Raw genomic sequence first — 461,373 nt, 5'->3', positions numbered from 1 at the left:
CTTGTTCTGCTGGGTCGAAATGATGCGCAGGGGCAAAGGCTTATCGCGCTGGGGCGTGGACGCCACCTCGCCCTTGGCCACAGCAAAAGGCCCCACCATCATCGCCACCAGATAGGAGGGCAGCGGCGCGGTCTGGGCAAAGCGGTGGATGGTCTGCGCGCCGTCATCGACCGTATCGGTTTCGGGCGCATTGGACACCGCCGTCATGCCCTTGGGCGTGCGCAGCGTGACGGTGAAGGGCTGCTTATACCCCGGCTGGTCAAACGAGGGGAAAGCCGCGCGCGCGTCGATCGATTCAAACTGGGTCCAGCTATACCACGCATCGCCCACTTTCACGCGGAACATGCCCTGCGGCCCGTCCTGAAACGCGGCGTCATAGTCAAAGGCGAAAGTGGCCTGACCGGCGGGCAATTCCTCGTCAAACGTCAGCAGGGCGACGCCGGTGTCGTCCACCTGTTTCCAATGGCCCGCAAATTTGCGCCCGTTGACGTTGGCGCTGACCCGCGTGACATTGAGATCGCGCCCATGCAGATAGACATAATGCGACGCCCCGTGGAGCAGCGCGTCAATCTCGACATGGCCGGAAAAGCGCTCCTTGGCCGGATCGACGGAGAGGTCGAGGCGGTAGAAGGCGGGTGTCACCGCGCCATCCAGCCGCCCGCGCGGCGCGGGAGGCGGGGGCGGCAATGGCTGGGCCGGGGCAGCGGGGGCCGCCACAGGCTCGGCAACAACGGGCGCGGGCGCGGCGGGTGCGGGATGGCGGGCAACCGGGCGCGCCGCAGGATGGGGCGCGGCCCATACCCCATGGGGCAGCATCATGGCGGCGCAAAGCACAGTGCCAAAAAGCCGATGATGACGCATGATCGCTCTCCCCCCGGGCGCTCCCCGCCCCGTTCATGATGGCCCGCCAGTCGACAGGGCCGAACGGGCCAGCCCCTCCAATTCGTCCAATATAATGCGATGTTAGGCCATTTCTATCGCTTTCTTCGGGCAAAGCGCATCACGGACGCCCGTCGAACAAAGGGATTTTGCAACCTTGGCCCGACATCGCTAGAAGCCGCGCATCATGGGAGATTCCATAAGAAACGACCGGCGCCGTGACGCGCCCTTTGTTCTGCTCGACGACGCACGGGCCGGAGAACAAGGCTGTGCGCGGCTCTATACCAATCCCCGCGAGATCATCGTCGCGCGGCGGCCCGAAGAGGTCGCCCCGGCGCTGGCGCGGATCGAGGCGCTGATCGCGCAGGGTTACGCCTGCGCGGGCCATTTCGGCTATGAGGCAGGGTTGGCGCTGGAACCACGCCTCGCCCCTCTGGCCGCGGCGCGCAGCGGGGCCGATGGGCCGCTGGTGTGGATGGGGGCCTTTGAAGGCTGGCAGGATATGTCGGGCGCGCAGGTGGAGCAATGGCTGGCCGGGCATGCCGCGCATGATCCGGCGCCCCGGATCGGCCCCATGGTACCCGCCATCGGGCCGGGGGCCTATACGTCTGCCTTTGGCCATATTGCCGAAGCGATCCGCGCGGGCGACATCTATCAGGCCAATTTCACCTTTCCGCTGGCCGGACCATGGGCGGGCGATCCGCTGGCGCTCTATGCCCAATTGCGCAGCAGCGGCGGGGGCGGCCATGGCGGCATCTTGTTCGACGGCCAATATTGGCTGCTCAGCCTCTCGCCCGAATTGTTCTTTGAGGCACAGGGGCGGGATTTGCGCGCCAAGCCGATGAAGGGCACCCGCCCGCGCGGCGCCACGCCCAAGGCCGATGCGGCCTTGGCGCGCGAACTGGTCGAAAGCATCAAGGATCGTTCGGAAAATCTGATGATCCTTGATCTGATGCGCAATGACATCGCCCGCGTGTCCGATGCGGGCAGCGTGCGAGTGGACGCACCCTTTGCCATCGAATCCTATCCCACCGTGCATCAGATGGTCTCCACCGTAACGGCGCGGCTGGAGGAGGGACGCTCTTTGGTCGATGTGATCCGGGCGCTGTTTCCCTGCGGATCGGTGACGGGCGCGCCAAAAATCCGCGCGATGGAATTGATCCATGCCCATGAACGCGATCCGCGCGGGATCTATTGCGGATCTCTGGGCCATATCGACCCGCCAACGCCCGGTAATTCCACTGGATGCGCCGCATTCAATGTGGCAATCCGCTCTTTGCGTCTGGCGCCCGATGGGAAAGCGGTGCTGGGCGTGGGGTCGGCGGTGGTGGCGGATTCGCATGCCATCGACGAATGGCGGGAATGTCTGGTCAAAGGGGGTTTCGTGCATCAGCCAGCGCCGGACAAGAGGATTGCGGCCTTCGATCTGATCGAGACCATGGCCTTTGATCCCGAACAGGGCGTACCTCTGCTGGAGGCGCATCTGGAGCGGATGAAGGAAAGCGCTGGCGAACTGGGTTTTTCCTTTGACCGCCACGGCGCGCGCAATGCCATCCATGCGCTGTGTTTCGAGGTGGAAAAGCCCTCGCGCCTGCGCCTCGTGCTGGGGCGCAGCGGGGCGGTCAGTGTCGAGGTCGGGCCTTTACCCGCACCTTTGGACGCGGCCGGGCCGGTGCCGGTCATCGCCCTGCCCATCCCGCTCGACACGGGCGACTGGCGGCTGCGGCACAAGACCTCCGACCGCTGGTTCTATGAAGCGGGCCTGCGCGCGGCGCGGGCCGAGGGCGCGAAGGAGGCGATCTTTGTCCGCGACGATGGGCTGATCACCGAGGGCTGTTTCACCAGCGTCTTTGTCGAACGCGACGGAATGCTGTTGACCCCGCCTTTGGCGCTGGGCCTGTTGCCGGGGGTTTTGCGCCGGACGCTGATCGAGGAAGGGCGCGCGCGTGAGGCGGAATTGACGCTGGAGGATCTGGAGGAGGGATTCTTTATCGGCAACGGCCTGCGCGGCTTGATGCGGGCGCAGCTTTGCGCTTGATGGCGCAGCGCCTTTGCGCTTAACGCGCTTTCCATGAACATCTCCCAGGCCCTCTCGCGCATCCAGCCCTCGCGCACCAACGCCATGACCGACCGCGCCATCGCGCTGCGCGAGGAAGGCCGCGACATCATCTCGCTGTCCGTGGGCGAGCCGGATTTCCCGACCCCGCCCCATGTGGTGGCCGCGATGAAGGATGCGCTGGATGCGGGTGACACGCGCTATACGGCGGTGGCCGGCACGGCGGCGCTGCGGCGCGCCTCGGCGCTGCATTATGAGCGCGATCTGGGGCTGAAGGTCGCGCCTTCACAGGTGCTGGTGTCCTCGGGCGGGAAACAGTCGATCTTCCTCGCGCTGATGGCCACGCTCAATCCGGGCGATGACGTGCTGATCCCCGCGCCATGGTGGGTGTCCTATCCCGAAATCGTGCGCTTTTCGGGCGCGAGCGTGGTGCCGGTGGCGACTTATGCGGCCGATGGTTTCCGGCTCTCGGCCGATGCTCTGGCCGCCGCGATTACGCCGAAGACCCGCTGGCTGCTGCTCAACAGCCCCGGTAACCCGACGGGCGCGACATACAGCGCGGCGGATTTGCAGGCGCTGGGCGAGGTGCTGCGCCGCCATCCCCAGGTGCTGGTGCTGAGCGACGATATTTACGCGCCGCTGCGGTATAATGGGGGCGTTCATGCCACGCTGGCGGTGGAATGCCCCGATCTGGCCGAGCGGGTGCTGACCGTTTCGGGCGTGTCGAAGAGCCATGCGATGACCGGGCTGCGCATTGGCGTGGCGGCGGGGCCGGAATGGCTGATCGGCGCGATGGGGCGTTTGCAAAGCCATGTCTCGGGCAATGCCTGCTCGATCTCGCAGGCAGGCGCTGTGGCCGCGTTTGAAGGGCCGCAGGAATTCCTGCTCGACTGGCGCGAGAGGTTCCGGGCGCGGCGCGACCTTTGCGTCGATGCGATCAACGCGATTCCCGGCCTGTCGACGCCGATCCCCGATGGCGCGTTCTATTGCATGATCGATGCCGCGCCCCTGATGCCCCGCTTTGGCGATGATGAAGCGTTGGCCATGCATCTGCTCGAAAACGGCGTGGCAATTGTCGCGGCCAGCGCCTTTGGCGGCGCGCATTGCGGCTTTGCCGGTTTCCGCATCTCCTTCGCCGCCGATGAGGCGAAACTGACGCAGGCCTTCGCCCGGATTGCTTCGGCCCTCAAATGATCTATGGGGTGGGCATGAACATTCCCATCCTGTTTGAAGACGGCGAAGCGCTGATCGTCAACAAGCCCGCCGGCTTGCCCCTCGACCGTCCGCGCAAGGGCGGCGTGGCTCTGGAAGATTTCCTTCCCGATCTGCGCCTTGGCTTTGCGCGCGAGCCGCTGCCGGTCCACCGCCTCGATCAGGACACGTCGGGCTGCCTGCTCTTGGCGCGCAATCCCAAGGCGCATAAGCGATTCTGCGCCGCGTTTGAGGCGCGCGTGGTGTCCAAGCGCTACCTTGGCGTGGTCAATGGTCCGGTGCGCAAGGAATCGGGCACGATTTCGCTCAACCTGCTCAAAACCTCGAGCAAATATGGCGGTTGGCGGATCGTTGCCTCGCACGAAGGCAAGCCCGCCGTCACCCACTGGCGCAAGATCGCCGAAGTGGACGGGATGACGCTGGTCGAATTCCGCCCCGAAACGGGCCGCACCCACCAGATCCGCGTCCATGCGCAAAAGGGCCTCGGCGCGGCGCTGGTGGGCGATCCGATCTATGGCGACGGCACGGGCGCGGCGCGCACGATGCTTCACGCAGTCGAACTGACCGTCCTGCGCGAGGGCAAGCCGCCGATCCATGCCGTGGCGCCTCTCCCTGAGGATTTCATCGAATTGGGATTTGAGGAAGGGATGGATTTGGCGAAGGTTTGGGAACAGCAGGGCGAGGAAGATCAGGGGGAGTGAGGGTTTTGCCTCCGGCGGGCAAAGGGTGTTACACCCTTTGCAATCCCATTAATGTTTTCGTTGCGCCAAGGGTTCAGCGTTAAGCTTTGGACGCAGCGTCAAAATTTGAAAGCCTGCGGCGCCAACCAGCGCCACTTCGCCGCGCCGCAGACTTTAAAAAACCAATCACCCACCTCCGAACCGACGCGCCCCCCATTAATGGGATTGCAAAGGGCCCCCGCCCTTTGCCCGCCGGAGGCATAACGCCTCAAAAGCTCTCATTCCTTCCACTTCCCCCGCCCCGCCTTCACCGAGGAACGGCGCGATTTCCCATCCATGCGCCGGGTTTGCGAGGCTTTGGTGGGCTTGGTGGCCTTGCGGGCCTTGGGGACGAAGGTGGCCTCGACGATCATGGCGATGAGGCGCGCGCGCACATCCTGCCGGTTGACCAATTGCGAGCGCGAGCCTTCAGAGCGCAGCACGATCACGCCCTCGGCGGTCATGCGCGATCCGGCGATGCGCGCGAGGCGGTATTTGACCGCATCGGGCAGCGAGGGCGAGGCCGCGACATCGAATTTGAGGATGACCGCGCTGTCTGTGGTGTTCACATGCTGTCCGCCCGGCCCGGAGGACCGGGTCGTGCTTTCGACGAGTTCGCTTTCATCGAGGCTGATCGAGCGGGTGACGGGAATGCGCGGCATGGAGACGTAATAGGCAACGGCGGGGCCCCCGTCCAGCACCGGGCATCCGCGGGCCGACACGTATAAAATTTCTTTTATACCATGATCATGGGATGCGGTGGGTCAGGGCCAACATTAACACTTGTTCAGCGACCCGATGGGCTGGTGGTTTTGCGATACCACGCCATCGAACTGGCCCGGACAAGGCATCCCCCTTGTCCGGGTCATTTTTTATCAAAAATCAGGGCTTCTTGGCGGGCGTCGGGGTCGGGCTGATGTCGGCGCCTGCGGCGGCGGCGGCGGCGGCCACATCGGCGGCGGCCTGGCCTGCGGCGGCGGCAACGCCCTCGGTGGTGGTGGGGGCGGTGGATGTGGCGGCGGCGGCCGAATCCGCCGCAGGCGCGGCATCAACCGGGGCCAGCGCCGATTCGGCGGGCATTTCCACGTTTTCCGGCGTCACCGCGTCGGCGGCCTTGTCCGAACTGCCGCAGGCGGCCACCGCCAGCGAGGCGACAACAGCAAAGGCAAGAGCGCGTTGGCGTTGCGAAATCATGGAAATCCTCACGTCATGGGGCTAAAAACTGGACCTATTAGGTAGGCCCGCGCGCCCAAAAGGCAAGCGCGAATGGCGGGCAGAGCGCCCTTTGCGCCCCAGCAAACATTCCTATCATGGTAGTGGTTGTAATCATATAAAGATATCTTTATATGCCACACCAGCCATGACACAGAACCTGCTCATCGACCCTCTTTTGCGCGCGCTGGCCGACCCCACGCGCCTGCGCATCATGCGCCTGCTGGCCGCGATGGAGCTGGCCGTGGGAGAGCTGGCGCAGGTCTTGGGGCAGAGCCAGCCGCGCGTGTCGCGCCATGTAAAGATCCTGTGCGATGCGGGCCTTGCCGAAAGGCGCAAGGAGGGCAGCTGGGTGTTCCTCAAGATCGCCCCCTTTGCCGCCGATGGCCCATCGAGTCGCCTGTCTTTGCGCGCCGCCAGCGCCCGCCTGCTGGCCGCCGCCGAGGATGAGGACGCAGATTTCGCCGCCCAATGCGCCGAGGACCGCCGCCGATTGGCCGCGATCCGCGCCGGGCGCGAGGCGGCTTCGGCCCAATATTTCGCCCGCCATGCCGAGGAATGGGATCAAATCCGTTCGCTACTCAGCCCCGATGAGCCGGTGGAGGAAGCGCTGGGCCGCCTGCTGCCTGCCTCGCTCGGCCAATTGCTGGATATCGGCACCGGCACCGGGCGGATGGCGCAATGTTTCGCGCCCCGCGCCGCCCATGTCACCGCGCTGGACAAGAGCCCCGACATGCTGCGCGTCGCGCGCACCCGGCTGCAGGATCTGCCCGCGGGCAAGGTCGATCTGGTGCAGGGCGATTTTGCCGCTCTCCCCTTTTCGGATGCCGCGTTTGACACGCTGCTGATGCATCAGGTGCTGCATTATGCGCAGGCGCCCGAGGCCGTGCTGGCCCAGGCCGCGCGCGTGGCCCGGCCCGGCGCATGTCTGGCCATCGTCGATCTGGCCGCCCATGCCCATGAGGAATTGCGTGAACGCCATGCCCATGCCCGCCTCGGCTTTTCCGACGAGCAGATGGCGCAATGGTTCGCCGCCGCAGGATTTTCCGCCGATGCGCCCCTCGCGCTGAACGGCGGGCAATTGACCGTCAAGATCTGGACCGGGCGCCGCCTGCCCGAAAACGCAGGCACCGCCCCAAGCAATGCAAAGGTTTCCGCATGAACGCCAGCTATGAAGCGCTGAACGAGGCCCGCAAGGCGCTGGACGCGCCGCTGTTTGCCGGGCTGCCGGGCGATATTCGCGTATCGTTCGAATTCTTTCCGCCCAAGAGCGATGCGATGATGGCGCAATTGTGGGAAGTGGTGGAAACGCTGGCCCCGCTCGATCCGGCCTTTGTCTCGGTCACCTATGGCGCGGGCGGCACCACGCGGGATCGCACCCATGGCACGGTGGCGCGCATCATTTCCGAGACCCGCCTGCCCGCCGCCGCGCATCTGACCTGTGTGGACGCCAGCAAGGCCGAGGTGAATGCCGTGGCCGAGGCATACTGGGAGGCGGGGGTTCGCCATATCGTCGCGCTGCGCGGGGATATGGGCCAGCCGGGCGCGCCTTTCGTGCCGCATCCGCAGGGGTATCAGAATGCCGCCGATCTGGTGGCGGGCTTGAAGCGCGTCGCTCCGTTTGAAATTTCGGTCGCGGCCTATCCGGAAAAGCACCCTGATTCGGCCGATGTCGATGCGGACATCGACAATCTGAAGCGCAAGCTGGACGCAGGCGCGACCCGCGCGATCAGCCAGTTCTTCTTCGAGCCGGAAACCTTCTTCCGGTTCCGCGACCGTCTGGCCGCAGCGGGCATCGACGCACCGGTGCTGCCGGGCATCCTGCCGGTGTCGAATTTCGCCCAGACGCGCAAATTTGCTGACGCTTGCGGGGCGGCGATCCCGGCGTGGATGGAGGGTCTGTTTGCCGGGCTCGACACCCATCCGCCCGCGCGCGCGCTGGTGGCGGCCACGATTGCCGCCGAATTCTGCCGCAAGCTCTATGCGGGCGGGGTGCGTGATTTCCACTTCTACACGCTCAACCGCGCCGAACTGTCCTATGCCATCTGCCATCTGCTAGGGGTTCGCCCCAACCCCGTCCGCACGGCCCAAGAAAAGGCTGCCTGATTATGACCCTCATTCCCTCTGCTGCGCGCAAGACCCTGCTTGAGCAGTCCGCGCAGCGCATCCTCATCACCGATGGCGCCTTTGGCACCGAGATCCAGAATTACGGCCTGTCCGAGGCCGATTATGCCGGTTCGCTGGGCCTGAGCCACGATCAGAAGGGCAACAATGACATTCTGGCGCTGACCAAGCCGGAGGTGCCCGAGGCGATCCACCGCGCCTATTTCGCCGCCGGGGCCGATATTGCCGAAACCAACACCTTTTCCGCCAACCGCATTTCGCAGGCCGATTATGGCGCGGAGCATCTGGTGCGCGAAATCAACGTGGAGAGCGCCAAGCTGGCCCGCCGCGTGGCCGATGAATTCACTGCAAAGGACGGGCGCCCTCGCTTCGTCGCGGGCGCCATCGGGCCGACGAACAAGACGCTCTCGCTCAGCCCCGACGTCAACGATCCCGGCTTCCGCGAGATCGACTGGGACCATCTGGTCGATGTCTATGCCGAGCAGGTCGAGGCGCTGGTTGAAGGGGGCGCGGATTTCATCCTGATCGAGACGGTGTTCGATACGCTCAACGCCAAGGCGGGCATCATGGCCGTGCGCCATGTCGAACAGAAGCTGGGTCGGGAAATCCCGATCATGCTGTCCATGACGCTGACCGACCTGTCGGGCCGCAATCTGTCGGGCCATACGGTCGAGGCTTTCTGGTGGGCGGTGCGCCATGCGCGGCCGGTCACCATTGGCCTCAACTGCTCTTTCGGCGCCACGCAATTGCGCCCGCATGTCAAGGCTTTGTCCGAAATCGCCGATACGCTGATCATGGTCTATCCCAATGCGGGCCTGCCCAATGAGCTGGGCGCCTATGACGAATTGCCCGAAACCACGGCGGGGCTGGTCAAGGAATGGGCCGATGCCGGACAGGTCAACATCCTTGGCGGATGCTGCGGTTCGACGCCTGCGCATATTGCCGCCATGGCGCGCGCGGTGGGCGGGCTGCCCTCGCGGCAATTGCCCGGCCTGACGCCGGTGACGCGCCTTGCCGGTCTTGAACCCTTTATCTTTGCCTGATCGCTGGAATTACTGATGACCACTCAAAGTTCGGCCCGTTTCGTCAATGTGGGCGAGCGCACCAATGTCACCGGCTCGGCGGCGTTCAAGAAGCTGATTCTGGCGGGCGATTACGCCAAGGCCATCGAGGTTGCGCGCCAGCAGGTCGATAACGGCGCGCAGATCATCGACGTCAACATGGACGAGGGCCTGCTCGACGCCCACGCGGCGATGACGACCTACTTGAAGCTGATCGCCTCGGAACCCGACATCGCCCGCGTGCCGATCATGATCGACAGTTCCAAATGGGACGTGATCGAGGCCGGGCTGAAATGCGTTTCGGGCAAGCCCATCGTCAATTCGATCAGCATGAAGGAGGGCGAGGAAGCTTTCCTCGCGCAGGCGCGCAAATGCATGGATTATGGCGCCGCCGTCGTGGTCATGGCCTTTGACGAAAAGGGCCAGGCCGACACGCGCGAGCGCAAGGTGGAAATCTGCTGCCGCGCCTACAAGCTGCTGACCGGCATGGGTTTCCCGGCCGAGGACATCATCTTCGACCCCAATGTCTTTGCCGTCGCCACCGGCATCGAAGAGCACGACCGCTATGCGCTCGACTTCATCGAGGCGTGCCGCGACATCAAGGCGGCCTGTCCGCATGTCCATATCAGCGGCGGCCTGTCGAACCTGTCCTTCAGCTTCCGCGGCAATGAGCCGGTGCGCCGGGCGATGCACTCGGTGTTCCTCTATCACGCCATTCCGGCGGGCATGGACATGGCCATCGTCAATGCCGGCCAGATCGACATCTATGACCAGATCGACCCGGCGCTGCGCGAGGCGGTCGAGGATGTGATCCTGATGCGTCCTGTCGAGGGCGAATTGACCGCCACCGAGCGGCTGATCGCTCTGGCCGAAAGTTTCAAGGGGCGCGACAAGGCGGCGGAAAAGGAGGCCGAGGAATGGCGCTCCTATGATGTGGTGAAGCGTCTCGAACATGCGCTGGTCAAGGGCATCGACGCCTATATCGTCGAGGATACCGAAGAGGCCCGTCTGCTGCACGCCCGCCCGATCGAGGTGATCGAGGGGCCGCTGATGGCGGGCATGAACCGCGTGGGCGATCTGTTCGGCTCGGGCCAGATGTTCCTGCCGCAGGTGGTGAAATCGGCGCGCGTGATGAAAAAGGCGGTCGCGCACCTCATCCCCTTCATCGAAGCGGCCAAGGAAGAAGGCGCCAAGGCCAAGGGCCGGATCATCATGGCCACGGTCAAGGGCGACGTCCACGACATCGGCAAGAACATCGTGGGCGTGGTCCTGCAATGCAACGGCTATGAGGTGATCGACCTTGGCGTGATGGTGCCGTGGAGCAGGATCATCGAGACGGCGCAGAAGGAAGAGGTCGACATCATCGGCCTGTCCGGCCTGATCACGCCTTCGCTCGACGAAATGGTGACCGTGGCCGAGGAAATGCAGCGCGCGGGGATGACGATTCCGCTGCTCATCGGCGGGGCGACCACCTCGAAGGTGCATACGGCGCTGCGCATTGACCCGGCCTATGACGGGCCGGTGGTGCATGTGCTGGACGCCAGCCGCGCGGTGGGCGTGGCCAGCCAATTGCTGTCGGATACGCAGGCCGAAGGGTTTATCGCGGCAACGGCCGATGAATATGAAGCGGTGCGCATCGCGCGCGCGGGCAAGGGCGGTTCGAAGCTGCTCTCCATCGCGGATGCTCGCGCCAATGCCTTCGTGATCGACCCCGCGCAAAAGGCCCCGGCCCCGTTGCAACCGGGCCTGCATTGCTATGACGACTGGAGCCTGACGGATCTGGCCGATTATATCGACTGGACGCCTTTCTTCCGCGCATGGGAACTGGCGGGCACCTATCCGGCGATTCTGGAGGACGAGATCGTCGGGGAATCGGCGCGCAGCCTTTATACCGATGCGCAGAAGATGCTGAAGCGGATCATCGAGGAAAAGTGGCTGACCGCGCGCGGCGTCTGCGCGTTCTGGCCTGCGCATCGCGAGGGCGATGATATTCTGCTGGAGAATGGAACCCGCCTGCCCATGCTGCGCCAGCAGTTCATCAAGAGCCGGGGCCGCGCCAATTTCTGCCTGTCCGACTTCATTGACACGACGGACGACTGGCTGGGCGGCTTTGCCGTGGGCATCCATGGGATCGAGCCGCATCTGGAACGCTTCAAGGCGGACCATGATGATTACAGCGACATTTTGCTCAAGGCGCTGGCCGACCGCTTTGCCGAGGCATTTGCCGAACGCATGCATGCCCATGTCCGCCGCGACCTCTGGGCCTATGCGCAGGGCGAGCAATTGACCAATGAGGCGCTGATCCGCGAGCAATATCGCGGCATCCGCCCCGCGCCCGGCTATCCGGCCTGCCCGGACCATACGCTCAAGCCGATCCTGTTCGATCTGCTCAAGGCGGGCGACAATGCCGGGCTGGTGCTGACCGAATCGCAGGCCATGCTGCCCACCGCAGCGGTCAGCGGCTTCTACTTCGCCCATCCCGAAAGCCAGTATTTCGGCGTGGCCACCATCGGCGAGGACCAGTTGGCCGATTATGCCGAGCGGCGCGGCCAGACCATCGAGGAAACCCGCCGCTGGTTGCGGCCCAATCTCGATTAAGGCGTTTTCCTGAGCGTGAGGTGATTTCCACCCGACGAGGCAACGCTTTAAGGCATCCGGCGTATTGACGGGGGAGAGCGCAGGGGCAAACCTTGCCCCATGCCGCTCTCCGCCCTTCTGCTCGCCGCCGCCCTGCCCGCCTCTCTTCCGGCAACGGTGGCCGTCCGCTTTGACCGGCGCCATGCCGTCGCGGTGCTTGAGGAAGGCGCCGCAGACCGCGCAACCGGGCGCCGCGCCACGGCCGCATCGCCGGTGCGCATCGCCTCGATTTCCAAACTGGTGGCCGCGCTGGGGGTGATGCGGCTGGTGGATTACGGGACGCTCGATCTTGACCGCGATGTGTCGGATTATCTGGGCTGGCCCCTGCGCAACCCGGCCTTTCCCGATACGCCGATCACGTTGCGCCTGCTGCTCTCCCACCGCTCCAGCCTGAGTGATGACGCCGGTTATGTCATCCCGCTTGGCGAGAGCCTGCGCCAGCGTGTGGCCGACCCGCGTGCTTGGGATCGCAACCATGCGCCCGGCAGCGATTGGTTCCATTACACCAATCTCAACTTTCCGGTCGTGGCCAGCGTCATGGAAAAGGTTACGGGCGAGCGCTTTGACCAGTTGATGCATCACCTTGTGCTGCGCCCGCTTGGGCTTTCCGCCTGCTATAACTGGTCGCCATGTTCGACGCAGGAAGCCGCCCGCGCGGCGGTGCTTTACCGCGCCAATGGCGAAGTGGCCAAGGATGACCTGCATGGCGCGTTGCCCGCATGCCCGGTCGAGGTGATGCCGGGGCGCGCATGCGATCTGGCCGCCTATCGCCCCGGTGAAAATGGCGCGCTGTTCTCGCCGCAGGGCGGGTTGCGGATCAGCATGATGGATCTGGCGCGGATCGGGCAGATGCTGGCGCGCGGCGGGCGCGGGTTTATCAGCGCCGAGGCTTTTGCCGAAATGACCCGTCCGCTTTGGCGCTTTGACGGCACCAACGGCCTGGGCGAGAACGGCGAGGGCGACGGGTTCTTCTGCGCCTATGGGCTGGCGGTGCAGACGCTGGCGCTGCACATGAAGGCCGGGGGCGGAGAGACACCGGGCGGCACCAGATGCCACGACGACCTGTTTGGCGACACAACCATGCGGATCGGCCATGCGGGCGACGCCTATGGGTTGAAATCGGGCCTCTGGGTTGACCCGGTGCGCGGGCAGGGGCTGGCCTTTTTCACCACCGCCGTGGCCGATGACGCGCCCAAGGGCCGCAGCGCATTTACCGCGCGCGAGGAAGAAGTGGTCGCGCGCGCTTCCGCTTCCCGTTCCGCTCTGCCATAGCGGGCGCGTGAACACCGCAACGCTCAATCCGCTCGATACGCTGCACCGCATCTTCGGCTTCTCCGCCTTTCGCGGGGTGCAGGAGGATGTGGTGGGCCGCATATTGGCGGGGCATTCAACCTTGGCGGTGATGCCCACGGGCGCAGGCAAATCACTGACCTATCAATTGCCTGCGGTGATGATGCCGGGCGTTTGCGTGGTGATTTCGCCGCTGATCGCGCTGATGCACGACCAGTTGCGGTCGGCAAGCGCCAATGGCATCCGCGCGGCCAGCCTGACCAGCGCCGACATGGATCGGGGCGCCACGATGGCCGCGCTGCGAGACGGCTCGCTCGACCTGCTCTATGTCGCGCCCGAACGCGCCAGCCAGCCGCATTTTCGGGAACTGCTCGAACAATCCCATATCGGCCTGTTCGCCATCGACGAGGCGCATTGCGTGTCGCAATGGGGCCATGATTTCCGGCCCGATTACCGGCTGCTGCGCCCGCTGATGGATGCCTTTCCCGATGTGCCTCGACTGGCGCTGACGGCCACGGCGGATGCGCATACGCGCGGCGATATTCTCGAACAATTGGGCATTTCCGAGGACGGACTGATCGTTTCGGGCTTTGACCGGCCCAACATCCAATACCGCATCGCCCCGCGCGACAATCCCCTCTCGCAGATCAAGGTGCTGATGGCGGAGGTTCCCGGCCCCGGCATCGTCTATGCCGGAACGCGCGCGGGCGTGGAAAAACTGGCCGAGCAACTGGGCGCGACCGGGCGGCGGGTTCTACCCTATCACGCGGGCCTGCCGCCCGAGATGCGCGCCGCCAATCAGGCCGCCTTTGTCGCCAGCGAAGACATGGTGATGGTGGCCACCATCGCCTTTGGCATGGGCATCGACAAGCCCGATGTGCGCTTTGTCGCCCATGCCGGTCTGCCCAAAAGCATCGAGGCCTATTATCAGGAAACCGGCCGCGCGGGGCGCGACGGCGATCCTTCGGTGGCGCTGATGCTGTGGGGGGCCGAGGATTTCGTCCGCGCCCGCCAGCGCATCGCAGAGGTCGAGCCTGAGCGCCAGTCGGGCGAACGGACGCGGCTGGACAGCATGGCCGCGCTGGTGGAAACGGCGGGCTGTCGCCGCGCCCTGCTGCGCCGCCATTTCGGCGAGGATGCGCCCCAGCATTGCGGCAATTGCGACAATTGCCTCAACCCGCCCAAGGTGATCGAGGTGACGGAGCTGGCGCGCAAATTGCTCTCGGCCATCTATCGCACCGGACAGAGGTTTGGACTGGGCTATGTCTCCAATGTCCTGACCGGGGCGGCCGACGAACTGATCGCCAAGCGCGGCCATGACACGCTCTCGGTCCATGGCATCGTTTCGGGCGAGGAAGCCGCGCTGCTCCGCCCGCTTGCCCGCGCTTTGCAGGCGCGCGGGTGTCTGGAGGCAACCGAGCATGGCGGATTGCAACTGGCGGGCGAGGCTCGCGCCATCCTGAAGGGCGAGATGGCATTTGCCATGGCCCAGCCCCCGGCGCGCACGCGTTCCAGCAGTCGCCGCGACCGGGGCAGCACCCCCAATCCCAGCGGCGATCCGCTGTTCGAGGCGCTGCGCGCCCTCCGCCGCGATCTGGCGGCCGAGGGCAAGGTGCCGCCCTATGTGATCTTCAACGACGCTACCCTGCGCCAGATGGCCGCCGACCGTCCCGGATCGATGCAGGAAATGGCGCAGATTTCGGGCGTGGGCGCGCGTAAGCTCGATGCCTTTGGCGAGGCTTTCCTGCGCGTCATCCGTGACTATGGATGAGCTGACGGCCGCGCTGCGCGAGCATTTCGGCCATGACGACTTCCGCCCTACCCAGCGCGCCATCATCGAGCGGATCATGGCGGGCGGGCATACGCTGGCCGTCATGCCTACGGGCGGCGGCAAGTCGCTGACCTATCAATTGCCCGCGCTGCTGCTGCCCGGCACGGCGATCATCATCAGCCCGCTGATCGCGCTGATGCAGGACCAGATGCGCGCGGCCAAGGCCCACGGATTGCGCGCCGCCACCTTGACCAGCGCCGACGAGGATCAGACCCGCACCATCGACCTGCTGAAACGCGGCGCGCTCGACCTGCTCTATGTCGCCCCCGAAAGGGCCGCGCGTGAGGATTTCGCCGCGCTGCTGGCCGATATCCCCATCGCCCTGTTCGCCGTGGACGAGGCGCATTGCGTATCGGAATGGGGCCATGATTTCCGCCCCGATTATCGCGCCCTGCTGCCCCTGCTCGACGCCCATCCCTCCCCGCGCCTGTGCCTGACCGCGACGGCCGACGCCCACACCACCGCCGACATCACCGAACATTTCGTGATTCCCCCTGAGGGCCGGATCATCGGCGGCTATGACCGGCCCAACATCCACTACCGCGTCCTGCGTCGGGGCGACACGTTGGCCCAACTCCGCAAGGTGCTGGCGGACAACCCCGGCCCCGGCATCATCTATGCCCGCACCCGCGCCGAAGTGGAAAAGACCGCCGAGGCGCTTTCCGGCACCGGCCGCCGCGTGCTGCCCTATCACGCCGGGATGCGCGCCGAACAACGCCGTGCCCATCAGCAGCGCTTCTTCGACAGCTCCAGCGCGGTGATGGTGGCCACGATCGCCTTCGGCATGGGGGTGGACAAGCCGGATGTGCGCTTCATCGTCCACCTCTCGCCGCCGCTCTCGGTCGAGGCCTATTATCAGGAAACGGGTCGGGCGGGGCGCGATGGGGCGCCTGCGCTGGCGCTACTGCTGTGGAGCGCCAAGGATCTGAAAGGCGGGCTCCACCGCGCCATCGCCGGCGGGAATGAACGCGGGCAGGAAGCGCGATGGCGGGCCATGGAGCGGTTGATCCGCACTCGGGGCTGCCGCCGCGCGGTTTTGCTGCGCCATTTCGGGGGCAATCCGCCGATGACCTGCGGCAACTGCGACCGCTGCACGCGCTGGCCTGTGCGGATGGTGCGCGCCGTTGGGCGGATTTTAACGCGCGCCCGTTAAAGCCGGGGGCCATGAAGCGCCCCCTCCTCCTGCTCGCCGCGCTGGCCGCGCCCGCCCTCGCCCATGCTCAGGCTGCCTATCAGCAGACCAGCCCCTATACGGTGGTCGAGACGGGGCAGAAGTTCAACCGGCTGCAGGACGCGCTTTTCGCGATTGGCGACAAGACCGGCACGATCCGCATCGACGCTGGCCGCTGGCGCGATTGCGCGGCGCAGATCGCGGGCGATGTCAAATTCGTCGCCGCCGTGCCGGGCAAGACGATCTTCGACGGGCGCCTGTGCGAGGACAAGGCGGCGCTGGTGCTGCGCGGGCGCTCCTCGCGGGTGGAAGGGCTGATCTTTGCCAATATGCGCCATCAGGACGGCAATGGCTCGGGCATCCGCCTCGAGCATGGCAATCTCTCGGTCACGCAAAGCTGGTTCAAGGACAGCGACGAGGGCATTCTGGCCAACAATGACCCGCGCGGGACGATTGCCATCGACCATTCGACCTTCACCCATCTGGGGCGCTGCGACCGGGGGCTGTCCTGTGCGCATTCGGTCTATCTGAATTTCTACGACCGCGTGACCATCACCAATTCGCGCTTCGAAATGGGCGATGGCGGCCATTACATCAAGGCGCGCGCCCGCGTGGTCGACATCCGCGACAATGTGATCGACGATACCGGCGGGCGCAATTCGAACTATCTGATCGACCTGCCCGCGGGCAGCACCGGGCGGATTTCGGGCAATTGGATGGTGCAGGGTACGCGCAAGGAGAACCCCGGCACGATCATCGCCCTCTCCGCCGAAAGCCGCGATCACCCCACCGACGGGTTGGTGATCGAGGGCAACACGGTAAAAATGGCGCCGGGCGCGCCGCGCGGCCCTGCCTTTGTGCGCGACTGGTCGGGCGGGCGGATCGTGATCGGGGCGAATCAGATTGATCCGGGCGTGGTGCGTTTCGCGCGCCCTTAAACCACCTGCGCCAGCAGCAGCACGCAGCCCAGCCCCACCACCGAGATCGCGCTTTCCAGCATCGACCATGTGCGGAACGTGTCGCGCGTGCTCGTGCCCAGATAGGCTTTGACCAGCCAGAAGCCCGGATCATTGACGTGGGAGAAGAACACCGATCCCGCACCAATGGCCATCACGATCAGGCTGGGGTCGATCTGATGCCCGCCCACCACGCCCGCCATAATGGCCGAGGCGGTGATCGTGGCCACTGTGGCCGAACCCGTCGCCACGCGGATCGCGGCGGCCACCAGCCATGCCATCACCACCGGTCCGACGAAATTAGCCTGCGCCAACCGGGCGAACAGCGCGGGCAGGCCGATATCGACCAGCACTTGTTTCAGCGCCCCGCCCGCGCCGATGCCCAGCAGAATGCCGCCCGCAGGCAGCATCGCCTCGCGCCAGATCATGTCCTGAAGGGTGCGATCCGCCATACGCGGCCCCAGCAGCAGCGCCAGCCCCGCCCCATTGGCGATCAGCAGCGCCACCACCGGATCGGACACCAGCGCAATGGCGGGCGGCAATTCGCCCCCGCCCATCCGCATCAAGGCCCCCGCCGCGATCAGCCCCACCGGCAGCAGCAGCACGATCAGCGCCCGCCATGCCGGTGTTGCCAGTCCCTCATCCGGCTCGATCAGCGGCAGATTTTCCGTGACCACCCCTCGTGTGGTGATCCGCGCCAGCAATGGCCCGGCGATCAGCGCAGTGGGAATGGCCGCAATCAGACCCAGCAGCATCGTGCGCGCCGGGTCCGCGCCCAATTCGCGCACCGCGATCAATGGCCCCGGATGCGGCGGCATCAGCGCGTGCAGCACCGACAGGCCCGCTAGCGTGGAGAGCATTACCCGCAGGCGCAGGCCGCCCGATTGGGCGCGGTCGGCCATGCCCGCCGCGATGATGGGCAGGAGCAACACCGTGCCCGTTTCGAAAAACAGCGGCATGCCGATCAGCAGCGCCGCCGCCAGCCCGCCCAGCGTGGCATAACGATCCCCGGTGCGGTCGAGCACCGCCTTGGCCAACGCGCGCGCGCCGCCCGAAATCTGCAGCATCGCGCCAAGGCCCAGCCCCAGCGCCACCACCATGCCGGTGCCGCGCAGGATGTCGCCAAAGCCCTTCTCGATGGTCTGGGCCAATTTGTCGGGCGGCAATTGCGCGGCAAGGCCCGTGACCAAAGCCCCGGTCAGCAGGCCCAGAAACGGATGCAGCCCCAGCCGGGCGATCAGCAGGATCGCCAGAGCGATCCCGCCGATGCTGATGCCCAGCAGCCGGATGTCAGCCGCCAGCATGGATCACAGGCCCGCCAACATCAAAGGCCAAAGCCGTGCTTGAACAGCGGCTTTTCGCTGTCATTGGGCACGGCCGGGTCCTGCTTTTCCACCGCCGCCATGCTGGAGGGCAGTTCGAAGGGCAGATGCCCCTTGGCCTTGGCCTTACCCAGCACGATGTCGAGCACGGCCTCATCGCTGGCGCCGAAATTGGCCAGCACCGCATCGGCCTTGTCCACCACATTGATCAGGATCGCGGGGCGGTCGAGGAAGATCGCGAAGACCGTGGGCTTGCCCGCCGCCTTGGCCGCCTTCAGCGCGTCATAGGCGGCATCGCCGTCGCGGAAATCCAGGCGGCCTTCCTTCTGGCGGCTGCCGAAGAAATGGTTGGGGTGGAGCATTTCGGACGGGCTTTCGGCGCGCACCACGGCGAAATCGGCCTGCGCCGGATCGCTCACTACGGTCAGGCCGGCCGCCTGCGCGGCCTTGGGCTCAACGCCGAACAGCCAGACCTTCTTGCCTTTCGCCGCCACCGGCAGCAGGCCCTTGTTGGTCAGCAAAACCTGCGCCTCGCGCTGAGTCTGGGCGGCAAGGGCATGGTTGGCCGGATTGGCGATCATGCGCGCAGCCGCCGCCGGATCGACATAGGGATTGTCGAAAAGCCCCTGCTCGAACTTGGCCAGCAGAATGCGGCGCACCGATTCATCGACGCGCGCGGGCGTGATCAGCCCATCCTTGATCGCCGAAAGCAGCGGGGCAACATCCTGCGTGCCGCCGAACTGGTCGATGCCCGCCTTAATGCCCAAGGCATAGCGCTGCTCGACGGTCAGGTCATTGACGCCCCAGTCGGTGGAGATGTCCTGCGGGCGCTGGGGGGCGTCCTTGGTGGGGTTGCTGCAACGCTCGTTGCAATCGACCGTGATCGCCCAGTCGGACAGGATGATGCCCTTATAGCCCAGCTTGCCGCGCAGCAGATCGGTGAGGAGGACCTTGCTGTAACCGGCGCCATAGGGCTCCAGATCCTTGCCCAGCGGCTTGGGGCCGGAAATGATCGGATAGGTCGGCATGATGCCCGCCGAGCCCGCCGCCAGCGCGCCCTTGAAGGCGGCAATATGCATGTCGAGCTGGGCAGTGGTCAGCTTGGCGATGCGGCCATAGTAATTGTGGCTGTCAAACCCTTCGGGCAATGCGCCATAGCCGACCCAGTGCTTGACCACGGTCATCACGCCATTGCGGGCCAGCCCGCCCGGGGCGCCCTGAAAGCCCTGCACATAGGCCCCGCCCAGCACGCTGGCGAGTTGCGGATCGGCGCCGAACGTGCCGGTGATGCGCGCCCAGCGCGGCTCGCTGGCCAGATCGACCTGCGGGCTCAGCGCCTCCTGAATGCCGACGGCGCGATATTCCATGCGGGCAATTTCGGCAAAGCGCTTCACACGCGCCGCATCGCCCAGCGCGCCAAGGCCCAGCAGTTCGGGCCATTGCGTCACGCCGGTCGCACTCTCGCCCGCGCCCAGCACATGGTGGAAATGGTTGCGCGGATCGGCGCTGATGGTGACGGGAATGCCAAGGCGTGTGCTCTCGGCCAGCGCCTGCACCGCGTTCGATTGCTCCGCCATCGCGGCAGGAGCCAGCGGCAGGCGGGTGATGAAACTGGAAATATGCTTGTCGCGCAGCATGGGCGCGGCCGCTTCAAGGTCATAGCCCTTGTTCGACTGGCCGATCGCGCCGCCAAGGCCCGGCAGCGTGCCATGCAGCATCTGGCCCGCCTTTTCCTCGATGCTCATGCGGGCCAGCAGATCGGCGGCGCGCACGGCAGGCGACAGGCGCCAGTCCTCATAGGGGGTCAGCTTGCCATCGCCGTCGAGGTCGCGGAAACGCAGGCCCTTGATGGTGATGATCGCCTTGCCGCGGCTTTCCACCACGGGCTGTTTGGGGGCGGCGCGCTTGGGCGCGGCGGCATGAACCGCAAGAGGGGCAGCAAGCGCAAGGAGAGATGACATCACAACGGTTTTGCGCAGCATAAGACATTCTCTCCCGGATCGAGCCATCAAAGGGGCGTCAGACATAAAGGTGGCCGAACCGCCCAAAGGGCAGCCCGGCCACAGGTCAGGGTTGGTTTACTATCAGAACTTGAAGCCGGCGCGAACGCCGTACATCAGAGGATCCGAAACCTGGAGCGTACCGTTCACGCCCGCGCCAACGGCGGTGACGAGCAGGTTGTTTTCCAGATTCTTGCCGTAGGCCTGCACGTAATAGACCTTGTTCGGCGAGTTATAGGTCACGTTGACTTCGGTCTGCGTATAGGAGGGCTGAACGAAGCGGCTGTAGATCGAGAGCGCCAGCATGTTGTAGCTCGACGAATACTTCGAACGCACACCGGCAATGATTTCGGCGCCATTGGCCAACGGCACCGTGTGGGTATAGCCCACCGTCAGCGTGGTGGTGGGCGAACGGTCCAGACGGGTGTTGGCCAGGTTCAGCGTCGGATAGGTCGCGGCATTGGGATAGAAAGTGCCGTAACGCGCGTCGAGCAGCGAGAGCTGAACGTCGAGCTTGCCGTTCTTGACGATGTTATAAGCAGCTTCAGCTTCGATACCATCCACCTTGGCCGAAGCGGCGTTGGTGGTCTGGGTGCACTGGGTGCCGCCGGCGCAGAACGGACCGACCTGGGTCAGCTGCAGGTTGTTGTAGTTATAGTGGAAGGCCGAGAAGTTCAGACGCAGCTTGTTGTCGAGCAGACGGGCCTTGGCGCCGATTTCATAGGCGGTCAGCGTTTCGGGCTGATAGTACAGCGTGCTGGCGGGCAGCGTGCAGCCCACAGCGGTGCCGGCTTCGCAACCGTCGTTGAAACCGCCGGCCTTGTAGCCGGTCGAGATCGTGCCGAACAGCATCGTGGCCGCGTTCAGGTTGTAATCGACGCCGACCTTCCAGGTGGCCTTTTCATACGAACGCTTGGCAATGTTCGGGGTGACGATGTCGCCCGGGTTGTTGCAGGCGACGGTATAGGCGCACTGGACAGTGGCGCCGGTACGGGCCTTTTCATCCTTGGTGTAGCGACCGCCGGCCGTGAAGTGCAGCTTTTCGCTGGGCGAATAGGTCACCTGGCCGAAACCGGCCACCGACGAGGACATCACATAGTGCTGCGGGAAGGCGAAGACATAGCCGACATCCGAAGGCGCATAACGCAGGCCGGTGGCCCCGTTGGTGCGGTCATAGATAGCCAGCTGGATGTCGGCGCGTTCCTTGAAGTAGTACACACCGGCCTGAGCGCGGAACGGACCCGTGCCATTGGTCGACAGGCGCAGTTCCTGGCTGTTCTGCCAGTACCAGCCGTCGAACTTGTTGGGAGCCAGACCGCCCACGTTGACCGCGCTGGCCGGGCCGTAATAGCTGTAGTTGCCTTCGTGGCGCTTGAATTCGCGATACGAACCCAGATAGTTCAGCGTCACCGCGCCGAAGTCATACTTGAAGTCCACATCAAGGCCATAGGTGGCGTTGTTGCGGCGCAGGTTGTCGGCCCAACGCGACGCCTGCGGCAGACCATCGGCGGTCGGCGCGTTCAGCGTCAGAAGCTGGGCGTTCGACTTGCCGTTGGCGGTATAGACCGGCATCACCGTGTTGGTGGCGTAGCCCGAATAGAAGTTGCTGGTGGGCAGCGCGTTCGAGCTGATGCCCTTCATCTGGTTATAGTCGCCGCGAACCAGCAGTTCACCGTGGTCAAACTTGAGCAGCGCCTGCAGACGGCCCGAGAACACGTCCTTGAACGGCGAGAGGTTCAGGCCCGACAGGTTGTTGCCCGCCTTGAGGAAGCTGTCGCGGTGGTCATAGTTGACCGCAGCGCGGACCGCCAGATTGTCGGTCACGGGCACGTTGATCGCGCCGCCGGCCTGGGTGTTGTTGTAATTGCCATAGGCAATGTTCACGTCGCCCTTCACCTTGTCGAAGGTGGGGCGGTTGGTGATCAGGTTGACCGCACCGGCCGTGGTGTTGCGGCCATAGAGCGTGCCCTGGGGACCGCGCAGAACTTCGACGCGGCTGATGTCGTAGAAGCTGGTTTCCTGGGCCTGCTGACGGGCGATATAGACGCCGTCCATCATGAAGGCGGCCGAGGGATCGCCCTTTTCGGTGCCGTCCGAGCTGGTCACGCCGCGAATGGTGATCTGCAGACCGTTGTTGCGGTTGATCATCACGCTGGGGACCTGATCGCCCAGGTTGGTCGGGTTGGTGATGCCCGCGGTGCGCAGCGCATCGCCCGAAACGGCGGTCAGCGCGATCGGGGTCTTGGAGGCCAGCGTTTCAAAACGCGTGGCGGTCACGATGATGTCGCCGTCGGGGCTGACTTTGGTTTCCTGCGCCATGGCGGGGCCGGCAATCGCCAGCGCGAGCATGGATGCTCCGAGAATACGAGTGAACTTCATATTGCCTATCCCTCTCCTGTTTAAGCAATTCAAATTGCCGCCTCGGCGCGGCGGATGCAGCGTCGAGACAGGCGGCCATCGGTTGAAAACGTTATCAAATTGGCAACAATTTACTGCGGCCTATCCCCTAGCTCTCGTCCGTCGCGACATGAGTAAGGCTTGGTATCGTTTTCAAAACTGCGGGAAATAAATGCGGCGCAAAGCCGCAAACCCCATTCCATCCTCTCCATTGGTGCCGGGCCAATCGATTGGCTCCGCGCTTCCTGTTCCTCGTCCTCTAACCATTTCGCCAATTCGATGCAAGTCAGTCCTGTACCCCCGAAGAACGGCGGACGATCAACTGATGCGCCAATACAACACTTTGCTCTGCAAGGGGCTTGTCATGCAGCATGGCGTCGATCATCCGCATGGCCGTTTCGCCCAGTTCATTGGTCGGCTGGCGGATGGTTGTCAGCGGCGGCGAAGCATAGGCGCCAAAACGCAGGTCATCAAAGCCGACAATGGCAATATCACCCGGAATAGTCAGGCCTTTTTCATGAATCGCCTGCTGTGCGCCGATCGCCATTTCGTCATTGGCGCAAAACACCGCATCAGGCCGCGATTCCAGTTCGAGCAGGCGCAGCATCGCGACATGGCCCGATTCGATCGTGAAATCGCCATCGACAATCCACCCCGCCTCCGGGGTCAGCCCGGCCTCGACCATCGCCGAATGATAGCCGCGCAGACGGTCGGCGCACAGCGAGTTGACCATCGGCCCGGTGATCGTGGCGATCTTCTTGCGGCCCACCTCGATCAGATGCTGCACCGCCAGCTTGGCCGCGGCCACATTGTCGATCACAACATGCGGACAATTCAATCCGGCATAGCTCTCGCAGGCCAGCACCAGCGGCATGGGCAAAGGCTTGCCCGCCTTGACCGTGGCGCGCACCACCGAGGGCAGCAGCGAGCCAAGCAGAATCAGCCCGTCCGCCACCCGTGAGGTGACCATTTCGGCATAATAATCAAGGCGTTCCTGCTTGCCCTGGGTTTCCCCGATCAAGACGCGATAGCCCAGCTCATGCGCAACATTCTCGATGCTCTGCACAATCTCGGAAAAGAATGGGTTGGCGATTTCGGGCACGATCACGATGATCGCTTCATGGCGCGGCCTGCGCAATTGCTGGGCAATCGCGTTGGGCACATATTTCATTTCCTCAATCGCCTGATTGACCGCGTCGCGCTTGGCCGGACGCACCGCCTCCGGCTCTCGCAACGTTCGCGAAACCGTGGCCACCGAAACGCCTGCACGCTTGGCAATATCGCGAATGGTGACCACGCTTTGCTGTAACCCCTCTATCAGATCGTGCCCGCTTTCAGGAGTTCCGAAGCGTAATTGGCGGCCCGAGCCGACATCGCCATATAGGTCAACGACGGGTTCTGGCAACCGCTCGACGTCATGGCCGCGCCGTCCGTGACGAACAGATTGGGCACGTCATGGGCCTGGTTGTGCTTGTTGAGCACGCTGGTCTTGGGATCATGGCCCATGCGCGCGGTGCCCATTTCGTGAATGCCGAGGCCCGGCGGGTGCAGCTTGCCGGTTTCCTTGATGATGCGTCCGCCCGCAGCGGTCACCATCGCCTTGGCGTCCTCCAGAATGCGGCGGCCCAGCTCCTTGTCATTCTCGCCATGCTCGCAATGGATGTTGAGCAGCGGCAGGCCCCATTCATCCTTCCTGGTCGCGCTCAGCGTCACGCGGTTTTCCGGATTGGGCAGCATTTCGCCAAAGCCCGACAGGCCGACCATCCATGCGCCCGGATGGCGGATGCGCTCCTTCAACTCGGCACCCACGCCCGGCGCGCCCATCGCCACGCCGTGCCACCCCTGACGCATCACCCGGCCTTGATAGCCATAGCCGCGCAGATAGGGTTCGGTCTGACCATCAAGATTGCGATAGCGCGGAATGTAGATGCCGTTGGGGCGGCGGCCGCGGTGGAAGGTTTCAGGACCATCCATCACCGCCATCACGCTGGGGCCATAAACGTGGTCCATCAGATTGCGGCCCACCTGATCCGAACTGTTGGCAAGGCCGCGCGGATTGGCTTCATTGGCCGATTGCAGCAGCACCTGCGCGCTGCCGATGGTCGAGGCGCACAGGAACACCACCTTGGCCTCATAGGTCGTGCCCTTCTTGGTGTTCTGGTCGATCACGCGCACGCCGGTCGCCTTGCCGGTTTTCGGATCGGTGATGATCGAATGCACGATGGCGTCCGTCACCAGCGTCAGATTGCCGGTCCGCGTGGCGGCGGGCAGCGAGGAGGACAGGCTGGAATGATAGGCACCGAACGAGCAGCCGCGTTCGCACAGCGAGCGGTACTGGCACGGATTGCGGCCCAGTTCGATATGGTGCGGCTGGGGCTGGGTCAGATGGGCGCAGCGGCCCATGATGACCTTGCGACCGGCAAAATTCTTCTCCACCGCCGTCTTGAACAGCTTTTCGCCATCGGTCATCGGCATCACGGGCAGGAACTTGCCGTCGGGCAATTGGGCCAGACCATCGTTTTCGCCCGAGACGCCGATGAAGGTTTCCACCTTGTCATACCAGGGCGCCATGTCGGCATAACGGATCGGCCAGTCGACGCCGTGGCCGTCGCGGGCATTGGCGCTGAAATCCATTTCCGAATAGCGATAGGTCTGGCGCCCCCACATGATCGAGCGCCCGCCCAGATGATAGCCGCGAATCCAGCTGAAAGGCTTGTTTTCGGGGGTTTCATAGGGGTGCTGGCTGTCCTTCACCCAATATTGCTGGGTGGCGGTGTTGACCGCATAGCACTGGCGCTGGATCGGATAGTCCTTTTCCAGCACTTCCTCGGGCACGCCGCCGCCGGTGGGCAGATCCCACGGCTGCATCCAGTCATTATAGGACGCGCCATGCTCAATCTTGCGGCCACGCTCCAGCACGAGCGTTTTCAGGCCCAGTTCGCACAATTCCTTGGCGGCCATCCCGCCGCTCATCCCAGAGCCGATAACAATGGCGTCGAACATTTTACTCTCCCAGAATTCTTATCAGCCGACGTTATGGCCAGCCCAGGCGCGCGTATCCTTGGTCAGGGGGATCGAAGGCTCCCACGCGCCGGGCACATGCTCGTAGCGCAATTCGACCGTGGCTCCCGGTTCGCTCATGTAATAGGCGGTGACCAGCAGATCCTTGAGTTTGTAGTAATCGGGATTGGAGAAGTTCTCCAGATCATAGCCGGTCAGGAACGTCTTGCGCGCCGCCGGGGTCAGCAGGGCAAAGGGCTTGCCGGTCTTGGCGCGAGCGGCCGTGTCGATGGCCTTGAGCGCGGCAATATGGGCCGCGCGATGCGCCGGATTGGCCCAGTCGCGCAGCAGCCCATCCACCGTGGCGGGCACCTTGGCCTGAACCGCGCCGGGCGTGTCGGTGCGCGGGATGAATGTGTCGCTGACCGCGGCCAACAGCGCGGTGGTGGGCGCGTCAAGGAGCGATGGTTTCCTGGCCGCTGCGGCCAGCGCGTCAGCCGGCAGCGCGGACAATCCGATAAGAGCCGCAAGACCTTCCAGCATGTGACGGCGATCGAGTTCGATCATCCCCAACTTCTCCTCTTCCCGAAATTTGATTCTTGACCGATGCCGCTGGGTTCTGGCAACGTTTACAAAAATATGGGACAGAGGACGAGGCCTTGTCAACAACCACTTCATCGCAGACCCGAAAAATAAGCCTTTTCATTATGATGGCATTGCAATTGGCCATCTGGGGGGCTTGGGCGCCGAAATTGTTTCCTTACATGGGGATGCTCGGCTTTTCCGCAGGACAACAGGCACTTGTCGGCTCATGCTGGGGCATTGCCTCGGTCGTGGGCATCTTCTTTTCGAATCACTTCGCCGACCGCCACTTTGCCGCCGAACGCTTTCTGGCGGCCAGCCATCTGATCGGCGGCCTGTGCATGCTGGGTGCGGCCTATTCGACCGCCTTCATGCCGTTTTTCGCCTTTTATCTGGCCTATAGCCTCGTTTACGTTCCCACCCTGTCGGTGACCAACACGATCGCCTTTGCCAACCTCAAGGAAGGCAAGGATTTCGGCACCGTCCGCGCAGGCGGCACCGTGGGCTGGGTGATGGCCTCTTGGCCCTTCGTGTTCATCCTGGGCGCGCATTCGGGCCCCGAAGAAGTCCGCTCGATCTTCATCGTCTCGGGCGTGATCTCGCTGGTGCTGGCGGCCTATTCGCTCACCCTGCCCCATACTCCGCCGAAAAAGGGCGGCGATGATGTCGATGCGCTGGCATGGCGCCGGGCGCTGGGCCTGCTCAAGAAGCCCTTCGTGGCGGTGCTGTTCTTTGTCACCTTCATCGATTCGGTCGTGCATAACGGCTATTTCGTGATGGCCGACGCTTTCCTCACCAACCGCGTGGGGATCGCGGGCAATCTTTCGATGGTGGTCCTCTCGCTGGGCCAGATCGCCGAAGTGCTCACCATGCTGGTGCTGGGCACGGTGCTGGGCAAGCTGGGCTGGCGCAAGACGATGATCGTGGGCATTCTGGGCCACGCCGCGCGTTTCCTCGCCTTCTCCTTCCTGTCGGACAGCGTGGCCTCGATCGTCGCGGTGCAATTGCTGCACGGCATCTGCTACGCCTTCTTCTTCGCCACGGTTTACATCTTCGTGGACGAAGCCTTTCCCAAGGACGTGCGTTCGAGCGCGCAGGGCCTGTTCAACCTGCTGATCCTTGGCGTCGGCAATATGGTGGCCAGTTCCTTCTTCCCCAACCTTGTCGCCAAACTGACCGGGGTTGATGGCGTGGTCGATTATCGCACGCTGTTCCTGGTCCCTGCCGGCCTTGCCACGCTGGGCGCGCTGGTTCTGGCCTTTGCTTTTCACCCGCCGACGGCCGCACCGGCCGGGGCTTTGGAGGACGCCTGATGACCATCCATCTCAACCGCCGTGGCCTGTTGGCCGCCATGGGCGCGACCGGCCTTGCCGCCGCCGCCCCGGCCCTTGCCGCGCCCCGAACCACAATGGGCCGCAAACCGTTGTTCAAGCGCATCAACAAGCCGCTGGGCGTCCAGCTCTATGCGCTGGGCGAGGCCGCGCAAAAGGATCTGGCCGGGACGCTCAAGCGCCTTGCCGCGATCGGCTACACCGATTTCGAACTGCCCGGCCTCTATGGCCGTTCGCCCAAAGACCTGCGCGCCGATGCCGATGCGGCGGGCGTGCGCTATGGCTCGATCCACATGGGTATGCCCCAGCGCCTGCCCCCCGGCTCGCTCACGCTGATGAGCAGCCCGCAGGAAATCGCCGATGCGCTGGGCACGCTGGGCATCCGCAAGGCGGTGCTGCCGATGCCGTTGCTGCCCGACGATTTCAAAATGCCCGCCGGGGGCGACATGCGCGCCGCGCTGGTCGCGGCGGTCGATGCGGGCGGTCTGGACATGTGGAAGCGTCTGGGCGGTCTGCTCAACGAACGCGCCCACGCGCTCAAGCCCTATGGCATTGATCTGGGCTATCACAACCACAACATGGAATTCCGTCCGCAGGGCGGCACCACGGGCTATCAGGTGCTGCTGGGCGAACTGGACCCCAAGCTGGTGTTCCTTGAGCTTGACCTCGGCTGGGCGGCGGCAGGCGGGCTGGACCCGGCGGCCGAAATCCGCCGGTTGAAGGGCCGGATCAAGATGGTCCACCTCAAGGACATCAAGGCCTCGACCAAGATCAACTATGCCTTGGGTCAGGACCCGGCCGAAGTCGGTCTGGGCATGCTCAACTGGCACAAGATCCTGCCGGCCTGCGTGGAATCGGGGGTCGAGAATTTCTATGTCGAACAGGAAGCGCCCTTCACGCGCGACCGGTTCGATTCGATGAAGATCAGCTACGATTATCTGGCCAAATTCGTGGCTTAACGGGTTGACGGCGGCCATGGGCGCTTCATGCCTGCCCTTGGCCGCCGGACTTGACAGATTTGACGAGGCAAGGGATAAATCAGAATAACAATTCTGATTATTGATGGGCGTAATGCCTGTCTCCAAGGAGAGTGAAATGCGCCGCTTGCGGATGGGAATGATCGGTGGTGGGCCGGGGGCGTTTATCGGCCCGGTGCATCGGATAGCGGCGGAACTGGACCGCGAGATCGAGCTGGTAGCGGGCGCCTTCAGCTCCAGCGCGGAAAAGTCGCGCGCGGCGGGGGAAGCGTACCGGATCGATCCAAGCCGCGCCTATGCCGACATCGCAACCATGCTGGCCGAAGAAGCCAAGCGCGCCGATCCGATTGATTTTGTGGCGATTACCACGCCCAACCATATGCACCTGCCCGCCGCCAAGGCCGCGCTGGAGGCCGGTTTTGCGGTGATCTGCGACAAGCCCGCGACCACCACGCTCCGCCAAGCCCATGAACTGGCCGCCATCGTGGAAAAGGCGGGCAAGCCCTTCGCGCTGACCTACACCTATTCGGGTTATCCGCTGGTGCGCGAGGCGCGTGCGCGCATTGCCGCAGGCGCTCTGGGCGCGATCCGCAAGGTGGTGGTGGAATATCCGCAGGGCTGGCTGTCCAAGCCCGAGACCGGCAAGCAGGCCGAATGGCGCGGCGATCCGGCGCGTTCCGGCGTTGGCGGCTGCGTGGCCGATATTGGCGTCCATGCCTTCCATCTGGCCGAATTCATCACCGGCCTTCAGGTCTCCGAAATCCTTGCCGATCTGGGCACGGTCGTTCCGGGCCGCCGCGTCGATGACGATTGCCAGATCCTGCTGCGTTTCGCCAATGGTGCGCGCGGCGCCTTGCTGGCCAGCCAGATTTCGGTGGGCGAACGCAATGGCCTCACCATCCGCATCTATGGCGAAAAGGCGGGCCTGCGCTGGCGTCAGGAAGATCCGAATATGCTCTGGATCTATCACGATGACGGCCGCAGCGAGTTGGTGCAGGCGGGCGATCCGGGCCTTGGCGCCGATGCCGTCCGCGCCAGCCGCACCCCCGGCGGCCATCCCGAGGGCTATCTCGAAGCCTTTGCCAATCTCTATCGCGACTTCGCCCGGCAAATCCGCGGCGAGGAAGGCTCGCTGGTCCCCGGCATCGCCGATGGCCTGCGCGGCATGGCGCTGATCGAACAGTCCGTTGCGCTTTCCAAAGCGGGCGCGGGCTGGACCAAGTTCACGGTTTAAAAGGACCGCTTTCATGAAAACCATCAAAGGCCCCGGCATTTTCCTCGCGCAATTCGCGGGCGATGCTGCGCCGTTCAATTCGCTGCCCGCCATTGCCGATTATATGGCAGGGCTGGGCTACAAGGGCATCCAGATCCCCAGTTGGGACGGGCGCCTGTTCGATCTGGCCAAGGCGGCGGAGAGCCAGACCTATTGCGACGACATCAAGGGGATGCTGGCCGACAAGGGGCTGGAGATCACCGAACTTTCGACGCATTTGCAGGGTCAGCTGGTTGCGGTCCACCCGGCCTATGACGCGCAGTTCGACGGCTTTGCCGCCGAACACGTGCGCGGCAATCCCGCCGCGCGCCAGGCTTGGGCGGTCGAGCAGATGCACTTTGCCGCCAAGGCGAGCGCGCGGCTGGGCCTGACCACCCATGCCTCGTTCCCCGGCGCGCTGGCATGGCCCTATGTCTATCCCTGGCCCCAGCGTCCCGCCGGTCTGGTCGAGGATGCGTTTGACGAACTGGCCCGCCGCTGGAAGCCGATCCTTGATGTATTTGACGAAAACGGCGTCGATATCGGCTTTGAACTGCATCCGGGCGAGGATCTGCACGATGGCGTGACCTTCGAGATGTTCCTCGAACGCGTGAACAACCACCCGCGCGCGAACATCCTGTATGATCCGTCGCATTTCGTGCTGCAATGTCTGGATTATGTCCAGTTTATCGACATTTATCACGAACGCATCAAATGCTTCCATGTGAAGGACGCCGAGTTCCGCCCCTCGGGCCGCAGCGGCGTCTACGGCGGCTATCAGAGCTGGGTCAACCGTCCGGGCCGTTTCCGCAGCCTTGGCGATGGTCAGGTCGATTTCAGCCAGATCTTCTCCAAGATGGCGCAGTATGACTATGCCGGCTGGGCCGTGCTGGAATGGGAATGCGCGCTTAAGCACCCCGAAGTGGGCGCGGCCGAAGGCGCTCCCTTCATCGCCAAGCATATCATCCCGGTTACCGAACATGCCTTCGACGATTTTGCCGCTGGCGGCGAGGATCGTGATCTCAACCGGCGCCTGATGGGGCTGTAAATTACTCAAGGCGGCATGCGGGAAAGACTCCCTCACCTTTTATGAAGTATCTTCATAACCGCATGCCGCCATCCCCTGCTAATCCTCATAAGCCGTTTGAGCTAAAAGCCCCGTCATACCCCACCCTTTCGGAGTGACCGGCTTATGAAAATCCGCCAGCTTGGCCAGAACGGCCCGCAAGTTTCCGCCCTTGGCTATGGCTGCATGGGGCTGGATTTCGGCTATGCCAACACGCTCTCGCGCGCGGACGGCGTCGCCATGATCCGCGCCGCGGTCGAGCGCGGCGTGACCTTTTTCGACACCGCCGAGGTCTATGGCCCGTGGACCAATGAGGAAACCGTGGGCGAGGCGCTCGAACCCTTCAAGGGTCAGGTGACCATCGCCACCAAGTTCGGCTTTGACATCGACCCGGCAACCGGCGCCATGCGCGGTGTTTCCAGCCACCCCGACCGCATCCGCGCCGTGGCCGAAGCCTCGCTCAAGCGCCTGCGCGTCGATGCGCTGGACGTGTTTTACCAGCACCGCGTCGATCCCAATGTGCCGATCGAGGATGTGGCCGGAACCGTGCGCGACCTGATCGCCGAGGGCAAGGTCAGGCATTTCGGCATGAGCGAGCCCAGTGCGGCCACCCTGCGCCGCGCCCATGCGGTCCAGCCCGTCGCCATGCTGCAAAACGAATATTCGCTCTGGACGCGTCAGGTTGAAACCAACGGTATCCTCGACGCCTGCGATGAACTGGGCATCGGGCTTGTCCCCTATTCGCCGCTGGGCAAGGGCTTCCTGACCGGCGCGATCACCAGCACCTCCGACGTGTCGCAGGGCGATTTCCGCGCCACCCTGCCGCGTTTTCAGGCTGACGCTCTGGCCGCCAATCTGGCGCTGGTCGAGGGCCTCAAGGCCATCGCCGCCCAGCATGGCGCCACCCCGGCCCAGATCGCGCTGGCATGGCTGCTGGCCCGCCGTCCCTACATCGTCCCCATCCCCGGCACGACCAAGCTGCACCGGCTGGAGGAAAACCTTGGCGCGGCGGATATCGCCCTGTCGGACACCGATCTGGCCCAGATCGGCCTGCTGCTTGCCGGAATCGAGGTCCATGGCGCGCGCTATACTCCGGCGGCCGAAGCGATGACCGGGCTGTGAGCCATAAAGTCAAGATCATCGCGAGATGGTCTTGACCATGGCCTTTGGCGGCGCGGCGGCCTATGCCTCTCCGGGTTTAAACGGCAAGGGGAGGAAAGCCCGACATGGCGGTTGATCGCAACGATCTGGCCGATCTGGCCGCCTTTCTGGTGGTGTCCGAAGAGCGCAGCTTTACCCGCGCGGCGGCCAAGCTGGGCGTGTCGCAATCGGCATTGAGCCACACGATGCGGCGGCTGGAGGCCAAAATGGGGGTGCGCCTGCTGACGCGCACCACGCGCTCGGTTTCCCCCACCGAGGCGGGCGAACGACTGGTGGCGGTGATCGGCCCCGCGCTCGATCAGATCGGCGCCGGGATCGGCGAGATCACCCAGATGCGCGAGCGGCCCGCAGGCAATATCCGCATCACCGCCTCCGAACATGCCGCGCGCAGCCTGCTCTGGCCCGCCCTTACCCGCATCCTGCCGCTTTATCCCGACATCCACGTCGAGGTCAGCATCAACAACGGCTTTGTCGATATTGTCGAGGAACGTTTCGACGCGGGCATCCGATTGGGCGAGGCAATTGCGCGCGACATGATCGCGGTGCGCATCGGGCCTTCGCTGCGCATGGCCTGTGTCGGTTCGCCCGACTATTTCGCCCTCCATCCCGTCCCCCAAACCCCGCAGGAACTGGCCCAGCACAATTGCATCAACCTGCGCATGGCCAGCAGCGGGGGCCTCTATGCCTGGGAATTTGAAAAAGAGGGCCGGGTGATGAATGTCCGCGTCGAGGGACAATTGACCTTTGGCGGATCGAGCATGGTGCTGCAGGCCGCCGAGGCGAGCATGGGGCTGGCCATGACGGTGGATGACATCGTGCATGACAGCGTGGCATCGGGTCGTCTGGTGCGGGTGCTGGAGGACTGGTGCCCGCCGTTTGCCGGATACCACCTCTATTACCCCAGCCGCCGTCAGGCCTCACCGGCGTTTGCCTTGCTGGTCGAGGCCCTTCGGTATCGGGATTGACGGCGCGCCTGTTAAAGAAAATGGCCCGAACGGTCCCGCTTGGTGGCCAGATAGCGCGCATTGTGCGGATTGGCGGGCAAGGCATGGGCCACGCGCTCGATCACATTGACGCCCACCGATTTCAAGGTTTCCACCTTGGCCGGATTGTTGGTCATCAACCGGATTCCATGCACGCCCAGCAGTTCGAGCATCCGCGCCGCCACCGGAAAATCGCGCGCCTCATTGGGCAGGCCGAGGCGCTGGTTCGCATCCACCGTGTCAAAGCCCTGATCCTGAAGCTGATAGGCGCGCAGCTTGTTGACGAGGCCAATGCCCCGCCCTTCCTGACGCAGATAGAGCAGCACACCCCAGCCGCCGTCATTGGCCTCATCCGCCATAGCGGCAAGGGCCGCATCAAGCTGCGGCCCGCAATCGCATTTCAAACTGCCCAGCACATCGCCCGTCAGGCATTCGGAATGGAGCCGCACCAAAGGCACCCGGTCCGCGCTCTGCCGCCCCAGCACGAGGGCGACATGTTCGCGCAGATCATCGAGCGCGCGGAAGGCGACGATCTCGGCGCTCTCGCACACCGAGACGGGCAGGCGCGCGCGCGAGGCGATGCTCAGGTGGCGCGGATCTTTCCAGTCCTCCAGATCCTGCGCGGAAACCTCCTGCGCTTCCTCAACCCCGCAGGGGTCGACGAGGAAGGCGGGCAGGACGCCCGCCAGACGCGCCAGTTCCATCGCGGCCACCGCGCTGTCATAATCGGCAATCGGCTCGGCCAGAAACGGCCCCTTGAGCGGATTGGCCAGATCGAGCGCCGGATCGCCCATCGCGCGGGCAAGCGCGAGATCGAAAGGCTCGGCCCCGCGAATCAGCACCGGGCTTTCCGGCTCTGCCGCATCGCGCTGGTTGGCGAGTTTAAGCGTGGCGGCCCGCGCGGCGGAAATCAGCATCCGGCGCGCGGAATACTCGGCGCCAAAGCCGGTTTCGGCCGGCAGCAGCACCCAAGGCCCCACCCGCACCGCCCAGCCATGGCGCAGCGCATCGAGCGCCCGCGCAACCCGCCGCGTCGCGCTCATTACAGATCGAACTCGGTGATCAGCGGCACGTGGTCCGAGCATTTTTCCCAATTGCGCGCATCTTCCAGCACGCGATGCGCGCGGGCCTGCGCCGCCACGCTGGGCGAGCCCCAGATATGGTCGAGGCGGCGGCCCTTGTCGTTCACGCGCCAGTCCTTGGCGCGATAGGACCACCAGGAATAGTAACGCTCGGGCGCGGCGATCAGCTGGCGACCGATATCGACGAAATCATGCGCGGCCTTGAAACGTGCCAGCGTCTCGACCTCGATCGGTGTATGGCTGACCACCTTGAGCAGCGCCTTATGGCTCCACACATCGCTTTCCAGCGGGGCAATGTTGAAATCGCCAAGGATGATCGTGGGGTCCTTCACCGTCCCGGCCCACTCGGTCATGCGGGCCAGGAAATCGAGCTTCTGGCCGAACTTGGGGTTGATTTCGCGGTCAGGCTCGTCGCCGCCCGCCGGGATATAGACATTCTCGACCACCACGCCGCTGTCGCTCAGCCGGACGCCCACATGGCGCGCCTCGCCATTGGCCTGCCAGTCGTGACGCGAGACTTCGGTAAAGGGAATCCGCGCGACCGTGGCCACGCCGTGATAGCCCTTCTGACCATGCACCGCCTGATAGGTGTAGCCCAGATCGGCAAAGGCCTGCGCGGGGAACAACTCGGCCACTGTCTTGATTTCCTGAAGGCACAGGACATCGGGCCCATGCTCCTTCAGATAGCGTTCGACCAGCGGCATACGCAGCCGCACCGAGTTGATGTTCCATGTAGCGATAGAGATCATGCGCGCAGCCCATAAAGCATCGCGCCCGAAAGTGGCACCGCATTTTTTCTCAACAGGCCGCAAAAAGAAAACCCCCGCTCCCCGGGGGCATGGGGAGCGAGGGTTCGTGTGTGCGTTCGTCACGCTGACATGCGGATCTCGTTAGAGATGTGGGCAACAGGGGGGAAAACCCACCAACTCGTCCGCCTTGTCGAAGACCTGTATAGGCCCGCTTGCCTTGCTGCCTTATGAACAGGATCGGCAGCATTGTCGCAGATTGTCACAGCAATGACATTTAAGCGTATCAGCGCCGGACATTGGGCCTGATGTCGAGATATTTGAACAGATCATCCCCCAGATCCACGCCATATTGGTGGCCCGAAAGGATAATCGTGGTGCGCCGATTCTGCGCGTCCACGGTCTGCCATCCCACCAGCTCCATCCCGCCCGGCACACCGGCCTTATGGGCAAAGCTGAGCGTCATGACGCCATACTCGGGGTGCATGCGGTCGGTCACGCGGATGTTGGTGACATGGGGGTCGAGGCTGGGCAGCAGCGTGCCATATTGCGCCACGTCCTTGGCCGGGTTCAGCAGCGCGCCCATCGGGCTCTTGCCGATCGGCCAGCGCTGGGTCTGCTTGACCTCCGAATCGATAATGGTCAGCGCCTTGCCGTCCGAAATGATCAGCACCGGATAGCCGCGCTGATACTGGAAACGGATTTTGCCGGGCCGCTTCAGGCTCAGCACGCCGGTCACCTGCTGGCCGGTGGCCTCGGAGCGCTGCACGAAGTTGGCGCGCAGCGTGTCGATCCCGCGCAGGGCCGCAACGGCCTGATCGATCTGGGCCGAGCCATTGGCCCCCACTGCATTGGCCATCGCGGGGGCTGGAGCGGCAAGCGAAAGGGCCGCCGGTCCCGCAACCAGCAGCCCCATGGCCAGGCGCAACGTCATGCGACGCGCCACCCGGCGATTCGGTAAGGTCTGAGCGTTTTTCATGCCCGCGCTTATAACAGCGCCGGCTTGAACCGCTCCTGAATCTTACTTGATCTTGGCTTCCTTGAATTCCACGTGCTTGCGGGCAACGGGATCATACTTGCGGAAGCTGAACTTTTCCGTGGTGTTGCGCGGGTTCTTCTTGGTCACATAGAAGAAGCCGGTGTTGGCGCTGGAAACCAGACGGATCTTGACGGTTGCGGGCTTTGCCATGACACTTTCCTAATTGTTCCAGACCCGGTCCTTGCATCGCTGAGACAGCGGCGCGCCAACCAGGGCAAAATTCACATGAGCCAAGCTGCACCTTATGCGCCGCGTGGCAAGAGGGTGGCCCCATGCTTTAGCCGGGGCGCAGAGTCAAGCGCGACTTGCCTATCGGCGCTTGTAATATTTGGTGTGAACCGGCCGCAGCAGCGCCGAGGCGACATGAACCAGCACCACCAGCCCCGCAGCCCCCACGGCGGCAAAGGCGGCATAGGTGCGGTCCAGCCCCTGCAACAGCGCGCCGGAGCCCATCGCACCCACCACAAAGGCTCCGATCATCCCAAAGCCCATATCGGCCAGCCGCGTGATAATCCCCACGCGGCGCAGCAAGGCTCCGGTCAGCAGGCCGACAACAGCACCGATCAGCAAAAGGGCAAGCAGGGTCATGGCGCGAATCCTTTCCGGTTCAAGGATACTACAAACCTGCGCAAACACTTATGGGTCTTTTTGGCGGCCCGATAATCGGCTCGCGGGATTTTCAGGCCGGACCGGCGCATTTATCCCATATGGCCCAGCGCATAGATCGCCACCGCGCCCGCGATGATGCGATAGATGGCAAAGGGCGTGAAGCCACGGCGGCTGATATAGGTGACAAAGCCCTTGATGACGGCCAGCGCCACCACGAAGGACACGACAAAGCCCACCGCGATCTCGCTCATGCCCACGGCCGAGGTGCCCGCCGCCAGTTCATGACGGTGGCTGGCCAATTGCAGCACGGTCGCGCCCAGCATGGTGGGAATGGCAAGGAAGAAGCTGAATTCGGCGGCCGTCGAACGGTTGATGCCCATGCACAGCGCGCCCATGATCGTTGCGCCCGAACGCGACACGCCCGGCACCATGGCCAGACATTGCATCAGCCCCACGCCGAAGCACTTGGACACCGGCAGTTGCCCGATGCCGACATAATCGCCGCCCTTGGCAAAGCGTTCGACGGCGATGATCGCCACGCCGCCCACCACCAGCGCCCATGCCACCACCATCGGGCTTTCGAGCAGGATGTCGATCTTTTTCTTGAAGATCAGCCCCAGCACCACCGCCGGGATAAAGGCCACCAGCAGGTTGATGACGAACTGGATCGCGGTCTTTTCGCCGCGAATCAGCCCCAGACCCACCGCCCAGAACGTGCGCCAATACAGCACCACCACGGCCAGAATCGCGCCCAGCTGGATCACGATGTTGAACACCGACCATTGCGCATCGTCATAGCCGAACAGCTTGGCGGCAAGAATCAGGTGGCCGGTGGAGGAAACAGGCAGAAATTCCGTCAGACCTTCGACGATGCCGAGCAGGATGGCGGTGACTAGCAAGGGCATGAGATGTCCTTAAAATTCGCGGGAGAGGAGGAAATTACGCTTCGCCTGCAAAGGCGCGTTCGTCAAATTGCAAACTTGCAAGGCGGGCATAAAGTCCGCCCGCCTGCGTCAATTCCTCGTGGCGGCCCAGCTCGACGATGCGCCCGCCCTCCATCACGACAATGCGGTCGGCCTGACGCACGGTGGCCAGCCGATGGGCGATGACCAGCGTGGTGCGCCCCTGCATCAGACGGTCGAGCGCATCCTGCACCAGACGCTCGCTTTCGGCATCCAGCGCGCTGGTGGCCTCGTCGAGCAGCAGGATCGGCGCATCGCGCAGGATCGCGCGGGCAATCGCCATGCGCTGACGCTGACCGCCCGAGAGGCGCGCGCCGTTTTCGCCAAGGAATGTGTCCAGCCCCTCGGGCAGATCGCGCAGGAAGCCCTCCGCATTGGCCGCGCGGGCCGCTTCCCAGATCGCCTCGTCGCTGGCGTCCCAATTGCCATAGCGCAGATTGTCGCGCGCGCTGGCGGCAAACAGCACGCCTTCCTGCGGCACCAGCGCCATACGCTGGCGGATCTCGGCCGGATCGGCGCCCGTCAAAGGCACGCCGTCCAGCTTGATCGCCCCGCCCTGCGGATCATAGAAACGTTCGGCCAGTTGGAAGATCGTCGATTTGCCCGCCCCCGAAGGGCCGACAATCGCCACCGTCTCGCCCGGCTCGACCTTGAGGTCGAAATTGGCCAGCGCCGCCACTTCGGGGCGAGTGGGATAGCGGAAGGTCACGTTCTCAAAGCTGATCTGGCCGCGCGCGGGGCTCGGCAGAGCAATCGGCTTGGCGGGCGGCGCAATCGCGGGCCGCTCGTTAAGCAATTCGGACAGACGGCTTGCCGCCCCCGCCGCACGCACCAGATCGCCATACACCTCGGTCAACGAGCCAAAGGCCCCCGCCACCAATGCGCCCGTCAGCACGAATTGGGCAATGATCCCGCCCGAAATCTCGCCGCTGGCCACGCCCGCCGCCCCGCGCCACATCAGCAGCACCAGCGAACCCAGCACCAGAAGCGTCACCACACTGGTCATGGTCGAGCGGATCTTGATCCTGCGCAGCGCGGTGCCAAAGCTGCGCTCGACGGCGGCGGCGAAACGGTCGCTCTCGCGCGCTTCCTGATTGAAGGCTTGCACAATACGCGCCGCGCCCAGCACCTCGGTCACCATCGCGCCGATGTCGGCGATGCGGTCCTGGCTGGATCGCGATTCGCGGCGCAGACGCCGCCCGAACCACACGATCGGCCCCACCACCACCGGAATGGCGATCACCAGCATCCCCGTCAGCTTGGGCGCAAGGAAAAAGAGGATGGCAATGCCGACAATCGCCGTGATCGCATTGCGCAGCGCCACCGACACCGTCGTGCCCACCACCTGTTCGATGAGCGCGGTGTCGGCGGTCATGCGGCTGGAGATTTCCTTGGGGCTGTTTTCCTCAAAGAAGCTGGGCGGTTGGCGCAGCAGGTTGCGCTGAACGGCCAGCCGGACATCGGCCACCACGCGCTCGCCCAGCCAGGAGACGTTGAAGAAGCGCACCGCCGTGCCGATGGCCAGCACCACCACCATCGCCAGCAGGGTTTCGAACCAGCGGTCGATGGTCGCCGGATCGCTCCCGCGCGAAAAGCCTTTGTCCACCACTTGGCGGAACCCCCATGGCACGCTGGCCGTGGTGGCCGAGGTGACGATCAGCGCCGCCCCCGCCATCGCCAGCCGCCCCGGATAGGCCACCGCCGCGCGCCACACCATGCGCAGCGGGCCCAGATCCTTGGACGGTTTGGGGGAAACGGCGGCCTCGCCATTGGCGCTATCTTGCGCGCCGGATGGCATCGGGGCGGGGGCAACGGTTGCTTCGGCTTGGCTCGCAGACATGGGCCAGCGCCCTATAGGATTTTTAGGCGGTTTGGAACCGGGCAAGCAAAGAATGGTTAGCAAGATGAGGGGGTCAGATTGCTCCGACTACTGAATAGTAGGCCCAGGTCGGATTGCAACATTGAAGGAATATGGCGATATGTATGACAACAAGCCGATGGCGTATTCCCCCACCATGACGCCGCGCAAGGGATAAGTTGATGTTATACAACGCTTATGAAATGCAACGCAGCCTTCTTTCGGGCGCCAGCGCCTGGGCCTCGGTGATGGCCGAAACACTGACGAATCCGGCCAATCCGATGGCCGCGCTGGGTCTGGGACAGGTGATGGCCTCGGCTTTGGATGTTTTTTCCCATGCCGCGATGCCGCGGGGCAAACCCAATTTCGACATTGAGACCGTGACCGTCGATGGCGTCTCGCATGGCGTGACGGAGGCCATTGTCCAGCACCGCCCCTTCGGCAATCTGCTGCGCTTCAGCCATGACGGCCTGCCTGCCGATGCGCCCAAACTGCTGATCGTCGCGCCGATGAGCGGGCACTATGCCACGCTGCTGCGCGGGACGGTGGCGCGGATGATGGAACGCGCGGTGGTTTACATCACTGATTGGGCCGATGCGAAGATGGTGCCGATGGAGGCCGGGCGCTTCGATCTGGACGATTATATCGACTATCTGATCGGCTATCTCGAATTTATCGGGCCCAACACGCATATGCTGGCCGTGTGCCAGCCTTCGGTCCCGGCCTATGCGGCAACGGCGATCATGGGCGCGAACAAGCACCCATGCCGCCCGCTGACGCTGACCATGATGGGCGGCCCGGTGGACACGCGCGAGGCGCCCACCAGCGTTAATGACGTGGCCGTCACGCGTCCGCTCAGCTGGTTCGAACATCATGTGATCGCGCAGGTTCCGCTGCATTACCCCGGCGCCGGGCGCAAGGTTTACCCCGGCTTTCTGCAGCTTGCCGGCTTCATCAGCATGAACCTGCATTCGCACATGATGAGCCATTGGCAGATGTTCAAGCATCTGGTCGAAGGCGACGGCGACAGCGCGGATGCCACCAAGGGTTTCTATGAGGAATATCGCAGCGTCTGCGACATGACCTCGGATTTCTATCTTCAGACCATCGAGCATGTGTTCCAAAAGCATTCGCTGCCCAAGGGCGAATTTGTCCATCGCGGCAAGCCGATCGATCTGGGCGCGATCACCGACACCGCGCTGCTGGCGGTCGAGGGCGAGCGCGATGATATTTCGGGCATCGGCCAGACCCGCGCCGCGCTGACGCTGGCGCATAACCTGCCCGAGGCCAACAAGCGCTATCTGTTGGCCGAGAGCGTGGGCCATTACGGCATTTTCAACGGCAGCAAATGGCGCGGAAGGATCGCCCCAGTGGTCGAGGAATGGATGGCCCAGCACGCATCGCGTTGATTCGGCGCTATTCCGTGTAAAAAGGCCCGTGTTACGATTCGGCACAGTAAAAATGCACCATGGTTAACGAGTCTACACCAGTAATTACCCGCATGATAGCCACGTGCTCACCTAAGAACAGGAGAGTAACGTGGCTGTTTCCTTGGCAATGGGCGGCATCGGCATCGCCGCGAAAGAATTAAAACCCAATCCGGGCCTTTTGCTCAAAGCCATTGCCTGTGTGCCTTGGGGTGAGCGCACCTTGCTGCGTTTTTACAAGCGCGTGTACAACCGCTTCTTTCCCCGGAGCCGCGCCACTACCGTGTTTGGCGCCAGTTTCGATTGTGAGGCGGGCGACCTCATTCAGGCCAGCATCCTGCATTTCGGCCTGTGGGAGCCGCATATGACGGCGCTGATGAAACATCTGATCGAGCCGGGGACGGTGATTGTCGATATTGGCGCAAACATCGGCTATTATACGTTGATGTTCAGCCAGTTGGCCGGCCCTGACGGGCGGGTGGTCGCGGTTGAGGCCCTGCCACGACTGGCCGAATATGGGCGAGCCAACAGCGCGCGCAACGGGGCCACCAATGTCGATGTGCGCGGCTGCGCGGTGGCGGCGCAGGCGGGCGAACTGACCATTTATGAAGGACCGCAGAGCAACATCGGCATGACCAGCCTGCTGCCCGGCGCGCATCGCACGAGCGGGGCCAAGGTGAAAGCCCTGCCGCTCGATCAGGTGCTGAGCGCGCAGGAATGCGCTGATTGCTCCTTCATCAAGATCGACATCGAGGGGGCCGAGGTGCCCGTGCTCAATCAGTTCCTTGACCAGATCGACCGCTTCCCCCGCCGCCCGACGCTGGCGGTCGAGGCGACGCCGTCCGAGGATGGCGCATGGCCCGCGCTGTTCGACCGTTTCGTGGTCGCGGGCTATGTGCCGATCCGCATGTTCAACAGCTATGACTGGCTCGACGCGCTGCATTATGAGGACAAGCCGCTGGAGATCGTCCACAGCCTGCCGCGCGAACAAAGCGACCTGTTGATGGTTCACCCTGACAATGCGCGGGCCTTTGCAACGGCCATGGATCTGGTGATGAGCCGCTCAAGCCGTTAAGCGTGCTTCTCCCCGGCGCAGCAGCCAATGCTGCGCCGGTTTTTCCACCAGCCGGTAGAGCGCCGCCGAGGCCGCCAGCACGATCATCAGGAACAGGGCCAGCTTGCCCAGCCCCACCGTCAGATCGGATCCGACGAAGAGCATCTTGAAGACGATAAACAGCAAAAAATGGGACAGATAGGTTGAATAGCTGATCTCGCCCAGCCAGTGCAGCGGACCGGAACGCAGCAGACGCGCAGGCGTGCGGTCCTCCAGCGAAAGCGCAAGGATGAGCGCGGCAAAGGCGCCCGGCACATAGGACGCCTCGGGCAGTTGCAGCACCACACCCCCTTCGAGCAGGGCGATCATCGCCGCCCAGGCCCCGGTGCAGATATCGGGCACATCGCGCCAGCGGGCCCACAGCATCCGCAGCACGTTGCCCATCCAGAATTCCAGCAGACAGCGCATCAGCCCCGTGCGCTGGATTTCATACCCCAGATAATCAGCCGAGCCATGCAGCGCGAAATAAGCCCACAGCGCCGCCAGCAGGGCGCAGCCCAGCGCCACCAGCGCGCCGGTCGACCAATCACGCCACGGCGCGGCCATCACCGTAAAGGGAAACAGCAGATAGGCCGCCCATTCGCAGGAAATCGACCATGCCGGTTCATTCCACATCAGCCCGATGGTCATGCCCCAGTTCTGCATCAGCAACACATGGAGCGGCAATTCGCCCCAGCGATAGAAGCTGGTATCGCGCCCCGTGGCCGCCAGCAGCCCCACCAGCGCGACAAACCCGCCGAGCAGCACCATATGCAAAGGCCAGATCCGCGCGATCCGCCGCAGCCAGAAGCGCGCCATGCCCCGCGCCCCGCGATAGGCCGGATTATCCGCGCCCGAATGCCACAGCACAAAGCCCGAGAGGATAAAGAACAGATCGACCGCCAGATAGCCATGGCTGAGAAAGGCATAGGCCATCGGCCCCACCGTAGCCTTCAGCGTGACGCGCGTGTGGAACAGCACGACATACCACGCCGCCAGCCCGCGCAAGCCCGTCAGCGCATCAAGCTGGGGCGCAAGAGCGCGGGCGCCCGGCAGGGCGGCGGTCTGCTGCGTCCTGTCCATCAACGCCGCCCCCATGGTCGGCCGCTCAGTTGGCAGCGGCCGGGGCGTGTGCCGCCAAAGGCTTTTCTCCCGGCACCTGCATCCGGCGCTGGGCCACGGCCACGGGCGCGGTCTTGCGCCGCACCTGCTGCACCAGCGCGATCTGCAGCGCGATCAGCATATAGACGAAGGGCTGGAACGCGATGCCCACAAAGGCCGCGCCGAGCAGATAGACGAAGTGCCCCTGCTGAAGCGCCAGCGCCAGATCGGCATAGCGCCGGTCCGACGGCGCATCGCTCTTGCGCAACCGGCGGCGCACGCCTTCAAGCTGGATCAGCCCGCTGATCTGCAGCGTCAGCCACAACGCCAGACCCGGCCAGCCCTGTTCGCCCAGCATTTCGAAATAGGCCGAGTGGAAGGCGCGGCCCTGATCCATGATCTTGGTCGAATTGCTGCCGAAACCATCATCCTCGCTCGTGATGATCTCCAGCTTGTTGCCGCGGAAGGCGTCAAAGCCGCCGCCAAAGGGATGTTCGGTCGCATAATTGATCGTCCATTTCCACACCGCAAGACGCGTCGCGGCCGACTGGTCGGACTGATTGTTCTGGATCGTGCCCATGCGGTTGGAGAAACTGTTGGGCAGCAAGGGCTGAACCAGCACCGCCGCCAACGCCAGACCGCCGACATAGAGCCAGCGATATTTCACCGCCCGCATCATCAGCACCGCCAGCAGCCCGGCGCAGAGCAGACCCGTGCGCGCCTCGGTGCCGATAGGGATCAACAGGCCGGCAAAGGCCAGCCCATAGGCGAACAGGCGCGTGCGGCTGTTGGCGGGAAAGATCGTGCCGTCGCGCGCCAGCCAGAGCGCCAGCGGGATGATCGCGATGGCCACGCAGGAAATGGTCGAACCTTCATAGAGGCCGTTATTGTCATTGATGAACAGCTTGAGCGTGCCATAGCCGCCGCCGCCCGCCATGGTTTTCAGCGCGCCGTCCAAGATCAGCGCGGAGGCCGAAAGCACCATCACCAGAGCCGCAGCCTCGATGCGCAATTGCGTGCGCAGCGCCAGCGGCAGGAACATCGCCCAGACCAGCGACTTCCACACCCACGACCATTTATCCGCCGCCTCGACCGGGAAATCGGCCGATTGTGTGGTGAAATAGCAATAGATCAGGAGAAGCAGCATCAGCACCTGACGACCGCTGACCCGCGCGCCCTGTTTGTTGTCGAAAAACAGCCAGCCGACCACCGCGAGAAAGAACACCACCAGCGAGAGCTGGACATTGGTGAGCAGCGCGTAAGAGATCTTTTGCGGCGCAACGATATCGACATAGAGGAAGGCCAGCACCCAGATAAAGGGCTTGCGCAGCCCCATCAGCAGGATCAGGGCGACAAAACCGGTGAGGAAAAGATCAAGCACGGCGCACCCTCCACTTGGCCTTCTTCTCGGGCTCGGCTTCCAGCGGCACTTCTTCTTCGGGCGCGGGGTCGCGATCCAGATCGGCGCGCGTCAACAGGCGCAGCGCGACCAGCACCAGCAGGCCATGGGTCAAGGCGATCGAGAAATAGTCAATCATCGAAGAGATGCCCTCTTTGCCTTTACTTCGCCCTTCGCGCGGCAGCCAAGAATCGGCGGCCTGGAATCAGCAATGCGCCAGCCTTTGATTAAGGCATAGCAAGCAGCAGTTGACGGGACGTTAAGCCTTTATCACCTAGGAATTGCGCCATGACACGCATCCTGCACCTGCTCGACCATTCGCTGCCGCTGCACAGCGGCTATACGTTTCGCACCCGCGCGATTCTCAAGGCGCAGGAGGGGCTTGGACTGGAGGTGCGCGGGGTGACGGGCCTGCGTCATTATGCCGACGGGCCCGATTGCGAGGAAGCCGAAGGACTGACCTTTTACCGCACGCGGGGGCAGGCCAAGGGACCGGCGGGGCTGCGCGAATGGCGCGAAATCGGCGCCTTTTCCCGCGCGGTGGAGCAGGTTTGCCGCGACTGGCGGCCCGATGTGCTGCATGCTCATTCGCCCGCTTTGTGCGGGATGGCGGGGCTGCGGGTGGCAAGGAAGCTGGGTATTCCACTGGTCTATGAAATCCGCGCCTTTTGGGAGGATGCGGCCGTGGGCAATGGCACCGGGCGCGAAGGCGACATCAAATATATGCTGACCCGCACCCTGGAAAATCACGTAGTTAGCGGCGCGGATGCGGTGGTTACGATCTGTCAGGGGCTGAAGGGCGATCTGATCGCGCGGGGCAATGATCCGGCGCGAATCACCATTATGCCCAATGGCGTCGATCTGGCGATGTTTGGCCAGCCGGTGGCCCGCGAATCGGCGCTGGCCGACGAACTGGGGCTGGGCGCCGATGGTTCTTGGGGCCCGGTGATCGGCTTTATCGGCAGCTTTTATGATTATGAGGGCATTGACGATCTGATCGACGCGATGCCGGGCCTGATCGCGGTCCATTCCGATGCGCGCCTGCTGCTGGTGGGCGGCGGGCCGATGGAGGCGGCTTTGCGTGAGCGCGCAGCGGCGTCGAGCGCGGCCCATGCGATCCGCTTCATGGGCCGGGTGCCCCATTCCCAGGTCGAGCGTTACTATGCGCTGTGCGACATCATGGCTTATCCGCGCAAAAAGAGCCGGTTGACCGATCTGGTCACGCCCTTGAAGCCGCTGGAGGCGATGGCGCAGGGCAAGCTGGTGGCGGCGAGCGACGTGGGCGGGCACCGCGAATTGATGAGCGATGGCGTGACCGGAACCCTTTTCACGCCCGACGATCCGGCCGCCTGCGCCAAGGCTTTGGCCGGACTGCTCTCCGATCGCTCAAATTGGCCGCAAAGGCTTGCGGCGGGGCGCTCTCATGTGGAAAATGCGCATGACTGGGCCACCAATGCCAAGCGTTATCTCAATGTTTACCAAATGCTGGCACCGGTTAATGGTGTAAATTCGGAAAGCGAGGCGGCATAACACCCCGATTCGCCCCGGAATACACCGGAAAAGCACATATCGAACACGCAACGGGCAGGACGTAAGGGCGCGACTTTGGCAACGAAGCACACTTCTGCGGGACAGGGCTGGCAAGGCATCACCCATCACCCGTTGTTCGCCACGGTTGTGCCGGTGTGGCTGGCTGCCACTTTCGCACTTTCAACGCTGGCGGTCCGCGGAGAGCTGATCGAGCGGATCGTGCTTTCGGCCCGGCTTGACCTGATCCTGCCGATGGCGACGCCCCCGCTGGGGACGACGGCCCGGCTGTTGTTGGCAGTGGCTTTTGGGCTGGTCGGTGCTTTGCTGGGCTGGGCTGCGGTGCGGGTGCTGGCCCCGCACCAGGCTTTTTCGCAGAGCGCGTGGCAGCAGGCCCGCCGCGAAAAGACCGGCGAATCGGCTCCTCTGCGCCGCCGCAGCGCCGATGCACACCCCGACTTTCCCGCGCGCCAGCCGATTCAGGCCCATGCCGAATTGGGCGCGCATGGTTTCGACAATGACCCTGCCCATGCGCCCGCCCCCGAACCGGCCGCCGCCCCCGGGCCGCAGATGACCGAGGCCGCATTAGGCCCCAGCTATGCCCCTCCCCCGCCGGTGGCCGAAACATGGCAGGTGCTGCACGATGTGCCGCCGCCGCCGCCGCCCGCCGAAGAACCTTCGTGGGACTGGAAGCCCCAGGAAATCGTGGCCATCATGGAGCGGCCGGTCGAAACCAGAGTGAAAACCGCCCCCCCTAAGGCCGAGCCCGTGAAACCCGAGCCGGTGGTTGAAACTCCGGCCATCCAGCCGTTTCGTTTCTTCAAGATCGACCCCAGCCCGGTGGAAGCTGTGGTGGAGACTGAGTCGGCCGCTGAAGCGATCCCTGTGGTCGAAGCCACGTCGGCGGCTCCCTCGCCGCTGGCGACGGCCGAAAAGGCGCCCGAGATTGCAGCCGAGCCCGAGCTGCCTGCCGCACCTGTGGCTGCGGCCAAAAGCTGCGGGGGCTTTCCCTCGCTCAAGCTCGACGGCCCAAGCGCAGCCGACCATATCGCCTCGGCCTCGCTCGATTCGCTCAGCCATGTCGAGCTGCTTGCGCGGCTGTCTCTGGCCCTGCAGCGTCACCAGAACGCCCCGCAGGAAACCAAAACAACCACTTGCGAGCCTGCGCTGGCCCCTGCCCCGGATGGCACCGGCGATGCGCTGCGCGCCGCGCTGGCCTCGCTGCGCGACGTTAAATAGTTTCCCCACACCCTGCCCCGGCGCATGATTACACCGACAAATGGCGCTTAAACGGCAAATCCTTTCGTCAGAAACGCGCCAAATACGCCGTTTGTGTCCTTTCGCGGTTGCAAAAGCTGCGTTCTGACGCCATGGGGCATGATGCGTCATCTCCCCCGCGCCTGCGCGGGTGGGGGATTCGCGCTCCAGATACACGGGTTCAGGTTGCGCCCTGCCAGAGAGACGGCAGAGGGCGCGAGATTGGGATAGATAATCGATGGGATTTCCAGAGCCCCAGGGCCTCTATGATTCGCGTAACGAGCACGATGCGTGCGGCGTAGGTTTTGTTGCCCATATCAAAGGCGAGAAAAGCCATGCCATTATTACGCAGGCACTGGAAATTCTGAAAAACATTGACCACCGCGGCGCGGTGGGCGCCGACCCGTTGCTGGGCGACGGTGCGGGCATCCTGATTCAGATCCCCGATGCGCTGCTGCGCGACTGGGCCAAGGGTGCGGGCCTGACCCTGCCCCAGCCCGGCGATTATGCGGTGGCCATGTGCTTCCTGCCCCGTGACGAGGGCAGCCGCAATTTCGTGGTCGAATATTTCGAAAAGTTCATCGCCAAGGAAGGCCAGACCCTGATCGGCTGGCGCGATGTGCCGGTGAACATCGATGGTCTGGGCAAGGCTGTGCTCGAATCGATGCCGGTCATTCGCCAATGCATCATCGGCCGGGGCGAACATTGCGCCGATCAGGATGCGTTCGAGCGCAAGCTACTGGCCATCCGCAAGCAGACGCAGAACCCGCTGGCCGCTCTGGCCGAAAAGCATGGTCTGCCGGGCCTGACCGAACTGTATATGCCCAGCATCTCGACCCGTACCATCGTGTACAAGGGTCTGCTGCTGGCAACGCAGGTCGGCAGCTTTTACCCCGACCTGTCGAACCCGCTGTGCGTTTCGGCACTGGGTCTGGTTCACCAGCGTTTCTCGACCAACACCTTCCCGAGCTGGAAGCTGGCGCATCCGTTCCGTTTTATCGCGCATAACGGCGAAATCAACACGGTTCGCGGCAATGTGAACTGGATCAACGCGCGCCGCCGCTCGATGCAATCGGAACTGCTTGGTCCCGACCTCGACAAGATGTGGCCGATCATCCCGCATGGTCAGTCCGACACGGCAAGCCTCGACAATGCGCTCGAACTGCTGGTGGCGGGCGGCTATCCGCTGGTCCATGCGATGATGATGCTCATCCCCGAAGCCTGGGCGGGCAACCCGCTGATGGATGCCAAGCGCCGCGCGTTCTATGAATATCACGCCGCGCTGATGGAGCCCTGGGACGGTCCGGCCGCCGTGGCCTTCACCGATGGCCGCCAGATCGGCGCGACGCTGGACCGCAACGGTCTGCGCCCCGCCCGCTTCCTCGTGACCGACGACGATATGGTGGTGATGGCTTCGGAAAGCGGCGTGCTGCCGATTCCGGAAGAGAAGATCGTGCGCAAGTGGCGCCTGCAGCCGGGCCGCATGCTGCTGATCGACTTTGAACAGGGCCGCATCATCGAGGACGAGGAAATCAAGGCCAGCCTCGCCAATGCCGAGCCTTATGAAGAGTGGCTGGAATCGGCCCAGTACAACATCAAGGACCTTGATGTTGTCGAGCCGGAACTAGCCCAGCTGCCGGTCGAAACCACCACGCTGCTCGACCGTCAGCAGGCCTTTGGCTATACGCAGGAGGACGTGTCCAAGTTCCTCGAACCGATGGGCCGCAATGGCGATGATCCGATCGGCTCGATGGGCACCGACACGCCGATTGCCGTGCTGTCGCGCAAATCGCGTCTGCTCTATGATTATTTCAAGCAAAACTTCGCGCAGGTGACCAACCCGCCGATCGACCCGATCCGCGAGGAACTGGTCATGTCGCTGGTTTCGATGATCGGTCCGCGTCCCAACCTGCTGGGCAAGGAAGCGGGCAGCCACAAGCGTCTGGAAATCGACCAGCCCATCCTGACCAACGAAGACGTGGCCAAGATCCGCAGCGTGGAAGCAGCCCTTGACGGCGCGTTCCGCACCGCCACGGTCGATACGACGTGGGACGCCAAGTCGGGCGCCGAAGGTCTGGAGCAGGCGATCAAGGAAATGTGCTGGGCGGCAACCGAAGCGGTGCTGGCCGATCACAACATCCTGATCCTGTCCGACCGTGCGCAGGGCCCGGATCGCATCCCGATGCCCGCCCTGCTGGCCACCGCCGCGATCCACCACCATCTAGTGCGTCAGGGTCTGCGTATGCAGGCGGGCCTTGTCGTGGAAACGGGCGAAGCGCGCGAAGTGCACCACTTCTGCGTTCTGGCCGGTTTCGGCGCCGAAGCGATCAACCCCTATGTGGCCTTTGAAACGCTGGAAGATATCCGCGTGAAAAAGGGGATCCCGCTCGACGCCAAGACGGTGAAGAAGAACTACATCAAGGCGGTGGGCAAGGGCATCCTGAAGGTCATGTCCAAGATGGGCATCAGCACCTATCAGTCCTATTGCGGCGCGCAGATCTTCGACGCCATCGGTCTGTCGAGCAGCTTCATCAACGCCTATTTCACCGGCACGGCCACGACCATCGAGGGTGCGGGTCTGAAGGAGATCGCGGCGGAAACCGTGCGTCGCCACGCGGCGGCCTATGGCGACAACCCGATCTATAAGAACATGCTCGATGTGGGCGGCATCTACGGCTATCGTATCCGCGGCGAAGAGCATGCGTGGACGCCTTCCAACATCGCCAGCCTGCAGCATGCGGTTCGCGGCAATGTTCCTGAAAAGTACAAGGAATTTGCCGAGACGATCAACGATCAGGCCCAGCGCAACCTGACCATCCGTGGTCTGCTGGACTTCCGCAAGGCGGACAAGCCGCTGGATATCAGCGAGGTTGAACCGGCCAGCGAGATCGTCAAGCGTTTCGCCACCGGCGCGATGAGCTATGGCTCGATCAGTTGGGAAGCGCATACGACGCTGGCGATCGCCATGAACCGTATCGGCGGCAAGTCGAACACGGGCGAAGGCGGCGAGGATCCGATCCGCTTCAAGCCGCTGGACAACGGCGACTCGCTGCGTTCCTCGATCAAGCAGGTGGCCTCGGGTCGCTTTGGCGTGACCAGCGAATATCTGGTCAATGCAGATGACATCCAGATCAAGATGGCTCAGGGTGCCAAGCCCGGCGAAGGTGGCCAGTTGCCCGGCGACAAGGTCGACAAGACGATCGGCAAGACCCGTCACTCGACCCCGGGTGTCGGCCTGATCTCGCCGCCGCCGCACCATGACATCTATTCGATCGAAGACCTCGCGCAGCTTATTCACGATCTCAAGAACGTGAACACCGGCGCGCGCATCTCGGTCAAGCTGGTGTCGGAAGTGGGCGTGGGCACCGTGGCCGCGGGCGTTTCCAAGGCGCGCGCCGATCACGTCACGATCTCGGGCTATGAAGGCGGGACCGGCGCTTCGCCGCTGACCTCGCTGACGCATGCCGGTTCGCCGTGGGAAATCGGTCTGGCCGAAACGCAACAGACGCTGATGCTCAACAACCTGCGTTCGCGCATCTGTGTTCAGGCCGACGGCGGCCTGCGCACGGGCCGCGACGTGGCGGTGGCCGCGCTGCTGGGCGCCGACGAGTTCGGTTTTGCAACCGCTCCGCTGATCGCGGCGGGCTGCATCATGATGCGCAAGTGCCACCTCAACACCTGCCCGGTGGGCGTGGCCACGCAGGATCCTGTGCTGCGCGCGCGCTTCACCGGTCAGCCTGAGCATGTCATCAATTACTTCTTCTTCGTAGCCGAAGAGCTGCGCGCCATCATGGCAGAGATGGGCTTCAAGACCCTCGCCGAAATGGTGGGCCGCGTGGACCGTCTGGAGCCCAAGCGGGCGATCCAGCACTGGAAGGCCGAGGGCATCGACCTCTCGCGCCTGCTGCACAAGGTTCCCGACGGCATCTCGCCCAGCCTGAACTGGAGCGAAACGCAAGATCACGGTCTGGCCGGCGCGCTGGACAATGACCTGATCGTCGCGGCCAGCGATGCGTTGATCGAGGGCAAGGCCGTGCGCATCGAGCGCAAGGTCATCAACGTCAACCGCACGGTCGGCGCGATGCTCTCGGGCGAAGTGGCCAAGCGCTATGGTCATGCGGGCCTGCCCGACAACACGATCCATATCGCTCTGACCGGCACGGCGGGTCAGTCCTTCGGCGCCTTCCTCGCGCATGGCGTGACGCTGGAGCTGACGGGCGACGGCAATGACTATGTGGGCAAAGGCCTGTCGGGCGGTCGCGTGATCGTCAAGCAGCCGGACTACGTCAACCGCGAGCCGACCCAGAACATCATCGTGGGCAACACGGTGCTCTATGGCGCGATCAGCGGCGAGGCCTTCTTCTCGGGCGTGGCGGGCGAGCGTTTCGCGGTTCGCAATTCGGGCGCGATCGCCGTTGTCGAAGGCACCGGCGATCACGGCTGCGAATATATGACCGGCGGCGTGGTCGTCGTGCTGGGCAAGACCGGGCGCAACTTTGCGGCCGGTATGTCGGGCGGCGTGGCCTATGTCTATGATGAGGCGGGCAACTTTGCCGATCTGGTTAATCCGGCTCAGGTCGACGTCCTGCCGATCAGCGCGGCGCGCGATGAAGAGGATGGCGCAGGCCGTCCGCAACAGCGCACCGTGTCGGTCTATGACCTGGGCATGGGCGACATGCTGCGCCACGATGCCGAACGTCTGCGTATTTTGCTCGAACGTCACAAGCTCCACAGCGGCAGCAAGCGCGCCGCCGCACTGCTGGAGGACTGGGACAACGCGCTGGCCAAGTTCGTCAAGGTCATGCCGCGTGATTATGCCAAGGCGCTGCGCAGCTTCGAAGCTGAGCGTCTGGCCGCAGAAACTGTGGCCGCAGAATAAGTTCGAGAAGGAAGGAATTACACATGGGCAAGGAAACCGGCTTTCTCGAGCTTGACCGTCAGGACCGCACCTATGCGGACCCGGCGGAGCGCGTGAAGCATTACAAGGAATTCGTGATCCCGCATGCCGAGCCTGCGCTCAAAGCACAGGCCTCGCGCTGCATGAATTGCGGCATTCCCTATTGTCACAATGGCTGTCCGGTGAACAACATCATCCCGGACTGGAACCATCTGGTCTATGAGGGCGATTGGCAGAATGCGCTTGAAGTGCTGCATTCGACCAACAATTTCCCCGAGTTCACCGGCCGCATCTGTCCCGCGCCTTGCGAGGCAGCCTGCACGCTGAACATCGTGGACCAGCCGGTGACGATCAAGTCGATCGAATGCGCGATCGTCGACAAGGGCTGGGAGAACGGTTGGATCACCGCGCAGGTGGCTGCCAAGAAGACCGGCAAGTCAGTGGCCGTGGTGGGTTCGGGCCCGGCGGGTCTGGCCGCTGCGCAGCAGCTGGCGCGCGCGGGCCATTCGGTCACGGTGTTTGAAAAGAACGACCGCGTGGGCGGGCTTATGCGTTACGGCATCCCCGACTTCAAAATGGAAAAGCACCTTATCAACCGCCGCATGGTGCAGATGGAAGCCGAAGGCGTGGCCTTCCGCACCTCGGTCGAGGTGGGCGTGCATGTTTCGGTCGAGTCGCTGAAGGAAAACTTCGACGCCATCGTGCTGGCAGGCGGTGCGGAAGATCCGCGTCCGCTCAACATTCCGGGCTATGAAATGCAGGGCGTGCGCTTTGCCATGGAATTCCTGACCCAGCAGAACAAGCGCGTGGCGGGCGATGATGAAATCCGCGCCGCACCGCGCGGCTCGCTGACCGCCACGGGCAAGCATGTCGTGGTGATCGGCGGCGGCGACACAGGCAGCGACTGCGTCGGTACGTCGAACCGTCAGGGTGCCCTGTCGGTAACGCAGCTGGAAATCATGCCCCAGCCGCCGGTGAAGGAAAACAAGGCTCTGAGCTGGCCGAACTGGCCGCTCAAACTGCGCACCTCGTCGAGCCACGAAGAAGGCGTGTCGCGCGAATTCGCCGTGCTGACCAAGCGCGTCGTAGGCGAAAACGGGGTCGTCACCGGCCTCGAATGCGTCCGCGTCGAATGGGAAGGCGGCAAGATGGTCGAAGTGCCGGGCAGCGAATTCACGCTCAAGGCCGACCTGATCTTCCTCGCCATGGGCTTTGTCGGTCCGCGCAAGCAAGGTCTGCTCGATCAGGCTGGCGTTGAACTGGACGCGCGCGGCAATGTGAAGGCCGACACCAACAATTATCGCACCAGCGATGACAAGATCTTTGCCTGCGGCGACATGCGCCGCGGTCAGAGCCTTGTCGTCTGGGCCATCCGCGAGGGCCGTCAGGCCGCGCGCGCGGTGGACGAGGCGCTGATGGGCGTGACGGAACTGCCCCGCTGATCGGGCACACAAACGGGTAAAAAGAAGCGCCGGCGGGGCAACCTGCCGGCGCTTTTTCTATGGAGCATTGGGCAGGCCATGGCGTAGAATGCCGGCAACACACCGGAGTCGATGCCCATGTTCCTCGACACACGCGATCCTTGGCCTCCGCCCGACCCGTGGAGCCCGCCGCCCCGCCGAGACCGGCCCGAACTGGGCAAACGGCGCGAGGGGGTGATGCTGTCGCTGGTGGGGATCAATCTGCTGCTGCTGTTTATCGCGCCGATTGCCGGGATCACCTTTTTCGACATCGCCCTGGCGCTCTGGCAGAGGTTTTAGGGCGGCCCCAAACCGCCGCCCTGCCTCACTTCATCGCGGCGGCCAGCTTGTTGTGATAGTCGAACTGCACATAAGCGGGGCCGTTATAGGCCTTGGCAAAGGCGCGGCAGGTTTCCGGATTGGTCGAGAGCGCGGCCATTTCGTCCTGCAGCCTGTTGGTCTCGATATAGTGGACCAGCAGGAGATAATGGCCAGCCTCGGACGCAACGGTGGACAGGGCCAGAGCATAGGGCGAGGCATAGTCGAAATCGTCCCAATATTCGCCCAGCACCTGAAACTTGCCCCATGAGCAGGCCATGAAGGCGGCATCGATCTCTCCGGTGACGATCGCGCCCAGCAATTTGTCCCAACTGTTTTCGTTATAACCGCCCGACTGCGGGTTGCTGAAACTGCACACCGAATATTTGCCGCCGGTGTATTTGTGGAATTTATGGCGTTCAAACAGGACCTTGGGGCGGCCGTCTTTGTCGTACCCGCTGCCTGCGGCCTCGACCTTGGCGACGGCGGCCAATTGCTTGACCGACACGCCCAGCCGCGTGGCGAAAGTCTTGATCTGGTCGGCACCGAGCGGGGCCGTGTTCGCGCTGGTAAAAGTGCTTAGCAAGGCTTTACGAGACAAGTCACCCCAGACGCCATCGGGTTTTGCGCCAATAGCTTTCTGCAAATCGATGATGTTCATGGCCATCCCTTTCAAGAGAAGATGGCCACATTGTGAATAATCACTCCTATGTAGGCAATGATTCCATGGCTGCAGTTGGAAACTTCTTTTTAAAGCGACCAGTCGATCGGGGATCGTCCTACAGATTCAAGAAATTCGTTGGCCTTTGAAAAATGGCGGCTGCCGAACCAGCCGTTATAGGCCGAGAGCGGGCTGGGGTGTGGAGCCTTGAGCACCAGATGTCGCCCGTCGTTCAGCCCCGGCACGCGCGCCGCCTTCTTCTGCGCATGGCTGCCCCAGAGCATGAAGACACATGGCAAAGGCCCTTTCGCCACCGCCGCCACGCAGGCATCGGTAATCGCCTCCCATCCGCGATTCTGGTGCGATCCGGCCTGCCCCTGCTCGACGGTCAGCGCATTGTTGAGCAGCAGCACGCCCTGACGCGCCCAGGAGGACAGATCGCCATGGGCGGGCGGGACAAAGCCGACGTCTGTTTTCAGCTCCTTGTAGATATTGACCAGACTGGGGGGCACGCGCACGCCCTGTTGCACGGAAAAGCTCAGGCCATGGGCCTGTCCCGGCCCGTGATAGGGGTCCTGGCCCAAAATCACCACCTTGACCTCCTCGAGAGGCGTCAGCGCCAGCGCGGCCAGCCTTTGCCCGCGCGGAGGGAAGATCACCTTGCCCGCCGCTTCCTCGCTTTTAAGAAAACCGCCCAGCCGCCGCGCCTCGGGCGTGGAGAGTACGCCATCAAGCGCCTCGCGCCAACTTGTGGGAACTGCGTCACTTGCCGTCATAATCTGCCTTCCCGCCGCTTTCAGGGCTTTTCAGGTCGCCCGCTTCGTCCTAAGCATTTTGGCACAATGGCTGTCTATCTCCACGAAGAAGATCTCCCCGAAGGCGTGCTGGCTCCCGGCCCGATTGCGGTGGACACCGAAACCATGGGCCTTATCACGGCCCGCGACCGGCTGTGCGTCGTGCAAATTGCCGACGGGCGGGGCGACGAGCATCTCGTCCGCTTCAAGCCCGGCAGCACTTACGCTGCGCCCAACCTGAAAGCCGTGCTGGCCGATCCGGAGCGGGTGAAGATCTATCACTTTGCCCGTTTCGACATTGCCGCGATCCAGCATTATCTGGGCGTGACGGCGGCGCCGGTGTTCTGCACCAAGATCGCCAGCAAATTGGTGCGCACCTATACCGACCGGCATGGCCTCAAGGATCTGGTGCGCGAATTGCTGGGCAAGGAATTGAGCAAGCAGCAGCAGTCGAGCGACTGGGGCGGGGCCGAACTGTCCGACGCCCAGCGAGAATATGCGGCCAGCGATGTGCGCTATCTGCATGCCGCCCATGCCATTCTGGTCACGCGGCTTGAGCGCGAAGGGCGCACCGCATTGGCGCAGGCATGTTTCGACTTCCTTCCCGCGCGGGCGGAACTCGATCTGGCCGGATGGCCCGATCACGACATCTTCAGCCATATGTCGGCCTGAGGCAGCCTTGACCATCGGTGCCGATCTGCTGCGCAACCGCCGCCGCGCGAAAGCCGCGCCCGGCGGAGCGCAGGATCGCATGATTCGCTTTCTTTTTTCCGCCCTGCCCATCGGCGTGGGCATGACCACCGCCGTCATGGTGGTCAGCCCGATCTTTCCCCATGGCGAGGTCTCCTTTCTGCTCGACCGCAACAAGGTGGCCGTGGCCAAGGAGCGCCTGTCGGTGACCAGCGCGACCTATCGCGGCACTGATGACAAAGGGCGGGCGTTCGAGTTGAACGCCGGGCAGGCCGTGCAGCATTCCTCGCAGGTACCCATCGTGGAAATGCGCGATCTGAACGCCAGTCTGGCGATGGAAAACGGCCCGGCGCAGATCGATGCGCCATCGGCCAGTTACGACATCAAAAAGGAAACCATGCAGGTCGAAGGCCCGGTGCGTCTGTCGAAAACCGACGGTTATCGGATGCTGGCCAACCATGTTTCCATCGATCTCAGGACCAGCCGCGCCGTTTCCACCGGCGGTGTGACCGGTGCGGTGCCGACAGGGACCTTTTCGGCCGAGCGCATGAGCGCCGATTTGGAGGGGCGCACCGTGGCGCTGGAAGGGCGGGCGCATCTGCGGATGGTGCCCAATCGAACACCATTTAAACCCTAACCACTTTTCATTGCCCCTCTCGTGAGCTAAGGGCTTAGCATGCTCCTTTCAAAAGCCTTGCTGCCGTTTGTCTGCTCGACTGTTATCCTTGGCGCGGCCTTCGCGGGCTCCAGCCAGGCGCAGGAAAACAACTCGGGGCTTAACAATCACAACAGCAATGCCCCGGTCGATTATGCAGCCGACCGCATCGAATTGCAGGACAAGGAGAACCGCGTGCTGCTGTCGGGCAATGTCGATATCAAGCAAAACGCCCTGCGGATGAAGGCGGACCGCACCGTGGTGCTTTACAAAAATGACAATGGCATCAAGATCCTGCGCCTGGACGCGATCAACAACGTGCAGGTGACCCGCGGCGACGAAAGCGCTACGGCCAATCTGGGCACGTATGATTTCAGCAAGCGTACGATCACGCTGGTGGGCAATGTGGTGCTGTATCGCAATGGTGACATTTCGCGGGGCGACCGGCTGGTGATTGATCTGGATGCGCATCATTCCGCCTTTGTCGGATCGGCGGGCCCCAATGGCGCGCCGCCGCGTGTGACCGGCACCTTCTCCGTCGCGAAGAAATAACCGCCGGCTTTCAGCGCCGTCGTTTGCTGTTTTGCACGACCGGTGTGGATGGCATCGACAGGGTGTGGTACTTCCGTCCCGATCCGAACGGGCGGCTTGCTCCCAGACGTCAGTCATGCCCGCCGGAGAAAAGCAGCCGGCAAGCGGCGATTTCCTCCGCTTTGCCTGCAACCATGGATTTGCCCAACCACGAGCCGAAGTAATGGTCGGATTTGACCCCGAGAAAATAGCCCTTAAAGGCTCGGCGCAACGGGCCTGCGGTGTCGCCACCCCCCGTATATCGCGTCGGGCTGCCACCTAGGAAAAAGGCACTTCGGCTGCCAGCGCGCGCCCTATCATGTCGACAGCCAAAGCCGGCTTGGTGGCGAAGACGATAGTTTCAGGAACATGCGTGGCTGTAAGCGTTGCCGGATCGCTGGACCAACTGTTGGGCAGATAGAGCGCGCGATCGATAAAGGCATGGCCGCGCGCGGATACATAGGCGGCGAACACTCCGATCTGGCAGCTCGTAATCTTGCCCGCCGAGTCCGTATATTGACGTGCAACACCACACGATGCGTTGCTCTACTTTAACAATCCGGCTTCATCGATAACCATAACGGCGTCGGGTGTAGCGAGGTTTTCGCCAACATAATCCCGCACGATCTCGCGCAGCCCGTCCGCGTCCCAGTGCCCCAGACCTAAATAGCCTGCTGCCGCCAAGGCCCTGGATCACCCGCTGCCTCAGGACGCATTCGGCCCGCCTTACGGCGTTCGTCACCCGGCAAACCATTCAGAAAAAGGTTCGCCGATGCTGCAACTGTAATGCTAATCCAAGCTCCTTCATGACCGAGACAATTTCGATCCATCCCCTTCCGCCTGGTCCGAGATGGCCACTCCGGATCAGACATCTCAGGATGCCCCAGAAGGCGTAGATGTCATAAGATAAGACGACTCCATCGCTTCTCGGCGCTGCTAAACACATAGGCCACCGTATTGAACTCAACACAGCTGGCCGGGGGCTTTACAGTCTTGTCCTCGGAAATAGAATCGCTACCTGATGAAAGATTCACCTACAAAAAAAAATCTATTTGGCTAAAAATTTTTGCATGACTATTCAAATAGATTTTAGGCCTCCTAACCTCAGCCCCGCCATAGGCCAGGCAACGCCAAAGCCGTTATGATGACGCTGGCGGTCAGCGCCGAGTTAGGGCATGGAGCGCCAAGACAAAGGTGCATCGGGCAATGGAGGGAAGGGATCGTGAAACAGGCCAATCCTAATGCCCATCACCATTCCTCCGTCATCATACCCATACAATTCCTTCGCGGGGTTGCCGCAAGTTTTGTCGTCATCGTCCACCTACTTGACAGGCTGGCGAAAAGGGGCGCGTTTCCCCATGATTTGCCGCCTTGGGCCAGTTGCTTTGGCGAAATCGGCGTAGCGACGTTCTTCACCATCAGCGGCTTTATCATGCTTCATACCACCCAAGGAGAATTTGGCAGCTCCGCGGCGGCCAGACGGTTTTTCCGGCGGCGGTTCGTCCGTATTATTCCCCTTTACTATTTGACCACCGCAATAAGCATTTTGTTTGCATTCATCACATTTCAATGGAGCACAAACAAATTCTACACTCCGCCCTCTCCACTAAATATTCTATACTCTATACTTTTCATTCCCTACATCAATTCTAACGGTATAGCCCAGCCCGCTTATACTCTTGGATGGACTCTCGAATATGAGATGTTTTTTTACTTAATATTCTCCATATCCATGTCACTTGAGAAAAAAATCGGCATATTACTCTCCATAATTTTGCTTTGCAGCCTCATCATTCTTGGAATTTTCATTCCCAATCCCAAGGCGAATGTGGGCACTATTGTTGCAATGTCCTATTTCACCAAACCCGTCCTGCTCTATTTCGTGGCTGGAATGCTGATTGCCCTAATGCGAAGCAAATGCCTGATTATCCAGACCAACCGGTCGGTCTGGTTGCCATGTGGTCTCGGACTGTTCATCATGAGTCTCGGAGTGCGCTTTGCCGCACCCACCGTGACGCTTGCCAGCATTGCCGCTGCCGCAGGTGCGGTTGCCGCCGCAACGCTGATCATAGCCAAAGAGAGCGGGTCCAAATCCCTTGCAATCTTCGTCACCGCCTTTGGCGATGCCTCCTACAGCCTTTACCTGACGCATAGCTTTTTGCTCGGCGGAATCGCGCTCTTAGCCGCTCCTTTGGTCATGCAAAGCATGAGTTGGCTGATCATCGCGACGATCGCGACCTGCATCGTGTGCTTTGCATGCGCTTGGATCGTCTGGCGCGTGGTGGAAACGCCGCTAATGCGGCTGTTGTCCAAAGCCCTGTCACATCTGGACTTCCCATCCCCTCCGAAGCGCTAGAGCGAAACCCATTCCGACTGTGGCGGATCGGCCTGTTGAGTAGCGCCGAGAATTGACCCCACAGATCGAGCACGTAATGCAGGAAGACGGTTGGCCAGTAACGGTGAGATCACCGAGCCCTGTCCAGTCCCTCTGGCATCCACGGTCACAACCCCGTCTTCGAGAATACCCGCCTTCAGCCATTTCCGGATCGGGCGGATAATACGCCAGTCTCACATTCGCCGCAACATCGAAAGCCGCAGCGACTTACCAACAATTTGAAAGGTCCGCCTCCCCGAATTTATTCGATGGCGCAAAGAAAGTAGGAACCTCCAATAATCTAGAGCTTATTGTCATTTCATTTAAATAAAAATTTAAAAATAATTATACCATTATACGAATTTCTTGTGTCAGCATTGTGAAATTGTCATCAGGATGATGAATGGTTATGGTAAATAAAAACTATATGATTTCATCAATTTGTAAAACCACTCGTACCTAAATAAGACTTTTTTTGCATTTTTTTGTCAACCTGCATTGCGGATTTTGACTTGCCCGATCCCGATGCTGTGAGTATGCATAGGGGGTTATGCGTATTTGAAAGGCAGTGGCTGGTGCGGAAGGCGAGTGTACTGGACGTAGCATTAGGGTTGACCCTGTTCTTCCAGACTGGGGTTGGGCTCAACGCTAAGGTGCCATTGGCCCCTACGGGCGAACGCTATGCCGAAGGGCAAAAAATCGTTGAGAGCTACAAGCTTGGGTCGGGTGACAAGGTCAAAGTGACCGTGTTCAACGAACCCCAGTTGTCGGGCGAAATTCAGGTCGGCGCCGATGGTTCGCTTGCCTTGCCCCTGATCGGCAACATGTCGGTACTGGACAAGACGCCTGCCGAGGTGGCGGAAGCCTATGAACAGAAACTGGGGCAGGAATATCTGCGCAACCCTCGCGTGTCGGTCGAGGTGACACAATATCGGCCGTTCTTCATTGTCGGCCAAGTCCGCAACCCCGGCCAATATCCCTATCTGGGTGGCCTGACTGTATGGAATGCCATCGCCACGGCGCAAGGCATGACGCCGCGAGGGCGCGAATCCTATGTTTTTATTCGCCGATATGGTGAGAGCACGGAAGAACGCTATCTGCTGACCCCCGACCTGCGTGTCCTGCCGGGCGATACGATTCGGGTTGCTGAGCGCTTCTTCTGATCGTGCAGCGATTGAAGGACCATACCCATTCCATGTGCTTGCGGCTGCCTCAGGGTGTGACCACGGACCCAGCGGCACAGGGTGCCCGCGCCCGTCGCCTGCGGTGGGCAAAGCCGACTATGATGGCTGCCGGTTCGCTGTGCGCCGCCCTCCTTCCGGGGCAGGCGATGGCGCAAAGTTCCAGTGTCATTAACAGTGCGATTGTTACGCCCAGCGCCTTCAACACGCTGGTGCCCCCTGCGATCGCCCCCGATTATTTCCGCGACCATAACATCGGGGTGCTGGAGCAGCCTCACCCCGATTATGAGGCGCCGGGTGCAGCGATCGGTTCGTTTGTCTTACATCCTCAGGCGACCTTCGGAACTTTGGCCGACAATAACGTCTATGCCACAGAAGTCGGCAAGAAAAGCGACGTGGCGGCGGTGTTGCAGATGGGCGCTTCGCTGAATTCCAGCTGGTCGCGCCACGGATTGGGTTTCCGAATCGACACCGATCAGCGTCGCTATGCGACGCAAAGCCGCCGCAATCAGAACGCGTGGGACTTTCAGCCGAGCGGCAGGGTTGACTTGGGGAGCCATGTGGTGATGTCTGTGGACGGACGCGTCGGACGCTATTACGAGTCCCCCTACGGCAACGATCTGAGCCCTGATGCACAGGTTCTTTCGAATTACTTCCGATCCAGTATCCTGAGCAAAGCCATCTATACCGGGGGCCGGCTGCGCGCGACCGGGGCCTATGACCATTCCACCTATGACTTCGCGGTGCTGCGTTTTCCGAATGGGACTGTATCGGATCAGTCCTTTCGCGATCGCGTCATTGATCGCTTCTCGGGTCAGGTGGAATATGCCCTGTCGCCCAGCGTGGCCGTCTATGTCGGCGGGGCAACGGATCGCACCAATTTTAAGACGGCGCCCAACAATGGCGTACTGCAATCCTCAACCGGCACCAATGTGCTGGCCGGGATCAGCTTTGATATTTCCGGGGTGATCCGCGGCCTTGTGGGTGCGGGCTATTCCGGACGTCAATATTCTCAGTTCAAACAGTATAATGCCGATGGCCTGTCCTTTCAGGCCCGCCTCGATTTTTTCCCTCGCGAATCAACGACGGTATCCATCGGTGGGCAGCGGCTGATCGTCGACACCAGTCTGGGCAGTCTGCCGCTGGCCGACACCCGTTTTTCGTTCGAGGTCGATCAATCGCTGCGCGAAAATCTGGTACTGATCGTCAATGCCGCTATCGCCAGACAGAGCTACTTCAGTCTGGCCGGTGCACGTAATTCCCGTCAGATTCAAAGTAACCTGCGCTATCAGGCGTCACGATGGCTGGGTTTTCAAGCAGAGGTCAGTTACCGATATTCTGAACCAACATCTTCGGACCTTGGATCAAAATATCAAGGCCTGCTTTTTGGTCTTTCTGTAACAGCACGACGTTAATTTTACCGATCGTCTATTCAATATTTACAACTCTCACCTAGGGGCAAGGGTTCAAGGTCATGAAAGTCTCCACTGCAACATATGAGGCCCGCTTGGCGGACGTCTTCGCCAAGGTGAGAGACGTGGTCCGGCGGCGTTACAAAGTCTGGGTGGTCATCACCGTGTTGGTCACGCTGGTCGGTGTCGGCATCACGATGACGCTCAAACCTTATTATCAGGGCATGGTTCGCCTCCAGATCGACCCGAAACAAAACCCTTTGACCCGCAACCAGGGCGAGGCTCAGGCCCAGTTGGCGACCGAAGCGATCGAAACCGAAGTCTCGGTGATCAGCTCGCTGGAAATGGCGCGTAAGGTTGCATCGAGATTGAACCTGATCAACGATCCGGAATTCGGCAAGAACTCCGCCAAGCCAGGCCTCACGCCGGAACAAAAGCTGGATGCCGTCGCCGGCGCTCTGGCCTCCGCCACGGATGTCTCGCGTGAAAAGCTGACCTATATTCTGGCGATCAAGGTGGCCTCTCTCGATCCCAAGAAGGCTGCGTTGCTCGCCAATGAATTTGCCGCCGCCTATATGGATACCAAGGTTGGCACCAATATCGGCACCGCCTCCAAACAGGCCGACTTTTTCGAGGCTCAGCTTGACCGGATGGGTAACGAAGCCCGCGCCGCCGATGAAAAGGTGGCCCAGTTTGCCGCTCAGGCCGGGATTGTACGCAGCAATGCACAGAACGGCGAAACCGTGACCGATCAGCAGGTCGGCCCGCTCGCCCTGCAGATGGCAAGCGCGGAATCAGTCGCCGCCGAAGCTCGCTCCAAGCAGATTTCGGCCCAGAACCAGATTGCCAATGGCCAGATCGACGCGGTTTCCGACGTGCGCAATTCGGCCACGGTGCAGGACCTGCGCCATCAGCGGACAGTTCTGCTGCAGACGCTGACCGAGATGCAAAACCGCTATGGCCCGCGCTATCCTGACTATGTCAAGGTGAACCAGCAACTTGCAGCTGTTGACGGGCAGTTGCGCGAAGAAGCTCTGCGCGTGGTGCGCTCGCTCAAGGCCGATGCCGATGCCGCAGAGGCCCGCGCTGGCAGCTTGCGCGCCACCATGCAACGCCTTGAGGACAAGCAGGCCGCCGATGCCCGCGCCTCGGTGACGCTGCAGAGCCTGCAGCGCGATGCGGACAACAAGCATTCGGCTTATGACCGTATGGCACAAACCGCCACCGATGCCCGCCAGTCGGCGCAGAACTCGATTGCGCAAGCGCGCATCATTGATGCGGCGCAGGTGCCCACTGCGCCTTATTCGCCGCGTCGCGGCCTGCTGTTCGGCCTGTCGGTTCTCGCCGGTCTAGCCATTGGCATGATTGTCATCACCATTCAGGAAATGATGGTATCGGGTATGCTCACCGCCCAGCAGGTCGAGGAAGAACTCGACCTGCCGCTGATTGCGGCGGTACCCATGTTGCGCGACAACAACATGCCCGCTGACACGCTGATCGAAAAGCCGACTTCGCAGTTTGCCGAAGCCCTGCGCAATGCGCGTGCTACGATCATGGGCGTCAAGGGCGAATTGGCGCCCAAAGTCATCGCGCTCACGTCTTCCCTGCCCAGCGAAGGCAAGACAACGACGGCACTGGCCTTGGCGCGCACGATGGCGCTAAATGGTCAGCGCACGGTGATTCTCGACGTAGACGTCCGCCGCGCGCAAATGCGCAACATCGTAGACAGCGACACGTCGGCGCCCGGCACGGTGGAACTGCTGAACGGCACTGCGACTCTCGAGCAGGTTCTACGTGACACCAGACTTGAAAATCTCAAGAGCATCTCGGTTAGCGCACCTTACTTCACCTCGGACAACCTGTTCGGCACCCAGACCATCCACGACATCATCGATGCCCTGTCCGCGCAATTCGATGTGATCATCCTCGATCTGCCGCCGCTGATGGGTCTGGCCGATGGCCGCTTCCTTGCGGCGTTGGCCGATGCGGTGGTGCTGGCCATCAAGTGGAACGCCACGCCCGCACCGGCGGTCAAATCGGCGGTAGGCTGGTTGCGCTCGGACGGGGCCAACCTTGTCGGCGCAATGTACACGATGGTGGATGCCACCTCGCAAAGCTATGGCTCGTATTATTACTATACCAACAAATACACGAGCTATTACAGCAATCAGGGATCGTAAGATCACCGCGCCCGGGTTGGCTTTCCGGGCGCAGCTGATGCCGAAATAAAGAACGGCCCCTCCATTGGTTTGGAGGGGCCGTTGTCGTTTGGCCAATACCGGGATGCAAAATCGCCGCGAAGGGCACGCGCTTCAATTACAGCGATTTAGGAATCCTGCTTGCCGCCTTCAGGAAAACCGCTGCGCGTCACATGCATGGGGGGCGCCGGGCGGACATCGGAGGTGGACCAGCGCCAGTAAGTCGCGCCATCGGCATCCTGGCCATCAGACGCGAAACCCAGACCTGCATAATGATCGCGCACAATCATGTTGCGATCGGTGGGGATGAACACACCACGCAGCCAGCCCACGCCCCGCTCGCGTGCCAGACGGCTGATCTCGTTGAGCACCGCATCCTCGACCCGGCGGCCCAACACGCGGCAACTCATCAGCCACAGGTCGATATCCATCACATCAGCTTCGCCGTCGCGCGTCGATGGGCGCAGGATAATCACGCTGATCATGCCGTTATCGCCGAAGCAATCGCTCAACCGCACCTGAAGCGTGATCAGGTCGGGATCCTGCGCCATCGCTTCGACCTCGACCGCGCCATAGCGGCGCGTGGTCAGATTGAACTGGTTGCTCTTGCTGATCAGTTGAACGATGCGCTGACGCCCGATCTCGTCAAAGGGGGCAAAGTTGAGCTGCATATTCAGCGAAGCTAGATAGGCGCCCAGATCACCGCTCTGCTCCAGAAGCTGAGCACGACGGGCATTATCGCGATAAAAGCCGGTGCGCGCGGCATCTTCCTGCGAAAAGGTGATCGCTTCGAAATAGCCCGCCGCCGCCAGAACTCTCTCGTAAAGCGCCGGATCAGCCGGCAGTTCAGGCACAGCCACCTCGGGCAATCGCTGGCGTACGATGGCGCGTTCGGCCGGATTGTCATCGACAAAGACAAAGGAGGAAAGCCCTAGCGACAGCTCATGTGCAATCGCCCGGATGTTGCTGGCCTTATCCACCCAATTAGCCTGAAACACGGCAATATGCTCTTCGCGCAGCAGCATATCGGGGTGCTCGCGGAAGACCTGCCGCGCCACCGCTTCCTCGTTCTTGGAACAGACCGCAAGCACAATGCCGCGTTCGTGCAGCATCAGCGCATAGCGCTGCAAGGCAAGGTGCGCCTCGCCGATCGGATCGCCTTGTCCAAGACGGATGCCGTCCATGCCTTCATCGCCAATTACACCGCCCCACAAGGTATTGTCGAGATCAAGGACAAGGCAGCGCTTCGCCTTGCCCCAAAGCGCGCCCAGCACGCGACACACATGATCTGCGTAAAGCGGTTGGCAAGCCGTGGCGACCGTCATTTTGGCAAAATGCCACTGCGAGGGGGAAAACCAGTTGACAGTGCCGACCGTCGCGGCCAGCGCCGCCACATCAAGCAGGATATCCTCACCGTCGGCCAGATCGAGCGCAAGCGCCTGATTGAAAGCACGCACCCGCGCCAGCAGCGTCGAGGCGCGGCGCGCATCGAAATGGCCAAACATCGTCACCATCGGCTCAGCCAAGGTCTGAACGATGACCCTGGCCTCGCCATGACGCCGCAGATTGTTCCTCAGCCCGCGCACAAAAGCCAGGGATGCCTCAACCGTACCCGCGCTATCCGTGGTCTGGGCCACCGCCAGCGGCAAATCCTGATAGTCCAGCGCCAGCAGCACCGCATCGCAGCCCGCGCGATTGATGGTCGATGCCGGATCAAACGCCTGCTGTACCAATTGGCCATAGGGGGCGGTCACGCAGATCAGATCCAGCCCGTGACGCGCCGCGCTGGCCATCAATTGCGGCGCGATCAGATCGAGCGTGCCGGTGCCCAGCAGACCCAACCGAAAGGGGCTGAGAGGCACGAGGGACCGACCGTCGGCCCGAAAATTGTTGAGAGCCTTGGCAAGTTGGTTCAGCGCATTCACACCCATTCCATACTGGGCCAGCGCCATCGCAGCTTCGCCCGGTCGCTCAGCCGAGGCAAGAGCCCGCACTAGCAGCCGAAAATCGGCCGGGCAGGGCAACAGCCAGTCAAGGCCAAGTTCAGAGCCACCGGTCAATCCAGACATCATCCCAGAACCCCAAAGATCTTAAGCGTGGCGCAAATGGCAAAGCCCATCGAAGCGCTTTTCATCAATTCGCGCGCCGTAACCGGCAAATTGGCGTTGAAAATCACCGTAAAGAGGGAAATCAGCCCCGCCGAACCGATCAGTTCCCACCAGCGGGGAAAGGCCTCGTTAAGCGCCGGCGCGGGCCATTCCAGCACCAGCGGCAAAAGACGGTTCAGGATGCAGCCAAAACCCGATGCGATCCAGTGCGACAGAAACCGTGCCGGCGTCTCGCCCAGTTCTTTATCCGACGGACCCGTCATCATCCTTCTCATCCCTAACCGCAAATTGTATATCGGATATCAGACTATCAACCAGAACTTCGAAGTAGTGATTTTCCAGCGTTTCAGCATCATGGCTGCGTGCAATCTTTCGCCGTGACGACTGGATCTGCAATTCCACCATATCGCGCCATGTGGCCAGATCGCGCGCGGCGATCACCTGTTGTCCCCAGGCGATCAGCATGACCGCCAGACAGATCAAACCAATTACGAAGGCCGCAATGTAGGAGCGTTCGTAATGCATCCTGATTTCGACGCAATAAATGGCCGTGATGACGATACAGGCCAAAATCACAAAGGACAGCAGGTCCACCAGGTGCCTGTACCAATGCAAAAGAGACTTGCCTTTTTCCACTTTGCGCGCGTCAGTCATGTATCCACCATGGAGAGAGCCGCAATTTTCGCAAGGAAGAAAAGGATCGCGATCCGCCTGCTTTCACCCAAGGTCGCATGGCCTGTCACTCTGATGAAGCGCCGGGTATCTTGCGCGCTTTCATCTGTGCCATCAGGTTCTGTCCAGCCGAGGACGAAGAGGATGAGCGCCGGCGCTTGCCCGAGCTGGAACGCGACCGGGATATGGAATAGGTGGCAAAGGACGCCGCAAATACGGCAAACAACCCCACAAAGGAGTCACGCTCGAACAGGCTGCTTTCCGTCACATTATGGCCGATGCAAAACAGCAGCATCGAACAAAGCATCGCGCCCTTGGCAGGGTCAAGGCGATCCATCGAAACCACGCGGATCAAAGGCCACATCAGCACCGCCCAGACAATAAGCAGCGCGCCCGGCCAACCCACCGTGACCAGCAGGTCAAGATAACCGTTATGCCCGACGGTCACCATGGTGGTATAGCCAGTGCCGTAAATATAGATCGGGCTGTCACCGCCAATATTCCAGAAGGAAGAAAAGCCCGCGCCCAGCAGGGCATGAGTCTGAGCATAGAGATACAGCGCCGACCAGATCTGACCACGCCCGGTAAAGGCTGTGGGCTGGAGATAGAGACGGGCCACCGAGTCAGTATACATGCTGCCATAGGCAGCAACTGCGCAGATGATCACCACAAGGACCGGAATGACAAAGCGACGATAGCGCGTAGCAATCCGATTATAGGAATAACCGAGCAGCGAGGCCAGAATCAGCATCCCGATCGAGGTTTTGGACGCACTATAATACAGAAACATGGATGCCGCCGCAATAATGCCAGCACGGACAGGCAGCATGATCGCACGCGCATCAAACAAAAACAGCAGAATGCATAAGGCGCTTGCCGCACCCGCAAAGTTCTTGTGCGTGGTTAGCCCGCGCCAGTTTCCTGCCACTGAAGTCCCGGCCTTAAGGTCATTGCCAAGGTGGATCCCGACTTCGGGCGCATACCAAACCGCCAGGAAATTGATCGCCAGAACGATCACCATCGCAATGCGCAAGGCGTTCAGGTTTCGACGATAGCCGTTGCAATGCACCAGAATGCAGGCAGACCAGACCACACAAGTGGTCAGCAACAGGCGACGGAAAGCAATGCCCGGTTCGATCGCCCAGCCAATGCTTAGCCAGCACCAGACCAACGCCAGGACAATGGGCAAAGGCACAGCGATATATTTATAGCCGCGCTGCCACGGTGCCGCCCAGACCAAAACCGCCCCCAACAGCAGCACATAGGCGAATTGCCGAAACGAACTGCCTTCCGAGGCGCCTTCCGACGTGGCCATCGCGATGAAAGGCCCCAAAGTGGCCAAAATCATCAGCACCGCGCCCAGCACCACCCCGACCAGCGCCCGGTTGTCCGCCGCGGGGCGGGTTCCGACAACCTCCGCAGCGGTCTCTGCCTCGGCTCGTTCGCCAAGCTGGCTCAACAGCACGGTGGGCAAAATCGGCTGATTCATTGTAAGAAACCCTTAGCAGTCGGGAAGTAGCCAGATCGCACACTTTCCCTCCAACAGAAACCCCTAAGCGGATATGCGTAAAAGAAACGCCCTGCCCTATTTCACCGTGAAACAGGATCGTCCTCTGGTCAGGTCGCTCTGCCTGCATGGCGCCGGTTCACCCCAGATCCAGCCGGATCCGGTATAGCCAAGATAGACCCGCCCAAACACATCCGGATCGGCGGCCACCGCCGTCACCTGATCCAGACTGCCCAACGGGAATTCGGCCAATTGCTGCCAGCTCACCGCATTGTCGAGCGAGCGCCAGACACCGTAAACCCCGAAAACACGCCCGGAAATGAAGATAGTGGGATAGGTTTTGCCCGGTGCCGCCTTGCCAAAGGCAATGTCATCCACATGATCGACATGGGCCACGACATTCCACGTTGTCCCGCCGTCGGTGCTGCGGCGTAGGCCCGTATCGCCGGCATTGAGAAAAGCCGATGTGAAGAACAGATGCCCGGCATGCCCTGGCACCGAGCGCAGCTTGGCCGCCATATTGCCGCTCGGTGCGATCTCGCCGCCATACACCCGGCGCCAGTTGGCCCCGCCATCGCGGCTCTGCCACAAGCCCATCAAGGCGAGATTGGGCGCCTCGCCGCTGTGGTAGAGATAAAAAACGCCCGGATCGGCCTTGTCCGAGGTCAGGGTTTTGCGCTGATACCACATTTGCGCGAAAGACCCGGTGTTGTCACCGACCTGCCCTTCCAGCACAACCGGTTTCCAGCTCTTGCCGCGGTCCGTGGTGTAAAAGGGCATCCGATTGAAGGCAGGCTCCCACACGATGTTGTCGATATTGCCCGAAGACACGGCAATCGTGCCGAAGGACATCCGCCATGGATCGCTGTCTTTTTGTCCTGGAGGCGTCGGCAAAGTCGTAAACTTTTTCCAATGACGCCCGCCATCCATGCTGTATCCGGCCATCACGGCATTGCCATCTTCCCAACAGCAGCCCATCCGCGCGTCAGATGCATTGGTGACTACAAAATTGGGATCGGCCGGAGACCAGTCCATCTGCGGAACCGACATCAGGCCGCGCTCATTGGGGGCAAAGGTGGTCGAAAACGCAGTGAGGTCATCCTTGACGTGCATGCCAAAGTCCCACCCGCCAAAAATCGGCGACTGCCCCGGTGGCTGCACGATGTCATTGGCCACCAGTTCCTCGATGCCGCGAGTCTGGCTGGTCCACCCGGCCACGGATGCCCCAGGCGCCAGATCGGCGTAAAACACGCCCGTGCCCGCCGCGACCCACAGGCGGTTGGGCACCACTGGATCGAAACGAATGTCACCTGTCGCAAAGTAGGCGGTATCGGAGAGATGCAGCCATGGCGGATCGCCCTGCCCCGCCGCGCCGGTGTGCGACACATGGGTCCAGTTCCTGCCGCCATCGACAGTCTGATAACCCACGCCACCCTGATCAAAGATAACCACCTGATCGGCGCGCGGGTTGGAGGCCACCACGGCCCAGGGCGCGACCGGCAGGCCCGCTTCTTTCACCAGATCGTGCCAGTGGCCGTTGGCATAGGACCAGACCGACTTGGACATGTCATCGACGCCATAAAAGGTGCCGTGATTGTCAAAGGCCCCCCGCGACAGCGCCATTGGCTGCGCCCCGACCGAAGGCAGCGTGGTAAAGCTGATCCCGCCATTGTCCGAAACATACATGCCATGGCCCGAGGACATGGCAAGGATCCGCCCCGTGGGCTTGCCCCCGGCTCCGGCTTCAAACCAGATGAGCGTTCCGGGCGCCTGAGCCCCAGGCGCCGGATTGCTGTCGACGCTGGGCGGCACCGTGGCCACCCGTTGCCAGGATTGGCCCGCATTGGCACTGCGCCACAGGCCGTCACCCGGCGTGCCCAACAGCACAAGATCAGGATTCTGCGGCGAAACCGCCAGAAAGGGCCCGTCATGGCGGTACGCACTGTTGGCATCCCAGGTCAGCGGGAAAGGGTTGCTCCCACCGGCCAGAACCCAATGCGCGGCCCGGTCATCGGTGCGATAGACCTTGCCCTTGATCGCCATATAGATGCGGTCCGGCCGCGAAGGGGCCACCACCACTTCATAGACGCCCGCCGCCAGCCCGGCTTGCACGCGATCATTCTGAGGCATGGCATCGGCACTGACCAGTTGCACCCAGCGATCAGCCTTGGGCGACCAGATATAGGCGCCATAAACGTCGGTGCGCGCCACAAAGGTCTTGCCGCCCGGATCGAAGGACAGGCCGGTGATAAAGCCGCCGCCGCCCACGGCCACATGGCTCCATTGATAGGTTTCCCCCGCGACCGGACCTCCCGCCTTGGACAGGGCAGGGGGCGGGCTGTGAACCTCATGGGTCTGGGCCATGTAGAGCCACGTTCCGGCGCCCGCCGCCGCCAGCAGCACAGCGACCAGCATGAGCATCATCGGCCACCTCCGCTTTTTAGGCGTGACAAACTGTTCATAGCGGATCTGGCGGCGAGCGGTCGTCTGCATGGAACCTCAGGCGATTGACAAACAGGGAAAGGCGGCGGGCACCGGAAAGGGCATCAGGATCGGGTCTTGGTGATAAGGTGATAAATCGCGCGAGGGTTGGTCACCAAATAGCGCCAGCCAAGTCGCAAAGGCTCACGTGCGGCGCGGTAAAGCCATTCCAACCCCAGCGTCTGCATCCATCCGGGCGCGCGCGAGACCCCGCCGCCATAATGGTCAAACAGGCCACCGCAAGTGCGTATCCACGCCACGCCGGCCAGCAATTCGCGCGCGCGCACCGCAAACCGCTCCTGAAGCGGGGTTCCCAGCCCGACCCAGAGTACATCGGCGCCGGACTTGCGCACCGCCTCGCAAATGGCAGGAATATCGGCATCGCTGAAATAGCCGTGGCGCACGCCCAGGATCCGCAATCCGTGAAACCGGTGGCGCAAATTGTCGGCGGCGCGGGCGGCCACACCGGGTTTTGCCCCGATAAAATAGAACGTAATATCATGCTGGGCCGCAACATGCGAAGCGCCCATCAGGAAATCAGTGGTGGCGGTGCGCTGCTGCAGCGGCTGATCGGTGAAAATCTTGCTGGCAAAGACCAGAGACATGCCGTCGGCATCGATAATATCGGCCTGATCCACGGCGGCGCGCAAATCGCGGTTGACATGGTATTCGGCAATCAGGCTGCCATTGGCCGAGGTAACAAAGCGCGGCAAGGCTAAAGCCCCGGAGCGCGCCAAAGCCGTATCGGCCACCATAATATCGCAAAGTTCCGCGCAAGTGGCCCGCATGACCGGCAAGCCACCAATCATCAATTTCGGCTTGTCCATCATCGCATCCCAGCCATCAACACAGCACGTCGCTCCCTATGGACTGGACAAGCTTAGCCGGGCCACGTCGGCTTACAGGTATAAACCCTTACCAACCTCTCCTTCACTTGCCAAGGTGGCAGCGTTTCAGGTTCTATCCCGTTGCAGACCGGCTGACCGACACCTCAAGAAGGTCCTGTTTACTGTCCTTGTCACAGGTACCAGAGCGATCAGGGCGCAGGTCATGGTCAGAAAGGACTGGTCCACCCCCTTGCCGTCCAGAAACTGGGATTCGGCAAGGCTGTTGAATACGCAGAAAATGATGATCGAAAGCAACAAGGAGCGGCAAGGCGCGGGAAGTGTATCGGACGCCAACAGGCGCCAGACCGGATAAAGCACCAGCACCGCTACCGAAAGGACAAGGCCAGGAAAACCGATTGTGACCAGCAAATCGAAATAGCTATTATGCCCCGCCGGGGCGAGTTCGGCCACCCATCCCTCGGTCAGTTGGAAGATCGGGCTGACCTTACCCGAACGCCAGAAGGAGCTGAAACCCGCCCCGGTCCAGAAATGATCGCGGGCATAAAGCACCAGTGTGGACCAGATCCGCATGCGCCCGGAAAAAGCCTCACGGTCAAAATAGGGCTGAAGTTTTTCAAAAACCAGCACAAGAAACAGCGGAAAGGTAAGCAATGCCAGTATCACCCTGCGGACAAGCGTCTTGTAGGCCCCGGCATAATCGAACATGCTGATCGCGATCCCGGCCAAAATAGCAATGGAAAGGCTGAGCATCGAGGATTTGGATTGCGTAAAATAGAGAAAGATCGCCGCCAGCAGAACGACTAATGCATGATAGGTTTTTGACACATTCCTCTTGTCAAAGAGATACATGAGAATTGTCATGCAACATATCGGCCCGGCCATGTTCTTGTTGTTGGTAATGCCACGCCAGGAGCCGATAGTACCCGGATCCAAACCATACTGGAATTGGTGAATGCCACGGCTAAAAAAAGCCACAGTAAGAAAATTAAGAACCAATAGAACCATCAGAACATTGCGCGTCAGCCACAGGGTGCGCGCATAGCCCAGTTCGACGCAGCAGTGCCAGATCACCCAGAACGAGATCACCATCTGAACCCAGCGGCGAACGGCAATATCCGGGGCCACAGACCACATCACGCTTAACAGGCAATAGGCCAACAGCAGCACATAAGGCCATGACCGACCCAGGAAATCTGCGAAACTCTGCCTGCGCCATGTCGTGAAAAACAGCAGCAGCGCCAGCCCGATCAAGATCAACTGGTTCGAGACCTGTCCATCGGCATTCTGCCCGCTCGTATCGCTGGCCAGCAGCAAATCAAGGCGCAGCAGCATAAAGCCTATATAGGCCACAAACACCAGAGAGGCCCAGCGTCGCCGCATCGTTGCGGCACGCTGCTGTTCGGCATCAGCCAGATTGTTGAGCCAGCTATCAGCGGGCATTAAACCAGTTCCTCTTGTCGGGAATGCAAAGCACAATTGCCCTCCTCACGCTGGACGCCCAACTCCGCCAGCAGAGCTTCATAATGTTCGATCAAATTGCACGAACTGCGCATATGCCCTAGGCGGAGCGACTTTTGCGCCCATGAGCGCCGCTGTGCCTCATCCATTGCCCATTCCTGCAGGATGTGACCCAGCGCTGTGGCATCGCCCAAGGGCACCGCAACACCGCATAATTCGCCCTGCTCATCGGTGATGCCCTCGATCTGTTCGGCAACCTGCGACACGATCAGCGGCACACCCATCCGGGCCGCTTCAAGCAGAGCGAGGCTATGCCCCTCGAACAGGCTCACCTGCACAAAGACATCCGCTCCCGCCAGACGTCGCAAAGTATCCTCCCGCGGGAATTGCCCCAAAAGAGTCACTTTATGTGCCAGATCCAATTGCGCGATCAACGCGCGCAAATCCGCCTCGTCCTCGCCCGCCCCGATGATCTCCAGCACACCGTCGGGCGCAAAAGCCATCGCGCGGATCAACTGCGCATGGTTCTTCTGGCTGGACAAACGCCCCACCGCCATGATGCGCAGCGCTCCATCACTTCTGTCGCGGGGCACCATCGCCATACCGTCGACCAGTTGCTCGATCCGTGCGGGAAGTGAATTGTGGATCGTGCGTTGCTTGGCGCGATAGGCCACCGGCCATGCGGCAAAAGAGCGCCCCACCGCATCCGACACGCTGATGATCGCCGCAACAGCCGGACTGCAACCGGTACGCCTGTCGAGAATGTTCAATACGTTCTGATAGGTGAAGGATGGGGTGTGATGCGACAGGATGACCTTCGTTCCCGTACCGGCCATGGTGCAGCAGATGGAAAACAGCACATTGCAGAAAGGCATCCCGGTGATGACGATACGTGGTCGTGTCTGACGCAACCAGTGCACCACGCGCCACACCAGCGCTATCGCCGACCATGGCGTACGACGGGGCCGGTTCAGGATGAACCCCCAGCCAGCCGCGCCTGCTTCCACCCTTTCCCCTGCCCGAGGATAAAGCGAGACCAGCCCGGTGCGCAGCCCTCTCTCCTCAAGCCCGGCGGCCACATCCTGCCAGATTTCACGCAGGCCACCCGGCTCGGTATGGGTGATGGCAAAAACCACCTGAGGGCGCCCGGGCCGAGTATCCGCGCCGATTGCGAGCGGCCTGATCATGGAACGATTCTTTTTGCCAGGAAAGGCGCCACCCGATCGGCCAGATCCCGCGTGGCCACAATGGCACCCGCACGGTTGAGATGCACATCATCCTGATAAAAGCCCGGATTGTTACGCAGAGAGATCAGCATGATATCCGGCCCGTAGCGCATCAGGAAGGCCGGGTTGCGCGGTTCGTCATAAGGCCCGACCATCGGCAGTCCGACAAAAACCAGCACAACGTGGTGATCGTCCGCCAACCGCCCGATGGCCGCCATGTTGCGATATTCAATCGCGAGCCGCCATGCTTCCGGCAAGAAAGATAAATGCACAAATTGCCTGCTCCGGCCCGTGGCCTTGGTCTGTTCTGCCCTTTTCATCAATTGGGCGACCGGCATGACAGTATCGCCATTGCGCCAATGTCCGTCGGGCAGGCGATAGCCCAGCGTCCGGTCCAGGTCGGAACCGGCATAGCGTGATGGATCAAAGGTCTTGTACACCCCAAACCAGCCGGGTCGTACCTGCTCTGCAACATTGAGGAGATTGCGATAGGGCAGGGCAAATAGGTTTTTGAAATAGTCCCGGTTGATCAGCAATGGCTGGGAAACGACATCGGTCGGCGTCGCCATTTCCTGAAACATTGGATGCGACAAGGGCATAAAGCCATCATCCGACAAGATGATCAGCTTCACTTCGGGATGGTATCGCACAAGATCGCGCACGAGCAAGGCATGATAGTCCCGCCCCGGCCTGACCATTGCCAGACTGACCGCATGAACCGGCCGCCCCAACTTTTGCGAAAGAACCTGCGTCATGATCAACGGGCTGATCCCGGCTTCGACCCGGGAGGAACCGATAATGGCGACATCGATCGGCGCAGGATCGAAATGGATGCGCTCATAGATCCAGCGGGTATGAAACATCTCGCTGTCCCGTGCCTGCTGCGAGGCGAGATAGCCGTTGAACGGCAGGCACAAGGTTGCCGCCAGCACCAGCGCAAAGCCTATCACCAGCCCCAGCGCGTAACGCCCGATGCCCGACAGGGTGTCGCCGGGCTGATACAAGCCTGCTGGTTCCACGCCATCCATCCTTAAAAGCTGAAATAGACAAAACTGTTAGCACCGCGACTGACGAATGTCAGTCCCAGCATCAGGGCAGCGCCCGTCAGCAGCCCCCAGCCCAGACCGGCCCGCCAGCGCCAGCCGAACGGCCCGCGTGACACTTTGTCCCCACCGGCAAAGGGCAGCGACGGATCCAGCCTGTCGAGCCACTGCGCCGTGTTGGGCAAAGCATAGACGATGAACAGCGCAGCGGCCAGTTCCACCGCCACAAGGCCCGCTCCTACCGGCGCCATCACCGGCCAAGGCAGCCACACCGCCGAACCATTGAATCCCACCATCGCGCCCCATATTCGCAGGGCGCTCGCCATATCCGCCGCCCGAAACGGCACCAGTGCCACCAGCACGCAAAGGATAGTCAGTACATGGCCCCGAACATGGTCCAGCCGCGAGGGTGCCGCCGCGCCCTTGTGCTTCCTATTCTTCTTACGCCAGAACAGCCAAGCCTCGGCCACAACCATATAGACGGCATGCAGCAGGCCGAACACGATATAGGTCCAACGCCCGCCATGCCATGCGCCGATCACGAGCATCGAGACCGCCGTCGGCATCAGCACGCCCAGAACCATCACCCCCCAGCGGCCATGGCCGCGCATCACCGCCTTGCGCGTCAGTGGGAGGGCCAGCGACTGGAAGATATAATCATTGACGAAACGCCCAAGGCTCATATGCCAGCGGCGCCACCAGTCCATGATGCTGGTAACGCGCATGGGGGAATAGAAATTGAGCGGCAGACGCACCCCGAACAGCCGAGCCACCCCGGCGGCCATGTCCGAATAGCCGGAAAAATCGAAATACATCTGCATCAGGAAGCCAGCCACCATCACCCAGGCCTGAACCGCCACCGGGCTTTTGCCTGTGGCGACATCGGCAAACATCGGATCGACCCAGAGGATTAGGCTGTCGGCCAGCAAGGTTTTTTTGAACAATCCGACGGAGAACAGCGTGATGCCGGTGATGCCGTTGCGCAGCCAGTCACGTGGTTCCGCCTCGATCTGGGGGGCGAATTCGCGGTAATAGGTGATCGGGCCGGAAACCAAATAGGGAAAAAACAGGATCGAGGCCAGATAGGTGAGCGGACGCAACTGCGGCACCAGCCCGCGCGCCACATCGACCAGCAACGAAATCTGCTGAAACGTGAAAAAAGAGATGCCCAAAGGCAGCGCCAGTTCGCGCCAAAGGCGGGAGGCTGCCCCGCCCGCCGCCATAAATCCCGGCATGACAAGCGCGAGATTGGCACCGAAGAAACCGGTGAATTTGTAGATGACCAGCGCGGCGACATTGGCCGTCACACCAAAGATCAGCCAGCCGCGTTGCGTTGTGCCTTGCGTGGCCGCGATACGGCCCGCCACCGCGTAATTGCCCACCAGCGAAATCAACAGCACCGGCAAGGCCCATGCGCAGGCCAGAGCATAAAACACCAGACCCGCCGCGATGACCACCAAGAGCCGCGCCCCCGGCCCGCGCAACAGCGCCGCCAGCCGATAGAGCGCAAACACGATCGGCAGAAACAACAGCGCAAAGCCATAGGAGTTAAACGCCATGGCCACCGCCCCGGGATGCGTAATGAAGGTTCACGGCAGGCTACCGATCATACTGCCAACAGGTTCACCAGATCCCCCAACTGCTTGAGGTTCTGCCAATCGCCGATGGAGAATTTGCGCCCAAACGCCTGTTCGACCGCCACCATGAAGCGGATGTTGCTCAGGCTGTCCCATTCGGCCACATCGGCCGCGGTCAGATCATCGCGATAGGCGATCTCGTCATCATCAAACGTATCGGCAAACACTTCCATCAGCTTGTCGATAACAGCATATCTATCCATAGTTTTACTCCCAGGACCGGCTTTGCGGTGCACCAACCGGCGTGGCCAGCGCATGCTGCGCCAACCACGCCCGATCACCTTCATCGTCTTGCAGCCAGTGATCAATCATCTCTCCCCATTTCACGGGGATCTGCATTCTGTTCCACGCCTGCTCGGCGCCTTGGGAAATCGCGGCGTAGAGAACCGGATCGCCGAGCAGACGCTCAATTTCATGCGCCAGCCGCCTGCTGTTGCCCGCCGGATAGATGAGCGCGCTACAGTCATGCTCGATATGACCGGCAAACATCGGATGATCGGAGGCGATCACCGGCGTGCGCGAGGCCAGCGCTTCGTAAAGCGTGAGCGGCATGCCCTCGGGAAAGCCATGGCGGCTGGGCACGATCACGGCGGCGCTGCGGTGCATCAATTCCATCACCTGCCAATTAGGCACCAGGCCAAGAAATTCGACCCGGTCGGCCACACCCATCCGCCGCGCCCGCGCCTCAAACCGGGCGCGCTGGCCCAGTCCGGCGATTTTCAGCCGGATGTCCGGGCGATGGCGCAAATGGAGCAAGGCATCAATCACATCGCCCACACCCTTGCGGCGCCCGATCGAACCCACATAGAGCAGTTGATAGGGGGGATCACCCGGCCCGGTTTTGACCGCCCATTGATCAGGTGTGCGGGTCTGAGGAAAATCCCATGGTATGACCTTTTCCGGGCGAACCCCCAACCCAACCAGCGAGCGGGCCGCGTTAACCCCATGGTTGCCGATCAGCGTCACCCCCGGATCATTGAGCGCGCCCGCCAACCGGCCAAAGCGCAGCCAGCGATCCAGCGGATGCATGGCGAAACTGTCGGCCAGCACGCATCCCACCTTGATCCCGCGCCGCAGGCCCCAGCGAAGCAGCGGGGTGATCGGCCCATGTACGATCAAATGGGTGGGATCATAATCGGCCATCATCGCCAGAGCACGCCCGGCCTTGCGCTCGGCATTACAATCGGCGCCCATCAGGGTGACGCCGTGATCCAGCCTTTCGACATATTCGGGAGCGGTGCAGCACAGGAAGCCTGCCTCACCATGGCGGTCGGCCAAATGGTCCAGCTGATCGAGTACATAACTGTGGCCGTAATAGATCTCGCTGCCGTCCTGCGCCCGGCGGCGCCTGGCTTCGCGATAATCCCCGGCGTTATGAACAATCAGCAAACGTTTCATCATAGCATCCCCCAGATCGGCTGGAAGGGCTGGTTAAGGCCGAGGCCATAGCGCAGCGCACATACCCCGCCAAGGGCAATCACGTAGGCACTGATGGCAATGGCATCATCGCGCCAAGGCGCCCGGTCCAGACGCGTGAGGCCAATCGAAATGTAACCATATTGGCAAATTTCCGTAAACCCGATGGCCATCACCGCTCCGGGAAAGCCCAGCCAATGCAGCCCCGCAGGCAGGCAAATTGCCATGGTGCAAAATCGCGCCCCATTGGCAAAACTACTGAACGCCGGGCGCCCAGCGGCCAGCAGTAGCGCCTCGTTAAGATTAGAAAGCACCGCAAACGCGCCGCCCACCAGCAGAACCGCCAGAATCCACCCCGCCGACACATAGCGCGGATCATAGATCAACGAGATCACCCCATCGGACAGGCCCGTCCCCACCCCCAGAGCCAGACAGACCGCACAGGCAAACAGCAACCTTGTCCGCTCCACCGCCCGATCAACGTCGGCGCCATCATCGCGGTGATGCACCATGACGGGAAAAATGATCTGGTAACTCAACCGCCGGGCCAGGTTGGTGGGCAATTCGGCCATGGCGCGGGCAATGCCGTAAATGCCCACCAGCCCCAGCGGCACCGCCTGCCCCAGATAGAGGCGATCCAGATTGGTGGCCGCATACATGACCAGCGAGGTCATCATGATCCATTTTCCGTAATGCAGGATGCGGCGGCGGATCTGCGGATCAAGGCGGAATTGCTGCGCTGGATCGGGCAGGAGATAGCTGAGCGCCGAGCGGATCGCCACGGTGCAGACGAGCGCAAGGGCGGGCGCCCATACTGAACGCAACGTATAGGCTAGAACCACCGACACCAGAAAGCCAAGCATCTCGCTGCCCAGTTCGAACTGATTCCGCCGCCGCACCTCCACCTGCTTGACCAGCGCGAAGATGGCGGTAGAATGTAGTCCTCCCAGAAAGGGCGAACAGGCCACCAGCCAGAAAATGCGCACATCGATATGATAGGTTTGCGCCAGAAACGGAGCGGCAGCGGCAAACAGCAGGCTGAGGAAAAAACCGCGCAGGACCTGCATCGTCCATGCCGTATCGCGAAAGGCCCGGTCCAGCCCATCGGGGTGATGCACGATATTCTGCTCTATGCCCACATCGGTCAGCAGTTCGATGCCCAACCGCACCGCATTGACCACCAGCATCACGCCCATGATGTCGGGCGCCAGCAAATAAGACAGCGCAATGTTCAGCACAAAGCGCATGCCGGACGAAGCGACAAAGCCGCTGATCGTCCACACCATCTTGCTGCTCAACCCCTTCATGGGGCGCCTTTCCGCAGGACGGTCATCTCCAGCACGGCTTCGGGCGGGACCCGCCCCCGGCCAAGTCCCTGAAGCAGGCCGACGCCATGCATGTTCCATGTGGCCAGCGAATAGAGGCCATGCCGCAGCGAACGGCGGCGCAGAGATAGCAACCCGACCGGCGCACCCAGCAGAACCGCCGCCCACCACCACCAGCCGCACAGCAAAACCAGCGCAAGGGTCAGCCACCAGATCACCACGATGGTCGCATGCCGCAAATGGGAAAAGCCGCGCAGCAAGGGCGCCAACCGCCGCTGCGCCATGGCGGCGCGCACCACCTCGCCCGTGCCACCGGCATAGCCGGTACGAATACGGCGCCACACCAGCCTCAGCGCGGGATCCTGATGCCCGCGATGCTGAATCGCAGGCGTTTCGATACGCGCCAGTTTCCATCCCCGCGCAATCAAGCGGATGCCCAGATCAAATTCTTCGAAGGCATGAAGATTGCGGTCGGTGAAATAATCCAGTTCGCGCAGCGCGCTCATCCGGTAAAGACCGCCGCAATCCAGCCGGTCCACGTCGCCGGTGTGGCTCTTTTGCTTGGCCTTGTCATTGCGGGCGCGAGCTTCGAACTCGATGCTCTCGACATTGACCTCAATCACCTTGCCGCCCACCCCCGCATGGCGGGGATGGGCGCGAAGAAAACCTATGCCGGCATCCAGAAATCCAGGCAGAATCGTCATATCTCCATCGAGAAGATAGAAAAACTCCGCTTCGCCCGCTCCCTGATAGGCTAATTGCGCCCCCGCCCCGCAGCAGCGCTGCTCCGGATGGGTCAATTGCACCACGCGCACATCGGGATAATCGCGCGCGATAGCTACCGTGCGATCACTCGAACCGCTGTCGGCCAGCACCACATGACCGCCCCAAGGCCGCACCGCCGCTAGAGCGCTTTCCAGACATGCCGCGATATTGGGCTCCTCGTTCAGCGCCTTGATACCGATGGCCACGGTCATTGACCCTGCTCCTTGCCGGCCAGAACACGATAATGGTCCAGATAAGCGAGCGTCATCGTCCGGGTTGAGAAGCGCTCCAGCAAGGCAGGACGACAGGCCGCTGCCATCTGCCTGTAATGGGCGATATCATCAACCACGGCAGCCAGCATTGCGGCCATAGCCTCGACATCGCCCACATCGGCAGCCAAGGCATAATCGGGCGGCAGCACCTCGTTCAGACCCGGCGCCCGAAACGCCAGCACCGGTACGCCCGCCAGCAAGGCTTCAAGATAAAGCAGGCCCAGACCCTCAAAGCGCGAAGGAGCAAGCATTACATCATAATTGCTCAGCTTTTCGGCCAGTCTTTCAATCGGCGGCACCAGACCAATTTGCCATGCACCATCCTGTTTGGCAAAGGCGTCGGCGAGATCATCGCGAAACACGCCCTCACCCGCGATCACCATCTCGACATCGCGGCGTCCGGCCTGTCGCTGCGCCCTGGCAAGGATAGCGGGCAGCAGATCCGCGCCCTTTTGATGCACCAGTCGCGCCGCAAACAGCACTCGCAGAGGTCGCCTGTCAACCGGGGCTGACGTCGCGATCGAGATCGACACGGCATTATAGATCACCTCGGCGCGGGGGCGGTCCACACCCGCGGCAATCGCCTGATCCGCATCTGCGGCGGCCTGCGACACCGCCACGGCGCGCCCATGGGCCAACCATCGCGTTACCCATGCCCCCAACCGGCCCCAATCGATCCACAACACGGAATTATGTACTGTGCGCAGCAACGGTGTCCGGGCCACGGCACGCGACATCACACATGCGACCGCCAAGGTCAGTTCGGGTATCTCGGTATGCACATGCAGCACATCGGGGCGAAACCGCTCCACCGCGCGGACCAGACGGAAGGCGGCCTGCAGCACCCCGCCCGACTTAAAGCCTCGCCGCGTCCCCCAAAAAACCGGGGCGTCGATGGCCTGCATCCTTTCCGCCCGGTGCGCGGCAATGGCGGAAACCTCCCGTTTCTCGATCACGGCAAAAACCGCGCTTTCAACATCGCTGGCCAATGTCTCCGCCAGTTGCATAGCCACGTCCTCGGCCCCACCCAGTTCGAGATGGGTGATGATATGCATCACACGGAGTTTATCAGCTCTGGCCATGGTCGCCCTGTCTGTCCCGTCGTCATCATCGACCGTCAACGACCGGAAACAGCCCCCGCGCCCGCGCGGAAACAGGACGCCAGGGCCCGCTCATCCGAGAAGACCGTCACGTTTCAATTTCCGTAGCTGTAGGTGTAGGCATTGGAATAACCGGCCATTTTAAGATTATACTTGGTGGCAACAGCACCAATCACGCGGCCACCGGCACGGTGCAGTCGCAGCAGCGACTGCTGGGCCGATTTGACCCTGACCACGCCGGCTTCCATGACGAAAACGGTAACCTTTGCCACTGCAGTCAATTCCAAGGCGTCAGCAATGGCCAGCACCGGCGGCGCATCAAGCACGATGAGGTCATAATGCTCTTCCAGTTCGGCCAGCATCTCCTTAAGGCGCGAGCCGGAAAACAGATTGGCCGGATCGGGCGGAGTAGGTCCGCTTGGCATAAAGCCGAGATTGTCGATCTGGGTGCCCAAAATGGCGTCGCGAGGGGCGGTCTTGCGGGCCAGAACCGATGAGAGCCCTTCGGCGCCATTGCCCAGTTCGAGCAGGAGATGCAGCGAGGGACGGCGAAGGTCCGCGTCGATCAGCAGCACTTTCTTGCCCAGCATCGCAAAATCGCGGGCCAACGCAAAGCTGCTGGTCGACTTGCCTTCGGCCGGGCTGTTGCTGGTCAACAGCAGCGAGGAAGGCAATCCGGCGCTGGAGGACAATTCGATTGCCGTGCGAATCGCATGGTAGGCCTCCGAAATATCCGATCTGGCATCGAGCAGCGCATCATGCGGCTTGATCCCATCCGCCAGCGGGACAGCACCCAGCAGCGGAATGCCCAGTCGGCTTTCCACCTCACGCGGATCATCGATCGTATCGACCAGATGGCCGCGCACCAGAACCGCCACCGCCGCCGTCACCATCGACAGGCCCAGCGCAACGGCCATGTTGACCAGAATGCGCGGCGAGGTGGGTTTGCGCGGGGCTTCGGCCACATCGACCTGCGCGATATTGTTGACCGTCACGCCTGAAGCAGCGCTCACTTCCTTATAGCGCTGCAGCAGACTGTCATAGAGTTGGCGGTTGGTGTCCACCTCTCGCTTGAGAATGTTGTAGCGAACGCCGCGATCCTGTTCCGACAGCGTGGCCAGTTTGAGTCCGTCAACCGCGCCCTGAAGCGCAGCATCCTGGCGCGCGGCTGTACGGTACTGATTATGGATCGAGGCGCGAATCGCCTCGGCCAGCACCTTGGCTTCGCGGTCGATTTCTGCCAGTTCGGTCGCGGCCTGCACCACGCTAGGGTGATCGGCCTTGAGGTGAACGCGCAGTTCCTGAAGGCTGGACGACAGTTCGGCGCGCTTTTGCAGCAGGCGCTGAATGGCGTCATTGGAAAGCACCTCGGGCAGTTCCATGAGCGGCGTCTTGCTCGCTTCCAGCCAGCGCTCCTCGGCCTGAAGCCTTGCGGCCTTGGCCTCTGTCGACCGCGAGTTGAGCTCGACAAGATTGGCAGTGACCAGCGATTGCGGCCCCCGCTGCGGCTCGCCCTGGGGCGCGGCGCGCGAACTGGCGTCAATCAGGCCCGCCGCGCGTGAATAGGTGATGAGCAGACGCTCGGACTGTTCCAACTTGTTCTTGGCCACGCTCAGCTGATTGCTGAGGAAATCAAGGGAATAGCTGGAGGCTGAAAACTTGCGCTGAATATTGCCTTTGATGAATTCGGACACGAAAGTGTTGGCGATCTTTGCGGATAATTGCGCATCACGGCTGCGATAGGTCACGCCGACAATGCGCGAATTGCGTGGCAGATCCACCACCAGATTGCGCTGCAAGGTGTCGATCACATGATCAAGGCGCTCATCGGGGGCAAGATCGCTGGAGGCATGGCCGGTGGCCAGCTCCAGAAACTTGTCATTCGCGGACAGGCCCAGCGTATCGGACACCCGCTTGGCCATTGCGCGGCTGGTCAGAATATCGACCTGCGTCTGGAGGAAACGATCAGCCTCGGTACCGAAAGCCACCGGATCGCTGTCCTCGGTGCCTAGCACCTTGCGCTCCTGCTGGTCGATCTGCACGCTGGAGCGCGCCGTGTAGACTTTGGGCATGATCACCAGAGAAACAGCGCCCAGCAGCAGCCCAACCCCCAGAATGGCCAGAATCAGCCGGTGGTTGAGAATGACCATGAGGCGCAGGGTGTCAAAGTCAAACAGCTCGGACACCATGCTTGTGGAAGGTGGGGCAAAAGCATCCTGCCCCTGCTGTGACGTCGGGTCGCCCATATGCTTCCCCGCTCCAGCCATCGAGGCCTCGTGCCCGTTCATACTGTGCATGCTCCGCAATTTGAATTAGTATCGGGTGAAGATGTTCAACAGAGGCGCTGCCCTGAGAAGGTCGTGCCAGAGTTGCTTGCTCGTCGAATGCCCCACGATAACCACGTCTCTGGGGATAAGCTGAGGGTCCGGATCATCGCCGTGACGAATGCGGTTCAGATCGAAGATCGCGCCAAAGCGCTTGCCGTTCTGCATCCGCACCACCGCAACGCGGCGCAGCGCGCCGTTTTCGGTTTCACCCTTGGCCAATGCGATCGCGTCAAGCAGCGTTGTCATGCCGCGCATCGGATAGATGCCCGGTTCGGTCACCTGCCCCTGTACGGTGATACGCTGCGTCACGGAACTTGCGATGCTGACCGTAACCTGCGGGTTGACATAATAGCGCTCACCCAGCTTTTGAGCCACCACATCAGCGAATTGCACCGTGGTCAACCCAGCGGCATGAACCCGCCCGATTAAGGGCATAGAAATATCGCCCGAGGCATCGACCGGCGCGCCCTTCACCGAAATATCAGATTCCTGAAATACCGTTATGTCCAGCGCGTCGGCGGGCCCGATCCGGTATTCCGGGATGCTGCCATCACCGGCAGGCGCGGGTACGGCATCATAGGCCGCTTTGCCGGAGGCCAGCGACTTTTGGCCCGCGTGAACCGGTCCAGCCAGTAATGCCACAGATAGAACAGCCATTTTGGCACATGTGATGACAGGTCGGTTGCTCAAATCTTTTGGCCCCGTGCTTGGAGAGTTGGTTTCGACGCAAGATTTCTGAAAGAGCCCAAACTTAATTTGTCCTTGCATCACCAGCCGGCACCCTTTCAACGCGTATAGCAATAACCGAATAGGCCAAAGGCCGCCCTTGCGATGAGTTAAGTATAAACTCTAATTTCTGACTTGGACACCCCTCATCAATCGTAAATGCCTCATTAGCTTTGTCGGCGCCGTCGGCGGCCTTGCTCCAGACAGGAGCAAGCCGGGGCGAGAGCCCTTCCCCGCCTTGGGTGACACAGGTAATCTGGAGGGCGGGCATGATATCAGCCGCGCCATCCTGAACCCGCATATCCAGCGCCAGTCGATAGGCTCCCGGCGTCAGCACCAGCGTTTGCGCCAGCACCGGACCGGTGGCGATGCCGTCACTGGAAATGGCCACGCCATTGGCCATGGAGGCACCGATCTGCTGCACCAGATTGACGGTCGCCCCCGGCAGAGGCGGGGCAAACCAGTTCATCGGCGCGGCCTGCGCTGGAAGCGCAGCGAGCGGAAGGCCGAAGGTCGGGTAGCCGATCACCCCCTTTTCACCGGCCAGCAACCAGAGACGCGCCACGTCCGCGTAATGCCCCGCATCCATCGCCGTCCAGCGCATCAGCGCCGTTTCGCGCTCATTGCTACCCGCGCCCGCCCGGGCCAGGTCGTTCAGTAGCGCGTCGATATCTGCAAATTGATCGACCGTATCGGGCGCCAGAATATTGAGAAATCCCTGACGCCAGGGCGGACGGGTGGCTAGCACCTCGGTCAGCGCCGGGCGGCCTTGCTCCTGATGCGCCATATCGCGCATGAGAGCATACAACGGATCGGCAGGCGCCCCCATCCTGAGCAAGGCATCTATGCTGCGCAAGGCAATATCATAGCGGCCCTGCCGGACGCCCTGATCGACCAGCCAGACCTGCACCAGCGCATCGCGCCAACCTAATTGTGCGCCCACCAGCAGCAGCGCATCGGCGCGCTCCTGCTGGTTCTGCATCACATAGGCGCGGGCCAGAGCGCTGAGCGCATCCGGGTTCATGGCCTCGGTGCGCAGGGCCAGAGTGGCCGAAGTTGTGGCCCCCACGCCATCGCGCACGGCCAGTTGATCGGCAGCCCTTGCGCTCCATGCGCGCGCGGACCATGGCATCAGGCGCACCGCCAAAGCGCTGTTGCCCGCCAACAGATTATGATCTCCCACCCCGATCAGAATGACCGGAATACCAAGAATCCCACCGGCCAGTCCGCCAACGGCGCGCGACAGTCCGCGCGCTTCGCGTGCCAGCACCACCGGCGCGGGCATGATCAGAGCCAGAAAAATCCCGCCAAGCATGGCCAAGGCTGGCATACGCACCGGATAGTCCGTCAGGCTGCACGCCATCAGCACCAACCAGCCGATCAAGCCGGCATGAGCCAGCGCCCGGCGTTCCGATCCGACCACATTCAGCCGCAAGGTTCGGCGATAACCAAAGCCGATCACCAGCAGCAGGCCCATCAGCACGGCAACGCCCGGCCAGCCCGTCTCCACCAACCATTCAAGATAATCATTATGGGCATGTTCCACAAACAGGTGGCCCACTTCGCCCAAGGGCTCGATCGAGGCATAGACCTGCCGAAAGCTGCCAAGACCCGCGCCCCACGGCAGGACATCGGACAAAACATGCAAGGTATTGCCCCAGTAATCCAAACGCCCATCGTCCGCAGAAGCTGACAGGCGGTGCAGAGTGAATTGCACCATGGGTGAAACCCACAAAAGAGGAATCGCAACAGCGGCGGCCAGAACCACTGCTGCAAGCTTGAGGCGGCTTTGCAGAATGCCCGCCTGAAAGGCCATGACCAGACCCAAAACGGGCAGCAGGAACAGGCCGGTGCGCGATTCGGTGGCAATCACGCCCAAGCCGAGCAGGATGACCGCCGCCAGCCCTGCCCAACGCCACAGGGTTTGCCGCGTCAAACGCGCCAAAGCCAGAATCAGCGGCATGACCATCAGCAGGAAACAGGCCTGATGGTTGCGGTTGACGAACAGGCCTATGCCGAAATCCCGATGCATGGTCTTGAAGGGAAACAGCCCGTCCACATCACGCTCTCCAGCCTGAAGCAGGCCCAGCCCGGCGGACATCACCGCCATCAACCCGACCAACATCAACAGCTTGCGCCGATCCCGGCCCGTAATCGCCATAAAGGCCAGCCAACCGGCCATCGGCGGCAACAGTGCCAGCAGTGCAGCCCCAGTCACGTCGGGCGTCAGGCTATGCGAGCGCCAGACATCAAGGCCCGCCGCAGCATCCACCTGGGCGGCAATCGCGTGGTAGGACAAATGGTGCCATACGGACGGCGGCAGGGGAATGATCTGCGCCACAACCAGCAAAACCACAGCCGCTACCAGACAAAGCACCGCCGACACGCTGCCACGCCACAGGATGCAAAGCGGCCCCACACAGACCCACAAGATCACGGACAAAGCCACTAGACGAAGCAACGCTTCGAGCAGAGGATAAGCGGTGCCTGCCCCACCCACTCCCAGCGCGATGATCAGAAAGCCTCCGATCAGGCGTTGCCCAATGATCTGATGAGTTCCAACCGAAGCCTCAGTGGATGTCATGCCCGCCGCCCTATCAGTAATTTTACAGATCACAGCCACGAATAGTCGCTTGCCTGCCCAAGAGCAAACGGTGATCATCGTCCGATGAAAGGGCTGCGTAACAAATTGGCGCGATCAAAGCGTAAAGAGCAGGATAATTTCAGCCGGCTATGGGCGGCTGTACGCCATAGCATTGCCGCTACTTTTTTAATCGTTATCGCTCCTGCCCAATCTCATGTCTTGGCCGACAGTCTATCCGCCGCGCCGCGCTATCAGCGCGCGTTGAACGTGGGATACCGGCTTCAGCGCGGCAATGCCGGGTTTTGTCCGGTGCTGGGTCAGCTGACCGGATGGATCACGCATGATATTGGCGCCTATGACAAAGATGTGCGCGCGCTGGTCGAAGCTCGGCAAAAGCTTGGCCTTGGCCTTGGCATTGCATGGGTGGCGCCGGGCGGTGCGGCCGACCGTGCCGGGCTAAAAGCAGGCGATGTTGTCGAAGCGGTCGGCACAACATCCCTTTCCAGCCTTTATGTCGATCTGGTGCGAGACAGGGCCAGCGCGACCAGAACCGACAGGCTGGAAAGCTGGATCCTGACAAAGATGGTTTCAGCGCCACAAATCCTGACCGTCCGGCGTGAGTCGGATCGGCTTAAGGTGGCTATGACGGCGGAACAAGGATGCACTGGCGCCGTGGTGGTCGATAGCAGCAGCAAGGGACTGGCCTGGAGCGATGAGCGCAATGTTGCCCTTACCGCGCGTCTGCTGTCCTTTTTGCACAGCGATGACGAGATCGCCTTTGTGATCGCCCATGAGATGGGCCACATCTGGCTACGCGAAGCACGAGTGCAGCGTGCGGCAGGTTATGGCGGCAGGTTGCTCTCAATCGATTCACGTAGAATCAGCGAGGAATCACGCGCGGATTTGGTGGCTTTGACAGCTATGCGTCAGGCCGGCTATGCACCCGAGGCCGCTATTGGCCTGCTGAGCAGAATTGCGCGGGATGATGCGTCGCATAAAGGCGGGCCGAAAGCGGCTTTGCAAAAGCGCGAGACCGTTATGAAAAGCACCATCACCGAGCAAACGGAAAACGGCGGAAGAACATAAAAAAGCCGCTGGAAATCCAACGGCTTTTTTATGCAATAAGCTGCGCAACCGTAATCAGCTGGGGCTGCTACTGCCCGAGCTTGCGGCCACCGCGATCAGGGCCCCCGTGGCCACAGCGCCGCCGATGGCGAGAGCCGTCATACCGCCAGAAAGGCCAAAAAGATTGCTACGTTTGGCAACACGACGCCCCACCGCCGCGGGCGCATCAGCCGCAGGCGTCGCAACAATGGGCTTCATGTTGATGGCCGCAGGACGCAGATCCTTCGCCTGAGCCGCAGAGGTCGCTGCGATTGCGGCGATCATAGCCACCGTGACACCCAGTTTCTTAAGCATGCGTGCAACTCCCGAAGCGATTCTGAACAAAAAGCAAGTGCTACGTATGTTCCTTTAGTGGTCTTACTACGATCTGTCAACTTTTGCACTGCAGCATAAGTCGCAGACCTGATAAGCAACTGAATTTACAATAAACTTTAACGCAGCTCCTGAGGTGTTCATAAAGCCCCCAACCTATCACCCTGCTAGAGTATCTGTGCACAAGTAACTGCTTATATGAGGGGTGGCCGTGTCAAGGGGTTCAATGCGGCATAACCTGTTCTCCGTATGATTATCTGGATAGCCTGGTCTGGGTCCTTCGCATGATCAGGCGCGGTGTCCGCGCCCGCCCCAACTTATATTCGGTCAGACCTTTTTCCAATTAGCTATGGCCCCGAATTCATCTCCCCGACGCTCGATCATTGGGCCTACATCAACCGGGTGACGCTGAACTTCAGTAGACCCGGCACGCCCGCGGCCAACGCCTTCGTAAAACCCTTCAACGGCCGCCTGCGCGACGAGTGCCTCAACACGCATTGGTTCTTGTCATTGGATAACGCCAGGAGCAAGATCGGGGCGTGGCGAAAGGACTTCAACGAGAGCCGCCCTCATACATTCTTGGGGTTCATGACGCCCGCGGAATTTGCTTCATCGGCCAGGATTAACCCCGGCCGATGAAGCGCCGGATCTTTCGTTCTGGCCGGTGGCAATTCCTTGACAGCGTCACAATCATGCACGCCGCGATCTGGCCAGTTTGAAATTGCTGCTTCAACTGCTCAACGTGGCCTACGCCGCCACAACTATCAACTGCATAGAAAGCGACAACTGTCGCGAACAGAAGCCGCTCTGTGGCGGGCCTTGTCCCAGTTGGGCACAGGTGGCCGGGATCAAGGCCGGTGTCGGCATCCTGCATTAGAAGGTCTATCCCACGCTGGCCAAATCGGACACGCGCCTTACCGCGATTTTGAGCTGACCACCGTGACCATCCAATGCGCCATGGTTATCTGAAACATGACCATAGCTTTGAAATAAGACGGTTGTGCAAAAGCCGGTTATCGATCCCTAATCGCCCGCCACAGCAACCGCCACAGCGGCATGGGACGCGCACTCGCCACGCATTCGCGAATGTGGTCAAGAAATTCCGGCGGTGCGTCGGCCGACAGGCGTGAGGCAGGCCCCATCAGATCCCGGCGGTTCATCAATTCGATCAAATGCTGCTCATCGCGCGCTGCATATATGCCGGGCAAATTTCCGAACTGTTCAACCGTGGAAATCTGATGACCATTGCGATGTTCGTTGCGCAAATGATCGCGCCCAAGAATAATGATGGGCTTGCCCAGTTCCAGCGCGTTAACAATAGAGCCGACCCCGGCGTGAGAAACCATGAGCGTGCAGCGCTCCTGCAATTCACGAAAATGTTCCGGATCAAAAAAATCGCATGCATCCATGGCCTTGGGCACATAACGCGAAGGACCGATCTGGGCGATGACCTCCACCTCTGGATGGGCCGCCGCCCATTGATCGACGCTTTTCACCAGCCGATCAAACGGCAACTGGGTGCCCACCGACAGCAGAATCACAGGACGCGGCCCAGATAATGGATATGGCGCCGCTCATCGGCCAGATGTTCCCATTGGGTTATCATAACATCCGCACAGCCATGCGCCAGCCTCCCGCTCAGCGAAAGTTCCTCACTGTTGGCGATGCTTTCAATCCAGATCGTCGTCGCGCCCAGCATTTTACCCAGAAAAAGAGCAATGGCCCCCGGAGCAGCCCCTGTCGAGATAACAACATCGGGCCGAAAGGCGCGCAGGCATCTGTTAAGCCCCATGACGGATTTGACGAGGGATCCGATCGTGTCGCGCGATCCGTCCGAAATCTGCACAACCGGCTTCTCGCCAAAAGGCGCGCGCAGGCCGGTTGACGTGCTGATAAACAGGCAATCATGATCGGAAACCGCCCGCGCAAAGCGAACCAGTTCAATCCAGTGACCGCCTCCTGATGCAATCAATGCCACTCGCCGTTTTTGCACAGGCAACTCTATAAGAGTCATCAACGGCCTTCCATCCAGTTCCCGACGAACCGGAACTTGCAGCAAAGCGCGCAGGACTGATATTCGTTCTGCTGTTGCATTGCCCTCACCTTCGGCCCGTTAATGCAGCCTAGTCGATAGGCGCTCGGTGTTGCAAATGGATTTGTCGCAGCGCGGTATTCTGTCTATATCGGTTTGGCAATCATCCTTGTTAAGACCGGCCTGCGTACAAGGCCCCTTTCTGGCTAAAGAGACATTTACCTGATGTTTTTCGGCAAAAAAAAGCCGTCGCTTCCTGTCACTGATGCCGGTGACAGGATCTATGCGATCGGCGATATTCATGGCCGCTTTGATCTGCTCGAGCAGATCATGATCCGTATCGGCGAACACAGCGCCGGTCTGAAACCGGGCGCGTCGTTAAACATTATATTCCTGGGCGACCTGATTGACCGCGGCCCCGACAGTTTGAAAGTTCTGGAATATCTGTTTCAGCTTCAGCGCCGGGCCAAAGGCGTCGTCGTGCTGCAAGGCAACCACGAAGAGGTCTTTATCAAGGCGATTGACGGCGATCTTCAGGTTCTGCGCAACTGGCTCAGCTATGGCGGGGCGCAAATGCTGGAAAGCCTTGGCCTGCGCGTGCCTGGGCCGGGTGATGATCTGGAGCAATGCCTTGACGATCTGCGCCGGGCGGTGTCTCCGGCCCTTGTCTCCTGGGTCCGCCGCCTGCCGCTGAGCGCCCAGTCTGGCGACTATTTCTTTTGCCATGCCGGTATCCGCCCGGGCGTTCCGCTCAAGCGTCAGGTGCGTGATGATCTGCTTTGGATCCGCGACGATTTTCTTGAAACCGAAGCGAGTCTTGGCGCGGTGGTGGTCCATGGTCACACGATCCGCCCCGAAGTGGACATGCGCCATAATCGGATCGGGATTGATACGGGCGCCTATCTGCACGGCGTGTTGACAGCGCTTTATCTCGAAGGCGACAAACGCGAAGTGCTTCAGGTCGGCCGGACGCAGACGGCGTAATCCAAAGCCCCGTCATCCCGCAGGACGACAGGGCTTTAACCGATAGAGACGTTCCGAGGCTGTTACCTTGACCAAATCCGCCGAGACAAAATTCTCCCGTTTTCGACCCAGCCGATCCTGTTCAAGGACCAGCAGATAATCAAAATCGCATTCCCAATGGGCAAGATAGGGGTCAGCCAGATCCTGATTCTGATGAGACTGCAACTCATCAAGGGTCGGGATGGAGGAAGAGGGCGATGAGAGATGCTGAAACGCCGGAGCGATGCGCAGCGGCTGTTGCCCGCGGATGGAGAAAAGTGTCGGAATATAGGCATGGGCCAGCGGAACCAGAAGCGCAGGCAAATGGCGCCGCGTATAATGCGGCCCATGCACATAATTGCCCGGCTCGAACCATCGACGCGCCAGCCCTGGATTGCGGCCCACAATAACCTTGCTGTTATCAGCAAGGTTATTGGCAATCACCTGAAGGTCCTCATAATCCCCGGACCGCACATGCCAGACCCACCCGATCCATGCGCAATGGGCAAGAATCGTCAGGGCTAACACAGCTTTCACCACCGGTCTCTCCGCTCCACGCGGGCTTAACGCCAGAAAAAGCGTGAGAAAGGCCATGAAAGGCAAACGCCTGGTCAGCCATGCGCCATCACCGATCATATCGGGGATCAGCAAGGCGCCAAAACCAAGCCCCAATGCCACAAGCAGCAGACCGAAATGGGCCAACACCTGTCGCCTGAGCACCACATAAGCAAGGACAACCACCACGGGAACCTTCAGCAGGATTTCCAGAATTTCGTTATAGGCGAAAAACGGTGATCCGATTGACACCAGATGAGAGATAAAGTCACCATATGTGATCGAGCTTTTGCCGATCGGATTACTTTGGAAATGAAGCAGAAAATACATCAGTAGCGCCGCAGCCGGCAATAGATAGGCAATCGAGAATTGCCGAAGACAGGTAATATTCGCGCGCAAGGTGGGGCGCCATTTCGGACCATAGAGCAGCGCGAAATCCAGACCGGCATACAGGATGATGCCGAAAGGGTGGAAAAGGTAGGTGATCAGAATGGCCACTGCCCGATAGACCATCGGGATGAGGCCGCCTTTGTCCCGCAAAAGCGCGTAATAAGCAAAGAACAGCCAGATCGCGACCGCCATGGATATGTGATAATTGATGAAGCCCGACGCCATAGACTGCCCCCAGACGGCCGTCAGGACAAGGCAATTGAAAATGGAAATGCGGCCATGCAGCTTTCCCGCGATGGCCATAATGCCCATCGCGGGCCCTACAATCATCACCGCCAACATGATGATCAGCAACATTTGCAGCGAACCGACATACAGGAAACGGCTGCTCAACACATCGACCATATAGTTGGAAGAGGTGTTGCTCCAGTCCACGATATAGGCTTGGGCCTGCACGCCCGTCAGTTGGCTTTGCGCCTCAAGCCAGATGCGGGCAAGATGATTGGGCGCATCCATGATCGGCGCAAAGGGCCACAGCAGCACCGGCACCATGGCAGCGCACAAGAGCACAGACGGGTGAGAGATTACCCTTATGAAGGCGGTCGGAAAGGGTCCAGCCACTCCATCGTCCCCATCATACCGCATCCCATTACCCTTTAATGATCTGCCGGCTGGACCTGAGCAGCGCGGCCGTCTTTTTTCGGAACCGATGTTTCAGATCCCGATGCTCGCGCCAAGCACCGTGCCGATGACACCCAGAATGGTCAGCATCCTACTCTTCTTGCGGACTGCAGCCGGTGTCGGAGTCGCAACCACATCCCGACCAGCCGCCTTGCTTTCGATGGCAGTGCTCTTCTGGGTGGCCGCCGTATTGGCCGCCAGATCCTGGTTCATTTCAACCACCGACTCAGGAGCAGGCATGGCACCAGCGGCGGCGACCGGAGTGGCGGCGAGAAGCAGCAGACTGTAGGTAAGCATAGTAAATCTCCTTGACCGCTTCAAGGAATACCCTGCGGCAGAGGAGGAGGCACATATGTAATTGCACCTATTTCATTTTGGTGCCTGAAATTGGGACATGCATGCAAAGAGTGTTACCAAGTAACCGCTCCGTCCAGCCGATCAGGCGTCAAAAAGCGCGGTCATGAACCACCACCCGGATCGTCATCAGCATGATCCAGATGTCACGCCAAAGCGACCATCCATGCAAATATTCCAAATCCGCGTAGAGGCGGTCGGTCAAATCCTCCTCGCGGTCCGTCGCCCCGCGATAGCCGCGGATCTGCGCCAGCCCCGTCAGACCTGGCTTGAGCGCATGACGCTCCCAATACCGCGGGTCGACTTCCCAGAACAGCTTGCCCCCGGCCATCGAGCCGGTTGCGTGCGGACGCGGGCCGACAAGGCTCATGTCGCCGCGCAGAACATTGATAAGCTGGGGCAGTTCGTCGATACTGGTCGAACGGATGATCTTACCGACGCGGGTGATCCGCTTGTCGTCCTTGGCCGCCGACTGAGTGCCGTTTCTGCCGACCTTGTTCACGCTCATGCTGCGGAACTTGAAGATCGGGAAGAAGCGGTTGCCGCGACCCACGCGACGCTGGACAAAGAACACCGGTCCGCCATCCTCCAGCTTGACCGCCAGCGCCACCAGCAACAGGATCGGCGAAAGCAGCAGCAGGGCCGAACCGGCCACAACCGCATCAAGCATTCGCTTCTGCAACCTGTCGCGCAGTCCCATCGGCCCCACCGACACCAGCAAAAGCCCATGCCCGTTGGCAATCCGCGCCCCTTGCGCAGAAAGTTCGAGCACAGTGTCATCGACCACCTCGCCCGCGACATTCGCGCCCTTGAGAATGATCGACCAATTGGCACGCCGTTCGGGCACCGAACTGATGACCACGCGATCCGCATTGCGGATGATCATCCCAATCCGGTCCAGAGCATGGGGATCATCCAGCACCGGGGCCAGAGCGAAACTTTGCGCCGAAACGTGGAAAGCGCCGTGCAGCGTGATATCGGGGCCGCCATCGTCGATAACCAACTCGTTGATCACCGCCGCGCCGCAGCGCCACCGCACAAAGCGGCGCATACCCACCCGATTGACCAGCACGAACAGCGCCGACAACACGACACCAATAGTAAACAGCATGCGCGAGTAATTGTCGGTCGAACGCGCGTAAAAGGTGATGAATGTGACCACCGCCACCGACAGGCCCAACGCCAACAGCGAACGGACGACACTGTGGCTGGTGCTGCGCAGGGACTGGATCGAATAGGAATCGTTATACAGCGCAATCGTCAGATAGACCGGCAGGACCAGTTGCGAGAGCATCAGCGTCCCGCCGGCGAAAGTCTCGGCGCGCAAATAGCCGGCAAGGGCAAATCCGGCGAAAATCGCCAGCACATCGCCCAGAATAAATGCCAGATAGCATTGGAGACGACGCTGCTGCAACGAAGGCATCAGCGGCATGCGCAATGCTTTGGCTCTAGCCTTGGCCCGTTTACGCAACGAACCGGACACACGTGCTACTGGCGCGTTCATGCTTGCTCCACCCTGCTAACTTTGCCGCATCAACGTCGGTTCGTGCCAGGCGGGAGGCCTTAACACTTCCGATCTTGTCACCCTAGTAAAACCACTAACATACCGCTGCATTGCAGCAAACCTAAAATTTCGTTGAACCTTTTTCAGAACTTCTGATGTTTCCCGAAAAGGTTAAACAAAACAGCGGCTAGGAGCGTGATTTGGCATAGCGGGCAATTTCCGCAAGTTCCTGAGCAAGAAGCAATTCTGCCGTATGGTTATTGGCCATCAGACTGCGGTGGAGCGCCATCAGGCGCTGGGCGAGTCGGGCCAGACCGCGCCCACGCCAGACCCGCAACTGGCGGCTAAGGTCTGGAACATCCTTGAAAAAAACCCGTCGCGACGCCTTCTCGCCCTCCATGAAGGCGGAAATATCCGGGTTGGTTCCGAGTCGCCCGGATAATTGTGTCAATTGGGCAACACGTCGTTCAAAAGCGAGCAGCAGGCCAACCGGATTAAGCTCCAGTTCAGCCATCCGGCGCAACTCGCTTTTCAGCCTGCCACTGTCCCCATTCAGGACTGTATTTACCAATGTGGTAAAGCCATCCTCTTCGGTTTTGGCTCCCACCGCCTCAAAGGCCTCCAGCGTGGCCGGGCGCGGCCGCTCGGGCGTGGCATCCAGATAGAGCGCCAATTTGGTAACTTCGGACGCTGCCAGACGGGTATCGAGCCCGACCGCAGCCGCAATACGCTGGGCCAATTCGCGGTCCATCGGCGCCCCGGCCGCATCGGCCATCTGGCGCACCGAAGCCGTTACCGATGCCAGATCCGGCGGATAGAACATCGCCACCAGCGCATCCTCGCGCTTTTCCAGCAACTTGGCGGTACGCGCCTTGTCGCTGGCATTGGCGGCCTGGATGATCACCGGACAGGGCGCGACATCGCCCCCGATCAGATTTTCGACCGCGTCATAGACTTCGTCGCCCGAGCAGCGGACCCAGATATGGCGCGTATCGCCAAACAGCGAAGTCGAACGCGCCTCATCGCCAAGCCGCACAGGATCGCGCTTCAACTCTGCGCCGGTCAGTTCCACCCGCTCGCCCGCATCGGGCAGCAAGGAAGCGATGCGAAAGGCGGCATCCTGAACACTGGCGTCATCCGTGCCGCACAGGAAGAACACGCGCATGGTTTGCGCGGCTCTGGGCGCTAGATTGGCAAAGTCGCGCTGGGTGGCTTTCATTGCCTCGCGCGCAGCTTCACGGCCAGATTGGTTACGATTCGCCCCGCAACCACACGCGTGAGGTTCTCCAACGCGGTCTGCTCGGCCGCCACCGTGGCATATTCGGACGAGACCACATCAAGGCCTGCATCCGACCCGGCCGTGGCATCCAACAGGATCGCGCCGCTGGCCGCATCGATCAACTGATAGCGCGCGCGCAGGATACGCCGCTCTCGCCCCACTGTGTTGTTCGACAGCAGGCCCAGACCGAGCAGTTGATCGTCCAGCCGAACTTCCAGCCGATAGCGCGGCGTGGTTCCCTCGGGCGCGGTGCCGAGTTGATCGACCAGCGCATTATGCATCAGCCATCCGGCCTTGCCCTGAATGGGCGAGACCGAGATCGACCCCAGCCCCTGCGCCACGCCGGCCTGCGCCCCGCCCGCATAAAGCGGCTGCAAAGCGCAGCCCTGCAAGGCGGGCAGCATGGCCAGAAGGCATAGAGGCAGGAATCGACGCATATCAGACCACCAGATTGACGAGGCGATCGGGCACCACGATCACTTTCTTGATCGCAGCCCCTTCGAGCGCACGCTGCACCTTTTCGGACGCCAAAGCCAGCGCTTCCAGTTCTTCCTTGGCCGTGCCCTTGGCCACGGTCAGCGTGTCGCGCAGCTTGCCCTTGACCTGAACCGCGATGGTCACCTCATCATCGACCAACAGCGCCGGATCGACCGCAGGCCATGCGGCATCGGCAATCAGGCCCTCGGAAATCGAAGCCCAAGCCTCTTCGGCCAGATGCGGCATCATCGGCGCGATCAGCAGCAGGACCGACTTGATCGCGGCGCTGCGGCTGGCGCTGGGCGCAGCCTTTTCGACCACGCCCGTCAGTTCATAAATGCGCGCCACCGCCTTGTTGAAGCTCAGAGCCTCGATATCGGCGGCAATGGCATGGACGGTCTGGTGGGCCTTGCGGTCCACCGCCTTGTCCTCGCCGGTGGCCGCGGCGTCATATTGGCCGAACAGGCGCCACAAGCGCTGCACAAACCGCGCGCAGCCCTCGATCCCCGCCTCGCTCCAGGGCAGATCGCGCTCGGGCGGGCTGTCGGACAGCATGAACCAGCGGATCGCATCGGCGCCATAGGTGGCGACGATCTCGTCGGGGTCCACCACGTTCTTCTTGGACTTCGACATCTTGATGACGCGGCCAATCTCAACCGGAGCGCCATCGGCCTTCAAAGTCGCGCCTTCGCCCGTGCGGGTGATATCGCTGGGCGCATACCAGATCGGCTGACCGTTGGCGGGGTCGATGCGGCTGTAGGTTTCATGCGTCACCATGCCCTGCGTGAACAGGCTCGCGAAAGGCTCCTTAACATCGATCTTGCCGATGCGGGCCAGAGCGCGGGTCCAGAAGCGGGCATAGAGCAGGTGGAGGATCGCATGTTCGATCCCGCCGATATATTGCCCCACCGGCAGCCAGCGCGCGATTTCGGCCGGGTCAAACGGCGCATCGTCAGGCTGGCTGGCAAAGCGCAGGAAGTACCACGAGCTGTCCACGAAAGTATCGAGCGTGTCGGTTTCACGCCGCGCCGCGTGGCCGCATTGCGGGCAATCGACATGCTTCCACGTGGGATGGCGGTCCAGCGGATTGCCGGGCACGTCAAAGGTCACATCCTCGGGCAGGGTCACGGGCAGGTGCTTCTTGGGCACCGGCACCACGCCGCAAACCTCGCAATGGATGAAGGGAATCGGCGTGCCCCAATAGCGCTGGCGCGAAACGCCCCAGTCGCGCAGGCGCCACACGGTCTTGCCCTCGCCCCAGCCTTCGGCTTCAGCCTTGGCGATGACGGCGGCCTTGGCGGCCTCGACTTCCATGCCGTTGAGGAAGCCGGAGTTCACCAGAGTGCCCGCGCCGGTATAGGCTTCATTGCCCTCGAAAACGGCTGCGGTGTTCTCGCCATCGGCCACCACGCGGGTGACGGGCAAGCCATATTTGCGGGCAAAATCAATGTCGCGCTGGTCATGCGCGGGGCAGCCGAAGACCGCGCCCGTGCCATAATCCATCAGCACGAAATTGGCGATATAGACCGGCAATTGCCATTCCGCATCCAGCGGATGGGCAACGCGCAGGCCGGTGTCAAACCCCAGCTTTTCCGCCGTTTCCAGCTCGGCCGCCGTCGTCCCGCCCTGCTTGCACAGGGCGATGAAGTCGGCCGCCGCCGCGTTGTCCGCCGCCAGCTTCTGGGCAATCGGGTGATCGGCGGCGATAGCGACAAAGCTGGCACCGAACAAAGTGTCGGGGCGGGTCGAATAGACCTCGACCTCAGCGTCGCCCTTGAAGGTGAATTGCAGGCCCTGCGACTTGCCGATCCAGTTTTCCTGCATCAGCTTGACCTTTTCCGGCCAATGCTCAAGCCCGTCCAAACCTTCGAGCAATTCGTCGGCAAAGTCGGTGATCTTCAAAAACCACTGGTTCAGCTTGCGCTTTTCCACCAGCGCGCCGCTGCGCCAGCCGCGCCCGTCGATCACCTGCTCATTGGCCAGCACGGTGTTATCGACCGGGTCCCAGTTGACCGTCGATTCCTTGCGATAGACCAGCCCGGCGGCGTACAGGTCGAGAAACAGCGACTGTTCCTGACCATAATATTCCGGTTCGCAGGTGGCGATCTCGCGGCTCCAGTCGAGCGCGAAGCCAAGGCGCTTCAACTGCGCCTTCATGTTGGCGATATTGTCGCGGGTCCAGCCGCCGGGGTGAACGCCCTTTTCCATCGCGGCATTTTCGGCGGGCATGCCGAACGCGTCCCAGCCCATCGGATGCAGCACTTCAAAGCCCTGCATCTTCTTGTAGCGGGCCAGCACGTCGCCCATCGTGTAATTGCGCACATGGCCGATATGGATGCGCCCGCTGGGATAGGGGAACATTTCCAGGACATAGGAACGCGGCTTGGCGCTCTTGTCATCGGCCCGGAAGCTCTGCTTCTCGTCCCACACGCGCTGCCATTTGCCATCGGCAACACTGGAATCGAAACGCTCACTCATTTGCTCATGCCCTTTATACCAGAAAGCCCCCCGACTTGCCGATACGGGGGCAAGGCGGGAGGCAAACGGTCAGAATTGATGTTTACTTGATCAGCGTGGCCTGACGCAGATCGCGCGCCTTGGTCAGAATAACGTCCTCGAGCCTCTGAACCGTGGCGGCGGCCACCGGCGCATCGGTCCAGAAACCGTCCTTCGACACCTGACGCGAGGCGCTCACGCGCAGCGCGTCGGTGCGCAGATCCTTGTCGAGGATCGCAATGGTCAGCTTCATCCGCTCGCCCGGATTCGACGGATTCGAATACCAGTCGGTCACAATCACGCCGCTGTTCGCATCGCTTTGCAGCAGGGGCATGAAGGACACCGAATCCAGCGCCGCACGCCACAGATAGGCGTTCACGCCGATCGTGGTCAGATTCGAGGGCGGCAGCATAACCGTGGTGCGGGTAACGCGGTGATGCTTGATATGGATCGGATTATGCACGCGCATATTGCCGATTTTGCACCCGCCCAGCGCCAGAAGGGCCAGAGCCACCGCGCCCCCACGCAGCATCGGACTGATAAACTTACGGGCAGGAGCCTTGCTGGCCATCATCGGTTCTGCACTTTCCGTCTCAAAAACCCAAAATGCTTGGGCCCCAAAAAACTGTTCTTCCACGCTCCGCCGACGCTGTCGCGCGCGCAAGGGTTGGCAAGTCTCTATAACCGCCAAAAAGCGCGCGACAAGGGGCGTTGGGCACGCTTCTTTCATGGCCAGCGATGGCGTGAACCTTGGCTGAACATTACGTTGGCCATAACAGCGCCGTGCAGCCAAGGTTCATCATGGCGCGCTTAGGATTTGAGGTGTATGGATATTGGCGCCGGAAAGACCCGGTTGTGATTCACGAAACGATGAGACAGGCAACGCTCTCTTTGGTCCCGCGCAGTTCGATGCCCGCCCTGGTCATGGCCGGGGCTGTGGGGCTGCTTGCGCTGCCCAGCGCGGTGCTGGCCTTTTCCACGCGGTTTGAAACCATCGCTGAAAGCGCCGATTCCCGCGCCGATCAGGACAGTTTCACGCCCAGTGGCCTCGATCCCAGAGTGGCCCGCGCCATGGCCGCGCGCGAGCAGGCCCAGTTCATGCAGGGCAAGGAAGCGCTGTTTCACTTCACCCCGGCGGGGCTCGCCACGCGGCCCGACCGGTCGGTGACGGTGGCGGTGCGGGTGGATGCCGAAACCGCGCGGGCCATCGTCGTGCGCGGCCCGGCGCAGCGGATCGCCGCCCCCGGCCCCAACACGCGCGTGGCGCCCAACGCCTACAATCTTGGCCTCTCGCGCGGGTATCAGAACTTTTCGACACTCACCTCGACCTATTCGCTGCCCGGCAACGATCACGCCAAGCACGATCTGCCCGACCTTTCCGCCTTCCCCCGCGTGGAGAGCGGCAGCGATTCGCGACTGGCGCCCCATATTCAGCTGGTCGATCGCGAAAGGGCGGGCCGCGCGCCGCGCACGCTCGAAAGCCTTGGCGAACAGAGCGTGGATGTGGGCGGGTCCTATCGCGTGACGCGCAATTTCGACGTGACGGCGGGCGTGCGCTATTCGCAGGACCGCGACCGGCTGAAACCCACCAATGACACCAAGTCGGACAGCCAGGCTGTCTTTGTCGGCACGCAATTCCGCTTCTGATCCGCCCCGCCCTATTTGACAGACAATTGGCGTAAAAATCGGCCCAATCGGCGGCGGATTGTAAGTGAACCATTCAATGCTGCAAATGCGTGATCCGAAGATTTACTTCGCAGATGCAGCATATCCCGCAATTTACCTCCACTCTTGCGCTAAACTGCGCAATTTTTGCGTGTCTCATCCTTCTATCTTACTTGCCTCTGTCGCATTGCGCCGATAGCACTTGGGCATCTGCTGTTTTCTGGCCGATTTCTTCTGGAGGGAATGCATGACGCGAGTGGCAATCGTTACAGGTGGTACGCGGGGCATTGGTGAGGCGATCAGCCTCGCGCTCAAGGATCTGGGGTATACGGTTGCAGCGAATTACGCGGGCAATGATGAAAAGGCCAAGGCCTTCACCGAAGCGACGGGCATTGCCGCCTATAAATGGGATGTGGGCGATCATGAGGCCACTCTGGCCGGGGTGGCGCAAGTCGAGGCCGATCTGGGCCCGGTCGACGTTGTGGTCAACAATGCGGGCATCACGCGCGACGGCGTGCTGCATCGCATGACTTTCGAAAACTGGAACGAGGTGATCCGCGTCAACCTTGGCGGCTGTTTCAACATGGCCAAGGCCACTTTCCCCGGCATGCGCGAGCGCGGATGGGGCCGCATCGTCAACATCGGCTCGATCAACGGTCAGGCGGGCCAGTATGGCCAGGTCAATTATGCCGCCGCCAAATCAGGCATCCACGGCTTCACCAAGGCGCTGGCCCAGGAAGGCGCCAAGTTCGGCGTGACCGTCAACGCCATCGCGCCCGGCTATATCGACACTGAAATGGTGGCCGCCGTCCCCGCGCCGGTGCTGGAAAAGATCGTCGCCAAGATCCCGGTGGGCCGCCTTGGCCATGCCGAGGAAATCGCGCGCGGCGTGGCTTTCCTGTGCAGCGAGGACGCGGGCTTTGTCACCGGCTCGACCATGAGCATCAACGGCGGGCAGCATATGTATTGATCGAATCGCGGTTTTCGTGATGCGAGGAAAGGGCGCGGGTCGAAAGGCTCGCGCTTTTTTGTGCTTTAAGACAAGTGAATCACGAGGGACTGGCCCCTCGTGGCTCCCCGATACTGTCTTTGTTGCGCCAGGGTTTAGACGTTGAGTGTCGGACTCGATGATTTATGAACCTGCGGCGCAAACAGAGATGACTCTACCGCGCCGCAGGCTTTTAAATTCTTGGCCGCCCCCCGCCAGCCAAGCGCCATCCATTAACGGGATTGCAAAGGGCCCCCGCCCTTTGCCCGCCGGAGGCATCTTTCCCTTCCTCTCCCCCGCCACTACACTCCCCCCCATGCCGCTACCTTATCACCCCCCTGTCAAACGCTCGGTCGAAATCGCCGGGCACAAGACCTCGATCAGCCTTGAACCCCTGTTCTGGGATATGCTGCGCGATGCGGCGACGCGTGAGGGCGTGTCGGTCAATGCGCTGGTGGCGCGAATCGATGCGGAAAGGATTGCCTGCGACACCCCTCCCGGACTGGCCGGGGCGGTGCGGATCTGGCTGGTCACTCAACCATTCGTCGCGGTTGATACACGCCCTGCCCTAGGCTAAAATACCTAGATTAACCATAGTCATCGCTGCGGGGCCCTTGGCATATCCGTACATCTGCGGTGACAGGTGAAATGGAGGGGGATTTTTCATGCGCAAGATTCACGCGATTTCGAGCCTCGCCCTGCTGGCCTGCGCACTGTGCAGCCAGCCTGCTCTGGCCGCGACGAAGAAGAAGGCGGTCAAGCACAAGCCGGTTGCAGCCGCCTCTCCCGCCCCGATGGCCGCGGCCAGCCCGGCGCCGGTGATGCAGAAAACCCGCGTCTGCGACACCACCAGTTCGACCACCGGAGCCGTGGCGGGCGCCGCGCTGGGCGCGGTTTTGGGCAACAAGGTGATCGACAAGGGCGTGTTGGGCACGGCGGGCGGCGCGGCCGCGGGCGCCTTTGCCGGACAGGCGATCGAACGCACGCTGACCGCCAAGCAGCGCTGCCACGATGTCGAAACTCCGGTTAAACCTTAAACCATCAGGAACGGTTCGTCGTAAAAACCGTTCATCTTGAGTTGAACTTGGTTGGCGCTTTATGGCGTCAGCCAAGTCAAAACAGGAGACGCCTTATGCCGAATTTCATCAAATTGATCGCCATGTCCTCGGCGCTGGCGGTGGTGGCAGCGCCCGTGATGGCCGAAGCCCGCCCTGCCAAGCGCGTGGTCAAGGTTTGCCGCAAGTCGAGCGGCACGGCGGGCCTGATCGCGGGCGGCGCAGGCGGCGCCTTGGTGGGCCATGCCGCGCTGGGCGGTCCGGTCGGGCTGGTGGCGGGTGCGGTGGGCGGCGCCTTTGCGGGCCGCGCGATCGACCGCACGATCACCGCGAAAAAGCGCTGCCGCTATGTCGAGGCGCGCCGATAACGCAGGGTTGACCCGGCGGTTCGAATAACCGCCGGGTCCCCAACTCAATCGCCGCCGACGCGCTCGATCTCGGCGCCCAGCAGAGCGAATTTCTCTTCCAGCCGCTCATAACCACGGTCAAGGTGGTAGAGGCGGTGGACCGTGGTCTGCCCCTCGGCGGCCAGCCCTGCAATCACCAGACTCATCGAAGCGCGCAGGTCGGTCGCCATCACTTCGGCCCCGGTCAGGCGCGGCACGCCATGGACGATTGCCACGCGGCCCTTGGTCTCGATCCGCGCGCCCATGCGGGTCAATTCCGGCACGTGCATATAGCGGTTTTCAAAGATCGTTTCGGTCAGCACGCTGGTGCCCTCGGCACGGGTCAGCATGGCCATCAACTGGGCCTGCATATCCGTGGCGAAACCGGGATAGGGCGCGGTTGAAACGGTAACGGGGCGGATCGGGCCATTGGCGGCCACGAAAATGCTGTCTTTGCGCGGTTCGATATGCACGCCCGCCTCGCGCAGCGCGGCCAGCGTTGCGTCCATTTCATCGGCGCGCGCGCCCAGCAATTCGACCTCGCCCCCGGTGATCGCGGCGGCGCAGGCATAGGAGCCAGCTTCGATACGGTCCGGCATAACCTGATAGGTTGCACCATGCAGGCGCTTTACACCGTGAATGGTAAGTTCCGAAGTGCCAATGCCCTCGATCTGGGCGCCCATCGCCACCAGTAGGTTGCAAAGATCGACGATTTCGGGTTCGCGCGCCGCATTGTGCAGGCGGCAGGTGCCATTGGCCATGCTGGCCGCCATCAGCGCGTTTTCCGTCGCGCCCACCGACACCACCGGGAAAGCATAGCGCCCGCCGGGCAGCCCGCCATCGGGCGCAATCGCGCGGACATAGCCCGAAGTCAGCTCGATCGTGGCCCCGAATGCCTCCAAAACCTTCAAATGCAGGTCGATCGGGCGATTGCCGATGGCGCAGCCGCCGGGCAGCGAGACGGTCGCCTCGCCCGCGCGGGCCAACAAGGGGCCAAGCACGAGAATCGAGGCGCGCATCTTGCGCACCAGCTCATAAGGCGCGGTCGTGCTGGTCAGGCGCGTGGCCTGAAGGGTCATAACCCGACCAAAATCCTCTGGCCTTGTCCCCGCGATGGACGTAGAAACGCCGAACTGGTTCAATAGATGCTGAAACCCGTCCACGTCGGCCAGACGCGGCAGATTGCGCAAGGTCAGGGGTTCCTCGGTCAGCAGCGCGCAAGGCAGCAGGGTGAGGGCCGAATTCTTGGCTCCCGACACCGGAATGGCTCCGGAAAGTCGCTTGCCACCGCGAATGATGATTTTGTCCATCGCCACCGTTTAGGAGGCATTTGTGCTGTCGGCAATGGGCCGATTGTGAAAGGCTGGGGGCGGACTGCGAAAGGCTGGGTCGAAAAAATTAACCAAGTTGTAGAACTTGTATTTTAGGTAAACCTACAGCTACTTCAGATAAGAAGTCGGGAACGAAAGCGAGAAATGATGATGCATTCGCGTGAAATCAAGCCCGTCCGCAAGGCGGTATTTCCAGTGGCAGGCCTTGGGACGCGCTTTTTGCCCGCGACCAAGGCGATCCCCAAGGAAATGCTGCCTATCGTTGATCGTCCTTTGATCCAATACGCCGTCGATGAAGCGCGCGAAGCGGGCATCGAACAGCTCATCTTTGTGACCGGCCGCGGCAAGACCGCCATCGTCGAACATTTCGACACGGCGTTCGAACTTGAAGCCACGATGGAAGGGCGCGGCAAGTCGCTCGACGTGCTCGAACCCACCCGCATCAAGCCGGGCAATCTGGTCACCGTGCGTCAGCAGGTGCCGATGGGCCTGGGCCATGCGATCTGGTGCGCGCGCGCCGTGATCGGCAATGAACCTTTTGCGATTTTCCTGCCCGACGAGCTGATGATCGGCAAGAAAGGCTGCATGAAGCAGATGGTCGAAGCCTATCACAAGACCGGCGGCAATCTGATCTCGGTGCTCGAAGTCCCGCGTGAGGAAGTGTCGTCCTATGGTGTGATCGCGCCGGGCAAGTCCGAGGGCGATCTGACCGAGGTGACCGGCCTTGTCGAAAAGCCCAAGGTGGAGGCGGCGCCCTCGAACCTGATCATTTCGGGCCGCTATATCCTTCAACCCGAAGTGATGACCGTGCTGGAAACGCAGGGCAAGGGCGCGGGAGGCGAAATCCAGCTGACCGACGCCATGGCGCAGATGATCGGTCACCAGCCGTTCCACGCCGTCACCTTTGAGGGCAAGCGCTATGACTGCGGCTCGAAGGTGGGCTTTGTCGAGGCCACGCTGGCTCTGGCGCTGCAGCGCGAGGACATGGGTGCCGAAGTGCGCGAAATGGCCCGCAGGCTGCTGGGCGAATACACCCCCGCCTGATCGGGCGGCGGGCAGGCAAGGGCGCGAAGGGCAATCCTCTTCGCGCCCTTTGTTTTGCCCGGCCCCATAAGCGCAGATACAAGAAAGGCGCGAAGGAATGCCCCTCGCGCCTTTCTTGATGCCGAAACTTTTTACGCCGCCCTCAGGCCGCTTCCTTATCCACCCATTCAGGATAAAAAGCCGGTTCGCGGGTGGACCAGCCCGGCGCGGTGGCCGCCGCTTCGCTGATCGATTGCAACAGTTTCTTGCGCCGTTCGGGCCGGATCTGGGGCAGCGCCGCCGCGGCGCAGAAAGCCGAAGGCAGCCAAGGGCGGATATCAGCCCCCAGCAGGCGCTCGTACAAAAAGCGATAGGCCGAAAATCCGGTGATCTTTTCCTGCGCCAGATCGAAGGCGGTCAGCCGCACCAGTTTGCCCAGAAAGCTTTCGAGCGCATCGAGGTTGGTTTCGCAGGGTTTTTCGCCGCGCAGGGCCTTCAATTCCTGATAGATCACATATTGGCTGCGGATGCTGGCACTTTCCGCCGCATCGCGCGCCCACAGCTTGAAAGCGTCCTGACGCCCTAGCCCCACATCGAGGCTGCGCTTGATGTAACGCTGTTCGCAAGGCGTGAAACCGGCAAATTCGCGCAGTTCGGCGATTGCGAGCGTGGCCGTTCCCGTATGTGCCATCTTCGTGATCCCTCGGCCCGGACGATTCCCGGCCTCAGGTTCAAATTGCGCTCAAGGTCTTGAAAAGACGTTAACCATCTTAAAGAAAGTCATAGGGGGCGCCCATTAGCGCCCCCGCCCTATTTGTTTAGAGAATGCCGATGTCGCCTTAGATCATGCCAGCCAGCGGGCTGGAGGGATCGGCATATTTGCGCGTGGCCATACGCCCGGCAAGATAAGCGTCGCGCCCGGCCTCGACGGCCAGACGCATCGCGCGGGCCATGCGGATGGGGTCGCGGGCCTCGGCAATGGCGGTGTTCATCAACACGCCGTCCACGCCCAGCTCCATCGCCACGGCCGCATCCGAAGCGGTGCCCACGCCAGCATCGACCAGCACCGGCACTTTGGCGCCCTCGACGATGAGGCGGATCGTCACCTTGTTCTGAATGCCAAGCCCAGAGCCGATCGGCGCGCCCAAAGGCATCACCGCCACGGCGCCCGCTTCTTCCAACTGCTTGGCAGCGATCGGATCATCGACGCAATAGACCATCGGCAGGAAGCCTTCCTGGGCCAGCACCTCGGTCGCCTTCAGGGTTTCGCGCATGTCGGGGTAAAGCGTGCGCGCCTCGCCCAGCACCTCCAGCTTGACCAGATCCCAGCCGCCAGCCTCACGCGCCAGACGCAAAGTGCGGATCGCATCCTCGGCGGTAAAGCAGCCTGCGGTGTTGGGCAGGTAAGTAACCTTTTTGGGGTCGATGAAGTCGGTCAGCATGGGCGCCTTGGGGTCCGACACGTTAACGCGGCGCACCGCCACGGTGACGATTTCCGCGCCCGATGCCTCCAGCGCGGCGGCGTTCTGGGCAAAATCCTTGTACTTGCCGGTGCCGACAATCAGGCGCGACCGGAAAGTGCGACCCGCAACGGTCCAAGTGTCATCTGCACTCACGTCACCACCTCCCACAAAATGCACGATCTCCAGCACATCGCCATCGGCCAGCGCCACATCGGCCAGCGTGCTGCGCGGGACGATGATCGCATTGCGCTCCACCGCCACCTTCGCCGGATTAAGGCCGATATCGGCCACAAGGTCGGCCACGCTGGCGCCATGGGCAATCCGGCGCGGCTCGCCATTCACTGTCAGGGAGATCGTTTCGCTCATGCCTCGCGCTATTGCGCGTCAGGCCGCGTGGCGCAAGTTCCGGATGTGGGCAAAAGCGAGAAGAATGACGCCCGGAATGGTCATCGCCATTTCCGGCAGGCCATGCGGCACGGCCAGCCCCATCGCCATCAGCACCAGTCCGACGCAGCCCATGATCAGCGGTTCGCGCCGCCCATGCCGCGCCAGACCAAAGCCCAGCCCCAGCGCGCCGATCGCAATCGCGGCCGCCAGACCATATTCATGCACCCGCGGATCAAGCAGCAACCCGCCGCCAATCCCCAGCAGGCCCACCAGCACGACGCCCGACACGCAATGGATCAGGCACAGCGCCGAAAGCGCAACGCCAAGGCGATCAAGCCGGGCACGAATCAGGGCAAGGGTGGGGGCGAACATGGGGCTTCCGATATGTGATAATGTATCATGTGGCAAGCGTTTCTGTCTTTTCAAGCCCGGCCATTTTTTTAAATCCTGCCCCGGCAGGCCCTTGCGATAAAATGTCATTCATTGGATCAAGGCCCCCGCCCCCGCCCATCGCGGGCATGGCCCGGAATGCAGGATCAAAGGAATGAAACAAACGTCCAACGCCCGTCCCTTGCTGGTGGCGCGCTGGCTTTGGGCCGTGGCCGCGCTGGTGGCGGGCATTGTCGTGGTGGGAGGCATCACGCGCCTGACCGAATCGGGCGTCTCGATCACCGAATGGAAGCCGGTCAGCGGCGCCCTGCCCCCGTTGACGCAGGCCGCATGGGAGGCCGAATTCGCCAAATATCGTGCCACCCCGCAATATATATTGATCAACGGCCCGGCGGGCATGACGCTGGCCACCTATAAGATGATCTTCTTCTGGGAATGGGTGCACCGGCTGCTGGCACGCGGGATCGGGCTGGTCTTTGCGCTGCCGCTGGTGATCTTCTGGGTCCGGCGCCAGATTCCCTCGGGCTATCACCTGCGGCTGGTGGCGCTGTTGGCGCTGGGCGGGTTGCAGGGGGCGGTCGGCTGGTGGATGGTCAAATCGGGCATTGCCCATGATGTGAAGGTCAGCCACCTGCGTCTTGCCACCCATCTGGGCGTGGCACTGTTTACGCTGGCCGGGCTGGTGTGGACGGCGCTCGACCTGCAGGCGCTGGCGCGCGGGCAGAAGCGCAGCCGGTTGACAGGTCTGGGAGCGCTGGCGGGGCTGGTGCTGGCGGTACAGCTGATCTGGGGGGCGTTCACCGCAGGCCTGCGCGCGGGTCATGTCACCGATGAATGGCCGCTGATGAACGGCCATATCTGGCCCGGCCCGACCCAGACCGGCGAGACTTTCCTGCAGGCCGTCACCGGCGATCCGGCGATTGTCCATTTCCTGCACCGCTGGTGGGCGTGGGTGGTGGTCGGCGTGCTGGTGGTGCTGGCGCGGGCGCTGAAACAGCGCGGGCGGCGTGAGCCCTCGATCGCCATTCACAGCGCTTTTGGCACCCAGATCCTGCTGGGCATCGCCACGGTGATGAGCGGCGTGTCGATCCCCCTGGCGGTGGCGCATCAACTGGTGGGCGCGCTGCTGGTGGTGGCCACGGTCTGGGGTATGCACGCGCTGGGCAGCGAGCGCTGGTCGTGAGCGTACCTGTTCCTGTACTGATCTGGTGTCCCTTTCCCGATGCGCAGAGCGCAAAGGCAGTCTCGCGCGCGCTGGTCGAGGGGGGCCTTGCGGCCTGCGCCAATATCCTGCCTGCGATGGAATCGGTCTATGCATGGCAGGGCGCGGTGCATGAAGGGGCCGAGGTCGGGGTGCTCTTTAAGACCAATGCCGATCTGCGCGAAAGGTGCATCGAGCGCCTGCGGGGCCTGCATCCTTATGAGGAGCCGGCGATTCTGGGCTGGGAATGCACGCTTTCGCTGCCCGCGACCATGGCCTGGCTGGGCGCGCTGAAAGGGTGAAAAACAAGCGGTATTATTTTACCGTACCCTGAAAAGCCCAGAATGCTTGACTCTTGGGGCCATTTGCAACATTAGCGCCGCCACACCCCCCGCCGCGACCGCGTGGCGGGGTCGTCATTTATACGGGAACCAAAGCCATGAAGGCTCTCACCAAGGTCACCCGGTCGGTCAAGCCGGCTGAGGTGGAAAAGAAGTGGCATCTGATCGATGCCGAAGGTCTGGTGCTCGGCCGTCTTGCCGTCATCATCGCCAACACGCTGCGCGGCAAGCACAAGCCCACCTTTACGCCCCACGTTGACACCGGCGATCATGTTGTCGTCATCAACGCCGACAAGGTGCGTCTGACCGGCAACAAGCTGAAGAACAAGGTGTACTACAAGCACACCGGTTATGCCGGCGGCATCAAGGAAGTGACCGCTGCCAAGGTTCTGGAAGGCCGCTTCCCCGAGCGCGTGATCGAGAAGGCTGTGGAACGCATGATTCCGCGCGGTCCTCTGGGCCGTCAGCAGATGCGTGCCCTGCACCTCTACGCTGGTGCCGAGCACCCGCACGCCGGCACCCAGCCTCAGCCGCTGGACGTCGCTGCCCTGAACCGCAAGAACAAGGTTGGTGCGTAATGTCTGAAGAATTCTCCGCTCTGGCCGAAATCGGCACCGCCGCTCCGGTTGCCGCTGCTCCTGCCGCTCCGCTTCGCGCTCGCGAAGTTGACGCTCAGGGCCGTTCGTATGCCACCGGTCGTCGTAAGGACGCCGTGGCCCGCGTGTGGATCAAGCCCGGCACCGGCAAGATCACCGTCAACGGTCGCGATCAGGAAACCTACTTCGCCCGTCCGACCCTGCGTCTCGTGATCAACCAGCCCTTCGGCGTGGCTGACCGTTCGGGCCAGTATGACGTGGTCTGCACCGTCAAGGGTGGCGGTCTCTCGGGTCAGGCCGGCGCTGTGAAGCACGGTATCGCCCAGGCTCTGGCCAAGTTCGAGCCCGCCCTGCGCGGCGCCGTCAAGGCTGCAGGCTTCCTGACCCGCGACCCGCGCGTCGTCGAACGTAAGAAGTACGGCCGCGCCAAGGCTCGCCGCAGCTTCCAGTTCTCGAAGCGTTAATCGTTTCAGGAATGGCGAAAAGGGGCGGTCCGGCAACGGGCCGCCTTTTTTCATGGGCGCTTACGGCCGCTGCGAGAGCAGACGCGCGCGCTCGGCCAAACGCTCGATGAGATCGGCATGGATCGCGGGCGCCGAGACCGCCACGCCGAACACGCGCGGATCCAGCTTGTTGTAATTGAGCTTGCCCCCCTGCGCGTCGCTGATCGCCGCGCCCGCCTCGCGCGCGATCAGGGCGGCGGCGGCAATATCCCACTCATAGCCCCAGCGCAGTGTTGCCACCAGATCGGCCCGGTCGGCGGCCACCATGGCAATGCGCAGGGCGATGGAATTGGGCTGATCCACCATTGCCATATCGGCATCCTCGGCGGAAAGATTGCGTGTGGGAACGCGCGCGCCCGACAATTGCCCCCGCGTCGAGGCGGAAAGCCGCGCGCCATTGCAAAAGGCGCCGTGCCCGGCCTCGGCCTGCCAGAATTCATTGCGCGCGGGGGCGTGCAGCATCGCCAGCAGAGGCCGGTGGTTGCTGACCAGCGCCACCGAAATCGCCCAGCCGGTGCGCCCCCGGATGAAATCGCGCGTCCCGTCGATGGGATCGACCAGCCAGACCAGTTCGCCCTCGCGCTGATTCGGCGCATCGATGGTTTCTTCCGACAGCCAGCCCGCGCTGGGCAGCAGGTCATGCAATTGCGTACGCAGAAAGGCATCGACCGCCAGATCGGCGCTCGACACGGGGCTTCCGTCCGATTTTCCAAAAATTTCCAGCGATTTGTTATCGCCCGGCCATTGTTCCATGGCGATCTGCCCGGCCCGGCGGACAATGGCTTCGAGACGCGCGCGATCAAGCATCGGCGGCCCGTCGATAGGAAAGTTTGCAATTAAGAATGATTAGCACATCTTTCCCTTCCCATCGCCCATCACCTGTGCTTAGCCCGCCGCCGACCAAAGGGCCATCAGGCCTGCAATAGCGAGAAGCACCGATGAACGTCCATGAGTATCAGGGCAAGGAACTGCTGGCCAAGTTCGGCGTTGCCATTCCGGCGGGCTATCCGGCCCTGTCCGTTGAAGAAGCCGTTGCAGGCGCCAAGCAACTGCCCGGGCCGCTCTATGTTGTGAAGTCGCAGATCCACGCCGGTGGCCGCGGCAAGGGCAAGTTCAAGGAACTGCCCGCCGACGCCAAGGGCGGCGTCCGTCTGGCCAAGAGCCTCGAAGAAGTCGAATCGCACGCCAAGGAAATGCTCGGCAACACGCTGGTGACCGTGCAGACCGGCGAAGCGGGCAAGCAGGTCAACCGCCTGTATGTCACCGACGGCGTTGACATCGCCAAGGAATATTACATCTCGCTGCTGGTCGATCGCGCCACCGGCCGCGTCGCCTTCATCGTGTCGACCGAAGGCGGCATGGACATCGAAGCCGTCGCCCATGACACGCCCGAAAAGATCACCACGGTCACCATCGACCCGGCCACCGGCTTCCAGCCGCACCACGGCCGCTCGATCGCCTTCGCGCTCAAGCTGAAGGGCGACACCAACAAGCAGGCGCAGGTTCTGGCCAAGCAGCTGTTCGACGCTTTCGTGTCGCTCGACTGCTCGATGCTCGAAATCAACCCGCTGGTTGAAGACGTGAACGGCAACCTGCTGGTGCTCGACACCAAGATGAGCTTCGATTCGAACGCGCTGTTCCGTCACCCCGACGTGTTCGCGATGCGCGACGAAACCGAAGAAGATCCGGCCGAAATCGAAGCCAGCAAGTATGACCTGGCCTACATCAAGCTCGACGGCAACATCGGCTGCATGGTGAACGGCGCGGGCCTGGCCATGGCGACGATGGACATCATCAAGCTCAACGGCGCCTTCCCGGCCAACTTCCTCGACGTGGGTGGCGGCGCCACCACCGAGAAGGTGACGGCGGCCTTCAAGATCATTCTGTCGGACCCGGCGGTCGAAGGCATTCTGGTCAACATCTTTGGCGGCATCATGAAGTGCGACGTCATTGCCGCGGGCATCATCGCCGCAGCCAAGGACGTCAACCTGTCGGTTCCGCTGGTGGTTCGCCTCGAAGGCACCAACGTCGAACTGGGCAAGGAACTGCTCAACAATTCGGGCCTGCCCATCGTGGCGGCCAACGATCTGGGCGACGCTGCCAAGAAGATCGTCGCGGAAGTCAACAAGGCCAAGTAAGCCTTTTTCGATTTCCGGGAAAATGGCCCCGTGGCGCATCGGCGCTGCGGGGCCTTTTGCATGGGCGGCCTGCGGGCGCCGCTTGCGCAAAAGGATCGTGCGAGCGGCGAGGCTTTCTTAAACTTTTGCATGGCAGTGTGCGTCCATGAGTGCTCGAGTCCGCGCCTTGCTCCTGCAATATTTCGGGCAAAGCCTGTTGCTGTGCCCGATCTATTTCGCCAGCGCGCTGCTCGCCCTGCAGCTGACGCGCTTCAATGGCGGGGTGGCGATTGTCTGGCCGGCGAGCGCGGTGCTGTTCTCGGCATTGGCGGCGATGCCGCATCGGCGCTGGGCCATGGCGCTGCTGCTGTGCTTTCCGGCGGGGGCTCTGGCGATTGCGCTGCGCGGGTTTGGCGGGGCCTATACGCTGCCGCTGACGCTGGCGGGATTGTTCGAGGCATGGCTGGCCGCCAGTCTGCTGCGCCATCTTTCTCCGCGTTTTACCCGGTTTGAATCGATCCGCGATGTGGTCAGTTTCCTGCTGGTCGCCGGGGTGATTGCGCCTGCCGCCTCAGCCTTTATCGGCGCGTGGGCGGCCCATGGCGCCACAGGCATCCCCTTTTTCAACGCATGGCGCGACTGGTTCGGCGCCCATGCGCTCAGCCTCGTCACCTTTGCCCCGCCGATCTTTCTGGTGCTGCGCCGCCGCCGTCTGGATGCGGCCAAATTCCGCCGCGAACGCCTGGGCGAAGCGCTGGTTCTGATGGGCGCGGTATCGCTGGCCACGCTGGCCACGTTTGGGCAAAACCGGATTCCGCTGGTGGTTGTGCCGCTGGTGCCGATGGTGGCGGCCACGTTCCGGCTGGGGCGGATCGGGGCGGTGGCCTCGCTGCTGGTCCTGATCTGCGGCGGGTTGATCGGCACGATGACGGGCCATGGGCCCACGATGCTGCTGCATCTCGATATGCCGACCAAGCTGCTGGTGCTGCAGATCTATTTTGCCTGCGTGGTGCTGATCCTGCTGCCGGTGGCGGCCGAGCTGGAATCGCGCCGCCGCCTGATGCAGAACCTGCGCGATGCCGAAGCCCTGCACCGACTGATCGTCGAGCGGACCGGCGATGTCATCATGCGAGTCAATCTGGATGGCACCTTGCGCTCGGTATCGGAGGAAGGAGCCCGGCTATGGGGCTATCAGGCCGAGGAACTGGTGGGCCGCTCGGCTTATGACCTGGTCCATCCCGAGGACGAGCAGGCCGTGTTCGACGCCCGCTTTCAGGCGCTGTGCGAGCCGGAGGGCACCGTGGCGGTCGAATGCCGGGTCATGCGCAAGGATGGTGGATCAACCTGGGTGGAAAGCCATATGTGCGCCACGCTGGACCGGCGCGGGGTGCCCAACGGCACGGTGTCGATCATCCGCGACAATTCGGCGCGGCGGCGGCTGATCGAAAATCTGGCGCATGAGGCCAATACCGATCCGTTGACCGGGCTTGGCAACCGGCGCGCCTTTGACCGCGCCATGGCCCGCGACAGAGAGGCGGGCGGAAGCGGTTGTCTGGCCCTGTTCGACCTGGATCATTTCAAGCGGATCAATGACGTCTATGGCCATGCCACGGGCGACCGCATCCTGACGATGTTTGCCACCTTGCTGTGCGGGACAGTGCGCGCGGGCGATGTGGTGGCGCGGCTGGGGGGCGAGGAATTCGGCGTGCTGCTGCGCGATGTCTCGCTGGAGCAGGCAGGGCTGATCTGCGAAAGGGTGCGCACCCGTCTGGCCGAGAGCGAGGGGCGCTCGATTCTGGGCGAAGTGGTGCGGGTGACGGTCAGCGTCGGCCTGACCCCGCTGAACGCCGACATGCCGCCCGAGGAGGCTTTTCGGCAGGCCGATGCCGCGCTCTATCGCGCCAAAGGGGCCGGGCGCAACCAGATGGCCATCGCGGCCTAATCGGCCATGCGCAGGTCATAGGCCACCTGCGCCTGCGCCACCGCGCCCATCCGCGTTTCGGCCCAATCGATCAGCCATTGCAGCGCACTCAGCAATTCGCGCCCCAGCGGGGTGATCGCATAGGTCACGCTGACCGGCACAGTGGGTTCGACATGGCGGGTGATCAGCCCGTCGCGCTCCAGCGTGCGCAGGGTTTGCGCCAGCATCTTTTGCGAGATGCCGTCGACCCGGCGTTTGAGAGCGCTGAAGCGCATCTCCCCCTCGCCCAACATGCCGAGCAGCAGGATGCTCCATTTATCGCCCACCCGGTCCAGCAATTGCCGGGTGGGGCAATTGCGCGCGAAAACATCGCCCCGTTTCGAGGTGGTTACGTGCGGGTAAGCTGGTGAAAGAAAAGTGCTCTCTTGCATGATGCGTTTCCATAGCACACCTGGTTTCCATTAGAAACCTGATGGAGCATCAAAAATGAAAGTTGCAGTGTTGGGCGCCAGCGGCCGCGCAGGATCGGAAATCACCAGGGAACTGGCCGCGCGCGGGCATCAGGTGGTGGCCATCGCCCGCAAGCCTGAAGCGATCCCCGCAGCCGACGACGTAAGCGCGGTGCAGGGTGATGCTTCGGACCCGGCGGCTCTGGCCGGATTGATCGCGGGCGTCGATGCGGTGATCAGCGCGCTGCATTTCGATGTCCCGGCGCAGACGCTGCTGTCCGCCCTGCGTCAGGCGGGCGTGGGCCGTCTGCTGGTGACGGGCGGCGCGGCCAGCCTCAAGCTGCCCTCGGGCGAGCGCCTGATCGACGGCCCGGACTTCCCCGAGGCGTGGAAGGGCGCGGCCATGGGCGGAATCACCTTCCTCGACGATCTGCGCGCCGTAACCGACATTGACTGGACCTTCTTCTCGCCCGCCGCCTTCATTTTCGAAGGGCCGCGCCTTGGCACCTATCGCGGCGGCAAGGACGATCTGGTGGTGGACGAGGCGGGCGAAAGCAAGATCAGCTTTGCCGACTATGCCATCGCCATGGTCGACGAGCTGGAGGCCCATAAGCACCCGCACGCACGTTTTACGGCCGCCTACTAATTGGCGCCTATTAATCCAGAATGCGATAGGGGATGAAGCCGCGTTGGTTCGTGGTGATGTCGATGGCCTTGTCATTGGGCGGATAGGCGCGCTGTTGGCAATCGTGGCGCGAACAGATGCGGCAGGAAATGCCGATCCGCGCCACCGCCTCCTCGCATTCCAGATTGAGCGTGTCGGCATAGATGAACTCGCTGGCCAGCGTGACTTCACACCCCAGCACCACCGCATAACGGCGCGGCGGGCGGAAATAGGCGTCCGAGGGTTTGACCAGCCCCTTGGCAAGGAACACAAAGCGCCGCCCCTCGGGCATCTCGGCCACTTGCAGATGGATACGGTCGGGGATCGCCACCGCCTCATGCGCGATCCACAGCGGACAGGCGCCGCCGAAACGGGCGAACTGCAGACCATTGGCCGCGTGGCGCTTGGTGATATTGCCCGCCATATCGATGCGGCAAAAAGCGATCGGCACGCCGCGCTGGTGCGGCCTTTGCAGGTTGGACAGGCGGTGGCAGGTCTGTTCAAAACTGGTGCCAAAAATCTGGCGCAAGCCGTCAATGTCATGGCGCAGCCGCCGCGCCGCATCGCGAAACGGGCGATAGGGCATCAACAGCGCCCCCGCCGCATAATTGGTCAGCCCCACCGAAAGCAGATTGCGCGCGGTTTGCGTTCGCATCCCGCCCTTTTCCACCGTCTCGGCAATTTCCTGCGCCAGCGCGATGGCGCAAAGCTGATAGGCCAGTTGGAAGCGCAGGCTCTCATGGGGCTGGCCCGCATCCAGCGTCAGTTCGCGGCGGGCCTCGTCATAGCGGCGGATCGGCGCGCCGGGCAGATGGCGCAGGGTGATGCCCCGCCGCTCGAACCATGCGGTCAATTGCGCGGTGTCGGGCGTGGGCAAATGGCGCGAGAGGGCGCCTGCCATGGCCTCGGCGCTGGAGTCGATGAGATGGACGTAATTGTCGGCCAGATGGAACCAGTCGCGCACCTCCTCCCACGGCAGGCGGCCACCCGACACGCTGTCGGCCCCCAAGGCTTCATCCATCGCGGCCAGACGCTGCGAATCGCGTTTGTGCAGGCGGTAGAGATGGGCGAATTGCTCGGCAAATTGGGGAAACTGGTCGGCCACGCGCTCGATCTGATCGGCGGGCAAATCGCCCAGCAACGGATCAGCGGAGGCCTCCAGCAATTCGGTGACGATGGGCTCGACCGGGGTTTCGGCCATGTCGGCCCAATCCACCGGGAAGATTTCGCGCACCCTTTCGGCCAGCGCCAAGGTCATCGGCCGCGTATCATTTTCCAATTGCGAGAGATAGGGCGTGCTGATCCCCAGCCTTTGCGCCAGCGCGCCCTGTTTCAGGCCATGGTCCTCGCGCAGGGCTTTAAGGAATCGCCCCGCATAGAGCCGCCTTTTCATGATGTCCTCTCGCTAATTTTTGCAAATTCTTCCTTTGCAAATTTGCAACATTACTGTGGACGGGTCAAGATGAATGGCGCATCGCGGCCTCAAGTGGTTTTGCAAGAGGATACCCGATGAGCGCGAATGTGGCGGAGATGGAGCGGCGGCGGGCAGCGGCCCGGATGGGCGGCGGCCAGAAGCGGATCGATGCCCAACATGCCAAGGGCAAGCTGACCGCGCGTGAACGCCTCAAGGTTCTGCTCGACGAGGGCAGCTTTGAAGAAGTCGACATGTATGTCGAACACAATTGCGTCGATTTCGGCATGCCCGACAACACGATCCCCGGCGACGGCGTGGTTACGGGCAGCGGCACGATCAACGGCCGCCTCGTCTTCGTGTTTTCGCAGGATTTCACCGTGTTTGGCGGGGCGGTTTCCGAACGCCATGCGATGAAGATCTGCAAGATCATGGATATGGCGATGAAGGTGGGTGCGCCTGTCATCGGCCTTAACGATTCGGGCGGCGCGCGCATTCAGGAAGGCGTGGCCTCGCTTGGCGGCTATGCCGAGATTTTCCAGCGCAATGTGCTGGCCTCGGGGGTTGTGCCCCAGCTCAGCCTCATCATGGGCCCTTGCGCGGGCGGCGCGGTTTACTCGCCCGCCATGACCGACTTCATCTTCATGGTGAAGGACAGCTCCTATATGTTCGTCACCGGCCCCGATGTGGTCAAAACCGTGACGAATGAAGTGGTTACGCAGGAAGAGCTGGGCGGCGCGATCACGCACAGCACCAAGACCAGCGTGGCCGATCTGGCGCTGGAAAATGATATCGAGGCGCTGCTGACGGCGCGCGAATTCTTCGACTTCCTGCCGCTGTCGAACAAGGAAGAAGTGCCCGAGCGCCCCAATGCCGACCCGTGGGACCGCATCGAGGACAGTCTCGACACGGTGATCCCGGCCAGCGCGACCCAGCCTTATGATATGAAGGAAGTGATCCGCAAGACGCTGGACGAAGGCGATTTCTTTGAAATCCAGCCGGGCCATGCGGGCAATATCATCTGCGGTTTTGGCCGGATCGAGGGCAAGACGGTGGGCGTGGTCGCCAATCAGCCCTTGGTGCTTGCCGGGGTGCTGGACATCAATTCGTCGAAGAAGGCGGCGCGTTTCGTGCGCTTCTGCGATGCGTTCAACATCCCGATCCTGACCTTTGTGGACGTTCCCGGCTTCCTGCCCGGCACCGCGCAGGAGCACAACGGCATCATCAAGCATGGCGCCAAGCTGCTCTTCGCCTATGCCGAGGCGACCGTGCCCAAGATCACCATCATCACCCGCAAGGCCTATGGCGGGGCCTATGACGTGATGGCGTCGAAGCATCTGCGCGGCGATCTCAATTACGCATGGCCCACCGCCGAAATCGCGGTGATGGGCGCCAAGGGCGCGGTGGAAATCATCTTCCGCGGGTTGCCCGCCGAGGCGCAGGCCGAAAAGGTCAAGGAATATGAGGACCGCTTCGCCAACCCGTTTGTGGCGGCGTCCAAGGGCTTCATCGACGAGGTGATCCACCCCCATTCCACCCGCCGCCGGATCGCTCTGGGCCTGCGCAAATTGCGCAACAAGGCGCTGGAGAACCCCTGGAAGAAGCACGACAATATTCCGCTCTAAGCGGGGAGGATGCCATGAAACTCGGACGCCTCAACCACGTCGGCGTGGCCGTGCCTTCCATGGCCGATGCCATTGCCTATTACCGCGATGTGATGGGCGCCACGCTCATCACAGAGCCGTTCGACATGCCCGAACAGGGCGTGAAGGTGGCCTTCGTCAACACGCCCCAGCAACCGGGCGCGCTGGGCACCGATGGCGGCACGCAGATCGAACTGATCGAACCGCTTGGCGAAACCAGCCCCATCGCAGGCTTCATCGCCAAGAACCCCGCCGGGGGCCAGCACCACCTCTGCTATGAGGTCGAGGATATCGAGGCCGCGCGGGAATGGTTCACCGCCCAAGGCAAGCGCATCCTCGGCCCCACGCGCATCGGCGCGCATGGCACGCCGATCTTCTTCCTGCACCCCAAGGATATGCTGGGGCAGCTGACCGAAATCATGGAGAGGTCGCATGAGCAGCATTGATAACTGGCAGGCGCTGGCCGCCAAAGAGGTCAAGGGCAAGGACCTGAACTGGCAGACGCCCGAGGGGATCACCGTCAAGCCGCTCTATACCGCCGACGATGTGAGCGTGGACCCCGGCCTGCCCGGTTTCGCGCCCTTCACGCGCGGCGTACGCGCCAGCATGTATGCGGGCCGCCCTTGGACGATCCGTCAATATGCGGGCTTTTCCACCGCCGAGGAATCGAACGCTTTCTATCGCCGCAATCTGGCGGCGGGGCAGAAGGGTCTCTCGGTCGCCTTCGACCTTGCCACCCATCGCGGCTATGATTCCGATCACCCCCGCGTGGTGGGCGATGTCGGCAAGGCGGGCGTGGCCATCGACAGCGTCGAGGACATGAAGATCCTGTTCGACGGCATCCCGCTCGATCAGATGAGCGTGTCGATGACGATGAACGGCGCGGTGATCCCGATACTCGCCTTCTTCATCGTCGCGGGCGAGGAACAGGGCGTCGACCGCAAATTGCTCGACGGGACCATCCAGAACGACATCCTCAAGGAGTTCATGGTCCGCAACACCTATATCTATCCGCCCGAACCCAGCATGCGGATCATCAGCGACATTTTCGGCTATACGTCGCGCGAAATGCCCAAGTTCAACAGCATTTCGATCTCCGGCTATCACATGCAGGAGGCCGGGGCGACGCAGGTGCAGGAACTGGCCTTCACCATCGCGGACGGCATCGAATATGTGAAATATGGCGTGGCCAGCGGCCTCGACATCGACAAATTCGCCGGGCGCCTCTCGTTCTTTTTCGCCATCGGCATGAATTTCTTCATGGAGGTCGCCAAGCTGCGCGCCGCGCGCGTGCTGTGGCACCGGGCGATGACCAAGCTGGGCGCGAAGGACGAACGCAGCAAGATGCTGCGCACCCATTGCCAGACCAGCGGCGTGAGCTTGCAGGAGCAGGACCCGTACAACAACGTCATCCGCACCACGATCGAGGCCATGGCCGCGATGCTGGGCGGCACGCAGTCGCTCCACACCAATGCGCTCGATGAAGCTATCGCGCTGCCCACCGATTTCTCCGCCCGTATCGCGCGCAACACGCAGATCGTGATTCAGGAAGAGACCGGCATGTGCAATGTGGTCGATCCGCTGGGCGGGTCTTACTACATTGAATCGCTGACCCAGCAGTTGGTTGAGGCCGCAGAAGCCATCATCGAGCGCGTGGAAGGCGAAGGCGGCATGGCCAAGGCGGTCGCCGCCGGTTGGCCCAAAGCGATGATCGAGGAAGCCGCCGCCGCGCGCCAAGCCCGCGTGGACCGGGGCGAGGATGTCATCGTCGGCGTCAATAAATACCGTCTGGCCACCGAGGACCGGATCGAGACGCTCGACATCGACAACCATGTCGTGCGCGAGGCCCAGATCGCCCGGATCAAGGCGGTCAAGGCCGCCCGCGACGAAGCCGCCTGTCAGGCCGCCCTGCGGGCCATCACCGAGGGCGCACGCGGCAATGGCAACCTGCTGGCGCTGGCCGTCGAGGCCGCCCGCCACCGCGCCACGCTGGGCGAAATCAGCAGTGCGATGGAGGAGGTCTTTGGCCGCCACGGCACCGTGCCCACCCCGGTCAAGGGCGTCTATGGCGCGGCCTATGCGGGCGATGACCGCTATCAGCAGATCCTCGATGGCGTCGAGGCCGTTTCCCGCCGTCTGGAGCGCAAGCCCCGGATGCTGGTGGCCAAGATGGGGCAGGACGGGCATGACCGCGGGGCCAATGTCATCGCCTCGGCCTTTACCGACATGGGCTTTGATGTGACCTCCGGCCCGCTGTTCCAGACGCCCGAGGAAGCCTGCGCGCTGGCGCTGGAAAAGGGCGTCGATGCGGTGGGCGCTTCGTCGCTGGCTGCGGGCCATAAGACGCTGATCCCCCAGCTCATCAACCTGCTGCGCGAAGCGGGCCGCCCCGACATCAAGGTCGTCGCGGGCGGCGTCATCCCGCCGCAGGACTATGAATTCCTGCGCGAGGCCGGGGTGCAGGGCATCTATGGTCCGGGGTCCAACGTGCTCGATTGCGCGGCCGACATGCTGCGCCTGCTGGGCCACAATATGCCGCCGCTGGGCAGCGAACTGGAAAAGGCGGAGTAAGACGCATGTTCAAGAAAATCCTCATCGCCAATCGCGGCGAAATCGCCTGTCGCGTCATCAAGACCGCGCGCCGGATGGGCATTGCCACGGTGGCGGTTTATTCCGACGCCGATGCCCGCGCGCCTTTCGTACAGATGGCCGATGAAGCCGTGCATATCGGCCCCTCGCCCGCCGCGCAGTCCTATCTGATTGCCGACAAGATCATCGAGGCCTGCAAGGCGACCGGTGCCGAGGCGGTGCATCCCGGCTATGGCTTCCTGTCGGAACGCACCTCTTTCGCCGAGGCTTTGGCGAAGGAAAACATCGCCTTCATTGGCCCGCCCGTAGGCGCGATTGCCGCGATGGGCGACAAGATCGAATCCAAGAAACTGGCCAAGGCAGCGGGCGTCAATGTCGTTCCCGGCTTTGTCGGCGAGATCGAGGATACCGATCATGCTGTGCGGATTTCGGAGGAAATCGGCTATCCGGTGATGATGAAGGCCAGCGCGGGCGGCGGCGGCAAGGGCATGCGCCTTGCCTATAACGAACAGGACGTTCGCGAGGGCTTCCCGGCGGTCAAGCGCGAGGGGCTCAACTCCTTTGGCGATGATCGCGTGTTCATCGAGAAATTCATCCTCAACCCGCGCCATATCGAGATCCAGATCCTGGGCGATAAGCACGGCAATATCCTTTACCTCAATGAGCGCGAATGCTCGATCCAGCGCCGCCATCAGAAGGTGGTCGAGGAAGCCCCCTCGCCGTTCGTCAGCCCCGCCATGCGCAAGGCGATGGGCGAGCAATGCGTCGCGCTGGCCCGCGCGGTGGGCTATTACAGCGCCGGTACGGTCGAACTGATCGTTTCGGGCGCGGACAAGAGCGGCGAGAGCTTCTACTTCCTCGAAATGAACACCCGCCTTCAGGTCGAACACCCCGTCACCGAGGCGATCACCGGCATCGATCTGGTCGAACAGATGATCCGCGTGGCCTATGGCGAGAAATTGGCCATGACGCAGGAGGATGTGAAGATCGACGGCTGGGCGATTGAAAACCGCGTCTATGCCGAAGACCCCTATCGCGGATTTTTGCCCAGCACGGGCCGCCTGACACGCTATCGCCCGCCGGTGGACGGCTGGACCGACGATGGCGCGGAAAATGGCCGTCGGGGCATTGACGGCGTGCGCGTGGACGACGGCGTCTATGAAGGCGGCGAAGTCAGCATGTTCTACGATCCGATGATCGCCAAGCTGGTGACATGGGGCGAGACGCGCAACGAGGCCGCCGACAAGCAGATCGCCGCGCTCGACCAGTTCGAGATCGAGGGGCTGGGGCACAACATCGACTTCGTTTCGGCCATCATGCAGCACCCCCGCTTCCGCAGCGGCGAGCTGACCACCGGCTTCATCGCCGAGGAATATCCCGAGGGCTTCCACGGCGCGGCGACCGATGCGCAGACTTTGGCCCATATCGCGGCGGTTTCGGGCTTTGTCGCCACCGCGCGGGCCGACCGCGCGCGTCAGGTCGACGGGCAATTGGCCGCCAATCTGGCCCCGCCTTCGGAATGGTCGGTCAAACTGGCGGGCGAGACCTTCGCCGTCAGCGTCGATGCCGACAGCGTGCGCGTCAATGGCGCGCAGGTTGATCTGGCGATGGAATATACGCCCGGCGACCACCTGATCGTGGCCGAAATCGGCGAGGAAGTGCTGGGGCTCAAGATCGAGATCACCCGCACCGGATTGAAAGTGACCACGCGCGGCGCGATCCACAAGGTCGATATCCTGCCCGCCCATGTCGCGGCTCTGGCCGATCACATGATCGAAAAGATCCCGCCGGATCTCTCGAAATTCCTGATCTGTCCGATGCCGGGGCTGCTGGTGTCGCTCAACGTCAAGGAAGGCGACAAGGTCGAAGCGGGTCAGCCGCTGGCCGTGGTCGAGGCGATGAAGATGGAAAACATCCTGCGCGCCGAAAAATCGGCCACCATCGGCAAGATCAATGCCAAGCCCGGCGAGAGCCTGCCGGTCGACTACATCATTCTGGAACTGGAATAGAGTTAAGGCGAGGCGGCGGGGGGCCTTCGTGCTCCTCGCCGTTTATTTACCCGATAATTCGGCGTCCAGCTCGATCAGCCGCCGACAGGCCGCCAGCGCGCCCGGCGCATCATCGGCCGCCAGATTGGCCGCATAGGCCGCGCATTCGCGCTGTCCCTCACGGGTTTTCTGAAATCCGGCCACCATGGCCAGCGGACGCAACAGTTCAAGCCGCGCCGCCCAATCCTCATCATCGCGACTGAGCAGATCGAGCGTTTTAGTGTAAAGACACTGAACAGCTTCACCACGATTGCATGCACCCATACAATCGCAATTGATGGCCTGAGCAGTAGCCTGCACATCCTTTAAGTCAAAATTAATCATAGGGCCTGTAATCCCGCTTATCTGCGCATCACAGATTGCAAGCATCAACGCATGACGTGCAAAATCGTTCCTATATTAGCTTCTCTATAGAGTGAAGCAGCAATCCGACGATTCCACCGACCAGCGTGCCATTGATGCGGATAAATTGCAGATCGCGCCCCACCGCGCCCTCGATCCGTTCCGAAACGGTACGCGCATCCCACCGGCGCACCGTGTCCGACACCAGTTTCACAATGCCCGCCCCATGCCGCACGGCCAGCCCCGCCAGCGAACGGCGCGCGAATCGGTTAACCTGATGGCGCAGGCGGGCGTCGGTCTGCAGCCCTGCACCAAATCCGGCAAGGCCCGCGCCCATCCGCCCCTGCAACAACCCGCCCGGATGGCTCAGCGCGTCGAGCGCCGCGCCGCGCGCGCGTTCCCACAAGCCGTCGATCCACGCCCCCATGGCGCGATTGGCCAAAATCTCGCCCTTCATCCGCGCCACCTTGGCCTGCATCGCCGGATCATGGCGCAGATCATGGGCCAGACCCGCCAGCAGATCCTCCAGCTTGGTCCGCAGCGGATGGTGCGGATCGACAATGCATTCGGCCAGCAGCTTATACAGCCCATCCAGGATCGTATTGGCCAATGTCTCGTCCAGCCCGGTCCAGCGCAGCAGCGTATGCGCGCGGTCATGGATCATCCGGCGCAGGATATCCTCATTGGCCTCCAGCGTGATCCCCGTCCAGCGCAGCATGGCCTCGATCACGCCGCGATGGCGGCCGTCGGCCATCGCCCCTTCCAGCAATTGCCCCAGCAAGGGCGCCAGATCGAGCCGCTCCAATTGCCCGCGCACGGTGGATTTGAGCATATCGCCCAATTGTTCGCCCGGCAGCGATTGCAGCATGTCGCCCAGCAGCCCCGCCGCCCCCTGACGCAGGCGCGGTTCGCCCGCTCCCGCCCCTTCGCCCGGATCGGTCAGAAAGCCGCCCAGCGCCCCGGCCACATCCAGCCCCGACAAACGCCGCGCCACCACCTGGGGCGTCAGGAAATTGGCGCGAAGGAACCCCGCCATGCTCTCGGCAATCTGGTCCTTCTTGGCCGGGATGATCGCGGTATGCGGGATGGGCAAACCCATGGGATGGCGAAACAGCGCTGTCACCGCGAACCAATCGGCCAGCGCGCCCACCATCGCGGCTTCGGCAAAGGACTTGACCCATTCCCAGCCCGGATGCGCCGGCATGAAATGGCGCGAGAGCAGGTAAAGCCCCGCCATGCCCACCAGCAGCCCATGCGCCAGCCAGCGCACGCGGGCGGCCTGCCGGTTGCGCGGCTCGCTCTCCACGCCCAGCCAGCGCCCCAGCGACCACCACAGACTGCGTTCCTGTCTCACTCGGCCGGGGTTACTCCAGCATGAGCATCGCGTCCATGCTCAGGTTCATAAGTCAGCAATCCGCGGCGCAGTTTCGGGCCGATCCGTTTCTCAAACCCGTCGGCCAGACTGAAGGCGGCAGGCACAATCAGCAGCGTCAGCACCGTGGAAAGCGTCAGCCCGCCGATCACCACCACGCCCATGGGCGCGCGAAACGCCGCATCGCCCGAAAGCGACATGGCCGCCGGGATCATCCCCGCCGTCATCGCCACCGTCGTCATCACGATGGGCTGGGCGCGCTTGTGGCCCGCCTCGATGATGGCGTCGAACTTGGGCGTGCCGCGCTGCATTTCCTCGATGGCAAAGTCGATCAGCAGGATCGAGTTTTTCGCCACAATTCCGAACAGCATCAGGATGCCGATATAGACCGGCATCGAGATCGGCATGTCGAGCAGCGCCAGCAAGAGCAGCCCGCCCAAAGGCGCCAGAAACAGCGAGGCCATATTCACCAGCGGCGAGACGACCCGGTGATAGAGCAGCACCAGCACCGCAAACACCAGCCCGATCCCCGCCGGCACCGCCAGCGCCAGATTGACGATCATTTCCTGCTGCCACTTGGCCTCGCCATAGGCGGTGTTCGACACACCTGCGGGCAGGTTCTTCATGATCGGCAGCGCCTTGACCTTGTTTTCCGCATCGCCCTTGACCACGCCCGGCGCCAGATCCGCACCGATGAAGATGCGGCGCTCCTGATTGTAGCGCTGGATGGTCGAGGGGCCGGAACCGAAGGTGATGTCGGCCACGCGGCTCAAGGGCACCGAGCCGCCCGAAGCGGTGGGCACCGGCAGATTGGCGATGTTCGACAGGTCGCGCCGCGCTTCCTCGGGCAGGCGCACGCGAATCGGCACCTGACGGTCGGAGAGCGAGAATTTGGCCGCGTTCTGGTCGATCTCGCCGATCGTGGCGATGCGGATCGCCTGGCTGAGCGAGGAGGTCGAGATGCCAAGGCTGGCGGCCAGATCCATATGCGGCACAATCACCACTTCGGGGCGGCGCATGTCGCCCGAAATGCGCGGGGCCACCAGTTCGTGCATCCCCTTCATCTGCTCAACCAATTGCGCCGCCGTCTGGTCCAGCAGCGCCGGGTCCGAGCTGGACAGCATGATTTCCAGCCCGCGTCCGGTCGAGGAACCGCCATTGTTGCTGGCCTGGAAGGTGATGCGCGCATCGGCAATGCCCTGCACGGTGGGGGTGACTTCACGCTCGAACTGCTTGGTGTGGATCTTGCGATCCTTTTTCAGCATGATCATCACGCGGGCGTTGCCCTCATTCACCCGTTCGAGCACCTGATCGGCCTCGGGCCGCCGGCGCACGATATTGGCCACCTCATCGGCCACCGCCTCGGTCTGGGCCAGCGTGGTGCCGGGCACCATTTCGATGCGGAGTTGGGTGAAATCGCTGTTCTCATCGGGGAACATTGCCGTGGGCATGGAAATGAACAGCACAATGGTCAGCGCGAAACAGCCCAAGGCGACGCCGATCATCCAGATGCGATGATCGCGCATCCGCGCGCGCAGATGGTCACGCCACGACAGATCCCCCTTTTCCGCCAGCAGCCGCGCCCGCAGCGCCCGCGCGCCCGAAACGTCCAGCGACCAGTGCAGCACGCGCAGATAGTAATCCATCATCCGCCCGCCGCCATGTTCGGCATGGCCGTGGCTTTTCAGGAAATAGGCCGCCACCATCGGCGTGATCATGCGGGCCACGGCTAGCGACATCAGCACCGAGACCACCACCGTAAGACCGAAATTCTTGAAAAATGCTCCCGATACGCCCGGCATCAGCCCGACCGGCAAAAACACTGCCGCAATCGAGCAGGTGGTCGCCACCACCGCCAGACCGATTTCGTCGGCGGCATCAATCGCGGCCTGATAGGCGGTCTTGCCCATGCGCATATGCCGGACGATGTTCTCGATTTCCACGATCGCATCGTCCACCAGCACGCCCGCGACCAAGCCTAGCGCCAGCAGGCTCATCGTGTTGAGCGTGAAGCCGAACCACACCTTCATGAACCAGAAGGTGGGGATGGCCGAAAGCGGGATGGCGATGGCCGACACCACCGTGGCGCGCCAGTCGCGCAGGAAGAAGAACACCACGATCACCGCCAGAACGGCGCCCTCGACCATGGATTCCATCGAGGATTCATATTGCTTCTTGGTATAGGAAACCTGATTGAACAATTCGGTGAAATGGACGCCGGGCCGCTCCTTGGCGATCTTGTCCAGCTCGACCATCGACTTGTCATAGACCGACACGTCCGAGGCCCCGCGTGCGCGTGCGATGGAGAAGGTGACGACCTGCTTGCCGTTCACCTTGCCCAGCGAGGTGATTTCGCCCCATGCGTCGCGCACCGTGGCAATATCGGCCAGTTTCACCACGCGCCCCGCCACCGGAATATCGGCCTGGCTCAGCGCAAAGGCGTCCTGCGCATTGCCCAGCACGCGCACCGATTGGCGCGTGCCGCCGATTTCCGCCTTGCCGCCCGCCGCATTCAGGTTAAGCGCACGCAGCGCCGCATTGACCTGCGGCGCGGTGACGCCGAATGCCTGCATCCGCGCCGGGTCGAGCGTGACGAGAATTTCGCGGTTGACGCCGCCGTTGCGCTTGATTTCGGCCACACCCTCCACACCCAGCAGGCGCCGCGCCACCGTGTCGTCGATGAACCACGAGAGCTGCTCGATGGTCATGTCCTCGGCGGAAACCGCAAAATAGGCGATGGGGTTGCTCGAGGTGTTCACCTTGAACACCTGCGGCTCAAGGATGCCGTCGGGCAGATTACCGCGCGCCTGATCGACCGCGTTCTTCACCTCGGCCACCGCGGCGTTGATGTCCTCGCCCAGCTGGAATTCCACCATCGTCTGGCTGTTGCCTTCCGACGCGGTCGAGCTGATCGAGGAAACCCCCGAAATCGTGCGCACCGCGCCTTCGATGCGCTGCGTGATCTGGGTCTCGATTTCGGTCGGGGCGGCGCCCGGCTGGGTGATCGAAACCACCACGATGGGAAATTCGATGTCGGGCTGGTCCTGGACCTCCATCCGGGCAAAGCTGATGATACCCATCAGCATCATGGCCACAAAGATGACAATGGGCACCACCGGATGCCGGATCGACCATGCCGAAAGATTGCGGAAGTTCATCGCTCCGATCCCCTTACGGCTGGTTGGGCTGGCTGCGCGGATTGACCGTTTCGCCCTCGGTCAGGAAGGCGCCTGCACGCAGCACCACCCGTTCGACGCCCGAAAGGCCAGAGGCAATGGCCACGCCCTTTTCGGTCACCATCGCCACCTTGACCCGGCGGCGCACCGCCTTGTTGTCGCCGGTCACGACATAGACATAGCTGCCCTGCGCATCGGCCTGCAGCGCCGATTCGGGCAGCAAAGGCGCCGACATCGAACCGCTGCGGATTTCCGCGCTGGCAAAGCCGCCGGGGCGGATGTCGCGGTCATAGGGCAGCGCGATCCGCGCGATCCCCTGCCGCGTGGCCGGGTCGATCACCGGCGAGACCTGCCAGACATGGCCGACAAATTCGCGCTCCGAACCCACAGGTCGCACCTTGACCTCCTGCCCCAGCGCCAGATGCGCCAGATCGCTTTCCGACAGGCGGGCGCGCATTTCCATCTCGCCCTTGTCCGCAATGCGGAACAGCACGCCATTGCCGGGGCTAACCACCTGACCCACCTCGAGCGCGCGGTCAAGCACGAGGCCGTCGGCGGGTGCGACAATGTTCAGCCGGCGGATCTTGGCCTGCATTTCGCCCAATTGCGCCTGCGCCACGCGCACCCGCGCATTGGCCGCATCGCGCACGGCGGTCAGCTTGTCGATGTCGGCGTTCGAAATGAACCCATTGGCCACCAGTTTCAGCCCGCGGTCCAGATTGGCCTGCGCGATGCGCGCATCGGCCTGCGCCACGCCGATATTGGCGTTGCTGCTGGCCTGCTGCTGGTTCTGCACCTGACGGTCGATCACGGCCAGCAACTGCCCGCGCTTTACCCACGCGCCCGGTTCGACCAGCACCTGCACCACCGTGCCGCCTTCGCCCACCACGCCCACAGGCATGTCATGGCGCGCGGCCAGCACGCCGCTGGCATTGATCGTGCCGGCGACCGTGGTGACGCCGGGGGCCGATACGGTGACGAGGGGCGCCTGATTGGCGCGCGCGGCATCGCCGCCGGGGTTGCGATGACTGTAGGCCCAGATGCCGCCGACGGCCAGCAACACGGCCCCCGCCCCGATCAACGCCTTGCCGCGCGGAAAAGGCTGGGCCTCCCCACCTTCGAGGACGCCTTCATAAGCCGGTGCCATTTGGGCAGACTTCACCTTGGCCTCGACATTCATCTCGCTCACCACCCCATATGTATTGCGAACCGGGTCTGCGCCCGGATCATGCGGCAAGCGTATTACTCGCGTATAGCACCTCAGGCAAGCGGGCTTTTCGTGCAATCGCGCCAAATATAAGCAAAAGGGCGCAGGAGCCCCCCGCTCCCACGCCCTTTCAAGCCCTGAAACGGGCCGATGACAGGTATTTCAACCTATCAATATTTCAGCTGGCGCTCATAGAGATCGCGGTAATGCTGAATCCGCGTGACGCGCAGGCCCTGCATCCCCGAACGATCCACCGCGCGTTGCCACGAGGCGAATTCTTCGAGCGTGAGGCTGTAACGCTCGCAGACCTCATCGATGGTCAGCAAGCCGCCGTTGACGGCTGCGACAACCTCGGCCTTGCGGCGCACGACCCAACGCGTGGTGTTGGGCGGCGGCAGCGATTCCAGCGTGAGCGGTTCGCCGAGCGGGCCAATGACCATGGCCGGACGGATTTTCTGGTTCTCGATCATTTCATTCCTCGATCGCCGGGATGACGGGGACCGGCAACGCCGAATTCAATGCCAGACATCGTTTTTCGAACCCCTCTAAAAACAGGGTTAACATCTTGGAAAGCCCCTTTGCAGGAAGCACTGAGGTCGTCCCAAACCGGTGCATAATCATGAAGGAGCCGCGCCACGTGGGGGTCGAAACTGCCCCCGGCCAGCATGGCCGGCGCCTCGCCGCAATCGCGCTGAAACGCATGAGCCGCCGCCAGCCTTGTGGCCAGCCCATGCCAGTCCATCGCCGACCGGCCCGCATCCACGCCGGTGGCAAAGGATGCCGCAAAGGACTGGGCCAGCCAGTCTTCATGATCAAATCGAAGTTCCATTGCACACGTTATAGGCCCAACATGGTCAAGAGGCGGTAAAGGCGCGATTTACAACTTGTTGACCATGTTTAACCGGAGGCAACAGTCCCCTCCGGCGCATTCCCTAGGGGCGCGGGGCGGCAAGAATCTGCCGATTTGGCGCTGGGGCCGGGTGGGTGTATGGGGCCGATCATGGCCCATGATTCCCCCTCTGTGTTAACACCCGCCGCGCTCCTTGATCTGTTCGATCTTGGACAAAATGTAAAAATGCGTCGAATCGTTGTCGCCATGTCGGGGGGTGTAGACTCATCCGTGGTGGCCGCTCTGGCCGCGCACAGCGGGGCCGAGGTGATCGGCATCACGCTTCAGCTTTACGATCATGGCGAGGCGGTCAAACGCAAGGGCGCGTGCTGCGCGGGCGATGATATCCGCGACGCGCGCGAGGTGGCCGACCGGCTTGGCATCGCGCATTATGTTTACGACCATGAATCCGCATTTCGCGAAAGCGTGGTTGATCGTTTTGCCGAAGATTACCTCAACGGGCGCACGCCGATTCCCTGCATCCGCTGCAACATGGGGCCAAAGTTCACCGATCTTTTGACCATGGCGCGCGATCTTGGGGCCGATTGTCTGGCCACCGGGCATTATGTGCGGCGCGTGATGGGGGCGGCGGGGCCGGAATTGCACCGCGCGCTCGATCCCGCGCGCGACCAGTCCTATTTCCTTTACGCCACCACCGAGGCGCAGCTCGACTTCCTGCGCTTCCCTCTTGGCGGCCTGCCCAAGACGCAGGTGCGCGAGCTGGCCGACCATTTCGGCCTCAAGGTCGCGGCCAAGCCCGATTCGCAGGACATCTGCTTTGTGCCCGAGGGCGATTACGCCAGCGTGGTGCGCAAGATCCGCCCCGAGGGCGAGCGCCCCGGCGATATCGTCCATGCCCAGACCGGCGCGGTGCTGGGCCATCATCGCGGCGTGATCCATTATACCGTGGGCCAGCGGCGGGGCCTTGAAATCGGCGGCCTGCCCGAGCCCGTCTATGTGGTGGGCATTGATGCGCCGGGCGCGCGGGTGCTGGTGGGGCCGCGCGCGATGCTGGCGGTCTCGGCGGCGCGGATTGTCGAAACCAACCGTATCGGGCCGGTGCCGGAGGGCGTCGAACTGACCGCCAAGGTGCGCTCGCTGGCCAAGCCGGTGCCGGTGACGCTGGACGGGCCGCTGGGCGACGGGGCCGATACCACGATCCGCTTTGCCAGCCCAGAATATGGTGTCGCCCCCGGACAGGCGGCGGTGATCTATGCGGGCGACCGGGTGATCGGCGGCGGCTGGATCGAGGAAACCTTCGCCGCCTAAGGCTTACTGCTCCCATTTCTCCAGCACGCAGCCTTCGCCGGGGCGGAAAGTGGCGGTCTGAGCCGCGATCAGGGGAACGCGCGCGGTGACGCTCTTCGCGCCCTCGTCGGCCGAAAGCATCACCATGCTCATGCCCGGCTCGAAATCGCTCTTGCACTGATCGAGCGGGCGGCCTTCGACAAAACGGCAGGAGCAGGCGATGCGCGCGCCAAAGGACGCGCCCGTTAACGCATCCTTGGCCAGACGCGGCCCCTTCCACAGGCCCAGCCCCAGCGCGGTGATTCCCGCAAGACCCAGCAGAACAAGCACAATCCTCAGCCGGACGCCACGACCGGAGGCCGTGCTTTCGCGTTGCCATGTGAGCTTGAAACTTGCCATCGGGAACGACCTTGCGCATGGAGGCATCGTGATGGTCACGCGCCGCCCCCCCCTTATCGCGCCCAAGCGCCGCTTGCCAACCCCGCTGGTGGCGCTTTCGCTCGCCCTGCTGGCGGGCTGCGGCGGCGGGGAAAAAGCCGAATCGCCCCTCTCGGCGCAGGCTATGGCCGCCATCGGCACGCGCCCCGGCGCTCCGCGTGAAGCGCTGGCCCGCGCGGTGGATGAATTGTTCACCGATCCGATGCTGGGCGAAACGCGCGCATTGGTGGTGATGCATCGCGGGCGAATCGTGGCCGAGCGATATGCCCCCGGATATGGCCCGAACACCAAGCTGATCGGCTGGTCGATGTCCAAGACGATCACCGGAGTGCTGATCGGCCTGCTGATTTCGGACGGGCGGCTCACGCTCGACGAATCGGCCCCGGTCCCTTCGTGGCAGCGCCCCGGCGACCCGCGCGGCGAGATCACCCTGCGCCAATTGCTGCAAATGCGGTCCGGCCTGCGCCATGTCGAATCGACCACGCCTGCGGGCGATGCCGACACGGTGCGCATGCTCGCGCTGGACGGACGCGACGATATGGCCGCCTATGCCGAGGCCCAGCCGCTGGTGGCCGAACCGGGCAGCCGGTGGGAATATTCCACCGCCACCAGCGTCATCCTCGCCGACATCGCCGCGCGCGCGCTGACCGACAGCCGCGACCCGGCCGCCCGGCGACAGGCCGTCAGCGACTATCTCCACAGCCGCCTCTTCATGCCCGCCGGCATGACCAGCGCCACCCCCGAATTCGACGCCGCAGGCACCCTGATCGGGGGCAGCATGATCCACGCCACCGCCCGCGACTGGGGCCGGTTCGGCGAATTCCTGCGCAACAACGGCATGGTCAACGGCGCGCGCATCGTGCCCTCGGATTGGGTCGGCTTCATGCTGAGCCCCGCGCCGCACAACCCCGGCTATGGCGCGCAAATCTGGCTCAATCGGCACCAGCCCAGCGGAGAGGAAGAACTCTTCCCCGGACGGGGCAAGGCCAATATCTTCGCCGCCATCGGCCACCTCGGCCAATATGTCATTGTCTCGCCCGATCAGGAGCTGACCGTGGTGCGGCTGGGCAAGACCGACCACGCGATGCGCCCCGCGCTGGTGCGCAAGCTGGCCGATATCGTGCAATTGTATAATCAGGATTGATTGGGCCGGGGTTTAGATGCCTCCGGCGGGCAAAGGGCGGGTGCCCTTTGCAATCCCCATACTGTTATTGTTGCGCCACAGCGGCGGCGTTGCGCAAAGTTGGCTGCGCTTAAAAATGAAAGCCTGCGGCGCCAATAAGCGCCACTTGGCCGCGCCGCAGGCTTGATAACCCTTGCGACCAAACGCGCCCCGACGATTCTGGCACCCCCCATTAAAGGGATTGCAAAGGGCCCCCGCCCTTTGCCCGCCGGAGGCACCTTAAACCTTCCTCCTTAAACCTCAAACATCCTGCAAAATATCCCGCCCCGCTACGCCGCGCTCATCGACATGGCCTTCGGGATCGGGATGGATCAGAATCTCCACCTCGGGGAATTCCTCCCGCAATTTGTCCTCGATCTCATCCATCACGCGGTGGGCCTGGGTCACGGTCATGTTGCCGTCGACCCAGACGTGGAACTGGACGAAATCGCGGTTGCCGCTGGTGCGGGTGCGCAGGTCGTGGACGCCGCGCAGTTCGGGGTGGCGGCCCAGGACTTCGACAAAGCGGGCCTTTTTGTCCTCGGGCCATTCGCGGTCCATCAATTGCTCAATGGCTTCCTCGCTGGCGTGATAAGCGCCCCAGCCCAGCCAGAGCGCGATGCCGAGGCCAAAGAGCGGGTCGGCCTTGGTCAGGCCCGCGTATTGGTCGAGCAGCAGCGCGACGATAACCGCCATATTGAGCAGCAGGTCGGATTTGTAATGGAGATGGTCGGTGGAGATCGCCACCGAGCGGGTCCGGCGAATCACATGTTGCTGCCACGCCAGCAGCGCCAGCGTGCCGATGATCGCGATCACCGAGACGAGGATACCGTCGCCCGCCGATCCGGTGCGCTCACCCGACATCAATTGCTGAACCGAATGCACCGCCAGCGCCAGCGCCGAAGCCCCGATCAGCAGCACCTGAAACATGGCCGAGAGCGCCTCGGCCTTGCCATGGCCAAAGCGGTGATTGTCATCGGCGGGCATCCCCGCCACCCAGACCCCCGCCAGCGTGGCCAGCGAGGCCACCAGATCGAGCAGCGTGTCGGCCAGGCTGCCCAGCATCGCGGTGGAGCCGGTGGTCCATGCCGCCCAGCCCTTCAGCCCCACCAGCAGCAGGGCCATGGAGATGCTGGCATAGGCCGCGCTGCGGTTAAGCGCGGAATGGTCGGGCGCGGAATGATTGTGTTGGGCCATGGTCCTGCCTTTTACGGGTAAAGCAGGCTGCTGGTCCAGCCCTCGCTGTCGCCGTCACCGGCGCGGACAAAGCGGCGGCGTTCGTGCAGGCGAAAGGCGCGGTCCATCCAGAATTCCATCGCGTCGGGCACAAGGCAGAAGCCCGTCCAGTGCGGCGGACGCGGCACCGGCCCGATCAGATGGCGCGCCGTCACGCGGGCGATATCGCCCAGAAACGCCGCGCGCGAGGAGAGCGGCGCGGACTGGTTGCTGGCATGGGCGCCCAATTGCGAATCGCGGCTGCGGCTGGCGAAATAGGCATCGGCCATGTCATCGGGCACCTGATGGATCGCGCCCTCGATGCGGATCTGGCGGCGCAGGCTCTTCCAGTGAAACAGCATTGCCGCCTTGGGATTGGCCAGCAATTCGCCGCCCTTGCGGCTGTGGCTGTTGGTATAGAACACAAAACCGCCCTTGGGACCGAGCAATTGGGCCCCGTGATCCTTCATCAGCACCATGCGCACCGAGGGGAAAGCATCGGGCGTGGCCGTGGCCACGGCGACCGCTTCGGGGTCATTGGGCTCGGATTTCTTCGCCTCGGCAAACCATGCGTCGAACAGGGCGAAAGGATCGCCGCCGACAATCGCGTCTGATTCCGAACTCATATCCGTTGATTCCCATGCCATTTGCGCCTGTCTGCGCCGTTAGGCCAGTTTGCCCGATCACGAAAGCGGCGAAAAGGGCATCAAGCATTTGATCTGATACCTTGCAGGGCGGGCCTTGCCATCCTAGCTAGGCAGCCATGGCACAAGATCCTTATGCAATTCTGGGTGTATCGCGCGGCGCAAGCGAGAAGGACATCAAGTCCGCCTATCGCAAGCTGGCCAAGGAATTGCACCCCGACCACAACAAGGACAACCCCAAGGCCGCCGAGCGCTTCAGCGAGGTGACGCGCGCCTATGACCTGTTGACCGACAAGGACAAGCGCGCCCAGTTCGACCGGGGCGAGATTGACGGCGAGGGCAATCCGGCCGGATTCGCCGGCGGTTTCGGGGGCGGCGGCTTTGGCGGAGGCCAGCGCGGCTTTGGCGGCGGGGCCGGCCCCGAAGGCATGGATTTCGGCGATATTTTCGAAGGCATCTTTGGCGGGCGCAGCGGCGGCTTTGGCGGCGGCGGATTCGGGGGCGGCGGCGGCTTTGGCCGTCAGGCCCCGCCCAAAGGCGCCAACCGCGCCTATCGCCTTGCCGTGTCGCTGTCCGATGCCGCGCTCTGCGCCAGCCAGCGCATCACGCTGGCCGATGGCAAGACAATTGATGTCAAGTTGCCCAAGGGCGTTGAGGACGGGATGCAGATCCGTCTGGCGGGCAAGGGTGAGCCGGGCCCCGGCGGCACGGGCGACGCGATGATCACCATCGCCATCCAGCCCCACCCCTATTTCCGCCGCGACGGCGACGATATCCGCATCGACATCCCCGTCACGCTGGACGAGGCGGTGTTCGGCGGCAAGGTCAAGGTGCCCACCGCCGATGGCGCGGTGATGCTGACCGTGGCGCCGGGCAGTTCGAGCGGCAAGACTTTGCGCATCAAGGGCCGCGGCTTTACCCGCAAGGACGGCACGCGCGGCGATCAGTTCGTCACGCTGGAAATCGCGCTGCCCGAAGGCGACGCGGATCTGGCGCAAAGGCTCGAAGGCTGGCGCGATACGCGCGATCTGCGCGCGAAATTCGGATAAGGCTTTGCCGGATTCGGGGCCGAACGCGGGCAAACCGGAGCGAGAGGCAAAGGCCTCTCCCTCCTTGCCCGGCGGGTTTGTCCTCAACGCCAAAATGCACGATCTGACGCCCGAGGCGCGGCGGCGGCGGGCTGCGCGCATCAACGGCGATCTGGCCGACCGGCTGCGCGCGCAACTGGGCCATCGCGGCTTTACCGTGGTCCAGCGCGTGGCAACAGGCGTCTGGCGCGACGGTTTCATCCATGCGGGCAATCTGGCCTATATGGCGGTGCTTTCGATCTTTCCCTTTTTCATCGTGGCGGGCGGCCTGTTTTCGCTGGTGGGCGAGGCGAGCGAGCGCGCCGATCTGGTCCATGCCTTTTTGCGCGTCACGCCCCGCGTGGTGGCGTCTGTGCTCGAGCCTGTGGCGCGCGATGTGGTGGTGATGCGCCATGGCTGGCTGCTCTGGGCGGGCATGGCGGCGGGCGTGTGGACGGTTTCCAGCCTGATCGAGACGGTGCGCGACATTCTGCGCCGCGCCTATGGCACGCCGGTGCGGCACAAGAGCTTCTGGCGGCGGCGACTGATCGGCACGGGGCTGGTGATGGTGGCGGTCGTGCTGCTGCTGATCTCGCTTTATATGCAGGTGGCGATCAGCACGACCTTGCAGTTGATTCCGATCCGCACGATTCGCGAACAGGCGATGGTGGCCAATCTCAGCCTGTCGCGGCTGGTGCCGATGGTGGTGCTGCTGGGTTCGCTCTACCTGCTGTTTTTCATATTGACGCCAAGCACTTATCGCGGCCCTGCCTATCCCAAATGGCCCGGCGCGCTGCTGGTCACGCTGTGGTGGGCGCTGGTCTCCCTGGTGCTGCCATGGCTGCTGCGCTGGCTTTTTTTGTATGATCTGACCTATGGCAGCCTTGCCGGCGCCATGATTGCCTTGTTCTTTTTCTGGCTTGTCGGGCTAGGACTGGTTACAGGCGCGGAATTGAATGCGGCTCTGGCGGTGACGCCCGAAGAGCGCGACTGGTTAGGACAGGCGGATAACCGCGCCTCCGAAAACATGAGGGATGATTACGAATGACCGGACTGATGCAGGGCAAGCGTGGCCTGATCATGGGGCTGGCAAACGATAAGTCGCTGGCATGGGGCATTGCCCAGAAATTGCACGAACATGGCGCGGAGCTGGCCTTTTCCTATCAGGGCGAGGCGCTGAAAAAGCGCGTCGGCCCGCTGGCCGAAAGTCTGGGCAGCGATTTCCTGATCGATTGCGACGTGTCGGACATGGACGCGCTGGACGCGGCCTTTGACGCGCTCAAGACCCGCTGGGAAACCATTGACTTCATCGTCCATGCCATCGGTTATTCGGACAAGACCCAGCTGCGCGGCCGGTATTACGACACCACGCTCGACAATTTCCTGATGACGATGAACATCTCGGCCTACAGCCTGGTGGCCGTGACCAAGCGCGCGCAGGAAATGATGCCGAACGGCGGCTCGATCCTGACGCTGAGCTATTATGGCGCGGAAAAGGTCGTGCCCCATTACAACGTGATGGGCGTGGCCAAGGCGGCGCTGGAAACCAGCGTCAAGTATCTGGCCAATGACTGCGGCCCGGCGGGCATCCGCGTCAACGCCATTTCGGCAGGCCCCATCAAGACGCTGGCCGCCAGCGGGATCGGCGATTTCCGCTATATCCTGAAGTGGAACGAGCTGAATTCGCCGCTGCGCCGCAATGTCACGATTGAGGACGTGGGCGGTGCGGGGCTCTATCTGCTCTCCGATCTGGCGGGCGGCGTGACGGGCGAGATCCACCATGTGGACGCCGGTTACAATGTCGTGGGCATGAAGCAGGAAGACGCGCCCGATATTGCCTTGAGCTGATGCATTTGGGGGCGCGGGCGGGCATTGCCCCTTGCGCCCCATTCCCCCCGGCGGGCAAACGCGGCATAAGGTCCGCCAATGTCCGACCCAACTTTACTCTCCGCCCTGATCTCCGCCTTGGCGATGACGATCATTGTCTCGCTGCGCTATCTGCTGTCCAGCGGCGGTTTCGCATGGGCGACGCGGGTGCGCCAGCCCGGCCTCTATGCCCCCCTTTCCCGCCAGATCCGCTCCGAGATCGCCTGGTCGCTGCTTTCCTGCGCGATCTTTGGCATTCCGGCCGGGATCGTCGCATGGGGATGGCGCGCCCATGGCTGGACGCGGATCTATGAAGACATTCACGCCATGCCTTTGTGGTACTGGCCGCTCTCGATTCTGATCTATCTGGCGATCCACGACACATGGTTCTATTGGAGCCACCGCTGGATGCATGTCCCGCGCGTGTTCCGCGTCTTTCACGCCGTCCATCATGCCAGCCGCCCGCCCACCGCATGGGCCGCCATGGCCTTTCATCCCACCGAGGCGCTGACGCAGGCCTTTGTCATCCCGCTGCTGGTGTTTCTTGTGCCGATTCATGTGGGGGCATTGGGCGTGGTATTAACCATCATGACGGTGATGGGCGTGACCAACCATATGGGCTGGGAGATATTCCCCCACCGCCTCGTTCACGGGCGACTCGGCCGGTGGATCATCACCGCCACCCATCATCAGCGCCACCACGACATCTATCGGGCCAATTTCGGCCTCTATTTCCGCTTTTGGGACCGGGTTTGCGGGACGGACAAGGGGCTGGGAGAATTTTTGCGCCCATAGCACCCGGACCGAATGGCGCAACTTAACCAAACCTTTACCCTGTTGCGCGAATATGCCCCCCGTTAAACATTGGTAATGATCGGCGGGAGCGACAGGATGGACGGCGCGCGCAGCTTTTTTGAACGCAACGCCGGAATCAATCCGGTCAGTGACGAGGAAGAGGACGATTTCCTCGACCTGCCCCCTGTGGTCGTGGCCGAAGGCGAGCGCCGGTTGCAGATCCGCGCCTATGACCATTGGACCCAATTGCTGGGCGCCAAGACCATGCCGCTGATCGCGGACCTCAAACTGGATCAGATCGGCGATATTGCCACGCAGGCGGTGCTGATCGATTTTGCCCACAGCACCGACGATCCGCGCATCCGCTTTGTGGGCGAGATGCTGGCGCAGGAATGCGGCGTGGCGCGCGACATCACGCGTCTGGAGCAGGTGCCCGACCATTCGATGCTGGCGCGCCTGACCGGGCAGTATATGCAGATCATCGCCAATCAGGCCCCGATCGGCTTTGAGGAGGAATTCCTGAACGCGCGCGGGGCGATGATCGCCTATCGCGGGATGCTCTTGCCCTTTGCCGAGGAAATGGGCGGGCCGATCCGCTATGTGCTGGGCGTGGTCAATTGGAAGGAAGCGGCCGATGCCTCGCTGAGCGAGCAGTTGGCGCGCGAATTGGGCGCCTCTTTCCACGAGGACGAACAGGTCCATGCCCCCCGGTCCAGCCCCGAACAGACCGTGGCGCAATGGGCCGCGTGGGCCGATGGGCCGCAAGCGGGGATAAACGCCGCCCCCGCGCGCGACTTGGCCGATTGGCTGCGCAGCGCGCGCGACAGGGCCTATGCGGCGGGGATCACCCAGGACCGCCCGCGTCAGGCGCTGTATGACGCGATTGGTTATGCCTATGATTTCGCGCTGATGGCGCGCGACAAGCCGGGCGAACTCCACGAACTGATGGTGCAGGCAGGCCTTGTCGGCCAGCCGCGCGCCCCGCTGGTACCCATTGTCAAACTGGTGTTCGGCGCCGATCATGACAAGACGCGGCTGACCGAATATGCCACCGCGCTCTCGCATGGGCTGCGCCTTGGCCTGCCGCAGGGCGCGATGGCCGATCATCTGGCGCAGGCCAGCGGGGGCCTCAAGGGCGTGGTGGCGCAGGAGCGCCGGTTGCGCCGCGATGAAAGCGCCGGCGAGGCCGAAGACGGCAATCCGCTCGACCGCCTGACCCCGCGCCCTCTGAGCACGCTGGGCGCCAAGGGGCCGGAATATGCGGTCGTGCTGGTGCGCCGCATGGCCGATGGCACTATCGCGCTGCTGGGCGATCTGGGCGATGATCCAGCGCTGATGACGCGGGCGACAAGGCTGCTGACACCGGAATAATTCTTCAGGCGCGGTTCAGTCCGAAACGTGTTAGGTCTGGCCCCAGCATGTCAGTCCGTTCCGCGCTCGCCTCTGCCTTTCGCTCCGTGGCCACGCTTGCCGTGTGCCTGCTGGCCACCACGCCTGCGGCGGCGCAATCGGTGCTGCGCGATGCGGAAACCGAGGCGCTGTTTCGCGATATGGCCTCGCCTCTGGTGCGCGCGGCGGGGCTGGACCCCAAGAATGTCGATATCGTGCTGGTCAATGATTCCTCGATCAACGCCTTCGTGGCCGGGGGTCAGGCGGTCTATATCCATTCGGGCCTGATCAATGAGGCATCCTCCGCGCTGGAGGTTCAGGGCGTGATTGCCCACGAATTGGGCCACGTGGTCGGCGGCCATGCGATTGATGATCGCGGGGCCAAGATGGCGGGCAATATCTCGATTCTGTCGCTTTTGCTGGGCGCGGCGGCGGCGGCGGCGGGCGGCGGCGCGGCGGCGATGGGCGTGTTCATGGCCGGACAGCAGGCCGCGATGGGCAAATTCCTGGCCTATACGCGCGGCGAGGAAGAGGCCGCCGATGCGGCGGGCGCATCCTTCCTGTCCAAGGCGGGCATGTCCGGGCGCGGCTCGCTGGAGTTTTTTCACAAGCTGCTGGTGATGGAAAACCGGTATGGCATGACCCATAGCGACGAGGCGAGCTTCTATTCGACCCACCCGCTGACCGATGAACGCATCGCCTATCTGGAAGACGTCTATAAGAAAGACCCCGCGTGGAACGCGCCCAGCGATCCGGCGCTGGAGGAACGCTTTCAAAGGGTGAAGGCCAAGCTTTACGGTTATCTGGCCGAACCGCCCAGCACGTTTCAGGCCTTTCCCGAGTACATGAACAATGTGCCCGCGCTTTATGCCAGAGCCTATGCCTATCACAAGGAAGGCTTTCTGGATAAGGCGACGACCGAGGCGGACAAGCTGCTGGCTCTGGCCCCGCGCGATCCCTATTTCCTTGAGCTGAAGGGGCAGATCCTGCTGGAGGCGGGCAAGCCTGCCGAGGCGCTGGGCCCCTTGCGGCAGGCCACGGCTCTTACCGGCAACCAGCCGCTGATCGCCACCACTTTTGGCCATGCGCTGATCGCGCAGGACGACCTGGTCAATTCACGCGGCCATCTGGACGAGGCGCAAAAGGTGCTCAAGGCCGCCGTGGCGCGCGACCGGGAAAATCCCTTTGCCTGGTATGTTCTGGGCATCACCTATGCCAAGAGCGGCGATCTGCCCCGCGCCCGTCTGGCCAGCGCCGAGCAGGCCTCGCTTTCGGGCAATTGGGGCGGGGCGATGGTCAATGCCGAGGCGGCCAAGAACGGCCTTGCCGCCGGATCGCCCGACGCCATCCGCGCCGAGGATATTGCGCTGGAGGCCAAGAGCTATCTCGCAAAATCGAAAAAACGCTAATAGAGCAGAGCGGCACCAGCCCTCTCCCCCGGCCCTGTCATCCCTGTAAGGTATCCTGTTGGGTGGCGGGGCCGGGGGAGAGGGCTGGTGCCGCAGGCAAATCGCGGAGGCGATTTGCCTAAACAGCATAAAGGAAATTCCATGTCTCAGTTTCGCACCATTGTTCTTGCCTCGCTGTTCGGACTGGCGGGCGGTCTGGTGGGCGCAACTCTTGCCCCGATGCTGCCCTTTGGCCATGCCGGACAGGTCAAGGCGGTGCGCGAGGCTCTGCTCGAACGCCCCGAAATCCTGAGCGAGGCGGCCGAAAAGCTGAAATCGGGCGAGGCGGAAAAGCAACTGGCGCAGGTGGCCCCGCAGGCATTGAAGCCCTTTCCCGGCGCGGTGATCGGCAATCCGCAGGGCAGCCATGTGCTGGTCGAATTCATGGATTACGCCTGCGGCTATTGCCGGGCCAGCGAGGAGGACGTGGCCAAGCTCGTCGCCGCCGATCCGCAGGCGCAGGTGGTGATCCGCCAATTGCCGATCCTCACGCCTGAAAGCGTGGATGCCGCCAAGATGGCGCTGGCCGCGGCCAAACAGGGCAAATTTGCCGCCTTCCACAAGGCGATGTTTGCCGCCGGGCGCCCCAATGCCCAAACCATCGCGGCCGCCGCACAGAGCGCCGCGCTGGACATGGCCGCCGCGCAAAAGGTGGTGGCCGATCCGGCCACGCAGGCCGAAATCGAGGCCAATCTGGCCCTTGCCCGCCATCTTGGCCTTGGCGGCACGCCAAGCTGGATCGCGGGCGGCAAGATCCTTGGCGGGGCGGTGGGCTATGACGCCTTGGCCGCCGCCATCAAGGGTTGATGCCTTAGCCTCTTCCCCCGGCGCACGGCTTCTGCGATAAAAGCGCATCATGGCCGTGCTTCCCTTTCGCCCCTCACCCTTTTTTGCCAACAAGAACAAGGCGTTCTGGCGATTGCAGATGCTGGGCTGGTCGGGTGCGATGCTCCTGCGCGCCATGTCCAGCCTGGCCAACAACCAGCCGGCCAGCTTTCTGGTGCTGGTGCTGATCGCCACGATCACGGGCTTTTCGATCTCGCTCCTGCTGGCGGTGGTCTATCATCAACTGATCGGCCAGCGCCCCTTGCTGACATGGGGCGTGACGATGGTGGTACTGCCTTTTGCGGTGTCGCTCTATGCCTTCATGGATGGCTGGGTGATCGCGCTCTATCGGCCCGACAGCATCGCCAGTTTCGCGCAATTGTTCATCGGCGTGTTTTATCTCGACGCCACGCTGCTGGGCGCCTGGTCGGCGCTCTATTACGCGATCAACTTTTTCCTGCGGATCGAGGAGCAGAATGATCAGCTCCTAAGGCTGGAGAATCAGGCGACCAGCGCGCAACTGGCCATGCTGCGCTATCAGCTCAATCCGCATTTCCTGTTCAATACGCTCAATTCGATCTCCACGCTGGTCCTGCTTAAACAGACCGATCAGGCCAATGCGATGCTAACGCGCCTGTCTTCTTTCCTGCGCTATACGCTGATCAACCCGCCCACGGGCCGCGTGACCGTGGCGCAGGAGGTGGAAACGCTCAAACTCTATCTCGATATCGAGCGGATGCGGTTTGAGGAAAGGCTGCGCACCACCTTCCGCATTGACGAGGCCTGCAAGGAAGGGCTGCTGCCCTCGCTGCTGCTGCAGCCTTTGGTCGAAAACGCGATCAAATATGCCGTCAGCCCGCAGGAATCGGGCGCGGAAATCACCATTGCGGCGGGCCTGCTGGGGCAAAATCTGCGTATTACCGTGTCCGACACCGGGCCGGGCATGACCGCGCAAAATGCCGAAAACCGGTCCAGCGGCATCACCTATGACGGGCGCGAACAGGTCTCGACCGGGGTGGGCCTTGCCAATATCCGCGACCGTCTGATGCAGGCCTATGGCCCCAATCACCGTTTCGACATGTACGAGCCGCCCGAGGGCGGATTTGCCGTTACCATCGAAATACCGTTCGAAAAGCGCCAGTCGTCGAGTGCGCCCGCATCGGTCACCCCACGTTCAGCCTTGGCGGTGTGAAGGAAAAGGAGTTACAACGACTCCAGATCCGCAAAATGCGGCAACAGGCAGGATCCCATTGCATGACCATCCGCACTATTCTCGTCGATGACGAAAAGCTGGCCATCCAGGGCCTGCAACTGCGGCTTCAGAAATTTCCCGATGTGGAAATCATCGACACCTGCAACAATGGCCGTGAGGCGATCCGCAAGATCAAGACCGAAAAGCCCGACCTCGTTTTCCTCGACATCCAGATGCCCGGCTTCGACGGCTTTGCCGTGGTCAAGGGCGTGATGGAAATCGAACCGCCGCTCTTCGTTTTCGTCACCGCCTATCAGGAACATGCCGTGCGCGCGTTCGAGGCCAATGCGGTGAACTATCTGATGAAGCCGGTGGATGAGGATCGCCTGGCCGATACGCTCGACCGGGTGCGCCAGCGTCTGGCCGACAAGCGGGCATCCGAAGAGGCCGAGAAGCTGAAAAACGTGCTGGCCGAAGTGGCGCCCGATGCGATGGACGCCATGGAGGATGAACCCGTCGATACCGGCGCGGACCGCTATGAAAAGCTGCTCAACATCAAGGATCGCGGCCAGATCTTCCGCGTTGATGTGGACACGATCGAGCGCATCGAGGCCGCGGGCGATTATATGGTCATCTATACCGCCGACAATTCGATGATCCTGCGCGAAACGATGAAAGACCTCGAACGCCGCCTCGACCCGCGCGTGTTTCAGCGGGTGCATCGCTCGTGGATCGTGAATTTGAACTTGGTCCGGCAGGTGAAGCCCCATACCAATGGGGAGTGTTTCCTCGTGCTGGAATCCGGGGCCGATGTGAAGGTGTCGCGCTCTTACCGGGATGTGGTGGCGCGGTTTGTGCATTGATTGATGGGTTTTAAGGGGTTTTGCCTCCGGCGGGCAAAGGGACTCGGTCCCTTTGCAATCCCGGTAATGGGGTGGCGCTTGGTTGGCCAAGGAGTGCTTGGGGTTGCTGTTTAAGGCCTGCGGCGCGGATAGCGATGCCTTTGCCGCGCCGCAGGCTTTATTCCTGAAACGGCGCGTCCGATACCCAACGCTGCCCCTATCGCACAACAAAGACAGTAAAGGGAGCGCGAGGGTCTAGACCCTCGCATCATCCATCTTCTATAGCCCCTTTATGACCTTCACGCACCAAGGCTTCGCACTGACCGGCTTTGATCTGGCCGCCTTCATCCACTCCACCCTCGCCGAGGATCTTGGCGAAGGCTGGCCCGGCGGCGGGCATGATGTGACCAGCGAGAGCGTGATTCCGGCTGACGCGCGCTTTATCGGCGTGATGGACAGCCGCGATGCGATCACCGTGGCGGGCCTGCCGATTGCGGCGGCGTTTTTCCGCCATCTCGACCCCGATGCCGAAATCGAACTGCTGGTGCAGGACGGCGACCGCGTGGCGCCGGGCACCCATCTGATGCGCATCACCGGCATGGGCCGGGCGCTGCTGACGGCCGAGCGCAGCGCTCTGAACACGGTGCAGCATTTGTCAGGCATCGCCACGATGACGCGGGACTATGTCGACGCGATGGGGAATGCGGGCGCGACCCTGCTCGACACGCGCAAGACGATTCCGGGCCTGCGCGTGCTGGAAAAATACGCGACGCGCATGGGCGGGGCCACCAATCACCGCATGGGCCTGTGGGACGCGGCGATGATCAAGGACAACCATGTCGCGATTGCGGGCGGGGTCGGTCCTGCCGTGGCCCGCGCCAAGGCGGCGGGCATCGCCAACATCATCTGCGAGGTCGATCACCTCGACCAGATCGAACCGGCGCTGGAGGCGGGCGCGACCCATCTGCTGCTCGACAATATGGGGCCCGAGATGCTGGCGCGCGCGGTGGAGCAGGTTTCCGGCCGCGCGCCTTGCGAGGCCAGCGGCGGGGTGCGGCTCGACACGATCGGGGCGATTGCCGCTTCGGGCGTGGATTACGTCTCGGTGGGCCGCCTGACGCAAAGCGCGCCTGCCGCCGACATCGGCCTTGATTTTGAGGAGGTGTAAATGCGTCTGATCCTGACCACGCTTGCCCTTTCGCTGATCCCTGCACAGGCCATGGCGCAGCAATGCGTGGCCGCGCAGGTGGACGCCTTGCCCAAAATCTCGCGCCCCGCCGCCGAGCCGGTCAAGCCCGTCGCAAAGCACCCGATCAATGTCTACAGCTTCGTGATGAGCTGGACCCCGTCCTATTGCGCGGGTCTGAAAGGGCCGCTGAAGGATCCGGGCGACAAGCTGCAATGCGGTCAGGACAAGCCGCCCTTCGGCCTCGTCGTCCATGGCCTCTGGGGCGAAACAGATGGGACCAACTGGCCGCAATGGTGCGCGACCAAGGCCCCCGCGCCCACCCTGCCGCAATTGCAGAAGCATCTTTGCATCATGCCCTCGGCCGCAACGCAGATGCATGAGTGGAAAAAGCACGGCGCCTGTGGCCCCTGGACCAGCGGCGGCGCCTATTGGCAAAGCGTGGCGCGGCTTTATGCCAAGCTGAAAAAGCCCGACCTCTACAAGCTGGCCAAGGACGGGCGGATGGTGTCGGACGCGGTGGTCCATGCCTTTGTGGACGCCAATCCGATGTTCAAGGACAATGAAAAGGCCATTCAGGTCCAGACCATGCCCGCCGCCGACGGCTCGGGCAAAGTGTGGCTGAAACAGGTCCACCTGTGCTTTGAACCCAAGGGCATCGACAAGGGCAGCTTTGTGCCCAAGGCCTGCCCAGCGCCGTCGAGCAGCGACTTGTTCATCATCCCGACGCTGCGCAAACCCGCTTAACGGCGGGCCGCAAAGAAATCCCGCAGCATCTGCGCCGCCTCGTCCTCGCCCATGCCGGAATAGATCTCGGGGCGGTGCAGGCAGGTGGACTGGTCAAAGATCCGCCCGCCATGGGCCACAGCGCCGCCCTTGGGATCGCTGGCGGCATAATAGAGGCGGGCGATGCGCGCATGGACGATCGCGCCCGCACACATCGCGCAGGGCTCCAGAGAGACCCAAAGATCGCAGCCATCGAGTCGTTCATTGCCCAGCGCCCGCGCCGCCTTGCGAATCGCCAGCACCTCGGCATGGGCAGTGGGGTCGCACCGGGTGCGCGGCAGGTTATGCGCGGATGAAATAATCACGCCATCCTTGACGATGACCGCGCCAATCGGCACTTCTCCGGCGCCGGCCGCCGCCCGCGCCTCGTCAAAAGCCCGGCGCATCGGGGCGGGAAGTGGCCATCGCGTCATAAAGACAAGGGCTAGCGCAGCGAAAGGTCCAAGGCAACTTGACCTTTTCCACACGAATCGTTATGCGCGCCCCCTCACCCGCCTTTTATGCGGGTCATCGGATTCTTTCTTAAGCGAGTAGCACCCATGTCCCGTATTTGCGAACTGACTGGCAAAGGCCGCCAGGTCGGCCACAACGTCAGCCACGCCAACAACAAGACCAAGCGCGTGTTCCTGCCCAACCTGCAGAACGTTACGCTTCTGTCGGAAGGTCTTGACCGCAGCTTCAAGTTCCGCGTCTCGACCCACGGCCTCCGCTCGGTGGAACACGTGGGCGGCCTCGACAACTGGCTGCTCAAGAGCTCCGACGACAAGCTCAGCCCCCGCGCCGTCAAGGTGAAGCGCGAGCTGGCCAAGAAGGCCGCTGTCGCCGCTTAATCGGCCCGTTGGGTTGATGTGAAAAAGCCCGGTGGGGGATTCTCCGCCGGGCTTTTTCGTGTCTGGAATTTGAAGGAAGGTTGAAGATGCGAGGGGTGGTTTTCCAGATGGCCGATTTGTCGAGACAAATCGGTCGGTCCCTCGCGCTCCCATGACTGTCTTTGTCGCGCCAAGGGTTCGGCGTCAAGTATCAGACGCAGCGTTTCAGGAATAAAGCCTGCCGCGCGGTAAAGGCATCACTGTCCGCGCCGCAGGCTTTAACAATCCAGCACGGCGCGGCGATCTGGCCACACCCCCATTACCGGGATTGCAAAGGGACCGAGTCCCTTTGCCCGCCGGAGGCCGCTTAAACCCCCTACTTCCCCGCCTTCAAACTCGCATCCCGCACCCCGCGAAACTCGTCGGTTTTATGCCAATTGGGCCACATCGTCCCATCGGCCAGAGTGCGCCCCAGTTTGTAAAAGACCTTCACGTCCTGCGTGATGCCCGACCAGTCCCACGTGTCCGAATATTCGTCCGAGGGCTGGTGATAGCGGTGCTCGACATAGTCCTCGGTGGCGGTTGCACCAGCCTTGGCGCCGCCGGCAAACAGGTCCTGCCCGCGCGCAATGTCGAACATGGGCACGCCGCGCTTGGCGAGGCTGAAATGGTCCGAGCGGTAGTAGTGGCCGCGTTCGGAATGATCCTCGGGGCTTTCATACAACCCTTCCTGCTTGAGCACGGCGCGGAAAATGCCGGTGAGGTCAGATTTGTCGCCGCCCGTCATCGCGTAATTGCGCGCGCGCCCGATGGGTGCCAGCGCGTCCATATTCACCCCGCCCACCGTTTTCGCCAGCGGATAGAGCGGGTTCTGGCCATAGAATTCGCTGCCCAGCAGGCCCGATTCCTCCAGCGTGAGCGCCACGAAGACCTGACTGCGCCGCGCCGGGCCTGCCTTCACATTGGCCTTGGCCAGCGCCACCAGCGCGCCCACCCCGGTGGCATTGTCGACCGCGCCGTTGCAGATGCCGTCGCCCTTGGCGTCCTTTTCGCAATGCCCCAGGTGATCCCAATGCGCCGAATAAAGCACCACCTCATCGGGCTTCACGCGGCCCTTCTGGATGCCCACGACATTGTGCGATTCGGACCGGCGCAGCGTGCTGTCAAACGAGAGGCTGGCCTTCAGCCCCAGCGGCACGGCCTTAAAACCCTTCTGCTTGGCCGCTTCGGACAGGGCGGCAAAATCCTTGCCCGCCGCAGCAAAGACCTTCTTCGCCACGCCCATCTGGATCCAGCCATTGGCCTCGGTCTGGTCCATCGCATTGTCGGGCCGTGCCACATAATATTCCGAACCCGACCAGCTCGACTGCACCACATTCCAGCCATAGGCGGCCGGATAGGTATCATGCACGATCAACGCCGCGCGCGCGCCCTGCCGGGCCGCTTCCTCATATTTATAGGTCCAGCGCCCATAATAGGTCATGCGGCGGCCCTTGAAGAGGCCTACCTCGTCCTTGGCGGCATAATCGGGGTCGTTGATCAGGATCACGGCCACCTTGCCGTGCATGTCCACGCCCGCGTAATCATTCCACCCCAATTCGGGCGCATTGATGCCATAGCCGACAAAGACCAGATCGCTGTCCTTGATCTCGGTATGGGGCACATGGCGGAAACTGGTGGCGACAAAATCGCTGCCCCGCACAAAACCGATGCCGCCGATGGTCAGCGGGCTGCTTTGCGCCACGGTCATTTCGACGGTGGGCACGGTCTGCAGCCAGCCACCCTTTTCGCCGCCGGGCTTCAGCCCCGCCGCCTTGAACCGCGCAATGATCGCGTCCAGCACCTTGGGCTCAACGGCGGTGGAGGGGCCGCGCCCTTCCATATCGTCGGCCGAAAGCGTTTTGACCGTGTCTTTCATCAGCGCCACGTCGATGGGCGGCACCTTGATCGCGGGCACTTTGGCAGCAGGGGCGGCCGCCAAGGCAGGCACGGCCGCGCCCAGCAGAAAAACGGCCAGCAGGGGCGAATATTTCATGTCTTGAACCTTCTGATGGGGGAGGGATAAGTTCAGTCGATCAGGCCCTTGGCGCGCAGCATCGGCGTCACCGAAGGATCGCGCCCGGTGAAGCCCTTGTACATGGCCGCATAATCCAGCGACGACCCGCGCGAGAGCACCAAAGCGCGGAAACGATCGCCATTGGCGCGGGTCAGGCCGCCATGGTGGACGAACCAGTCATAGGCGTCATGATCCAGCATCTGGGTCCACAGATAGGCGTAATAGGCGCTGGCATAGTCATTGGCCCAGATGTGGCGGAAATAGCTGGAGCGATAGCGCGGCGGAACATGGGCGGTGTCCAGCCCCGTGGCGGCCAGCGCCTTGGCCTCGAAGGCATCGACATCCTGACGCGGCGCATCGGCAGGCAACGCGTGCCAGTCCATATCCAGCATGGCGGCCGCCACCACCTCGCCCAGATCATAGCCCTGATCGATGCGGCGCAGGTCTTTCAATTTTTCCACCATGGCCGGGGGCATCGGCGCGCCGGTCTGATAATGGTGCGCATAATGGGCCAGAACCTTGGGGTCGGTGGCCCAGTTCTCGTTGAACTGGCTGGGAAATTCGACGAAATCGCGGGCCGTGTTGGCGCCCGACATGCTGGGATAATATTGGTCCGAGAACAGGCCGTGCAGCGCGTGGCCAAACTCGTGGAACATGGTGATCACATCGTCGAAACTGACCAGCAGCGGCTCTCCGGCCCCCGGTTTGGCGAAATTCTCGACATTATAGATGACCGGCTTGGTGCCCATCATCCCCGACTGGCCGACGAAATTGCTCATCCATGCGCCGCCCTGCTTGTTGTCCCGCTTCCACGGGTCCCAATAGAACAGGCCCAGTTCCTTGCCGTCCTTGTCATAGACGGTGTAGGTGCGCACATCCTCCTGATAGACGGGCAGATCGGTGCGGCGTTTGAAGCTGATCCCGTAAAGCTGATTGGCGGCGTAGAAAACGCCCTCCTCCATCACCTTGTTGATCTCGAAATAGGGCTTGGCCGAGGAAGGATCGAAGGAGAGCTTGGCCTTCAGGCTCTGCCCGGCGTATTTCTGCCAGTCCCATGGTTTGACGCTGGTGTCGCCGCCGTCCTTGGCGACCAGCGCGGCCAGTTCCTTGACCTGCCGCTCCTGTGCGGCACGCAGCGCGGGGGCCAGCTTGGCCATGAAGGCGCGGGCATTGGCGCCGTACCTGGCCATCTGATCATAGAGCTGATAATCGGAAAAGTTCTTATACCCCAGCAGCTTGGCTTTTTCGGCGCGCAACTGGGCCATTTCGGCGATCATCGCGCGCGTGTCATGGGCATCGCCGCGCTCGCTGCGGGTCCAGCTCGCCTCGAACAAAGCCTTGCGCGTGGCCGGATCGCTCAGGCTTTCCAGTTGCGGCTGCTGCGTCGTGTTCTGCAAGGGCAGCGCATAGGAACCGGCGGGCAGCTTTTTGCCCTCGGCCGCCTTGGCCGCCGCCGCAATCTCGCCCTCGGACAGGCCCGCCAGTGCCGCCTTGCTGGTCACCACCAGCGCGGCCTCGCGCGTGCCTGCGGTCAATTTCTGCGAAAACTCGGTCGAGAGAGTGGCAAGCCGCTGGTTGATCGCTTTCAGCCGCGTCTTGCCCGCCTCGTCCAGCAGCGCGCCGCTATGGGTAAAACCCTCATAGGTGCGGTCGAGCAGGCGGCGCTGGACCGGTGAGAGCTTGAGGCTCGCTGCCTTGTCATGCAGCACCTTGACGCGGGCGAAGAGTTTCGCATTGAGCGCCACCTCGTCATTGAGCGCCGCCAGCTTGGGCGAGGTGATGCGGTCCACCTCGTCCAGCGTGTCATTGGTGTTGGCCCCGGTCAGCGCGGAAAACACCTGCAAAACCCGGTCGAGCATCTGGCCCGAACGCTCCATCGCCTCGATCGTATTGGCAAAGGTGGGGGCGGCGGGATTGGCAGCGATTTTGGCGATCTCGGCCCGGCGCAGGGCGATGCCGCGCTCGATGGCGGGCTGGAAATCACCATCTTTGATGCGCGAAAAATCGGGCGCATGGAACGGCAAAGGCGAAGGCGCGTCAAACACCGTCTGCGCCCCCGATGCGGCGGGAATCATCGCCAGCGACGCCGCCATGACCATCAAACGATGCTTCATCAAACTGCTCCTTGTTCAGCCCAAATTACCGGCCGCGGTTTCCTGCGCCACGATGGCGCGCACGGCGTCGCGTTCCCCCGGCGTCAGATCCGGGTGCCAGATGTCGAAAATCATCACCACGCGCAGGTGGTCGCTGGGGTTCATCGCCTCATGTTCGATCGTGTCGTCAAACACGAAAGGCTCGCCCTCGCGCCACATCCGCGTTTCGGCCCCCACCCGGAACCAGCAGCCATCGGGCACCACCAGCGGGACATGGCACAGCAGGCGCGCATTATTGACCCCCACATGGGGCGGAATCGCCGTATGGGGCGCCAGCAGCGAAAACAGCGCATTGGCCGAGGCGCCCGGAATATCGGGCTGAGGCATACGCGAGAGCAACTCCATCGTGACCGGGCATTGCGCGGCATTGGCCGCCACGATCTCGCCCCGGCGGATCAGATGGATCGCGGTCCAGTCGGGATTGTGGTTCAAGGGCTGCCACTGGCGCAGCGCCTGATGCTCGGCATATTGGATATAGGGGGCCAGTTCAGCGCGGTCCGAACGCATCACGGCCAGCATCTCGTCGCGGATCGCCCCGGTCGCGGCGGCAAGGTCAGCCAGCCATGGAAAACGCTCGGCCGGGTGATATTCGCGCATGCTCAGACCCGGAAAGAAGAAATGGGTCGGCTCGGAATAATAGGGGCGGGTGTGGCGCAGTGTGTTGCTGCGAAAACGGGCGATGCGCCATGCCTGATCGCCCCCCACGGCCTCGCTGGCCTGTGTGGCCTGCGCCATCTGCGCGGCGCGCTCGGCCCGCCATTGATCGCGCAAGCTCTCGCCATGGGCCATCGCGGCCAGCAGCGGCGGCGGCAGATCCCCCTCCGGCCTCTGCGCCAGCGCCTCGTCCCATGCGCGGCCCACGGACGGATCGCCGATGCTCTCCAGCAATCCGGCGCGCATACACAATGCCATAAAATCAAGCGGCGCCAGCGCCAGCCCCGCCTCCACCGCGCGCAGGGCCCGGTGAGGCTGGCGCAAGGCGCGGCGCAGGCCCGCCAATTGCAGATAGCGCGTCAGGTCCGGCTCGCCTGCCGCCAGCTCCCGTTCCAGTTGCTCCGCCGCCCCGGCCAGATCGCCCGCGCGAACCATGGCCTCGACTGCGCTCATGCCTGATCGCCATAGCCAAAACGTTCGATCCAGCCCGACAGGCGCGCCGCCGCCGGGGCCAGATGCGCCTCATACCGCCGCCATCGCCCGGCGGCGCGCTTATAGATCGGCTCGGTCACCTGCGCATAGCTGGCGGTGATGACCGTGCCGCGCGCACGCGCCGCCTCGCGGTGGTCCACCCCGCCCTCGGGCCATGCCAGCCCCAGCCAGTCGAACAAGGGCCGCAATTCGGCATCCTTGTCCTCGACAAGGCGTTCATAGACCACCTCGCCCACGGGCAGATCGAGCAGTGCGCGCGCCTGTTCCCACTGGCCAAAGGCGGCCTCATAGAGCGCGGCGGCATCGTCCAGATCGAGGAAACTGGCCATCGCATTGTTCAGCCGGAAATTCGTCAACCAGCACGAGAGCACCACATCGCAAGGGTGGCGCAGGGCAAGAATGAACCGGCTTTCGGGAAACAGGCGGGCGATGGTGGGCGCATGGCGCAGATGCATCGGATGCTTGTCCAGCACGATGCTGTCGGGCGCCAGATCGGCCAATTCACCGGCGCGGGCGAAATAGAGCGCGCGGGCCTCCTCGATCTGCGCCGCGCTCAAGCCCGGCAGGGCGGCGATCCCCCCCAGTTGCGCCTCGATCTCGGCAATGATCGGCGCCTCCTCCAGCACGCGCACGCGCGGCTCGGCCATCAGCATCGTGTCGAGCAGGGTCGTGCCCGAGCGGGGAAAGCCCAGCAGGAAGATCGGCGCGGGGCGTGTGGACGTGGGCGCAAATGCACTCCATCCCGCCCGCCATGCCGGGGTCAGCAAGGCCGCGCCCTCGTCAATCTCTGCGCGATAGCGCGCCCCGCGCCCGCGCGGATCGGTGGGATCAGCGGCAAATTCGGCATTCATCGCGGCAAAGGCGGCAAAGGCCTCGTCATAGCGCCCCAGCCGGTCGAGCAGCACCCCGCGCAGGTGATACCGCTGCGCCGCCGTCACCGTTTCCTCGCCCGCCGCCTCCAGCGCGGCCAGCGCCTCGTCATAGCGATGGGCGCGCTTGTGGCGCAGCGCGTCGATGAAGGAGAGCGAGGCGGGATCGACATGGGCCGCAGCCTCCGCGCGCAAAGGCTCGATCTCCTCCTCGCGGTTCACCCGCTCCAGCAGGCTGGCCAGAGCGACCCATGCCTGCGCAATCGAAGGGTCGATCGCCAAAGCCTTGCGCAAGGGGGCCTCCACTTCGCCGAACAGGCCCATCATCGCGGCATGCTGGCCAAAATCGGCCTGAATCTGGGCATCATCGGGGGCCAGACGGGCGGCGGCGGCAATCGAGCGATGCGCCCCATCGGCATCCCCGGCCCCGCGCAGCACATCAAACATCGCGTAATGGGGCGCGGCCTCCTGCGGAAATTCGCGGACCAGCGCGCGCAGCAAGGCCTCGCCTTCCTCGCTCCTCCCCGCATCGATCAGGGTCTTGCCAAGGTTGAGCCGCACCGGCGCGGAATCGGGCACCAGTTCAACCGCCCGGCGCAGCGCCGCAATCGCCCCATCCCAATCGCCCAGCGCGCAAAGCGCATTGCCCAGATTGTTCCACCCCGACCAATCCTGTGGATCGCCCGCCAGGGCGATGCGGTAAAGCGCCGCGGCGCGGGCGAAATCCTCGGCCTCCTGCGCCAGATGGCCGCCGATCCGCGCAAGGCGCAAAGACCGGTCCGCCCGCGCCGCATCCTCTTCGCACAGCGCCAGCGCCGCATCCCCGGCCCCGGTGCGATAGAGCGCCTCGGCCAGATTGGCGCGTACCGTATTGTCGGCAGGCTGGGCGCTGTGGGCAAAGCGCAGATGGGGGATGGCATCGGCAAATTGCCCGCGATGAAACTCCACCGCCCCGGCCAGCGCGGCAAACACCGGCCCGCCCGCCCCGCGCGCGGCGGCGCGGCGCACGGCAACCGAGGCATCGTCCATTCGCCCGGCCCGCGCAAGGGTGACAATCTGGCGGATCGTCTCCTGCTCGTCGGCCTGTGTCATCCCGCCGGCATCAAGGCTCACGAAAATTCCCCTTCTATCATAAGCAAACGGCGGCCCCTCCCGAAGGAGAAGCCGCCGCTGCCGATCACGTTAGCGCCAGAGGATCAGAAATTGACCGTCGCGCCAACGAACAGATAGCGACCCAGCGAGTCATACACGCCCGGATAGGTATTGCCATTGCAATAGACCGAGGCGCAAGCGCTGGCCACGCCCGTCCCGCCCGAGGAAACCAGCGGCGGATCCTTGTCGAACAGGTTGTTGACGCCCGCGCGAACCGACAGGTTCTTGGTGACCTTGCCGGTCAGGAACAGGTCGATGTAATTCATCGCGGGCAGCTTGTTGTTATACAGGCTGTAGGTCGAATTCGACAGCGTGGCCGAGGGGTTCATGTATTCCACGTTGACCGAACCGACATAGCGCCAGGTCAGCGACACATCGATGTTCTTGGGGGTCGACCAGGTGATGCGGGCCTTGTGGCGCCAGTTGGGCGCCGGAACGCCGCAGGTGGGGCCATAATAACCAGCGCAGTCATAGGCAGGCGACAGGCCGTTGTAGGTCGACTTCTCGCTCAGCGCGGTGCCGGTCAGGCTGCCGCTGATCTTGCCCCAGGCCCCAATGTTCTTGGAATAGCTGGCGTTGACTTCAAAGCCGGCGGTCTTGACCCAGCCCACGTTGTTATCAAGATCGATGACATAGCCGTCCGAGGACAGCCACAGCGAACCGGCCGCATTGCGCTTGACCAGACCGCAGGCCAGCGCGCTGCCCGAGTTGCACGCACCCAGGATCGCGTCGGCGCCATAGGCCTGAATGGCCTGATTGATCTTGATGTCGAAATAGTCGACGCTCAGCGACAGACCCGGAACCATATGCGGGGTAAGCACCACGCCGACAGTCTTGGTGGTGGCCTTTTCCGGCCGCAGATTGGCATTGCCGCCCAGATAACCGTTGTACTGAGCCGCCGGATTCGGCGTCACATACTGGCCCACGCGCAGGCCCTGCGCCAGACAGCCCGTGTCGGCGGCCGTGATCGTCTTGCCCGAGCAGGGGTCCGACGAACCATCGAGGCCGACATAGTTGGCGCGGAACAGTTCCTGAATGTTGGGCGCGCGAACGGCCCGGTTGAGGCTGGCGCGGATGCGGATGTCCTCGATCGGGGTAAAGTCCAGTTCCAGCTTGTAGGTGCCGGTCTTGTAACCCTTGCCGTTGTTGATCGCGTAATCCGAATAACGGAAACCGCCATTGAAGGTCAGCATCCGGTCAATCACCGGCACCGCGATTTCGCCCAAGAATTCGGTGACGTGATAGCCGCCGTTGATCGGCAGGGTGGGTGCGCCCTGCCCCGTGAGATCGCCGGTCTGGAACGAGGTGTCGGTGTTGAGCGCCAGCTTTTCGGTGCGGCGTTCGATACCCAGCGCGATGTTCACGCCATCGCTGGCCAACGGCGATTTCAGGCCATAGGTGCCGAGGTCACCCGTGATCGTGCCCGAGATCACGGTCTGGCTGGTATAGCCGTTCTGGAAACCCGTGGCGCTCAGGTAAGAGAGCGCAGCGGCCGACGGCGTACCCGACCAGATGTTATAGGGAACGCAGCCCGAGCTGGGATAGGTGAGCGAAATGCGGCACACCGGCGTACCGGCCGGGCCGGTCACGACATCGAGCGCATAACCCAGACGCTGAGCCGAAAATTCGTTCGAATAGATCTGGTTGTAGTTGGTGCGCCCATACTGGAAATAGGCATCATAGGCCCAGCCATGGCCCAGATCGCCCTTAGAGCCGATCACCGTGCGGAACGAAGTGTGCTGGAGATCGCTGATGCGAGCCCCGCCTTCGACGTTGCGGCGCAGAAGCTGGAAATAGGCCGTATTGGCGTTGGCCGCCGGGGTCACCTGCGACTGGGTGGTCGGGTTGAACGTGGCGTAGATGGCCGGAACAACCGGATAGTTGCCCAGATAGCCCATGACCATGTTGGCGGGGGTGCAGATGTTCGACCTCTGCTGCGCGCTCATCAGCGGGTTGTCGCAGTTGATCGTCTGCGTGTTGCCAAAGTCGCCCGAGGGAGCGATCTGGGCCACCGTGTGATCGTCCATGAACATGAATTCAAGATAGGGCTTCAAAGCCGAATTGATTTCATAATCGGCGAACAGACCGGCGGTGTAACGCTGATCGGGGCGCTGGAAGTAGTTGAGCGGTGCAAAGTTGTAGCGGGTCAGCGCGCCCGGCGTGAACGTGCCGTTGCCCAGCGTGCCCACGGTCGAGGACGAACCGCTGCCGGGCGTGAAGTAGAAGGCGTTGCCATTGGCCGAGGTGGCCGAGCCGCCGCACTGAAGACCCGAACGGTTGTTCGTGCGGTTCTGGATCGTGCACTTGGAGAAATCGCGCGAGGACTGGAGCAGCGCATTGGCGCGGCGATAGCCGAAATAGGCCATCACATGGCCGGCGCCATCGGCAAACTTGGTGCCGTAGGAAATCGTGGCATCCACGCTGTTGCCGCCCCAGGTGTTGCCCGTGGGATAGTCATAGCCCGAAATGCCCGCCGCCGTGCGCGCGTTCAACAGGCCCTGCACCATGGTCGAGCCATTATTGTGCTGATACAGGCCGTCGTTGAGATCGATGCGCAGGCCGTTGAGGTCCTTGTCCATGACAAAGTTGACCACGCCCGCCACAGCGTCCGCGCCATAGGTGGCCGATGCGCCGCCGGTCAGCACGTCGACGCGCTTGATCAGCGAGGCCGGGATGAAGTTAAGGTCGGCGGCCGAGCTGCTGGTCGGGCTGGGATCGCCCGCCATCAGGCGGCGGCCGTTGATCAGCACCAGCGTGCGCTTGGGACCAAGACCGCGAAGGTCGACTTCGGCCGTGCCGCTCGCGCCATTGGCCAGCGTCGAGGATTGCGCGGCAAACACCTGCGGCAGCTGGTTGAGGATGTCTTCGGTGCGGGTCGTGCCCGCCACCTTGAGATCCATCGCCGACACGGTCGTAATCGGAGCGGCCGACTTCAGGTTCGGGTTGACGATGCGCGTACCCGTCACCACGATCGTGGCCGAAGTGTCGACCGGTGCGGCCGGGGCGGGCGGCGGACCATCGACGATGGAGGCCTGTTGGGCATAGGCGGGACCGGCGAGCATGGCGATGCTCATCACCAGCGGCGCGGCGCCATGCCTCAGTGCGTTTGCAAGGTTCGTTTTCATGTTCACCCCTTTGTTGCGCGCGAGGCGCGAGACCAGCCGCCAAGGGTTGGCCCGGACAAAGCTCCGTTCGGTCGGCAAGCGGTTCTGGGCAGACTTCCTGATGCCCCGGAAGTTTGTTTGGCGCGCCTCCGCACGGTGACAGAGCAATGCCGATGTCTTGCCGCCGAGGCGGGCCTTGGTAAAGGAGCTGACATGGCTGTTAGTAAAATATTGCGCGAATGTTGCAATTCAGTCACATTTGTTGCAACGAAGCAGCAGGTCATGGATGCGATAGTTATAAACTATTGAAATAATATAACATTCAATTCGCGATTTATAACCATTTTTGCATGCTTAGAGTCCAAATCGCGAAATATAACTGCAAAACGGGCCGTCACGCGTGGGCCTGAAAGGTGAATGTTTCAGCGCCGCGCCAATGAAGGCCGAGCGCCAGCCCCCTCGCCCGGAAAGGGCAGGGAAAATCATTATTTATCAGATAGTTAAATGCCAAATGCAGCAAAAAGGCAACGCCCTCTCCCGCCGCCCCGCCCCGCTGGAAAAAAGGCGCGCCGATCCGCGATCAGGCGTTAAGGTCCGCATAATGGCTGGGCGGCTGGATCACTTCCATCCGCTCGGCCAGCAGGGGGCGGAAGCTGGGACGGCTTTTGAACACCGAATACCATGTGCGGGCCTGCTCATGCCCGCTCCAGTCCAGCCCGCCCAGATAGTCACAGACCGAAATCTGCGCCGCTGCCGCCAGATCGGCTAACGAAAGCGTCGCCCCGCCCAGCCATGGCCGCGTATCGACCAGATAGTCGATGTAATAGAGGTGATCGTGGGCCAGCCGCATCGCCTCGCGCAGCACGCGGGAATCGGGCGACTGGCGCAGCACCAGCCGCTTCATCATCCGTTCCTGCAACAAGGGTCCGGTGACATCGGCAAAGAATTTCTCGTCAAACATCGCGACAAGGCGGCGGATTTCCGCCCGCGCCGCCGCCGTGCCGATGATCAGCGGGCTACGCTCGACGGTTTCCTCCAGATATTCGCAGATCGCCCGGCTGTCGGCCAGCGCCAGCCCCTTTTCCGGGTCCTGAAGCACAGGCGTGCGTCCGGCCGGGTTCAGGTTCAGGAACTCGTCGCGCATATCCCACGGGTTTTCGCGCCACAGCTCATAGGCAATCCCCTTCTCGCCCATGACGAGACGGACCTTGCGGGAGAAAGGACAGAGCGGGAATTGATAAAGGCGCCACATGACCCCATCCCTTGCCCCAAGCGATGGGGACAGAGCAAGGGATCAGACACGCGATTAAAGGATTTTGACCCGGATAAGCCTGCAGCCTATCGCGAAGTGACGCAAATCACACTGTCGTGGCGCGCCAGGACCCACAGCGAGAGCCCAGCCTCGCGCGCGCGCGCCACCGCCAGCGAGGTCGGCAGCGAGATTGTCACCAGAGTCGTGACCCCGGCCTTGACCGCCTTTTCGACGATTTCATACGAACAGCGCGCGGTGGAAAACAGGAAACCTTCGGCCCGCGAGACTCCGGCCCGCGCCATGGCGCCCACCAGCTTGTCCACCGCATTGTGCCGCCCCACATCCTCGCGGCAAGCCAAAATCGCACCATCAGGCGCGCAGAAGGCGGCGGCATGGGCCGCCGATGTCGCCCGGCCCAGGGTCTGATGCTCGCGCAATTCCTCGCCCGCCTCAAATATGGCTTCGGGAGTGATCGCACCGTGGGGCGCCACCTGGGGCAAGGGCCGCGCCAGCACCTCCAGATTCTCCATCCCGCACAGGCCGCAAGAGCTTTCCGCCACCCGCGCCCGCACGCGCTCGGACAGTTTGGCCGCGTCCAGCCCGTCGATCTGCGCCCGCAGGATCCAGCCGATCTCGAGATGCGCCACGCCGATCTCGCCCATCTGGGTCGCGTCCGAAATCAGCCCCTCGGCCATGGCAAAGCCGGTGGCGTAATCCATCAGATCGGAAGGGGTGGCCATCATCACCGCATAGGCAAGGCCGTTAAATTCCAGCGCCACCGGCGCCTCGGGCACCCACAGGCGCCCGGCATAGGCCACCGATCCGTCGCGCCCGTACACTTTTCCCCCGCTGTCGAGCGAAAAGGGCAAAGGTTCGGGCGCGGGGATCATGTCACATCAGGCCGGGCGATAAAGCGCGCACAGCTTGTGCCCATCGGGATCGCGCAGATAGGCCAGATAGAGGTTGGCTTCCTTGCGCAGGCCCGGAGGATCCTCGCAGGTGGTGCCGCCATGGGCGATGCCTGCCGCATGCCACGCGTCGACCTGCGCCTCATTGTCGAGACCAAAGCCGATGGTCCCGCCATTGGCGACACAGGCCGATTCACCATTGATCGGAATGGCAACGATGAAGGCCGCGCCCTTGTGGACATATACCAGACGGTTCTTGGCCGTGTCGACCACGCCTTCCGGCCCGCCAACCGCGGCAAAGAGCGCATCGTAAAAGGTCTTTGAACGCGCCAGATCGGTCGATCCGACGAAGATATGGCTGAACATCGTTTGCCTTTCCTTTCTGATTTAAAGCCGGGGCAGGGTCACGCCGCGCTGGCCCATATATTTGCCCGCGCGGTCGGCATAGGACACCTCGCAAGGCTCATTGCCCTTGAGGAACAGAAACTGGCACGCGCCCTCATTGGCGTAAATCTTGGCAGGCAAAGGCGTGGTGTTGCTGAATTCCAGCGTCACATGGCCTTCCCAGCCCGGCTCCAGCGGGGTCACGTTCACAATGATGCCGCAGCGCGCATAGGTGCTCTTGCCAAGGCAAATCACCAGCACATCGCGCGGAATGCGGAAATATTCCACCGTGCGGGCCAGCGCGAAACTGTTGGGCGGAATCACGCAGACATCGGTCTTGCGGTCCACAAAGCTGTTCGCGGCAAAATCCTTGGGGTCCACCACCGCCGAATCGACATTGGTGAAAATCTTGAACTCATCGGCCACGCGCGCGTCATAGCCATAAGAGGAAAGCCCGTAAGAGATCACCCCCTCACGATGCTGCCGCTCCAGAAACGGCTCGATCATTCCCTGCGTCTGCGCCGCTTCGCGGATCCATTTGTCTGATAGTATCGCCATAGCGTGGCTTCATGGCGGATGGAGGCGCATGGGGCAATGATTTTGAGAGGTAGTAGGGTTATGCCTCCGGCGAGCAAAGGGACTCGTCCCTTTGCAATCCCGTTAATAGGGTGGCGGGAGGTTTGAGAGGGTGGGGAATTTTTAAAGCCTGCGGCGCGGCGGGCTCATGCCTCTTCGCGCCGCAGGCTTTAAAATTTTAGTCGGTGCGTGCGACACCAAACACTGCCTCCTTAACGCTACGCAGACAGTAATGGGAGCGCGAGGGTCTAGACCCTCGCATCTTATCCCTTAAACTCTACCCGCCAAAATCAACGCCAAAGCACAGCCCACGACGATAACCAGCCGCACTGCTTCCAAACCATGATCGAGAATAAGGGCGCGGGTTTTGCTCATGGAACAAACCCTGCGCCGAAAACCTCACCGAATCCTTAAATTGCTGCCCTTAGCGGATGGCGGGCATCTGCTGGCTGGAGCAATGGAACGACCCGCCCCCGGCCAGAATCGCATCCGCCATAATGCCCACGGTTTCGCGATCCGGGAAAAGCTCGGCAATTGCCGCCACGCCATCGGCATCATGCGCGGTGCCATAGATCGGCACGACGACCAGTTTCGAGGTGATGGCGAAATTCATATAGGACGCCGGTTCGATCCGCCCATCACGCTCCACCCGCCCCGGCGAAGGGACATTGTGCACAATCACGCCCGCCGCCTCGGCCCGCGCCTTGGCATCGGCATAGATCGCGGCATTGGGATCATCCATGCCCGTAGCCATGGGCAGCGCCAGCACATTGTCGGCCACAAAGCGCGCAAGATTGTCGACATGCCCATCGGTGTGGTCATTGATCAGCCCGTCGCCCAGCCACAGCACCCGGTCAAAACCCAGATCGCGCTTCAGCCGCATTTCCTGATCCGCGCGCGACAGATGCGGGTTGCGGTTGGGGTTGAGCAACACCTGCTCGGTCGTCGCCACCAATCCGGTGCCGTCGCAATCGAGAGCCCCGCCCTCGATGATCCAGTCGCTCGTCGTAATCTCCAGCCCGGCGTCGCGGGCGATTTCCGCGCCGATGGTCTGGTCGCCCTCCATCAGATATTTGCCGCCCCAGCCGTTAAAGCCAAAGCGCCGCGCCGCGCGCGCGCCTTTACCGTCCAGCACCACCAGCGGCCCGGTGTCGCGCAGCCATACGTCGCCATAGACGCGGCGTTCCAGCACGACCTTTTCGCTGCACAAAGCGCGGGCGCGGGCCTCATTGGCCTCGTTGCGCACGATCAGGCGCACCTCCTGCCCGCTTTCGGCTACGGCATTGGCGAAATCGGCCATCTGCACTTGCGCGGCCTCAAGGAAGCCGGGCCATTCCTCGCCATCATGGGGGAAACCGATCCACAGCCAGTCCTGCGGATGCCATTCGGGGGGGAAGCGCCAGTTGGGGGTGAGGTTCGTCATGGGAGGGGCCTTTAGCGACTTACTGCCCTTGCGAAAAGGGTCGCAAACAGGCCAATAGGATGGCCGGAGAGTGAGGAGTTTTTATGACCGATTGGCAAAGCGCCCTGGCGCGGGCCGAGGCGCATTCGCCCTTTTTGTCGCGGGCGATGGGGCGTTTGCCCGATCTGGTGGCGGTGCTGGCCTCGGGCGATGGCGAGGCCGCGCTGGCCCATGCGCGCCGCGCGGGCGAAGGGGTGGCCGATCTTGGCGTAGGTTTGCGGCGCGAGAAACTGGCGCTGGCGCTGGCCTTGGGCGTGGGCGATCTGGCCGGGGCGTTTGACCTGACGCGGGTGACGGGCGAACTGTCCGATCTGGCCGACCGGGCGGTGGATGCCGCCATCGCCCATGGCATCCGCAGCCGCGCGCCTGATGCGGAAGCCGTCGGTTTCACCGCGCTGGCGCTGGGCAAGCATGGCGCGCGCGAATTGAACTATTCCTCCGACATCGACCCGATCCTGATCTACGATCCGGCCACCCTGCCCCGCCGCGCCCGCGATGAGCCTGAGGAAGCCGCGCTCCATGTCGCGCGCACCGTGTTGCGGCTGGTGTCGCAGGCCGATGGCGAGGGCTATGTGTTCCGCGTCGATCTGCGCCTGCGCCCGGCCAGCGAGATCAGCCCGCTGGCCCTGCCCATCGACGCCGCGCTCACGCATTACGAATCCTCGGCGCTGGCGTGGGAACGCGCCGCCTTTATCCGCGCGCGGGCGGCGGCGGGCGATGTGGCGATGGGGGAGCATTTCCTCCATGCGATCCGGCCCTTTGTGTGGCGCAAATCGCTGGATTTCGGCGCGATTGCCGAGATCGGGCGATTGACCCGCCGCATCCGCGCCCATCATGGCAAGGTCGAGGCCATCGGCCCCGGCTTCGATGTCAAACGCGGGCGCGGCGGCATTCGAGAGGTCGAATTCTTTGCGCAGGTCCATCAATTGATCCACGGGGGGCGCAAGCCTGCGCTGCGCCTGCGCGGCACGCGGGCCACGCTCGATGCCTTGGCGGCAGAGGGGCTGATCGATCCGGCGGACGCGGTGATGCTGGGCGAAAGCTATGACCGTCTGCGCCAGATCGAGCATCGGCTTCAACAGGTGTCCGACCTGCAGACCCACAAGCTGCCCCGCGACATGGAGGGGATCGACAATGTCGCCGCGCTCGACGGCCTGCCCAATGGCGCGGCGCTGGTCGAGGAACTGGAGGCAATCACGTCCCGCGTGGGTGCGCGCTATGACCGCCTGATCGCGGTCAGCGCGGGCGAAGGCACTACAGTTGCCGTGCCCAATCAGCATGAGGGCGACGATCTGGCCGCCGAGCTGGAGCATCTGGGCTTTGCCAAACCGGCAGAATTGGCGGGGCGGATTGCGGCATGGCGTTCAGGGAGCGTGCGATGCCTGCGTTCGGGCGCGGCGCTGGCGGCTCTGGATGCGGTGCAGCCCGCGCTGCTGGCGGCCCTTGCCGCCGCGCCCGAACCGGACCGCGCGATGGTGCGCTGGGAACAGATGATCGCCCGCCTGCCCAGCGCGGTCAACCTGTTCCGCCTGCTGGAGGCACGGCCCGGTTTGCTCGAAGTGCTGGTGCGGGTGCTCTCGCTCGCCCCGCCGCTGGCCGATGCGCTGGCGCGGCGGGCGGATCTGCTCGATGCGCTGATCGACGCCAGCGCCTTTGCCCTGCCGGGCAGCGTGGCGGATCTGGCGCATGAATTTGGCGCGACCGAAGCGGGGGACGATTACCAGCGCCTGCTCGACCGGGTGCGGCGACAGGTGGGCGAAAAGCGCTTTGCCCTTGGCGTGCAACTGATCGAAGGCGCACAGGACCCGCTCGACATTTCTGCGGGCCTGTGCCGTGTGGCCGAGGCGGCGCTCGACGTGCTGGCCCGCGCGACGATTGCCGAATTCGAAGCCACCCATGGCCGCATTCCGGGCGGCGAGCTGGTCATTCTGGGCCTTGGGCGGCTGGGCGGGGGCATGCTGACCCATGCCAGCGATCTGGATCTGGTTTACCTGTTCACCGGGGATTTTGCCGCCGAGAGCGACGGGCGGCGGCCGCTGGGCGCCACGCTCTATTTCAACCGTCTGGCCCAGCGGGTTTCCGCCGCGCTGTCGGTGCCCACGGCCGAGGGCGCGCTCTATGAGGTGGACACGCGCCTGCGCCCGCAAGGCACCCAAGGCCCGCTGGCGGTGGGTTTCGAGAGCTTTGCCCGCTATCAGCGCGAGGAGGCCTGGACATGGGAGCATATGGCGCTGATCCGGGCGCGTGTGTTGTTCGGATCGGATGCGGCGCGGGCCGAACTGGGCGCGATCATCGGCGGCGTGCTGGGGGTCGAGCGCGACAAGGCCAAAGTCACCGCGGAGGTGCAGGAGATGCGCGACAAGATGGCCCAGCACAAGGCAGCCAAGGGCGTGCTCGACGTGAAATTGCTGCGCGGCGGGCTGGTCGATGCCGAATTCATCGCCCACGCCCTGCAATTGCGCGAGCGCGCGGGCGTGCGGCCCGATATGGCTGGCGCTTTGGCGGAGCTGGCGGCGGCGGGGCTGATTACGGGCGATGTGCCGGAGGCATTCGACCTGCTCTCGCGCGTGCTGGTGGCGGCGCGGCTGCTTGCGCCCGATGGCATCCTGCCCGAATCTGCCCCATGTGCCAGTCTTGCCAAAACATGCGGCTTTGGCGATTGGAATGCCATGATCGAAGCGATGGAGGCCGCGCGCGCCGCCATCGCCCGCCAATGGACCGCCACATTCGGCCAGCAATTGGAGATGCAAGCATGAGCACCTTTCCCGGCGTGGGCGACAAGATCCCCGACATCGCCATGACCGCCACCGACGGCAGCGCGGTCAAGCCTTCCGATTTTGCGGGGCGGCGGCTGGTAATCTTCTTCTATCCCAAGGACGATACGCCCGGCTGCACCACGGAAAACAAGGATTTTTCGGCGCTGGCAGGCGAGTTTGAGGCCGCCGGGTCGGCGCTGCTGGGCGTTTCGAAAGACCCGCCGAAAAAGCACGCCAAGTTTATCGAAAAGCACGCACTGACCGCCCCCCTCGCCTCGGACGCCGAGGAAGGCGGGCTTTCGGACACGCTGGGCGTGTGGAAGGAAAAATCCATGTATGGCCGCACCTATATGGGCATGGAGCGCAGCACCTATCTGGTGAGCGCCGATGGCGTGATCGAGCGGATCTGGGAAAAGGTGAAGGTCAAGGGACACGCTGAAGAGGTGTTGGGGGCGGTTAAGGGGTAGTTGCGAAGGGTTTATGCCTCCGGCGGGTAAAGGGACTCGTCCCTTTGCAATCCCGTTAATGGGGTGGGGGGAGGTTTGCGGCGATGCGTCCGCCGCTATGTTTGAAAGCCTGCGGCGCGGTTCGCTCATCCTTGTCAGCGCCGCAGGCTCTAAAAATTCCAACGTCGCGTCCGACACATTCGGCAGAACCCATCGCACCACGCAGACAGTAATGGGAGCGCGAGGGTCTAGACCCTCGCATTTTCCCCTTCCTTCTTCTAACGCCCCATCATGCAATCCCTCTCCGAATCCATCCGCAATGCCCTGCTGACCGCCGACCCGCGCGAAAAGGCGATGGTCACCCGCAAACTGGTGCGCGACTGGCGGCAAGGCAGGCTGGCGTGGGATTTCAGCGCACCGATGCCCGACCGCCCCGCGCGCCCGGACAAGCCCGAATTGCTCCCGCCCAACCGGATGCCCAAGCGCGGGCGCGGCGGATCGGAGCGGGCGCGGGTCGCGCTGTGGCATTCGCTGGCGCATATCGAATTTGTCGCGATCGATCTGGCGCTGGACATGGCCGGGCGGTTTGGCGAGCAGCGCGGGCGCGATTTCGTCGATGATTTCCTTACCGTCGCCGCCGATGAGGCGATGCATTATGCAATTATCGCGCGGCATCTGGCGCGCATGGGGGCGGCCTACGGCGATCTGCCCGCGCATGACGGATTGTGGCAATCGGCCGAGGCCACCGCGCATGATGTGGCGGCCCGTCTGGCCATTGTGCCGATGGTGCTGGAGGCGCGCGGGCTGGACGTGACACCGGCCACTCTGGAGCGCGTGCGGGCCGGCGGCGACGAGGCCGGAGCGCGGATTCTGGAAAGGATTCTGGCCGATGAAATCCGCCATGTGCGCTATGGCTGCGACCATTTCGCCAAAGTGGCTCGCGAACTGGGTGATTCTGCGGAAAAACTCTGGCAATTGCTGGTTACGCGTTACTTCCGGGGCAACGTTAAGCCACCGTTCAACGACTCAGCGCGCGAGTCTGCCGGTCTATCGCGCAAGGCGTATGAGGCGCTTGCCAGCCGCGCCTGACCTGGGATAGCACAAACTCACGAGACGGCGGGGGGTTCCGACCATCTCCAACAATTTCCTGCCTGCGGGAATCTGCGGGCGTCATTTCCCATGTCCAACGGCCATTTGGGGGGCCGACGGGCGCAAGAATAAAGGTGTTTTGGAGTGGTCGCGCTTCGTATTTCTACCAAGTTTCTTCTCGGCGCCCTTGCCGCTGTTGTCGCCCAGCCCGCGCTGGCCAACAGTGCCGCCAACGCCGACATCGCCGCCCCGCTGCGCGCCGCCCAAGCCGCGCCCATCTCGCAGGACAATGGCGATCAGAACTTCCGCCAGCTCTTCTCGTCCTGGCGCTCGATGGAAGGCACCGGCAACAAGCTGGTTAACGCCACCATCGGCAACAATGGCGGCGTTGCCGGCATCGTTAACCGCGCCATCTCGATCCCCTCGCGCTCGCCCCTCGAAGGCCTGCGCATGAGCAGCGATTTCGGTATGCGCAGCCACCCCGTTCTGGGCGGTATGCGGATGCACAAGGGCATCGACCTGTCGAGCCCGATCGGGACCCCCGTCTATGCCACCGCCGATGGCGTCATCAGCCGCGCCGACTGGTTCAGCTCGTATGGTCTGTTCATCTCGATCGAACATGGCGGCGATGTACAGACCCGCTATGGCCATCTCTCGCGCCTGAACGTGGCCGATGGCCAGATGGTGCACAAGGGCGACCTGATCGGCTTTGTCGGCACCACCGGCCGCTCGACCGGCCCCCACCTGCATTATGAAGTCCGCGTCGATGGCGTGGCCGTTAATCCTGTTCCCTACCTTCAGGGTGAGGGCAATCCGCAATTGGCGCTTGCTTCTGTCCCGCATCACGATAAGAGTGATGAGGACGGCGAATAACTCACACAAGTTGATTCCCGAGCGAGATAACCAAGCCTGAGAAAGAAGGGCGGAAAACAAGCCCAACAGGCCTTAGCATCTTGGAGAGGATGCGGAAAAAGCGGCGGGAAACTGCCGCTTTTTCTCGTTTGGGGATCAGGGAGGTTAAGATGCGAGGGATGGTTTTTAGATAGCCGATTTGTCGAGACAAATCGGTTGGCCCCTCACGCTCCCGTTACTGTCTGCGTGACGCCAAGGGTTCGGCCAAAGGGTGCCATACGCAGCGTTTTATAGCCTGCCGCGCGGACAAGGATAAGTTCGCCGCGCCGCAGGCTTTTCATAACCATCGACGCACCTTGGCAAACCTCCCACCACCCCATTAACGGGATTGCAAAGGGTCCCCGCCCTTTGCCCGCCGGAGGCAAACCCTTTTACCCCTTATACAACCCTTCCAACCGCACCCCATACCGTTCCTTCAGCTTATGCCGACGGATTTTCAAAGAGGGCGTCATTTCCTCATTGTCGATGGCAAAGGGCTCATCGGCAAAGGTAAACTGCCGGACCTTTTCGATGACGGAGAGATCCCTGTTCACCCGGTCCACAGCCTCACGGATCGCCCCGCGAAAGCTGGGCAATTCCTGAAGCGCGCGCACATCGGCGCCGTGGTGGCCATTGACCACCGCCCATTCGCGCGCCCATTCGGCATCCGGCACGATCAGGCCGACGATATAGGGCCGCTTGTCGCCAAAGACCATCGCCTGGGCAATTTCGGGCTGGAGGGTCAGCATCCCTTCCAGCTTCTGGGGCGAGATATTGTCGCCCTTGTCGTTGACGATCATGTCTTTTTTGCGGTCGGTGATGACGATCCGCCCGGCCGCGTCGATATGGCCGATGTCGCCGGTGTGCAGCCAGCCGTCCTTGAGCACGCGGGCCGTCTCGGCCTCGTTGCGCCAATAGCCATGCATCACCAGTTCGCCGCGCAGCAGGATTTCGCCATCCTCGGCAATGCGTACTTCTGTTGCGGGGAGAGGCGTGCCCACCGTGTCCATCTTGATGCCGGTGCTGAGGCGGTTGACGCTGGCGATGGGGCCGCTTTCTGTCTGGCCATAGCCTTGCAGCAGCGTTAACCCAACACCTTGGAAAAACAGGCCGATTTCAGGGTTCAGCGGCGCCCCGCCCGAGACCAGCGCCTTGACCCGCCCGCCGAAACGCGCGCGGATCTTGGGGCGCAGCAGCTTTTCCAGCACCTTGTCCAGCGGCCAGTCGAGCAGCTTGCCCTTGCCCGCCCCGCGCCGCGCCGCCAGCGCCACCGCGCTCTCCAGCAGCCCGGCGGCCAGTTTGCCCTGCTTTTCCACCTGCTTCATGATCCGCGTGCGCAACACTTCAAACAGGCGCGGCACCACGACCATGATCGTCGGGCGCACCTCTTCGATATTGCTGCCCAGCTTATCCAGCCCTTCGGCGTACCAGATCTGTCCGCCAAGGCCGATGGGGAAGAATTGCCCCGCCGAATGCTCATAGGCATGGCTGAGCGGCAGGAAGCTGAGGAAAACCTCCGGCTCGGCGCCGGTCGGGTCCCAGCCGAAATCCTCGACGATGACATGGGCCGCGCCCGCCACATTATGCAGGATGGCGCCATGATGCTGCATCACCCCGCGCGGCGCGCCGCCGGTGCCGCTGGTATAGATCAGGCAGGCCGTATCGGTGCGCTCGATACGGCTCATCCGCGCCTCGACCGCCGCGCGGGCGGCCACCGCATCGCCCTCCAGCATCGCGTCCCAGCCGTGATATTCCACCGTACTGGCCTGCGCCATGCCCAGCGGCTCCATCGCGATCAGGTGATTGGCCCCGCCCGAGCGCATGACAGCGGGCAGCAGCGGCTTGGCCAGCTTGGCGGTGGAGACGATCACCCCGCGCGATCCGGAATTTTCCAGAATATGCAGATGGTCGCGCTCGGTATTGGTCGTATAGGCCGGGACCGTGATGCAGCCCGCCGCCATGATCGCCAGATCGGCGATGCACCATTCCGGCCGGTTTTCCGACACCAGCATGATCCGCTCGCCGCGCGTATAACCCAGCCGCACCAGATTTTGCGCCAGCACCACCACCCGCCGCGCCGCCTCGGCCCATGTGATCGCCTGCCATCCCTGATCGGTCTTGGCGTGAAGAAAGGGGCGGTCGGCCAGCAGATCGGCCCGCGCCAGAAACAGCGTGACCAGATTGGGGCTGGTTTCAATATCGAGGATGCGCAAGGAATTATGTCCTCTGCCCGGGGAAGTGCATTAGGCTTTTGTTACGTCCGATTTAGGCTTTGGCCGGGGCTCTAGCAAGGGGAGGAAGCAGCCCGAACGCCTCAGAGCGGGACATCGGCCCCGACCGCATCGGCCACATTGGCAAAACCATCGCGCGCCAGCAGGCGGGCCAGCCCCGCCCCGATCTTTTCGGCAATGGCATGGCCTTCGTAAACCATGGCGGAATAGAGCTGCACAAGGCTGGCCCCGGCGCGGATGCGGGCATAGGCATCCTCGGCATTGGCGATGCCGCCCACGCCGATCAGGGCAATCTGGCCCCCGGTGGCGCGGCGGAAATCGACCATGCGCTGCTGCGCCAGATCGCGTAAGGGCGCGCCCGAAAGGCCGCCCGTTTCGCCCGCGTGGCGGCTATGCAGCGGGGGGCGGCTGATCGTGGTGTTGCTGACGATCAACGCGCCCAGACGGCGCGAGATGGCGATGCGGGCGATGGCCTCGATATCGGCAGGCTCCAGATCGGGCGCGACCTTGAGGAAGACCGGCGGGCGGTGTCCCGTCTCATCGCGCGCGGCGATCACACCGTCGAGCAATTCGGTCAGCGCCGATTCGTCCTGAAGCGCGCGCAGGCCCGGCGTGTTGGGGCTGGACACGTTGATCGCCAGATAAGAGGCCAGCGGGGCGAACACCCGCGCGCCATAGGCATAATCAGCGATGCGGTCGGTGGCGTCCTTGTTGGCGCCGATGTTGATGCCCACGATCCCGCCGCGCGTCAGCCGCGCGCGAAGGCGCTTTTCCGCCGCATCCGCGCCGCCATTGTTAAAGCCCATGCGGTTGATGACGGCGCGGTCCTCCTCCAGCCGGAACAGGCGCGGCTTGGGGTTGCCCGGTTGCGGCAAAGGCGTGATCGAGCCGACCTCGGCAAAGCCGAAGCCGAGGCCGAGCAGCGCGTCGGGCACCTCGCCATCCTTGTCGAACCCGGCGGCCATGCCCACGGGCGTGGGAAAGGTCAGGCCCGCCACCGTGCTGGTCAGCGGCCCGCCGGGCGCGACAGGCGCGCCCGCGATGGGCAGATATTTCAGCGCGGCCAGCGCCATCCCATGGGCGGTTTCGGCATCCAGACGGAACAGGGCTTTGCGGATCAGGGCATAGGTCATGGGAACAGGCCTATGGCAAGAAGCGGGGAATTTGTCGATTCTCCGGCGAAGGCTGTTTGGCGGCGGGATGATTCGCGCGGGAGAGGCCCTAGCCTTGGCACCATGATGTAAGGGCTGCATGATGGGAGCTTATGAAATCCTTTGCATGGATAGCGTATCGGGAAAACTACCTGAAATCAGCCCTGCGGTTTGACGCAATCTTACAATTATCTTCCTCCGCAATGCTTTATCCGCCTCCTTGCGACCCGAAGGGCTCGTGGTTTTCGCCACAGAGTTCTCGAAACTCAAGCGGCTCTCTCAGCAATGGGGGAGCCGTTTTTTTATGCCTTGCGCCTTTCCGCCACCGCTCGATCCCGCCTGCCCTCTTGCCCGCGCGGGGTCAAAGTCCTAGGGGCCTTTAAATCGGATTGATTCGGTCTTATTTTATCGGGGCCGGCTTGAATGCCGATGGCTGACGAAAGGGATTGGCGCGATGCGCTTGTCGAGCATGGCCGATTATGCCGTGGTGGCAATGGTGGCGGCGGCCCGCCACTGCGCCCCTGTGGGCCGCGATGGCGATATGCGCGCCGAGGGCGATGCCCGCGCGCGCGCCAATGCCGGACAACTGGCGCTGGAAACAGGCCTGCCCGCACCCACGGTGCAAAAGCTGGTCAGCCGTCTGGTGGCAGCGGGGCTTTTGACCTCGGCGCGAGGCGCGGGCGGCGGATTGGCTCTTGCCCGCGACGCCCATGACATCAGCCTTGCCGATATTGTCGAAGCGGTCGAAGGGCCGATCGCGCTGACTCCTTGCGTGGAGGGAATCGGCCATGATTGCGCGCCGGGGCTGGGTTGCAGCGTGCGCCCGCATTGGCCGGTGGTGAATGAGGCGTTGCGTCTGGCCTTGTCGGGGGTGCCCCTGACCCGGTTGATGGCGCCGCAGGACAATGTGGATATGGTGCAATGAGCGAAGATATCGAGATCAAGGATCAGGCCGCGCGTGAGGCTGCCGCCAAGGTGGCCGAATACGAACACGGCTGGGTGGCCGATATCGAGCAGGAATATGGCCCCAAGGGCCTGTCCGAGGACACGGTCCGCTATATTTCGGCCAAGAAGGACGAGCCGGAATGGATGCTGGAATGGCGTTTGAAGGCCTATCGCCATTGGCTGACCATGCCGATGCCCGATTGGGCCAAGCTGAACATTCCGCCGATCGATTATCAGGAGGCCTATTATTGGGCCGCGCCCAAGAAGAAGGACGGGCCCAAGTCTTTGGACGAGGTCGATCCGGAAATCCTGCGCGTCTATGAAAAGCTGGGCATTCCGCTGGCCGAGCAGGAAGTGCTGGCGGGCGTTGAAGGCGCGCGCAAGGTGGCCGTGGACGCGGTGTTCGACTCGGTTTCGGTCGCCACCACCTTCCGCAAGGAACTGGAAGCGGCGGGCGTCATCTTCCGCTCCATCAGCGAGGCGATCCGCGAATATCCCGAGCTGGTGAAGAAGTGGCTCGGCCGCGTGGTGCCAATGGCGGACAATTATTTCGCGGCGCTCAACTGCGCAGTATTTTCCGACGGGACGTTTGTTTACGTGCCCGACGGCGTGCGCTGCCCGATGGAGCTGTCCACCTATTTCCGTATCAACGCGGAGAATACCGGCCAGTTCGAACGCACGCTGATCGTGTGCGACAAGGGCGCCTATGTGTCCTATCTCGAAGGCTGCACCGCGCCCCAGCGTGACGAGAACCAGCTTCACGCCGCGGTCGTCGAGTTGGTCGCGCTGGATGATGCCGAGATCAAATATTCTACCGTTCAGAACTGGTATCCGGGCGATGCGCAAGGGCGGGGCGGCATCTACAACTTCGTGACCAAGCGCGCATTGTGTCAGGGCAAGCGGAGCAAGGTGAGCTGGACGCAGGTGGAAACCGGCAGCGCCATCACCTGGAAATACCCGTCTTGCGTATTGAACGGCGAGGACAGTGTGGGCGAGTTCTACTCGGTCGCCGTCACCAACAATTATCAGCAGGCCGACACCGGCACCAAGATGATCCACAATGGCAAGGGATCGCGCAGCACCATCATCTCCAAGGGGATCAGTGCGGGCCACAGCCAGAATACTTATCGCGGGCTGGTCCGCGTGGGCGCCAATGCCGAGAGCGTGCGCAATTTCACCCAATGCGACAGCCTGCTGCTGGGCAAGACCTGCGGCGCGCATACCGTGCCCTATATCGAGGTGCGCAACCCCACCGCCACCATTGAGCATGAGGCGACCACCAGCAAGATTTCCGACGATCAGTTGTTCTACGCCATGCAGCGCGGGCTGGATCAGGAAAGCGCGGTGGCGTTGATCGTCAATGGTTTTGCCAAGGAGGTTTTGCAGCAACTGCCGATGGAATTTGCGGTGGAAGCGCAGAAGTTGCTGGGGATTTCGCTGGAAGGGAGCGTGGGGTGATGCTCACGCTGGCGCTTGCCGCTTCTGTGCCGTTGACCATGCCGGTCGCGATGCGTGGCGATTGGGATTTGCCCAGCCATTGCAAAATGCCCGGCGAGGAAAGCGATTCACGCGCCATTGTTCGCAAGAGCGAGGTGGCCTTCGGCGAAACCGTGTTCACGCCCAGGCGGATCGTGGTGGCTGAACAGACCAACTGGACGGCCACTGGCCAGTTCGATGATGAAGGCGAAACGTCGAAAGGCCGCCTCAATCTTCGCCTATCCAAAGATGGCAAAACCCTTGCCTATACCAATTCAGACAATCGTATCGTCCGCCTGACGCGTTGCGGGAAGAAGTGAAATGACCATGCTGACCATTGAAAACCTCCACGCCTCTGTTGCGGACAAGCCGATCCTCAAGGGTCTCAGCCTCACCATCAACGCGGGCGAGGTGCACGCGATCATGGGGCCGAATGGCGCGGGCAAGTCGACCACCGGCTATGTGCTGGGCGGGCGTCCGGGCTATGAAGTGACGGAAGGGACCGCCACGTTCGAGGGCCAAGACCTCTTCGCCCTCGACCCGCATGAGCGCGCGGCATCGGGCCTGTTTCTGGGTTTCCAGTATCCGGTCGAGATCCCCGGCGTGTCCAACCTGCAATTCCTGCGCGAGGCTTTGAACAGCCAGCGCAAGTTCCATGACCTGCCCCCGCTGTCGGGCGGCGAGTTCATGAAGCTGGCCAAGGAAAAGGCCGCGCTGCTGCGGATGGACATGGACATGCTCAAGCGCCCGGTCAACGTGGGCTTTTCGGGCGGCGAGAAGAAGCGCGCCGAAATGGTGCAGATGGGCATCCTCGACCCCAAGCTGGCGATTCTGGACGAAACCGACTCCGGCCTCGACATTGACGCGCTGCGCATCTGCGGCGAGGGCATCAATGCTATCATGCGCAAGCCCGACAAGGCGGTGCTGCTGATCACGCACTATCAGCGCCTGCTGGACTATGTGAAGCCCGACTTCGTCCATGTGCTGGCGGGCGGCCGCATCGTCAAATCGGGCGGGCCGGAACTGGCGCTGGCGCTGGAAGAAGGCGGTTACGAAGGCGTCGCGGCATGACCACTCTGCCAACCCGCAAGGCCGAGGAATGGCGCTATGCCGACCTCGGCGCGCTGGAAACGCTCTGGCCTTTGCCCGATGCGGAAAGCGTCACCGTGGCGGCGGGCGGCGAATTTGCGCGCGCGATTGTGAACAAGGGCGGCGTGGTGCGCCTCTCCCTCACGCTGGAGGCAGGCGCCAAGGCCACCGTCCATGTGCTCAACACCGCCGACACCTATGCCCGCATCGAGATCGAGGCGACGCTCCATGAGGGCGCGGATTTCCACCTTGGCGGCGTGCAATTGAGCAGCGGGGATCAGACCGCCGAAATCGTCACCACCGTGCGCCATATCGAACCCAATGCCCATAGCCACCAGATGATCCGCAGCGTTGCGGGCGGCACCTCGACCGCCAGCGTGCTGGGCAAGGTCTATGTGGCCAAGGGCGCGGATGGCACCGATGGCGAACAATCGGTGCGCGCCATGCTGCTCGACCGCACGGCGCAGGCCAATGCGCGGCCCGAGCTGGAAATCTATGCCGACGATGTCAAATGCGCCCATGGCTGCGCGATTGGCGAGCTGGATGCCAATGGCCTGTTTTACCTCGCCGCGCGCGGGATCGAACCTGCGCGGGCCAAGGCGCTGATGCTGCAGGCCTTTATCGCCGAAGCCTTTGACGGGGCGGAGGAAGAGGACAATCTGCAGGCGGCCGCGCAGGCCGCTTTGGAGGCTTTGCTGTGAGCGTGGAAACCCTCACCCTTGATCTGGCCAAGATCCGCGCCGATTTTCCGGGGCTGGCAGGCGGCTGGCATTATCTGGACAGCGGCGCCACCGCGCAAAAGCCGCAATCCGTGATCGAGGCCACCGTCAACGCCATGGGCCGCGACTATGCCACCGTCCATCGCGGCGTCTATGCCCGCAGCGCCAATATGACGCTGGCCTATGAAGAGGCGCGCCGCAAGGTGGCCGGTTTCATCGGCGGACAGGAAGGCGAGATCGTGTTCACCCGCGGCGCGACCGAGGCGATCAACCTTGTCGCGCAAAGCTGGGGCGGGGCGCATCTGAAGGCGGGCGACCGCATTCTGATTTCGACCTTGGAGCATCATTCGAACATCGTGCCCTGGCAATTGCTGCGTGATCGGGTGGGGATCGAGATCGACGTCTGCCCGCTGACCGCCGATGGCCGGATCGATCTGGACGCGGCAGAGCGTATGCTGACTCCGGCCCACAAGCTGGTCGCGCTGGCCCATGTGTCGAACGTGCTGGGCAGCGTGCTGGATGTCGAACGCGCCGTGGCGCTGGCGCATGGCGTGGGGGCGAAAATCCTGATCGACGGCTGTCAGGCCGTGCCGCGCATCCCCGTCAATGTGGCCGCGCTGGGCGTCGATTTCTACGCTTTTTCCGCGCATAAGCTCTATGGGCCGACCGGGATCGGCGCATTGTGGGCGCGGGCCGAGATTCTTGACGCCATGCCGCCATGGCAGGGCGGCGGCTCGATGATCGACCGCGTGACGTTTGAAAAGACCACCTGGGCACCGGCCCCCACCCGTTTCGAGGCGGGCACCCCGGCCATCATCGAGGCCATCGGCTTTGCAGCCGCCGTCGATTATGTGCAGGGCATCGGCCTTGACGCCATCCATGCGCATGAATGCGGCCTTGTCAAAACCCTGCGCGGCGCGCTCTCGGCGATGAACGATGTGACCGTGTTCGGCCCCGAGGACAGCGCCGGGATCGTCAGCTTTGCCATCGACGGGGTGCATCCCCATGACCTTGGCACCATTCTGGACGAAGGCAATGTGGCGATCCGCGCCGGGCACCATTGCGCCCAACCCCTGATGGACCACCTAGGCGTGCCCGCCACCGCGCGCGCCAGTTTTGGCCTGTATAGCGATGAAAGCGATATTGCCGCGCTGATCGCCGGCATTGAACGCACGAAGAGGATCTTCGGCTGATGACTGACACGACTTCCGATGACACCCCCCGCTTCACCGTTGAAGAAGTGAGCGATGCCCCCACCCCGCCGCGCGCGCGCGTGGATGTATCGGCGGCTCCTGCGCTGGGCGCCGATGGCGAGATCGAAAAGATCGCCGACAAGGTTGCGCGCAAGGCGGATTACCTCGAAGGTTTCCTTGCGCAGCAGCCCACCGGCCTGACGGCGCATGAACCGGGCGGCGAACTGTATGAGGGCGTGATCAATGCCCTCAAAGAGATCTTTGACCCCGAAATTCCGGTCAATATCTACGAACTGGGCCTGATTTACGGCGTGGAAATCACGGAGGAAGGCTCGGCCAGCATCACCATGACGCTGACCACGCCGCATTGCCCGGTGGCCGAATCGATGCCGGGCGAGGTTGAATTGCGCGTCTCGGCCGTGCCGGGCATCCGTGACGCCGAAGTGGCTCTCGTCTGGGACCCGCCATGGGATCCGGCCAAGATGAGCGATGAAGCCCGCCTCGAACTGGGGATGCTGTAAAATGACCGCAACCACCCGCAAGCCCCGCCCCGCCGCCGTCCTGTTGACGCCGAACGCAGAGGCGCGCGTGGCCAAATTGATGAGCGAAGCGCCCGAGGGCGCCATCGGCGTCAAGCTGTCCACCCCGCGCCGGGGCTGTTCGGGTCTGGCCTATTCGGTCGATTACATCAACGAAGCAGGCCCGCTGGATGAAAAAATCGAGACGCCCGGCGGCCTCTTCTTCATCGACAGCGCCAGCGTGCTTTACCTGATCGGCAGCACGATGGACTGGGTGGAGGATGATTTCACCGCAGGCTTCACCTTCGCCAACCCCAATGCCAAGGGCACCTGCGGCTGCGGCGAGAGCTTTACGGTCTGATCTTACCGGATCCGGAGGCCCCCTCATGGGCCTCCGGCATACTTCAAGCCATTCTCGCCTCCTGCATCTGCAGATATTGCATCAGGCGCTGGGGCACGCGCTGGGCCTTGACGCAGCAGCGTTGCAGCAGGTTGAGCGCGGCGGGCGAATTGACTTCACCCCCCTCGTCGATCCGCTCGATCAGCCACATCGCCTTGGCGTCATCCACCACGCCATGCGGAACCCGCTGCTCCACCAGCCAGTGCGAGAGCGTTTCGCCGATAAAACTCACCCATTCGGGCGATGGCGAGCGAAGATGCGCGTTGATCGCCAGCAGCGCTTCGGCATCATCCGGGTTCAGTCGGGCCGGGTGATAACCGGGCAAATCGCTGCCATGAAAGTCGTTAGACGAGTTCGACATTTGGAGCATTCCTTTCGGTTTGCGCCCCCAAAGCCGAAATGACGAACCGCGCCTTGCCGCCCAATGAACCAAATTGTCAGACGCGATAAAGCGTTATGGGGAACCCTGCGCCCGTTCGTTTATTTACGGCGCAAGGCCGCCACACAGGCCGCCCGGTCCACATCCTTGGCGTCCGTGCTGCGCCGCGCATCGACATAGGTGGCACGCACTTCGCCCCCGCCCCCCTGCGGATAGAGATAGACATCGAGCACGCAGGCAGGCCCGACAAATTGCAGCTTGCGCGCATCGCCCTCCTGCACATCCAGGCGCGGCGGGCCGAACAGCCGCGCCAGTTCACCGGTGCGCGCGCCGATCACCCCCTCCAGCCCCGGCGCACTATGCACCACCGGCGCGGGCACAGGCTGGCGGCGCGGGGCTACGGGAACCGATGAATGCGCGGCCGGACGTGATGGCGCGCGCGGCATGCTGGCCACCGGCCCCTGCTCTCCACAAGCGGCGAGGAGCGGGATGAGCAGCAAAGGCAGAAGGAAAATACGCATGGGCCCTGCTCATGCCACGGCCAAACCGGCTGTCAATGCCGGTTGCGGTCAAAGCCCGCCCCCGCTAGGGCAGGCCGGTTCAACCACAGCAGGAAGCAGCCCACACCCATGTCCGAGCCCACCATCGACGTCATCGCCATCGGCAACGCCATTGTCGATGTTCTGGCCCCCGCATCCGAGGAGCAGATCGCGGCGCTGGGCCTGGCCAAGGGCGGCATGACGCTGGTGGAGCCGGACCGCGCGCGTGAGCTTTACGCCGCGATGGGCCCGGCGCGCGAGATTTCGGGCGGCAGCGCGGCCAACACGCTGGCAGGGCTGGCCCAGCTTGGCGCGCAATGCGCCTTTATCGGTCAGGTGGCCGACGATCAGTTCGGCCATGTCTTTGCCCATGATATCCGCGCGGGCGGCATCGGTTTCGACACGCCCGTGCGCAATGGCGAACCGGCCACCGCGCAATGCCTGATCTTCGTCACCCCCGATGGCCAGCGCACGATGAACACCTTTCTGGGCGCCAGCCAGTTCCTGCCCGCCGACGCGCTGGATGAAGGCGTGATCGCCTCGGCCAAGGTGCTCTATCTCGAAGGCTATCTGTGGGACCCGGAAGAGCCGCGCCGCGCGATGCGCCGCGCCATTGCCGCCGCGCGCGGGGCGGGCCGCGAGGTCGCCTTCACCATGTCGGACGCCTTTGTCATTTCGCGCCATGGCGATGATTTCCGCGCGCTGATCGAGGAAGGCCAGATCGACATCCTGTTCGCCAACGAACACGAACTGGCCGCGCTGACCGGGCTTGAAGACTTCCACGCGGGTCTGGACCAACTGGCCGCCAAGGTGCCCTGCGTGGTGGTGACCCGCAGCGAAAAGGGCGCCCATGCCGTGCGCCGGGGCGAGGTCGCCCATGTGCCCGCCCAGCCGATCGACAAGGTGGTCGACACCACGGGCGCGGGCGATCTGTTCGCCGCCGGTTTCCTGTTCGGCCATGTGCGCGGCATGGCGCTGGACAAGTGTCTGACGCTGGGCGCGATCTGCGCGGCGGAAATCATCTCGCATTACGGCGCGCGGCCCGAGGCGGACCTCAAGGCGCTGGTGGCCGACACAGTCGCATAGAACGTGGCCGATACGGTCGCGTAAACCGGGCTCAAACGATTGCTGAAAAATTTGACCGCCGGGCTTAAAAAGGCCCGGCGGTTTTCGTTCTGTCGTGCGCGCGCCAAAGAATCGGGGTTGCGGCCGGGGTCGGGCAGGCCCGGCCAATGCCCTCCGGCCGCGCAGGACCGGCCAGTCGCACGCTGGCCCCAACAACAGGACAGGAACCATGACCGCAGGAGTATCGCCCGTTTCTCCCGTCGTACACGGCACTCCGGCCAGCCGGACGATGTATGAAGCGACCCCGCTGACCCCGGCTGTCGAAAAAGCGACCGCGATGACCAAAGCCGACCCGCCCAGCGTCACCGACCCCAGCCAGACCACGCCGCGCAGCCCCAATGACGGCTACAGCGGCTTCAGCACCTACGCCTGAACAGACAGGATCAGCCCCATGACCATGAGCATTTCCAGCCCCGCCGCCCCGGCCGTTGCCGCGGGCAATGCGGCGCAAGCCGCCGTGGCCGCCGCATCGGCCGCCATCGCCACCGGACAGGCCAATGGCGGCAGCGGCGCCCCCACGCCGCCTCCCAGCGGCCCTTCGGGCGCAACCTTCGCGGTCTATGCCTAAATCCGCGCCGGGAGCGCCGTAACGCTCCCGGTAAAGCGCCTTATTCGGCCTCACGCGCCACTTCGCGCCAGCCGATGTCGCGGCGGCAGAACAGTTCGGGCGCCTCGATCGCATCGACGGCGGCATAGGCGGCGGCCTGCGCGGCGGTCACATTGGCCCCGCGCGCCGTCACGTTCAAAACGCGCCCGCCTGCGGCCACCAGCGCGCCATCGGCCATGGCCGTGCCCGCATGAAAGACCTTGGCGCCATCGGCCTGCGCGGCCTCGATCCCTTCAATCGCGCCGCCCTTTTTCGGCGTGCCGGGATAGCCATCGGCAGCCATCACCACGGTCAGCGCGGTATCATCGGAAAATTGCGGCGCGGGAATGCTGCCCAGCCGGTCCGTGGCGCAGGCATAGAGCAATTCGCCCAGATCGCTGGTCAGGCGCGAGAGCATGACCTGGCATTCCGGATCGCCGAAGCGGGCGTTATATTCGATCAGCTTGGGCCCTTCGCGCGTCAGCATCAACCCGGCAAACAGCACGCCCGAATAGGCCATGCCCTCGTCCGCCAGCGTCTTGACCGTGGGGGCGATGATGCGGGTCATCACCTCGGCCTGCAGCTCGGCGGTCAGCACCGGGGCGGGCGAATAGGCGCCCATGCCGCCGGTGTTCGGGCCGGTGTCGCCATCGCCCACGCGCTTGTGATCCTGCGCCGATGCAAAAGGCACGATGGTCGCGCCATCGGTGAGAGCGAAGAAGGAAGCCTCCTCGCCCTCCATGAATTCCTCGATCACGGCCTCGGCGTCACCGAAACGACCCGCGAAAATGTCGCGCACCGCCTCCTGCGCCTCGTCCATGGTCATCGCCACGGTCACGCCCTTGCCCGCGGCCAGACCGTCGGCCTTGACCACCACCGGCGCGCCGAACTGGTCCAGCACGGAAAGCGCCTGTTCAAGCGAGGTCACGCGCTGGTATCCGGCGGTGGGGATTTTGGCCCGCGAACACAGATCCTTGGTAAAGCCCTTGGAGCCTTCAAGCTGGGCCGCGTCCTTGTTCGGCCCGAACACCGGCACACCCGCCCCGCGCAGCGCATCGCCCAGCCCGTCGACCAGCGGCGCCTCAGGCCCGACCACGACGAAACCGATCCGCTGTTCCTCGCAAAAGGCCAGAACGGCGTCATGATCGCCCGCATCGAGCGAGACCAGTTCGGCATGTTCGCCGATGCCCGGATTGCCCGGCGCGGCAAAAAGCTTTCCACCGTTTGCCAGAAGCGAGGATTGCGATAGACGCCACGCCAGAGCATGTTCGCGCCCGCCCGAACCCAGCAAAAGGATATTCATGCCTGCCTCTTTCGATTCCGATGATGATCTCTCCGGCGGGCTCGTAGCGAAAGCCGCGCGCGGCGACAACGCGGAACCCCTCTCGATCAGCGAGATTTCCGCGATTTTGAAGCGAACGGTGGAGGATCGTTTCGCTTTCGTGCGCGTGCGGGGCGAATTGTCGGGGGTAAAGCGCGCGGCATCGGGCCATCTCTACCTCTCGTTGAAGGACGAAGGGGCGCGGCTGGACGGGGTAATGTGGAAGGGTAATGTCGCCCGGCTGGGTTTCCGGCCCGAGGATGGCGTCGAGGTGATCGCCACCGGCAAGCTGACCACCTATCCGGGCCGCTCCAATTATCAGATCGTGATCGACCGGATGGAAATCGCGGGCGAAGGCGCTTTGCTGGCCCTGCTGGAGAAAACCAAGGCGCGGCTGGAGGCCGAGGGCCTGTTTGATCCGCGCCGCAAGCGCCGTCTGCCGTTTTTGCCCCGCGTGATCGGGGTGGTGACCAGCCCCACGGGCGCGGTGATTCGCGATATTCTGCACCGTCTGGCCGACCGTTTCCCGTCGCGGGTGATCCTCTGGCCGGTGCTGGTACAGGGCAATGGCGCGGCCGAGCAGGTGGCGGCGGCGGTGCGCGGTTTTTCAGCGCTGGCCCCTGATGGGCCGATACCGCGTCCCGATGTGCTGATCGTCGGGCGCGGGGGCGGGTCGATCGAGGATCTGTGGTCGTTCAATGAAGAAATCGTCGTCCGCGCGATTGCGGAATGTTCGATTCCGGTGATTTCGGCCGTGGGGCATGAAACGGACACGACTCTGGCCGATTTTGCCGCCGATATGCGTGCGCCCACGCCCACGGCGGCGGCCGAAATGGCGGTGCCGGTGCGCGAGGAATTGCGCGCCTTTGTCGGCGATCTGGGGCTGCGTTCGCGCCGCGCGGTGGTGCGACCGGTGGTGCTGGGCCGCGAAAGGCTGGAGGCGCGGGCGCAGCGCCTGCCCACACCCGAAGAACTGATCGCGGCCAAGGCGCAGGCTTTGGACGAAGCAAGCGAACGCCTGCGCCGCGCGCTGGGCAATGTGGCGCAAAAGGCGGGGATGCGGTTGCAGCGCGCCGCCGGGCCGCTGACGCCGGGCCTGTTGCAGGCCCGCCTGCGCCATGCCGAGGCGCGGCTGTCGGCCCAGCGTCTCAACCCGGCCATGCTGGCCCAGCGTCTGCGCCATGACCGGCAAAGGCTGGACGGCGTGGCGCGGATCATGACCAGTTTGAACCCGGACAATGTGCTGGCGCGCGGCTATGTCCGCGTGACCGCGCCCGATGGCCGCACCCTGACCAACCGCGCGGCGGCGGCGGGGGAAAGCCATCTGACGCTGCATTTCCGCGATGGTTTGCTGGAGGTGGCGCCCGGCGATGTGCCACCCTCTGCGCCCGAACCTGCGGCAAAACGCCCCGCCCCCGCGCCCCGCGCCAAATCGCCGCCATCCGCGCAGGATGATTTGTTCGGCTGATCGTGCTATAAAGGGTCCATGTTGATGAATTCCCCGGATCGCGCGGCGGTGCTGCGCTATGAACCCAATGGTTTCACCATGCTCTCGCGCGGCAACCATGTCGTCTGCGCCGTCTCGGGCGAGGCGATTGCGCTTGAGTCGCTGCGCTATTGGAGCGTCGAGCACCAGGAAGCCTATGCCACGCCCGAACTGGCGACGAAGCGTTTGCTGGGCCAGTGATAACACGCCGCATGGTGCTGGGCGGGCTGGCCTCGCTGGCCCCGGCGGCGGCTTATGGCTTTTCGCTCGACGTTGGCCCGATCACCTTTCCGCGCGGCGAAACCACGCAAGGCGGATGGGCGCAGGGTCAGGCGCCCAAGGGGTGGCAGGTGGCGCTCGACGGCGCACCGCTGCCCACCGATCTTTTCGGCCGCTTTCTGGTCGCCTTTGACCGCGATGCGGGGCCGGTGGCCAAACTGACCGCATCGGCGCCGGGTGGGACGCAGGCCGTGCTGGGGCTGGACATTGCCCCGCGCGCATGGCGGATCGAGCAGGTTAACGCGCCCTTCCGTCCGCCCGCCATTCCCGAGGGCGAATATGCCCGCATTCGCGCCGAGGAAGTGGCGCGGATCGATGCCGCGCGCCATGCAGGGGCTTTGTCCGAGGGCTGGCGGCAACCCTTCCTCTGGCCGGTCAAGGGCCGAATTTCCGGCCTCTTCGGATCGCAGCGCGTCTATCGCGGTACGCCGGGCGCCTATCATTCGGGCAGCGATGTCGCCATGCCTGCGGGCACGCCCTATCTGGCCCCCGCCGATGGGGTGGTCGTGCTGGCCGCGGAAAAGCCCTTCACGCTAGAGGGCAATCTGTTGATGATCGACCATGGCATGGGACTGGTCAGCGCCTTTCTGCATTCCAGCGAACTGCTGGTGCGCGAGGGCGAACGGGTGAGCCAGACCCAGCCCATCGGCAAGGTCGGCATGACCGGGCGCGCGACGGGGCCGCATCTGCATTGGGGGATGCGCTGGCGCGAGGCGCGGCTGGACCCGATGCTGTTTGCCGGACCTATGGCCTGAACCAGCGGTCGAGATAGAGGCCCATCGGATGCGGGGATAGGCCCAGCGCGGCAAAGCCCTGCGCGCCATCGGCCACCACGCTGCCCGCCTTGAGCAGGGCGATCTGATCGGCCGAAATCGGCGTGCCGGGAAGGGCGGCGAATATCCGCGCCGCCAGATCGGGCATCGGCAGCAGGTGAATGCCGCCGCCAACTGCCCTCGCAATGCGCCGGTTCAGCTCCAGCATGGTCACCACCTCCGGCCCGCCCAGTTCATAGGTCTGGCCGCCATGCCGCTTTGGATCGCCCAGAGCCGCCACAATCGCCCGCGCAACATCGTCCACCAGCACCGGTTGCAGCAGCCCATCCGGCACAAACACCGGCAACAGCGCGGGCACAGGCAGAGCCTTCAGCATCCCCATCATCCGCGCAAACATATTGAGGAAATTGTCATCCTGCCCAAAGATCACGCTGGGGCGCAGGATCGTGGCGCCCGCAAAGCCTTTGCGCACAGCCTCCTCGCCCGCCGCCTTGCTGCTGGCATAGGGCACGGGTGAGGCCGCATCGGCGCCAATGGCCGAAACATGGACAAAGGCGCGCGCTCCGGCCTGGTGCGCGGCGCGGGCGAGGCTTTCCACCCCACGCCCCTGCACCGCATCCAGCGGCCCGGAAAACAGCCCCACTAGATTGACCACCGCGTCCGCCCCCGACAGCGCCCGCGCCACGGCGGCCCCGTCACGCAGGTCCGCACGGGCAAATTCCACCTGCCCCGGATCGCCAAGCCCTCGAATCATCCACGCCTTTTCCAGGTGGCGGCTGACGATTCGCAAACGCGCCCCGCAGCGCAGCAGGGCATGGGCCAGATGCCCCCCGACAAACCCGCTCCCGCCCGTGACCGCCACCAGGGCATCGCGCAAAATGTCACTCATGGCCGCAACTCCAGCAATTAGGCTCGTTTAAGATGGTATGGCGGGCGGCGCGGCGCAATCGGGCCGGAAGGGCAAATCCACGCCGCCCAAAAAAACTTTTCAGTTTCGCGAAAAAAATGATCTTTTTGCGTTGACAGGATTCGAAGGTCCGCTTAGAGGCGCGGTCCTACCCGGCGCGGGCAGCAACCGAAAGGACGCTAAGCCTCGGCGCCAAAAAGCAAATGTGCCCAGGTGGCGGAATTGGTAGACGCACTAGCTTCAGGTGCTAGCGCTCGCAAGGGCGTGGAGGTTCGAGTCCTCTCCTGGGCACCATTTGCACTCCCGGCCAGCGGTCGGGAGGATCGACAAACCCCCGAAAATCTGCGATTTTTGAGCTTCACCACTCCCGGGGCGTGTCAGGCTATTTCAGGCAGTCTGGGGCCATATGGTGCCATAAGGGGGGCCAGATGGCACCACCCTGAATCTGATGGCACCATGGCCCTCTGATTGCCCGGTCAGGCAGTTCCCGAACCTGTCGAGGAACTTTGCCGTGGCGCTCAAGGAACTCCAGATCCGCAACCTACATCCTGCGGACAAGACCTATCAATGCACCGATGACCGGGGCCTCTATCTCGAAATCAATCCCAATGGATCGAAGCTATGGCGTTATAAATATCGCCATATGGGCAAGCAGAAACGTCTGGCGCTGCGACGCTATCCCGAGGTCGGCCTTGCCGACGCAAGGCGCAGGCGCGACGATGCCAGACGGAAACTGGAAGCCGGAAGCGATCCACTGGCTGAGCGTAAGCATGATAAACTGGTAGCTGCATTCAAGACGGCCAATAGCTTCGGCGATATTGCCAAAGAATATATCGACAAGATGGTGGCGGAGGGTCGCGCGGATACTACGACGACCAAGGCCATCTGGCAGGCGGCGCAGCGGGTGCCGGACCTGTGGGAGGCGTTGGTGTGGGCGGGGTGGTACTAGCCCTGCATCCTCTGGCATTCCGGTGAGGCGAGAGTATGTTGACCCTATGATCATCGCCCCAACTTTACTGTTGAGCCTGTTGCTCTCTGCATCGGCAGCCGATGATCCGGCAGAGGAGGCTGCTCCGCCGCCATGCTATGATGTGGCGGTAAGGGCCAAGCTGATCGACCAAGTGCCCAGCCTCATGCCTGAATGCGACGACTGCATCATCATGTCTTGGCCATGGTTCCTTGACCTCAAGGTGGCGAAGGTTTTGGAAGGAAGCATTGATGCCAAAACCATCACGGCCTTGAACGTGCAGCATACCTACCTGCAATCCCGCTATGGTGTGTGGAGACTGCGCCGCAACACAGCTGGTGGCTTTAACGTGGTCCGCACAGGAGCTAGCGGCGAGCTGCCCTTAAAATGCACCCCCGCCATGGCGCCACCCAAGCCCTACATCCGCTCGAAAGATAAGACCCTCGACGATCTCAGGAACGAGGGGTTTGGCTACTACGGTCACTTTCCCAAGCGATGACTAGCACCCCCACACGTCCCAACCTCGACACCCTCACCCTCGCAGACCACGGCGCCCAACTGTTCCGGGGCGCTGCACTCCACGACCTACCCGCGCTGCTGGACGTGTTAGCCTCGCTACCCTCAGAGCAAGCCGGTGTCCGCATCAGCGACCTGCCCGGCATGCGTCCTTTCCTTGCCCCCGCAGGCTGCATCGGCATGGTCGCCAGCCGCGCCTTGGGGGCCGAGGGCAAGGCGGTGCGGGCCATCCTGTTCGACAAGAGCGCGGGCACCAACTGGTCGCTGGCATGGCATCAGGACCGCACCATCTGCGTGGCCGAGCGGGTGGAGGTGGAGGGCTTCGGCCCGTGGTCGGTGAAGGCCAGGCTGCACCATGTCGCCCCGCCGTTTGACCTGTTGGCCCGCATGGTCACGCTGCGGGTGCATCTGGACGATGTGGCTGCGACCAATGCCCCGTTGCTGATTGCTCCGGGTTCGCACAGGCATGGCCGGGTGCCGGTGGACGCGGTGGAAGGCTTGGCTGCCCGCTGCGGCACAATGGCCTGCCTCGCCTCGGCTGGGGACGTTTGGGCTTACTCCACGCCCATCCTGCACGCCTCCGAAGCGGCCAGCCGACCGGCCCGGCGCCGGGTGCTACAGGTCGATTTCAGCGCCGATGCCCTGCCCGGCGGGCTGGAGTGGCTGGGGGTGTAGCGGGCCTATGCCTCGCCCGACGCCATTTGGAGCATCGTCACAAGCATCGCGGCAAACAGCCCTGCCATGACCAAACCGACCAGCTCCGCACGCCCTTGCGATAACAGCATGGTCACGCCCGCCTCGACAAACAGCACGGCACGCAAGACCTGCGCTGGACGGCTCCCGGTTCGAGTACCGAACATTCCCCATTCCGGGTCTAGCAGGGGCTTACGAGATCGGAATGAAAAGGCTGGCTGCCCATCGCGCATCTCGATGTTGATGGCGTCGATCTTGTCGCGGTAGGTACGGGAAAACAAGATACGCAGGAACAGGCAGACTGCTGGTGTGGCAGCTACAAAGGTCAACGGGCGCATCACGCCCCCCATCGGCAGGAACACACTGAGAGGCACTGCGAAAGCCGCCAATGTGGCCGCAGCCAATCCCGCTAGATAAAGCCATCTGTTCATGGGGTTGATGATTATCAGAAGGCCGGGGGCAATCAACTACGCCGGTACTCGGAGCCATGTCGGTTCGCCCCCGACAGGCATTTATACCTCATACCGAGGCATCTTCTCAATCTCCGCCAGCAGTACGCCCACAGGCAAAGCCCCCGTGCCATACTTGCCGCCCTGATGCTTGGGCGCGTGGCCTTGGATGCGGTCAGCCAGTTCTTCGGGGATGCCCACCACGCGGGACAGCGTTTTGAAGCGGTGCCGCCAGCCGTGGTTGGGTTGCACGTTGGGGTCCGTCACGCCCAAGGACCGCACCCAATCGCTCAGGTCGGTAGCCCTGATCTTGGGGGCGGGGTTCACCTCGTTGCCCGCGCCCTCGCGGTAGAACAGGGGCGTGGTATCGCCCGGCTTGGCCAGTGCGGTGATGCCCTGTTCAATCAAATGGGGATGCAGGGGCACACGACGGGCCTTGCCGTCCTTGGTTGATCCGGCCTCGGGCGTCACATGCACAACCCACACGCCTTGCTCCTGCCGTATGTCGCCAGCACGCAGTTGGGTCATCTCTGCCACCCATGCACCCGTATAGGCGCAAAGCCATGGCACCCACCGCCGGGCCAATGCGTGTTCCGGCGAGAGCCGTTCAGACTGAGGCTGTAGCGACCCGCGCAGGATCGTGATGGCTTCATCGTCGGTCAAATCGCGGTCACGCACCATGACTGCCGAGGGGCCGCGTACCTTCAATCCACTGGAGGGGTTGGACTGTATAAGCTCATCATCATAGGCAAGGCCCAGGATCACCTTCACCGGGGACAAGTAGCCATCTGCTACCGTCTTTTTGGCCAGCCCCTTGGCAATCAGCGCTGCGGTCCAGTTGTTGAGGTCGCCCCGCTTTACTCGCGTCACATCATCATGGCCGAGGTGTTCAACAAAGCTGGCCACGCGACTGCGCCATCTGGCGACCGTCTTGGGGTTGGCCGATCCCGACAGGGCATAACGCTCATACAGTTGCGTGATAGACGCGGCAGGGGCAAAAGGCCGCAACAGTTGGGCTGCTTGCTCCGCCCTGCGCTGGGCCTCGGCTTTCGCTTGCTCGGCCTGAAAGGCTGGGCCGTACTTGTCCTTCTCCATGACGGCGATAGCAGCAGTCAGTTCTTCTATCTTGGCATCCCTCTCGCGGATCAAATCAACGGCTGCGGCCTCTTCAGGGGTTAGCGCAGCAGTGCTGGTTGCCAGCCGTTTGCGCAACAGCGTCCGAAGACCTCCGCGAGCCTCTCGGCGCGCTTGGCTCTCGGCGGCAAGGGCAGCCATGGCAGCGGCCTCTTCGCGCTCACGCGCCTGCGCAGCAGGGTCTTTTGGGGTAGGCTCCTCGCCTTGGCCCATCTTGGCGCGGGCTTCGTCAATCTGCCGATCGGTATCGACAATGTGGGGGACGCGCAGCCGCTTGGCTGTCTCGTGGTCCTTGGTGTCGAGGGTAATGTTCCACTCGGTCCGGGGCTTGCCCGAGGCGGTCAGGATGAGGCCCTGCGCGATAATGTCCTTGGGGACGGGGCGGCGGATCCGATAGGTAGAACCAACTTTGATGAGGTAGCTGCACATGTGCGCCTCCGTTACGATTGTAACAGGCGACTGTCAAAAACCCTTGTTTTCGCTGGTTTTCCCGTAATAGCGGGAGAAACTGTGGTGCTGCTGGGGAGGATTGAACTCCCGACCTCAGCCTTACCAAGGATGCGCTCTACCACTGAGCTACAGCAGCACACCACAGTCATCGCCGGTGCGACCAGTGCCGCAGCGGAGGCGCGCTATTGGCCGGGGATCGAGGGAATGTCAAGCGCCCTTGCTGCATTTTTCTGCAAGGGGCGCTTGAAGTCTGGTGCCGCCTTCGCCAAACACGGGGCGCAGGATGAGACAAGACCCATGAGCAACACCGAAAAACCCGCTAATTCCGGCTCTTCGCGCGAAGAGCGCCTCGCGGCCAAGCTGCGCGAGAATCTGCGCCGCCGCAAGGCGCAGAGCCGCGCGATAGAGGATACCCAGACCCAAAGCACCGATTCGCAAGGGTGATGCCCTCGCCCCTGCCCCGCCCGGCACATGCGCGAAATTCAGGCAAATCCTTGCTTCCCATTGTCGCGGCAAAGGGCTAGGGCCGCCGGTAAAGGTGTATTCACGCTGCATTTGAGGGAGTGCCAGAACCGTGCCTCGTCTGATTCTCGTCCGTCATGGTCAAAGCCAATGGAACCTTGAAAACCGCTTCACCGGCTGGTGGGACGTGGATCTTACCGAAAAGGGCGAAGGCGAAGCTCGCGCGGCGGGTGCTCTGCTGAAAGAAAAGGGCATCCTGCCGACGGTGGCCTTCACCTCGGTTCAGACCCGCGCGATCCGCACGCTGCATCTGGCGCTGGAAACGGCGGGCCGGGTGTGGATCCCCGAATATAAAGACTGGCACCTCAATGAACGCCACTATGGCGGGCTGACCGGTCTGGACAAGGCCGAGACGGCCGCCAAGCATGGCGACGAGCAGGTCAAGATCTGGCGCCGTTCGTTCGACGTGCCGCCCCCGGTGCTGGAAGACGGCAGCGAGTTCGACCTGAAACAGGACGCGCGCTATGCCGGGATCGACATTCCCAGCACCGAATCGCTGAAGCTGACTATTGAGCGCGTGCTGCCCTATTATGAAAGCACCATCGCGCCGCAACTGGCCAAGGGCGAAACCGTGATCGTGGCAGCGCATGGCAATTCGCTGCGCGCGCTGGTCAAGCATCTGTCGAACATTTCGGATGCGGATATCCTCAATCTGGAGATCCCCACCGGCCAGCCCATCGTCTATGAGCTGGACGATAATCTGAACGCGCTCGAACGCTATTATCTGTCGGAGAGGTAAGACTATGACCCGTCCCGGAGCCCTCGTTTCCATCGTTATGGGCAGCCAGTCGGACTGGCACACCATGAAGAAGGCCGCTGACATCCTGACTCAGCTGGGCGTTGTGCATGATGTGCGGATCGTCTCGGCGCATCGCACGCCCGACCGCCTGATCGATTTTGCCAAGAACGCCGCCAATGAAGGCTTCAAGGTCATCATCGCGGGCGCGGGCGGCGCGGCGCATCTGCCGGGCATGGTCGCTTCGATGACGCATCTGCCGGTGCTGGGCGTTCCGGTGCAGTCCAAGGCGCTGTCGGGTCAGGATTCGCTGCTCTCCATCGTCCAGATGCCCGCCGGCGTTCCGGTCGGCACGCTGGCCATCGGCGAGCCGGGCGCGACCAATGCGGGCCTGCTGGCCGCCAAGATCCTGGCCACCAGCGATCCGGCTCTGGCCGAGCGCGTGAAGGAATTCCGCGTGGCGCAGACCGAAAGCGTGGCGGAGCGTCCGGAATAAGGCATGATTGCTCCGGGTGAAACGATCGGCATTCTGGGTGGCGGCCAACTGGGCCGGATGATGGCCTTTGCCGCCGCCCGCCTTGGTTATCGCGTGCATATCTTTGCGCCCGAGGCCGACAGTATAGCGGCTGAGGTCTGCAGCCGCTTTACCTGTGCGGATTATACCGATGAGCCGGCGCTGGCGCGCTTTGCGGCGGATTGCGCGGTCATCACCTATGAGTTTGAAAATGTGCCGGTTGCGCCTTTGGCGGCGGTGGGGGATACGCCCCTGCTGCCCCATCCGCGCGCGCTGGAAACGGCGCAGGACCGGCTCAGCGAGAAGAATTTCGTCAAGGCGCTGGGCGGGCGTCCGGCGCCTTTCATGGCAGTCGACGGAGCTGAGGATCTGGCCCGCGCCGTGGCCGAGATCGGCGCGCCGGGCATTTTGAAAACCCGCCGCGACGGCTATGACGGCAAGGGGCAATGGCGGATCAAGAGCGAGGCCGATCTGGCCGGGCTGGATCTGCCGCCTCAGGCGCTGATCTATGAAGGTTTCGTCACCTTCTTTGGCGAATTCTCCGTGATTCTGGCCCGCGCCGCCGATGGCAGCGTCAAGTTTTGGGACAGCGCGGAAAATGTCCATGTGAACGGCATTCTCGACACATCGACCGTGCCCGCCAATGCAGCGATTCTGGCGCAGGTGCCCGAGGCGCGCGCGCTGGCGCAGAAGGTGGCCGAGGCGCTCGATTATGTCGGCGTGCTGACGCTGGAATTCTTTGCCACTAACGATGGCCCGGTGTTCAACGAAATGGCGCCCCGCGTCCATAATTCGGGCCACTGGAGCATCGAGGGCGCGCTCACCAGCCAGTTCGAGAACCATATTCGCGCCGTCTGCGGCCTTCCGCTGGGGCTGACCACGCTGGCAGTGCCGGGCGCGCGGATGCTCAATCTGATTGGCGACGATGCCCATGACTGGGCGGAAATTCTGGCCGATCCGGCCAACCACCTGCATCTCTATGGCAAGGCGGCGGCGCGGCCCGGGCGCAAGATGGGCCACGTGACCCGCCTGATGCTGGGATAATGACACGCATCACCTTTGTTGTGGCCCGCGCGGCCAATGGCGTGATCGGCGCCGATGGCACGATGCCATGGCATTTGCCCGCCGATCTGCGCCACTTCAAGGCCAAGACCATGGGCAGGCCGATGGTGATGGGGCGCAAAACCTTTGAATCCCTGCCCGGATTGCTGCCCGGCCGCCGCCATATCGTGCTGACGCGCGATGCGACGTGGGAAGCCGCAGGAGCCGAGGTGGCGCCTGATCTGGACGCCGCGCTCGCGCTGGCGGGCGATGTGGACGAGGTTTGCGTGGTGGGCGGAGGGCAGATCTATGCCCAGTTCATGCCCATCGCCAACCGAATCGAATTGACCGAAATCGACGCCAGCCCCGAGGGCGACACCCATTTTCCCCTGACGATCGGCCCCGAATGGGTCGAAACCGTCCGCGAAGAGCATGCTGCCCAAGAGGGCAGACCGGCTTTTGCCTTTGTCACGCTGGAAAGGGCGGGATAGGCGCTTTTTTCCATGATCCGTCTCGATTCCCGCCAGCCCATTCCCGAAGCCTTGCGCGGCGCCATCATCGCGCTGGGCAATTTCGACGGTTTCCATCTCGGCCATCAGGCCGTGGTGGGCGAGGCCCTGCGCTGGGCCCGCGCCGAGGGGCGGCCCGCGATTGTCGCCACGTTCGATCCCCATCCGGTCGAGTTTTTCGCCCCCGGTTCGCCTCCGTTCCGCCTCTCCACGCTGGAACAGCGCGAGGAATGGTTTGCGCAGGCCGGGGCCGACGCCATGCTGGTCTTCGCCTTTGATGCCGCCATGGCGGCCAGCAGTGCGCATGACTGGGTTTATGACGTGTTGGGCCGTCAGTTGGGCGCGGCGGGCGTGGTGACGGGCGAGGATTTCACCTTTGGCAAGGGCCGCTCGGGCTCGGTGGCCACGCTGCGCGAGATGGGGACCGAAATCGGCCTTGGCGCGCGGGCTGTGGGCGCGGTGATGGAAGGGGGCGAGATCGTCTCGTCCAGCCGCATCCGCCGCGCGCTGACCTCGGGCGACATTGCGCTGGCCACGCGCCTGCTGACGCGCCCCTTCGCCATGCGCGCCGCCGTACAGCATGGCGACAAGCTGGGCCGCGAAATCGGCTTTCCCACGGCCAATATGGCGCTGGGCGACTATCTGCGACCCGCCTATGGGATTTACGCGGTAACGGGGCGACTGTCCGACGGGCGCGTGCTGAAAGGGGCGGCCAATATCGGCATCCGGCCTCATTTCGATCCGCCCAAGGAATTGCTCGAACCGCATTTCTTCGACTTCTCCGGCGACCTCTATGGGCAGGAGATCGAGATCGGGTTTCATGCGTTTTTGCGGGCCGAGGCGAAGTTTGATTCCCTCGATGCGTTGATCGCGCAGATCGGGCGGGATTGTGATGAGGCGCGGAAGGTTTTGGAGGGGGTTTAAGATGCGAGGGTCTAGACCCTCGCGCTCCCTTTACTGTCTGCGTTGCGCCAAGGGTTTGGCGTCAGGTGTCGGACGCAGCGTTTGAATTTTAAAGCCTGCGGCGCGGACAAGCATGAGCTAACAGCGCCGCAGGCTTTAAAACATCCCCCAAAACACCCCAATGGCAAACCATGCTTAACCCCATAATGGGATTTGCAAAGGGACGAGTCCCTTTGCCCGCCGGAGGCATAACCCCCTCCAAACCAGCCAAAAAACCCCCACCCAACCGGGCAGGGGTCTTTTAAACCAATGACAACCCGCGATTACTGGCGCGGCGGGGTCTTGGCCTGCGCTTCGCGGCCATCGCCTTCGGGGGCGGCCACGATGGTGCGGGTGACATCACCCTTGTTGGCAGTGGCGGTCTTGGGATCGGCCACGGTCGAGCGGATCGAGGCATCGCCGGTGCCCATCTTGGCCACGGCGGCGTTTTCGACGCCGCTGCGCTGGGGCGCGGGGCCGAACATGGCTTCGGTGGTTTCGACCTGACCGGGGCGGGTGTTGGGGCGCGGAGCGCCGGGCTGGGGCGGGGTCAGCGCGAAATCGGGCGGGGCGAACAGCGGCGTCTGGCGCTGGACGGCGAATTCATCGGGGCGCACGCGGTTGAACAGCCCGCCCGCGCCACAGCCGGAGAGCATCAGGCAGGTGGTGCCGGCCAGCAGGATGGCGGAAATCTTACGCATTGTGGTTCAGTTCTCCGGGGTGGACGGCGCGGCGTCCAACTTGATGTGGCCACGCTTTTTGCCCGAAAGAAAGCTCCGGGCAAGGATAATCAATACGCCGAAGGTGATGGCGACATCGGCGAGGTTGAAGATGTAGAAGGGGCGGTAGGATCCGATGTGGAGATCGGCATAATCGACAACAAAGCCTTTGGCCACGCGGTCGAGGATATTGCCCAGTGCGCCGCCCAGCACGAGGCCCAGCGGGAGGATTTCGCCCATGCGCCGTTCGATAAAGATCCACACCGCCACGCCCAGCGCAATCGCCCCGGTCATGCCCACCAGCAGCCAGCGTTCAAGATCCGAACCCGCCGTCAGCAGGCCCAGCGACACGCCGTAATTTTCCGCCCAGGTGAAATTGAAGATGGGCAGCAGCGTGATCTGCTCGACGCGGGGCAGATCGAGCGGGCCGATCATTGCCCATTTGACGATCTGATCCAGCGCAAACACCACCCCCGCCACGGCAAAGCCGAGCAGGCGCGCTTTGACAGGGGAGGTTTGCGCAAGGGTCGTCATTCGGCGGCATCCATGGCGGACACAACCTGATCGCAGCGTGAACACAAGTCGCCATCCTCGGAGACCTCCGGCAGGTGGCGCCAGCAGCGGCCGCATTTATGGGCTTCGGTGCGGGCCACGGCCAAAGCATCGCCGCGCACGACGCTGGCGCTGATGAACAGTTCGGCCAGATCGGCCTCGGGTGCATCAGTGGGCACCGTGACCTGCGCTTCAAGGCTGGAGCCCAGCGTCTTGTCGCGGCGCAGCGGCTCGATGGCGGCCAGCACTTCGCCGCGCAGGGCGCGCAGCGCATCCCAACGTTCGCCATCGAGCGAAACCGCCGGGACCACCGGCCATTCCAGCAAATGCACGCTGCCTTCATCGGCAAAGCGCGATTTCCACACTTCCTCCGCCGTGAACACCAGCACCGGCGCAGCATAGCGGATCAGCGCATGGAACAGGGTGTCGAGCACCGTGCGATAGGCGCGGCGCTTCGTATCCGTGGGCGCGTCGCAATAGAGCGAGTCCTTGCGGATATCGAAGAAGAAGGCCGAGAGGTCCTCGTTGCAGAAGTCGACAAGGCTGCGAACATAGGTGTTGAAGTCGAAAGCATCGACCGCAACCTTCAATTCCCCATCCAGCTTGGCCAGCAGCGCGAGAATATAGCGCTCCAGCTCGGGCATCTCCTCAACCGGCCGCTTTTCAGCATCGGTAAAGCCGTCCAGCGCGCCCAGCAGATAGCGGAACGTGTTGCGCAGCTTGCGATACTGATCCGCGACGCCTTTGAGGATTTCATCGCCAATACGGTGATCCTCGGTGTAATCCACCGACAGCGCCCACAGACGGACGATATCCGCGCCGTAAGTCTCCATGACCTTGAGCGGATCGACCGTGTTGCCAAGGCTCTTGGACATTTTCATGCCCTTGGCGTCCATGGTGAAACCATGGGTCAGCACCGCCTTATACGGCGCATGGCCGCGCGTGGCGCAGGATTCGAGCAGCGAGGACTGGAACCAGCCGCGATGCTGGTCACTGCCTTCGAGATAAAGGTCGGCGCGGGGGCCGCGATAGCCCTCGGGGCGCAGCAGGTCGGGCCAGCGGCCGCTTTCCATCACGAAAGCATGGGTGCTGCCGCTGTCAAACCACACGTCGAGAATGTCGGTGACGCGCTCGTAATCCTCGGCATTGTAATCGGCGCCCAGAAATTCCTGCGCCCGCGCCTCGTCCCAAGCGTCCACACCTTCCTCGCGGATGGCGGCGATGATGCGGGCGTTGACCGCCTTGTCGACCAGATATTCGCCGGTCTTGCGATCAACAAACAGCGTGATCGGCACGCCCCATGCGCGCTGGCGCGAAAGCACCCAGTCGGGGCGCCCCTCAACCATGGCGCCGATGCGGTTGCGGCCCTTTTCGGGCACGAAACGGGTCTGGGCGATGGCATGTTTGGCACGCTCACGCAGCGTATCGGGCGAGAGGATGGTAGCCAGATCGAACATGTCGGCGGCCTCGCTCAGCGGCGCCAGATCCTTGTCCATCGGCACGAACCACTGCGGCGTGCAGCGGAAGATCACCTTGGCCTTGGACCGCCACGAATGCGGATAGGAATGCTTGTAATCGGCCGAGGCCGCCAGCAAACCGCCCTCTTCGCGCAGCGCGGTGCAGATCGGGCCGTCGGGCGCGTTGAACTTGGGGTTGATGACGCTGCCTTCGCCGCCCAGCCAGGGCCAGTCGGCGCGATATTTGCCGTCACCCTCAACCGCAAAGACCGGATTGATCTTGTTGGCCTTGCACAGCAAAAAGTCGTCCTCGCCATGGTCGGGCGCCATGTGGACAAAGCCGGTGCCCGATTCGACGGTGACGAAATCACCGGCCAACAGCGGGCGCAGCTTGGTGAAGAACTCACTGTCAGGGAAGCGCGCGGCCATCGGGTGGCGCGCCTTGGCCCCGTTCAGCACCGGCCCCTTCACATACATCAGGAAGTCGTAACCATCCTCGTCGATGCGCTTCAAAAACGCTTCGATCAGGGGCTCGGCAATCAGATACTTCTGATCGCCCACGCGGATCTGCGAATAATCGATAGCGCGGCCAAAGGCCAAAGCCTGATTGGTCGGGATGGTCCAGGGCGTGGTGGTCCAGATCACCACCTTGGTGCCGACCAGCTCGGGCGCGGCGGGCACTTCGACCAGTTCGAAGGCCACATCGACCTGCGTGCTGGTGATGTCCTCATACTCGACCTCGGCCTCGGCCAGAGCGGTCTTTTCAACCGGAGACCACATCACCGGCTTGGCGCCGCGATAAAGCTGGCCCGACTGGGCAAACTTCAAAAGCTCGCCAACGATGGTCGCCTCGGCCTGAAAATCCATGGTCAGATAGGGATTGTCCCAATCGCCATTGACGCCCAGACGCTTCAACTGCTCACGCTGCGCATTGACCCAGGTCTGCGCATAGGCGCGGCATTCGGCGCGGAATTCGCGCGGGGGAACCTCGTCCTTGTTCTTCTTCTTCTTGCGATATTCTTCCTCGACCTTCCACTCGATGGGCAGGCCGTGGCAATCCCAACCGGGCACATAAGGCGCGTCCAGACCCTTCAGGCTCTGCGTGCGCACCACCATGTCCTTCAGGATATGATTGACCGCATGGCCCACGTGAATATTGCCATTCGCATAGGGCGGACCATCGTGCAGAATGAACTTCTCACGCCCCGCGCGGGCATCGCGCAAGGCTCGGTACAGATCCTGCTCCTGCCACCCCTTCAAAATGCCCGGCTCCTTCTGCGGAAGGCCGGCCTTCATGGGGAAATCAGTCTTCGGCAGGAAGACGGTGGGTCGAAAATCGCGTTTCTCGGTCATGACGGCGCAGGCCTTAGCGATTCGGCAGGATTTCCGCAAATCTTGATGATGGTGAGGGGTGCGATTTGATTTGTGATTTTGGGCCGGTGGAGTTTTGCCTCCGGCGGGCAAAGGGACTCGTCCCTTTGCAATCCCATTAATGGGGTGGCGTGTGGTTGGCAGGGGCGGGGAATATTATGAAGGCCTGCGGCGCGGCGAACTCATCGCTGTGTGCGCCGCAGGCCTTCTATTTTCAAACGGCGCGTCCGACACCAAACGCCGAACCCGTAGCGCAACGCAGGCAGTATCGGGAGCGCGAGGGTCTAGACCCTCGCATCTAAACTCCCTTAACCTTCTTCCAAAACCTCAACCCTGCTCGCCAGCAATTTATCAATCTTGCGCCGGTCCATATCGACAATCTCCCAGCGCCAACCCTGATCGACGAAATGATCCCCCTCCTTGGGCAAACGCTTCAGGATGGAAAGAGCATAGCCCGCCACCGTGGCATAATCGCGCGTTTCCGGCACTTCGATGCCAAAGCGGTCGCCCAGCGAATCGGCGGGCAAGGCGCCAGAGATCAGCAGCGAGCCATCCTCGCGCGTGACCACCAGCGGGCTGTCACCTTCGTCCTGATAGGAGGCGAAATGGCCCGCGATGGCCGAGAGCAGGTCAGCGGGGGTAACTATGCCTTCGAGATGGCCATATTCGTCATGCACCAGCGCCATCGACAGGCCGGAATTTTGCAGCACGCGCAGCGCGTCCATCGCGTCGATCTGATCCGGCACGATTTCGGCCTTGTGGATCAGGCTTTCCAGATCCAGCGGCCCGCCGGCCAGCAATTGCGCCAGCACCTCGCGCACCTTGATGACGCCGACGATATTGTCGACCGCGCCATCGGTCACGGGCAGCAGCGAATGCGGGCTTTCGGCAATGGCGGCGCGCACATCCGATTCGCTCGCCCCGCGTTCGATCCAGTCCATTTCGGTGCGCGGCGTCATCACCTCGCGCACGGGGCGTTCGGCAAGGCGCATGATGCCGGTCATGATCGCGCGCTCCTCCTCCTCGATCACGCCCGAGCGCGTGGCCTCGGCAAAGACGAGGTGGATTTCCTCGGCGGTCACCTGCTGCTCCTCGCCGGTTTTCACCCCGATCAGGCCAAGGATCGCATCGGAGGACACGCGCAGCAGCCAGACCAGCGGCGCCGTGGCCCGCGCCATCATGGCCATGGGCGGCGAAGCGATGATCGCGATCCGCTCGGCATGGGCCAGCGCCACCTGTTTGGGCACCAGTTCACCGATGATCAGGCTGACAAAGGTGGTGAGCCCCAGCACCAGCACGCTGGCCAGACGGTCGGCATAGGCCAGCGGGATGCCCCAATGCGCGATGCGTTCGGCCACAGGGGTCGACAGGCTGGCCTCGGAAAAGGCGCCCGTGACCACGGCGACCAGCGTGATGCCGATCTGCGCGGTGGAAAGCAGCTTGCCCGGATCCGCCGTCAGATCAAGCGCGGCCTGCGCGCCCCGGTTGCCGCGATCGGCCAGCACCCGCAATTTTGCCGTGCGCGCCGAAACAATTGCCAGCTCCGACATGGCAAACACGCCATTGAGGACAATAAGCCCGCCAATGACAAGTACATCTATCCAGGGAAAGGGTGTCACAAGACCATCCCTAGCAGCTTTGTTCGCAAAGGCGAAGGGGGCGCGCGAAGAGCCAGGCAAACAAATGCCGATACAAATCTGTTACAAATCCTTGGCGGGCGCTGTTCAGCAATGCTAGATTCAGCCGTCCCGGTCCAAACGCGGCCCATACGGACAGCATTGGCCGCCATGCGCGGTCAGTCAACCATGGAGAGATTTTCATGACCAAAGCACGCCTTGCCACCGCCGGGATCGCCGTTGCCGCGCTGCTGGCGACTTCGGGTTGCGTGACCGATCCCAACACCGGACAGCAGAAAGTGTCGCGCACCGCCATTGGCGCGGGCGCGGGCGCGCTGGGCGGCATGTTGCTGGGCGGGCTGATCGGGGGCGGCACGGGCCGCATCATCGGCGCAGGCATCGGCGGCGTCGCGGGCGGCGCCATCGGCTATGAACGCGACAAGCAGATCAAGCAGTTGCGCGAACAGACGGCGGGCACCGGGGTGGACATCCGCCCGTCCGACGATGGCCGCTCGATCATGCTCAGCCTGCCTGACGGCGTGACCTTCGACACCGGCTCCTATATGCTCCAGCCGCATTTCCGCCCCACGCTGGACAAGATCGCGCAGAGCCTGAAGGATTATCCCAACAGCCTGATCGACGTCTATGGCCACACCGATTCCACCGGCAGCGCCCAGTTGAACCAGACGCTGTCGGAAAATCGTGCGCGCACGGTGGGCGATTATCTCGGCACGCAGGGCGTGTCGCAGGCGCGCATCCGCACGCAGGGTTATGGCGCGACCATGCCGGTGGCCGACAATGCCACGCCCGAGGGGCGCGCGAAGAACCGCCGCGTGGAAATCAAGATCGTGCCGATCACCCAGGAACAGGTGAACGCCGCGCGCGGTCAGTAAAACGGGAATTTGGGCGGCGGGATTATCCTGCCGCCCGAACCGTCACGTTCAGGCCCGTTTCGGGCGTATAATCCAGCCGGTTATAGCTGGGCAATGTGGCCCTTGTGCGCTCGGACAAAGTGCCAGCGCCGATGATGCGGATAGGGCCGTTTTCGGTTTCGACATTCAGGTCGAAGGGGTCATGCACATGGCCCGAGAGCACCGCGCTCACCCCTGCGCCCGCCAGCGCCGCCAGCGCCCGCCGCCCGCCACGCGTCGATCCCGTGCCATGCGTATCGGCATCGACCAGCGGATGATGGCAGGCCGCCAGCTTCAACCCCTGCGCGCCCTCAAGCCTGCGCAGCGCCGCATTGAGGGCAGGCTGTTTCACGCAGCCCTTCGACCAGTTGATCCGCCATTGCGCCGGCGTCACCGTGGGCAGCGAGGCCAGCGTTACATCGCCCAGCGGCAGGTCCGAATGCGCCCGCGCCCGCAACGCCTCAAACCGGGCAAAGGGGCGGCGCAAACGGCTCACCATCTCCCAGTAATAAGGCATATCGTGGTTGCCCGGCTCGATGCTGACCGGAATGCCAAGGCCAAGCAGATATTCGCCCGCCGCGTCGAATTCGCGCACGGTGCCGCGCATCGTCAGGTCGCCGGTGCAGATCACCGCGTCGGGCTTTTCCTGCGCAATCTCCTGTTTGAGCCAGTCGAGAGCGGCGCGGTCCTCGGCGCCGAAATGCAGGTCGGAGATGTGGAACAGGATGGCCATGGGGGAAGGGGTTAGGGGAATTAAGGGAGAAATGCGAGGGACTAGTCCCTCGCGCTCCCATTACTGTCTGCGTTGCGCCACGGGTTCGGCGGAGGGGTGTCGGACGCACCGTTCGACATGAAAAAGCCTGCGGCGCTTTTATGTAGCGCCGCAGGCCTTCATTTCATCGCCCGATCCGCATCGCTGCAAACCACGCGCAACCCATTAACGGGATTGCAAAGGGACCGAGTCCCTTTGCCCGCCGGAGGCAAAATATCTTAGACCAACAACCCCTCAGCCGCGATCTTTTCCTTCCACACCAACGGGGCGAGCTGGTGGACATTCTTGCCCTCGGAATCGACGGCGACGGTCACCGGCATATCCTCGACGGTGAATTCATAGATCGCCTCCATGCCCAGATCGGCAAAGCCCACAACCTTGGATTCCTTGATCGCGCGGGCGACGAGATAGGCCGCGCCGCCGACCGCCATCAGATAGGCGCTCTTGTGTTTGGCGATGGATTCGGTCGCCTTGGGGCCGCGCTCGGCCTTGCCCACGCTGGCCAGCAGGCCCAGGTCGAGCATGAGGTCGGAGAAGCTGTCCATGCGGGTGGCGGTGGTGGGGCCGGCGGGGCCGACGACTTCTTCGCGCACCGGGTCGACGGGGCCGACGTAATAGATCACGCGGCCTTTGAAATCGACGGGCAGTTCCTCGCCCTTGGCCAGCATATCCTTGATCCGCTTGTGCGCAGCATCGCGGCCGGTCAGCATCTTGCCGTTGAGCAGCAGGCGGTCGCCCTGCTTCCAGCTCTGCACTTCCTCGGCCGTCAGCGTGTCGAGATTGACGCGCTTGGCCGCCGCATCGGGGGTCCAGTGAACCTGCGGCCACTGATCCAGCTTGGGCGTTTCCAGATACGAAGGCCCGCTGCCGTCCAGCGTGAAGTGAGCGTGGCGCGTGGCGGCGCAATTGGGGATCATCGCCACCGGCTTGCCCGCCGCGTGGCAGGGGGCGTCCATGATCTTGACGTCGAGGATCGTGGCCAGACCGCCGAGACCCTGCGCGCCGATGCCCAGCGCGTTGACCTTGTCGAAGATCTCGATGCGCAAAGCTTCCAGATCGTTCTGCGGCCCGCGCTGCTTGAGCTGGGCCATGTCGATCTGTTCCATCAACGCCTTTTTGGCCAGCAGCACGCAATGTTCGGCCGTGCCGCCGATGCCGATGCCCAGCATGCCCGGCGGGCACCAGCCAGCGCCCATCTGGGGCAGCATTTCCAGCACCCAGTCGACGATCGAATCCGACGGGTTCATCATCTTGAACTTCGACTTGTTTTCGGACCCGCCGCCCTTGGCCGCCACGTCCACATGGATCTTGCTGCCCTTGACCATATCGACATGGAGAACGCAGGGCGTGTTGTCGCGCGTGTTGCGGCGGGTAAAGGCCGGATCGGCCAGCACCGAGGCGCGCAGCTTGTTGTCGGGGTTGTTATAGGCGCGGCGCACGCCCTCATCGACAACTTCCTGCAGGCTCATCTCGGATTCCAGAATGCAGTTCTGGCCCCACTGGATGAACACATTGACGATGCCGGTGTCCTGACAGATCGGGCGATGCCCTTCGGCGCACATGCGGCTGTTGGTCAGGATCTGGGCGATGGCGTCCTTGGCGGCGGGGCCCTGTTCGGCCTCGTATGCGTCGCCCAAGGCGCGGATATAGTCCATCGGGTGATAGTAGCTGATATATTGCAGCGCATCGGCCACGCTGTCGATCAGATCCTGTTCCTTGATGGTCACCAATTCGGCCATGGGGCGCTCCTTCGCTCTGGGCCTTGGGCCACAAGGGAAGGGGGGCCAAGGCGCATTCGTATGATCGGTTGGGGCGGTCCATAGGCATGATTGCCCCCCTTCGCCAAGGGTAAAGCGGCGGTTATGACAAAAGTCGGTGCCGCTTGTGGTGAAATTGCCCGGATTCCCGTGTCAAAGCGCTTGGCTTTGGCGGGGCGTTTGCCCTAGAAGCGCGCGCGATAAATGAACACAGGTCTGGCCTATTGCATTACTGTGTTATGTATGTAATACGGCCTTGGTCAAGGATTGTGATGGCATGAGCGAAATCCACTACGCACCCCAAGGCGCCGAGGCAGGCACCGCCCGCCGCGCCATGATCGACAGCCAGCTGCGCACTTGCGGCGTGAATGAGCCGTGGGTGCTGTCGGCTCTGGCCAGTGTCGCGCGTGAGGATTACGTGCCCGCCGCCAACCGCGCGGCGGCGTATATCGACCGCGCCGTGCCGCTGGGCAATGGCCGTGCGCTGCCCGCGCCGCTGTTCCATGGCAAGGTGCTGGGCGCTGCCGAACCCACCGAGCAGGACAAGGTTCTGGTCGTGACGGCGGGCAGCGATTACCTCGCCGCCGTGGTCGCGCGCCTTGCGGGCAGCGTGGACAAGGTGGACGCCGCCGATCTGGCCAAGGGTCTGCCGGGCTCGGGCTACACGTTGATCCTGATCGACGGCGCAGCGGGCGAAGTGCCCGCTGTGCTGAGCGATGCGCTGGCCGCCGATGGCCGCATCGTCACGGGCCTGGTCGACAAGGGCGTTTCGCGTCTGGCGCTGGGCCGCAAGGTGGCGGGCGCCGTATCCTATATCACGCTGGCCGATCTTGGCATTCCCGCGATTGCCGAGCTGGCCGCGCCCAAACACTGGAGTTTCTGATGATCGATGGCCGGGTAACGCGCAAGCTTCTGCTTTTGGGGTGCCCGGCCATGGTTCTTGTGGCGCCGATGCTCCATGCCGAGGATCTGCGCAGCGCGCTGGCCGCAACCTATGCCAGCAACCCCACCCTGCTGGGCGCCCGCGAGCAATTGCGCGCCGCCGATGCGGGTGTGCCGCTGGCGCGGGCCGATGGCCTGCCCTCGCTGAACGTCACGGCCAATGAAACCGAATATGTCCGCCAAAATACCGCTTCGACCACCGATATGCCGCGCATGGTCACGGCGGTCGGCACGCTGACGGTTCCGCTGTACAGTGGGGGCGGGGTGAAGAATGCGATCCGCGCCGCCGACACGCGGGTGATCGCCGGGCGCAACGATCTGCGCTCGACCGAGGCCGGCGTGTTTACGCAGGCCGTCACCGCCTATCTGGATGTGATCCGCACCGAGGCCATCGTGCGGCTCAATCGGGCGCAGGTGCAGACGCTGGTGACCAATCTGAAGGCCACCAGCGACCGGTTTCAGATCGGCGATGTGACCAAGACCGACGTGGCGCAGTCGCAATCCCGCCTGGCCGTGGCGCAGGGCAATCTGCGCAGCGCCGAGGCCAGTCTGGTGCAGGCGCGCGAAACCTATATCCAGATCATCGGCCATGAGGCGGGCGAATTGACCCCGCCGCCGCCTTTGCCCGCCTTGCCCGCGACGCCCGATGACGCGGTCGGTCTGGCGCTGGATGCCAACCCGGATCTGGCCGCCGCGCGCGAGCGCAGCAAGGCCGCTGGCTTTGACAGCGATGTGGCCCGCGCCGCGCGTCTGCCCAAGGTCAGCATGATCGCCAATGGCAATTATACTGATTATCTGGGCCAACTGGCGCTGCGCGGCAATTTTCCTTTCCCCATCGCCCAATCAGCGGCGACGGCGGATGTGAGCATCCGCGCGACGATCCCGCTCTATCAGGGCGGGCGGCCCAGCGCCCAGATCAAGCAGGCGCAGGCCCGCGAAGGGCAGGCGCTGGACACCGAAATCGCCACCGAGCGGCAGGTGATCGCCAATGTGCGGGCCTCTTTTTCCAATTATCGCGCCGCCAATGAAATCATCACCGCCAGCCAGACGGCGGTGGAGGCGGCCGAACTCTCGCTGCGCGGGGTGAAGGCGGAGAACAGCGTGGGCAACCGCACCGTGCTGGATATTCTCAATGCCGAACAGGAACTGGTAAACGCGCAGGTGCAATTGGTGACCGCGCGGCGCAATGCCTATGTTGCGGGCTTCTCGCTGCTCTCGGCCATGGGGCGGGTATCGGGCAAGGATCTGGGGCTGGATGCGGGCACGCTGTATGACCCCGAAATCCACTATCGCGAAGCGCGCGGAACGCTGAGCGACTGGGGCGTGGACAAGGTGCAGGGCGCGGGCCAACCCACGCGCACCGTTGACACACCCGCCCAGAACGGTTCAACATTTGGCAATTGAGGGCCGGTTTCGGCGATAATGCGATTTTCAGGGGCACATAGAATGCGCGCACAGGGCGAACCTTCGGTCGAGGAAATCCTTGATTCGATTAAAAAAGTGATCGCGCGTGACAATCGTGTCCCTGCGGGCGCGCCGCGTTTGAACGTGGCCGAATCGCATGACGACGATGTGCTCGATCTCGCTGATTCGGATCAGTATTTTCACGAGGAACCCACCCCGACAGGCCCCGCTGCCGACCTCATCAGCGAGCCGGCGATCTCCTCGATGCGCGAATCTCTGGCCGCTCTGGCCATGATGTCGCAGCCCAGCAGCCGCCCCCAGATCGTGCGCAGCGGCGAGACTTCGCTCGAAGGTCTGGTGGCCGATCTGCTCAAGCCCGCGCTGCGCGAATGGCTGGACCAGAACCTGCCCGCAATGGTCGAGCGCATGGTCGCCGCCGAAATCGCAAGGATCGTCGGCAAGAAGGGCTAATATCTAGCTCTTCCGCCTTTGTCCTGATAGGGCAAGGGCATGGCCAAACCTGATCCCGCCCTGCTCGATCCCACCGGTTACCCGCATATGTGCGAGGTGACGACCCGCTATGCCGATCTGGACCCCAACAACCACATCAACAATGTGGCGATGGCGGCGATCATCGAGGACGCCCGCGTGCGTTTCCATATGGCCAGCGGTTTTGCCAAGGCGATCCCGGCGGGCGCGCAGACGATGGTCGTCTCGCTGACCATAGATTATCTGGCGCAGGCCCATTATCCCCATCCGCTGGTGATCCATTCGGGCCTGTCGGCGGTGGGCGAGCGCAGCTTGCGCCTGCGCCATCTGCTGACGCAAAATGGCCGCCCGGTGGCGCTGGCCGAGGCGGTGGCGGTGCATGTGGTGAACGGCAAGGCAGCCCCTTTGCCTGAAGGGCTGCGCGAGACGATTGAGGCTTGGAAATGTCGGTAAAGCCTGAGGAACTCGCGCTGGCGCAGGCCGCGCTGGCCAAGGCCGGGGCCGCCGCGCCGGGCGGGGTTCAGCGCCACATCTTCCTCTGCGCCGAGCCGCAAAAGGGCGAATGTTGCACCCCGGCGGTGGGCAGCAAGGCATGGGCCTATCTGAAAAAACGGGTCAAGCAACTGGGCCTGACCGAGGCGGGTGTGATGCGCAGCAAGGCCGATTGCCTGCGCGTGTGCTTTGCCGGCCCCGTGGCGGTGGTCTATCCCGATGGCGTCTGGTATCATTCCTGCACCGAGGAGGTGCTCGAACGCATCCTTCAGGAGCATATCATCGGCGGCGTGCCGGTGGAGGATTACCGGCTCAGGTCCTGATCGTCCTTCGGGCCTTCGCTCACTTCCTCGTCATGTCCGCTGTTGTTGGACAGAAACACCAGCCCCATCAGCGCCGACATCAACAGCATCGCAAACGAGATCCCGATCGCCACCGCGATATAGAAATGCGGGCTGACCATCCCCTCCTGCTTGTACAGCACGGTCAGCGCGCCGATCACCGTGGTCATCGTCACCAGAAACATCCAGAGCATGATGCGGCGAAACCGCGCCCATGCGGCCGCCGCCGTGGCCGTGTCGGAAAAGGGAGATCGGTTGGTCATCGCGCGCCTTCATGCGCCTTTGCCCGCCATGTTTCAAGCCGCGCGCTAGAGCGTGGCGCATGGGTGACAGTTAACGGGCCAAGAGCCAAAACCCGCGCAATTCCCCACTTTTCACGGGGGAGGGCCTATGTCATACTCATACAAATAGACAAAAACCCGCCAAAAGGGGGAGATGGAGGAAATATGTCGATTGCTCGTTTGATCGAAGGCCGCGACGTCAATATCGTCGGCTGCACCGTCTCGATGAAAGTGCGCGATGCCATCGCCCTGCTGGCGGACAAGAGGATCGGCGCGATCCCTGTGCTCGATGGCCATGCCATCGCAGGGATCTTTTCCGAACGCGATGTGATCTCGCGCCTCAATGAACATGGCCCCGCCTTGTTCGACATGCTGGTGGGTCAGGTGATGACCTCGCCCGCGATCACGGTCGACCCGGAAACCTCGGCGCTTGAAGCACTTGGCCTGATGACCCGCCGCCGCATTCGCCATCTGCCGGTGCTGCGCGAAGGGCGGATGGTCGATTTCATCTCCATCGGCGACCTTGTGAAATACCGGATCGACCGGATTCAGGGCGAAGCCGATGCCCTGCGGGATTACATCCAGATGGCCTGATCGCTGCCTTCTGGATTGATGGGTGCGCGCCCGCCTTGCGAGTGGACGGGCGCGCGCCTACATTGGGGCCATGACTGACACCGCCCCCACCATCGCCCTCAGCCCCTCCGCCGCCGCCCGAGTCGCGTGGATCGCGCAGAAACAGGGCAAACCGGCGGCTCTGCGCCTCTCGGTCGAGGGGGGCGGCTGCTCGGGCTTCCAATATCGCTATGGCCTGGCCGAAAGCGTCGAGGCCGATGACACGGTGGTCGAAACCGATGGCGTCAAGCTGGTGGTCGATTCGGTCAGCCTCGATCTCGTTTCGGGCTGCGTCGTCGATTATGTCGAGTCGCTGGGCGGGGCGGCCTTCAAGGTCGAAAATCCCAATGCCGTGGCTGGGTGTGGGTGCGGGTCCTCGTTTGCGGTTTGAGGTTAGGGGTTAAGAGTTAGAGGTGCCTCCGGCGGGCAAAGGGTCTCGACCCTTTGCAATCCCCGTAATGGGCGTGCGTGAGATTCGCGGGGAAGCGCCACGCGGCGAAGCCGCTTTCAATTATTGCCTCCGGCGGTAAAGAAGACTGAGTTTGCCACCGGCACCATCCCAGTCATGGGATTGCAAAGGGACCGAGTCCCTTTGCCCGCCGGAGGCACCTGAAACTTCTCTTCCCAAGGACCGACCCCACCCATGAAAATCGCCAGCTTCAACATCAACGGCATCAAGGCCCGCCTGCCGCGCCTGCTGGAGTGGCTGGAGGAAACGCAGCCTGATGTCACCTGCCTTCAGGAGATCAAGACGCAGGACGAGGGTTTTCCGGCCGATGAGTTTGAAAAGATCGGCTATCAGGCGATCTGGCACGGCCAGAAGGGCTTTAACGGCGTGGCGATCCTGGCGCGGGGCGAGAAGCCGGTCGAGACCCAGCGCGGCCTTGCGGGGGAGCCTGAGGATGAACACAGCCGCTATATCGAGGCCGAGGTGAGGGGGGTGCGGATCGCGGGCATCTATCTGCCCAATGGCAATCCGCAACCAGGGCCGAAATTTGATTACAAACTGCGCTGGATGGAGCGTCTGCGCGCCCGCATGGCCGAATTAAAGGCGCTGGAAATCCCCGCCATCGTCACCGGCGATTTCAACGTCATCCCCACCGATGCCGACATCTGGAACCCCAAGGCGATGGCGGACGATGCGCTGATGCAGCCCGAATCGCGCGACGCCTATCTGCGCCTGCTGCATGACGGCTGGACCGATGCCATCGCCACCCATAATCCCAATGGCGGCGTGTGGACCTATTGGGACTATCAGGCGGGCGCATGGCAGAAGGACCATGGCTTCCGCATCGACCATGCGCTGCTCTCACCCGAACTGGCGGACCGGCTGGTGGCCTGCGGCGTGGACAAGGCGCATCGCGGCCGGGAAAAGGCCAGCGACCATGCGCCCGTCTGGGTCGAAATCCGCGACTGATTGCTGGTCTAGGCTTTATTGACCGGGGGCAGGGGGGCCGTGCTGCGCGGCCTCTGCCTTGGCCTTTGCTTCAGCTTCGGCCTGCTTCTGCTTGCGGGCGAAATAGGCCTTTTCCTCGTCCTCGACATCGGACTGGGTGCGGGCGGCTTCATCGTCGATCTTGCCAAGGCGCTTTTCGCGCTCGGCCTCGATCATCTTGGAAAACTGCACGTCGCTCGACTGCTTGCGCTCGGCATAGGCGTTCTTGATGAATTGCGAGACGCAGCCCGTCTGCCCGCCCGCACCCACCGGCGAACAGCTTTGCGCGCCCGATGCGCCCACGCGTTCATAGGCGATCACCTTGTTGTTCCAGGATTCGTTCTTGGGCCCACCGGTGTTCTCGCGGAACGGCTCGGGGATGCGATAGCGCTCGCTCTCGGCCTTGCGGGCGCAGACGGTGATTTCATCGCCCTTGCCCTGCGGACAGGCATCGTCGCCAAAAATGATGACCATGTTGACCCGCTCGCCCCCCGGCGCGGTGATCTGCGTGCCGGTCGGCTGGGCTTGGGCGGCGTTCTGTTGGGCGGCAAGGGCCGGAGCAGCCATGCTCAAAACCGCAGAGAGGGTGAGAATCGGGCGAAACATGGCAACAGGCTCCTCATGCGTTTGGCGGCATTATAGGCTGCCACAGCCCTTGGCGATAGCGGGTGAATGCTAGCTGAAGTTAGCCATCCCCGGCTTGAGCCAGAACAATTTAGATACGTTCCGACAGCTTGATGGCGAAACGGCACCCCAACCGGATCGCCCCCGACAACAGAGGATAGGCGGGCGCACGCTCGGCCCCGTTGGCAAGCGCGGTGTCGCGGTGTTCGCGCTCATCATCGCGCGCCTTTTCGATCAGGCCCGCCAGTTCGGGGTCCTCATCGCCCAGCTCTACCAATTGCTCGGTATAATGCTTGTCGATCTCGGTCTCGATGGCCGCGGTGCAGGCCATCGCCGCCTCCGGCCCGATCAGCGCCGTGGCCGCGCCCAGCGCAAAGCCCGCGACATGCCAGATCGGCTGCAGCACCGTGGGCCGCCCCTGCCGCTCGACGATCAGCCGGTCGAACCATGCGCGATGGTCCACTTCCTGCGCTTCCATCTCGCGGATCTTGGCCGAATGCGGCCCGCGATCGCCCATCACCGCCAGTTGCCCGGCATAGATGCGCACCGCGCCATATTCGCCCGCCTGATCGACGCGCACCATCCGCTTTACGCGCTGCGAAACCGCCATCTCAACGCTCCCCATCTCAACCCTTGTTCCGCGCCATCAGCGCGAAAACCACCAGCGCCGCCGCGCCCGAAATCAGGAAATCATACCCGGCCATCGAAATGCCCATCAGTTTCCACTGCACCACATCGCAGCGGATGACCGGCGCGGCCATGATCGCGGCCAAAGGATCCCCGCCATTGGAAAAGCTGACCGTGGTGGTGCATTCCGTCAGCCCCTTCCACCAGCCATATTCGACCCCCGCATGATAGCCGCCAATCGCCGAGGCCGCCGCCAGAGCAAGCCCCGAAAGCGCCACGAACAAACGCTTCACCGGCAGCACGAATGCCGTCACCGCCAGCCCCAGCGCCGCGAAATGGGCATAACGTTGCCACCAGCACATTTCGCAAGGCACAAGGCCCCCTATATACTGAAACCCATAGGCCCCGCCCAGCAGCGCCAGCGGCACCGACAGAGCGACCAAGTTGGCCTTACTCAGATTTTTCATCTCACTTGCCCTTTGCCGCCAGCGTCGCCGTGCGATTGATCGTCTGCAGCGCATACCACAGCTGGAAATCCTTGATGCCCTTCTCGGTCAATTCCTCGGGCGTCATTTTGAAGCGCGGATCGGGATTATTGTCCTTCTCCAGCTTCTTGTCGTCCACGCCCTTTTCATTGACCAGATGGCGGCGCAGATCGCTCTCGCGCAGGGCTTTTTCGCTGCGCTTGCGCGCGTCGGGGTCGGAAATCTGGGGCACGCGGATGTCCGGCTCGATGCCGCCTTCCTGCACGCTGCGGCCCGAAGGCGTGTAATAGCGCGCCGTGGTCAGTTTGACCGCATGGGCGCTGTCGATGGGGATCATCGTCTGCACGCTGCCCTTGCCGAAACTGCGCTCGCCCATGATCAACGCGCGATGCTGATCCTGAAGCGCGCCCGCAACGATTTCCGAAGCGCTGGCCGAACCGGCATCGATCAGCACTATCACCGGCAGGCCCTTGACCAGATCGCCGGGGAAATAGGTCTCGGCGCGATAGACCGCATTCTCGCCCGCCTGACGCCCGCGCTGCGACACCACCGTGCCGCCGCTCAGGAACAGGTCGGAGAGGGCCACCGCCTCGTCCAGCTCGCCGCCCGGATTCGAGCGAAGATCCAGCACCACGCCGGTCATCCGGTTGCCCGAGGCCGCGCGCTGCTTCTGGATCTGTTCAAACACCAGACGGCCCACGTCATGGCTGAATTCATTGACGGTCACCACCGCCACATTGGCTTCCAGCTTGCTCGTCACCGGCTCCAGCGTGATGACCGCGCGGGTCAGCGTCAGGTCAAACGGCTCCTCGCGGCCGGGGCGATAGATGGTCAGCTTGATCTGGGTGCCTGCCGCGCCGCGCATCTTGGCCACCGCATCGTCCAGATCGCCGTCCACGATGAACTTGCCGTCCAGATGGGTGATATAGTCGCCCGCCTTGACCCCCGCCTGTTCGGCCGGGCTGCCGCGCATCGGGCTGACTACCTTGACCGCGCCATCCTCCTGCACCACCGAAATGCCAAGGCCTGCATAGCCCCCGTCGATCATCGTGCGCAGCCGCTCAAGACTGGCCCCGTCGAGATAGGAGGAATGCGGATCGAGGCTGGAGAGCATACCGTCAATCGCGCCCTTGACCAGTTTCTCGTCATCGGTCTGATCGACATAATGCGCCTTGATCAGGCTGTAGACCGTATAAAGCCGGGCAAATTGCGGCGCCACGCGGCCATCCACCGCCGCCAGGCCCGCTGTGCCCACCGGCACCATCGCCACCGCCCCCAGCAAAAGTCCGGCGCGGGCAAGAGTGGCTAAACGTGAACGCATGGGGGGCCTTTCTGGATAATCACGGGGGAATCTAGCCCGGTTGGGCGCACAATGCCAGATGCCCAATGTTGCAAGATTTAATGGTGCAGTTGATCAAGCGGGTTTACCGGTCGGCCATCCCGGCGCAATTCCAGCGTAATCTGGGGCCGCCCACCGCCCGCCGCCCCCAACGGCGATCCGGCCACCACATTGTCGCCAACCTGCGCCGAAATGCGCTCAAGGCCAGTGATCAGGCTGGTGAAACCGCCCGGATGATCGATGATGATGATCTGGCCATAACCGGCAAAAGGGCCGGCAAAGGCGATCCGCCCGCCCGATGGCGCCACCACCTGCGCCTGGGCGCGGACGGTCAGGGTGATACCGCGCGCGGCTGTTCCACGTGAAGCATCGCCAAAGCCGGACACCAGCCGCCCCGTCACCGGCAGCAGGAAATCAGGGAGAGCCGTGGGCGTCGGGCTGGGCGAGGGGGCATAGGCCGCCTCATTGACCATCTGCCCCCCCCCTGCCGAGCCTGGCGCAGGGCGCAGCACCGGACCGGGCAACGCGGCAAGACGGTCGCGCAGCGCCGCGGCCTGCTCCAGCCCATCGAGCAATCCGCCCAGATCGCGCGCCTTTTCAGCCAGAGCCAGCGCGCGTTCGGCCTCGCGGCTTGCCCCGCCATTGGCTTCGCGCGCGGCCTGACGCTGGCGAGCCTCCATCGCACCCAGATCGCGGCGGCGGGTGCCCAGCGCGGCGATTTCGCCATGGAGCGCGGCCTCGGCCGCCTTGGCCTGTTCCTGCAGCGCGCGGGCGCGGGCCAACTCGCTGCGCAAGGCGGCGGTGCGGCGCTGAACCTGCGGCAACATGCTCTCCAGAAGGGCGCGCGTATGCACGCTGTCGGCCAACGAACCGGGGCGCAGCAGGGCCACCAGCGGCGGGCGGCGCGACAGGCGCTGCAGAGCCCCGGTCAGTTCGACCAGCGGCTTCTGCCTTTGCGCCAATTGCGCGCGCAAATCCCGGCGCTGTGTTTCAATGATGCGGATGCGCGCCTCGTCGGCCACGATCTGCGCCTCGGCCTCCTGAATCCGCGCGGCCAGAGCGGCGGCTTCCTTGGCGGCCTTGTCGGCGGCGGCGGTGGCCTGCTGGGCGTCATGGTCCAGCCTTTCGGCTCGCGCGCGCGCCTGCCCGGCCTGCGCCTGCGCGGCGGCCAGATCGCGGCGCGTCTGGGCCGGATCGTCCAACCCTTGCGCTCCGGCCGCACCGGCGAGCAAGGGGGCCAGCAACGCCGCCATCAGCAAGACCCCAGCCCGCATCCGTCAATTCGCCCGGTGATAGGGGTGGCCCGACAGGATCGCGGTGGCCCGCCACAATTGTTCGGCCAGCATCGCGCGCGCCATCAGATGCGGCCATGTCATCGCGCCAAAGGCGATCAGCAGATCGGCGCCTGCGCGCCCCTCGTCGCCATGCCCATCAGCCGCGCCGATTTCAAAACGCACTTCACGCACGCCATCATCGCGCCAACGCCCCAGCATCGCGGCAAATTCTTCCGAAGAAAGCTGGCGCCCGCGCTCGTCGAGCAAAACGCGGCGGGCAGGGGTGGCAGGGGCGGGAATCGTACCGCCCCGGTCCGGCAATTCGGTGTGTTTCACCGGCCAGCTAATCCGCTTCAGATAACGGTCCAGCATGTCTCCTTCGGGCGAGCGGGCAATCCGCCCACGGGCCAGTATATGCAACAGCATCGTGCCGACCCGTCCTTTTGCCGCGCCCCCGAAAAGCCTGATCAGTCGTTCAGATCAGGCCGCACCGCTGGGTCCGTCAAAGCCCCACATGCGTTCCAGATTGTAGAAATTGCGCACTTCGGGACGGAACAGATGGACGACAATATCGCCGGCATCGATCAGCACCCAATCCGCCGCCGGCAGACCTTCGATGCGGACATGGCCAAAGCCGCCGTGCTTGATGCGCTCGGCCAGATGCTGGGCCATCGCGGCCACCTGACGCGTGGAACGGCCCGATGCGATCACCATGTGATCGGCCACCGAGGTCTTGCCTTCCAGCGGGATGGAGACAATTTCCTGCGCCTGATCGTCGTCAAGCGATTGCAGGATCAGCGCATGCAGCGAACCGGGAACGGATTCGGGCAGCGTTGAAACGGGTTTCGCCGCCGGGATGGCGGTCGAAGGGGTGATAGGTTCGGGCATGTAAGTCAGAATAACTCCTCTCTGGTGGCAGGCCCGATCCGGCTGGAGACGGGGTGCCAGAATGATCAATGTGGAACGCTTTAGGCCGCTTCGCGCCGCATCATGCCCGTCCCCACGGGGCAATTTTGCGGCGTGTCAGGCCATCGCGCAGTGATGATGCAATCGCCCCCTGCGCCCACGCCGGATTGGCCTGCCGGATGGCGGTGGCCGAACGGGGATCGGGGTCGAAACGCAACAGCACCAACCTTGGCGCGCTCCATCCAGCCGGCTTTTTCAAACTGGCCGCAGGCCGCCGGAATCGGCCCAGCCAGGCCATCGCCGGACCGGCAACAGCGCCGCTATCATAGCCCGGACGCGCCACAACCGCAATCGGCATAGCGCGGGCGATATCGCGCCAGCGCCGCCAGCGGTGAAATTGCGCGAGATTGTCGGCGCCCATGATCCACGTGAAACATTTTGTGGGCCAGCGGCGGCGAATCCGCGCTAAAGTATCAACAGTATAGCGCGTGCCTAACTCGCGCTCGATAGCCGAGACGCGGATCGGCGCGCGCCGCGCCATAGTCCGGGCCGAAGCGACGCGGGCGGGCAAGGGGGCCATGCCGGCCTGCGACTTCAACGGGTTTCCCGGAGACACCAGCCACCACACCTCATCCAGCCCCAGCGCGGCAAGCGTCATGAGGCTGATGCGGCGATGGCCCCCATGGGCGGGATTGAAGCTCCCGCCCATAAGGCCGATGCGATGCGCAGGCGTTTTCAGGAGCGAACCTGCCCGGTTCCGCGCACCTGCCACTTATAGGTGGTCAACCCTTCCAGAGCGACCGGGCCGCGTGCGTGCAGGCGTCCGGTGGCAATGCCGATTTCCGCGCCCAGACCGAATTCGCCGCCATCGGCAAATTGCGTGCTGGCGTTGACCATCACAATCGCGCTGTCCACCCGCTGGAGGAATTCCTCAGCAGCGGCGGCGTCAGCCGTAATGATCGCGTCCGTGTGATGGCTGGAATGGCGGGCGATATGATCAATCGCCGCCTCCAACCCATCGACCACGGCCACCGAAAGGATCGCGTCGAGATATTCGGTATCCCAATCCGCCTCGCTGGCGGGCAGGACGCGGGGATCGAGCGCGCGGGCGCGGGCATCGCCACGCAATTCGCAGCCCTTGTCGAGCAGCGCCTGAACCACCGCGACCGAACCAGGGAAGGCAGCATCGAGCAGCAACGTTTCCATCGAACCGCAAATGCCGGTGCGGCGCATCTTCGCGTTCACCGCAATCGACAGCGCCATGTCGGGATCGGCCGCGCTGTGAACATAGGTGTGGCAAATGCCGTCGAGATGCGCGAGCACGGGCACGCGGGCATCATCCTGAACCCGCTGTACCAGCGACTTGCCCCCGCGCGGCACGATCATGTCGATCAGCCCCGCCGCCGTCAGCATCGCGCCCACAGCGGCGCGGTCCTGCGTCGGCATCAATTGCACCGCCGCCTCGGGCACGCCCGCGCTGACCAGACCCTGCACCATCGCGGCATGGATCGCGCGATTGGAATGCACCGCCTCGCTGCCCCCGCGCAGCAGCGCGGCATTGCCCGAACCGATGCAGAGCGCGGCCGCGTCCGCCGTCACATTGGGGCGGCTTTCATAAATAATGCCGATCAGGCCGACCGGCACGCGCACCCGCGCCAGAACGAGGCCATTGGGGCGCTCGTCCTGCGAAATCACCTCGCCCACGGGATCGGGCAGTCCGGCCACCGCCGCCACCGCATCGGCAATCCCGGCCAGACGGCCCGCATCCAGCTTCAAACGATCAAGCATCGCGCCCGACAGGCCGCGCGCGGCGCCTGCAGCCATATCCTGCGCATTGGCCTCCAGAATCGTCGGCGCCGCCGCGCGCAGGGCATCGGCCGCCGCCAGCAGCGCCGCAGCCTTTTGCGGGGTGGTCATGCGCGCCAGCACGACCTGCGCCGCGCGGCCAGCCTTGGCCAGACGCGCGACCAGCGCTTCGGGCGTCTCGGTTTGGGCGGATTCAAGAGTTTGCGTATCAGACATGGGCGGCCCTTTAACAGACTTGCGCCGCCCTGTCAGTATCAGCGTTTACGCCGCTTTTTCAGTTCGGCCAGCAGCGCACGCTTGGCCCCGTCCGACATGGTGGGCCATGCCGCGATCTCGTCGCCGCTGCGCCAGCATCCGGCGCAAAGCCCGCGCGTGGGGTGAATGCGGCAAACGCCATTGCAGGGAGAGGCCGGGGATTTCATGCCGCGCCCATACAGAAAAGCCCTCCGTCGGCAAGGACGGAGGGCTTTTCAACATCGGTCCCGAAGGATCAACGATAAAAGATATGGTTCTCGATCTGCGCCACGCGGACCTTGTCCTGCCAGCGCGAGCCCAGACGGGCGGCGTGGAAGAACAGCGCGCCTTCCGCGCTCGACTTCCAGCGGTTGTCATGGGCGATATGGGCGATCGCCAGGGCATTCTGCCACTTGCGCGATTCCGTCTTGATCGCGGGCATGTGGTGTCCATGGACGAAGGAGAACTGCGAAGGCTGATACACCACGCCGCAATAGGACGTGGGGAAACGGCCCGAACGGGTGCGGTTGACGATCACGCGGCCCACGGCCAGCTGGCCATCGAGCGGTTCGTTACCGGCTTCGAAATAGATCGCGCCGGCCAGACAATTAATGTCTTCCGACGTTTCCGACGCGGCAGCTTCGGGCTCTGCGGCGACAAGGTCGGCGAGCGAAGCGGGTGCCTGCGGGGCGGGGATCAGGGCGTCCGACGAGTTCTGCTCGTTAAACACGCTGAGCGATGGTTGCAGTTGAACCGACGACAGGGCTTTTTCCTGTGCGGCCGCGCCCGAACCGGCGGCGCTGTAAAGCAAAACGAGAAAACCAGCAGCAACCGAGGCCAGACTGGCGCGTTTCAGAAAGAGAGCCATAAACAATTTCAAATGGGCGGTGAACAGCCTGTCGCAAGGGTGAAGCAGGGTCTTAGGCCATTGCTGGCGCCGAAACTGCCCGACCGCTTGCCGGATGTCCCCCGTCTGCGCGCTTGTCTTTCCGGTGTGATTACCGGACAGACCGCCCTCGCAAGATTAGGTCTTGCGCGCGTTGCCCAACAGGCCACGCAGGGTCAATCAGTCATCTGCCGTTAATCCGATGAACCGTTCACCGCGCACGATATCCAGTTCAACAATCCACAGGTCGCTGTCCTGACGCTCGCGTTTTTTCAGCCAGTCGGGGAACTCGTCGGGCGATTCGGCGTTGTATCTTTTCGCGCATTGCCAGATTCGGTGGCCATCCGCGCTGGGCATCCGTTCATAGGCGCGATAATCGCCGCCCCGGTCGCACAAAACCACCATCACCGTGCCCGCATCGGGATCGCCGCGCGCGATGATCGTGCCAAAGCCGCCCTCGGCCTGAACCTGACGCAAAAGCGCGGAAACTTCTATTCCAGCAGGAAGGCGCTCGCTCAAAGCCCTGCTTAACCGGCGCGGTCGGCCACATTGGCGATCAGCGCATAGATCGCCTCATCGCCCGGTGCCTCCATCAGCGCGGCATGCATCTTGTCATCGCGCATCAGCCGCGAAATCGCCGCCAGAGCGTGCAGATGGACCACGCCCGCCGCCTCGGGGCTGAGCAGGCCGAACACCAGATCGACCGGCATGTCATCGGCCGCCTCGAACGCCACGGGCGCCGCCAGTCGCAAAAAGACAGCCACCGGCTTTTCCACCATGGGCACGCGGGCATGGGGAATCGCCACGCCGCGCCCGAAACCGGTGCTGCCCAGATTTTCCCGTTCAAGGATACGCTCAAGCACCTGCGCCCGATCAAGCCCGTAAACCGCCGCGAAGCGATCAGCCAGGCAATCGAGAACAGCCGATTTGCTATCGACTTTTACCGTACTCACGGCATCAGGCAGGAGCGTGAACAGCGCGGTCATCGCCAAAATTCGTTAAGCCTTCTCTCCCGCGTGCCAGAAGCCAAGCGGGGTCGGCGGGGCCGATAGCGGTTTTATCGAAACAAGCAAAGGGGTTTGGTTCGTCAGCATACCGCCTTGACCAAACGCCCCATTGCCAGTGGTCAAAAACACACCACGGCCCGCGCCAAAGGCACCGGGCCGTGGAGCGCGTTAACGTTCGTCAGGACGGTTCGACCCAGCCGATCGACCCATCACCGCGCCGGTAAACCATATTATGCTTGCCGGTGCCAGCGTTTTTGAACAGCAGCGCGTTAGTGTTGCGCAGGTCGAGCATCATCACCGCGTCCGACACGGTGGTTTCGGGCACGTCCACGCGCAGCTCGGCAATCACCAGCGGCGCCTCGACGGGGGCTTCGTCCTGCTCCATCTCGGGTTCGACGAAAATCGTATAGGCCGCTTCTTCCGAACGAACCGAATGAGCAGCCTGCTCCTGCCGCGCGCTCAACCGGCGCTTGTAGCGGCGAAGCTGGGTTTCCACCTTGTCCGATGCCTGGTCAAAGGCATGGTGGGCATCGTGGCTGAGGCCGGCGCCCTTCAGGATCAGGCCCTGGCGCACATGCATCACGATGTCGCTGCGGAACGAACCGCCCGGGGCCTTGCTGAAGGTGACAACCGAAGACAGCGCCCGCGCGAAATATTTGTCGATGATCGCCGCCAGGCGCTCCTCAACATGCACGCGCAGTGCATCGCCAGTTTCCATTTGATGACCGGAAACGCGAACGTCCATGGTTGTTACTCCTCTTGTTGTTATCTCTTGATAGTCACTGAAGCCAGATCGGCTCCTTGATCGATTTCAAAAACGCGCCGTGAGCGTCCAGTTCCTCCTGGCTGGCGGCATGGGGGCGGGCCTCGCGCAGGGGTCGCGTTCGCGGCGCCTGCGTGTGGGTTTCGGAAACTGTCTGTGTAATAACAATGCTTTGCGCGGCCAGTTCCATGCCAATCTGGCGGCCGCCCAGCAATTCGACATAGACCTGCGCCAGCAGTTCGGAGTCGAGCAGGGCGCCGTGCTTGGTACGGTGGCTACGGTCGATGCCATAGCGGGTGCAAAGCGCATCGAGCGAGTTTTTCGCGCCGGGATGTTTCTGGCGTGCGATCTTGACCGTATCGACCATGCGATCAAGCCCGATGGGATCGAATCCGGCCGCCGTAAGCTCGGCATTGATAAAGCCAAAGTCAAAACCGGCATTATGCGCCACCATCGGCGCATCACCGATGAAATCGAGGAATTCCTGGGCCTTTTCCGCAAACAGCGGCTTGTCCGCCAAGAATGCTTCGGACAGGCCGTGGACCCGTTCGGCCTCGGCGGGCATGTCGCGCTGGGGGTTGAAATAGGCATGATAGGTGGCCCCGGTGGCCACGCGATTGACCATTTCGACGCAGCCAATTTCCACCAGCCGATCGCCGTTTTTGGGGTCCAGACCTGTGGTTTCGGTGTCGAAGATAATCTCACGCATTGTGATATCTATCCTCCTCGAAACCGGGCTGCACAAGCAAAATTCTCACCGAAATGAGATTAGGGTGCGTTTCCATCCAAATGGTTAATCCGGTCTAACACTTTTGCCAGAGCTGCGCGGGTTTCCTCCAGCGAAGTGCCTGTATCCAAAACATAATCGGCCAGAGCCCGTTTTTCCGCATCGGGCATTTGCGCGGCCAGAATATCGGCGAATTTGGCCTCATTCATGCCCGGCCGGGCCATGACTCGGGCCTTTTGCACAGGGGCCGGGGCCGAAACCACCACCACCACATCCATTCCCCCGCGCCCGGTGCGTTCAAACAGCAAGGGAATGTCAAAAACGACCATTGGTGAGTCGCAATGTTGCGCAAGGAATTGCTCCCGCGCAATCGCCACCGCCGGATGGACAATCGCCTCCAGCCGCGCCAGCGCTTCCGGCTTGCCAAACACCGCCGCGCCCAATTTGCCCCGGTCCACGCCATCCGGGCCGGTGGTGCCGGGAAATTCCGCCTCAATCGCGGGCAGCAAGGCCCCGCCCGGCCCCTGAAGCGCGCGCACCGTGGCATCGGCATCGAACACCGGTACGCCCGCCTCGCGCAGCATCCCGGCCACGGTGGATTTGCCCATGCCGATCGAGCCGGTCAGGCCTATGATCTTAGGGCCGATGGTCTTCATGCCGTCAGAATCGCCCGCAGGGCCACATCGCCACGCTCACGCGCAGGATCGGCGCCATAGAAATGCTCAAAGGCAATCCCCGCCTGACCGATCAGCATGGTCAGCCCGTCGATGCAGCGCATCCCCTCGGCCCGCGCGGCGGCCAGCAGAGGCGTTTCGAGCGGCGCGGTGACAATGTCATAAACAATCGCCGCAGGCCGCCCATGGCTCAGATCCAGCACCAAAGGCGGATTACCCACCATGCCCAGCGGGCTGGCATTGACGATCATGCCGAATTCGCCATCGCCGCCACGGGCAAAGTCCCCCAACGCCGCCGCCCTGTGCCGCGCGCCCGGCGCCAGTTCATCAAGCAAATCCTGCGCCTTATCGGAATCGCGCGCGGCCAGCGTGATCGCGATGCCCGCATCGGCCAGCGCCACGACAATCGCCCGCGCCGCACCGCCCGCCCCGATCACCAGCGCATTTTCCGGCGCCAGCTCATCACCCAGCACCGGCAACAAAGGTTCGATAAAGCCCGGCGCATCGGTGTTATAGCCGATCAGCCGCCCACCTTCCTTCACCGCCACCGTATTGACCGCGCCGATCCGCGCCGCCAGCGGGTCCAGCCCGTCGAGCAGGGGGATGATCGTCTGCTTATGCGGCATGGTGACATTACAGCCACGCCACAGAGGCTCGGCCCGGCGCGCGGCAATATAGGCGGGCAAATCGGCGGGCAGCACATGGGCGCGGCCATAATCAGCCTCCAGCCCCAGTCGTTCGAGCCAGTGCCCATGAATCGCGGGCGATTTGGATTGGGCAATCGGATCGCCGATCACTTCGGCAAAGGGCCGCGTGGGCGCTGTAATCTCGTTCACTTCAAGCCTCTCAACGCCCCCAGCACCGCCAGCAGCGGCATACCCAGCACCGTGAAATGGCTGCCCTCGATGCTGTCGAACAATTGCACGCCGCGCGCCTCGATGCGGAACACCCCGACGCAGGCGGCCACTTCGGGCCATTCGGCGTCCAGATAGGCCGAAATAAATCCCTCGTCGAGCGGGCGGACCGACAGGCGCGCGCATTCGGCATGGGCCCACACCACCGCCCCATCGCGGGCCAGCGCGGCGGCGGAATGCAATTCCATCACTCGCCCCGAAAAGAAGCGCAGATGCTCAGCCGCATCCTCGCGGCTTGCCGGTTTGTCGAAACGGCGGCCATCGACCACGACAAGGGAATCGCTGCCCAGCACCAGCGCGCCCGGCGCCGATGGACAAACCGCCAGCGCCTTGGCCTGGGCCAGAGCCAGCGCGACATCGGCGGGCGCGGCGCCAGCAAGACCGGCCTCAAGTGCGCGTTCATCGATGCGCGCCGGGATAGCCTGATGCGCGACACCGGCAGCATCCAGCATCGCCCGGCGCGATGCGCTCTGGCTGGCGAGAACAAGGTCAGGAAAAGTCATCAGATCGGCTTGGCTCCGGATTGATTGTCATGGCCTGTCTGCCGCTCCTTGATCAGATTGATGATCGCGGCGGCGGTTTCCTCGATCGATCGGCGGGTGACGTCGATCACCGGCCAGCCATTATCGGCAAACATGCGGCGGGCAAATTGCAGTTCGGCCCCCACGCGATCATTATCGACATAGGCGGTGTCGGGCGACTGGTTGAGGGTCAGCAGGCGGTTGCGGCGCACCTGAATCAGGCGTTCGGGCGCAGTGGTCAGACCGACGACCAGCGGGCGTTTGAGATCATAGAGCAGGCCGGGCGGCGGGCTTTCCACCACGATGGGAATATTGGCCACCTTGAACCCGCGATTGGCCAGATAGATAGAGGTGGGCGTTTTGGAGGTGCGCGACACGCCCGCCAGCACGATATCGGCCTCTTCCCAATCCTCCCACGCAACCCCGTCATCATGGGCGATGGTGAATTGAATCGCCTCGACGCGGGCGAAATAGGCCGCGTCCAATGTGTGCTGGCGGCCGGGGCGGCCCTTGGCTTCCTGGCCCAGCGCGGCCTCGAGCGAGTCAATCACCGCATCAAGCGCAGGAACCGCAGGCAGACCCAAAGTACGACAGCGATCCTCCAGCGCCCTGCGGATATCATGGCTGACCATGGTATAAACCACCAGACCGGGGTTGGCAGCAATATCGCCGATGATACGATCGAGATGCGCCTGTGATCGCACCATCGGCCAGAAGTGGCGCACGACATCGGCATCATCGAATTGCGAGAGCGCGGCCTTGGCGATCATTTCAAGCGTTTCGCCGGTGGAATCCGAGAGCAAATGGAGATGGAGCCGCGTCATTCGTGAATGTACCTAAACCCGTTCAGCCTTGTGGATAAGCCTGCCCATAAACCACGGCAAAGGTCTGGTGACAATCTCGGGCATAGGTTTGATCCCCGATAGGAGGACTCCTTTGCGCGACTTGTGGACATGTGAATAGGGTTACCCACAGGCTGGGGATAAGGGGGAAAAGGAATCCTTGACCCTGACTCTTGGGGAGTCGCAAAGGGCCTTGCCCTGTTCATTTCGGGATAAATCGGGCAAGGAACCGGTATGCCCGCTATCCACAGGCCAACAACTTACTAGAACCCTTTAATAAGAATCTATTTTTTTGGATTGGACTCTCTCGATGCCCGGTTTGCTCCTTGATACGTTGCGTGGTTCCAATGGCGTGTCGCGCCCGATCTGGCTGATGCGTCAGGCCGGACGCTACCTTCCGGAATATCGCGAACTGCGGGCAGAGAAGGGCGGCTTCCTCGCGCTGGTCTATGACAGTGCGGCGGCGGCCGAGATTACGGTCCAGCCTTTGCGCCGTTTCGGCTTTGACGGGGCGATCCTGTTTTCTGACATTCTGATCGTGCCCTATGCGATGGGTCAGGATCTGCAGTTTCTGGTGGGCGAGGGGCCGCACCTGTCTCCCCGGCTGGTCGATCATGCTCTCAAATCGCTTGTGGCGGTCCCTGAGCGCCTTGCGCCGATCTATGAGACCGTGAGGCAGGTTGTGGCCCAGATCAGCCCACAGACCACCATGCTGGGCTTTGCGGGCAGTCCCTGGACCATCGCGACCTATATGGTGAATGGCGAAGGCAGCCGCGATCAGCATGAGACCCGCGCCTATGCCTATCGCGACCCTGCGGCGTTTCAGGCGATCATCGACGGGGTTGTGGACGTGACGGTCGAATATCTCGATGGCCAGATCAAGGCCGGTGCCGAGGCGATCCAGTTGTTCGACAGTTGGGCAGGGTCTCTCGCTCCGCGTGAGTTCGAGAAATGGGTTATTGCGCCCAATGCGGCCATTGTGAAGGCGGTCAAGGCTTTGCACCCCACCGTACCCATCATCGGCTTTCCCAAAGGCTCCGGCGAGAAACTGGCGGCCTATGCCCGCGAAACTGGCGTGGACGCGGTGGGTATCGACGAGACCATCGACCCGATCTGGGCCGCGCGCGAATTGCCCGCCAACATGCCGGTGCAGGGCAACCTCGATCCGCTGCTGCTGCTGGCGGGCGGACAGGAGCTGGAAGACCGAGCCATCGGCGTGCTCGAAGCCTTTGCCGACCGGCCGCATGTGTTCAATCTGGGCCACGGCATCGGGCAAACCACGCCCATCGCCCATGTCGAGCAATTGCTCAGCGTCGTGCGCAGCTGGAAACGGTAAAGCGCGCGTAAGGCACTGTTCTTCCGGTTTTCCGCCGCCATCCTGTTGACAGCGGAAAATCGGACACCAACTTTTCGACCATGCTAAACCATGGTGCAGCGATGGAATGGGTGCTTTCGATGACCTATCTCTGGCTCAAGGCGGGCCATATCATTTTTGTGATCTTCTGGATGGCGGGGCTGTTCATGCTGCCGCGTTATTTCGTCTATCATCAGGAAAGCGAGCCCGGGTCGGCCGAGGAAGCCCGCTGGATCGACCGCGAGGCCAAGCTGCGCAAGATCATCCTGACGCCGGCGATCATTGTCGTGTGGGTGCTGGGGCTGCTCTTGGCCCACACGATCGGGGCCTTTTCGCAGGGGTGGTTCCATATCAAGCTGGCCGCTGTGCTGGGGCTTTCGGCCTATCACATGTGGCTGGTGGGCTATTCCAAGGCGCTGGCAAAGGGCGAGCGGCGGTTGACCGGAAAGAAGCTGCGGATGCTCAATGAAGTGCCGGGGCTGGCGGCGGCGGTGATTGTGGTGATTGTGGTGTTGAAGCCGTTTTGAGTTGGGGTTTGAGGGGGTTTTTGCCTCCGGCGGGCAAAGGGCTAGAGCATCGCGCCAAAAAGTGGGAACCGGTTTTTGGCATCAGCGATGCGAACACAAAAACACCCCTTTGCAATCCCGTTAATGGGGTGGTGCCGAGGTTCGCAGGGATGTGGATTGGATTTGGCGATGGATTGAAGGCCTGCGGCGCTATCACTGGGCGCCGCAGGCTTTTTCATTTCAGAGGGTGCGTCCGACACCCGGCATTGAACCTCTGGCACAACGCAGACAGTAACGGGAGCGCGAGGGTCTAGACCCTCGCATCAACCCCTTCTTTCCTTGATTTCTCCCCCCCAATCCCCTATCTCAATCCGCAACCGGCACCGCCGCGCGAGATAAAGACGCGGCACCATCATGGTCTTGCATTCTCCATGCCCGATAGACCCGCCGGCCGAACCTCATAGGAATACCTTGATATGCATTTGAAAGAATTGAAGAAAAAGACTTCGGCCGAGCTGGTCGAGATGGCCGAGGAATATGGCGTGGAAAGCGCCAGCACCTTGCGCCGCCAGGATCTGATGTATGCGATCCTGAAGGAAGTGGCCGAGGATGGCGAAGAGATCATCGGGCAGGGCACGATCGAAGTGCTGCCCGACGGCTTTGGCTTTTTGCGCAACCCGGAGGCCAACTATCTGGCCGGGCCGGACGACATTTATGTCTCGCCCAATCAGGTCCGCAAGTGGGGCCTGCGCACGGGCGACACGGTGGAAGGCGAAATCCGCGCTCCCAAGGATGGCGAGCGCTATTTCGCGATCACCAAACTGGTCAGCGTCAATTTCGACAATCCCGAAGCGGTGCGCCATCGCGTCAACTTCGACAACCTGACCCCGCTCTATCCGAACGAGCGTCTGAAGCTCGACACGCTCGATCCCACGGTCAAGGACAAGTCGGCCCGCGTGATCGACCTGATCTCGCCTCAGGGCAAGGGCCAGCGCGCGCTGATCGTCGCCCCGCCGCGTACGGGTAAGACCGTGCTGCTGCAGAACATTGCCAAGGCGATCACCGACAACCACCCGGAAGTGTTCCTGCTGGTGCTGCTGGTCGACGAACGCCCCGAAGAAGTCACCGACATGCAGCGCAGCGTGAAGGGCGAGGTCATCTCCTCGACCTTTGACGAACCGGCGCAGCGTCACGTCCAGGTGGCCGAAATGGTCATCGAAAAGGCCAAGCGCCTTGTCGAACACAAGCGCGATGTCGTCATCCTGCTCGACTCGATCACCCGCCTTGGCCGCGCCTACAACACCGTCGTTCCTTCGAGCGGCAAGGTGCTGACCGGCGGCGTGGACGCCAACGCCCTGCAGCGCCCCAAGCGCTTCTTCGGCGCCGCGCGTAACATCGAAGAAGGTGGCTCGCTCTCCATCATCGCCACCGCGCTGATCGATACGGGCAGCCGCATGGACGAAGTGATTTTTGAAGAATTCAAGGGCACGGGTAACAGCGAAATCGTCCTCGACCGCAAGGTTGCCGACAAGCGTATCTTCCCCGCGCTCGACGTAGGCAAGAGCGGCACCCGCAAGGAAGAACTCCTGGTCGAAAAGGGCAACCTCTCGAAGATGTGGGTCCTGCGCCGCATCCTCATGCAGATGGGCACCGTCGACGCGATGGAATTCCTGCTCGACAAGATGAAGGACTCCAAGACCAACGAGGACTTCTTCGCGACGATGAACCAGTAAGCGAAGTTTGCCTCTGGCGGGCAAAGGGCGGGGGCCCTTTGCAATCCCGCTATGGGGTGGCGCCTGGGTTTGCAGGAATGTGGATCTGGGCGATGGTTTTAAAGCCTGCGGCGCTATCAATGGGCGCCGCAGGCTTTATCATTTCTGATGCTGGGTATTGTGCGCTGCGGTTGAACCCGATGCGCCACGCAGACAGTAACGGGAGCGCGAGGGTCTAGACCCTCGCATAACCTCCTTTCCTCCTTTCTAAAATCTAGACTTCCCCCCCCCACTGTGTCTTTATCCATTCCGGTTTGCGCCATAAGGAGACCCCGGCGATGAAGATGAATTTCGAGGTGGATTGCACACCGGAGGAAGCGCGTCGCTTTCTGGGCCTGCCCGATGTGACGCGGGCCAATGAGGCCTATGTCGATGCGGTGATGAAGGCGATGCAGGGCGCCGGTTCGCTCGAGCAGATCCAGGAATTCACCAAGCAGTTCGCGCCGATGGGCCAGTTGGGCATGAAGATGTTCCAGAATATTCTTGAGGCCGGCGCGAGCATGGCGACCGGCGGCAAGAAGTAAGATCAGCCTTTCATGACGGACACGATTTTTGCCTGCTCCAGCGGGATGCCTCCGGCTGCGATTGCGGTGATCCGGATCAGCGGGTCGCAGGCGGGCGCGGCATTGGTCGCGCTGGGCGGGCGCTTGCCCGCGGAGCGGCGTGCGAGCCTGATGGTCCTGCGCGATGGGGAGGGAGCCGAATTGGACTGCGCGTTGGTCCTGTGGTTTCCCGGCGCGCGGACGGCGACCGGCGAGGATTTGGCCGAGATCCATTGTCACGGCGGACGCGCGGTGATCGCGGCCTTGGAACAGGCGCTGGCGGCTCTGCCGGGGCTGCGCCGCGCCGAGGCGGGCGAATTTACACGGCGCGCATTTTTGAACGGGCGTATGGATCTGGCCGAGGCCGAAGGGCTTGGCGATTTGCTCTCCGCCGAGACGGAGATGCAGCGGCAGGCCGCCGTGGCGATGGCGGGCGGTGCTTTGTCGGTTGTGGTCAAGGGCTGGCGCGAGCGTGTGCTGATGCTCTCGGCTCAGGTTGAGGCTGTGCTCGATTTTGGCGATGAGGATGACGTTGGCGCGCTGCCCGCTTCCTTCGCTTCGACGCTGGCGATGTTTCACGTGGAACTTTGCGAATGGCTGTCCCGCCCGCGCGCCGAGGCTCTGCGCGAAGGGTTTCGCGTGGTGATCGCCGGGCCGCCCAATGCGGGCAAGAGCACCTTATTTAACGCGCTGGTCGAGGATGATGCCGCGATCATCACGCCGCTGGCCGGAACCACACGCGACATTTTGATGCGCCCGGTGGCGCTGGGCGGGGTGCCGTTTCAGTTTCTCGATACGGCAGGCCTGCGTGACGACGGCGCGGATGTGGTAGAAAGCATCGGCATCGAACGCGCCCGCGAAGTCATGGCGCGGGCTGATCTGGTCCTCTGGCTGGGGCCGGAGGGCGAGGGGCCGGAGGGCGCGTGGGAGATCGAATCCCGGATCGACGCCGCCGTGCGCATGGCCAAATCCGCCCCCCGCCATCGCCTCTCGGCCAAGACCGGGGAAGGGGTGAATGCCCTGCGACAGGACCTGATCGACACCGCCCGGGCGGCCATGCCCAAGCCCGGACAGGTGGCCCTGAATGCCCGCCAGCATGGCTTGCTCTCCGAAGCCGCCTCCGCTTTGGCGACCATCCGCCCCGATGGTGACCTGCTGCTGACCGCCGAAGATCTGCGCGCCGCACGTTCCGCCTTCGACCGTTTGCTGGGCGGTGCGGGGACGGAGGATATGCTCGACGCTTTGTTCGGACGCTTCTGCATCGGAAAATAGCGTGTGTTTCACGTGAAACACGCCGCAACTTTTGACCCGCCCGCCCGCATAGGGTAGGGGCAGACCCATGCAGAATTTCGACATCATCGTGGTCGGCGGCGGCCATGCCGGCGTAGAGGCCGCCGCCGTTACCGCCCGTATGGGCACACGTGTGGCGCTGGTCTCGTTCGACCTTTCGGCCATCGGCGCCATGAGTTGCAACCCGGCCATCGGCGGTCTGGGCAAGGGCCATCTGGTGCGCGAGGTCGACGCGTTCGACGGGCTGATGGGGCGCGCCGCGGATGCCGCCTCGATCCACTATCGCATGCTCAACCGCAGCAAGGGAAGCGCGGTGCAGGGACCCCGCATTCAGGCCGACCGCAAGCTGTTCAAGGCCGCGATCCAGCGGATGTTGCCCCAGCAAGGCGACTTGACTCAGGTGGCCGGAGAGGTCGCCGCACTGGTGCTGAAAGGTGGCCGAGTGGTGGGCGTGGATCTGGCCGATGGGCTTCGGCTGACGGCCTCGGCTGTGATTCTTTGCACCGGCACCTTCCTTGGCGCCACGCTGTTTCGCGGGGAAGAGCGGATGATCGGCGGGCGCATTGGCGAGGCCGCCGCGCATCGTCTGGCCGTCCAGATGCGTGAGGCGGAGCTGCCGATGGCGCGGCTCAAGACCGGCACACCGCCGCGTCTCGATGGGCGGACCATCGATTGGGTGCGGCTGGAAGAACAGCCGAGCGATGCCGAGCATTGGTGCATGTCGGCGCTCGAAACGCGGCGAGTGAACCCGCAACTGGCCTGCGCGATCACGCGGACCAACGCCGCCGTCCATGAAACGATCCAGGCTAACCTCCATCGCTCGCCGCTGTTCAGCGGGGCGATTGGTGCGAGGGGGCCGCGCTATTGCCCCAGCATTGAGGACAAGATCCACCGCTTTGCCGACCGCGAGGGCCATCAGATCTTCCTCGAACCCGAGGGCCTCTCGACCCATCTGGTCTATCCCAACGGCATTTCGACCAGCCTGCCCGCCGATGTGCAATTGACCATGCTGCGCCACATGGAAGGGCTGGAGCAGGTCGAGATGGTGGTGCCGGGTTATGCGGTCGAGTATGACCATATCGACCCGCGCGCCCTGCGCAGCTCGCTGGAGCTGCGGGCGATCCCGGGCCTCTATTGCGCGGGCCAGATCAATGGCACGACCGGCTATGAAGAGGCGGCGGCGCAAGGCTTGATCGCCGGGATGAATGCGGCGGCCAAGGTGTTGGGGCGAGAGGCTCCGCCGATCGACCGGTCCAATTCCTATCTGGCGGTGATGGTTGATGACCTGACGCTCCACGGCGTGACCGAGCCATACCGGATGCTAACGGCGCGGGCGGAATACCGCCTGCGCTTGCGGGCCAACAATGCCACCTCGCGCCTGACTCCTCTGGCGGCGGCGGTGGGGTGCCTTGGCGCCGAACGTTCCGCGTGGTTTGCCCGGCGGCTGGAGGACAAGGCGGCGCTGGAAGGCGCGCTGGAGCAGGGCGTGACGGCGCAGGATCTGGCCACGGTGGGTATCACTGCCAAGGCCGATGCGGGGCGTTTGCCCCTGCGCGAATGGTTGCGCTTTGATGGCATCTCCATCGACCGTCTGGCCCCATGGCTGGGCGAAGCGTTGGACGTGGACGCGACGCTGATCGAGGAAGTGGCCGAGGACGCTTTCTATGCCCCCTATCTGGCGCGGCAGGAGAGGGAGCTGTCCGACCTGCGCTCGAACGAGCATCTGCTTTTGGCTGAGGACTTTCCCTATGGCCAGATCGCCGGTCTTTCGAGCGAGATGGTGGAACGCCTGACGCGGGCGCGTCCGGAAAATCTGGCGGCGGCGGGGCGCGTGGCGGGGGTGACTCCGGCGGCTCTGGCGGCGCTGTTGGTGCATGCAAGGAAGCTGGCCTGATATGATTGCTAATGAGGAACAGGCCCGTGACTGGTTGGCTGCGCGCTGGGAAATGACGCCCGAGGCGATGGAGCGGCTGGAGAAGTTGCTCGCGATGTTGGCCGAGGAAAATGAGCGTCAGAACCTTGTGGCCGCCGCGACGATCCCGACGGTGTGGCAGCGGCATATCGTCGATTCCGCGCAATTGCTCGCGCATGTTCCACGTGAAACATGGAATGGGACCAAGGGGCCATGGCTTGATCTTGGCACCGGCGCAGGCTTTCCGGGGCTGGTGATTGCGGCGATGCGGCCGGGGCATGAAGTGCTGATGGTGGAATCACGCGCGCGCCGAGTCGAATGGCTCAATCGCGTGATTGAGGAACTGGCGCTGCCCAAGGCGAAGGTCTTGGGCCAGCGGCTGGAGATGGTGGAGACGCGCACCGTTGCGGTGATTTCTGCCCGCGCCTTTGCACCGCTCGACAAGCTTCTGAAAATCTCCGCACGCTTTTCCACAAGGGACACGCTCTGGCTGTTGCCGAAGGGGCGGTCGGCAGGGCAAGAGTTAGAAGCACTCAAAGCATCGGTGCGCGAAGGGTTCCACGTGGAACAATCGCTGACCGATGAGGACGCCGGGCTGATTGTCGGCCATCTCAATCCCAAGGGAGTGAAGCTGTGATCCGCATTGCCATTGCCAATCAGAAAGGCGGCGTGGGCAAGACCACATCCGCGATCAATCTGGCCACAGCCTTTGCCGCGGCGGGTTGGCGCACGCTGCTGATTGATCTTGATCCGCAGGGGAATGCTTCGACCGGGGTTGGCGTGCCGGCATCGGCGCGCGAATATTCGACCTATGATCTGCTGTTGGGTGAGGCGACGCTGGCCGAATGCGCGATGGAAACCAGCATTCCGGGCCTGCATTTGTTGGCCGCGACGGTTGATCTGTCGGGGGCTGAGGTCGAGCTGGTCTCGGTCGATGGGCGCACCGACAAGCTGCGCAAGGGGCTGGCACGTGGATCGGAGCGCTATGATATCTGCTTCATCGACTGCCCGCCCTCGCTGGGCCTGCTCACGCTCAATGCGCTGAGCGCGGCCGATACGGTGCTGGTGCCGCTGCAGTGCGAATTCTTTGCACTCGAAGGCTTGAGCCAGTTGCTGCAGACGGTCGAGCGGGTGCAGCAGCGTTTCAACGCTGATCTTGGCATCATTGGCATCGCGCTGACCATGTTCGACCGCCGCAACCGCCTGACCGATCAGGTCTCGGATGATGTGCGCTCGTGCCTGGGCAAGCTGGTGTTCGACACCGAGATCCCTCGCAACGTCCGCCTGTCCGAGGCGCCCAGCCACGGTCTGCCCGCGCTGATCTATGACCAGCATTGCAGCGGCAGCCGCGCCTATCTGGCGCTGGCCCGCGAATTGATTTCACGTTTGCCTGAAAACAGGAAAGCCGCATGACCGACGAAACCTCGACCCAGAACCCGCTTTCCGCCGCGCTGGCCGGGCCCGCCGCGCCGCGCCGCAAGGCTGCGCTGGGGCGGGGGCTTCAGGCTTTGCTGGGCGAGACGCGGCGCGAGGAGCCGGTGGCTTCGAGCGGTGGCGGAAACGGCCCGGTGATGGTGGAGAGCGGTCTGGCCTCCTTGCTGGTGTCCAGCATCGAGCCCGACCCCGATCAGCCGCGCCGTCAGTTCGATGATGCGGCGCTGGATGAACTGGCCGCCTCGATTGCTGCACGTGGCGTGCTGCAGCCGGTGATCGTCGTGCCGCTGGGCGACGGTCATTATCGGCTGGTGGCGGGCGAACGCCGCTGGCGCGCGGCGCAGCGGGCGAAGGTGCATGAAATCCCCGCATTGGTGCGCAAGCTGACGCAGCGCGAGGTGATGGCGATTGCGCTCATTGAAAACCTTCAGCGCGAAGACCTGAACCCGATCGAAGAAGCGCGCGCCTATCAGCGTCTGGCCGAGAGCGAGAGCATGACGCAGGCCGAGATCGCCAAGATGGTCGACAAGAGCCGCAGCCATGTCGCTAATATCCAGCGCTTGCTGGCCTTGCCCGATCCGGTGACCAAGATGGTCGAGGCGGGAGAATTGTCGATGGGCCATGCCCGCGCGCTGATCGGTGTTGAAGATGCGGAAGGCTTGGCGCAGCAGGCGGCGGCCAAGGGCCTGTCGGTGCGCGAGGTGGAGCAGATGGTGCGCCGCCAGTCGGGCCGCGAAACCGCCGCGCCGCGCCGCGCCCGCAATGAATTCAAATCCGCCGAATCCGCCGACATTCAGGCGATGCAGGCGCATCTGGAGGAATTCCTCGGCCTGTCGGTCAAGATCAACGTGGATGCCGATCCGCGTTCGGGTGCGGTGACGATCCGCTATCGCACGCTCGATCAGCTCGATCTGATCTGTCAGCGTCTGACGGGCGAGGGGATCTAAAAAGAGGGGGCCGCAAAGCCCCCTTTTTTAATGTCAGATCGGGATGCGCTTGTCGCGAACGACCTTGTGCCGGATCACTCGGCGTTGGATCACCCGCTTTTCGATCACCTGCGGCGGGCAATCGGCTTTCACGTTTTCCATCACGCTGATGGGGATCGAATAGCCATAGGTGGGGTGAGGCGCGCCGCCGCCTTGATAATAGGCCCACCAGTCCTGACACGCGCCCGAAGATTGCGAGACATCGGCGCCGGGCACGGCGTTCAATCGCCGCTCGCACTCGGCCAGCCAGGGGCCCCGCTGCATCCCGCCCGGCTGCAGACCGGCGGCGGGCGGGGGTGCATAGGCGGTGGAAACCGGCGCGCCGACAGCGGGCGCGGTCTGGCTGTAACTGGCCCCGGCCAGTGAGGGCGCGGGCAGGGGCATGGCCGAAACCTGGCCCGATGAAGTCTGGGCCATGGCGGGGAAGGCGATGAAACCGGCCGAAACGAAACCGGCGGCAATCAGCAGGGCGCGGATGGACATGGGCTTGGCACCTTCATGACGGGAACGCGGCGCGCGCCTCGTTCATAAAGGTTAATATCAGAAACAATCCCTGCGCCCAAGTGAAAGCTTAAATGCCTATATCCGGTAATTTACGAGGTTAACCGGAGATGGCCCTGGTTATGGCCCCCGCCAGAGCTTCAATCCCCGCCGCATCCTCATCATCGAAGCGCGCAGGAGTCGGGCTGTCGAGGTCGATCACCGCCACCACGCGCCCATCGACCACCACCGGCACCACCAGTTCCGAGGCGCTGGCCCCGTCGCAGGCGATATGACCGGGAAAGGCATGGACATCGGGCACCAGTTGGGTCGCGCCGGTTACCGCTGCGGTCCCGCACACGCCACGGCCAAAGGGGATGCGGATACAGGCCGGTTTGCCCACAAAAGGCCCCAGCACCAATTCGTCGCCGATGGCGCGATAGAACCCGGCCCAGTTGAGATCGGGCAGGAACTGCCAGATCAGCGCCGCCACATTGGCCATATTGGCCACACTATCGCTCTCGTCGCTGGTGATTGCCAGCGCGGCTTCGCGCAGGTCGCGGTAGATTTCGGATTTGGGCGCGTCGGCCTGGGGGGAAAAGTCGAACATGGCGCCGATGTAATACGCCCAATCGCCCCCGCCAAGGGCTACCATTCCGGGCTTGTGGGCCACGCGGCAAATCCCTATCTCATCGCGCATGAGCCCTACTTTGCGCAAATCGCTTATCGCCCTTGGTGCCGTCATTCTGGTTGGCGGGGGAGGCTTTGCCTATCTGTCGCACGGCAATGTCTCGCATTTGCCGATCAAGCAGATGGAAGGCAGCAAGCCCAAGCTGGTCGATCCCGAGCCGGAGACCTTCCCCACGGTGGGGCTGGTCAAATCGGTGGGCTGGGCCGCCAATGAGGCGCCCACCGCCGCACAGGGGCTGAGCGTCACCCGCTTCGCCACCGGCTTGCAGCATCCGCGCACGATCATCACGCTGCCCAATGGCGATGTGCTGGTGGCCGAGACCGGCGCGCCCAAGGACAATGGGCCGGGCGGAATCACCGGATTTTTGCAGAACATCTTCATGGGCTTTGTCGGCGCGGGCGATCCCAGCCCGAATCGTATCGTCCTGCTGCGCGACAGCAAGGGCACCGGGGTTGCCGACCAGCGCTTTGTCCTGCGCGAGGGGCTCTCCTCGCCCTCGGGCATGGCCTATGGCGACGGCAAGCTCTACATTGCCAATCATGACGCGGTGCTGGCCTTCGACTATCAGCCCGGCGCGACCAGCCTGACCGGGGCGCCCAAAAAGCTGATGGATCTGCCGCCTGCGGGCAATCACTGGATGCGCAATCTGGTGCTCAGCCCCGACGGCAAGCATCTCTATGTCGCCATCGGTTCGGCCTCGAACATCGGCGAACGCGGCCCCAAGGCCGAGGAAGGCCGCGCCGCGATCTATGAAATCGACATCGCCAGCGGCCATGCCCGCCGCTATGCGATGGGTCTGCGCAATGCCAACGGCATGGCGTGGAACCCCTCGACGCAAGAACTCTGGACGGTGGTGAACGAGCGCGATCAGCTCGGCCCCGATCTGGTGCCCGACTATCTGACCAATGTGCCGGTGGGCTCGCATTATGGCTGGCCTTGGTTCTATTGGGGCAAGAATGAGGACAATCGCGTCTATCAGAACACGCCCGAATTCCAGATGCCCGAATTCCTGATCGATTATGTCCGCAAGCCCGAATATGCGCTGGGGCCGCATGTGGCCGCGCTTGGGCTGGCCTTTGTGAAGGGCGGCGAGAAAATGGGCGCGCATTATGCCAATGGCGCCTTCATCGCGCGCCATGGCTCGTGGAACCGCAAGCCTGCCGCTGGCTATGACGTTGTTTTTGTTCGCTTTGATGCCAATGGCAATCCTCAGGGCCTGCCCGAAAAGGTGCTGACCGGATTCCTCAAGCCGGATGGCGAAACCCATGGGCGGCCCACCTGGCTGAGCTTTGCCCAGGACGGCGCGTTGCTGGTCTCGGACGACACCGCCGGGATCATCTGGCGCGTGGTGGCGCCGGGCGCCGCGCCCGCTGCCGAGATCAAGCCGGTCGTGGTCAAGCATCTGCCACCGCAGAAGGACCTCAATGGCGATCCGGAAATCCAGTATCGCTTGAAGTTCAAGGACGATCAGAAGGTGCAGGAGAATTGAACGTTTAGGTTTTTGGGGGTTTTATGCCTCCGGCGGGCAAAGGGACTAGTCCCTTTGCAATCCCATTACTGGGGTGGCGCTTGGATGGCCAATGTGGGGTGATGAGATAAAAGCCTGCGGCGCTAATAAGGGGCGCCGCAGGCTTTCAATTTTCAGACGGTGCGTCCGACACCAAACGCCGAACCATGGCGCGACATAGACAGTAACGGGAGCGCGAGGGACGAGTCCCTCGCATCTAAACTTCCCTTAAACCCCCTTAAACCCTCATCCCGGCCCGCCCGGCCAGCTCATGCACATAATGCCATGCGATCCGCCCGGACCGGCTGCCGCGCCGCTTGGACCATTCCAGCGCATCGCCCACTTCAAAGCTCAGCCCCAACTCCTGCGCATAGCCGGAAATAATCGCGAGATAATCGTCCTGCGAGCAGGCGTGGAAGCCGATGGAGAGGCCGAAGCGGTCGGCCAGCGCCAGCTTGTCGTCGACCACATCGCGCGGGTTGATGGGATCGTCCTGTTCGCCCAGAGAGCGCCCGACGATGGCGCGGCGGTTTGATGTGACGGCAAGGCGGACATTGGCCGGGCGCGCCTCGACCCCGCCTTCGAGCCATGAGCGCAGTGCGCGCGGGCCGGAGAGGTCGCCTTCCTCAAAGCCGAGGTCGTCAATGAAGGTGAGGAATTGCCGTTCCACGCGCCCCAGCATGGCAAACAGCGCCGAGAGCGAGGAGAGCGCATCGGGGGCCACCTGAACCAGCGCGATGGCGCCGGGGTGGGCCTGCGCGGCGTTCAGCACGCTGGCGCGCACCAGCGCCGATTTGCCCATGCCGCGCGATCCCCACAGCAGCATGTCATGCGAGGCATGGCCTGCCGCCAGCCTTGCGACATTGCGGGCAACCGCTTCTTTCTGCTGCTCAATGCCCTGAAGCAGGCGCAATGCGGGGGCGTCCAGCCGATCCACCCCGCGCGCGGTCCGCCCATCCCAGACATAGGCGGGATGGGCCAGCCATTCGGCGGGTGCCGGGGCGGGGGGAGCCAAATGCGCGCCCAGTCGCTCCAGAGCATCGGCAATACGGGCCAGCGGATCGCCCTGATCGGCCATAAATTCGTTCCTTATGCTTGGCTTTGCTGCTCTTGCGCTATAGCGGGAGAGCTATGGCTGACAATGATCTTCCCCGTATCGTGACCACCACGCCTGATGATCTGGCGCTGGCGGCGCGCGTCTTGCGCGACGGGGCGATTGTCGCGGTGCCCACCGAGACGGTTTACGGACTGGCCGCGCGGGCGGACAGTGTCGATGCCGTGGCCGCGATTTATCGGGCGAAAGGGCGGCCGGATTTCAACCCCTTGATTGTGCATGTGCCCGATCTTGCCGGAGCTGAGGCGCTGGCGGTGCTCGATGACCGCGCGCGGGCGCTGGCGGCGGCTTTCTGGCCGGGGCCGTTGACGATGGTTTTGCCGCGCCGGGGCGATGCGCCTTTGGCGGCTGCGGTGACGGCGGGCCTGCCCACGGTGGCGATTCGCTGTCCGGCGCATCCGGTGATGCAGGCGATTTTGCGCGAATCCGGCCTGCCGCTGGCGGCGCCCTCGGCCAATCGCAGCGGCGGGGTCAGCCCGACCACGGCGGGTCATGTCGCGGCCTCGCTGGACGGGCGGGTGCCGGTGATCGTTGATGGCGGGGCGTGCAAGGCGGGGATTGAATCGACGATTGTTGCCCTGCGCGCCGATGGCGGATGGCAGGTGCTGCGCCCCGGCCCGATCACTTCGGCGGATCTGGCCGCGGTGCTGGGGCAGGGCGAGGCGCATGAGGATCGCGGCATCGAGGCGCCGGGGCAAATGACCAGCCATTATGCGCCGGGCAAGCCGGTGCGCCTGAATGCCGCTGAGAAGGCCGCTGACGAGTTTTACATCAGTTTTGGGAAGGAGGAGGGCGATAGCGTACTTTCGCGCTCAGGCGACCTTGCTGAGGCCGCAGCGCGGCTTTACGCGGCGCTGCATGAGGCGGCCCATGCGCCGCAGCCCAAAGTTGCCATTGCGCCCGTCCCGGATGAAGGCATCGGCGCGGCGATCAACGATCGCCTGCGCCGCGCCGCTGCGCCGATCTGAACCGTGCCGGTTCAGGGTTCGCACACCAATTTGCCCGAACCCATCGCGCTGACCTCGCATTTGGCGCGGCCTTTTACATGCACCGATCCCGAACCCATCATCGAGGCTTTCACTGTCCCGTCCGAGGCGAATTGCGTGTCGCCTGAACCAAGGATCGAAATATCGGCCTTATCGGCCTTCAGGGGCCCCATTTCGGCGCTGCCGCTGCCCGCGATATTGACCTTCAGATCGGCGGTATGGCCCGCCCCGCGATAGGTGCCCGAACCGCCGATCGAGATTTCCAGCTTTTCGCCTTCCACCTTGGGGGTTTCGATATCGCCCGAACCCACGATGTTGATGGCCGCCTCGCGCGCCAGATCGGCGCTGGTGATCTTGCCCGATCCGGTCATGGTCAGCGATTTGGGCGCGGGCATGGTCACCAGCACCGAAACCGCATCGCCGGTGTTCCAGCCTTTCCTGTCGCGCAAAATCCCCAGCGTGCCGTCCTTCAGCGTAAAGCGCAGGTGCGAAGCCTGATCGGGCGCGCCATCCACCTTGATGGCCAGTTTTTCGCCCGGTTCGATCTTCACCGCATCGGGGCCCAGCACCACCACGCTGTCGGGCGCCGGGCCGGACAGGTCGAGTTCGGCCAGCGGTTTGCCCGCGCCATGCAGCGAAACCTCGCCATCATGGCATCCCGACAGCATGGCGGTCATGCCGATGGCGATCATCGGGGCAAAGGCGGATGTGATCTTGCGAAAGTCCATGGGGCTGCTCCCTGACATATTGCGTGTTGGTGTTGTAATACACCACACACCCAAAGGGAAGCCCCAAAGAAAAAGGGGCCGCCCCGACGGGCAGCCCCTCTTTGCAAACCCATACGGGCCCCGGCCGATCAGACGGCGGCGGCGGCCTCGTAATATTTGGGCGCATACTCATTAAGGATCGCGAGGATCTTCTTCAGAGCAGCCGGTTCGTCGGTCTTTTCCATCGCGGCCAGTTCGCGCGCGAGGCGGCTGGAGGCGGCTTCAAAGATCTGGCGCTCCGAATAGGACTGCTCGGGCTGATCGTCGGCGCGGAACAGGTCGCGGGTCACTTCGGCGATCGATACCAGATCACCCGAATTGATCTTCGCTTCATATTCCTGGGCGCGGCGCGACCACATGGTGCGCTTGACCTTGGGCTTGCCCTTGAGCGTGTCCATCGCCTCGCGCAGGGTCTTGTCCGAGGACAGCTTGCGCATGCCGATGGCTTCGACCTTGTTAACCGGAACGCGCAGCGTCATGCGTTCTTTTTCAAACCGCAACACATACAGTTCAAGCTTCATCCCCGCGATCTCCTGCTCAAGCAGTTCGATCACCCGGCCAACGCCGTGCTTGGGGTATACGACGTAATCTCCGACATCGAAGGCGTGCGCCTTGGCGGTCATCTATCGTCCTTTCACTCGGCCCGGTGCAGCATGGAGAGGATCACGGCGGATATTGCGCATGCCCGTGCAAAAGTGATGAGCTTTTGCTGCGGTATGATGCGAAACATCAACCGAGTGCTGCAACGACGCCTTTCATGGTCAGGGGGTTCGACCCGGTTCTTTGCGATGACGACAGGCCAGACATAGGGACAGCCTGTCGCGACTGTCCTATTATATAGCACGCCTGTAACAAAATTGCCAGAGGCCAGCGGTGCGTTTATCGCAACCCCAGCCTCTGGCAGCAAAATTTTATCGTTCGGGCACCCGAAAATGCCTTCCGGGGGTGATTCGCCCCCCGGTAGATTCTCTTAGTCGCCTTCGCCCGGCGCTTCAGAGAAGAACTTTTCGAACTTGCCGTCCACGCCCTTGAATTCGTCGGCGTCCTCGGGCGAATCCTTCTTGGTGGTGATGTTGGGCCATTCGGCGCTGAACTTGGTGTTCAGCTCCAGCCACTGCTCCAGCCCGCTTTCGGTGTCGGGCAGAATGGCTTCGGCCGGGCATTCCGGTTCGCAAACGCCGCAATCGATGCATTCGCTCGGATTGATCACCAGCATGTTTTCGCCTTCGTAAAAGGCGTCAACCGGGCAGACTTCCACGCAATCCATGTATTTGCAGCGGATGCAGGCGTCGGTAACGACATAGGTCATGGCTGCAAATCCCCTTTCAATGAAGAACAAACTTTCCCCGCTGCTAGTGGGGAAGGGGCGGTCTCGTCAAGCGCCTCATAACAGCTTTGTGCCTCATTTGGCGGTCCGCGCCGGTTTGGCATGGCGATCAACCGGATGATCCGCACCCCCGAAGGCACCGGCAGCACCAGCACATCGCCCACCGCGACCGAGGCCGAACAGCGTTCGATGCGCGTGCCGTTGCGGCGGATATGGCCCGCCTCGACCCATTCCTGCGCCGCGCCCCGGGTTTTGACCAGCCGCAGAAACCAGAGGAGCTTGTCGATCCGCATCAGGCCACCAGCGAGGCCAGAGCGGCAAAGGGGCTGTCGACGTCCATCGCGGCCTGCTGACGGGTGGATGCCTCGGTCTCACGCCGCGGAGGATGCCAGCGCCAGACCAGCGGGGCGGGCGGGCCATGGATTTCAGGCGGCAGCACGCGCGGCATGATCGGGCGAAATCCGCCCAGCCGCAGCAGATGGGCATAGGCCCGCGTCGAGAGGCCGATCTTCACCGCCTCGCCCGGATCGAGCGAGAAGGCCGTCTTGCCTCCTTTTCCGCTCGCCGCCTTGCGCCGCGCATGGGCCTCGCGCAGCAGCCGGTCGGCCCGGTCGATGCGCAGCGCCTCCTGGCCCAAGCGGCGATAGAAGCGCGGCACAGGCTTGTCGCTCAGCTTGACCACCGGGGTCATCGGCTGGGCGATGATGCCCTTTGCGCCCACCGCCGATTGCCATAATTGCAGCGGCGCGGCCTTGACCATCGCGGGGTGAAACACATCGAGCGGCCCGATCCGCACCCCCAGCCTGCGCAGCACATCGCGCTGGGGCGGAGAAAGCTTTTCCACCCCCGAGGCGGCGCGATCAACCATCCCGCCCCCCTCAATCATGCGGATGAGCAGCGCGCGCAGATCCGATCCGCTGTCGGGATCAAGGCTGGCCGCCTCCATTGCCGCCAGCGGGGCCAGCGGTTTCCACCGCCGCGCCAGCCATTGCCCCAGCGCCGCGATCAGATCGGCGCGCAAGGGCGCGGCAAGCCGGTCGAGCAAAGGCACAGCCGTCAGCGTAGGGGTGAGCAGCGCCCGCCCCCGCGCGATCCGGGCAAGAGGATGGCCATGCCAGACGATGCTCTCGCCTTGCATCTCCACATCGGCCTCGCCCGCATTCAGCGCCGCGATCAATTCGCCCGCGCGCCGGGCCAGCAGGTCGGGCAAATGCTTCTCCGCCGCCGCCTGAAGCAGCCGCGCATCCTCATGCCGCGCCGAAGGATCGACGCGAAAGGCAAAGCCGCTCAGCGTGCCGATCTTCTCGCCCTCGACCAGCACATCATCGCCCTCCATCGCGACCGACAGCAGGCCTGCGTCCGGCCCCAGCTTGCGCATCAGAACGGTGGTGCGCCGGTTGACGAAACGCTCGGTCAGGCGGGCGTGCAGGGCATCGGACAGGCGCGATTCCACCTCGCGCGCGCGGGCCGCCATTTCATCGCGCGCCAGCACCCAATCGGGCCGCTGGCAGATATAGGACCACGAACGCACCGCCGCGATCCGGCCCTGCAACGTGTCGATATCGCCCTGCGTGTTGTCGAGCTGGGCAATGGCGCGCGGCGCGGTGTCGGCGCCCAGCGGCCCGTGGCGCAATTCCTCCCACAGGCGGGCGACGAAACGGGCGTGGGTTTCGGCTCCCTGCTGGCGAAAATCGGGCAGCGAGCAGGCTTCCCAGAAACGGCGCACCATACCGGTGCCGCGCACGCCGGGGGCAATATCGGGGTCCTCGGCAAGGCGCTTGAGCACGGCCAGATCGATAGCTTGGGGCGCTGCGATCAGTTCGGCCTTGGCCGGGGGCCGTTCGAGCGAACCGATCAGCCGCGCCACCGAATCAAAGCTGAGATCGGATTCGCGCCAGAACAGGCGGGTCAGCGGGGCGAAACGATGTTCCTCGATCGCATAGATTTCCTCATCGGAAAATTCCGCGTCATGGCCCCCGGTTCCGGCCAGCGTGCCAAAGGTCCCATCGCGCTGATGCCGCCCGGCGCGCCCGGCGATCTGCGCCATTTCGGTGGGCAGCAGGCGGCGCTGGCGCACCCCGTCATATTTCGACAGCCCGGCGAAAGCCACATGGGTGATATCAAGGTTCAACCCCATGCCGATGGCATCGGTGGCCACCAGATAATCGACCTCGCCCGATTGATAGAGTTCGACTTGACGGTTGCGGGTTTCGGGGGAAAGCGCGCCCATCACCACCGCCGCCCCGCCGCGAAACCGGCGTAGCATTTCGGCCACGGCATAGACCTGCTCGGCGCTGAACGCGACGATGGCGCTGCGCGGCGGCACGCGCGACAGTTTCTTTGCGCCCGAGTGGCTGAGCGTGGAAAAGCGCGGGCGGCTGACGATCTCGGCCTCGGGTACGAGAGACTTGACCAGCGGCTCCATCACCGAGGAGCCGAGCAGCATCGTCTCATCGCGCCCACGCGCATGCAGAAGGCGGTCAGTGAAAATATGCCCGCGATCCCGATCACCGCAGAGTTGAATTTCGTCGATGGCGACAAAGGACAGGTCGGTGAAGCGGGTATTCGCGCCCTTTTTGGGCCCGCCGCGCACCGGCCCCCTTACCGGCATCGCCTCAACCGTACACAGCAGCCAGCGCGCATTCGGCGGCTCGATCCTCTCCTCGCCGGTGATCAGCGCGACATGCTCCGCGCCTTTGATCGCGCAGACCTTTTCATAGACCTCACGCGCCAGCAGCCGCAGCGGAAAGCCGATGGCGCCGGAGGAATGGGCGCAGAGCCGCTCGATGGCCAGATGGGTCTTGCCGGTGTTGGTGGGGCCAAGCACGGCCTTTACCCGGCCATCGTGGGATTGTTGCGGGCGAAACGAAGCGCGCAGGTTGGGGGTGTGAACCATTACCCCCTGAATGTGGCAAAGCAGACCCGGCCCTGCAAGGGGCGCTTTGTCGCATTCGGGGGCCAATGGACCAAAAGGCCACAGGTTTAGCGATGACTTAACCATCATGAGGCAGGGAGGGAGGTGTAGAAATCTCCTTTGCAAAGGCCATCATGGCAAGCCGCGCTTTTTCCACCCCTGTCGTCTTGCCGCCGGCTCTGGCCGCACGGATGCAGCGTGCCTTGCGCGGTTTCGACTTTGCCACCGACCTCGCCGAGGACATCGGCACGGCGCGCTGGTATCGCGGGCTGGGGTTGATGCTGGGCGGGATCGGGCTGGCGGTTGCGCTATGGCCGGGCATCGGCGGCGGCCCTGCGATCCAGTCGCAGCCGATGGACGCCGTCGCGCGCCAGGAATGGCGCAGTCAGACCGTCCAGCCCCTGCTTTATGGCGGCGACACCGGCAGCAGGATGGGGCCGACCGCACGGCTCGTTCCACTGGCGCAGGCGCCCGAGCGGCCCAGTCTCGATCTCTCGGTGATGCTGGCGCAGGAGGACGGCGTCGAGGCGATGCTCACCCGCGCCGGGGTTTCGGCGGCCGACAATGGCGAGGTGCGCAGCGCACTGGCCTCCGCCGTAGTACTGGAGGATATCGCGCCGGGCACGCGCTTTGCCCTGCATCTGGGGCAGGCCGCAGGCGCAGGGGCGGCGCGCCCGCTCGAAAGCCTCTCCCTGCGCGCGCGTTTCGATCTCGACCTGACGCTGACCCGTTCTGCGGCAGGGAGCTTTGCGGTGACGCGCCATGTTCTGCCGGTCGATTCAACGCCTTTGCGCATTCGCGGTGTGGCCGGGGCCAGTGTCTATCGCGCCGCGCGCGCGGCAGGCGCGCCGATGAAGGCGATCCAGCAATTCCTGGCCGCCATCGACGCTCATCTCAGCCTGGATGAGGTTCATCAGGGCGATGTCTTCGACATGGTGGTCGATTACAAACGCGCGCCCGATGGTAAGGTCGAGGTGGGCGATCTGCAATATGCCGCCATCGAATCGGGCGGCCATATGGCCAAGCAATTGCTGCGCTGGGGCAAGGGCCGCGATGCGCAATTCTATGACGCCTCCGACATGGCCGAACAACGCGCGACGCAGGCGCTGGTGATGCCGGTCGCGGGCGCGCGGATCAGTTCGGGCTTTGGCCTGCGGCTGCATCCGATCCTGGGCTTTGCGCGGATGCATTCCGGCACCGATCTGGCCGCGCCATGGGGCGCCCCGGTCTATGCGGTGGCCGATGCGCTGGTCAATTTCGTCGGGCCGCATGGCGGGCATGGCAATTACATCCGGCTGGACCATGGCGGGGCGGTCTCCACCGGCTATGGCCATCTTTCCCGCTTTGCCGTGTCGCCGGGCATGAGGGTGCGCGCGGGGCAGGTGATCGGCTATGTCGGCTCGACGGGCCTGTCGACGGGCGCGCATCTGCATTATGAAGTGTTTCGCGGCGGGGCGCCGGTCGACCCGATGTCGGTGGGCTTTACCGTGCGCGCCGGGGTGGATCGGGCCGAGCTAGCCGCGTTTCGCGCGCGTCTGGCGGCGGTGCTTCACGTGAAACCTTCGGCGGGGCTGGGGCCGGTCGGGGCGCAAATGGCTATGCGTGCGCCTGCATCGGCCATGCCCTATTGATTGGTGTCCCCTATTGATTGGTGTCAAAGCCTGCTAGGCTGGCCCATGGCAGCGGGTTGCATTATCTGTTGCATAAGGATGGGCCCCGTGAGTGATGAAACCGACCAGATCGAAGGCGAACAGGTGGCCCGCAAGACGCCCTATGAGCGGCTGGGCGGGCGCGAGGTGATCGCGGCCATCACCAACCGTTTCTATGATCTGATGGAGGCTGATCCGGCCTATGCCGAGTTGCGCGCAATGCATGCCGCCGATCTGGGGCCGATGCGCGAAAGTCTGGCCGGGTTTCTGACCGGATGGTCGGGCGGGCCGCGCGACTGGTTCGCCTCGGGCAAATGCATGATGAGCATGCATCGCGGATTGCCGATTGCGCGCGAAACCGCCGATCAATGGGCCGCCGCCATGCGCCGCGCGATTGCCGATGTGGCCCCGGAGGATAAGGTGATGGCGGACGCCATGGCGGGCGTGCTGGAGGAGATCGCCGGTTCGATGGTGCCGGTTGGGGTTCCCGTTGAGGCGTCAGCGGACTGAATGCACAGGCTCGACCGCTCCCGACGCAGCCTTGCCATTGCGCTTTCGGCGCTGGCGGGCTTTGTCGATGCCAGCGGTTTTGTCGCCAATGGCGGCTATTTCATCTCCTTCATGTCGGGCAATTCGACGCGCATGGCGGTCAATCTGGCCAGCGATATGCGCCGCGCTTTGGTGCCGGCGGGGCTGATCCTGGGCTTTGTGCTGGGCGTGGCGCTGGGCACGGCGGTGGCGGCGCGTTCGGGGCCGTGGCGCAAGGTGGCGGTACTGGGCATGGTCTGCGCCTTGCTGGCGGTGGGCGCGCTGACGCATGGCACGGTGATTGCCCAGGGGGCGCTGGTGCTGGCGATGGGGGCCTTGAACGCCACGTTTCAGCGTGAGGGCGAGGGGAGCCTTGCGCTGACTTACGTGACTGGAGCGTTGGTGAAAGCGGGCCAAGCGCTGGGCGGGCAGAAGGTGCCGGGCGCGGGGGCCGGGCTGGCGCTATGGCTGGGTCTGGTGCTGGGCGGTGTGGGCGGTGCGGCGATGGGGCTGCATCATCCAGAGGCGGGGCTGTGGCTGGGGGCGGCATGGGCGGCCGTCGCCACATTGGCCGCCGTCAGCATCACGCGGCCCTAGGCCGCAGGCCGCATCACGCGGCAATAGAGAGCAGTTTTTCCCGCGAAGTCGCCCCGCGCAGCAGCGTCACCCGGCTCGATCCGATGCCCAATGCCTGCGCCACCAGTTCGATCACCGCTTCGGTCGCCTTGCCGTCCTCAGGCTTGGCGCGGACCTTGACCAGCAACCGGCCCTCGACAATCTCGACCCCCTCGCTGCGGGCGCCGGGCGTCACCTTGACCGCCAGCCTGCCCTCGCCATCGACCAGCGCGCGGATGGCCTCGGGCGCAGGCAGGGCGAGTTTAGGCCGCGCCATGCAGCAGCATATCGTCCAGCGCCGCCTTATGATCGCGACCGTTGCGGACATAGGCGGCCACGCCGCGCTGCATGTCGGCCAGTTGGGCATCGTCCAGTTCGCGCGCATAGCGGGCCGGTTGGCCGATCCACATCTGACGGCTGGGGATGCGCTTGCCGGGGCTGAGCAGCCCGCCTGCGGCCAGCATCGCATCCTCTTCGACCACACAGCCATCCATGACGATCGCGCCCAGCCCGACGAAAGACCGGTCCATCAGCGTGCAGCCATGCACCATCGCCATATGGCCGATCAGCACATCCTCGCCGATGACGGTGGGGAAACCATCGTGCATTCCCGGTTTGGGGCTGTCGCAATGGACCACGCTGCCGTCCTGGATATTGCTGCGCGCGCCGATGCGAATCGAATTGGCATCACCGCGAATCACGCAATTGTACCAGATGCTGACGTCCGGCCCGATTTCGACATTGCCGATAATCCTGCAACCTGGTGCAATAAAAGCACTTTCATGGATGCGGGGCCAGATGCCCTTGAACGGGGCGATGGTAACGTCTGAACGCATGGTGTCCTCTCAGCTCTTCGGCCGTGCAATGCGATAGAGAACATGGGGACGCAAGCGATCAGTTTCCAGAAGGGCGGGGTGATCGAAATCTTCATCCGGCGCATGGGCCATGCCGATCCGCATCATCAGTGCCTGGCTTTTGGCATTTTCGCGCGTGGTGATGGCAACAATCGTGGCCATATTGCGATGCGTCCATGCCCAGTCCAGCACCGCGCGGGCGCTTTCCGTGCCATAGCCCTGGCCCCATGCCGTGCGGGCCAGACGCCAGCCAATCTCATATTCCGACAACGGGGGGCGCGGCGGACAAAATCCGCACATGCCAAGGAACTGCCCATCCCCGCGCCGCTCCATCGCCCAGAACGTGTGGCCATGCTGCGCCTGCATGGCCATCATCCGGTCGATCATCGCATCGCTGCTCTCGCGGTCCAGCGAAGCCAGATAGCGCATCACCTCGGCGTCCTGCGCCATCATCCAGGCGGCGTCGCGGTCGCGATCCTCCCATGGGCGCAGGATCAGCCTGTCGGTGATGATGGGCAGAGCGTCAGACAATTTCAGGCATTCAGCAGGCGCGCGGCATGCAGCGCATGATAGGTCAGCACCCCGCTGCATCCCGCCCGCTTAAACGCCAGCAAGGTTTCCAGCACCATCGTGTCGCGATCCGCCGCGCCCGCAGCCACGGCGGCCTCGATCATCGCATATTCGCCGCTCACCTGATAGGCGAAGACCGGCACGCCGAATTGCTGCTTCACGCGGATGGCGATGTCCAGATAGGGCAGGCCGGGCTTGACCATCACGCTGTCCGCGCCCTCGGCCAGATCGACGGCGACCTCGCGCAGCGCTTCCTCGGCATTGGCCGGGTCCATCTGGTAGGTCTTCTTGTTGCCTTTCAGCAGCCCGCGACTGCCCACCGCATCGCGGAAGGGGCCATAGAAGGCGCTGGCATATTTGGCGGCATAGGACATGATCTGGACGTTGTGGTGGCTTTCGGCCTCCAGCGCCTGCCGAATCGTGCCGATGCGGCCGTCCATCATGTCCGAAGGGGCGATGATATCCGCGCCCGCCGCCGCCTGATTGAGCGACTGGCCCACGAGTACCTCAACCGTGGCGTCATTGAGCACATAGCCCGCATCGTCGATCAGCCCGTCCTGACCATGGCTGGTATAGGGATCGAGCGCGACATCGGTGAGCACGCCGATATCATCGCCGCAGGCGTCCTTGATCGCCCGGATTGCGCGACACATCAGATTGTCGGGGTTCAGCGCCTCGGCGCCATCCTCGCTGCGGCGCTCGGGCTGGGTGTTGGGGAAGAGGGCGAGTACGGGGATGCCCTGTGCCACGGCCTCTTTGGCCCGCGCGACGATGCCATCCACGCTCCAGCGCGAGACGCCGGGCAGCGAGGGGATCGGTTCCTCAACGCCCGCCCCTTCGGTGACGAACAGGGGCCAGATCATATCGGCAGGGGTCAGGATGTTTTCGCGGTGAAGCGCGCGCGACCAGCCGGTGGCTCGGGTGCGGCGCAGGCGAAGCGCCGGAAAGGGCGCGGGGATGGTCTGGGTCATGGGCGCAGGGTCTAAACCCCTTGCGGCTTTACGAAAAGGGAGAATTGAAGGGCGGGACGTTTTGCCCCACCCTTCAATCCTTTGATTTATCGACTTATTCGCTCTCGCCCTCATTCTCGCCGCCGTTTTCGGACGGCTCGGATGCGGCGCTGGACTTCTTCTTGCCCTTGGGCGTCTTTTTCGCGTCCAGCTTGGGCGCGGCCGGCACGAGCAGGAAGGTCAGCTCGCTCCTGCCATCCTCGCCTTCCTTGACCGTGACATTGACCTCGCCGCCATGGGCCAGCTTGCCGAACAACAGTTCCTCGGCCAGCGGTTGCTTGACCTTGTCCTGAATGAGGCGCGACATCGGCCGCGCGCCATAGAGCCGGTCATAGCCGCGATCACCCAGCCATTCGCGCGCTGCCGCATCGAACTGGATATGCACGTTCTGATCGGCCAGCTGCAGTTCGAGCTGGAGGATGAACTTGTCCACCACGCGGCTGACCACTTCCTTGCCCAGATAGGCAAAGGGCACGATCGCATCCAGACGGTTGCGGAATTCGGGGGTGAAGAGGTTCTTGACCGCTTCCTCGCCCGCATCCGCCTTGGAGATGTCGCCAAAGCCGATGCCGCTGCGCGCCATGTCGGACGCGCCCGCATTGGTGGTCATGATCAGGATCACGTTACGGAAATCGACCGTCTTGCCGTGGTGATCGGTCAGGCGGCCATTGTCCATCACCTGAAGCAGGATGTTGAACAGATCCGGATGGGCCTTTTCGATTTCGTCGAGCAGCAGCACGCAATGCGGTTGCTGGTCAATGGCATCGGTGAGCAGACCGCCCTGATCAAAGCCGACATAGCCCGGAGGGGCACCGATCAGGCGCGAGACCGAATGACGCTCCATATATTCCGACATGTCGAAACGCTGGAGCGGGATGCCCATGATTTCCGACAGACGCTTGGCCACCTCAGTCTTGCCGACGCCCGTGGGGCCGGAGAACAGGAAACAGCCGATCGGCTTGTCCGGATCGCGCAGGCCCGCCCGGCTCAGCTTCATGGCCGAGGAGAGCACTTCGATGGCCTTGTCCTGACCAAACACCTGACGCTTGAGGTCGCGTTCCAGATGGCCCAGCACCGCGCGGTCGTCCTTGCTGACCGACTTGGGCGGGATGCGCGCCATCGTGGCGATCACGGCCTCGATCTCGCGCTCGGTGATGGTCTTCTTGCGCTTGGAGGGCGGCACCAGCATCTGCATCGCGCCCACTTCGTCGATCACGTCGATCGCCTTGTCGGGCAGCTTGCGGTCGTTGATGTAGCGCGCGGACAGTTCCACCGCCGACTTGATCGCGCCCGGCGTGTATTTCACCTTATGGTGATCTTCAAACGCGGTGCGCAGACCTTTCAGGATCTTGATCGTGTCCTCGATGCTCGGTTCGTTCACATCGATCTTCTGGAACCGGCGCAGCAGGGCGCGGTCCTTTTCGAAGTGATTGCGGAATTCCTTGTAGGTCGTCGAACCGATGCAGCGGATCGAACCGCCCGAGAGCGCGGGCTTCAGGAGGTTGGACGCATCCATCGCCCCGCCGCTGGTCGCGCCGGCGCCGATGACGGTGTGGATCTCGTCGATGAAGAGGATCGCGTGCGGCATCTTTTCGAGTTCCGAAACGACCTGCTTCAACCGCTCTTCAAAATCGCCGCGATAGCGCGTGCCCGCCAGCAGCGAGCCCATGTCGAGCGAATAGATCACCGCATTGGCCAACACTTCGGGCACTTCGCCCTCGACGATCTTGCGCGCAAGACCCTCGGCAATCGCGGTTTTGCCCACGCCGGGGTCGCCAACATAAAGCGGGTTGTTCTTCGACCGGCGGCACAGGATCTGGATGGTGCGGTCCACCTCGGGCCCGCGCCCGATCAGCGGATCGACCTTGCCGCCCAGCGCCTTTTCATTGAGGTTGACGCAGAACTGGTCAAGCGCGGAATCCTTCTTGTTGGCGCTGCCCGCCGACTTGGTTTCCTGCTTTTCTTCCTGACGCGGTTCTTCGGCCTCGGCGCCCTTGGGGCTCTTGTCCTCGATCTTCTTGCCGCCCTTGCCGATGCCGTGGCTGATAAAGCTGACGGCATCCAGACGGCTCATGTCCTGCTGCTGCAGGAAATAGACCGCATAGGAATCGCGTTCGGAAAACAGCGCGACCAGCACATTGGCGCCGGTGACTGTATCCTTGCCGCTGGATTGAACATGCAGGATGGCGCGCTGGATCACGCGCTGGAAACCGGCGGTGGGGGCCGGATCGCCCTTTTCCTTGGTTTTCAGGCTCTGGTATTCCTGATCCAGATATTGCTTCACCGCCTCGGCCAGATCGCCCAGATCCACACCGCAGGCGATCATCACCTGCGACGCATCGGGATCGTCGATCAACGCCAGCAGGAGATGCTCCAGCGTTGCATATTCATGGCTGCGCTCCGACGCCTGGCTGAGTGCCGCGTGGAGGGTCTTTTCGAGACTTTGGGCGAAACTGGGCATTGATCGCGCTTTCGCTACTAAGAGGGCAGGGGGCTGGAGGGAAGGGATGGGCGAGCAAGCCGGGATGATACCTCGGCAGGATATGCGACAACAGGTGTGATAAAGCCCATATGGCGATCCCCTGCACAATTACGAGGGGGCGCGCGCATCAGCTTGTCGCACCCGATGAGGACGGGGCCGATGGGGCGGATGTCCGAAACAGCGCCTCGGCGGCAAGGCGGTTGGCGGCGCTGCGGGCCTTGTGTGCACGAACCCGCGCGATCTCGGCTTCCAGCAGAGCCACGCGCGTATCCAGTTCGTCAATCGAATAAGGCTCAAGGCTCTCCAAAGAGAGGGAGGCCGCAGCGTCCTTGCGACCGCTTGCCAAAGCATGGGGGCGATCTTCATCTTCCATTGGCAACAGCATCGGACTGCTTTCGCTTGCTGTCAACAGGGCGTGAGGCTAGGGATTACAGTTAAATAGTGTATTACAGCATCGCGGGGCAATCATGGGGTCTGTGCTTCCCGAATTTATGAAGGCGGTGACATTCGATTCTCCGGGGCCGGCGCAGGTCCTGAAAGTGTCGGATCTGGCGGTGCCGATGCCCGGCGCGGGTCAGGTTTTGATCAAGGTGGCCGCTGCCGGGGTCAACCGGCCCGATGTGATTCAACGTCTTGGCCAATATCCCGCGCCCAAGGGGCATTCCCCGATTCTGGGGCTGGAAATCGCGGGCGAGGTGGTGGCGCTTGGGGCGGGCGCCGATCCCGCATTGCTGGGCCAGAATGTCTGCGCGCTGGTCAATGGCGGGGGATACGCACAATACTGTATTGCCGAGGCGGGCATATGCCTGCCCGTGCCCGATGGTCTCTCGATGGTCGAGGCGGCCGCGATTCCCGAGACGCTGTTTACCGTGTGGCACAATGTGTTCGAACGCGGCTGGGCCAGTGAGGGCGAACGCGTGCTGGTCCATGGCGGCACCAGCGGGATCGGCACGATGGCGATTACACTGGGTAAGGCCTTCGGGCTGGAGATGATCGTCACCTGCGGCAGCGACGAGAAATGCGAACGCGCGATCGAACTGGGCGCGGCCCATGCGATCAATTACCGCAGCCATGATTTCGTCGAAGAGGTCAAGCGCATCAGCCGTGGCGAAGGCGTGCATCTGGTGCTGGACATGGTGGCGGGCGATTATGTGGCGCGCAATCTGAAATGCCTGGCCGATGACGGGCGCCATGTCACCATCGCGGTTCAGGGCGGGGCCAAGGCCGAGGTGCCGATGTGGCAGGTCATGGCGCGGCGCCTGACGCTGACGGGATCGACGCTGCGGGCGCGCTCCAACGCTTTCAAGGTGCTGCTGGCGCAGGAAATCGCCGCCAATGTCTGGCCGCTGGTCGATGAGGGCGAGGTCCGCCCCGTCATGGCGCGCACCTATCCGCTCGAACAGGCGGCACAGGCTCATGCGCAGATGGAATCGGGCGATCTGGTCGGCAAGATTGTGCTGGAGGTGATATGAGCTATCCGTTGCTGCGTCTGAGCGATGACCGGGCATGGGTGGAAATCCGCAAGGGACGCGGCGCGGTCACCTGGAACGACATGGAGCGCGTCTTTGAAGGCGCCGCCAGGGCCGGGCAGGAATGGCGCGGCGATGAGGGCGGCAAGCTCTCCGGGCGCTGCTGCATCTCGTCCTCGCATGTCGATTCCACGCTCAGCCTGCCCTATGCCGTGCATGGTCAGGACGGGGTGAATGTCGGTCAGGCCGTTGAACTGGCCTTTCCCGATGACATGATCTGGAAAGCCTCGCTGCATGGACAGGCTTTCGTCCTGCATGAGGACCCGATTTCGGCCAATTGCTACAAGATCCGGCTGACGGCGGCCTTGCTGGGCCTGCCTCTGTCGCGGCGGGCTTATGATATCCGCAAGGGCGAGACGCGGACGTCCGAGTTTCTGGCGCGGGTCAATGCCAATGGCCGCATCCCGGTGCTGGAAATCGCCGGGGCCAGCGGCATCCGCTTTTTGCCCGAAAGCAATGCGGCCTGCTGGTATCTGGCCAGCGGTTCGCGCCTGATCCCCACCGACCGTTTTGCGCAGGCCGACATGCTGCGCTGGATGTTCTTTGAACAATATAACCACGAACCCAATGTCGCTACCCTGCGCTTCTGGCTGGCCTACCTGGGCGAGGAAAACCTGAGCGAGGCGCAAAAGGGGCAATTGGATGCCAAGCGCAGCGCGGGCGAGGCGGCGCTGCGGCTGATGGACGAACATCTGGCGGTGCATGACTGGTTTGTCGGTAATGGCATCACGCTGGCCGATATCGCGCTCTTTGCCTATACCCACGTGGCCGGGGAAGGCGGCTTCGTTCTGGATGATTTTCCCGCCATCCAGCGCTGGATTGGCCGGATTGAGGCCCTGCCGGGCTTTGTGCCGCTGAATTAACGGCGCAAATCCGCGCGATTTTGCGGCAAAACGCTTGCCCAGAATCAATCCCGCGCTTATGGGGAAAAGGTTAGGCCGCTCCGTGAAGGGGCGGCCCTTCTATTTTGTGCCCGGTTTTGGCGGGTTTTTCCCGCCTCAAACACGCTCGGAGATGACCCGTGACCCAGCCCACCCCGCTGATGCCGCATGCAACGGCCTCGTGGCTTGTCGACAATACCGCGCTCACGTTTGAGCAGATCGCAGACTTCTGCGGACTGCACATTCTCGAAGTGCAGGCCATGGCCGACGATCTGACCAGCGCCAAGTATATGGGCCGCGATCCGCTGCGCGCGGGCGAACTGACCGCCATCGAAATCGAACGCGGCCAGAACGACCCCAACTATCGCCTCAAGATGTTCAAGGCGCCCGTCACCGTCAGCCGCACCAAGGGCCCGCGCTATACGCCGGTGTCCAAGCGTCAGGACAAGCCCGACGGCATCGCCTGGATCCTGCGCAACCACCCCGAAGTGTCGGATGCCCAGATCAGCAAGCTGATCGGCACCACCCGCACGACCATCGCCGCGATCCGCGACCGCAGCCACTGGAACATCGGCAACATCACCGCCAAGGATCCTGTGACGCTGGGCCTGTGCTCGCAGCGCGAACTGGACGCGATGGTGGCCAAGGCCGCCAAGGGCCGCAGCGCCGAGGATGACGAGGCCGACGTCCAGCGTCTGGGCAGCGACCGCGACGCGCTGATCGAAGAACTGCGCGCCGCCCGCGAGGCTCAGGCCAAGGCCGCCAGCGAAGCCGCCCAGGAAGCCGAAGCCGCCGCATGGCTCGCTGCCAAGCGCGCTGCGGAGGCCGAAGGGCGCGAATAAGCGCTTCGGTTTCTCGGTATGGAAAAGGGGGCTGCCTTCGGGTGGCCCTTTTTTTGGTTTTGCAGGGGGTTAAGATGCCTCCGGCGGGCAAAGGGCGGGGGCCCTTTGCAATCCCGTTAATGGGGTTGCGCTTTGGTTCGTAAGCGGGTGGGTGGGGCTTCGGTTGTAAAGCCTGCGGCGCGGCAAGCTCATCTCTATCCGCGCCGCAGGCTTTAAACTTCAAACGCTGCGTCCGACACCCATTGGCTGAACCCAAAGCGCCACGCAGACAGTAACGGGAGCGCGAGGGACTAGTCCCTCGCATTCATCCTTCCTTCTTCAAACCCCGATCAAGCCCCACCCCACTGCCCGATCCTTGGATCCAACGCCACCGCCTGCCGCCGCAGGGCCGCCCGCGCCAACCGCTCCACCTCGACCTTGCGGCGCGCCGGGGCCAGCGGCATCAAAGGCGCGGGCCGCAGGATTTCGGCGTCATAGCCATCGGCCACAATCAGGCCACATTGGTCGGGGCGAAAGGCTTCGCTTTCCATGCAGGCGCGGTCGAGATGGCTGGCCAGCCCCCAGAAGAAGCGGTCGCAATGGTCGAGATAGTCGGTCCATTTGCCATCGCCCATCAGGTCGGCGCGGGCCACTTTGATTTCGACGATGATGACCTGTCCCTTGGCGTCGATGCCCATCAGGTCGGCCCGCCGCCCGTTGCGCAGCGGCATTTCGGCCATGCACCAGATATCGTTGCGGGCAAACAGGCGGGAAATTCCGCGCGCGACCGCCAGAGCATCGGCGGGCATGCCATCGGGAATCAGCGAATCAGGCGAAATATCCATCCCGCCATTCTAGGAACAGAAGGCGAACTTACAAGCCCTGATCGTCGCTTGCCGGGGCCAGCGCCAGCAAGCCGCGCCGTGCCGAGGTGAACTCCTGCCACAGCGCGCGCGCTGCGGGCACCACATCGCCGCCGCGTTCATGCACCGAGAGCAGCGCCGCCACGCCCGGCTCCATAATGGCGACCAAATCGCCGATGGATTGTTCGATCAGCCGCGCCCGGCGCGGATCGGCCCCGCGCAAACCGGTCGGAAAAGCCAGCAGCGCGGCCACTTCCTGCGCGGAATTTTCCCCGGCCAGTGCGGCAATCGCCCGCGCCGCTTCGCGCAGCGCGCCCCAGCGCATGCCCAGCGGATCGACATTGTCGTCAGGCAAAGCCCCCGATTGGGCCAGAGCATCGGAAGAGGAGGGCAAGGGTTCCATGAACCGCCATTATAAAACCTAGGCCTTGCCAAAAACCTAATACAGCAAACTTTTTTACCTTATAGCGAAAATCTCTGGCCACGACGGTCAAGCGCTGCTAACCGCGCAGACATTCGGTGCGCATCCGTAGCTCAGCTGGATAGAGTACTGCCCTCCGAAGGCAGGGGTCACAGGTTCGAATCCTGTCGGGTGCACCATTTCCCTTCATCGACGCGCTGAACGCCGGGACGATCAGTCCTTTCGCGCGCCCAGCACCACATCCAGCACGGCATGGTGCAATTGCGCCGGGGTCAGGTCGATGCGTTGATCCGATCCGCGCACATATTGCCCCTGTGCATCGAGGCGGACCATCACATAGGGCGTATGCCGCGCGCCGCCCGGCCGGGTCGCGCCGGGGATGCTGGGGCGATGGTCGCCGAAAAAGACCAGCATCGCCGGCCGCCCCGCCTGCGCCATCCGCTCGACCAGCGTGGCCAGCATGGCATCGCTGTTGCCGACCAGCCGCAGATAGCTGCGGACCAGATCGCGCTCGGCGCCTGCGGCCTCCTCGGGTGCCCATGGGCCGTGGTTTTCGATGGTCACGGCATAGATCATGGTCGGCCCGTCGGCCTGCGATGCCAGCGTGTGGATCGCATCGGCCATGGCCGCATCGGTGACATAGCGGCCGTCCTCGGGCCGGGGCGGGTCAAACCTTTCCTCGCCCACCAGTTCGTCAAAACCGGCTGCGGGCATGATCGCGTCGCGGCCGTAAAAGCGCATGTCATGCGGGTGGACAAAGAGGCTGCGCCAGTTGGCCGCCTGCAACCGCGCGGGCAGCGCATAGGATGCCTCGCCCAATGCGGTAAGGAAGGGGTCATAGCGGCGGAAACCGAGCACATCCTCGTCGCGCCCAAACAGCACACCATATTCGGTGCGCATCGTATAGGCGCCAAAGCCGCTGACCTCGAGGCGGCCCCATTGCCATGCCTGCGCCCGGGCGGCGGCTAGGCCGGGGAGGGCGAAATCGGGTTGGGCGGGATGGTCGGGGCTGAAGAGTTCATGCGGATCGGCAAAGGATTCACATTGGATGATGATCACCAATTCGGGGGCGTCATCATCGGGCGCATGTCGCGCCACGGAGGGGCAGGGGGCGGGGTCCTGACTCGCCCGCCACCGTCGCCAGTACAGCACCAGCACCGGCACCAGCCCATGGCGGCGGACATCGCCATGGGCATTGGGCATGGTGACAAGAGGACGACACGCCCGCAGGCTGAACGCCAGCACGACCAGCCCGCCCGCCAACAGCGCCGCACCCGCCAGATGCGGCGCCACCGTAGGATCGAACAGCCATACCAGCACCGCCACCAGCGCCAGCGCGATCAGCCCGACCGCCACCCTTTGCCATGGCCGGACGGCGGAAAGATAGAATTGCGGATGCCGGAACACCGCCCCGACGAGTGCCAGATCGGAAAAAAGCAACGGTTCACCCAGCATCGCATGTTTGGCGTTCGAGGCCAGCGCAAACAGGGCGGCCAGCGCCAGCACCAGCACCGCTGCAACCATAATGCTGCCGCTGAACATCAGAAACAGGCCGAACAGCGCGATTGTCGTCCAGCCCATCAGCCATAGGCCGATCAGGCTGCGCCCCGGCAGGCGAGGCCGGGGATGGACCAGCGCATCGAGCGCCATGACCATCACGAGCAAAGCTGCAAAGGTCAGCACCTCGGATATCGCCCTAAGCAGATCCTGTTCACCCCGTTGACCCCTTCAGGTCGATTTCCGTGCGCCTCATCACGCGGCCGGGCCATAGCCTGCTCTGTGGACAGTGTCATCAGGTCTCGTGTTTCAAATATAGATCTTTCCGAGTCTTGCCCGATACATGGGAGGGGACTAACGCCGGAGCAAAGAACAGGGGCAAGCGTGTCCCGGCCTTTCGCATTGCTGTTGGATGGAGCGTTTTTGCACATGCCAGATATTTCGGCCGCGTCCCCGGCTCTTGCCGAAACCGCGGAATACACCTGGTCGGGCGGCGCCAGGCGTCATGTGCTGCTGTTGCAGGGGCTGATGGGGCCGTTGTTCCGATGGCTGGGTCGCGGGCTGATGCGCGACGGACATAGCGTCCACAAGGTCAATTTCAACGGTGGCGACCGGGCGTTCTGGCGCCTGCCCAACGGCATGGATTATCGCGGCTCGCTGGAGGAGTGGCCCGGGGCGTTGCGGCGGCTGATAGGGGACAAGGGAATCACCGATGTGGTGCTTTTTGGCGATTGCCGTCCGCACCATCTGATCGCGCGACAGGTGTGTCAGGAGATGGGCATCCCCGTCCATGTGTTCGAGGAAGGCTATATCCGGCCCGATTGGGTGACGCTGGAGCTGGGCGGGGTCAATGGCCATTCCTCTTTGCCGCGCGATCCGGTGTGGTATCGTGAAACCGCCGCCGCTCTGCCGCCCGTTCCGCCCCATGCGCAGGTCCCTTCCTCGTTCCGCCGCCGGGCGACCGAGGGGCTGATCTACAACGTCGCCGATGTGTTTACCCGCTGGCGCTATCCCCACTGGAACAACCATCGGCCATGGCCGCCGCTGGTCGAGGGCATGGGGTGGCTGCGCAAGCTGCGTCAGGGCAAGGAAAAGCGCGCGCGTGGCGCGGAACTGATCGCCCGGCTGGAAACAAGCGACCAGCCCTATTTCATCTTTCCGCTCCAGCTTGATTCGGATGCCCAGATCCGCCTGCATTCGCCCTTTTCCGGCATTGCCGAGGCGCTCAAGCTGGTGCTGGGCTCTTTTGCGGCCCATGCGCCCGCCCATGCGCGGCTGGTGGTCAAAGAGCATCCGCTCGACAACGGAGTGCGCGACTGGCGGCAGGAAACCGCCAGGATTGCCGCGATGCTCGGCATTGCCGAAAGGGTCGATTACATGGACTGGGGCGACATTGTCCCTGTCACCCGGCGGGCGCAGGGCATGGTGACGATTAACAGCACCAGCGGCACCTTGGCGCTGGCCATGGGCGTCCCGGTGGTGGCGATGGGCAGCGCGGTCTATGACATTGCCGACATCACCTGTCAGGACGGGCTCGACGCTTTCTGGCAGAACCCCGTTGCACCTGACAAGGAAACCTTTGATGCGTTTCGCCGGGTGCTGATCGACCGCTGCCTGATCCCGGGCGGTTTCTTTTCCGAGGAAGCACTGGACAAGGTGGTTCGCCACGCGATTGCCAGGCTGGAAGGGCGGCCCCTGCTGCCCGAATGATCGCTACCACCCCGGCGGGGCGAGCGAGCGCAGCAGGCGGTCGCGCAGAAACCGGGGCAGCGCCCGGTCGAACAGGCGCAGCAGGGCAAAATGCCATGGGGTAACCAAATGCGCGCGCCCCATGCCCTTTCGGCCCGCCATGGCCGCACGCAGGATTCGCCTTGCCGCCTCCTCGGGCGAGAGCGGCATGGGGCGGGCGCCCGGTACCGCACGGCCCGCCGCCGTGTCGATAAAGCCCGGAGAGGCCAGTGTAACCGACACGCCATGGGGCCGCATGGCGATGCGCAGCGAATCGGTGAAACGCGACAGCCCCGCCTTGCTGCCCGCATAGGAGGCGGCAAAGGGCAGGGCGTGAAAGGCGGCGGCCGAGCTGATCAAAACCAGTCGGCCCTTGCTGTTGCGCCCCGCCATCCGCCCGGCGAGGGCCGCCGCCATGGCCGCCGGGGCGGTGAAATTAACCTGTATCAGCCGGGCGACCTGCGCGGGGTCCTCCACCAGCGCGCCCTGGGCCCGGATATCGCCAAGCCCGGAGGCGAAGATCGCCATATCAAACGGGCAGGCGTCATCCTCGGCCAGTAAAGCCGCGACCGCGCCCGCCACATCGGTCAGATCAAGCGAACGCACATTGACCAGCGCGCCTTGCGCCCTGCATTGCGCGGCAATGGCGGCCAGTTTTTCCCCATCGCGCCCCCAAAGCGAAAGTTGCGCCCCCGGTTGCGCCAGTTGCCGCGCCATCGCTTGACCCAGTTCACCCGAGGCGCCAGTAACAATTGTGCGGGTCGGATGAAGTCGATCAGTCATAAAGCTGTTTTACGTTCAATACCGTAGATTATAAAACCGTTTGCCGCTTACCCCTTGACAGCAATCACTCGGTGCTGTCCAGACTTGGGGGTAATGACCAGCCGAGATTCCAGCATGCAGCGTATCAGACTGTTTAGGAATGAACAGCTTGAGAAACTTACGGTTCTCTCACCGCTCGGATTCGCGATAATCTGGAGCGTGGCTTTGCCGTTTGTGCTCTGGGCGGCTTGGGGAACGGCCGCTCCGATGAAGGCGCTGGAGCTGTTTCTGGGCGGGCTGGTGGTGTGGTGCCTCTTTGAATATGTGATGCACCGCTATTTGTTCCATTGGGAAACCAATTGGGCTCCCGCGCGCTGGCTGGTGTTCCTGATCCACGGCAACCACCACAGCAGCCCGAATGACGACATGCGCAACCTGATGCCCCCGGTGATCAGCCTGCCTGCTTCGGCGCTGATCTGGTGGGGGTGCATGGCGCTGGTGGGTCACGGCGGGACGTGGCTGTTTCTGGGCTTCATCCTTGGCTATGTGGGCTACGACCTGCTGCATTTCGCCTGTCATCAATGGCCGATGCGCTCGCGGCTGGGCAAGGCGTTCAAGCGCCATCACATGCGCCACCACTATGTTGACGAGCATGGCAATTACGCGATCACCGCGATCTTCCTCGACTGGATCTTTCGCAGCCGGATCATCTCGCCGCGCGGTTGAGAGCGGTTAGCGCTGCAACCGGGCAATCGCCTCGGCAACGATCTCCATATGCCGGGCCCAGCTTGGATTGTGCCATGATGCCATGCGCTGTTGCTGCACCTGGTGCAGCGCGCCGCCGCCAGCATGGTCGAGGATAGCCGTCTTCCAGCCCGGCCCGTCCAGCGGATCGAGATAATCGGGCACATCTCCGCCCGCCTCGCGCAGGGCGGGCAGATCGCTGCACACCACCGGCGTGCCGACCGATAGCGCCTCGGCCACCGGCATGCCATAGCCCTCGGCAAAGGAGGGCAGCAGCAGCGCCCGCGCGCCCCGCAGCAGCCCGGCGATTTGCGTGTCGGGACAGCCGTTAAGCTCCTCAACATGGCCCTTCAGCGCGGGGCAGCGCTCGAGCATGTCGATCACCTGTTCGTTTTCCCAGCCGCGCCGCCCGATCACCACCAGCCGGGGCACCTGCGCGGGTGGAAGAGTCTCTGCCAGATGGCGCCAGAGATGGAGCAGCAGCAGGTGGTTCTTGCGCGGCTCGATCGTGCCGATGCAGACGAAATAGGGCCGCCCGTCCGCCCAGACCGCAGGCGGCGCCTCGGCCATGCTCTCGGTGCCCAATAGGGCGACATGCATGGCGATATCGCGCCCCGACCGCGCAATCCACGGGGCAAAGGACGCCCCGGTGGCGGCGGAATTGACGATCACCCCATCGGCCAGCGCGGCCACCGTGGCCATCCGTTTGCGGTGCAGATCGGCGCCGTTGGGGCGGGCATATTCGGGAAATTCGATGGGGATCAGATCGTGGATCATGCAGAGATAGCGCGCATTCTCGCGCGCCAGAATGCGGCGGATCAGATCCTGCCGGGTCAGATGATGGGGCGAGACCTGAACATAGACGCTTTTCCCGCCCGCCGGACGCACGCGTCTGGGCCAGAGCGCAGCCATCCACGGCAGACTCGAGATCACCGATTTTCGCGCGCCGCCGCTTTCCTCGCTCATCCAGCGCCGCTCCAGCTCATCGAGATAGGCCAGCGCCGCCTTGCGCAACAGGCGACCATAAAGACCGGTGGGATGTACGGCGGCAAAGGCCAGATCATCGCCATAATGAGCCAGCATCCCGCGGGCATAGGCCATCTCGACCCGGTCGACTCCCGAGGGCGTGGAATAATGCACCCGCGAAATCAGCCGGGAGATGTCCAGAATGACGGCGCTCATTTCGTGCCTCTCCGGTTCAGGCGAGCCATCAACTGCCCTTGCCAGCGGCGCAGCGGGGCGATCCATTCCAGACGGTTGCGCGCGCGGTCGCTGGCCATGCGGCCGACCAGCACTTCGGGCGGGCAGGGCAAGCCGGTGACCGGATCGAGATAGCGCGGATAGAGGATCAGCACGCCCGCGACCAGTTCGTCCAGCGCCAACGCCCGCCCGCGCCGGTCAGGCACCGCGCCCAGATCGCGCGTCAGGCCCCATCCGGCATAGAAGGGCGTGCCATGGCACGTCACATCCCGCCCGCGCATCAATGCCTCAAATCCGGTCAGCGAGGTCAGCACATGGACCCCATCGACCGTATCGAGCAGCGGCGCCATGCCCCCACCCCGCGCGATCCGGTCGGCCAGTTGCAGCACTTCGCCATCGGGCACGGCGCCCTTGCGATGACCCGCATCGACATCGGGGTGCGGGCGGAACCAGATCTCGGCGTCGGGTTCGAGCGCGCGCGCCCGGCGCAGCAATTCCAGATTCGAACGCAAACCGCCGCCGCCCGCGATCACCGACATGTCATCCTCGACCTGTCCGGGCACCAGCACCAATCGCCGCGCCCCGCGCCGGGGGGCATTTTCAGCGGTACCGGCGGCATATTTGCTGATCCCGGCCGCGACGATGGTTTCGCGCAAGGAGCGGGCGCGCTCGAGCAGTTCGGGGGAAAAAGCGGTCCGGGCCAGAATCGCTTCCAGATCGCTGGGCCGCGACGGGTCGAAATGGATGCCGCCCCGGTCAACCACGATCGAGGAGGGCGGCACGAGATTGCTGCCCAGCCCCACCGAGCGGACAAAGCCATCCTCGACCCTGACCAGCGGCACGCCCTGCGCCTTGGCCTCGGCCAGCAGGACGGGCGACACGCGCGAGGGCCAGATCGCCACCGCTCCGCCCCGGCGCCGGGCCGTGGTCAGGGCGCGGCGCGGGCTGGACACCATGCGCAGATTGTCCGCGCTCGACCACAGGAAACGTCGGATTTCGGCGCGTTTCCACCATGCCATGCCGCTGGCCACGACAATGCCGCGATTGGCCTCGATGATGCGCCGCCATTCCGCCAGAAGGTCGATGGTGGCCTCCAGCGTGGAAGGGCTGCCGGTAAAGGGATCGCGATAGTGCGCCGATGTCAGGGCGCGAAAGGCATGGCGGTCGAGCGCGGCATCGTCCTCGCCCGGCGTGCCAAAGCGGCCCGGCGACAGCACGCACACCGGCACCCCGGCGATGCGGGCCAGCGCGACCCATTCGTCATCGCCATGGGCCAGCAATTGTCCGGCCCCGGCCAACGCCGACCAAGGATCGACAGCCGCGCGCCATTCGCCGCCTTCGCGCTCGGTCCGGCGGGCCAGCGCCTGACGCAAGGCGCGCGCCGGCGAGGCGGCGACCCACAGGGCTGGGGAGGCGGGCGCCAAGGCGGCAACCTCTGCGGCATCGCGCGGGCGCGCGACCATCGCGGCCGGGCCGGGCAGCCCGACGGGCGCGTCCCAGAAGGCTCCGCCGACCCGCGCCGCGCGCAGGCGGGCGAAAAGGGCTGCGGGATCGCCATCTGCGGCCTCGACACCGTCAAGGGTCACATGGATGGGCCCCACCCCCGGAAAAGGCGGCGCGCGCAGCAAAGGCGCGGTCACGGCCTCTGCCCCCATGCGGCGATTTCCAATTGCCCGCGCGCATCGCGGCGCAGCAGGCCATAGGCGCCGGTGGGCAGTTTGAGGCCGGGAATGTCCCGCATCGCCGCCTGCAACGCCGGATCGGCCAGCAGCGCGAAACGCGCAGCGCCATTGCTGGTGACCAGCAGGATCGGGCCATCGGCGGGGGGCGAGGCAAAAAGCGCCCGCCATCCGCTCAGCCGCTGTTCGGCATCGACCCGCCAGTCCGGCGGGGGCAGGGCGTGCGCATCCCATGCCGCAAGCGCATCATGGCCGATTCTGCCCAGAACTGTCGCTTCGTCCTTGTCCTCGTCCGGCCCATGGTCGATTTCGGCCAGCCAGTCGCATGACTCGGGCACAGGGATGTCGCTTTGCGCCGCCACAATCGCCTGAGCCGTGGCGCGGGTGCGCAGCAGGGGCGAGGTCAGCACGCGGGAAAAGCGCCAACCCAGCGCCGCGAAATGGGCGCCCAGCGCCTCGGCCTGCGCCTGACCTTGCGCGGTCAGCGGCAGATCGGTGCGCGCGCCGATGCGGCGCGGCGGCTCTCCGGCGGCAAAAGTGTTTCCGTGGCGGACGATAACAAACATCCCTGCGCGCTTAACCGATTCGGATCAGGCGGGAAAGGGATCACCCAGCCGGGCAATCGCTTCCTCGGCCCATTGCACATCGGCGGGCGTGTCGATGCCGGACAGGGCATGGTCGGGCGCGGTCACCTCGAATGTGTCGATGGTCCGCCCGCCTTCGAGAAAGCGGAGCTGTTCGAGCCCCTCGAGCACTTCATAAGGTGTGGGCGCACAGGCCGCGAACCAGTCGAGCGCGGCCATGCGATAGCCGTAAAGCCCCAGATGCTGCCACACGGGCGAGAGATCGCCCGCCGCGCGCAGGGCCTCCTCGTTGCGGATGGCCGGGATGATCGTCTTGGAAAACCACAAGGCCCGCCCATCGGGTCCGCGCGCGCAGGTGGTGCCGCTGAAAGGCGCGGTCAGCTTGTGCCAGCGCAGCCGATCGAGCCGCGCCCAGTCGAGCCGATAGACCGGCGTGGCCACATCGGCCTGCCCTTCGCGCAGGGTGCGGATGAGGCCCGCAACAATGGCAGGCGAGATGAAGGGGGCGTCACCCTGAAGATTGATGACAAGTCCCGGCGTCCGGGCCTGTTGATGCGCGGCGGCGCAGGCGCGGGCCGAACCGGAATCAAGCGAGGCGGGCGTCATCGCCGCCGCCACGCCCAGCGTCCTCGCATGATCGGCGATGCGCGCATCATCGGTGGCCACGACCAGTTCGCAATGGCCCGCCTGCGCTGCGGCCACACGCGCCACCCCCACCACCCGTTCGAGCAGCGTGCGCCCGGCGATCATCATCAACGGCTTGCCCGGCAGCCGGGTCGAGCCATAACGCGCCGGGATAACGATCAGATCAGGCCCCAGATCAGGCAACGCCGGTCCTGACAATGTCGTGGATATGGACGATGCCCACCAGTCGTCCGTCATCCTCGACAACGAACAGCACCGAGATGGCGCTTTCGTTGAGGATGCGCAGCGCATCGGCGCAAAGCGTGTCGGGATGGGCCATCACGGGGTTGGGCGACATATGCTTGCCGATCTGGTCCTGCAGATCATAGACCGCGATGCAGCGGCGCAGGTCGCCATCGGTAAAGGCCCCCACCAGCCGCCCATCGCAATCGACAACAGCGGTGCAGCCATAGCGCTTGCGGCTCATTTCGATCGTGGCGCTCACCAGCGTGGCGTCGCGATAGACGCGGGGAACGGCATCGTCCACGCCCATGATATCGGCCACGCGGGCCAGTTGCGCGCCCAGTTTGCCGCCCGGGTGAAAGACGTGGAAATCCGAGGAGGTGAAACCCCGCGCCTCAATCAACGCTACCGCCAGCACATCGCCCAGCACCAGTTGCAGCGTGGTCGAGGATGTCGGCGCCAGATTGTTAGGACACGCCTCGCGCACCATGGGCAGTTGGAGGCAGATATTGGCGGCGCGGCCCGCAGTGCTGTCGGGATGAGCGGTCGCCACGATCAGCGTGAGGCCAAAACGGTGACAATATTGGAAGATATCGACCAGTTCGGCCGTCTCGCCCGACCAGGTGATGGCCAGCACCACGTCATGTTCGGTGATAACGCCCAGATCGCCATGGCTGGCCTCGCCGGGGTGCAGGAACAGCGCCGGCGTGCCGGTCGAACGCAGGGTTGCGGCGATCTTGCGGCCGATATGTCCGCTTTTGCCCATGCCGCTGACAATGACGCGGCCCTTGGTAAAGGCCATGGCCTGAATCGCAGCATCGACCGACTTGCTTAATTCGGGAGACTGCAGCGCGGATTTGAACGTTTCGAGAGCCTGTAACTCGATATCCAGAGTTTTGAGCGCCGAGGCGGCATGTCGAGCCTGAAATATTTGAGCGGTCATAGGCATCCCTGATGGCATATAGGTGCTAAACTGTACAAGCCCGACAGACTTCGTAAGTATTGAAAACAGTGGGGGATTGCCAGCCCTTTCGTTCTCCGCCAAGGAGTGGCTCATCGCGAGGGAAACGCGGTTCGTCGCAGGATATCGTTGATAAACTGGTATATTCAGTAATTTAAGGTTGAAGCATCATGCGCCTTTGCGGACACGAGATCGGCCACGCCACGCCACTTTTCGTCATTTGCGGCCCCTGTGTGATTGAGAGCGAGGCGATGACCCTGTCGATCGCGCAAACGCTGGCCGATATGGCACGGCGCCTTGGCATGATGTTGATTTTCAAGAGTTCGTTCGACAAGGCAAATCGCAGTTCCGACCGCTCGTTTCGCGGGCTGGGCATGGATGAGGGGCTGCGCATCCTTGAAAAGGTGCGGGCCGAAACCGGCCTGCCGGTGCTGACCGATGTGCATGAGCCGCATCAGGTGAGCGCGGTCGCCTCGGTGGTTGACGTGTTGCAAACGCCCGCCTTTCTGGCGCGCCAGACCGATTTTATCGCCGCCGTGGCCGCCTCGGGCAAGCCGGTGAACATCAAGAAGGCGCAGTTCATGGCGCCCGGCGATATGGTGCAGGTGGTGGCCAAGGCGCGCAATGCGGCCGCTGCGGCCGGGCATGACCCGGACAATTTCCTGCTGTGCGAGCGGGGCGCTTCGTTTGGTTACAACAACCTCGTTTCCGATATGCGCTCGCTGGCGATCATGGCCCAGACAGGATGCCCGGTGGTGTTCGATGCAACCCATTCGGTGCAACTGCCCGGCGGTCTGGGCGAAAGCTCGGGCGGTCAGCGTGAATATGTGCCGCTTCTGGCACGGGCTGCGGTGGCGGCGGGCGTATCCGGCCTGTTTATGGAAACCCACCCGGACCCGGACAAGGCCCTTTCCGATGGCCCGAACGCGGTGCGGCTGGATCAGGTCGAGGCGCTGTTGCGCAAGCTGCAGGCGATCGATGCGGTGGTGAAGGGGTGAGGGCCAGAGGGCGGGCGGCGAGCCGCGCTCCCTTGGCCGGACGGCCTTAGCCTATGCGCGCGGCCTCCCCGGCGCGGCGACGCAGGAGTTTGCCAAATCCCGCTGAGCAATCCGATGTGGGCCAGCGGGCGCCATCGTCGATCAGCAGCGATGTCAGCCGCGCCTGATCCTCCTGCCAAAGCGCACGGCCTCTTTTCGCACGGGCCAGTGCGGCATCGGCCAGCGCGCGCAGGTTGATTGCGCCGCGCCACAGTGAAGCCAAAGGTGCCTGCGGATCATACAGCAGCCCGGACACGCCATGGGCCAGATAATCGGAGGCGGGCGCACTGTCCGGGGCGATCACCACCCGCCCCATGGCCATGGCGGCGGTCAGCACCGGCATATCGACAAGAGACGGTTCGGGTAAAATCACACAATCATGCCGCGCGAACAGGTCTGTATAATCCCCGCTGATATCGCCCACACTGATATGCAGACCCGCCCGAATGAAGGGATTGAGCCTTCCCTTGCCCGATGCTTGCCGATCTTCTTCGGCCATGGCGCAAATATGTAGATGATCGAGCCCCAGCATCAGACATTGCCGGGCCGCCTGCACCGCCGCTTCCCATGTTGCGCCACCCTGCTTCCACAAGAGGGCGTGGCGTCCGGATGGACGCGGGGCCGGGGCGGAGAGCGGTGCGACGGGCGAAAAATACTGGAAATAGGCGCTGTCCAATCCGGCTTTCAAAAGCTGCTCATGCAGCTTGCGGGAAAGCGCGATGAAGCGGTGCGTCTGAAACTGTTGCCACCAACTGTTCGGCTGATCATCCGCATATTTCGGGAAAGGAATGATGATCAATCGGCGGTCGGGCAATTCGTCGGCCAGCATCTGTCCGTCCGCCCCGGTCATGCAGGCCACGACGACATCGAAATCCTCTGTCTCACGCGATGCCATGCCTGTTTGATGCCGAACCGATTCGACCAGATGGCCGCGCTGACGCAGGCAGGCCGCAATCCAGCCGTAGGCCGCCGTCCCGATCAGGGAGGGTGAACTGCTTAGAAGTATCCGCAACACGCCCTCCCCTGTCATTCCCATTCGATCCTGCCCAGCCCCAGACCCCGCCATTGATGGCGAGAGGCGTCATGGGCCAGATGGTCAACGCAAAGGCGGATGATATTCGCCCCTTCCCGCCATAAATTGCTGACCGCGACGCGATGGCGTTGAGGGCCATGGCCCGCCTCCAGACGGGTGGATCCTGCGATGACGCCGTTGATGATGATGGACAGTTCCTGTCCTTCCCTGTTGCCGCCATGTCCTTCGACAAAAAGGGTCAGCGTTTTGATGTGGGCGGAAAGGCTGAAGGCAAGCGAAGCCTGTTCGACATTGCTCCAGATAATGGCGCGTCCATCGCCTTCATCTCCCTCATCGCACCATTCGGGCGCGTGCCATCCATCGAGGAATATGTCGGCAACCTGTTGCGGATCGGCGGAGAGAAGGTCCAGCCAGTTGCCGGTCAGGGCTGTGCAGGCAAGGAAATGCAGCGTTTCGAGTCCCCAGTCTTTTGCGCCGGACGCGCTTGCGGGCATCTGCATGTTCAGCGTGATCTCCTCACCGGCCGCGAGCGGCGCGATGAAGGCCATGCGCAAGGCAAAGCCTCCCGATACGAGTCTTTCGGCACCGAGCAATTCCTGATCATGCGCGATCACGAGGGTTTGGTCCGGGGTGGGGCTGACACCTCGGATTTCGATGCCGACCGTCTCCATGCCCCGGGGCGCCGATACGGTCGGTTCGTCGGCCCGGCGCCAGCGCTGGTCCGAGGGCTCCAGCCGTATTTCCGGCCCGGCGCCCTCCAGTATTCTGCCCGAGGCGGCGGAAAAGGTGGGGAAGGGCGATGCCAGGGGCGTTGCGAAAAAGAAACTGTCGACCGCCAGAGGACGAAGCGAATGTTTGCGATAGGCGTGGGCCCACTCGCGATGAATGCGTACGCCCTGGGCCCCTGACATGCCCCCGGCCATATAATGACAGACGATCTCGTCGATATATTGCATGCGCGCGCCGGCGGCGCGGGCGCGGAACAAAAAGTCGTGGTCGGCACAGATCGTATACCGGGTGTCATATGGCATATCCCGGAGCCATTGGGTCCGCGTGAATGTCGCCTGATGCCCGGGAATGGCGGTATGCCATTTCTGGTCGATGCGGCCTTGCTGAAGACGATGCCACAACCAGTCAAAGTCCGCCGACCGGACATAGCGTTCGACGCGCCCTTCGACATAAATGTGATCGCCATAGACGACGTCGGGCCGGTCCATCATCCGCCCGACAATCGTCTCTACGGTGTCGGCACGATAAAACCTGTCGCCTGCATTCAGAAACAGGACATACTCGCCCTCGGCGGCCTGAACTGCGGCATTCATGGCCTGATAGATGCCGCCATCCTCGATCATCATGACCCGGCCCAGCCGATCAGCATATCGTTTGAGGACAGCATGCGTATCGTCCCAGCTATAGCCGTCGACGATCAGCGTTTCCAACGATGGATAGGTCTGACCCAGAATGCTTTCCAGCGTCAACGGCAGATCCCGCCCCGCATTTAGGGTTACCGTGATGACGGTGATCCGGGGCATTATCACGATTGCCATCTTGTCGTCGCTTTCTTGCAGGGATGGCCGCCTTGCGCCAATTCATACGCCTGAGGCCCTGCAGCAGATATCAATTTCGGCACATATGGCAAATGTGGCCGCAAACCGAAGGCATCACCGCGCCTGCTCCTGACCGCCGAACCGGGTCGCCCCGGTTTCATAGCCAAAGCGCGCCGGGGCCGAAGCAAGTTGCGCAGGACAGCCAAAGGCGAACGATCTAACGGATCGACCCGCAGGCCGATGAACTGAAAGGCACGGCATTCCATCCATGGCTTTCAGACAGTTTACAAAAGCCTTGTCCACTGAAATGAGATCGGCAGCTACTTGATGTAGCTGGTTACCCCGACAATCGAGAAGGCGATCTGGGACGCCATGTTGACGAACTTTTGAATATCAACCAGCGGTGCGTTCGAAACATAGAGAATATCCTTATCCACGATAGGAAAACTCTGGGCAATGAACAGTGCCGAAGGGTTGCTCATGTCGACACGATAGATAACAGCGACACGGCCATCAGGCATCTTTTGCATGTCCTGCGCAATTTCGGCAGGTAATGTTTTGGGATCCTCAAGGCGGAAAATGAAAATACCCTTGACGTTTGAGCGGTTATCCTGAAGCCCTCCGACACGGGCCAGACCCTGAGCCAGAGTCAAGCCGGCCCCCTCAAAGTTGACATCCTCATTTTTGGCCAGCGCGCCCAATGCCTGAAAACTGTAGGGCTGATACAGGGCAGTAACCACATCATTGGCCGCCAGGCGGATATTGTCCCGGGGCTCGCGGATAACCTGACTTAAGGGTTCGCGCACCACACGATCGCCTCTGGTCACCTGAATGGCCATCTTTTCGACAGGCTGGCGCACGCCGCCCGCCGAGGCCAGCGCATCCAGCAGGCGTTCGCCCTTGGTTGTCAATGGCACCCGCCTGCTGCTCGCGACATCGCCGACGACAGTGACATTGGCGGTCTGGTTTTCTGCAATTCGGACAATCACTTGCGGGGCATGCGCCCGTTCGCGCAGCCGCGAGACGATCAGATTCGATATTTCAAGCGGGCTGAGCCCGGAAACTTTGATCGGCCCGACAAAGGGCATCACGATCAGCCCGTCGCGGTCAACCATCTGCTGCGGCAATTCCGATGCGCGGCTTGTTCCAGCGCCTGCGGCAATGCCGGTGGTGCCCAAGGTGCCGATCCCCACCGACGTTCCGAAAAGCGCGGCAGGGGGAGCTTCCCAGATCGAAATGTCCAGCACATCCCCCGGTTGCACCACCGCGCCCATGATGGGCGCATCGCCCAGCGAGGAGGCCAAGGCAGGCTGACGGCGGGTTTCAATCTGCTGGCGGGCGATGGCATCGGTGACATCGATCACCTTGATGCGGGGGTCATCGCGCGTTGCCGATCTGACGGCTTTGGTTCCAGGACCGGATGAACCGAGCGAGGTACAGGCTTCCAGCGCCAAGGGGGCATGCATGACAAGAAGCAGTCCCAACCCACGAAAAAATCGACGTTTTGACAAAATCGGTCCACTTCTAGGAAGGAAGATCTCGCATCCGCCCCGCTCCATATAAGCGATCGTCCATCAAATCCACACGCATTTTGCAAGGCGCCCATTCATCCCATATCTAGGCCCTCATGCCCATAAACCCGCAGTCCAGGTTGGCGGACGGTGGGTAAAGGGTTGCCGGGTCTTGGAAAGCCATGGGCGTTTCCTGATCACATGACTTGCTGTGGAGATGAACGTGGAGCAGCAGATTAAAATGGACCGGCGCGCTTTTGTTGCCGCTGTGGGTGCCAGCGGATTGTTTGCTCCCCGCTCCATGGCGAAACCGGCCCGGGGTGGGGCTGCGACGGCGGTTCTGAACGAAATTCAGGATGTGAGGCGCCATGGCGCTCTCGGTAACGGCACGACCCGCGACGATGCCGCCTTTCAGGCGGCGGTCGACAGTCTGCCCGAAAGTGGGGGGATGATCCATATTCCGCCCGGAACCTATCTGCGCACCGAGCCGACCAACACGCGCGGCAAGCCTATCCTCTTTGCAGGGTCGGGGCAGGGGGCGACTTTTTTGAAAGTTGGCCATCCCGACAATGATATGTTTGTCCATTCGGGGGTGGATAGCGCCCAGTTTCGAGATTTCACCCTGTTCCATTCTGTCCAGCGCACGGGCGGCGCATACATCCGCATCGATCCCGGCGCGGGAAAGATTGCCTATTCTTCCACTATCGAGCGTGTCCGTATGTACGGGCATTATGTCGGCATCGATCTGGTGCGTTGTTCCGATACGCGTATTCGCGATTGTCCGATGATAGGGAACGCCCGGTCTTATGCCTGTGTGCTGCTGCGTAATTTGACGAATGCTGACAGTGGGGACAACAGTATAAGCGGATGCTTCTTCAGCGGTGTGGGCGGCGCGGGTATCAGGCAGGAATCGTCCGGCGGCCTGCGGTTGCTGGATAACAAGTTCAATGGATTGGTCGACAGTTTCGTCTTATGCCCTCAATATAAAGGGCATACTACGAGCATTCTGATCATTCAGGGTAACAGCTTTGAGAACGCTTCCCGATATAATATATTATTGCAAAAAGGTGCGGATGATTCCATTTTTACATATGGAAGCATCATTGGCAATGAATTTGGGTACACGCCCATTGCGATATGTGTTTCATCCGACGGAAATATTTTTCAGGACTTTATCATAAGCAGCAATATTTTTGCCATTCCTGAAAACGGTACGGCTATCGTATTGGATGGGGGAAATACCTTCTCCGTGAAAAATAATCTGTTCAGGGGTATTTCGAACTCTGGGGATTCAATAAAGCGAACAAAAAATGAATTGAATCCGCAGATAGAGGGTAACATAATTAAAAATCTGAATTCGTGAATTGGAAATTGCATTTAATTCTAAAATAAACTGTTATTTTATCCCAATGGTATGAAATTTTTATGTCAAATTTGAAATGGGCGTTGGATTTCACGATTCTGCTTGTGGACGGCCCTCTGTGCGAAATCCATAAGTAGGATTGATGGGGGCAATGGGTTGCATTTGTTGACAAATGGCTGGGCCTCGGCCAATCAGGTTATGGCTTTACATCATGCTGGCGACTGTCGTGAAAAAACCATTGTTCTCTATAATAACGTCAACATTTAATGCCGGTGAGGCAGTAAATGTTGCTATTTCTTCGGTTCGCGATCAATATCGTGATGATGTAGAATATATTATCATTGATGGCGCCTCGACGGACGACACGCTGGCGCAAGTCGAGAAAAATCGCGATGTCGTAACGCATGTGGTGTCTGAGCCCGATACTGGGATCTATGATGCTCTCAACAAGGGGATTCGCCTTGCGCGCGGGGCGTTGATCGGCATCATCGGCAGCGACGACAGTCTGCTCCCAGGTTCGCTTTCCGCCGTCGCCCAGCGCTTTGCGATGAGTAAGGCCGATATCTATGCGGGCGAGACGCTCCTGAGCAATCCGAATGGTCGCGGTACCCTGCGCGAGGATGAGGAGTACGGGATCGGCGCGTTGGTTAGCGGCATTCCCTTTGGCCACAATGCCATGTTCGCCACCAAGGAAGCCTATAACAGGATCGGCCTCTACGATACCAGCTATCGCATTACCGCTGACGCCAACTGGGTGCATCGCGCCATCCGGGCGGGTCTGACCTGCTCAAGGCTTGATCGTGTGCTGGTGCAGTTCGCGCCTACCGGTGTTTCGTCGAATGACGGGGAGCGGGTGCTAGCCGAAACCGGTCGGACCATTCGTGAGAATTTCCCCTTCCTTTCCCAACAGGAAGCCCTTGACCTGCTGTATGGGGTAAGGGGCTGGGCCGGACCGCATGCGATGGCCGATATCTTGTCGCGCCACGCGGACCGCGATCTCCATGCCAGCGTGCGCGAGGCTCTTAAGCCCAAGCCCGCTGCGATTGCCTATATTGACAATTTCCTGGGCGATCGCGCCAAAGCCGAGGCAGCGCCGATGCGCGTCCCCGTACAGGTTGCATCCGTCCCGCTCATTTCCTTCATTATTCCGGCCTATAACGTGGCCGGCTACATCGGGCGATGTCTTGAGAGCCTGACGGAGCAGCAGAGCGTCGATCAGATCGAAATCATCGTCGTGGATGATGGTTCGCAGGACGAAACCGCATCGGTCGTGCGTTCCTATATGGCGCATGATGGCCGTATCAAGCTGATCCAGCAGCCCAATCGAGGGCAGGGAACTGCCCGGGCGGTGGCACTTGCTCATGCCGCCGGCAAGTATGTCTGGTGCATCGATTCCGATGATCGCATCCAGCCCGGCGTGCTGGATCGGTTGGTGAATGTTTTCGACAGGCATGACGATGTCGATGCCGTTGTCCTGAATTTTGCCTATGAGGAAGAGGATGGGCATCTGGAGTATTCTCCGCTTGTGCCCTCGTGGCTGGGCGGAAAAATCGTCTCTCCTCTGGAAAATGAACAGACGTTCGCTGCGATTTCCTCGTGGAATTGTCCGCCGTGGCGATATCTTATCCGGCGCAGTTTCCTCGAGAAAAACGAAATCTCGTTCCACGCTGGCTTCTTTTATGAAGACCATCCCTTCGCCCTTGATGTCGTGTCGCAGGCCGAGAAGGTCTATGTCGATACGCCGATAAGCTACTACTATCTGCGCCGTGCCGGTTCTACGGTGCGTACGCTCGACAGGCGCTGCTTTGACTTTATCGCGATCCGGCGTTTCGCTCTTGACCGACTTGCAAAGACCGGCCTGCTCAAGCGCTTTCCGGCAATCACCTGCTCCTATGCGATGCCGATTGATTTCGCGCGGGCTCTGGTGCCGGCATCCTTGCTACCCGAATTCATGGTGGCCGTTTGGGAGGATATCACGCCGGAAGAGGTCGATGTTGTTCGCCTTCATGGCACCCGGGACGAGATCGCGTTGATCGAGGCGGGGATGAAGGGGGGAATCGGCAAGGTCGATGTGGCCTCGATGGTCAGCTCCTATTCCTTCGTGGGCAAGCATCTTGAGATATCGCGCACGCTCAAGCAATCCAATATCAAAGGCTTGGGGCACGTCGAGGGACCTTACCCCGACCAAGGTCTCCCTGAGCGCTTCCATTGGGTTTATGGCCGTAAGTTGCAGGTCAGTGTTCAGCCGGGCAAGATTGCCAGCGCGCATCTCGCGCTGCGGCTGCGCAATTACTTTCCCGATCAGGTGCTGATGGTGGAGCAGAACGGGAAGACCATTGAGGTATTTCCCTGCCGCTCGATGAGCATCGAGAGTCATCAGGATTTGATCATCAAGCTGATCGACGAACCCGAGGTGGCCGTCCACATCGAACTGGCGCAGGGCGACGGCAGCGCCAGAGATCTGAGCGTGATCCTTGAGCGGATCGAGATCGTCGGCGCGCAGGATCTGGAAGACCCCGAATTCGATCTGATGGCCTGGGCAAAGCCGGAACCCATCGTCAAAGGGTTGCGGACCCGCCTCGAGGGCGTTCATGTCGATGTGCGCGTCGATCCGCAACCGCGCCCCTACCTGAAGATCGGTTCGGAGAGCCAGATCAGCGGCACTTTTGTGTTTGAGCGCGGCCTTGGCGAAATCACGGTCGGGGACCGTTGCTCGATCGGTGGCGGATCGCTCTTGATCTGTACGCAAGAGGCAGGCATCCATATTGGCAATCACGTCATGCTGTCATGGAATGTGACCGTGATTGACAGCAACTCGCATTCGGTTGATCCCAATGTCCGCATGAATGATGCGTTTGACTGGCTGGCGGGGGTCGAGACCAACCGCATGGGGCATTACAAGGACTGGTCATGTGTCCAGTCTGCGCCGATTTACATTCATGACGGCGTCTGGGTAGGATTTGGCAGCACTATCATGAAAGGGGTGACGATCGGCAAGGGCGCCGTCGTGGCCAGCAATTCGGTGGTGACCAAGGATGTGCCTGCTGGCGCCATCGTTGCGGGCAATCCTGCAAGGGTCGTTGGCCAAACGGATGGGTCGACTTCGCGTTCGACGCCACCGGTTCCCGCTGCCGAGCCTGCCGTGGCTCCGGTATCGGAACGACCCAAGAACGGCCTGGGGTTGCAATGAGAGTTCTTATCGTCGGTTCCGGCGGCTTCATCGGCGGCCATCTGGCTTCCTATCTGGCTGATCGGGTCGAGCTTTTTACGGCAGATATCGTGGGCGAACCGAGCAAACGGCACAGGCTGTTGCCGTCGGTCGCTGCCGACATGGGCAGCCTGATCGGCGAACTCTTGCCGGACGTTTGCGTCAATTGCTCGGGAGCGGCCAACGTGGGGCTTTCGTTCCGCGATCCGCATCTCGATTTCCAATTGAATACGGGCCTTGTTCACGACCTGCTGGAGGCCATCCGGACCCGCTCTCCTGCGACCCGACTGCTCAATCTGTCGAGCGCGGCGGTTTACGGCAATCCACAGGGGATCCCGATCGATGAGGAGGCTGTGCCCAAGCCCATCTCTCCCTATGGATGGCACAAGCTCATGGCCGAGAACCTGTGCAGGGAATATTCCCGATGCTTCGATGTCCAGACGATATCGCTGCGGCCATTTTCGGTTTTTGGCCCCGGACTGCGCAAGCAGTTGTTTTGGGATATTTTCCAAAAGTCGAGAAGCTCAGATACCATCGTCTGTCCGGGCACGGGCGATGAAACGCGCGACTTCATCAGCGTGCTCGATACGGTGCAGGCCATCTCGCTGTGCATCGAGAAGGCGCGCTTCGATGGCCAGGTCGTCAATGTTGCCAACGGTCAGGGAATTACCATCCGCCATGCGATCGAGACCCTGCTTTCGGCGCTGGAATGGTCGGGCGACCTTGCTTTCAGCGGCGTGGTGCGCGAAGGCGATCCACTTTATTGGACGGCTGATATTTCCTGCCTGAACGCGCTTGGTTATTCCCCGGCCGTCCCGTTTGAAACCGGAATCAGTGAGCTTGCTAAATGGCTAGTGAATTTACCTTAGGCATCCAGTTCAACCTTGATTCGGGTTGGATGGGCGGCGCCTATTATCTGCAAAACCTGCTGGCGGCTCTGGGCACTCTTGAGCGCGCGCGGCAGCCTGATGTCGTGGTGATCACGCACAGCAAGCCGTCCTATGATTTTCTGGCGGAATCGGGATACCGCAAGCTGTCATACTGTTCGCGCGAACAGGTGGTGGCCGATCCGCATCATCGTGACATCGACCTGCTGTTTCCTTTCCCAATCGAGGAAACCTCGCTGCCGACGCTGACATGGATCCCGGACTTTCAGGAAAAGCATATGCCTTACCTGTTCACGCCGGGGGAAATCGAGGGGCGACGGCGCGAGCATGAAACCTATTTCTCGCGCGAAGGGCTGTTGCTGAGCAGCGAAGACGCACTGGCCGATTACCGGCAGTTTTATAGCGGCTATCGCATTCCCACTTTCGTCGTTCCCTTTGCCTCCTTCCTGCCCGCCCAATTGCCGGACATGGACGCTGTGCGCGCCAGACATGGGCTGCCCGAGCGGTATTTTTTCGCGCCGAACCAATTTTGGATACACAAGAATCACATCGTGATCCTTGCCGCGCTCAAGGAACTCAAAGAGCGCGGGATCGAGCCGATCGTGTGCTTTTCCGGCAAGGAATTCGATCCCCGCGCGCAAGGCTACGCTCCGTTTCTGCGCAAGAAAGTGGCGGAATGGGGCTTGACCGATCAGGTCCGCTTTTTGGGTTTTATGCCCCGCGAAGATCAGGTCGCGGCGATGCGCGGGGCGCAGGCGATCATCCAGCCTTCCCGTTTCGAGGGATGGTCGACGGTGATCGAGGACGCCAAGGCCCTCAATCAATATATCATTGCCTCAAGGCTTGATGTTCACAAAGAACAACTGACCAAAAACGCCGACTTCTTTGATCCTTCGGATTTCAAGTCTCTGGCAGACCTGCTTGAACGGCACTGGCAGGAACGTCCGACCGTCGAATTGTCGGATTATCGGCGCAACCAACGTGAATATGGCGCGCGGTTGCTCGGCACATTCCGCGCCTTGGTGATGGCCAATCAGGCCGCCAGGGAGGATATGGCGCGCGAAATCGTGTCTGACATATCCCATTCGATTGATGATTCCGATATCCTCGGCCTCAGCCCCGTGGTGGATTTGCGGGACGAAGGCCTGGACACGGAAGGGTGGTCGCGTTGGATGGAGAGCACGCAATTGCTGGTAAGCCGTGAAACGCTCACCGCCAAGGCGCCCGTTCTGCATCTGGTGTTCCGCAATCAGGTTCCGGGCCAGAAGCTGACGATCCGGGCGGGGGAAACCATTTTGCAAAAAGGGTTTACGATTCCGCAGGATGAACTTTCCGTTCCTTTGGAATTGTACGTCAATCTTGAAAAGCACGTGGGCGCCGGCGACATCCGCCTCGAGATTTCCGAACTGACAAAACAAGGGTATCGGCAATTGGGGCTGTTGATTGAGAAGATCGACTTTGTGGCGATGGCCAACTAGTTTGCATCGCTGTTTTTCCTCGGCACTGAGCTTTTCCTCGCAAGAATATGGACCGCCGCAATGACTGTCAGACAACCCCAGCTTAGCAGCGATGGACTGGACATCGATCTCTGGCCGCTGGCTGGGCCCCTTGTTCTCCGGCTGCTCGATGCGGTAAGCATCGAATGCTTCCTGAGCTACATATACAGGGTGCTGTTAGGCCGGGACTCGGATCCGATCGGGGGGGCGCATTATCGGCGCCTCATTCTGGCGGGATTGCCCCGTCAGTCTGTGGTCAAAAATCTTCTGAAATCGCGTGAATTTGTCGAAAACCACGGTTCCAAGCAGCGTTCCGCCTTGCCGATCGAAGAGTTCGTCAATCAGACATACCTCGATATCCTGGGCCGCTGGCCGGACGAGGATGGTCGTCAGACCTATATCCGCATCGGCTCGCGCAGGGGCGGTCGCGCGAGGGTTGAGCGCAATATCCTGCGTTCGGCCGAAGGGCTGGAGACTGGTGGCGGCAGGATCGGGCGTATTCGCCTGCTTGAAACCTATGCCCGTCAGGCGCGGGTTCTTGCGTTGCCTCTGGTGGGGCAATGGCTGCGCCGTAACAATGAGTTGCTGGCGCGCTTTGCCAAGCTGGAAGTGATGCTTGCCATCCGCCCGGTCGCGGGCGGAATGCCAATTGTAACGCCTCGTCCGGTTGCTGCCGCGATCCCGGAGGCTCCGCCTATGCCGCAGAGCATAATGCAGGCCATCACGAACGGCTCCAAGGAGGACACGACCGTTCGCAAGGGGCGCACCATGCGCGTAGAAACCGTCGACCCGGCAACGGCCAAGACCCTTGAAAAGGACGGCTGGGTGTTCCGTGTTGCCGTACGCGACGCGCGCCGACGGGAAATGACGGGGAACTGAAGCCAATGCGGGTTGGCATAGCGACGGTGCAGGTTCCTTTCGTGGAGGGGGGAGCCGAAACCCACGCGCGCAATCTGCTGCGTGAATTGCGCGCGCGCGGGGTGGAGGCCGATCTCATCACCATTCCGTTCAAATGGTATCCACCTCAATTGATCATCGACAGCATCGCCATGTCTCGGCTCATTGACCTGACCGAAGCCAATGGCGTGGCAATTGACCGGATCATCGGGTTGAAATTTCCTGCCTATCTTATTCCCCATCCCAACAAGGTCCTGTGGATCCTTCACCAATATCGCTCTGCCTATGAGCTTTGGGATCATCCCAAATTCGGGGATCTTATCAACCTGCCCGGCGGGCGCGCCGTGCGCGATGCGATCCATCATGCGGACAAGCGCTTTATCACCGAGGCGCGCGCCATTTATGCGAACTCGCGCACTGTTGCCCAACGCCTCAAGCGCTATAATGGCATTGAGGCTGCCCCGCTCTATCATCCCCCCGGCGATGCCGAGCGTTTTCATACGGCCGATGCGGAAGATTATTTCTTCTTTCCTAGCAGGATAACGCCTCTCAAGCGGCAAAGTCTGGTCATTGAGGCATTGGCGCTGTGCCGCCACCCTGTGCGGGTGGTCTTTGCTGGCGCTCCCGAAGCACAGCCCTATCTGGAAAGCATGCAGTCGCTTGCGCGCAAACTGGGACTGGGCGAAAGGGTGGTTTGGAAAGGGTTTACCACCGAGGAGGAAAAGATCGCGCTTTATGCCCGATGCCTTGGGGTCATTTATCCTCCGGTCGATGAGGATTACGGCTATATCACGCTTGAGGCGATGCTGTCCCACAAGCCGGTGATTACCGCCAAGGATTCGGGCGGGCCACTGGAATTTGTGGAACATGGGCAGACCGGGCTTGTTGTTCCGGCCGGTGCTGGCGAACTTGCCCACGCGATGGATCTGCTATGGGGTGATCGGGCAAAAGCCTTGCGCATGGGCAAGGCCGGGGGCGAGAACTATCACGCCAAGAATATCTCCTGGGACAATGTTATCGATACGTTGATGGCGTGATGCAGCTATTGTGGTTTTCTCCTCTTCCGCCCGCTAAAACCGATGTGGCCAATTTCACGCACCGGCTTGCGCCCCATTTGCACAGCATGGCCGATGTGACATTTGTGCATCCGGGAAAGTCCGCGAAAGACATCAGTGATTTTGGGGCTGATTTTGCAACCTGCACGATTTCCTCCCTATCGACGCAGATGATGAATCAGGCGGACCTCTGCATATATCAAATCGGGAATAACGCCGCTTTTCACAGCGAAATCTTTGCATTGGCCCAGCGCCATCCGGGTCTGGTCGTCCTGCATGATCGGGCGATGCAGGATTTTGTCTTCAATCATCAGCCATCGGGACTGATGGGCGGCGGGTTTGCTGCCGATACCTACCGTCAGGCGATGGGGCAGTGGTATGGCCAATCCGGGCTGGACGCAGCCGATATGGTTATGAGGCGCAAGATTTTTCCGGCCGACATTGCCTCGCTCTTTCCGCTTTTCGAGGCCGTTCTGGACAAGGCATTGGGCGTGATCTGCCATAACCGGGAGGTCACCGAAGAAATTTATCGGCGTTTCCCCAAATTGCTGGCCCTGACGCTGCCTTTGCCTTTCGCGGCGCCGGCGGAGCGGCCCGCACGCCCTCCCATCACGGATGATACGCCGATCAGGATCGTCATGTTTGGCTTTATGGGAGGCAATCGGCGCGCCACGGAATTTCTCGATGCCTGGGCGCTTTCCGAATATCGTGACCGCTTTCATCTACATTTGTCCGGCCAAATGTCGGATCGCGCGCGCTTTGATGCGCGTGCGGCCGAACTCCATCTGTCCGGGCAGATAACATATCACGGCTTCCTTTCCGAGGCGGCGCTGAACGAGTTGATCCGCAGCGCTCACATGGCGCTCAACCTGCGCTATCCGACAATGGGCGAGGCTTCGGGAAGCCAACTCCGCATCTGGGCCAATGGTTGCCCCAGTGCGGTCAGCGCAAGTGGATGGTATGCCGGGTTGCCCGATCGCTGTTTGCGCAAGATCCACATCCAAACTGAGCACGATGATTTGCTGCTGCTGCTCCGGGATTTGGCCACACATCGGATCAATGGCGATGAGATGGCGCGGTATGGCTTCGCGCAAATGTCCGAGCACGATCCTTTGCGTTATACGCGCAACCTGTTGGCCTGGATCGCGCGGAAAGGGTCTGAGATGACGGCGCAATGGACGGATTGCGCTTTGATGGAGTCTGTGGCGCGATCCTATGCCGGAGCGCTTCCCATTGACTTTGACGTTGCAATTCCGCCTCATTTGTTGCGCTCTTAGGGCTCGGTGCGATGCCTTGTTTCCCAGCAGCGAGAGGATCACGGGCGTTGATGGTATTCCTTTGGGATGCATTCGGCGCGCTGCGGATGCAGCGCTCCAAGTCCTGAGTTGCGGATCGGGATAATCCATGCCATTTGCTCGGCCGTGACGCGCCGGGCTCCATCTGTTTGATACTGGATGAAAACCTGGCGCCGGAGGTGTGTCCCATTAGCATAATTGAATTAAATACCGATCAGCCAAAACTCTGATAACGCGAGATTTCATGCAGAATATTCTCCGATCTTATTTGAAAAAAATAGACGGTCTACTGATTGTGACCACAATTATCCCCACGATAATTGCGATCATTTACTTCGGATTTCTCGCATCTGATGTGTATATATCAGAATCCCGGTTCATTATCCGCAGTCCGGATAAACCTGCTTCGTCCGGTCTCGGCGTGATTTTGAAGACGGCCGGATTCAGCAATGCTGGCGATCAGGTTTTTGCCGTAAAAGATTATATCACTTCTCGCGATGCCCTTAACGAACTGAACCGGAATGGAGCGGTGGAGAAGGCTTACAGCCGCTCGGACATTTCCATTTTCGACCGCTTCAATCCATGGGGTTTTGAAGGTCAGAATGAAGACCTGTATCGCTACTTTGGCAAGAAAGTGGGCGTTCAGGAAGACTCCACTTCCTCGATTACAACTCTGACGGTCAGAGCCTATTCGGCGCAGGACGCCCGCCGCTTCAATGATCAGATACTTGGTCAGGCCGAGGCTCTGGTCAACCGGATCAATGAACGCGGGCGCAACGATCTGATCGGTTACGCCAAGGCCGAGGTCAGCGAGGCGCAGCAGCAGGTTGCGCGCACGGCGCTGACACTGGCCCAATATCGCGGACGCAAAGGCGTGCTGGATCCCGAGCGTCAGGCCACCGTTCGTGTCGAGATGATCGCAAAACTTCAGGACCAGTTGATTACCGCCCGCAACCAGTTGGCTCAGCTTCAGGCAACGGTGCCGATGAATCCGCAGATTGCGCCGCTTCAGATGCGCATTGCGGAAATGCAAAAAGAGATCGAACAGCAAACCAGATCGGTTGCAGGCGGCGACGGGTCGCTTTCACAGGCGGCGATCGAATATCAACGCCTTCTGCTTGAAAATGAAGCCGCCAGCAAGCAACTCGCCGTGGCGATGAATGCATTGCTGGATGCCCGCAACGAAGCGCGCCGCAAGCAAGCCTATATCGAGCGCATCGTGGCGCCCAACACGCCGGACGCCTCGTTTGAACCGCGCCGCATGCGCAGCATTTTCGCGACCTTCATTGTCGGCTTGATTGCCTGGGGCGTCCTTGGAATGCTGCTGGCCAGCGTCCGGGAACATCGCGAGTGATTCGACCATGAGCGGGCTTCAATCCTTTATGCGGTCCTGGGCGATCCAGCGCAGGGTGATCTGGGCTCTTCTCATGCGGGAAGTCCTCACCCGCTATGGACGGCATAACATTGGCTTCATGTGGCTGTTTGTCGAGCCGATGCTGTTCACCATGGGCGTCACCGCGCTGTGGAGCGCGACCAAATCGATCCATGGCTCCAACCTTCCGATCGTGGCTTTTGCGATCACCGGCTATTCCTCGGTGCTGCTCTGGCGCAATATGCCGGGCCGTTGCGTTGATGCCGTTGAACCCAACCGTTCGCTGCTGTTCCATCGCAATGTGCGCGTGATTGACCTGTTTCTGGCGCGTCTGTTGCTAGAAGCGATGGGGGCAACGATCTCGTTGATCGTGCTAAGCACGTTCTTCATCCTGATCGGTCAAATGGACCCGCCCGAGGATGTTCTTCAGGTTTTGGGCGGGTGGTTGATGCTGGCCTGGTTCGGGATGGCTCTGGCCATGACATTGGGCGCGGGTTCGGAGCGTTCCGAACTGATCCACAAGTTGTGGCATCCGGCCTCTTATCTGCTGTTTCCGCTGTCAGGCGCGGCGTTTCTCCTCAATTCCATGCCCGTTCAGGCGCAAATCTATCTGGAATATCTGCCCATGATCCATGGGCTTGAATATTTGCGCGAAGGGTTCTTCGGTTCAAAGATCCATGCGATCTATGACATTGGCTATATGGCGATGGTCAATCTTGTGCTGACTCTGGTCGGTCTGTCCCAGATACGCTTGCTGGCAGATACGGTGATTCCCGAATGATCGTTATCGACAATGTGGTAAAGGAATACCCGACCCATCGCGGCATGAAGCGGGTGCTCGATCATGTCAATCTGACGGTAAAGCCCGGGCAGCAGATTGGCATTCTCGGGCGCAATGGCGCAGGCAAATCCACGATGATCCGTCTGATCAGCGGCGCGGAACTGCCCACGGCCGGCACGGTCAAGCGCACGATGTCGGTGTCCTGGCCTCTGGCTTTTGGCGGCGCTTTTCAAAACGGCCTGACGGGCTACGACAATCTGCGCTTCATCTGCCGGGTCTATGGCATCGACCCCAGCGACAAGCTCGATTTCGTTCAGGATTTTTCCGAGCTGGGCATGTATATTCGTGAGCCGGTAAAGTCTTATTCCTCCGGCATGAGAGCCCGACTGGCATTTGCGATCTCGATGGTGATCGATTTCGATTGCTATCTGATCGACGAAGTGATCGCGGTGGGCGATACCCGTTTTCATGAAAAATGCATGATCGAGCTTTTTGAAAAGCGCGCGGACCGCGCGAAGATCATTGTCTCTCATGATGTCACCTATGTTCACCGCCACTGCGACAGCGCGGCTGTCCTGTCCGGGGGCCAACTGTCCTATTTCGAGGATCTGGAAGATGCCTTCCGGCACTATGATTACGTTTCCGGGCTGCCCAGCTACAGCTGATCGCCCGACGTCGGCGGGGGGGCAGGCAAGGTGAGTGCTTCTTTCGTCATGCCGAAACCGGACAGGCCTGGCTCACGCATGGCGCGTTTTCGCAAGCGCTGCGATGCATTGAAATGGACGTTGCGGGACAAAGGCGACCAGTTGCGGTTTCCTGCCGTCGTTGAGCGGTTGCTGGTCGGCATGGGCCGACATCGCGCCGCCGCTGCGGCCTTGCCCATTCGCCGCCTTTACGTGGATATTTCGGTGATTGCCCGCGATGACGCGGGAACGGGCATTCAGCGGGTCGTGCGCTCGGTCTATGCCCGGCTTGGCGAAGTTTGCGCCGATGATGTCGCCATTGTGCCTGTCGTGGTAAAACGTCGGCGCGACGGCTATAGCACCTTGGACGGCGAGCCCTTGCAGGGCGGCCCGGACGCTGTCTTCTTCGGCCTCGATTTTTCGACCGATTCCATTTTTCGCTATCGTAAGGAGCTTGGCCGGTTTCGCCGTTCGGGCGGTCGTTTGTGGTTCGTGCTGCATGACATTCTGCCCTTAAGCCACCCGCACTGGTTCACTGCGGCCTCAGGTCTTAAATACCGGCGCTGGCTTAGGGTGCTGGCGGGCGTGGCCGATGGGTTCCTGTGCGTTTCGTCGGTTGTGGTGGGCCAATTGGCCCACCTTTTGCAAAAGCGTTACGGGCTGGCGTCGGTCCCCGCCATCGTGGAAATTCCGCTGGGTTCATCGATTGTCGCGGCCAGCCAGGCAGTGCCTCCAACCTCGCTGTCGAGCTTACCCGGTCTGAGCGAGGAAATGTTGCGCCGCGCCGCTCTGGTGGTGGGCACTCTGGAGCCGCGCAAGGGACATGTTGATGTGCTGGATGCCTTCGATCTCCTCTGGCAAAGCGGCAGCCAAATTCCTTTGGTGCTGATTGGCCGGAGGGGCTGGAACACACAGGCCCTGCAGCACCGGATCCGCGATCATTCTCGGGCTGGAACGCTCTTGTTCTGGTACGATGATATTGATGATGCGACGTTATATGCCGCTTACGCCCGTTGCCGCATGGCGATTGTCCCTTCGCTGGCCGAGGGCTACGGCCTGCCTCTTGATGAGGCATTATTCTTGGGTGCCCCCGTGCTGGCGCGCGATATTCCTGTATTCCGTCGGCATCAGCAGGCGGCTTTGGCCTATTTTCCGGTAACGGCCTGCGCGCAGGATCTTGCCGCAATGATCGAGGATTTCCACGGCAAGGCGCAGGATTTGCCCTCATCGCAGGTTTCCTTCGTCACCTGGACGGAGACGGCGCTGGCTTGCCTGAGGGCCATTGGCTGCGCCCGCGCGGCAAATCCTTGATCGGGGCACGGGCGCGTCGGACCGAAACTTCCCCCTTGACCTTGCCATGATGGCAAGCCCCATCTTCACGCCAGAACCCGTTTCCCAAGCGTGAGCATCCGTCATGAGCAAGCCCCAATCCCAGCCCGCAACCGGCCCCACACGGCGCCATATTGCCATTGAGGGCATGAATTGCGCCTCCTGCGTCGGGCGGGTGGAAAGGGCGCTGGGCAAGGTGGCGGGGGTGCGCTCGGTCAGCGTCAATTTGGCGACGGCGGGGGCCGATATTGTGGCCGATGCGGGGGTGAATCACGGCGCCATCGCCCGCGCGGTCGAGGAGGCGGGCTATCGCATTCCCTCCGCCGCGCAGGAACTCGCGATCGAGGGGATGAGTTGCGCCTCCTGCGTGGGCCGGGTCGAGCGGGCGCTGCTGGCGGTGCCCGGCGTTGCGGCGGCCTCCGTCAATCTGGCCACCGGGTGGGCGCAGGTGCGGGGCAGCGCGCCGGTCGAGGATCTGATCGCGGCGGTGGCCGGGGCGGGCTATCAGGCGCGCGCATATCGCGGCGCGGCGGCGCGCGACGAGGCGCAGGACCGCCGCGAAGCAGAGGCGCAGGAATTGAAACGCGATTTCCGGCGGGCTTTGGTGCTGGCCCTGCCGGTCTTCGTGCTGGAAATGGGGTCGCATCTGATCCCGGGCGTGCATGAGCTGATCCACCGCACCATCGGGATGGAGAACAGTTGGTATCTCCAATTTGCGCTGACCACGCTGGTGCTGGGTTTTCCGGGGCGGCGGTTCTATCGCCATGGCATTCCGGCGCTGTTGCGGATGGCGCCCGATATGCATTCGCTGGTCGCGGTGGGCACGCTGGCGGCCTATGCCTATTCGCTGGTGGCGACGTTTGCGCCTGCGCTGCTGCCCCCCGGCACGGTTCATGTCTATTACGAGGCCGCCTCGGTCATTGTCGCGCTGATCCTGCTGGGCCGGATGCTGGAGGCGCGGGCCAAGGGGCGCACATCCGAGGCGATCCAGCGGCTCGTGCGGCTTCAGCCCAGAATCGCACGGGTGCGCGGCAGCGGGGAAGTGGCCATCGGGGATGTCATCGCGGGCGACATCATCGAAATCCGCCCCGGCGAGCGCATCCCGGTCGATGGCGAGGTGATCGAGGGCGAGAGTTTCGTCGATGAGGCGATGATCACCGGCGAGCCGATCCCCGTGGCCAAGACCATCGGTAGCGCCCTGGTGGGCGGCACGGTCAACCAGCAGGGCGCGCTGGCCTTTCGCGCTACAGCGGTGGGGGGCGATACGGTGCTCTCGCAAATCATCGCCATGGTCGAGGCGGCGCAGGGTTCCAAATTACCGATTCAGGCCGTGGTGGACCGGATCACCCTGTGGTTCGTCCCGGCGGTGATGGCGGCCGCCGCGCTGACCTTTGCAGGCTGGCTGGCGTTTGGGCCGCCCCATGCTCTGGGGCTGGCGCTGGTCAATGCGGTGGCGGTGCTGATCATCGCCTGCCCCTGCGCGATGGGGCTGGCCACGCCCACGGCGATCATGGTCGGCACCGGGCGCGCGGCGGAAATGGGCGTGCTGTTTCGCCGGGGCGGGGCGCTGCAAATGCTGCGCGAGGCCAAGGTTATCGCGCTGGACAAGACCGGTACGCTGACGCTGGGGCATCCGGCGCTGACCGACCTGCATCTGGCCGAAGGGTTCGAGAGGGGCGCGGTGCTGGGCGCCATCGCGGCGGTTGAGGATCGCTCCGAACATCCCATTGCCCGCGCGATTGTCGAGGCCGCGCGGGAAGAGGGTTTGAACCCCGGCGCGGCGGGCGATTTTGCCGCCATCCCCGGCATGGGCGCGCGGGGCGTGGTCGATGGTCATGATGTGGCCGTGGGCGCAGATCGCCATATGGAAAGTCTGGGGCTGGATACCGCGCCCTTCACGCAGATGGCGGCGCGGCTGGGCGCAGAGGGCAAGACCCCGCTCTATGCCGCCATCGACGGCGTGCTGGCGGCGGTGCTGGCGGTGTCCGATCCGGTCAAGCCGGGGACGCCCGAGGCGATTGCGGCATTCCACGCGCTGGGGCTGAAAGTGGCGATGATTACCGGCGACAACAGCGCCACCGCCCATGCCATCGCCGCCCGTCTGGGCATTGATGAGGTGGTGGCGCAGGTCATGCCCGAGGGCAAGGTCGAGGCGGTACGCCGGTTGCAGGGGCAATATGGCCGCCTGGCCTATGTGGGCGATGGGATCAACGATGCCCCCGCGCTGGCGCAGGCCGATGTGGGCATGGCGGTGGGCACGGGCACCGATATTGCCATTGAGGCCGCCGATGTCGTGCTGATGACGGGCCATCTGGGCGCGGTGGGCGATGGTATTGCGCTGTCCCGCGCGACGATGGGGGTGATCGGGCAGAACCTGTTTTGGGCCTTTGCCTATAATGTCGCGCTGATCCCGGTGGCGGCGGGGGTGCTTTATCCGGTGCTGCTCTCGCCGGTGTTTGCGGCGGGCGCGATGGCGATGTCCTCGGTCTTTGTGCTGGGCAATTCGCTGCGGTTGCGGCAATTTCACGCCAAAGGAGGCGCGCGATGAACATTGGCGAGGCGGCAAAGGCATCGGGCGTTTCGGCCAAGATGATCCGCTATTACGAAACCACTGGTTTGATCCCCAAGGCCGAGCGGCGGGACTCAGGATACCGTGATTATTCGCCCGCCGATGTCCACAATCTGCGCTTTATCCGTCGCGCGCGCGACATGGGCTTTGCCGTGGCCGAGATAAACGAATTGCTGGGCCTGTGGCGCGACCGTTCGCGCCACAGCGCGGATGTCAAACGCATCGCTTCGGCCCATGTCGAGCAATTGAGCGCCCGCATCGCCGCGATGGAGGAGATGCGCAGCACGCTCCAGACGCTGATCGGATGCTGCGCCGGGGACGACCGGCCCGATTGCCCGATTCTGGCCGATCTGGAGGAGCCGGGGGTTGCGGTTCGCCCCGATGCGCAGGCCCGACTGCGCGAGCGGGCGATTACCAATCGGCGCGGATAGGGCGATTTTCTTTTCCCCTTGCTAGCGCTACCATAGTTTAATAGAACTATGGTTCTAAAATAGACCGAGGGGATGACATGGTTACGCGACGTTCTGCATTGGAAAGCCTTGCCACCGGAGCGATGGGGGCCGCGCTGCCCGCCGTTCCCGCTCTGGCCGCGCAAAAGCCGCGCCCTGTCACCCACGCCACCGGCCCTGAGGGCGAACGCCGCGCCGACTTGGGCAATGGCTGGTATCGCAATCCGATCATGCCGGGCGATTATCCCGATCCTTCGATCCTGAAGGATGGCGACGATTATTACATGACCCATTCCAGCTTCGAGGCCGCGCCGGGCCTGATCATCTGGCATTCGCGCGATCTGGTGAACTGGCGCCCGATCGGCCCCGCGCTGGAAAAGCCGTTGGGCACGGTGTTTGCGGTGGACATCGCCAAGCATAATGGCCGCTATTTCATCTATATCCCCTTCATGAAGGCCCCATGGTCGGGCGATTTGGCCAGCTTTGCCAACATCTATGTCATCCATGCCGAGAGCATGGCCGGGCCGTGGAGCGACCCCATTGATCTCAAGATCCATGGCCTGATCGACCCGGGCCATGTGGTGGGCGAGGATGGCAAGCGTTACCTCTATCTCTCGGGCGTGAACCGGGTGGCGCTGGCCGATGATGGCTTGTCCACCGTCGGTCCGGTCGAACCGGCCTATGAGGGCTGGCACTATCCCGAAGAATGGATCACCGAGGGCTATTCGCTGGAGGGCCCGAAACTGTTCCGGCGCGGCGAGTGGTTCTATCTGGTCTCGGCCGTGGGCGGCACATCCGGTCCGGCCACCAGTCATATGGTGATCATCGCCCGCTCGAAATCGGCCAAGGGGCCTTGGGTCAATTGCCCGCATAACCCGATTGTCCGCACGCATAGCGACAAGGAAGCATGGTGGTCGCGCGGCCATGCCACGATGGTGGAAGGGCCGAAGAGCGCGTGGTACATGGTCTATCACGGCTATGAAAAGGACTATCGCTCGCTGGGCCGCCAGACCTTGCTGGAGCCGATGACGTGGGACGCCGATGGCTGGCCGCGCGCGTTGGGGGGCGATCTGTCGCTGGCCATGCCGATGCCGACGGGCAAGGCGGGCACGCCGGGCGGCTTTACCCGCAGCGATGATTTCACGCGGCCCGCCTTTGGCACGCGCTGGAGTTTCTATGGCGCCGCGCCGGGGGAACTGGCGCGGGCCAAGGTTGGAGGCGGCGTCCTCGAACTGGCGGCCAAGGGGACCGGCCCGGCCGATTGCTCACCCCTGACCCAGACTGTGGGCGATCATGCCTATGAGATCAGCGTCAGCGTCGATGTCGATGCGGGCGCGCAGGGCGGCTTGCTGCTGTTCTATGATGACCGGCTGTTTCTTGGCATGGGCATTGATGGGCAAAGGATGATCACATGGCGCGGCGGCCGCTCCAGCTTCTGGCAGGAACCCGCGCCCAGGGTGGGCAAGCTGCATCTCAAAATCGTCAATGATCGCCAGATCGTCACGTTCTACTACAGCCTCGACGGCAAGACATGGACCCGCCACGGCATCCGCAGCGAAGTCTCGGGCTATCAGGCCAACACGGTCGATGATCTTTCCTCCCTGCGCCCCGCGCTTTATGCCAGCGGCAAGGGGGTGGTGCGGTTTATGGACTATCGCTTCCGCGCCCTGCCCTAGGGAGGCAATTCCTTCGCAGGCGTAATTCCTTCGCAGGCAAGGATCTGGTGCAGCGCCAGCCAGCGACCGCTGGCGCTTTGGCCTCTAATCCCCATAGACGCAAAAGAAGCGTGGTGCGGGAGAAGAGAATGAGACGGAGCCTGTTTGGCGCGATGGTCAGCGTGTTGGCCATTACCGCGGCCAATGCTCTTGCCCAAACGGGCGAGGATTGGATCGCGCGCCTGCCGCAGGGGCCGGGCCGCGCCGAATTTGCCGCCAATTGCAGCAAATGCCACGCCATCGGCACCGTCACCGCCAAGCCGAAATCGGCCGCCGACTGGGACGAGACGCTGGCCAAGATGAAGAAGCTGGGGCTGATCATCACCCCGGCGGATGAGGCGGCGGTGCGCAGCTATCTTCTGGCGCATTATCAGGCGAAGGAGGGCGGCGCAGGCGCGCCGATGCCCGTGGCGCAGGGCGAGGCCAAGGCGCTCTATCCCCGGCCCACCGGGGCCAATCAGTGGCCGGCCTATGGTGGCGGCGGGGGCAATGGCAATTTCTCGCCGCTTGCCCAGATCAACGCGAAGAATGTGGGCCGTCTGCAACCGGCATGGACCTTCCGCTATGGCACCGGCCCCAGCAAGGCGGGCGATCAGGGGCTGGATTCGCGCTTTGAGGTGACGCCGCTGCTGATCGGCGGGGTGATGTATATTTCCACGCCTGCCACGCCGCTCAAACCCGATCTGAAGGCCAGCATCACCGCCATCCGCCCCGAAACCGGCGAGGTGATCTGGAAATATGAAAGCCCCAAGGGAATCCACGGGCGCGGCATCGCCTATTGGCCCGGAGACGCCAAGACCGCCCCGCGCCTGATCTTCGGCACCGATGAGGGCTATCTGATGGCGGTGGATGTCACCACCGGCCAGCCCGCGCGCGGCTTTGGCCGGGGCGGGGTGATCGACGCCTATATCGGTGTGGCCAGCGAAATCGTGGGCGAATCGCGCCGTTCCACCTTCACCATCCCCAATCCGGTCACAATCTGGCGCGACCTTATCATCACCGGCGCGCGTCCGGGCGAGGGCGGCCCGCCCCAGCCGCGCGGCGACATCCGCGCCTTTGACGCGCGCACGGGCCGCCAAGTCTGGGCCTTCCACGTCATCCCCGAACCGGGCGAGGCCAATCACGACACCTGGGTGGGGGATGAATGGCGCGATACGTCCGGGGCCAACGTCTGGTCCACCATGGCGATCGACGAGGAGCGCGGCATCCTCTACGCCCCCACCGGGGACGCCAATTCGGGCGCCAAGGGGCCGCAGCTCTATTCCGACACTTTGCTGGCTTTGGACGCGGCCTCGGGCAAGCTGCTGTGGCATCACCAATTGACCCATCATGACATCTGGGACTGGGATTCGCCCACGCCGCCCCTGTTGGCCGATGTGATGCAGGGGGGCAAGAGCGTGCCCGCCGTGATGTTGACGGGCAAGCATGGCTTGTTCTTCATGTTCGACCGGGTGACGGGCGAGCCGCTCAACGGCTTTACCGAAAAGCCCACGCCCCGCGCCGATGAGCCGACCGATGAAGTCTGGCCGACCCAGCCTTTTCCCGATGCGCCCGGCCCGATTGCGCGGATCACGATGAAGCGCGAGGAAATCCCGGACCTGCTGCCCGGCATGAAGGCCGCCTGCACCGATTTCTGGGACAGGAACGGCATCGTGGTGGGCGACCTTTACGCCCCGCGCCAGAGCAGTGCGCACGCAACCTTGACCTATCCCAGCCCGGTGGGCGGGCCAAACTGGGGCGGGGGCAGCTATTCGGCATCGCTGGGCTATTATTTCGTCAATGTTCAGAACCGCCCGGTCTATCGCCCCAAGGTGGCGGCCGGGGCCGGTGTGGCGATGATGAACCGCAATGTGCCCGCAGGCCCGCCGCCGCCCCGCCCCACCGGGCCGCGCCCACCGCAGGGCTTTACCTATAGCGCCAATGGCGTGAACCTCTCCTGCGGCGCGACGCCTTGGGGCGAGCTGGTTGCGGTCGATGTGGCGAAGCGCAGCATCGCATGGCGCGTGCCGCTGGGCATTACCGAAGCGCTGGGCAAGGCTGGCCTCAACACCGGCGCGCCCAACATCGGCGGCAATATCGTGACCGCAGGCGGCGTGGTGTTCATCGGGGCCACTAACGACCACCGCTTCCGCGCCTTCGATGCCAAGAGTGGCAAGCTGCTGTGGCAGAGCGTGCTGGAGGCCTCGGCCCATTCGACGCCGATCACCTATATGGGCGCGGATGGTAAGCAATATGTCGTGGTGGCCGCAGGGGGCGGTACGGCGGTGGGCGGGCCGGAAATGTCCGACACGCTGGTGGCCTATCGGTTGCCGTAAGGGGGATAATGTGATGCGTAAGATGTTCTTGCTGGCGGGTTTGCTGCCTGCCGCCGCGCTGGCCCAGACGCCGCCCCCCGCGCCCGCTGCCCCGCCGCCAATGATGCCGCAATCGAGCGTCAACGATCCCTGGCCGGGGATGAAGAAGCTGCTGATTATCGCGGATGTTCAGACCGGATGGCATCACGATTCAATCAACCATGCGATGGGCGTGATCGAACAGATGGGCCGCGAGCATGGCGAATGGGCTACCGTGATCCGCACCGACAGCCAGTTGATCACCAAGGCTCCGATTGTTGGTCAAGGCGCGCGCTATGCGGGCAAATTCGTCAATGCCCGCAATTTGGACCAGTTCGACGCGGTGTTCTATCTGGGCAGCGGGGCGGGCGCGCTGTCCGATCAGCAGAAGGCGGATCTGCTGTCTTTCGTGAAGCAGGACGGCAAGGGCTTTATCGCAGGGCATGCCGCCACGGTCGCCTATTACGAATGGCCCGAATTTACCCAGATGATCGGCGCCTTTATGGAAAGCGAGTTTCGCGTCGATACGATGCAGATTATCAACGAAGATCCGGCCTTCCCCGGCGCGGGCGTCTTTCCCAAGACTTTCGCCTATACTGACCAGTTTCCGGTGATGCGTATGCCGTTTACCAGCAAGGACGCGCATGTCATCCTGCGGCTGGACCCGAGCAAGATGACGCCGCAGCAGCGCAAGACCCGCGCCGACGATGATTTCCCGCTGGTCTGGGCCAAGTCCTATGGCAAGGGCCGCGTCTATAACCTGACCATCGGCCATCAGGAGCAGGTCTGGGACGACCCCAAATTCCGCGAGATGGCGCATCAAGGGATCCGCTGGGCGCTCGGGCTGGTGGACGCGAAAGTGGACCCGCCAGCGCCGCCCGCGCCGCGCCGGCCAAAGGGCAAATAAACTCTCCTCCCGCGAGCGCCCGGCCCCAAAAGCCGGGCGTTTTGCTGCCCGCTGCCCGGTCCCCGCCTGTGCAGTCTCAGTCCAGAGATTGGGGCCTTCGCAGCTAGGGGCGCAGGGGTCGCCGGGGCGTATGCCGGAACCATAATCCGGCAAAACAACCGGACACCAACAAGGGGGACAGGATGAAGATCGGGCAAACAGGCCGCGTGGCTTTGGGCATTTCCTATATGGCGCTGGCCATGGCGGGCGCGGCCCATGCGCAGGATATCACCGGCCACGGGGCGGCCGAATCGGCCAGCAAACAGGATGCCGAAATCATCGTGACCGGCACCGCGATCAAGGGCGTGGCCCCGGTCGGTTCGGCCACCGTCACGATGGACCGCGCCAGCCTTGTGGCCAGCGGCGTGCGCGACACGGCGCAATTGATCGCCCAATTGCCGCAGGGGTCCAGCCTTGGCACCAGCCAGAATTCGACCGGCGGGCGGCAACAGGGCGTCAACCTGCGCGGGCTGGGCAACAATGCCACGCTGTTGCTGTTCGATGGCCATCGCTGGGCGCCGCAGGGGGTGATTTCGCAGATCCCCGATCCTTCCGTCATCCCCTTTGCCGCGATCGAGCGCGTGGAGGTCGTCACCGACGGCGCCTCGGCCATTTACGGGTCGGACGCGGTGGCGGGCGTGGTCAATTATGTGCTGCGCAAGGATTATGAAGGGCTGGAACTGACGGGCCGCTATAATCACACGCTCTATGACCAGCGCGCGTTTGAAGGCGTATTGGGCCATCGCTGGAGCGAGGGCGGCTTCATGCTGGGCTTCAGCTATACCGACCGCGATCCGGTAAAACGCGCCGCGCGCGATTATCTGCGCAATGATTTGCGTCCCTATGGCGGCAACAACAACAATCTGATCGGCACCACGGTGTTTCCCGGAACGCCCGGCGCGCTGATCATCGGCAGCACGGTTTACGGCCTGCCCGCCACCAATGGCGCGGTGCCTACGGCCGCGCAGGTGACGGCGCTGAAAGGCAATCCCACACTGGCCGATCCGGCGGACATGTATGATTACTTTTCCAGCCGCAAACAGATCAGCGTGCTGCTCAAGGCCCATCAGACCATCGGCTCGGGCGAGCTGAGCGGCACGGTCAATTACAACCGCCGCGAAAACTCCGCCCGCGCGCAGGAGGCCCTGCCCAATATCTCGATCAACCTGACCCCCAGCAGCCCGTGGTATATCCCCGGCCTGACCACGGGCAACGAGACGCTGGTCTATAATCTGGGCCTGAATTACGCCAATTACGATCTGACCCAGCGCAACAAGGAGGAGACGTTCAACTCCACGCTGGAATATAAGGCCCGCATCTTCAAGGGTTTCGACTGGACGACCTATGGCTCCTACGGCTTTTCGTCCGGGTGCAACGTGTGTCAGCCGCAGGCCAACACCACCATTGCCGCCGTTATCGCCAACAATCCCAGCTATTATTCCACCTTCAACCCCTATCAGCCCGGCCAGCAGAGCGGGGCCGACATGCTGATCGGCGGCTTCCTGCAGGAGGCCAAATTCCGCACCGCCGATTTCGGCACCAAAATCAGCGGGGCGCTGTTCGATCTGCCCGCTGGGTCGGTCAAGGTGGCGCTGGGCGGGGAATATACCGAATATTGGTTCTGGCTCTTGGCGCAAAACAAGCTCAACCTGCAAAACGCCTTTCAGGTGTCGCGCAGCACCAAGAGCGGGCGCCATGTTTCCTCGGCCTATGGCGAGGCGTTCATTCCGATGTTCGGTGCGGCCAACCGCATCCCCGGCTTTGACCGGCTGGATCTGAGCGCGGCGGTGCGCTGGGACAAATATTCCGATTTCGGCACCACGGCCAATCCCAAATTCGGCCTGACATGGCAGCCGACGGGCGGCGTCAAGCTGCGCGGCAGTTGGGGCACATCGTTCCGCGCGCCCACGCTGATCGAGAGCAATCCGGCAACCGTGGGCCAGACCAACCGCGCCTATATCGCCAATGGCGCCAATGATCCCTCGGTGCCCGTCACGCTGTCGAGCACGGGCCAGAGCGCAGTGCTCAACCGCACCGGCAACACCGCGGGGCTGAAGCCGGAATCGGCGACCGTCTGGTCGCTGGGGCTGGATCTGACGCCTGCCTTCACGCCCAATCTGAAATTCGGCGTCACCTATTACAACGTCAATTACAAGAACCGCATCGAGAACCTGCCCAACCAGACGGCGACCAATGCGCTGGTCCTTTCCAGCCCGGCCAATCGCGCGCTCTACAGCGACTATTTCATCGTCGCGCCCCAACCCAGCACCTGCGTCAACGGCAATTACGCGACCTATAATCCGGCCTATCTGCCCTTCCTGACCGACAAGAACGCGGTGTTTACCCCCAGCACGATCAATGACTGCACGCTGACCGGCATTGTGAACGGCGGTACGCAGAACCTTGGCAATGTGAAGCAAAGCGGGCTGGACTTTACGCTCAACTATCGTCTGGAAACCAGGGCGGGCACCTTTGCCTTTGACGGCAGCTTTACCAAGATCCTCAACCTGCAAAAGAGCCTGACGCCGACGGGGGCGCTGTTCAATGCGCTGGACACATTCGGTTTTCAGGTGTCCTCGCGTGGGCGGGCCTCGGTGTCCTGGCGCAAGGACGGGTTCAACGCCAATATCGCGGCCAATTATGTCGGCTCCTATCTCAACAATGCCACGATCACCGTGGCGGGCGTCAAACTGCCCGATACGCAGATCCCGGCTTGGACGACCTTCGACGGCAATCTGGGCTATGAATTTGGCGAGAACCACCGCTGGCTGAGCGGCACGCGGCTGGCGCTGGGGGTGCAGAACCTGACCGACAAGGCGCCGCCGATTGTCCTGTCGGGCACCAATGCGGTCGATACCAACAACCACAATGTCTGGGGCCGCATCTGGACCTTTGAAATCAGCCACAAGTTCTGAGCCCGGCCATCATCCACCCTTGGCCCCGGCAGTCTGTCTGTCGGGGCCGTTTTGTGTACCAGTGTGAACATATGTTGTCAGGAGGTCCGGCCTGCGTTAGGCTGGCGCGCAGAGGATAGAGGCAAAAATGCCGGAAGATTGTGGGAGAAATGCCATGCGTTCATGGTCCACCGACACCCATGCAGAAGTGAACCATCTGGTTTACTGGCGTGAGGCGATCTGTGAGGCGATCTTTGAACTGGACTTTACCAGCAAGGACGAGGGCGTGGCGGCCAGTATGCAGCAGCATGACCTTGGCCCGCTCAAACTGAGCGCGATTTCCATCGGCAGCGCGCATAGCGTGGTGCGATCCCAAGGCGCGGCGGCGCGTGAGCGGCAGCCCCATCTCAACCTCAACTGGATCCGCAGCGGCGCATGGCAGGTCGATCATTATGGCCGCCGGGTCGATCTGGGGCCGGGCGACATGGTGCTGCTCGACAATCGCCAGCCCTACAGCGTCACCACCGAGCATGGGTCGGAGCATATCGTGGCGCGCCTGCCGATTGAATGGGTGCGCTGCTGGCTGCCCTCGCCCGAAGCGGCAGTGGCGCGGGTGGTGCGCGCGGGTGACCCATGGCATGGCGTGCTGGAGGCGACGTTGACCGAGGCGATCCGCGATGATCGCGGCGATGAGGCATGGCGCAGGCTTTGCACGCAACAGATCGGCGGGGCGCTGGCACTGATGCTGGGGGCCAATGAAAGCCGCCTGTCGAACCACACGCGCCAGCTTTACCGCCGCATCCGCACCGCCATCCAGAACCGCTTTTTCGAACATGAACTTGATGCGGCCAGCGTCGCCGCCGAGGTGGCGATCTCGCCGCGCTATCTGCACAAGATTCTGGCGCAGGAGGGCACGACCTATGTGCAGGAACTTTTCGCCGTGCGTCTGCAACACGCCTGCGCCTTGTTGAAAGATCCGCGCTTTGCCGAATTGTCGGTGTCGGAAATCGGCTGGCGTTCGGGCTTTTGCGATCCCAGCCATTTTTCCCGCCGGTTCAAAGCCCATGTCGGCCAGACGCCCGGCCAGTGGCGGCAAGAGGGTCAGGGACAGCAGGACATGGAACAGAACCTGCATTGACCCGCGTGCATCGCGAGCCAAGCATTTGTTCGCCCCCAAGCAGCGTCGGGGCTGCGCCTTGCTGATAGACCGGCCTGACAAGGCAAGCATAACGGGGAAGACTATGGCGCTTAAAGGTCGCGCATTCATCATCATGTGGCATGACATCACCGCGCAGGGCGACGATGATTACCACCAGTGGCACACGCATCAGCATATGCCCGAGCGACTGGACCACGCCGGGTTTCGCCGCTCGCGCCGGGGGGTGAACCGGGGGCTGGAGCGCCAAACCTATTTCACCCTGTATGAAGGCGCCGATCTGGCCAGCTTTGTGGCCGATGATTATGCCCACAGCCTGAATTTCCCCACCGAATGGACCCAGTCCATCGCGCCCCATTTCCGCAATTTCCTGCGCATGGCTTGCGAGGTGCTGGAAACCGGCGGGCGCGGGGTGGGGGGTGCGCTGGTGTCGCTGCGCCTGCGCCTGCCCGCCGGGATGGACGAGGGCGAGGGGCATCGCGCGCTGACCCCCGCGCTGGCCGCGATTGAGGCCATGCCGGCGGTGACCTCGGTGCATTTGGCCGCCGCCCGGCCCGATTATTCCGAAATCCGCACCTCCGAAACCGAATTGCGCCCGCCGATGAGCGAGCCGCCCTTCGATCTGGTCATCGTGGCCGAATGCATGGGATTGGCCGAAGCGAGCGCGGCGCAGGGCGCCATGGTCGCCGCCGTCGAGCAGGCCGGTTTCGCCGAACCTTTGGCGCAGGCCTATGACGTGGCCTACACGCTGGAAAAGCGGGACGCGCAATGAAGTCGCAAGTGGGGAAACCGACCCGCAAGCGCTATGCGATGCTGGCGCTGGTCGCGCTGGCTACGGCGCTCAATTATCTCGACCGCACGCTGATGGGCGTGGCCGCCCCGGCGATGAGCCGCGAGCTGGGCCTCGGGCCGGAGATGATGGGGCTGGTTTTCGCCGCCTTTTCGTGGAGCTATGCGCTGGCGCAGGTGCCGGGCGGGATCTTCCTCGACCGCTATGGCACGCGGCTGACCTATGCGCTCTCGCTCTCGATCTGGTCGGCCTGCACGGTGATGCAGGGCATGGTGCGCGGCGGCTGGGCGCTGATCGCGGTGCGCCTCGGGCTGGGCGCGGCCGAGGCGCCATGCTTTCCCGCCAACAGCCGCGTTTTGATCGCATGGTTTCCGCGCGGCGAACGGGCGCGGGCCAATTCGATCTATTCGGTGGGCATGTATTTCGGCATCGCTTTTTGCAGCCCGGTGCTGTTCTGGATGGCCGCCCATTGGGGCTGGCGCGCCTTGTTCTGGATCGTGGGCGGGATCGGGATCGGCTATGGTCTGGTGTGGCATCGGCTCTATCGCGACCCGGCGGAGCATGTGGGGGTCAACGAGGCCGAATTGGCCCTGATCCGCGCCGATGGCGGGGCCACCCAATCCGAACCCCCGCGCCCCTTCCGCTGGAGCGATGTCGCCTATCTGCTGCGCCAGCGCAGCATCATCGGCGCCTCGATCGGCCAATTCGCCACCAATTCCACGCTGGTCTTCTTCCTCACCTGGTTCCCGACCTATCTGGCCAGCGAGCGGCATATGGATTGGCTGAAAGCCGGGATCTACGCGATGGTGCCCTTTATGGCGGCGTCCCTTGGCGTGCTGGCGGGAGGGCAGGCGTCGGACCGGCTGCTGCGTGGCGGTGTCTCGCTGGCCGCCGCGCGCAAGGCTCCGGTCATTACGGGCCTGATGCTTTCCACCCTCATCATTCTGGCCATCTGGCTGGAAAGCGACGCCGCCGTGATCGCGGTGATGAGCATCGCCTTTTTCGGTCAGGGCATGTCCAATCTGGGCTGGACTTTGGTGTCGGAAATCGCGCCCACGCGGCTGGCGGGCCTCACCGGGGGCCTGTTCAACCTCTGCACCAATCTGGCGGGCATCGCCACGCCGATCATCATCGGCATGACGGTGGGGCGGACGGGTTCCTTCTTCATCGGCCTGATCTTTATCGGGGCGATGGCCTGCCTTGGCGCGGCCTCTTATGCCTTTGTCGTCAACCGGGTCGAGCGGCTGCCCAATCCGGAATAGGTGCGGGGAACAGCTTAGAACCGCACCCGCAACCCGATGGATGCGGTGGTGCTGTTGCCCGCCACCGCGCCCGCCGTGCGCGCCACCTGCGTATCCAGCCAGAGCCGGGGGCGGATCTGCCACATGCCCGAGAGCGCCACTTCGTCAAACCCGTCGGGGGTGCGCAGCGGCTGCGGCCCGGATGTGTCGGGCGGCGGGGCGAGTTGCCATGTCGTCATGCCATTGTCGGTGACGTAATGCGAATAGGACAGGCCCAGATAATGCTGCCCCCGCCGCCCCAGCGCGCGGTCCACCCGCACCGAGGCGATGCCCGTCAGCGCCCTTTCGCGCAATTCAAAGTCCGACCATGACAGGGTGGAAAAATCGAACCGCTGATGCAGTGAGCGGGTATAGACATATTGCCCGGCAATCGTCGGGGTGATGTACCAACGCGCCCATGGCTGAAACACGCGGCCCAGCCGCAGCCCCGCCGCAACATAATCCGCCCCCGATGCCACCCCGCTTTGCCGCGCGGTGCCCTGCGCCTGAATCGCGCCGTAAACCTGTCGGCCATAGCTGACATAGGCATCGGCCACCCAGCCGTGCCAATTGCCCCCCGCGCCGATCGAGCCGATGTGATAGGTGGACGGGATCGCCGCATCGGCCTGTTGCAGCGTGCCGCCAAACAGGGTGTAGGCCGCGCGCAGATAGGTCGGCCCCTTGTAACGGGTGATGGCCAGCGCGCCATAGGGGCTGGAGGAGGTGGTGTCGCGGTCGACCACGCCGCCGGTGGCGCTGGCGACCCAGATCGCCTTGGGATCAACGGGAGCGGGATCGGCGGGGGCGGCATCGACCGGTGCGGCGGCGGGGATTTCCAGTCTTTCGGGCCGGGCTGTTTCCGCCTGCGCGGTTTCCGCCTGCTGGGCCTGCGCCGCACCTCCCGTCATCGCCCCGCCCGTCATCGCCAATGCGGCGCCAAGGATCATCCGCTTCATCATGCCGCCTTGGGCATCATGTCGTCATAGAGCGTGGGCAGCACCAGCTTGGCGACAAAGCCTTCCTCGCGCTGCTCCAGCAGGACATCGCCGCCATGCGCCCGCGCGATGGAGCGGCATACCGCCAGCCCCAGCCCGCTGCCCGGCTTGTCCGATTCGATGGCCTGTTCGCAGCGGAAGAAGGGTTCAAAGGCGCGCTCACGGTCCTCTTGCGGGATGCCCGGCCCATTGTCGACAATCTCGGCCACGGCCCCCTGCTCATTCACCAATACGCGCACCCGCGCCTGCTGGCCATATTTCAGCGCGTTTTCAAGCAGATTTCCCAAGAGGCGGCGAATGCCCAGCGGATCGACCTCGACCCGGATCGGGGTGGTGATATCCAGCCGCACCCGGTCGCCCATCACGCGCGCATCCTCGACCGCATCGGCCACCAGCGTGGCCAGATCCAGCCTTTGCCGGGCACCGGGGGTCGATGCTTCGCGGATGAAGGCAATGACCTGACTGATCATCATCTCCATCTCGTCCACCTCGGCCAGCAAGGCGTCGCGTTGTTCATCGGGCACATCCTCCAGCCGGAAACGCAGGCGCGTCAAAGGGGTGCGCAAATCGTGACTGATCGCGCCCACCATCGCGGTGCGATCATCGACAAAGGCGCGCAGCCGGTCGCGCATCTGATTAAAGGCGCGCGCGGCCCGGCCCACCTCGGCAGGCCCTGACAAAGGCACGACATTGGCCGAAGGATCGCGCCCCAGCACCTCGGCGGCGCGGGCAAAGCCTTCGAGCGGTTTGACGATGCGCCGCGCAAACATCAGCGCCAGCGGCACCGTGATCAGCAGCGAGAGCAGAAACCACAGCATCACCCGCTTTTGCCAGCGGTTGGGAAAGGGTTCGGCGCGCGGGGCCACGGCGATCCATGTGCCGTCATCCTGACGCATAGCGGCGACGAAATCGCCCTCGATAAAAGGCGGCGTGGTGAAGGAAAGCGCGCCCTTGCCTTCGCGGAAAGGGATCGGTTGCGGCACGCCCAGCGGCGCGGAATCAGGCGTCGCCGCGCCCGAATCGGCGGCCGCAGGGGCAGGCGCAGCGGGCAGCGATGGGGCGGCGGCGTGAGAGGGCGTGGAGGCTTCGGCCTGCGGGGCGTCAACGCGCGCGGCATCCGGATCGGCGGCGGCAGGGCGAGCGGGGGTTGCGCCCGCTGCGCGCGGCAGATGGATCGGCGGCAGAGCGGAGGGCGGAACCGAGGCCGGGCCGGGATTGCCCAGCGAGGCCATCGGGCCAACCATGGCCGGTCCCATGGGGCCGCCATTCGCGCCGGGGCCTTGCCCGCCGGAGCCCAGCCCCGTTGCGCCGGGCGCGGTGATCCGCGCGGCGCCGCTGGTCTGGCTCTGCTGGCCGCCGGCAGGCGTGGTGGGAGCGGCGGAATGCGGGGTTGCATTGGCAGGCGCGCTGCCTGTGCTATTGGCTGCGGGACTGGCGCCGGGGGCATGGCCGCCCGGAGCGCTTCCGCCCGGAGGACCGCCGCCCGGAGTACCCCCGGCAGGATGATGGCCCCCCGGAGGACCGCCGCCGGGAACGCCTCCTCCGGGCATGCCGCCGCCGGGATGCCCTGCGGGGAAACCGCCTCCCGGAAAGCCGCCACCGGGAAAGCCTCCTCCCGGAAAACCCCCGCCCGGAAAGCCATTACCCGCCGCGCCGCCGCCCAGCGGGCCACCATGCATCCCCTGCGCATGGGCGGTGCCGATGGCGCCTGAGAGCAGACCTGCAAACAGGTCCGAACCCTCAGGGTCGCTCAAGGCCATCGGCCCGCGCGAACCGCCCGCCGGCACCGCCACCCCGCCCACCGGCAATTGCGTGTAAAAGGCCAGGACAACGTGATCCAACCGTTGCCCCAGCCGCCGCGCCAATGCCTCCCGCGAGGTTTCCGACACCAGCCAGCCCGAGCCGCTGATATCAGGAGGGCCTTTCATGGCCCGGATTTCCAGATTGTCGCTTTCCGCCCCGTTTTGCCGTGAACCATGGCCCAGCAGCATCCGCGCCACCGCCTCAAGATCCCAGCGCTGCGGGCTGGCGGGCGGGATCAGCACGGTCAGCGCCAGCGTCGCGCATTGCGCCACGATCAGGACGCCCACCAGCAGTCCGAGCATTTGCAGCCCCAGCGGCAGCGCCAGTCTGCGGCGAAAAGAATATGCGGCCATGCCCCGGCAATTGCCATAGATCGGGGGTGAAAGCGATGCTTCATCGCCGGGCGATCCGGCCCGGTTGCGGGCAAATATCGAGGAAACCGCGCGCGCGGTTTCGTTGTCCCGGCCCCTATCGGCGCCAAGCGGCGGCATGGGGGATGGGGCAGACATGGCCGCGCTATCCCCGCAAAAAGGAGCGGGGGGCCAAAGGCCAATGCCGCCGCCCTGACCAGGGACCGAGCGAAAGCGGGGGGGCGATGGTGCTTTCGAGCGGGATCAGGGCGGCGGACGGAAGCGCGGTCTGGCCGGGACATGCACCAGTGGGGGCGGTTGCATGTCCTTGGGCCGGGCCGCTCGCCGTTCGTTCAGGACTTTGGCCGGTGGCATGGCCCGCAAACGCCTGCGTCGCGGCCGGGCCGGACACAGGGAAGGAGGGCGATGCATCGGTCATGAAGCCAGACTGACCCCGTTCGATTGCGCGATGATTTCGGCCAGATTTCATCGGACGGGGTGATCGGGCGCGAGCGCTGAAAAATTTCTGAAATTCGCGGGCCAGAAAAATGTGGAAATGGCACGGGATGCAGGCCACACACAACGCCATGGATCTGGCGACCAAAATCCTGATCGTTGATGATGACAAGGGCATCAGGACGGTCGTGTCCGAATTTCTGGGCAAGCATGGCTATCAGACAGCCACGGCGGCCAATCCGGTCGAAATGCGCCGGATGCTTGAGGCCGGTTCGTATGATCTGATCGTGCTGGACGTGATGATGCCCAAGGAGGACGGGCTGACCGCGCTGCGCAGCCTTGGGCCCCAAGCGCCGCCGGTGATTATGCTCAGCGCCGTGGGATCGGATATCGACCGCGTGGTCGGGCTGGAAATGGGCGCCGACGATTATCTGGCCAAACCGTGCAACCCGCGCGAATTGCTGGCGCGCATCCGCGCCGTGCTGCGGCGCAAGGCGGCGGCGCAGGCGGTGCTGGATCAGGCGATGGAAATCCGCGCCGGAGGAGCAGAAGCGCCCCCGGCCGATGCCGCTGCGGCCGAAGGCGCGCCCGGCCCCTCGCAGGATCAGGCCGGGGCGACCTGCGCCAATGGCCTTTATTTCGAAGGCTGGCGGATGGATCTGGACATGCGGCTGCTGTTCGATCCCGATGGGCGGATGATCACGCTGACCGAAGGCGAGTTCCGCCTGCTGCTGGCCTTTGCCCAGCATCCGCGCCGGGTGGTGACGCGCGACCAGTTGCTGGAATGGTCACGCGGGGGGGATGCCGATCATTTCGACCGCGCGATCGATGTGCAATTGTCGCGCCTGCGCCGCAAGATGACCGATGCGGGCAGCAGCGGCGTGTCCGAGCTGATCCGCACGGTGCGCAACGAGGGTTATGTCTTTGTGCCGCATGTCACGCGGACGCGCGGCTGACGTTCAGGCCAGGCCCACGACATCCCCGGCCAGCGCGAGATAGAAGCGCGCGATTTCGGCCAGCGCGCGGTCATCCAGCACGAAAGGCCTGCCCGCCGCCTGTTTGCCCCCCGCCAGCCCCAGCGAGGCCGTGGCCAGATCGCGCGCTGTGATCGCGCAATGGTTGCGCACCGGCCCGTCGCAGGCCGCGATCTGAAGCCGCCGGATCGCGCGCAGGCGGGGGCGATGTTTGTGAAGCGGATGGAGATCGGCCGGGGCGGGATTGGCATGGGGCGCCATCGCCCGCAGGAAGGCGCGATATTCGCCGATCAGCAGCGAAAAGAAGCGGTCGAGTTCCTTGAGGTGGTTGCCCGAGACGCGCATCATCACCTTGGCCGCGCTGGAGGCGGCGTTCATCCGGGTTTCGCGCTCGATCAGATAAAGACACCCGGCCCGCAGCGTTTCGAAAGAGCTGTGCAGCGCAAGGGCGCTGGTGTGGTCGAACCATGGTCTGATGGTGTCGGATCGCAGACAATCGGCCTGTCTCGTCATGGCCTGTCTTGTCATGGAGTTTCTGGACATAAGGCTCCCAAGGCAAGCGGGAGCATGACAACTCTCAGCCGACAGCGCTTGACGATGGAGATGCTGCCGGTGGATCATGCCTACATAATGCCGACGGCTTCGTCCAACGCAAATGGCATCGTTTGCGCGAAAGGGCCCCAGCGGTTAAATTCCATCGCTGGTATTATGCTCTTGCCTCTTGCGCATCGCAGGTAAAATGGCGCATCAGCCCGGATCAGCAAAAGGAATGGCAGGCCATGGCGACGATCAAGGATGTGGCGCAGCATTCGGGCATTTCGATCAAGACGGTCTCGCGCGTCATCAATGGCGCGCAGACGGTTCGCCCCGGCGTGCGCGAGAAGGTCGAACGCTCGATCCGCGAATTGAACTATCGCCCGGCGCTGGCCGCGCGGCAATTGGCCAGCGGGCGCAGCTTCATCATCGCGATGATCGCCCCGCGCCTGACCTACAGCTATTTTTCGCGCATCATGGTGGCCACCGCCGATGCCTGCCGCAAGGTGGGCTATCATCTGGTGCTCGAGGTGATGGATGGCGATGACCTGTCGATCACGCTTTCATGTGAGCCGGATGCGGTGATCGTGGTGCCGCCTTTTGCCGACAATCCGCGCGTGCTGGCCGCGCTGATGGATATGGGCAAGCCGGTGGTGCGGATCGCGGGCAAGAATGACGGCATCGGGCGCAGCGTCGAGGTTCATGATCATGCGATTGCGCGGGAAATGGCGCACTATCTGGTCGGGCGGGGGCATCGGGTGCTGGCGATGATCGCCCCGCCGCGCCCGGAAATGGCCGCCGAGGAACGGCTGACCGGCTTTCGCGAGGGACTGGCGACAAGCGGGCTGGATTTGCCCGACAGCCATGTGGTGCGCGCGGGGATGAATTTTGCCGATGGCGAGCAGGCGTTTCGCGATCTGATGGCCTTGCCCCGGCGGCCCACGGCGATCTTTGCCGCCAATGACCAGATGGCGCTGGGGGCGATGGCTTGCGCTCTGCGCATGGGTTTCCGCGTGCCGCAGGATGTGGCGATTGCCGGGTTTGACAATGCGGTCGAGGGGCAGATGTGCTATCCGGCGCTGACCAGCATTCACCAGCCGGTCGAGGAAATCGCGCGGATCGCGGTGGATCTGGCGCTGGACCGGGGAGGCGCGGATGCCAGTTTCGCGCATCATCTGGTGATCCGCGAATCCACTTAAAATACCAGCGCTGGTATTTTCTTGACTTGGCCGCATGGCCGCGTCATTCAGGCTGCGGAAAGATGGCGCGTCGGTGGCGATTCACCGCCGACGCCCTGCAACGGGATGAGGCCGATGGCGAAATTGCATAAAGTGATTCTGGGTGGTGCGGCCTGTTTTGCCGCTGTGGCGTTTCAGTCGGGCATGGCCCAGGCGGCGGCCAAACCAGTCCCGGCTCCTGCCGCTGCGCCCGCCTCCGACGCCCCGGCGCAGGCCCGCCCGCGCAACATCATCTTCGTGCTGGTCGACGATCTGCGCTTTGACGGCATGGGTTTCCTCCAGCCCGGCCTGCTCCAGACCCCCAATATCGACCGCATGGCGCGCGAGGGCACCTATTTCCCCAATGGCGTGACCACCTCCTCGCTGTGCAGCCCCAGCCGCGCGACGATCCTGACCGGCATGACCGCGCGCAACCATGGGGTGGTGGACAATAACAATTCCAGCGAAGATGGCCTGACCTTCTTCCCCAAATATCTGCAGCAGGCCGGGTATCAGACCGCCTTCATCGGCAAGTGGCACATGGGCAATGACACTGACGCCCCGCGCCCCGGCTTCGACAAATGGCTCAGCTTCAAGGGGCAGGGGCATTATTACCCGACCGGCGACATGCCCGCAGCAGCCGTTGCCGCGGGCAAGGCCAATATGTTCAACGTCGATGGCAAGGAAGTCGCCCAGACCGGCTATATCACCGACGAGCTGACCGATTATGCGATGAACTGGCTGGAAAAGGAGCGCGACCCCAAGAAGCCCTTCTTCCTCTATCTGAGCCACAAGGCCGTCCATTCCGACCCGTTGCCCCCGCCGCGCTATGCCCATCAGTATGACAAGGCGAAATTCGCCCTGCCCGCCAGTGCGGAAAACACGCCGGAAAATTACAAGGGCAAGCCGCGCTGGGTCTATGATCAGCGCAATACGTGGCATGGCATTGATTTCTTTTATAATTCTGACATGAAAATGACGGAATACCTGAAATATTACTATGGCACGCTCTCGGCGGTCGATGACTCGCTGGGCCGGATCATGGCGTATCTCAAAAAGAACCATCTGGAAAAGGACACGCTGGTCGTCTTCACCAGCGACAATGGTTTCCAGATCGGCGACCACGGGTTGATCGACAAGCGCACCGCCTATGAGGCCTCGGTGCGCGTGCCGCTGGTGATGTGGGAGCCGGGCACGGTTCCCGCCAATGCGGTCAATACAGGGCGCGTGCGCGGCCTCGATTTCGCGCCCACTTTCCTGAGCGCGGCGGGCGTGAAGACCATGCCCCAGCAGTTCGAGGGCCAGAACGCATGGGGCCTGATCACCGGCGCGCAAAAGCCCGCGCAGTGGAACCCCAGCGACTTCATCTATGAATATTACTGGGAATGGAGCTTCCCCGAAACGCCGACCACCTTTGCCATCACGCGCGGCAACCTGAAGTATATCCAGTATCACGGCATCTATGACCGCGAGGAACTGTATGACATCGGCGCCGACCCGACCGAGATGACCAATCTGATCGACGATCCGGCGCATCTGAAAGACAAGATCACCCTGCGCGCCGCGCTTTATGAGCAACTGGCCAACAACAAGGGCAAGCATGCGATTCCCTATACCGCGCGCCAGTCGATCGGCTCGGTGCGGCGGATGAAGGGCGGCACGGGGGCGGCGCCTTTCCCGGCGGAATGGCTGGTCGAACCCAATCGCACCGACCGCATGGACGACATCCTGCCCGACAGCCCGGCCAAGGGCGCGGCGCAGGCCGCCGGCAAGCCCTTTATGAACGCGCCCACCGTCGATCAGCAGTTCAAGCAGATCCCGGCGAAGTAAGGGCCTTTGCAAGACGCCTGAGCGGCCATAGAAACAAGCGATGAGCAGCGTTCCATCCTCCCTCGCCCCTTCCGTCCGTGAAGGCATGCGCCTTGTCGAAGGCGGTGTCTTCATGATGGGCTCCTCGGCCTTCTATCCGGAGGAGGCGCCGCGCCGAAAGGTGCGCGTGGCTTCCTTCTGGGTGGATGAAACGCCGGTGACAAATGCGCAATTCGCCGCTTTTGTTGAGGCCACCGGATACCGCACCTTTGCCGAAACCGCGCCCGATCCGCGCGATTATCCAGGCATGGACCCGGCGCTGGCGGTGGCCGGATCGCTGGTCTTCACGATGACGGACCGGCCGGTGGATCTGGGCGATCCGTCGCAATGGTGGCGCTGGGTGGAGGGCGCGTGCTGGCGCCATCCGCTGGGGCCGGACAGCGGGATCGAGGAAATTCTCGACCACCCGGTCGTGCATGTCACGCATCAGGATGCCGCCGCCTATGCCGCATGGGCGGGCAAGCGCCTGCCCACCGAGGCCGAGTTCGAATTTGCCGCACGCGGCGGCCTGGAGGATTGCGAATATGCCTGGGGCGATGAGCTGACGCCGGGCGGCGAGCATCGCGCCAACACCTGGCAGGGGATGTTCCCCTTTGCCAACACCGCCGCCGACGGCTGGGTGCGGACCAGCCCGGTGCGCGCCTTCCCGGCCAATGGCTATGGCATCCACGACATGATCGGCAATGTCTGGGAAATCTGCGAGGATTGGTGGAGCCTGCCCTCCGAGGCGCGCCCGCGCAGGAAGAGCGCCTGCTGCGCCATCGATAATCCGCGCGGCGGTTTTCGCGCCAAGAGCCATGATCCATCCGAGCCCACCGCGAAAATTCCGCGCAAGGTCATCAAGGGCGGATCGCATCTTTGCGCGCCCAGCTATTGCCAGCGCTATCGCCCCGCCGCACGCCACCCACAATCCATCGACAGTTCGACCAGCCATATCGGCTTTCGCTGTGTGAAAGGCGCCGACTGAGAGGGTCGGCGTCGCAATTTTCGAGGGCGCCGTGTGCCCCTGATGCCCGATGGTTGACTTCGGGTTAAACCCTGATGACAGGCTTGTCAGGAATAGAAATCATCTATACCGCCTGCAAAACCCCCGCTTGCCCAATAGGTTCGGCATGCGAAATGGCCTTGGCACGTATGAGAGTACTGCATGACCGATACTTCCCAGGTGGCTGACCAGACGGCTGAATCCTCCGAAAGTTCCTCGTCCTCGCCCGCGCGCAAGGTGCTGCCCTTTGTCGGGCTGGCGCTTTTGCTGGGCGGCGGCTGGTGGGGCTGGGACTATTTCACCCATGGCCGCTATATCGAAGAAACCAATGACGCGCAGATCGCCGCCGACACGCTGGCGGTGGCACCGCGCATCTCAGGCTATGTCGCGCAGGTTCTGGTTACTGACAATCAGGACGTGAAGGCGGGGACGCCTTTGCTCACGCTCGACCCGCGCGATTACAAGGCCAAGACCGCGCAGGCATCGGCGCAGGTGGCGATTGCCGAGGCGCTGCAGGCCAATGCGCAGGCCGCCATTGCCGAACAGCGCGCCGGGATCGAACAGGCCCGCGCCCAATTGGCCGCCGCGCAGGCCAAGGCGCAATTCGACGCCGATCAGGTCAAGCGCTTCACCCCGCTGGTGGCCAGCGGGGCCGAGCAGGCCCAGCAATTGTCGCAATTGCGCGCCGCCGCCGACCAATCCGCCGCGCAGGTCCGCGCCCAGACCGCGGCCATCGAGGCCCAGCAGCGCCGCATCGCCGCCATCGAAGCGCAGGCCAAGCAGGCCGTCGCGCAAGGGCTGGGCGGCAAGGCGCAGTTTGACGCGGCCAATGTCGATCTGGACGCCACCACCATCCGCGCCTCTATCGACGGGCGCATCGGCGACAAGAATGTCACGCCGGGCCAGTTCGTTTCGGCGGGCACGCGGTTGATGACGCTGGTGCCGCTTTCCAAGATCTATGTCGTGGCCAATTTCAAGGAAACGCAATTGGCCCATATGCGCCCCGGACAGAGCGTGTCGATCAAGGTCGATGCGCTGGACGGCCATGCGATCAAGGGCCGGATCGAAAGCATGGCGCCCGGCACCGGGGCCAGCTTCAGCCTGATCGCACCCAGCAACGCGACCGGCAATTTCACCAAGATCGTTCAGCGCGTTCCGGTGCGCATCGCGATTGACGCCAATGATGAAACGCGCCGTCTGCTGGTGCCGGGCCTGTCGGTGACGGCGATGGTGGACACGAAAACGGCGCGCTGATCATGGTCGATGCGCCTCCGGTAAAGGCCGATCTGTCGGCATGGCTGGCGGTGGCGGCGGGGACGCTGGGCGCGTTGATGGCGACGCTCGACATTTCCATCGTCAATTCCGCGCTGCCCACGATTCAGGGTGAAATCGGCGCATCGGGCACCGAGGGGACGTGGGTGGCCACCTCCTATCTGGTGGCCGAAATCGTGATCATTCCGCTGGCCGCATGGCTTCAGCGGGTGCTGGGCCTGCGCACCTTTCTCCTCATCGCGGCCAGTCTGTTCACCTTTTTCTCGATGATCTGCGGCTGGGCCGATACGCTGACGATGATGATCATCGGGCGCGTGGGGCAGGGTTTTACCGGCGGGGCGCTGATTCCCACGGCCCAGACCATCATTGCCATGCGATTGCCGCGCGACAAACAGCCGATCGGCATTGCCGCCTTTGGCGTCACGGTCATCATGGGACCGGTGATGGGGCCGCTGGTGGGGGGCTGGCTGACGGAGAATGTCAGTTGGCATTATGCCTTCTTTCTCAACCTGCCGGTCTGTATCGCGCTTTTGCTGCTGCTGATCCTTGGTCTGCCGCATGAGAAAAGTCATCTGGGCGAATTTGCCAAGGCGGACTGGTTCGGCATTGTCGGGTTGGCACTGGGGCTGGGCGGGCTGACGGTCTTGCTGGAGGAGGGGCAGCGCGAGCAGTGGTTTTCCTCGCCGGTGATCCGCGAAATGGCGGTGCTCAGCGCGGTGGGCTTTGTCTGCATCGGCATCGGCCAAAAATTCGCCGCCCGGCCGGTGATCCAGCTCAAACTGCTGCTCGACCGGCAATTCGGCGCGGTGGCAACCATGGGGCTGGTGCTGGGCATGGTGCTTTACGGCACTTCCTATGTGATCCCCCAGTTCCTGGCCTCGGTGGCCAATTACAACGCGCTGCAATCGGGCAAGATCGTGCTGATTTCCGGCGTGCCCAGCCTGTTCATGATGGCCATTGTGCCGATCCTTTTGAAACGGATCGACGTGCGCCTGGCGGTGTGTTTCGGCCTGCTGATCATGGGCGTGTCGTCTTTGATCGATACGGGCATGACGATGGGGTCGGACGGCGGCGATTTCGTCGAATCGCAATTGATGCGCGGCGTGGGTCAGATTCTGGGGATGCTCTTCCTAAGCCAGGCCTGCGTGCGCTCGGTCCCGCGCGAACTGGCGGGCGATGCTTCGGGCCTGTTCAATTCGGTGCGCAATCTGGGGGGCAGCATCGCACTGGCCGGGATTGCCATCATTCAGGACAACCGCCTGTGGCTGCACACAAGGCGGCTGGAGGAAACGCTTCATGCCAACAGCCCGATGGTGCAGGATCAGGTCCGCGCCATGGGCGGCATCCTGCGCGCCGCGCCCCAGCTTGAGGCCCAGCTTCAGCTTCAGGCGCTGGTGATGACCTATAATGATATTTTCCGGATCATGGGTTATGGCACGCTGATCGTGCTGCCGCTGGTCCTGTTGCTGCGCCCGTTTTCCAATGACGCCGCGCCTGACGTCCCCATGCATTGACGAGAGCCATGATGACCCGTTTGCCGCTGATGATTGCTGTGGGATTGCCGCTGGCGTTGCCGTTGGCTTTGGGGGGCTGCGCGCTGGGGCCGGATTATGCCGGGCCGCCCAAGGTGGCCGGCGGACAGAGCTTTGCGCGCGGGGCTGCGGCGGTCGAGGCGGAGCCGGTGCTGGCGCGCTGGTGGGAAGTGCTGGGCGATGAGCAGCTCAATGCGCTGGTCGGGGATGCCCTGGCCCACAGCCCCAGCGTCGAGGATGCGCAGGCCAAGGTGCGCGAAGCGGGCGCGGTCCTGCGGCAAAAGCAGGCCAGCGATCTGCCCTCGGTCTCGCCCACGCTGATCGCGGCCAAGGCCGATCTCCCGCCCTTCAGCGCCGGGGGCAAGCGGACCTCGCTCGAAATCTACAACCTTGGCGCGACCGCCTCGTGGGAGCCCGATTTCTGGGGCATCAACAAGCGCACCAATGAAGCCTCGCGCGCCAGTGTCGATCGGGCCAAGGCGCAATTGGCCGATGCGCAGGTCAGCCTGTCGGCGCAGGTGGCGCAGGCCTATGTGAACCTGCGCGATGCGCAAAGCAGGCAGGCGATGGTGGCGCAGGTGGTGGCCTTGCGTGAACATGCGCTCGATCTGGTCCGCCAGCGTCAGGGCGCGGGCGTGGCCACGCTGGCCGATGTGGCGCGCTCTGAGGGCGATATGCGCAGCGCCATGGCGCAGGCGGCTCCCTTGCGCGCGCAGGTCGAGGTGGCGATGAACCAGTTGGCCGTGCTGACAGGCAAGGCGCCGGGCGATCTGGACGCGGCTCTGGCTTCGGCCCGGCCATTGCCCGTGCTGCCCGCGAAAGTGGCGGTGGGCGATCCGGCGGAGCTGATCGCGCGGCGCCCCGATGTGCGCGCGGCCGAGCGGCTGTTGGCCGGCAATACGGCGCAGATCGGCGCGACGCGGGGCAAGCTGATGCCGCGCCTGAGCTTTACCGGCATTCTGGGCATGGGCAGTTCTTCGCTCTCCAGCATCGTTGATCCGGCAACGGCGGCCTATGGCATATTGCCGCAGCTCAAATGGTCCGGCCTCGATTGGGGCAAGGGTCAGGCCACCGTGGCGCAGGCCAAGGCCCAGCGCGACAGCGCCGAGGCGCAATATCGCCGCGCGGTCCTTGCCGCGCTGGAGGATGCCGAGAGCAGCCTGTCGCGTTTCGGCGCGGCGCGCGAGCGGCTGACGCAGCTTGAGGCGGGCGAGGGGACCGCGCGCACCAATGCAAGCCTTGGCGCGCAAAGGGTGAGCGCGGGGACATCCTCCAAGCTGGAGCAGACCGAGCGCGACGCGCAGGTCTTGCAGGCCGCGATCACCAGCGCGCAGGGCCGGGCCGAAGTGGTGGTGGATTATATCGCCATTGCCAAGGCGCTGGGCTTGGGCTGGCAGGGCTGATCGCGCTATAGGCGCGGCCATGGATGACACGCTCTGGCTGGCCCGCCGCGAAAACTGGACCCCGCAGAATGAGGACGCCCGCGATGGGGGCGACATTGACTATGCCCGCGTCATCCATTCGGCCTCGTTCCGGCGGCTGCAGGGCAAGACGCAGATCCTCAACCTGGGCGACAGCGATTTCTACCGCACGCGCCTGACGCATTCGCTGGAGGTGGCGCAGATCGCGGGCGGCATTGCGCGGCAATTGGAAAAAGACGCGCCCGATCATGCCGCCACCGCGATCCTGCCGGGGCGCAGCATGATTCACGCCATCGGCTGCACTCATGATTTCGGCCATCCGCCCTTTGGCCATGGGGGCGAGGTGGCGCTCAATTACTGTATGCGCGAGGAGGGCGGGTTTGAGGGCAATGGCCAGACCTTGCGCATTCTTTCGCGGCTGGAGACTTTCTCGCAAAATGCCGGGGCCAATCTGGCTCGGCGGACCTTGCTGGGGGTGCTGAAATATCCGGTGGCCTATTCGGCGGTGCGCAATCCGGCCATCGCGCCGCGCCTTGCACCGGGGCCGACCACCTTGCGGATTATCGATGCGGCCAGCGCCAAACCGCCCAAATGCTATCTCGACACCGAGAGCGATGTGGTGGACTGGATTCTCGATCCTCTGTCCGCGTCGGATCGGGCTTTGTTGCAGAGCTTTGACGCCAATTCCGGCAAACACGCCAAATCGCGCCATAAATCGCTCGATTGCTCGATCATGGATGTGGCTGATGATATTGCCTATGGCGTCCATGACCTTGAGGACGCCATCGCGCTGGACCTGATCCACCGCGAGACCTTTGCCGCCGCCGTCACGGATCGCTGCCCCACCTTCCTCGATGCACTCAAGGCCAAATATCCCGGCGAGAGCGCCAATGATGTGATGCGCCAATTCGTCGATGGATTGTATGGCGGCGAAAACAGCCGCAAGCGCTTTATCGGGCGGCTGGTGCATCATTTCCTGACTGCGGTGCATTATGTCGAAATGCCCGAATTTGACGCCCCCTTGCTGCGCTGGCGGGTAGGGATGGCGCCGGGGCAGAAGGCTTTCCTCGATGTACTCAAGGATCTGGTCGTGCGCGAGGTGATCACCAGCCCGGCGGTCCAGCATCTTGAGTTCAAGGGCCAGACGATGGTGGTGGCCGTTTTCGAGGCGATGCAGGCCGATCCTGCGCGCCTGCTGCCGCGCGACCGGATGCCGTTTTACGAAGCCTATGGGGTCCGCGCGATTTGCGATTATGTGGCGGCGATGACCGATACCAGCCTGCTCAAAACCTATGAGCGGCTGTTCGCCCCGCGCATGGGCTCGGTGTTCGACCGGCTGTAAGGCTTGCGGGCAAAAAAATGGCCAGCCCGAAGGCTGGCCTTTGGAAGTTTGGGAGAGGATGCCTGAAAGGCCTGTTCCTTATGCGGATCGGCGGGCCTCTTCGCAAGTGCAAAATTGCCGGGTTTGATGCAAAGAATGCAATTGCCGAATAGGTAAATGCAAAGATCAGCAATTTCGGTCGGTTTAGCGCTATGATTTGTGATACCAAAGGCCAAGATGCGCGGTATGCAATTATTGCGACGCAGCATTCCGGCGCAGGCAAAGCGCCACGCGATAGGTTGCCCGACCTCCTTGCGAATCGAATCGGGCGATCACCTGCCGCAATTGCCCTGCCGACAAAGGCCGATGCCCCGCGCGCGGAACATCCGCGCCAATCCCGCGCAGATGGCGCAAAAAGGCCCGTCCGCCGCCTTCAACCGCCAATTCCACCTCGCGCACGGCAAAGCCCATGGCCCGCAGATCCGCCGCATCCGGATAATCGACCAGCCCGCAGGGCGCACCGTCATGGGCCGCGCGCCACTGCGCAAAACTGCCCGCGATCATCGTGCTGAAGGCCAGCAGGCCGCCCGGCGCCAGCAGCCCATTCAGCCGCGCCACCGCATCGCCCAGATTATTGAACCATTGAAACGCCAGGCTGGACACGATCAGATCGAACGGCCCCTCTGCGTCTGGCGCCTGCCCATCCATCACGCGGTAATCCACCCCGCCATGCCCAGCAAAACGCGCCCGCGCCCGCGCCAACATGGCGGGCGACAGATCGCTCATCACCCACCGCGCGCCGGGCAGCAGCGGCATCAACGCCGCGCCCAGCAATCCCGTGCCGCAGCCGATCTCCAGCACGCGCGGGACGGGGGGCAAATCCTGCGCCGCCACCGTTTCGGCCAGCATCGCGGCGACCTGTTGCTGTACCCCGGCATGGGCATCGTAATTATCGGCCCGGCCAAAGGCTTCGGAAACAAGACGTTGCGCCATCATCGCGCAAAATCCGCAATTTGCGCCGCGCACCATGCCGCCTGTGTCAGGGGCAGCAGATGTCCCCCTTGGTCGCACACCGCAGAGGGCCCGCCAAAGGCCCTCTTGCGCAGCGCGGGCGGCAAGAGAGGATCATCCTCCGCCTGAAGCACCAGTACGGACGCGCGATGTGCCGGGGGCTGCGTCTGATCGGCCAGCAACGCGAGATCCTCACCCAGTCGTTCACGGGAAACCATCGGCGGGGCCGGGCCGCCGCTTATACTGGCGCGGAAATCCGCCAGCACTTTGGCCGGGTCTTCGCCAAAACGCTTCACCATCCGCTGAACCACGCGCGGGGCCACCGCATCGGTCCCGCAGAACCGGTCAAACCCGTTGATCGCCACCAAGGGCACATCGCTCCAGCGCCGCGAGAGCAGCATCGCGCCCAGCGAATGGCCGATCATCAGATCGGGCCGCTCGCTCTCCACCGCTGCGCCAAAATAGCCGCGATCCATCCGCGTGATATCGCTCAGAGGCGCCAATAGGGGCGCCAGCGCATCCCACACGCCCGCATCAAACCCCCAGCCATGCAGCAGCGCGATTCTCACCGGCCAATCCGCGCCGCAATCGCGCGGCCCAGCGCGGCCACATCCGCCCGCGTATGATTGGCATGCAGCGCCACGCGCAACCGGCTGGTGCCCGACGGCACGGTGGGCGGGCGGATCGCCACGGCCAGCATCCCTTCGGCCACCAGATCGCGCGCCAGAGCCAGCGCCGCTCCGGCATCGCCCACGATGACCGGCACAATCTGCGTGCTGCTGTCGGCTGTGGCGATGCCCGCGCTGTTCAGGCTTTGCCGAAAAAACGCGCCGTGATCGGCCAGAGTCGCGCGTTCGGCCTCCATCCCCGGCGCCAGATCGAGCGCGGCATCGACCGCCCCCAGCATCGCGGGCGAGGGCGCGGTGGAAAAGGTGAAACCCCCGCAGGCATTGACCAGATAGTCGATCAGCAGCCGGCTGCCCGCGACATAGGCGCCCATACAGCCCAGCGCCTTGCTGAAAGTGCCCATCACCAGATCGACGTCGAGGCCATGGGTCAGTCCGCGCCCCTGAGGGCCGAGGACGCCGGTGGCATGGGCCTCGTCGACATAAAGAAACGCATCATGCGCCCGCGCCAGATCGGCCAGAGCCGCCACGTCGGCCCGGTCGCCATCCATGCTGAACACGCTTTCGGTGACGATAATCTTCGGCCCCTCGGCCTGCGCCAGCAACTCGGCCAGATGGTTCAGATCATTGTGGCGAAAGCGGATCTGGCGGTGGGCCGCTGCGCCTGCGTGCAGGCTGCCATGGATCAGCCGGTCGGTGAACAATTGCGCCCCCGGCGCGGCGCGCAGCAAGGCCGCCAGCACCGCCGCATTGCAATGCCACCCGCTGGGAAACAGCAGCGCGGCCTCCTTGCCCTTGAATCGGGCGATCTTCTCCTCAACCGCCAGATGCAAAGGTTGGGTGCCCGTCACCAGCCTTGACGCCGCCGATCCCGCGCCATGGGCCAGCGCCCAGTCCGCCGACCTTTGCGCCAGCAGAGGATGGCGCGAGAGGCCGAGGTAATCATTGCTGGAAAAATCGACCAGCACCGCCCCATCGCGCGTCAACCGCCCGCCATCCTGCGGCGCGGCGGCGCGCAGGATGCGCCGCTCGTCGCGCTCGTCTATGTGCTCCAGCGCGGCGGCGAGGTGAGTTTCAAAAGCCTTCAGATCATCTGCTCCAGCTTGACGCAGCCCTTGGGCATGGCTTCGGCGGCAATCTCGGCCTCGGTGCGGGTCACGGCCATGGGTTTCAGGCCCAGACGCGCAAACATCGCCATGTCATTGTCATCGCCCGCATTGGGCGCGGTCAGCAGCTTGTCGCCGGTGAAGATGCTGTTCGCCCCGGCAAGAAAGCACATCGCCTGCGTCATTTCCGACATCGATTCGCGGCCTGCGCTCAGGCGCACCATCGATCCCGGCATGGTGATCCGCGCCACCGCCACGGTGCGCACGAATTCCACGTCATCAATCTTGGCCAGCGGCGTATCGGCCAGCATATTGCCCAGCACCGTGCCCTTGACCGGCACCAGCGCGTTGATCGGCACCGATTGGGGGTGCGAGGGCAAAGTGGCCAGCGTATGGACAAAGCCCACCCGGTCGGCGCGGGTTTCGCCCATGCCGACGATCCCGCCGCTGCACACATTGATCCCGGCGCGGCGCACCTGGCCCAGCGTGTCGAGCCGGTCGCCCATCGTGCGCGTGCTGGTGATTTCCTCGTATTTCTCAGGGGAAGTGTCGATATTGTGGTTGTAATAATCGAGCCCCGCCTCGGCCAGCATATCGGCCTGATGGTCGGAAAGCATCCCCAGCGTCATGCAGGTTTCAAGACCCATGCTGCGCACGCCCTTCACCATTTCTATGATCGCGGGCATGTCGCGGTCCTTGGGGTTGCGCCATGCCGCGCCCATGCAGAAGCGGCTGGACCCCTGATCCTTGGCGCGGGCGGCGGCCTGCAAAACCGACTGCACTTCCATCAGCTTGGTGGCCTTGACCCCGCTGTCGGCCTTGACGCTCTGGCTGCAATAGCCGCAATCCTCGACGCAGCCGCCGGTCTTGATCGAGAGCAGCGTGGAAAGCTGGACCTCATTGGCCGGGTGGCTGGCGCGGTGGATTTCAGCCGCGCGATAGACCAGTTCGGTGAACGGTAAATCAAACAAAGCCGCGATCTCTTCGCGCGTCCAGTCAGTGCGGGCCACAGGAGAACTGGCCGGGGTGTCGAGAGGGGGCACGGTCATCGGGTATTCTCCATTCGGCGCTGTCCTGCGCGGCCTTGGGCATTGTTACGCATGCCGCGATAGGCGCGCGCGGGCCAAGGCTCAAGCCATCAAGCGGTGAAATGACCATCCCGATGGGCAATAACATGGCGCGTTTCACACGGTGATGCGTCAGGATGGGGGCGGCGTCCACGGTAATCTTGCAAATTTGCAAAGAGAGTCTTTGCAAAATCGGCCCATCACCCGTTAATCGCGCGCACTGCCAGCGCCGCCGCCGCCGCGCGGGTTTCCACGCCCAGTTTGACGAAAACCTGCTCCAGATGCTTGTTCACCGTGCGGGGAGAAATCGACAGGATCTCGCTGATGACGCGGTTGGGCTTGCCATAGCTGATCCACAGCAGGACCTCGGCCTCGCGGCTGGTCAATCCGTGGCGGGCCTGAAGCAGGGCGATGTCGCCCGCCGGGTTGACGTCGTTCAGGCGCACCAGCCATTCGGCCCCGCGCATCCGCGCCACCAGCACTAGCTCCAGCGTCGAATGGGCAAGGTCGAGCCGGACGCTGGCCCCGCTTTCATCCGCGCGGGCCAGACGAGCAAGGGCGGGGCGCAGCGGGGCGGGGGCAGGGCCGGGGACCACGCTCCATTCGGGGCAATTTTCCGCCAGCAGGCTGCCGGCCTGCGGGGTCCACCAGAGCAATTGCTCTTCTCGCCCCATCGAAATCAGATGGCGCCCGCTAGCGTCGAGCGCGGCCTGACTGTCCTGCGCCAGACGCGCATTGGCCATATGCACCCGCACCCGCGCGATCAATTCGTTGATGACCAGAGGCTTGCGCACATAATCGACCCCGCCCGCCTCCAGCGCCGCCAGCACATGCTCGCTCTCGGTCAGGCCGGTCATGAAGATGACGGGGACGCGGGCGCTGGCCGGGTTGCGTTTGAGGATGCGCGTGGCCTCAAAACCGCCGATGCCCGGCATCACCGCATCCATCAGGATCAGATCGGGCACGATATGCGACAGCAGCGAGAGCGCCGCCTCGCCGCTGGTGGCGATCAGCACACGGATGCCCTCCACCTCCAGCGTATCGGCCAGAAAGCGCAAAGATTCGGGCGTATCATCCACCACCAGCACGGTATCGACATGGGGCTGGGGGTCCTGCGCCATCAGCGGGTCGTGTCGCATCATGCCTCTCCGCGTCTGTTGGCGGCAAGTTCGGCGGCCAGTTCGCCCAGATCGAACCGGTCGAGGCTGGCCAGCAGCCGCTTGGCCAAGGGGGCGGCCTGCGGCACGGCGGCCTCCATCGCGCGGATCGCTTTTTCCACGCCGCGCACATGGCCGATGCGCAGATCGCTCTCGATATCGGCCAGAAAGGGGCGGGCTTCATCGGGCAGGGCCTCGCGGTCGGGGGCGGGTTCGGGGGCCTCGGCCTCCTCGGTCCGCCCGCGCCAGTGCAGGCCCAGCAGGCTGCCCACCGCATCGATCAGCGCGTCCAGATCGACCGGTTTGATCAGGAACTGGTCATGGGCGATGAAGCCCGCGCTGCCCTGCCGGATCTCGTGGGCGTCGCCCGAAACCATGATGATGCGTATATCGCCGCCCCGCATCGCGCGCAGCCGCCGCGCCACTTCCCAGCCCGACAGGCCCGGCATGGTGACATCGAGCAGCACCAGTTCGGGCCGGTGCTGGCGGGCCAGTTCCAGACCGGAATCGCCATCATGCGCGATATGCAGGATAAAGCCCAAGGGTTCGAGCAGCCCGCGCAGCAGCGAGGTCTGGTCCGGGTCATCGTCGATCAGCAGGACATGGCGCGGGGGGCCGTCAAAGCCGGTGATCGCGCGGGTGCTTTTCACCTCCTGCACGCTGGCCTGCACCGGGCTGAGCATCAGGCGCACGGTAAAGGTCGTGCCCACGCCCGGCTCGCTGCTCACGGCCAGATCGCCGCCCAGGATATGCACCAGCGCCTGCGTGATCGCCAGACCAAGGCCGATGCCCTTTTGCCGCTGCGCCTCGGGATGCGTGCCGCGTTCAAAGGGGGCGAAGATGCGGGCCAGGTCCTGCTGTTCAATGCCGATCCCGGTGTCGGCGATGGTGAAGCTCATCACCTGAGAGCGATAGGTGACGCCGAAAGTGACCTGCCCCGCCTTGGTGAACTTGATCGCGTTGGAGAGCAGGTTGATCAGGATCTGGCGCAGGCGCTTCTGATCGGTGCGCACAAATTCGGGCAGATGGCCCTGTGTTTCATAGACCAGTGTCAACCCGCGCGACTGGGCCTGCGGGCGGAACATGCTGGCGATCTGATCCAGCAGGCTTTTGAGGCGCACCGTATCGTTCGACAGGCGCAGCACCCCGCTTTCGACATGGCTGATATCCAGCAGGCCCTCGACCAGATTGGTCAGATGTTCGGAAGACCGGCGGATGATCCGCGCGGCCTCGATCGGGGCGATGTCATGCCCGCGCTCCAGCAATTGCGCATAGCCGTAGATCGAATTGAGCGGCGAGCGGATCTCGTGGCTGACCGAAACGAGATAGCGGCTCTTGGCGCTGTTGGCCGCCTCGGCCACCTCCTTGGCCAGATGCAGTTCCTCTAGCGTGGCATTATGCGCGGCCACCTCGGCGCGCAGGTCGGCCACATGGCGGCGCGCCTCCGACAGGGCCGCGCGGCGGCTGTCATAGGCGCGCAGGATCAGCCCGCCCAGCGCGCCGCCCACCGCCAGCAGCGCCCCCAGCGCTGTCACTAGAACAGCGCGCACCATCGGCATGCTCTGCGCCGGCAGGCTGCGCCCCAGCGCCCAATAGGCCGCCCCGATGATCGCGGTCATCATCACCGCCATGGCCGCCATCACCAGCATGAAGCGCCCCGGCGCAGACTTGATCCTGTCCATCAGGCGCAAGGTTTCGATCATCCCGCCGCGCCCCGCATCCGGCGCGCAAAGAGGCGGCACGCCAGCCTGTCGATCCTGTCGCTTGCCGCCATCTGTCGACCCCCGCTGGCTGATTGCTGTCGACATGGTGTAACGCGCAATCGGGCTGCATGATCCTACGTCAAATGACGAATGGCTGGCGGCGGGCCGGGCAAGGATATTTTGCCCCGAACCCTATGATCCTGTTGCCTTTACGGACAAGGTCTGCAAGCGTTGACATTCATAGGCTGAATTGTTCGATATGTTGCCGGCGGCTTGGGGGGCAAGCCGTTACCAGCAACAGGGGGCGCGTGATCTGTTCATGCCGATGGGCGGGGCATGTCGCGTTCCCGAATGGTCGGATGGTGGTGTGGCGCTGGGGGCAGCTTGCCGCGCGCCATCCGGCTGTTCATGGGGATTATGCTTCCGGCGGGCTTTTCGGTGCCTCCGGCGGGCAAAGGGCGGGGGCCCTTTGCAATCCCGTTATGGGGTGGTGCCGGGGTGGCCAGCGGGGGTTTTTGGGGGTTATGGAAGGCCTGCGGCGCGGAAGACTCAGGCTGCTTGGCGCCGCAGGCTTTCAAAATTTCGGGTGGTGCGTCGATACCCATTGGCTGAACCCTTGGCGCAACGCGGACAGTAACGGGAGCGCGAGGGTTATGACCCTCGCATCTAAAACTTTCTTCTAACTCGTATACTTGTCACACATCATCCGCGTCGCTGCCGGGCTGGGGTTATAGATCTGCGCATAATCGCGCAGGTCGCGCACCACAAAGCTGGCGCTGTAATGCATCAGCTTGTTGGCCACGAACATCGTGCCGAAAAAAGGCTGGTAGGTGTAATTGACCTCGACGAACATCACCCCGGCGCCGGTGGGGGCGTTGACCTTGTATCCGGTGTCGCCCATGCCCGTGGCCATGGTCGTGCCCGCATTGGCCACGGTGGCGTCCGTTCCCGCAGTGGCCGATGTGGTGCCATAGGATGAGGCATAGCCGCTGCCGCTTTTCAGGCCGATGCAGCGTTGCCAGTGGATGCGCTGCACGGGCACGGTGTCATAGGACTGCTGGACCATTTCCAGACTGGAGATGGTGACGCGCCCGTTGGTGGTCAGGCCCAGCCCGTTGCCCTGCAGCCGCGCGCCCGCCAGCACATCGTTCATATCGGTTTCGCGGATCTGGGTTGCGGCCAGATTGCTGGCCAGACCCACCCGGCTGGCATTGTCGGCCAGATCGAGCGTGATCTGGCTGATCTGCATCTGGACGCGGGCCATGTTGGTATATTCGATTCCCGCCCCGCCCATGTAGAACACGACCGGCAGCGCCAGCGCGAATTCGATCAGCGAGGCGCCCGAACCATCGCGCAGCAGGCGGCGCATCATGTGCATCATGTGCATACCGTGGCCGCCGCCGTGGTGGTCTGCATCGCCCATGGCTGGTTTTTCAGGATGGTGCTGGCCGAAAGCGTGGCCGTTTTGCCCCAGCCCAGCCACAGGCCCAGCGGAAACAGGCGGGTGTAGGTGATCGAGGCGGTATAGAGCACCGTATCGCCCGCCCCGCCATTGCCCGATACGCCCGGATCGGCATCCCAGATGCCGTTGCCGTTCACATCGGTAAAACATTCGCCGGGATCGCGCATGCCGTTGCCGTTGCTGTCGACAAAGCTCTCGGGCGAAATATAGCCGTACGAAGCATAGGATTTGCGCATCGGATAGCCCGAGACAAAGGCCGCATTGCCGTTGATGTTCTTCACCGCCTGCAGCACGGCATTGTCGATGGTGGTGGTGTTGGCGCTTTCCACCGTGCTGTCGCGCCCGGCCTTTTGCACCGCGCCCGTCAGGATCGCCTGCATATAGGCCTGATAGGCCATTTCGCACAGGCCCATCCCCATCAGCAGCATCACCGGCAAAACCAGCGCGAATTCCACCAGCGCCGCGCCGCCGCTCGCGCGCAGAAGATGCCGCAGCCGCTTCATTTCGAAATCCGCAGCTTGGCGATCTTGCTGGCGATGGTGGCGAATTGGGCGGACAGGCCCGATCCCGATGTGGTGGAGAGCGCCTGCGAGGGCGAGGTCGCGCATTGGGTCAGCTCGGTCGTGCTGCTCATGCCCAGCGCCACGGTCCACACACTGATGTTCTTGGCCTTGGCTGCGGCGCAGGCGGCGAGGAAGCGCGCATTGTGATAATTTTTCAGATTGGCCAGATCGCCGCCCGACACGCGCTGGTCGTAATATTCCACGCCATAGGAGCCGTAGATATACTGGCTGGGCGCCATATCGCCATCGGTCAGGAATACGATGATCCGCTTGGGCGCATCGCGGCCGGTGGTCGCGGCGGTATCGGCGCCAAAGATGCCGTCGGGCGAAATCAGCCGCGTACCCCAGATCATGCCCAGATCATGATAGGTGCCGCCTATCGCGCGAAAATCCGTGGCGTTGACGTAATTGGACACTTGCGTGCGCGTCATCGCGGCCAGACGCGAAACCGGCTTGCCGCAGCTGATATAGCCCGCTTTGTAATAGGCGGCCTGATCGAGATTGGGGCTGTTGCTGGTGTCGCCGCTGGATGTGGCGGTGGCGGTGCTGCTGTAATTGTTGCGCGCATAGGTGACGGCGGTCCACATCGGCTTCCATTGCGTGCGGATGTCGCTGCCCGGCTTCAGGTCGGGGTTCAGGTCATTGGGCAGGCTGGTGGTGGAAAAGCTGGTGACGCCCGGGGTGGTATAGGCTTCCTCGATACAGCCTTCCCACGTGTCGGTGGTGTTCACATATTTGGTCGGGTCCACCGTGGGCGCGCCGGTGACAAAGGTGGTCAGCAATTGCGGGCTCTGCTTGTATTGCCAATTGGGCAGGGTGCAGAAGCAGGAGAAGGAAAAGCCCGTGCCGGTCAGCACGCGGGTCTGATAATTCCAGCTCGTGTTCACGCTGCCCAGACCGCCCACGATATAGGCCGGGTTGATGTCCATGATCGCGCGGCCCGAATTGATCGTGGACGTATAGGTGACAAAGCCATAGCGCACCCGCGTGTTGACATCGATCGAGGCGGCCATCGTGTCATAGAAGGAAAGCACCGCGCTGCGCAGCGCGGCGATCCGCGAGCCTGATTTTTCCGGCACATAATAGGCGGTCGATCCGGGATAGCCCGCCGTGCTGGTATTGCCGCTGCCGGTGCCGTCGGCGGGGCGGGAATAGGCTGTGGCGGTCACCGAGTTGACATAGTTGTTGCAGGTGGTGGTGTCGTCCGAGGGCAGGCAGGCCATCGAGCCGGTGGTGTCCAGCACGAAGATCACATCGGTGTCGCTGATCTGATAGGTGGCTTGGCACACGGCGTTGAGCGTGATCGAACTATAGCCGAAAGCGCGCATCAGCGTCATGGGCATGGCCGCGCTGGCGGTGGCGCTGACCTGTGCGTCGGCGGTCTTGGCGGGAGTAAAGCTGAGCGCGGTGATGCCGTACCAGCCGGTGCGGATATTGTTGGCGAAAAAGGCATTGGCCGCCGCCGTTGCGGTCGAATCCAGCGTGGTGTTGCCGGTGCTGGTGTCGGTCATCGCCTTGCGCCCGGCCAGAACCCCCGCATCGCAGGCCTGTTGCAGGCGGGCATTGACCATATACATCCGCGCCCCATCCACCGCGCAGCCGACAAAGGCCATCAGCAGCGACAGGATCAGCGCCAGCATCGGCAGGGCATTGCCCCGCCGGTTGGCGATCAGGCGCGACAGGAAAGGGCGGGGATGGTGTGGCACCGCGCCATTATGCCGTTCAAACATTGGGCTTTGACCAAGCGCCCATCCGGGCGATTACGGATTATGGCCGGAAAACAGCCCGTTCAGCTCGGAGGCGGGAACCGGGCGCGAGACCAGGAAGCCCTGAAACGTGTTGCATCCGCAGGCGGCCAGACGGTCGCGCTGATGCTCGGTTTCCACGCCCTCGGCCACGACATCCAGTTTGAGCGCGCGGCCCAGCTTGACGATGGCATCGACCAGCCCTTCGGCCTCGTCATTGGCCTCAAGGTTATGGACAAAGCTGCGGTCGATCTTGATCTTGTCGACCGAAAAGCGCTTGAGCGAATTGAGGCTGGAATAGCCGGTGCCGAAATCATCGAGCGCGATGGAAAAGCCTTCCTGTTTCAGCATGGTGATATTGTCGCGCGTGATGCCGTCATCGCCCAGCAAGGCGGTTTCGGTGATCTCGATTTCATAGCGTTCGGGATTGACCCGGAATTCGGCCACCAGCCGCGTCAACGTCGCCATGAACATGGGTGAGCGCAATTGCAGCGCCGAGACATTGATCGCCACCCGGATGTCGCCCCATCCGGCGGTTTCCTCAAACACGCGGCGGAACACGAATTCGCCCAGATCGAGGATCAGCCCGCTTTCCTCGCAAAGGGGCACAAAGATCGAGGGGGCGATGCTGCCGCGTTCGGGATGGTTCCAGCGCACCAGCGCCTCTATCGCGTCGATCGCCCCGCGCCCGTCCATCTGGGGCTGATAGACCATGGTCAGACTGCCATCGGCCAGCGCCTTGCGCAGATCGCTTTCCAGACTGCGCCGCATGCGCAGCGCGGCATCCATGTCGGGTTCGAAAAAGGTGACGCGGTTGCGCCCATTTTCCTTGGAACCATAAAGCGCCAGATCGGCCTGACGCAGCGCCTCGGCCGGTTCCATTTCCGGGTTGGACACCAGCGTGACGCCGATGGAAACCCCCACCTCGACCACGCCCGCCTCCAGCACAAAGGGCGTTTCGAACAGTTTGAGCACCCGCTGTGCCAGATGCGAGGCGCCCGAACCATCGGCCTCTGGCTGCAGGATCACGAATTCATCGCCGCCCAGCCGCGCCACCGTATCGGAATCGCGGCACAATTCACTCAGCCGCCGCGCCACCTGCTGGATCAATTCGTCGCCTGCATGATGGCCCAGCGTGTCATTGACCTCCTTGAACCGGTCGAGATCGAGGCAATGGACCGCCATTTCCCCGGCATAGCGGCGCGACATGGCCAGAAGCTGTCCCAGCCGGTCAAACATCATCGCCCGGTTGGGCAATCCGGTCAGCGTGTCGTGAAAGGCCAGATGGCGCGCGCGCGCCTCGCTGGCGATCAGGTCGCTGGCAATCGTGTTGCTGCGCCGCATGAAAAGCCAGACCAGCATCAGGAAGGCTGCCGCAATAGCCAGCAGCATCTGAGGAATCTCGGTTTCCGATGCCTTGAATGGATTGATCGCGGGCCATGCCAGCGAGGCCACCAATTGGCCGTCGGGGCTGGTCAGGGGCATGATGTGATAGCCGCTGATCGGCGGTTTGCCCTTGGGCAGCAGGAGATGGACCTGTCCATGCTGGCCGCCGAATTGCGAAACCAGCCCCTGATCCACCGCCACGCGCAGCACATAGGGCGCAGGCGCGCCGGCCGGCGTCCGCGCGGTCATGGGCAGCGAAAGGATGGCCGTGCCATGGACGAGGCGCAGCGCCACCGCCTTGTCCGCCGGTTCGGCCGGTTCCAGCCGGACCTGTGCGGACCCGATCTGCGTGCGCATCGGGGCCAGAACGGCCTGTTCGATCCAGCGCCGGTCGTCCGCCGCCAGACGGGCGGGCGCCTCGTCCTGACGGATCAGCGTCTGGCCGCTGGCCTGCCATTGCTGCACATTGTGCTGCCAGCTGCGGTTGATAATGCCGAATTCATAGTCATTGGCGCCCTTGCCCATCCGTATCAGGGTAAAGGTCGTTGCGCCCACCAGCATGAGAATCGCCGCGACCACCAATCCGTTGATCGGACGCAGCAGCCCCTTGCGCTGGGCTTCCTGCGGCGAATTCCTGCTGTCCATTGTTATTATCCACCCATGCGAGCCGCCAGTGCCAATTGACCAATCCGGCCGATCTGTCGGGCATCCATCCTGGGCGCATGATAGGCGACACGCTCTTGCCGAAGCTTTTGGGCGGCAACAGGTCATTAGCCCTAGTTTTGGCTAACGGACTATTCACCATGGGAGGGCGGCCGGACGGGCAAAAGACCGGCTCTGGCCCCTCATTCTCTTGCGCTTGCGGAGACGGGCCTAGCGGTTTTTCCCCAGAAAACTGCAGCAGGCTCTGGTTTATGTCGCTTTGCCGGGAATAACGAAAGGCTTGACGCGCCGCAAAGGCGCATAAATCCGCAGCTTTTGCCTGCACCAAGCCGCCCGGCGGCGATAAGTGTGTGGAAAATGGAGAACTACGTGCTTGTGACTGCGCGAATCATGGCGTTTATCGCCGCATCAACATGTGTGGAACTGGTGTGATGAGCTTGCCTCTGATTGCCCCTTCGATCCTTTCCGCCGATTTTTCCCGGCTGGGCGAGGAAGTGCGCGCGATTGACGCGGCAGGCGCCGACTGGATCCACGTTGACGTCATGGACGGCCATTTCGTGCCCAACATCACCATCGGGCCGATGGTGGTCAAGGCGCTGCGCCCCCATACGAAGAAGATCTTCGATGTCCACCTGATGATCCAGCCGATCGATCCCTATATTCAGGCCTTTGCCGATGCGGGCGCCGACATCATCACCTTCCACCCCGAGGCCGGGCCCCACAGCCACCGCACGGTGCAGGCGATCCATGCCGCAGGATGCAAGGCGGGCGTCTCGCTCAACCCGGCCACGCCTGCCAAGATGCTCGACTATCTGATCGATGACATCGATCTGGTGCTGGTGATGAGCGTCAATCCCGGCTTTGGCGGACAGAAGTTCATTTCCAGCCAGCTTCGCAAGATCGAGGCGATCCGCAAGATGATCGACAAGACCGGGCGCGAGATCCATCTGGAGGTGGATGGCGGCATTGACACCACCACCGCGCCGCTGGCCATTTCGGCCGGGGCCAATGCTCTGGTGGCGGGCACGGCCACATTCCGGGGCGGGCCGGATCACTATGCCGCGAATATCGCGGCGCTCAAAGGATTGGGCTGAACCATGAACCTGGATATGTCTGCACAAGGCAAGCCCCGCAAGGCGGGGAAGGGCAAGGGGCAGGCTATCCCATTACCGACGTTGGACGACGGTGAAGGCGTCGAAAACAACGAAGCGTCAGCGCAGGTGGTCGAACCGGGCCGCGCGCTCGCGCTCGCCGATTTCACGCCGCCTTCGCTGGGCGCGGGTGAGCGACTGATCCGGCTGGCCTATCGCATCGGCGTTCCGGGGCAGGTGCTGACCGCTCCTTTCCGCAAGCCCGCGCGGCCCAAATTGCTGGCCACGGTGACGAATCCGCTGGCGGGCGATAAAACGGCGGGGGCGGCGCTGCGCTCCGGGCATTTTCTCGTCCATGGGCTGAAACAGCCGATTGCCCAGCTCGATCTGGCCGGGGCGGGGCGGTTGGCGCCGCCGCTCGAACGGCTGGTGCATGGGTTTCACTGGCTGGCCGATCTGGAGGCGGCGGGGCCGCGCGAACAGGTCTCGCCGGTGGCCGAACGGATTTTGGCCGCATGGCTGATGGCCAATCCCAAGCCGCCCTCGCGCCCCGGCAAGGGGCCCGCGTGGACGGTGGCCTATACGGGCGCGCGGCTGCTCGGCTGGCTGGTCCATGCGCCGCTGCTGCTCTCGGGCGGCGACAAGACGCTGCGGGTGCAGACGCTGGGGGCGATGGCCGATCATGCGCGCTGGCTGGACCGCCATGTGGCCAAGGGCGAGGATACGCTGGCGCAGGTGGCGGGCTGGTGCGCGATTGTCGCGGCCGGGCTGCTGCTGCCCGATGGCCGCCCGCGCAGGCTCTATGGTGAGGCGGGGCTGATCGCCTCGCTGGGCGAATTGCTGGGCGATGACGGCGGCTGCATGGCGCGCAGCCCGCTGGGCCAGATGGAGGCGATTGCGCTCCTGGTGCAATTGATCGCCTGCTATCGCGCTACGCGGCGCGAACCGCCCGCCGCGCTCGAATCGATCCTCTCGCTGATGGTGCCGCCCTTGCTGGCGCTGACCCATGGCGATGGCGCCTTGGGCAGTTGGCAGGGCGGATGGGCGGTCTCGGCCTCGGACGTTTCCTCGCTGATCGCGGCCACGGGGGTGCGCACGCGGCCCCTGCGCGAAGTGCGCCAATGGGGCTATCAGCGCGTGGTGGCGGGCAAGAGCGTGATGCAGTTCGACGCCGCGCCCCCGCCGCTGACGCGCCACGCGCGCAATGGCTGCGCTTCGACGCTGGCCTTTGAGCTAAGCCATGCCGGACAGCGCGTGATCGTCAATTGCGGCGGCGGCGCGGCGGCGGGCGGCCTGATGCCGGTGCGGCTGGATCAGGGGCTGCGCGCCACGGCGGCCCATTCGACGCTGGTGCTCGACGATGCCAATTCGACCGCGGTGCTGATCAACGGCGGGCTTGGCTCGGGCGTGGCCGAGGTCGAGGTGGACCGCCGCAGTATCGAGGGCGAGCGCAACGGCACATCCGGGCGCACATGGGGCGCCACCCGCCTTGAGGCCAGCCACGATGGCTATGCCGGGCGCTATGGCCTGACCCATCGCCGCATCCTGATCTTGCGCGACGACGGGACCGAATTGCGCGGCGAGGATCTGCTCGTCCCCACCGGACGCAAGGGCAAGCGCGGCATGGTCTCCTATGCGCTGCGCTTCCACCTCGGCCCCGGCGTCGAGGTCGGCCTGTCCGAGGACAAACAAGGCGTGGGCATGGCGCTGCCTGACGGCTCCTACTGGCAATTCCGCAGCGGCGGGGGCGAAATCGCCATCGAGGAATCGATCTGGGCCGATGGGCAGGGGCGCCCGGTGCCGGTGCAGCAATTGGTGATTCAGGGGATGGTGTCGCGGGGGGGCGGGAGCTTTTCTTGGATTTTGAAGAAGATGGGGTGATTTTTGCCTCCGGCGGGCAAAGGGACTCGGTCCCTTTGCGATCCCGTTAATGGGGTGGCGTAAGGTTTGCGGGGGGGTGGGGTGATCTGCGAAGCGGATTGGATTTAATGCCTGCGGCGCTTTGGTGCTGCTTGGCGCCGCAGGCTTAAAAATTCTAACGCTGCGTCCGACACTTGCCGCCGAACCCATGGCGCAACGAAGACAGTAACGGGAGCGCGAGGGTCTGGACCCTCGCATTCAATCCTTCCTTCCTGATCAAAAAATCCCCCCTTCACCCTTCCCAAAACCGCCAAAATCCTTAAGGGCCGCGCCAAACACGCAGCTTCACAGGACACACCACCCATGACTGACACTGTCACCATTCGCCGGGCTTTGCTCTCTGTTTCGGACAAGACGGGCCTTGTTGATCTGGGCAAGGCGCTGGCCGCCAAGGGTGTCGAGCTGGTTTCGACCGGCGGCACGGCCAAGGCGCTGCGCGACGCGGGTCTGAATGTGAAGGACATTTCGGAACTGACCGGCTTTCCTGAAATGATGGACGGTCGCGTCAAGACGCTGCACCCCAAGGTTCACGGCGGCCTGCTGGCCGTGCGCGACAATGCCGAGCATGTGGCCAGCATGAACGAGCATGCGATCGGCGCGATTGATCTGGTGGTGGTCAACCTCTATCCCTTCGTTCAGACGGTGGCCAAGGGCGGCACGCGCGAAGAGATCATCGAAAACATCGACATCGGCGGCCCCTCGATGGTGCGCAGCGCGGCCAAGAACCACGATTTCGTCGCCATCGTCACCGATCCGGCCGATTATGCCATCGTCGCCAATGGCGAAACCACGCTGGCCCAGCGCCGCAAGTTTGCCGCCAAGGCCTATGCCCTGACCGCCGCCTATGATGGCGCGATCAGCCAGTGGTTCGCCACTGTCGATCAGGGCGAGACTTTCCCCGAAACCATCGCCATCACCGGCGCGCGCGTGTCGGAACTGCGCTATGGCGAAAACCCGCATCAGGCCGCCGCGCTCTACATTCCGCATGGCGCCAAGGAAAAGGGTCTGGCCCAGGCCGTGCAGGTTCAGGGCAAGGAACTGAGCTATAACAATTACAACGATGCCGATGCCGCGCTCGAACTGTTGGCCGAATTCAAGGATGCCGATCCCACCGTGGTGATCGTCAAGCACGCCAACCCCTGCGGCGTCGCCACGGCGGCAACGCTGGTCGAGGCCTATGAGGCGGCGTTCAAGTGCGACAGCGTTTCGGCCTTTGGCGGCATCATCGCCGTCAACCGCCCGCTCGACGGCCCGACCGCCGAAGCGATCAGCGGCATCTTTACCGAAGTGGTCGTGGCGCCCGACGCCAATGACGATGCCAAGGCGGTGTTTGCCAAAAAGAAGAACCTGCGCCTGCTGCTGATCGGCGAAATCCCCGATGCCAAGCGCGGCGGTCTGATCGCCAAGCCGATTGCGGGCGGTCTGCTGGTCCAGAACCGCGACAATGGCGCCATCAGCCTTGATGACCTCAAGGTCGTGACCCAGCGCCAGCCCAGCGAGCAGGAATTGAAGGACGCGCTCTTCGCCTGGACCGTGGCCAAGCATGTGAAGTCGAACGCCATCGTCTATGCCAAGGAAGGCGTGACCGCCGGGATCGGCGCGGGCCAGATGAACCGCCGCGATTCGAGCCGCATCGCCGCCGCCAAGGCCGCTGAAGCCGCCGAAACCCATGGCTTTGCCGAAACGCGCACCAAGGGCAGCGCGGTGGCCTCGGACGCGTTCTTCCCCTTTGCCGACGGCCTGCTGGCCGCGGTCGAGGCTGGCGCGACCATGGTGATCCAGCCGGGCGGTTCGATGCGTGACGATGAGGTCATCAAGGCCGCCGATGAAGCGGGTCTTGCCATGGTCTTCACCGGCATGCGCCACTTCCGCCATTGATCGGCGCATTAAACGCTTGATCTGATGCAATGCTGCAACGCCCCACCGCGTTGCAGCATTTCGTCGTATACGGCCGCCATTTTATCGCGGCGTTGCGCAAGGTTCAGGCGGGATGGTCTAGACATTCCGGGAATCATCCCCATCTGGCTGCCCGACAGTCAATTTCCCGGACTCTTCTGATGCGCCTCTTGAACCGCGATTTGTTTCGCTCTTTCGCTATTGGCTTTGCGCTGGGGGGCGCTCTGATTGTTGCAGTGATGTCCACCGGGCCCGGCGGTCTGACCGGCCTTGTGGGGCAGGCGATCGCCGCCCCGGCCACCGCTCCGGCCAACCAGTAGCCATGGCGCGGGGCTTTCTCTTTGCCCTGCCTTTCGCGATGGCGCTGCTGGTGTCGGTGGCCGCGTGCCAGAACGCTGATGCGGCCAACACCCACACGACGGTCGCCCCCGCGGCGTCTGCCCTGGCGCAGGAAACACCCGGCCTGAAACAGGCGGTGTTTGCCGGTGGCTGCTTCTGGGGCGTCGAGGCGGTGTTCAGCCATGTGAAGGGCGTGACCAGCGCGGTCTCGGGCTATCACGGCGGGGCGGCCAATACCGCGCATTATGACGATGTGGGCCAGGGCAACACCGGCCATGCCGAAGCGGTGCGCGTCACCTATGACCCGGCGCAGGTGCGCTATGATGAACTGCTGCGCATCTTCTTCTCGGTCATCATCGACCCCACGCAGGCCAATGGCCAAGGCCCCGACATCGGCCCGCAATATCGCAGCGCGCTGATCCCCGTCGGTCCCGAACAGGACAAGGTTGCCCGCGCCTATCTGGCCCAGATCGCCGCATCGGGCCTGTGGCATGGCCGCATCGCCACCAAAATCGAACCTCTGCGCCAATTCTATCCGGCCGAAAAATACCATCAGGATTTCGCGGCCCTCAACCCCACCCACCCCTATATCGCCTATTGGGACGTGCCCAAAGTGGCCGCGCTCAAACAGATGTTCCCGGGCGATTATAAGGCTGATTTCACCCGCAACTGATTTGGGCTATAGGTGCGCCATGAGCGCTACGCATGATCACGTCCAACAACACGCCCACGAGCATCCCCGCCACCGCGAATACAGCGGAGAGGGCCTTGTCATCGCCGCCCGCAACGCGCTGGAAACCGCCGGCGAGCAATGGACCGAAATGCGCGGCGATGTGTTCGACGCCCTTGCCGGACACGCCAAGCCCGCCAGCGCCTATGACATTGCCGAGGCCGTTTCCAAGGCCCGCGACAAGCGTGTGGCAGCCAACAGCGTCTATCGCATCCTCGACCTCTTTGTGCGGACGAATCTGGCCCGGCGAGTCGAAAGCGCCAACGCCTATATCGCCAACCCCCACCCCGGTTGCCGCCACGACTGCATCTTCCTCATCTGCGATGGATGCGGAAAGGCGGTGCATATCGACGATGACCGCCTGACCGGGGCGCTGATTCAGGCTGCGCGTGAGGCCGGGTTTGCCGATGTGCGGCCGGTGGTGGAATTGCGCGGGATGTGTGGGGAGTGTTCTTCGGGCGCGGAGTGAAGGGTTTTAAGGTGCCTCCGGCGGGCAAAGGGACTCGGTCCCTTTGCAATCCCATTAATGGGGTGGGGCAGGATGGGCAGTGATGCGTTTGGGGTATGGTTTATATAGCCTGCGGCGCGGCTAGGTTGCGCTGATTGGCGCCGCAGGCTTTAAAAATCCCAACGCTGCGTTCGATACCTGATGCCGAACTCTTAGCGCCACGCCGACAGTAACGGGATTGCAAAGGGCCCCGCCCTTTGCCCGCCGGAGGCATAAACCTCACAAAACCCACCGCCAAACACCCGCCAACACATGATTGGCGTGGACATGCCCAAACGTGGCCCCCAGCCAGACCAACACACCGATCCCCCAGAGCAGAGGCGAAATCCGCGTCAACCCGGCCAAACGCGGCCAATAGGATGTCTGCGCGCTCCAGCTTTCCCATGCGACGCCCAGCAGCACCGCCTTTTTCCCATCCTGGAGCCGCGCGCCGATCAGGGCCAGCGCACCCATGGCCACCATCAGCACGAGGACGCGGGGCGTGGGGGCCACCAGAACATGCGCCAGCGCCCAGAGCGCGATGCCCCACATCATCGGGTGACGGGTGACGGCGAACACGCCCGTGGCGCGGGCAGCGGCGATTTTCTCGCCCGGCACTTGAGGCATGGCGGGATTGCCATGCAAGGACCCCAGCAGCAGCGTGATGCCGACCAGCGAGAGCAGGCTGGCGATGATCCAGAGCGCTTCGCCCGTGCCGTCCCAGAGCGGGGCGCCGCCCGGCCCGACGCTGCGAAAGGCGGCAATCGTCCAGCCCAGCGTGGCAAAGGACACCACCGAGTAGAGCCCCATAAAGCCCTTTTCCCCCAGCCGCGCGAGCAGCCCCGCGCGCCATGGGTGCGACATCAGCAGATGCGATCCGACAAAGGCCATCGCCCCGGTCAGCAGCCATGAAAACGCCTGATCCATCTCAGCTTACTCCAGCTCAACTCACCCCATGCATCAACTTCCTGATCGCCCCCGACAGCGCCAGCAGCACCAACCCCACGCCGATGGTCACGATCCCGATCTGGGTAAACACGCCGACATAGGTATCGAGGCTGAGCTTCAGATTGGTGACCTGTCCGCCCACGGTTTCCACCGTCGCCATTTGCGCCAGCAGGCCCGCGCCATATTGCCCCATGGCCAGCGAGAGATACCACGCCCCCATCATCAGTCCGACCACGCGCGCGATGGACAGTTTGGTGATCATCGACATGCCGACCGGCGAAATGCACAATTCGGCCACCGAATGGATCAGATACAGCCCCGCCAGCCAGCCCAGCCCGACCCGGTAATCGGCCCCGGCAAAATGCGTGCCCAGCACGAGGAACAGGAAGCCTGCGCCAACCCCGATCAGACCCATGCTGAACTTGATGGGAATCGAAGGCTCCCACCCACGCCGGGCCAGCACAGACCACAAAGCCCCCATGACCGGGGCCAAGGTGATGATGCCGATGGCGTTGAACTGCTGGGTGCCGGGCGCCGACATTTCGAACCATCCGAACACCGAGCGGTCGACGTTGCGGTCGGCAAAGAGCGTCAGCGAAGATCCCGCCTGTTCGAACAGGCTCCAGAACACGGTGTTGAACACCATCAGGATGATCGCGGCCAGCATCATCTCAAACTCGGCCCGGCTGCCCGCGCGCCAGGACCAGATCAGGATCGCGGGCAGGCTGAGGCCGAAGGTGGCGCAGAGCAATTTGCCCATCACCGGCAGGCCCATCAGATAGCCGACAAAGCCCGCGCCCGCCGTCGGGGCAGGAGCGTGCATCAGGTTGGTGAAGAGGAAATAGCAGGCCGGAATCGCCAGAATCGCCGCCGGATAGATCCAGAGCGCCGGATCACGCCCGGTGGTTGCGGGGGGCTCGCCCAATCCGCCGAGGCTGCGCTGGCTGTAATGCATCATCGCCCATGCGATCAGCATCACCGCCCCCGCCGAGGCCAGACCCGCCCCCCAGCCGAAATGGTCGGCCAGAATCGGGCAGGCCATTTGCCCCAGCCATGAGCCAAGGTTGATGCCCATGTAAAAGATGCTGAAACCGGCATCGCGCCGTTGATCGCCATCGGCATAGAGCAGGCCGACGATGGTGGCGATATTGGGTTTGAAGAAACCATTGCCCACTGCCACCGCTGAAAGCGCCATCAGCGTGATGGCCAGACGCAGCTCATCCCGGTCTGCGCCTTCCTTCAGCACGCCCGGCGCCAGATGGCGCGCCACTGAACCGTCGGGCGCGATCAGGTCGATGCTGCCGTCGTCTTGCCCCTTGATAAGCAGGGGGCGGCCATGGTCGATCACGGCGCGGGTCTCATTGGCCGCGCTGGTCGGCCCGTCGCGGTAATGCTCGACCACGATTTCGTGGCGTGCCCCGTCATATTCCGCCCATGGCCGCGCCGGAGAACCACCCAGCGCCAGCGCGAAATAGCCCGCCGCCATAATCAGCGCGCCGAATTTGACCGCCCGTTTCGACCCCAGATACTGATCCGCCAGCAGCCCCCCGATCAGCGGCGTCAGGTAAACCAGCGCGGTGTAGCCGCCATAGATCCCCGCCGAGACCCGGTCGCCCAGCAGGAAATGTTTGGTCAGGTAAAGCATGAGCAGGGCGCGCATGCCGTAATAGCCAAAGCGCTCCCACATCTCGATGGCGAACAGGCGGGCCAGCGGGCGCGGATGGCCCATCCATGTGGGGCCATTGGCGGGGGTTTGGGCCGCGTCGGAAGGTGTTGTCATGGGGGCGCAAATTAACATCGAAGTAAGCAAAGGAAAGCGCCAAGTTGCCTGCTGTCTGCGATGGTGGCGCTTGTGTGAGGCGCTGTATTATGGCAGTGATGCGCCATGACAGCCAGCACCCGCCCGGTCTATCTCAAGCTGCGCGACATGATCGCCGCGGCCATCATCGACGGCACCTATCCGGAAGGTTCGATGCTGCCGTCGGTGCGCGCACTGGCCGCCGAACAGGGCGCCAATCCGCTGACCGTGGCCAAGGCCTATCAGCAATTTCAGCTTGATGGATTGGTCGAGGTTCAGCGCGGCGTGGGCATGATGGTGGCCCCCGGCGCGCGGGCCTGGCTGCTTGATGCTGAAAAGACACGGTTTTTGCAGAATGAATGGCCCGAGGTGCTGGCGCGGATCGCCCGGCTTGGGCTGCGCGTTAACGACCTGTTGGGCGATACCGTCCCCTCCGCCTGAACCGCCGCGCCGGAACCATCGCTGGTCAAAGGCGCTCCACCGTATTGCACCTAGGGGCGCTATTGTACAAAGTCTTGAACTTCTGTACATAAAAGCTTCCGAGCCGGGCAAAAAGACTCGAGCCGGAGAGAGGTTGTTTGATCGGTCGGGCCATTGGAATGGGACCGCGGCCCAGAGGGGGTATATTCATGATCAGATCTGAATTGTTGCAGGCACTGGCCAAGGCTAACCCCGAATTGCGCACCGACGATGTGGAAAAGATCGTCGATGTGTTTTTCGATGAAATCGCCCAGCGTCTGGCCGAAGGCGGCCGGGTGGAACTGCGCGGGTTTGGCGCCTTTTCGACGCGCGAACGCGATCCGCGAAAGGGGCGCAATCCGCGCACCGGCGAAGCGGTGGACGTGCCGGGCAAGAAAGTGCCCTTCTTCAAGCCGGGCAAGGAAATGCGCGCCCGGCTCAATGTCTGAACGGGCATAATCGCCAAGTGATGTAAAAGGCGCAGGCTGTCCACGGGGGGGCAGGCCTGCGCTTTTTATTGGCGCGGCGCGGGCCGGCATCGGGCCCCCTTGCCGTTTGCCCGCCGATCTGCCAGAGCCGTGGTCCTGCCTTGCGGACGTGGCGGAATGGTAGACGCCAGGGACTTAAAATCCCTTGAGCTTTGCTCGTGCGGGTTCGAGTCCCGCCGTCCGTACCAGTGCAGATGCGCATATGGGGTCGGGGTGATGCGGTGAACGAGCAGGCAGGCGATCCGGCAGCGGGTGTCCCAGTAGCGGATGGGCCAACAGGCGACAGGGCCGTGGATGTTTCGATCATCATGCCCTGTCTCAACGAGATTCAGAGCCTGCCGCATTGCATCGCCAATGCCAAGGAGGCCGCCCACCGGATCGAGGTGGCCTATGGGCTGAAATCCGAGATCGTCATCGCCGACAATGGCAGCACCGACGGATCGCAGGCCTATGCCACGGCGCAGGGCGCGCGCGTGGTGGCGGTGCCCCGGCGCGGCTATGGCGCGGCGCTGATCGGCGGATGCGAAGGGGGCTATGGGCGTTTCCTGCTGATGGGCGACGCGGATGGCTCGTATGATTTCAACGATGGCGTGGCGATGATCGGCCAACTGGTCGACGGCGCGGACCTGTGCATGGGGTCGCGCTTTGCAGGCGGCATCGCCAAGGGCGCGATGCCATGGAAAAACCGCTATATCGGCAATCCGGTGCTGACGGGCATTTTGAACCTGTTTTACCGCAGCGGTATCGATGACGCCCATTGCGGCATCCGGGCCATTACGAAACGGGCGTTTGAAGAATGCGCGCTCTCCTCGACCGGCATGGAATTTGCCAGCGAGATGGTGATCAAGGCATCCCTGCGCGGGCTGCATATCGAACAGGTGCCGGCCAAGCTGCAGCCCGATCTGCGCGACCGGGCGCCGCATTTGCGCCCATGGCGCGATGGCTGGCGGCATTTGCGCTACTTGCTGATGCTTTCGCCCACATGGGTGTTCGGCGTGCCCGCGATGATCGCGATGCTGGCGGCGGTGGCGATTCTGGGCGTGGCGATGGGCTTTGACATGGGCTGGCTGGCGGGCAATCCGGTGGTGGGAGCGGGCTGGACGATTCTGGCCGGTTTCCTGCTGACGGTGGGCCATTTTGCCGCGATCATGGCCATGGCCACGCATTTCTATGGCGTGCGCACCGGCTATCGCGATTTGAACGGCTGGTTCGACCGGTTCAGCCCGATCCTGACGCTCGAACATGCGCTGGTGCTGGGGCTGGGGCTGATGGTGTTTTCGGGCGCGGCGCTGGCGGTGATCGGCATCAACTGGCGGGCGGGGGGCTATCTGCCGCTGCCCTCGGTGCTGCCGCTGGTGGTGGCCGCGGCGGCGGGCGCCATCGGGGTGCAGACCGCGCTGGGCGGGTTTTTGCTGGCGATCATCGCGGGCCATGATGCGGCCTTTGTGCCGGGTGAGGAAGATCTGTGATGCATGATGCGCGCCGCGTTTCGCCCTCGATGTGGCATACCGACTGGCTGCAGTTGGGGCCGCTGGCCAAGCTGATCCGGGCGCAGGCCGAGCGTTTGCCCAAGGGGGCCAGCATCGTCGATCTGGGCTGCGGGGATATGCCCTATGCCTCGCTGCTGCGCGGGCTGGGGCTGGATTATCGCCCGGCCGATATTGACGCGGACGCCGAGGCCAAGGGCAAATTGCCGATCGGGCCGGACGGGCGCGTGCCTCTGCCCGATCACAGCGTGGACGCGATCCTGTCGGCGCAGGTGTTCGAGCATGTGCCCGATCTGGACGCCTATTGCGCGGAAATCCGCCGTTTGCTGAAACCGGGCGGCACGCTGATCCTCTCCACCCATGGCAGCTGGTTTTATCACCCCCATCCCGAGGACCACCGCCGCTGGACCCGCACCGGCCTCGCGCTGGATCTGGAAACGCGCGGGATCGTGACCGAGGAAATGCACTCGATCTGCGGCCCTCTGGCCACCACGACGATGATCCGGCTGACCGCCTTTGCCTTTGTGCTGAAGAAAGTGCCGGTGGTCGGGCCGATCATCGCGGGCGCGCTGGCGGTGGTGATGAATGCGCGCGCGGTGGTCGAGGATGCGATCACCCCAGCCCAGATGCGCGATGACAATGCCTGCGTCTATCTCGTGCGGGCGCATGTCGCGGTATGAGTTTGCGTACCGGGCTGGCCTATGGCTTTGTCGCCGCCACCTGCCTTGCCCTGCATAATGGCGTGATGATCGCCACCGACTGGGCGATGCGAGGCGCGGGGCCGCTGGCCATCTCCAGCGTTGGTTTTGCCCTGTCCTTCATTGTCGTCTCGCTGGTGGGCTATGTGCTCCACTCGCACCTGACCTTTCGCGAGCCGATGAGCTTTGGGCGCTATGGTCGCTATGCTTTGGCCATGAGCACCAATACGCCGCTCGCCCTTGGCGTGACATGGGTGTTGCGCGGGCCGGTGGGGCTGGCTATGGTCTATGCCGCGCCTTTGGCCTCCTGTCTGATGGTGGGGATGAATTTTCTGCTCTCGCGGTGGGCGATTGTCCGGAAGTAGGTTTTGCCTCCGGCGGGCAAAGGGCGGGTGCCCTTTGCAATCCCATTTTGGGGTGGTGCCGGGTTGGCCAGCAAGGGGTTTAGCCCATCGTTGATAAAGCCTGCGGCGCAAATCAGCGCAACCTCGCCGCGCCGCAGGCCTTACAAACCTCGGCTAAACACGGCCCCGCCGACGAAGCGCAACCCCATAACGGGATTGCAAAGGGACGAGTCCCTTTGCCCGCCGGAGGCCCTTCTTTCCTCCTGCAAAACCGGCTACCCCCACCCCATGCACATCCTCATGGTCAGCCATTTTTTCGAAAGCCACCTTGGCGGGATTGAGCGCGTGGCGGGGCATTTGTCACGGCAGATGATCGCGCAGGGGGCGGAGCTGACATGGGCGGCCAGTGCGCAGGATGCGGCGCCGGTGGATATTCCCGCCCTCGCGCTGTCCTGCATCAATCCCACGGAGAGGCTGACGGGACTGCCCATGCCGATTCCGGGGCCGGTGGGGATGGCGGCGCTGTGGCGGGCGGTGGGGCGCTCCGATGCGGTGGTGGTGCATGATGCGCTGTATGTGACCTCGATACTGGCGCTGGTGATGGCACGGATGCGCGGGCGGCGGGTGGTGCTGATCCAGCATATTGCGGGCATTCCCTTTGCCTCGGCGGTGATGCGGGGGGTGATGGAGCTGGCCAACGCCATCGTGACGAGGCCGATGCTGCGGGCGGCTGACCGGCTGGTGTTTATTTCGGATACGGTGCGGCGCGATTTGGTCGGTGAACCGGCGCGGCGCGATTATACCTTGTTGTTTAATGGCGTGGATGGCGAAGTTTTTACGCGCATCGGCCCGGCGGCGCAGGGACTGCCTGCGGGCCAAAGGCGGGTGCTGTTCGTGGGCCGCTTTGTTGAGAAGAAGGGCCTGTCGATCCTGCGCGCGGTGGCGGCGATGCGGCCGGATATCAGTTTTCTGCTGGCGGGCGCGGGGCCGATCCGGCCTGCGTCATGGGGGCTGGACAATGTCCATGATCTGGGGCCGCAAAGCCCTGCGCAACTGGCCGCGCTTTATCGCAGCGCCGATTGCCTGTTGCTGCCCAGCGTGGGCGAGGGCTATCCGCTGGTGATTCAGGAGGCGATGGCCTGCGGATTGCCGGTGATCTGCGGCGCGCCCACGCATCTGGCCGATCCGGAGGCGGGGAAGTGGCTGCGCGGCGTGCCCGTCGATCTGGGCGATCCTGACGGCAGCGCGGCCCGCGTGGCCGCAATGCTGGATGCGCCGGGCCTTACCCTGCCCGAACGCGCGCAAATGGCGGCATGGGCGGCGGGCCGCTATTCCTGGGGCGCGATGGCGCGGGCGATCATGGGGCTTATGGCAGGCTGACCACCTTGCACCCGGCATTGGTAAACTCCTGCGTATGCCATGCGCGGCGACGCTCGGTGGTGCGGCCGGGCATCATGTTGAGTGCGCGCCCGATGCCGAAATAGAAGCTGCGCGCGGGCAGGGCCACCGTCTCGCCATGGGCGCAAAGGCGCGGGGCTATCTCTTCCAGATCGTCATAGCCATATTCGATCAGCCGCAGTGGACGGTTCGACAGATCCGGCCGGTTGATTCCCAGATCGAGCGCGAGCGGCGCGTCATAATTGCCGATGATGATGTAATCGGCATGAACCGTATCGATCTTCGCGCTGGCATCGGCAAAGGCGCCATAGAGGCGGTGGGCAAACCACCCCTGCATTGGGATCAGCACCACCAGCGTCAGCCCCGACAGCGCCACCAGCCCCCCGCGCAGCCGGTCGCGCCATGCCGTCCCCAGACTTTGCCAGCCCAGCGCGCCCAGCAGCGCCACATTGCCCAGCATCGGGTGCAGATAGCGATAGCCAAACCCATGGCCCTGATAGGGCAGGATCAGCCCCATCACCACGACCACGATCACCGCCCCGCCCAGCAGTGCCAGCACTCGCCCGTCGCGCCGCCCGGCCCATGCGCCCACCGCCGCCAGCACCCAGAGCGCGGGATGCGTCCACGCCACCATGCGCAGCAGATTGGCCGCCATCAGCGTGCCATTGTCGCTGTTCTGCGCCAGCGTTTCCATCAGACGCGAGACATAATCGCTGCCCGCCTCGACCAGCACCGAATCCGGCCCGCGCACCGCATCGAGCGTCAGATGCGGCCACCACAGCCAGAACAGGCTGATCGCCAGATAGCCCCCGACAAACAGCGCAAGCCGCCCCCAGCGCCTTTCCCACAGCAGGAGCGCCAGCCATGGCGCCACGAACATGGGATGAAACAGCGGCTGGTGCAGCCCCGTGGCGACAAAGCCCACCGCCAGCGCCGCCAGATCGCTGCGCCGCGTATCGCGCAGAAACAGCCACAGCCAGACCAGATTGAAGGCCAGATGGGCGGGCATGGCAAAGCGGCTCATGGCCGAAAACAGCACCTGACCCGAAAGCAGGAACAGCGCCATCATCACCGCCAGCGCGTCCTGATCCGGCCCCAGCAACCGCCGGCCCACGCGCCAGAGCGCCAGCACCGAAACCGCCATCAGCAGCGGCGTCTTGAGCGGGCCGAGCAGCGCCTCCAGCATCGCATTGCCCGGCAGATAGGTCGACACCCATGCCGCAGGCCGCGCCAGCGGCATCATGAACAAGGTGTTGAGCGCGGGAATATCGCCGCGCCATTCCACCGGCACCGGCCATGCCAGCCGCCCGGCGCGATAGATCGCCGCATCGAAACTGACCATCTGTTCGTCGCGGCTGAGATCATAGCCCGACAGCACCAGATAATGGCCCGCCAGCGCCACCAGCGCGGCCAGGGCCGTCAGCCCCCAGACCGCCCGCGTGTCGATCCGCCATGCGCGCACCAGCGGCCAGCGCCGCAGCGCCACCGCCGCCCCGGTCCATGCCCAGAGCATCGCGAGCAACAGCCATTGATCCTGCAACTTGCGATAGAATACGGTGATTTCAGGATGGGCAGGCGGCGCGGCCAGCCACAGGCCCACCACCACCAGCGTCCACCCCACCATCAACGCCGGCAGCCATCGGCCCCCCGGCGCGGCATCCTTGCCCATTCGACCCGCCTTATATTACCCAACCCCGTCCATCCTGCCCCAGCGCGCGGCAAATGGCCAGTGGTCGCTTGCGGCCGGGCAAATAGGCATATTTGCGTGGATCAAAGAGGCTGCTTAACGATTTGTTGTCCATTTTCCTTCACCCCAAAAGGGGACGGAAATTGGGGAATCAGATGGCTTTTGGCAGCCCCGAGGCGGGCAAGACAGCGGGCGGATCGGTCGGCGCGGCGGGCAGGGCCGCGATGGTCGATGTGGCGATCATCGGCGCGGGTCCGGCGGGGCTGACGGCGGCCTATCTGCTGACCAAGGCGGGGCTGAGCGTGGCGGTCATCGAAAAGGATGAGCGCTATGTCGGCGGCATCTCGCGCACGGTCGAGCATGAGGGCTATCGCTTCGACATCGGCGGCCATCGGTTCTTTTCCAAATCGCAGGCGGTGGTTGATCTGTGGAACGAGATCCTGCCCCATGATTTCATCCAGCGCCCGCGCATGAGCCGGATCTATTACGAGGGCAAATTCTACTCCTATCCGCTGCGCGCCTTTGAGGCTTTGCGCAATCTGGGCCTGTGGCGCAGCGCGGCCTGCATGGCCAGTTTCGCGCGCGCCAAGGCGTTTCCGCGCAAGAGTGTCAAATCCTTCGAGGACTGGACCGTCAACCAGTTCGGGCAGAAGCTGTTCTCGATCTTCTTCAAGACCTATACCGAAAAGGTGTGGGGTATGCCCTGCGATGAAATGAGCGCGGATTGGGCGGCGCAGCGGATCAAGGGGCTTTCGCTGTGGGGCGCGGTGGTTGATGGGCTGAAGCGCTCGCTGGGGCTCAACAAACGCCCCAATGACGGGATGGCGACCAAGACGCTGCTCGAGAGTTTCCGCTATCCCCGCCTCGGGCCGGGCATGATGTGGGAGGCCGCGCGCGACCATGTGATCGCCAGCGGGCGCGGACAGGTGTTGATGGGCCATGCCCTCAAGCAGCTCTCGCAAGGACCGGACGGGCAATGGCGCGTTTCGGCCGGCCACAGCCATGGCGAGACGGTGATCCATGCCGCCCATGTCATTTCCAGCGCCCCGATGCGCGAACTGGCCGGGCGCATCCATCCCCTGCCGGTGTCCCTGCCCGAGGCGATGGAGCTGAAATATCGCGATTTCCTGACCGTGGCGCTCAAGATCCGGTCGCAGGATCTGTTTCCCGACAACTGGATCTATATCCATGATTCCAAGGTTCAGGTCGGCCGCATCCAGAATTTCCGCAGCTGGTCGCCTGAAATGGTGCCCGAGGCGGGTGTGGCCTGTGTGGGTCTGGAATATTTCTGTTTCGAGGGCGATGGCCTGTGGTCGCAAAGCGATGAGGATCTGATCGCCCTTGCCACGCGAGAGATGGAGATTCTGGGCCTTGTGCGCGCAGAGCAAGTGATCGGCGGCGCGGTGGTGCGTCAGGAAAAGGCCTATCCGGTCTATGACGAGACCTATGCCGACCATGTGGCGGCGATGCGCGCCGATCTTGAGGCGCGCTTCCCCACGCTGCATATGGTGGGGCGCAACGGGATGCACCGATACAACAACCAGGATCACGCGATGATGACCGCGATGCTGACGGTGGAAAACATCAAGGCCGGGGCGCGCATCTATGACATCTGGCGCGTGAACGAGGATGCCGAATATCACGAGGCGGGCGATGAGGGCGCGCATCGCGAAGCCGTCCGGCCCGCCGCGAACCCCACGCCCGATCAGGCCGCAGCGCTGGCTTCGACGCGAGATGTGCCGCAACGGCTGGTCGAAAATAAGCGATCCGGCGACAAGCGACGCGCGGCCTGATGCGTTCCCTCTTGCCTGTCCTCTTGGGGGCGCGGGCGCTGCGCTATCTGGGCGTCAGCGTCGCGGCGCTGGGGGCGGACATGGGGGCTTTTGTGCTGCTTTTGCGCTTGGGCGCGGCGGCGGCGCCCGCTTCGGCGCTGGCCTATGGGCTGGGGGTGGGGCTGCATTGGTGGCTCTGTGCGCGGGTGGTGTTTGACGCGGCCGACGGCGCGGCGCGCTGGATGCAAAAGCTGCTTTTTGTGGGATCTGCGCTGGTCGGACTGGGCCTGACGGTGGCCATCGTGGGGCTGGGCGCAAGGGCCGGGTTTGATCCGCGCCTTGCCAAAATCGCGGCGGTGGGCGTCAGTTTCATCGCCACATGGCTGCTGCGCTCGCTGGTGGTCTTCAAACCCCGACTGGCGGCGGCGTGAGGGGCGATATCCGCGATTTCCTGAAACGGGCGGCGCTGGCCTATGGGCTGGTGGTTTTGCTGCTGCTGCTGACCAATGCGGGGGGAATTGCGGCGGGGCGTTTCCCCGATCCCGACGATGCGCTGCGGCTGGTTGAATTACGCGACTGGCTGGGCGGACAGGGCTGGTTTGACGCGACGCAGCACCGGATCGACCCGGCCCATGGCGGGGTGGCGATGCATTGGTCGCGGATTGTCGATGTCCCGCTGGCGATGGTGGTGCTGGCTTTGCGGCCGCTGTTGGGGGGCGATGGCGCGGAACTGGCAGCCATGCTGATCGTGCCGATGCTGACGCTGGCCATGGTGCTGGTGCTGGTGGCGCGGGTGGCGTGGGAAAGGCTGGGGGCCGAGGCCGCGACGCTCTCTTGCCTGACGCTGGCCATGTCGGTGCCGGTGGTGACGCAGATCCGGCCCATGCGGATCGACCATCACGGCTGGCAGGTGGCCGCCGCGATGCTGGCGCTGCAAGGGCTGATGACGCGCCATGCGCGGATCGGCGGGTGGATTTCGGGGGCGGCGCTGGCCATTGGCCTGTCGATCAGCCTTGAAGGCTTGCCGCTGACGGCGGTGTTTGGGACGCTGGGGGTGTGGCGCTGGCTGCGAGGCGGGGAAACGAAATATTGGCTGGCGCATTTCGCCGCCGCGCTGGCGGTTGTGTCGCTGGCCTGTTTTGCGGCCACGCGCTGGGGCGATTGGGCGCAGCATTGCGATGCGATTGCGCCGGTGCATCTGGCCATGTTCGTCTGGGCAGCGGTGGTTTTGCGCCTGTGGCGCGGCCCGGCGCTGGTGGGCTTTGCCATCACGGGTGCGGGTGCTTTGGCGCTCTATTTCGGCCTTGCCCCGCAATGCCGGGGGGGCAGTTTCAACATGCTCGACCCGCTGGTCCAGCGCCTGTGGTATCAGCAGGTGGCCGAAGGGCTGCCGGTATGGCGTCAGGATTGGGCGACAGCGTTGCAGACCGTGGTGCCTCCGCTTTTCGCGCTTTACGCCTGCGCCGGTCTGATCCGGCGCAGCGCGGGCGAGGAGCGCGTGTGGTGGCGGGAATATATGCTGATCCTTGGCGGGGCGCTGGGGGTGGCGGTGCTGGTGACGCGGGCCGGGGCGGTGGCGGGGGCCTTTTCGGCGGTGCCGCTGGCCTGGCTGGTGGGAGAATGGCTGGTGGCGGCGCGGCAAGGGCGGCCGGTGGCGGTGCTGGGGATTGTCGCGGCCATGGTGCCATCCGCGCCGATCACGGTTTGGGGCATGGTGCCGCATAAGGCGTCCAGCCCGACAACCACGACGGCGCAGCGGGTTTCGAGCTGCGAAGCGCGGCGCCATGCTGCGGTGCTGAACACTCTGCCGCAGGGGACCATTCTGGCCCCGCTCGATATCGGGCCCGATCTCCTGCTGGGCAGTCGGGACAGCGTGCTGGCCACCGGCCATCATCGCGGCGCGCGCGGGATGCATGATGCCATCGCCGCTTTTGTCGCCCCGCCCGATCAGGCGCGCGCGATCATTCGGGCCGATCATATCGCCTATGTCGCGCTCTGCCCCGATCTGGGCGAGCCGCAGATTTATGCGCGCGAGGCCCCGCATGGGTTGGCGGCGCAATTGCTGGCCGGGCGGGCACCGTCATGGCTGGCGCCTGTGGCCGCCGATGGTCTGCAAATCTGGCGTGTGCGTTAGGCCGGGGTAAACTTCATCGCCGCGCCGTTCATGCAATAGCGCAGCCCCGTGGGACGCGGGCCATCGTCGAACACATGGCCCAGATGGCCCCCGCATTGCGCGCAATGCACCTCGGTGCGGGCATAGCCCAATTCGTGATCGGTGCTGGTGCCCACCGCGCCGTCGAGCGGGCGCCAGAAGCTGGGCCAGCCTGTGCCCGAATCGAATTTGGTGAAGGAGGCGAAGAGCGGATGATTGTCCGCCGCGCAGACGAAGGTGCCCTTGCGATGCTCTTTGAGCAGGGGTGAGGTAAAGGGATATTCGGTCTGTTTGCCGCGCAGCACATTATATTGCTGAGGCGTCAGCCGTTTGCGCCACTCGGCATCGGGCAAGGTCAGCGGGAAAGCGGCCCATGCCCGCGCCGGGATCAGGGCGGCGGCGGCAAGGCCGATCATCAGTTGGCGGCGGGTGGGGCGCATATCACTTCTCCCTTTGCCCTCTATACGTGGCGCAAAGGGAAAAAGTTTCAAGTTGCCCTGTTGGGTGGAAAATCGCCTCCGCGATTTTCCTGCGGCCCCGGCCCTCTCCTCCGGCCCTGCCACCCATAAATTGTGCCCTACCGAGTATCAGGGCCGGAGAAGAGGGCCGGGGCCGCTATCACTTTTTCCCCATCAAGGCCGCGATCAGGCCGCGCTTTTGCCCCGTCCCCTGCGGCCCGCTCTTCATCACCCGCTTGCGGAACAGCGCTGCCCCGCCGCGCACAAAGATCGCCACCCAAAGCGCTTGCCAGCCCAGCGCGGCCAGATGCGGCCACAGCCCTTCCTGCATCGCCGCGCGCGCCAACATGGCAAAGGGCGAGGAGAAGGGCACCACCATGGCAGCGATCTCGATGGCCGAACCGGGGCGCGCCATCGCATAGGAGGCGAAGAAGAACACCATCAACTGCCCCATCGTGACCGGCATGTTCAGCGTCTGGATCTCGCGCACCGAATTGGCCATCGAGCCGATGGCAAGGAAGATCGAGCCCAGCACCAGATAGGCCATCGCGAAATAGGCCACCCCCAGCGCAATGAACAAAGGCCAGCCCACCGCAGGCGTCACCAGTTCGGGAATATGCACCCAGCCCGCCATCGAAAGCGTCGCCCCCGACACCGCCCAGACGCCGATGCCGACAAAGCTGATCGCCAGCATGGCGAAGAGCTTGCCGAAAAATACCGATTCCATCGGGATCGCGGCGGCCAGTATCTCGATGACCTTGTTGCCCTTTTCCTCCATCAGATTGGACAGCACCATGCCCGCCAGCAGCATGGTGAGCAGGAAGAGCAAGGTCTGCCCTCCCTGCGCGGTCAGCACGCGATTATGCGCCTGCGCGGCGGTGGAGGTGGCCGTGGGGGCCAGCGCGACATCGGGCAGCACATCCGGCCCATGGCCCGTCGCCCGCGCCGCGATCAGCGAGACCGCGCCCTGCCATGCGGCCAGACGGCCCGGTGTACCGGTCAGCACCGGCGCTTTGGCCGTGCCCGAAATGATGGCCGAGAGATTGCCGCCATTGATGCTCTTATCAGCCAGCGCCGCGCGCGGATCGGGTTTTTCGCCCGGATGCAGCCGCGCCACCACCACCAGATCGGGCAGATCATCGCGCAGCGCCGGTTCGAGCGCATGGCGCGCGGTCAGCATCGCATCAATATCCTCGCCCGCCATCATCAGGCCGATTTGCGGCGTATCGACGGCATTTTCGACATGGGCGCCGATGCTGCCCGCCATGGCCCCCACGAACAGCGGAAACAAAGGCCCCAGCAGGAAGAAGATGAAGCTGCGGCTCCACAATATGGCGACAAAATCACGGCGGGCGACGACAAAGGCGCCGGCAAGCGTGGAAAGGCGGCCCTTATGGATCATGCCGCTTCCTCCTGCGTGGGTTGGCCAAGGGCGCGGGCGGCGGCCTCACCGGCAATGGCGACGAAAGCGTCGTGCAGCCCCGCGCGTTCGATGGAGAGCGAGAGAATGCCCGCCTCACCTTCGATCAGCGCGCGCAGCAAAGGTTCGACCCCGGTGTCAGGCAGGGGGAAGGACCACAGGGCGCCTTCATGACGCGCATCGGCGGGCAAAGCAGCGCGCCAAGGCCCATCGGCGTGGCGGGTTTCAAGGCGGACCTGCGCCGGGATGCGATCGCGCGCCACATCCACCGGCCCGGCAAAGGGCACGCGGCCCCCGGCGATGATCGCCACCTCGTCGCATAATCTTTCGGCATGGGCGATGACATGGGTGGAAAAGATCACCGTGGTCCCACCCGCCGCCAGCGCGCGGATCATCTTTTCCAGCTTGCCCTGATTGAGCGCATCAAGGCCGGAGAAGGGTTCATCGAAAATCACCAGATCGGGCTGATGGACCAGCGTGCCAAGGATCTGCACCTGTTGCGCCATGCCTTTGGAAAGCTGGCGGATCTGGCGGTCGATGGCATAGGACAGGCCGTGCTCCTCCATCATCGCCTTGCCGCGCCTGCGCCCTTCGGCCAGAGGCAGGCCGCGCAGCGCGCCCATGAAGGCAATCGCTTCATAGGTCTTCATCGTGGGATAAAGCCCGCGTTCTTCGGGCAGGTAGCCGATGCGGTGCGCCACATCATGCGGGCGATCCGCGCCCAGAATGCGCCGCCCCCCCGAATCAGGGTCGATAATCCCCTGTAGCATCCGCAAGGTCGTGGTCTTGCCCGCGCCATTGGGGCCAAGGATGCCGTAAATCGCCCCTTGCGGCACGGACAGATCGACGCCATCGACGGCGGTGAACCCGTCAAACCGTTTGACGAGGCCGCGCGCCTCAATGGCCCAATCATTGCTCAGCACTTGCGGTTCCCCTAAGCGTTCTGGGTCATGCCCTTAACAGGATCTAGCCTTCCCTTGATTAACAATGCCATCCCCTCTCTGCAAAAAGCCTTGGGCGAAGAAGCGGCGCGTCTGGGCTTTGCCGCATTCGGCGTGGCGGCGGCGCAGGAGGATGCGACGCGCGCGGCCCGCCTCGAACAATGGCTGGAGGCCGGGTCCTATGGTCAGATGGAATGGATGGCGGACCGTCTGCACCACCGCCGTTCCCCGCAAGGACTCTGGCCTGAGGCGCAAAGCGTGATCGCGCTGGGCATGAGCTATGCCCCCGCCCATGATCCGCTCGCGCTGGCCGAACATGGGGATCGGGCGCGGATCTCGGTCTATTCGCAGGGGACCGATTATCACGATGTGGTCAAAAAGGCGCTGAAAGCTCTCGCCCGCTGGCTGGTCGATGCGGCGGTCAAGGCGGGATTGGGCGAGGTCGGGGTCAAGGTCTTTGTCGATACCGCCCCGGTGATGGAAAAGCCGCTCGCCGCCGCTGCAGGGCTGGGCTGGCAGGGCAAGCATACCAATGTCGTCAGCCGAGAGCATGGCTCATGGCTGTTCCTCGGCGCGATCTATACCACGCTGGCGTTTGAACCGGATGCGCCGGGCCGGGACCGCTGCGGATCATGCCGTGCCTGTCAGGACGCCTGCCCCACCGGCGCTTTCCCCGCGCCCTATCAATTGGATGCGCGGCGCTGCGTGTCCTACCTGACCATCGAGCATAAAGGGCCGATCCCGCTGGAATTCCGGGCGGCGCTAGGCAACCGCATCTATGGCTGCGACGATTGCCTCGCCGTCTGTCCATGGAACAAATTTGCCGATGCCGCCGCGCGCAACCGCGCCTTCCTGCCCCGCGCCGAACTGGTCGCACCCCGGATCGGCGAACTGCTGGCGCTCGACGATGCCGGGTTCAGGCGATTGTTTTCCGGCTCGCCCATAAAACGGATCGGGCGCAACCGCTTCGTCCGCAACTGCCTCTATGCGGCGGGCAACAGCGGGGATGCGGCGCTGATCGGGCCGGTGGAAGCCTTGTTGGGCGATGAGGATGAGGCGGTGGCCGAGGCGGCGGTGTGGGCTTTGGAGAGGTTGAGGTAGGGTTTTTAGGGTTTTTTGCCTCCGGCGGGCAAAGGGCGGGGGCCCTTTGCAATCCCGTTAATGGGGTGGTGGTTGGTTTGCGGGGGTGGGATGGAAATAAAGCCTGCGGCGCGGTGGGCTCATCCTTTTCCGCGCCGCAGGCTTTCAATATTCAAACGCCGCGTCCGACACCCATCCGCCGAACCCGATACACAACGCAGACAGTAACGGGAGCGCGAGGGTCTAGACCCTCGCACCAACCCTTTCCTTAAACCTCACCGCATCAACAACCCCCGCGCCTGCCCGGCAATCTGGGCCAACAGGGCGGGCGTGGTGGGCACGACCTTGCGCGCCCGCTCGATCATGCCGCCAAAGCGCGCCACGCCTTCGGCCTGTGCGGCCAGCCAGTCATTGACCGCTCCTTGCGGATCGCCGCCGTTCCAGCGGCGCAGCGCATCGAGCCGCATCTGCTGGAAATCTCGGGCGAGGCCGCCGACAAGCAGGCGTTCCCACGGGTCGGAGGGCGAGAGGCGCGCGGCGGTGGCCTGCGCCCAGTCGAGGCCCAGCGTCGCGCCAAGGCTGGTAAAGGCCTTGGCCAGCGAGACGGCTTCCAGCCCGGCACCATGGGCCAGCGCCGCGATGCCCACCGCCCCGTCAAGGTCGAACAGGCGCACCACGCTGCTCAATTCCGCCTCATTGGCCCCCGCCACCGAGAGTTCGGCGCGCAGGCGGGCCGATCCGCTGCGCGCCTCGGACACCAGCAGGCCGTCGAGCGCACCCGCCAATTCCTCCAGCGCCGGGGCCAGCGCATCGGCCAGCACCGAGGGGAATTCCTGCGCCGCGCTCGCGCGCAGCAGGTCGGCCATATGCCCGCGCAGCGCATGGGCCGCGCGTTCGAACAGCAGGATGCGCGCCGGTTCCTCCATCTGCCCGCTTTCGATATCGTTCCACACCGGCCCCATGGCGAACAGCCTTTCGGCGGCAAGGAAGGCGGCGGCCACATCGGCAAGGCTCACGCCTTCCTCTTCGGCCAGTTCGAAGGGGTGGATAAAGCCCATCCGGTTGACCAGCCGGTTGGCGATCCGCGTGGCCAGGATTTCCCGGCGCAGGCGGTGGTTCAGGATGTCCTCGCGGTATGTCTCGCGCATGGCGGGCGGGAAGGCGGCGAGCAGGTCCTCCTCCAGCCCCGGATCATCCAGCACGCCCGAGCGTTCCAGCGCATCCTGAAGCACCAGTTTCGCGCTGGAGAGCAGCACGGCCAGTTCGGGGCGGGTAAAGCCTTCCCCATCCTCGGCGCGGCGGTGGAATGTGTCGGCGTCCGCCAGCCCCTCGGTGCGGCGGTCGAGATGGCCGCCCTCCTCCAGCACCTCGATCAACCGGACATAGCCCGGCACGGCCGCCGCCCCGCCGCTTTCGGCAATGGACAGGCCCAGCGCCTGCAAGCGGTTATCCTCCAGCACCAGCGCCGCCACATCCTCGGTCATCGATGAGAGCAGGGCCACGCGGCCATCCTCGTCCAGCCTGCCCGCGCGCTTGGCGCTGGCCAGCGCGATCTTGATGTTGACCTCCTTGTCCGAGCAATCGACGCCTGCCGAATTGTCGATGAAGTCGGGATTGTCGCGTCCGCCCACGCCCTGCGCGCCATGCAGGCCATAGTCGATGCGGCCCGCCTGGGTGCAGCCCAGATTGCCGCCTTCGCCGATCACGCGGGCGCGCACATCGGCGCCGTTCACGCGGATCGCATCATTGGCCGGATCGCCCACATCGGCATGGGCCTCATGCGGGGCCTTCACATAGGTGCCGATGCCGCCAAACCAGAGCAGATCGACCGGGGCTTTCAGGATCGCGGTCATCAGGCTGTCGGGATCGATGCTTTCGCCTTCGATTCCCAAAGCCTCGCAGATTTCGGGGGAAAGCGGGATCGACTTCTGGGTTCGCGGAAACACCCCGCCGCCCTGCGAAATCAGGCTCTTGTCATAATCGTCCCAGCTCGACCGGGGCAGGGCGAAGAGGCGGCTGCGTTCCTCCCACGACTTTTCCGCGTCGGGCGCGGGGTCGAGGAAAATATGCCGGTGGTCAAAGGCCGCCACCAGCCGGATCGAGCGCGACAACAGCATCCCATTGCCGAACACATCGCCCGACATATCGCCCACGCCAACCACGCGGACCGGATCGGTCTGAACATCCACGCCCATTTCGCGGAAATGGCGCTGGACCGAAATCCATGCCCCGCGCGCGGTGATGCCCATCGCCTTGTGGTCATAGCCCTTGGACCCGCCGCTGGCGAAGGCATCGTCCAGCCAGAAGTCCTTTTCCGCCGCCAGCGCATTGGCCGTGTCGGAGAAAGTCGCGGTGCCCTTGTCGGCGGCGACCACGAAATAGGGATCCTCCCCATCGAGCACCACCATGCCCGCCGGATGCACCACCGCGCCATCGACGATATTGTCGGTGAGCGACAGCAGCGTGCGGATGAACAGCTTGTAGCTTTCGCGCCCTTCATTGGCCCATGCGTCGCGGTTTTGTGTGGGGTCGGGCAATTGCTTGGGATAGAAACCGCCCTTGGCCCCGGTGGGCACGATCACGGCGTTCTTGACGCGCTGCGCCTTCATCAGGCCCAGCACCTCGGTGCGGAAATCGTCGCGCCGGTCGGACCAGCGCAGGCCGCCGCGCGCCACCGGCCCGGCGCGCAGGTGGATGCCCTCGACGCGGGGTGAATAGACGAAGATTTCGCGCCACGGCAAAGGCTTGGGCAGGCCCGGCACAAGGGCTGAATCGAATTTGAAGGCCAGCGCCTCCCGCCCCGCATCGACAAAGGCATTGGTGCGCAGGCACGCATGAACCACCGCGCGGAAGGCGCGCAGCAGGCGGTCCTGGTTGATCGCGGTCACGCCCGCCAGCCCGTCGCGGATCGCTTCTTCGGCCTGCGCTTCGGCCTTGTCGCGGTCCTCGATGCCGGGCTGATGGCGCGCGCGCAGCAGATCGACCAGACCCAGCGTGACCATCGGCGCGCCCAACAGCGCATCGACCGCCGTATCAATGCCATAGGACAGGCCGGTTTGCCGCAGATAGCGATAGAAGGCGCGCAGCCAGTTGGCCTCCCGCGCGGAAAGGCCCACGCCCACGATCAGCCGGTTGAACCCGTCATTCTCGCCCGCGCCATGCAGCATCGCGGTCAGCGCATCCTCGATGATCGGCGCATGGCCCAGCACCTCGCCCAGCGATTGCCCGCCGCGCAGCGTCAGCACGAAATCATGAATCGAACCCAGCGCCAGATCGCCCGATTCCAGCGTGGTGGGAATCGTGTCGATCACGCGGAAACCGAAATTCTCCAGCGCGGGCACGACATCCGACAGGATCAGCGAACCATGGCGCTGATAGAGTTTCAGGCGCAATTGCCCTTCCTCGTCGCCGGGCAGGCGATAGAGGCGCACGCCGCGCTGATGGGCATCGTCATCGGGCGCGCCGGCGATGCGGCGCAGATGGCCGATGTCCTGCGCGGCCTCGGCCGGGCCATAGAGGTTGCGATAGGCAATGGGGAAGGCCCCGGCATAGCGCCCGGCGATGGCGGCGGCGCGGCCCGGTTCCTCGCTGCGGGCGATTTCGGCCTCCACCGCATCGCCCCATCCGCGCAGCATCGCGCGCAGCCGGGCGTCCAGCGCTGCCTCATCGGGTTCGGGACAGGTCTCCAGCGTCTCGTCCACCGACAGGGTAAAGCGCAACTGGGCCAGATTGGATCCCTCGACCTCAAGGCTCCAGTCGATCACCTGGCCGCCGGTGGCCTCGCTCAGCATCTGGGCGATTTCGTGGCGGACCTCGGTGGCCACCGAATCGCGGGGCAGCCAGACGAAGGCGTAGAGATGCCTTTCCAGCGGGGCGCAGACCAGCGCGATGCGCGGGCGCGGGCGGTCGATCAGGCTCATCATGGCCAGCGCCACACGCTCCATATCGACATCGGTAAAGCCGATCATCAGATCATGGGGCAGGCTGGTCATCGCATGCGTCAGCACCTTGCCCGCATGGCCGTTGGGGCTGAATTCATGCTTTTCCAGCAGCGCGGAGAGCTGCGCGCGCATCAGCGGCACATGGCCCGGCGCGGTGGCCAGCGCGGCGCTGGTCCATACCCCGGCATGGACCGAAAGCGCGGCCAGCTTGCCTTCCTCGATCACCGGCAGGATGAACAGGTCGAGCGGCACCCGGCGGTGGACATGGGCGATCCGGTTCGATTTGACGATCAGCGGCAGGCGGCCCGCCCCGCCCCGCGCCAGAAACTGGTCGAACCAGGCAAAGCAGCGGGCATAGGCGGGCGCGGAGAGCAATTCCCATGTGCTTTTCCGGCAAATGCCCAGCGCGCCCGTCTGCGTGCCGTCGCGGCGGCGCACGACATGGCCCAGTTGCGTCAGCATTCCGTCATTGAACCAGCGCAGCAGGGCGGCGCCCTCGGTCCGGTCCATCGCGTTCAAGGTGGCGGCATCATCGACCATGGCGCGCTGAATCGCGGGCCAATCGCCCACCGCCGCGCGCACATCGCCCAGCGTGACGCCCAGCGCCGCCGAAATGGCCGAGCGCGTGCGCGCATCCGCCCGCGCGGTTTCCAGATAGACCATCGATTCGCGCGGGATGCCGGGGCCGTGATCCTCGGGAATCTCTGTGATCTCGCCGCGCCCGTCGCGCAGCACCGGCACCACCGGATGCAGCAACCGGTCAATCACCAGCCCCTGCGCCGAAATCGTCGTGGCGATCGAATCGACCAGAAAAGGCATGTCTTCATTGACGATGGCGATGCGCATGAAACGCCCGCCCCCTTCGCGCGAGACATTTTCGATGGAAAGCGCGGTCTGCGTCCTTTCCCGGCGCCCTCCGGCGGCCAGCAGGAAACGCGCCGCCGCGATCAGGCCATCGGCGTCCAGATCGCCGTCGCCGGGCAATTGCGCCTCGGCCAGATGGCGGGCCAGCGCGGTTTCGCGCGGGTCGATCGCAGGGGTTTGGGAAAGGGATTCGGGCTTACGAGAACTCTTGGTCATTGTCGGACACACTCTCCCCCCGTGGCCGGGGATGCGGCCGGGGCAGGGGGGGATTCCCGGCTGCCCGGGGCCTGTATTACGACTTGGTCTTGGTTCGCCCCATCCGGTCTAGCCATCAGAGGTTACGCATTTGTGTTATTTTATTACCGTGATGCCGCCAAGATGGGATCGCACTTATACACTTTATTTTCCTGCCGTTTGGGCCGGGGTCTGCGGGCCGATCTGCGCCAGATAGGCTTTTGCCCGCGCGGCGCTGTCCGAATCAGGGCTGGTTTTGACCACCGATTCCCAGCTCTTGCGCGCCGCATCCTCGCGGCCCGACAGCATGGCGATGACGCCCGCCTCCACGCCGATTTCGCCGTCACGCGGGTCGAGCCGGGCGGCATTTTCGATCTGGACCTGCGCCTCGGGCAATTTGTTCATCCGGCGCGAAAGCGTGGCCGAGAGCAGCCAGACCTGCGCATCATCGGGCAGCGCGGCGCGGGCGTCGGCCAGCACCGGCTCGGCCTCGACCGCGCGGTTCAGCGCGACCAGCGCGCGGGCGCGGTCCACCAGAATGCCGCCCGCCAGAACAGGTTTTGACGCCGCGCGTGCATCGGCCAGCGCCGCATCGAGCAGCGGCAGGGCGTCATCGGCGGCCCCCTGCGCCAGCGCGGCATTGCCCGCCATCGCGCCCGCCTGCGCGCGCCAGAGCTGGTCGGTGGTGGCATCATGGGCGGCGATGAAGGCGGCGCGGGCCGCGCTCCACTGCCCCTGCCGGGACAGAGCGCTGCCAAGGCAGACATTGGCCTGCGCGCGGGCGATTTCGTGCTCCTTGGTCGCGTCCTTCACCCATTGGCGCGCATCGGCCAGCCCGCCTGCCGGATCGCTCTCGGCCGCATCCATGCATTTGCGGAAATGGCTGGTCTGGGTGGGAAAGTCGAAGACAATGCCGCGCGGCCGGGGCGCGACGGGCCGGGGCCGGTCGATCTGGGGCAGGTTCAGCCCCGCGATGCCCCCGCCATTGAGCGAGGAAGCCTGAGCAACAAGGGGGATCAGGAAAACGAGGGCCATGGGCGATCAATCTGCAAAAGAAGCAAGGGTGCGCAGCAGCAGGGCAATGTCCTCATCCCGGCTGAGACGATGATCGCCGCCTTTGACAAGGGTCAGCTGAACATCGCCCGAACGCAGCGCCTCCAGCAGACGATGGCTGATCGCGGGCGGGACATCGCCGTCCTCGATCCCGTGCAGCAGGCGGACGGGGGCGTCGACGGGGATGGGGGCGTCGAGCTGCAATTGGGCCTGCCCATCGGCCCAGAAGGCGGCGTGGGTGGGCGTTGGCTCGGGGCCATAGGGGTTGGGTTCGAGGATGGTGTGCCCTGCGGCCAATTCCGATTTTTGCCCCTCGCTATAGCCCCATGTCGTGAAATCGGGAGCAGCGGCGATGCCTACCAATCCGGCGATGCGGCTCGGAATTGCGCGGGCCACCAGCAGCATCAGCCACCCGCCCATGCTGGACCCCACCAGCACGACAGGCCCTGCGACATAGGCCGCGATGAGCGCCAGCACCTCGTCACGCCAGCGCGAAAGCGTGCCATCGGCAAAGGTCCCCGGCGATTGCCCGCATCCCGAATAGTCCATCAGCAGGCAGGCGCGCCCGTTTGCCGCCGCCCAATCGAATACGGCGCTGGCCTTGCTGCCCGCCATGTCGGACATATAGCCGGGCAGGAAGACGATGGTCGGGCCGGTTCCGGGCGTATGGCGATAGGCAATGGCGCGGCCATCGGGCATCAGGTGGGTCTGGATCGTATCGGTCTGGATCATGGCGCATCAGATGGGCCTGTTTCTCTGACGGCACAAGTCGGCGCCTTTGCTGTTGAGCCTTGGCCGCGCGGGCGCTAAGGGCTTGGCCCATGTCGACCATGCTCAAGATCACCCTTCCCGATGGCTCTGTGCGCGAGATGGCGCCGGGCTCGACCCCTGCGGATGTTGCCGCCGCGATTGGCCCTGGCCTGGCCAAGGCCGCGATTGCCGCGCGCATTGATGGCGAACTGGTCGATCTCACCCGAACTTTCACGGGCGATGCGCAATTGGCGCTGGTGACGGGCAAGGATGAGAAGGATGCGCTGGAACTGGCGCGCCACGATTTTGCCCACGTTCTGGCCGAAGCGGTGCAGGCGCTGTTTCCCGGCACGCAGATCACCTTCGGTCCGGCCACGGACGATGGCTTCTATTACGATTTCGCGCCTGCGGAGCGTCCGTTCACCGATGAAGATCTGCCGCTGATCGAGGCGGAGATGCGCAAGATCATCGCCGCCAACAAGCCGCTGCGCCGCGAGGTGTGGAGCCGCGAGCAACTGATTTCGCGCTGGAAGCAGCAGGGCGAGAGCTTCAAGGCCGAATGGGCCGCCGAACTGCCCGAGGATGAGGAACTGACCGTTTACTGGTCGGGCGACGACTGGCTGGACATGTGCAAGGGGCCGCATTTGCCCAGCACCGGCAAGCTGGACCCGGCGGCCTTCAAGCTGACGCGCGTGTCGGGCGCCTATTGGCGCGGCGACCAGAAGAACGCGATGCTGTCCCGCATCTATGGCACCGGCTGGCTCAACAAGAAGCAGCTTGATGCCCATCTGCTGCGCCTTGAAGAAGCCGCCAAGCGCGACCACCGCAAGCTGGGCGCGGAAATGGACCTGTTCCACCTGCAATCCGAAGCGCATGGCAGCGTGTTCTGGCACCCCAAGGGCTATCTGATCTGGCGCGAGCTGGAGGCCTATATGCGCCGCGCCATCGACGGCACCGGCTATCAGGAGGTCAAGACCCCGCAGGTGATGGACGCCAAGCAGTGGGAGCAATCGGGCCACTGGGGCAAATATCGCGAGAACATGTTCGTCATCCCCGACGAGGCGCCGAATACCGAGGACGATGGCCCCATCGTGTCCAAGGACGCCGACTGGATGGCCTTGAAGCCGATGAACTGCCCGGCGCATGTGCTGATCTTCCGTCAGGGCATCAAGTCGTACCGCGAATTGCCGCTGCGTCTGGCCGAAATGGGCTGCTGCCACCGCAACGAGCCGCATGGCGCGCTGCATGGCATCATGCGCGTGCGCCAGTTCACGCAGGATGACGGCCATATCTTCTGCCGCGAGGATCAGATCGTCGAGGAGGTCCGCGCCTTCTGCGAACTGGCCGACCGCGTGTACAAGGACTTTGGCTTTACTTATTCGATCAAGCTGGCGCTGCGCCCCGAAAAGCGTTTCGGCAGCGAGGAAATGTGGGATCTGGCCGAGACGGAACTGCGCGATGCGGTGGTCAATGCGGGGCTCGCCACGGAAGAATATGGCTGGGAAGAACTGCCGGGCGAGGGGGCCTTCTATGCGCCCAAGCTGGAATGGCATCTGACCGACGCCATCGGACGCACCTGGCAGTGCGGCACGATCCAGTCGGACCGCGTGCTGCCCGAGCGACTCGATGCCGCCTATATTGCCGAGGATGGCGAAAAGCACCGCCCGGTCATGCTGCACCGCGCAATTCTGGGCTCGTATGAGCGTTTCATCGGCATCCTGATCGAGCATTTCGCGGGCAAGCTGCCTGTGTGGCTGGCCCCGGTTCAGGCGGTTGTGGCGACCATCGTGTCGGACGCTGACGGCTATGCGCAGGACGCGGTGGCCCAATTGCGCGCGGCAGGCATTCGCGTGGAAAGCGATCTGCGCAACGAGAAGATCAACTACAAGGTGCGCGAGCACAGCCTCAAAAAGGTGCCTTATCTGTTGGTTGTGGGCAAGCGCGAGGCCGAGGAAGGCACCGTGGCGGTCCGCATTCTGGGCGAGCAGCAGCAGAAGTTCATGCCGCTGGCCGAGGCGATTGCCATGCTGAAGGGCGAGGCGACCCCGCCCGATCTGCGCTGATCGCGTGAAAATTTTTGCAGGACACGGGAACGGCGCCTTCGGGCGCCGTTTTTGTTTTTGCGAGCCGGCCGCAAAAAATCGCGCGCGGGGACTTGTGTTTTGCGCATTAAGATATATCTTGACTGCAACATAGCGATTCAGGAATAGGCCGCTCCATGATGACTCACCTCGAAATCCTGCGCCGCCGCCACCTACCCTCCCACCTTCCGCAAAAGGGAAAAGCCATCATGAGCACCGACACCGCCCCCCGCCATCAAATCATCCGCATGCGCCACGAAATCCGCCGCCGCACGCTGACGGTCCAGACTATCGAGGCGCTTGGCCCCAACATGCGCCGCATCACCTTCTCCTGCGACGACCTGCATGATTTCGCCAGCGCCTCGCCCGACGACCATATCAAGCTGTTCTTCGCGGCCCCCGCGGGCGAGGAAAAGCCGCTGATGCGCGACTATACCCCCCGCCGCTTCGATACGGCCGCTGGCGTGCTGGTCATCGACTTCGCCCTCCACGAGGCAGGCCCCGCCACGAAATGGGCCATTGAGGCCAAGCCCGGCGACACGCTGCCCATCGGCGGGCCGCGCGGCTCGGCGGTCGTGCCCGATGATTTCGACTGGTATCTCCTGATCGGCGACGAGGCCGCGCTGCCTTCGATCGGCCGCCGTACCGAGGAATTGCGCGCGGGCGTTCCCGTCATCACCGCCGTCGTGGTCGATGGGCCCGAGAGCGAGCAGGTGTTTGCCGCGAAATCCGCTTGGCAGGGCCTCTGGGCCCATCGTGGCGCGGCGCAGAGCGGGGGCAAGGGAGACGCCGCCCGCCTGATCGCGGCCCTTGGCGGGGTGGATCTGCCTGCGGGTGAAGGCTTCGTGTTCATCGCGGGCGAAACCGAAATGGCGCGGGCGGTAAAGGCCTATGTCGTCGATACGCTGGGCCATCCGCGTGAGTGGGTGAAGGCTGCCGGTTACTGGACGCGCGGGGTGGCCGACAGCCATGGGGGGATTGAGGATTAAGGGGGTTTTGGGAGGTTTTTAGAAGGTTTGCCTCCGGCGGGCAAAGGGCGGGGGCCCTTTGCAATCCCGTTAATGGGGTGGCGCTTGGTTGGCGGCGGTGGGGTTTGTGGTTTTATAGCCTGCGGCGCGGCGGCCTAACGCTTCCCGGCGCCGCAGGCTTTAAAAATCCAAAGGCTGCGTCCGACACCTAACGCCGACCCTCTGCGCAACGCAGACACTAACGGGAGCGCGAGGGTCGAGACCCTCGCATTTCACCCTTCTTCCTTACCGGCCTCCAATTCCTCAACCGTCCCTTTGAACCCCTGCGCAATCACATACCACTCCGACGAATCCTTCCGGCTCGCAGGCGGCTTGGCGTGCTTTACGGTGGTGAAATGCCGCTTGAGAATGTTCAAAAGCCCCGGATCGGTCCCGCCCGCAAAGACTTTCGCCACGAATGCACCGCCTTTGGACAGGTTATGCACAGCAAAGTCCACAGCCGTTTCCACAAGGCCCATCGTGCGCAGGTGGTCGGTCTGTTTGTGGCCCACGGTATTGGCGGCCATGTCCGAGATCACCAAATCGGGCCGCCCGCCCAGCGCCTCCATCAGCGCGTCGGGGGCTTCATCGGCCATGAAGTCCATTTCGAACAGGATCGCGCCCTCGATGGGATCGGTGGGCAGCAGGTCGATGCCGACCACGCCCGCTTGCGGCGCGCGCTGGCGCACCACCTGCGTCCACCCGCCCGGCGCCACGCCAAGATCGACCACCCGCCGCGAGCCTTTCACCAGACCGAATTTATCGTCCAGTTCGATGAGCTTATAGGCCGCGCGGCTGCGATAGCCGTCCGCCTTGGCTTTCTTGACATAGGGGTCGTTCAACTGCCGTTGCAGCCAGCGGGCCTGCGAGGCTGTGCGGCCCTTGGTGTTTTTCAGTCTGGTGCCGGGATCGCGGCCGGAACGGCTCATGCCGCGCCTCCTTTGCTGTGTGTGATGCCGATCAGGCTGCGCAGGATGCCTTCACGGATGCCGCGGTCGGCCACGCCGAGGCGCGCCGCCGGCCATAGATCGAGAATCGATTCGAGGATAGCGCAACCCGCCACCACCAGATCGGCGCGCTCGCGGCCGATACAGGCCACCTCGCGCCGCCCGGCGACGCTCAGGCTGGACAGGCGCTGGCTGATCGCGCGCATGCTGGCGGCGGGCACGATGCAGCCGTCCACCGCGCTGCGGTCGTAATGGGGCAGGTCGAGATGGACGCTGGCCAGCGTCGTCACCGTCCCGCTGGTGCCCAGCAGGCGCAGCGGGCCGTGATCGTGGACCAGCCCTTCGCGCAAGGGGGCGATGCGGGCGGCAAAGGCGGCAAAGCCATCATCCACCAATCCGCGCATTTCGGCATAGCGCTCGGCCCGGTCCTGCGGCGAATCGAGTTCGGCCCGGCAGCTTTCGGTCAAAGAGACGACGCCGTAAGGGATCGACACGAAATCGCGGATCAGCGGCACCCCGCCATCATCCTGATGCTCGATCAGCACCAGTTCGGTCGAGCCGCCGCCAATGTCGAACACCAGCGCCGGGCCGGGGCCGGGCTCGATCAGGATATGACAGCCCAAGACCGCAAGCCGCGCTTCCTCGCGCGCCGAGATGATGTCGAGCGCAATGCCGGTTTCGCGGCGCACACGCTCGATGAATTCGGGGCCGTTGGTGGCCCGCCGACAGGCCTCGGTGGCCACCGAACGCGCCAGCGCCACGCCCCGGCGGCGCAATTTATCCGCACAGATCCGCAGCGCGCCCATCGCCCGCTCCATCGCGGCATCTGACAGGCGCCCGGTCTGGGCCAGACCTTCGCCCAAGCGCACGACCCGGCTGAAGGCATCGACCACCACGAAACTGTCGCCCGCAGGCCGCGCGATCAGCAACCGGCAATTGTTGGTGCCAAGGTCGATGGCGGCATAGGACTGGCCAAACGGCCCGTGAAAATAGGGCGCGGGCCGGGGGGCAGAGGCATCGGGCGTTTTGGCGGGGGCCTTGGCGCCGGATTTCGCCTGTGCCGATTTGGCCTGCGCGGATTTGGCCGCCACGCCGCGTTCGCGCGCCTTTGCCCCGCGTTTGCGCCTTGCGCCGCGCCGCGAAGTGGGGGGCGCCGCCGCCCCGGAATTGCTCTGCTCCGCGGGCACGACTGTGCCTTCGGGCTTGCCGCCGGTTACGTCTACTCTCTGGTCCTTGCGCGGGGCGGCAGCGCGACTCTTGCGTGCCCGGCGCCTTGCTTTTTCCCCGCGCCGTTGAACCTTTGCTGGCGTGTCCGGCGGAGTTTGATCCGCCATGTGTAATTCTCAAAAATCTGTGTCCCGCGAGATACGCGGGTAATGTTGCCCTCCATGCTAGCGCCGAGCGGCCTCCGGAGCAATGGCTGATAAGGAGGATTGTCGCATGGGGCCCGCCGGCGGCGGAGCAGGCCGCCGGCGGGGGATCTGCCATCAGGCGATTTCAAGTCGCACCGTGCTTTCATTTTTTCTCTTGACGCTTGGAAACAGTGGGTTTAGAGGCCCGCTCCACACCGAGATGATGCCCTGTCGTCTAATGGTAAGACTACGGATTCTGATTCCGTCTATCGAGGTTCGAATCCTTGCAGGGCATCCAACTCTCCTGTCCAGTGACACCAAAGCTTGTCCTCTGTGACATAGGCTTATCCTCTCGGTTGATGAGAGGCTGAAGAAGCGGCGCCTTCCATTTAGTTTGATCGCGTTGAATCGAGCCAGAAATATGCTCTGGATCGTTCAGAGGCCGCCCTCTTCATTGAAGAACTTGGCTGCGCACATAGCCGCGCTGGCCAGTGAGCTAGAACCCGGACGAACCGGTTAGGCACCTTCAGGGTTCCTAACGCGGGATAGCGGACATCGGAATGCGACCTCACGGGAGCGGCACTCGCTCTAGATTTCCAGTTACTAGCAGTGATTTTCACCCTCGGGCTCCCCGTCGGGGGAGCCGACCGAGAGTGCGACTCTATGTCATACGGGCGATCCCAATTGCCACGAGCGCCAGCACCGATACTGCGAGGGTGAATGAGAAGGAGAAGGGCACTTTGTCGCGCCAGAAGGTGAATTTCTTCTGCTCGTCGATCCACTCAATCTGGTGCTGCCAGAAAAACTTGTAGTGGGCATACCAGTCGCTGAAGAGGATTTGCTTCGACTGGCTGGAGCCGGACACCTCCGCCTGAAGGGCATCTAAGTGCGCCCGGTAGACTGCCAGATCGGCGCCTTCCGCTGTCGCCTGCACGTCGCGATAGAGGTCGCGCAGCCGATAAAAGAGCGTCGTGAGCCGCTCCCCTTCTTCGCTATAGGCGACCTTGTTGTGATCGTATTGTGCAATGATAAGCGTGATGATGCCAAACGCGACCATGGTCGCAGCGATCAACTTTGCGTTTAGCGGCTCCCAAACAAGCGCATAGAGGCCTACTAACAGGGAGACGAGGCCAAGTCCGCTGGGGACCTTCTGAACAATGTCGTGCGTGGCGAAGTTCTTTTTCGCGCCAAACCCGACATTGTACCCCGTCTCGGCGATGCTGCGGAGAAGACCGGTCCTATTCATTGTCGTCCTCTTGGTTTGCGCTGATAGGTACGTGGATGCGATCGGTCGCGACGACAATTCGGTCAACGACGGCGTAGCACTCGACCACGTGATCGCCCTTAAAATCGGTGCGCTCGATCTTCCTCCTATGCCCATCATCCGCTACGATCTGCCCACGAATGCAGTCGCGGTCGATTGCTTCCTGTCCCCGGTTAAGCACCTTCCAGAACAGGCCAAACTCGCCCGGTATATCTGTCTCAACAATCGAGAATGTGAGCTTCTTGCGTGGCATAAGCGGCTTGCGGTCGCGGATCATCTCCCTGAGAGATGCTGGACGAAACCCATTCTGCTCTACTTGGCAGTCGATACGAATGTTGTTCCGGATATCAACGGCGGCAAACACATCTTCTGGATACTCCTCGGTCATGCGGACCGGTTTACTCTTGTATTCGAGAACGGCTGCCTTTTGCATTTTCTCAGTCGCGGGGAATTGCCGACCATAGACGGCCCGCCACTTGTCATGCTGGTTGTCATTGCCCTCTGCCTCAATCGCCTTGAGGCAGAGCTCATGCGCCTTCTTCGCTTTACGCTGAAAATTCTTCTTCACTTTGACGCGCTGGCCACTGCCCAATGCCGCGAAGTAGTCCTGCTTTGGCAAATCTTTTATATACGAAAAAAAATCTCGACTCATCCAGTCGTAATAGTGGTAACCTTTTTTATCATAATCGCTGGTCGACTTCAGAAAATTATAGGCCAGAGTGTCTATTAGCAAACCGCCAATACCTACACCGTGCTTGTTCTTCCAAGAGCGCACCATCTTGCAGAGACGTCGGAGATTGTCGTTTTTATCGGACACGAATTCAGACATCGCCTTGATCTCGTCACGAGGCTTGGTTGTCTTCCAAGAGCCGCCGTTGTAGGTATCGGGGTATTTGAAGCTGCCGTCGTCCTGCTCAAACACCGGCTGTGCCTCCACGGTGAAATTCGAGTAGACGGCCTGGACAACGAGCCGATCCACCCTGACGGTCGTCTTGGGGTAGCGCGCGCGGATGGCAGCGGCGGTGTCGGACAGCAATTTGGACTGACCTCCGTCTTTGTAGGTCTCCCACTCACCCTTCGGCATGATGTATAACATGTCGAGGTCCGAGATGCCCTTGATGCCGGTGTGTCGCCCGTAGGAGCCAACTTGTAGCGTATTCGCCGTCTTGGAATCAGTGTCGCGGAACTTCTGATTAAGCGCACGGGTGATCTCCCCATATCGATCAGAGATCGCTTGGGCGTCGTCGACCTTTATATTGCTGAGAAACTGCTTGAACGTGTCTGCGATACTCAAGCGATCTACCCCCGGTTGAATGCCCGAGGACAGGTTAGATCAAATTAAGAGCGCTTCAACGGCCGCCTCGAAAGCATACACATATTCTTTCACGAGCGGCTCAGCAAACGCTTGCTGCTCCATCGAAAGCTGCCTTCACATCTGGCACAGCCTTCTCGAATCACTCATGCGCAGCAATGAGGTCGCCCTGTTCGATGTGAAACCTCCTGGATCACCGCCACCAGCGCCTTCTCGACGGTTTTCCTTGGCCCCAGAAAGCCCGGGAAATAAGCGCCGGTCTGCAGCTTGGGGATCTTGATGTTGAGCGTGCCGAGCCGGGTATCAAGGCTGCGGTCGCGGTAGCTATTGCGCCAGGTCGTCCGGTCGCCGGATCGTTCAGGGCGGCCAGCGCCGACCCGGCCGTCAACGTCGGCTTCCATGATGATCTGCAAAACGCTCTCAGCGATCATGCACAGAAAACCTCCATCTCCGGTCTTCGCCATCAGTTCGGCAAGCGGTAGTCTGTCGTCGGGATCAACTCCTCGGTGGGCGTGTGAAGTGTGGTAACTCCACTCCACCTTACCGATGAACCTGGTGGCCACCGAGATCGACATCGCCATGGTTGGGGCATGCCCCAACCGCTCCAGCGGATCAGCCGCCGCGCTCAGAGTCTCGCACCGGTCCGAAAGATCAAAGAAACCCGGCTGCCCCGCCATCATCGCCTCCGTCATCCGCGAAGGCAATGAATCAGCTCAAGCCGTTACGTGCCAGTGGTTTTTCGACGTGTTCAAACGTCTTCATAATTCGGCTGAAATGCTTGCTAAAATCATGAGCGCTTCCTAAAACCCGGAAAATGGATTGCAAGGATGACATTCTAAAGGTGGCTGGAGAGGCGCTCTATGGGCGCCAGTGGCAAACGCCGCTTTCACGCGATCTGGGCGTAACTGACCGGACCGTGCGGAACTGGGCCATCGGCGTCAATCGACCTTTGGATCTGGCAGAAAGAATCCTCCCACTACTCCGGGCTCGTAGCGAGCATCTGACCCACATCATCGCGCTCGCCGAGCGCCTCAAGCACAGGTAACGACATGGCTCTCACGACCATTTTCGACAGCTGCCAGCCTCGGCAGGACATCCTAAACGGCACGATGTCGGAAGCCGAGTTTGCCGCACGTCTTGGCCCAGTTCTCTCGGGGCAAGGCCCGGTCGATTATGTGGATGCGCGCCGCTTCTTCGCGAATACATACCCCACGGCAGGCCTGAAGGAACTGCTTGGTCAGGTTCTAAGTCGTCTGTCCGGCCATGGATCGTCGTCTGCCGTCTTCCGCCTCGATACCAGCTTCGGTGGCGGTAAGACGCACGGCCTCATCGCGCTCATCCACGGTGCCCGCGAGGGCGCGAGCGTGCCCAACATGGACGAGTTCGTATCGCTACCGTCGCTACCGGCCGGGGCGTCGGTCGCAGCTTTCGATGGCGAGGCGTCCGATCCCTCGAATGGTCGAATGATGGGAATCGGCATCCGGGCATTTACGCCTTGGGGAGAGATTGCCTATCAGATCGGCGGCGATGCTGGATACGAGATCGTCCGGAAGTCCGACGAGATGCGCCGTGCTCCCGGCGCCGACACGTTGGCGGAGGTGTTCGGCGATCGTACAGTGCTCGTCGTCCTTGACGAGTTGGGCGAATATCTGCGCAAGTGTCCGGACGCGTACGGTCGTGACCAGATATCGGCGTTCCTCAAGGCTCTGTTCGCCGCCGTGGAGAGCCGCCCACGCGCCGCAGTGGTGTTCACGCTCGCGGTGCGGTCGGATGGCAAGGCCACAGATGCCTTTGCGCGCGAGAATGAAGAGATTTCGCGGATCGTCAGTGAGCTCGAAAGTGTCTCCGGTCGGAAGGCGACGATCCTCAATCCCACCAGCGATGACGAGACTGCTGCTGTGCTGAAGCGGCGTCTGTTCGAGCGCGTGGACGTGCCGCAGGAGACGGTGGCGGCATATTGCCAGCTTTGGACGCAATACCGTGACCGCATCGATACTGGCCACCAAGGGGCAGACGCTCGCACTGCCCTGGAAGCCAGCTATCCGTTCCACCCCGACCTTTTGGACACGCTGACCGGTAAGACGGCGACCCTCGCTGACTTTCAGCGCGTGCGCGGCATGCTCCGCATCCTTGCCAAGACGGTAGCGAGCGTGTGGGCCAAGCGCCCCAAGGACGCGGCAATGATTCACACCCACCACGTCGACCTGGGCGACGAGGGCATCCGTCGCGAGTTTACGACGCGCCTCAATCAGAGCCAGTACGACTCTGCGATACTCAATGATATCGACGGCAAGACTGGCCGTGCGGCGCTGGCCGCCAGCATCGACGGCGACAGATTCGGTGGGCTGCTGCCGTACGCTAGCTACGTCGCCCGAACGATCTTCGTCCACACGATAGCTTACAACAACGAGCTTCGCGGCCTGACCCCCGCGCACCTGCGCTACTCGGTGCTGTCGCCGGACGTGGATCTCAGCTTCGTGTCCGATGCCGAGGCGGCGTTCATTCAGGGATCCGCTTATTTGGATGATCGCCCCGGCGCGCCTCTACGCTTCAATGCGGAGGCTAACCTTACCCAGATCATTGCCCGCGAGGAGCGGAACGTGGAGGCTGATGCTCTGCGGGTCGAGACTGACAGTCGCATCAAGGATATCTTTGGCGGCAACGGCTCGTTTGAGTCAATTCCGTTTCCCGCCGGCGCATTCGACGTCCCCGACGACATCGGCGACGGCAAGCCGCGGCTCGCCGTAATCCATCATCAGGCGCTGAGCATCAGCAACGTGGTCGATGAAGTCCCGGAACTGATCTCCGCGATATACCAGCGTAAGGGTCAGGACGGCGGTGGGCTACGCCAGCTGCGGAACAATCTGGTCTTCCTCGTCGCAGACGACCGACACATCCAGCACCTGACCGCAACAGTGTCGCGTCATCTGGCGCTTCAGGAGCTGAAGCGAGCCGACCGCTTGAACGAGCTTGCAGATCACCAGAAAGCTCAGGTTATTGAGCTGGCGCGGCGGTCTGAGTCTGATATCGCGATCGCTATCCAGCAATGCTATCGGCACCTCTTCTATCCGAGCCGCACCGCGCTGGGTGGCCGCACCATCTCGCTCGACCTCGCTACTATCGATCAGCACTCGGCGTCGGAGCGCCCTGGATCTGGTCAGACGCAAATCGTCCGCCAACTGTCCGACATCGGCAAGCTCCGCACGCCTGAGGATCAGCCGGATCTGCCGCAGTTCGTACGGGACCGCACGCCACTCAAGCGGATCGGTCAGATGACGGCCGCAGATCTGCGCGCTGAGTTCCGGCGGGATCCGTCGCTGCCCATGCACGTCGGCGACGACCCGTTCCGCAAGCTAGTGATCAAGGGCATCACGGATGGCGTGTTCGTTTACCAGCGCGAGGGGTTGACGGCAGGCAAAGGCGATCCTGTGCCGTCCATTGTGATCGACGGTAGCTCCATCATTTCGACAGCGGACTTCGCACGCGACCACGGTATTTTCCCCCGCCCAGTGAGAGCCCCGGCACCGGACGCACCCGTCACCGATGGCGTGCCAAGCGGCATTCCAGCTGATGCAACCTCGACGAGCGGCGGCAGCTCCGTACAGGAAGCGGCGGTGCCTTTCGGTGGGCACTCCGAGTCTGCGGCTCAGCCAGCGAGTACGGCCACTCCGCCGACGTCATCCGTTCAAGCTTTCACCGGCGAGGGGGTTCTCAAGGACGCGCTCTCCACCGTCTTCCAGCGCGCTCGTGCAGCCAAGGTAGAGAAGGTGTCGACCCTGTCGTTGACCCCGTTCGAGGTCGGCCACTTCTTCATGCTGCTCAACGTGGTGGAGAGCGTTCCCGGAGCCAAGAAGAAGGCGAATGCCACAATCGAATTCGAGACGGCCGCACAATCGATCATCACGATGACGATCGAGGGTGCGGTCAGCGACGCCAAGCAGACCCGCGAATATGTCGAGCCGCAGCTTCGCGCTGCGACCGAGAAAAACGTCTCCGCCAGCATCCAGCTCGATTTCGCCGATGGCCTCGCGCTGTCCGGGGATGAGCCCGAAAAGATCATCGAACGCTTGACCAAGTTTGGCACGTCCGCCGCCTTCGTCGAAGTTACCGCAGAGGCATGAACCTATGGCATCCAGAACTGCAAGGGTCGAGCGCGTGACGCTTCCCACCATCGAACCGTCCTATGAAGTGCGGGCACGGCGGATCGTCGGCAACGAGCTTCAAGTCGAGATATGGCAAATGCCCTCGCCAGCGTCGCCGCACATCCATGTGCCTGTTCGCATGGCGGGACTGGCCGGTCGCAACCTCGAGATCAATCAGATCCGCATCCTGAAGAAGCTTAAGGATGCTGGCATCAGGCTGGAGGCCATGCCGATCGAGGGGCTGCGGTCCACCATTCGTGAAGACGCGGCGCTTCGGCTAGCGCTGCTGTTCCGCACGCTCGCACCCATGCGCTCGCGCTCTGCGATGGTGCACGTCGCCGAAGGTATCGAGGCCATGGCACGTGAGGAGGCCGCCTATTGGCTCGGCATGGCCGTTCACCGCAAGAACCCGCGTCGCGTGCTCACCGCCCTGCGCATTCTCCTGACCGCGCCAGCGCGCTGAGATCGGATCAACAATGACCACCACCCGCCTTATAGAACGCTGGCTGCCGATCGCCGAGATTGGCATTGAGAGCGTACGAGAACGTACTCCCATGACGCCGTTCCCAGCGCCTAACAGGCTGCATGTCTGGTGGGCGAGGCGGCCGCTGGTTGCTTCCCGAGCAGCAGTTCTAGCGTCCATCCTGCCCGACAATGCCGACCGTAGTGTCTTCAAACATACACTTGGCATTCATGGTGATCCAATCGCTGCGCGCATCCGGATCGAACGAGCAGATCGGCTAGGCGAGCGCCTTGGCGCAAATGCCTACGGTTACTCTCGCGCCTTTTCTCACAACCCGTCCGCCGAAGACCTCGACGCATTGATCATGGACAGCGATTTGACGGTGCTAGACCCCACCGCTGGAGGCGGTGCAATCCCGTTTGAGGCTTATCGGCTTGGTCTTTCCGTTATTGCCAATGACCTCAATCCAGTTGCCAGCTTGATCGAAAAGGCAACCCTTGAATATCCGGCTAAGTTCGGAGCCACGCTGCTTCAGGAGTTTCAAGACATAGGCCCTAGATGGGCTGAGATCGCCCGAGAGCGCCTTGCGGGCGTGTTTCCCGATGAGCCAGAAAGTGATTGCCGCCCCGATGGCTATTTGTGGGCGCGAACCGTCACTTGTCCATATTGCGCCGGAAAGGTGCCGCTGTCACCAAACTGGCGTCTCGCGCCTGACGGAACGGGCGTCAGACTTGTTCCACAAATCGGCTCTGGTCCTGGCGACGAGGATCGCAATTGCTCGTTTGAGATTGTGACGAATGTTGATGACCAGTCAGCGGGAACAGTGGCTGACGGCGACGGGATTTGCCCTTATGCCGATTGCGCTCGCGCCATCAGCGGGGATGACATCAAGCGACAGGCGCAAGCCGGCCAAATGGGTGATCAGCTTTTTGCTGTAGTCTACAAGCGCCAAGTTATCACGAAGACGAAGACCGGTAAGAACAAAATTAAGTGGGTTCGTGGATATCGTGCACCTAGTGACAGCGACGACAATTGTGCCGCAATCGCTGCACAGCTGGCCGAGAGGATGCCAGAATGGGAGGCCGTTGATTCGATCCCCATCGAAGCCGTTCCAGAAGGAAGCAAGACAGACGAAGCAAGGCGGTACGGCACTACCAATTGGCGTGATATGTTCTCTCCGCGCCAGCTGCTCGCTCATGGTATCGGTGTAGAAGTGTTTCGCGAAATGCTAGAGGTTGATAGAGCGAAAGGTGTTTTAACGGACGTTCGGACCATCGCATATGTCTACGTAGCAATCGCAATGGATAAGATACGCGATTACAACTCTAGAATGACGCGATGGATCGTAAATCGTGAAACCTTGGCTAACACGTTCGATCGCCATGATTTCGCATTCAAATGGTCTTACGCTGAAATGGCGATCTTGATCGAGGGCATGGGGCTAGATTGGGCTGTTGAAGCGACTGGCAAAGCGCTGAAAGAACTTATCGCCATGGTAGCCGCTGACAAGCGTGGAGACATGTTTGACTCAATGCAGGACCAAGGAGGCGCAATTACCGTTTCTAACGGTTCTGGTGCTTCGATGCCGCACATCGCAGACAAGTCAGTTGATGCCGTGGTTATGGACCCGCCTTATGGCGCGAACGTGATGTATGCTGAATTGTCGGACTTCTTCTATGTCTGGCTGAAACGCACCGCTGGACTCGTCGTGCCAGAGCTGTTTACACGCCGCTTGGCAGACAAAAATGCTGAGGCTGTAGCGAACAAGGCGCACTTCAAAGGCGAGAAGGGGGCAGCGAAACTCGCGGAGCGGGACTACCGCTTTAAGATGGAAGGCATCTTTGCAGAATGTCGTCGTGTGTTGAAGGATGACGGGATTATGACCGTCATGTTTACGCACAAGGAAACTGGAGCATGGGATGCGTTAGCGATGTCGCTAATGGACGCCGGTTTCATTATAACTGCTTCCTGGCCAGTTAATACAGAGGCTTCTGGTTCACTCCACATCAAAGACAAGGCCGCAGCCAATTCTACAATATTTCTTGTCTGTCGGCCTCGTGAGGAGATCATGGGGGGGACTATGTACTGGGAGGACGTGGAACCCGAGGTCGCACGTGCTGTCCGCGCCCGCGTTGATGAGTTCCAGCAGGCCGGCATTCAAGGCGTAGACCTCTACCTCGCCAGCTTCGGCCCTGCGCTGGAGGCGTTCTCTCGTCATTGGCCGCTGACCCGCGGCACGCCGGCGCCGGAGCCGAAGAAGAAACGGCGCACGCAGGGCGATATGTTCGAGCAGTTCGATCCCTACGCCGTGCGGCCGGAGGACGCGCTCAACGCAGCGCGTCGCGAAGTAAAAGCTCGGCGTCTGGCTCAACTGGCATCGGCGAAGGCGCAGGCCGACATGGATGGTCCAACGGCTTTCTATGTGCTCGCCTGGGACGCCTTCAAGGCGGTCAGCTTTCCCTATGACGAGGCCCTGCGGCTCGCCCGCGCCGTGGGGGTCGATCTGGACGTGCAGGTGATCGGCCGGCTCGCCGAGAAAAAGGCGGCCGAGATCAAGCTGTGGGATTCTGCAACCCGCGTCGCCAAGGGCGCTGTAGGTCCAGCCGACGGATCGCGCGGCATGATCGATGCGCTGCATCACGCGGCGCACGTCATGCGCACGCGCGGTGCCGAGGCAGCTCAGGAGATGCTGGAGCAGGCCGGCGTCGCGAAGGAGGACGAGTTCAAGGTCGCGATGGAGGCACTGCTCGAGGTGCTGCCGCCGTCAAAGACGTTCTCCGGTATCGATGCCGACAAGGCGGTGAAGCCCGCAGCCGATGATTTCGATGCGCTGGAGAAGCTGCGCCGCATCGCCTACGATGGAGAAATCGGCGAACCGCAACAACTGGAACTGTATCGCGAGCTGATGGAAGCCGATTGATATGCTGCTGCAGGACCATGCCTGGAAGCTGAAGTACAGTCGAGAGGACGGCGACCTTGTGTCGCGGTTCTGGGTTCCAGCTCTGTCTTCGGCGATCCGTTATGACCGGACGACCGGTTATTTTCGGGCCGCCAGCTTGGCCCTTGCAGCGCGCGGCATCGAACATCTCGCCCTCAATCAGGGCAGGATGCGGTTGCTCGTGGGCTGTACACTCGACGATGGCGAGGTCGAGGCGATCGAGCGCGGCATGTCGATGATGGATGTCGTTGCCCGCAAGGCCGATTTCAGCCTTCCGGAGGCGGTTTCGAACAGCGAGAGAGAGGCCCTCGAGCTTCTAGCCTGGCTGGTCGCTCGCGGTATGTTGGACGTCCGCGTGGCTCTGCCATGCCATCCGATCACGCGTGAGCCAGTAGCAGGCAACGCAATCTTCCACGAGAAGACCGGTGTCATCGAGGACAAGACCGGCGATCGCATCGCGTTCACCGGCTCGGTCAACGAGACGGTTCAGGGTTGGATGAGTAACGGCGAGACGTTCACCGTCTTCAAGTCTTGGACGGCCAACGTCGAATATGTCGACGAGGAGGACCGGTCCTTCGCCATGTACTGGGCTGATAGGGCCGAGCGGATCCGCACATATGATGTGCCGACCGCTGTCCGGTTGGATCTACTCCGCTTCCTGCCGCCCGACGACCTGCTTCCGGCGCGGCTGCAGCAGACACCGAAGGCAGAGCCTGATCCAATCATCCTGCCTGAGCCAAGCGCCTCGCCAGTGGCGGTGCACGACTGGGACAAGGAGCGTGCCGAATTATGGCAGCGCGTAAGGACCGCGGCCCGGGACGCGAACGGTGGCATCTGGGTAGGCGAGGCGACATCGCCGGTCGAGGCCTGGCCTCATCAGCGTCGTGCCTTCCTGCGCATGTACGGCAAGGTGCCGGACCATGCCCCGCGGCTGCTGATCGCGGATGAGGTTGGCCTCGGCAAGACAGTGCAGGCCGGACTGCTGGTGCGGCAGGCCTGGCTTGCTGGACGACTGAGGCGCGGGATTATCCTGGCGCCGAAGAACGTTTGCACTCAGTGGCAGGCTGAGCTGCGCGAGAAGTTTGCGCTCGACTGGCCGATCTACGACGGCAAGAGCTTCCGTCGCTACGACGCGGCGACACAGTCAATCATCGACACGCCGGTGACGCGCGATGCTTGGTCGGCCGAGCCGTTCGTCATCATGTCGAGCCACCTCGCTCGCCGCAGCGACCGCCGCTCCGAGCTACTCGAAGCGGAGCCCTATGATCTTGTGGTCGTCGACGAGGCGCATCACGCTCGGCAAAAGCGGACCGGCGAGCGTGTTACGCCGAACATGCTCATGCGACTTCTGCGCGACTTGCGGCATCGCACGCATGGCTTGATCCTTCTATCGGCGACGCCGCTCCAGACCCACGCGATGGAGCTCTACGACCTCCTGTCGCTACTCGGCCTGCCTCCCGAGTGGGATGCTATAGCTTACGAACGCTACTTTGCTGCACTCGCCGATCCGCACCTGCCGGTAGAAAAAATGGAAGATTGTGCCCGGCTCTTCCGGGCGACCGAAGCCTTCTTCGGGGCACTGCCTTCCGAACGCGCCTCCAGCATGGGCGGAACAGGAGGCCAGCAGCTTTCGACGATCCGCACGCGCAGAATCATCAGCGCGCTTCGCGGCGCGGCATCCATTCCGAGGCGGCAACTCAGCGGCGAGGACCGTGTCGCTGCCGTGCGCATCATGAAACGGTGGTCACCAGTCGCGGCGCTTATGTCCCGGCACACCCGCTCGTTGCTCCGCCGCTATCAGGCCGAGGGCAAGCTTCAGGCTCGCATCGCCGTCCGTGAGGTGCAGGACCGTTTCATCCACATGCAGCCCGCCGAGCGCGACATCTACGAACGGGTCGAGAGCTTTATCCGTTCAGCCTATCAGAATGCGGACCAGTCGCAGCGCACCGCGATCGGCTTCGTGCTGACTATCTACCGTAAGCGACTGTCGTCCAGCTTTGCCGCCCTCGCGCACAGCCTTCAGGGGCGCCTCGATCGTCAGATCGACGACGACCAGTTCGACCTCGAGGAAAGCGGCGAGGAGGTCGAGATGGACGAGGTGAAGGAGAAGGACGAGGTTGCAAGCCGCCTGCTCGAGAGTGCTGCTATCCGCGATATCCTCGCCGATCTTCAGCGCCTGCCGATCGACACCAAGGCCCGCGCGCTCAAGGACGAGCTCACCCGCTTAGCGGCTGAGGGCTATCAGCAGACGATGGTATTCACCGGCTATACTGACACCATGGACGGACTGCGCGATTGGCTGGCTGACCAGACCGGTCGCGAGGTCATCTGTTTTTCGGGTCGTGGCGGGGAGATCCGCACGCCCGATGGCAGCTGGCGTTTGGTGTCCCGGGCGGACATTAAGAAGCGGTTCCGCGAAGGCAAGGGCGACATCCTGCTGTGCACCGACGCCGCCGCTGAGGGCCTCAACTTTCAGTTTTGCGGCTCGCTGATCAACTATGACATGCCTTGGAACCCCATGCGCGTGGAGCAGCGGATAGGCCGCATCGACCGCCTCGGCCAGCGCTTTGACAACATCCGGATATTGAATCTTCACTACCATGACACCGTTGAGACTGAGGTGTACTTGGCGCTATCTGGCCGTATCAAACTGTTCGAGGACATGGTCGGCGGACTTCAGCCAATCCTGTCGGCGATCAGCAAGGAAATCGGATCGCTGGCTCTTGCTGGTGCACATGTCGACGTCGATGCCATGGTCGCGTCCACGATCGAGGCCGTCGATATTCCCACTGTTGATATCGACGATGTGGACGATTGGGGCGACATGCCGGAGATGGGGTGTCCAGCGCTATCGATCGAGGACTTGAAGGTGATCGTGGACCAACCTCGGCTATTGCCATTGGGGTATGAGCTTGCGGCCCTCGATGGCGATGACTTCGCCGTGGAAGAGCCCATTTCGCGTCGTCGTCGACGCGCGACGCTTTCACGAGCTTTTTATGCCAGTCATTTCGAGCACACGGACTTCTGGACCCCGGGGAGCCTTGCATTCCCAATCGAGGGCTCACCGGACAGTCCGTCGGATTCGATGATGGCGGGAATGGCATGAGCGGATCGACTAATCGCGGCACCGCGCATCTTCGAATGGGGCTCGCCAGCATCATCGCGGATCATTTCAAGGTGTATGAGCTACCCCCACTAGGCCAGTTGGACACCTCGAAGAACTGGCGGATTTGGCACGCTGGGGGCGCGGAGGATGGCGCAGGTCAGAGCCAATGAAGCAGTGCCTTTGCTGCAAAAACTGCTTGCAAGCCTCCATCTCTGTGGGCCGCGTCACAAAACATCCTCCAGGTGGCGACCGGATACGCATCAAAGAGATGTCCTGGCATCGCGAAAATGCGCTTGTTTCTGTGGAAAACTGCTTATCGGCGCAGCTTCCACATGATGCTGGCGACATTTCACCAATGACGCATTGAGGCCGTTGTCCTCCAATTCGTCATCGCGAAAGCTGACCAGAAAACGCGTGAGATCGCTCACTTGCAGTATCCGAAGTGGCGCCATTTATATGAATGGAGATTTTGAAAGTCATAGAAATTTTGTTTGTTCGAAAATTCATTCCGTCATCGGTCTTGTAAAATCCAGATCCAAAAATAATATCATATAAAAATTCTAACATTTTCTCGCTTGGTTATGGTGGAAATATTTATAGGCATACCATGCAATTGCATGGTATGCGGCATCTGTTGTCTTTAATAATGCCTATCTTGACGAATTTCCCTACATGATGCTTGATTCGCTCAAGCCGAGAGGAAAAATCCACTCAGGCGATTTGCCGCAAGGGGCAGTGAGCGAGGTCGCAAATGGACAATGATGGCTGGCATGAACACATCAAGTGGTCGCTGGAGCGTCGCGGCTCGTCGCTGTCCAAAATCGCTCGGGCGCTGAGGGTCAACCCCAGCACGGTCACGCGCGTCTCACGCGGCCTGATGCGATCGCGCCGTATCGAAGAGGCGATCGCGGCTGCCACGGCATTCACACCGGCCCAGCTGTGGCCGGGCCATTATCCCGATACGAAAGGAGGTGAATGACGCACTAGCAATGAAAAAGCGGGAGCGCCCGCGAACTCAATTCATCCGTTGCAGAAATGAAGAAGGGGCCCACCCTGCCAGGCGGAACCCCCTCAAAGGCCAGAGACCTCGGTAGCTCTGATCTCCTTCATTTCGTGCCTTATGTCAAGGTCCAGGGCTGCCCTCGGATCGTGGCCCCACACGTCCATCGCACGCTGTGCGATGCGGAAAGGAAGATCCATGAAATTGAAGCCTAACGACAACCCGTGCCACGCTGAGGACCACAATGAGCCCGGCATCTCCACCGAGCTCAAGTTCGTTCGCGACAAGCGCGTCGTTGCACAAGATGTTCAGCTTATCCGCGCAGATGGCGGCGGTTCCAAACGCACTTTCAACGGCCGCCGCACTCATGAAAACGGGTGGTATGTCAGCCGCAAGGCCCGCCGGCTTCTCCACTGGGAGGGCAAAGCGCAGTTTGACTTTTTGACCCGCGCCGAGGTCGAATTCAGCGTTGTGAGCATGACGTCGGAAGCGGTCGAGTTCCAGTTCGTCCGCGACGGCAAGAAACATAGCTATACAATCGATGTCGAGCTGGTCGCGCCCGATGGGAGGCTGACTTTCATCGAGATCAAGCGTGACGAAAATGATCTCAAAGACCCGGAGTACCGGGCCAAGCTGGGCCATGTGCGCGAGATTTGCGAGGAGATGGGCATCCGCTTCCGCATCATTTTCCGGCACCAGATCTGGGAAAGCCTGATCCACCGGCGCAATGTGAATCTTTTTAGCGCACGGCGGTTCGTGTCCGTTCGGCCCGAACATATTGAGCGTTTGGAAAAGCACGCGCTGACCGTGGGAGCCGATGCGACATTCGGCAGCCTGTCTGATGCGCTCGATCCCAGCCGTCGACTGATGGGCGAGGCGGTTTTGCAGGCGCTGACCGTGGCGCGTCGGGTCCAGATCGACCTGACTCGCCCGATCTTGGATACGACCCCGATCACCATTCACTGAGAGCAGCATGGGGGCTGGCTTAGACCGTGCAGGCCTGGCTGCCCCCCCCTTATTCGCACGCGTTTTGGTTGCACCCTGCTTTGGCAGGCGATGCCCCAAATGCTCAACTGCATGGACGCAAAATGATATACAATCGCTTTCCCGCAGGCACGATCGTTGAAATCCGAGGCTCGCGCTATCAGCCCAGCTATACCCACGGACTGCTGCAGCTGACCCACGTCGTCACAGGCGAACTTTTCAGGTGCGAACAGCCGGACGGTTCGTTTGGGCTCCCGTCGATAGAACAGTTCGAAGCGCTGCTTGCCATCGGCGACATCGTGATCAAGTCCCCTCGAGCCAATGATGCCATCCGGAATTTCAACGACGAGGCCGAATGGACGCGCGACCAAGCCATTGCGTTGACGGAAGATGCCGAATTCAAATCCAAAGTCTGTCAGATCCTCGATGACAACGGCGTCAAGCAGGGCCTTAAAGCCATTGCAACGGGTTTGAAACTCTATTGGACCTCCGAACTGATTACAAAATATGGCGAGGCCCCGAACCCTTCAACCGTCAGGAACTGGCGTGCGACGCGCGGGCGCGTTGGCGACCGACACCCGCGCCATATGGTATCGCTCACTGGCCGGAATTTCCTCAAAAGGGCAAGAACCGATCCAGCCTCGCGATTGCTGGCCTATTGCGTGATTGAAGGCCGGGAAAACGGCCTCAAGGTCCCTGACATTCACGGCAATTACATCAGTCGATACAGATCGATGATTGAGCAGGAGGGGTTGGAGATCGAAATCCCTGAGCTCAAAACCAAAGATGACGGCCTTCGCAAAGTGCGCCGCCTCTATAATCTTCTGGAATCAGACGAAACTCTTGCCTCAAACGTTGCGAAAGAGGCGAAGGAGCAAGACTGGTCCGGTGCCGGTAAAACCATGACGGCTGATCACGTGATGCAATACGTGATCATCGACCATACACAACTGGATGAGCACATCGTTTGTCCGAAGCTGGAACTGCTTCTTGGGCGGCCATGGATCACCCTGGCTGTCGACGTTAAAAGTCGGGCAGCGGTCGGACACCTGATCACATTCACCGATCCATGCTCTTGGTCGCTCAGTGAAATTTTGCGGCGCATAGCGCTCCCGAAACGGCCGCCGTCAGATCTTGCCGACAAATTTCCAATTTTGGCTCAATTGCGGGGGAAGCCAACCACATTAATTCTCGATAACGGCACCGAATTTCTGGCGCAGAGCCATGAAGCGGCGGCCCGCGATGCTGGGTTTTCGGTCATGTTCTGCCCGATCAAGAAGCCCCGCTATCGAGCCATTTGCGAACGCGCCATTCAAACTGTCAACTTCCAGTCGTCGCGCTTGCTCCCTGGTCGCACGATGTCGTTGCACGACGCGCGGCGACTGGGATTTGATGCGGAAAAGCACGCGGTGGTGATGGCCGATGAGCTCGAGGCTGTCATGAATCAGATCATCGCCATTTATAATATCCAACCCCATGCGGGCCTAAATGGCAAGCAGCCTGCCTTGGTGTTCGAGCAATGCGCAAAGCGCACCGGCATCTCAAATTTCGCTGATTTTGATTCGTTCGCGCGTGACACAATGGAGGTGCGGGCAGGAAGGCAACTCACGCCGAGTGGCATACGCGCGTTCGGGCTGCGGTATCATGATGCGATAGCCGTGCCAGACCTGCTGCGTGATCTCGTGCCGATCGAACCGCGTAGGCAGCGGCGTGATGACGCGACAGCAACCGTCGAATTCCGGTTCGATTCTATGGACATCAGCCGGATCCATGTGTGGAATCGCCGGACACGTAAATACGTTACTCTTCGCTGCGCCGATGAAAATTATGCCGATGGCATGCCGCACTGGCTGCACGAAAGGATAAAGGAGATGGCCAAAGCTCAGGCCTTGGCATTTGATACCGAAAAGCATCGGATTGCAGCACGTGGGCGCTTGGTCGAATTCACTCGACAAATCGATCCTGGTGAGTTCGCCGAATCTCGTAAGCGGGTAGCGCAAATGTACGAGATTCCGCGTCTCCGGCAGGTCACCGGCAATCTCTTCGATCTGCACAACACATTGCCGTCACCGGTTGGTCTCGACATCTTCATTGCAAACGACCGCGCGCGAGAGACCTCGCTCGACCAGGAGATCCTCGCACCGCGTTCAGCGCCGCGCCCGAAGCGCGAGAAGACGGCGCTGGAACGCCGCCGAGCTCACATGGTGCAGACCCAGCAAGCGCAGCCGGAGGCCGGGCAACCCCAACGCGGCCGTAATCTGCTTAGCGAGCAGGGAGACTATCAATGACCAGATCCGACACCGGGGCCCTGTCGCTCATGGAACGCATTGCGATTTCGAGCAAAGCCATCGCCGCATTTGACCAGATTCGAGTGAATTACCTACCTCAAACCGACGCGGTGGCCAAACTGGACCAATTGCGGCGGGCGGCAAAACTACGACCACCGGGCGCCAGTTGCGGCGGCATGATGGTGGTGGCACCGACCGGTTGCGGCAAGACTCAGACCATCGAACGCTACAAGCGGATCGCCGAAGCGGATGCCGAGGTTGGCACGCGTCCGGTGCTGGTTGTCGTTGTACCGGGCGAATGTACGACAAGCATCACGGCGTCCGCAATCCTGGAATCCCTTGGTGTAGCGCGGCCAAATGCAGGCACAGAGTTTGTGCGCTGGCGCCGCGCTGTAGAAGAAATGACGCGGCAGAAGGTCGAACTCGTCATCTTCGACGAGTTTAATGAGGCCTCGCGACGACCGACCATGTCTCGCCCAATTGCGACAGCCATTCGGCAATGGATTATGGACCGCGGCGTAGCGCCAGTGGCATTCTTTGGCAGCGAGGATGCAGCAAAAGTCCTGGCCCTAGTGCCCGAATTGCTGCGGCGCCTCCATGGTGAGGCCGACCTGTCACCGATGGACTGGCATTCGGACGGCGATCGCGAACTTTTCATCAAGTTCGTGGGCGACCTGGATGCAGCCATGGTCGAGCGCGGTATTGTCGATTGCAAGGCTGACTTGGCGAGCGGGGACATCGCTCATGGGCTGTGGCGGGCTTCAAACGGGCATTTGCGCGAAATCTGCGGCGTCATCCGAAGTGCGATCGAGAATGCAGTGCGGGGAGGTCAGCGCGCGATCCACAAAAGTGATCTTGCTCACGCCTTCTGCTCGTACCCCGGCTGCAATGCGCTGAACATTCCAAACCCCTTTTTGTGAGCTCGACCATGGCCGAACAAATTGCACCGTGGCGAGTTAACCGCCCGACACCATTTTTTCAGGGTGAATCCCTCGACGGTTATGTCGCGCGGATCGCCGCATCTCATTACTTTCCGCGCCTCGCGGAGATTACGCAGGTCGCTGGCGCGCAAGTGTCAGCGCGCCAGCACGCCTCCTTTTGTGACCTGAAGCAGCTAGACGTCCTCGCGGACTGCCTGCGAGTTGACCCAGCAGTTTTGCGCCACCACGCCCCTCTGTGGTCGGAAGATGCTGAAACTTTGAACTTTTTTGGCACTACTGTGCCCAAGGATTTTCTGCAATTTACGTATCGCCGGTTTTCGCCGACGGCGCTCGCACAATCACCGCACCACCGCGGGCTTTGGCAATTGCGCATTTTACCCGTTTGCATTGAAACCTGGACCTATCTTGAGGACCGATGTCCCAACCCTGTCTGCGGCCGCCGGCAGGCCTGGAGGCGTACCACCGGCATTGACCTGTGCGACTATTGCGCAGAACCGCTCACCAGAGCCGAGGCCAAGCCAGTGCCACAGGAATTGCGAGCCAACCTTCAATGCCTCGTCAGCTTAATCCATCCCGATCTTGAGCGTCGCGCCGCGACCCGCATGGTATTGGCGCCCCAGCTGGCGCAACTCGGCGGCGGCGAATTGCTGGAATTGGCCTGCGCTCTGGCCCCACTCATCGACCCGCGCGTGGCCAAACCCTTGCGCTCGAGAAAGCTTGCGATGGACGTTGCTGCCAATGTGATCGTCCCCGCAATCGCCGAGACCTGGCCGTTTCTTAGCGACTGGCCGCGCGGGCTGGAACGGTTTCTGATCGACCGATTGAACCAGAATCCGCGCGGCATGGCAGCCGCCAAGCGGGATATCGTTTACCAGCTGCTCTACAAGATGCGCAGGCGCACATTGTCTCGGCCGGTTGCTAACGTCATCAACGAATTCGCGGATCGGTGTCGAGCAGCACGAGCCGACGGCGTCACCATCGCCGAAGCTGTCAAATTGACCGGCGCGCGCCAACCCGCGCTTTACGCCATGCGTCGAGCCGGCGAATTACCCACAATCCTTGCGCTCGACGGGTGCCGGTTTCAGCCGCTGATACCTAAGGACGCGATTAAAGATTTGGCCGATCGCAAAAAGCCGCGCATGCGGCTGACACATTCAGCCGAGCGGCTCGGGATACCGACCTATACGATTCATCAATTGGTCGACGACGGACTGCTGGAAGCTGCGCCGATACCGCCCGGTTGCCGGGCGCAGATCTCGGTCTATCAGGCTAGTGTTGAGGACCTTAGCGCCAGGCTGCAGGCACGGCTTGACGGCAATGACGAGGGGTTTGAAGTCAATCTTGCCGACTTAATGAAGCGGATAGGTGGGCAGCCAAAGCCTTGGTCCCGCATATTCTCAGCAATCCTGTCCGGGGATCTGTCTGCGCGGCTTGCCACCGGCAAACTGCCGTTGGCAAAACGCATAATGGTCAAAGACGATTCCGTGCTTTCGCTGCCGATCTTTACCGACCAGGATGATATGGACTGGGGTGGGATTAATGTCCTCAAGGCCGATGTGGCGGACATGATGAACATCACTCCTCACAATTTCTCGCACTATTCCGACTTTCTGATCGGGCCCGGCGATCGCCTGCGTGACATCCCAATGGTCACTGCACTGCGCTTGGCTCGCACTTATGTCGGCTCCGGCGAATTGGGGCTGTGCCATGACGTTCATTCTGCCGCAGTTCGCCACTTCCTCGAAAGCCAAGGGGTGCCGGCCGAATACCGCGGCCTATATGATCGTGCCACAGCAGAACGGCTGTTCTCCGGTTCCTCGGAACCATGCAGCAAGAGTTGGAGTGCCGCAGTATCACCTGCCGCCAGAACTAGCGCTGACCGTCGGGATCCACTCGATCTGCAGTCATTGGTGAGCCCTCGTGGCCGATTGAGCCTGCCTGTCTATTTGCGCCGCCGGATGGGGCTCGATTTGGGCGGTCAAGTTGCGTTCACAGAAACCCCGGAAGGCATCCTGATGCGCCCCGTGCGCCCTCTGGACGGAAAGAAGAGGACCGGCAGACTGACTTTCACCAAACGGACCAACCCTCTGACCCAAGGACAGGAAGCATGACCCGCCTAAAGCCCAAATACCCACGCCGGACTGTGCGGATTGCCGTCGAGCATCTGCTGCGCCATCCCGTGGCGATCGCCGACCGCGCTGAACGCGACAAGATCATTATCCTGCGAGCCGGTAAGCCGCATCGCGTCATCATGAGGCATGACTATTACCGTCAGCTTATCGAGAAAATCGGGCGGATCGATGAAGAATGTTCGGGGCGCCGTCGGCCGGGGCGGTTTGTAAAGCGCGAGTTCCGCGTTCGACGCCGCCCGATATCAAATTGATGGCGGCGGTTGAATCGGCAGGTCGCGACCAAAGTCGGTCGTTGAAATCAGCCGCCGAGGGCGTCCGCTGCTGGCAGAACCTGCCAATACGCCTATCTGAGTGGTCAGCAAGGTGCCCTAGAAGTGGTGGTTCGGAAGGCGGGAGATTTCGCCTATGGCGGTGAAGGGATCAGCCGCTAGTATGAAGCGGCCAAATGCAAGCTGTCCATGGGCCGTCGGGAGCGATTCGGGAGTGTCGACTAATAATAAGGTGGAGAAGGACTACTTGCTGACCTCCGCATTCTGGGAGAATGGTCAGGCACTTGGCTTCCCGATCCAATTCGATCTGGTCCTCAGGCATCTTCGCCAGGACATGCGCGACGACTGGTATTTTGACTGCCTGCAATACGACGATCTGTTCAATGACCCCGAGGAGGCGAAGCGGATCATTATAGCGATGCTCCAAGAGTGGAACGGCGTATACGCTGGAACACGTAGTGTCGTTCGCAACATCCCCAAGAAGGGCTTCGGCGAACGCTATGGACTGGAGACCGACTTCTTCGACCGGTTTGTCTACCAGGCGATCTGCAGCTTTCTGATACCCTACTACGACAAGCTGCTCGGTCATCGAGTCCTCAGCTACCGGCACGAGCCGGATCCCCAGAATAAAAAGTATCTCTTCAAGAACAAGATCAACCGCTGGTTCACGTTCGAAGGTGTCACACTGACGTTCGTCCGCTCCGGCAAGTTCCTGTTAGTCACCGACCTCAGTAACTTTTTTGAGAATATCGCCCGCGAGCAGATCGTTGCAGGGCTCGAGAAAGTCATTCCGGAAATCGAGGCGACCGGACCGGAGAAGCTGCAGATCAGGAATGCGATCGCCACCCTTGACCGGCTTCTCACACGGTGGACGTTCAGCGGAAGCCATGGCCTGCCGCAAAATCGGGACGCGTCATCGTTCCTTTCCAATATGCTCCTGTCTCGCGTCGATAGAGCGATGGCGGGAAAGGGGTATGACTACTACCGCTACGTCGACGACATCCGGGTCATCGCCGACAGCGAAGTCCACGCCCGACGGGCCCTGCAGGACCTCATCCGCCTTCTCCGGGCGGTGGGACTGAACATCAACGCCAACAAGACGGCGATCCTGTCCCCCGAGACGCCGCAGAAGGTCCCTGACCACAAACAAGGTCAAATCGCGCCCGCCCGGGGCGTTGGCTCACGGTGATAGGCTTTTTCAGGCCAAGATGGGCAATGCTGTCGACCAGTTCCTGAAACACGCGCTTGTTGCGCACGCGCGGGTTCAGCACGCTGATCAGATCAACCGGAACCATACGGATTTGCGGGGCCGGATCGCTCATGCCGCCATGCTCAGCATGGTGCGGCGGGTCAAATCCATGAAAACTTCAAGCGTTTCATAGCGGTAGGCATCGAGCAGAATACCATTTTCCGGAGCTAGCCTGAGGTCGGGAGCCTTGCCCAGATCAAGCCAAGGCAGGAGGTAATAGTCGCGGATCGTCTTGTTGTCGTCGGCCATACGAACGGCAATCGTGATCCCGGGGCGCAAACCCTGATCAAAGCGGATCTTCCAGCGCAGGCTGCCGGTCGGCCCTACCTGACAGCGCGCGATCACCAGCGCTGCCGTGAACTCCTCATTGATATGCAAAAGGTCAGAAACCGGATCCCTGAGCACCGAACCACCGGCGCGCTCGATCCCCGCGATGACCTCCTGAACGACGTCAGGGTGGAGAGCACGCAGTGCACGGTTGGTCTCGATATAGCGGTAATCGCGCGCCGGCGAATAACCCACCAGTTCATACGCGCGCATCAGGCTGCCGAAACGATGGCGAAACGTCATGCTCGAGGGCATATCCTCGACTTCATCGATGATCAGGCCAGACAACCAGCCCTTCTCCGCGAGGAGGGCGGCAAGCCGATCAAGCAGTTCCTGATCGGTAAACCGTTTGCTGCGGGCCATGATAATCCGCTGCGCCGCCTCGAAAAAATCACGCTCGACGATGGGTTCAAACGCGCCATCCTGGCGCACCCACATGTCCGGAGGGTTCATGACCCGCTTGGCCTTCAGCTTGAAGGATACCCGGTTGTAGACATTGTTGCCGATATACTTTTCATTGGTCAGGATCTGATGGATGGTGCCGCGTGTCCACGGCCTGCCGAGGTCCGTCGTCATGCCCTCGGTGTTCAAAACAGCCGCAATTTCGCTCTCGGTCCGTTGCTGCACCACGAACATGCGATAGAGGCGCCGGACCAGTTCAACTTCTTCAGGCGGTCCGGGCTGCAATACCACCCGGTCGGTTTGCAGGCTCTTCTGCTCGCCACGCTCAAGCGTCGCTTTGGGGTTGCAATGCTCATCGACCAGCACGCGCCGGAGGCCAAATCCGGCAGGGCCGCCTTGCCGAAAGCCTAGCCTGATCAACCGGCACTGCCCAGTGAAGACCTTGGCGGACAATTCCCGGCTGTATTCGCCCGCCATGGCTCGTTTCATGCTTTTGATGATGGTCGCGCTCAGGCTGCCATCATTCTCGAATTGCTCGGCGCAGTAATGCACCTTGATCCCGCCCTCGCGGCAGATGAACTCGTAATAGGCGCTTTCATCAGCATCCTGAAAACGGCCCCAGCGGCTGACATCATAGACCAGAACCACCTCGAAGTCGGTGTTGCCGCTGCGGACATCTGCAATCAGCTTCTGCAGCGACAGGCGGCCGTCGAGGGTGAGACCGCTCTTGCCAGAGTCTTCGTAGGTCCGCACGATCTCAAAGCCGCGACGTGCGGCGTATTCAGCAATGATCTCGGCCTGGTTTTCGGTCGAATATTTCTGATGCTCGGTCGACATACGCACGTATTGCGCGGCGCGGATCAACCGTGTGGGCATCTCATCATTGCTGAGCGAAGTTTTCGTCACGGCAGATGTTTCCGATCGCACGCAAAAACGCGCTAAATTTCTCGAAAACGTATCGGGAGGGGAAGGGAATGTCTTTCACCAAAAACGACCGAAAGATTCAGTCAGGATCCGGAAAAACTTTTCCGAAAATCACGCCAGAGGTGCTGGCCGATGTCATCGCACAGGCGCTGCGAGCTGAGTTTGGGGCATCGCCATCATCGGTGAAAACCGTGGCCCGGATCACCCATGCCAATGACCGTGCGGTGCGCAATTGGTTTGATGGCAAGAACTGCCCCAGCGCGGAGAATATGGTGGTCTTGATGCGCCATTCTGCCATTGTTCTCAAAGCGATATTGGAGCTGGCTGACCGGCCGGACCTGATACTGGCTGTGGGTATATTCGGCTTGCGGGAGCAATTGGTTGGCATGGTGGCGGCGATTGATGAGGCCCGCAAGTAGGGCGTTGGCAGGCCAGTCCGGCCGGTGGCCGTATGGATCAGAACCAAGATCCACACCGTGTCGCAGTCGATTCCGTTCGCTAAGCGATAGGCGCGGTACGGCATGTCAGTTCGCGCGCGCCAGGGATTTCACCAGCATGGCCAAGCCTGAGAAATTCGTCCAACTTGGCAACTGCATTGCTGAAAAAGCGAATCGATCCGAACTGCGGCGGCGATATCAGGGACCATGCTATGACACGTCAAAGGGCTGCGCCGCTGTCATGTTCGAGGCTTTATCGCATGGATCCCGTGCAGCGGATCGCACTGATCAGATCGGGTATCCCCGCCACCTTTGTGCAACGGCTGCTCCGAAGTCTCGACAGTAAGCGGATCGGCCTTGGTGACATCCTCAAGATCAAAGACCAGAGTCTGACGCGCCTCGCCAGAGCCGATCGTCCGCTGTCGCAATCCGCGTCGGAGCGGATTGTGGAGGTGGCAATACTTGTGGGGCAAGTCGAAGCGATGGTCGAAGAGAGTGGCAATCCGGAGGGCTTCGACGCAGCTGAATGGCTTTCGAAGTGGTTGGACAATCCGGCGCCCGCTTTGGATGGTCGCCGCCCGGTAGCGTACCTTGATACCATCAAGGGCGTGCGCTTGGTCTCTGAAATAATCGGAAAAATGCAAAGCGGCGCATACGCTTAGGGGAGTTGTATCGGCCTGACTGTGGCGGTGACGGAACTTTGGCTGATCAAGTGGCCGGCGGCCATTGCCGGGCGGTATGGATCAGAACCAGGATCCATACGATGTCGTTGTCGATTTCATATACCAGGCGATAGCTGCGATGGGGCGTCAGCTCGCGCGTACCGGCGATTTCGCCGACATGGCCGAGCATGGGAAATTCGGCCAACTTGGCAACAGCCTCGCTGAACAGCGTATCAATGCGAACTGCGGCGGCAGGATCATGCGCAACCAGATAGTCCCAGATCGCGCTACGATCGCGCTCTGCCTCGGGCGTCCAAACGACCCTCACGCCTGGTCGGCAATCCGGGCGCGGCGCGCGGCAAACTCAGCCTCCACTGTTTCGTTGGAGCGCCCCTGGCCTGTGGTGACCGATGCGCGCGCAGCATCTACCTTGCGCTGGAGGAAAGCGGTATGTTCGCGCCGCTCCCGCTGCTGCTGGACAAAATCGCGCATCAATTCGCGCACAACCTGGGAAGCGGGGCGGTGGCTTTCCTCAGCCGCCGCCATGAACTCAGCGCGGAGCTCGGGTTCCAGCTTCATTGTAAACACCGCTGCTTTGGTCATCACATCCTCACGAAAATACTGACCTTGTATATACCAAGTCAGTATCACACGCAATCGCCCCCAGCGCCGCCCCGAGATGGGCTTTCGGCATCATGCTAACGCGTTGATTCAAAAGCATCGGATAAGGCACTTGTCCCAAATAGGCCCTATCGGACAAAACCCTTGTCACTCGCTTGTGACAAATCATGATTTGTTCTGGGGTTTCAGAATCAGTTTTCGTGTCACTGGACATCTCCTCTCATCGCTGACGAATTAACGGCCTCAGGCCGCCGTCAGCATGATTGTGTCCAGCGTATAGGACCCATCCTCCTCGATTCCGAAATGCTCGGCCACTTCCTGACTGGCGCGGGACTGGATGAGGCGAATCGCCTCCATCGCAGGCGCGGGCGTGCGCATCCGGGCGGTCCATGCGGCAAATTCCATGCGCAGGCGGCCCTGCTGCTCATCCGTCACCGTAAAGCCTGCCTCGGCCAGCATCGCGGCCCATTGGCGCGCGCTGTAATTGCGCCCGTGCGAGGGGTCGCGCAGCACTTCGATGGCCTGCAGATGGGTGTCGGCGGCGGCCAGCGGCGGGGCGATCACATCGGCAAACACCGCCATCCCGCCCGGACGCAACACGCGGCGCGCTTCGATCAGACCGCGCCTAACATCGCGCCAATGATGCGCGGAAAAGCGGCAGGCGAGGAAATCGAAGCTGTCATCGGCAAAGGGCAGGGCCTCGGCGGCGGCGCGCACGGTGGCGATATGGGCGATGCCGCGCCGGGCGCTTTCCGCCTCCACGGCGGCCAGCATGTCGGCGGACAGATCGCAGGCGGTGATGCGCGTGGCATAGGGCGCCATGGCATAGGCCACGTGCCCGCCGCCACAGCCCAGATCGAGCGCGTGAACAGGGCTCGCCTGCGCGGCCATGGCGGCGATATGGATCAGGTCCGCGCCCTGCGCGTGGGTGGTGCTGGAAACGTAATCCTGCGCGGTGGCGCCGAACTGGTGCTGGACCAAAGTGTCGTGGTGAGTGGTCATGGCTTTCTCCTTCGCCGCCGGGATGACGCTGGATTTAACCTGTTACAATGGACATAATTATCCTGTTATAAGGCTTGCCATGCTGGATGATGAACATCGCAATCTGCTGGGTGCCTTTGTCCGCGCCCGCCGGGAAAGCATCGCGCCCGATACGCCTGAACGCCGCCGTCGCCGCACGCCCGGCCTGCGCCGCGAGGAACTGGCCGAGCGCGCCGGGATCAGTGTGACATGGGTGACATGGATCGAGCAGGGGCGCGAGGTGCGCGCCTCGGCGTCAACGCTGGCCCGTCTGGCCGAGGGGTTGAGCCTGACCGGGGCCGAGCGGGCCTATCTCTTCACGCTGGCCGGGCGGGAGGACCCGCGCGATCCGTTTCTGCCCGCCACGCAGGCCCCGGCGGCGATTGCGGCCATGGTCGAGGCGCTGCCCTGGCCCGCCTATGGGCTGGACCCGGCGTGGAGCGTGTGCTGCGCCAATGCGGGCGCGCGGGATCTGTTCGTGGGCCTGTTTGAAACCGAACCGGCCAATCTGCTGCGCTATATCTTCATCCATCCAATGGCCCGCGCGCTGCTGCCCGACTGGGACGAGCGATGCCACCGGGTGCTGGCCGAATTTCGGCGCGATTATGGGCGGGTGCTGGGCGATCCGCGCGTGGCCGCGATGGTGGAGGTGCTGATGGCCCAGAGCGCCGATTTCCGTGAGGCTTGGGCGCAGCAAAAGGTGCTGGCGCGCGAGGGCGGCACGCGCCGGTTCCAGCATCCCGTGCATGGCCCGCTATGCTTTACCCAGCACACTCTGGCAGAGGTCGAGCGCGGCGATTTCCGGCTGGTGGTGCTTCAGCCTTCTGCCTGAAAGCGCACTACTTCGGCCAGAACCCGCGCCGCATGTTCGGGGCGGCAGATCAGCAGATCGGGCAGATAGGTGTCGCGCTGATTATAGACCAGCGGCGATCCGTCGATCCGGCTGCAATGCAACCCATGGGCCAGAGCGACCGCCACCGGAGCACAACTGTCCCATTCGAATTGCCCGCCCGAATGCAGGTAAATGTCGGCCTCGCCGCGAATCACGGCCATGGCCTTGGCGCCCGCGCTGCCCATCGGGACCAGTTCGGCGCCCAGCTCTCCAGCCACGAACACCGCCTCTGCGGCGGGGCGGGTGCGGCTGACCACCATGCGCAAGACCTCGGGCGCGGGGGGCACGGCCACGGGGGCATCGCTGCGATAGACGGCATCCGCGCCCGGCAGCGCCACCGCACCCAGCACCGGCACGCCATCGACCGCCAGACCCACATGCACCGCCCAATCGGCCCGCGCCTCACCATATTCGCGCGTGCCGTCGACGGGATCGACGATCCACACGCGCGATTGGTCGAGCCGCTCGAAATTGTCCTTTTCCTCTTCGGACAGCAAGCCGTCCTCGGCCCGTGCCGCGCGCAGGGCGTGGACGAGGAACTGGTTGGCCGTGGCATCGCCCGCCTTGCCCAGCGCCTTGCCTGTCACCATGCCGCTCTCGCGCACGGTGATCAGCAATTGCCCGGCAACCTGGGCCAGCTTGGCGGCCAGATCAGCATCACTCATAGTCTGGGGCATCAGATTTCCGCCGCCGGATCATTGGGGGCGGCGCGCTGCGCGCCCCAGTTGATCGAGCTCCACACACGTTCATGGAAGTAATAGAGCAGCACCTTGGTGATGATCTCGGTGCTGGCGATGGCGCCCGCTGTCTTGGCATTGCCGGAGAACAGCCAGCTGAGAATGAACGTGTCGATGCTGCCCAGAACGCGCCAGCTGATACCCTTGATCAGCGAGCGGCTATGGGATTCATGGCCATTGAAGAGCAACATCTTCTACTTCACTCCCAGCTTTATTATGCCCGAACCCATAGCGGCTCAGATTTCCGGCATCCAGTAGTCACCGAGCAATTTGGCGACGATCAGTTCGGCGGCGTCGGCCGGGCTGATCTTGGTGGTGTCGATGCGGATTTCGGGGTTTTCCGGCGCTTCATAGGGGCTGTCGATCCCGGTGAAGTTCTTGAGCGCCCCCGAACGGGCCTTTTTGTACAGGCCCTTCACATCGCGCGCCTCGGCCACGTCCAAAGGCGTGTCGATGAAGACCTCGAAGAATTCGCCCTCCGGCGTCAGGCTGCGCGCCAGATCGCGTTCGGCGCGGAACGGGCTGATAAAGGCTGTCAGCACGATCAGGCCCGCATCCGTCATCAGACGCGACACCTCGCCCACCCGGCGGATGTTTTCGATGCGGTCGGCTTCGGTAAAGCCCAGATCCTTGTTGAGCCCGTGGCGCACATTGTCGCCATCCAGCAGGAACGTGTGCTTGCCCAAGGCATGAAGCTTTTTCTCGACCAGATTGGCGATGGTCGATTTGCCCGAACCCGACAGGCCGGTGAACCACAGCACGCCGGGGCGCTGGTTCTTGATTTCGGCGCGGGCCTCGCGCGTCACGTCCAGCGCCTGCCAATGCACGTTCTGGGCGCGGCGCAGGCTGAAGTGCAGCATGCCCGCCGCCACCGTGCTGTTTCCGATCTTGTCGATCAGGATGAAGCCGCCCAGCGCGCGATTGTCGGCATAGGGTTCAAACGTGATCGGGCGGTCGGTGGTGATTTCCGCCACGCCGATGGCGTTCAGCTCCAGCGTTTTCGCCGCGCAATGCTCCATCGTGTTGACGTTGATCGTATATTTGGGCGCCTGCACCGTGGCCGAAACCATCTGCGTGCCGATCTTGAGCCAATAGGCGCGGCCGGGGATCAGCGCATGATCGGCCATCCACACCACGCTGGCCTCGAACTGATCGGCCACCTGCGGCGGATTGTCGGCCAGAGCGATGACATCGCCGCGCGAGCAGTCGATTTCGTCAGCAAAGGTCAGCGTGACCGACTGGCCTGCAACGGCTTGCGGCAAATCGCCGTCCAGCGTCACGATGCGCTCCACCGTGCTGGTCTTGCCGCTGGGCAGGACGCGGATGGCGTCGCCCGGGCGAATGCTGCCGCTGGCGATGAGGCCCGCAAAGCCGCGGAAGTCGAGGTTGGGGCGGTTGACCCACTGCACCGGCATGCGGAAGGGCTTGGCCAAATCGCGCGTGGTGTCGACCTCGACCGTTTCGAGATGATCGACAAGGCTGCGCCCGAAATAGGCCGGGGCGGCATACCAGGGCGTGTTGTCCGACAGGGTGGTGATATTGTCGCCCATATAGCCCGAGATGGGTAGGGCCACGAAGTCCTCGATGCCGATGCTGCTGGCAAAGGCGCGGTAATCGGCGACGATCTCGTCAAAGCGGCTCTGGCTGTAATCCACCAGATCCATCTTGTTGACCGCCAGCACGATGTTGCGGATGCCGATCAGGTGGGCCAGAAACGAGTGGCGGCGGGTCTGCGTCAGCACACCCTTGCGCGCATCGATCAGGATTACGGCGAGGTCAGCCGTCGAGGCACCCGTCACCATGTTGCGGGTATATTGTTCATGGCCGGGCGTATCGGCGACGATGAACTTGCGCTTTTCGGTGTTGAAGAAGCGATAGGCCACGTCGATCGTGATGCCCTGTTCGCGCTCTGCGGCCAGACCATCGACGAGCAGGGCGAAATCGATGCCCTGACCCTGCGTGCCGACCTTTTTGGAATCGGCCTCAAGGGCGGCAAGCTGATCTTCAAAGATCATCTTCGAATCGTACAGCAGGCGCCCGATCAGCGTCGATTTGCCATCGTCCACCGACCCGCAGGTGATGAAGCGCAGCATCGTCTTGTGCTGATGCGTGTCGAGATAGGCGTCGATGTCCTCGGCAATCAGCGAGTCGACGACGTAAACCGGTTCCGGATGGGTGGTATCGGTCATCAGAAATACCCCTGCTGCTTTTTGACTTCCATGCCTGCGCCGCCCGCATCCTTGTCGATGGCGCGCCCCTGCCGCTCGCTGGTGGTGGTCAGCAAGGTTTCCTGAATGACTTCGGGCAGGGTCTTGGCGCTGCTTTCCACCGCGCCCGTCAGCGGATAGCAACCCAGCGTGCGGAAACGGATCGAACGCATCACCGGCACTTCGCCGGGCTGCAAGGGGAAGCGGTCATCATCGACCATCAGCAGCATCCCGTCGCGCTCCACCGTCGGGCGTTCCTCGGCGAAGTAGAGCGGCACGATCGGGATGTCGTTGAGGTGGATATATTGCCACACGTCCAGCTCGGTCCAGTTGCTGATCGGGAAGACGCGGATGCTCTCACCCTTGGCCTTCTTGGCGTTGTAGAGGTTCCAGAGTTCCGGGCGCTGGTTCTTCGGGTCCCAGCCGTGGCTGGCGGTGCGGAAGGAGAAGATGCGCTCCTTGGCGCGGCTCTTTTCCTCGTCGCGCCGCGCGCCGCCAAAGGCCGCGTCGAAACCATATTTGTCCAGCGCCTGCTTCAACCCTTCCGTCTTCCACATGTCGGTGTGGAGAGCGCCATGGTCGAACGGATTGATCCCGCGCTCCTTGGCCTCGGGGTTCTGATAGACCAGCAGTTCCATGCCCGACAGTTCGGCCATCTTGTTGCGCAGGTCATACATCGCGCGGAATTTCCACGTCGTATCGACATGCAGCAGCGGGAAGGGCGGCGGCGCGGGATAAAACGCCTTGCGCGCCAGATGCAGCATCACCGCGCTGTCCTTGCCCACCGAATAAAGCATCACCGGGTTCTCCGCCTCGGCCACCACCTCGCGGATGATGTGAATGCTCTCGGCCTCCAAGCGCTCCAAATGCGTGAGCGTGGATCGGGCCAAACCTTGGGACATGGGTTCACTCCGGGAATTGCAATAAGGCGCCAAACGGCTTGGCCAGCCTACTACACGCGGCAGGGCGCAATTGGCCCCATGGCTTTTCTATCGCGGCCCAAAGCTATCTTTTGCGTTTTGATGACGCTTATGAGCCGCGCTCAATCACGCAGATAGGGCGCGCGGCGCGGCAGGCTCAGGCTGACTAGGAAAACCATCACCATCATCGCGCTGACATACCAGTAGAACGCGCCCTCATGCCCCGCCTGTTTGGCCCAGAGCGCGGCATATTCCGCCGTCCCGCCAAAGATCGCATTGGCCAGCGCATAGGAAAAGCCGACGCCCAAGGCGCGCACCTGCGTGGGGAACAGCTCGGCCTTGATGATGCCCGAAATCGAGGTGTAGAAACTCATCAAGAGCATGGCCACACAGATCAGCGCACCCGCCATCAGCGGCGACCCGGCCTTTTGCAACAGTGCGATCAGCGGCACCGTCAGCACCGCCAGCCCGCCGCTGAAGATCAGCATATTGGCCCGCCGCCCGATCCGGTCCGAGAGCGCGCCCATCACCGGCTGCATAATCATGAACAGAAACAGGCTGACCGTCATCACCCGACTGGCCGTGGTGATCGGCAGGCCCGCCGAATTGACCAGATATTTCTGCATATAGGTGGTGAAGGTGTAAAAGGCCAAAGACCCGCCCGCCGTAAAGCCCAGCACCGAAAGGAACGCGCGCGGATATTGGCGCAGCAGGGCGATCAGGCTGCCCGCCTCCTCGGCCTGACGCGCCTCGGCGCTGCCGCTTTCCTCCAGCCGCGACCGCGCGGCCAAGGCCACCAGCGCCGCCAGCGCCCCGATCACAAAGGGAATGCGCCAGCCCCAAGCCTTCAACTCCGCCTCAGGCAGGAGCGATTGCAGGATCACCACCAGCAGCGCGGCCAGCAATTGCCCACCCACCAGCGTGACATATTGAAAGGATGAGAGAAACCCGCGACGTCCTTCGGTGGCGATCTCGCTCATATAGGTGGCCGCCGTGCCATATTCGCCGCCCAGCGCGAAACCCTGCACCAGCCGCGCCGCCACCAGCAGCGTGGGCGCCCAGACGCCGATGCTGGCATGGGTGGGCAGGCAGGCGATGGCCAAAGACCCCGCCGCCATCGTCACCACCGAAATGACCAGCGCAAGCCGCCGTCCATGCCGATCGGCAAACCGCCCGAACCACCAGCCGCCGATGGGCCGCATCAGGAACCCCGCCGCAAACACCCCCGCCGTGTTGAGCAATTGCCCGGTGGGGTCGGCCTTGGGAAAAAAGGCCCCGGCGAAATAGATCGAGCAGAAGGCGTAGATGTAAAAATCGAACCATTCGACCAGATTGCCGCTGGAGGCCGCGACAATCGCGCCGATGCTGCCTTGCTTCTGGCTCACGCCGCATCCCCCAACCAATGCCGCACCAGCGCCAGATGCAGCCGAATGCCCGTCTCCATCACCCCATCATTGAAATCATAATGCGGATTGTGCAGCGGGGGCGGATTGTCGCCCACCCCTTGGCCCAGCCAGATATAGGCGCCGGGGCGGACCTGCAGCATAAAGGAGAAATCCTCTGAGGTGGCCGCAGGTTCAGGCGCGCGCAGAGCGGTGCCCACAGTGGCGGCCGCATCCAGCGCATCCTGCGCCGCTTGCGGATCATTGATCGTGGCGGGGTAATAGCGGCTATATTCCACGCTGGCCTCCACCTCGAAACTGGCCGCAATGCCCGATGCGATCTGGCGCAGGCGCTGTTCGATCCGGTCCTGAACCGCCGGGTCAAAGGTTCGCACCGTGCCGCCCACGCTCATCTCATGCGGGATCACGTTGAAGGCCTGCCCGCCATGGATCTGAGTGATGGACAGCACCGCATTGGCGCTGGCCGGGATGTTGCGCGCGACGATGGAGTGCAATTGCTGCACCAGAGCGGCGCCGGCCAGCACCACGTCATGGGCATCATGCGGGATCGCGGCATGGCCGCCCTTGCCCTTGAGCAGGATGGTAAACCGATCCGCCGCCCCCATGATCGGCCCGGCGCGCGTGGCGATCGTGCCTGCGGGCAGGCTGGGCCAATTGTGCAGCGCATAGACGCGATCACACGGGAAGCGGTCGAACAGACCGTCCTCGATCATCGCCTTGGCGCCGCCTTGGCCTTCCTCGGCGGGCTGGAAAATGAAATGGACGGTGCCGTTCAGGCCGCCATGATCGGCCGCCAAAGCCTGCGCCGCGCCCAGCAGCATCGCCATATGCCCGTCATGCCCGCAGCCGTGAAAACATCCCGGAATCGTGCTGGCGTAAGGCAGGCCGGTTTTCTCATCGATGGGCAGCGCGTCCATATCCGCGCGCAATCCAATCGAGCGGGGGCCATTTCCCGCCCGCAACGTCGCCACCACCCCGGTCCCGCCGATGCCCTCATGCACCTCCAGTCCGATGGCGCGCAGCGCCTCGGCCAACACTCCCGCCGTGCGATGCTCGGCAAAGCCCAGTTCGGGATGGGCATGAATATCGCGGCGCAGCGCCACCAGAGGGGCGATTCTTGCGGCAAGATCGGTCATCAGTCAGCTCTCAGCGCCCGGCAATGGGCAGGCCGACGGTAATAATCCCGTATCGCGCAGGGAGATAGGCGTAAATTAGCTCAGCTTGCCTGCTCCGGCTGGTTGGCCATATGCCAGCCCAGCGCCTCGACCTTTTCAAGAATTGTGTCGGACAGCGCGGATTGCGGGATCGTTTCGGTCCATGCCTGACGAAAACACAGGAGCCAGCCCTCGATCTCCGCCGCGCCGATGGGGGCAACGAAATGACGCATACGCAGGCGCGGATGGCCATATTTGTCGGTATAGAGCGGCGGCCCGCCCAGCCATCCGGTCAGATATTCGAACAATTTCTCCTCGGCCCGCGCAAGGGAAGGCGGATGCACATCGCGGCAGGCCTTGGCCTCGGGCAGGCGGTCCATCAGCGCATAGAAACGCGCCACCAGCGCCCGCACGGTCGCTTCGCCGCCAAAGGCGTCATAGGGCGTCTGGCTCACGCGCGCGCCCATTCAATGATCCGGCGCGCATCCATCGCGCCCGCCTGCCGCCGGATCTCGCGCCCGCCACGGATCAGCATCAGCGTGGGGATCGAGCGAATGCCATAGGTGGAGCCCAATCCCTGCTCGGCTTCGGTATCGACCTTGACCACGCGGATAAAGGGTTCGAGCGCGGCCGTCGCCTGTTCATAGGCGGGCGCCATCGACCGGCACGGCCCGCACCACGGCGCCCAGAAATCGACCAGCACCGGCAACGTGCCGCGATGGACATGGGCGGCAAAAGCGGCGGCGTCCACCGCCAAGGGATGGCCGGTGAACAGGCCCTTGTGGCATTTGCCGCATTGCGGCCCATCGGCCAGCCTTTCGCGCGCCACGCGGTTTGCGCCCCCGCAATGCGGACAGATCACGATCTCGCTTGTTATGGGCTCGCTTGTCATGCCCCCCATATGGCGCGGCGCGCGCCGAATTCCAGAGGGGGGCATGTTTGCGTTGCGGGGGTTTTCCCTGTCAGTCGAACTGACGGCGGGGCAGGCCCAGCGGATTGGCGGCCTTGAGCGCATCAGGCAACAGCGCATCGGGCAGCGCCTGATAGCAGACCGGGCGAAGGAAACGGTGGATCGCCATCGCCCCCACCGATGTCGTGCGCGGATCGGACGTGGCCGGGAAGGGGCCGCCATGGACCATGCTGCGCGAAACCTCGACGCCCGTGGGCCAGCCATTGGCGAGGATGCGCCCGACTTTGCGCTCCAGAATGGGCAGCAGCGGGGCAGCCAACGGATAGTCGGCCTCGTCGATATGGAGCGTGGCGGTCAACTGTCCTTCGAGCCCTTCGAGAACCGCGACGATCTGGGCCGCATCCTGACACCGGATGACCAGCGAGGAGGGGCCGAAGACCTCATGGGTCAGCGCCGGATTGCTCAGCAGATCGGCCGCATCGACCGCCAGCAGGCGCGCCGCGCCGCATTGCGCATCGCCATCCGGCCCGGCGGCCAGCACGGAAACGCCCTCGGCCCCGCTCAGCGTCTCGATCCCGCGCGCATAGGCGGCCGCGATCCCGCCCGTCAGCATCACCTGCGGAGCCACGCCCTTGAGCGCTTCGCTGGCCGCGCCAAGGAAGCGGTCGAGGTCGGGGCCATCGAGCGCGACGACCACGCCGGGGTTGGTGCAGAACTGGCCCGCAAACAGGCTGAGCGAGCCGACATAGGCGCGGCCCAGATCCTCGGCGCGGTTGGCCAGAGCGGCGGGGAAGAGCAGCACCGGATTGATCGAGGACATTTCGGCATAGACCGGAATGGGCTCTGCGCGGCTTGCCGCCACCGCCATCAGCGCCAGACCGCCCGCCCGCGATCCGGTAAAGCCCACCGCCTTGATATGCGGATTGGCCACCAGTGCGGTGCCGATGTCATTGCCCGGCCCTTGGATCAGGCTGAACACGCCCTCGGGCAGGCCGCAGGCGGCCACCGCTTCGGCAATCGCTTCGCCCGCCAGCAGAGATGTGCCGGGATGGGCCGGATGGGCTTTGACCACCACCGGGCAACCGGCGGCCAGCGCCGAAGCCGTGTCGCCGCCCGCCACCGAAAAGGCCAGCGGGAAGTTCGACGCGCCGAACACCGCGACCGGGCCGACGGCAATCTGGCGCGCGCGCAGATCGGGGCGGGGCAGGGGCTGACGTTCGGGCAGCGCGGGTTCAATAATCGCGCCCGCCCAGTCGCCTTCGCGCAGGACCTTGGCAAACATGCGCAACTGGCCGGTGGTGCGGCCCAGCTCGCCGTTCAGGCGGCCCTGCGGCAATCCGCTTTCCAGCATGGCGCGAGAGACGATGGCTTCGGCGCGGGCCTCCAGCGCGGCGGCGATGGCGTCGAGGAAAGCGGCGCGCGCCTCGGGCGTGGTTTCGCGATAGGCGTCGAACGCTGCTCCGGCCAGAGCGCATGCCTGCGCAATGTCATCGGCGGTGGTGATGGCGAAATCGCCCTCCAGCGCCTTGCCGGTGGCGGCTTCGATTCCGGTGAAGCTGGCGGTACCGGTGCGGCGCGCGGCGCCGATCAGATAGGCGCCCGAAGTGGCAGAGGACATGGTGGCTCCTTGGCTGGCTTAAAACTCTTGGGGCTGCTGTTTATGGTAGCGCTCCCAAATTGCAAACCATATTGTTTCTGCCCGCCGCGCCTTCAAGTGTCGATTTGCAAGTCGGCATCGAACAAGAGCGATCAAGCATGGATGCGCGCCTAAACCGGCGACTGGCTTTCCGGCGGGCGGCGTTCAAACGGACGGTTTTCAAATCCATGGGCGCCCAGCAACACGGGAAACAGCCGCGCCCAGCCCGCCGCGATCACGATGGAGGCGACCCCGCCAAACACCGCAGCCCCCACCGGCCCCATCAGCGCGGCGGCAAGACCTGATTCCATCTCGCCCAATTCATTCGAGGCCGAGACGAAGAGCGTCGAGATGGCCCCTACCCGCCCGCGCATGTCATCGGGGGTGGAAAGCTGCATCAGGGTCTGGCGGATCAGCACCGAGACCATATCGGCCGCCCCCAGCAGCGCCAGACAGCCCGCCGAGAGCCAGAAGGAGGTGGACAGGCCGAACACCACGGTAAAGACGCCATAGATGCCCACAGAGCCCAGCATCTTGGCCCCGACATGATCGCCCACCGGCCGCCATGACACGAACAGCGCCGTGCCCAGCGCGCCCACCGAGGAGGCCGCCCGCAGCAGCCCCAGCCCGTCCGGCCCGACATGCAGGATATCGCGCGCATAGACCGGCAGCAGCGCTGTCACCCCGCCCAGCAGAGTGGCGAACATATCCAGCGTGATCGTGCCGAACAGCAGCCGATTCGAGCGGACATAGACCAGACCTTCACGCATCAGTTCAAGCGGGCCGCCCGGCGATCCGCGTGAATGGGCGGCATCCGCGCTGATCAGGATTTGCGCCGCCAGCGAAAGGGCCACCAGCACCGCGGCAAAACCAAACGCCGCCCCCGGCGATACCGCATAGGCATAGCCGCCCAGCACCGGCCCCAGTATGCCCCCCACGCGCCCGGCAATCGCCCCCAGCGCAATCGCGCGGGGCAAAGCCTCGGGCGGCACCGTGGCCGAAAGCAGCGCATTCATCGCCGGCATGTAAAAGGCCCGCGCCGCCGCAAAGCCCGCCGCGACAATATACAGCACCATCAGAGACAGCCCGCCCCGCGCCGCCAGCAGGCAGAGCGGGACGAGAAAGCACAATTGCCCGATCAGCGCGCCGCGCACCACCTTGCGTCGGTCATGCCGGTCGGCTGCCAATCCGGCCAGCGGGTTGCAGATCAGAAAGGGAAGAAACTGCGCCAGCCCCACCAGCCCCAGCCGCAGCGCGGCGGCGCGCACCCCATAGCTGGACCGCGCCACATCATAGACCGCCCAGCCCAGCGCCATCACCATCGCATTATGCCCCAGCATCGCCGTCAGCCGGGCCAGCCAGTAGAATTGGAAATCGCGGTAATGCAGCGGGTGTCTGGGCGCTTGCGTCATGGGCGTCGCGCTATCAGTGCGGGTGGGCCGCGTCGAGGAGGAACTGGGCCGACAGAGCAATGCATGCGCGGCCCCGCAAAGCCATGGCGCGGGCCGCAACGATCAGAAAAAACGTGGGAAAGGGGGAGGGCGCGATGCCCGGCCCTCCCCCTCTGACGATCAGCGATGGTGGCCGTAATAGCCCCGGCCGCCATAATAGCCGCGTCCGCCGTAATAGCCCCGGCCCGGCCCGCCGTAATAATAGCCGCGCGGCATCGGGCGATAGGTGCGGTAGTACCAGCTGTGATAGGGATAGGGGCGATAGACCCACGCATTGTCGACATAGACCCACGGGCGATACCACGCCGGGGCGGCATAGACATAATCGCTCTGGGCATAGACATAGGCGGGCGCGCCGCCGCGCGTCACATAGCCCGGAGGACAGCCGGGGCTGGTTTCGCCGCCGCTGCTGCTGGCCACGGCCGCGCCGCCCACCGCACCGATCGCCGCGCCCGCCGCCATGCCGACGCCCGTGTCATGGCGCCCGGCCAATCCGCCGCCGATGATCGCGCCCAGCACGCCGCCCACCAGAGCGCCCGCCCCGGTATTGCCGCGCGATTTCACGCAATTGTTGCGCGCCCAGTTTTCCGCATCGGCGGCATAACGGGCATCCGCGCCATAATCCTCGCCGCCCGCAACATAGCCTTGCGGGGGCGGGGGCGGGGTGCGGCCGTCATAGCCTTGCGGTTCGGCCGGTTCGGGCGGAGGATTACGGTAATCATAGCCGCCCTGATTGGAATAGGTCTGACCCGCCGGATAGGGGGCGCCGTTCTGGGCCGAGGCATAGCTGGCCGCAACAGGCGAGAGCCCGACCGCGATCGCGCTGGCGGCCATCAGGGTTTTTTGCAAAGAATGGGTCATGATGCCTATCCTCGGTGATCGGCCTTGAAGGGAACGGCCTGTCTGAAATTCTGTTGTAACAATTGCCATGATCCGCGTGAACGCAGGCTGACACAGCGCAAAGCGCGACAATTTATTACCGGATAGGGGCCCGGGGATTAACGGGCCGATGGCCAAGGCCGCCATGGCGTGCCAAGGCCCGGGATGAAAGGAATGAGACGATGAGCGCTGATGAAGATTATGTGTATGACGAGGAAAGCGGCGAATGGATGTCGGCTTCCGAACTGTCCGCCAAGCGCGCCGCCGCCGATACGGTCGAGGTGCGCGATGCGGTGGGCAATCTGCTGGCCGATGGCGATCAGGTGACGCTGATCAAGGATCTGGAAGTGAAAGGCGCGGGCCAGACATTGAAGCGCGGCACCTTGATCAAGTCGATCCGCCTGACGGGCGATCCGCAGGAGATCGATTGCCGCTATGACGGGATCAAGGGGCTGGTGCTGCGCGCCGAATTCGTCCGCAAGAGGTAAAGCCCGATGCGCGTCGCCACATTGACGATGAACCCCGCCATTGATGGGTCCTGCGAGGCCGAGGCGGTGTTTCCCACCCACAAGATCCGCACGCGTGATGAGCGTTACGATCCGGGCGGCGGCGGGATCAATGTGGCGCGCGTGCTGGCGCGGATGGGCCATGCTTCATCTCTTGGCGCGGTCGAGGTGATCTATCTGGCGGGCGGGGCGACAGGCGCGCTGCTCGACGAACTGCTGGATCAGCATGGGCTGGACCGGCACCGCATCGCCATCCATGACCATACGCGGCAATCGCTGGCGGTCTATGAAAGGTCGAGCGGCAAGGAGTTCCGCTTTGTGCCCTATGGCCCGCTGGTGGCCGAGGACGAGTGGCAGGCGGCGTTCGATCATGTGGCCGGGCTCGAACACGGCTGGCTGGTGGCCAGCGGGTCTTTGCCGCGCGGGGTGCCGGTGGATTTCTATGCGCGGGTGGCGGCGGCTCTGGCCGGGCGCGACATGCGCGTGGTGGTTGATACGTCCGGCCCGGCGCTGACGGCGGCGCTGGATCAGGGCGGGCTCTATCTGGTCAAGCCCAGCCAGGGCGAGTTCGAGGCGCTGATCGGCTGCAAATTGCCCGATGCGCAGGCCGTGGGCGAGGCGGCCATGGAGATGGTGCGCAGCGGCAAGTCCGCGCATGTGGCCGTGTCCATGGGGCATGAGGGCGCGGTGCTGGCCCATGCGGACGGGGTGATCGTGCGGCCCGCGCTGGATGTGCCGGTCAAAAGCGCGACCGGGGCGGGCGACAGTTTCGTGGGCGGTATGGTCCATGGCTTTTTGCGCGGCGAGGATGCGGCGGGCGCGTTCCGCTGGGGCATGGCGGCGGGGACGGCGGCGGTGATGTCGCCCGGCACAGACCTGTGCCACCCGGAGGCGGTGCGTGAGATGTGGCTGGCTTTGGGAGATAGGTGATGCGTGATCCGCAGGCGGCGGCGATCATCGAGCGATTGGGGATGCAGCCGCACCCCGAGGGCGGTTGGTATGTCGAATTGTGGCGCGAGGGTGAGGATCGCGGGCGGGTTAGTACGATCTATTTCCTGCTGGAGGCGGGGCAGACCTCGCATTGGCACCGGATCGATGCGGCCGAGGTGTGGCTGTGGCACGGCGGGTCGGCGCTGGATCTGGGCGTGGCGGCCGGGGATGCGGGGCCGGTGCGCTGGATCCGTCTGGGCGGCGATGTGCTGAACGGCGAGACGCCGCAGGGGGTGATCCCGACCGGGCATTGGCAATCGGCGCGGGCGGGTGATGGCTGGGCGCTGGTGAGTTGCGTGGTTGCGCCGGGATTTACCTTTGACGGGTTTGAACTGGCGCCGCCCGGCTGGCATCCGGGGGGATAGTGGTTCGATGCTGCGTCGCATCATTCCATAATGGTTTTCAGAAAATGGGCGCGATGCGATTCGCGAGGGCAGATTGAATTTGGCACTTTCCTCCTGACCGGGCGGGGCGAATTTGTATGCATTCCTATTCAAGGTTGATGCGGGATGATCTGACCCTGCAACCTCGAAATGGCCAGCATTTCCCGGAAATATGCCGAATTCTAACGGGATAGGTGGAGATTTTCCAAGCGTATGGTTTGGAATGGTTGCGAAAAATGCAATCATATCGTTGGTGAATGCAATTGCTACATTCCCACCATTCACGTTAGACGGGCTTCAACAACATAAAGGGTGCTTCGAGGCAATTGTTCCTAACCAAATAGGGGATATTGCCATGATCAAGACTGTTATCGCCGCCGCTGCTTTCGCTCTTCTGCCCACCGTTGCTTTCGCTGAAGAAGCCCCCAAGCAGAGCTTCACCTATCAGGGCGTGACCTACACCTACACTTCGGAAGTGCAGAACGGCGTCAAGGTTCTCAAGGGCTCGGCCTATAACGGCAAGGTGCCTTTCGAACTGAAGGTGACCAAGAACGGCGTGTCGGGCACTTTCAACCGCGCTCCGGTCAACTTTGACATGCACGAAGTCCAGCACCTCGACAACAAGGACGTTGTCGAAGGCCAGTAAGCGATTGGTCCCAACAGGGCCGATCCTCTCTGAATGCTGAGATACGTGCGGAAAAGCACAATGGGCGGCTGGAAGATCACTTCCGGCCGCCCTTTTGCATGTGCGTTTGTGAGAGAGTTGCGGCCCAGCCGGGTTGGTAGCCTCTTCTATAAGAGCCAGCCAGGCCGCGTGGTGGATATGGCAGGCCGCATCTGACAAATCCATGAATGAAATGGCCACATTGGCAAATTTTATGATTTTTTATGACGGGCTTGGTTGACTGGCCGCGCTGGCAGGCCGATCATTTCAGCGTCACGAAAATCTCGGCTTCCAGGACCCAGCGCGATTGCGTGGCATTGGCCGCAAGATTGCGCCATTTCGCCGCATACGTGCCCGAGGCCTGCACCTTGCCACCGGCATCGACGCCCTGCCAGGCGCCCTGTTCCATCGCGATTGGTTCAACCTCGCTTGCAATAATCGCCTCAGTGGTTCGCACATAGGTGGTGCGCAGTGCAGCAGGGGCGGCAAATTCACGCTTCCATGCCAGCAGTTGCGCCTTGCGCCCGTTCAGCAGCGCGCTGTCCGTGCCCGTAATCAGCGTCACATGCGGGGCAAGAATAGCGCTGATGGCATTCAGGTCGCTCTGCGCCAGCGCACGGTTGAAGTTGGCGCGCGCAAGGCGGATGGCAAGGTCGGCGGTCGGGTTGTGCATGGGGTTTACCGCTGCGCGATTTTTCGAGTTTAGGGAAGGGGCGTTTTGGGGCGGAAGCAGGCTTGCCCGCCGGAGGCAAAACAAACAGGCGCGCCACACAAAACAAAAGGGCCGAGAGCCGCCCCGGCCCTCGACCCTTTCATCCATTCCAAACGAACCTTTATTCCGCAGCCGGAATGTAGAGATCGCCCGCTTCCTTATACTTCTCGCTCATCTGGGCCATGCCGGCCTCGGCATCCTCGGCGGCGGCAAACGTCTCAATCGGCGCGTTCTGCTTGGCGGCAAAGTCGCGCACTTCCTGCGTGATCTTCATTGAGCAGAATTTCGGTCCGCACATCGAGCAGAAGTGGGCGGTCTTGGCCCCTTCTGCGGGCAGGGTCTGGTCGTGATACTGCTCGGCGGTGTCCGGGTCGAGCGACAGGTTGAACTGATCGCGCCAGCGGAATTCGAAGCGTGCGCGCGACAGGGCATCGTCGCGCAGCTTGGCCGCCGGGTGGCCCTTGGCAAGGTCGGCTGCGTGGGCGGCCAGCTTGTAGGTGACGACACCAACCTTGACGTCATCGCGGTCGGGCAGGCCAAGGTGCTCCTTGGGCGTGACATAGCAGAGCATCGCCGTGCCGAACCAACCGATCATCGCCGCGCCAATGCCGCTGGTGATGTGGTCATAACCGGGCGCGATGTCGGTGACGAGCGGCCCGAGCGTGTAGAACGGAGCTTCACCGCATGCGGCGAGCTGCTTGTCCATGTTCTCCTTGATCTTGTGCATCGGCACATGGCCGGGGCCTTCGATCATCACCTGAACGTCCTGCTCCCACGCGCGCTTGGTCAGCTCGCCAAGGGTGTAGAGTTCGGCAAACTGCGCCTCGTCATTGGCATCGGCAATCGAGCCGGGGCGCAGACCGTCGCCCAGCGAGTAGGCCACGTCATAGGCCTTCATGATCTCGGTGATTTCGTCGAAACGCTCGTAAAGGAACGATTCCTTGTGATGGGCCAGACACCACTTGGCCATGATCGAGCCGCCGCGCGACACGATCCCCGTCACGCGCTTGGCGGTCAGCGGGATATAGGGCAGGCGCACGCCCGCGTGGATGGTGAAATAGTCGACGCCCTGTTCGGCCTGTTCGATCAGCGTGTCGCGGAAGATTTCCCAGTTCAGGTCCTCGGCAATGCCGCCCACCTTTTCCAGCGCCTGATAGATCGGCACGGTGCCGATGGGAACGGGGCTGTTGCGCAGGATCCATTCGCGCGTGTCATGGATGTTGCGGCCCGTGGACAGGTCCATCACCGTGTCGGCGCCGTGGCGGATGGCCCAGACCATCTTGTCGACTTCGGATGCCACGTCCGAGGCTACGGCCGAGTTGCCGATATTGGCGTTGATCTTGACCAGGAAATTGCGGCCGATCGCCATGGGTTCGGATTCGGGGTGGTTGATGTTCGACGGGATGATCGCGCGGCCCCGCGCCACTTCGGACCGCACGAATTCGCCGGTGACGAAATCGGGGATTTCCGCGCCCCAGCTTTCACCATCCCGCTCCAGCTTTTCCTTCAGGATCGCGCGGCCAAGGTTTTCGCGCTGGGCCACATATTCCATTTCAGGGGTGACGATGCCGCGACGGGCATAGTGCATCTGCGATACATTGGCACCCGCCTTGGCGCGCAGGGGGCGGGGGTTGACCGCCGGGAAGGCGGGAACGCCGCCGCTGCGATCAGGCCCCTTCAGGCCATTGTCCTCGGGCTTGACCGCGCGGGCGTCATATTCCTCGACATCGCCGCGCGCCAGGATCCATTCGCGGCGCAGCGGCGCAAGGCCTGCGGCAATGTCGATCGTGGCATTGGGATCGGTATAGGGGCCGGACGTGTCATAGACCCGCACGGCCGGTTCGTTGGCCGACGACTCCAGCGCGATTTCGCGCATGGCAACCTTGATTTCGGGATGGCTGGGCGAGGGGACGTAGATCTTTTTCGAGCCACGGATCGCGCCGGTGGTAACGCCAATTTCAAGGGGGGAGTTGATGTCGGCCATGGAGTGCTTTCTGCTGTTTATCCGAAGCGGGCCATGCCGATCACGGTCAAAGCCAGCCCGATGAGAGTGGTGATGCCGGCCCAGCCCTTGTGAAAATTGCCAAGGGTTTTCAGCCACATCTGGGTATAAAGATCACAGGCGAACAAGATGGCCAGGCTTTCGGCCATCATCAGTCCGCCCAATGCCTTGATGATGCAGGTGAGAAGGTCATGCGGTATCCATGGGTTGGCCAGATAGACCAGACTGCCCACCAGCAATTCGAGCATTCCGCACAGGAATTGTAGGGCGGGCGAGCCTTCCACCTCGCCGATCATGGTTTGCCAAACTCCCGGTTGCCTAAGTGCCCCTGCTCCTGCGGCCAGCGCGGCCAGACCAAGAATGAGGGCGCTCCATGCAGTCGGATCTCCAGCTTCTTGCATACCTTCTCCTGTTTTTTCGTTTTTATCTCGCCTTCATATTCTGCGGCGTCAGGAGAGGAGGAGCGGGGGGCACCATACCGGGCCGACAGACGCTTCCCTCCCTACGCCCGGATTAACGGGTTCAGGTTCAGCGGGTCGTGGGGCGTTAGGCCCACCTCTCAGCCACATGGCTCCCCGGGGATATGCATGGCAGGTTATGCGAAGGCGAAGGCCTTGGCAAGCGCGCTGAGGGCCGGTTTTGCCGCCGTGAAATTTCTCACGGATTTGCCCTTATGGTCGGTTGCCGGAAAGCGGTTGCTAACATAGACTTGGGGCCATGGCGGGAAATGACACGGATATTGCCATCCTCGGGGGCGGATTGGCGGGCGGGCTGGTAGCGCTGGCTCTGGCGGCGCGGCGGCCCGATCTGCGCATCCTGCTGGTCGAGCGGGAGGAGAAGCTGGGGGGGCACCATTTCTGGTCCTTCTTCCTCAGCGACATTCCGGTGGCCGCGCGCTGGTTGCTCAAACCCTTGGTGGTGGGCAAATGGGGCAGCCACAGCGTGCGTTTTTCCGGCAACCGCCGCCATCTGGGCAATCCCTATCGCACCATTTCCAGCGCCCGTTTCGATGCGGTCCTGCGCGAGGCGCTGCCCACAGGCTCGATCCTTACCGGGGCCACGGTGACCGCCTTTGACCGGCGCGGTTTCACGCTGGCCGACGGGCGGCAGTTTCGCGCGGGGGCGGTGATCGACGCGCGCGGCGCGGCGGCCTTTCCCGGCCTGCGCGGCGGGTGGCAGAAATTTCTGGGCCAGATGGTGCGCACCAGCGCGCCCCATGGCCTGAGCGCCCCCATCATCATGGACGGCAACCGGTCGCAACATGACGGGTTCCGCTTTGTCTATGTCCTGCCCTTTTCGGATGACACGGTGTTTATCGAGGACACCTATTATTCCGACACGCCTGACATCGACGCCCCCACCCTGCGCGAGCGCATCGAGGCCTATGCCAAGAGCCGCAGCTGGACCATTGTCGAGGTGCTGGACGAGGAGCAGGGCGTGTTGCCGGTGGTGGCCGAGGGCGAGCCCCATGCGCTGATCGAGGGCATGCATGGCGTGGCGCGGATCGGCGTGGCGGGGGGACTGTTTCATCCCCTGACCGGCTATTCGCTGCCCACGGCGGTGCGCGTGGCGACGATGATTGCCGACATGCCCGATATGTCGGGCGATGCGATCGCCGGGGCGGTCGAGGATTATGCGCGGGCCCATTGGCGCGCGGGCGGCTTCTATCGCCTGCTGGCGCGGATGCTGTTCGGCGCGGCGCGGCCCGACAAGCGGCACCGGGTGTTCGCCCGTTTCTATCGTCTGGGCGACAGGCTGATCGAACGCTTCTATGCCGGGCAATCGACATGGGCGGATCGCGTCCGCCTGCTGGTCGGGCGGCCGCCGGTGCCTTTGATGGCGGCTCTGGCCTGTCTGGTCGGGCGAGGGCGTGAACTGGCCGATCTGGGGGCGCCTGGGCGCCTTTCTCAGGATACAACGATACCGGCCTTTGCCGGGGAAACCGAGGACGCATGAAAAAGGCCTGTGTGATTGGCGCGGGATTTGGCGGGCTGGCTCTGGCCATCCGCCTGCAATCCGCCGGGATCGCCACGACGCTGGTCGAGGCGCGCGAGCGTCCGGGCGGGCGCGCTTATGTGTGGGAGCGCGAAGGGCATACGTTCGACGCGGGCCCCACGGTCATCACCGATCCGTCCTGCCTGTCCGAGCTGTGGGGCCTGACGGGGCAGGACATGGCAAGCGATGTCGATCTGATGCCGGTGATGCCTTTCTATCGCCTGCAATGGACCGATGGTAGCCATTTCGACTATTCCAACGATGAAGCCAAATTGCGCAGCGAGATCAATCGCGTGGCGCCGGGCGATCTGGCGGGCTATCAGCAATTTCTCGATTTCGCGGGCGAGGTCTATCGCGAGGGCTATGTCAAGCTGGGCCATGTGCCTTTCCTTGACTTCAAGAGCATGATCAAGGCCGCCCCCGCGCTGATGAAGCATCAGGCGTGGCGCAGCGTCTATTCGCGCGTCGCCGGTTTTGTTCAGTCGGAAAAGCTGCGCGAGGCGCTCTCGTTCCATACGCTGCTGGTGGGCGGCAATCCGATGGCCACCAGCAGCATCTATGCGCTGATCCACAAGCTGGAAAAGGATGGCGGCGTGTGGTGGGCGCGGGGCGGCACCAATCGGCTGGTTTCGGGCATGGTCGCGCTGTTTGAACGGCTGGGCGGGACGGTGCGGCTGGGCGATGGAGCGGTTCGGATTCACACCATCGGCAATCGCGCGCATGAGGTGGAAACCAAGAGCGGGTGGCGCGAACGCTTCGATGCCGTGGCCAGCAATGGCGACCTGATGCACACCTATCGCGATCTGTTGGGCGATACGCCGCGCGGGGTGGAATATGCCCGCTCGCTGGCGCGCAAGCGCTGGTCGCCCAGCCTGTTCGTCGTCCATTTCGGGCTGGAGGGGCAATTCCCCCATATCCCCCACCACATGATCCTGTTCGGGCCGCGCTATAAGGGGCTGCTGGAGGATATTTTCGACAATGGCGTGCTGCCGCGCGATTTCTCGATCTATCTGCACCATCCCACCGCCTCCGATCCTTCCATGGCGCCCGAGGGGCGCAGCACGTTTTATGCGCTGGTGCCGGTCGCCCATCGCGGCAAGTTGGCGGTGGATTGGGATCAGGTGGGGCCGATCCTCGAACAGCGCATCCTTGACGAAGTGGGCCGTCGCCTGATCCCCGATATCCATGACCGGGTGGCGACCAAGTTCCACTATGCCCCCACCGATTTCGAAACCGACCTCTCCGCCTATATGGGCAGCGCCTTCAGTCTCGAACCGATCCTGACGCAGAGCGCCTGGTTCCGTGGGCATAACCGCGATGATGTGATCCCTAACCTTTACCTCGTGGGCGCGGGGACGCATCCGGGGGCGGGGATCCCCGGCGTTGTGGGCAGCGCGAAGGCGACCGCCGGGTTGATGATTGAGGATTTGCGGGGGTAGGGTTTTAGGGGCTTTTGCCTCCGGCGGGCAAAGGGCGGGCCCTTTGCAATCCCGATATTGTCGGCGTGGCGTTAGGGGTTCGGCCTTTGGTGTCGGACGCGGCGTTGGGAATTTTAGAGCCTGCGGCGCTTTTGACGTGAGTTTGCCGCGCCGCAGGCATTATGACCCATGGAGCATGGCACCACCTTGCAAACTTGGCACCCCCATAACGGGATTGCAAAGGGTCGAGACCCTTTGCCCGCCGGAGGCAAACCTTATTCCTCCGACAATTGACAAACCGCCCCCACACGCCTAATGCCCGCCGGTTCCATCGCTTCGAGCAAGGGCGGTCCAGCGCGGGGGTCATCCACGAAAGGAGGCGATGGTTTGCATCTGACGCCAGAGGCTGCGGGCCTTCATCCTTGATATGGGGTGATTCGCCAGCGGCCTTTTGTGCGTTTGACGGTGCCGCCATTTACCCCGCGCATGGCATTATTTTCCGGCTTAACGGCTCTTTTTTCCGCGAAAAAGATCCGCTGCGCCACCAACGAAAGAGGCAAAGTCAAGCCCTATGGCAACCCAGCCCATCTCCCGCGCTTCGGCCAAGCGCCGGATCCGCAAGATCTTCGGTGATATTCACGAAGTGACGCAGATGCCGAACCTGATTCAGGTTCAGCGCGAATCCTATGAGCAGTTCCTGCGCTCGAACCCCGCCGTGGGTTACGTCTCGGGTCTGGAAAAGACGCTGCGTTCGGTGTTCCCGATCCGCGACTTTGCCGGCACCAGCGAGCTGGACTTTGTGCATTACGAGCTGGAAGAGCCCAAGTACGACATCACCGAATGTCGTCAGCGCGGGATCACCTATGCCGCTCCGATGAAGGTCACGCTGCGCCTGATCGTGTTTGAAGTCGACGCCGAGACCGAGACCCGGTCGGTGCTCGATATCAAGGAGCAGGACGTGTACATGGGCGACATGCCGCTCATGACCGAGAACGGCACCTTCGTCATCAACGGCACCGAGCGCGTGATCGTGTCGCAGATGCACCGTTCGCCGGGCGTTCTGTTCGACCATGACCGCGGCAAGACGCATTCCTCGGGCAAGTTCCTGTTCGCCGCCCGTGTGATCCCGTATCGCGGTTCGTGGCTGGACTTTGAATTTGACGCCAAGGACATCGTCAACGTCCGTATCGACCGCAAGCGCAAGCTGCCCGTCACGGCGCTGCTGCATGCGCTGGGTCTGAACGACGAAGAGATCCTGCACTACTTCTATCAGACGATCGTCTGGAACCGCGCGAGCGGCGGCTGGAAGATCCCCTATGTTGCCGAAGCATGGCGCGGCGCCAAGCCCGCTTTCGACATCGTCGATGCTGCCAGCGGCGAAGTGGTCTTTGCAGCGGGCACCAAGATCAGCCCGCGTGCTGCCAACAAGGCGGAAAAGGACGGCCTCAAGGATCTGCTGATCCCAACCGAGGAAATCTTTGGCCGTTACAGCGCCAATGACGTCATCAACGAATCGACCGGCCGCATCTATATCGAGGCCGGCGAAGAGGTGACGGCGGAAAATCTGGCCGCGCTCGACGCTGCCGGGATTGACGCTTTCGAACTGCTCGACATCGACCATGTGTCGACCGGTCCGTGGATCCGCAACACGCTCAAGGCTGACAAGGCCGAGGATCGCGATCACGCTCTGGCCGATATCTATCGCGTGATGCGCCCCGGCGAACCGCCGACGCGCGAAACCGCCGAAGCGCTGTTTGCCGGCCTGTTCTTTGACGCTGACCGCTATGACCTCTCGGCCGTGGGCCGCGTCAAGCTGAACATGCGTCTTGGCCTGGAATGCGACGACACGATCACCACGCTGCGCACCGACGACATCATGGCCGTCGTCAAGGAGCTGGTGAACCTGAAGGACGGCAAGGGCGAAGTCGATGACATCGACAACCTCGGCAACCGCCGCGTCCGTTCGGTGGGCGAGCTGCTGGAAAACCAGTATCGCGTCGGCCTGCTGCGCATGGAGCGCGCCGTCAAGGAGCGCATGAGCTCGGTTGACGTCTCGACCGTGATGCCCAACGACCTCATCAACGCCAAGCCCGCCGTGGCCGCGGTGCGTGAGTTCTTCGGCTCCTCGCAGCTCTCGCAGTTCATGGACCAGACCAACCCGCTGTCCGAAGTGACGCACAAGCGCCGCGTTTCGGCGCTCGGGCCGGGCGGTCTGACGCGTGAGCGCGCAGGCTTTGAAGTCCGCGACGTTCACCCGACCCACTATGGCCGTATCTGCCCGATTGAAACGCCGGAAGGCCCGAACATCGGTCTGATCAACTCGCTCTCGACCTTTGCGCGCGTCAACAAGTACGGTTTCATCGAAACCCCGTACCGCAAGGTGATCGACGGCAAGGTGACCAAGGACGTGGTCTACCTCTCGGCGATGGAAGAGCAGAAGCACACGGTGGCGCAGGCTTCGGCCGAAACCAACGCGGATGGCTCTTTCGTCGAAGAACTGGTTTCGGCCCGTCAGAACGGCGAATTCGTGATGGCGCCGCGCGAAACGATCACGCTGATGGACGTTTCGCCCAAGCAGCTCGTGTCGGTTGCCGCCTCGCTTATTCCCTTCCTGGAAAATGACGACGCCAACCGCGCGCTCATGGGCTCGAACATGCAGCGTCAGGCTGTGCCGCTGGTGAAGGCCGATGCGCCTTTCGTCGGCACGGGCATGGAAGAAACCGTGGCGCGCGATTCGGGCGCCGCGATTGCTGCCTCGCGCGCCGGTATCGTCGATCAGGTGGACGCCACCCGTATCGTGATCCGCGTGTCGGGCGATATCGAGCCGGGCAAGTCGGGCGTGGACATCTACACGCTGCAGAAGTTCGAGCGTTCGAACCAGTCGACCTGCATCAACCAGCGTCCGCTGGTGAAGGTGGGCGACAGCGTCGAAAAGGGCGATATCATTGCCGACGGTCCCTCGACCGAGCTGGGCGAACTGGCGCTGGGCCGCAACGTGCTGGTCGCGTTCATGCCCTGGAATGGCTACAATTACGAAGACTCCATCCTGATCAGCGAACGCATCGTGAAGGAAGACGTCTTTACCTCGATCCACATCGAGGAATTTGAAGTCATGGCCCGCGACACCAAGCTTGGGCCTGAAGACATCACCCGCGACATCCCGAATGTGGGCGAGGAATCGCTGCGCAATCTCGACGAAGCGGGCATCGTCTATATCGGCGCCGAGGTGCACCCCGGTGACATCCTGGTCGGCAAGATCACGCCCAAGGGCGAAAGCCCGATGACGCCGGAAGAAAAGCTGCTGCGCGCGATCTTCGGTGAAAAGGCCAGCGACGTGCGCGACACCTCGCTGCGTCTGCCGCCGGGCGTTGCCGGTACGATTGTCGACGTGCGCGTCTTCAACCGTCACGGTATCGAAATCGACGACCGTACCCGCGCGATCCAGAACGAGGAAATCGAACGCCTCGCCAAGGACCGTGAGGACGAGCGCGCGATTCTGAACCGCGCCACCTTCAACCGTCTCAAGGACATGCTGCTCGGCCAGGTGGCCGCGGCCGCGCCCAAGGGGCTGAAGAAGGGCATCGAGATCACCGAGGAAGTGCTGGCCGAGGTCGAGCGCTACGAATGGTGGAAGTTCGCCGTGGCCGACGATGCGCGCCAGCAGCAGCTGGAAGCGACCAAGGCGCAGTATGACACGGCCATCAAGGCGATCGTCGAGAAGTTCGAAGATCGTAAGGAAAAGCTGGAACGCGGCGACGAGCTGGCCCCGGGCGTCCTCAAGATGGTCAAGGTGTTCGTGGCGGTGAAGCGCAAGCTGCAGCCGGGCGACAAGATGGCCGGCCGTCACGGCAACAAGGGTATCATCAGCCGCATCCTGCCGCAGGAAGACATGCCCTTCCTGGAAGACGGTACGCCGGTGGACTTCGTGCTGAACCCGCTGGGTGTGCCTTCGCGTATGAACGTGGGTCAGATCTTCGAAACCCATCTGGGCTGGGCCGCGCGCGGTCTGGGTCGCAAGATCGGTGCTGCTCTGGACGCATGGCGCGAGGCCAATCCGAACCCGCAGGCGGGCGAAGCCCCCGAAGCGGTGCGCGAATTGCTCAAGGACATCTATGGCGACAACTACACCGCCGAGCTGGAAGAGCGCAGCGATCAGGAAATCGTCGAGCTGGCCCAGAGCGTGCGCAACGGCGTGCCGATGGGTTCGCCGGTGTTCGACGGCGCGGTGGAAAAGGATGTGACCGACATGCTGCGCAAGGCCGGGCTGGATGAATCGGGTCAGGTGACCCTGTTCGACGGCCGCACCGGCGAGGCGTTCGACCGCAAGGTGACCGTGGGCATGAAGTATGTGCTCAAGCTGCACCACCTTGTTGACGACAAGATCCACGCGCGTTCGATCGGGCCCTACAGCCTCGTCACCCAGCAGCCGCTGGGCGGTAAGGCGCAGTTCGGTGGTCAGCGCTTTGGTGAAATGGAAGTGTGGGCGCTGCAGGCTTACGGCGCGGCTTACACGCTTCAGGAAATGCTCACCGTCAAGTCGGACGACGTGGTGGGCCGCACCAAGGTGTATGAAGCCATCGTCAAGGGCGACGACACGTTCGAGGCCGGTATCCCCGAAAGCTTCAACGTGCTCGTCAAGGAAATGCGCTCGCTGGGCCTGAATGTCGAACTGTCTTCGTTGACTGACGAGGATGGCGACGATCTGGCCGACGCGGCGGAGTGAGGGGATCGGGCGGCCTTGACCGGCCGCCCGCCCATCGCCCCAGAGATTTGACCCCTTAGAGGGACGACATATGAACGACCTGACCAAATTTACCAATCAGATGGCGAAGCCGGAAACCTTCGACCAGATCCAGATCGGTCTGGCCTCGCCCGAGCGCATCCGCAGCTGGTCCTTCGGCGAGATCAAGAAGCCGGAAACGATCAACTATCGCACGTTCAAGCCCGAGCGTGACGGCCTGTTCTGCGCGCGTATCTTCGGCCCCGTGAAGGACTATGAGTGCCTTTGCGGTAAGTATAAGCGCATGAAGTACAAGGGCGTCGTCTGCGAAAAGTGCGGCGTCGAAGTGACCGTGACCAAGGTGCGCCGCGAGCGCATGGGCCATATCGAACTGGCCGCGCCGGTCGCGCATATCTGGTTCCTCAAGTCGCTGCCTTCGCGCATCGGCCTGCTGCTCGACATGCAGTTGAAGCAGCTCGAACGCATCCTGTACTTTGAATCCTATGTGGTGATCGAGCCGGGCCTGACCCCGCTTGAAAAGTACCAGTTGCTGACCGAAGACGAGCTGCTCGACTATCAGGACGAGTATGGCGAAGACGCGTTCAGCGCCGGCATCGGCGCCGAGGCGGTCAAGCACATGCTGATGAGCCTCGACATGGTTCAGGAGAAGGAAGACCTTCTCAAGGAACTGGCCGAGACCAAGTCGGAACTGAAGCCGAAGAAGATCATCAAGCGCCTGAAGGTCGTGGAATCCTTCATCGATTCGGGCAACCGCCCCGAATGGATGATCCTCGACGTGGTGCCGGTCATTCCGCCGGATCTGCGCCCGCTGGTGCCGCTGGACGGTGGCCGCTTTGCCACCTCGGACTTGAACGACCTCTATCGTCGCGTCATCAACCGTAACAACCGTCTGAAGCGCCTCATTGAACTGCGCGCGCCCGACATCATCGTGCGCAACGAAAAGCGCATGTTGCAGGAAGCCGTTGACGCCCTGTTCGACAACGGTCGCCGTGGCCGCGTCATCACGGGTGCCAACAAGCGTCCTCTCAAGTCGCTGTCCGACATGCTCAAGGGCAAGCAGGGCCGCTTCCGTCAGAACCTGCTCGGCAAGCGCGTCGACTATTCGGGCCGTTCGGTCATCGTGACCGGTCCCGAACTCAAGCTGCATCAGTGCGGCCTGCCCAAGAAGATGGCGCTCGAACTGTTCAAGCCGTTCATCTACGCTCGTCTGGATGCCAAGGGTCTGTCGATGACCCTGAAGCAGGCCAAGAAGTGGGTGGAAAAGGAACGCAAGGAAGTCTGGGACATCCTGGACGAGGTGATCCGTGAACACCCCGTCATGCTCAACCGTGCGCCCACGCTGCACCGTCTGGGCATTCAGGCGTTTGAACCCGTTCTGATCGAGGGTAAGGCGATCCAGCTTCACCCGCTGGTCTGCTCGGCCTTCAACGCCGACTTCGACGGTGACCAGATGGCCGTCCACGTTCCGCTGAGCCTTGAGGCCCAGTTGGAAGCGCGCGTGCTGATGATGTCGACCAACAACATCCTCTCGCCCGCAAACGGCAAGCCGATCATCGTGCCTTCGCAGGACATGGTGCTGGGCATCTATTACCTCTCGATGGACCGCGCAGGCGAGCCGGGCGAGGGTATGCTGCTGGCCGATATGGCCGAAGTGCATCAGGCGCTGGAGGCCAAGGCCGTCACGCTGCACTCGAAGGTCATCGCCCGCGTTCCGCAGACCGACGAAGACGGCAAGACGTACTTGAAGCGTTTCGAAACGACTCCGGGCCGTATGCTGATCGGCGAATGCCTGCCCAAGAGCCACAAGGTGCCCTTCGACGTGGTCAACCGCCTTCTGACCAAGAAGGACGTGGGCGACGTGATCGACGAGGTCTATCGTCACACCGGCCAGAAGGACACTGTCCTGTTCGCCGACGCCATCATGAGCCTTGGCTTCCGCCACGCGTTCAAGGCGGGCATCTCCTTCGGCAAGGATGACATGATCATCCCCGACAGCAAGGATGCGCTGGTTGCCGAGACCAAGGAACTGGTCGCGGATTATGAGCAGCAGTATCAGGACGGTCTGATCACGCAGCAGGAAAAGTACAACAAGGTCATCGACGCCTGGAGCCGTTGCGGCGATCAGGTGGCCGCGGCCATGATGGAAGAGCTGAAATCCAGCCCTGTGGACCCCGAGACCGGCCGTCAGAAGCCGATCAACGCGATCTACATGATGAGCCACTCGGGCGCGCGTGGTTCGCCGACCCAGATGAAGCAGCTGGCCGGTATGCGCGGTCTGATGGCCAAGCCGTCGGGCGAGATTATCGAAACGCCGATCATCTCGAACTTCAAGGAAGGTCTGACCGTTCTTGAATACTTCAACTCGACCCACGGCGCCCGTAAGGGTCTGGCGGACACCGCGCTCAAGACGGCAAACTCGGGTTACCTGACCCGCCGTCTGGTCGACGTGTCGCAGGACTGCGTGGTCATCATCAATGACTGCGGCACCGAACGCGCTCTGGAAATGCGCGCGATCGTTCAGGGCGGCAGCACCATCGCCTCGCTGGGCGAGCGTATCCTCGGTCGTACTCTGGCCGATGATATCCTTGCCAAGGACGGCTCGGTGATCGTGGCCAAGGGCACGCTGCTGGACGAACCGGCGGTGGCGCTGATCGAATCGCATGGCATCCAGTCGGCGCGCATCCGCTCGCCGCTGGTTTGCGAGGCGACTCAGGGCGTTTGCGGCACCTGCTATGGCCGCGACCTTGCGCGCGGTACGCCGGTCAACATCGGTGAAGCGGTCGGTGTTATCGCCGCCCAGTCGATCGGTGAACCCGGCACGCAGCTGACCATGCGTACGTTCCACATCGGTGGCGCGGCGCAGGTGAACGAACAGTCGAACCTTGAAGCGTTGTGCGACGGTCACGTCGAATATCGCGACATTCCGACCATCGTGGACAAGCGCGGGCGTCTGCTCTCGCTGGCCCGTAATGGCGAAATCGCGCTGATCGACACCGATGGCCGCGAGCGCGCCATGCACCGTGTGCCTTATGGTACGCATCTGCTCCACAAGAGCGGCGCGACTGTGAAGCAGGGCGAACGTCTGGCCGAATGGGATCCGTTCACCACGCCGATCATCACCGAAAAGTCGGGCAGCGTGAAGTATCAGGACCTGATCGACGGTCGCACGCTGACCGAGCAGGTGGACGAAGCGACGGGTATGACCCAGCGCATCATCACCGAAAACCGCTCAACCAGCCGTGGCAAGAAGGAGGACCTGCGTCCCCGTCTGACCCTGCTGGACGAAGGTTCGGGCGAGGCGGCACGCTATATGCTGGCGCCGGGCACGACGCTTTCGGTCGAAGACGGTCAGTTCGTGGAATCGGGCGACGTTATCGCGCGTGCTTCGCGCGAAGCCGCCAAGACCCGCGACATCACCGGCGGTCTGCCGCGTGTGGCCGAACTGTTCGAAGCGCGCATTCCCAAGGACAATGCGGTGATCGCCAAGATCGCTGGCCGCATTGAATTTGTCCGCGATTACAAGGCGAAGCGCAAGATCGCCATTGTGCCGCAGGAAGGCGAACCCGTCGAATACCTGATCCCCAAGAGCAAGGTGATCGACGTTCAGGAAGGGGACTGGGTCAAGAAGGGCGACAACCTGATCTCGGGCTCGCCCAACCCGCATGACATTCTGGAAGTGATGGGGATCGAGGCTCTGGCCGAATATCTCGTCGCGGAAATTCAGGAAGTCTATCGCTTGCAGGGCGTGAAGATCAACGACAAGCACATCGAGGTGATCGTTCGCCAGATGCTGCAAAAGGTTGAGATCACGTTTGGTGGCGACACCACGCTGCTGCCAGGCGAGCAGGTCGATCTGGAAGAAATGCTGGAAACCAACGGCAAGCTGACCGAAGGCCAGCGTCCTGCCGAAGGCAAGCCGGTGCTGCTGGGCATCACCAAGGCTTCGCTCCAGACGCGTTCGTTCATCTCGGCGGCGTCCTTCCAGGAAACCACCCGCGTGCTCACGCAGGCGGCGGTCGAAGGCAAGAAGGACAGCCTGATCGGTCTGAAGGAAAACGTCATCGTGGGCCGTCTCATCCCCGCCGGTACCGGCGCGGGCATGAACCGCATCCGCGTGGCCGCCTCCAGCCGCGATGCTGCGCTGCGCGCTTCCTATCGCAAGCTGCAGGAGCACCTGATCGCTCCGGCAACGGCGGCCGAAGAGCACGCGGCCGAACTGGCTCAGGGGCCTGAGGCTGCTGGTCTGGTCGATCCGCTGGCGCCGATGGAAGGGGAAACCCACGGCCTCGACGCCGATGCCGGAGAATACCTGAACAAGGGCGAGGAATAATCCTCTCGCCTTTGCCGGGCTGAAAACACAGAAAGACCCCGCTGGAGCGATCCGGCGGGGTTTTTTGTTGTTTTGGGAGGGCTAGGGTTTTGCCTCCGGCGGGCAAAGGGCGGGGGCCCTTTGCAATCCCGATAATGGGGTTGCGCTCGGGTTCGCGACGCGAGGTTATAGGCTATCGTTTTCAAGCCTGCGGCGCGGCGAACTCACGCTAAAAGCGCCGCAGGCTTTATTATCCAAACGCCGCCATCACGCGCAAGGCCGCGTTCAAAACGCCACGAAGACAGTAATGGGATTGCAAAGGGTCGAGACCCTTTGCCCGCCGGAGGCATCCATCACCCCGCCCTTAACCCGCCGGAGGCATGAAACAAAACCCTCTTGCACCCTTCCCATTCGCGCAAACCCCTCCTAAACCTGCGTCCATGCCCGATACGTTGAAAATCACCCTCGCCCAGTTGAACCAGTCCGTTGGCGATTTGTCCGGCAATGCCGCGGGCATGCTGGCCGCGCGCGACCGTGCGAAAGAGGCGGGGGCGGATTTGATCGCTTTCCCCGAATTGCAGTTGGTCGGCTATCCGCCCGAGGATCTGGTCTTGAAGCCCAGCCTTGTCGAGCGCGCGACGGCCGAGTTGCAGAAGATGGCCCAGACCACGGCGGCGGGCGGCCCGGCGATGCTGGTGGGCAGCGTGTTCGTGGCCGATGGGGCGCTGCATAATGGCGTGGCCTTGCTGGATCAGGGCAAGGTGGCGGCGATCCGTTTCAAGCATGAGCTGCCTAATTACGGCACGTTTGACGAGATGCGCCTGTTTCAACCCGGCCCCTTGCCTGAGCCGATCATCTTTCGCGGCACCATGATCGGCGTGCCGATCTGCGAGGACATTTGGCACCCCAATGTCTGTCGCCACCTGGCCGATTTCGGGGCCGAGATTTTTCTGTGCCCCAACGGCAGCCCTTATGAGATCGACAAGGACACGCTGCGCATCGATGGCGTGGCCAAGCGCCGCGCCTCGGCGGCGGGGGTGCCGCTGGCCTATCTGAACCGCGTGGGCGGGCAGGATGAGCTGGTGTTCGACGGGGCCAGTTTCGTGGTCAATGGCGATGGCAGCCTTGCGGTCCAGATGAAGGACTGGGAGGAGCAGGAGGTTCTGACCCGCTGGACCAAGACCGCCAAGGGCTGGCGCTGCGACCGGGGCGAGATCGAGCCGCAGGCTGAGCATCCCGAGGATGTCTATTGCGCCATGGTGCTGGCGCTGCGCGATTATGTGAACCGCAACAAGTTTCCCGGCGTGGTGCTGGGTCTGTCGGGCGGGATCGATTCGGCGCTGTGCGCGGCGATTGCGGTCGATGCGTTGGGCGCGGACCGTGTGTGGTGCGTGATGCTGCCCAGCCGCTATACCAGCACCGAGAGCCTGATCGACGCGACCGAATGCGCGCATATGCTTGGCGTGAAATATGACACGGTGCCGATCGTCCCGGCCGTCAAAGCGTTTGAAGAAATGCTCGCCAGCCCCTTTGCGGGCCGCGCGCCCGATCTGGCCGAGGAGAATATCCAGAGCCGCATCCGGGGCGTGACGCTGATGGCGCTGTCGAACAAATTCGGCCCGATGCTGCTGACCACCGGCAACAAGAGCGAGATGAGCGTGGGTTACGCCACGATCTATGGCGATATGAACGGTGGCTATAACCCACTGAAAGACGCCTATAAAATGACAGTGTTTGCGCTGTCGAAATGGCGCAACAAGCACCGCCCGCGCATCGCCCTTGGCCCTGACGGTCCGGTGATGCCCGACAATATCATCGCCAAGCCGCCCAGCGCTGAATTGCGCCCGGACCAAAAGGATTCGGACTCGCTGCCGCCCTATGACGTGCTGGACGCGATCCTGCTCGGTCTGGTCGAGCATGAAAAGTCGGTCGAGCAATTGGTGAGCGAAGGTTTCGACCGGGCCACCGTCAGCCGGATCGAGCGCCTGCTCCATCTGGCCGAGTATAAAAGGCGGCAGGCGCCTCCGGGGGTCAAGCTGGGGTCGCGCAATTTCGGGCGGGATCGGCGTTATCCGATTACGCAGGCGTTTCGGACGGCTTGATCTCTTTAAGGGGTTAAGGTGCCTCCGGCGGGCAAAGGGCGGGTGCCCTTTGCAATCCCGTTAATGGGGTTGTGCGGGATTGAGGCGTTGCGTTAGCTGCTATGGTTTCACAAGCCTGCGGCGCGGCGAACTCACGCCAAAAGCGCCGCAGGCTTTAAAATTCAAGCGTTCCATCCGGCACCTACGGCTGAATTCATAACCCAACGCTGACAAGTATCGGGATTGCAAAGGGCCCCCGCCCTTTGCCCGCCGGAGGCATCTCTCTCTTTCCTCCCCCCCCTATCCCGATTATAGCCCCCCCATGACCACCGTAACCCGCTTCGCCCCCAGCCCCACAGGGATGCTTCACATCGGCAATATCCGCACCGCGCTGCACAACTGGATGTTGGCGCAAAGGAGCGGAGGCAAGTTTCTGCTGCGCATTGATGATACGGATGGCGCGCGCAGCCGAGAGGAATATGTCGAGGGCATTCGTGCCGATCTGGCCTGGCTGGGACTGAATATTGAGGGGGAGGAGCGCCAGTCGGCCCGTTTCGCCCTGTATGAGCGCGAGTTTGCCAAGCTGATGGAGGCCGGGCGCGTCTATCGTTGCTATGAAACGGCGCAGGAACTGGATCTCAAGCGCAAGGTGCTGCTCTCGCGCGGGTTGCCGCCGATTTATGATCGCGCGGCGCTGGCTCTGACCGAGGCCGATCATGAGGCGAAGGCGGCGGCGGGCGAGGCGCCCCATTGGCGTTTCCTGCTGGACCGCGACGAGCCGATTGCCTGGGAGGACGGCGTGCGCGGCGCGCAGCATTTCGACCCGGCCACCATGTCTGATCCCGTTATCCGCCGCGCCGACGGATCGTGGCTTTATATGCTGCCCTCGGTGATCGACGATATTGACATGGGCGTCACGCAGATCCTGCGCGGCGAGGATCATGTGTCGAACACCGCGACGCAGGTGCAGATGTTCACCGCCCTTGGCGCGCCCGTGCCCGCCTTTGCCCACAGCGCGCTGCTGACCGGGTCCGAGGGCAAGCTGTCGAAGCGCCTGGGTTCGCTGGGCGTGGCCGAATTGCGCGAACAGGGCATCGAGCCGGAAGCGATCATCAGCCTGCTGGCCCGCCTTGGCACCAGCGATCCGGTCGACGCCTCGCTTTCGGTCGAGCAGCTTTGCCAGACTTTCGACCTTTCGCGCTTTGGTCGCGCACCCGCCCGTTTTGACGAGGCCGAACTGGCGCGTTTGAATGCCCAGGTCATCCACCGTATGCCCTTCGCCAAAGTGGCCGACCGCCTGCCCGAAGGCATGGGCGAGGAAGCTTGGGAGGCGATCCGTCCCAATCTCAATACCGTGGCCGAAGCCGCCGATTGGTGGGCCGTGGTCAAGGGGCCGATCCACGCCCCCGCGCAGGACGATGAGGCCCGCGCCTTCCTGTCCCAAGCCGCCGAGGTCGCTGCTTCGCTCGATTGGGCCGGTGCGCCTTGGGCCGCGCTGACCGGGGCACTCAAGGACTCCACCGGACGCAAGGGAAAGGCGCTCTTCCTGCCCTTGCGTCTGGCGATCACCGGCATGGAGCATGGGCCGGATATGGGCGCTCTCTTGCCGCTGATCGGGCGGGATGAGGTTGTGGCGCGGTTGAAGGGGTAAGATTTGCCTCCGGCGGGCAAAGGGCGGGGGCCCTTTGCAATCCCGATAATGGGTTTACGCTCGGGTTCGCGACGCGAGGTTATAGGCTATCGTTTTCAAGCCTGCAGCGCGGTGAGCCTACGCTAAAAGCGCCGCAGGCTTTATCCTTCAAACGCGGCAATCACGCAGAAGGCATCCTTCGCAGCGCCTTGCCGACAGTACCGGGATTGTTAAGGGCCCCCGCCCTTAACCCGCCGGAGGCACCACTTTGGGCTCAACCCTAAGCCGCCACCTCCGCGACCTCTTCACTCGCCGCCTCCAGCAAACGCTTCTCGATCGATTTCTGCCGCCCGCCGCCATCGACCTTTCCGCCGAACAGGTCGGTGACATAGAAGGTGTCGACGGCGCGCTCGCCATAGGTGGCGACATGGGCGGAATGGACGATCAGGCGCGATTCGAACAGCGCGCGCGCCAGTCGGTTAAGCAGCGCGGGACGGTCGCGGGCCGAGATTTCGACCACGGTGAAGCGGTTGGAGGCGTCATTGTCGAATTCGACGCGGGGGCGCACCTCGAAGGCTTCCTGACGCGGGCGGGGCAGGGGCCGGGCCACGAGTTGGGGCAGCAGCTTGACCCGGTTGGCCAGCGCGTCGCCGATGGCCTTTTGCAGGCGCTCCAATTGCCCCGCCTCGGAAAAGGGGCGGCCCAGCGGGTCCTGCACGAGGAAATTGTCGACCGCCGTGCCGCTGCGCGTGGTGTGGATGCGTGCGTCGATGATATTGCCGCCGGCCAGGTGGATGCCGCCCGCGATGCGATAGAACAGGCCGGGGTGGTCCGAGGCGATGACCATGACCAGCGTGGCCGCGCGGGTTTCGTCATAGCTGGTGGTGATCGACAAGGGGGCGCCTTTGGCCTCGTGCAATTGCACAAGGTTGCGTGCGATCACATCGTCCGGCTCGGCGATCCAGTAGGCATCGGTGAACTGCTTGCCATAGCGCGCCACCAGCGTGCCCAGCGCGCCCATGCGCTCGGTCACGGCCTTTTGCTTGGCCGCGATGCGTTCGGCGCGATGGCGTTCGACATGGCCAAGGCGCAGGCGCTCCTCGGCGCTGGAGAACAGTTCGGTCAGCAACTGGCGCTTCCACCCGTTCCACACGCCCGGCCCCACCGCGCGAATGTCCACGATGGTGAGCAGCGTCAATTGCCGCAGCCGTTCGAGCGACTGCACCACGGCCACGAAATCGGTGATCGTCTTCCAGTCGGCCAGATCGCGCTTCATCGCGGTCGCGCTCATCAACAGATGCTGGCGCACCAGCCAGCTGACCAGTTCCGTCTCCTCGCTGGTCATGCCCAGACGCGGGCACAGGCGCAGCGCGATTTCCGCGCCCAGCACCGAATGGTCGCCCCCGCGCCCCTTGGCGATGTCATGCATCAGCACGCTGGCATAAAGCGCGCGGCGGTGATGCAGCTTGCCGATGATCGCGGTGGCCAGCGGGTGATCCTCGGCCAGTTCGCCCTTCTCGATCCGGGCCAGCAGGCCGATCGCGCGGATCGTATGTTCGTCCACCGTATAGTGGTGATACATATCGAACTGCATCTGGGCGTTCACCCGGCCGAAATCGGGGATGAAGCGACCGAACACGCCTGCCTCGTTCAGCCAGCGCAACACGGTTTCAGGATCATGGCGGCTGGTCAGCAATTCCATGAAGAGTTCATTGGCGCGCGGATTCTTGCGCACATCGGCGTCGATCAGCTTCGCATCGCGGGCGATCTGGCGCATGGTTTCGGGGTGGATCTCGAAACTTTCCGCATCCGCAATCGTGAAGATCTCCAGCAGCCGCACCGGATCGGCCTCGAACCAGTCATCCGATGGCGCGGCAATGCGGCCATGGGAAACCTTGTATCCCTTGATCGTGCGCGCCCGCCCGCGCAGCGAGGCAAGGAAGCCCTTGCGCTTCTTCTTCTCGGTCTGCTCCTCCAGTTGGGCCAGAAACACGCCGGTCAGGCTGCCCACCTGTTTGGCCTGAAGGAAGAAATATTGCATGAAACGTTCGACCGCGCTTTTCCCCGGCCGGTCGGCAAAGGCCATGCGCTGGGCCACCTGCCGCTGCAGGTCGAAAGTCAGCCGGTCCTCGGCGCGATTGGTGATCGTGTGGAGATGGCAGCGCACCGCCCAGAAAAAGCTCTCGGCGCGGCGGAAGGCGCGGTATTCATCCTGCGTCAGCAGGCCCACATCGACCAGTTCGGCGGGGCTGCGCACCTTATGCAGATATTTGCCGATCCAGTAGAGCGTGTGCAGGTCGCGCAATCCGCCCTTGCCTTCCTTCACATTGGGTTCGACCACATAGCGGCTGTCGCCCAGCCTCTTGTGCCGCTCATTGCGCTCGGCCAGCTTTTCGGTGACGAAATTGCGCTCGCTGCCCTCGACCACTTCGGCGAAGAAGCGGCGGCGCGATTCGTCGAACAGGGCCTGATCGCCCCAGACATAGCGCCCTTCGAGCAGGGCGGTGCAGATCGTGATGTCCGATTTGGCCATGCGGACCGTATCGTCCAGGCTGCGGCTGGAATGGCCGACTTTCAGCCCCAGATCCCACAGGAAATAGAGCATGGCCTCGATCACCTGCTCGCACCAGTGAGTCTGCTTGGACGGCGTGATGAAGGCCACATCGACATCGGAATGGGGCGCCATCTCGCCCCGGCCATAGCCGCCCACGGCCATGATCGTCAGCCGCTCGCCCGTGCTGCGGTTGACCGAAGGATAGACATCGGAAATCACATGATCGTGGATCACGCGCAGCAACTGGTCGGTCAGGAAGGCCTGCGCCTCGGCGCAATCATGGCCTGCGCCGGGGCGCTCCATCAGGCGGCGGTTGATTTCCTCGCGCCCGTCGGCCAGCGCCCGCCGCAACAGTTCGACAATGGGCTGGCGCGCGACATTGGCCTTGTTGCCCGCCGCATCCATCGCATCGGCAATGGCGATGGTCAAAGCGCGGCGGTCGATCACCGCGCGTTGGTTGGGGATGCGAATGGCGTTCATCGGCGGCTTTCAACTGGAGGCTTGCAGGCCAAGTCTAAACATCTCTACTTAAGCGACACTTATCACTCTACCCCGTGGGGCCATGGCCGCGCCAGAGGTTTGACGCAGAAAAAGGTGACTTCTGTCATCGCCTTGTTGTATCGCGCGGCTGATTAGGAAAAAATGGGCTTTTTGCCCCAGCCACGGACCCTGTTTCCCATGTTGAGCGACCTTGTGCATGTCTCGCTGCCTCTCGTCGATGTTTTGTCCGCCGGTGCAAGCGCGGTGAAACAGCCGATCTTCTGGGCCGATCTGGGGTTGAAAAAGGGCATCAGCCTGGGCTTCTTCACCCTGCGCTTCTATTCGCTCGCCTATCTGGCGGGCATCGTGTTCGGCTATTGGCACATGACGCGGATGATCCGCCAACCGGGCAGCCCGCTGGCCCAGCGCCATGTCGATGACCTATTCTTCTGGTGCACGCTGGGCATCATTCTTGGCGGGCGTCTGGGCTATGCCACGTTCTATGACCACACGCTCTATACCGAGCCGTTGAAGATGCTGCGCCTGTGGGAGGGCGGCATGAGTTTTCACGGCGGGCTGATCGGTGTGCTGGTGGCGGTCTGGGGCGTGTGCCGGGCAGGCGGCCTGTCGTTTATCCGGGTGATGGATTATGTCGCGCCCTGCGCGCCGGTGGGGCTGTTTTTCGGGCGCATTGCCAATTTCATCAATGGCGAATTGTGGGGCCGGGTGGCCGGGCCGGACGTGCCTTGGGCGATGGTTTTTCCCGACGAGGCGGCCGGCAATTTCGCCCGCCACCCCAGCCAGCTCTATGAAGCGGGCCTTGAGGGGCTGACGCTGGGGGCAGTGCTGTTCGCGCTGTTCTGGCTGACGCGGGCGCGCTGGCGGCCGGGGATGCTGATGGGCACGTTCTCGCTGGGATATGGTCTGGCGCGCTTCATCGTCGAGTTTTTCCGCGAGCCGGACCAGCAGTTGCAGGATTTCGCCGCCCGCACCCATATGTCGATGGGGCAATGGCTGACCGTGCCGATGATCCTCCTGGGCCTGTTCATGATCGTGCGGGCGTTGACGCGGCCAATGCTGGGGGCGCGTGTGCCGGTGCGGTCGGGCGCCGATGGCTGATCTGTCGGACAGTCTGCGCCGCCTGATCGCGATGCAGGGGCCGATCCCGCTCGCGCTCTATATGGCGCAGGCCAATGCCCATTATTATTCGACGCGCGACCCGCTGGGCGCGGGCGGCGATTTCATCACCGCGCCCGAAATAAGCCAGATGTTTGGCGAGATGGTGGGCATCTGGCTGGCCGATGTGTGGCGGCGTGCAGGATCCCCCGCGCGCGTGATCTATGCCGAGCCGGGGCCGGGGCGCGGCACGCTGGCGCGCGATGCCCTGCGCGTGGCGGCGCGATTTGGGCTGGTGCCTGAGGTGCATTTCATCGAAGGTTCGCCTGCATTGCGCCGCGCGCAGGCCGAGGCTTTCCCTCAGGCGGTGTGGCATGAGGATCTCTCGACCCTGCCCGAGGATGCGCCGATCCTGCTGGTGGCCAATGAATTTCTCGACGCGCTGCCGGTGCGCCAACTGGTGAAAACCCCGCAGGGCTGGCGCGAGCGGATGGTCGGGCTGGATGGGGATCGCTTTGTGCCCGTGTCTGGCGGATTGCCGATGGACAGCGCGGTGCCGCAGGCATGGCGCGAGGCCGAGGCAGGCGCGATTGTCGAAACCAGCCCCGCCACCAGCGCGGTGATGGGCGAAATCGGCGCAAGGCTGGCCGCGCAAGGCGGCGCGGCGTTGATCATCGACTATGGCTATGCGCCAAGGCAGATGGGCTCGACCTTTCAGGCCCTGCGCGCCCATGCCCATGTCGACCCGTTTGAAGCGCCCGGCGAGGCGGATCTGACCTGTCTGGTCGATTTCGTCACCGCCGCGCAGGTGGCACAGGCGCAAGGCGCGCGCGTGATGGGCATCGCCGGGCAGGGCGGGTGGCTGATGGCGCTGGGCATGGCCGAGCGCGCCGCCGCGCTGGCCAAGGTTGCGCCCGATGAGACCGAAGCGGCCTATCACCGGCTGACCGCGCCCGATCAAATGGGCGTCTTGTTCAAGGTGCTGGGGCTGGCCGGGCGCGAATGGCCCGATGGGGCCGGATTTGCGCCCCCTGTGCCGGTTTCGTAAATCTGGGATACAGCTTTCCCCAAGCATAGAAACAGCGCCCCGACCCGAATCCTGCTCCGAAAGTCCCACCATCGCCGCCCTGCCTTCCTTTGCCCAGCAATCGCGGTTGCGCAGTCGTGCGACGGCTATTGGCCTGTCGGTGGCGATCATGGCGCTGTTCATCGCTGCCTTGCTCAGCCTTGGACTGGCCGGGGCGAACAAGCAGCCGGGCGAGCCGCGTCTGGTCTCCATCCAGATGGACGATGGCAAGCAGCAGGCGCAGGCCAAGCAGCAGCAGGTGTCATCGCCCAAGGTGGCCAAAATCGCCGAGCCGCCCAAGACTCCGGTGCCAAGCCCGCCCGAACCCACGCCCACTACGCCCCCGCCGCCCAACTATATCAAGCTGAGCCATGATGATTTCGCGGCCTCGGACATCGGCGCCATCGGCCGCCGCAGCGAGGCCGTGGCCGCCGCCAATGCCGCCGCCGCGCGCGCCGCCGCCACCGGGCCGGGCGAAGGGCCCAAGGGCGTCCACCTCTATGCCGCGCAATGGTATCGCGAGCCCAATGACGCTGAACTGCGGCCCTTCCTCTCCGGGGCCAACGCGCCGCCGGGATCATGGGCTACCATCGCCTGCCAGACCATCGACCATTTCCATGTCGAGAACTGCCAGGAACTGGACGAATATCCGCTCGGCTCGGGCCTTGCGCGGGGGCTGCGCCGTGCCTCGTGGCAGTTCCTCGTCTGGCCGCCGCGCATTGATGGCAAGCCGCAGGTCGGGACCTGGGTGCGGATCAGGTTTGATTTCACCAAGGGGTGATTTTTGGGGGAGGTTTTATGCCTCCGGCGGGCAAAGGGCGGGGGCCCTTTGCAATCCCGTTATGGGGTTGCGCCATGATGGCAGGGGAGTGCGCCGATTTATAAAGCCTGCGGCGCCATATTGCGCTGATCAGCGCCGCAGGCTTTCCATATTAAACCTTGCGTCCGACACCCAAGGCCGAACTCTAGGCGCAACGCAGACAGTACGGGGATTGCAAAGGGTCGAAACCCTTTGCCCGCCGGAGGCAAAACCCCTCAAGCACATCCTATCAATTCGTCTCCCGCTTCAACCTCTCGGCCAAAACTTCCAGCTCGGCCGGCTCCAGCAGCCATGTCCGCGTGATGCGTCCGGCCCGATGTACAGGAGCGGTCAGCAGCAGGCGGGCGTTTTCGCGCGCATGGGGCTTGTAGAGCGTGAAATGCACCACGCATTCGCGGACATGGGCGATCACCGGCACGCGGCCTTCGAGGTCGATCATCGTCGCGGGCTGGTCCCACGGGATATTGTCGACGGTGGCACGGTTGCTTTCGCTGGGCATATAGGCCTCCGCGTGGGTGAAGTCGCGCTTGGGGGTTTCTTCGTCAGACATCGAGATTGGCCACGTTCAATGCATTTTCCTGAATGAATTCGCGGCGCGGTTCGACGATATCGCCCATCAGACGGGTAAAGATTTCGTCGGTCACATCGGCGTCTTCGACCTTGACCTGAAGCAGGGCGCGGTTGTTCGGGTCGAGCGTGGTTTCCCAGAGCTGTTCCGCGTTCATCTCGCCAAGGCCCTTGTAGCGCTGGATCGAGAGGCCCTTGCGCCCGGTGGCCAGCACCGCTTCGAGCAATTGCGAGGGGCGGGTGATCGAGCCGTCCAGATCGACCGGGCGGGCAGCGACGGGGGCGTCCTCGCCCTCGGTTTCCTCGACCGCCGCTTCCGGTTCGGCGGTCACGGCGGTGGAACGGCTGAACTTGGCCGGGGTGGCGTAAACCTCGGCTTGTTCACCGGCAAGGCGGGCCAATTTGCGCGCCTCGGCGCTGATCAGGAAGGCGGCCTCGATCTTGTGATAGTCGGTGACGCCGCGCCAGTGGCGCAGGAATTCGACATGACCCACCTCGGTCAGCACCGCTTCCCACTTGGCCTCGCGGTCGGCGCGGCCCAGCCATGCGGCGGCCTTGTCGAGGGCTGCCTTGCGTTCTTCGGGGGTGAGCCCATGTTCGAGCGAGCCGGCCAGCGCCATCGCCTCGATCACGGCGGGATTATAGCGCCGGGGGACGAAGGCCATCAGGTTGCGCAGGCGCAGCGCATGATCGACCAGATCCTCCAGATCGCGGCCCGAGCGTGCGCCCGTCCCGGTTTCCAGCATCCGACCGGACAGACCCGCCTCGACCAGATAGCGGTCGAGCGCGGCATTGTCCTTGAGGTAAACCTCCGACCGGCCCTTCGCCACCTTGTACAGAGGCGGCTGGGCGATGAAGAGATGGCCCGCGCGGATGATGTCGGGCATCTGGCGGTGGAAGAAGGTCAGCAACAGCGTGCGGATATGCGCGCCGTCGACGTCGGCGTCGGTCATGATGACGATCTTGTGATAGCGCAGCTTCTCAAGATTGAATTCATCACGGATGCCGGTGCCCATCGCCTGAATCAGCGTGCCGACTTCCTTCGACGAAATGATCCGGTCAAAGCGGGCGCGCTCCACATTCAGGATCTTGCCCTTGAGCGGCAAGATCGCCTGATAATGGCGGTCGCGGCCCTGCTTGGCCGATCCGCCTGCCGAGTCACCTTCGACCAGGAAGAGTTCGCACTTGCTGGGATCGCGTTCCTGACAGTCGGCCAGCTTGCCCGGCAGGCTGGCGATGTCCATCACGCCCTTGCGGCGGGTCAGTTCGCGGGCGCGCTTGGCGGCCTCGCGCGCGGCGGCGGCATCGATCACCTTCTGGATGATCGACTTGGCATGGGCCGGGTTTTCCTCCAGCCATTGCGTCATCTTGTCGGCCATCAGCGCTTCCAAGGGCTGACGCACTTCGGAGGAGACCAGCTTGTCCTTGGTCTGCGACGAGAATTTGGGGTCAGGCAGCTTGACCGAAACGATGGCGGTCAGGCCCTCGCGCATGTCCTCGCCCGAAAGCGAGACCTTTTCCTTCTTCAACATGCCCGAACGCTCGGCATAATTGTTGAGCGTGCGCGTCAGCGCGGCGCGGAAGGCGGCCAAATGCGTGCCGCCGTCGCGCTGGGGGATGTTGTTGGTGAAGCACAGGACGTTTTCGTAATAGGAATCGTTCCACTGTAACGCCACGTCGATGCCGATCCCGTCCTTGTCCGCCGTGATGGCGATAGGTTCGGGGATCAGCGCCATCTTGTTGCGATCCAGATAGCGCACGAAAGCTGCGATGCCGCCTTCGTAATAGAGGTCATGTTCCTTCACCTCTTCGCCGCGCAGATCGCGCAGCAGGATGCGCACGCCGGAGTTCAGGAACGCCAGTTCGCGGTAGCGGTGCTCGAGCTTGTCGAAATCATAGACAGTGACGTTCTTGAACGTCTCGTCGCTGGCCAGGAAGGTCACGCGGGTGCCGTTCTTCTTCTGGCCTTTGCGGGTGCCGCTTTCATAGATCGGCGCATCACCTTTGACGATCAGCGGATTTTCCGCATCGCCATGGCGGAAGCGCATCCAATGCTCCTGCCCCTCGCGCCAGATGGTCAGTTCGAGCCATTCCGAAAGCGCATTGACCACCGAAACGCCCACGCCATGCAGACCGCCCGACACCTTGTAAGCGTTGTCGTCGCTGGTGTTCTCGAACTTGCCGCCCGCGTGGAGCTGGGTCATGATGACCTCGGCCGCCGAAACGCCTTCTTCCGGGTGCAGCCCGGTGGGGATGCCGCGCCCGTTATCTTCGACCGAAACCGAACCGTCCGGGTTCAGCTCGATCAGCACCAGATCGCAATGCCCGGCCAGCGCTTCGTCGATGGCATTGTCCGACACTTCGAACACCATGTGATGCAAGCCCGACCCATCGTCGGTATCGCCGATATACATGCCGGGCCGCTTGCGCACGGCGTCCAGTCCCTTCAGGACCTTGATCGAGTCTGCGCCATAGGCGTTGGTGTTGGGCTGCTGCCCGGTGCTCGGCTGACTATTGTTCGGATTTTCGGTGCTCATGAGAAGCCTATAGGCATTTTGGCGCAGGACCGAAAGGCGCTTTCACCCCTTCCTTCCACAGAGTTTTCCTGCTGAATTGCCGCGAAACTCGCGAATGGGCGAAGCAGGAGGCATCCATGAAACATGGCAGGCAGTTGTTGGCCGGAGCTGCGGCTCTGGCGGGGGTGATGGCGGGCGGGCTTATGGCCACCGCCGCGGCTGCGCAGGAGGCGCCCCTGCGCCCCGATCAGACCGCGTTCCGCGCGCTCTACAAGGAGCTGGTCGAAACCGACAGTTCGATCACCACCGGCTCCTGCACGCTGCTGGCCGACAAGGTGGAAAAGCATCTGCGCGCCGCCGGTTATGGTGACGCTGACATCACCCGCTTTGCCGTGCCCGATCATCCCAAGGAGGGCGGGATCGTGGTGATCCTGCCGGGCACGTCCAAGACCTTGAAGCCCATCCTGCTGCTGGGCCATCTCGACGTGGTGGTGGCCAAGCGTGAGGACTGGACCCGCGATCCTTACACGCTGATCGAGGAAGGCGGCTATTTCTATGGTCGCGGCACGTCGGACATGAAGGCGATGGACGCCATCTGGATCGACATGATGGCGCGGATGAAGAAGGAAGGCGCCAAGAACAAGCGCACGCTCAAACTCGCGCTGACCTGCGGCGAGGAAACGAGTTGGGCCTTTAACGGGGCGCAATATCTGGCCAATAACAAGCGCGATCTGATCGATGCGGAATTCGCACTCAATGAAGGCGGGGGCGGGCGCACCAGCGGACCGGGCGGGAAGGTCATCGTGCAGAACATGCATGTGGGCGAAAAGACGGTCGTGAATTATCGCATCGAGGCGACCAATCCGGGCGGCCATTCCTCGATTCCGATCCCCGACAATGCGATCTATGAATTGTCGGACGCGCTGGTCAAATTGCGCGCCTTCGATTTTCCGCTGATGCTGAATGACACGACCAAGGCGTTCTTCGCCAAGGCCGGCCCCGCGCGCGGCGGCGATATGGGCAAGGCGATGGTGACGATCGCCACCGCCCCCATCGGCAGCCCGGAATCCAAGGCCGCCGAAATGCTGCTCAACACCGACCGTTCCTATCACTCGATGCTGCGCACCACCTGCGTGGCCACGCTGCTCGACGGCGGTCATGCGAATAATGCGCTGCCCCAGCGGGCCGGGGCCAATGTCAATTGCCGCATCTTCCCCGGTGTGCCCGCCGAAGAGGTGCGCGCCACGCTGGCCAAGGTGATTGCCGATCCGAAGATGACGGTGAAGCAGGTCGATGATCGCGGACCGCTGGCCAAATCGCCGCCGCTCACGCCCTTCATCTTGGGGCCTGCCGAAAAGCTGGTGGCCAAATATTACCCCGGCGTGCCGCTGGTGCCGGTGATGTCGACCGGGGCCACCGATGGCATTTATCTGGAGGCGGTGGGCATTCCCTCCTACGGTCCTCCCGGCCTTTACGGCGATCCCGATGGCAGCGGGGCGCATGGGCTTAACGAACGCGCGATTGTGAAGGCGGTTTATACGGGCCGCGAGTTCCTGAATGAATTGGTGAAGGAATACGCCAACAAGTGATCCGCAGGATCGGGGGTGGGCCGTTTTCCGCCCCCGATCCTCGGTTGGCCGCAGGATGGCGGTGAATGGGCGGATCTTGCGATATGTGATATTGTATCATTGCGCGAGGGCTGTTAGGAAGGTGGGCATGAGGGCGCGGCATGGCTGCGCTGCAACAATAAATAAGGGTCCGACTTTCCCCATGAAATTGACGCGCATCACCCCCGCCTGCGCAATTGCGGCCATCGCCGCCACTCTGGCATTCCCCGCCTTTGCCGCTGCTGCCAAGGATGCCAGCGATGCGGATGGCGCACAGGATGCGGTCCATTCCGCGCCCCCGGCCGAAATCGTTGTCTCCGGCGTGCTGCCGCGCAGCCAGCAGGACATCCTTTCGGGCGTGGCCGTGCTGAAAGGCGCGCATCTCGATCAGGCTCTGCGCTCCTCCATCGGCGAAACACTGGCCCATACGCCGGGCGTGACGGCCACGTCTTTCGGCCCCACCGCCTCGCGCCCGGTGCTGCGCGGGATGCAGGGCGAGCGCGTGCGCGTGCTGGTCGATGGCATCGGCTCGATCGACGTGTCGAACACCAGCGCCGACCATGCGCCCGCGGTTAATCCCTTGCTGGCCGAAAGGATCGAGGTGCTGCGCGGGCCTCAGGCGCTGCTCTATGGTTCGGCGGCGGTGGGCGGCGTGGTCAATGTGATCGACCGCCGCATCCCGACCGAAGTGCCCAAGGAGCCGATTCATATCGGGGCGCTCGCCTCCTATGGCTCGGCGGCCAATGAGCGTTCGGTGGCGGGCACGGTGGATGTGCCGCTGGGTGGGGGCTGGGTGGCCCATGCCGACGGCAGCCGCGCGGTGTCGGATGATATGAAGATCGGCGGCTATGTGCTGACCCCGGCGCTGCGGGCGCAGGCGCTGGCCACGGCGGCGAGCGGTGCGGGCGATCCCGGCATTGACTATACCGCCAATGCCAATGCGCGGGGCCGTCTGGCCAATACAGCGGCCAAGAGCTGGGATGCGGGCGCGGGTCTGGCCTATATCGGCGCGCAGGGCAGCATCGGCATCGCCTATAGCCACAAGGACAGCCTCTATGGCGTCCCCAGCCGTCTGGCCACCGCGCCGGGGCAGGATCAGGAAAGTCCGCGAATCCAATTGCAGCAGGACCGCTGGGACGCGCGCGCCGAGATCCGCCCGGCAGGCGGCACCATCGACAAGATCGCTGCGCGCTTCGGCTATGCCGCCTATCAGCATGCCGAACTGGCGCCCGATGGCTCGGTCGGCACGCGATTCTTCAACCACGGGATCGAGGGCCGCCTTGAAGTGACCCAGACCAAGCTGGGTGGCTGGCAGGGGGCCAGCGGGGTGCAATTCGTCAACCGCGATTTCAATGTGATCGGCGATGAAGCTTTCCTGCCGCGCAACAGCACCCAGCAACTGGGCCTCTTCACGCTGCAGAGCTATGATGCGGGCGCGGTGAAATTCGAGGCGGGCGGGCGCTATGAGCATTCCAAGCTCAGTTCGATGCCCTTGCCCGACCAGACGCAATTCTGGGGCGGCCAGCGCAGCTTCGATACTTTCTCCTTCTCGGGCGGGGCGACATGGCGGGTTAATTCGGCCTGGACGCTGGGCCTGTCGGCATCACGCACCGAACGCGCGCCCTCGGCCGAGGAAATGTTCGCCAATGGGCCGCATGCGGGCACGCAGGCCTATGAAATCGGCGATGTGAATTTGAAGACCGAACGCTCGACCAGCGTCGAGGCGATCCTGCGCGGCGGCGGCAAGGGCTATTCGATCGAAGCCTCGGTCTATCACAGCTGGTTCGGCAATTTCATCTATGAAGACCCGACCGGCGCGGTTGAGGATGGCTTGCCCGTCTATCAGATGCGTCAGGCCCCGGCGCGCTATTACGGTTTCGAATTGCAGGGCGCGGTCACGCTGGCGGAAATCGGCGCATGGCGTTTGCAGGCCGATGCGATGGGCGATGCGGTCAAGGCGACGATTTCGGGCGTGGGTCCGGCTCCGCGCATTCCCCCCTTGCGCGTGCTGGGCGGCGTCACGCTGAGCGATCCGCGCTGGGATCTGCGCGGCGAGGTCGAGCATGTGACCGCGCAGAACCGCATTGCCGCGCAGGAAACGCTGACGGCGGCCTATACGCTGGTGAATGCCGAATTCGGGTTCAAGCCGGGCGGCAAGGACGGGCGGGTGTCTTTCACGCTGGGCGCGCGCAATCTGTTCAATGTGGATGCGCGCCGCGCCGCCAGTTTCCTGAAGGATTACGCGCCGCTGGCCGGGCGTGACATTCGTCTGTCGGTGCGACTGACGGTTTGACCGTTCACGCGGTCTGACGCAGCGGTTGCGTCAAAGTCTATGCTGCAAATGCGAAGGGCTGCCTCGCCGGAGTGGGGCAGCCCTTTGATGCTTCATTGGGTGAGAGGACCATTGAAGCTATAGTTTGGTGCCAGCGATCAGGCCAGAACAGCGGCGAAAAACAGGCCGCTGACGCTGATGGCGGCGGCAAAAGCCACGATATTGCGCGACATGGGATTACTCCTGGGTTGTTGTTATGGCGGCGTCGGCCTACGCTGTTTGGCGTAGTGACTGCCGTCTGTGAGGCCGCATATACGACCAAAGTTTTATTTTGCACGTGCGAAGAGGTCGTGCGCAATTGCGTTTTGCGCAACTGCCTCATGCATGTCCCGCATCGCCGATTTTTTGCCCCGACGGCTGCTTTTCTGCGACCCTTTGCCCGGCCCCATCTGGACATTTGCCCCCGTAAACCTTAGGGGCCTGCCATGACTGTCCAGCCCTCCGACTCCATCCTCATCGTCGATTTCGGCAGCCAGGTGACCCAGCTGATCGCACGCCGCGTGCGCGAGGCGGGCGTCTATTCCGAAATCGCTCCCTTCAGCATGGCCGAGGCCGCCTTTGAGCGGATGCAGCCCAAAGGCATCATCCTGTCGGGTTCGCCCGCCAGTGTGCTGGATGCCAATGGCCCGCGCATCCCGCAGGCTATCCTAGATTCCGGCCTGCCGATCCTCGGCATCTGCTATGGTCAGCAAAGCCTGATGCATCAGCTGGGCGGCGAAGTGACCGGCGGCGATGCCGGCGAATTCGGCCGTGCCTTTATCGACATCAACGACACTTGCGCGCTGTTCAACGGTCTGTGGTCGATTGGCGAAAAGCATCAGGTGTGGATGAGCCATGGCGACAAGGTGACCAGCCTTGCCCCCGGCTTCCGCCCGGTCGCTTCCTCGGCGGGCGCGCCCTTTGCGGTCATCGCCAATGACGAAAAGCGCATCTATGCGATGCAGTTCCACCCCGAGGTGGTCCACACGCCCGATGGCGGCAAGCTGCTCAAGAATTTCGTGCGTCACGTCTGCGGCCTCAAGGGCGACTGGACGATGGCCGAATTCCGCAAGACCAAGATCGAGGAAATCCGCGCGCAGGTCGGCTCGGGCCGGGTGATCTGCGGCCTGTCGGGCGGCGTCGATTCGGCGGTGGCGGCGGTGCTGATCCATGAAGCGATCGGCGAGCAGCTCACCTGCGTTTACGTTGACCACGGCCTGATGCGCATGGGCGAGAGCGAGCAGGTGGTCAGCCTGTTCCGCGGCCATTTCAACATTCCGCTGGTCCATGTCGATGCCTCGACCCTGTTCATGAAGGGCCTTGAGGGCGTCACCGATCCCGAGGCCAAGCGCAAGTTCATCGGCAAGACCTTCATCGACGTGTTCGAAGATGAGGCCAAGAAGATCGGCGGCGCCGACTTCCTTGCCCAGGGCACGCTCTATCCCGACGTGATCGAATCGGTCAGCTTCACCGGCGGGCCGAGCGTGACGATCAAGAGCCACCACAATGTCGGCGGTCTGCCCGAGCGCATGAACATGAAGCTGGTCGAGCCCTTGCGCGAACTCTTCAAGGACGAAGTGCGCGATCTGGGGCGCGAACTGGGCCTGCCCGACATTTTCGTGGGCCGCCATCCGTTCCCCGGGCCGGGCCTTGCCATCCGCATCCCCGGCGAGGTCAGCCGCGAACGCGCCGATATCCTGCGCAAGGCCGATGCGGTCTATCTCGAAGAAATCCGCAATGCTGGTCTTTATGACGCGATCTGGCAGGCTTTTGCCGTGCTTCTCCCGGTCAAGACTGTCGGCGTGATGGGCGATGGGCGCACCTATGACCACGTCTGCGCTTTGCGCGCCGTGACCAGCACCGATGGCATGACCGCCGACATCTATCCCTTCGACGCGGCCTTCCTGTCGCGCGTAGCGACCCGTATCATCAACGAGGTCAAGGGCATCAACCGTGTGGTCTATGACTATACCTCGAAGCCGCCCGGCACGATCGAGTGGGAATAAGCGGGGCGTGACCATCACCCCGCCGCAGCCGGAAAACAAATCAGCCAGCGGGATCCCTCGCTGGCTGATCTATTTGTTCGTCGGCAAAATGGCGCTGGCCATGGCCATTGTCGCGGGCGTGATCTGGTGGGCGCATCGCGCGCCCTGAATCACCCTGCGGGGTTGGCCGGTGCGGCCGGGGCGGGCGCCGCCTTGGGCTTGGTATAGGGCACGAATTCGCCAAGGCCGACCGAGCCGCGCCACCACATGCCGGCCCCGCCGCCGCGCGTGGCCAGTTGCACAATATCGACGCTGCACAATTGCGATCCCCATGTCTTGGTGATCAAGACATCGTCATCATCCAGCGATTGCGGATAGGGCGGGCGGTTCACATAAATCGTGCTGCCCATGTCATAGACGATGGCGGTCTTGTCGATGATCGTGGTCGAGCGGATCTCGGTCAGGTTGATGCAATTGACCGGCTTGCCCGGCACCCGGTCCTTGATGATCTTGGCCAGCTGCTGTTCGGGCGTCAGACGCTCGCGCGCCTGGGCCAGCGGCGCGCCCAGAAGGGCCATGGCGCCGCCGACAAGTGCGGCGCTGCGAAGGATGGAATGAAACGACATATACCTTCTCCTTGGACCTGAAGCGCCCCCTTCAGACTGAATATTCTACGCCCTGTCCCGGCCACCGTCCATGATTCGGGTCAACCCGTGCCGCCGACGGTCAACCCCTCGACCAGCAGGGTGGGCTGGCCCACCCCTGCGGGAACGGACTGGCCTCCCTTGCCGCAAATGCCCACGCCTTCGTCCAGCGCAAGGTCATTGCCGATGCCGGTCACGCGGGTCAGCACGGAGGGGCCATCGCCGATCAGCGTTGCGCCCTTGATCGGCGCGCCCAGCTTGCCATTCTCGATGCGATAGGCCTCGGTGCAGGAAAAGACGAATTTGCCGCTGGTGATGTCCACCTGCCCGCCGCCAAAGCTCTTGGCGAAAATGCCGTTTTTGACGCGGCTCAGCAATTCGGCGGGGTCATCATTGCCCGCGCGCATAAAGGTGTTGGTCATGCGCGGCATCGGGGCATGGGCGTAATTCTCGCGCCGCCCGTTGCCGGTGGGGGCCACGCCCATCAGCCGGGCGTTGAGGCGATCCTGAAGATAGCCCTTGAGAATGCCATCCTCGATCAGCACATTTTCCTGCGTCGGCGTGCCTTCATCATCCACCGTGAGCGAACCGCGCCGCCCCGCGATGCTGCCGTCGTCCACGACGGTCACGCCCGGCGCTGCCACCCGCTCGCCCAGACGGCCCGAGAAAGCGCTGGTGCCCTTGCGGTTGAAATCGCCTTCCAGCCCATGGCCCACCGCCTCATGCAGCAGCACGCCCGGCCAGCCCGGCGCCAGCAGCACGGTCATTTCGCCCGCAGGCGCGGCCACCGATTCCAGATTGACCAGCGCCTGCGCCAGCGCGGCGTCGATCGCGCGGTTCCACGTTTCCGGCTTCATCAGATCGTCATAGAGATAGCGCCCGCCGATCCCGAAGCTGCCCGTTTCGCGCCGCCCGTTCTGTTCGGCCACGATCGAGACGTTCAAGCGCACCAGAGGGCGAATGTCGGTGACGGCATCAGAGTCGGCGCGCAGGATTTCCACCACCGACCACGAGCCGGAAATCGAGGCAGACACCTGCGCCACGCGCGGATCGCGGGCGCGGGCCGCCGCGTCGATCTGTTCGAGCAGCGCAACCTTGGCGGCAAATTCCACGCCGTCGAGCGGCGAGGCATCTGTGTAAAGGTGGCGGTTGGTGCGAACCGGCGGCGCGGATCGCTGGCCGCTGGCCGGATCGAGCAGGGTGAGGGTTTCGCCCGCGCGCGCAATCGCGGCGGCGGAAATCTCGTTGGCATGGGCAAAGCCGGTCATCTCGCCCGACACGCCGCGCAGGCCAAAACCCGCCTCGCGGCTGTAATCGCAGGTTTTCAGCCGCCCGTCGTCAAAGCCAAAGGCCTCGGACGCAATGAATTGCAGGTAAAGCTCGCCATCGTCGCATTTGGCCAATGTGCGGCCCACCAGAGCGCGGGCCTCATCGGGTTCAAGCTGGCCCGGGCGATAGAGCAGCGAGCGGGGATCGGCAGAAAAGGTCATGCCGTTGATATAGGCCGATGCCGCCGCCGCGCAATGGCGCAGCAGCGGTTATCTGCCGGTTCGATCAATGGTGGGCGTGCGCCTGATCCAGCACAAAGCGCTTGTCGCAATAAGGGCAGTCCACGAAGCCACGCTCGTCGATTTCGAGATAGACGCGCGGATGACCCAGCGCCGAGGGCTTGAACGTGCCATCGGTGCGGATCGCTTCGGCGCCATCGCAGTGAACGCGGGTGGTGTGAACGGTGACGGTTTCGGGCTGGTCGCTCATGGGTAAAGGCCACTAGCAGGAGTTTCGCGCGATTTCCAGAGCCTGCGGGTGTGTTTGTTGATCGGGAAGGCACCTGCGCCATTTGTCCCTGCATTGGGCCGCAAGCGCCCTTGAGACAATTTGTTACTTGGCTTTGCGCGATTTATCTCCTTTGCCAAATGGCTGTAACCCCGTTAAAGGGTGGGCGCACGGGGCCGATTTTTGCGTGAATAAGCGTGCGAGGCCGATGCTGGGGGCATTTCTCGCCGCTGATTGGGTTGCCTTGATCTGTGTCTGTCCGACACGGAAGGCGGCAGCCGCAATAGGTTGAGGTCGAATAAGCATGCGTCATGCCCACCGAGAAATGTTGATTTGCGACCTTACCCAGTCTTATGCACCCGTCGGCGGCGGCGGGGTCAGCACCTATCTCCGGGAAAAGCGGCGTTATATTCTTGAACAGACCGGTCATCGGCTGCTCCAGATCGTGCCCGGCCCGGAGGATCGCGTGGTCGAACGCGGGCGGCATATCTGGGTCGAGGTCGGCGCCGAACAGGTGCGCGGCAGCCCCAATTACCGCTTCATCCTGCGCACCGGCGCGGTGCGCGAGGTGCTTGAACATTTCCGGCCCGATGTGATCGAATCGCTCTGCCCCTGGGTCCTGCCATGGACCGCGATCAATTATCGCCGCGCCCATCCCGAAACCGCGCTGGTGGCCGGTTATCACACCGATTTTCCCAATGTGCATATCCACCGCGTGGGCGAACAATTGTTTGGCCGCCGCATGGCCGATGGCCTGCGCGCGATCGGCGTGGCCTATGCGCAAAAGACCTATGGCGCATTTGACCGCCTCTATGCGCTTAACGATCCCGTGCGCGAACAATTGGCAGGGTGGGGCATCGGTCATGTCGATGTGCTCTCGCTGGGCGTGGATACCGATCAGTTCAGCCCGGCGCGGCGCGATCCCCATTTCCGCGAAAAGCTGGGCCTGGCGGGTGATGGGCCGTTGTTGATCTATGCCGGGCGCATCGACAATGAGAAGCGCGCGCATCGGCTGGTGGAAATGTTCCGCCGTCTGCCGTCTGAAATGGGCGCGGCGATGGTCATGCTGGGCGATGGCAAATTGCGCGACCGGCTGATTCGCGAGACGCGCGGGATGGCTGTGGCGCTGCCCGGCTTTGTCGATGACCGCGATGCGCTGGCGGTCGCGCTGGCCTCTTCGGACATTTATGTCTCTGCCATGGCGGACGAGACTTTCGGCATTTCGGTGATCGAGGCGCAGGCCAGCGGTCTGCCTGTGGTTGGCGTGGCCAGCGGGGCGATGCCCGCGCGCGTTCCCGCGGGGCTGGGGCGGTTGGGGCCGGTCGATGATGCCGCCGCGATGGCCGATCATGTTCAGGCGCTCTGGCGCGGAGACTATCGCGCGATGGGCGCGGCTGCGCGCAATCATGTGGTGCAGCGGTTCAGCTGGAACAAGACCTTTGCCCAATTGGTGAACGAGGTCTATCCGGCGGCGATGATGCGCGCGCTGGAGCGGCGCTCGGCGGTCTATCGCTGGGCTGAACATCGCCTGCCCGAACTGGTGCGCTCGGCGGGATAAGGGGGGCGGGTTAAGTCCTGTTGCGCGTCCCGCCTCTGGGGGTTAAGCAGCGCGCATGAGCCAGTCCGACGCCCCCGCCATCTCGATCCGCAACCTTGTCAAACGCTATGCGCCCGCCGGTAATGGCGAAGGCAAACTGGCGCTGAAAGGTGTGTCGCTCGATGTGCCACAAGGGCAGATCTTTGGTCTGCTCGGCCCCAATGGCGCGGGCAAATCGACCATGATCAACATTTTGGCGGGCATGGTGCGCAAGACCAGCGGCGATGTGTCGATCTGGGGTTTTGACATTGACCATGATCGCCGCAACGCATCGCGCGCCATCGGCATTGTACCGCAGGAAATCGTGTTCGACCCGTTCTTTACCCCTTACGAGGTGCTGGAGAACACTGCAGGCCTCTATGGCATCCCCAAGGCCGAGCGCATGTCCGAGCAATTGCTGGCCGATGTGCATCTGTCCGATAAGGCCAAAGCCTATGCCCGCACGCTTTCGGGCGGGATGAAGCGGCGCCTGCTGGTGGCCAAGGCGATGGTGCATCAACCCCCGGTACTGGTGTTGGACGAGCCGACAGCGGGCGTGGACGTGGAACTGCGCCGCCAGCTCTGGGAACTGGTCAAGCGGCTCAATGATGAAGGCGTTACAGTGGTGCTGACCACGCATTACTTGGAAGAGGCCGAGGAGTTGTGCGACCGCATCGCCATCATTAACCATGGCGAACTGATCGCCAACAAGCCGACCCGCGAACTGGTGGATATGGCGCGCGAAAAGATCGTGGTGCTCACGCTCGACCGTCCGGTCGCCGCGCTGCCCAGCCATCCCGCCTTTCTGAAATGCGCGGCTGTGGCGCCCGATGTTATCCAGATCACTTATGACAAGGACAAAACCAACGCGGGCGAGATCCTGGGCGCGGTGCAGGCGCAGGGCATGGCGATTGTCGATGTCACCACACGTGAGGCCGATCTGGAGGATGTTTTTGTCAGCCTGACCACGCAGGCGGCATAAGGCGGGGGCAGGGCGCCCCCTCCAATCAGGGGAACGGTTACAGGTCCGAAGACTTGATCTTTTCTATCTGGTCCCGAACCCAGCGACCCTTGTCCATCCGACGGATGGGCTTTTCGCAGAACCGGCAATGGCCGACAAAGTTGAGTCCATCCCATTTGACGCGACTTCGGCGCGGCGCATGACGATTGAACAGACATAAAGGCAAGTCGAGTTTCATTGTAACGACCCCATTCACGCGCAGGCCAGCGGCAGACGAATTCATGTGAATTCGCCTTCTGACCTCGTCAGGTAAAATTGTGTAATCTTCGATCCGACTATGTACATATACCGAAATCCGGCGGTCGAAAAGCAATTGGTTGACCCATTTTGCAAAATTTTTCTCTTTGCTCCTAAATATTTAACCATATCCGCCCGCATGGTGCGAAAATGACGGTTTCGTTGCGTTGCCTGCTTTTCAAATCGGCCTATTGGGCGCAAAGCGAGCCCGCGAATCGCCTGCCGTCTGCGTGTCGAGCAGCGGCCCAGATTGGAATGGCTTATGAATGCTGATGTGATCGTGATCGGTTCGGGCGCCGCCGGTTTGACCGCCGCCCTCTCTCTTGCTCAGCGGTTGAAAGTGCTGGTGCTGGCCAAGGGCACGCTGACGGGGGGATCGACCGCATGGGCGCAGGGCGGGATCGCCGCAGTGCTGGACGCGGGCGATACGTTTGAGGATCACATCCGCGACACGATGGTGGCGGGCGCGGGCCTGAACCGGCTGGATACGGTCGAATATGTGGTCGAACGCGCGCCGCTGGCGATCGGACGACTGGCCGATCTGGGCGTGCCCTTCAACACCGAGGGCGATCATCTCCACCTCCACCGCGAAGGCGGCCATTCGCATCGCCGCATCGCCCATGTGGCCGACGCCACGGGCTGGGCGGTGCAGGAGGCCTTGATCCGCGCCGCAGAGGCTCATCCCAATATCACGCTGCTGCCGGGGCAGAGCTGTATCGACCTGATCACCGGGCGGCACGAGATGCGCTATTCCGGCTCGGGCCGGGTGTGGGGTGTCTATGCGCTGGACGAAAAGACCGGCAAGGTCGAGGCCCATATCGGCCGCGCGACCATTCTGGCCACAGGCGGGGCAGGGCGCGTCTATCAGTTCTCCACCGCGCCACGCGGGGCCACGGGCGACGGCATCGCCATGGCATGGCGCGCGGGCGCGCGCGTTTCAAACATGGAGATGATGCAGTTCCACCCCACCTGTCTCTATAATCTCGAGGTCAAGAACTTCCTCATCACCGAGGCGGTGCGCGGCGAGGGCGGGCGGCTGATCAATCCCCGCACCGGCAAGCGCTTCATGCCCGATTATGATGAGCGGCTCGAACTGGCCCCGCGCGATGTCGTGGCCCGCGCCATCGACAGCGAGATCAAGAAATACGGCCTCGATTTCGTCCATCTGGACATCAGCCACAAGCCCGCCGATTTTGTGCGCGAGCATTTCCCCAATATCCATGACAAGCTGATCTCGCTGGGCATCGATATGACGAAGGAGCCGATCCCCGTCGTTCCGGCCCAGCATTACACCTGCGGCGGGGTGGTCACCGATCTGGATGGCCGCACCGATCTGCCGGGCCTCTATGCGGCGGGCGAATGCGCAGAAAGCGGTTTGCATGGCGCGAACCGTCTGGCGTCCAATTCGCTGCTGGAATGCCTGGTGTTCGGCGATGCGGCGGCGTCCGATATTCTGGCGCGCTGGGACGAATTCGATACGCCCCCGTCGATTCGCCCGTGGGATGAAAGCCGGGTTTCGGATTCCGACGAGGAAGTCATCATCAAGCAGAATTGGACCGAGATCCGCCGCTTCATGTGGAACTATGTGGGCATCGTGCGCAGCACCAAGCGGTTGGAACGCGCGGCCCATCGCATCAAGCTGCTGTTTGACGAGGTGGACGATTATTACGGCCACTTCCGCGTGACAACCGACCTGATCGAATTGCGCAACCTGCTGCAGAGCGCGGATCTGATCGTACGCTCGGCGCTGAAGCGGCATGAGAGCCGCGGACTGCACTATACGCTGGATTATCCTCAGACGGTCGAGCCGCCGCTTGATACGGTGCTGGTGCCGTAAAGCGAAACAGGCCGGGGAAGCCCGGCCTGTCGCATCCCCATATTCAGCGTCCCGATAATGAACGGGCATGATCCGTTGGGCGCTGTGAGCGATTACGCTTTCCACGCGCCTTTGCCGGACAAGGCCAAGCCCTGCGCAGGATCGAAAATCGGATTGTCAGAGAAGCGGCGCCACCCAAGCCGGATTTCCGGCGCCCGATGATCGGGCCATGGTGGCGGAGACGCCGGGATTCGAACCCGGGGTGCCCCCTTAAGGGCACGACGGTTTAGCAAACCGCTGGTTTCAGCCACTCACCCACGTCTCCGGATCGCAGCGGCGAAGGCGGCCTATAGCGGGGGTATTTCGAACCGGCAAGGGGGTAGAATGATTTCTTTTTATTCGCTGGGGAAACGCCGCCTGCGCCTGCCCATTGCCGCTGGCGCAAAAACGCTTCAGCCTGCAGCAAGGCAAACCCGGCCACGTTTTGCCGCATATCCGACTCGGCCCGCCGCCTGCCGGCTTGCGCAGCGGCGGACCGGATTGTCCACAAGGCCGGCGGGCGACAGATTTGGGCCTGCCGCGATGAGAGGAATGAAGTGATGATGCCGAACCGTATGGCTGCCCATGGCGCAAGGATGGGCGCAGTGGTGGCGCTGAGCATGATGATTCTGGCGCCGGTGGCCCATGCGCAGAGCAATCCGCCGATCGATTCCGATCTGGTCCGCCCCGGCGCTCCGGCGACCTCGGCGCCCGCTTCTTCTCCGCCTGCGCCTGCCTATGCGCCGCCCGCCACCGGCGCGCCCTATGCCCCGGCGGCCCAGCCCACGCCCATGTCCGCCACATCCGTGCCCCCGGCCGATGGCACGACCTATCATCAGGACGATCTGATCGGAGCGGCAGAAGGTGTGTTCGGCAAGGGGGCCAAGGGGCTGGCTCAGCTCATTCAGGATATTCTGAAAAAGCAGGGCGAACCCAATGCCTATATCATCGGGCGAGAGGCGGGCGGGGCCTTTGCCCTTGGCCTGCGCTATGGGTCAGGCACGCTCTATCACCGCGTCGAAGGTCAGCGTCCGGCCTATTGGGCGGGGCCCTCGATCGGGTTTGATGCCGGGGCCAATGCGGCCGACACTTTCATGCTGGTCTATAACCTGCACAACACCGAGGACCTCTATCACCGCTTTGGCGCGGGCGAGGGGCAGGCCTATATGGTGGGCGGTTTCAACGTTTCCTATGTGCGGCGCGGGGATATCGTGCTGATTCCGGTGCGCATGGGGGTCGGGCTGCGGCTGGGCATCAATGGCGGCTATATGAAGTTCTCGAAAAAGCAGAATTGGAACCCGCTCTAAGCGCCGAATCGTGGCGATACGCCCTTGCCCCCACCGGCGCGTGGGGGTAAAGGCGCGGCCACTATGCTCAACAACCTCAAGCAACAGCCCGCCGACGCGCTTCTGGCGCTGATCAAGCTCCACAATGCGGACCCCCGCGAGGACAAGATTGACCTCGGCGTGGGTGTCTATCGCACCGATACGGGGGCCACGCCCGTGTTCGAATCGGTGAAGGCGGCTGAAAAGCTGCTGCTCGATACGCAGGATTCCAAAGCCTACCTTGGGCCCGAAGGCGATATGGGCTTTGTCCATGCGCTGATGCCCTATGTGTTTGGCGCCGCAAACCCCACCATGGACGGCCGCATTGATGGTATGCAGGCTCCGGGCGGCACGGGCGCGGTGCGTCTGGCCGTGGCTCTGGCCAAGAAGGCGGGCGTTACCCGCATCCTGATGGGCACGCCCAGCTGGCCCAACCATGCCCAGATCGCCGCTGACGTCGGCGTGGAAATCAAGGGTTTCAACCACGCCACCAAGGCTGGCGTTGCCGATATGGATGCTCTGCGCGAAGCGATTGCCGGGGCGCAGGCCACCGACGCCATCATGCTGCACGGCTGCTGTCACAACCCGACCGGCATTGATTACACCAACGCCGAATGGGACGAAATCGCGGGCCTGATCAAGGCCAAGGGCATCCTGCCGATCCTCGACCTTGCCTATCAGGGCCTGGGTCAGGGTATGGAAGAAGACGCCTATGGCATCCGCCGCGTTCTGGCCGAAGTGCCCGAAGCGCTGATCGCCTATAGCTGCGACAAGAACTTCGGTTACTACCGCGACCGCGTGGGCGCGCTCTATGTGCTGGCGCAGAATGCCGATGCGGTGAACATCGTGCTGTCGAACGGCGCCACGCTGGCCCGCGCCGCATGGTCGATGCCGCCCGATCACGGCGGCGCAGTGGTTCGCCTGATCCTGTCGGATGCGGGCCTGACCGCTTCGTGGCTCAACGAACTCGACGTCATGCGCGCGCGCATGAATGAAGTGCGCGCCAAGCTGGGCAGCGCAGGCGTTCAGGGCTCGGTCGATTTCGCGCCTTTCGGCACGCAGAACGGCCTCTTCTCGATCGTTCCGCTGACCGGCGATCAGGTTCTGGCCATGCGCGAAAAGCATGGCGTCTATATGGCCGGTTCGGGCCGTATCAACGTGGCGGGTCTGACGATGGGCAACATCGACAAGTTCATCGCGGCGGTAGCTGACGTTACGGCTTGATTTGGGATTTCGGAGGTTTGATGCCTCCGGCGGGCAAAGGGACTTGGTCCCTTTGCAATCCCGTTACTGGAAGGGCGCTTCGTTGGAAAACGGGGCGCCCTTTTGGTTTGTAAAAAGCCTACGGCGCGGGGAGTGGCGCCGCAGGCTTTAACATTCCAACGCCGCGTCCGACACAAAACGTCGAACCTTTTGCGCAACAAAGACAGTAACGGGAGCGCGAGGGACGAGTCCCTCGCATCTATCTTCCCTTACAACCTCACCCCTTCAACGCCTGCATCCGCTTCAGATACCGTGCCAGCACGTCAATCTCCAGATTGACCGAAGCGCCCTCGGCCCACTGCCCGGCGGTGGTGACCTTGGCGGTATGGGGGATGATGTTGAGCGCAAAGTGGCAGGTGCCATCGGCCTGATCGGCGATGTCATTGACCGTCAGCGAGATGCCATCGACGGTGATCGAGCCTTTTTCCGCGATATAGGGTGCAAGGTCTGCGGGTGCGGCAATGATCACGCGGATCGAATCGCCAACGGTGCTGATGCTGACCACCGATCCCACGCCATCGACATGGCCGGTCACGATATGCCCGCCCAGTTCATCGCCCAGCTTGAGCGCCGGTTCGAGATTGAGCGTCGTGCCTTGTACCCAGCGGCCCGCGACGGTGCGGCTGGTGGTTTCGCCCGAAATATCGACGGCGAACCACGAATCGCCCGCGACTCCCCCCTTGTCCACCACGGTCAGGCAGACGCCCGAGCAGGCGATGGAGGCGCCGATGGCGATGCCTTCGGGGTCAAAGGGGGCGGCGATGCGGGCGTGGACGTGATCCTGCCCGGTGGCCTCTACGATAGTGCCTAAAGCGGTGACAATGCCGGTAAACATGGGTTTGCCTCATAGATTTCCAGCGTGTCCTTGCCAAGCTGGCGTTGATCGGTCTTGTGCCAGCGGTCATGCGCCTGCGCCAGAGCGGAAAGGCCATAATCGCCCACGCCCTGCCTGCCGCCGCCGATCAGGATGGGCGCGCGATAGAGCAGCAGGCGATCCACCAGCCCGGCGCGCAGGAAGGCCGATGCCGCCCCCGCGCCGCCCTCGACAAAGAGGTAGAGATCATCGCGCAGCCCATGGATGGCTGCTGGCGAGGGGATCGCCTGCCAGCCATCCGGCGCCGCGCCATGCGTCAGCACCAGCCTGCGCGGGCTTTGCGCCTCCAGCCCCGGCAGGCGCACGTCGAGGCGGGGATTGTCCGCCCGCAATGTTCCGCCACCCACCAGAATCGCGTCCGATTGCGCGCGCATGGCATGGGTATGAGCACGCGCCTCGGGCCCAGTGATCCACTGGCTCTCGCCATCGGCCCGCGCGATGCAGCCGTCGAGCGACATGGCCAGTTTGAGCGTCACATGCGGCCGCCCCAATGTCCGCTGGGCCAGATAACCGGCCAGCGAGGCGCGCGAGGCGGGACAATCGACCTGTTCGACGGCGATGCCCGCGCTGCGGATCCGCGCGATGCCTGCGCCCGCCGTGCGTGGATCGGGGTCGCCGCAGCCGATCACCACCCGCGCCAGCCCCGATGCCGCCACCAGATCGGCGCAGGCTGGGCCGCGCGCCGAAACATGGGCGCAGGGTTCGAGGCTGACATACATCGTGGCCCCGCGCGCATCGACGCCGCTCAGCGCCACCGCTTCGGCATGGGGCCGCCCGCCGCCTTGCGTCCAGCCGCGCGACACGACCACGCCATCGCGCACAATAATCGCGCCCACGCCCGGATTGGGCCGTGACAAAGGCCGCGCCCGCGCGGAAAGCCTTGCGGCGGCGGCCAGCCAGCGCAGATCGGCGCTATCGACCATTATTTGGCGGCGGCGGCCTGCACGGCCTTGGCGTGTTCGGCCTCGGCCGCGGCGGCCTTGGCCTCTGCGGCGCGCTGGGCTGCGGCATCACGCTCGATCTTGTCGACGTCCATGCCCGAAATCCGGCCCAGCGTGCGGTAGAGCTTTTTCGTCTCTTCCTCGGCCTCGGCCTGTTCGCGCAGGCGCTGTTCCTTGATCTTCTGGAAGGCCAGGTTGCTGGCCTTGATTTCATCGTCGCTGCGGTCGGCGCGCCAGCTGTTGATATAGGTGATCGAAGGCAGGCGCGGCGGTGCCCGATGCTCTTCGCGGATGATGAGCGAGAGAACCGATCCGCTGGCCACCAGCGCGGCCAGCACAAAGCGCCACCGGTTACGCCCCGACGAGCGCCACACCGAGACGAAATCGGACACGGCGCCCGTGGGGGACACATCGGCCCACATCGAATTCTTGCGTTTGAAAACCATCACGCCACGCAAATAGGGATGAATCGCGCCTTACGCCAGCACTATGCGCCCGGATCAGCCAAGCGGCGTATAGAGCGAGCGCCCATGGCGTTTGAGCCAGCGGTTGGTTTCCTCGATACTGCCTTCAAACAATTGGGCAAGCAGGGCGTGGAAGGCGGGCGAATGGTTGAAATGGACCAGATGCGTGACCTCATGGGCAACCACCGCGCGGCGCACCGAATCGGGGGCCATCATCAGACGCCAGTTGAGCCGCACGCTGCCCCGGGCCGAACAGCTGCCCCACCGCGCCTGCGCGCCCGAGAGCGCCAGCGGGGGCACGGGCACCCCGGCGCGAGCGCAATAAAAGGCCAGATCCTGAACAAAATGTTCGCGCGCCTGCGCCTGCATCCAGCGGGTGAGACGGGGTGCGAGCGAATCGAGTGCGCCGCCCATGTGGATCACGCCCCCTTCGCACACCACGCGGCGGGCGGAACCGGGGCTGTGGGCGATGCGATGCGGCACCCCGGCAAACAGGATCACCCCGCCCGGCGCCAGCTCCACCTTGGGGCTATGGCGCGCCAGTTGCGCGGCCAGCCAGTCGGCCCGCAGATTGGCGAAATCCAGCGCATCCTGGGTCCGGCCCCATTTGGGCATGGCGATCCGCACCTCGCTGCCATCGGGGGCAAGGCGCATGGTCATGCGGCGCGATTGCGGCAGGCGGCGGATGGCGATCGGCACACGCACACCATTAAGGGTAATCGAGGGACTCTCCTCCTCCCGCTGACTGCGACGCAGCCAGTCGAGCATCAATCCTCGTCCTCTTCGAGGATCTCCATCGGCACCATGCCCTCGGGCCAGATGATGTGATGGTGCAGCGGCCCGGCCACTGTTTCGCTGATCGCACGACCCGCGACGCTGGCCTTGGCGTCATGGACGCTCTGCCGGTCGCCGGTCAGCAGGTAATGCCATTCGGGCAGCGGCCGATCCTCGGCCCGGCGGCGATAGGCGCAGGTTTCGGGCAGCCAGCCCAATTGCCGCACGCTTTTGGGCGTCAGGCGGATGCAATCGGGCACATGGGCGCGACGGTTCTTGTAATCGCTGCATTGGCCCGTGCGCAGGTCGAGCAGTTTGCAGGCCACATTGGTCATGAAGATCTCGCCGCTGTCCTCATCCTCGACCTTGTGCAGACAGCACTGGCCGCAGCCATCGCACAGCGCTTCCCATTCCGCCTTGCTCAGGCGGTGGAGCTGGAGTTCCCAGAAGCGGTCCCTCATTTCACCCATGTTGCAAGATCCTCCGCCACGGCCTGCGGGCCTTTGTCGACAGGCAGCATCGAGATGGGCTGGCCATCCGGCCCCATCAGATAGGCGATGCGGCTGTGATCCATCAGATAGCCGCCCGAGGTTTCCTTGCCGCGTGCATAATAGGCGGCAAAGGCCTTGGCCGCCTGATCCACCTGCGCGGGCGTTCCGGTCAGCCCGATCAGGCGCGGCGAGAAGGCGGCGGCAAATTCGCCCACCACCTTGGGCGTATCGCGCGCCGGGTCGATGGAGATGAAGATCGGGCGGATGCGGTCGGCCTCTTTGGGGTGGGCCTTGGCAAAGGCGTCCAGCCCGCGCATCGCCACCGCCACATCGGTGGGGCAGGCATCGGGGCAGAACGTGTAGCCGAAATAGACGATCCGGTAGAAGCCCTTGAAATCGGACCATTGGACAGTCTTGCCGTCCTTGTCCACCAGCGTGAAGGGACCGCCGATGGCGGCCCCCGCCAGCGGCGGATCGGCAGGAGAGGGCGCGGATTTGCAACCCGACAGCAACAGCGCGCCGGCAAGCAGCGCGATCAGGGGTGGACGAAAGGGCTTGATCATGGCGCGGCTGTTCATGCTCTGCTAAAGGCCCTTGCGCAAGGTGCGATGATGCGCCCATGAGGGTTTAAGGGCGGCGCGTTCGGCTATGGAGGAAGTGAAGTGATCTCTGGCACATATCTGCGCAAACTGCGCGTGGCGCTGTTTGCCGCGTTGGCCGTGGGCGTTGCCATGCCGGGCCCGGCGCAGGCCCAGTTTTCGAAAAGCTATAAATTCCTCGAAAGCGTGAAGAAGAAGGAAGGGCAGGAGGTCACCGACGCTCTGGCCGAACCGGGCACGACGATCATCAACACGCGCGATGTTTCCACCGGCGAAACCGCGCTGCATATCGTTACCGCCAGGCGTGATACAACATGGATCAGCTTTCTGCTGGGCAAGGGGGCCGATCCCAACATCCGCGATGCCAAGGGCCAGACCCCGCTGGTGGTGGCGGCCAATCTCGGCTTTGTCGAAGGGATGGAATTGCTGATCACGGGCGGGGCGCGGGTGGATGAACCCAATTCGACCGGCGAAACCCCGCTGATTTCGGCGGTGCATCGCCGCGATATCGCGATGATGCGCGTGTTGCTCAAGGCCGGGGCCAGCCCCGACCGCGCCGACAGTTCGGGCCGCAGCGCGCGCGACTATGCCAAGCTGGAACGCAACGACAATCTGATCGAAGAGATCAACACCAACGCCAAGAAGACTGACAACAAGGCCCGCACCTATGGGCCTTCGTTCTGACGCAGGAGCGCATGATGATGCAGGCCGATAATCTCTCGCTCGACGAATTGCGCGTGTTGCTGGCGCCCGCCGTGGCGCGGGCGGCGGTGTTCGACGGCTGGGGCGAGGAGGCGGTGCGCGCCGCGGCGATGGAAAAGGGCGTGTCGGAGGATGTCGCGCTTTACGCCTTTAATGAGGGCGCGATGGCGATGATCTCGGCATGGGTCGCCTCGATCGATCTGGCGATGGCCGAGGCGCTGCCTGCGGCAGAGCTGGCCAAATTGCCGATTCGCGAGCGGATTTCGCGGCTGGTGCGCTTTCGCCTCTCGGCGCTGGACGGAGCGGAGGAATCCTTGCGCCGCGCTCAGGCGATCATGGCGCGGCCGCGTAATCTGGCCGCCTCGGTCCGGCTGGGCTGGCAGAGCGCGGATGCGATGTGGCGTCTGGCGGGCGATACGGCGGTTGATTTCAATCATTACACCAAGCGCGTCACGCTGGCAGGCATCTATGCGGCGACATTGGCGGTTTTCGCCAATGATGAGAGCGAGGGCAAGGCTGAGACACTGGCCTTCCTCGACCGCCGCATCGAGGGGGTGATGCGCTTTGAGAAGATCAAGGGCCAATTGCTGCGCCGCGACGCGATGCATTTCAGTCCGGTTCGGCTGCTCGGCCGCTTGCGTTATCCGGCGAGTCTTTGATGGTGGCGTGACACATCCGTGTCACGCCCGGCACCGGCCCGTTCCCCCGGCGCATCATAAATCTTATCCAGTTATTGCGAGTGAGTTGCAATTTGCTCTGAACTCTGGCAGCGCAGAAGCATGAACGCGATGCCAGATTCCGTGATGACGCTCGACATGTTGCCCGTGGGGAAAAATGCCCGGATTGTGGCTGTCGATTGGGCCGCCCTTGTCGAGGAAGAGGCGCTGCGCCTGCGGGCGCTGGGCGTGGATGTCGGATCGAAATTGTCGGTGTCGCATCGCGGCGTGTTTGGCGGGGCCGATCCGCTGGCGCTGCGGGTGGGCCGCATGACGGTGGCGCTGCGCCGGGCTCATGCCCGCGCGATGCAGGTCACGCTGCTGGAAAATGGGCTGGAGAGCGGGCAATGAGCCGCTGGCACAAGGCCGCGCTGGTCGGCAATCCCAATGCGGGCAAGAGCGCCCTGTTCAACGCGCTGACCGGCGCGCGGCAGAAAATCGCCAATTATCCCGGCGTGACCGTGGAAAGGCGCGGGGGTCGGATGATATTGCCCAATGGCGCGCCGATTGAATTGACCGATCTGCCCGGTTCCTATGGGCTTCAGGCCACCAGCCCGGATGAGGAAGTCACCCGCAAGGTGATCCTAGGCGAACTGGCGGGCGAACCGGCCCCTGATGTCCTGGTGATCGTGCTGGACGCCAGCAATCTGGAGCAGCATCTGGTGTTCGCGCAGGAAGTGATCGCGCTGGGCAAGCCCACGGTGGTCGCGCTCAACATGATCGATCTGGCCGAGCGTGATGGGCTGGTTCTTGATCCCAAGGCTCTGTCGAACGCGCTGGGCGTGCCGGTGATCCCGACTGTGGCGGTGCGGCGGCGCGGGCTGACCGAACTGGGCGAGGCGATTACGCAGGCCGAGGGCCATGCGGGTGATGCGCCCCATCCGCGCGCGCGCCTCGATCTGGCCGAACGCCGGATGGAGGCGCATGCCATTGCCGATGGCGTGATCATTTCGGAAAGCGCCAAGCACCGCCTGCATTCGCGGATGGATGATGTTTTGCTGCATCCGTGGATCGGGCCGGTGTTTCTGCTGGGCCTGCTGTTCGTGGTGTTTCAGGCGGTGTTTGCCTGGGCCGCGCCCTTGCAGGACGGGCTGGAAGGCTTTGTCGGTCTGATTTCCGACGCAGTGAAGGGGGCGATGGCGCCCGGCCTGCTGCGTGATTTTCTGACCGATGGCGTGATGGCGGGCGTGGGCGCGGTGGTCGTGTTCCTGCCCCAGATCATCATCCTGTTCTTCTTCATCCTCGTGCTTGAGGCCACCGGCTATATGGCCCGCGCGGCCTTTTTGATGGACCGGATGATGGCGGGCGTGGGTCTGTCGGGGCGCAGCTTCATTCCGCTGCTTTCCTCCTTTGCTTGCGCCGTGCCCGGCATCATGGCCACGCGGTCGATCACCGATCCCAAGGACCGGTTGACCACGATCCTGATCGCGCCGTTGATGACCTGTTCGGCGCGCCTGCCGGTCTATGCGGTGATTATTGCGGCCTTTATCCCCAACCGCCCGGTGGGCGTGGTGGGGCTGCAAGGGCTGGTGCTGTTCGGGCTTTATGTGTTCGGCATTGTGGGCGCGATGGTGGTGGCGCTGATCCTGCGCCGGTCCGTCACCAAGGGCGCGGCCAGCGGCTTCATCATGGAGATGCCCAAATACCAGCTTCCCCGCCTGCGCGATCTGGGGCTGGGCCTGTTTCAGCGCGGCTGGATCTTCCTGCGCCGCGCGGGCACGATCATCCTTCAGGTGAATATCGTCCTGTGGCTGCTGCTCAACTTTCCGCAGGCGCCAAAGGGGCAGGATCAGGTCGATGCCTCGTTCGCCGGACATATCGCCAATGGGCTGGCCGTGGCCTTGAAGCCCATCGGGTTTAACCGCGATATTGCGTTGGCGCTGATCCCCTCGATGATGGCGCGCGAAGTGGCGGTGTCCTCGCTGGCTACCACCTATGCGGTCGCGGCGGGCGATGATGACACCACCGCACATCAGCTCTCGGCGCAGCTGCAGAAGCATTGGAGCCTGCCGACCGCGCTGGCCTTTCTGGCATGGTTCGTCTTCGCGCCGCAGTGTATTTCCACCATCGCCGTGACGAGGCGTGAAACAAATGGGTGGAAATGGCCCGGCTTCATGCTGGCCTATCTCTTCGCGCTTGCCTATGTCTTTGCGGGCATCACCTATTGGAGCGCAGTCGCGCTGGGGTTCTAGGCTAAGAGGGTTTCATGGCAGGCAGCGTCAACAAGGTCATTCTGATCGGCAATCTGGGCGCCGATCCAGAGGTCAAGTCGTTCCAGAACGGCGGGCGCATCGCCAATCTGCGCATCGCCACCAGCGAAAGCTGGAAGGACCGCACCACCGGAGAGCGCAAGGAGCGCACCGAGTGGCATCAGGTGGTCCTCAATTCCGATGGTCTGGTCGGCGTGGCCGAGCGTTTCCTGCGTAAGGGCAGCAAGGTCTATATCGAAGGCCAGTTGCGCACCCGCAAGTGGCAGGATCAGAGCGGCAATGACCGCTATACCACCGAGATCAGCGTGGGCGTGGGCGGGGCTCTGACCATGCTGGACGGCCCGCAGGGCGGCGGCCAAGGTGGCGGCATGGGCGGCGGCGGCCGTTCGGGCGGTGATTGGGGCGGCGGCTCGTCGGGCGGCGGTTCCCATGGCGGCGGTCGCTCGGGCGGCGGTTCGTCGGGTGGTCAGTCTTCGGGCGGCAGCGACTGGGGCCGCACGTCGGGCGGTTCCGGGGGCGGTTCGGGCGGCGGCTTTGGCGGCGGCTCGTCCTCGGGCGGCGGCTATGGCGAGGATCTGGACGACGACATCCCGTTCTGATCGGGGCCGTTCAGGTTGCACCAAAAGCGAAGGGGGCCAGATGGCCCCCTTTTTATTTCTTCTTCAAAGCCTCGAGCGCTGCAAAGGGGCTGGTGTTCTCCTGTCCCAGAATGCCTGCCGCGCGCACCTTGGCCGCCTCGGGCCCCTCGGCAAAGGGATCGATGGAGAGCGCCAGCGATTGCGCCACCGCCTCGCCCAGATCGAAACGTTCGCCGCTGTAGGGGATATCATCGCAATCCTCCTCGCTCAGCTCGATTTCCTCATCCGGCCCACCCTCGACGCCGGTTTCAGGCACAAAGCGCAGGTCCAGCTTCTCGCGGATCTTTTGCGGCAGATCCTCGGCCGAGATCGCGCAGGACTGCACCAGATCCGAGGACAGCGTGCCCTTGGCACGGATAACCGCGCCATCGCGGGTGATCGTGACTGTCGCGGTCAAATGGCCGATCGAGACGAGGTTGAACCGCTTGGCCAGCGCCTTGCATTCCTCGGGCGTGGCGGTCAGTTCGACCGGCTTGGGTTCAATATGGCGGATATCGATAATCCGGGAAAATTCGGGTGTGTCGCTCATAGGGCGATCCTTCCTTCCAAAAGCGCGGCATCATCAAGCGCGGTCAGATGATCGGCCAGTTCGCGCGCGCCCTGCGCCAGCGCGGCCAGATCGGCGCCGGGCGCCAGCGTCAGATTGCGTTCGAGCGCTGCGGCCAGATCGGCATCGCCCGCCAGCGCCGTGCGATAGGCGCCAAGACGCCCGCCCAGCACGCTCATCAGCCGCCCGATATGCTTGCCCACGACCAGATCGCCCACGCCCGATTCGCGCAATTGCCCGTCCATATCGGTCACAAACAATTCGGTCAGCCGCACACTGGGCAGACGCAATTCCTCAATGCCCTCCATGCGCAGCAGCGCAAGGCTGAGTACCAGCGTGATCGCATCGAATCGCCCCGCCAGCGTGTCGGCAATGCCGGGTCGTCCGCCCGGCGCGTACCATTCGCGCGAACGGGCCGCCGCGACCAGCGCGTGCCAGAGCGGACGCACCGCGGCGTAATCGTCGCTTTTGCCGCCAAACAGGCGCGAAAACAGCGAGGGCTTTTGTTGTGCAGCACTGGTCATGGCGCTTGGCCGCCGCTCCTTTTATCGTTCAGCCATTATTCAATCGCCCGACCCCAAGCGCGCATAGCAACGAGAGTTGCGCAGGCCGCCAAGGAGCCGTAAGGCGTTTTTCGGTAAGCATGGACTTGAGGCTTTGGCAATGCGGATTGGCGGAATATTCCCGCCGCGCGGCGCCCGGTTATAGATGGAGCAGTAGCGGGATGCGGGCAGTTTCGGGCAAGCTGGCAAAGATCGGCGTTTTGGCGCCTCTGGCGCTGGCGGCGATGGGCCTTGGCGGCTGCACCACGGTGCGCGACCATCGCGGGTTCTTTGTCGATACGGCGCTGGTCGATTCGGTGCTGCCGGGCGTGGACAACAAGGCTTCGGTCGAGCGCACGCTGGGCCGCCCGACGCTGGCCAGCCAGTTCGGCGATCAGGACTGGTATTATATCGCCACCGACACCAAGCAACTGGCCTTCCGCCGTCCGCAGCCGACCGCGCAGACGATCCTGCGCGTGCGTTTCGATGCCAAAGGCAATGTGCTGGGCGTTGACCGCGCGGGTATGGAAAAGGTGGCCCGGTTCAACCCGGACAAGGATTTGACCCCGACGCTGGGCCGCAAGCGGACCTTCCTTGAAGATCTGTTCGGCAATATCGGTACCGTGGGCGCGGCGGGTATGGGCGGCGGCGCGGGCGGCCCCGGTGGCGGACGCCCCGGCCCCAACGGCAGCTGATCTTTGGACCGTTGATCTTTCGGGTGCGGTCTGGACAAATTCCGGCCCGCTCCCATATGCCTATCCATGGATAGCAGCAAAGCTGGCCACGGGCTGATCCAGTGGCATGGCACAACCATCGTCGGCGTGAAGAAGGGCGGCAAGACCGTCATCGCGGGCGATGGTCAGGTGTCGATGGGCAATACGGTGATGAAGCCCAATGCGCGCAAGGTGCGCCGTATTGGCGAAGGCGGAAAAGTCATCGCCGGTTTCGCGGGCGCCACCGCCGATGCCTTTACCCTGTTTGAACGGTTGGAGCGCAAGCTGGAAACCCACCGCGGGCAATTGCTGCGCGCGGCGGTGGAATTGGCCAAGGATTGGCGCACCGACAAATATCTGCGCAACCTTGAAGCTCTGATGATCGTGGCCGATGCCGAAACCTTGCTGGTGCTGACCGGCAATGGCGATGTGCTGGAGCCTGAAGCGACTGAGAGCGGGACGATTACAGCCATCGGTTCGGGCGGCAATTATGCGCTGGCGGCGGCGCGGGCGGTGTCCGATTATGAAGAGGATGCCGAAAAGATCGCCCGCCGGGCCATGGCTGTCGCCGCCGAGATCTGCGTTTTCACCAATGACCGCGTGACGGTCGAGACGATTGGCTGATTCCCCATGAATGACAATCTGACCCCCAAGGCGATCGTGCGCGCGCTGGATGAACATATCATCGGCCAGCAGGACGCCAAGCGCGCGGTGGCTGTGGCCCTGCGCAACCGCTGGCGGCGCCAGCACCTCTCGGCCGATCTGCGCGATGAGGTGAGCCCCAAGAACATCCTGATGATCGGGCCGACGGGTTGCGGCAAGACCGAGATCAGCCGCCGTCTGGCCAAGTTGGCCGATGCGCCCTTTGTGAAGGTGGAAGCCACCAAATTTACCGAGGTCGGCTATGTGGGCCGCGATGTCGAACAGATCGGGCGCGATCTGGCCGAGGAAGCAATCCGGCTGGAAAAGGCGCGCCGCCGCGAGGCCGTGCGCGAGGCGGCAAGCAAGGCTGCGATGGACCGTCTGCTCAAGGCGCTGGTCGGCGATGGCGCCAGCGAGGCGACCCGCGAGAGTTTCCGCCAGCGGTTGAACGAAGGCGCGATGGATGATGTCGAGGTCGAGGTGGAGGTCGAGGATTCGCCCTCCGCGCCGATGGAGATCCCCGGCATGGGCGGGGGCATCGGCATGATCAACCTGTCCGACATGCTGGGCAAGGCGATGGGCGGCAAGCCTTTGAAGCGCCGCAAGATGCGCGTGGCCGATGCCTGGGACCGGCTGGTGGATGAAGAATCCGAAAAGCGGATGGATCAGGACGATGTGGCCCGTGTCGCTCTGGCCAATGCCGAGGCCAATGGCATCGTGTTTATCGATGAGATCGACAAGATCGCCGTGTCGGACGTGCGCGGCGGTTCGGTCAGCCGCGAGGGCGTGCAGCGCGACCTGCTGCCGCTGATCGAGGGCACGACGATTGCCACCAAATATGGCCCGATGAAGACCGACCACGTCCTCTTCATCGCCAGCGGCGCGTTCCACGTGGCCAAGCCCAGCGATATGCTGCCCGAATTGCAGGGGCGTTTGCCGATCCGGGTGGAATTGAAGGCGCTGTCCGAAGAGGATTTCGTGCGCATTCTGGCCGAGACGCGCGCCAATCTGGTCGAGCAATATCGCGCCCTGTTGGGCACCGAGGATGTGACCGTCGAATTCACCCCCGGGGCCGTGCGCGCCATTGCCCGCACCGCTGCGCAGGTGAACGAGAATGTCGAGAATATCGGCGCCCGCCGGTTGCAGACGGTGATGGAGCGGCTTTTGGAGGAATTGTCCTTTGAGGCCGAGGACAAGCGCGGCGAGACAATCACCATCGACGAGGCCTATGTCGAGGCACGGCTGGACAATCTGTCGCACGACACCGATCTGTCGAAGTTCATTCTCTGATGATGTGGGGCGGCGCTTGCGTCGCCCCATCTTTTGCAGGATCACCGGCCCATGACCGAGAAAACCTATCAGACCCCCGATGATCGTCCGATCTACCGCCTGTTGACCGGCAAGGACGACCGCGCCTTTTGCGAGCGCGTCTCCGAAGCGCTGACGCAGGGGTGGGGGCTCTATGGCTCGCCCACGATGACCTATGATGCGGAAAACGCCTGTGTGAAGGTGGGGCAGGCGGTGGTCTGGCACGAGCTGAAGATCTGAAAAAAGGGCCGGTTGATCCGGCCCTTTTCTTATTCGGCGGCGTTGGCGACCGCTTCGCTCGTCTCATTGGCCTGAGTCTCATTAGCTTGTCGGGCCCACATTTCGGCATAGAGCCCGTCCATCCGCAGCAATTGCGCATGGTTGCCCTGTTCGACCAGCCGCCCGTCCTGAAGCACCAGGATGGAGTCGGAATCGACGATGGTGGACAGGCGGTGGGCGATCGACAGGCTGGTGCGGTTTTCCGACAGCGCATGGAGCGTGGCCAGAATGTCCTGCTCGGTCCTTGTATCGAGCGCGCTGGTGGCTTCATCGAGCAACAGGATCGGCGGGTTCTTGACCAGCGTGCGCGCAATTGCCACGCGCTGCTTCTCGCCGCCCGAGAGTTTCAGCCCGCGCTCGCCCACCTCGGTATCGAAACGGGCGGGCAGGCGCTCGATCAGGCCGGAGAGGGCGGCGGCCTGTGCGGCGGCCTCGATCTGGGCGGGGGTGGCCTCGCCGGTCGGGTGGCCATAGCCGATGTTATAGCCGATCGTGTCGTTGAACAGCACCGAATCCTGCGGGACGATGCCCAGGGCTGCGCGCAGCGAGGTTTGCGAGACCTCGGCAATATCCTGACCATCGATCAGGATGCGGCCCGACCACGGATCGTAGAAGCGGAACAGCAGGCGCCCGATCGTGCTTTTGCCCGCGCCCGACGGGCCGACCAGCGCGACATGATAGCCGGCGGGGACCTCAAACGACAGACCCTTCAGGATCGTGCGGTCGCGATCATAGCCGAACACGACATCCTCAAACACCACCGAGGGCCGCCGGACCACCAGCGCGGGCGCGCCGGGCTTGTCCTTCACCTCCTGTTCGGTGTCGAGCAGGCGGAACATGTCGGCCATGTCGATCAGCCCCTGCCGGATGGTGCGATAGACCATGCCCAGCATGTCGAGCGGGCGGAACAATTGCGTGAGATAGGTCTGGACGAAAACGAGCTGGCCCGAGGTATATTCCCCCTTGCTCCAGCCCCAGACCGTATAGGCCGTGGCCCCCGCCATCAGCAGATTGACCACCAGCCCCTGCGCGATGTTGAGCATGCCAAGGCTGTTCTCGCTGCGCGTGGCGGCGTCGGCATAGGCGCGGGTGGCGGCCGAATAGCGGGCCTCCTCGCGCTTTTCGGCGGCGAAATATTTGACCGTCTCGTAATTGAGCAGCGAATCGACCGCGCGCGACAGGGCCTGCCCGTCCAGCTTGTTCATCTTTTCGCGCAGATGCGTGCGCCATTCGGTGATCTTGCGGGTGACATAGATATAGGCCGCGATGCTGAAGGCGGTGGCTGCCACCAGACCCCAGCCAAAGTTGATCTGAAAAATCACCGCGACAATGACGAGCTGCAGCAGCGTGGGCGCAATGTTGAACAGCATGAAATAGAGCATCGTGTCGATGCTCTTGGTGCCGCGCTCGATGGTCTTGGTGACTTCGCCGGTGCGGCGGGCAAGGTGAAAGCGCAGCGAGAGCTGATGCAGCCGCCCGAACACGTTTTCGGCCAGAATGCGGGTTGCTTCCTGCCCCACGCGCTCGAACACGATGTTGCGCAGATTGTCGAAGGCCACGCCCGCAAAGCGCCCTGCCGCATAGGCGATGACAAAGAGCATGGCCCCCATCATCACCCGCGGCCCGGTAACACTCATCGCGTCGATCGCCCATTTCAGGAAATAGGGCAGCGCCATCTGTGTGGCCGTCGAGGCCAGAATGAAGACGACCGCCGCCACGATCCGCATCCGCAGATCGGGCCGTTCATGGGGCCACAGATAGGGCAGGAACCGTCGCAAGGTCTGCCAGCCATCATGGCGCGGCGTCTTGGCGGAAGGGGCGGGCGAGGCGGAATGGTCAGGAGGCATCGCCCGCCTATGTAGGGGGGAAGCGGCCAAACGCCAATGGCCGCTTTGTTCAGGAATTGGGTATCGAGGCGGCGGGCATGTCGAACATCACCCGCTTGGCCACGAAATCAATCGCGATCCGGTCGAACAGGCGCAAGGTGGGCATGCCCAGCAGCAGCGCCGGGCGCCGGTCCAGCCCCATCAGCGCAAACGAGGGCGAGTCCGTATAGGCGATCGGCATACCGGTGACCTTGAACCCATCGATCGAGAATTGCCGCGCGGTGCCATATTCGGCCTGGATGCTTTGCCCGGTCACGCTTTGCAGTTCGGTGCGCCCCTGCACCCGTGAGCCGAGTGCCTTTTGCAGGGCGCGGTTGCCCACGCTGACATCGGAACCGGTGTCGATCACCACGTCGACTTTCACACCGTCGATGACCGCATTGGTCATGATCAGTTCGCCATTGTGACGCTTGGCCTCGACGACGATTTCGAAACCATCGGCGGCCGGGTCCCTGCTCACCCGGTCGATCAGCGTCACCTCATTGCGGCGAAAGTCGATCATCACGCGCTGGCCCTGCAATCCGTCGAGGCCGATGATTCCGTCGGCGCCCACGTCATTGGCCAGCAGGATCGGCAATTGCTTGCCCGCCCAGCTGCGGCGGCCCAGTTTGAGCCGGTCGACATTGACCACACTGACCACGCGTGAGCCGGCAACGCCGGTCACCTGGGCCTGCTCCGTGCCGGTCACGCCCAGTCGCGCGGCGACCATGTCCGAAAGGACGGTGCGTTGCGCCCCGGTGTCGACCATGAAGCGGAATGGCCCGTGCTCGCGCACGGTGACCGGCACGGTCATGCGGTCGTAATCGTCGGATTTGGCGGC

Annotated in this window: 411 protein-coding genes, 6 tRNA genes, 3 pseudogenes and 1 riboswitch (2 of these 421 only partly in view); of the genes and pseudogenes, 217 read left to right on the top strand and 203 right to left on the bottom strand. The window is 63.1% G+C overall.

The window, feature by feature from the left end; translation table 11 throughout:
* A protein-coding gene (locus FHW92_RS11780; RefSeq protein ID WP_246870072.1) for a M1 family metallopeptidase crosses the window boundary here: on the bottom strand, positions 1-861 show its 5' end (the start). Its footprint begins 1,890 nt before the window's first position; 861 of the gene's 2,751 nt are visible here — the first part of the coding sequence; its start codon is at positions 859-861; its stop codon lies off the left edge, out of view.
* 205 nt (positions 862-1,066) lie between these two features.
* Between FHW92_RS11780 and pabB the strand changes: the two genes are divergently transcribed.
* From pabB to FHW92_RS11765, 3 genes are read left to right on the top strand one after another with little or no spacing between them, the layout of a single operon-like run.
* Complete coding sequence (pabB, locus tag FHW92_RS11775; protein WP_168603425.1) at positions 1,067-2,917, top strand: aminodeoxychorismate synthase component I; 1,851 nt, start codon at positions 1,067-1,069, stop codon at positions 2,915-2,917.
* A gap of 33 nt (positions 2,918-2,950) precedes the next feature.
* Positions 2,951-4,129: a pyridoxal phosphate-dependent aminotransferase gene (locus FHW92_RS11770; protein WP_168603424.1), complete on the top strand. Its 1,179-nt coding sequence runs from the start codon at positions 2,951-2,953 to the stop codon at positions 4,127-4,129.
* A 14-nt stretch (positions 4,130-4,143) separates the two neighbouring features.
* Positions 4,144-4,848, top strand: coding sequence for an RluA family pseudouridine synthase (locus FHW92_RS11765; RefSeq protein ID WP_168603423.1), 705 nt, complete (start codon positions 4,144-4,146; stop codon positions 4,846-4,848).
* A 257-nt stretch (positions 4,849-5,105) separates the two neighbouring features.
* On the opposite strand, the gene arfB is transcribed toward FHW92_RS11765, so the two are convergent.
* Positions 5,106-5,528 carry an alternative ribosome rescue aminoacyl-tRNA hydrolase ArfB gene (gene arfB, locus FHW92_RS11760; RefSeq protein ID WP_168603591.1) on the bottom strand — a complete coding sequence of 141 codons (423 nt, stop codon included), beginning with the start codon at positions 5,526-5,528 and terminating at the stop codon, positions 5,106-5,108.
* Positions 5,529-5,748: 220 nt separating this feature from the next.
* The gene (locus FHW92_RS11755; RefSeq protein ID WP_168603422.1) at positions 5,749-6,060 is read right to left on the bottom strand and encodes a hypothetical protein; all 312 of its coding nucleotides are present in this window, start codon (positions 6,058-6,060) and stop codon (positions 5,749-5,751) included.
* 166 nt (positions 6,061-6,226) lie between these two features.
* Here FHW92_RS11755 and FHW92_RS11750 point away from each other — a divergent pair, with 166 nt between their 5' ends.
* The 8 genes from FHW92_RS11750 to FHW92_RS11715 all read left to right on the top strand — a co-directional run bounded on the left by FHW92_RS11750 (position 6,227) and on the right by FHW92_RS11715 (position 17,130).
* Complete coding sequence (locus tag FHW92_RS11750) at positions 6,227-7,240, top strand: metalloregulator ArsR/SmtB family transcription factor (protein WP_246870071.1); 1,014 nt, start codon at positions 6,227-6,229, stop codon at positions 7,238-7,240.
* Positions 7,237-8,184 carry a methylenetetrahydrofolate reductase [NAD(P)H] gene (gene metF, locus FHW92_RS11745; protein ID WP_168603421.1) on the top strand — a complete coding sequence of 316 codons (948 nt, stop codon included), beginning with the start codon at positions 7,237-7,239 and terminating at the stop codon, positions 8,182-8,184. Before FHW92_RS11750 ends, metF begins: the two co-directional genes overlap by 4 nt.
* A gap of 2 nt (positions 8,185-8,186) precedes the next feature.
* On the top strand, positions 8,187-9,245 hold the full coding sequence (locus FHW92_RS11740; protein ID WP_168603420.1) for a homocysteine S-methyltransferase family protein: 1,059 nt from the start codon (positions 8,187-8,189) through the stop codon (positions 9,243-9,245).
* 15 nt (positions 9,246-9,260) lie between these two features.
* Entirely contained in the window at positions 9,261-11,861 is a 2,601-nt protein-coding gene (gene metH, locus FHW92_RS11735) for a methionine synthase (RefSeq protein WP_168603419.1), read from the top strand.
* A 99-nt stretch (positions 11,862-11,960) separates the two neighbouring features.
* The gene (locus tag FHW92_RS11730; protein WP_168603418.1) at positions 11,961-13,172 is read left to right on the top strand and encodes a serine hydrolase; all 1,212 of its coding nucleotides are present in this window, start codon (positions 11,961-11,963) and stop codon (positions 13,170-13,172) included.
* Between the two features lie 7 nt (positions 13,173-13,179).
* Positions 13,180-14,961 (top strand): DNA helicase RecQ, encoded by a 1,782-nt coding sequence (gene recQ, locus FHW92_RS11725; RefSeq protein ID WP_349237675.1) that lies wholly within the window; start codon positions 13,180-13,182, stop codon positions 14,959-14,961.
* Positions 14,954-16,174 (top strand): ATP-dependent DNA helicase RecQ, encoded by a 1,221-nt coding sequence (locus tag FHW92_RS11720; RefSeq protein ID WP_210428459.1) that lies wholly within the window; start codon positions 14,954-14,956, stop codon positions 16,172-16,174. Before recQ ends, FHW92_RS11720 begins: the two co-directional genes overlap by 8 nt.
* 11 nt (positions 16,175-16,185) lie before the next feature.
* Positions 16,186-17,130 (top strand): right-handed parallel beta-helix repeat-containing protein, encoded by a 945-nt coding sequence (locus tag FHW92_RS11715; protein ID WP_168603415.1) that lies wholly within the window; start codon positions 16,186-16,188, stop codon positions 17,128-17,130.
* Here the strand turns inward: FHW92_RS11715 and FHW92_RS11710 are convergent.
* From FHW92_RS11710 to FHW92_RS11685, 6 genes are all read right to left on the bottom strand, one after another.
* Positions 17,127-18,452, bottom strand: a complete 1,326-nt coding sequence (locus FHW92_RS11710; RefSeq protein WP_168603414.1) for a gluconate:H+ symporter — start codon at positions 18,450-18,452, stop codon at positions 17,127-17,129. The two genes, FHW92_RS11715 and FHW92_RS11710, sit on opposite strands and share 4 nt — an antisense overlap.
* A gap of 20 nt (positions 18,453-18,472) precedes the next feature.
* Positions 18,473-20,431, bottom strand: coding sequence for a glycoside hydrolase family 3 N-terminal domain-containing protein (locus tag FHW92_RS11705; protein ID WP_168603413.1), 1,959 nt, complete (start codon positions 20,429-20,431; stop codon positions 18,473-18,475).
* Positions 20,432-20,554: 123 nt separating this feature from the next.
* On the bottom strand, positions 20,555-22,849 hold the full coding sequence (locus FHW92_RS11700) for a TonB-dependent receptor (protein WP_168603412.1): 2,295 nt from the start codon (positions 22,847-22,849) through the stop codon (positions 20,555-20,557).
* Between the two features lie 304 nt (positions 22,850-23,153).
* The gene (locus tag FHW92_RS11695; RefSeq protein ID WP_168603411.1) at positions 23,154-24,164 is read right to left on the bottom strand and encodes a LacI family DNA-binding transcriptional regulator; all 1,011 of its coding nucleotides are present in this window, start codon (positions 24,162-24,164) and stop codon (positions 23,154-23,156) included.
* A gap of 20 nt (positions 24,165-24,184) precedes the next feature.
* Entirely contained in the window at positions 24,185-25,870 is a 1,686-nt protein-coding gene (locus FHW92_RS11690; RefSeq protein ID WP_168603410.1) for a GMC family oxidoreductase, read from the bottom strand.
* 21 nt (positions 25,871-25,891) lie between these two features.
* Positions 25,892-26,434, bottom strand: a complete 543-nt coding sequence (locus FHW92_RS11685; protein WP_168603409.1) for a gluconate 2-dehydrogenase subunit 3 family protein — start codon at positions 26,432-26,434, stop codon at positions 25,892-25,894.
* A gap of 92 nt (positions 26,435-26,526) precedes the next feature.
* On the opposite strand from FHW92_RS11685, the gene FHW92_RS11680 reads away from it, so the two are divergent.
* The 6 genes from FHW92_RS11680 to FHW92_RS11655 all read left to right on the top strand — a co-directional run bounded on the left by FHW92_RS11680 (position 26,527) and on the right by FHW92_RS11655 (position 33,201).
* Positions 26,527-27,762, top strand: a complete 1,236-nt coding sequence (locus FHW92_RS11680; RefSeq protein WP_282599732.1) for a nucleoside permease — start codon at positions 26,527-26,529, stop codon at positions 27,760-27,762.
* Complete coding sequence (locus FHW92_RS11675; RefSeq protein WP_168603407.1) at positions 27,762-28,739, top strand: sugar phosphate isomerase/epimerase; 978 nt, start codon at positions 27,762-27,764, stop codon at positions 28,737-28,739. The genes FHW92_RS11680 and FHW92_RS11675 overlap by 1 nt, the downstream gene beginning before the upstream one ends.
* 136 nt (positions 28,740-28,875) lie before the next feature.
* Positions 28,876-29,991 (top strand): Gfo/Idh/MocA family oxidoreductase, encoded by a 1,116-nt coding sequence (locus tag FHW92_RS11670; protein WP_168603406.1) that lies wholly within the window; start codon positions 28,876-28,878, stop codon positions 29,989-29,991.
* A 13-nt stretch (positions 29,992-30,004) separates the two neighbouring features.
* Positions 30,005-31,057 carry a sugar phosphate isomerase/epimerase gene (locus tag FHW92_RS11665; protein ID WP_168603405.1) on the top strand — a complete coding sequence of 351 codons (1,053 nt, stop codon included), beginning with the start codon at positions 30,005-30,007 and terminating at the stop codon, positions 31,055-31,057.
* A 144-nt stretch (positions 31,058-31,201) separates the two neighbouring features.
* A complete protein-coding gene (locus FHW92_RS11660) occupies positions 31,202-32,197 on the top strand; it encodes an aldo/keto reductase (RefSeq protein ID WP_168603404.1) in 996 nt (331 codons plus the stop codon).
* Positions 32,198-32,301: 104 nt separating this feature from the next.
* Positions 32,302-33,201, top strand: a complete 900-nt coding sequence (locus tag FHW92_RS11655; RefSeq protein WP_168603403.1) for a LysR family transcriptional regulator — start codon at positions 32,302-32,304, stop codon at positions 33,199-33,201.
* A gap of 11 nt (positions 33,202-33,212) precedes the next feature.
* Here FHW92_RS11655 and ribA read toward each other — a convergent pair whose 3' ends face one another.
* The 7 genes from ribA to FHW92_RS11620 form a co-directional block, all read right to left on the bottom strand.
* Positions 33,213-34,262, bottom strand: a complete 1,050-nt coding sequence (ribA, locus tag FHW92_RS11650; protein ID WP_168603402.1) for a GTP cyclohydrolase II — start codon at positions 34,260-34,262, stop codon at positions 33,213-33,215.
* A complete protein-coding gene (locus FHW92_RS11645; RefSeq protein WP_168603401.1) occupies positions 34,262-35,050 on the bottom strand; it encodes an exodeoxyribonuclease III in 789 nt (262 codons plus the stop codon). The genes ribA and FHW92_RS11645 overlap by 1 nt, the downstream gene beginning before the upstream one ends.
* A 283-nt stretch (positions 35,051-35,333) precedes the next feature.
* Positions 35,334-35,981, bottom strand: coding sequence for an outer membrane lipoprotein carrier protein LolA (locus tag FHW92_RS11640; protein ID WP_168603400.1), 648 nt, complete (start codon positions 35,979-35,981; stop codon positions 35,334-35,336).
* Between the two features lie 87 nt (positions 35,982-36,068).
* On the bottom strand, positions 36,069-36,236 hold the full coding sequence (gene rpmG, locus FHW92_RS11635) for a 50S ribosomal protein L33 (RefSeq protein WP_168603399.1): 168 nt from the start codon (positions 36,234-36,236) through the stop codon (positions 36,069-36,071).
* A 159-nt stretch (positions 36,237-36,395) separates the two neighbouring features.
* Positions 36,396-36,674, bottom strand: a complete 279-nt coding sequence (locus FHW92_RS11630) for a hypothetical protein (RefSeq protein WP_168603398.1) — start codon at positions 36,672-36,674, stop codon at positions 36,396-36,398.
* 110 nt (positions 36,675-36,784) lie between these two features.
* Positions 36,785-37,600, bottom strand: a complete 816-nt coding sequence (locus FHW92_RS11625) for an undecaprenyl-diphosphate phosphatase (protein ID WP_168603397.1) — start codon at positions 37,598-37,600, stop codon at positions 36,785-36,787.
* Positions 37,601-37,634: 34 nt separating this feature from the next.
* Positions 37,635-39,455 (bottom strand): ABC transporter transmembrane domain-containing protein, encoded by a 1,821-nt coding sequence (locus tag FHW92_RS11620; RefSeq protein WP_246870116.1) that lies wholly within the window; start codon positions 39,453-39,455, stop codon positions 37,635-37,637.
* 242 nt (positions 39,456-39,697) lie between these two features.
* Here FHW92_RS11620 and phaZ point away from each other — a divergent pair, with 242 nt between their 5' ends.
* Both phaZ and FHW92_RS11610 read left to right on the top strand, forming a co-directional pair.
* Positions 39,698-40,924 (top strand): polyhydroxyalkanoate depolymerase, encoded by a 1,227-nt coding sequence (phaZ, locus tag FHW92_RS11615; RefSeq protein ID WP_168603395.1) that lies wholly within the window; start codon positions 39,698-39,700, stop codon positions 40,922-40,924.
* A 130-nt stretch (positions 40,925-41,054) separates the two neighbouring features.
* Positions 41,055-42,017, top strand: coding sequence for an FkbM family methyltransferase (locus FHW92_RS11610; RefSeq protein ID WP_168603394.1), 963 nt, complete (start codon positions 41,055-41,057; stop codon positions 42,015-42,017).
* On the opposite strand, the gene FHW92_RS11605 is transcribed toward FHW92_RS11610, so the two are convergent.
* The 3 genes from FHW92_RS11605 to FHW92_RS11595 are packed head-to-tail and all read right to left on the bottom strand — an operon-like array spanning position 42,006 to position 44,674.
* A complete protein-coding gene (locus FHW92_RS11605; RefSeq protein WP_168603393.1) occupies positions 42,006-43,118 on the bottom strand; it encodes an acyltransferase in 1,113 nt (370 codons plus the stop codon). The two genes, FHW92_RS11610 and FHW92_RS11605, sit on opposite strands and share 12 nt — an antisense overlap.
* 25 nt (positions 43,119-43,143) lie before the next feature.
* Positions 43,144-44,517 carry a DUF5935 domain-containing protein gene (locus FHW92_RS11600; protein ID WP_168603392.1) on the bottom strand — a complete coding sequence of 458 codons (1,374 nt, stop codon included), beginning with the start codon at positions 44,515-44,517 and terminating at the stop codon, positions 43,144-43,146.
* A complete protein-coding gene (locus FHW92_RS11595; RefSeq protein WP_168603391.1) occupies positions 44,510-44,674 on the bottom strand; it encodes a hypothetical protein in 165 nt (54 codons plus the stop codon). The genes FHW92_RS11600 and FHW92_RS11595 overlap by 8 nt, the downstream gene beginning before the upstream one ends.
* A gap of 149 nt (positions 44,675-44,823) precedes the next feature.
* Here FHW92_RS11595 and FHW92_RS11590 point away from each other — a divergent pair, with 149 nt between their 5' ends.
* The 5 genes from FHW92_RS11590 to FHW92_RS11570 all read left to right on the top strand — a co-directional run bounded on the left by FHW92_RS11590 (position 44,824) and on the right by FHW92_RS11570 (position 53,976).
* On the top strand, positions 44,824-46,065 hold the full coding sequence (locus FHW92_RS11590) for a TIGR04063 family PEP-CTERM/XrtA system glycosyltransferase (protein WP_168603390.1): 1,242 nt from the start codon (positions 44,824-44,826) through the stop codon (positions 46,063-46,065).
* Between the two features lie 75 nt (positions 46,066-46,140).
* Positions 46,141-47,301, top strand: coding sequence for a hypothetical protein (locus FHW92_RS11585; RefSeq protein WP_168603389.1), 1,161 nt, complete (start codon positions 46,141-46,143; stop codon positions 47,299-47,301).
* A gap of 256 nt (positions 47,302-47,557) precedes the next feature.
* On the top strand, positions 47,558-52,198 hold the full coding sequence (gene gltB, locus FHW92_RS11580) for a glutamate synthase large subunit (protein WP_168603388.1): 4,641 nt from the start codon (positions 47,558-47,560) through the stop codon (positions 52,196-52,198).
* Positions 52,199-52,221: 23 nt separating this feature from the next.
* Positions 52,222-53,658 (top strand): glutamate synthase subunit beta, encoded by a 1,437-nt coding sequence (locus FHW92_RS11575; RefSeq protein ID WP_168603387.1) that lies wholly within the window; start codon positions 52,222-52,224, stop codon positions 53,656-53,658.
* Positions 53,659-53,775: 117 nt separating this feature from the next.
* Positions 53,776-53,976 carry a hypothetical protein gene (locus FHW92_RS11570; protein WP_168603386.1) on the top strand — a complete coding sequence of 67 codons (201 nt, stop codon included), beginning with the start codon at positions 53,776-53,778 and terminating at the stop codon, positions 53,974-53,976.
* 25 nt (positions 53,977-54,001) lie between these two features.
* Here FHW92_RS11570 and FHW92_RS11565 read toward each other — a convergent pair whose 3' ends face one another.
* Together FHW92_RS11565 and ung are read right to left on the bottom strand one after the other, a co-directional pair.
* Positions 54,002-54,655, bottom strand: a complete 654-nt coding sequence (locus tag FHW92_RS11565; protein WP_168603385.1) for an N-acetylmuramidase domain-containing protein — start codon at positions 54,653-54,655, stop codon at positions 54,002-54,004.
* Between the two features lie 89 nt (positions 54,656-54,744).
* Complete coding sequence (ung, locus tag FHW92_RS11560) at positions 54,745-55,431, bottom strand: uracil-DNA glycosylase (protein WP_168603384.1); 687 nt, start codon at positions 55,429-55,431, stop codon at positions 54,745-54,747.
* A gap of 66 nt (positions 55,432-55,497) precedes the next feature.
* On the opposite strand from ung, the gene FHW92_RS11555 reads away from it, so the two are divergent.
* The 3 genes from FHW92_RS11555 to FHW92_RS11545 are packed head-to-tail and all read left to right on the top strand — an operon-like array spanning position 55,498 to position 57,346.
* Positions 55,498-56,121, top strand: a complete 624-nt coding sequence (locus tag FHW92_RS11555) for a ribonuclease D (RefSeq protein WP_168603383.1) — start codon at positions 55,498-55,500, stop codon at positions 56,119-56,121.
* Between the two features lie 7 nt (positions 56,122-56,128).
* On the top strand, positions 56,129-56,776 hold the full coding sequence (gene lptC, locus FHW92_RS11550; protein ID WP_168603382.1) for an LPS export ABC transporter periplasmic protein LptC: 648 nt from the start codon (positions 56,129-56,131) through the stop codon (positions 56,774-56,776).
* A gap of 39 nt (positions 56,777-56,815) precedes the next feature.
* On the top strand, positions 56,816-57,346 hold the full coding sequence (locus FHW92_RS11545; protein ID WP_168603381.1) for an LptA/OstA family protein: 531 nt from the start codon (positions 56,816-56,818) through the stop codon (positions 57,344-57,346).
* A 145-nt stretch (positions 57,347-57,491) separates the two neighbouring features.
* On the opposite strand, the pseudogene FHW92_RS11540 reads toward FHW92_RS11545, so the two are convergent.
* Positions 57,492-58,146, bottom strand: a pseudogene (locus tag FHW92_RS11540) (IS701 family transposase); the annotation flags it as partial.
* Between the two features lie 440 nt (positions 58,147-58,586).
* Between FHW92_RS11540 and FHW92_RS11535 the strand changes: the two are divergent.
* The 4 genes from FHW92_RS11535 (at position 58,587) to FHW92_RS11520 (ending at position 64,511) form a co-directional block, all read left to right on the top strand.
* A complete protein-coding gene (locus FHW92_RS11535; protein WP_168603380.1) occupies positions 58,587-59,720 on the top strand; it encodes an acyltransferase in 1,134 nt (377 codons plus the stop codon).
* A 629-nt stretch (positions 59,721-60,349) separates the two neighbouring features.
* Positions 60,350-60,901, top strand: a complete 552-nt coding sequence (locus FHW92_RS11530) for a polysaccharide biosynthesis/export family protein (protein ID WP_210428458.1) — start codon at positions 60,350-60,352, stop codon at positions 60,899-60,901.
* A 119-nt stretch (positions 60,902-61,020) separates the two neighbouring features.
* Positions 61,021-62,334, top strand: coding sequence for an outer membrane beta-barrel protein (locus tag FHW92_RS11525; protein WP_210428457.1), 1,314 nt, complete (start codon positions 61,021-61,023; stop codon positions 62,332-62,334).
* Positions 62,335-62,393: 59 nt separating this feature from the next.
* The gene (locus FHW92_RS11520) at positions 62,394-64,511 is read left to right on the top strand and encodes a polysaccharide biosynthesis tyrosine autokinase (protein WP_168603378.1); all 2,118 of its coding nucleotides are present in this window, start codon (positions 62,394-62,396) and stop codon (positions 64,509-64,511) included.
* Positions 64,512-64,657: 146 nt separating this feature from the next.
* Here FHW92_RS11520 and FHW92_RS26220 read toward each other — a convergent pair whose 3' ends face one another.
* The 18 genes from FHW92_RS26220 to FHW92_RS11430 all read right to left on the bottom strand — a co-directional run bounded on the left by FHW92_RS26220 (position 64,658) and on the right by FHW92_RS11430 (position 88,024).
* Positions 64,658-66,523, bottom strand: coding sequence for an HAD-IIIC family phosphatase (locus FHW92_RS26220; RefSeq protein ID WP_210428456.1), 1,866 nt, complete (start codon positions 66,521-66,523; stop codon positions 64,658-64,660).
* Positions 66,524-66,597: 74 nt separating this feature from the next.
* Entirely contained in the window at positions 66,598-66,903 is a 306-nt protein-coding gene (locus FHW92_RS11510; protein WP_168603376.1) for a hypothetical protein, read from the bottom strand.
* Positions 66,881-67,291 carry a hypothetical protein gene (locus FHW92_RS11505; RefSeq protein ID WP_168603375.1) on the bottom strand — a complete coding sequence of 137 codons (411 nt, stop codon included), beginning with the start codon at positions 67,289-67,291 and terminating at the stop codon, positions 66,881-66,883. Before FHW92_RS11505 ends, FHW92_RS11510 begins: the two co-directional genes overlap by 23 nt.
* 85 nt (positions 67,292-67,376) lie before the next feature.
* Positions 67,377-68,798, bottom strand: coding sequence for an O-antigen ligase family protein (locus FHW92_RS11500; RefSeq protein WP_168603374.1), 1,422 nt, complete (start codon positions 68,796-68,798; stop codon positions 67,377-67,379).
* Between the two features lie 96 nt (positions 68,799-68,894).
* On the bottom strand, positions 68,895-71,309 hold the full coding sequence (locus tag FHW92_RS11495) for a sialidase family protein (RefSeq protein WP_210428455.1): 2,415 nt from the start codon (positions 71,307-71,309) through the stop codon (positions 68,895-68,897).
* Between the two features lie 53 nt (positions 71,310-71,362).
* Positions 71,363-72,085 carry a WecB/TagA/CpsF family glycosyltransferase gene (locus tag FHW92_RS11490; protein ID WP_246870070.1) on the bottom strand — a complete coding sequence of 241 codons (723 nt, stop codon included), beginning with the start codon at positions 72,083-72,085 and terminating at the stop codon, positions 71,363-71,365.
* A gap of 165 nt (positions 72,086-72,250) precedes the next feature.
* On the bottom strand, positions 72,251-73,585 hold the full coding sequence (locus tag FHW92_RS11485; RefSeq protein WP_168603373.1) for an O-antigen ligase family protein: 1,335 nt from the start codon (positions 73,583-73,585) through the stop codon (positions 72,251-72,253).
* Positions 73,585-74,739, bottom strand: a complete 1,155-nt coding sequence (locus FHW92_RS11480) for a glycosyltransferase (protein ID WP_172249186.1) — start codon at positions 74,737-74,739, stop codon at positions 73,585-73,587. Before FHW92_RS11480 ends, FHW92_RS11485 begins: the two co-directional genes overlap by 1 nt.
* 47 nt (positions 74,740-74,786) lie before the next feature.
* Entirely contained in the window at positions 74,787-75,848 is a 1,062-nt protein-coding gene (locus tag FHW92_RS11475) for a hypothetical protein (RefSeq protein WP_168603371.1), read from the bottom strand.
* Positions 75,849-75,859: 11 nt separating this feature from the next.
* Positions 75,860-77,431 (bottom strand): MBOAT family protein, encoded by a 1,572-nt coding sequence (locus FHW92_RS11470; protein WP_168603370.1) that lies wholly within the window; start codon positions 77,429-77,431, stop codon positions 75,860-75,862.
* Positions 77,432-77,478: 47 nt separating this feature from the next.
* Entirely contained in the window at positions 77,479-77,712 is a 234-nt protein-coding gene (locus FHW92_RS11465; RefSeq protein ID WP_246870069.1) for an acyl carrier protein, read from the bottom strand.
* Between the two features lie 4 nt (positions 77,713-77,716).
* Positions 77,717-78,910: a glycosyltransferase family 4 protein gene (locus tag FHW92_RS11460; protein WP_210428453.1), complete on the bottom strand. Its 1,194-nt coding sequence runs from the start codon at positions 78,908-78,910 to the stop codon at positions 77,717-77,719.
* Positions 78,907-80,232 carry an oligosaccharide flippase family protein gene (locus tag FHW92_RS11455; protein WP_168603368.1) on the bottom strand — a complete coding sequence of 442 codons (1,326 nt, stop codon included), beginning with the start codon at positions 80,230-80,232 and terminating at the stop codon, positions 78,907-78,909. The genes FHW92_RS11460 and FHW92_RS11455 overlap by 4 nt, the downstream gene beginning before the upstream one ends.
* Complete coding sequence (locus FHW92_RS11450; protein ID WP_168603367.1) at positions 80,229-81,227, bottom strand: glycosyltransferase family A protein; 999 nt, start codon at positions 81,225-81,227, stop codon at positions 80,229-80,231. Before FHW92_RS11450 ends, FHW92_RS11455 begins: the two co-directional genes overlap by 4 nt.
* Complete coding sequence (locus FHW92_RS11445) at positions 81,224-82,369, bottom strand: glycosyltransferase family 4 protein (protein WP_168603366.1); 1,146 nt, start codon at positions 82,367-82,369, stop codon at positions 81,224-81,226. Before FHW92_RS11445 ends, FHW92_RS11450 begins: the two co-directional genes overlap by 4 nt.
* A 113-nt stretch (positions 82,370-82,482) precedes the next feature.
* Positions 82,483-84,576 carry a polysaccharide biosynthesis tyrosine autokinase gene (locus FHW92_RS11440; RefSeq protein ID WP_210428452.1) on the bottom strand — a complete coding sequence of 698 codons (2,094 nt, stop codon included), beginning with the start codon at positions 84,574-84,576 and terminating at the stop codon, positions 82,483-82,485.
* A 123-nt stretch (positions 84,577-84,699) separates the two neighbouring features.
* Positions 84,700-85,482 (bottom strand): polysaccharide biosynthesis/export family protein, encoded by a 783-nt coding sequence (locus FHW92_RS11435; RefSeq protein WP_168603364.1) that lies wholly within the window; start codon positions 85,480-85,482, stop codon positions 84,700-84,702.
* Complete coding sequence (locus FHW92_RS11430; protein WP_168603363.1) at positions 85,466-88,024, bottom strand: O-antigen ligase family protein; 2,559 nt, start codon at positions 88,022-88,024, stop codon at positions 85,466-85,468. The genes FHW92_RS11435 and FHW92_RS11430 overlap by 17 nt, the downstream gene beginning before the upstream one ends.
* An 84-nt stretch (positions 88,025-88,108) precedes the next feature.
* Here FHW92_RS11430 and FHW92_RS11425 point away from each other — a divergent pair, with 84 nt between their 5' ends.
* Positions 88,109-89,110, top strand: coding sequence for a M48 family metallopeptidase (locus tag FHW92_RS11425; RefSeq protein WP_168603362.1), 1,002 nt, complete (start codon positions 88,109-88,111; stop codon positions 89,108-89,110).
* Positions 89,111-89,164: 54 nt separating this feature from the next.
* On the opposite strand, the gene FHW92_RS11420 is transcribed toward FHW92_RS11425, so the two are convergent.
* A complete protein-coding gene (locus tag FHW92_RS11420) occupies positions 89,165-89,443 on the bottom strand; it encodes a hypothetical protein (RefSeq protein ID WP_168603361.1) in 279 nt (92 codons plus the stop codon).
* Positions 89,444-89,812: 369 nt separating this feature from the next.
* Here FHW92_RS11420 and FHW92_RS11415 point away from each other — a divergent pair.
* Positions 89,813-90,100: pseudogene (locus FHW92_RS11415) on the top strand (integrase core domain-containing protein); the annotation flags it as partial.
* Positions 90,101-90,474: 374 nt separating this feature from the next.
* Here the strand turns inward: FHW92_RS11415 and FHW92_RS11410 are convergent.
* A complete protein-coding gene (locus FHW92_RS11410) occupies positions 90,475-91,002 on the bottom strand; it encodes a glycosyltransferase (protein ID WP_210428450.1) in 528 nt (175 codons plus the stop codon).
* Positions 90,999-91,520, bottom strand: a complete 522-nt coding sequence (locus FHW92_RS11405) for a UDP-N-acetylglucosamine--LPS N-acetylglucosamine transferase (protein ID WP_172249184.1) — start codon at positions 91,518-91,520, stop codon at positions 90,999-91,001. Before FHW92_RS11405 ends, FHW92_RS11410 begins: the two co-directional genes overlap by 4 nt.
* Before the next feature lie 198 nt (positions 91,521-91,718).
* Here FHW92_RS11405 and FHW92_RS11400 point away from each other — a divergent pair, with 198 nt between their 5' ends.
* Complete coding sequence (locus FHW92_RS11400) at positions 91,719-92,477, top strand: metallophosphoesterase family protein (RefSeq protein WP_168603359.1); 759 nt, start codon at positions 91,719-91,721, stop codon at positions 92,475-92,477.
* 12 nt (positions 92,478-92,489) lie between these two features.
* Here FHW92_RS11400 and FHW92_RS11395 read toward each other — a convergent pair whose 3' ends face one another.
* From FHW92_RS11395 to FHW92_RS11365, 7 genes are all read right to left on the bottom strand, one after another.
* The gene (locus FHW92_RS11395; RefSeq protein ID WP_168603358.1) at positions 92,490-93,992 is read right to left on the bottom strand and encodes a hypothetical protein; all 1,503 of its coding nucleotides are present in this window, start codon (positions 93,990-93,992) and stop codon (positions 92,490-92,492) included.
* Between the two features lie 162 nt (positions 93,993-94,154).
* Positions 94,155-94,418: a hypothetical protein gene (locus FHW92_RS11390; RefSeq protein ID WP_168603357.1), complete on the bottom strand. Its 264-nt coding sequence runs from the start codon at positions 94,416-94,418 to the stop codon at positions 94,155-94,157.
* Positions 94,419-94,566: 148 nt separating this feature from the next.
* Positions 94,567-95,898 carry an exopolysaccharide biosynthesis polyprenyl glycosylphosphotransferase gene (locus tag FHW92_RS11385; protein WP_246870068.1) on the bottom strand — a complete coding sequence of 444 codons (1,332 nt, stop codon included), beginning with the start codon at positions 95,896-95,898 and terminating at the stop codon, positions 94,567-94,569.
* 268 nt (positions 95,899-96,166) lie between these two features.
* A complete protein-coding gene (gene holA / locus FHW92_RS11380; RefSeq protein WP_168603355.1) occupies positions 96,167-97,198 on the bottom strand; it encodes a DNA polymerase III subunit delta in 1,032 nt (343 codons plus the stop codon).
* A complete protein-coding gene (gene lptE / locus FHW92_RS11375; protein ID WP_168603354.1) occupies positions 97,195-97,695 on the bottom strand; it encodes an LPS assembly lipoprotein LptE in 501 nt (166 codons plus the stop codon). The genes holA and lptE overlap by 4 nt, the downstream gene beginning before the upstream one ends.
* A gap of 1 nt (position 97,696) precedes the next feature.
* Positions 97,697-100,213: a leucine--tRNA ligase gene (gene leuS / locus FHW92_RS11370; RefSeq protein ID WP_168603353.1), complete on the bottom strand. Its 2,517-nt coding sequence runs from the start codon at positions 100,211-100,213 to the stop codon at positions 97,697-97,699.
* A gap of 82 nt (positions 100,214-100,295) precedes the next feature.
* Complete coding sequence (locus tag FHW92_RS11365) at positions 100,296-100,802, bottom strand: DUF3576 domain-containing protein (protein ID WP_168603583.1); 507 nt, start codon at positions 100,800-100,802, stop codon at positions 100,296-100,298.
* Between the two features lie 299 nt (positions 100,803-101,101).
* Between FHW92_RS11365 and FHW92_RS11360 the strand changes: the two genes are divergently transcribed.
* The 5 genes from FHW92_RS11360 to FHW92_RS11340 all read left to right on the top strand — a co-directional run bounded on the left by FHW92_RS11360 (position 101,102) and on the right by FHW92_RS11340 (position 104,307).
* Positions 101,102-101,878: a hypothetical protein gene (locus tag FHW92_RS11360; RefSeq protein WP_246870067.1), complete on the top strand. Its 777-nt coding sequence runs from the start codon at positions 101,102-101,104 to the stop codon at positions 101,876-101,878.
* 265 nt (positions 101,879-102,143) lie between these two features.
* Entirely contained in the window at positions 102,144-102,866 is a 723-nt protein-coding gene (gene phbB, locus FHW92_RS11355) for an acetoacetyl-CoA reductase (RefSeq protein WP_168603351.1), read from the top strand.
* Between the two features lie 334 nt (positions 102,867-103,200).
* Positions 103,201-103,461 carry a ribbon-helix-helix domain-containing protein gene (locus tag FHW92_RS11350; protein ID WP_168603350.1) on the top strand — a complete coding sequence of 87 codons (261 nt, stop codon included), beginning with the start codon at positions 103,201-103,203 and terminating at the stop codon, positions 103,459-103,461.
* 88 nt (positions 103,462-103,549) lie between these two features.
* Positions 103,550-103,921, top strand: coding sequence for a glycine zipper 2TM domain-containing protein (locus FHW92_RS11345; protein ID WP_246870066.1), 372 nt, complete (start codon positions 103,550-103,552; stop codon positions 103,919-103,921).
* Positions 103,922-104,016: 95 nt separating this feature from the next.
* The gene (locus FHW92_RS11340; protein WP_168603349.1) at positions 104,017-104,307 is read left to right on the top strand and encodes a hypothetical protein; all 291 of its coding nucleotides are present in this window, start codon (positions 104,017-104,019) and stop codon (positions 104,305-104,307) included.
* Positions 104,308-104,351: 44 nt separating this feature from the next.
* Here FHW92_RS11340 and murA read toward each other — a convergent pair whose 3' ends face one another.
* Positions 104,352-105,635 (bottom strand): UDP-N-acetylglucosamine 1-carboxyvinyltransferase, encoded by a 1,284-nt coding sequence (murA, locus tag FHW92_RS11335; RefSeq protein WP_168603348.1) that lies wholly within the window; start codon positions 105,633-105,635, stop codon positions 104,352-104,354.
* A gap of 168 nt (positions 105,636-105,803) precedes the next feature.
* Between murA and galU the strand changes: the two genes are divergently transcribed.
* A complete protein-coding gene (gene galU / locus FHW92_RS11330; RefSeq protein ID WP_168603347.1) occupies positions 105,804-106,700 on the top strand; it encodes a UTP--glucose-1-phosphate uridylyltransferase GalU in 897 nt (298 codons plus the stop codon).
* 142 nt (positions 106,701-106,842) lie between these two features.
* Here the strand turns inward: galU and FHW92_RS11325 are convergent, their stop codons facing one another.
* From FHW92_RS11325 to FHW92_RS11315, 3 genes are all read right to left on the bottom strand, one after another.
* The gene (locus FHW92_RS11325; protein ID WP_168603346.1) at positions 106,843-107,370 is read right to left on the bottom strand and encodes a hypothetical protein; all 528 of its coding nucleotides are present in this window, start codon (positions 107,368-107,370) and stop codon (positions 106,843-106,845) included.
* A gap of 148 nt (positions 107,371-107,518) precedes the next feature.
* Positions 107,519-108,508 carry a sulfur carrier protein ThiS gene (gene thiS / locus FHW92_RS11320; RefSeq protein WP_168603345.1) on the bottom strand — a complete coding sequence of 330 codons (990 nt, stop codon included), beginning with the start codon at positions 108,506-108,508 and terminating at the stop codon, positions 107,519-107,521.
* An 18-nt stretch (positions 108,509-108,526) separates the two neighbouring features.
* Positions 108,527-108,901 (bottom strand): MerC domain-containing protein, encoded by a 375-nt coding sequence (locus FHW92_RS11315; RefSeq protein ID WP_168603344.1) that lies wholly within the window; start codon positions 108,899-108,901, stop codon positions 108,527-108,529.
* Positions 108,902-109,073: 172 nt separating this feature from the next.
* On the opposite strand from FHW92_RS11315, the gene FHW92_RS11310 reads away from it, so the two are divergent.
* The 4 genes from FHW92_RS11310 (at position 109,074) to rpsI (ending at position 111,521) form a co-directional block, all read left to right on the top strand.
* Entirely contained in the window at positions 109,074-110,102 is a 1,029-nt protein-coding gene (locus FHW92_RS11310; protein WP_168603343.1) for a COX15/CtaA family protein, read from the top strand.
* A complete protein-coding gene (cutA, locus tag FHW92_RS11305; RefSeq protein ID WP_349237674.1) occupies positions 110,099-110,422 on the top strand; it encodes a divalent-cation tolerance protein CutA in 324 nt (107 codons plus the stop codon). The genes FHW92_RS11310 and cutA overlap by 4 nt, the downstream gene beginning before the upstream one ends.
* Before the next feature lie 137 nt (positions 110,423-110,559).
* Positions 110,560-111,039: a 50S ribosomal protein L13 gene (gene rplM, locus FHW92_RS11300; protein WP_168603342.1), complete on the top strand. Its 480-nt coding sequence runs from the start codon at positions 110,560-110,562 to the stop codon at positions 111,037-111,039.
* Entirely contained in the window at positions 111,039-111,521 is a 483-nt protein-coding gene (rpsI, locus tag FHW92_RS11295) for a 30S ribosomal protein S9 (RefSeq protein ID WP_168603341.1), read from the top strand. Before rplM ends, rpsI begins: the two co-directional genes overlap by 1 nt.
* Positions 111,522-111,581: 60 nt before the next feature.
* Here the strand turns inward: rpsI and FHW92_RS11290 are convergent, their stop codons facing one another.
* Positions 111,582-112,367, bottom strand: coding sequence for a 3'(2'),5'-bisphosphate nucleotidase CysQ (locus FHW92_RS11290; protein ID WP_168603340.1), 786 nt, complete (start codon positions 112,365-112,367; stop codon positions 111,582-111,584).
* A 131-nt stretch (positions 112,368-112,498) separates the two neighbouring features.
* Between FHW92_RS11290 and sucC the strand changes: the two genes are divergently transcribed.
* Together sucC and FHW92_RS11280 are read left to right on the top strand one after the other, a co-directional pair.
* Positions 112,499-113,698, top strand: coding sequence for an ADP-forming succinate--CoA ligase subunit beta (gene sucC / locus FHW92_RS11285; protein ID WP_168603339.1), 1,200 nt, complete (start codon positions 112,499-112,501; stop codon positions 113,696-113,698).
* Between the two features lie 145 nt (positions 113,699-113,843).
* A complete protein-coding gene (locus FHW92_RS11280) occupies positions 113,844-115,619 on the top strand; it encodes a sensor domain-containing diguanylate cyclase (RefSeq protein ID WP_168603338.1) in 1,776 nt (591 codons plus the stop codon).
* On the opposite strand, the gene FHW92_RS11275 is transcribed toward FHW92_RS11280, so the two are convergent.
* Positions 115,616-116,029, bottom strand: a complete 414-nt coding sequence (locus tag FHW92_RS11275; RefSeq protein ID WP_168603337.1) for a helix-turn-helix domain-containing protein — start codon at positions 116,027-116,029, stop codon at positions 115,616-115,618. The genes FHW92_RS11280 and FHW92_RS11275 overlap by 4 nt on opposite strands.
* A 55-nt stretch (positions 116,030-116,084) precedes the next feature.
* On the opposite strand from FHW92_RS11275, the gene FHW92_RS11270 reads away from it, so the two are divergent.
* Positions 116,085-116,693 carry an NAD(P)-dependent oxidoreductase gene (locus tag FHW92_RS11270; protein WP_168603336.1) on the top strand — a complete coding sequence of 203 codons (609 nt, stop codon included), beginning with the start codon at positions 116,085-116,087 and terminating at the stop codon, positions 116,691-116,693.
* A 10-nt stretch (positions 116,694-116,703) separates the two neighbouring features.
* Here the strand turns inward: FHW92_RS11270 and FHW92_RS11265 are convergent, their stop codons facing one another.
* A complete protein-coding gene (locus FHW92_RS11265) occupies positions 116,704-118,104 on the bottom strand; it encodes a helix-turn-helix transcriptional regulator (RefSeq protein ID WP_168603335.1) in 1,401 nt (466 codons plus the stop codon).
* Positions 118,105-118,220: 116 nt separating this feature from the next.
* On the opposite strand from FHW92_RS11265, the gene FHW92_RS11260 reads away from it, so the two are divergent.
* Genes FHW92_RS11260 through FHW92_RS11245 form a run of 4 tightly spaced genes read left to right on the top strand, consistent with a single transcriptional unit; the run spans position 118,221 to position 124,363 of the window.
* The gene (locus FHW92_RS11260) at positions 118,221-119,747 is read left to right on the top strand and encodes an acyl-CoA carboxylase subunit beta (protein WP_168603334.1); all 1,527 of its coding nucleotides are present in this window, start codon (positions 118,221-118,223) and stop codon (positions 119,745-119,747) included.
* Positions 119,748-119,761: 14 nt separating this feature from the next.
* Entirely contained in the window at positions 119,762-120,211 is a 450-nt protein-coding gene (gene mce / locus FHW92_RS11255; RefSeq protein WP_168603333.1) for a methylmalonyl-CoA epimerase, read from the top strand.
* Positions 120,198-122,336: a methylmalonyl-CoA mutase gene (scpA, locus tag FHW92_RS11250; RefSeq protein ID WP_168603332.1), complete on the top strand. Its 2,139-nt coding sequence runs from the start codon at positions 120,198-120,200 to the stop codon at positions 122,334-122,336. The genes mce and scpA overlap by 14 nt, the downstream gene beginning before the upstream one ends.
* Before the next feature lie 5 nt (positions 122,337-122,341).
* Complete coding sequence (locus FHW92_RS11245) at positions 122,342-124,363, top strand: acetyl/propionyl/methylcrotonyl-CoA carboxylase subunit alpha (protein WP_168603331.1); 2,022 nt, start codon at positions 122,342-122,344, stop codon at positions 124,361-124,363.
* 42 nt (positions 124,364-124,405) lie between these two features.
* Here the strand turns inward: FHW92_RS11245 and FHW92_RS11240 are convergent, their stop codons facing one another.
* The 6 genes from FHW92_RS11240 to FHW92_RS11215 all read right to left on the bottom strand — a co-directional run bounded on the left by FHW92_RS11240 (position 124,406) and on the right by FHW92_RS11215 (position 131,328).
* Positions 124,406-124,666: a hypothetical protein gene (locus tag FHW92_RS11240; RefSeq protein ID WP_210428449.1), complete on the bottom strand. Its 261-nt coding sequence runs from the start codon at positions 124,664-124,666 to the stop codon at positions 124,406-124,408.
* A gap of 130 nt (positions 124,667-124,796) precedes the next feature.
* Entirely contained in the window at positions 124,797-125,981 is a 1,185-nt protein-coding gene (locus FHW92_RS11235; protein ID WP_168603580.1) for a DUF445 domain-containing protein, read from the bottom strand.
* 113 nt (positions 125,982-126,094) lie between these two features.
* Complete coding sequence (locus FHW92_RS11230; RefSeq protein ID WP_168603329.1) at positions 126,095-129,274, bottom strand: efflux RND transporter permease subunit; 3,180 nt, start codon at positions 129,272-129,274, stop codon at positions 126,095-126,097.
* Between the two features lie 13 nt (positions 129,275-129,287).
* Positions 129,288-130,481 (bottom strand): efflux RND transporter periplasmic adaptor subunit, encoded by a 1,194-nt coding sequence (locus FHW92_RS11225; RefSeq protein ID WP_292688335.1) that lies wholly within the window; start codon positions 130,479-130,481, stop codon positions 129,288-129,290.
* A 188-nt stretch (positions 130,482-130,669) separates the two neighbouring features.
* Positions 130,670-130,969, bottom strand: coding sequence for a DUF1153 domain-containing protein (locus FHW92_RS11220; protein WP_168603328.1), 300 nt, complete (start codon positions 130,967-130,969; stop codon positions 130,670-130,672).
* Complete coding sequence (locus tag FHW92_RS11215) at positions 130,966-131,328, bottom strand: hypothetical protein (protein ID WP_168603327.1); 363 nt, start codon at positions 131,326-131,328, stop codon at positions 130,966-130,968. The genes FHW92_RS11220 and FHW92_RS11215 overlap by 4 nt, the downstream gene beginning before the upstream one ends.
* A gap of 246 nt (positions 131,329-131,574) precedes the next feature.
* Between FHW92_RS11215 and mnmA the strand changes: the two genes are divergently transcribed.
* A complete protein-coding gene (gene mnmA, locus FHW92_RS11210; protein WP_246870065.1) occupies positions 131,575-132,657 on the top strand; it encodes a tRNA 2-thiouridine(34) synthase MnmA in 1,083 nt (360 codons plus the stop codon).
* A gap of 3 nt (positions 132,658-132,660) precedes the next feature.
* Here mnmA and FHW92_RS11205 read toward each other — a convergent pair whose 3' ends face one another.
* Entirely contained in the window at positions 132,661-133,035 is a 375-nt protein-coding gene (locus FHW92_RS11205) for a hypothetical protein (RefSeq protein ID WP_246870064.1), read from the bottom strand.
* Between the two features lie 31 nt (positions 133,036-133,066).
* Here FHW92_RS11205 and FHW92_RS11200 point away from each other — a divergent pair, with 31 nt between their 5' ends.
* On the top strand, positions 133,067-134,218 hold the full coding sequence (locus FHW92_RS11200) for a serine hydrolase (protein WP_168603577.1): 1,152 nt from the start codon (positions 133,067-133,069) through the stop codon (positions 134,216-134,218).
* A 279-nt stretch (positions 134,219-134,497) separates the two neighbouring features.
* Here the strand turns inward: FHW92_RS11200 and FHW92_RS11195 are convergent, their stop codons facing one another.
* Both FHW92_RS11195 and pdxH read right to left on the bottom strand, forming a co-directional pair.
* Positions 134,498-135,433, bottom strand: a complete 936-nt coding sequence (locus FHW92_RS11195; protein ID WP_168603325.1) for a cation diffusion facilitator family transporter — start codon at positions 135,431-135,433, stop codon at positions 134,498-134,500.
* Positions 135,434-135,444: 11 nt separating this feature from the next.
* A complete protein-coding gene (pdxH, locus tag FHW92_RS11190) occupies positions 135,445-136,077 on the bottom strand; it encodes a pyridoxamine 5'-phosphate oxidase (protein ID WP_168603324.1) in 633 nt (210 codons plus the stop codon).
* Positions 136,078-136,214: 137 nt separating this feature from the next.
* Between pdxH and FHW92_RS11185 the strand changes: the two genes are divergently transcribed.
* The 11 genes from FHW92_RS11185 (at position 136,215) to FHW92_RS11135 (ending at position 147,452) form a co-directional block, all read left to right on the top strand.
* Complete coding sequence (locus FHW92_RS11185; RefSeq protein WP_168603323.1) at positions 136,215-137,144, top strand: DnaJ C-terminal domain-containing protein; 930 nt, start codon at positions 136,215-136,217, stop codon at positions 137,142-137,144.
* 94 nt (positions 137,145-137,238) lie between these two features.
* Positions 137,239-138,210, top strand: a complete 972-nt coding sequence (locus FHW92_RS11180) for a YihY/virulence factor BrkB family protein (protein WP_168603322.1) — start codon at positions 137,239-137,241, stop codon at positions 138,208-138,210.
* Complete coding sequence (gene fabI, locus FHW92_RS11175; protein ID WP_168603321.1) at positions 138,207-139,010, top strand: enoyl-ACP reductase FabI; 804 nt, start codon at positions 138,207-138,209, stop codon at positions 139,008-139,010. Before FHW92_RS11180 ends, fabI begins: the two co-directional genes overlap by 4 nt.
* 78 nt (positions 139,011-139,088) lie before the next feature.
* The gene (locus FHW92_RS11170; RefSeq protein WP_168603320.1) at positions 139,089-139,823 is read left to right on the top strand and encodes a sterol desaturase family protein; all 735 of its coding nucleotides are present in this window, start codon (positions 139,089-139,091) and stop codon (positions 139,821-139,823) included.
* Between the two features lie 96 nt (positions 139,824-139,919).
* Positions 139,920-141,194 (top strand): hypothetical protein, encoded by a 1,275-nt coding sequence (locus tag FHW92_RS11165; RefSeq protein WP_168603319.1) that lies wholly within the window; start codon positions 139,920-139,922, stop codon positions 141,192-141,194.
* A gap of 47 nt (positions 141,195-141,241) precedes the next feature.
* Entirely contained in the window at positions 141,242-142,621 is a 1,380-nt protein-coding gene (locus FHW92_RS11160; RefSeq protein ID WP_168603318.1) for a M48 family metalloprotease, read from the top strand.
* Between the two features lie 141 nt (positions 142,622-142,762).
* On the top strand, positions 142,763-143,467 hold the full coding sequence (locus FHW92_RS11155) for a DsbA family protein (RefSeq protein WP_168603317.1): 705 nt from the start codon (positions 142,763-142,765) through the stop codon (positions 143,465-143,467).
* A gap of 49 nt (positions 143,468-143,516) precedes the next feature.
* Complete coding sequence (locus FHW92_RS11150) at positions 143,517-144,677, top strand: histidine kinase (protein ID WP_168603316.1); 1,161 nt, start codon at positions 143,517-143,519, stop codon at positions 144,675-144,677.
* A 62-nt stretch (positions 144,678-144,739) separates the two neighbouring features.
* Positions 144,740-145,540: a LytTR family DNA-binding domain-containing protein gene (locus FHW92_RS11145; protein ID WP_168603315.1), complete on the top strand. Its 801-nt coding sequence runs from the start codon at positions 144,740-144,742 to the stop codon at positions 145,538-145,540.
* Between the two features lie 271 nt (positions 145,541-145,811).
* Positions 145,812-146,687 carry a carboxylating nicotinate-nucleotide diphosphorylase gene (gene nadC / locus FHW92_RS11140; RefSeq protein ID WP_168603314.1) on the top strand — a complete coding sequence of 292 codons (876 nt, stop codon included), beginning with the start codon at positions 145,812-145,814 and terminating at the stop codon, positions 146,685-146,687.
* A complete protein-coding gene (locus tag FHW92_RS11135) occupies positions 146,688-147,452 on the top strand; it encodes a hypothetical protein (protein WP_168603313.1) in 765 nt (254 codons plus the stop codon). It begins immediately after the preceding gene.
* Here the strand turns inward: FHW92_RS11135 and FHW92_RS11130 are convergent.
* On the bottom strand, positions 147,449-147,904 hold the full coding sequence (locus tag FHW92_RS11130; RefSeq protein WP_168603312.1) for a nucleoside deaminase: 456 nt from the start codon (positions 147,902-147,904) through the stop codon (positions 147,449-147,451). The genes FHW92_RS11135 and FHW92_RS11130 overlap by 4 nt on opposite strands.
* 126 nt (positions 147,905-148,030) lie before the next feature.
* Between FHW92_RS11130 and rpmB the strand changes: the two genes are divergently transcribed.
* Entirely contained in the window at positions 148,031-148,321 is a 291-nt protein-coding gene (gene rpmB / locus FHW92_RS11125) for a 50S ribosomal protein L28 (RefSeq protein WP_168603311.1), read from the top strand.
* 355 nt (positions 148,322-148,676) lie between these two features.
* Here the strand turns inward: rpmB and FHW92_RS11120 are convergent, their stop codons facing one another.
* The 10 genes from FHW92_RS11120 to FHW92_RS11075 form a co-directional block, all read right to left on the bottom strand.
* A complete protein-coding gene (locus FHW92_RS11120) occupies positions 148,677-150,335 on the bottom strand; it encodes a M28 family metallopeptidase (RefSeq protein WP_168603310.1) in 1,659 nt (552 codons plus the stop codon).
* 32 nt (positions 150,336-150,367) lie between these two features.
* Positions 150,368-152,470, bottom strand: coding sequence for a M3 family metallopeptidase (locus tag FHW92_RS11115; protein WP_168603309.1), 2,103 nt, complete (start codon positions 152,468-152,470; stop codon positions 150,368-150,370).
* A gap of 15 nt (positions 152,471-152,485) precedes the next feature.
* Complete coding sequence (locus FHW92_RS11110; protein WP_168603308.1) at positions 152,486-153,616, bottom strand: aspartyl/asparaginyl beta-hydroxylase domain-containing protein; 1,131 nt, start codon at positions 153,614-153,616, stop codon at positions 152,486-152,488.
* Positions 153,613-155,637: a sulfotransferase gene (locus FHW92_RS11105; RefSeq protein WP_349237673.1), complete on the bottom strand. Its 2,025-nt coding sequence runs from the start codon at positions 155,635-155,637 to the stop codon at positions 153,613-153,615. The genes FHW92_RS11110 and FHW92_RS11105 overlap by 4 nt, the downstream gene beginning before the upstream one ends.
* A gap of 83 nt (positions 155,638-155,720) precedes the next feature.
* Positions 155,721-158,801 carry a TonB-dependent receptor gene (locus FHW92_RS11100; RefSeq protein ID WP_168603307.1) on the bottom strand — a complete coding sequence of 1,027 codons (3,081 nt, stop codon included), beginning with the start codon at positions 158,799-158,801 and terminating at the stop codon, positions 155,721-155,723.
* Between the two features lie 559 nt (positions 158,802-159,360).
* Positions 159,361-160,032: a glutathione S-transferase family protein gene (locus FHW92_RS11095; protein ID WP_168603306.1), complete on the bottom strand. Its 672-nt coding sequence runs from the start codon at positions 160,030-160,032 to the stop codon at positions 159,361-159,363.
* Positions 160,033-160,118: 86 nt separating this feature from the next.
* A complete protein-coding gene (gene fdhD / locus FHW92_RS11090) occupies positions 160,119-160,922 on the bottom strand; it encodes a formate dehydrogenase accessory sulfurtransferase FdhD (protein WP_168603305.1) in 804 nt (267 codons plus the stop codon).
* A gap of 6 nt (positions 160,923-160,928) precedes the next feature.
* Positions 160,929-161,306 carry a VOC family protein gene (locus tag FHW92_RS11085; protein WP_168603304.1) on the bottom strand — a complete coding sequence of 126 codons (378 nt, stop codon included), beginning with the start codon at positions 161,304-161,306 and terminating at the stop codon, positions 160,929-160,931.
* Between the two features lie 21 nt (positions 161,307-161,327).
* The gene (gene dcd / locus FHW92_RS11080) at positions 161,328-161,882 is read right to left on the bottom strand and encodes a dCTP deaminase (protein WP_168603303.1); all 555 of its coding nucleotides are present in this window, start codon (positions 161,880-161,882) and stop codon (positions 161,328-161,330) included.
* A 442-nt stretch (positions 161,883-162,324) separates the two neighbouring features.
* Positions 162,325-163,323, bottom strand: coding sequence for an agmatine deiminase family protein (locus FHW92_RS11075; RefSeq protein WP_168603302.1), 999 nt, complete (start codon positions 163,321-163,323; stop codon positions 162,325-162,327).
* Between the two features lie 83 nt (positions 163,324-163,406).
* On the opposite strand from FHW92_RS11075, the gene FHW92_RS11070 reads away from it, so the two are divergent.
* The 4 genes from FHW92_RS11070 (at position 163,407) to FHW92_RS11055 (ending at position 168,526) form a co-directional block, all read left to right on the top strand.
* Complete coding sequence (locus tag FHW92_RS11070; RefSeq protein WP_168603301.1) at positions 163,407-166,118, top strand: bifunctional [glutamine synthetase] adenylyltransferase/[glutamine synthetase]-adenylyl-L-tyrosine phosphorylase; 2,712 nt, start codon at positions 163,407-163,409, stop codon at positions 166,116-166,118.
* Positions 166,115-166,585 carry a peroxiredoxin gene (locus FHW92_RS11065; RefSeq protein ID WP_168603300.1) on the top strand — a complete coding sequence of 157 codons (471 nt, stop codon included), beginning with the start codon at positions 166,115-166,117 and terminating at the stop codon, positions 166,583-166,585. Before FHW92_RS11070 ends, FHW92_RS11065 begins: the two co-directional genes overlap by 4 nt.
* A 270-nt stretch (positions 166,586-166,855) precedes the next feature.
* A complete protein-coding gene (locus tag FHW92_RS11060) occupies positions 166,856-167,653 on the top strand; it encodes a ferritin-like domain-containing protein (RefSeq protein ID WP_172249182.1) in 798 nt (265 codons plus the stop codon).
* 144 nt (positions 167,654-167,797) lie between these two features.
* Positions 167,798-168,526 carry a M23 family metallopeptidase gene (locus FHW92_RS11055; RefSeq protein WP_292688287.1) on the top strand — a complete coding sequence of 243 codons (729 nt, stop codon included), beginning with the start codon at positions 167,798-167,800 and terminating at the stop codon, positions 168,524-168,526.
* Between the two features lie 410 nt (positions 168,527-168,936).
* Here the strand turns inward: FHW92_RS11055 and FHW92_RS11050 are convergent, their stop codons facing one another.
* Both FHW92_RS11050 and FHW92_RS11045 read right to left on the bottom strand, forming a co-directional pair.
* Positions 168,937-170,757 (bottom strand): long-chain fatty acid--CoA ligase, encoded by a 1,821-nt coding sequence (locus FHW92_RS11050; RefSeq protein WP_168603299.1) that lies wholly within the window; start codon positions 170,755-170,757, stop codon positions 168,937-168,939.
* Positions 170,758-170,858: 101 nt separating this feature from the next.
* Positions 170,859-171,908 (bottom strand): quinone-dependent dihydroorotate dehydrogenase, encoded by a 1,050-nt coding sequence (locus FHW92_RS11045; protein WP_168603298.1) that lies wholly within the window; start codon positions 171,906-171,908, stop codon positions 170,859-170,861.
* A 472-nt stretch (positions 171,909-172,380) separates the two neighbouring features.
* Here FHW92_RS11045 and FHW92_RS11040 point away from each other — a divergent pair, with 472 nt between their 5' ends.
* The 8 genes from FHW92_RS11040 to FHW92_RS11005 are packed head-to-tail and all read left to right on the top strand — an operon-like array spanning position 172,381 to position 178,227.
* Positions 172,381-172,851, top strand: coding sequence for an Rrf2 family transcriptional regulator (locus FHW92_RS11040; protein WP_168603297.1), 471 nt, complete (start codon positions 172,381-172,383; stop codon positions 172,849-172,851).
* Positions 172,848-174,329: a Fe-S cluster assembly protein SufB gene (gene sufB / locus FHW92_RS11035; protein ID WP_168603296.1), complete on the top strand. Its 1,482-nt coding sequence runs from the start codon at positions 172,848-172,850 to the stop codon at positions 174,327-174,329. The genes FHW92_RS11040 and sufB overlap by 4 nt, the downstream gene beginning before the upstream one ends.
* Complete coding sequence (locus FHW92_RS11030) at positions 174,326-174,667, top strand: hypothetical protein (RefSeq protein ID WP_168603295.1); 342 nt, start codon at positions 174,326-174,328, stop codon at positions 174,665-174,667. The genes sufB and FHW92_RS11030 overlap by 4 nt, the downstream gene beginning before the upstream one ends.
* A 7-nt stretch (positions 174,668-174,674) precedes the next feature.
* Complete coding sequence (sufC, locus tag FHW92_RS11025; protein ID WP_168603573.1) at positions 174,675-175,418, top strand: Fe-S cluster assembly ATPase SufC; 744 nt, start codon at positions 174,675-174,677, stop codon at positions 175,416-175,418.
* On the top strand, positions 175,415-176,137 hold the full coding sequence (locus tag FHW92_RS11020; protein ID WP_168603294.1) for a SufD family Fe-S cluster assembly protein: 723 nt from the start codon (positions 175,415-175,417) through the stop codon (positions 176,135-176,137). The genes sufC and FHW92_RS11020 overlap by 4 nt, the downstream gene beginning before the upstream one ends.
* 23 nt (positions 176,138-176,160) lie before the next feature.
* A complete protein-coding gene (locus FHW92_RS11015; RefSeq protein WP_172249204.1) occupies positions 176,161-177,348 on the top strand; it encodes a cysteine desulfurase in 1,188 nt (395 codons plus the stop codon).
* Positions 177,348-177,869, top strand: a complete 522-nt coding sequence (locus FHW92_RS11010; protein WP_168603292.1) for an SUF system Fe-S cluster assembly protein — start codon at positions 177,348-177,350, stop codon at positions 177,867-177,869. The genes FHW92_RS11015 and FHW92_RS11010 overlap by 1 nt, the downstream gene beginning before the upstream one ends.
* Position 177,870: 1 nt before the next feature.
* On the top strand, positions 177,871-178,227 hold the full coding sequence (locus FHW92_RS11005) for an iron-sulfur cluster assembly accessory protein (RefSeq protein WP_168603291.1): 357 nt from the start codon (positions 177,871-177,873) through the stop codon (positions 178,225-178,227).
* 43 nt (positions 178,228-178,270) lie between these two features.
* Here the strand turns inward: FHW92_RS11005 and FHW92_RS11000 are convergent, their stop codons facing one another.
* Together FHW92_RS11000 and FHW92_RS10995 are read right to left on the bottom strand one after the other, a co-directional pair.
* Positions 178,271-178,627, bottom strand: a complete 357-nt coding sequence (locus FHW92_RS11000; protein WP_168603290.1) for a hypothetical protein — start codon at positions 178,625-178,627, stop codon at positions 178,271-178,273.
* A 119-nt stretch (positions 178,628-178,746) separates the two neighbouring features.
* Positions 178,747-179,166, bottom strand: coding sequence for a hypothetical protein (locus FHW92_RS10995; protein WP_168603289.1), 420 nt, complete (start codon positions 179,164-179,166; stop codon positions 178,747-178,749).
* A gap of 108 nt (positions 179,167-179,274) precedes the next feature.
* Between FHW92_RS10995 and FHW92_RS10990 the strand changes: the two genes are divergently transcribed.
* From FHW92_RS10990 to FHW92_RS10980, 3 genes are all read left to right on the top strand, one after another.
* Positions 179,275-180,270, top strand: a complete 996-nt coding sequence (locus FHW92_RS10990; protein ID WP_168603288.1) for an adenosine kinase — start codon at positions 179,275-179,277, stop codon at positions 180,268-180,270.
* Between the two features lie 208 nt (positions 180,271-180,478).
* Complete coding sequence (locus FHW92_RS10985) at positions 180,479-180,682, top strand: hypothetical protein (RefSeq protein WP_168603287.1); 204 nt, start codon at positions 180,479-180,481, stop codon at positions 180,680-180,682.
* An 18-nt stretch (positions 180,683-180,700) separates the two neighbouring features.
* Positions 180,701-180,877, top strand: coding sequence for a hypothetical protein (locus FHW92_RS10980; protein WP_168603286.1), 177 nt, complete (start codon positions 180,701-180,703; stop codon positions 180,875-180,877).
* 40 nt (positions 180,878-180,917) lie between these two features.
* Here the strand turns inward: FHW92_RS10980 and purD are convergent, their stop codons facing one another.
* Positions 180,918-182,198, bottom strand: a complete 1,281-nt coding sequence (purD, locus tag FHW92_RS10975) for a phosphoribosylamine--glycine ligase (RefSeq protein ID WP_168603285.1) — start codon at positions 182,196-182,198, stop codon at positions 180,918-180,920.
* Here purD and xseA point away from each other — a divergent pair.
* The 3 genes from xseA to FHW92_RS10960 are packed head-to-tail and all read left to right on the top strand — an operon-like array spanning position 182,197 to position 184,736.
* Positions 182,197-183,684: an exodeoxyribonuclease VII large subunit gene (gene xseA, locus FHW92_RS10970; protein ID WP_168603284.1), complete on the top strand. Its 1,488-nt coding sequence runs from the start codon at positions 182,197-182,199 to the stop codon at positions 183,682-183,684. The two genes, purD and xseA, sit on opposite strands and share 2 nt — an antisense overlap.
* 18 nt (positions 183,685-183,702) lie before the next feature.
* Positions 183,703-183,903 (top strand): DUF2093 domain-containing protein, encoded by a 201-nt coding sequence (locus tag FHW92_RS10965; protein WP_168603283.1) that lies wholly within the window; start codon positions 183,703-183,705, stop codon positions 183,901-183,903.
* Complete coding sequence (locus FHW92_RS10960; protein ID WP_310012807.1) at positions 183,900-184,736, top strand: M23 family metallopeptidase; 837 nt, start codon at positions 183,900-183,902, stop codon at positions 184,734-184,736. The genes FHW92_RS10965 and FHW92_RS10960 overlap by 4 nt, the downstream gene beginning before the upstream one ends.
* Here FHW92_RS10960 and FHW92_RS10955 read toward each other — a convergent pair.
* Positions 184,726-185,643: a complex I NDUFA9 subunit family protein gene (locus FHW92_RS10955; RefSeq protein WP_168603282.1), complete on the bottom strand. Its 918-nt coding sequence runs from the start codon at positions 185,641-185,643 to the stop codon at positions 184,726-184,728. The two genes, FHW92_RS10960 and FHW92_RS10955, sit on opposite strands and share 11 nt — an antisense overlap.
* Positions 185,644-185,868: 225 nt before the next feature.
* Here FHW92_RS10955 and FHW92_RS10950 point away from each other — a divergent pair.
* The 4 genes from FHW92_RS10950 (at position 185,869) to FHW92_RS10935 (ending at position 187,819) form a co-directional block, all read left to right on the top strand.
* Positions 185,869-185,955: transfer RNA gene (locus FHW92_RS10950), tRNA-Leu, on the top strand.
* A gap of 217 nt (positions 185,956-186,172) precedes the next feature.
* Positions 186,173-186,610, top strand: a complete 438-nt coding sequence (locus tag FHW92_RS10945) for an Arm DNA-binding domain-containing protein (protein WP_349237672.1) — start codon at positions 186,173-186,175, stop codon at positions 186,608-186,610.
* A gap of 70 nt (positions 186,611-186,680) precedes the next feature.
* Positions 186,681-187,127, top strand: coding sequence for a hypothetical protein (locus FHW92_RS10940; RefSeq protein WP_210428448.1), 447 nt, complete (start codon positions 186,681-186,683; stop codon positions 187,125-187,127).
* Positions 187,124-187,819: a phytanoyl-CoA dioxygenase family protein gene (locus FHW92_RS10935; RefSeq protein ID WP_168603279.1), complete on the top strand. Its 696-nt coding sequence runs from the start codon at positions 187,124-187,126 to the stop codon at positions 187,817-187,819. Before FHW92_RS10940 ends, FHW92_RS10935 begins: the two co-directional genes overlap by 4 nt.
* Before the next feature lie 5 nt (positions 187,820-187,824).
* Here the strand turns inward: FHW92_RS10935 and FHW92_RS10930 are convergent, their stop codons facing one another.
* The 3 genes from FHW92_RS10930 to FHW92_RS10920 all read right to left on the bottom strand — a co-directional run bounded on the left by FHW92_RS10930 (position 187,825) and on the right by FHW92_RS10920 (position 190,006).
* Positions 187,825-188,268, bottom strand: coding sequence for a hypothetical protein (locus tag FHW92_RS10930; RefSeq protein WP_168603278.1), 444 nt, complete (start codon positions 188,266-188,268; stop codon positions 187,825-187,827).
* Between the two features lie 81 nt (positions 188,269-188,349).
* Positions 188,350-189,849 carry a DUF6538 domain-containing protein gene (locus FHW92_RS10925; protein ID WP_168603277.1) on the bottom strand — a complete coding sequence of 500 codons (1,500 nt, stop codon included), beginning with the start codon at positions 189,847-189,849 and terminating at the stop codon, positions 188,350-188,352.
* An 82-nt stretch (positions 189,850-189,931) separates the two neighbouring features.
* Positions 189,932-190,006, bottom strand: a tRNA-Thr gene (locus FHW92_RS10920).
* 161 nt (positions 190,007-190,167) lie between these two features.
* Between FHW92_RS10920 and FHW92_RS10915 the strand changes: the two genes are divergently transcribed.
* The 6 genes from FHW92_RS10915 to FHW92_RS10890 all read left to right on the top strand — a co-directional run bounded on the left by FHW92_RS10915 (position 190,168) and on the right by FHW92_RS10890 (position 194,116).
* Positions 190,168-190,314 (top strand): hypothetical protein, encoded by a 147-nt coding sequence (locus FHW92_RS10915; RefSeq protein ID WP_168603276.1) that lies wholly within the window; start codon positions 190,168-190,170, stop codon positions 190,312-190,314.
* 130 nt (positions 190,315-190,444) lie between these two features.
* Positions 190,445-191,131 carry a 2,3-diphosphoglycerate-dependent phosphoglycerate mutase gene (gpmA, locus tag FHW92_RS10910; protein WP_168603275.1) on the top strand — a complete coding sequence of 229 codons (687 nt, stop codon included), beginning with the start codon at positions 190,445-190,447 and terminating at the stop codon, positions 191,129-191,131.
* Positions 191,132-191,135: 4 nt separating this feature from the next.
* Positions 191,136-191,624 (top strand): 5-(carboxyamino)imidazole ribonucleotide mutase, encoded by a 489-nt coding sequence (gene purE / locus FHW92_RS10905; protein ID WP_168603274.1) that lies wholly within the window; start codon positions 191,136-191,138, stop codon positions 191,622-191,624.
* Between the two features lie 3 nt (positions 191,625-191,627).
* Positions 191,628-192,686 (top strand): 5-(carboxyamino)imidazole ribonucleotide synthase, encoded by a 1,059-nt coding sequence (locus tag FHW92_RS10900; protein WP_168603273.1) that lies wholly within the window; start codon positions 191,628-191,630, stop codon positions 192,684-192,686.
* Positions 192,686-193,174 (top strand): dihydrofolate reductase, encoded by a 489-nt coding sequence (locus FHW92_RS10895; protein WP_168603272.1) that lies wholly within the window; start codon positions 192,686-192,688, stop codon positions 193,172-193,174. Before FHW92_RS10900 ends, FHW92_RS10895 begins: the two co-directional genes overlap by 1 nt.
* Positions 193,175-193,186: 12 nt before the next feature.
* Entirely contained in the window at positions 193,187-194,116 is a 930-nt protein-coding gene (locus FHW92_RS10890) for a bifunctional riboflavin kinase/FAD synthetase (RefSeq protein ID WP_172249180.1), read from the top strand.
* Between the two features lie 302 nt (positions 194,117-194,418).
* On the opposite strand, the gene FHW92_RS10885 is transcribed toward FHW92_RS10890, so the two are convergent.
* From FHW92_RS10885 to FHW92_RS10870, 4 genes are all read right to left on the bottom strand, one after another.
* Positions 194,419-194,835 (bottom strand): DUF3035 domain-containing protein, encoded by a 417-nt coding sequence (locus tag FHW92_RS10885; protein WP_168603271.1) that lies wholly within the window; start codon positions 194,833-194,835, stop codon positions 194,419-194,421.
* Positions 194,836-194,841: 6 nt separating this feature from the next.
* Positions 194,842-195,387 (bottom strand): signal peptidase II, encoded by a 546-nt coding sequence (gene lspA, locus FHW92_RS10880; protein WP_168603270.1) that lies wholly within the window; start codon positions 195,385-195,387, stop codon positions 194,842-194,844.
* Positions 195,384-198,215, bottom strand: a complete 2,832-nt coding sequence (ileS, locus tag FHW92_RS10875) for an isoleucine--tRNA ligase (protein WP_168603269.1) — start codon at positions 198,213-198,215, stop codon at positions 195,384-195,386. Before ileS ends, lspA begins: the two co-directional genes overlap by 4 nt.
* 326 nt (positions 198,216-198,541) lie before the next feature.
* On the bottom strand, positions 198,542-199,852 hold the full coding sequence (locus FHW92_RS10870) for a hemolysin family protein (RefSeq protein ID WP_168603268.1): 1,311 nt from the start codon (positions 199,850-199,852) through the stop codon (positions 198,542-198,544).
* 200 nt (positions 199,853-200,052) lie between these two features.
* Here FHW92_RS10870 and FHW92_RS10865 point away from each other — a divergent pair, with 200 nt between their 5' ends.
* On the top strand, positions 200,053-200,742 hold the full coding sequence (locus FHW92_RS10865) for an OmpA family protein (protein WP_168603267.1): 690 nt from the start codon (positions 200,053-200,055) through the stop codon (positions 200,740-200,742).
* A 22-nt stretch (positions 200,743-200,764) separates the two neighbouring features.
* On the opposite strand, the gene FHW92_RS10860 is transcribed toward FHW92_RS10865, so the two are convergent.
* Together FHW92_RS10860 and FHW92_RS10855 are read right to left on the bottom strand one after the other, a co-directional pair.
* Positions 200,765-201,493, bottom strand: coding sequence for a metallophosphoesterase (locus tag FHW92_RS10860; protein WP_168603266.1), 729 nt, complete (start codon positions 201,491-201,493; stop codon positions 200,765-200,767).
* 257 nt (positions 201,494-201,750) lie between these two features.
* Complete coding sequence (locus FHW92_RS10855) at positions 201,751-203,271, bottom strand: fumarate hydratase (protein ID WP_168603265.1); 1,521 nt, start codon at positions 203,269-203,271, stop codon at positions 201,751-201,753.
* Positions 203,272-203,566: 295 nt separating this feature from the next.
* Between FHW92_RS10855 and FHW92_RS10850 the strand changes: the two genes are divergently transcribed.
* The 5 genes from FHW92_RS10850 to FHW92_RS10830 are packed head-to-tail and all read left to right on the top strand — an operon-like array spanning position 203,567 to position 206,939.
* Positions 203,567-204,172 carry a protein-L-isoaspartate O-methyltransferase gene (locus FHW92_RS10850; protein ID WP_246870062.1) on the top strand — a complete coding sequence of 202 codons (606 nt, stop codon included), beginning with the start codon at positions 203,567-203,569 and terminating at the stop codon, positions 204,170-204,172.
* Positions 204,172-205,635, top strand: a complete 1,464-nt coding sequence (locus FHW92_RS10845; RefSeq protein ID WP_246870061.1) for a TolC family outer membrane protein — start codon at positions 204,172-204,174, stop codon at positions 205,633-205,635. The genes FHW92_RS10850 and FHW92_RS10845 overlap by 1 nt, the downstream gene beginning before the upstream one ends.
* Before the next feature lie 42 nt (positions 205,636-205,677).
* Positions 205,678-206,106: a DUF2497 domain-containing protein gene (locus tag FHW92_RS10840; protein ID WP_168603263.1), complete on the top strand. Its 429-nt coding sequence runs from the start codon at positions 205,678-205,680 to the stop codon at positions 206,104-206,106.
* A 39-nt stretch (positions 206,107-206,145) separates the two neighbouring features.
* On the top strand, positions 206,146-206,577 hold the full coding sequence (locus tag FHW92_RS10835) for a thioesterase family protein (RefSeq protein WP_168603262.1): 432 nt from the start codon (positions 206,146-206,148) through the stop codon (positions 206,575-206,577).
* The gene (locus FHW92_RS10830; protein WP_168603261.1) at positions 206,568-206,939 is read left to right on the top strand and encodes a (2Fe-2S) ferredoxin domain-containing protein; all 372 of its coding nucleotides are present in this window, start codon (positions 206,568-206,570) and stop codon (positions 206,937-206,939) included. The genes FHW92_RS10835 and FHW92_RS10830 overlap by 10 nt, the downstream gene beginning before the upstream one ends.
* On the opposite strand, the gene FHW92_RS10825 is transcribed toward FHW92_RS10830, so the two are convergent.
* Positions 206,921-207,220 carry a hypothetical protein gene (locus FHW92_RS10825; protein WP_168603260.1) on the bottom strand — a complete coding sequence of 100 codons (300 nt, stop codon included), beginning with the start codon at positions 207,218-207,220 and terminating at the stop codon, positions 206,921-206,923. The genes FHW92_RS10830 and FHW92_RS10825 overlap by 19 nt on opposite strands.
* A 183-nt stretch (positions 207,221-207,403) precedes the next feature.
* Between FHW92_RS10825 and FHW92_RS10820 the strand changes: the two genes are divergently transcribed.
* The 3 genes from FHW92_RS10820 (at position 207,404) to xth (ending at position 209,267) form a co-directional block, all read left to right on the top strand.
* Positions 207,404-207,832: a CBS domain-containing protein gene (locus FHW92_RS10820; protein ID WP_168603259.1), complete on the top strand. Its 429-nt coding sequence runs from the start codon at positions 207,404-207,406 to the stop codon at positions 207,830-207,832.
* Positions 207,833-207,902: 70 nt separating this feature from the next.
* The gene (gene erpA, locus FHW92_RS10815; RefSeq protein WP_168603258.1) at positions 207,903-208,241 is read left to right on the top strand and encodes an iron-sulfur cluster insertion protein ErpA; all 339 of its coding nucleotides are present in this window, start codon (positions 207,903-207,905) and stop codon (positions 208,239-208,241) included.
* 252 nt (positions 208,242-208,493) lie between these two features.
* Positions 208,494-209,267, top strand: coding sequence for an exodeoxyribonuclease III (gene xth, locus FHW92_RS10810; protein ID WP_168603257.1), 774 nt, complete (start codon positions 208,494-208,496; stop codon positions 209,265-209,267).
* 15 nt (positions 209,268-209,282) lie between these two features.
* On the opposite strand, the gene FHW92_RS10805 is transcribed toward xth, so the two are convergent.
* The 19 genes from FHW92_RS10805 to FHW92_RS10715 all read right to left on the bottom strand — a co-directional run bounded on the left by FHW92_RS10805 (position 209,283) and on the right by FHW92_RS10715 (position 222,896).
* Positions 209,283-209,891 (bottom strand): hypothetical protein, encoded by a 609-nt coding sequence (locus FHW92_RS10805; protein WP_168603256.1) that lies wholly within the window; start codon positions 209,889-209,891, stop codon positions 209,283-209,285.
* A 109-nt stretch (positions 209,892-210,000) separates the two neighbouring features.
* A complete protein-coding gene (locus FHW92_RS10800; protein ID WP_168603255.1) occupies positions 210,001-210,519 on the bottom strand; it encodes a demethoxyubiquinone hydroxylase family protein in 519 nt (172 codons plus the stop codon).
* A gap of 16 nt (positions 210,520-210,535) precedes the next feature.
* Complete coding sequence (locus FHW92_RS10795) at positions 210,536-211,003, bottom strand: disulfide bond formation protein B (RefSeq protein ID WP_168603254.1); 468 nt, start codon at positions 211,001-211,003, stop codon at positions 210,536-210,538.
* A 1-nt stretch (position 211,004) separates the two neighbouring features.
* On the bottom strand, positions 211,005-212,342 hold the full coding sequence (locus tag FHW92_RS10790) for a S41 family peptidase (protein WP_168603253.1): 1,338 nt from the start codon (positions 212,340-212,342) through the stop codon (positions 211,005-211,007).
* Positions 212,343-212,419: 77 nt separating this feature from the next.
* A complete protein-coding gene (locus FHW92_RS10785) occupies positions 212,420-213,634 on the bottom strand; it encodes a peptidoglycan DD-metalloendopeptidase family protein (RefSeq protein ID WP_168603252.1) in 1,215 nt (404 codons plus the stop codon).
* Positions 213,635-213,637: 3 nt separating this feature from the next.
* Entirely contained in the window at positions 213,638-214,060 is a 423-nt protein-coding gene (locus FHW92_RS10780) for a 23S rRNA (pseudouridine(1915)-N(3))-methyltransferase RlmH (protein WP_168603251.1), read from the bottom strand.
* 54 nt (positions 214,061-214,114) lie between these two features.
* Positions 214,115-214,522 (bottom strand): ribosome silencing factor, encoded by a 408-nt coding sequence (rsfS, locus tag FHW92_RS10775; RefSeq protein ID WP_168603250.1) that lies wholly within the window; start codon positions 214,520-214,522, stop codon positions 214,115-214,117.
* Between the two features lie 100 nt (positions 214,523-214,622).
* A complete protein-coding gene (locus tag FHW92_RS10770) occupies positions 214,623-215,249 on the bottom strand; it encodes a nicotinate-nucleotide adenylyltransferase (protein WP_210428446.1) in 627 nt (208 codons plus the stop codon).
* A gap of 26 nt (positions 215,250-215,275) precedes the next feature.
* Entirely contained in the window at positions 215,276-216,562 is a 1,287-nt protein-coding gene (locus FHW92_RS10765) for a glutamate-5-semialdehyde dehydrogenase (protein ID WP_168603248.1), read from the bottom strand.
* A 38-nt stretch (positions 216,563-216,600) separates the two neighbouring features.
* Complete coding sequence (locus FHW92_RS10760; protein ID WP_168603247.1) at positions 216,601-216,768, bottom strand: DUF1289 domain-containing protein; 168 nt, start codon at positions 216,766-216,768, stop codon at positions 216,601-216,603.
* A 68-nt stretch (positions 216,769-216,836) separates the two neighbouring features.
* Complete coding sequence (locus FHW92_RS10755) at positions 216,837-217,448, bottom strand: cell wall hydrolase (RefSeq protein WP_168603246.1); 612 nt, start codon at positions 217,446-217,448, stop codon at positions 216,837-216,839.
* 198 nt (positions 217,449-217,646) lie between these two features.
* A complete protein-coding gene (locus tag FHW92_RS10750) occupies positions 217,647-217,985 on the bottom strand; it encodes a DUF1491 family protein (RefSeq protein WP_168603245.1) in 339 nt (112 codons plus the stop codon).
* A gap of 8 nt (positions 217,986-217,993) precedes the next feature.
* Positions 217,994-218,452 (bottom strand): PTS sugar transporter subunit IIA, encoded by a 459-nt coding sequence (locus tag FHW92_RS10745; protein ID WP_168603244.1) that lies wholly within the window; start codon positions 218,450-218,452, stop codon positions 217,994-217,996.
* 199 nt (positions 218,453-218,651) lie between these two features.
* Positions 218,652-219,218 carry a ribosome-associated translation inhibitor RaiA gene (raiA, locus tag FHW92_RS10740; protein WP_168603243.1) on the bottom strand — a complete coding sequence of 189 codons (567 nt, stop codon included), beginning with the start codon at positions 219,216-219,218 and terminating at the stop codon, positions 218,652-218,654.
* Positions 219,219-219,252: 34 nt separating this feature from the next.
* The gene (gene dnaQ, locus FHW92_RS10735; protein ID WP_168603242.1) at positions 219,253-219,945 is read right to left on the bottom strand and encodes a DNA polymerase III subunit epsilon; all 693 of its coding nucleotides are present in this window, start codon (positions 219,943-219,945) and stop codon (positions 219,253-219,255) included.
* Positions 219,946-220,004: 59 nt separating this feature from the next.
* The gene (gene coaE / locus FHW92_RS10730; RefSeq protein WP_168603241.1) at positions 220,005-220,619 is read right to left on the bottom strand and encodes a dephospho-CoA kinase; all 615 of its coding nucleotides are present in this window, start codon (positions 220,617-220,619) and stop codon (positions 220,005-220,007) included.
* Complete coding sequence (aroE, locus tag FHW92_RS10725; RefSeq protein ID WP_168603569.1) at positions 220,616-221,464, bottom strand: shikimate dehydrogenase; 849 nt, start codon at positions 221,462-221,464, stop codon at positions 220,616-220,618. Before aroE ends, coaE begins: the two co-directional genes overlap by 4 nt.
* A gap of 5 nt (positions 221,465-221,469) precedes the next feature.
* Positions 221,470-222,054, bottom strand: coding sequence for a Maf family protein (locus FHW92_RS10720; RefSeq protein WP_168603240.1), 585 nt, complete (start codon positions 222,052-222,054; stop codon positions 221,470-221,472).
* Positions 222,054-222,896, bottom strand: coding sequence for a pyruvate, water dikinase regulatory protein (locus FHW92_RS10715; protein ID WP_168603239.1), 843 nt, complete (start codon positions 222,894-222,896; stop codon positions 222,054-222,056). The genes FHW92_RS10720 and FHW92_RS10715 overlap by 1 nt, the downstream gene beginning before the upstream one ends.
* 328 nt (positions 222,897-223,224) lie before the next feature.
* Between FHW92_RS10715 and hemE the strand changes: the two genes are divergently transcribed.
* The 9 genes from hemE to FHW92_RS10670 all read left to right on the top strand — a co-directional run bounded on the left by hemE (position 223,225) and on the right by FHW92_RS10670 (position 232,671).
* A complete protein-coding gene (gene hemE / locus FHW92_RS10710; protein ID WP_168603238.1) occupies positions 223,225-224,250 on the top strand; it encodes a uroporphyrinogen decarboxylase in 1,026 nt (341 codons plus the stop codon).
* 101 nt (positions 224,251-224,351) lie between these two features.
* Positions 224,352-224,795, top strand: a complete 444-nt coding sequence (locus FHW92_RS10705) for a CopD family protein (protein WP_168603568.1) — start codon at positions 224,352-224,354, stop codon at positions 224,793-224,795.
* Between the two features lie 455 nt (positions 224,796-225,250).
* On the top strand, positions 225,251-226,507 hold the full coding sequence (rho, locus tag FHW92_RS10700; RefSeq protein WP_168603237.1) for a transcription termination factor Rho: 1,257 nt from the start codon (positions 225,251-225,253) through the stop codon (positions 226,505-226,507).
* A gap of 317 nt (positions 226,508-226,824) precedes the next feature.
* Positions 226,825-227,070, top strand: a complete 246-nt coding sequence (locus FHW92_RS10695; RefSeq protein ID WP_172249178.1) for a DUF6489 family protein — start codon at positions 226,825-226,827, stop codon at positions 227,068-227,070.
* Between the two features lie 12 nt (positions 227,071-227,082).
* Complete coding sequence (gene mnmE / locus FHW92_RS10690) at positions 227,083-228,360, top strand: tRNA uridine-5-carboxymethylaminomethyl(34) synthesis GTPase MnmE (RefSeq protein WP_168603236.1); 1,278 nt, start codon at positions 227,083-227,085, stop codon at positions 228,358-228,360.
* 67 nt (positions 228,361-228,427) lie between these two features.
* Positions 228,428-230,272, top strand: coding sequence for a tRNA uridine-5-carboxymethylaminomethyl(34) synthesis enzyme MnmG (gene mnmG, locus FHW92_RS10685; RefSeq protein ID WP_168603235.1), 1,845 nt, complete (start codon positions 228,428-228,430; stop codon positions 230,270-230,272).
* A gap of 52 nt (positions 230,273-230,324) precedes the next feature.
* Entirely contained in the window at positions 230,325-230,927 is a 603-nt protein-coding gene (gene rsmG, locus FHW92_RS10680; RefSeq protein WP_246870060.1) for a 16S rRNA (guanine(527)-N(7))-methyltransferase RsmG, read from the top strand.
* Positions 230,924-231,703 (top strand): ParA family protein, encoded by a 780-nt coding sequence (locus FHW92_RS10675; RefSeq protein ID WP_168603233.1) that lies wholly within the window; start codon positions 230,924-230,926, stop codon positions 231,701-231,703. Before rsmG ends, FHW92_RS10675 begins: the two co-directional genes overlap by 4 nt.
* Complete coding sequence (locus tag FHW92_RS10670) at positions 231,700-232,671, top strand: ParB/RepB/Spo0J family partition protein (protein WP_168603232.1); 972 nt, start codon at positions 231,700-231,702, stop codon at positions 232,669-232,671. The genes FHW92_RS10675 and FHW92_RS10670 overlap by 4 nt, the downstream gene beginning before the upstream one ends.
* A gap of 33 nt (positions 232,672-232,704) precedes the next feature.
* Here the strand turns inward: FHW92_RS10670 and FHW92_RS10665 are convergent, their stop codons facing one another.
* Together FHW92_RS10665 and FHW92_RS10660 are read right to left on the bottom strand one after the other, a co-directional pair.
* Positions 232,705-233,193 carry a hypothetical protein gene (locus FHW92_RS10665; protein WP_168603231.1) on the bottom strand — a complete coding sequence of 163 codons (489 nt, stop codon included), beginning with the start codon at positions 233,191-233,193 and terminating at the stop codon, positions 232,705-232,707.
* 118 nt (positions 233,194-233,311) lie between these two features.
* Positions 233,312-233,800 (bottom strand): GAF domain-containing protein, encoded by a 489-nt coding sequence (locus FHW92_RS10660; RefSeq protein WP_168603566.1) that lies wholly within the window; start codon positions 233,798-233,800, stop codon positions 233,312-233,314.
* Positions 233,801-233,888: 88 nt separating this feature from the next.
* On the opposite strand from FHW92_RS10660, the gene FHW92_RS10655 reads away from it, so the two are divergent.
* Positions 233,889-235,370 carry a sorbosone dehydrogenase family protein gene (locus tag FHW92_RS10655; protein ID WP_168603230.1) on the top strand — a complete coding sequence of 494 codons (1,482 nt, stop codon included), beginning with the start codon at positions 233,889-233,891 and terminating at the stop codon, positions 235,368-235,370.
* Between the two features lie 256 nt (positions 235,371-235,626).
* Here FHW92_RS10655 and FHW92_RS10650 read toward each other — a convergent pair whose 3' ends face one another.
* On the bottom strand, positions 235,627-236,466 hold the full coding sequence (locus FHW92_RS10650) for an ATP-binding protein (protein ID WP_168603229.1): 840 nt from the start codon (positions 236,464-236,466) through the stop codon (positions 235,627-235,629).
* A gap of 53 nt (positions 236,467-236,519) precedes the next feature.
* Between FHW92_RS10650 and FHW92_RS10645 the strand changes: the two genes are divergently transcribed.
* A complete protein-coding gene (locus FHW92_RS10645) occupies positions 236,520-237,470 on the top strand; it encodes an L-threonylcarbamoyladenylate synthase (RefSeq protein ID WP_168603228.1) in 951 nt (316 codons plus the stop codon).
* An 11-nt stretch (positions 237,471-237,481) separates the two neighbouring features.
* Here FHW92_RS10645 and FHW92_RS10640 read toward each other — a convergent pair whose 3' ends face one another.
* The 5 genes from FHW92_RS10640 to FHW92_RS10620 form a co-directional block, all read right to left on the bottom strand.
* Entirely contained in the window at positions 237,482-238,216 is a 735-nt protein-coding gene (locus tag FHW92_RS10640) for a head GIN domain-containing protein (protein ID WP_168603227.1), read from the bottom strand.
* A gap of 128 nt (positions 238,217-238,344) precedes the next feature.
* A complete protein-coding gene (locus FHW92_RS10635; RefSeq protein WP_168603226.1) occupies positions 238,345-238,878 on the bottom strand; it encodes a CarD family transcriptional regulator in 534 nt (177 codons plus the stop codon).
* 347 nt (positions 238,879-239,225) lie between these two features.
* Complete coding sequence (gene fdxA / locus FHW92_RS10630) at positions 239,226-239,564, bottom strand: ferredoxin FdxA (protein ID WP_168603225.1); 339 nt, start codon at positions 239,562-239,564, stop codon at positions 239,226-239,228.
* Entirely contained in the window at positions 239,561-239,875 is a 315-nt protein-coding gene (locus FHW92_RS10625) for an RNA-binding S4 domain-containing protein (protein WP_168603224.1), read from the bottom strand. Before FHW92_RS10625 ends, fdxA begins: the two co-directional genes overlap by 4 nt.
* The gene (locus tag FHW92_RS10620) at positions 239,875-242,478 is read right to left on the bottom strand and encodes a helicase-related protein (RefSeq protein ID WP_168603223.1); all 2,604 of its coding nucleotides are present in this window, start codon (positions 242,476-242,478) and stop codon (positions 239,875-239,877) included. Before FHW92_RS10620 ends, FHW92_RS10625 begins: the two co-directional genes overlap by 1 nt.
* 152 nt (positions 242,479-242,630) lie before the next feature.
* Between FHW92_RS10620 and FHW92_RS10615 the strand changes: the two genes are divergently transcribed.
* The 3 genes from FHW92_RS10615 (at position 242,631) to FHW92_RS10605 (ending at position 245,270) form a co-directional block, all read left to right on the top strand.
* Entirely contained in the window at positions 242,631-244,127 is a 1,497-nt protein-coding gene (locus FHW92_RS10615; protein ID WP_168603222.1) for a M23 family metallopeptidase, read from the top strand.
* A gap of 87 nt (positions 244,128-244,214) precedes the next feature.
* On the top strand, positions 244,215-244,655 hold the full coding sequence (locus FHW92_RS10610; protein ID WP_292688126.1) for a group II truncated hemoglobin: 441 nt from the start codon (positions 244,215-244,217) through the stop codon (positions 244,653-244,655).
* On the top strand, positions 244,656-245,270 hold the full coding sequence (locus FHW92_RS10605) for a DUF1275 family protein (protein WP_168603220.1): 615 nt from the start codon (positions 244,656-244,658) through the stop codon (positions 245,268-245,270).
* 13 nt (positions 245,271-245,283) lie between these two features.
* Here FHW92_RS10605 and FHW92_RS10600 read toward each other — a convergent pair whose 3' ends face one another.
* From FHW92_RS10600 to FHW92_RS10575, 6 genes are all read right to left on the bottom strand, one after another.
* Positions 245,284-245,565 carry a DUF167 domain-containing protein gene (locus FHW92_RS10600; RefSeq protein WP_168603219.1) on the bottom strand — a complete coding sequence of 94 codons (282 nt, stop codon included), beginning with the start codon at positions 245,563-245,565 and terminating at the stop codon, positions 245,284-245,286.
* Positions 245,552-246,124, bottom strand: coding sequence for a gamma carbonic anhydrase family protein (locus FHW92_RS10595; protein ID WP_168603218.1), 573 nt, complete (start codon positions 246,122-246,124; stop codon positions 245,552-245,554). The genes FHW92_RS10600 and FHW92_RS10595 overlap by 14 nt, the downstream gene beginning before the upstream one ends.
* 9 nt (positions 246,125-246,133) lie before the next feature.
* Complete coding sequence (locus tag FHW92_RS10590) at positions 246,134-246,673, bottom strand: GNAT family N-acetyltransferase (protein WP_168603217.1); 540 nt, start codon at positions 246,671-246,673, stop codon at positions 246,134-246,136.
* Positions 246,674-246,675: 2 nt separating this feature from the next.
* Positions 246,676-247,683 carry a porphobilinogen synthase gene (gene hemB / locus FHW92_RS10585; RefSeq protein WP_168603216.1) on the bottom strand — a complete coding sequence of 336 codons (1,008 nt, stop codon included), beginning with the start codon at positions 247,681-247,683 and terminating at the stop codon, positions 246,676-246,678.
* A gap of 94 nt (positions 247,684-247,777) precedes the next feature.
* The gene (clpA, locus tag FHW92_RS10580; RefSeq protein ID WP_246870059.1) at positions 247,778-250,183 is read right to left on the bottom strand and encodes an ATP-dependent Clp protease ATP-binding subunit ClpA; all 2,406 of its coding nucleotides are present in this window, start codon (positions 250,181-250,183) and stop codon (positions 247,778-247,780) included.
* A 148-nt stretch (positions 250,184-250,331) separates the two neighbouring features.
* Entirely contained in the window at positions 250,332-250,577 is a 246-nt protein-coding gene (locus tag FHW92_RS10575; protein WP_168603215.1) for a DUF1192 domain-containing protein, read from the bottom strand.
* 94 nt (positions 250,578-250,671) lie between these two features.
* Between FHW92_RS10575 and FHW92_RS10570 the strand changes: the two genes are divergently transcribed.
* The 3 genes from FHW92_RS10570 (at position 250,672) to FHW92_RS10560 (ending at position 253,456) form a co-directional block, all read left to right on the top strand.
* Entirely contained in the window at positions 250,672-251,676 is a 1,005-nt protein-coding gene (locus FHW92_RS10570; protein ID WP_168603214.1) for an NAD(P)H-quinone oxidoreductase, read from the top strand.
* Between the two features lie 269 nt (positions 251,677-251,945).
* Positions 251,946-252,596 (top strand): glutathione S-transferase family protein, encoded by a 651-nt coding sequence (locus FHW92_RS10565; protein ID WP_168603565.1) that lies wholly within the window; start codon positions 251,946-251,948, stop codon positions 252,594-252,596.
* A gap of 158 nt (positions 252,597-252,754) precedes the next feature.
* Positions 252,755-253,456: a DUF1013 domain-containing protein gene (locus tag FHW92_RS10560; protein ID WP_168603213.1), complete on the top strand. Its 702-nt coding sequence runs from the start codon at positions 252,755-252,757 to the stop codon at positions 253,454-253,456.
* 329 nt (positions 253,457-253,785) lie between these two features.
* Here FHW92_RS10560 and FHW92_RS10555 read toward each other — a convergent pair whose 3' ends face one another.
* Together FHW92_RS10555 and FHW92_RS10550 are read right to left on the bottom strand one after the other, a co-directional pair.
* Positions 253,786-254,280, bottom strand: a complete 495-nt coding sequence (locus FHW92_RS10555; RefSeq protein ID WP_168603212.1) for an MmcB family DNA repair protein — start codon at positions 254,278-254,280, stop codon at positions 253,786-253,788.
* A 28-nt stretch (positions 254,281-254,308) separates the two neighbouring features.
* On the bottom strand, positions 254,309-254,701 hold the full coding sequence (locus tag FHW92_RS10550) for a hypothetical protein (protein ID WP_168603211.1): 393 nt from the start codon (positions 254,699-254,701) through the stop codon (positions 254,309-254,311).
* A gap of 120 nt (positions 254,702-254,821) precedes the next feature.
* Between FHW92_RS10550 and FHW92_RS10545 the strand changes: the two genes are divergently transcribed.
* A tRNA-Arg gene (locus FHW92_RS10545) sits at positions 254,822-254,898 on the top strand.
* A gap of 34 nt (positions 254,899-254,932) precedes the next feature.
* On the opposite strand, the gene FHW92_RS10540 is transcribed toward FHW92_RS10545, so the two are convergent.
* The gene (locus FHW92_RS10540) at positions 254,933-256,402 is read right to left on the bottom strand and encodes an LTA synthase family protein (RefSeq protein ID WP_168603210.1); all 1,470 of its coding nucleotides are present in this window, start codon (positions 256,400-256,402) and stop codon (positions 254,933-254,935) included.
* Positions 256,403-256,744: 342 nt separating this feature from the next.
* Between FHW92_RS10540 and FHW92_RS10535 the strand changes: the two genes are divergently transcribed.
* A complete protein-coding gene (locus tag FHW92_RS10535) occupies positions 256,745-257,926 on the top strand; it encodes a capsular biosynthesis protein (RefSeq protein WP_168603564.1) in 1,182 nt (393 codons plus the stop codon).
* Positions 257,927-257,929: 3 nt separating this feature from the next.
* Here FHW92_RS10535 and FHW92_RS10530 read toward each other — a convergent pair whose 3' ends face one another.
* The gene (locus FHW92_RS10530; RefSeq protein WP_168603209.1) at positions 257,930-258,727 is read right to left on the bottom strand and encodes an SDR family NAD(P)-dependent oxidoreductase; all 798 of its coding nucleotides are present in this window, start codon (positions 258,725-258,727) and stop codon (positions 257,930-257,932) included.
* Between the two features lie 198 nt (positions 258,728-258,925).
* Here FHW92_RS10530 and FHW92_RS10525 point away from each other — a divergent pair, with 198 nt between their 5' ends.
* The gene (locus tag FHW92_RS10525) at positions 258,926-259,432 is read left to right on the top strand and encodes a sterol desaturase family protein (RefSeq protein ID WP_349237671.1); all 507 of its coding nucleotides are present in this window, start codon (positions 258,926-258,928) and stop codon (positions 259,430-259,432) included.
* Between the two features lie 6 nt (positions 259,433-259,438).
* Here the strand turns inward: FHW92_RS10525 and FHW92_RS10520 are convergent, their stop codons facing one another.
* From FHW92_RS10520 to FHW92_RS10500, 5 genes are read right to left on the bottom strand one after another with little or no spacing between them, the layout of a single operon-like run.
* A complete protein-coding gene (locus FHW92_RS10520; protein WP_168603207.1) occupies positions 259,439-260,632 on the bottom strand; it encodes a glycosyltransferase family 1 protein in 1,194 nt (397 codons plus the stop codon).
* Complete coding sequence (locus FHW92_RS10515; RefSeq protein WP_168603206.1) at positions 260,629-262,305, bottom strand: beta-3-deoxy-D-manno-oct-2-ulosonic acid transferase; 1,677 nt, start codon at positions 262,303-262,305, stop codon at positions 260,629-260,631. Before FHW92_RS10515 ends, FHW92_RS10520 begins: the two co-directional genes overlap by 4 nt.
* Positions 262,287-262,895 carry a histidine phosphatase family protein gene (locus tag FHW92_RS10510; RefSeq protein ID WP_168603205.1) on the bottom strand — a complete coding sequence of 203 codons (609 nt, stop codon included), beginning with the start codon at positions 262,893-262,895 and terminating at the stop codon, positions 262,287-262,289. The genes FHW92_RS10515 and FHW92_RS10510 overlap by 19 nt, the downstream gene beginning before the upstream one ends.
* A gap of 24 nt (positions 262,896-262,919) precedes the next feature.
* Positions 262,920-263,741 carry a 3-deoxy-manno-octulosonate cytidylyltransferase gene (gene kdsB, locus FHW92_RS10505; protein ID WP_246870058.1) on the bottom strand — a complete coding sequence of 274 codons (822 nt, stop codon included), beginning with the start codon at positions 263,739-263,741 and terminating at the stop codon, positions 262,920-262,922.
* The gene (locus FHW92_RS10500; RefSeq protein WP_168603203.1) at positions 263,734-264,723 is read right to left on the bottom strand and encodes a KpsF/GutQ family sugar-phosphate isomerase; all 990 of its coding nucleotides are present in this window, start codon (positions 264,721-264,723) and stop codon (positions 263,734-263,736) included. Before FHW92_RS10500 ends, kdsB begins: the two co-directional genes overlap by 8 nt.
* Positions 264,724-264,911: 188 nt before the next feature.
* Here FHW92_RS10500 and kdsA point away from each other — a divergent pair, with 188 nt between their 5' ends.
* On the top strand, positions 264,912-265,739 hold the full coding sequence (kdsA, locus tag FHW92_RS10495) for a 3-deoxy-8-phosphooctulonate synthase (protein WP_168603202.1): 828 nt from the start codon (positions 264,912-264,914) through the stop codon (positions 265,737-265,739).
* A gap of 46 nt (positions 265,740-265,785) precedes the next feature.
* Here the strand turns inward: kdsA and FHW92_RS10490 are convergent, their stop codons facing one another.
* The 3 genes from FHW92_RS10490 to FHW92_RS10480 all read right to left on the bottom strand — a co-directional run bounded on the left by FHW92_RS10490 (position 265,786) and on the right by FHW92_RS10480 (position 269,917).
* The gene (locus tag FHW92_RS10490; RefSeq protein WP_168603201.1) at positions 265,786-266,790 is read right to left on the bottom strand and encodes a glycosyltransferase family 4 protein; all 1,005 of its coding nucleotides are present in this window, start codon (positions 266,788-266,790) and stop codon (positions 265,786-265,788) included.
* A 14-nt stretch (positions 266,791-266,804) separates the two neighbouring features.
* Positions 266,805-268,343, bottom strand: coding sequence for a glycosyltransferase family 2 protein (locus FHW92_RS10485; protein ID WP_210428445.1), 1,539 nt, complete (start codon positions 268,341-268,343; stop codon positions 266,805-266,807).
* Between the two features lie 335 nt (positions 268,344-268,678).
* Positions 268,679-269,917, bottom strand: coding sequence for a polysaccharide biosynthesis/export family protein (locus tag FHW92_RS10480; protein ID WP_210428444.1), 1,239 nt, complete (start codon positions 269,915-269,917; stop codon positions 268,679-268,681).
* Positions 269,918-270,086: 169 nt separating this feature from the next.
* Here FHW92_RS10480 and FHW92_RS10475 point away from each other — a divergent pair, with 169 nt between their 5' ends.
* From FHW92_RS10475 to FHW92_RS10380, 20 genes are all read left to right on the top strand, one after another.
* Positions 270,087-271,232, top strand: a complete 1,146-nt coding sequence (locus FHW92_RS10475) for a glycosyl hydrolase family 28-related protein (RefSeq protein ID WP_168603199.1) — start codon at positions 270,087-270,089, stop codon at positions 271,230-271,232.
* A 211-nt stretch (positions 271,233-271,443) separates the two neighbouring features.
* On the top strand, positions 271,444-274,422 hold the full coding sequence (locus FHW92_RS10470) for a glycosyltransferase (protein WP_168603198.1): 2,979 nt from the start codon (positions 271,444-271,446) through the stop codon (positions 274,420-274,422).
* On the top strand, positions 274,419-275,309 hold the full coding sequence (locus FHW92_RS10465) for an SDR family oxidoreductase (RefSeq protein WP_168603197.1): 891 nt from the start codon (positions 274,419-274,421) through the stop codon (positions 275,307-275,309). Before FHW92_RS10470 ends, FHW92_RS10465 begins: the two co-directional genes overlap by 4 nt.
* A 191-nt stretch (positions 275,310-275,500) precedes the next feature.
* A complete protein-coding gene (locus FHW92_RS10460; protein WP_168603196.1) occupies positions 275,501-276,805 on the top strand; it encodes a glycosyltransferase in 1,305 nt (434 codons plus the stop codon).
* A gap of 60 nt (positions 276,806-276,865) precedes the next feature.
* Positions 276,866-277,702 (top strand): DUF4214 domain-containing protein, encoded by an 837-nt coding sequence (locus tag FHW92_RS10455; protein WP_168603195.1) that lies wholly within the window; start codon positions 276,866-276,868, stop codon positions 277,700-277,702.
* 5 nt (positions 277,703-277,707) lie between these two features.
* On the top strand, positions 277,708-278,757 hold the full coding sequence (locus tag FHW92_RS10450; RefSeq protein ID WP_168603194.1) for a glycosyltransferase family 4 protein: 1,050 nt from the start codon (positions 277,708-277,710) through the stop codon (positions 278,755-278,757).
* A gap of 44 nt (positions 278,758-278,801) precedes the next feature.
* Complete coding sequence (locus FHW92_RS10445) at positions 278,802-280,052, top strand: glycosyltransferase family 4 protein (RefSeq protein ID WP_168603193.1); 1,251 nt, start codon at positions 278,802-278,804, stop codon at positions 280,050-280,052.
* A gap of 262 nt (positions 280,053-280,314) precedes the next feature.
* Positions 280,315-281,424, top strand: coding sequence for a hypothetical protein (locus tag FHW92_RS10440; RefSeq protein WP_168603192.1), 1,110 nt, complete (start codon positions 280,315-280,317; stop codon positions 281,422-281,424).
* Between the two features lie 7 nt (positions 281,425-281,431).
* The gene (locus FHW92_RS10435; RefSeq protein ID WP_168603191.1) at positions 281,432-282,223 is read left to right on the top strand and encodes an ABC transporter permease; all 792 of its coding nucleotides are present in this window, start codon (positions 281,432-281,434) and stop codon (positions 282,221-282,223) included.
* Positions 282,220-282,888: an ABC transporter ATP-binding protein gene (locus tag FHW92_RS10430; RefSeq protein WP_168603190.1), complete on the top strand. Its 669-nt coding sequence runs from the start codon at positions 282,220-282,222 to the stop codon at positions 282,886-282,888. Before FHW92_RS10435 ends, FHW92_RS10430 begins: the two co-directional genes overlap by 4 nt.
* A gap of 78 nt (positions 282,889-282,966) precedes the next feature.
* Positions 282,967-284,217, top strand: a complete 1,251-nt coding sequence (locus FHW92_RS10425) for a glycosyltransferase (protein ID WP_168603189.1) — start codon at positions 282,967-282,969, stop codon at positions 284,215-284,217.
* 103 nt (positions 284,218-284,320) lie between these two features.
* A complete protein-coding gene (locus tag FHW92_RS10420) occupies positions 284,321-286,783 on the top strand; it encodes a heavy metal translocating P-type ATPase (protein ID WP_168603188.1) in 2,463 nt (820 codons plus the stop codon).
* Positions 286,780-287,235: a Cu(I)-responsive transcriptional regulator gene (gene cueR / locus FHW92_RS10415; protein WP_168603187.1), complete on the top strand. Its 456-nt coding sequence runs from the start codon at positions 286,780-286,782 to the stop codon at positions 287,233-287,235. Before FHW92_RS10420 ends, cueR begins: the two co-directional genes overlap by 4 nt.
* A gap of 77 nt (positions 287,236-287,312) precedes the next feature.
* Positions 287,313-288,929, top strand: coding sequence for a family 43 glycosylhydrolase (locus FHW92_RS10410; RefSeq protein ID WP_168603186.1), 1,617 nt, complete (start codon positions 287,313-287,315; stop codon positions 288,927-288,929).
* Between the two features lie 128 nt (positions 288,930-289,057).
* The gene (locus FHW92_RS10405) at positions 289,058-291,283 is read left to right on the top strand and encodes a PQQ-binding-like beta-propeller repeat protein (RefSeq protein ID WP_168603185.1); all 2,226 of its coding nucleotides are present in this window, start codon (positions 289,058-289,060) and stop codon (positions 291,281-291,283) included.
* Between the two features lie 13 nt (positions 291,284-291,296).
* Complete coding sequence (locus FHW92_RS10400; protein ID WP_168603184.1) at positions 291,297-292,208, top strand: ThuA domain-containing protein; 912 nt, start codon at positions 291,297-291,299, stop codon at positions 292,206-292,208.
* Between the two features lie 182 nt (positions 292,209-292,390).
* The gene (locus FHW92_RS10395; protein WP_168603183.1) at positions 292,391-295,162 is read left to right on the top strand and encodes a TonB-dependent receptor; all 2,772 of its coding nucleotides are present in this window, start codon (positions 292,391-292,393) and stop codon (positions 295,160-295,162) included.
* Positions 295,163-295,316: 154 nt separating this feature from the next.
* A complete protein-coding gene (locus tag FHW92_RS10390; protein WP_168603182.1) occupies positions 295,317-296,279 on the top strand; it encodes a helix-turn-helix domain-containing protein in 963 nt (320 codons plus the stop codon).
* A 103-nt stretch (positions 296,280-296,382) separates the two neighbouring features.
* Entirely contained in the window at positions 296,383-297,069 is a 687-nt protein-coding gene (locus tag FHW92_RS10385) for a hypothetical protein (RefSeq protein ID WP_168603181.1), read from the top strand.
* Positions 297,066-298,349, top strand: coding sequence for an MFS transporter (locus tag FHW92_RS10380; RefSeq protein ID WP_168603180.1), 1,284 nt, complete (start codon positions 297,066-297,068; stop codon positions 298,347-298,349). The genes FHW92_RS10385 and FHW92_RS10380 overlap by 4 nt, the downstream gene beginning before the upstream one ends.
* 14 nt (positions 298,350-298,363) lie before the next feature.
* Here the strand turns inward: FHW92_RS10380 and FHW92_RS10375 are convergent, their stop codons facing one another.
* Together FHW92_RS10375 and FHW92_RS26060 are read right to left on the bottom strand one after the other, a co-directional pair.
* Entirely contained in the window at positions 298,364-299,326 is a 963-nt protein-coding gene (locus FHW92_RS10375) for an autotransporter outer membrane beta-barrel domain-containing protein (RefSeq protein ID WP_210428443.1), read from the bottom strand.
* Positions 299,323-301,518 carry an ATP-binding protein gene (locus FHW92_RS26060; protein WP_168603178.1) on the bottom strand — a complete coding sequence of 732 codons (2,196 nt, stop codon included), beginning with the start codon at positions 301,516-301,518 and terminating at the stop codon, positions 299,323-299,325. The genes FHW92_RS10375 and FHW92_RS26060 overlap by 4 nt, the downstream gene beginning before the upstream one ends.
* Positions 301,519-302,081: 563 nt before the next feature.
* On the opposite strand from FHW92_RS26060, the gene FHW92_RS10365 reads away from it, so the two are divergent.
* Complete coding sequence (locus tag FHW92_RS10365) at positions 302,082-302,927, top strand: response regulator (RefSeq protein ID WP_246870056.1); 846 nt, start codon at positions 302,082-302,084, stop codon at positions 302,925-302,927.
* Positions 302,928-302,930: 3 nt separating this feature from the next.
* Here FHW92_RS10365 and FHW92_RS10360 read toward each other — a convergent pair whose 3' ends face one another.
* Positions 302,931-303,458 carry a hypothetical protein gene (locus FHW92_RS10360; protein ID WP_168603177.1) on the bottom strand — a complete coding sequence of 176 codons (528 nt, stop codon included), beginning with the start codon at positions 303,456-303,458 and terminating at the stop codon, positions 302,931-302,933.
* 266 nt (positions 303,459-303,724) lie between these two features.
* On the opposite strand from FHW92_RS10360, the gene FHW92_RS10355 reads away from it, so the two are divergent.
* The 7 genes from FHW92_RS10355 to FHW92_RS10325 all read left to right on the top strand — a co-directional run bounded on the left by FHW92_RS10355 (position 303,725) and on the right by FHW92_RS10325 (position 313,117).
* Complete coding sequence (locus FHW92_RS10355) at positions 303,725-304,678, top strand: LacI family DNA-binding transcriptional regulator (RefSeq protein ID WP_168603176.1); 954 nt, start codon at positions 303,725-303,727, stop codon at positions 304,676-304,678.
* Positions 304,679-304,783: 105 nt separating this feature from the next.
* Positions 304,784-306,526, top strand: a complete 1,743-nt coding sequence (locus FHW92_RS10350) for a sulfatase (protein WP_168603175.1) — start codon at positions 304,784-304,786, stop codon at positions 306,524-306,526.
* Between the two features lie 85 nt (positions 306,527-306,611).
* Positions 306,612-307,532, top strand: a complete 921-nt coding sequence (locus FHW92_RS10345; protein ID WP_168603561.1) for a formylglycine-generating enzyme family protein — start codon at positions 306,612-306,614, stop codon at positions 307,530-307,532.
* Between the two features lie 180 nt (positions 307,533-307,712).
* The gene (locus FHW92_RS10340; protein ID WP_168603174.1) at positions 307,713-308,804 is read left to right on the top strand and encodes an HlyD family secretion protein; all 1,092 of its coding nucleotides are present in this window, start codon (positions 307,713-307,715) and stop codon (positions 308,802-308,804) included.
* Between the two features lie 2 nt (positions 308,805-308,806).
* Positions 308,807-310,336, top strand: coding sequence for an MDR family MFS transporter (locus FHW92_RS10335; protein ID WP_168603173.1), 1,530 nt, complete (start codon positions 308,807-308,809; stop codon positions 310,334-310,336).
* Positions 310,337-310,344: 8 nt separating this feature from the next.
* Positions 310,345-311,757, top strand: coding sequence for an efflux transporter outer membrane subunit (locus FHW92_RS10330; protein WP_246870055.1), 1,413 nt, complete (start codon positions 310,345-310,347; stop codon positions 311,755-311,757).
* A gap of 19 nt (positions 311,758-311,776) precedes the next feature.
* Positions 311,777-313,117 (top strand): anti-phage deoxyguanosine triphosphatase, encoded by a 1,341-nt coding sequence (locus FHW92_RS10325; protein ID WP_168603171.1) that lies wholly within the window; start codon positions 311,777-311,779, stop codon positions 313,115-313,117.
* Positions 313,118-313,348: 231 nt separating this feature from the next.
* Here the strand turns inward: FHW92_RS10325 and FHW92_RS10320 are convergent, their stop codons facing one another.
* The 10 genes from FHW92_RS10320 to FHW92_RS10275 all read right to left on the bottom strand — a co-directional run bounded on the left by FHW92_RS10320 (position 313,349) and on the right by FHW92_RS10275 (position 325,567).
* Positions 313,349-314,092 carry a methyltransferase gene (locus tag FHW92_RS10320; protein ID WP_168603170.1) on the bottom strand — a complete coding sequence of 248 codons (744 nt, stop codon included), beginning with the start codon at positions 314,090-314,092 and terminating at the stop codon, positions 313,349-313,351.
* The gene (locus tag FHW92_RS10315; protein WP_168603169.1) at positions 314,089-314,676 is read right to left on the bottom strand and encodes an alpha/beta fold hydrolase; all 588 of its coding nucleotides are present in this window, start codon (positions 314,674-314,676) and stop codon (positions 314,089-314,091) included. Before FHW92_RS10315 ends, FHW92_RS10320 begins: the two co-directional genes overlap by 4 nt.
* On the bottom strand, positions 314,673-315,719 hold the full coding sequence (locus FHW92_RS10310) for an aminotransferase class I/II-fold pyridoxal phosphate-dependent enzyme (RefSeq protein ID WP_246870054.1): 1,047 nt from the start codon (positions 315,717-315,719) through the stop codon (positions 314,673-314,675). Before FHW92_RS10310 ends, FHW92_RS10315 begins: the two co-directional genes overlap by 4 nt.
* Positions 315,720-315,817: 98 nt before the next feature.
* Positions 315,818-316,888, bottom strand: coding sequence for a biotin synthase BioB (gene bioB, locus FHW92_RS10305; RefSeq protein WP_168603168.1), 1,071 nt, complete (start codon positions 316,886-316,888; stop codon positions 315,818-315,820).
* 218 nt (positions 316,889-317,106) lie between these two features.
* Complete coding sequence (locus FHW92_RS10300) at positions 317,107-318,048, bottom strand: response regulator (protein ID WP_246870053.1); 942 nt, start codon at positions 318,046-318,048, stop codon at positions 317,107-317,109.
* Positions 318,045-319,871, bottom strand: coding sequence for an ATP-binding protein (locus FHW92_RS10295; RefSeq protein WP_168603167.1), 1,827 nt, complete (start codon positions 319,869-319,871; stop codon positions 318,045-318,047). The genes FHW92_RS10300 and FHW92_RS10295 overlap by 4 nt, the downstream gene beginning before the upstream one ends.
* A 574-nt stretch (positions 319,872-320,445) precedes the next feature.
* Positions 320,446-321,147, bottom strand: coding sequence for a TadE/TadG family type IV pilus assembly protein (locus FHW92_RS10290; RefSeq protein WP_246870052.1), 702 nt, complete (start codon positions 321,145-321,147; stop codon positions 320,446-320,448).
* Positions 321,144-321,731: a TadE/TadG family type IV pilus assembly protein gene (locus tag FHW92_RS10285; protein WP_168603165.1), complete on the bottom strand. Its 588-nt coding sequence runs from the start codon at positions 321,729-321,731 to the stop codon at positions 321,144-321,146. The genes FHW92_RS10290 and FHW92_RS10285 overlap by 4 nt, the downstream gene beginning before the upstream one ends.
* Positions 321,728-323,521 carry a TadE/TadG family type IV pilus assembly protein gene (locus FHW92_RS10280; RefSeq protein WP_168603164.1) on the bottom strand — a complete coding sequence of 598 codons (1,794 nt, stop codon included), beginning with the start codon at positions 323,519-323,521 and terminating at the stop codon, positions 321,728-321,730. Before FHW92_RS10280 ends, FHW92_RS10285 begins: the two co-directional genes overlap by 4 nt.
* 30 nt (positions 323,522-323,551) lie before the next feature.
* Complete coding sequence (locus FHW92_RS10275; protein ID WP_168603163.1) at positions 323,552-325,567, bottom strand: EAL domain-containing protein; 2,016 nt, start codon at positions 325,565-325,567, stop codon at positions 323,552-323,554.
* A gap of 449 nt (positions 325,568-326,016) precedes the next feature.
* Between FHW92_RS10275 and rpe the strand changes: the two genes are divergently transcribed.
* The 6 genes from rpe to FHW92_RS10245 all read left to right on the top strand — a co-directional run bounded on the left by rpe (position 326,017) and on the right by FHW92_RS10245 (position 332,030).
* Positions 326,017-326,679 (top strand): ribulose-phosphate 3-epimerase, encoded by a 663-nt coding sequence (rpe, locus tag FHW92_RS10270; RefSeq protein WP_168603162.1) that lies wholly within the window; start codon positions 326,017-326,019, stop codon positions 326,677-326,679.
* A 3-nt stretch (positions 326,680-326,682) separates the two neighbouring features.
* Complete coding sequence (locus tag FHW92_RS10265; protein WP_168603161.1) at positions 326,683-328,557, top strand: heparinase II/III family protein; 1,875 nt, start codon at positions 326,683-326,685, stop codon at positions 328,555-328,557.
* Positions 328,558-328,899: 342 nt separating this feature from the next.
* Positions 328,900-330,474, top strand: coding sequence for a bifunctional phosphoribosylaminoimidazolecarboxamide formyltransferase/IMP cyclohydrolase (gene purH, locus FHW92_RS10260; RefSeq protein ID WP_168603160.1), 1,575 nt, complete (start codon positions 328,900-328,902; stop codon positions 330,472-330,474).
* A 179-nt stretch (positions 330,475-330,653) separates the two neighbouring features.
* Complete coding sequence (locus tag FHW92_RS25520; RefSeq protein ID WP_210428442.1) at positions 330,654-330,812, top strand: hypothetical protein; 159 nt, start codon at positions 330,654-330,656, stop codon at positions 330,810-330,812.
* A gap of 2 nt (positions 330,813-330,814) precedes the next feature.
* Positions 330,815-331,504 carry a peptide-methionine (S)-S-oxide reductase MsrA gene (gene msrA, locus FHW92_RS10250; protein WP_168603158.1) on the top strand — a complete coding sequence of 230 codons (690 nt, stop codon included), beginning with the start codon at positions 330,815-330,817 and terminating at the stop codon, positions 331,502-331,504.
* Between the two features lie 19 nt (positions 331,505-331,523).
* Positions 331,524-332,030: a transcriptional repressor gene (locus FHW92_RS10245; protein ID WP_168603157.1), complete on the top strand. Its 507-nt coding sequence runs from the start codon at positions 331,524-331,526 to the stop codon at positions 332,028-332,030.
* 258 nt (positions 332,031-332,288) lie between these two features.
* Here FHW92_RS10245 and FHW92_RS10240 read toward each other — a convergent pair whose 3' ends face one another.
* On the bottom strand, positions 332,289-332,975 hold the full coding sequence (locus FHW92_RS10240; RefSeq protein ID WP_168603156.1) for an NnrU family protein: 687 nt from the start codon (positions 332,973-332,975) through the stop codon (positions 332,289-332,291).
* A 16-nt stretch (positions 332,976-332,991) separates the two neighbouring features.
* Positions 332,992-334,776, bottom strand: coding sequence for a peptide MFS transporter (locus FHW92_RS10235; RefSeq protein WP_246870051.1), 1,785 nt, complete (start codon positions 334,774-334,776; stop codon positions 332,992-332,994).
* A gap of 105 nt (positions 334,777-334,881) precedes the next feature.
* Here FHW92_RS10235 and FHW92_RS10230 point away from each other — a divergent pair, with 105 nt between their 5' ends.
* From FHW92_RS10230 to FHW92_RS10200, 7 genes are all read left to right on the top strand, one after another.
* Positions 334,882-335,235: a GntR family transcriptional regulator gene (locus FHW92_RS10230; RefSeq protein ID WP_168603154.1), complete on the top strand. Its 354-nt coding sequence runs from the start codon at positions 334,882-334,884 to the stop codon at positions 335,233-335,235.
* Positions 335,236-335,423: 188 nt separating this feature from the next.
* Entirely contained in the window at positions 335,424-335,702 is a 279-nt protein-coding gene (locus FHW92_RS10225; protein WP_168603153.1) for an integration host factor subunit beta, read from the top strand.
* Positions 335,703-335,844: 142 nt separating this feature from the next.
* Positions 335,845-335,929, top strand: a tRNA-Leu gene (locus FHW92_RS10220).
* A 102-nt stretch (positions 335,930-336,031) separates the two neighbouring features.
* Entirely contained in the window at positions 336,032-337,210 is a 1,179-nt protein-coding gene (locus FHW92_RS10215) for a glycosyltransferase family 2 protein (protein WP_349237670.1), read from the top strand.
* On the top strand, positions 337,210-337,908 hold the full coding sequence (locus FHW92_RS10210; RefSeq protein ID WP_168603151.1) for a class I SAM-dependent methyltransferase: 699 nt from the start codon (positions 337,210-337,212) through the stop codon (positions 337,906-337,908). Before FHW92_RS10215 ends, FHW92_RS10210 begins: the two co-directional genes overlap by 1 nt.
* Positions 337,905-338,291: a GtrA family protein gene (locus FHW92_RS10205; protein ID WP_168603150.1), complete on the top strand. Its 387-nt coding sequence runs from the start codon at positions 337,905-337,907 to the stop codon at positions 338,289-338,291. The genes FHW92_RS10210 and FHW92_RS10205 overlap by 4 nt, the downstream gene beginning before the upstream one ends.
* Before the next feature lie 279 nt (positions 338,292-338,570).
* The gene (locus FHW92_RS10200; protein ID WP_168603149.1) at positions 338,571-339,650 is read left to right on the top strand and encodes a glycosyltransferase family 4 protein; all 1,080 of its coding nucleotides are present in this window, start codon (positions 338,571-338,573) and stop codon (positions 339,648-339,650) included.
* On the opposite strand, the gene FHW92_RS10195 is transcribed toward FHW92_RS10200, so the two are convergent.
* Positions 339,637-341,337 (bottom strand): hypothetical protein, encoded by a 1,701-nt coding sequence (locus FHW92_RS10195; RefSeq protein WP_168603148.1) that lies wholly within the window; start codon positions 341,335-341,337, stop codon positions 339,637-339,639. The genes FHW92_RS10200 and FHW92_RS10195 overlap by 14 nt on opposite strands.
* Positions 341,338-341,579: 242 nt before the next feature.
* Between FHW92_RS10195 and FHW92_RS10190 the strand changes: the two genes are divergently transcribed.
* The 3 genes from FHW92_RS10190 to FHW92_RS26055 are packed head-to-tail and all read left to right on the top strand — an operon-like array spanning position 341,580 to position 345,261.
* Positions 341,580-343,148, top strand: a complete 1,569-nt coding sequence (locus FHW92_RS10190) for an NAD(P)/FAD-dependent oxidoreductase (protein ID WP_168603558.1) — start codon at positions 341,580-341,582, stop codon at positions 343,146-343,148.
* Positions 343,149-343,159: 11 nt separating this feature from the next.
* On the top strand, positions 343,160-343,558 hold the full coding sequence (locus FHW92_RS10185; protein WP_246870050.1) for a GtrA family protein: 399 nt from the start codon (positions 343,160-343,162) through the stop codon (positions 343,556-343,558).
* Positions 343,555-345,261: a hypothetical protein gene (locus FHW92_RS26055; protein ID WP_168603146.1), complete on the top strand. Its 1,707-nt coding sequence runs from the start codon at positions 343,555-343,557 to the stop codon at positions 345,259-345,261. Before FHW92_RS10185 ends, FHW92_RS26055 begins: the two co-directional genes overlap by 4 nt.
* Here FHW92_RS26055 and msrB read toward each other — a convergent pair.
* From msrB to FHW92_RS10165, 3 genes are all read right to left on the bottom strand, one after another.
* Complete coding sequence (gene msrB, locus FHW92_RS10175) at positions 345,258-345,695, bottom strand: peptide-methionine (R)-S-oxide reductase MsrB (protein WP_246870099.1); 438 nt, start codon at positions 345,693-345,695, stop codon at positions 345,258-345,260. The genes FHW92_RS26055 and msrB overlap by 4 nt on opposite strands.
* A gap of 202 nt (positions 345,696-345,897) precedes the next feature.
* Complete coding sequence (locus FHW92_RS10170; protein WP_168603144.1) at positions 345,898-347,139, bottom strand: ABC transporter permease; 1,242 nt, start codon at positions 347,137-347,139, stop codon at positions 345,898-345,900.
* Positions 347,136-348,080, bottom strand: a complete 945-nt coding sequence (locus FHW92_RS10165; protein WP_168603143.1) for an ATP-binding cassette domain-containing protein — start codon at positions 348,078-348,080, stop codon at positions 347,136-347,138. Before FHW92_RS10165 ends, FHW92_RS10170 begins: the two co-directional genes overlap by 4 nt.
* A gap of 54 nt (positions 348,081-348,134) precedes the next feature.
* On the opposite strand from FHW92_RS10165, the gene queG reads away from it, so the two are divergent.
* Positions 348,135-349,199 (top strand): tRNA epoxyqueuosine(34) reductase QueG, encoded by a 1,065-nt coding sequence (gene queG, locus FHW92_RS10160; RefSeq protein ID WP_246870049.1) that lies wholly within the window; start codon positions 348,135-348,137, stop codon positions 349,197-349,199.
* Between the two features lie 254 nt (positions 349,200-349,453).
* Here the strand turns inward: queG and FHW92_RS10155 are convergent, their stop codons facing one another.
* The 3 genes from FHW92_RS10155 to FHW92_RS10145 all read right to left on the bottom strand — a co-directional run bounded on the left by FHW92_RS10155 (position 349,454) and on the right by FHW92_RS10145 (position 356,002).
* Positions 349,454-354,199: an NAD-glutamate dehydrogenase domain-containing protein gene (locus tag FHW92_RS10155; RefSeq protein WP_168603141.1), complete on the bottom strand. Its 4,746-nt coding sequence runs from the start codon at positions 354,197-354,199 to the stop codon at positions 349,454-349,456.
* 183 nt (positions 354,200-354,382) lie between these two features.
* On the bottom strand, positions 354,383-355,252 hold the full coding sequence (locus FHW92_RS10150) for a tetratricopeptide repeat protein (protein ID WP_168603140.1): 870 nt from the start codon (positions 355,250-355,252) through the stop codon (positions 354,383-354,385).
* 6 nt (positions 355,253-355,258) lie between these two features.
* The gene (locus FHW92_RS10145) at positions 355,259-356,002 is read right to left on the bottom strand and encodes an alpha/beta hydrolase (protein WP_168603139.1); all 744 of its coding nucleotides are present in this window, start codon (positions 356,000-356,002) and stop codon (positions 355,259-355,261) included.
* A gap of 89 nt (positions 356,003-356,091) precedes the next feature.
* Between FHW92_RS10145 and thrS the strand changes: the two genes are divergently transcribed.
* Together thrS and FHW92_RS10135 are read left to right on the top strand one after the other, a co-directional pair.
* On the top strand, positions 356,092-358,083 hold the full coding sequence (gene thrS / locus FHW92_RS10140) for a threonine--tRNA ligase (RefSeq protein WP_168603138.1): 1,992 nt from the start codon (positions 356,092-356,094) through the stop codon (positions 358,081-358,083).
* 227 nt (positions 358,084-358,310) lie between these two features.
* Complete coding sequence (locus tag FHW92_RS10135; RefSeq protein WP_172249173.1) at positions 358,311-359,090, top strand: siderophore-interacting protein; 780 nt, start codon at positions 358,311-358,313, stop codon at positions 359,088-359,090.
* A 251-nt stretch (positions 359,091-359,341) separates the two neighbouring features.
* Here the strand turns inward: FHW92_RS10135 and FHW92_RS10130 are convergent, their stop codons facing one another.
* Together FHW92_RS10130 and FHW92_RS10125 are read right to left on the bottom strand one after the other, a co-directional pair.
* Positions 359,342-360,037, bottom strand: a complete 696-nt coding sequence (locus FHW92_RS10130; RefSeq protein WP_168603137.1) for an RlmE family RNA methyltransferase — start codon at positions 360,035-360,037, stop codon at positions 359,342-359,344.
* Entirely contained in the window at positions 360,034-361,242 is a 1,209-nt protein-coding gene (locus FHW92_RS10125; RefSeq protein ID WP_349237669.1) for a Ppx/GppA phosphatase family protein, read from the bottom strand. Before FHW92_RS10125 ends, FHW92_RS10130 begins: the two co-directional genes overlap by 4 nt.
* A gap of 389 nt (positions 361,243-361,631) precedes the next feature.
* On the opposite strand from FHW92_RS10125, the gene FHW92_RS10120 reads away from it, so the two are divergent.
* A tRNA-Gln gene (locus tag FHW92_RS10120) sits at positions 361,632-361,705 on the top strand.
* Between the two features lie 363 nt (positions 361,706-362,068).
* Here FHW92_RS10120 and FHW92_RS10115 read toward each other — a convergent pair.
* The 3 genes and pseudogenes from FHW92_RS10115 to FHW92_RS10105 all read right to left on the bottom strand — a co-directional run.
* Positions 362,069-362,653 (bottom strand): SLATT domain-containing protein, encoded by a 585-nt coding sequence (locus FHW92_RS10115; protein ID WP_210428441.1) that lies wholly within the window; start codon positions 362,651-362,653, stop codon positions 362,069-362,071.
* Positions 362,646-363,965 (bottom strand): nucleotidyltransferase, encoded by a 1,320-nt coding sequence (locus FHW92_RS10110; RefSeq protein ID WP_210428440.1) that lies wholly within the window; start codon positions 363,963-363,965, stop codon positions 362,646-362,648. Before FHW92_RS10110 ends, FHW92_RS10115 begins: the two co-directional genes overlap by 8 nt.
* 203 nt (positions 363,966-364,168) lie before the next feature.
* Positions 364,169-364,447, bottom strand: a pseudogene (locus FHW92_RS10105) (transposase); the annotation flags it as partial.
* 350 nt (positions 364,448-364,797) lie between these two features.
* On the opposite strand from FHW92_RS10105, the gene FHW92_RS10100 reads away from it, so the two are divergent.
* From FHW92_RS10100 to FHW92_RS10080, 5 genes are read left to right on the top strand one after another with little or no spacing between them, the layout of a single operon-like run.
* Entirely contained in the window at positions 364,798-365,028 is a 231-nt protein-coding gene (locus tag FHW92_RS10100; protein ID WP_168602905.1) for a transcriptional regulator, read from the top strand.
* Positions 365,029-365,032: 4 nt separating this feature from the next.
* Complete coding sequence (locus FHW92_RS10095; protein ID WP_168603135.1) at positions 365,033-368,104, top strand: DUF499 domain-containing protein; 3,072 nt, start codon at positions 365,033-365,035, stop codon at positions 368,102-368,104.
* A gap of 34 nt (positions 368,105-368,138) precedes the next feature.
* Positions 368,139-368,588, top strand: coding sequence for a hypothetical protein (locus FHW92_RS10090; protein ID WP_210428439.1), 450 nt, complete (start codon positions 368,139-368,141; stop codon positions 368,586-368,588).
* A 13-nt stretch (positions 368,589-368,601) separates the two neighbouring features.
* Positions 368,602-371,508, top strand: a complete 2,907-nt coding sequence (locus tag FHW92_RS10085) for a DUF1156 domain-containing protein (RefSeq protein ID WP_168603133.1) — start codon at positions 368,602-368,604, stop codon at positions 371,506-371,508.
* Position 371,509: 1 nt separating this feature from the next.
* On the top strand, positions 371,510-374,632 hold the full coding sequence (locus FHW92_RS10080) for a helicase-related protein (protein ID WP_168603132.1): 3,123 nt from the start codon (positions 371,510-371,512) through the stop codon (positions 374,630-374,632).
* Positions 374,633-374,892: 260 nt separating this feature from the next.
* Here FHW92_RS10080 and FHW92_RS10075 read toward each other — a convergent pair whose 3' ends face one another.
* Positions 374,893-375,060 (bottom strand): hypothetical protein, encoded by a 168-nt coding sequence (locus FHW92_RS10075; protein WP_168603131.1) that lies wholly within the window; start codon positions 375,058-375,060, stop codon positions 374,893-374,895.
* A gap of 323 nt (positions 375,061-375,383) precedes the next feature.
* Here FHW92_RS10075 and FHW92_RS10070 point away from each other — a divergent pair, with 323 nt between their 5' ends.
* The 7 genes from FHW92_RS10070 (at position 375,384) to FHW92_RS10040 (ending at position 383,435) form a co-directional block, all read left to right on the top strand.
* Positions 375,384-375,611, top strand: a complete 228-nt coding sequence (locus FHW92_RS10070; protein WP_168603130.1) for a helix-turn-helix domain-containing protein — start codon at positions 375,384-375,386, stop codon at positions 375,609-375,611.
* A gap of 219 nt (positions 375,612-375,830) precedes the next feature.
* Positions 375,831-376,598: a TnsA endonuclease N-terminal domain-containing protein gene (locus FHW92_RS10065; protein WP_168603129.1), complete on the top strand. Its 768-nt coding sequence runs from the start codon at positions 375,831-375,833 to the stop codon at positions 376,596-376,598.
* Positions 376,599-376,624: 26 nt separating this feature from the next.
* On the top strand, positions 376,625-378,904 hold the full coding sequence (locus tag FHW92_RS10060) for a DDE-type integrase/transposase/recombinase (protein WP_168603128.1): 2,280 nt from the start codon (positions 376,625-376,627) through the stop codon (positions 378,902-378,904).
* On the top strand, positions 378,901-379,824 hold the full coding sequence (locus FHW92_RS10055) for a TniB family NTP-binding protein (RefSeq protein ID WP_168603127.1): 924 nt from the start codon (positions 378,901-378,903) through the stop codon (positions 379,822-379,824). The genes FHW92_RS10060 and FHW92_RS10055 overlap by 4 nt, the downstream gene beginning before the upstream one ends.
* A gap of 8 nt (positions 379,825-379,832) precedes the next feature.
* Positions 379,833-381,956, top strand: a complete 2,124-nt coding sequence (locus FHW92_RS10050) for an AbrB/MazE/SpoVT family DNA-binding domain-containing protein (RefSeq protein WP_168603126.1) — start codon at positions 379,833-379,835, stop codon at positions 381,954-381,956.
* Positions 381,953-382,228 carry a hypothetical protein gene (locus FHW92_RS10045; protein ID WP_210428438.1) on the top strand — a complete coding sequence of 92 codons (276 nt, stop codon included), beginning with the start codon at positions 381,953-381,955 and terminating at the stop codon, positions 382,226-382,228. The genes FHW92_RS10050 and FHW92_RS10045 overlap by 4 nt, the downstream gene beginning before the upstream one ends.
* 265 nt (positions 382,229-382,493) lie before the next feature.
* The gene (locus FHW92_RS10040) at positions 382,494-383,435 is read left to right on the top strand and encodes an RNA-directed DNA polymerase (protein WP_246870048.1); all 942 of its coding nucleotides are present in this window, start codon (positions 382,494-382,496) and stop codon (positions 383,433-383,435) included.
* Between the two features lie 129 nt (positions 383,436-383,564).
* Here the strand turns inward: FHW92_RS10040 and FHW92_RS10030 are convergent, their stop codons facing one another.
* Positions 383,565-385,130 carry a recombinase family protein gene (locus FHW92_RS10030; RefSeq protein ID WP_349237668.1) on the bottom strand — a complete coding sequence of 522 codons (1,566 nt, stop codon included), beginning with the start codon at positions 385,128-385,130 and terminating at the stop codon, positions 383,565-383,567.
* 68 nt (positions 385,131-385,198) lie between these two features.
* On the opposite strand from FHW92_RS10030, the gene FHW92_RS10025 reads away from it, so the two are divergent.
* Both FHW92_RS10025 and FHW92_RS10020 read left to right on the top strand, forming a co-directional pair.
* Positions 385,199-385,567: a hypothetical protein gene (locus FHW92_RS10025; RefSeq protein WP_168603124.1), complete on the top strand. Its 369-nt coding sequence runs from the start codon at positions 385,199-385,201 to the stop codon at positions 385,565-385,567.
* A 164-nt stretch (positions 385,568-385,731) separates the two neighbouring features.
* Positions 385,732-386,247, top strand: coding sequence for an antitoxin Xre/MbcA/ParS toxin-binding domain-containing protein (locus FHW92_RS10020; protein WP_168603123.1), 516 nt, complete (start codon positions 385,732-385,734; stop codon positions 386,245-386,247).
* Positions 386,248-386,293: 46 nt separating this feature from the next.
* Here FHW92_RS10020 and FHW92_RS10015 read toward each other — a convergent pair whose 3' ends face one another.
* The 3 genes from FHW92_RS10015 to FHW92_RS10005 form a co-directional block, all read right to left on the bottom strand.
* Positions 386,294-386,575, bottom strand: a complete 282-nt coding sequence (locus FHW92_RS10015) for a type II toxin-antitoxin system RelE/ParE family toxin (RefSeq protein ID WP_168603122.1) — start codon at positions 386,573-386,575, stop codon at positions 386,294-386,296.
* Positions 386,572-386,850, bottom strand: a complete 279-nt coding sequence (locus FHW92_RS10010; protein ID WP_168603121.1) for an antitoxin of toxin-antitoxin stability system — start codon at positions 386,848-386,850, stop codon at positions 386,572-386,574. Before FHW92_RS10010 ends, FHW92_RS10015 begins: the two co-directional genes overlap by 4 nt.
* A 261-nt stretch (positions 386,851-387,111) precedes the next feature.
* Positions 387,112-387,870 (bottom strand): class I SAM-dependent methyltransferase, encoded by a 759-nt coding sequence (locus FHW92_RS10005; protein ID WP_168603120.1) that lies wholly within the window; start codon positions 387,868-387,870, stop codon positions 387,112-387,114.
* On the opposite strand from FHW92_RS10005, the gene FHW92_RS10000 reads away from it, so the two are divergent.
* Positions 387,869-388,720 (top strand): helix-turn-helix transcriptional regulator, encoded by an 852-nt coding sequence (locus FHW92_RS10000; protein WP_210428437.1) that lies wholly within the window; start codon positions 387,869-387,871, stop codon positions 388,718-388,720. The two genes, FHW92_RS10005 and FHW92_RS10000, sit on opposite strands and share 2 nt — an antisense overlap.
* Here FHW92_RS10000 and FHW92_RS09995 read toward each other — a convergent pair.
* The 11 genes from FHW92_RS09995 to FHW92_RS09945 form a co-directional block, all read right to left on the bottom strand.
* The gene (locus tag FHW92_RS09995) at positions 388,705-389,457 is read right to left on the bottom strand and encodes a 3'(2'),5'-bisphosphate nucleotidase CysQ (RefSeq protein ID WP_168603119.1); all 753 of its coding nucleotides are present in this window, start codon (positions 389,455-389,457) and stop codon (positions 388,705-388,707) included. The two genes, FHW92_RS10000 and FHW92_RS09995, sit on opposite strands and share 16 nt — an antisense overlap.
* Positions 389,457-389,708, bottom strand: coding sequence for a DUF2061 domain-containing protein (locus FHW92_RS09990; RefSeq protein WP_168603118.1), 252 nt, complete (start codon positions 389,706-389,708; stop codon positions 389,457-389,459). Before FHW92_RS09990 ends, FHW92_RS09995 begins: the two co-directional genes overlap by 1 nt.
* Positions 389,709-389,753: 45 nt before the next feature.
* Entirely contained in the window at positions 389,754-391,706 is a 1,953-nt protein-coding gene (gene cysN, locus FHW92_RS09985) for a sulfate adenylyltransferase subunit CysN (protein ID WP_168603117.1), read from the bottom strand.
* A complete protein-coding gene (gene cysD / locus FHW92_RS09980; RefSeq protein WP_168603116.1) occupies positions 391,706-392,626 on the bottom strand; it encodes a sulfate adenylyltransferase subunit CysD in 921 nt (306 codons plus the stop codon). The genes cysN and cysD overlap by 1 nt, the downstream gene beginning before the upstream one ends.
* A gap of 140 nt (positions 392,627-392,766) precedes the next feature.
* Positions 392,767-394,029 carry an MFS family transporter gene (locus FHW92_RS09975; protein ID WP_349237667.1) on the bottom strand — a complete coding sequence of 421 codons (1,263 nt, stop codon included), beginning with the start codon at positions 394,027-394,029 and terminating at the stop codon, positions 392,767-392,769.
* A complete protein-coding gene (locus FHW92_RS09970; RefSeq protein WP_168603114.1) occupies positions 394,026-395,183 on the bottom strand; it encodes a M20 aminoacylase family protein in 1,158 nt (385 codons plus the stop codon). The genes FHW92_RS09975 and FHW92_RS09970 overlap by 4 nt, the downstream gene beginning before the upstream one ends.
* An 80-nt stretch (positions 395,184-395,263) precedes the next feature.
* Positions 395,264-395,656: a group II truncated hemoglobin gene (locus tag FHW92_RS09965; protein ID WP_349237666.1), complete on the bottom strand. Its 393-nt coding sequence runs from the start codon at positions 395,654-395,656 to the stop codon at positions 395,264-395,266.
* Positions 395,653-396,078, bottom strand: coding sequence for a thioredoxin TrxC (gene trxC / locus FHW92_RS09960; protein WP_172249200.1), 426 nt, complete (start codon positions 396,076-396,078; stop codon positions 395,653-395,655). Before trxC ends, FHW92_RS09965 begins: the two co-directional genes overlap by 4 nt.
* Before the next feature lie 85 nt (positions 396,079-396,163).
* Positions 396,164-397,729: an aldehyde dehydrogenase (NADP(+)) gene (locus FHW92_RS09955; RefSeq protein WP_168603111.1), complete on the bottom strand. Its 1,566-nt coding sequence runs from the start codon at positions 397,727-397,729 to the stop codon at positions 396,164-396,166.
* Between the two features lie 149 nt (positions 397,730-397,878).
* Positions 397,879-399,159: an MFS transporter gene (locus FHW92_RS09950; RefSeq protein WP_168603110.1), complete on the bottom strand. Its 1,281-nt coding sequence runs from the start codon at positions 399,157-399,159 to the stop codon at positions 397,879-397,881.
* Between the two features lie 159 nt (positions 399,160-399,318).
* The gene (locus tag FHW92_RS09945) at positions 399,319-400,059 is read right to left on the bottom strand and encodes a hypothetical protein (protein WP_168602904.1); all 741 of its coding nucleotides are present in this window, start codon (positions 400,057-400,059) and stop codon (positions 399,319-399,321) included.
* A 200-nt stretch (positions 400,060-400,259) separates the two neighbouring features.
* Between FHW92_RS09945 and FHW92_RS09940 the strand changes: the two genes are divergently transcribed.
* The 4 genes from FHW92_RS09940 (at position 400,260) to FHW92_RS09925 (ending at position 402,602) form a co-directional block, all read left to right on the top strand.
* Positions 400,260-400,565, top strand: a complete 306-nt coding sequence (locus tag FHW92_RS09940) for an alkylphosphonate utilization protein (RefSeq protein ID WP_168603109.1) — start codon at positions 400,260-400,262, stop codon at positions 400,563-400,565.
* Between the two features lie 6 nt (positions 400,566-400,571).
* Entirely contained in the window at positions 400,572-401,513 is a 942-nt protein-coding gene (locus FHW92_RS09935; RefSeq protein WP_168603108.1) for a 1-phosphofructokinase family hexose kinase, read from the top strand.
* Positions 401,513-401,938: a cupin domain-containing protein gene (locus tag FHW92_RS09930; protein ID WP_168603107.1), complete on the top strand. Its 426-nt coding sequence runs from the start codon at positions 401,513-401,515 to the stop codon at positions 401,936-401,938. Before FHW92_RS09935 ends, FHW92_RS09930 begins: the two co-directional genes overlap by 1 nt.
* A 373-nt stretch (positions 401,939-402,311) precedes the next feature.
* Positions 402,312-402,602, top strand: coding sequence for a hypothetical protein (locus tag FHW92_RS09925; protein ID WP_168603106.1), 291 nt, complete (start codon positions 402,312-402,314; stop codon positions 402,600-402,602).
* Positions 402,603-402,882: 280 nt separating this feature from the next.
* Here FHW92_RS09925 and FHW92_RS09920 read toward each other — a convergent pair whose 3' ends face one another.
* From FHW92_RS09920 to FHW92_RS09910, 3 genes are all read right to left on the bottom strand, one after another.
* Positions 402,883-403,293 carry a DUF4440 domain-containing protein gene (locus FHW92_RS09920; RefSeq protein ID WP_168603105.1) on the bottom strand — a complete coding sequence of 137 codons (411 nt, stop codon included), beginning with the start codon at positions 403,291-403,293 and terminating at the stop codon, positions 402,883-402,885.
* Positions 403,294-403,453: 160 nt separating this feature from the next.
* Positions 403,454-405,316 (bottom strand): phosphomethylpyrimidine synthase ThiC, encoded by a 1,863-nt coding sequence (gene thiC, locus FHW92_RS09915; protein WP_168603104.1) that lies wholly within the window; start codon positions 405,314-405,316, stop codon positions 403,454-403,456.
* Positions 405,317-405,333: 17 nt separating this feature from the next.
* Positions 405,334-405,630: a hypothetical protein gene (locus FHW92_RS09910; RefSeq protein ID WP_246870047.1), complete on the bottom strand. Its 297-nt coding sequence runs from the start codon at positions 405,628-405,630 to the stop codon at positions 405,334-405,336.
* Positions 405,631-405,816: 186 nt separating this feature from the next.
* Positions 405,817-405,922: riboswitch (TPP riboswitch) on the bottom strand.
* Between the two features lie 129 nt (positions 405,923-406,051).
* Here FHW92_RS09910 and crtY point away from each other — a divergent pair.
* Positions 406,052-407,290 carry a lycopene beta-cyclase CrtY gene (gene crtY / locus FHW92_RS09905; protein ID WP_168603102.1) on the top strand — a complete coding sequence of 413 codons (1,239 nt, stop codon included), beginning with the start codon at positions 406,052-406,054 and terminating at the stop codon, positions 407,288-407,290.
* Positions 407,287-408,768, top strand: a complete 1,482-nt coding sequence (locus FHW92_RS09900) for a phytoene desaturase (protein ID WP_168603101.1) — start codon at positions 407,287-407,289, stop codon at positions 408,766-408,768. The genes crtY and FHW92_RS09900 overlap by 4 nt, the downstream gene beginning before the upstream one ends.
* Positions 408,769-409,163: 395 nt before the next feature.
* Here FHW92_RS09900 and FHW92_RS09895 read toward each other — a convergent pair whose 3' ends face one another.
* Complete coding sequence (locus FHW92_RS09895; RefSeq protein ID WP_168603100.1) at positions 409,164-409,313, bottom strand: hypothetical protein; 150 nt, start codon at positions 409,311-409,313, stop codon at positions 409,164-409,166.
* Between the two features lie 5 nt (positions 409,314-409,318).
* Between FHW92_RS09895 and rpoB the strand changes: the two genes are divergently transcribed.
* The 4 genes from rpoB to gltX all read left to right on the top strand — a co-directional run bounded on the left by rpoB (position 409,319) and on the right by gltX (position 421,529).
* Positions 409,319-413,470 (top strand): DNA-directed RNA polymerase subunit beta, encoded by a 4,152-nt coding sequence (gene rpoB, locus FHW92_RS09890; protein ID WP_168603099.1) that lies wholly within the window; start codon positions 409,319-409,321, stop codon positions 413,468-413,470.
* A 70-nt stretch (positions 413,471-413,540) separates the two neighbouring features.
* The gene (gene rpoC / locus FHW92_RS09885) at positions 413,541-417,818 is read left to right on the top strand and encodes a DNA-directed RNA polymerase subunit beta' (RefSeq protein WP_168603098.1); all 4,278 of its coding nucleotides are present in this window, start codon (positions 413,541-413,543) and stop codon (positions 417,816-417,818) included.
* A gap of 419 nt (positions 417,819-418,237) precedes the next feature.
* Entirely contained in the window at positions 418,238-419,899 is a 1,662-nt protein-coding gene (locus tag FHW92_RS09880; protein ID WP_168603097.1) for an NAD+ synthase, read from the top strand.
* 301 nt (positions 419,900-420,200) lie between these two features.
* Positions 420,201-421,529, top strand: coding sequence for a glutamate--tRNA ligase (gene gltX, locus FHW92_RS09875; RefSeq protein ID WP_168603096.1), 1,329 nt, complete (start codon positions 420,201-420,203; stop codon positions 421,527-421,529).
* 259 nt (positions 421,530-421,788) lie between these two features.
* Here the strand turns inward: gltX and FHW92_RS09870 are convergent, their stop codons facing one another.
* On the bottom strand, positions 421,789-424,542 hold the full coding sequence (locus FHW92_RS09870; protein ID WP_168603095.1) for a [protein-PII] uridylyltransferase: 2,754 nt from the start codon (positions 424,540-424,542) through the stop codon (positions 421,789-421,791).
* 198 nt (positions 424,543-424,740) lie between these two features.
* Here FHW92_RS09870 and lgt point away from each other — a divergent pair, with 198 nt between their 5' ends.
* The 3 genes from lgt (at position 424,741) to FHW92_RS09855 (ending at position 427,505) form a co-directional block, all read left to right on the top strand.
* Entirely contained in the window at positions 424,741-425,661 is a 921-nt protein-coding gene (lgt, locus tag FHW92_RS09865) for a prolipoprotein diacylglyceryl transferase (RefSeq protein WP_168603094.1), read from the top strand.
* On the top strand, positions 425,654-426,706 hold the full coding sequence (locus tag FHW92_RS09860; RefSeq protein WP_168603093.1) for an SAM-dependent methyltransferase: 1,053 nt from the start codon (positions 425,654-425,656) through the stop codon (positions 426,704-426,706). The genes lgt and FHW92_RS09860 overlap by 8 nt, the downstream gene beginning before the upstream one ends.
* Before the next feature lie 106 nt (positions 426,707-426,812).
* Positions 426,813-427,505, top strand: coding sequence for a hypothetical protein (locus FHW92_RS09855; RefSeq protein WP_168603092.1), 693 nt, complete (start codon positions 426,813-426,815; stop codon positions 427,503-427,505).
* A 268-nt stretch (positions 427,506-427,773) separates the two neighbouring features.
* Here the strand turns inward: FHW92_RS09855 and FHW92_RS09850 are convergent, their stop codons facing one another.
* Both FHW92_RS09850 and gyrB read right to left on the bottom strand, forming a co-directional pair.
* The gene (locus FHW92_RS09850; RefSeq protein ID WP_168603553.1) at positions 427,774-428,043 is read right to left on the bottom strand and encodes a hypothetical protein; all 270 of its coding nucleotides are present in this window, start codon (positions 428,041-428,043) and stop codon (positions 427,774-427,776) included.
* A 43-nt stretch (positions 428,044-428,086) separates the two neighbouring features.
* Positions 428,087-430,648: a DNA topoisomerase (ATP-hydrolyzing) subunit B gene (gyrB, locus tag FHW92_RS09845; RefSeq protein WP_168603091.1), complete on the bottom strand. Its 2,562-nt coding sequence runs from the start codon at positions 430,646-430,648 to the stop codon at positions 428,087-428,089.
* A gap of 116 nt (positions 430,649-430,764) precedes the next feature.
* Between gyrB and FHW92_RS09840 the strand changes: the two genes are divergently transcribed.
* The 4 genes from FHW92_RS09840 (at position 430,765) to FHW92_RS09825 (ending at position 436,699) form a co-directional block, all read left to right on the top strand.
* Positions 430,765-432,216: a M20/M25/M40 family metallo-hydrolase gene (locus tag FHW92_RS09840; protein WP_168603090.1), complete on the top strand. Its 1,452-nt coding sequence runs from the start codon at positions 430,765-430,767 to the stop codon at positions 432,214-432,216.
* A 181-nt stretch (positions 432,217-432,397) separates the two neighbouring features.
* The gene (locus tag FHW92_RS09835) at positions 432,398-434,527 is read left to right on the top strand and encodes a TonB-dependent receptor (protein ID WP_168603089.1); all 2,130 of its coding nucleotides are present in this window, start codon (positions 432,398-432,400) and stop codon (positions 434,525-434,527) included.
* A 464-nt stretch (positions 434,528-434,991) separates the two neighbouring features.
* A complete protein-coding gene (guaA, locus tag FHW92_RS09830; protein WP_168603088.1) occupies positions 434,992-436,551 on the top strand; it encodes a glutamine-hydrolyzing GMP synthase in 1,560 nt (519 codons plus the stop codon).
* Positions 436,552-436,558: 7 nt separating this feature from the next.
* Entirely contained in the window at positions 436,559-436,699 is a 141-nt protein-coding gene (locus FHW92_RS09825; RefSeq protein ID WP_168603087.1) for a hypothetical protein, read from the top strand.
* Position 436,700: 1 nt separating this feature from the next.
* On the opposite strand, the gene FHW92_RS09820 is transcribed toward FHW92_RS09825, so the two are convergent.
* The 3 genes from FHW92_RS09820 to FHW92_RS09810 all read right to left on the bottom strand — a co-directional run bounded on the left by FHW92_RS09820 (position 436,701) and on the right by FHW92_RS09810 (position 438,932).
* On the bottom strand, positions 436,701-437,156 hold the full coding sequence (locus tag FHW92_RS09820) for a hypothetical protein (protein ID WP_172249171.1): 456 nt from the start codon (positions 437,154-437,156) through the stop codon (positions 436,701-436,703).
* 80 nt (positions 437,157-437,236) lie between these two features.
* The gene (tldD, locus tag FHW92_RS09815; protein WP_168603086.1) at positions 437,237-438,664 is read right to left on the bottom strand and encodes a metalloprotease TldD; all 1,428 of its coding nucleotides are present in this window, start codon (positions 438,662-438,664) and stop codon (positions 437,237-437,239) included.
* A 64-nt stretch (positions 438,665-438,728) separates the two neighbouring features.
* Positions 438,729-438,932: a zinc-finger domain-containing protein gene (locus tag FHW92_RS09810; RefSeq protein WP_168603085.1), complete on the bottom strand. Its 204-nt coding sequence runs from the start codon at positions 438,930-438,932 to the stop codon at positions 438,729-438,731.
* 343 nt (positions 438,933-439,275) lie between these two features.
* Between FHW92_RS09810 and FHW92_RS09805 the strand changes: the two genes are divergently transcribed.
* Entirely contained in the window at positions 439,276-440,508 is a 1,233-nt protein-coding gene (locus FHW92_RS09805; protein ID WP_246870046.1) for a glycosyltransferase, read from the top strand.
* Between the two features lie 55 nt (positions 440,509-440,563).
* Positions 440,564-441,508, top strand: coding sequence for an ABC transporter ATP-binding protein (locus tag FHW92_RS09800; RefSeq protein ID WP_168603083.1), 945 nt, complete (start codon positions 440,564-440,566; stop codon positions 441,506-441,508).
* Positions 441,509-441,545: 37 nt separating this feature from the next.
* Here the strand turns inward: FHW92_RS09800 and FHW92_RS09795 are convergent, their stop codons facing one another.
* Positions 441,546-441,770: a hypothetical protein gene (locus FHW92_RS09795; protein ID WP_168603082.1), complete on the bottom strand. Its 225-nt coding sequence runs from the start codon at positions 441,768-441,770 to the stop codon at positions 441,546-441,548.
* A gap of 276 nt (positions 441,771-442,046) precedes the next feature.
* Between FHW92_RS09795 and nadB the strand changes: the two genes are divergently transcribed.
* Complete coding sequence (gene nadB, locus FHW92_RS09790; RefSeq protein WP_168603081.1) at positions 442,047-443,621, top strand: L-aspartate oxidase; 1,575 nt, start codon at positions 442,047-442,049, stop codon at positions 443,619-443,621.
* Positions 443,622-443,833: 212 nt separating this feature from the next.
* Here nadB and FHW92_RS09785 read toward each other — a convergent pair.
* Positions 443,834-443,925, bottom strand: a tRNA-Ser gene (locus FHW92_RS09785).
* 274 nt (positions 443,926-444,199) lie between these two features.
* Between FHW92_RS09785 and FHW92_RS09780 the strand changes: the two genes are divergently transcribed.
* Together FHW92_RS09780 and FHW92_RS09775 are read left to right on the top strand one after the other, a co-directional pair.
* Positions 444,200-444,946, top strand: coding sequence for a DUF1134 domain-containing protein (locus FHW92_RS09780; protein WP_168603080.1), 747 nt, complete (start codon positions 444,200-444,202; stop codon positions 444,944-444,946).
* A 63-nt stretch (positions 444,947-445,009) separates the two neighbouring features.
* On the top strand, positions 445,010-446,188 hold the full coding sequence (locus FHW92_RS09775; protein WP_168603079.1) for an amino acid aminotransferase: 1,179 nt from the start codon (positions 445,010-445,012) through the stop codon (positions 446,186-446,188).
* 256 nt (positions 446,189-446,444) lie between these two features.
* On the opposite strand, the gene FHW92_RS09770 is transcribed toward FHW92_RS09775, so the two are convergent.
* The 6 genes from FHW92_RS09770 to FHW92_RS09745 are packed head-to-tail and all read right to left on the bottom strand — an operon-like array spanning position 446,445 to position 450,349.
* Positions 446,445-447,062 carry a riboflavin synthase gene (locus FHW92_RS09770; RefSeq protein WP_168603078.1) on the bottom strand — a complete coding sequence of 206 codons (618 nt, stop codon included), beginning with the start codon at positions 447,060-447,062 and terminating at the stop codon, positions 446,445-446,447.
* Positions 447,035-448,024 (bottom strand): bifunctional diaminohydroxyphosphoribosylaminopyrimidine deaminase/5-amino-6-(5-phosphoribosylamino)uracil reductase RibD, encoded by a 990-nt coding sequence (ribD, locus tag FHW92_RS09765; RefSeq protein ID WP_168603077.1) that lies wholly within the window; start codon positions 448,022-448,024, stop codon positions 447,035-447,037. Before ribD ends, FHW92_RS09770 begins: the two co-directional genes overlap by 28 nt.
* Complete coding sequence (locus tag FHW92_RS09760) at positions 448,024-448,491, bottom strand: hypothetical protein (protein WP_168603076.1); 468 nt, start codon at positions 448,489-448,491, stop codon at positions 448,024-448,026. Before FHW92_RS09760 ends, ribD begins: the two co-directional genes overlap by 1 nt.
* A gap of 51 nt (positions 448,492-448,542) precedes the next feature.
* Positions 448,543-449,274 (bottom strand): SprT family zinc-dependent metalloprotease, encoded by a 732-nt coding sequence (locus FHW92_RS09755; protein WP_168603075.1) that lies wholly within the window; start codon positions 449,272-449,274, stop codon positions 448,543-448,545.
* The gene (locus tag FHW92_RS09750) at positions 449,274-449,750 is read right to left on the bottom strand and encodes a YcgN family cysteine cluster protein (protein WP_168603074.1); all 477 of its coding nucleotides are present in this window, start codon (positions 449,748-449,750) and stop codon (positions 449,274-449,276) included. Before FHW92_RS09750 ends, FHW92_RS09755 begins: the two co-directional genes overlap by 1 nt.
* Positions 449,738-450,349 (bottom strand): SCO family protein, encoded by a 612-nt coding sequence (locus FHW92_RS09745; RefSeq protein ID WP_246870045.1) that lies wholly within the window; start codon positions 450,347-450,349, stop codon positions 449,738-449,740. Before FHW92_RS09745 ends, FHW92_RS09750 begins: the two co-directional genes overlap by 13 nt.
* An 84-nt stretch (positions 450,350-450,433) precedes the next feature.
* On the opposite strand from FHW92_RS09745, the gene FHW92_RS09740 reads away from it, so the two are divergent.
* From FHW92_RS09740 to ssb, 5 genes are all read left to right on the top strand, one after another.
* On the top strand, positions 450,434-451,054 hold the full coding sequence (locus FHW92_RS09740) for an ankyrin repeat domain-containing protein (RefSeq protein WP_292693855.1): 621 nt from the start codon (positions 450,434-450,436) through the stop codon (positions 451,052-451,054).
* Between the two features lie 11 nt (positions 451,055-451,065).
* Positions 451,066-451,731 (top strand): COQ9 family protein, encoded by a 666-nt coding sequence (locus FHW92_RS09735; protein ID WP_246870044.1) that lies wholly within the window; start codon positions 451,066-451,068, stop codon positions 451,729-451,731.
* Positions 451,732-451,875: 144 nt separating this feature from the next.
* The gene (locus FHW92_RS09730) at positions 451,876-452,139 is read left to right on the top strand and encodes a FeoA family protein (RefSeq protein WP_168603549.1); all 264 of its coding nucleotides are present in this window, start codon (positions 451,876-451,878) and stop codon (positions 452,137-452,139) included.
* Positions 452,136-453,980 (top strand): ferrous iron transporter B, encoded by a 1,845-nt coding sequence (locus FHW92_RS09725; RefSeq protein ID WP_168603072.1) that lies wholly within the window; start codon positions 452,136-452,138, stop codon positions 453,978-453,980. Before FHW92_RS09730 ends, FHW92_RS09725 begins: the two co-directional genes overlap by 4 nt.
* A 14-nt stretch (positions 453,981-453,994) precedes the next feature.
* A complete protein-coding gene (ssb, locus tag FHW92_RS09720) occupies positions 453,995-454,597 on the top strand; it encodes a single-stranded DNA-binding protein (protein WP_168603071.1) in 603 nt (200 codons plus the stop codon).
* A gap of 52 nt (positions 454,598-454,649) precedes the next feature.
* On the opposite strand, the gene FHW92_RS09715 is transcribed toward ssb, so the two are convergent.
* Entirely contained in the window at positions 454,650-455,165 is a 516-nt protein-coding gene (locus FHW92_RS09715) for a DUF177 domain-containing protein (RefSeq protein WP_168603070.1), read from the bottom strand.
* Positions 455,162-455,707 carry a ubiquinol-cytochrome C chaperone family protein gene (locus FHW92_RS09710; protein ID WP_168603069.1) on the bottom strand — a complete coding sequence of 182 codons (546 nt, stop codon included), beginning with the start codon at positions 455,705-455,707 and terminating at the stop codon, positions 455,162-455,164. Before FHW92_RS09710 ends, FHW92_RS09715 begins: the two co-directional genes overlap by 4 nt.
* Positions 455,708-455,907: 200 nt before the next feature.
* Here FHW92_RS09710 and bamE point away from each other — a divergent pair, with 200 nt between their 5' ends.
* The 4 genes from bamE (at position 455,908) to FHW92_RS09690 (ending at position 458,628) form a co-directional block, all read left to right on the top strand.
* The gene (gene bamE / locus FHW92_RS09705) at positions 455,908-456,420 is read left to right on the top strand and encodes an outer membrane protein assembly factor BamE (protein ID WP_168603068.1); all 513 of its coding nucleotides are present in this window, start codon (positions 455,908-455,910) and stop codon (positions 456,418-456,420) included.
* 66 nt (positions 456,421-456,486) lie between these two features.
* Positions 456,487-457,062: an ATP-dependent protease subunit HslV gene (gene hslV, locus FHW92_RS09700; RefSeq protein WP_168603067.1), complete on the top strand. Its 576-nt coding sequence runs from the start codon at positions 456,487-456,489 to the stop codon at positions 457,060-457,062.
* A gap of 6 nt (positions 457,063-457,068) precedes the next feature.
* A complete protein-coding gene (gene hslU, locus FHW92_RS09695; protein ID WP_168603066.1) occupies positions 457,069-458,370 on the top strand; it encodes an ATP-dependent protease ATPase subunit HslU in 1,302 nt (433 codons plus the stop codon).
* Positions 458,371-458,421: 51 nt separating this feature from the next.
* Positions 458,422-458,628, top strand: coding sequence for a DUF1737 domain-containing protein (locus tag FHW92_RS09690; protein ID WP_168603065.1), 207 nt, complete (start codon positions 458,422-458,424; stop codon positions 458,626-458,628).
* Between the two features lie 29 nt (positions 458,629-458,657).
* Here FHW92_RS09690 and FHW92_RS09685 read toward each other — a convergent pair whose 3' ends face one another.
* Together FHW92_RS09685 and FHW92_RS09680 are read right to left on the bottom strand one after the other, a co-directional pair.
* Positions 458,658-460,514, bottom strand: coding sequence for an ABC transporter ATP-binding protein/permease (locus tag FHW92_RS09685; protein ID WP_168603064.1), 1,857 nt, complete (start codon positions 460,512-460,514; stop codon positions 458,658-458,660).
* A 49-nt stretch (positions 460,515-460,563) separates the two neighbouring features.
* Positions 460,564-461,373: the 3' portion of a retroviral-like aspartic protease family protein gene (locus FHW92_RS09680; RefSeq protein ID WP_168603063.1), read on the bottom strand. 114 nt of this gene lie beyond the right edge of the window; the window shows 810 of its 924 coding nt (coding positions 115-924); its start codon lies beyond the right edge, outside the window; the stop codon is at positions 460,564-460,566.

Source organism: Novosphingobium sp. SG707 (assembly GCF_012275515.1).
Lineage (GTDB): Bacteria > Pseudomonadota > Alphaproteobacteria > Sphingomonadales > Sphingomonadaceae > Novosphingobium.
The sequence above is the reverse complement of the archived record's forward strand: the minus strand, read 5'-3'. Positions and strand labels throughout refer to the sequence as shown.

Excerpts from the sequence above, each read along its gene's own strand:
- pabB (WP_168603425.1), top strand. The coding sequence starts at position 1,067 with ATGGGAGATTCCATAAGAAACGACCGGCGCCGTGACGCGCCCTTTGTT.
- FHW92_RS11770 (WP_168603424.1), top strand. The coding sequence starts at position 2,951 with ATGAACATCTCCCAGGCCCTCTCGCGCATCCAGCCCTCGCGCACCAAC.
- FHW92_RS11765 (WP_168603423.1), top strand. The coding sequence starts at position 4,144 with ATGAACATTCCCATCCTGTTTGAAGACGGCGAAGCGCTGATCGTCAAC.
- arfB (WP_168603591.1), bottom strand. The coding sequence starts at position 5,528 with ATGCCGCGCATTCCCGTCACCCGCTCGATCAGCCTCGATGAAAGCGAA.
- FHW92_RS11755 (WP_168603422.1), bottom strand. The coding sequence starts at position 6,060 with ATGATTTCGCAACGCCAACGCGCTCTTGCCTTTGCTGTTGTCGCCTCG.
- FHW92_RS11750 (WP_246870071.1), top strand. The coding sequence starts at position 6,227 with ATGACACAGAACCTGCTCATCGACCCTCTTTTGCGCGCGCTGGCCGAC.
- metF (WP_168603421.1), top strand. The coding sequence starts at position 7,237 with ATGAACGCCAGCTATGAAGCGCTGAACGAGGCCCGCAAGGCGCTGGAC.
- FHW92_RS11740 (WP_168603420.1), top strand. The coding sequence starts at position 8,187 with ATGACCCTCATTCCCTCTGCTGCGCGCAAGACCCTGCTTGAGCAGTCC.
- metH (WP_168603419.1), top strand. The coding sequence starts at position 9,261 with ATGACCACTCAAAGTTCGGCCCGTTTCGTCAATGTGGGCGAGCGCACC.
- FHW92_RS11730 (WP_168603418.1), top strand. The coding sequence starts at position 11,961 with ATGCCGCTCTCCGCCCTTCTGCTCGCCGCCGCCCTGCCCGCCTCTCTT.
- FHW92_RS11720 (WP_210428459.1), top strand. The coding sequence starts at position 14,954 with ATGGATGAGCTGACGGCCGCGCTGCGCGAGCATTTCGGCCATGACGAC.
- FHW92_RS11715 (WP_168603415.1), top strand. The coding sequence starts at position 16,186 with ATGAAGCGCCCCCTCCTCCTGCTCGCCGCGCTGGCCGCGCCCGCCCTC.
- FHW92_RS11710 (WP_168603414.1), bottom strand. The coding sequence starts at position 18,452 with ATGCTGGCGGCTGACATCCGGCTGCTGGGCATCAGCATCGGCGGGATC.
- FHW92_RS11705 (WP_168603413.1), bottom strand. The coding sequence starts at position 20,431 with ATGTCATCTCTCCTTGCGCTTGCTGCCCCTCTTGCGGTTCATGCCGCC.
- FHW92_RS11700 (WP_168603412.1), bottom strand. The coding sequence starts at position 22,849 with ATGAAGTTCACTCGTATTCTCGGAGCATCCATGCTCGCGCTGGCGATT.
- FHW92_RS11690 (WP_168603410.1), bottom strand. The coding sequence starts at position 25,870 with ATGTTCGACGCCATTGTTATCGGCTCTGGGATGAGCGGCGGGATGGCC.
- FHW92_RS11685 (WP_168603409.1), bottom strand. The coding sequence starts at position 26,434 with ATGATCGAACTCGATCGCCGTCACATGCTGGAAGGTCTTGCGGCTCTT.
- FHW92_RS11675 (WP_168603407.1), top strand. The coding sequence starts at position 27,762 with ATGACCATCCATCTCAACCGCCGTGGCCTGTTGGCCGCCATGGGCGCG.
- FHW92_RS11670 (WP_168603406.1), top strand. The coding sequence starts at position 28,876 with ATGCGCCGCTTGCGGATGGGAATGATCGGTGGTGGGCCGGGGGCGTTT.
- FHW92_RS11665 (WP_168603405.1), top strand. The coding sequence starts at position 30,005 with ATGAAAACCATCAAAGGCCCCGGCATTTTCCTCGCGCAATTCGCGGGC.
- FHW92_RS11660 (WP_168603404.1), top strand. The coding sequence starts at position 31,202 with ATGAAAATCCGCCAGCTTGGCCAGAACGGCCCGCAAGTTTCCGCCCTT.
- FHW92_RS11655 (WP_168603403.1), top strand. The coding sequence starts at position 32,302 with ATGGCGGTTGATCGCAACGATCTGGCCGATCTGGCCGCCTTTCTGGTG.
- ribA (WP_168603402.1), bottom strand. The coding sequence starts at position 34,262 with ATGAGCGCGACGCGGCGGGTTGCGCGGGCGCTCGATGCGCTGCGCCAT.
- FHW92_RS11645 (WP_168603401.1), bottom strand. The coding sequence starts at position 35,050 with ATGATCTCTATCGCTACATGGAACATCAACTCGGTGCGGCTGCGTATG.
- FHW92_RS11640 (WP_168603400.1), bottom strand. The coding sequence starts at position 35,981 with ATGACGTTGCGCCTGGCCATGGGGCTGCTGGTTGCGGGACCGGCGGCC.
- rpmG (WP_168603399.1), bottom strand. The coding sequence starts at position 36,236 with ATGGCAAAGCCCGCAACCGTCAAGATCCGTCTGGTTTCCAGCGCCAAC.
- FHW92_RS11630 (WP_168603398.1), bottom strand. The coding sequence starts at position 36,674 with ATGACCCTGCTTGCCCTTTTGCTGATCGGTGCTGTTGTCGGCCTGCTG.
- FHW92_RS11625 (WP_168603397.1), bottom strand. The coding sequence starts at position 37,600 with ATGCCCTTGCTAGTCACCGCCATCCTGCTCGGCATCGTCGAAGGTCTG.
- FHW92_RS11620 (WP_246870116.1), bottom strand. The coding sequence starts at position 39,455 with ATGCCATCCGGCGCGCAAGATAGCGCCAATGGCGAGGCCGCCGTTTCC.
- phaZ (WP_168603395.1), top strand. The coding sequence starts at position 39,698 with ATGTTATACAACGCTTATGAAATGCAACGCAGCCTTCTTTCGGGCGCC.
- FHW92_RS11605 (WP_168603393.1), bottom strand. The coding sequence starts at position 43,118 with ATGGACAGGACGCAGCAGACCGCCGCCCTGCCGGGCGCCCGCGCTCTT.
- FHW92_RS11595 (WP_168603391.1), bottom strand. The coding sequence starts at position 44,674 with ATGATTGACTATTTCTCGATCGCCTTGACCCATGGCCTGCTGGTGCTG.
- FHW92_RS11590 (WP_168603390.1), top strand. The coding sequence starts at position 44,824 with ATGACACGCATCCTGCACCTGCTCGACCATTCGCTGCCGCTGCACAGC.
- gltB (WP_168603388.1), top strand. The coding sequence starts at position 47,558 with ATGGGATTTCCAGAGCCCCAGGGCCTCTATGATTCGCGTAACGAGCAC.
- FHW92_RS11575 (WP_168603387.1), top strand. The coding sequence starts at position 52,222 with ATGGGCAAGGAAACCGGCTTTCTCGAGCTTGACCGTCAGGACCGCACC.
- FHW92_RS11570 (WP_168603386.1), top strand. The coding sequence starts at position 53,776 with ATGTTCCTCGACACACGCGATCCTTGGCCTCCGCCCGACCCGTGGAGC.
- FHW92_RS11565 (WP_168603385.1), bottom strand. The coding sequence starts at position 54,655 with ATGAACATCATCGATTTGCAGAAAGCTATTGGCGCAAAACCCGATGGC.
- ung (WP_168603384.1), bottom strand. The coding sequence starts at position 55,431 with ATGACGGCAAGTGACGCAGTTCCCACAAGTTGGCGCGAGGCGCTTGAT.
- FHW92_RS11555 (WP_168603383.1), top strand. The coding sequence starts at position 55,498 with ATGGCTGTCTATCTCCACGAAGAAGATCTCCCCGAAGGCGTGCTGGCT.
- FHW92_RS11545 (WP_168603381.1), top strand. The coding sequence starts at position 56,816 with ATGCTCCTTTCAAAAGCCTTGCTGCCGTTTGTCTGCTCGACTGTTATC.
- FHW92_RS11525 (WP_210428457.1), top strand. The coding sequence starts at position 61,021 with ATGATGGCTGCCGGTTCGCTGTGCGCCGCCCTCCTTCCGGGGCAGGCG.
- FHW92_RS11520 (WP_168603378.1), top strand. The coding sequence starts at position 62,394 with ATGAAAGTCTCCACTGCAACATATGAGGCCCGCTTGGCGGACGTCTTC.
- FHW92_RS11510 (WP_168603376.1), bottom strand. The coding sequence starts at position 66,903 with ATGATGACGGGTCCGTCGGATAAAGAACTGGGCGAGACGCCGGCACGG.
- FHW92_RS11505 (WP_168603375.1), bottom strand. The coding sequence starts at position 67,291 with ATGACTGACGCGCGCAAAGTGGAAAAAGGCAAGTCTCTTTTGCATTGG.
- FHW92_RS11500 (WP_168603374.1), bottom strand. The coding sequence starts at position 68,798 with ATGAATCAGCCGATTTTGCCCACCGTGCTGTTGAGCCAGCTTGGCGAA.
- FHW92_RS11495 (WP_210428455.1), bottom strand. The coding sequence starts at position 71,309 with ATGCAGACGACCGCTCGCCGCCAGATCCGCTATGAACAGTTTGTCACG.
- FHW92_RS11490 (WP_246870070.1), bottom strand. The coding sequence starts at position 72,085 with ATGCGGGCCACTTGCGCGGAACTTTGCGATATTATGGTGGCCGATACG.
- FHW92_RS11485 (WP_168603373.1), bottom strand. The coding sequence starts at position 73,585 with ATGCCCGCTGATAGCTGGCTCAACAATCTGGCTGATGCCGAACAGCAG.
- FHW92_RS11470 (WP_168603370.1), bottom strand. The coding sequence starts at position 77,431 with ATGGCGTTTAACTCCTATGGCTTTGCGCTGTTGTTTCTGCCGATCGTG.
- FHW92_RS11465 (WP_246870069.1), bottom strand. The coding sequence starts at position 77,712 with ATGGATAGATATGCTGTTATCGACAAGCTGATGGAAGTGTTTGCCGAT.
- FHW92_RS11460 (WP_210428453.1), bottom strand. The coding sequence starts at position 78,910 with ATGATGAAACGTTTGCTGATTGTTCATAACGCCGGGGATTATCGCGAA.
- FHW92_RS11455 (WP_168603368.1), bottom strand. The coding sequence starts at position 80,232 with ATGAAGGGGTTGAGCAGCAAGATGGTGTGGACGATCAGCGGCTTTGTC.
- FHW92_RS11450 (WP_168603367.1), bottom strand. The coding sequence starts at position 81,227 with ATGACCGTGGCCATCGGTATCAAGGCGCTGAACGAGGAGCCCAATATC.
- FHW92_RS11445 (WP_168603366.1), bottom strand. The coding sequence starts at position 82,369 with ATGGCCAGAGCTGATAAACTCCGTGTGATGCATATCATCACCCATCTC.
- FHW92_RS11440 (WP_210428452.1), bottom strand. The coding sequence starts at position 84,576 with ATGGTGTCCGAGCTGTTTGACTTTGACACCCTGCGCCTCATGGTCATT.
- FHW92_RS11435 (WP_168603364.1), bottom strand. The coding sequence starts at position 85,482 with ATGCAAGGACAAATTAAGTTTGGGCTCTTTCAGAAATCTTGCGTCGAA.
- FHW92_RS11430 (WP_168603363.1), bottom strand. The coding sequence starts at position 88,024 with ATGACATCCACTGAGGCTTCGGTTGGAACTCATCAGATCATTGGGCAA.
- FHW92_RS11425 (WP_168603362.1), top strand. The coding sequence starts at position 88,109 with ATGAAAGGGCTGCGTAACAAATTGGCGCGATCAAAGCGTAAAGAGCAG.
- FHW92_RS11420 (WP_168603361.1), bottom strand. The coding sequence starts at position 89,443 with ATGCTTAAGAAACTGGGTGTCACGGTGGCTATGATCGCCGCAATCGCA.
- FHW92_RS11400 (WP_168603359.1), top strand. The coding sequence starts at position 91,719 with ATGTTTTTCGGCAAAAAAAAGCCGTCGCTTCCTGTCACTGATGCCGGT.
- FHW92_RS11395 (WP_168603358.1), bottom strand. The coding sequence starts at position 93,992 with ATGGTGCCGGTGCTGCTGTGGCCCTTTGCGCCGATCATGGATGCGCCC.
- FHW92_RS11390 (WP_168603357.1), bottom strand. The coding sequence starts at position 94,418 with ATGCTTACCTACAGTCTGCTGCTTCTCGCCGCCACTCCGGTCGCCGCC.
- FHW92_RS11385 (WP_246870068.1), bottom strand. The coding sequence starts at position 95,898 with ATGCCTTCGTTGCAGCAGCGTCGTCTCCAATGCTATCTGGCATTTATT.
- holA (WP_168603355.1), bottom strand. The coding sequence starts at position 97,198 with ATGAAAGCCACCCAGCGCGACTTTGCCAATCTAGCGCCCAGAGCCGCG.
- lptE (WP_168603354.1), bottom strand. The coding sequence starts at position 97,695 with ATGCGTCGATTCCTGCCTCTATGCCTTCTGGCCATGCTGCCCGCCTTG.
- leuS (WP_168603353.1), bottom strand. The coding sequence starts at position 100,213 with ATGAGTGAGCGTTTCGATTCCAGTGTTGCCGATGGCAAATGGCAGCGC.
- FHW92_RS11365 (WP_168603583.1), bottom strand. The coding sequence starts at position 100,802 with ATGGCCAGCAAGGCTCCTGCCCGTAAGTTTATCAGTCCGATGCTGCGT.
- FHW92_RS11360 (WP_246870067.1), top strand. The coding sequence starts at position 101,102 with ATGAGACAGGCAACGCTCTCTTTGGTCCCGCGCAGTTCGATGCCCGCC.
- phbB (WP_168603351.1), top strand. The coding sequence starts at position 102,144 with ATGACGCGAGTGGCAATCGTTACAGGTGGTACGCGGGGCATTGGTGAG.
- FHW92_RS11350 (WP_168603350.1), top strand. The coding sequence starts at position 103,201 with ATGCCGCTACCTTATCACCCCCCTGTCAAACGCTCGGTCGAAATCGCC.
- FHW92_RS11345 (WP_246870066.1), top strand. The coding sequence starts at position 103,550 with ATGCGCAAGATTCACGCGATTTCGAGCCTCGCCCTGCTGGCCTGCGCA.
- FHW92_RS11340 (WP_168603349.1), top strand. The coding sequence starts at position 104,017 with ATGCCGAATTTCATCAAATTGATCGCCATGTCCTCGGCGCTGGCGGTG.
- murA (WP_168603348.1), bottom strand. The coding sequence starts at position 105,635 with ATGGACAAAATCATCATTCGCGGTGGCAAGCGACTTTCCGGAGCCATT.
- galU (WP_168603347.1), top strand. The coding sequence starts at position 105,804 with ATGATGCATTCGCGTGAAATCAAGCCCGTCCGCAAGGCGGTATTTCCA.
- FHW92_RS11325 (WP_168603346.1), bottom strand. The coding sequence starts at position 107,370 with ATGGCACATACGGGAACGGCCACGCTCGCAATCGCCGAACTGCGCGAA.
- thiS (WP_168603345.1), bottom strand. The coding sequence starts at position 108,508 with ATGAGCGAAACGATCTCCCTGACAGTGAATGGCGAGCCGCGCCGGATT.
- FHW92_RS11315 (WP_168603344.1), bottom strand. The coding sequence starts at position 108,901 with ATGTTCGCCCCCACCCTTGCCCTGATTCGTGCCCGGCTTGATCGCCTT.
- FHW92_RS11310 (WP_168603343.1), top strand. The coding sequence starts at position 109,074 with ATGAAACAAACGTCCAACGCCCGTCCCTTGCTGGTGGCGCGCTGGCTT.
- rplM (WP_168603342.1), top strand. The coding sequence starts at position 110,560 with ATGAAGGCTCTCACCAAGGTCACCCGGTCGGTCAAGCCGGCTGAGGTG.
- rpsI (WP_168603341.1), top strand. The coding sequence starts at position 111,039 with ATGTCTGAAGAATTCTCCGCTCTGGCCGAAATCGGCACCGCCGCTCCG.
- FHW92_RS11290 (WP_168603340.1), bottom strand. The coding sequence starts at position 112,367 with ATGCTTGATCGCGCGCGTCTCGAAGCCATTGTCCGCCGGGCCGGGCAG.
- sucC (WP_168603339.1), top strand. The coding sequence starts at position 112,499 with ATGAACGTCCATGAGTATCAGGGCAAGGAACTGCTGGCCAAGTTCGGC.
- FHW92_RS11280 (WP_168603338.1), top strand. The coding sequence starts at position 113,844 with ATGAGTGCTCGAGTCCGCGCCTTGCTCCTGCAATATTTCGGGCAAAGC.
- FHW92_RS11275 (WP_168603337.1), bottom strand. The coding sequence starts at position 116,029 with ATGCAAGAGAGCACTTTTCTTTCACCAGCTTACCCGCACGTAACCACC.
- FHW92_RS11270 (WP_168603336.1), top strand. The coding sequence starts at position 116,085 with ATGAAAGTTGCAGTGTTGGGCGCCAGCGGCCGCGCAGGATCGGAAATC.
- FHW92_RS11265 (WP_168603335.1), bottom strand. The coding sequence starts at position 118,104 with ATGAAAAGGCGGCTCTATGCGGGGCGATTCCTTAAAGCCCTGCGCGAG.
- FHW92_RS11260 (WP_168603334.1), top strand. The coding sequence starts at position 118,221 with ATGAGCGCGAATGTGGCGGAGATGGAGCGGCGGCGGGCAGCGGCCCGG.
- mce (WP_168603333.1), top strand. The coding sequence starts at position 119,762 with ATGAAACTCGGACGCCTCAACCACGTCGGCGTGGCCGTGCCTTCCATG.
- scpA (WP_168603332.1), top strand. The coding sequence starts at position 120,198 with ATGAGCAGCATTGATAACTGGCAGGCGCTGGCCGCCAAAGAGGTCAAG.
- FHW92_RS11245 (WP_168603331.1), top strand. The coding sequence starts at position 122,342 with ATGTTCAAGAAAATCCTCATCGCCAATCGCGGCGAAATCGCCTGTCGC.
- FHW92_RS11240 (WP_210428449.1), bottom strand. The coding sequence starts at position 124,666 with ATGGGTGCATGCAATCGTGGTGAAGCTGTTCAGTGTCTTTACACTAAA.
- FHW92_RS11235 (WP_168603580.1), bottom strand. The coding sequence starts at position 125,981 with ATGGCGGGGCTTTACCTGCTCTCGCGCCATTTCATGCCGGCGCATCCG.
- FHW92_RS11230 (WP_168603329.1), bottom strand. The coding sequence starts at position 129,274 with ATGAACTTCCGCAATCTTTCGGCATGGTCGATCCGGCATCCGGTGGTG.
- FHW92_RS11220 (WP_168603328.1), bottom strand. The coding sequence starts at position 130,969 with ATGATCGAGAACCAGAAAATCCGTCCGGCCATGGTCATTGGCCCGCTC.
- FHW92_RS11215 (WP_168603327.1), bottom strand. The coding sequence starts at position 131,328 with ATGGAACTTCGATTTGATCATGAAGACTGGCTGGCCCAGTCCTTTGCG.
- mnmA (WP_246870065.1), top strand. The coding sequence starts at position 131,575 with ATGCGTCGAATCGTTGTCGCCATGTCGGGGGGTGTAGACTCATCCGTG.
- FHW92_RS11205 (WP_246870064.1), bottom strand. The coding sequence starts at position 133,035 with ATGGCAAGTTTCAAGCTCACATGGCAACGCGAAAGCACGGCCTCCGGT.
- FHW92_RS11200 (WP_168603577.1), top strand. The coding sequence starts at position 133,067 with ATGGTCACGCGCCGCCCCCCCCTTATCGCGCCCAAGCGCCGCTTGCCA.
- FHW92_RS11195 (WP_168603325.1), bottom strand. The coding sequence starts at position 135,433 with ATGGCCCAACACAATCATTCCGCGCCCGACCATTCCGCGCTTAACCGC.
- pdxH (WP_168603324.1), bottom strand. The coding sequence starts at position 136,077 with ATGAGTTCGGAATCAGACGCGATTGTCGGCGGCGATCCTTTCGCCCTG.
- FHW92_RS11185 (WP_168603323.1), top strand. The coding sequence starts at position 136,215 with ATGGCACAAGATCCTTATGCAATTCTGGGTGTATCGCGCGGCGCAAGC.
- FHW92_RS11180 (WP_168603322.1), top strand. The coding sequence starts at position 137,239 with ATGCACGATCTGACGCCCGAGGCGCGGCGGCGGCGGGCTGCGCGCATC.
- fabI (WP_168603321.1), top strand. The coding sequence starts at position 138,207 with ATGACCGGACTGATGCAGGGCAAGCGTGGCCTGATCATGGGGCTGGCA.
- FHW92_RS11170 (WP_168603320.1), top strand. The coding sequence starts at position 139,089 with ATGTCCGACCCAACTTTACTCTCCGCCCTGATCTCCGCCTTGGCGATG.
- FHW92_RS11165 (WP_168603319.1), top strand. The coding sequence starts at position 139,920 with ATGGACGGCGCGCGCAGCTTTTTTGAACGCAACGCCGGAATCAATCCG.
- FHW92_RS11160 (WP_168603318.1), top strand. The coding sequence starts at position 141,242 with ATGTCAGTCCGTTCCGCGCTCGCCTCTGCCTTTCGCTCCGTGGCCACG.
- FHW92_RS11155 (WP_168603317.1), top strand. The coding sequence starts at position 142,763 with ATGTCTCAGTTTCGCACCATTGTTCTTGCCTCGCTGTTCGGACTGGCG.
- FHW92_RS11150 (WP_168603316.1), top strand. The coding sequence starts at position 143,517 with ATGGCCGTGCTTCCCTTTCGCCCCTCACCCTTTTTTGCCAACAAGAAC.
- FHW92_RS11145 (WP_168603315.1), top strand. The coding sequence starts at position 144,740 with ATGACCATCCGCACTATTCTCGTCGATGACGAAAAGCTGGCCATCCAG.
- nadC (WP_168603314.1), top strand. The coding sequence starts at position 145,812 with ATGACCTTCACGCACCAAGGCTTCGCACTGACCGGCTTTGATCTGGCC.
- FHW92_RS11135 (WP_168603313.1), top strand. The coding sequence starts at position 146,688 with ATGCGTCTGATCCTGACCACGCTTGCCCTTTCGCTGATCCCTGCACAG.
- FHW92_RS11130 (WP_168603312.1), bottom strand. The coding sequence starts at position 147,904 with ATGACGCGATGGCCACTTCCCGCCCCGATGCGCCGGGCTTTTGACGAG.
- rpmB (WP_168603311.1), top strand. The coding sequence starts at position 148,031 with ATGTCCCGTATTTGCGAACTGACTGGCAAAGGCCGCCAGGTCGGCCAC.
- FHW92_RS11120 (WP_168603310.1), bottom strand. The coding sequence starts at position 150,335 with ATGAAATATTCGCCCCTGCTGGCCGTTTTTCTGCTGGGCGCGGCCGTG.
- FHW92_RS11115 (WP_168603309.1), bottom strand. The coding sequence starts at position 152,470 with ATGAAGCATCGTTTGATGGTCATGGCGGCGTCGCTGGCGATGATTCCC.
- FHW92_RS11110 (WP_168603308.1), bottom strand. The coding sequence starts at position 153,616 with ATGAGCGCAGTCGAGGCCATGGTTCGCGCGGGCGATCTGGCCGGGGCG.
- FHW92_RS11100 (WP_168603307.1), bottom strand. The coding sequence starts at position 158,801 with ATGAAAACGAACCTTGCAAACGCACTGAGGCATGGCGCCGCGCCGCTG.
- FHW92_RS11095 (WP_168603306.1), bottom strand. The coding sequence starts at position 160,032 with ATGTGGCGCCTTTATCAATTCCCGCTCTGTCCTTTCTCCCGCAAGGTC.
- fdhD (WP_168603305.1), bottom strand. The coding sequence starts at position 160,922 with ATGATCCCCGCGCCCGAACCTTTGCCCTTTTCGCTCGACAGCGGGGGA.
- FHW92_RS11085 (WP_168603304.1), bottom strand. The coding sequence starts at position 161,306 with ATGTTCAGCCATATCTTCGTCGGATCGACCGATCTGGCGCGTTCAAAG.
- dcd (WP_168603303.1), bottom strand. The coding sequence starts at position 161,882 with ATGGCGATACTATCAGACAAATGGATCCGCGAAGCGGCGCAGACGCAG.
- FHW92_RS11075 (WP_168603302.1), bottom strand. The coding sequence starts at position 163,323 with ATGACGAACCTCACCCCCAACTGGCGCTTCCCCCCCGAATGGCATCCG.
- FHW92_RS11070 (WP_168603301.1), top strand. The coding sequence starts at position 163,407 with ATGACCGATTGGCAAAGCGCCCTGGCGCGGGCCGAGGCGCATTCGCCC.
- FHW92_RS11065 (WP_168603300.1), top strand. The coding sequence starts at position 166,115 with ATGAGCACCTTTCCCGGCGTGGGCGACAAGATCCCCGACATCGCCATG.
- FHW92_RS11060 (WP_172249182.1), top strand. The coding sequence starts at position 166,856 with ATGCAATCCCTCTCCGAATCCATCCGCAATGCCCTGCTGACCGCCGAC.
- FHW92_RS11045 (WP_168603298.1), bottom strand. The coding sequence starts at position 171,908 with ATGACCTATGCCCTGATCCGCAAAGCCCTGTTCCGTCTGGATGCCGAA.
- FHW92_RS11040 (WP_168603297.1), top strand. The coding sequence starts at position 172,381 with ATGCGCTTGTCGAGCATGGCCGATTATGCCGTGGTGGCAATGGTGGCG.
- sufB (WP_168603296.1), top strand. The coding sequence starts at position 172,848 with ATGAGCGAAGATATCGAGATCAAGGATCAGGCCGCGCGTGAGGCTGCC.
- sufC (WP_168603573.1), top strand. The coding sequence starts at position 174,675 with ATGCTGACCATTGAAAACCTCCACGCCTCTGTTGCGGACAAGCCGATC.
- FHW92_RS11020 (WP_168603294.1), top strand. The coding sequence starts at position 175,415 with ATGACCACTCTGCCAACCCGCAAGGCCGAGGAATGGCGCTATGCCGAC.
- FHW92_RS11010 (WP_168603292.1), top strand. The coding sequence starts at position 177,348 with ATGACTGACACGACTTCCGATGACACCCCCCGCTTCACCGTTGAAGAA.
- FHW92_RS11005 (WP_168603291.1), top strand. The coding sequence starts at position 177,871 with ATGACCGCAACCACCCGCAAGCCCCGCCCCGCCGCCGTCCTGTTGACG.
- FHW92_RS11000 (WP_168603290.1), bottom strand. The coding sequence starts at position 178,627 with ATGTCGAACTCGTCTAACGACTTTCATGGCAGCGATTTGCCCGGTTAT.
- FHW92_RS10995 (WP_168603289.1), bottom strand. The coding sequence starts at position 179,166 with ATGCGTATTTTCCTTCTGCCTTTGCTGCTCATCCCGCTCCTCGCCGCT.
- FHW92_RS10990 (WP_168603288.1), top strand. The coding sequence starts at position 179,275 with ATGTCCGAGCCCACCATCGACGTCATCGCCATCGGCAACGCCATTGTC.
- FHW92_RS10985 (WP_168603287.1), top strand. The coding sequence starts at position 180,479 with ATGACCGCAGGAGTATCGCCCGTTTCTCCCGTCGTACACGGCACTCCG.
- FHW92_RS10980 (WP_168603286.1), top strand. The coding sequence starts at position 180,701 with ATGACCATGAGCATTTCCAGCCCCGCCGCCCCGGCCGTTGCCGCGGGC.
- xseA (WP_168603284.1), top strand. The coding sequence starts at position 182,197 with ATGCCTGCCTCTTTCGATTCCGATGATGATCTCTCCGGCGGGCTCGTA.
- purD (WP_168603285.1), bottom strand. The coding sequence starts at position 182,198 with ATGAATATCCTTTTGCTGGGTTCGGGCGGGCGCGAACATGCTCTGGCG.
- FHW92_RS10965 (WP_168603283.1), top strand. The coding sequence starts at position 183,703 with ATGTTGATGAATTCCCCGGATCGCGCGGCGGTGCTGCGCTATGAACCC.
- FHW92_RS10955 (WP_168603282.1), bottom strand. The coding sequence starts at position 185,643 with ATGAGTGACATTTTGCGCGATGCCCTGGTGGCGGTCACGGGCGGGAGC.
- FHW92_RS10935 (WP_168603279.1), top strand. The coding sequence starts at position 187,124 with ATGACTAGCACCCCCACACGTCCCAACCTCGACACCCTCACCCTCGCA.
- FHW92_RS10930 (WP_168603278.1), bottom strand. The coding sequence starts at position 188,268 with ATGAACAGATGGCTTTATCTAGCGGGATTGGCTGCGGCCACATTGGCG.
- FHW92_RS10925 (WP_168603277.1), bottom strand. The coding sequence starts at position 189,849 with ATGTGCAGCTACCTCATCAAAGTTGGTTCTACCTATCGGATCCGCCGC.
- FHW92_RS10915 (WP_168603276.1), top strand. The coding sequence starts at position 190,168 with ATGAGCAACACCGAAAAACCCGCTAATTCCGGCTCTTCGCGCGAAGAG.
- purE (WP_168603274.1), top strand. The coding sequence starts at position 191,136 with ATGACCCGTCCCGGAGCCCTCGTTTCCATCGTTATGGGCAGCCAGTCG.
- FHW92_RS10900 (WP_168603273.1), top strand. The coding sequence starts at position 191,628 with ATGATTGCTCCGGGTGAAACGATCGGCATTCTGGGTGGCGGCCAACTG.
- FHW92_RS10895 (WP_168603272.1), top strand. The coding sequence starts at position 192,686 with ATGACACGCATCACCTTTGTTGTGGCCCGCGCGGCCAATGGCGTGATC.
- FHW92_RS10890 (WP_172249180.1), top strand. The coding sequence starts at position 193,187 with ATGATCCGTCTCGATTCCCGCCAGCCCATTCCCGAAGCCTTGCGCGGC.
- FHW92_RS10885 (WP_168603271.1), bottom strand. The coding sequence starts at position 194,835 with ATGCGTAAGATTTCCGCCATCCTGCTGGCCGGCACCACCTGCCTGATG.
- lspA (WP_168603270.1), bottom strand. The coding sequence starts at position 195,387 with ATGACGACCCTTGCGCAAACCTCCCCTGTCAAAGCGCGCCTGCTCGGC.
- ileS (WP_168603269.1), bottom strand. The coding sequence starts at position 198,215 with ATGACCGAGAAACGCGATTTTCGACCCACCGTCTTCCTGCCGAAGACT.
- FHW92_RS10865 (WP_168603267.1), top strand. The coding sequence starts at position 200,053 with ATGACCAAAGCACGCCTTGCCACCGCCGGGATCGCCGTTGCCGCGCTG.
- FHW92_RS10860 (WP_168603266.1), bottom strand. The coding sequence starts at position 201,493 with ATGGCCATCCTGTTCCACATCTCCGACCTGCATTTCGGCGCCGAGGAC.
- FHW92_RS10855 (WP_168603265.1), bottom strand. The coding sequence starts at position 203,271 with ATGGCCGAATTGGTGACCATCAAGGAACAGGATCTGATCGACAGCGTG.
- FHW92_RS10850 (WP_246870062.1), top strand. The coding sequence starts at position 203,567 with ATGAGCGAAATCCACTACGCACCCCAAGGCGCCGAGGCAGGCACCGCC.
- FHW92_RS10845 (WP_246870061.1), top strand. The coding sequence starts at position 204,172 with ATGATCGATGGCCGGGTAACGCGCAAGCTTCTGCTTTTGGGGTGCCCG.
- FHW92_RS10840 (WP_168603263.1), top strand. The coding sequence starts at position 205,678 with ATGCGCGCACAGGGCGAACCTTCGGTCGAGGAAATCCTTGATTCGATT.
- FHW92_RS10835 (WP_168603262.1), top strand. The coding sequence starts at position 206,146 with ATGGCCAAACCTGATCCCGCCCTGCTCGATCCCACCGGTTACCCGCAT.
- FHW92_RS10830 (WP_168603261.1), top strand. The coding sequence starts at position 206,568 with ATGTCGGTAAAGCCTGAGGAACTCGCGCTGGCGCAGGCCGCGCTGGCC.
- FHW92_RS10825 (WP_168603260.1), bottom strand. The coding sequence starts at position 207,220 with ATGACCAACCGATCTCCCTTTTCCGACACGGCCACGGCGGCGGCCGCA.
- FHW92_RS10820 (WP_168603259.1), top strand. The coding sequence starts at position 207,404 with ATGTCGATTGCTCGTTTGATCGAAGGCCGCGACGTCAATATCGTCGGC.
- erpA (WP_168603258.1), top strand. The coding sequence starts at position 207,903 with ATGACTGACACCGCCCCCACCATCGCCCTCAGCCCCTCCGCCGCCGCC.
- xth (WP_168603257.1), top strand. The coding sequence starts at position 208,494 with ATGAAAATCGCCAGCTTCAACATCAACGGCATCAAGGCCCGCCTGCCG.
- FHW92_RS10805 (WP_168603256.1), bottom strand. The coding sequence starts at position 209,891 with ATGTTTCGCCCGATTCTCACCCTCTCTGCGGTTTTGAGCATGGCTGCT.
- FHW92_RS10800 (WP_168603255.1), bottom strand. The coding sequence starts at position 210,519 with ATGGCGGTTTCGCAGCGCGTAAAGCGGATGGTGCGCGTCGATCAGGCG.
- FHW92_RS10795 (WP_168603254.1), bottom strand. The coding sequence starts at position 211,003 with ATGAAAAATCTGAGTAAGGCCAACTTGGTCGCTCTGTCGGTGCCGCTG.
- FHW92_RS10790 (WP_168603253.1), bottom strand. The coding sequence starts at position 212,342 with ATGCGTTCACGTTTAGCCACTCTTGCCCGCGCCGGACTTTTGCTGGGG.
- FHW92_RS10785 (WP_168603252.1), bottom strand. The coding sequence starts at position 213,634 with ATGCGGGCTGGGGTCTTGCTGATGGCGGCGTTGCTGGCCCCCTTGCTC.
- FHW92_RS10780 (WP_168603251.1), bottom strand. The coding sequence starts at position 214,060 with ATGCTGTTGCATATACTGGCCCGTGGGCGGATTGCCCGCTCGCCCGAA.
- rsfS (WP_168603250.1), bottom strand. The coding sequence starts at position 214,522 with ATGCCCGAACCTATCACCCCTTCGACCGCCATCCCGGCGGCGAAACCC.
- FHW92_RS10770 (WP_210428446.1), bottom strand. The coding sequence starts at position 215,249 with ATGGGCGGGAGCTTCAATCCCGCCCATGGGGGCCATCGCCGCATCAGC.
- FHW92_RS10765 (WP_168603248.1), bottom strand. The coding sequence starts at position 216,562 with ATGTCTGATACGCAAACTCTTGAATCCGCCCAAACCGAGACGCCCGAA.
- FHW92_RS10760 (WP_168603247.1), bottom strand. The coding sequence starts at position 216,768 with ATGAAATCCCCGGCCTCTCCCTGCAATGGCGTTTGCCGCATTCACCCC.
- FHW92_RS10755 (WP_168603246.1), bottom strand. The coding sequence starts at position 217,448 with ATGGCTCTCTTTCTGAAACGCGCCAGTCTGGCCTCGGTTGCTGCTGGT.
- FHW92_RS10745 (WP_168603244.1), bottom strand. The coding sequence starts at position 218,452 with ATGACCGCGCTGTTCACGCTCCTGCCTGATGCCGTGAGTACGGTAAAA.
- raiA (WP_168603243.1), bottom strand. The coding sequence starts at position 219,218 with ATGGACGTTCGCGTTTCCGGTCATCAAATGGAAACTGGCGATGCACTG.
- dnaQ (WP_168603242.1), bottom strand. The coding sequence starts at position 219,945 with ATGCGTGAGATTATCTTCGACACCGAAACCACAGGTCTGGACCCCAAA.
- coaE (WP_168603241.1), bottom strand. The coding sequence starts at position 220,619 with ATGAAGACCATCGGCCCTAAGATCATAGGCCTGACCGGCTCGATCGGC.
- FHW92_RS10720 (WP_168603240.1), bottom strand. The coding sequence starts at position 222,054 with ATGACTTTTCCTGACCTTGTTCTCGCCAGCCAGAGCGCATCGCGCCGG.
- FHW92_RS10715 (WP_168603239.1), bottom strand. The coding sequence starts at position 222,896 with ATGACGCGGCTCCATCTCCATTTGCTCTCGGATTCCACCGGCGAAACG.
- hemE (WP_168603238.1), top strand. The coding sequence starts at position 223,225 with ATGCCCGGTTTGCTCCTTGATACGTTGCGTGGTTCCAATGGCGTGTCG.
- FHW92_RS10705 (WP_168603568.1), top strand. The coding sequence starts at position 224,352 with ATGGAATGGGTGCTTTCGATGACCTATCTCTGGCTCAAGGCGGGCCAT.
- rho (WP_168603237.1), top strand. The coding sequence starts at position 225,251 with ATGCATTTGAAAGAATTGAAGAAAAAGACTTCGGCCGAGCTGGTCGAG.
- FHW92_RS10695 (WP_172249178.1), top strand. The coding sequence starts at position 226,825 with ATGAAGATGAATTTCGAGGTGGATTGCACACCGGAGGAAGCGCGTCGC.
- mnmE (WP_168603236.1), top strand. The coding sequence starts at position 227,083 with ATGACGGACACGATTTTTGCCTGCTCCAGCGGGATGCCTCCGGCTGCG.
- mnmG (WP_168603235.1), top strand. The coding sequence starts at position 228,428 with ATGCAGAATTTCGACATCATCGTGGTCGGCGGCGGCCATGCCGGCGTA.
- rsmG (WP_246870060.1), top strand. The coding sequence starts at position 230,325 with ATGACGCCCGAGGCGATGGAGCGGCTGGAGAAGTTGCTCGCGATGTTG.
- FHW92_RS10670 (WP_168603232.1), top strand. The coding sequence starts at position 231,700 with ATGACCGACGAAACCTCGACCCAGAACCCGCTTTCCGCCGCGCTGGCC.
- FHW92_RS10665 (WP_168603231.1), bottom strand. The coding sequence starts at position 233,193 with ATGTCCATCCGCGCCCTGCTGATTGCCGCCGGTTTCGTTTCGGCCGGT.
- FHW92_RS10660 (WP_168603566.1), bottom strand. The coding sequence starts at position 233,800 with ATGTTCGACTTTTCCCCCCAGGCCGACGCGCCCAAATCCGAAATCTAC.
- FHW92_RS10655 (WP_168603230.1), top strand. The coding sequence starts at position 233,889 with ATGAGCCCTACTTTGCGCAAATCGCTTATCGCCCTTGGTGCCGTCATT.
- FHW92_RS10650 (WP_168603229.1), bottom strand. The coding sequence starts at position 236,466 with ATGGCCGATCAGGGCGATCCGCTGGCCCGTATTGCCGATGCTCTGGAG.
- FHW92_RS10645 (WP_168603228.1), top strand. The coding sequence starts at position 236,520 with ATGGCTGACAATGATCTTCCCCGTATCGTGACCACCACGCCTGATGAT.
- FHW92_RS10640 (WP_168603227.1), bottom strand. The coding sequence starts at position 238,216 with ATGGACTTTCGCAAGATCACATCCGCCTTTGCCCCGATGATCGCCATC.
- FHW92_RS10635 (WP_168603226.1), bottom strand. The coding sequence starts at position 238,878 with ATGACCGCCAAGGCGCACGCCTTCGATGTCGGAGATTACGTCGTATAC.
- fdxA (WP_168603225.1), bottom strand. The coding sequence starts at position 239,564 with ATGACCTATGTCGTTACCGACGCCTGCATCCGCTGCAAATACATGGAT.
- FHW92_RS10625 (WP_168603224.1), bottom strand. The coding sequence starts at position 239,875 with ATGCGGATCGACAAGCTCCTCTGGTTTCTGCGGCTGGTCAAAACCCGG.
- FHW92_RS10620 (WP_168603223.1), bottom strand. The coding sequence starts at position 242,478 with ATGGTTCACACCCCCAACCTGCGCGCTTCGTTTCGCCCGCAACAATCC.
- FHW92_RS10615 (WP_168603222.1), top strand. The coding sequence starts at position 242,631 with ATGGCAAGCCGCGCTTTTTCCACCCCTGTCGTCTTGCCGCCGGCTCTG.
- FHW92_RS10605 (WP_168603220.1), top strand. The coding sequence starts at position 244,656 with ATGCACAGGCTCGACCGCTCCCGACGCAGCCTTGCCATTGCGCTTTCG.
- FHW92_RS10600 (WP_168603219.1), bottom strand. The coding sequence starts at position 245,565 with ATGGCGCGGCCTAAACTCGCCCTGCCTGCGCCCGAGGCCATCCGCGCG.
- FHW92_RS10595 (WP_168603218.1), bottom strand. The coding sequence starts at position 246,124 with ATGCGTTCAGACGTTACCATCGCCCCGTTCAAGGGCATCTGGCCCCGC.
- hemB (WP_168603216.1), bottom strand. The coding sequence starts at position 247,683 with ATGACCCAGACCATCCCCGCGCCCTTTCCGGCGCTTCGCCTGCGCCGC.
- clpA (WP_246870059.1), bottom strand. The coding sequence starts at position 250,183 with ATGCCCAGTTTCGCCCAAAGTCTCGAAAAGACCCTCCACGCGGCACTC.
- FHW92_RS10575 (WP_168603215.1), bottom strand. The coding sequence starts at position 250,577 with ATGGAAGATGAAGATCGCCCCCATGCTTTGGCAAGCGGTCGCAAGGAC.
- FHW92_RS10570 (WP_168603214.1), top strand. The coding sequence starts at position 250,672 with ATGGGGTCTGTGCTTCCCGAATTTATGAAGGCGGTGACATTCGATTCT.
- FHW92_RS10565 (WP_168603565.1), top strand. The coding sequence starts at position 251,946 with ATGATCTGGAAAGCCTCGCTGCATGGACAGGCTTTCGTCCTGCATGAG.
- FHW92_RS10555 (WP_168603212.1), bottom strand. The coding sequence starts at position 254,280 with ATGGATATTTCGCCTGATTCGCTGATTCCCGATGGCATGCCCGCCGAT.
- FHW92_RS10550 (WP_168603211.1), bottom strand. The coding sequence starts at position 254,701 with ATGGAACCCTTGCCCTCCTCTTCCGATGCTCTGGCCCAATCGGGGGCT.
- FHW92_RS10535 (WP_168603564.1), top strand. The coding sequence starts at position 256,745 with ATGGGGCCGTTGTTCCGATGGCTGGGTCGCGGGCTGATGCGCGACGGA.
- FHW92_RS10530 (WP_168603209.1), bottom strand. The coding sequence starts at position 258,727 with ATGACTGATCGACTTCATCCGACCCGCACAATTGTTACTGGCGCCTCG.
- FHW92_RS10520 (WP_168603207.1), bottom strand. The coding sequence starts at position 260,632 with ATGAGCGCCGTCATTCTGGACATCTCCCGGCTGATTTCGCGGGTGCAT.
- FHW92_RS10515 (WP_168603206.1), bottom strand. The coding sequence starts at position 262,305 with ATGGGGGCAGAGGCCGTGACCGCGCCTTTGCTGCGCGCGCCGCCTTTT.
- FHW92_RS10510 (WP_168603205.1), bottom strand. The coding sequence starts at position 262,895 with ATGTTTGTTATCGTCCGCCACGGAAACACTTTTGCCGCCGGAGAGCCG.
- FHW92_RS10500 (WP_168603203.1), bottom strand. The coding sequence starts at position 264,723 with ATGACCGCTCAAATATTTCAGGCTCGACATGCCGCCTCGGCGCTCAAA.
- kdsA (WP_168603202.1), top strand. The coding sequence starts at position 264,912 with ATGCGCCTTTGCGGACACGAGATCGGCCACGCCACGCCACTTTTCGTC.
- FHW92_RS10485 (WP_210428445.1), bottom strand. The coding sequence starts at position 268,343 with ATGCCCCGGATCACCGTCATCACGGTAACCCTAAATGCGGGGCGGGAT.
- FHW92_RS10480 (WP_210428444.1), bottom strand. The coding sequence starts at position 269,917 with ATGGAGCGGGGCGGATGCGAGATCTTCCTTCCTAGAAGTGGACCGATT.
- FHW92_RS10475 (WP_168603199.1), top strand. The coding sequence starts at position 270,087 with ATGAACGTGGAGCAGCAGATTAAAATGGACCGGCGCGCTTTTGTTGCC.
- FHW92_RS10470 (WP_168603198.1), top strand. The coding sequence starts at position 271,444 with ATGCTGGCGACTGTCGTGAAAAAACCATTGTTCTCTATAATAACGTCA.
- FHW92_RS10465 (WP_168603197.1), top strand. The coding sequence starts at position 274,419 with ATGAGAGTTCTTATCGTCGGTTCCGGCGGCTTCATCGGCGGCCATCTG.
- FHW92_RS10455 (WP_168603195.1), top strand. The coding sequence starts at position 276,866 with ATGACTGTCAGACAACCCCAGCTTAGCAGCGATGGACTGGACATCGAT.
- FHW92_RS10450 (WP_168603194.1), top strand. The coding sequence starts at position 277,708 with ATGCGGGTTGGCATAGCGACGGTGCAGGTTCCTTTCGTGGAGGGGGGA.
- FHW92_RS10440 (WP_168603192.1), top strand. The coding sequence starts at position 280,315 with ATGCAGAATATTCTCCGATCTTATTTGAAAAAAATAGACGGTCTACTG.
- FHW92_RS10435 (WP_168603191.1), top strand. The coding sequence starts at position 281,432 with ATGAGCGGGCTTCAATCCTTTATGCGGTCCTGGGCGATCCAGCGCAGG.
- FHW92_RS10430 (WP_168603190.1), top strand. The coding sequence starts at position 282,220 with ATGATCGTTATCGACAATGTGGTAAAGGAATACCCGACCCATCGCGGC.
- FHW92_RS10425 (WP_168603189.1), top strand. The coding sequence starts at position 282,967 with ATGGCGCGTTTTCGCAAGCGCTGCGATGCATTGAAATGGACGTTGCGG.
- FHW92_RS10420 (WP_168603188.1), top strand. The coding sequence starts at position 284,321 with ATGAGCAAGCCCCAATCCCAGCCCGCAACCGGCCCCACACGGCGCCAT.
- cueR (WP_168603187.1), top strand. The coding sequence starts at position 286,780 with ATGAACATTGGCGAGGCGGCAAAGGCATCGGGCGTTTCGGCCAAGATG.
- FHW92_RS10410 (WP_168603186.1), top strand. The coding sequence starts at position 287,313 with ATGGTTACGCGACGTTCTGCATTGGAAAGCCTTGCCACCGGAGCGATG.
- FHW92_RS10405 (WP_168603185.1), top strand. The coding sequence starts at position 289,058 with ATGAGACGGAGCCTGTTTGGCGCGATGGTCAGCGTGTTGGCCATTACC.
- FHW92_RS10400 (WP_168603184.1), top strand. The coding sequence starts at position 291,297 with ATGCGTAAGATGTTCTTGCTGGCGGGTTTGCTGCCTGCCGCCGCGCTG.
- FHW92_RS10395 (WP_168603183.1), top strand. The coding sequence starts at position 292,391 with ATGAAGATCGGGCAAACAGGCCGCGTGGCTTTGGGCATTTCCTATATG.
- FHW92_RS10390 (WP_168603182.1), top strand. The coding sequence starts at position 295,317 with ATGCGTTCATGGTCCACCGACACCCATGCAGAAGTGAACCATCTGGTT.
- FHW92_RS10385 (WP_168603181.1), top strand. The coding sequence starts at position 296,383 with ATGGCGCTTAAAGGTCGCGCATTCATCATCATGTGGCATGACATCACC.
- FHW92_RS10380 (WP_168603180.1), top strand. The coding sequence starts at position 297,066 with ATGAAGTCGCAAGTGGGGAAACCGACCCGCAAGCGCTATGCGATGCTG.
- FHW92_RS10375 (WP_210428443.1), bottom strand. The coding sequence starts at position 299,326 with ATGATGAAGCGGATGATCCTTGGCGCCGCATTGGCGATGACGGGCGGG.
- FHW92_RS26060 (WP_168603178.1), bottom strand. The coding sequence starts at position 301,518 with ATGGCCGCATATTCTTTTCGCCGCAGACTGGCGCTGCCGCTGGGGCTG.
- FHW92_RS10365 (WP_246870056.1), top strand. The coding sequence starts at position 302,082 with ATGCAGGCCACACACAACGCCATGGATCTGGCGACCAAAATCCTGATC.
- FHW92_RS10360 (WP_168603177.1), bottom strand. The coding sequence starts at position 303,458 with ATGACGAGACAGGCCGATTGTCTGCGATCCGACACCATCAGACCATGG.
- FHW92_RS10355 (WP_168603176.1), top strand. The coding sequence starts at position 303,725 with ATGGCGACGATCAAGGATGTGGCGCAGCATTCGGGCATTTCGATCAAG.
- FHW92_RS10350 (WP_168603175.1), top strand. The coding sequence starts at position 304,784 with ATGAGGCCGATGGCGAAATTGCATAAAGTGATTCTGGGTGGTGCGGCC.
- FHW92_RS10345 (WP_168603561.1), top strand. The coding sequence starts at position 306,612 with ATGCGCCTTGTCGAAGGCGGTGTCTTCATGATGGGCTCCTCGGCCTTC.
- FHW92_RS10340 (WP_168603174.1), top strand. The coding sequence starts at position 307,713 with ATGACCGATACTTCCCAGGTGGCTGACCAGACGGCTGAATCCTCCGAA.
- FHW92_RS10335 (WP_168603173.1), top strand. The coding sequence starts at position 308,807 with ATGGTCGATGCGCCTCCGGTAAAGGCCGATCTGTCGGCATGGCTGGCG.
- FHW92_RS10330 (WP_246870055.1), top strand. The coding sequence starts at position 310,345 with ATGATGACCCGTTTGCCGCTGATGATTGCTGTGGGATTGCCGCTGGCG.
- FHW92_RS10325 (WP_168603171.1), top strand. The coding sequence starts at position 311,777 with ATGGATGACACGCTCTGGCTGGCCCGCCGCGAAAACTGGACCCCGCAG.
- FHW92_RS10320 (WP_168603170.1), bottom strand. The coding sequence starts at position 314,092 with ATGATGGCGCAACGTCTTGTTTCCGAAGCCTTTGGCCGGGCCGATAAT.
- bioB (WP_168603168.1), bottom strand. The coding sequence starts at position 316,888 with ATGACCGTGCCCCCTCTCGACACCCCGGCCAGTTCTCCTGTGGCCCGC.
- FHW92_RS10300 (WP_246870053.1), bottom strand. The coding sequence starts at position 318,048 with ATGATGCGACACGACCCGCTGATGGCGCAGGACCCCCAGCCCCATGTC.
- FHW92_RS10295 (WP_168603167.1), bottom strand. The coding sequence starts at position 319,871 with ATGTCGACAGCAATCAGCCAGCGGGGGTCGACAGATGGCGGCAAGCGA.
- FHW92_RS10290 (WP_246870052.1), bottom strand. The coding sequence starts at position 321,147 with ATGATGCACATGATGCGCCGCCTGCTGCGCGATGGTTCGGGCGCCTCG.
- FHW92_RS10285 (WP_168603165.1), bottom strand. The coding sequence starts at position 321,731 with ATGAAGCGGCTGCGGCATCTTCTGCGCGCGAGCGGCGGCGCGGCGCTG.
- FHW92_RS10280 (WP_168603164.1), bottom strand. The coding sequence starts at position 323,521 with ATGTTTGAACGGCATAATGGCGCGGTGCCACACCATCCCCGCCCTTTC.
- FHW92_RS10275 (WP_168603163.1), bottom strand. The coding sequence starts at position 325,567 with ATGGACAGCAGGAATTCGCCGCAGGAAGCCCAGCGCAAGGGGCTGCTG.
- rpe (WP_168603162.1), top strand. The coding sequence starts at position 326,017 with ATGAGCTTGCCTCTGATTGCCCCTTCGATCCTTTCCGCCGATTTTTCC.
- FHW92_RS10265 (WP_168603161.1), top strand. The coding sequence starts at position 326,683 with ATGAACCTGGATATGTCTGCACAAGGCAAGCCCCGCAAGGCGGGGAAG.
- purH (WP_168603160.1), top strand. The coding sequence starts at position 328,900 with ATGACTGACACTGTCACCATTCGCCGGGCTTTGCTCTCTGTTTCGGAC.
- FHW92_RS25520 (WP_210428442.1), top strand. The coding sequence starts at position 330,654 with ATGCGCCTCTTGAACCGCGATTTGTTTCGCTCTTTCGCTATTGGCTTT.
- msrA (WP_168603158.1), top strand. The coding sequence starts at position 330,815 with ATGGCGCGGGGCTTTCTCTTTGCCCTGCCTTTCGCGATGGCGCTGCTG.
- FHW92_RS10245 (WP_168603157.1), top strand. The coding sequence starts at position 331,524 with ATGAGCGCTACGCATGATCACGTCCAACAACACGCCCACGAGCATCCC.
- FHW92_RS10240 (WP_168603156.1), bottom strand. The coding sequence starts at position 332,975 with ATGGATCAGGCGTTTTCATGGCTGCTGACCGGGGCGATGGCCTTTGTC.
- FHW92_RS10235 (WP_246870051.1), bottom strand. The coding sequence starts at position 334,776 with ATGACAACACCTTCCGACGCGGCCCAAACCCCCGCCAATGGCCCCACA.
- FHW92_RS10230 (WP_168603154.1), top strand. The coding sequence starts at position 334,882 with ATGACAGCCAGCACCCGCCCGGTCTATCTCAAGCTGCGCGACATGATC.
- FHW92_RS10225 (WP_168603153.1), top strand. The coding sequence starts at position 335,424 with ATGATCAGATCTGAATTGTTGCAGGCACTGGCCAAGGCTAACCCCGAA.
- FHW92_RS10210 (WP_168603151.1), top strand. The coding sequence starts at position 337,210 with ATGCATGATGCGCGCCGCGTTTCGCCCTCGATGTGGCATACCGACTGG.
- FHW92_RS10205 (WP_168603150.1), top strand. The coding sequence starts at position 337,905 with ATGAGTTTGCGTACCGGGCTGGCCTATGGCTTTGTCGCCGCCACCTGC.
- FHW92_RS10200 (WP_168603149.1), top strand. The coding sequence starts at position 338,571 with ATGGTCAGCCATTTTTTCGAAAGCCACCTTGGCGGGATTGAGCGCGTG.
- FHW92_RS10195 (WP_168603148.1), bottom strand. The coding sequence starts at position 341,337 with ATGGGCAAGGATGCCGCGCCGGGGGGCCGATGGCTGCCGGCGTTGATG.
- FHW92_RS10190 (WP_168603558.1), top strand. The coding sequence starts at position 341,580 with ATGGTCGATGTGGCGATCATCGGCGCGGGTCCGGCGGGGCTGACGGCG.
- msrB (WP_246870099.1), bottom strand. The coding sequence starts at position 345,695 with ATGATCGGCCTTGCCGCCGCCGCCCTGATCCCGGCGCGGGCATGGGCC.
- FHW92_RS10170 (WP_168603144.1), bottom strand. The coding sequence starts at position 347,139 with ATGATCCATAAGGGCCGCCTTTCCACGCTTGCCGGCGCCTTTGTCGTC.
- FHW92_RS10155 (WP_168603141.1), bottom strand. The coding sequence starts at position 354,199 with ATGACCAAGAGTTCTCGTAAGCCCGAATCCCTTTCCCAAACCCCTGCG.
- FHW92_RS10150 (WP_168603140.1), bottom strand. The coding sequence starts at position 355,252 with ATGGCCCTCGTTTTCCTGATCCCCCTTGTTGCTCAGGCTTCCTCGCTC.
- FHW92_RS10145 (WP_168603139.1), bottom strand. The coding sequence starts at position 356,002 with ATGATCCAGACCGATACGATCCAGACCCACCTGATGCCCGATGGCCGC.
- thrS (WP_168603138.1), top strand. The coding sequence starts at position 356,092 with ATGTCGACCATGCTCAAGATCACCCTTCCCGATGGCTCTGTGCGCGAG.
- FHW92_RS10135 (WP_172249173.1), top strand. The coding sequence starts at position 358,311 with ATGAGCACCGACACCGCCCCCCGCCATCAAATCATCCGCATGCGCCAC.
- FHW92_RS10130 (WP_168603137.1), bottom strand. The coding sequence starts at position 360,037 with ATGAGCCGTTCCGGCCGCGATCCCGGCACCAGACTGAAAAACACCAAG.
- FHW92_RS10115 (WP_210428441.1), bottom strand. The coding sequence starts at position 362,653 with ATGAATAGGACCGGTCTTCTCCGCAGCATCGCCGAGACGGGGTACAAT.
- FHW92_RS10100 (WP_168602905.1), top strand. The coding sequence starts at position 364,798 with ATGGATTGCAAGGATGACATTCTAAAGGTGGCTGGAGAGGCGCTCTAT.
- FHW92_RS10095 (WP_168603135.1), top strand. The coding sequence starts at position 365,033 with ATGGCTCTCACGACCATTTTCGACAGCTGCCAGCCTCGGCAGGACATC.
- FHW92_RS10085 (WP_168603133.1), top strand. The coding sequence starts at position 368,602 with ATGACCACCACCCGCCTTATAGAACGCTGGCTGCCGATCGCCGAGATT.
- FHW92_RS10080 (WP_168603132.1), top strand. The coding sequence starts at position 371,510 with ATGCTGCTGCAGGACCATGCCTGGAAGCTGAAGTACAGTCGAGAGGAC.
- FHW92_RS10070 (WP_168603130.1), top strand. The coding sequence starts at position 375,384 with ATGGACAATGATGGCTGGCATGAACACATCAAGTGGTCGCTGGAGCGT.
- FHW92_RS10065 (WP_168603129.1), top strand. The coding sequence starts at position 375,831 with ATGAAATTGAAGCCTAACGACAACCCGTGCCACGCTGAGGACCACAAT.
- FHW92_RS10055 (WP_168603127.1), top strand. The coding sequence starts at position 378,901 with ATGACCAGATCCGACACCGGGGCCCTGTCGCTCATGGAACGCATTGCG.
- FHW92_RS10050 (WP_168603126.1), top strand. The coding sequence starts at position 379,833 with ATGGCCGAACAAATTGCACCGTGGCGAGTTAACCGCCCGACACCATTT.
- FHW92_RS10045 (WP_210428438.1), top strand. The coding sequence starts at position 381,953 with ATGACCCGCCTAAAGCCCAAATACCCACGCCGGACTGTGCGGATTGCC.
- FHW92_RS10025 (WP_168603124.1), top strand. The coding sequence starts at position 385,199 with ATGTCTTTCACCAAAAACGACCGAAAGATTCAGTCAGGATCCGGAAAA.
- FHW92_RS10010 (WP_168603121.1), bottom strand. The coding sequence starts at position 386,850 with ATGACCAAAGCAGCGGTGTTTACAATGAAGCTGGAACCCGAGCTCCGC.
- FHW92_RS10000 (WP_210428437.1), top strand. The coding sequence starts at position 387,869 with ATGGCTTTCTCCTTCGCCGCCGGGATGACGCTGGATTTAACCTGTTAC.
- FHW92_RS10005 (WP_168603120.1), bottom strand. The coding sequence starts at position 387,870 with ATGACCACTCACCACGACACTTTGGTCCAGCACCAGTTCGGCGCCACC.
- FHW92_RS09995 (WP_168603119.1), bottom strand. The coding sequence starts at position 389,457 with ATGCCCCAGACTATGAGTGATGCTGATCTGGCCGCCAAGCTGGCCCAG.
- FHW92_RS09990 (WP_168603118.1), bottom strand. The coding sequence starts at position 389,708 with ATGTTGCTCTTCAATGGCCATGAATCCCATAGCCGCTCGCTGATCAAG.
- cysN (WP_168603117.1), bottom strand. The coding sequence starts at position 391,706 with ATGACCGATACCACCCATCCGGAACCGGTTTACGTCGTCGACTCGCTG.
- cysD (WP_168603116.1), bottom strand. The coding sequence starts at position 392,626 with ATGTCCCAAGGTTTGGCCCGATCCACGCTCACGCATTTGGAGCGCTTG.
- FHW92_RS09970 (WP_168603114.1), bottom strand. The coding sequence starts at position 395,183 with ATGACCGATCTTGCCGCAAGAATCGCCCCTCTGGTGGCGCTGCGCCGC.
- FHW92_RS09955 (WP_168603111.1), bottom strand. The coding sequence starts at position 397,729 with ATGTCCTCTGCCACTTCGGGCGCCTATCTGATCGGCGCCGCGCGCCGC.
- FHW92_RS09950 (WP_168603110.1), bottom strand. The coding sequence starts at position 399,159 with ATGACGCAAGCGCCCAGACACCCGCTGCATTACCGCGATTTCCAATTC.
- FHW92_RS09945 (WP_168602904.1), bottom strand. The coding sequence starts at position 400,059 with ATGACCCATTCTTTGCAAAAAACCCTGATGGCCGCCAGCGCGATCGCG.
- FHW92_RS09940 (WP_168603109.1), top strand. The coding sequence starts at position 400,260 with ATGAGCGCTGATGAAGATTATGTGTATGACGAGGAAAGCGGCGAATGG.
- FHW92_RS09935 (WP_168603108.1), top strand. The coding sequence starts at position 400,572 with ATGCGCGTCGCCACATTGACGATGAACCCCGCCATTGATGGGTCCTGC.
- FHW92_RS09930 (WP_168603107.1), top strand. The coding sequence starts at position 401,513 with ATGCGTGATCCGCAGGCGGCGGCGATCATCGAGCGATTGGGGATGCAG.
- FHW92_RS09925 (WP_168603106.1), top strand. The coding sequence starts at position 402,312 with ATGATCAAGACTGTTATCGCCGCCGCTGCTTTCGCTCTTCTGCCCACC.
- FHW92_RS09920 (WP_168603105.1), bottom strand. The coding sequence starts at position 403,293 with ATGCACAACCCGACCGCCGACCTTGCCATCCGCCTTGCGCGCGCCAAC.
- thiC (WP_168603104.1), bottom strand. The coding sequence starts at position 405,316 with ATGGCCGACATCAACTCCCCCCTTGAAATTGGCGTTACCACCGGCGCG.
- FHW92_RS09910 (WP_246870047.1), bottom strand. The coding sequence starts at position 405,630 with ATGATCGGCGAGGTGGAAGGCTCGCCCGCCCTACAATTCCTGTGCGGA.
- crtY (WP_168603102.1), top strand. The coding sequence starts at position 406,052 with ATGGCGGGAAATGACACGGATATTGCCATCCTCGGGGGCGGATTGGCG.
- FHW92_RS09900 (WP_168603101.1), top strand. The coding sequence starts at position 407,287 with ATGAAAAAGGCCTGTGTGATTGGCGCGGGATTTGGCGGGCTGGCTCTG.
- rpoB (WP_168603099.1), top strand. The coding sequence starts at position 409,319 with ATGGCAACCCAGCCCATCTCCCGCGCTTCGGCCAAGCGCCGGATCCGC.
- rpoC (WP_168603098.1), top strand. The coding sequence starts at position 413,541 with ATGAACGACCTGACCAAATTTACCAATCAGATGGCGAAGCCGGAAACC.
- FHW92_RS09880 (WP_168603097.1), top strand. The coding sequence starts at position 418,238 with ATGCCCGATACGTTGAAAATCACCCTCGCCCAGTTGAACCAGTCCGTT.
- gltX (WP_168603096.1), top strand. The coding sequence starts at position 420,201 with ATGACCACCGTAACCCGCTTCGCCCCCAGCCCCACAGGGATGCTTCAC.
- FHW92_RS09870 (WP_168603095.1), bottom strand. The coding sequence starts at position 424,542 with ATGAACGCCATTCGCATCCCCAACCAACGCGCGGTGATCGACCGCCGC.
- lgt (WP_168603094.1), top strand. The coding sequence starts at position 424,741 with ATGTTGAGCGACCTTGTGCATGTCTCGCTGCCTCTCGTCGATGTTTTG.
- FHW92_RS09860 (WP_168603093.1), top strand. The coding sequence starts at position 425,654 with ATGGCTGATCTGTCGGACAGTCTGCGCCGCCTGATCGCGATGCAGGGG.
- FHW92_RS09850 (WP_168603553.1), bottom strand. The coding sequence starts at position 428,043 with ATGCCCAGCGAAAGCAACCGTGCCACCGTCGACAATATCCCGTGGGAC.
- gyrB (WP_168603091.1), bottom strand. The coding sequence starts at position 430,648 with ATGAGCACCGAAAATCCGAACAATAGTCAGCCGAGCACCGGGCAGCAG.
- FHW92_RS09840 (WP_168603090.1), top strand. The coding sequence starts at position 430,765 with ATGAAACATGGCAGGCAGTTGTTGGCCGGAGCTGCGGCTCTGGCGGGG.
- FHW92_RS09835 (WP_168603089.1), top strand. The coding sequence starts at position 432,398 with ATGAAATTGACGCGCATCACCCCCGCCTGCGCAATTGCGGCCATCGCC.
- guaA (WP_168603088.1), top strand. The coding sequence starts at position 434,992 with ATGACTGTCCAGCCCTCCGACTCCATCCTCATCGTCGATTTCGGCAGC.
- FHW92_RS09820 (WP_172249171.1), bottom strand. The coding sequence starts at position 437,156 with ATGTCGTTTCATTCCATCCTTCGCAGCGCCGCACTTGTCGGCGGCGCC.
- tldD (WP_168603086.1), bottom strand. The coding sequence starts at position 438,664 with ATGACCTTTTCTGCCGATCCCCGCTCGCTGCTCTATCGCCCGGGCCAG.
- FHW92_RS09810 (WP_168603085.1), bottom strand. The coding sequence starts at position 438,932 with ATGAGCGACCAGCCCGAAACCGTCACCGTTCACACCACCCGCGTTCAC.
- FHW92_RS09805 (WP_246870046.1), top strand. The coding sequence starts at position 439,276 with ATGTTGATTTGCGACCTTACCCAGTCTTATGCACCCGTCGGCGGCGGC.
- FHW92_RS09800 (WP_168603083.1), top strand. The coding sequence starts at position 440,564 with ATGAGCCAGTCCGACGCCCCCGCCATCTCGATCCGCAACCTTGTCAAA.
- FHW92_RS09795 (WP_168603082.1), bottom strand. The coding sequence starts at position 441,770 with ATGAATTCGTCTGCCGCTGGCCTGCGCGTGAATGGGGTCGTTACAATG.
- nadB (WP_168603081.1), top strand. The coding sequence starts at position 442,047 with ATGAATGCTGATGTGATCGTGATCGGTTCGGGCGCCGCCGGTTTGACC.
- FHW92_RS09780 (WP_168603080.1), top strand. The coding sequence starts at position 444,200 with ATGATGCCGAACCGTATGGCTGCCCATGGCGCAAGGATGGGCGCAGTG.
- FHW92_RS09775 (WP_168603079.1), top strand. The coding sequence starts at position 445,010 with ATGCTCAACAACCTCAAGCAACAGCCCGCCGACGCGCTTCTGGCGCTG.
- FHW92_RS09770 (WP_168603078.1), bottom strand. The coding sequence starts at position 447,062 with ATGTTTACCGGCATTGTCACCGCTTTAGGCACTATCGTAGAGGCCACC.
- ribD (WP_168603077.1), bottom strand. The coding sequence starts at position 448,024 with ATGGTCGATAGCGCCGATCTGCGCTGGCTGGCCGCCGCCGCAAGGCTT.
- FHW92_RS09755 (WP_168603075.1), bottom strand. The coding sequence starts at position 449,274 with ATGCTCGACTGGCTGCGTCGCAGTCAGCGGGAGGAGGAGAGTCCCTCG.
- FHW92_RS09750 (WP_168603074.1), bottom strand. The coding sequence starts at position 449,750 with ATGGGTGAAATGAGGGACCGCTTCTGGGAACTCCAGCTCCACCGCCTG.
- FHW92_RS09745 (WP_246870045.1), bottom strand. The coding sequence starts at position 450,349 with ATGAACAGCCGCGCCATGATCAAGCCCTTTCGTCCACCCCTGATCGCG.
- FHW92_RS09735 (WP_246870044.1), top strand. The coding sequence starts at position 451,066 with ATGATGATGCAGGCCGATAATCTCTCGCTCGACGAATTGCGCGTGTTG.
- FHW92_RS09730 (WP_168603549.1), top strand. The coding sequence starts at position 451,876 with ATGACGCTCGACATGTTGCCCGTGGGGAAAAATGCCCGGATTGTGGCT.
- FHW92_RS09725 (WP_168603072.1), top strand. The coding sequence starts at position 452,136 with ATGAGCCGCTGGCACAAGGCCGCGCTGGTCGGCAATCCCAATGCGGGC.
- ssb (WP_168603071.1), top strand. The coding sequence starts at position 453,995 with ATGGCAGGCAGCGTCAACAAGGTCATTCTGATCGGCAATCTGGGCGCC.
- FHW92_RS09715 (WP_168603070.1), bottom strand. The coding sequence starts at position 455,165 with ATGAGCGACACACCCGAATTTTCCCGGATTATCGATATCCGCCATATT.
- FHW92_RS09710 (WP_168603069.1), bottom strand. The coding sequence starts at position 455,707 with ATGACCAGTGCTGCACAACAAAAGCCCTCGCTGTTTTCGCGCCTGTTT.
- bamE (WP_168603068.1), top strand. The coding sequence starts at position 455,908 with ATGCGGGCAGTTTCGGGCAAGCTGGCAAAGATCGGCGTTTTGGCGCCT.
- hslV (WP_168603067.1), top strand. The coding sequence starts at position 456,487 with ATGGATAGCAGCAAAGCTGGCCACGGGCTGATCCAGTGGCATGGCACA.
- hslU (WP_168603066.1), top strand. The coding sequence starts at position 457,069 with ATGAATGACAATCTGACCCCCAAGGCGATCGTGCGCGCGCTGGATGAA.
- FHW92_RS09690 (WP_168603065.1), top strand. The coding sequence starts at position 458,422 with ATGACCGAGAAAACCTATCAGACCCCCGATGATCGTCCGATCTACCGC.
- FHW92_RS09685 (WP_168603064.1), bottom strand. The coding sequence starts at position 460,514 with ATGCCTCCTGACCATTCCGCCTCGCCCGCCCCTTCCGCCAAGACGCCG.